Below are 456535 nucleotides of genomic sequence, written 5' to 3' on the forward strand. Positions count from 1 at the left end.
CCGGCCGGTTCGGCGAGCCCTTCCAGGAGTTCGACGGTGGAGGTCTTGCCCGCCCCGTTGGTGCCGAGCAGTGCGAACACCTCCCCTCGGTCCACGGTGAAGGTGACCCCGCGTACCGCCTCGAACCCGCCCCCGTAGACCCGTCGGAGGTCGGCGACCTCGATCACGTGCTCGTGTTCGCTCGCTTCCATGACGCCAGCTTCGCCGACGACGTCGGCCGGCAGGGTGTCCGGCGTCACATTCGGTGGGGGAGATTCCCGGGGAGGGGTTTCGCGTGTGGGAGGTCGCCCGGCGAAGAGAAAGGCCCCGATCCGATGGACCGGGGCCTTCCAAGCGAGCGGACGACGAGGCTCGAACTCGCGACCTCAACCTTGGCAAGGTTGCGCTCTACCAACTGAGCTACGTCCGCGCGAATGCCGGTGCGCGACACCCGCGAAAGCGGGGGAGGACCGGATCGGGCACCACCCTACCCGATCCGGAAGGGTGTCCGGACCGGTGGTGCGGAGCGGGTGACAGGGATCGCACACTGCGCCTTCCCCCTGGAAGGGGGATGTTCTACTACTGAACTACACCCGCACGCCTCCGTGGGCCGGACCTTCGGCCGCCCCTCGGCGTGATCCAGACTCTAGCCGATCACCCGGGGCCACGCGCAAGTCGGTTGCCGCGCGGGGCGGATGGGCGGGCGGGGTGGGACCCGAGGACGGGTGGGGGTGGGGTCGGCCGCCGTGCCCGCCGGAGAGTCGTCTCCGGCGGGGCGGGCGCCTTCACCGCGCGGCGGCGAACGCCTCGTAGACCCGCTTGGGGATGCGACCCCGGGCGGGGATGTCCATGCGGTTCGCCTGGGCCCAGGCGCGGACCGCCGAGGGGTCCGGGGCGATCTCGGTCTCCCGGTACGTCCGCCCGGAGCGGGCCCGCTTGCGACCGGCTTCCACGTACGGCTTGAGGGCCTCGCGGAGTTCGCCGGCGTTGGTCTCGTTGAGGTCGATCTCGTACGACCGTCCGTCGAGTCCGAAGGCGACCGTCTCCGCCGCTTCCGAGCCGTCGATGTCGTCGGAGAGGGTGACCACGACACGCTGCGCCACGAATATCGGTCCCTTCGCGCGGCATCTCGGCGACGAGAACGACGTCACGGAGATGCCGACTGTCCGCCTGCGATTAGGCAAAGTATCGGCTATTGGCATTTCATTTGTACAGGGCCTGGCATTGCCGTGTGAAGTCCGGCGAAATCCTCCCGCGTGTCCTCGGGGCAATAGGTGCGCGTCTCGGCGTCGGGATCTTTCCCGAATTTTCGACGCCCCCTTCCCCGCGACGTCGAATCGTGATGCCGGTCACGTAGGTTCCTCCAAGGCTACACGCGTAGAATTTTTGTGCGGGTAGTCTGACGGGACCTGCTCAGCACCACACACCGGGAGTGCCAGTGGCACGCGTCGTAGTCGACGTCATGCTCAAGCCGGAGATCCTCGACCCCCAGGGCCAGGCGGTGCGGCGCGCACTGCCGCGGCTCGGATTCGACGGGATCTCGGACGTCCGCCAGGGAAAGCGCTTCGAACTGGAAGTCGACGGCCCCGTCGACGAGGCGGCCCTCGCCCACATCCACGACCTCGCGGAATCCTTCCTCGCCAACACCGTGATCGAGGACTTCACCGTCCGGGTCGAGGAGTCGGCGGACGTCGCGGGGGCCGGCAGGTGACCGCCCGTATCGGCGTCGTCACCTTTCCCGGCAGCCTCGACGACCGGGACACGTGTCGGGCCGTCCGGCGAGCGGGCGCCGAGCCGGTGGCGCTCTGGCACAAGGACCGCGACCTGCGACAGGTCGACGCAGTGGTGCTGCCCGGCGGGTTCTCCTACGGCGACTACCTGCGGGCCGGTGCCATCTCCCGCTTCTCGCCGGTGATGGAGACCCTCGTCGAACAGGCCGCCGCCGGGTTGCCGGTCCTCGGCATCTGCAACGGCTTCCAGATCCTCACCGAGGCGCACCTGTTGCCCGGGGCCATGCTCGGCAACGACCACCAGCACTTCGTCTGCCGGGATCAGGCGCTGCGGGTGGAGAACACCGCGACCGCCTGGACCGTCGACTACAGCCCCGGACAGGAGATCCGCGTCCCGCTGAAGAACCGGGACGGCCGCTTCGTCGCCGACCGGTACACGCTGGACCTGTTGGAGGCCGAGGGCCGGGTGGTCTTCCGCTACCTCGCCGACGGCCCGGCCGCGGACGGCTACGGCAACCCCAACGGATCCCTTCGCGACATCGCCGGCATCACCAACGCGGCCGGGAACGTCGTCGGCCTGATGCCGCACCCCGAGCACGCCGTGGAGCCGCTGATCGGCACCGGCGGCGGGGACGGCCTGCCGTTCTTCACCTCGATTCTCAAGAAGCTGGTCACCGCATGAGCCGGACGCCCCTGGACACCGTCGAGCACGCCGCCGCGACCCCCGACGTCGCGCTGCCCTGGGCGGAGCTCGGGCTGAGGAAGGACGAGTACGAACGGGTCGTGGAGATCCTGGGACGCCGTCCGACCGGGGCCGAACTGGCCATGTACTCCGTCATGTGGTCCGAACACTGCTCCTACAAGTCCTCCAAGGTCCACCTCCGTCGCTTCGGCGAGCAGGCGCCCGAGAGCGACGCGTTGCTGGTAGGCATCGGGGAGAACGCCGGCGTGGTGGACATCGGCCAGGGGTACGCGGTCACCTTCAAGGTCGAGTCGCACAACCACCCCTCCTACGTCGAGCCCTACCAGGGCGCGGCCACGGGCGTCGGCGGCATCGTCCGCGACATCATCGCCATGGGTGCCCGCCCGGTCGCCGTCGTCGACCCGCTGCGCTTCGGCGCCGCCGACCACCCGGACACCCGGCGTGTCCTGCCCGGGGTCGTCGCGGGCATCGGCGGCTACGGCAACTGCCTGGGCCTGCCCAACATCGGCGGAGAGATCGTCTTCGACCCCTGCTACCAGGGAAACCCCCTGGTCAACGCCGGATGTATCGGTGTGATGCGACACGAGGACATCCACCTGGCCAAGGCCTCCGGGGCCGGGAACAAGGTCGTCCTCTACGGAGCCCGCACCGGCGGCGACGGCATCGGCGGTGCCTCGATCCTGGCCAGCGAGACCTTCGACGACGCCAAGCCCTCCAAGCGGCCGGCGGTGCAGGTGGGCGACCCCTTCCAGGAGAAGCTCCTCATCGAGTGCACGCTGGAGGCCTTCCGGGAGCGGCTGGTCGTCGGCATCCAGGACCTCGGCGCGGCCGGATTGTCGTGCGCCACCTCCGAGCTGGCCTCCAACGGCTCCGGCGGGATGCGCGTCACGCTCGACGACGTGCCGCTGCGGGACGCCACCCTCTCGCCGGAGGAGATCCTCATGAGCGAGTCCCAGGAGCGGATGTGCGCGGTGGTCGAGCCCGACAAGGTCGACCGCTTCCTGGAGATCTGTGCCAAGTGGGACGTCACCGCCACCGTGATCGGCGAGGTCACCGACGGCGACCGCCTGGAGATCCACTGGCACGGTGGCAAGATCGTCGACGTGGACCCGCGTACCGTCGCGCACCAGGGCCCGACCTACGAGAGGCCCTGTGCCCGACCCTCCTGGCAGGACGCGCTCCAGGCCGACGACGCCGGTCGGCTGCCCCGGCCGGACTCCGCCGAGGGCCTCCGTGAGCAGGTGCTGAGCCTGGTGGGCTCACCCAACCAGGCGTCCAAGGAGTGGATCACCTCCCAGTACGACCGCCTCGTCCAGGGCAACACCGTCCTCGCGCAACCTGAGGACGCGGGGATGATCCGGGTCGACGAGGAGACCGGACTCGGCGTCGCCCTCGCCACGGACGGCAACGGCCGTTACGCCAAGCTCGACCCCTACGCCGGGGCGCAGCTCGCGCTGGCCGAGGCCTACCGGAACGTCGCGGCGACGGGTGCCCGACCGTTGGCCGTCTCCGACTGTCTGAACTTCGGCTCCCCCGAGGACCCCGCCGTGATGTGGCAGTTCGCCGAGGCCGTGCGCGGACTCGCGGACGCCTGCCAGGTGCTCGGCACCCCTGTGACCGGCGGCAACGTCTCCCTGTACAACCAGACCGGCGAGGCGGCCGTGCACCCGACCCCCGTCGTCGCCGTCCTGGGCGTGATCGACGACGTCGCGCGCCGCACGCCGGTCGCCTTCCGGGAGGAGGGGCATCTCCTCTACCTCCTCGGCGACACCCGTGAGGAATTCGGCGGCTCGGCCTGGGCACAGGTGGTCCACGACCACCTCGGTGGTCTGCCGCCCCGGGTCGACCTGGAGCGCGAGCGGCTGCTCGCCGACATCCTGATCTCCGCGTCCCGGGACGGGATGATCGACTCGGCGCACGACCTGTCCGACGGCGGTCTGGTCCAGGCGGTCGTGGAATCGGCGCTGCTGGGCCGGAAGGGCGCCCGCCTGGTCGTCCCCGACGGCCTGGACGCCTTCACCTTCCTGTTCTCGGAGTCGGCCGGGCGCGCGGTCGTCTCCGTGCCGCGCTCGGAGGAGGTCCGCTTCACCGACATGTGCGGGGCCCGCGGGCTCCCCGCCACCCGGATCGGAGTCGTGGACGGGACGGCGGTCGAGGTCCAGGGCGAGTTCTCGCTGTCCCTGGAGGAGCTGCGGGACGTCCACGAGTCCACGATCCCGCGGCTGTTCGGCTGAGACCGGCGCCGACCGGGGCACGGCCGGCCGGGCGCACGCCCGCGCCCGGCCGGCTCCCCGTCCGTGCCGGTCCGCCCGTCGCCCCCGTCCGCACGCGCGCATAGGCTTCCGCGCATGCCGCCGTCTCGGAAGCCTCCTCGCCGCTACGACCCCGAACGGACCCGTGCGGCGGTGCTCGCCCAGTACGGGCATCTGCGGTCCGCCGCGGGCTCCCTGTCGCCTCGGCACCTCACGCTGCCCGCCGGCGCCGGTGGACGCACGGTCGGCGACCTGGTCGCCGACCTGGGTTCGTCGCTGGCCGGCGTCGACGCGCTGCTCGCGGGACCGGAGCCGGCCCGACGCGGGGCGCGGCTGCTCGACTGGCCGGGAGTCGCCGCCCTCGACCCGGTCGCGTCGGACGCCGGGCCCCGGGCCGTCGTCCCGCCCGGTGATCTCGATGCCCGGCTCGCCGAGGCCGAGCGACTCTTCGTCACCCGACTCGACGAGCACCCGGGCGACAGGTTGGTACCCACCCCCGCCGGCGCGCTGCCGTTGGCCGACTGGGTCGTCACCCGCGCCCTCGACCTGGTGACGCGGGCCGACGACCTGAGCGCGGCCGTGCCGGGCCTGGAGGTCCCCCGGGACCGGCGGGCGGTGGCGGCCGCGACCCGCCTGCTGGCGGACACCCTGGCCGATCGCGCCCCCGGCGGCACGACGGAGGTGCGCGTTCCGCCCCACGCCGTCGTGCAGTGCGTCGAGGGCCCCCGGCACACCCGCGGCACACCCCCGCACGTCGTCGAGACCGATCCGCTGACCTGGATCAGGGTGGCGACGGGGCGGATGGCCTGGGCGGACGCCGTCGCGGAGGGGCTGGTCACGGTCCGGGGCGACCGAGCCGACCTGGGCGGGTTGCTGCCGCTGACGGGCTGACGGGGCGGCCCCGGACCGTCCGCCGCGCCGCCACGCGACCTCTCCCTGACGCCCCACCGTCCGAGGACCACGCGCGCCCGCCGTGCGACCCGGGTCCGAACCCTCACCCGCGTCCCGTGTGCGAAGGGTCACGGCGGGGCGATCCGAGGACGCCGACCGGGGCGGACGACAAGGGGACGACGGGCCTCGGCGCGCTCGGGCGGCCCTGCCGACCGGGGTCCCCAATTCGGACCAGTGGTCGACCTCGCCTACACTCGGACGCGTGCCACGTGGTGACGGTCGACTCAATCACGATCTGCTCCCCGGTGAGAAGGGCCCCCAGGACGCCTGCGGCGTCTTCGGAGTCTGGGCTCCCGGCGAAGAGGTCGCAAAGCTCACGTACTTCGGGCTCTACGCCCTCCAGCACCGAGGTCAGGAATCCGCGGGGATCGCGGTGGGCAACGGCTCCCAGATCCTCGTCTTCAAGGACATGGGCCTGGTCTCCCAGGTCTTCGACGAGACTTCGCTCGGCTCGCTCCAGGGCCACATAGCGGTCGGACACGCCCGGTACTCGACGACGGGCGCCTCGGTGTGGGAGAACGCGCAGCCCACCTTCCACGCGACCGCGCACGGTTCCCTGGCGCTCGGCCACAACGGCAACCTGGTCAACACCGCCCGGCTCGCCGAGATGGTCGCCGACCTGCCCCGGCAGGAGGGGCGCCCCACGCGGATCGCGGCCACCAACGACACGGACCTGGTCACGGCGCTGCTGGCGGGCCAGGTCGACGACGACGGCAAGCCGATGACAATCGAGGAGGCCGCCGGCAGGGTGCTCCCGCAGGTCCAGGGCGCCTTCTCGCTGGTCTTCATGGACGAGCACACCCTCTACGCCGCCCGGGATCCGCAGGGCATCCGGCCCCTGGTCCTTGGCCGCCTGGAGCGGGGGTGGGTGGTCGCCTCGGAGACGGCGGCGCTGGACATCACCGGTGCCAGCTTCGTCCGGGAGGTCGAGCCCGGCGAGTTCCTCGCCATCGACGAGAACGGACTCCGGTCGTCCCGATTCGCGGAAGCGAAGCCCAAGGGGTGTGTCTTCGAGTACGTGTACCTCGCGCGGCCGGACACGGACATCGCCGGCCGCAGCGTCTACCTCTCCCGGGTGGAGATGGGGCGTCGGCTCGCGGTGGAGGCCCCGGCCGACGCGGACCTGGTGATAGCGACCCCGGAATCCGGCACCCCGGCGGCCATCGGCTACGCCGAGCAGTCCGGGATCCCCTTCGGCAGCGGTCTGGTCAAGAACGCCTACGTCGGCCGGACCTTCATCCAGCCCTCGCAGACCATCCGCCAACTCGGCATCCGCCTCAAGCTCAACCCGTTGAGGGACGTGATCCGGGGCAAGCGCCTGGTCGTCGTCGACGACTCCATCGTCCGGGGGAACACCCAGCGTGCCCTGGTCCGCATGTTGCGCGAGGCGGGGGCCGCCGAGGTGCACGTCCGGATCTCCTCCCCCCCGGTCAAGTGGCCCTGCTTCTTCGGGATCGACTTCGCCACCCGCGCGGAACTCATCGCCAACGGGATGAGCGTCGAGGAGATCGGCGTCTCCATGGGCGCGGACTCCCTGGCCTACATCTCCATCGACGGCATGGTCGAGGCGACCACCATCGCCAAGACCGATCTGTGCCGCGCCTGTTTCGACGGCGAGTACCCGATGGAACTCCCCGACCCCCGGCTGCTCGGCAAGCGGCTCCTGGAGACCGAGCTGGCCGCCGGCCCCGCGGCCACGGCCGTCGCCGACGCGGTCCGCCGCCCGTAGTTCTCGCACGTCACGTCCTTGCCGTACGACAGGAAAGCTCTCACCGTCATGTCTGAGACCGAGGAGACCACCGGTGCCTCCTACGCGGCCGCCGGGGTCGACATCGAAGCGGGCGACCGCGCAGTCGAGCTGATGAAGGAGTGGGTGGGCAAGGCCCGCCGGCCCGAGGTCATGGGCGGCCTCGGCGGGTTCGCCGGTCTCTTCGACGCTTCCGCGCTGAAGCGGTACGACCGCCCGTTGCTCGCCTCCGCCACCGACGGAGTCGGCACCAAGGTCGACATCGCCCGCCGGATGGGCGTCCACGACACGATCGGTCGGGACCTGGTGGCCATGGTCATGGACGACATCGTGGTGTGCGGTGCCGAGCCGCTGTTCATGACCGACTACATCTGCGTCGGCAAGGTCCGTCCGGAGCGGGTCGCCGCGATCGTGAAGGGCATCGCCGAGGGGTGTGTGCTGGCCGGCTGTGCCCTGGTCGGTGGCGAGACCGCCGAGCACCCCGGACTGCTCGGCCCCGACGACTTCGACGTCGCGGGCGCCGGAACCGGTGTCGTGGAGGCCGACCGGGTGCTGGGCGCGGAACGGGTCCGCGAGGGTGACGCGGTCGTCGCCATGGCGTCGTCCGGGCTGCACGCCAACGGCTACTCGCTGGTCCGCCACGTGCTGTTGGAGCGCGCCGGTCTGGCGCTCGACGCGCGCGTGGCGGAGCTGGGGCGGACGCTCGGCGAGGAACTCCTGGAGCCCACGAGGATCTACTCGCTGGACTGCCTGGCCCTGACCAGGACCGCCGAGGTGCGCGCCTTCGGGCATGTCACCGGGGGCGGTCTCGCCGCCAACCTGGCCCGGGTGATCCCGGACGGCCTCCACGCGACCCTGGACCGTTCGACCTGGACGCCGGGCCCCGTCTTCGACCTGGTCGGCCGGATGGGCGGGGTGGCGCGACCGGAGCTGGAGCGGACCCTCAACATGGGCGTCGGCATGGTCGCCGTCGTCGCGCCGGAGTCGGTCGACGTGGCGCTGGCGACGCTGGCGGACCGCGGCGTGGAGGCCTGGGTGGTCGGAGAGATCACCGACCGCGGGGACCACGCCACGGGCGCCGCCCTCACCGGAGACTACGCGGCCTGATCGGGCGCGGACCGGTCGGGTGACGGCGGTGCGGCCGAGCACACGGAAGCCGGTCGGTGACGGATGTCACCGACCGGTCGGGTCAGCGCAAGGTCAGGCGCCGCGGCGTTGCCCCGGGGACTGGCCGTCCCCGCGGTCGTCGCCCTCGTCATAGAGGTCGGCGTACCGTGCGTACAGGTCTTCGTCGTTCCCATCGTCCTCGAAACCGTCGCCGTTCGGCGGCTGATTCGACGTCGATGCGCCCAGCTCCTCGGCCAGGCGTGAGAGGTCCGTCCCACCGCTGTTGTACTTCAGCTGGCGGGCGACCTTCGTCTGCTTGGCCTTGGCCCGGCCGCGCCCCATGGCTCGACCCCCTCAACGACGGGGCTCGACGGCCCCAGAGTCTTGACACGCGTTCATGAATCGGAGCCGGTTCTCCTCGGAGAGACCGGTCCGTAGGTCCTCCACGGTACCTGAGCCCGCGCCCATCCGGTACGTCGCCCGTGGGACGGGCCCGTCGCCCGCTCTTTCGACGCCCTTCGTCCTCGCTGGTCAGTCGTGATTCTAGCCGGCCCGGACGGCCGACCCGCCGGACGACGTGAGAGTTGTCTCCGCCGGCCTCGGGCCCGCCCGCCCGAGGCCGGCCCGGTCGAGCGCCGAACGGGAGATCCTCAGGCGGCCCCTCCGCCCGCCGCCATGAGTCGCTCGGCGATCCGGTCGGCCGCCGTGGCCGGCGGGATGCCCTCTTCCTTCGCACGTGCGAATACGGCCAACGTCGTGTCGTAGATGCCCGCCGTCTTCGCCTCGCAGCGCGCGAAGTCGAAGCCCCGCAGCTCGTCGGCGACCTGCATCACGCCGCCCGCGTTCACGACGTAGTCCGGCGCGTAGAGGACGCCCCGGTCGGCCAGGTGCTTGTCGACCCCCGGGTGGGCGAGCTGGTTGTTGGCCGCTCCGCAGACCACCTCGGCCGTCAGCACCGGCACCGTCACGTCGTCCAGCGCGCGGCCGAGGGCGCAGGGCGAGTAGACGTCCAGCCCGGGCAGCCGGACGAGCGTGTCGGTGTCGGCGACCGTCCGGACCTCGGGGTGTCGTTCGGTGATCTCACGCACCGCGCTCTCGCGCACGTCGGTGACCGTCACCCGGGCACCCTCCCGGAGCAGGTGTTCGACCAGGTGCCGGCCGACCTTCCCGACGCCGGCGACGCCCACCGCCCGATCGCGAAGCGAGGCGTCGCCCCACCGGTGGCGCGCGCAGGCCCGCATCCCCTGGTAGACGCCGTACGCGGTGAGGACGGATGAGTCGCCCGCGCCGCCGTCCCGCGGGGACCGGCCGGTCGTCCAGCGGCAGGTCCGAGCCACCACGTCCATGTCTGCCACGTAGGTGCCGACGTCGCAGGCGGTGACGTAGCGCCCACCGAGCGAGGCGACGAAGCGCCCGTAGGCCAGCAGCAGTTCCTCGGACTTCGACGTCTCCGGGTCGCCGATGATCACGGCCTTGCCTCCGCCGTGGTGGAGGCCGGCCATCGCGTTCTTGTAGGACATTCCCCGTGCGAGGTCGAGCGCGTCGGTGACGGCCTCCGCCTCGGTCGCGTAGGGGTGGAAGCGGGTGCCGCCCAGTGCGGGGCCCAGAGCGGTGGAGTGGACGGCGATCACGGCGCGGAGGCCGCTGGCCGGATCCTGACAGAGCACGACCTGTTCGTGGCCGCCCCGCTCGGTGCGGAAGAGGGTGTGCAGGACGTCGGCGGGTGCGCCGGTCACATCGGTCACGGTGGTGACTCCCGAGTACGTAGCGGCGGTGGACGGGTGGCGCCGGGTGGGTGGTGGTGCCGCCCACGAGAGTAGAGCCCGTCGGGGTCGGCGGGGCGCAGGTGGCGGGGTTCGACGCCGTTCGGAGCGGCGCGGGTGCCCCGGCGGGTGGTGGCCGGCCCCCGGGTCCGGTCGCGCCGACCCGCCGGGGACGGTCGGCGCCAGGTTTTCCGAGCGTCGGGCGGGGGAGGGAGCATGCGTGCCCAAGGTGTCCTCCGTGATTGTCCCTTACGCCGCCTACCTGCGCGTCTACGAGCCCCTGGAGGCATTCCCGGAGCCCGAGCGCGGTCACTGGGCGCGCTACGCCCGCCGCGCCGACCCGCCGACGTGTCAGGACGAGTTGCGTCGCTCGCTGACGGATCTGCTGCCCACGCCCCCGGTGGCCGTTCCCGTGCACGAGAGCGCGGACGCCTTCGTCACCCGGGTGGAGGGCGTGCTCCTGGTGTGTCCGTGGCGCACCCGGCTGCGGGGGTGGCTGGCGCTGGGCGAGCTTCCCGGCGAGTTCCCCGAGCCGGTCCTGGACGCGGTGCTGCCCCCCGTCGTGCGTCGGCAGGCGGCCCAGGACCACGAGCGTTGGCTGGCGCGGAACCCGGACGCGCGCCCGTGGATCCGGTCGGCGACGTGGCAGGTGCCGATCGAGTGGTTCGTGCTGGTGTCCGACGAGGAGCGGGAGTACGCGGGAGGTGGGGGAGGGGCGCCGACGCTCCGCTACCGCACGCCGATGGCGCGGGCGCGGCGACGGGTCGCGCGGGGGCTGCGGGCACTGAGGGAGGCCTTGGACGAGAGTCCGCTGATCGACGGATTGGTGGACGTCGGCCGCTGGCTCGAGGAGTTCCATCCGCGGTCGCTGGTGGAGTTGGACTACGGGGGACTGGTCCACGCACTCCCGGCGGCCGATCTGGAGGGCGACCGCTCGGCGGCGGACGTCGCGGCGGGCATCGTGGCGCTGCGAGAAGGCGACGGCGAGGCGGCGGGGGCGGCGTACGGTCGACTGGTGGAGCGCTGGCGGGCGGTCCGCGACCGGCGCTCGGCCAACTGACGTGGCCGGCGAACTCGCGTTCGCCTCACCCCTCGTTCCGGCGGTCGGCCCCTTCCCGGCGACCGGCGTCCCGGTGTCGGAGCGTCCGTCACCCTCGGGACCAAGGTCCTGATCCGGGCCTATGGCTCAAGGGTGATGGACCGCACGTACCGCACTCTTGCGCCGGTTGGCCCTCCTCATGCCAAAATAGGACAAGGAGCCCGGGGAGGGCTCTTTCCATCCCGGTATGGTGCACTATGGGTGGAATCTCAGCTTTGTGCGCACTTTGGGGGGTCCCGTGGCTCCTGATTATCCTGTGACTGATCGTCACAGGCGCGTGACTGTCCGCTATGGCATGGTCCATCGGCTTCCGTCGCTGATGGACGCCTGGGAGGGCAATTCCATCGGTTTGGCCGACGCGGCTGGACAGATGGTGTAGTTGTAGTGCCGAGGACAAGCCGTTCGTCCTATAACCGACTCGACCCGCGTGCGCCATTTCGGGCAACGCGGGTCAAGGTGCAGAATTTAGAGGAAAGAACCGAGTACGTCGGTTCTCCCGAGGAGGCCGCTCATGACCGCTCGCACCCCCGATGCCGAGCCGCTGCTGACCCCGGCTGAGGTCGCCACCATGTTCCGCGTCGACCCCAAGACGGTCACACGCTGGGCGAAGGCCGGGAAGCTCACGTCGATTCGCACGCTCGGCGGGCATCGGCGCTACCGCGAAGCCGAGGTTCGTGCCCTGCTCGCGGGTATCCCGCAGCAGCGCAGTGAGGCCTGACGGCCACGTGTTCACGGGTCGCCGGAGGGCTCCCCAAGCCGCCTGACGACCACCTCGGCGCCGCAGGGCGCCGGCTCTGCCCCAACAGAGCCATGGAGCGACAAAGATCGCGCCGGACCCACCGGGTCCGGCGCGATCTCTTTTTCGCGCCGCCCGGGGGTCTCGTGCCGAGCCCACCGGGCGCGCCGGGATCGGCTCTGTCGCCGTCCGGCGCGCTCCGCGAGGCCGCGAACCCCAACTCGGCGCGGTGGGGCCGTCGGTGGGGCCTCAGGGGGCCGTCTCGGGCTCAGGGGGGGCACGTCGAGCCCGGCCCGCGTCGCACGGGCGTCGCTCCGGGAGTCCGTCGCGTGGCACCTCGGCGTCCCGGTGGCCGCCCGTCCGTCGCGACGGGCGCCGCCCGGGCGCTGCCAGGGGCGCGCCCCTCACCCCTCTCACCCGGGCGCGGCCCCCGCCCCCCGCGCGAGGGTGAGGGGCGGGTGACGCCGCCGTCCGGGCGGTCGCGGGAGTCCGCCGTCTCCGCCCGCGAGGTGTCGGGTTCACAGTGCAATGGCACATACAAAATTCACGGGTTCTCGGAGGGGGTCGAGTTCCCCTTCGGAAGGATTTTTTGTCGGTGACACCCATCACACGGCGCGCCGCTTGTACCGCTCGACGTCGGTGCGTTAAAGGGGTCGGGTTCTCCAGAGCCCCCCGGTGGCAAGGGTGTTGGGGTGATCGGGGATCACCGGGGAGTGGAGGTCGCCCGCGGTGCGGGCTCCTGGGGTTCCGGCGTCGGTGTGGCGGAGTCCATCGCCAGCCGGAGCAGTCGGTGGCAGATCGGGCAGCGACGCGTCGCGTGGCGATAGGACGACGCGGCCGACAGATGCGCGCGGAGCAGGGCCCGCGTCTCGTGCCTCGCCGATGCCGCCATACGCCACCTCCACCGGCCCCGAACCTGGAGCGGGGCCCTGTTTAGGGAGTACCGAGTGAATGTGACGGCGTCAAGACCCGGGAGGCGTGCGGGCATGGGCGCGCGCTCGGCAACGAGAAAGGGCCCGCTTCCCCGAAGCGGGCCCTCCTGCGGTCCTGACGGGATTTGAACCCGCGGCCTCCACCTTGACAGGGTGGCGAGCACTCCAAACTGCTCCACAGGACCAGGACTTGCGGCGCTCTCCTTCTCCGCGTCGCGAAACGAAACTCTACAGGAGGCCGGCCCGTCCTGGCGAACCCACCCTCCGTGCCCGAGGCGTCACGGAGCGGCGGCGTCGACGGCTCTGACGATCCGCTTGTCCGACACCGGGTACGCCGTCCCCAGCGCGTGGGCGAAGTAGCTGACCCGGAGTTCCTCGATCATCCAGCGGATTTCCAGGACCTCTCGCGGCACCGGGCGCCCCTTGGGCATCCGCTCCAGCAGCCACGCGTACTCGTCCCGCATCTCGTGGACCTTCGCCATCCGCGTGGTGTCACGCTGGACCTGGGTCGGCATCTGCTGCAACCGACGATCCACCGCGACCAGATAGCGCATCAGGTCGGGCAGCCGGGCCAGCCCCGCCTCCGTGACGAAGCCCGGCTTCACCAGAGCGTCCAGTTGCTCGCGCACATCCCGGAGATTGGGGAGCAGCGTCGGGCTGCGTGTCGCCTTCAGCCGCCGCTCGCAGGCCTGCCAGGCGGCCAACACCTGCCGCACCTGGTCGACGGCGCGCACGGTGGTGTCGACGATCTCCGAGCGGACCCCCTCGTAGAGCCGACGGTACGACGCCTCGTCCCAGGCCGGGCCCCCGAGGTCCGCCATCAGTCGATCGGCCGCCGCCATGGCGCAGTCCTCGAAGAGCGCCCCCGTCGAACCGTGCGGGTTGGCGGACAACGCGAGCTTTTGCTGGTTGCCCAGGTGATCGGCGGCGTACTTGGCCGGACTCACCGGGATCGCCCGCAGGACGAGTCGGCGGGTGCCTCGCCACATGGCCTCGGCCTGCTCGGCCTCGGAGTCGAAGAGCCGCACCGACACCGTGTCGCCGTCGTCGACCAGGGCCGGGTACGCCCGAACAGGTTGACCGCCCCGACGGGTCTCGAAGACACGGGGGAGCGCGCCGATCGTCCAGTCGGTCAGCCCCGAACGTTCGACCGACTCGCCGCCCTCCCGGGAGGCGGTGGCCGCCGCGGCCTGCGAGAGGGCCTGACGGGCCTTCGGGCGGAGGCGGAGCCGCAGCTCCTCCAGGTCCTTGCCCTCGTCCAGTCGGCGACGCCGCTCGTCCACGATCCTGAAAGTGATCCGCAGGTGGTCCGGGACCTTCGCCCAGTCGAAGTCCTCCGGCTCGACGGACACCCCGGTCATCGCCCGCAGCTCCCGGGCCATCGCCACCGGCAGAGGCTCCCGGAGCGGTTGGGCGCGGTCGAGGAACCGCCGCGCGTAGTCCGGCGCCGGGACGCACCGGCGGCGGATCGGCTTGGGCAGGGAACGGATCAGCTCCGTCACCACCTCGGCGCGCGAGCCCGGGATCTGCCAGTCGAACCCCTCGCCGCTCACCTGGTTCAGCACCTGGAGCGGGATGTGGACCGTCACCCCGTCCGCGTCCGCCCCGGGCTCGAACTGATAGGTGACGCGAAGCTTCAGCGCCCCCTGCCGCCAGACGTCCGGGTAGTCGTCCTTGGTGACCGCCCCGGCCTTCTCGTTGACGAGCATCTCGCGCTCGAAATCGAGGAAGTCGGGACGCTCGCGCTGCTCGCTCTTCCACCACGCGTCGAAGTGCGCCCCGGAGACCACGTGGTCCGGCACGCGCTGGTCGTAGAAGTCGAACAGCGTCTCGTCGTCGACGAGGATGTCCCGGCGCCGCGCCCGGTGCTCCAACTCCTCGACCTCGGTCAGCAGCCGGCGGTTGGCCGCGAAGAACCGGTGGTGGGTCCGCCAGTCCCCCTCGACCAGCGCGTGCCGGACGAACAGCTCGCGGCTCGCCTCGGGGTCGATCCGTCCGTAGTTCACCTTGCGGTGGGCCACGATCGGCACCCCGTACAAGGTCACCTTCTCGTAGGCCATCACCGCGGCCTGGTCCTTCTCCCAGTGCGGTTCGCTGTGGGTGCGCTTCACCAGGTGGGCGGCGAGCGGTTCCACCCATTCCGGTTCGATCCGCGCGTTCACCCGCGCCCACAGCCGGGAGGTCTCGACCAACTCGGCGGACATCACGAACCGCGGCGGCTTCCGGAACAGCGCCGAGCCGGGGAAGATCGCGAACTTGGCGCCGCGCGCGCCCAGGTACTCGTTCTTGGCTCCCTCCCGCACGTCCTTCATCCCCACGTGGGAGAGCAGCCCGGCGAGCAGCGAGACGTGGATCCGATCCGGTGGGGCGTCCTGTCCTTCCAGTCCCAGACCCAGTTGTCCGGCCACCGAGCGCAGTTGCGCGTAGATGTCCTGCCACTCGCGGATGCGGAGGAAGTTCAGGTACTCCTCCCGACACATCCGACGGAACGACGACGAACCCCGCTCACGCTGTTGCTCGCGGACGTACCGCCAGAGGTTCAGCAGGGTGAGGAAGTCGCTGTTCTCGTCCTTGAACCGCGCGTGCCGCTGGTCGGCCTGGGCCTGCCGGTCCGCGGGGCGCTCCCGGGGGTCCTGGATGGACAGCGCGGCGGCGATGACCATCACCTCGCGCACACAGCCGTTGCGGTCCGCCTCCAGCACCATCCTGGCCAGTCGAGGGTCCACGGGGAGTTGCGCCAGTCGGCGCCCCAACGGGGTGAGCCGCTTGCGGACGTCCTTCTCGGACGGGTCGAGCGCGCCCAACTCCCGCAACAACTGGACACCGTCGCGGATGTTGCGGTGGTCCGGCGGGTCGATGAAGGGGAACCGCTCGATGTCGCCGAGACCGGCCGCCGTCATCTGCAGGATCACCGAGGCGAGGTTGGTGCGCAGGATCTCGGCGTCGGTGAACTCCGGCCGGGAGGCGAAGTCCTCCTCGCTGTAGAGCCGGATGCAGACGCCGTCCGAGGTGCGACCGCAACGCCCCTTGCGCTGGTTGGCGCTGGCCTGCGAGATGGGTTCGATCGGCAGGCGCTGGACCTTGGTGCGGTGGCTGTAGCGGGAGATCCGGGCGAAACCCGGGTCGACGACGTACTTGATGCCCGGAACGGTGAGCGAGGTCTCCGCGACGTTGGTCGCGAGCACGATCCGCCGGCCCGGGTGCGGCTGGAACACCCGATGCTGCTCGGCATGGGACAGCCGGGCGTAGAGCGGCAGCACCTCGGTGCGCCCCCATCCGGTGCCGCCCCCGCGCGCCGGCTTCATCCGCTCCAGGGCGTCCGCGGTGTCCCGGATCTCCCGCTCTCCGGAGAGGAAGACGAGAATGTCGCCCTCACCCTCGCCCATCAGCTCCTCGACCGCGTCGATGATCGCCGTGATCTGGTCGCGGTCGGTGTCCTCGCCACCCTCCTCCAACAGCGGCCGGTAGCGCACCTCGACCGGGTAGGTCCGACCGCTGACCTCGACGATCGGCGCGTCCGCGAAGTGCCGCGAGAACCGCTGAGGATCGATGGTCGCGGACGTGATCACGACCTTGAGGTCGGGCCGCCTGGGCAGCAGCTGCGCCAGGTAGCCGAGCAGGAAGTCGATGTTGAGGGACCGTTCGTGGGCCTCGTCGATGATGATCGTGTCGTAGGCGCGCAGTTCCCGGTCGGTCTGGATCTCCGCGAGGAGGATCCCGTCCGTCATCAGCTTCACGAAGGTGCCGCCGGGGTCCACCTGGTCGGTGAAGCGGACCTTCCAGCCGACGGCCTCGCCCAGCGGGGTGTCCAGCTCGGCGGCGACGCGCTCGGCGACCGTGCGCGCCGCGATCCGGCGCGGCTGGGTGTGCCCGATCATGCCCCGCACACCGCGTCCGAGATCCAGGCAGATCTTCGGGATCTGCGTGGTCTTCCCGGAGCCGGTCTCGCCGGCGACGATCACCACCTGGTGGTCGCGTATCGCCTCGGCGATCTCGTCCCGCTTCCGGCTGACCGGCAACGACTCGGGATAGGTGACCGCCGGGACCCGGGCGCGGCGCTCGGCCGTCCGCAGAGCACCCCGGTCGATCTCGGCCGCCAACTCGGTGAGCACCGCGGCGCGTGCCTCCGGCTTGCGGATCTTCCGTGCCCCCTCCAGCCTGCGCCCCAGCCGGTGCGCGTCACGCAGCGACAACTCGGTCAACCGGGAGGCGAGGGAGCCGAGGGTGGGGGCGGATTGGGTAGCCATACGGACGCCAGGATCTCATCCCGGCCGGCGAGCGAGCCAACGCTTTCCGGTGCCGAATCCCTCACAGGCGAGCCTCGGTCGGCTCGGGCACGCCACCGCGGGGCGCGTCGCGCTCGGGCGGAGAGTCGGATTTCCGGGAGCCGGATGCCACACGGGGACGCCGGAGCGTGGACGCCGCCCCCCGGTGGAGTGCCTTCACCGGGGCACACGACAGACAGCCCCGGACGGCACGCCGTCCGGGGCTGTCTCACGAGGTGGCTGGGGCCGGGGTCGAACCGGCGACCTTCCGCTTTTCAGGCGGACGCTCGTACCAACTGAGCTACCCAGCCACGCGACCCACGGGGGTCGCGGCGGTCCTGACGGGATTTGAACCCGCGGCCTCCACCTTGACAGGGTGGCGAGCACTCCAAACTGCTCCACAGGACCAAGCGCGTACGAGACGGGTCTCGTACGGGTGGTGCGTGCCCCCAACGGGATTCGAACCCGTGCTACCGCCTTGAAAGGGCGGCGTCCTAGGCCGCTAGACGATGAGGGCTATCGGCCCACCTGGGCGCTTCTCGGCGCCTCGGGGACGTGAGAAGCATATGGGATGGCGGGAGGTATCGCCAAAACGATTCAAGGGGTGGTCGCCGAGGGGAGGGCATCGGGCGGGGTCGGGGGAGGACCGGGGGGCGAGGTGCCCGACGCGGCGGCGTCCCGCTCCGAGGTGCCCGACGCGGCGGCGGCAGTGGCCTCGGCCGAGGTGGGGACCGGTTCCGAGGTGGCGGCCTCCGTCGGCGCGGGCGCGGTGGCGGACGTGGGAGAGCCCGCGACGGACGGCGAGGGGGCGGCGCCCGGCTGGTTCTCCTCGGGCAGGTGGCGGCTGACCTCGGCGGTGGACAGGCCCAGCCCGCCCAGTTCGATCTCGTCCCAGGCCTGAAGACGCCGGGTCTCCCGGTCGAAGTACAGGACCGACGCCTGGATCGGGTCCGGGTGCTCCCCCTGGACCGCGCGCAGTCCGCTGCCCCCGGTCGAGCCCCCGACGCGCAGCCGAGTGCCGTACTCCATGACCTCGGTCTTGTTGCGGTGGAGGTGGCCGGCGAGCACCAGCGGCACGGTGCCGTCCACCTCCCGGGCCGCCTCGGGCTCGTGGACCACGGCGACGTCGACCGGGGTGCCGGCGGCGCGCTGGTCGCGCAGGGCCGATGCCAGGCGGGCGCCGGCGAGCTTCTGGGACGCCTCGGCCCCCTCCTCGCGTGTCCGGTCCGGGGTGAACTGCGGGTCGCCGGTGCCGGCGAAGCGCAGCCCGGCGAGGGTGACGGCCCGTCCGTCGTCGAGGACGTGGGTGTTGCGCAACTCCTCGATGTAGCGCTGGGTGACGAGGGAGTCGTGGTTGCCCCGAACCCAGACGTAGGGGGCGCCCAGATCCTCGATGGGGTCCAGGTAGCCGTTCTCGGCGGCGCTGCCGTGGTCCATGGTGTCGCCGGAGTCGACGATCACGTCGATCTCGTACTGGTCGACCAAAGAGGAGGTGATCTTCCATCCGGCGGGGTTGAGGTGGAGGTCGGAGACGTGCAGCACCCGGATGGTGGTCGGGTCCGGCTGGTAGACGGGGAGTGTCGAGGCCGCGTCGTACAACTTGGTGACGTTGGTGACCAGCCGGGCCAGTTCCTGCTGGTACACGTCGAATTCGGTGACGATGCTGCGTGCGTCGCCGACCAGCGAGGGCGCCGAGGTCAGCAGTCCGGAGAACCTGGGTTCCAGTACGGAGTCCGGGTCCCAGGTGGCGTAGGCGGTGCCCCCGGAGGCGGCCAGGAGGGTGAGTGCCAGGCCGCCGGCGGCCAGGGCGGGGCGGGGGCGTCGGTAGACGGCCAGTCCGAGGGCGGTGGCACCGGTGACGACGGCGACGCCGGAGCGGAGGGCGAGGTCGCGGGTGCCGCCGCCGACGTCCTCGGCCACGTCGGACTGGAGGCCGGAGAGCCGCTCGGGGTGGTCGACGAGGACCTGCGACCGCTCCGGGTCGAGTCGGTCCACGTTGACGTCCAGGCGGAAGGGCCCGGTGTGGCTGTCGAACCGGAGCGCGCCCAGGGGCGACACGTTGATCTCGGTGCCTCCGGTGACCGAGGGCCGCAGCGCCATGGTGGTGTCCATCGGGCCGACGGGAACCTCCACGTTGCCCACGGTGAGCAACCCGAGCCAGGCGCCGACCCCCATCACGGCGAACAGCCCGAGGGCGTCGAGCACCGGGCGCCGGCGGGTGGCGAGCCCGGTCGGCGCGGCACCCCGGTCCGGGCGGCGGCGGGCGGGGAGGCGAGGCGACCTCGGCGGTGGACCGAGGGGGTGCCGGGCTTGTGCGGGGACGCGGGCCATTGGGCCCCTATGCCCAGGGGGCGGAGCGGGTATGCGCGCGCCGCGGGTGGTGGGAGGGCGGCCGGGACACCGGCGGCGGGCGGTGCGGGCGGGGCCGCGCCGCGACCGCGAGGTCGCGCCGACGCGCGACGCGGCCTCCCGGACCCCGTGAACAACCCCGTGCCCCGGGGCCGAGGCGCCTGGTGCCTCGGCCTGGTCCGGAGGGGGGATGGTTCACAGGGGGCTCATCCCCAACCCAGCTCGTGAAGCCGGTCGTCGTCGATGCCGAAGTGGTGGGCGATCTCGTGGACCACGGTCACGGCGACCTCGCGCACCACCTCCTGCGGCGTCGCGCAGTGGCGGAGCGTCGGGCCCCGGTAGACGGAGATGCGATCGGGCAGCACCCCCGCGTACCACTCGCCCCGCTCGGTGAGCGGGGTGCCCTCGTACAACCCCAATAGCTCCGGGTCGTCCGCCGGGGGCTCCTCCTCGACGAACACCGCCACGTTGTCCATGAGCCTGGTCAGTTCCGGCGGGATCGTGTCCAGGGCGTCCGCCACCAGCTCTTCGAAGGCTTCTCGCGTCATCTCCAGCACACGACCATTGTCCGCCACGAGCGCCCCTCGCGACCGGATCGGGCGCGCGCCCGAGACGCGGCTTCGCCGCACGCTCGTCCGGACCGCGAGGTCCCGCGGGCCGGGGCGCGTGTCCTCCCGAGGACGACGGGAGTTGGGCACGACGACCGCGTCGATCCCGGAGGTGGCTGCTCGTGCGCTCCTGGCCCGTACCCGTCCGTCTGGCCGCGGTGGCCGCCGCCCTCGCCCTCCTGCCGGGCTGTGTGAGCGTGGGCGACGACACCGGTGGGGAGGCCGCGACGCCGTCGCGGCCTCCGGAGAGGGCCGGCGAGGAAGTCGTGGGGGGTGGTGGTCCCGGCTCCCCGGCCGGCGGCTCCGGGCACGGCGCCGCCGCGGAGGCGCGCGCGCGGAAGGACGCGAAGGCCGACGGAGCCCCCGCGCGCGAGCGGGGCGTGCGAGCGGACGAGGACGCGGGCGTGGCGGCCGAGCGCGAGCCGGAGGACGCTCCCGGGGAGGCGGTGGAGGACGGGGAGGTCGACGAGGGCGGGTCGTCCCAGGAGCCCCCGCCGCCGAGCGCGCCCGCCGCGCCCGCCCCGTCGGAGGACGACGGCCCCGATCCGGTGCCGACCCGGCCTCCGCCCCCCGCCCCCACCGCCACGGAGCCTCCCGAACCGACACCGCCGAGGGAGCCGTCCTCGCCGGCGCTGCCCGAACCGACGGACGTCGTGCCGTCGTCCGCGGCCCACGAGCCCCCCGACTCGCCGCTCGCGTACCGTGAGCCGGCGCCACGCGCGGGAATCCCGGTGTGATCCGGGGCCGGAAGGGCGGGGTGGTTCGCGGGGGGTCGTGGTCCGTGTGAGAGGGGCCTCGGAGCCGCGATTTGCTTCGCGAGGTGGGGGGCGCGTATGGTGGCAGATCGTTTGATCCCATTTGCCCGGCGCCATCGCAGAGCGCGCCGTGTGGCGCGTACTCTCCCTTGCCGTGGCTGACCGCATAGAGGCGGTCGTATTTGCGAAGCAGCGCATCACGGAGTTGACGGGCGCGTGCCGACGAGACTCCGGAAGGTTGCGTATTCGCATGTCCATCACCAGTACCGAGCACACCGCGGCGGTCGAGGCCGAAGCCGACGTCGAGACGGTGCCGTCGGGTGCCGAGGGCCCCGGTGAGGCCCAGGCCGCCGAGACCGCCCCGGCCGCCGAGGTCGTCGACTCCGCGGAGTCCGCCGACTCCGCCGAGGCTCCCCCGATCACGTTCGCCGATCTCGGCCTGCCCGAGGGCGTCGTGCGCAAGCTCGCCCAGAACGGCGTCACCACCCCCTTCCCGATCCAGGCCGCGACCATCCCGGACGCCCTGGCCGGCAAGGACATCCTCGGCCGCGGACGCACCGGCTCGGGCAAGACGCTGTCCTTCGGCCTGCCGACCCTGGCCACTCTCGCCGGCGGCCGGACGGAGAAGAAGCGGCCCCGTGCCGTCATCCTCACGCCGACCCGCGAGCTGGCCATGCAGGTGGCCGACGCGCTCCAGCCGTACGGCGACGTGCTCGGCCTCCGGATGAAGGTCGTCTGCGGCGGCACCTCGATGGGCAACCAGATCTACGCCCTGGAGCGGGGCGTGGACGTGCTGGTCGCCACGCCCGGACGGCTGCGCGACATCATCAACCGCGGAGCCTGCTCGCTGGACGACGTGCGGGTAGCCGTCCTGGACGAGGCCGACCAGATGTCCGACCTCGGCTTCCTGCCCGAGGTCACCGAGCTGCTGGACCAGGTGCCGGCGGGCGGCCAGCGGATGCTGTTCTCCGCGACCATGGAGAACGAGATCAAGACCCTGGTGGACCGCTACCTGAACGAGCCGGTCAGCCACGAGGTCGACGCCGCCCAGGGCGCGGTGACGACCATGTCGCACCACATCCTGGTGGTGAAGCCCAAGGACAAGGCCCCGGTCACCGCGGCGATCGCGTCGCGCAAGGGCCGCACCATCGTCTTCGTCCGCACCCAGCTCGGCGCGGACCGGGTCGCCGACCAGCTGCGCGAGGCCGGCGCCAAGGCCGACGCGCTGCACGGGGGCATGACACAGGGCGCCCGGACCCGCACCCTGGCGGACTTCAAGGACGGCTACGTCAACGTGCTGGTGGCGACGGACGTCGCCGCCCGGGGCATCCACGTCGACGGGATCGATCTCGTACTCAACGTGGACCCGGCCGGTGACCACAAGGACTACCTGCACCGGGCCGGGCGCACCGCTCGGGCGGGCCGCACGGGCACCGTCGTCTCCCTCTCGCTGCCGCACCAGCGGCGTCAGATCTTCCGCCTCATGGAGGACGCCGGGGTGGAGGCCTCGCGCCACATCGTGCAGGGGGGCGCCGCCTTCGACCCGGAGGTCGCCGAGATCACCGGCGCCCGTTCGATGACCGAGGTCCAGGCCGAGTCCGCCGGCAACGCCGCACAGCACGCCGAGCGCGAGGTGGGACAGCTCACCAAGGAGCTGGAGCGCGCCCAGCGGCGCGCCGCGGAACTGCGGCAGGACGCGGACCGACTGCTGGCCAAGGCGGCCCGCGAGCGGGGTGAGGACCCCGTCGCGGCCGTCGCCCAGGCCGCCGAGACCGCTTCGGCGGCCGAGGCGACGATCTCGGTGCCGGAGCAGCCGGGGCCGCGCCAGGCGGAGCCGGCGGAGCGTCCCTCCGACCGCGACCGCTCCCACGATCGTGAGCGTGGTGGGCGTTCGTTCGAGCGTCGTGATGATCGGCGTGAGGACCGTGGTGGGTTCCGTCGTGATGAGCGTCGGGACGACCGTGGTGGGCGTTCGTTCGAGCGTCGTGACGACCGGCGTGACGATCGTGGTGGGTTCCGTCGGGACGACCGTGGTGGGTTCCGCCGTGATGAGCGACGGGACGACCGTGGTGGGCGTTCGTTCGAGCGCCGCGACGATCGGCGTGAGGACCGTGGTGGGTTCCGTCGGGACGACCGTGGTGGGTTCCGCCGTGATGAGCGACGGGACGACCGTGGTGGGCGTTCGTTCGAGCGTCGTGATGAGCGTCGGGACGACCGTGGTGGGCGTTCGTTCGAGCGCCGTGATGATCGGCGTGAGGACCGTGGTGGGTTCCGTCGTGATGAGCGTCGGGACGACCGGCGTGACGATCGTGGTGGGTTCCGCCGGGACGACCGAGGCGGCCACCGCGGCAGCGACCGCCCGTTCAACCGGGACCGTCAGGGCGATCGCCCCGGTTTCCGTTCCGGTGGCCACGACCGCCCGTACGGACGCCGCGACGACCACCGGGGATCCTCCTTCGGCCGGCGTGAGGACAAGCCGCGCTGGAAGCGCAACGGCTGACGCCCGGTCATGGCCGGGGGCCGTCGCTCCCGGCCGTGCGCGGGTCCGTCGTCCGTCCCGACCGGCGGTGCCCCGGTGGCTCCGGTCGGGACACACCGGCCGTGTCGCGTGGCGTCCGGGATGGGCTGTGGGAGCGGCCCGACCGACGGCTATGCTGGGCCGCGCGGGCCGCTAGCTCAATTGGTCAGAGCAGCAGACTTTTAATCTGTTGGTTGTGGGTTCGAGTCCCACGCGGCCTACCTGGACAGCCCCCGCCTCCGTGAAACACCGGAGGCGGGGGCTGTCGTCGTGTCGTGGGCGTCCGCCCGACCGGCTCGCCGCGTCCGGGGAAGCCCGTCGGCGGCCCGGGACGGCCGGGTCCGGTGGGGACCGCGCGGGTCCCGTCGGGCCCGGACGCGAAAGCGCCCGGACCGTGTACCGGTCCGGGCGCGTCCGCGGCCGTGGGGGGTGGCCGTGGGGGGATCAGAAGGTCAGGCTCCAGGAGTCGATGTAGCCGGTGTCACCGCTGTAGGTGTCGGTGACACGGAGCTTCCAGGTGCCGTTGGCGGTGACGCCGGAGGCGTCGACGGAGTACGTGGTGTTGACGTTGGCCGCGTCGTCGTCGCCGTCCGCCGACTTCAGCACGGCGGAGCCGCCGCTCGGAGCCACGATCGCGATCTCCAGGTCGCCCCGGTAGGTGTGCTTGATGTCGACGTCGATCTCCAGGTCGGACGGGGCGTTGCCGCTGATTCCCGAGACCGTGATGGAGGAGCTCACCGTCGAGTTGTCCGAGATGGTGACGTTGTCGGAGTTGGTGAAGACGGTGCCACCGGTCGACCCGCTCCCGCCGCTGTCGGCGCCGAGGGTGGCGGCGGCGTCGGCGAGACCGTAGCCGCAGCCGCCGGAGCAGGAGCCGGGCAGGGTGCGGGCGTTGCTCTTGATGGTGCTCTCGACCTGGGCCGGCGTGATCGAGGGGGTGGCCTCGTACATCAGGGCGGCCAGGCCGGCGATGTGCGGGGCGGCCATGCTGGTGCCCTGGTAGGCGGCGTAGGTGTCGCTACCGACGCTGCGGCTGCCGGTGTTCAGCGTGGACCAGATGCCGTTGGCGGAGCTGCTCGGGGTCTCGCCACCGGGGGCAGTGATGTCGACGACGCTGCCGTAGTTCGAGTAGTAGGCGCGGTTGCCCTGCCGGTCGGAGGCGGCGACGGTGATGACGTTGCCGCAGCTGGCCGGGTTGAACAGGCGAGCGTTCAGGTTGTCGTTGCCGGCGGCCACGACGATGGTGGTGCCGCGGCTCACCGCGCTGTTGATGGCGCTCTGGGTGCCCGCGTCGCAGGTTCCCTCGCCGCCGAGGCTCATGTTGATCACGTCGGCGGGGGTGGAGTTGGACGGCACGCCCGAGACGGAGCCACCGGAGGCCCAGGTGATGGCGTCGATGATGTCGGCGGTCGTGCCACCGCACTTGCCGAGGACGCGGACGGGCTGGATGGTCGCGTCGTAGGCGATACCCGCGATGCCCTTGTTGTTGCCGGCGGTGGCGGCGATGGTGCCGGCGACGTGGGTGCCGTGCCAGGAGTTGTTCGTGTCGGCGGAGGGGACGGGGTCGCCGTTGGCGTCCGTGCCGCACTCGCCCTCGTCCATCCAGTCGCCCACGTCGGCGGGGTTGCTGTCGCGCCCGCCGCCGTCCTGGGCCATCCACGGGTCGGAGATGAAGTCGTAACCCGAGACGACGTTGGCCGCGAGGTCGGCGTGGGCGACGTAACCGGTGTCGATGACGGCCACGTTGACACCGTCGCCGGTCGCCTCGTCCCAGGCGTCGGGCACGTTCATGCCGGCGGTCGACTCGAAGAGGTCCCACTGGCGTTCGTACTCGGTGTCGTTCGGGGTGGCGGCGGTGGCGTACATCCGCTTGTCCGGGACGACGTAGGCGACGTCGGGGTCGTCGCGGAAGGCGGCGGCCACGTCGTCGGCGTCCTGCTCGTCGAGCTTCCCGCCGAGGTCGACCAGGGCGGCGCCGGTGCCGAGACGACGGTCGAAGTCGAGGGACTCGCCGGTCTCCTCGCCCTTGTCCTTGGCGTCCTCGTCGGCGGCCGAGTCGGACTTCGCCTCGCTGGCGTCGGACTTGTAGCCGACGATGAGGCGCTCGACGGTCTCCTCCGCGGTCGCCGTGGAGGCGCCGCGCTCTTCCTGTGGGGCGGAGGTGGCGGCGGCCGTGAGGGAACTCGCCCCGAGGAGGGCGGTGGTGGCCACGGCGAGGACCGATATGCGGAGTGGTCTCAACCCGTTCAAGAGTGCTTCCTCTCGTGTTCGCGGCGACGTGTCCGCCCGACGTCATTGTTCAGGACATGACATGTCGCCATCCCCGGGGTCGCGTCGAGGAGTGTGGGGAGTGGCGACCCGGCCGCCCGAGGGGAGGAGAGCCTCTCGTCGGGCGGTCACCGGCCGGGTGAAGCATGGGGCGGCCCGCGGAGGAGCCGATCGCTCGGACACTTCCGCGGCCTCGTCCCACCGGCCGGTGGCTGGAAACCTACGGGCTGTCCAGGGGGCTCGCCCATGGGGGGAGCCCCCGTCACGGATACCCAATTAACGCGGTGGCGCGGGGCGCTATGTCGTCTTGCTGCCCGACTCTTCGGTATGAGCGGCCGTCAGCGCAGTCCACTGGGTGGCCAGCCCCTGTCGGGAGGGCACCCCCAACTTGCGCATGGCGCCGGAGACATGGTGTTCCACGGTGCGGGGCGAGAGGTGGAGTGTGCCCGCGATCTCCCGGTTGGTCAGACCCGCCGCGGCGAGTTCCGCGACCTCGCGCTCCCTGGGGGACAGCCCGGACCCGTAGGACGGCCTTCCCCTGGTGCCCGCGTGAGTGGTGGGTTCGTGCGACCGCAGCAGCGCCCGGACTCGGGCCGCGTCCCACACCGCCCCCAACTCGGAGAAGCGCTCCACACAGCCGCGCAGCGCCTCCAGAGCCTGGGCGGAGCGGTACTCCCCCCCAAGGTCGGCGTCGGCGCCGGCCGGGCCCCGAGGCGTGTCGAGGCCGCGTCCGGCCGCGGCGCGGGCCGCCTCCGGAAGATCCGGACCGCACTCGGGCCCGGTGGAGGCGCCGGCCGTCAACGGTCCCTCCGAGTGCAGGGGCGACCCCGGGCCCTCGGCGCCGGCCGCCAGGACGCAGCGCGCCGCTCCCTCCGTGGTCAGCGCCCACGCGTAGGGGTGGGGGAGCGCCGCGTAGCCGGCCGCGGCCCGTCGGTAGTGGGCGACGGCCTCGCCCGGAGCCCCGGACGCCTCGGCCAGCACCCCCCGCGTCCAGGCCAGCGCGGCAACGGCCGCCGGGGCGTCCACGTCCCGTATCCCGGCCTCGAACTCGGCGGTCATCGCCCCGGCCCCGGGAAGGTCGCCACCGCGCGCCACGGCCTCCACCGCCCAGGGCGCCAACTCCGCCGCCCACGCCCAGATGCCCTTCGCCCGCAGCGCGCCCCAGGCCGCGCGCGCCTCGGCCACGGCACCCGGAACGTCCTCGCGCGCCAGGGCGAGTCGGACCAGCGTCGCCGAGGCCATCGCCGACAGCGCCGGCGCGGCGTCGAACGGGAGCGGCATCGCCGCGTCCACCGGCCAGGACGCCGCCCCGCTCCAGTCGCCCTGGGCCAGCGCCAGCATCCCGCGCACCACTCGCGCGTCGGAGCAGATCACCGGCATGCCCGCGTTGGCCGCGAGGAAGTCCTCGCACCGCCGCGCCAGTCCCGCCCAGTCCCCGGTCGCCCACTGCAGCCGCAGCCGCGTGCCGAGCGCGGTGTGTTCGGCGAAGGGCGCGCCGCTGGCCGAGGCGAGGGCGATGCCCTCCGCCATGAGTTCCTCGGCCCGGCCGTAGTGACCGAGCCAGACCGCGAACTCCATGCCGTTGCACAGCGCCCGAGCCACGTGCTGACGACAGCCCGGTTCGGGACCGTCCCGGGGCAGTTCGGCCAGGAGCCGCCAGGCGTCCGGGTCCCCCCTTCCCATGGCCAGCCCGGTGCGGTTGGCGGCCACCGCCGTCCGGACGACGACGTCCCCGCTGTCCTCCGCCGCCCGGACCGCCCGCCGCAGCCACGCCTCGTGGACGCGTACTGGCGTGCGCGCGCCGTGTGGCAGGACCAGCGCCGACATCGCGCGGGCGGCCAGGTCGGGCCGGTCCTCCAGGAGTTCCGCCGCGGCCCTCTCCAGCTCCCGACAGCCACGGCTCGGCAGGCCCGCCTGATTGCACAGCACCAGCCCGAGATCCAGTCGCAGCGCGCCCCGCACCGACATCGGCAGGGCCTCGTCCTCGACGATCTGGGTCAGGACGTCCACGGTCTGGTCGGACCGTAGTCCGAGCACCGCGCTGCGGGCGAGGATCGGCGCGAGCCGCGCCCGCGCCCGCGGGGGCACCGCGGGCGCCGCCAGGGTTCGCTCCAACAGGTCGATGGCCTCGTGGTGGCGACCCGCCGCGGCCGACGCCTCCGCCCCGCGCTCCACGGCCCGCAGCCAGGCCCGCGTCCTTCCCGCCGCCCGGTGGTGCCGGGCCAGCGACATCCAGGGGGTGGGTTGCCGACGGATCAGCACCTGCGCCGCGCGGCGGTGCAGCTCCTGCCGCACCGGTCCGGGGACCACCTCGTGGACCGCCCGGGCGGCGAGCGGCACGGGAAAGGCGTAGCGCCCCTCGGCGTCCTCCACCAGCACGGCCTCGGCGAGCGCGCCCAGCAGGGAGGCCCGACCGCCGAGTCGCCCCAGACCCGAAACCTCGACCAGTTCGTCGGCGCTGACCGGTCGGCCCAGCACCGCCGCGGCCCACACGACCGGCCTGCGGGCCGGAGAAACCCCGGCGAGGCGCCCCAGGACCAGCTGGGCGAGCCGCTCCGGCACGCCGGCGGCCTCCACCTCGGCCGTGGTGATCCGCCCTTCGCCCGCGCCCAGTTCCGCCAGCAGGTCGGTCACCACACCGGCCACCCCGCCGGAGAGTTCCGCCAGCCGTGCCACGGCCTCCGGCGTGGCCCGATCCCCCAGCGCCTCGGCGGCGACCCGCCCTACCGTGTCCGCGTCCCAGGGGCGGAGGGAGTGCCGGATCACGCGCAGCTCGGCGGGACAGTGCGGGGCGGGTGCTCCCAGGGGCAGCCCCGGGTGGTCCAACTCCTCGCCTCGGTAGGCGAGGACGACGGCGAGTCCCGGTCGGGCCGTCTCCACCACCTCGCGCAGCCGCTCCCGCTCATCGCGGGTCGCGCGCTGCACGTCGTCGGCGACGAGCAACAACCGCCCTTCGGGCCCCGGGAGACGCGGTTCCTCCCCTCGACCGCAACGCCACCGGAGCCGGTCCGCGCCCCACTCCTGGGCCAGGCGCCCCCAGTGCTCGGCGAGTCTGCTCTTGCCGGTGCCCGCGGCCCCTTCCAGCAGGAGCAGGGCCGGTGGGCCCGCGTCACCCGCGAGGGCGCGCCGCAGGGGGACCCGCCAGGACCGGTCAGGTTCCGTCCGCATGCCGGTCACCCCCAACGCACGCCGTCCGACGTTCAACTGTTCGAGGCGGGAATATTACTCCGGTGGCTTCCGGCCGTCGGCCGGCGGGATCACCCCCTCGCCGGTCCCGGCGAGGGGGAGCGGCTCACCGGCCCGCGGGTCCCTCGTCCGCGGCCTCGGCGAGTGCGGCGAGCGCGACCTCGGCGTGGCGATCCGGGTCGGGGACCTGGTGGACCGGCGAACGCACCCGGCCCGACCGGTCCAGCACGACGGCGGCGCGGGCGAAGAGGGGGCGCCCGGCGTCCCGTGTCTCGGGCACGCCCAGTGCCCGACCCAGCGAGAGGTCGGAGTCGCCCACCATCGCGAAACCGAGCCCGTGGCTCTCGGTGAACGCGGCGAGACGGTCCGGGGTCTGCGCGCCCACGCCGAGGACCAAGGCGCCGTACCGCGCGAAGGTCCGGGCGGCGTCACGCGCCGAACACAACCCGGCGGTGCACCCGGCCAGGGCCGGCAGGCGTTCGCCGATACCGGGTTCGGTGATGAAGAGGAGTACGGTCCACTCGTGCTCGGGCGAGGGGACCACCATGGGGCCCGCTGTGGTCCGGACGGTGTGGCGCATGCTTTCTCCTCCGATACGAGCGGGGCGGGTCCGCCGCGCCGCACGCCGATGCTCCCAGCGTGTCCGCGCCGTCGAGGGCGGCGGGCCCCGACCGTCGCCCTTCCGTCCCGTACCCTCCCCCGTCCGCCCGTCCACCGTCCACCTTCCCCCGCCTCTGCCCGCCGACCGCGCGGCCTTCTCCCGGACCGCGCGACCGTCGCCGCCCGCGGTCGCGGGTCGACCGTCCCCCGGAGGTCCTGATGCCCCTCCCTTATGTCCTGCTGTCCGCCGCCGTCTCCCTCGACGGCTTCCTGGACGACACGTCCCCCGACCGGCTCGTGCTCTCCGGCCCCGACGACTTCGACCGCGTCGACGAGGTGCGGGCCTGGTCCGACGCCATCCTGGTCGGTGCCGGCACGATCCGGGCGGACAACCCCCGTCTGTTGGTCGGATCCGCGCGGCGGAGGGCGGCGCGGGTCGCCGAGGGGCGTCCGGAGTTCCCGCTCAAGGTCACCGTCAGCGCGACCGGCGAACTGGATCCCGCCGCCGCCTTCTGGCGCACCGGCGGTGAGCGGCTGCTCCTGACCACCGACCGGGGAGCCGCGCGGGCGCGGGCGCTGGGCGTCGCAGCCGATGTCGTCGCGTTGGGGGCGGAGGTGGACTGGCCCGCGGCGCTGCGGCATCTGCGCGAGGCGCGCGGAGTGCGTCGGCTGATGGTCGAGGGGGGCGGCGTCGTCCACACCCGACTGCTGTCGGAGGGCCTCGTCGACGAACTCCACCTGGTGTTCGCCCCGGTCCTGGTCGGTGACCCGGACGCGCCCCGCCTGTTCGGGCCGGCCGCCTACCAGCGGGGGCGCCTGCGGTTGTTGGAGTCCCGGACGATCGGGGACGTCGTCCTGGCCCGCTATGTGCCGACCGCCCCCGGTGCGGGCGGCGAGGTCGCGCCGGCCGATCGGCATTGGCTGGCCCTCGCCTGCGACCTGGCGACCCGATGCCCCCCGTCCCGTACGGCGTTCAGCGTGGGAGCGGTGGTGGTCGCGGCAGACGGCACCGAACTCGCCCGCGGTCACTCGCGGGAGGGCGGCGATCCGGCCGCGCACGCCGAGGAGGCGGCTCTGGCGAAGGTCGATCGGGCCGACGCCCGACTGGCGACGGCCACCGTCTACAGCAGTCTGGAGCCCTGCGCCCGCCGATCCTCCCGCCCGCTGCCCTGTGCCCGGCTGCTGCTGGAGGCCGGCGTGCGTCGTGTGGTGACGGCGTGGCGGGAGCCGGACACCTTCGTGTCAGGGGCGGACGGCGGCGGGGTGTTGGCGTCCGGCGGCGCCGACGTGGTCGTCCTGGAGGAGTACGCGCGACGTGCCGAGGCGCCCAACGCGCATCTGACCCGCCCCTCGTGAGGTCGGCGGCGGTTCGGCGTCCGACGCGGGGCGTGGCGGCGGGCGCCATGGGGGTGTAGGCCGGGGCCGGGGGAGGGGTGGAGGGCGGTCGGCTCGGGAGAGAGAGGGGAGGCGGGGGTGCCCGCTTCGGACGCCCCCGGTGACCCGTGCGCGGGCACCCCCGCGAATGGCGTACACTGGTGGCACACCGACGCGGGGTGGAGCAGCTCGGTAGCTCGCTGGGCTCATAACCCAGAGGTCGCAGGTTCAAATCCTGTCCCCGCTACTGATGGACACCGGCCGGAATCCCCAGGGATTCCGGCCGGTGCTCTTTTCCGTCGGGTCGCCACGGTTTTCCCTTGGTCCGTCTCGCCGGCTGCCGCGAAGCGATCCGGGACTCTCACGCTCGGTGATCTTCCCGTAGCCCGGAGCACGGCTCTTGACGGTATGTCAACTGTGTTGGGGCGGGCCCCGCGGGTTCCGGGGGGGTGCGCGGAGGGTGCCTTGCCCTGTTTCGGACCCTCAAGTCCCCAATGGGCGTGCCGAAATCGGCAACGATCAAGGGGAACGACTTGGAATCCGCACCCCCCGTCTATTAACGTTCGATAACGCAGCGCGGTCGTCCCAGCCGTCACAGATGTCGGCCCCGTGCGCACGCGCCGAATCCCGTGCAGAGATGCCAGGAACCGGGGAACCACCACATGGGGTGAATCGAGCGTGTCCGGCCGTGGAGACACGGCGGGTATACGCGCGTAGGAGACCTTCCCGCTCCGAACCCGTCAGCTAACCCGGTAGGCGATGACGGAAGGAAAGGAGTGCGCCCACGTGGCGTCCAACCGGCCTGCTCCCGAGGCCCCGTTCGTGCACGACCAGCCGGGTGGCCGGCCCTCCGACCGACGCGACGGCGACACATTCGTCCACGGCGCCCCCCAGGGTGACGGCGGCGGGTGGGAGGAGTGGAACCCCACCGCCGAGTCCGTCCGCCCCGTCCGGGGCCGGCACCGGGTGGCCAAGCAGCGCGGCGGTCTCGCCCGCAGTTCCACCGTCCTCGGCGTGGGTGTCATCGCCGCCGTCGGCGCCGGTGGCCTCGCCACCGCGCAGACGGGCAAGGCGCCGGTCGCCATCTCGCTGCCCGACCTGTCGCACGTCGGCTCCGTGATCGCGGACGAGGACACCGTCCCCGAGACCCCGGCCCCGCTCACCACGATCGGGATGACCGCCACGGACAGCGCCGACGGCGCCTCCGACGCCGGCGAGGCCCTGCGCGCCCGGATCGTGGCGCAGGCCGAGAAGCAGCAGGAACAGGTGGACACCCAGGTCGCCGCGGAGGCGCGCGCCGCCGCGGAGAAGGAGGCGGCCGAGGCCGCCGCCAAGGCCGCCGAGGAAGCAGCCGCCGAGGCCGCCGCCGCGAAGGCGAAGGCCGACGAGGAAGCGCGGAAGAAGGCCGAGGAGGAGCGGCTGGCGAAGCTCGCCAAGCAGTACACGCTGCCCACCTCCTCGTACACCATCTCCTCCTCCTTCGGTCAGGCCGGCGCGTACTGGTCGTCGGGCTATCACACGGGTGTCGACTTCGCCGCCCCCACCGGAACGCTCCTCAAGGCCGTGCACAGCGGCACGATCACCTTCGCGGGGTGGGACGGCAGCTACGGCTACAAGACCGTCCTCACCCTCGACGACGGCACCGAGGTCTGGTACGCGCACCAGTCCTCGATCAGTGTCGGCGTCGGCCAGAAGGTCGCCACCGGGGACGTCATAGGTCGGGTCGGTGCCACCGGCAACGTGACCGGTGCGCATCTGCACATGGAGGTCCGCCCCGGGGGTTCCTCCTCCGGTGTGGATCCGCTGGCCTGGCTGCGGGACAAGGGCCTCACGCCCTGACGGTTGCCCCGGAGCGGGCCGGTTCAATCCGCTCCCGTCCGGGGCCGCGTCGATCCGTTTCCGTCGGTCCCGTCCCGGCACCCCGGGATGGGAGCGTCGGTCGACACGCGCCGGGGTCGCGGGCCGACCGGCGGGTCCCGACGGGGAGACTCAGCCTCGCGTGGGGTCCACACGTCGAAAGAGCAGGTCGTTCACCCGGTGCCCCTTGTCGAGCCCCTGCGCCTCGAAGCGGGTCAGGGGTCGGTGGGCGGGGCGCGCGGCGAAGCCGCCGTCGGGGCGGGTGTTCGCGAAGTCGGGGTGGCGGGTGAGGACGTCGAGCATGTGCTCGGCGTAGGGCTCCCAGTCGGTGGCGCAGTGCAGGATCGCGCCCGCGCGGAGCCGGGACGCCGCCAGACCGAGGAACTCGGGCTGGATCAAGCGACGTTTGTGGTGCCGCTTCTTGGGCCAGGGGTCGGGGAAGTAGACGCGCAGGCCGGCGAGGGAGTGGGGCGGCAGCATCTCGCTCAGCAGGATGATCGCGTCGCCGTTGGCCACCCGGACGTTGCGCAGCCCCTCGCGCTCCGCCAGGGAGAGGAGGCTGCCCTGGCCCGGGGTGTGGACGTCCACGGCGAGGATGTTGGTGTCCGGGTCGGCGGCGGCCATCTCGGCCGTGGCCTCCCCCATGCCGAAGCCGATCTCCAGTACGACCGGCCCGCCGTCGCCGAACAGCTCGGCGAGGTCGAGCACCCGCCGGCCGTCGACGTCGACGCCCCAGGTCGGCCACAGGCGCCGCAGGGCGTCCGCCTGGCTCGCGGTGACTCGGCTCCGGCGGGGTTGGAAGCTGCGGATCCGGCGGTCGAAGTGGGCACCGGCGGGGTCGGCGGCGGGCCCCTCCGGGAAGCGGGGCTCGCGCTGGGCCCGAGTTGGGCGCGGAGGTGTGGCGGAGGGGCCGTCGCCGCCCAGAGGGGTGGCGGACGTGCCGGGGCCCGCCGTGGCGGCGGTCGGTGCGGGGGCGTGGGGCGAGTCGGACACAGTGGGTCGATTTTACGACCTCCCGGCTGGGGTGGGGCAGGCGGACCGGGGCAGCCGGGCCGCCCGGCCCCGTCTTCGCACCGCATCCCGCGCCCGTGCCTCGATCACGCGCCGGGCCCCGCCCTCTTGCCGCCCCCGTCCCGCCTCTCCGCCGCCGGTGCCCCACGGCCCCGGGGGCGGAACCCCGCCGCCTTCTACCGGCCGGGCCCCTCGGGGGACGCGTGGTCGCTCTGCTCGCCGAACTGCGTCCCGGCCAGCTCCCGGTACAGCGAGTCGGCCGCCAGCAGCTCCCGGTGCGTGCCCGTCGCCCGCACGCGACCCTCGCTGAGGACCAGGATCTGGTCGGCGGCCACCACGGTGGAGAGCCGGTGGGCGATGGCGACGATCGCGCACTCCCGGGACAGCTCGCCGAGGACGTCCCGCAACGCGCTCTCGGACCGCGCGTCCAGGTGGGAGGTCACCTCGTCCAGCAGCAACACGGACGGGTGCTGCAGGAACGCCCGGGCGATGCTGAGCCGCTGCCGCTCTCCTCCGGACAGGCCCGCTCCCTGGTCGCCGAGCTGGGTTTCCAGGCCTTCGGGCAGCGCCGCCACGACGTCGGCGAGCTGGGCCTTCCGCACCGCCTCGTCGATCTGCGAGGGCGTGGCCTCGGGGTGGGCGTAGACGAGGTTCTCGCGGATCGTGCCGCTCATCGCGGCGGTGTCCTGCTGGACATAGCCGATGTGCGATCGGAGGGCTTCGAGGGACAGCGAGTCGAGTGCCTGGCCGGCCAGCTCGATGCGGCCCGAGGTGGGCTCGTAGAAGCGCTCGATGAGATGGAACAGCGTCGACTTCCCGGCCCCGGAGGGGCCGACGATGGCGCTCAGCCCGCGTGCCGGGATGGCGAAGCTCGCCCGGGAGAGGGCCTGCGGGCCGTCGGGGCCGGCGTAGCCGAAGGACACGTCGTCGAAGCGAACCGCCGGGTCGTGGTGCCGGTCCAGGTCGGCGGGCGCGGGTCGCGTCGCCACCGGGTCCGGCTCCTGCGGGATCTCGGCCAGCTCCGTGACGCGCTGCACGGCCGCGCGACCCTGCTGGAACTGCCCGATCGAGATGAACACCACGACCAACGGCGACACCATGTAGAACAGGTACATGATGAACGCGGTCAGGTCTGCGAGCTCCATGCCGCCGCCGGCCACCCGGGTCATCCCGACCGCGACCGTGATCGCCAGGGACGCCTGCAACCCCACGTTCATCGCCGGCGCCATGAGGGCGTTGAGGGCGCCGACCCGGACACCGGAGTGACGGGCCCGGGCGGCCAGTTCCGCGAGCCGTTCCTGCTCACGCCCCTCGGCCCGGGCGGCCTTCACCGTGGGCAGGGCGCTGAGCACGCGCTGGATGCCGATGCCGAAGTCCCCGGTGTCCTCCCGGTTCCGCAACGCCGCGTGGCGCAGACGCCGCGCGATCAGCAGGGCCACGACACTGGCGACGGCCAGACAGCCCAGGGTGATGAGCATCAGCCAGGGATCGATGATGAACATCAGGACCACACCACCGATGGTCATGAAGCCGTTGATCGTCAGTTGCGCCAGGCTCTGGGACAGCGCGATCCGGACCAGTGAGGTATCGGTGACCATCCGGGTCTGCACGTCCCCCTGCGGATGGGTGGTGAACGCGGCGAGCCTGGCCCGCAGCAGACGCCCCGACAGCATCCCTCGCACGTCCCGGACGATGTTCTCGCCGGCCCGTCCGATCAGATAGGCCTGAAGGGAACTGAACACCGCGTCCGCCAGGAACAGCAGACAGAGCACGGTGACCGGCCAGGCCAGTGACTCGCCGAGACCCGCGGAACGGACCAACAGGCCGATGACGTACGGCTGCGCGAGCCCGGCGGACACGCCGATGACACCGATCAGGGTGCCGACGACGAGAAGGGTGCGATGCGCGCCCGCCATCCTCCACACGGAGGCGCTCCGGGTTCCGGCGCGCGCGTCCGGGGGAGCGGTCGCGGCGATCGGCTCGGGGGCTGGTCTGTTCATTCGTACCCCTGTCGTGTGCCGGACTGGCGATGTCCGCCGCGAGGTTCTCGCCGGGCGCCGTCGCCATCGGGGCCCGGCCACGGCTCACACCCGCCGCGCGGGCGACGGGGGCCGCGCACGGGCCGGCCTCACCCGGTGGACATATCGGTCACAAGACATCGTTGCTCATAATTCGCCCGATGTCTCATTCGTTCCTAGTCTGGTGAGTAGGCACATCGACCGCATCGTCACGATGTCGGGGGATTCTGGCGGTGCCCGACCTTTTGGAGGGGCGGATGCCGAAGGCGCGCAATCTGCCTGCGAAGGCCATGTCGTTTTTCCTGGGCCCGATACCCGTGTCCCGCGAGCGGGCCATGGGCGTCGCGGAGCGCCTCGCGGCGACGACGACACTGGTCTCCAGCCTCGAATACCTGCGGCGCCCGGAGGATCGGCAGCCCGGTGGGCTGAACGACTGGGACATAGCCCGTGACGCCCTGGTGGTCTACTCCCCGCTTCGTCGCAAGGTCCTGGACATCATCGGCGACCGGCGGACGACCAACGCGCTCTTCGCCGGCCAGGCCGTCGCCGCGGCCTCGCTGCTGTTGCCCGGCAACGGCCGGTGGCGTGGAGCGGCCAACCTGTTCCTGGGACTGGTCAACGTCGGTCTCTACGCCCGACGGCGGTACGGCACCGACGGCTCGGACCAGGTGGCGGTCCTGGTACAGATCGCGATGGGGGCGGCCCGGCTGTCCCGGGTGCCCCAGGTGCGGGACGCCCTGCTCTGGTACGTCGCCCTCCAGTCCAACCTCTCCTACGCCGTCTCCGGATGGGTCAAACTCCTCGGTCCCGAGTGGCGGGGCGGCCAGGCGCTGCCCGGCATCATGCGGACCCGGACATACGGCCACGAGGGCATGTGGCGCTGGGCGCACGACCACCCGGTTCCCGGACGCCTGCTGGCGCACAGCGTGCTCGCCCTGGAGTGCCTCTTCCCGCTGGTCTACCTCCCCGGCAGGCACCTGGTCCGGCCGATGGTCGTCAGCGCGGCGGCCTTCCACGCCGCCAACGGCTACTTCATGGGGTTGGGCCGCTTCTTCACGTCGTTCACGGCGATGCACCCCGCGGTCGCCTACACGACCACCCCGCGCTCCCGCCCCGAGGTGGCCGGTCGGGACGACACCGCGGTGAAGGCCGCCGGCATCGCCCTGGCCGCGGCCGTCGCCATCGGCTTCCTGCGCGCCGCCGACCGGCGGCAGTGGGTCCGGGACAGCTGGCCCGGCAGCAAGAGCGTGGCCACCCGACACGGCAATCGGATCAGCTACTTCCGCACGGACGGCACCGCCGAGGGCGACCGGCCCGTGGTCGTCTTCTGCACCGGCCTCGCCGCCTCGCCGGAGATGTTCGGCTGGCTGCTCCAGACGCTCGGTGACGACGGCCGCAGCGACGTGGTCACCTACAGCCGGGCGGGGACCGGGCCCAGTTACTACTCCGGGTCGGAGCCGTACACCCTGAACGAGTCCGTCGACGACCTGATCGACCTGATCGACGAGGTCGCCCCCGAGGGGCGGCGGGTCGTCCTCGCCGGCCACTCGCTGGGCGGGGAGATCGCCCGACGGGCCGCGCTGCGGCTCGGCGACCGGGTGAGCGCCATCGTCTACATCGACAGCTCCCACCCCGAGGAGTTGCAGCGGTCGGAGGCGCAGAGCGAGACCGCCGCACAGCTGGACAGCTCCCTTGGGATCGTCACCACCAGCCTGCGCAGCGGCATGGGCGTGCTCATGCCGCACCCGGAGTGGGTGGGCGACCTGCCGGCCGGGATGCGCCCCCGGGCGTTCGCCCAGTACGCCGACAGTCGGATGTGGTGGGCGGGACGCCGGGAGTGGAAGGCCGCCGAGGAGGACTTCCGCGCCTTCGAGGGGCCGCTGGGGAAGCAGTCGAGCCACGCCCTGGTGATCACCGCGGAGAAGACCGTCACCCACGACCCCGTGCACGCGCAACTGTGCGAGGAGACCGGTCAGGCCCACGAGGGCGACGGCCGTGTCGTGCGCTCGGTGACGATCCCGCTCGCGGGTCACGAGTCGCTGGTGACCAACCCGCGCTTCGCCCAGCAGACGTCCCGGCACATCGTCACCTTCCTGCAGGACATCGGGGCGGTCCGGGAGAAGGACGCCGCCGACGACGACGAAGCCGTCGCGGCGCGGCCCATCCCGTCCGAGGACGGCTCGCCCGCGACCGAAGCCCGGAATGAGTGATCACATGGCTGTGACATCCGTGAGCAGCGTCTTCACCGGGCCGGGCGGGATCACCCGTCTGGTGTGCAGCGGCATGCTCCTGAGCACGCTGGCGGCACAGCATCCCAACCAGATGTTCGCCCGGGTGAACAAGCTGGACAAGACGTCCGTCCTCCTGCCGAACTGGCGCTTCTTCGCGCCGACCCCGGCGCAGCACGACTACCAGTTCCTCTACCGGACGCTGAGCTACGACCGGGAGACCTCGCCCTGGCAGATGGTCGAGGTGATCAACGAGCGGCGGCTGGCGCAGTTCGTGTGGTTCCCCGGCCGGCGCGCGGAGAAGGCCATCTTCGACCTCTGCCAGGAGGTCCTCACCGTGCTGGGCGACGGCTTCGAGGTCGCCGCCCACCACCCGGCCTACCGCATGCTGGTGGAGTTCATCCGCGACCGGGTCAACCGCTCCGGCGCGCCGGGAATCAAGGGATTCCAGTTCGCGCTGGCCCGCGCGGCCGGTCACGACCCGTCGGAGGAGCCGCAGATCGTCTTCGTCTCCCCGTACATCCCGCTCCGCCCGGCCGAGGAGGACTCCGGCCGCCCGGTGGCCCGCAAGGCCGCAGACGGCACCGCGCCCCCCTGAGACCGAGGCGCGCCGGGAGGGCCGCCCGCGACCCAGCGGGCGGCCCTCCCGGCGCGAGTCGGTGGGGCGCCTCAGGTGACGGTGACGGCGTGCGCGAGGCCCACGGTGGCGGCCATGGCGGCTCCGATGGTCGTCACGCCGGCGCCGGCGGCGTGCGCCATGGCGGCCATGACCAGCGTCGGGATCGGCGGGTCGGTGTGCCGACTCGGGGCGTGCTCGTCGAGTTCCCGAGGGTCCTGGTTCGCCATGACTGTCTCGGTGCCGACCATGGTGTGCCTTCCTCCGGTGGTCGTGTCGGGCTTCGCCGCCTCGGGATGGGGCGATGCGCGACTCGCGTACGCGTCTCTTCCCGCCGTCCCGGGACCCAGGACGGCGGGACGCTTCCTTCGCCGGATGCCTCGGGCGCGCCCTTCGGTGCGGAGACCGGCGCGGAGAGGCTTTCGCTTCTCGGGTCCGGTCGAGGCGCGGGGCCGAAGTCCGGACGGCATACGCCATCCTGACTTCGGCCCCGTCGGGCGGTCAGCCGTCGACGGCTTCGGCCACTCCGTAGGCGGCCCCGGTCAAGGCCCCGACGGAGAGGCCGGCGCACACGGCCGCGGCCGGGGTGAAGGTCACGGGGGCCGATGCCTGTGCGTGCCGGCCCGGCTGGTCCTCGCGGAGGTCGCCGGGAGCCGCGCCGTCCAAGGCGGTCCGAAGGGGGGTGGTGGCGTTCACGGGAGGTCTCCGTTCTCCTTGTCGGTTCTCTGTTTCTCCGGCGACCCGGGTGGTCTCCGGACGAGGGGAGCGTTGTCGGTCGCGCCCTCGCGATGGGGGGTTGTGGTCAGCCGAACACGGTCACGGCGTACATGGTCGCCACGGGGGCGCCGGCCGCCAACACGCCGACGACGCTCATGCCCACGGACACGGTCACGGCGATGAGGGTGGTGCTCGCCCGGCCGACGTGCCGACCCGGATCGTTCTCGTCGAGTGCCTCGGCGGTCAGAGCGGCGAGGATCGTTTCGGTGCTCATGGCGGGCCCTTATCCGGTGGTCGTGTCGGGCTGCGCCGCCTCGGGGCGGGGCTGCGGGCGACGCGCGACGCGCGCGTGACGCCTTGCGGTCCAGGACGCCGGCGGGCCTCCTTCGCCGGATGCCCCGGGCGCTCTCCGGCGGGGAGACACGCCAGGGGCGAGGCCTTCGATGCCCGGGTCCGGTCGAGGGGCGGGGCCATGGGTTCCGATGGCATACGCCGTCGGTCCCCCATGGCCCCGTCGGGCGGTCAGCCGGTGTGGGCGGCCGTCGCGTAGGCGACCCCGCAGACGACGTAGACGGCCACACCCGCGCTCATGACCGCGAGCGGACTGGCGGCCACGAGGCTCCGTTGTCGGGTGTGCCGGCCCGGCTGGTCCTCGTGGAGGTCGCCGGGAGCCGCGTTGTCGAGGGTGGTCCGCAGGGGGGTGGTGGCGTTCACGGGGGTCTCCGTTCTCCTTGTCGGTTCTCTGCCGGTGACCCGTGTGGTCTCCGGCACCGAGGGGAGCGTTGTCGGTCGCGCCCTCGCGATGGGGGGTTGTGGTCAGCCGAACACGGTCACGGCGTACATGGTCGCCACGGGGGCGCCGGCCGCCAACACGCCGACGACGCTCATGCCCACGGACACGGTCACGGCGATGAGGGTGGTGCTCACCCGGCCGACGTGCCGACCCGGATCGTTCTCGTCGAGTGCCTCGGCGGTCAGAGCGGCGAGGACCGTTTCGGTGCTCATGGTGGGCCCTCCTTCCGGGTCGTCAGCCGCTGCCTATGGTGGCCGCCACGACCGGGGCCGCCACGCTGGCGATGATGGCCACTCCGACGATCACGCCGGTCACGGCGAGCGTCACGGTCGACGCCTGGTCGCCGATCCATCCGCCGTGTTCCTCGCCCAGGGCGTCTCGGTGGTCGCGGTCGAGCCGTGTCCCGAGGCGGACCGTGAGGTCGTCCGAGACGGTCATGTGGGGTCTCCTCGTGCGTCGATCACGGATACGCGGGTGGGGCCCGACTCCGTTGTACGGGGGGCGGACACCGGGAGGTTCTCGTCCCACCGCGCTACCGGCTTTCCTCGAAGTCTGGTCCCGGCCGGGAGCGGCGGGGGTCCCCCGTGTGGGTCGGTGACGGGGCGAAAGGCCGGGTCCGGTGATCGGGGGAGACCGGGTCACCCGACCGGGGGAGGCCCCGGTTCGGGGGCGGGAGGAGGGTGTGGGACTTCCGGCGGCCGGGTCCCGGCGGCCTCGCGTCGACGCGCTGGGCGGTCAAAAGCCGTTCGGTGTTACAGAATGGAGGAAAAGGGCCTCTGCTGACGAAGGTGAGCCCATGCAGACAGGTGTGCAGCGCGTACGAGTGGTCGTGGCCGACGATCACCCCGTCTATCGGGCGGGTGTGACCCGGGCTTTGGACCAGAGCGGCCAGGTGCAGGTCGTGGCCGAGGCCGCGGACGGCATGGAGGCCCTGGAGTTGATCCGCGAGCACGAGCCGGACGTGGCTCTCGTGGACTATCAGATGCCGAAGCTCGACGGCATAGCGGTGATCCGGGCCGTGGCCCGCGAGGGGCTTCCGGTGCGGTCGGTGCTGCTCTCCGCCTTCACCGACGACGCCCTGGTGTTCGACGCCGTGCGGGAGGGGGCGGCGGGATACCTCGCCAAGGACGCCTCGGTCCGCGAGATCACCGAGACGGTCACCAAGGTCTCCCGGGGCGGCACGGTGCTGCCCAGCGACCTCACCAAAGGCTTGATGGACCAGGTCAGGCGCCGGGCGGAAGCCGACCGGGTGGCGCTCAGCGAGCGTGAGACACAGGTGCTGAGGGCCTTCGCCGAGGGACGGAGCATCCCCGAGATCGCCGAGGAGCTCTACCTGGCACCGAGCACCGTCAAGACGCACACCCAGCGGCTCTACGAGAAGCTGGAGGTGAGCGACCGGGCCGCGGCCGTCGCCGAGGGCATGCGGCGCGGCCTCCTCGAGTGACGCAGGCCGATCGGACCCTCGGGAAGTGACCGTGACCGCTGCAGCAGGCAGGAGCCGGCGACCCGCTCGGGCGGGGGGCTATCTGGAATCCCAGGCCGAGGCCCAGGCCTTGGTCGGCGAGCGGGTCCAGAGCATTCTGCGTCTGGTGATCGTGGTTCTGGTCGCCGTGCAGCTCATCCTGTTCCCGCCCCGACGCAACGAGCACCTGTGCGGAGTGGTCCTCGTCGTCTACGCGCTGTGGGCGGGGATCGTGCTGTGGCGCATCTGGCGGCCCGACCACCGCCCCACGGAGGCCACCTGGCGGCTGCTTCTGATCGACCTGCTGGCCCTCGGAAGCCTTCTGGCCATCTCCGGGGGGTTCCAGACCCCCGACATCACCCATCCGCCGGTCGGCGACGCCTTCTTCCTGATCCCCGTCCTGGCCGCCTTCCAGCTGCGACCCGGGGTCACCGCGGTGATGACGGCCGCGAGCGCGGCGGTGTTCGTGCCGGCGGTGGTCCTGGAATTCGGCAGTCCGGACAGTTGGTGGCCGATCGTCGTGTACGTGGTGCACCTGGTGTTGCTGGGGTTCATCTGCACCCTGCTCTCCAGGGTCCAACGGGACCGCGCCCGCAGCGTCGGCAGGTTGATGGCCAACGGCCGGGAGCTGCTCGGGCAGGCGATGGACGCCGCCGAGCGGGAACGCCGCAGCCTTGCCGAGTACCTCCACAACGAGAGCCTGCAGAACGTCCTCGCCGCCCGCCACGAGATCGAGGAGGCGCGCACGACCGGGACGACCGAGCCCCTGGAACGGGCCGAGGAGACGCTCGCCGAGGCGAGTCGGCAGATGCGCTCGGTGCTGACCGAGCTGCATCCGGTCATCCTGGAGCACCTGGGGCTGGAGGGGGCGGTGCGCCGCCTGGTGCAGAACACGGAGCAACGCGCGGACCTGCGGATCCAGGCCCGGTTCGGCACCATCCCGCGGTTCGAGGCGGAGCGGGTCGCCTTCAACGCGGCGCACGAGCTGCTGAACAACGTCGCACAGCACGCGGACGCCCACAGCTGCCTCGTCGACCTGCGGGTCAGGAACGGCCGACTTCTCCTGCGTGTCGAGGACGACGGGCGCGGCATCCGCCCCGACGCCCTGGAGAGCAGCATCCGGCGTGGCCACATCGGCCTCGCCTCGCTCCGGGTTCGGATCGAGGCCGCGGGAGGCACCATCAAGCTGCTCTCGCGCCGCCCCCAGGGGACGACCGTCCTCGTGGAACTCCCGTTGGACGAGGAGGCGCCGGACTAGGGACGGCGGACGCCCGGAGGCGCTCCGGCCCGGCCCGGCCCGGCCCGGGCCGGGCGGGGAGCGGCACCGCCTCGTCGCCCCGAGCCGGGAAGCGGCCTACCGCTCGTCAAGCGCGTCGAGGACCCGGCGGGCCACCTCCCGCCCGATGGGCAGCGCCGCCGTCGCGGCGGGGGAGGGCGCGTTGAGCACGTGCGTCGTGCGCGGGCCCTCGGTGATCAGGAAGTCGTCCGCCAGGGTCCCGTCGGCCGGCACCGCCTGGGCTCGCACGCCGGAGGCGGTCGGCAGCAGGTCGTCCTCGCGCACCGAGGGCAGGAGGCGGCGGACCGACTCGGTGAAGGCCCTCTTGGAGAGGGAGCGCCGCAGCTCGCCGGCGCCGTACCGCCAGTGACGACGGGCCAGGCGCCAGGAGCCGGGCCAGGCGAGCGTGGTCGCCAGCTCGCGGGGTCGGACGGTGCCCGGGGTGTAGCCCTCCCGGGCCAGGGCGGGGACCGCGTTCGGTCCGACGTGCACGGTCCCGTCGACGCCTCGGGTCAGATGCACGCCGAGGAAGGGGAACGCCGGGTCGGGGACGGGATAGACCAGCCCACGCACCAGCTCGGGGCGGGCCAGCTCGAAGTACTCGCCGCGGAAGGGGATGATCCGCACTCCCGGGTCGTCTCCGGCCGCCCGGGCGATCTCGTCGCTGTGCAGGCCGGCGCAGTTGACCAGGTGACGGCCGCGGACCACCTCGCCGGAGCCCGTCCGGACGGCGACTCCGAGGGAGGGGCGGCGGTCGACGCTCAGCACACGCGCCCCATAGCGGATCTCCGCCCCGGAGGCCGCCGCGAGTCGTCCGGCCACCGCCGCGTAGTCGCAGATTCCGGTGGTCGGCACGTGGATCGCGGCGAGGCCGCCGACCTCCGGTTCGTACTCCGCCATCTGTGCCGTGCCCAACTCGCGGACGGGGATGCCGTTCTCCCGGCCACGCTGGGCCAGAGCGTGCAGGCGGGGCAACTCGGCGCGGTCGGTGGCCACGATCAGCTTGCCCGGCACGGCGTGCGGGACATCGTACTCGGCGCAGAACTTGATCATGTCGGCCGCGCCGCGGACGGCGTAGCGGGCCTTGAGGGAGCCCGGACGGTAGTAGACGCCGCTGTGGACGACGCCGCTGTTGCGACCGGTCTGGTGGCGGGCCGGGCCGCCCTCCTTCTCCAGGACGGTGACCCGGGTGCCGGGTGCCGCGCGGGTGATCGCCCAGGCGGTCGAGAGACCGACGATCCCGCCGCCGACCACCAGCACGTCGCAGTCGTGAGCGACCGTCCGCCGCACCATCCGCTCCACCTCCCGGGTTCGATAGTGCACTGCGCCACTGACAACCGCCTCAAACCCGGGGTCCGGCTCCCGCTCGGCCCGGCCCTCTCGCCGCCCGCGGCCGGCCCGGTGCGGGCGGGTCCGTGCGGCGGACGTGACAAGGGGGGTCCGGACGGCGGCGGGCGGCGCGGGTCGGTGGTGGAGCGGCGCCGAGGGCGTGCGGGCCCACCGCTCCGGCGCGCGGCGGGTCAGGCCGTCGTCATCAGGAGCGGACGGGCGCGTTCGCGCAGTTCCACGACCCTGGGCTCGTCGCCGTAGGGCTCCAGCCGGTGGAGCAGGTCCTTGACGTACTCGGTGGTGCGCACGGAGGAGATCCGGCCCACCACCTCCACCGCTCGCACCCCTTGCTCGCAGGCGGCGTCCAGGTTCCCCGACTCCAGCTCGGCCACCGCGGACACGACCAGGCGCAGGCCGTGGGACCGGACGAAATCGTCGGTGGGGCGGGACAACGCCTGCTCCGTGAAGCGGCGCACCTCTCGCGGGGCCTTCAGGTCCCGGTAGCACTCGGCCGCGTCGGCCGCGAAGCGGTCGTAGCCGTAGAAGCCGAGCCAGACCGGGTCGGTGTCGCCCGGGCGGGCCCGCTCCAGCCAGCTCTCGGCCGCCCGCAGGGCCCCGCCGGCGGCCTGGGCGTCGCCCGCGCGCGCGTGAGCGCGGGCCTCGACGAGCCGGAAGAAGCTGAGGGTGCGGGCGGTCGCCAGACCGCGGTTGCGTTCCAGCGCCGCCTGGGCCAGGTCGACGCCCTCGTCGCCGAAGCCCCGGTAGGTGGCCTGGAGGGACATCGAGGCGAGCACGTAGCCGCCCAGCGGGACGTCGGCCGCCGCCCGTGCCAGCCGGAGCGCCTGGATGTAGTAGCGCTGGGCGGCCTCCTGTTGACCCGTGTCGAAGGCCATCCAGCCCGCGAGACGGGTGAGTTCGGCGGAGGCGGCGAACAGCGCGCGGCCGACCTCGTCCGAGTAGCAGCCGAGGAGCAGGGGGGCGGCCTCGACCCGCAGGCACTCCGGGACCATCGAGGAACGCCAGTCCCCGCCGCCGTACTTGGAATCCCAGCGGCGGGCGTCCTCGGCCGCCTCGCGGAGCTTGCGGACGTCGCTGTGGCCGACCCGGGTCGGCGCGCCCGGCCCTTCGGCGGGGGTCTCCTCGCGGGCCACCGAGGTGTCGGCCGGGGTGATCAGCCAACGCGAGGCGGGCGTGGCGTAGGCGCTCACCGCGAAGGAACCGGCCAGCGACTGCCAGATCCCTCCCCCCTGGCGCCGTCCGGCCAGGTCCAGGCGGTAGAGGTCGGTCGCGCACCGCACGGCCTGGGCCACGTCCCGGGGGAAGGCCAGTCCGACCTCGGGCGCGGGGTCGGCGTCCGCGAGCCCGATCTCGTGCAGAGGGACCGGACGGCCCAGTTTCTGGCCGATGGCCGAGGCGATCAGGTGAGGTGCCGCGCCCTGGGGGACCATGCCCTTCGACACCCACCGCGCCACCGACGTCTTGTCGTAGCGAAGGGTCAACCCCCTTTGGGCACCGAGGTCGTTGACGCGTCGGGCCAACCCCGCGTTGGAGATTCCCGCGAGGGCGAGGACGGCCCCGAGCTTCTCGTTCGGCCCGCGTTGCTCCCTAGCCATGAGCCACCCCTCGACACAGCCGGCTGCCGCGCCGGCATAACCACGCGGCATTCGTAAGGCCAGCGTAGTTCGCCGCATCCCAGGCGTTAAGAGGCAAACTTCCGGTTGGCGGGATTGTGGTTAGCACTCAAGTGCGGGCTATTTACGGACAGTTGTGGTGTGCTCCCGGGCGTGTGGCCGTGCGCCCGCCCGTGCGCTCTTCACCGGTCGACGGGTGCGCGGTTGCATGGTCACGCGTGGGTCGGCCCGCTGTACTGGGTCCAGCGGGCTGGGGGACACCGCCGCCTTCGTCCCCGCGGGCGGCGGACCGGTCCGGGAGGCGTGCGGCGTCTCCCGGACCGTGCGTGATCGTGGGGAGCGCGGGATCATCGCGGAATCGCTCAGGTGTGTGCACAGAGCGTGTCCATCCGCGATGATCTGACCGCGAATTGGCTGAAAATTGGCTCCGTGGGAAGCGTGACGCGACCGCTCCCACCACGGCACTTGTGCGCCGACCCGGCGCGAAGGGGCGCTGTCGGGGGCGCGCCTGCGGCGCGTTTTCCCTCGCCCCTGATACCTCCCCGGCCACTCCGGCGCCGCGACCCCGTGTTCGCAAGGGCGCATCCAGGGGAGCACACGGGGCCCGGTCGGCGCTCGGGGGCGCGCCCTTCGTGGCAGCATGGGGAGCCGGTTCGTACGGTGGACTGGTTGCGCACGGCCCCTGGAGGCGGCGATGCGGTGGTTGGTGGGATGGAGCGGCACCGCCCCGGAGGCGGCCGGAGCGGACACCGGCACCGAGGGAGTCCCCGGATACGAGGGCGAGGCGCCCCATCCCGTGGGGTCCCAACCACTCTGGGGCGGACCGGACCCGTTGTGGGCCGTCGGGGACTGGCGCCCCGACGAGGTACGCGTCCTCAGCGTCGACCCGCACACCCGGATCGCGGTCCTCGGCCTCTGCGGCGCCTCCGACGAGCACCTGCGCGTCGCCCTCCTCGCCGCGCGCGGCGGCGCCATCCGGCACCTGACGGCCTGGCCGGGCAGCTACACCGCCGTCGTGCGAGTGGGGCGGCGGCTGATGGTGTGCGGAGACCTGGCCGGCGCCCGCCCCGTCTTCCACACGCCGTGGGCGGGCGGAACCGCGTACGCCACGGCCGCGTTGCCGCTGGCCGACCTCGTCGAGGCCGACCTCGACTTCGGCTACCTGGCGGCCCTCCTGGCCGCGCCCCACGTCCCCGCCGCCCTCGGCGACGCCACCCCGTACGAGGGCGTGCGACGCCTCCCGCCCGGACACGCGCTGATCCTGCGGGCCGGCGCGCGGGAGATCGCCGACTACGAGCCGACCGCCTCCCTCGCGGTGGCGACCCCCGCCGCCGACCCCAGGACGGCCGTCGACGCCGTCCGGGACGCCCTGGTGACCGCCGTCCGGACCCGGCTGGACGCCCCCCGGCACGTGCCGGGGGCCGGCGTCGACCCCGGCCCGGTGCCCGGCATGGGGCCCGCCGAACGACGTGCCGCCCGGGGGATGCCCGTGCCCGGTATCGGGGCCGACCTCTCCGGCGGTCCGGCGTCGGGGACGCTGGCCCTGCTCGCCGCCGGACTGCCGGGAGCGCCGGGGACCGTGCTCGGCCACGGCGTCGACCCGGGCGAGCGGCTGCTCGCCGTCACCTTCAACGACCTCGTCACGGGCGCCCGACCGACGTCGGAACTGGAGCGGGCCGGCGCGCTCGCCGCCAACCCCCGACTCCGCCACGTCGTCGTCGCGGGCGAGGAGGAGTCCCTCCCCTACGCCGATCTGGACGTGCCGCTGACGGACGAACCGGCCGCCTGCCTGGTCACGGCGGCCCGCCAGCGAGCCAGACTGGCCGCGGGGAGCGCGGACCACTTCGCCGGCTACGGCGCTCGTCAAGCACTCGACGCCCACCCGGCGCGCCTCGCCGACCTTCTGATGGACCGCAAACGGCGCCACCTGGTGCGTCCGGTGGCCGCGCTCAGCCGGGCGGACGGGTCGGTGATGGTGCCCGCCCGCGTCTACGCGGCGGCGCGGCGGCTGTCGCGGACCCCCTACCGCACCGGACTGGAGGAGCTGGCCGAGCAGTTGCTCCGCCGACCGGCCACCCGACCGGCGTGGACCGACCGGGGCGTTCCGCACCAGGGTGGCGCGGGCGACTTCGGCCCGGACGTCGGTGGCGGCGCCGGCGGGGCCTCGATCGCCGCGCTGACCTGGGGGCGGCCCGGCCCGGCGGCGGCGTGGCTGACCGGCGAGGCGCTCGCGGAGGTCTCGGCGCGCCTGAGGGGAGCGGTACAGCGGTCGGGGGCCGGTCCGGGGCGGCGGCCCGGCGACTTCCGCGCCCGCGCCGCCATGGCCCGGGAGGCGGCCGAGGTGAGGGTGTTGGAGCAGGCCGCGGAGGTCCGCTCCCAGCGGTTGCACACGCCCTTCCTCGACAACCAGGTGGTGCGGGCGTGCCGTGCGGTGCCCGAGGCCCTGCGGGTTCGCCCCGGGGCGCGGGGCGCCGTCCTCCGCTCGGTGCTGGAGGGGGCGGGCGTGTCCGGTCTGCCCGACGGCTGGGGCGCGCCGACCCCGCCCGGGGCGACGCCGGCGAGCGAACGGGCGGGGGTACGGGTCTCCGCGGACCGCCTGTTGGCGATGTTCGAGCGTCCGTTGCTGGCGGAGGCGGGGCTCGTGGAGGCGCGGGTCGTGCGCGGGGCGTTGCGCGGCGTGGCCGTGGGGGAGCCGGTGCCGCTGGACGGCTTGGCGGACCTGGTCTCCCTGGAGCTCTGGTTGGGCCGGCTGCTCTCCCGCAGGGGCACGTGTTGGACGGGCACGCCCGGCCGGGCGCGGGCGGTGCCCGCCGGGGTGGCGCCACGGCCCGGGGCGCCGGGCGGTGGCTCTCCGCCCGCGCTCCGGGCCTGAGCGGCCGCGCGGGCGGAGAGCCCGACGCGCCGGGCAGCCGGCGGGCGACGCGGCGCGGCGGGACCGGATCGGGCCGGGCGGCGGACCGTACGGGGTGTCCGCGCCGCCGCGACACCGGCCCCTCGGCCTCGTGCCACCACATGGCTCCGGCACGGGGAGAGCCCGGCCCGGCACCGCACGGTTCCGGAGCGAGACCGTGCGCACCCGGCCCACCCGCGCCGAGGGAACCCCAGGGGCCGAGGCCCACGGGCCGCCCACTGGGCGGGAGCGCGGGGCCCGGTGCGGGAGGGCTCGGGCGGGGTCGGGTCGCGGTCGGTCGGGACACGCGCCGCTCCCGTGTCCCGACGCTCACCCGCCGACGCTCACCCGCCGACGCTCACCCGCCGACGCTCACCCGCCGACGCTCACCCGCCGACGCTCACTCGACGGTGCTCGCACGGGTCGTCGGTGGTCCGGAGCGCGAGCGCAGCCCGTCCAGCAGGATGTCCAGCAACCGCCCCGACGCGGCCGTCTGCCGGGCCGGGTCGGGCAACGTCGGCGCCGGGGTGGCCATGACCAGCAGCACGTCGGACACCGACACGTCCGGGCGAAGCTCGCCCGCGGACCGGGCCCGCTCGACGAGCCGTCCGACGACCTCCAGGAGCGCCGCCGTCCCGGCGGCCGGGGCCCCAGGGTGTACCGGGAGGGAACCGGGGCCACGCGGCACGCCCGGCGCGGCCGCGGTGGCCGGAGTGCGGAGTCCGCCCGTGCTCCGCCGAGGCGGCGGCAGCGGCTCCCCGGCGCGAGGGTCGTCCTTCACGACACCGACCCGCAACACCTCGGGGGGCAGCAGGCGTCCCGCCCCCGATGCCACCGCCAGCCGAAGGAAGCGGGAGAGCGCCACGAACGCCCGGCTCTCCTGTTCCAGCGCCGAGCGGGCCTGTTCGGTCAGTCTGGCCGTCTCCTCGGCGGCGATCCGCCGCACCAGTACGTCCTTGCTCGGGAAGCGCCGGTAGACCGTGCCCACGCCGACTCGAGCACGACGGGCCACGTCCTCCATCGGCGCCCCGTAGCCCAGTTCCCCGAAGACCTCGCGGGCCGCGCGGAGCACGTGTTCCAGGTTGCGCTGGGCGTCGACACGCAGGGGTGCCGTCCGCGCGGCGCTCTCGTGCCCGGTGTGTGCCGCGGCGTCCGTCGCGGCGCCGTGCGCGCCCGAGGACATGAACGATCGATGAGGGTCGTGAACATGCATGGGCCATCCCCCGGTAATGACGTCTCCCCCCGGAGACTCTCCCGCCGTCGAGTGTCGGAGCGGCGGGACGTCGCCCCCGTGCCGGCCGTCGCGGCCCCGGAGGCGCTCCCTCCCCCCACATTCCGTTCACACGAACATAGTTGAGTTGCCGTCAATTCAGAAGGGGGGGTTCCGCACCAAGCGCCCGCCGATCGGAGCAGGGGTCGCTTACGCCCCGATGCGCCCCATCTCGCTCCCGAGCGCGGGCACGTCGGCGCGCGTCGGAGAGCTCTCTCGCCCCGGGACGACGCGTGGCGCTTCGGCGTGGCGGATCTCCCCCGGTCCCGGGTCGGTTCGCTCCCCGCGGCGGGCGAACCGGACCGCGCGGGCGGAGGGTCGCGCGCCGCCCGGACCGCGCTCTTCCGGTCGGCGCCTCACGGCCACGGCGCACTCGAACGTCTCGGCGCGGAGTCCGAACCCGTGACCGAGGGAAGACTTCCTGAAGAGACCCCGCACACCCGAAGGGGTCGTCCCCGCCGATCTCGGGAACTCACCCGTCCCCCTCCCCGTCTGAAGGGTGTCGCCCCCGGTGCCCTGCCAGACTTGGTCCACCACCCGGGGCGGGCCGCCGCTCGTCCCACGCGGCACCCGGAGCCCGGATCCGGAGCCGGCCGCCGATACGAACACGAGGCAAGGATCCGTGAACTTCACGCGCTGGAGCGCCCGCTTCCCCGGTACGCAGCGCCGCGCCGCCGCGCGCGCGGAGAGCACCGCGGTCGCCGCCGACCCCTCGGGACGGACCCCCGCTCCCGATCCCCGAGAGGGGCGGCCCGCCGGCGAGACGCCCCCCATGCCCGGGGTGGACGACCTGCCGGTGCGCGACGTCCTCGACCGCGTCCCGGCCCTGGTCGCCCTGGTGCACGGTCCGGACCACCGCCTCGCCTACGTCAACGACGCCTACACGGCCGCCTTCGGGGAGCGTCCGATCGGCGAGCCCGCTCGGGACACCCTCCCCGAGTTGGTCGAACCGGGACTCCTTCCCCTGCTTGACCAGGTCTCGCGCAGCGGCCGACCCCGCACCCTCAAGTCCCGCAAGACGCCCGACGGCCGCTCCTACACCTTCACCTGCGCGCCCGCCGCCCAAGGCGGGGACGGCGAACGGGGTGTGCTCGTCTTCGCCGTCGACGTCACCGATCATGCCGAGGCCGCCGAGCGGCTGCGCGCGGGGGAGCGCCACCAACGCGAGGCGGCGGTCACCCTCCAGCGTTCACTGCTCCCGCAGCGGCTGGAGGAACCCGACGATCTGCGCGTGGCCGCCACCTACCACCCCGGGGGCACGGAGGCCGCCGTCGGCGGTGACTGGTACGACGTGATCACGCTCGGTGGGGGGCGCACCGCCCTGGTCATCGGGGACGTGATGGGCCGAGGGGTCAGGGCCGCGGCCGTCATGGGACAGCTCCGCACGGCGGTGCGCGCGTACGCCCGCCTCGACCTGCCGCCGCACGAGGTCCTCCAGCTCCTCGACGGCCTCGCGGCGGACATCGACCCCCACCAGATCGCCACCTGCGTCTACGCCGTCCACGACCCGCACGAGGACAAGCTGGTGTACGCGTCCGCGGGCCATCTGCCCATCCTGGTCCGCGACGACGAGGGCCGGGTGTCCCGCGCCGACGAGCCGACCGGGCCACCGCTGGGCACGGGCGGCTGGATTCACTCCTCGGGCTCGGTGCCGCTGCGGCCGGGCTCCACCGCCGTCCTCTACACCGACGGGTTGGTGGAGCGCCGAAACGAGGACCTCGATCAGGGCATCGCCATGCTGGAGGGCGCCTTGGCCGGAGCCACCGGGCCCCCTCAGGTGGTCTGCGACCGGTTGGTGCGTCGTTCCGGTGTCACACCCGAGCACGACGACGACGTGGCGGTGCTGGTCCTCCAGCGCCCCGCGCGCACCGACGCCGAGAGCGATCTCTTCCGCGACGCCGCGCTGGAACTCCTGGGCGGGGTGGAGGCCGCTCCCCGTGCTCGGGCCTTCGCCTCCGGTGTCCTGACCAGCTGGCGCTTCCCGACCGAGCTGCACGATCGGGGTGTGCTCGCCGCCAGTGAACTCGTCGCCAACTCGCTCCAGCACGGGACGCCTCCGATGCGATTGCGCCTGCGTCGCACCGACCGGCGGTTGATCATCGAGGTCACCGACGGCGATGATCACCTGCCCCGCCGGCGCAGGGCCGAGCCGGCCGACGAGTCCGGACGGGGCGTCGCGATCGTCGCGACGGTCGCCTCCACCTGGGGATCTCGTCTCACACCCGGCGGAGGCAAGGCGGTGTGGTGCGAGTTCCTCCTGCCCCCGACCTGAGGGGCGGACGGGCGACGGCCGAACCCGCCCGGAGACCCGGGAGGAGGTGTGGCCGCCGCCCCCGCACGAGGTCAGGCGTCCACCGAGGCGATGGGGCCCACCGGGGCGCCGCCGCCTCCGACCACCCTGCTCCGCGCCCGCCAGGGGTGGTCCTGCGCCTCCGTCAGTCGCCGACCGAGCCGCAGGGCGAGCACCGATATCCCCAGGGAGAACAGTAGGAACGACAGGATGTAGGGCGCGTGCAGGGTGGCTCCCATCGGTCCGCCCACGGCCGGCCCGATGGCCAGGGCGAGCTGCTTGACCAGCGCGAAGGCGGAGTTGTACTGGCCCGCCCGGCCGTCCGGCGCCAGATCGGCGACCAGCGGGGCGACCGTCGGGGCCAGCATCGCCTCGCCCAGTCCGAACAGCGCGTACGTGGAGACGAACGCCGCGCCGGCCATCGCCTGTCCCACATGCCCCAGCCCGGCGTAGCCCGCCATGAGCCAGGCGACGGCCCAGATCAGGCCGACGGCGGCGATCACACGTGTCCGCTTCCGGCGCTCCACGAACTTCAGCACGGCGAACTGGGCGACCACGATGACCAGTGTGTTCGCCGCGAGCGCGGTGCCCAGCGTGGAAGGGGAGACACCGGCGGCCTCCACCCCGTAGGCGCTCAGGCCCGACTCGAACTGGCCGTAGCAGGCGAAGAAGAGGACGAAGCCGAGCACGCACAGGCGCACCATGGCCTTGTCGTCGCGGAGCGCGCCTCGCCCGTCGATTCTCGGGAGACCTCCCGCGCCCTCGGGGGCGAGGCGCGGCCGGGGCGAGCGCACGGTGGCCATGACCGCCACGAGGAGGAGGAACATCGCAGCCTCGACCGCGAAGAGCAGGGTGAAGGAGGTGGGCTCGGAGAGGTCCACCAGGTGGCCTCCGATCAGACCTCCGACACCGAGCCCGAGGTTCTGCAAGAAGAACTGGGTCGCGAACGCCCGGGAGCGGGTCGCGGCGGTGGAGTAGTCCACGATCATGGTAGCGAGGGCGGGTTGCGTCACGGCCTGCCCGGCCCCGAGGAGGGCGGCGGCCGACAGGACGGTCTCGGCCCGCTCGGACACTCCGAGGGCCATGGCACCGACGGAGGCCGCGACGAGTGCGGCCAACAGCACCGGCCGCGGGCCCCGCCGGACCATGGCCCGCCCCGCGAACGGCAGGACGACCAAGGCCGCCACGGCGAACAGCGCGAGCACGAGCCCCGCCGCGACCGAACCGAGCCCGCGTACCTGCGCCACGTAGACGTACAGGTAGGGGACGGTGAAACCGAGCCCGAACGCGCTGAGCGCGTTCCCCACGTGGATTCGGCGCATCGCCGCGCCCGCCGCCCTGGTCACCCTCGCCCCTCCCGAACACCGAGACCCTCAAGGTCCTTGAACAGAGAACTTCGAGGCCAAGACTTCAGACCTAAAGTTCGAAGCTAAAGAGTACAGACCGAAGGACTTCGAGGCAAAGGTGTGCCGTGTCATACTGCCGACATGGGCGACACCTCAGAGGCGGACGAGCCGACACTCGACGAACAGATCGCCGCCTACCAGCGCGAGTTCCGCGACCTCGACCCCCAGGTGGAGAAGATCGTCTCGGCACTCTCCCGGCTGAACCGCCGGATGAACGTCGCGTACCGCCGACAGACCGTCGACCTGGACATCGGTAACGCCGAGTGGGAGGTGCTCAAGGCGCTCGTCCTCGCCGGATCCCCCTACCGGCTGGGACCGGGAGAGTTGGCGAAGCGCCTGGGGCTGACGCCGGCGGCCATGACCCACCGCATCGACCGACTGGTCGCCGAGGACCTGGTGACCCGTGAGCGGGACGAGAACAACCGGGTGCGCGTCATCGTCGAGCTGACCGACGCCGGACGGGAGAAGTGGCTGGAGGTCATGCGCCGTGCCTCCGTGTTCGAGGAGGACCTCCTCCAGGACCTCTCCGCCGACGAGCGGGTGAGGCTGGGCGAGGTCCTCACCGTCCTGCTCCGCAGGGTGGAGCACGCCCAGCCCGACGCCGACGGTCGGCTCAGCGATCTCGAAGAAACCCCTTGACAGGGCGAAGTTGACAACCTCATGGGCGCTCCGTAGAGTTCTTCGGGTTGCCATGGGGGCCAAGCGGTTCCCCGGTGACCCTCCGCCGCGTCAGCGGCACCCACACACCAGCACGATCTCCTGCGGAGCGATTTCGGCGTGTCCGGAATTCGTTCCGCCGGCTCGATTTGGGAACCGCGGGGAAAGTCGCTAGTGTTCGGGACGTCGGAACGGCTCAACGGCCGTGAAGGCGAACCCCGCTGACTGGGGATCAGGTCGGTGAAACGGTCTGGTAGAGTCGGAGAGGCCGGAAAGGGAAGCGCGGAAGTGCTTTTCGGGAAGGCGGCCGAGGAAATCGGGTCGGAAACGGTCTGGTAGAGTCGGTGAAACCGAAGGGGAAACGCCCGGAGGAAAGCCGCGAGAGAGTGTGTTTCTCGGGTGAGTACGAAGAAAGCGTCCGTTCCTTGAGAACTCAACAGCGTGCCAAAAGTCAACGCCAGATATGTTGATACCCCGACGCCGGGATTGTTGTTCCGGTGGACGGGTTCCTTTGAAGTAGAACACAGCGAGGACGCTGTGGATCATCGGGTTATTCCTCCGGTGGTCCCGCTCCCGTGTTGTGTGCCGGGTGACCGGCAGAGCATTCACGGAGAGTTTGATCCTGGCTCAGGACGAACGCTGGCGGCGTGCTTAACACATGCAAGTCGAACGATGAACCATTTCGGTGGGGATTAGTGGCGAACGGGTGAGTAACACGTGGGCAATCTGCCCTGCACTCTGGGACAAGCCCTGGAAACGGGGTCTAATACCGGATATTGACTGTCACGGGCATCCGTGGTGGTGGAAAGCTCCGGCGGTGCAGGATGAGCCCGCGGCCTATCAGCTTGTTGGTGAGGTAGTGGCTCACCAAGGCGACGACGGGTAGCCGGCCTGAGAGGGCGACCGGCCACACTGGGACTGAGACACGGCCCAGACTCCTACGGGAGGCAGCAGTGGGGAATATTGCACAATGGGCGCAAGCCTGATGCAGCGACGCCGCGTGAGGGATGACGGCCTTCGGGTTGTAAACCTCTTTCAGCAGGGAAGAAGCGTGAGTGACGGTACCTGCAGAAGAAGCGCCGGCTAACTACGTGCCAGCAGCCGCGGTAATACGTAGGGCGCGAGCGTTGTCCGGAATTATTGGGCGTAAAGAGCTCGTAGGCGGCTTGTCGCGTCGGTTGTGAAAGCCCGGGGCTTAACCCCGGGTCTGCAGTCGATACGGGCAGGCTAGAGTTCGGTAGGGGAGATCGGAATTCCTGGTGTAGCGGTGAAATGCGCAGATATCAGGAGGAACACCGGTGGCGAAGGCGGATCTCTGGGCCGATACTGACGCTGAGGAGCGAAAGCGTGGGGAGCGAACAGGATTAGATACCCTGGTAGTCCACGCCGTAAACGGTGGGCACTAGGTGTGGGCAGCATTCCACGTTGTCCGTGCCGCAGCTAACGCATTAAGTGCCCCGCCTGGGGAGTACGGCCGCAAGGCTAAAACTCAAAGGAATTGACGGGGGCCCGCACAAGCGGCGGAGCATGTGGCTTAATTCGACGCAACGCGAAGAACCTTACCAAGGCTTGACATACATCGGAAGCGCTCAGAGATGGGTGTGCCCTTGTGGTCGGTGTACAGGTGGTGCATGGCTGTCGTCAGCTCGTGTCGTGAGATGTTGGGTTAAGTCCCGCAACGAGCGCAACCCTTGTCCCGTGTTGCCAGCAACTCTTCGGAGGTTGGGGACTCACGGGAGACCGCCGGGGTCAACTCGGAGGAAGGTGGGGACGACGTCAAGTCATCATGCCCCTTATGTCTTGGGCTGCACACGTGCTACAATGGCCGGTACAATGAGCTGCGATGCCGTGAGGTGGAGCGAATCTCAAAAAGCCGGTCTCAGTTCGGATTGGGGTCTGCAACTCGACCCCATGAAGTCGGAGTCGCTAGTAATCGCAGATCAGCATTGCTGCGGTGAATACGTTCCCGGGCCTTGTACACACCGCCCGTCACGTCACGAAAGTCGGTAACACCCGAAGCCGGTGGCCCAACCCCTTGTGGGAGGGAGCTGTCGAAGGTGGGACTGGCGATTGGGACGAAGTCGTAACAAGGTAGCCGTACCGGAAGGTGCGGCTGGATCACCTCCTTTCTAAGGAGCTTTCTCCTGTGCCTCCCCTTGGTTGTGGGGGGTGTGGGCAGAGGCCGGTTCATCAGCGAGTGTCTGGTGCCGGTGTGCTCGTGGGTGGAACGTTGACTATTCGGTCGGGTTTTCTGTTCCGGGTGTGTTTGTACTGCTTCCTGCTGTGGTGGGGGGTGTGGAAGACATGTTCGGGGGGGGGTTCGGTCGGGCACGTTGTTGGGTGTCTGAGGGTGCGGCCGTGTGGTCGTGGTCTCGGTTGTGCCGGTCCTGGTGAAGCATCGTCGGTGGATGGTGTGTGACGGGTGGCTGGTCGTTGTTTGAGAACTGCACAGTGGACGCGAGCATCTGTGGCCAAGTTTTTAAGGGCGCACGGTGGATGCCTTGGCACCAGGAACCGATGAAGGACGTGGGAGGCCGCGATAGGCCCCGGGGAGTCGTCAACCAGGCTTTGATCCGGGGGTGTCCGAATGGGGAAACCCGGCAGTCGTCATGGGCTGTCACCCTTGCCTGAACTCATAGGGCGAGTGGAGGGAACGCGGGGAAGTGAAACATCTCAGTACCCGCAGGAAGAGAAAACAACCGTGATTCCGGGAGTAGTGGCGAGCGAAACTGGATGAGGCCAAACCGTATGCGTGTGATACCCGGCAGGGGTTGCGTGTGCGGGGTTGTGGGATGTCTTTTTTCATGGTCTGCCGGCTGTGAGGCGAGTGAGAAACCGTTGATGTAGGCGAAGGACATGCGAAAGGTCCGGCGTAGAGGGTAAGACCCCCGTAGTCGAAATGTCAGCGGCTCGTTGAGGATTTTCCCAAGTAGCACGGGGCCCGAGAAATCCCGTGTGAATCTGGCGGGACCACCCGTTAAGCCTAAATATTCCCTGGTGACCGATAGCGGATAGTACCGTGAGGGAATGGTGAAAAGTACCCCGGGAGGGGAGTGAAATAGTACCTGAAACCGTGTGCCTACAAGCCGTGGGAGCGTCGCATGCGAGCCTTTCGGGGTTTGTGTGTCGTGACTGCGTGCCTTTTGAAGAATGAGCCTGCGAGTTTGCGGTGTGTTGCGAGGTTAACCTGTTGTGGGGTAGCCGTAGCGAAAGCGAGTCCGAAGAGGGCGTTGGAGTAGCATGCTCAAGACCCGAAGCGGAGTGATCTAGCCATGGGCAGGTTGAAGCGGAGGTAAGACTTCGTGGAGGACCGAACCCACCAGGGTTGAAAACCTGGGGGATGACCTGTGGTTAGGGGTGAAAGGCCAATCAAACTCCGTGATAGCTGGTTCTCCCCGAAATGCATTTAGGTGCAGCGTCGTGTGTTTCTTGCCGGAGGTAGAGCACTGGATAGGCGATGGGCCTTACCGGGTTACTGACCTTAGCCAAACTCCGAATGCCGGTAAGTGAGAGCGCGGCAGTGAGACTGTGGGGGATAAGCTCCATGGTCGAGAGGGAAACAGCCCAGAGCATCGACTAAGGCCCCTAAGCGTACGCTAAGTGGGAAAGGATGTGGAGTCGCAGAGACAACCAGGAGGTTGGCTTAGAAGCAGCCATCCTTGAAAGAGTGCGTAATAGCTCACTGGTCAAGTGATTCCGCGCCGATAATGTAGCGGGGCTCAAGTGTACCGCCGAAGTCGTGTCATTCACATGGTTGCCTTAACGGGTGTGTGGATGGGTAGGGGAGCGTCGTTTGCCGGGTGAAGCAGCGCCGTAAGGCAGTTGTGGACGGTTGACGAGTGAGAATGCAGGCATGAGTAGCGATTCAAACGTGGGAAACGTTTGCGCCGATTGACCAAGGGTTCCTGGGTCAAGCTGATCTGCCCAGGGTAAGTCGGGACCTAAGGCGAGGCCGACAGGCGTAGTCGATGGATAACCGGTTGATATTCCGGTACCCGCTGTGGAGCGTCAAACGTCGAATCTGGTGATGCTAAGCCCGTGAAGCCGTTCCGGACCCTTCGGGGGATGGATTGTGGTGGAGCCGGTGGTCCGAGCTGGTAGTAGGCGAGTGATGGGGTGACGCAGGAAGGTAGTCCATCCCGGGCGGTGGTTGTCCCGGGGTAAGGGTGTAGGGCGTTGCGTAGGTAAATCCGCGTGACATGTGTCTGAGACCTGATGCCGAGCCGATTGTGGTGAAGTGGATGATCCTATGCTGTCGAGAAAAGCCTCTAGCGAGTTTCATGGCGGCCCGTACCCTAAACCGACTCAGGTGGTCTGGTAGAGAATACCGAGGCGTTCGGGTGAACTATGGTTAAGGAACTCGGCAAAATGCCCCCGTAACTTCGGGAGAAGGGGGGCCATTTCTGGTGATGGGCTGTGCGCCTTGAGCTGGGGGTGGCCGCAGAGACCAGCGAGAAGCGACTGTTTACTAAAAACACAGGTCCGTGCGAAGCCGTAAGGCGATGTATACGGACTGACGCCTGCCCGGTGCTGGAACGTTAAGGGGACCGGTTAGTTCCATTTCGGTGGGGCGAAGCTGAGAACTTAAGCGCCAGTAAACGGCGGTGGTAACTATAACCATCCTAAGGTAGCGAAATTCCTTGTCGGGTAAGTTCCGACCTGCACGAATGGCGTAACGACTTCTCGACTGTCTCAACCATAGGCCCGGTGAAATTGCACTACGAGTAAAGATGCTCGTTTCGCGCAGCAGGACGGAAAGACCCCGGGACCTTTACTATAGTTTGATATTGGTGTTCGGTTCGGCTTGTGTAGGATAGCTGGGAGACTGTGAAGCCTGTACGCCAGTGTGGGTGGAGTCGTCGTTGAAATACCAGTCTGGTCGTGCTGGATGTCTAACCTGGGTCCGTGATCCGGATCAGGGACAGTGTCTGATGGGTAGTTTAACTGGGGCGGTTGCCTCCTAAAGGGTAACGGAGGCGCCCAAAGGTTCCCTCAGCCTGGTTGGTAATCAGGTGTTGAGTGTAAGTGCACAAGGGAGCTTGACTGTGAGACCGACGGGTCGAGCAGGGACGAAAGTCGGGACTAGTGATCCGGCGGTGGCTTGTGGAAGCGCCGTCGCTCAACGGATAAAAGGTACCCCGGGGATAACAGGCTGATCTTCCCCAAGAGTCCATATCGACGGGATGGTTTGGCACCTCGATGTCGGCTCGTCGCATCCTGGGGCTGGAGTCGGTCCCAAGGGTTGGGCTGTTCGCCCATTAAAGCGGTACGCGAGCTGGGTTTAGAACGTCGTGAGACAGTTCGGTCCCTATCCGCTGTGCGCGTAGGAGTCTTGAGAAGGGCTGTCCCTAGTACGAGAGGACCGGGACGGACGAACCTCTGGTGTGCCAGTTGTTCTGCCAAGGGCATGGCTGGTTGGCTACGTTCGGGAGGGATAACCGCTGAAAGCATCTAAGCGGGAAGCCTGCTTCGAGATGAGGGCTCCCACCTACTTGATGGGGTAAGGCTCCCAGTAGACGACTGGGTTGATAGGCCGGGTATGGAAGCACTGTGAGGTGTGGAGTTGACCGGTACTAATAGGCCGAGGGCTTGTCCGTAGGTGCTCGCGTCCACTGTGTTGGTTCTGAAACCACGAACGGTTGTCCCTGTTGTGGGGTGCTGGTTGTTGTTTCGTTGTGTTTCGGTGGTTTTAGCGTAGGGGAAACGCCCGGTTACATTCCGAACCCGGAAGCTAAGCTCTACAGCGCCGATGGTACTGCAGGGGGGACCCTGTGGGAGAGTAGGACGCCGCCGAACGATTTTTGTGGGAGGGTTCCTTCTTCCGGCTTTGTGTCGGGGGAGGGAACCCTCCCTTTTTCATGACCGAGGGCCTTTCCCTTGTGCTTGCGCACCGGGGAAAGGCCCTCGTGTTCTTGCGGGTGTGGTCAGTTGTCGCAGCCCTGGACGGGGTTGGCGCTGCCGTCGCAGTTGGTGGGGACGTTGTCGATGATCTTGTTGTGGGAGTAGGTGGTGACGGTCCCGTTGTTGTCGATTCCGCCCGGTGCCTCGTCCGACGCGTTGTCGATGACCTTGGTGTGAGTGAGGGCGACCTCGTTGTCGTCGTCGACGAAGATGCCTCCGCCGGTGCTGGTGTCGCCGCTGACCTGGTTCCCCTTGACGGAGGTGCGGCGTACGGCCACCCCGTCGTCGTCGCTGAGCCCGGTGTGGATTCCGCCTCCGCTCAGGGTGGCCTTGTTGTCGTGGACCTTGCTGTCCTCCAGGACCGCGTCCTCTTCGAAGACGATGCCCCCGCCGTCGCCGAAGGCCGTGTTCTCGACGATGGAGCTCTTGCGGATGTGGAAGACGCCGCCGTCGCTGAACAGGCCTCCGCCGTTCTCCGCCGAGTTGCAGGAGACGAGGCTCTTCTCGATCTCCGTCAGGCCGGAGTCCGAGTGGACGGCTCCGCCGTCGGTCGCGGAGTTCTCGCGGAATACGCTCTTGCTGATCCTGGTGGTGCCGCCGTCGTTGTGGATGGCTCCGCCGTCGGAGTCCGCGGTGTTTCCGGTGAACTTGGAGGTGGTGACCTCCAAGAGGCCGCTCCTGTTCTGGATGGCGCCACCGTTGTCGGAGTAGTTGCCGCTGAAGGTGCTCTTCGCGATGGTGGTGACGCCCTCGTTGGCGATGGCACCGCCCTCGTCGAAGTCGATGTCGTCGACGGAGTTGTTGTGGAAGGTGGTGTGGTCGAGGTCGAGACGTCCGGCCGGCTGGACGAACACGGCGCCGCCCTCGTCGTTGTCGGCGCTCTTGCCTCGGGTCAGGGTGAGGTGTCGCAGCGACAGGTCGCCGCCGGCGCCGACCTCGAACAGGCGGAAGTGGTCGGCGTTGGCCGCGCGGGCGATGGTGGCGCCGTTGCCGTCGATGGTGATGGGCTGGACGACGACGGGCAGGCCGTTGCCGTCCTGGCCGGAGGTGAGGGTGTAGACGCACTTGGGGGCGAGGGAGAGGTGCCCGCCTCCGCGCTGGTTGGCCTTGGTGATCGCGGAGGCGAGGGCGCTGGGGGAGCACTTCACCTCGTGCGAGTCGCGCTCGTCGTACCCGTGCTCGTCGTGTCCCTCGTGCTCCCCGTCGCCGCCTCGGCCGGCTCCGCCGGAGCGACCCTCCTCCTTGCCGCCTTCCTCCTTGCCGCCCTCCTTGCCGCCGTGGTGCTCTCCGCCCTCCCGCTGCTCGCCGTCGCCGCCGCGGTGCGAGCCCTCGTCGGAGGCGTCGTCACCGTGCTCGGTGTCGGGGTTCCCGGCCTGCTCGGCCCAGTACTCGGCGTCGTCGTGGTGGTCCTCGTCGTGGTGGCCACCCGGCTCTCCGCCCTTCTTGGCCTCGCCGCCCTTGGCGCTGTCGCCGCCCTGGACGGCGGCGGCCTTGCTGGTGGTCGGCACCATGGCGGCGGGCGCGGTGCAGGCGATCGTGCTGAGTCCGGCCGCCGCGATGACCACGAGTTTGCCGTGGGCGCGAATTCCCGTGCCCTTCGAGCGCCGCTGGGGGCCGCGACCGTGTGTGGGGAACATCCCGATTCTCCTCGTGCGTGACAGATGTGGAGTCGCCTGAAGTGGCGATGAGCACATATCACCTCAAAAGGGATAACGGATGTGATGTTTTTTCGTAGTGCGTCCGGGGTTCTTATGAGCGGGTAATCGTATGAATTGGTACTCGTGGAGCCTTGTACGTCTGCCGTCAGATGGTCGCGGGCACGGTGTCGGCGTGCCGTCAGAAGGTCGCGGCACCACCACGGACGTCCGCCGGAGCCCGAAGGACGCCGCATCGGCCCGGCAGGTCCGGGGGACCGTACGCCCGGCACCGTCCGCCCGCGGATCAGGCCGGCAGTTCCTCCCGGGGCCAGCGGGCGCGGCCCTGCTCAGGGGAGCGGAGCAGGGCCAGCGTCGGCAGGCCCCTGTCCCCACCGGAGGCGAGCAGTTCGGGAAGACGGGGGAGCGGGGCGACGGCGGCCACGTCTTCCAACACCAGGGTGAGTGGTGGGTCGAGCCGACCGGAGGATGACCGTGCGGCCACGCGCCGGCCGCGCTCGACCACGCTGGAGGCGAGGGCCGTCAGAAGCGGCATCGCGCCGGGCGCCGACCTGGGGTCTTCGAGGGACTCGCCGACCACGTAGAGACTTCCCCCTTCTTCCACGAAGGAATCCAGGGCGAGGACGTCGGCGCGGTGGGATGTGCACGCCTGACGGATGTTGACGGCGGAGAGGGCGGCCAGCGTCCGGGAGGTCAGCTCGTGTGCCATGTCGCGGCGCTCGGGATACGCGGTGAGCGCGGCCTCCAGTTCCCCCGCCGATCCGGGGGCCGCCCTGGTGTGGGTGCGGAGGGTGCGAACGGCGTCCTGCACCTGGTTGCCGTGGGCCCACCGGTGGAGGTGTCGGACCGTCCGCCCCTCCAGGGCGGCGGCGTGGAGGTAGCAGCGCAGCAGCGTGCGGGCGGTGTCGGAGACGGCCTGGTCGAGTCGCGCGGTCGGCCGGACCGGGGCGAGCAGCGCGGCGGCCCGCTCCGCGGCCGTCGCCGGGTCCTGGCAGCCGGCCGTCGGCGCCCACCGGAGACGGGAGGGGGTGTCGCAGAGATGCGCGGGGTCGTAGAGGTGTACCGGGCCCAGCTTGGCGCGCGCGTCCTTGGTGTCCCGCCAGACACCCGGGTTCGAGGTGACGACGAGCACCGGCCCCGCGGCGTCGCGCACCGCCCGGACGGCGAGGGCGCCGCGGACCTCCGCCGGCCCGTACCGCAGCGGGCCTTCTCGGTGCTCCGGGGGCACGCTCGGGACGACGGACTCCCGCGGGGCGGCTTCGTGGGACGGGGACTTCGCCGGCGCGTCGGTGGTCGACTCCGCCGGCCCTGTCGGCGAGTCGTCCTTACGGATCGCCCGCCCCGGGGAGGTGGCGGGCCGGGGAAGCGCGCCGCCTCCCGGATCCCCTTCCGTTCCCGGGGGCGCGGGAGGGGCCGGGACGGGCGTCCGCGCCCCCGCGGGTCGCCGCGTGGACCGCGGTGCCGACTCCCCCGCCGGTCCGTGCCGGTGATGGGCCGGCTGAGGGCCCGCCTCGGCGCCGGCTCCGCCCCGGGTGGCCGTCCGATGTCTCCGCACGGCCTTCCAGCGGGCCAGTGTGCCCAGTACGAAGACGCTCAGCACCACCAGCACCATGAGCTGTCCGAGGAAGACCCCCCAGAACAGCCCGTGTCCGGGGAGTCCGACCGGGGCCGCCCCGGGCCAGGCGCCGGGGATGTCGCGGGGGTCGGCGACCAGCAGGCGCATGGCCGAGGGCGTGCGAGTGAAGGCGACCCCCGAGGGCCAGGAGCCGTGCGCGAGAAGGCCGGCCAGGCCGGTGGCCGTCCACGTCAGCAGCGTCATGCCGAGCAGGAACCCGATAGCGCCGACCAACAGGCCGTCCGGGACGCCGCCCCGACCCTCGCGGCGGCCCTCGTCCGGTCTCATGCCGTTCCTCCGTCTCGTGCCCGGTGCGGCACCGGGGCGGCGTCCGATCGCGGCGAGGAGGAGGGACGCGAGGACGGCCGGGGTGGCGTGGGCAGCCCGAGCACTACGCCACCGTCGACCGCGACGGGTCCCCCAGACGCTGTTCCACGAACGCCGCGGCTCGTTCCTCCGCCTCCAGTTCTGCCGCGAGCAGGGCGTCGTCGCCTCGGTCTCCCGAGGATTCGGTCATGGCGCGGTCCGTGAAGACCAGGGGGCGCTCGGTCTCGGTCACCAGGTGTTTGACGACCTGGACGTTGCCGTTGACGTCCCACACCGCGATGCCCGGGGTCAGGGTCGGGATGATCTCCACCGCCCAGCGGGGCAGTCCCAGCACCCTCCCGGTGGCTCGCGCCTCGTCGGCCTTCTGCGCGTAGACGGTCCTGGTCGAGGCCATCTTGAGGATCGCCGCCGCCTCCTTCGCCGCGGCCCCGTCCACGACGTCCGACAGGTGGTGGACGACCGCCACGAAGGACAGGCCGAGCCGACGGCCGAACTTGAGCAGTCGTTGGAACAGCTGGGCCACGAAGGGGCTGTTGATGATGTGCCAGGCCTCCTCGACCAGGAAGATGCGCTTCTTTCGGTCGGGACGGATCCAGGTGTGCTCCAGCCACACGCCGACGATGGCCATCAGGATGGGCATCGCGATCGAGTTGCGATCGATGTGGGACAGGTCGAAGACGATCAGCGGTGCGTCCAGGTCGATCCCCACCGTGGTGGGCCCGTCGAACATGCCGCGCAGGTCGCCGTCGACGAGCCGGTCGAGAACCAGGGCGACGTCGAGGCCCCAGGCCCGTACGTCGTCGGGATCGACGTTCATCGCCTCGGCCGCGTCCGGTTCGGGGTGGCGCAGGCGCTCCACGATGTCGGTCAGGACGGGCTGCCGGTCGAGGACGGTCTCGTTGACGTAGGAGTGCGCCACCTTGAGGGCGAAGCCCGACCGTTCGTCGAGCCCGCGCCCCATGGCGACCTCGACGATGGTCCGGAGCAGCGCCAGCTGTCCTGTGGTGGTGATCGTCGGGTCGAGGGGGTTGAGCCGGATGCCGTGGTCCAGGGCGGCCGTCGGGTCCAGCCGGACGGGAGTTATGCCCAACTCCTCCGCGATGAGGTTCCACTCGCCGACGCCGTCCTCGCCCTGCGCGTCGAGCACCACGACCTGGCGGTCCCGGAACCGCAGCTGTCGCAGTACGTAGGTCTTCTCCAACGCCGACTTGCCGTTTCCGGACTCGCCCAGGACCAGCCAGTGAGGGGCCGGCAGTTGCTGGCCGTACAGCTGGAAGGGGTCGTAGATGTAGCCCTTGCCGGAGTACACCTCCCGGCCGATGATCACGCCGGAGTCGCCCAGGCCGGGGGCCGCGGTGGGCAGGTAGACGGCCTGTGCCTGACCGGTCGAGGTGCGCACCGGCAGGCGGGTCGTCTCCACCTTCCCGAAGAGGAAGGAGGTGAAGGCGTCCGTGAGGACGGTCAGCGGATCCCGCATGAGGCTAGCCCCTACCTTCGGATGCCGGTGGCGAACGGGAGGGTGTTCACGAAGGCGCGGTGGTGCTCGCGGTCGCACCACTCCAGCTTCAGGTACGACTTGCCGGCCGAGGCCCGGATGGTCCGCTTGTCGCGACCGAGCGCTTCGGGGGTGCGGGCGGAGACGGTGAGGTAGCCGACCAGATTGACGCCGGCGGCTCCGCTGGCGAGATCCTCGCCGCGCTGGTCGAGCCGGCTGTGCGCGGCGAGGTCGCGTGGGTCGACGGTGCGGTTCATCTTGGCGGCCCGGGACGCCTCCGCGCTGTCGTTGGTCTTCTCCGTGAGCATCCGCTCGATGGCCACCTCGGTCGGCTCCAGATCCATCGTGACGGCGACCGTGCGGATGACGTCCGGAGTGTGGACGAGCAGGGGGGCCAGGAAGTTGACGCCGACCGGGGTCATCGGCCACTCCTTGACCCAGGCGGTGGCGTGGCACCAGGGGGCGCGGGTGGCGGACTCGCGGGTCTTGGCCTGAAGGTAGGTGGGCTCGGTCGCGTCCAGCTCCGCGGGCCAGGTGTTCCGGCGGGTCATCGCCTGGATGTGGTCGATGGGGTGGTCCGGGTCGTACATGGAGTGGATCAGCGAGGCGAGCCGACCCTGGCCGAGTGGCTGCCGGACGCGGATGTCGGCTTCCTGGAGCCGGGAGCAGATGTCCGTCAGCTCGCGGGCCATCACCACCGCGAGGCCGGCGTCCCGGTCCGCCCGCCCGCGCGCCGGACGGGCGGCGCGGGCCATGGCGTGCGCCTCGGCGGCCAGATCGCGGCTGTGGTGCATACAGGCCACCAGGTAGGCGCGGTGCTGCTCGCTGCTGGTGGACACCATCGACTGCAACTGGTCGTAGGAGTCGCGGAGCCAGGGCAGCGCCCGGTCGTCCCCACGCACGGCGACGTCCTTGGCGTGGGCGTCCGGGTCCGCCGGCAGGGTGCGGGCGAGCATCTGGAGCCGGGTCACGAAGCCGTCCCCGTTGGCGACGTGCTTCAGGAGGGTGCCGAAGCGGTCGACCAGCGCTTCCTGGTCCTCGGAGTCGCGCAGGCCCACCCCGGGGCCCTCGATCTCGAGGGCGGCGGTCACCGTCTTCCGGTCCGCGTGGAGCAACACGGCGATCTCGTCAGGACCGAACGGCGCCGAGAGCCAGGTGATCCGACCGATGCCGGGGGGAGGCCCCACCTCGACCTCCCGCCCGTCCAGCCGGGTCCCGGCCTCGGCCGCGCCGGAACGGTAGGTCGCCCCCCGACGCAGGGTCCGGCGGTAGCCGCGGTTGATCTCGAACCACCGGTAGAACGTCCGTTGCCGGTAGGGCATGTAGACGGCGGCGAGCGCGAGCAGCGGGAAGCCGGTCAGCAGCACGATGCGCAGGGTCAGATGGGGCACCAGGAGCCCGCACATCATGCCGAGGAAAGCCCCCACGACGATCAGCGCGATCTCGCCGGTCTCGCGATTGCGCCCGATCACCGCGTTCGGCCGGGCCCGACCGATCAGATACGAACGGCGGGGCGTGACCGGATGGGACAGGTGAGACTCGGTCGTCAACGCCCCTCACCTCCTGAGCTTCGGGTGTCGCTGTTGCGGGAACCGGCGTGCGGCGTGTTCACCGGACTGCCCGACCGGGGCGCGGGCGCGGGCGGCGCCACCACGGTGCCCCCGCCGCTCGACCCTCGATCGCCGTGCGCGGCGACGCCACCGGAGGCCGGGTTGGCGGGGCGCGGCGACCCGCCGCCGGACCCGCTGTCCGCGCCCTGCTGGCCTCGGGAGCTGTGCGCCTTGATCCCCTGGGCCACCAGGGTGGCCGGGGAACTCATCACCGCGGCGGCCTTGCCCTCGGCACCCTGCATGAGCCGGTTGTTCCGGGAATTGGCGATCTCGTCGCCGAACCCGGGGACGAAGCGGTAGATCATCGCCGAGGCGAAGATGGCGAGCAGGATGATGGCCAGGCCCGAGACCACCGCCGAGAAGGCGTCCGGCCCGTCGTCGGCGGACAGCGCGCCGGCCAGTCCGAGGACGATGACGATGACGGGCTTGACCAGGATGACGGCGATCATGATGCCCGCCCAGCGTCGGACGTGCCCCCACAGGTTCTTGTCGACCAGTCCCGCGTAGACCACCGTTCCCAGCAGTGCCCCGACGTAGAGCAGCGCGGCCCGGATCACCAGCTCCAGCCAGAGGACCCCGGCGGCGAGGATCGACACCAGCGAGACGACGATCAGCATGATCGGGCCGCCGCCGATGCTCTCGCCCTTCTCCAGGGCCGACGAGAACGTACCGAAGAAGGCGTCCGTTTGGTCCCCGGTCGCCTGGGCGAGCACGTCGGTGACACCGTCCGTCGCCGACACCACCGTGTACAGGATCAGCGGGGTGAAGGCGGACGCCAGCACGGTGAGCCAGAGGAACCCGACCGCCTCCGACAACGCGGTCGTCAACGGCACCCCCCGAACCGCCCGCTTGGCGACGGCCAGGAGCCACAGAAGCAGCGTCAGGATCGTCGAGGCGGCGAAGACGACGGCGTACTGCTGGAGGAAGGTGGGGTTGGTGTAGTCGACCTCGGCCGTCTCGCTTACGGCGGTGCTCAGCTTGTCGATCGTCCAGGCGGCGGCCTCGGCGCAGCCCTTGGCCAGGGCGGAGAGCGGATCGATCGCGGAGGCCGGCCCGTCCAGCGTCCCGCCCCCGCCTCCACCGGTGCCGCCGCCCCGCTCGCAGAACTCCTTGGCGGGGCCGCGAATCAGATCACAGGGGTTGTCACTTGACGACGGTGTTGGACTGGGGTCGGGCGTGGGTTCCGCGGTGGCCTGTGGGGCCAGGGACACGACCGTTGTCTGTACGGCGGCCAGAGCCACCGCGCCTTTGAGAGCTCGGCTTCGGCTAGCGCGCATAGGTGAAGCCTCCGTACTCCTCGACGGCCTTGGTCATGTCGTCGGCTGTCGAGGCTCGCTGATCGCGCCTGACCGGCACTGGGCCGTCCGTCTGCTCGAAGTCCGTAATCCTCCAGTCCTCGTCGGCCCAGGTGAGCTGGTACGTCGTGGTGTACCAGCTCTCGGTGACCGGGGTGACGGCCTTGTCCCCGGAGAGGCCGAAGAGCGAGGTGTACCAGAGTTCGACGGTTGCTTGATCCCTCGTGAACTCGGTGACCTTGGTTCCCACCGGAATGACACGGGACACGAAGGTCTGACCCGACGGTGCGGTTCCGTCCTCGGAGAGCCCGATCCTGGTGAGGAACTCCTTGCTCGCGTAAGCCTTGTCCAAGGCCTCACGTCGTGCGGTTGACACCTCCGGGGCGTATACGGCGCCGACGATGGCATGTCGCTTCGACTCGTCGAACATGTCGGCCGATCCCAAAGCCACCGCGTAGTTCGCCGCCGCGCTCTGCGCGCCCTGCTCGTCGCGGGCGAAGCCGGTCGCGACCGGGAGGGCTCCGCTGGGCGCGGTGGGTGCCGCCTCGGGCTTGTCCGTGGCCACCGACGGCTCTGTCGGGCCGTCTCCCCCACGGTTGGCGAAGGCGATGGCGGCGATCAACAACACGACGACACCGACCACCGTCACTGTGCCCCGCGACGACCGCCCCGTTCTGCGCACGCCCGGATCGGGTAGCCGGGTCCGGGTCTGGCCGGTCCCGCCGTACCCGTGTGAGGCCCCTTGCTCGTCTCCGAGACTCATGCCGTGTAAGCCCCCTCGCCGTCGTTCGGAAACTGCTCGAAGCCGCTGCCGTGGTAGTACGACGGTAGCCGTGCTGGTTCCCGCGTGGACGCGGTGTGGTGACTCGACATCAGGGGGACACAACCTCAGCGGGGGGCACTGTGTGCGGGTGGGGGAGGAGTGAGCGGGGGAGGGCTGCCCGGACCGCCGGGCGGCGCTAGACCGCCATGCCGTAGACGATGGTGAACAGCGTTCCGAGGGAGCCGATGATGAACACGCCCGTGAGACCGGCGATGATCAGTCCCTTGCCCTGTTCGGCGCTGAAGGTGTCGCGCAGGGCGGTGGCGCCGATCCGCTGCTTCGCGGCGCCCCAGATGGCGATGCCGAGACAGATCAGGATCGCCACGGCCATCACGACCTCGATCATGACCTTGGCCTCGTTGCCCAGTGTGCCGAAGGGGCCCCAATCCGGAGCGATCCCGCCGATAATGGTGTTGATGTCGCCTTCGTCGGCCGCAAAGAACATGTAAGTCACCGCCCCAGTCGGGTAGTTCCACGCCCTCTGCCCGGTGCAGAGGTCACGCTCCATTCTCGCCGACGCCGGCGCGGTCGGATGTCGACTTGACGCCATTGCCGGGCGGGTTTCTCGGAGAAGTTCACCCACCGGCTCCCGTCTGGGCCGTTCGGGGCGGCGGGGGGCGGTGGGTGAAGAGTCGTATGGTCACTCTGTGTACCACAGGTGATTACCACGAGCAATGATGTCGCCGGCTGGTCGTCACACAGCCGGCTCGTCCGTGGGCCGCAGGGCTCCGGCCATCTCGGGCGGGGGTTCTCCTCAGGCGTCCGGGGCGGCGGCCACCTGGCTGTCGAGCTGATGGTCGGCCCAGACGTACCCGACCGGCAGCAGGTCCGCCACGGGCACGCTCCGCAGGCCGCCGTCCGTCTCGACGATGACCTTCAGGGTCGGGAAGTAGTCCACAAGGACTTGGCGGCAGCGACCGCACGGGGGGACCACGCCACGTCGACGGTCCCCGGAGGCGACGATCACGTCGAGTTCGTAGGCGCCTTGGGCCGCCGCGGCGCCGATCAGGACCAGTTCCGCGCAGGGGCCGCCGGTGAAGTGGTAGGCGTTCAGGGCGGTGATGATCCTGCCGTCCCGCGCGCGGGCGGCAGCAGCCATCGTGTGGTTCTCTCCATGACATCGGGTGGCCGCGAGGTGTGACGCTGTGCGGACGAGTTCGTGGTCTACGGGGTCGGTTGACGGAGGCATCGCGGGTCTCGTGAAGGTGTGGGTGTGGGGCTGGACCCGGGGTCGGTGGTCGAGCCGCTCTGTGATGGGCGACGGGCGAGGAGGTGGTCGAATTCGCCGGCGCGCGCTCCCAGGGCGAAGGCGTGCCATTTCCGGGGGGTGGTGGTGATGGTGGTGGGTGTGGGGGCGTGGGGGTGGTGGATGCGCAGGGCGGCGTCGTGGTCGTGCGCGGGGGCGATGGTGACGCTGGTGGGGGTGGTGTGCGACTTCAGGGCGGCTATGAGGTTCTCGAAGGCGGCGGGGGTGAGGGTGAGTATCGCGCCGCTGGGGTCGCTGCTCTCGGTGAGTCGGACGTGGTGATCGGGGGACGCGGCGACGTGGAGGCAGGAATCTCCCTGAGCGCAGTAGGAGGACTTCTGCCAGCGGGTTCGTATCGTGTCCATGTGTCACACTTCCTGTGCGATCTTGTGGATGAGGTCCCGGGACGTGGTGGCTGGAAGTGCGTTCGACTCCAGGCGATCGAGGAGAGCGTCGTACTTGTGGAGTTGTGCCGGGGCGTCGAGAAACACCGGACCGTGGGACTGGTCGAGATGCACGGTGTCGAGTTGAGGCACCGGGCCGCTGGAGTAGTAGAAGGGCTGGCCGGATCCGGGCAGTGAGCCTGCGTCGAATGTGAGTACACGCACGGCGATGTGATCTTGTTCGCTCATCTCGACCAAATGTCTGAGCTGGTCGCGGATGACGCTCGGGCTGCCGAGACGCGTGTGGAGCGCCGCCTCGTGGATGACGACTCTGTGAGGCGTGGGGGAGTCTCCGAAGAGCACTGCCTGACGCTTGACCCGAAACGAGACCCTGTGCTCGATCTCGTGAGGCGGCATTCGGGGCACGTCCTGCCGGAAGACCTCGCGGCCGTACTCGGCCGTCTGCAGGAGGCCCGGAATGTGCAGGGTCACCACGGCTCGCAGCCCGGTCGCGTGGTGCTCGACCTCGGCCAAGTCCAACAAGCAGGTCGGCAGTGTGCCTCGGTACTCCTCCCACCATCCCCGCGTCCGTTCGGTGGCCATGGCGCCCAATGCCTCGACCAGTGTCCGGTCCTCGCAGCCGTAGTGGTCCGCGAGGGCGCGGATGCGTTCGGGGCTCACTCCTGCGCGCCCCGCCTCCAGATTGCTGACCTGGTTCTGTCGCACGCCGAGGAGGCGACTGACCTGTGTGGAGGTCAGTCCTGCTGCCTCGCGCAGCTTGCGCAGCTCGGTACCCAGACGGATGTGGCGACCCGTCGGGCTGCTTCTCACGCGCCCTCTCCTTTCCCTTCACCCACAAGGGAGACATCTAAGTTCTTATCTGGCGCCGGGGAAGAAGTGTCTCTATGTTGCAGGTGGCGCTCCACTGCCCAGAAGCGCACCGGTCGACGGATCGGCAGGCCACTGGGTGTTCCCGCAGGTTTCCAACTGTGCGTAGTCGACGGAGACTTCCATGACCACCGTAGACCCGTCCTGGGAATACGCCCTCCATCTTCCTCGTGATCCGCGCTCGCCGGGGATCGGTCGCGTGATGCTTCGCGCGGCTTTGGCGGCGCGGGGGACTCTGTTGCGCATTTTGGCTGGTGCTACGCGGCGAGTTGGTAGACGAGGCGGGACAGGCGGCTTGTCCAGGATCGTCTGGTGCGGTGGGGCTGGCGGCTGGCCCAGTGGGCGTCGAGCCGGATGATGTTGATCGCGGTGGCGGAGAAGGCGTGTTGGAGGGTGACCTTGGGCAGGCCGCGGTAGCGGGCCCGGCGCATCCCGGTGACGTCGAGGGCCTGGTTGATGGTGCCCTCGACACCTGCACGCAGGGCGTACTTGGCCTGCCAGGTGTCGCTCTTCTGCTCGGCGCGGGCGGCGGTGACGTGCTCGTGGACCTCGCGGGGCCGCAGGGTGAGCATGCGATTGCCGCGGACGGCAGCGGTGCACCGCTCGCGGGAGGGGCAGGGGCGGCAGTCACCGCCGGCGAAGGCGATCACGATGGCGTCGCGGCCGTGCTGTTGCACGGGATACCAGCCGGTGCTGGTGCTGCCCTCGGGGCAGGTCACCTGGCGGGTGTTCCAGTCGATCCGGAACGCGGCCTTGTCGAAGCCCTCGGCCTCCCGTGCCTGGCGGGAGTGGTCGCCGAGGAGCGGGGTGATCATGGTGATGCCGTCGCGGGCCGCGTCGGTGACGAGGTCGGCGGAGGGGTAGCCGGAGTCGAGGTAGTGCTCGCCCGGCTTGACCTGGCGTTCGGCCAGGCGGTGCTGGATGGCGGCGGTGGCAGTCACGTCCGGCGCGGTCGAGGCGGTGGTGGCCACGTCCGTGATCAGGTGCGGGGCGCCGGCCGCGGCGGGAGCGGTGCCGTCAGTGCCGCCCGCACCGTCAGTGCCGTTGTCGTTGTCGCAGGTCTCGGTGAGGTGGACCTTGTAGCCGCACCAGAACAGCTCGTCTCCCTTCGCCGACCAGCGGGCATCCGCGTCGTAGGGCGAGGCGAGCCGCAGTTGTCCGGGCGGGACGCCGTCACTGTCGGCCTCCCGCTTCCTGACCACCTCCCGTCCCCGGGCGTTGCAGGTGACGTGGTAGGTCTGCACGAAGATCCGCCGCAGCAACTCCACCGGCTCCACTTCGCGCAGCCAAGCGGGGGCATCCGGCTCGCGCACGGCGCGCAGCAGCACGAGCGCGTCCTGCCCGTAGACCTCGGCGAGCCGGTCCCGCCTGGTCTTCGACGACGGCAGCCGCCAGGAATCCACGCGGGCCGCATACCGCAGCTCCCACTCGGCGACCCGCTCAGCCCCGAACCGGCCCGCCAGCCAGGACGGCGCCGCACCGGCCAGCGCCTCCAGCACCGCGCGCACGCTCTCCCCGGCCAGCTCCAGACGGTTCAGGTCCCGCACCGCACTGATCACGTGCGTGGAGTCCGTGCGCTGTTTCCCGCCCGCGCCGACCAGGCCCTTGCCGCGGCAGTGCTCCAGCAGCCGGTCGAAGACCAAGCGCTCCATGCCGTGCTCGACCAGCCGAGCCCGGAACCTCGCCAGCACCGTGAAGTCGAAACCGGTGTCGGTCAACTCCAGTCCCAGCGCGTACTTCCACGACAGGCGCTCACGCACCGCCTCCGCGGCCTGCCGGTCGGTCAGGTTCTCCGCGAACTGCAACACCGTGACCAGCGCCAGCATCCCCGGCGACAATCCCGCCGGCCCGCGCGCACCGAACGCCTCCGCGAACGGCTCGTCCGCGAACACCCCCGCCAACTCCTCCCGAACCCGCATCGCCAGCGAGCCGTCCGGGAACACCACCGCGGCCACCGCCGCCGTCAACTCCGGAACCTCTGGTAACCCCTGCGGCCGCATCGACACCGAGCACCGTCCTCCCCGGGCCCCGCAACAACCCGGCAGGACCCAACGGAACGATCATCCCCGACCCGACGAGGACCCCGCAGCAAAATGCGCAACAGAGTCGCGGGGTCGGGATGCCGTGGCGTCGACGGCGGAGGTGGTGGCGGCGGAGTTGTTGGCCAACGCGCAGTGTCACACGTCGGGTCCCTATGCCCTGAGTGTCTCTTCGTGTCTGCCGGGTCGGGTGCGTGTCGGGGTCTGGGACACGGACCCCCGGGTTCCGGTCGGGTTCCGTCGTGGGGGTCGGGTCGAGTGGGTGTCCGGGGAGGCGGAGGGTGGACGGGGTCTGGCGCTGGTTCGTGCCTGTGCGGACGACATCGGGGGCCGGGTGCTGGAGGGGTCGGGGGGCGAGTCCTCGCGGGGCGGCAAGCTGCTGTGGGCGGAGTGCCGTTCCACCCTCCGGGGGCACGGGGAGCCCTCGCCTGGGTGAGGTGGTCCGTGCGGCCGGGTGGCCCGAGGGCGGGGTGGATCCGGGTCGCCGCGTCCGGTGCCCGCGAGCCGCCGGATCGAACGGCGGCGGCCGGAGAGCGAACGGGCGGGTGGCCGAGGCCGATGTGGTCACTCCGCACGCGCCGGCGATGTACCAGGGTGGGTGTGGTGGTGGGGGCTGGGTGCGGTGCCGGTCGGCGCGTTGGGTCGGAGCGGAGCGAGGAGGTGGTCGAATTCGCCGGCGCGCGCTCCCAGGGCGAAGGCGTGCCATTTCCGGGGGGTGGTGGTGATGGTGGTGGGTGTGGGGGCGTGGGGGTGGTGGATGCGCAGGGCGGCGTCGTGGTCGTGCGCGGGGGCGATGGTGACGCTGGTGGGGGTGGTGTGCGACTTCAGGGCGGCTATGAGGTTCTCGAAGGCGGCGGGGGTGAGGGTGAGTATCGCGCCGCTGGGGTCGCTGCTCTCGGTGAGTCGGACGTGGTGATCGGGGGACGCGGCGACGTGGAGGCAGGACTCGCCCTCGCCGCAGTAGGAGGACTTCTGCCAGGACCTCACGTGCATGACTACCTCTCAGATGCGTCGGCCGAGCGAACGGATCAGCTCGTGGGAGTCGTCTTCCTCCAGGCTCAGCGCCCACAGGCGGTCCAGGACCTTGTGGTACTTGTCGAGCTGGGCTCGCGCGTGCAGCAGGGTGATCCCGTGTGACTGGTCGAGCTGGACTGTGTCCAGTGGCGGAGCCGTCCCATGGACGTAGTAGATGGGCTGGCCCGCTCCGGGGTAGCCACCAGCGTCGAAGGGCACCACACGGATCCGGATGTCCGGGCGGCGCCCCATGTCCAGCAAGTGGCCCAGCTGCTCCGACGCGACACCTCGCCCCCCGAACATCATGTGAAGGGCGGCTTCGTGGATGACGGCCCGGTACGGAGGCGGGCTCGCACGGAACAGCAGGGCCTGGCGCCTGATGCGGAAGGAGGCGCGGTGCTCGATCTCCGGTGGGGACAGTTCCGGCACGACCTGCCGGAACACCGCTCGGGCATAGTCGACGGTCTGGAGGAGTCCGGGGATGCCCGATACGTGTGCCGTGCGAAGCTCGGTGCCGTGGTGCTCCAGTTCGGCCAAGTCCAGCAGCCCGGAGGGGAGGAGGCTCCGGTACTCCTCCCACCAGCCTCGCCGTCGTTCGCCGGTCATCCCCGCCAGTGCCTCGACGAGTCCTCCGTCGAGGCACTCGTAGGCATCCGCCATTGCTCGCACCCGGTCGGCGCTGACCGGGAGGCGGCCGGACTCCATGTTGCTGACCTGGGCTTGCTTGATACCCAGGAGCTGGGCCGCCGCCGTGGATGTCAGTCCGGCGGACTCCCTGAGCTTGCGTAGCTCGGCACCGAGGCGGAGTTGTCGCGCCGTGGGTTGGGTTCTCACGGCCATCCTCGTCGTTCCTCCGTACCACTTGTCACTCGAATGAATGGAAGACCTAGTTATAGGTGGGCCTTGACCCCGGATCCTGGACACCCGAGACACTTGGATCTTGAAGGTCCAGGAGAACGGATGTCCCGTGGTCATGAAGCACTACCCGCCTGAGTTCAAGGCGGACGCGGTCGCGCTGTACGAGTCGCGGCCCGGGGCGACGATCAAGTCGGTCGCCGCTGATCTGGGGGTCAACCCGGAGACGCTGAGGAACTGGATCCGGGCGGCCGGTGCCGCCCGTCCCCGTGGCCGCCGCCCGGAGGGTCCGGCGGTGCCGGAGTCTTCGCTTCAGGCAGAGCTCGCCGCCGCGCGGAAGAAGATCCGCGAGCTGGAGGAGGAACGCGAGCTCCTGCGGAAGGCCGCGAAGTATTTCGCCGGGGAGACGCGCTGGTGAACCGCTTCCAGTTCGTCTGCGACCACCAGCGCCGATACGGCGTGAAGCGGTTGTGCCAGGTCCTGGGCATCGCCCGCTCCAGCTTCTACTACTGGCGCCGGACCGCACCGGACCGGGCGGCCCGCCGGGCGGCCGACGCCCAGCTCGCCGCACGGATCCAAACCGTCCACCGGGAGTCGGACGGCACCTACGGTGTCCCCAGGATCACCGCCGAGCTCCGCGAGGACGGTGAGCGCGTCAACCACAAGCGCGTCGCCCGCCTCATGCGCACTGCCGGTATCGCCGGGACGCGCCTGCGCCGCAGACACCGCACCACGGTCCCGGACCCGGCCGCCGCGAAGGCGCCCGACCTGATCGGCCGGGACTTCACCGCCACGGAGCCGAACACCAGGTATGCCGGCGATATTACGTATCTCCCGCTGGACGGTGGGAAGTTCCTCTATCTCGCCACGGTCATCGACCTCGCCTCGCGCCGCCTGGCCGGATGGGCGCTGGCCGATCACATGCGGACCGAGCTCGTCACCGATGCCCTGGACGCGGCGATACGGACCCGCGGCAGCCTCGCGGGGGCCGTCATGCACAGCGACCACGGGGCGCAATACACCAGTCGGGCCTTCGCCCACGCCTGCGCGAAGGCCGGTGTCCGCCAGTCCATGAGCGCGGTCGGCAGCTCGGCGGACAACGCGCTGGCCGAGTCCTTCAACGCGACGTTCAAGCGGGAAACCCTCCAAGGCCGCAAGAGCTGGTCCAGCGAGCGCGAAGCCCGGCTCGACGCCTTCCGATGGCTGAACCGCTACAACACCCGACGCCGCCACTCACGACTCGGACAACGCAGCCCGATCGCCTACGAGACGGCACTCGCCGCAACATCAACTACGCTGGCTCAAGCCGCATAGCCCGTGTCCAGGATTCGGGGTCAAGGCCCGGTCCCAATAGGCTAAATATCTTTGCCCGCGGTTGTTAGCTTGTGCCTTGGCGCTCCACTGCCCAGAAGCGCACCGGTCGACGGATCGGCAGGCCACTGGGTGTTCCCGCAGGTTTCCAACTGTGCGTAGTCGACGGAGACTTCCATGACCACCGTAGACCCGTCCTGGGAATACACCCTTCATCTTCCTCGTGATCCGCGCTCGCCGGGGATCGGTCGCGTGATGCTTCGCGCGGCTTTGGCGGCGCGGGGTCGGGATGCCGTGGCGTCGACGGCGGAGGTGGTGGCGGCGGAGTTGTTGGCCAACGCGCAGTGCCACACGTCGGGTCCCTATGCCCTGAGTGTCTCTTCGTGTCTGCCGGGTCGGGTGCGTGTCGGGGTCTGGGACACGGACCCCCGGGTTCCGGTCGGGTTCCGTCGTGGGGGTCGGGTCGAGTGGGTGTCCGGGGAGGCGGAGGGTGGACGGGGTCTGGCGCTGGTTCGTGCCTGTGCGGACGACATCGGGGGCCGGGTGCTGGAGGGGTCGGGGGGCGAGTCCTCGCGGGGCGGCAAGCTGCTGTGGGCGGAGTGCCGTTCCTCTCCCGGGAGGCCGCGGGGCGCGGGGTGAGGCGGCGGGGGGTGGTCCGGGACGCCCGTGAACGCCTCCGGCGGTCGCCGTGCGCGGGTGACGCCACGATGCACGAGGGCGCGCCCCTCTGGGAGGTGACGGTGTGTAGGACGATGGGGTGCCGGAGCCCGACGAGGTTCCGGCGACATGTTCGGGAGCCGTACCGGAAGGCGTCCGGGTGGGGGAGGGTTGAGCCATGCGGAAGGTGTGGGTTGTCGCAGGGGCGGTCGCCGCGGCGGGCATGGGCATGGTGTTGCTGCTCGTCGTCGGTGTCTACGTGGTCGCCGCGTCGGTCCTGAACGGCGGGGGCACGGGGTCCAAGAACCTCGCGGCCGGTTCCGTGCCGGCGGCCTATCAGGAGTTGGTGCAGACCTGGGGGAACCTCTGCCCGGAGATCAGTCCGGCCCTGCTCGCCGCACAGCTCTACCAGGAGAGCGGGTTCAACCCGCGAGCGCGGAGTCACGCCGACGCGCAGGGAATCGCGCAGTTCATCCCCGGGACGTGGGCGACGCACGGCATCGACGGGGACGGCGACGGCGACCGGGACGTATGGGATCCGAACGACGCGATCCCGTCCGCCGCTTCGTACGACTGCGCCTTGGCGTCCTATGTGAAGGACGTCGGCGGGAATCCGACCGAAAACATGCTGGCCTCGTACAACGCGGGGGCCTATGCGGTGATCCGGTACCAGGGGGTGCCGCCGTACCGTGAGACGCGGGAGTACGTCCGGCGCATCCTCGCCCTGGAGAGCAGCTTCGCCGCGCCGGAGGGGCGTCTCGGTCCGTCCGTACAGGCGGCCGGCGCCATCGGCTACGCGCAGAAGAAGCTCGGCACCCTGTATCTGTGGGGTGGCACCGGCACCGCTGAGCAGCAAGGACGCTTCGACTGCTCGGGGTTGACCCAGGCGGCCTACCGAAGTGTGGGGATCGAACTGCCCCGGGTCGCCAACGACCAGTACAACGCGGGGCCGCACCCCGATCGGGACGAACTGTTGCCGGGAGATCTGGTGTTCTTCTCCGACGATCTCACCGATTCACGGGCCATCCGGCATGTGGGCATTTACGTGGGCGGCGGGTACATGATCGACGCGCCACGTACGGGCGCCGTGATCCGGTTCGACCCGATCGACACGCCTGACTACTTCGGGGCCACCCGGGTGACCGAGGATGGCGCGAAAGCGCTGCCCACCACCTTCCCGGTCACCGTGGCGGCACCCTCCTGAGCTGCTGGGACTCGTCTCCCTTCGGTAACGTCTCGGTGATCATTCCGTGGACCGTGGAACGGAACGGCGCCGGCCGTGCGTTCCTTTCGGCGTGGAGAGCCCGCGCGGCGTCTCCGCGATCCACGGGGTGATGGGAAGAGGCGTGCCCACCGGCGATGCGGCCGGTGTGGACTGTGAAGGACGAAGGGGCCGCAGCGCATGGCTGGACTCGCCGACTCCGGGTCGAACCCCGACGTCGAGTTGTTGTACGACATCAACGGTCTGGCTCGGGCCGCGCCCGACTGGTTCGACCGGGTCATGGAGTTCGTGGGGGAGTACGGGCTCCTTCTCGCCATGGTGGTCCTGGTGCTGTGGTGTTGGGCGTCCACTCGACGGCGGGGGGGCGAGGACGCGGCGGTCACCGTGGCCGCCCTGATCTGGGTGCCGCTCTCGGCGGCGATCGCGGTGTTGGTCAACGTCCCGATCCGGGCGCTGGTCGAGCGGCCGAGGCCGTTCTACGACCACGACGGCTTGGAGGTGTTGATCTCCGGCAAGGAGGACTACTCCTTCGTCAGCGACCACGCCACGTTGACGATGGCGATGGGGGTGGCGTTGTTCGTCGCCAACCGGCGTTTCGGGATCTTCGGCATCGTGCTGGGTCTGCTCGGCGGGTTCAGCCGGGTCTACATGGGGGTGCACTACCCGACGGACGTGTTGGGGGGATTCGCGCTGGGCACGGCCGTGGCGTTGCTGCTCGCCCCGGTCGCGGCTGCGCTGCTGACCCCGCTGACGAGGACGATCGAGCGGTCGCCGCGCGCCGGTTGGCTGGTCCGGGCCGATGTGCGGGGGCCGGGCGGCGACGACGGTGCCGCGACCTTCGACACGGGGTCGCCGCGCGCGGTCGAGGACCGGGATCGAGCGCCGGACCGGGCCGCGTAGGAGGTACCCGGGCGGTACGCGTCGCGAGTACGACGCGCTCGACAAGCGGCCGGTGGCCCCTCACTCCGACGAGTGAGGGGCCACCGACACGAGGGGGGAGGGGCGGGTCGCCCGAACGGAGCCCCTGAGGGGCCCGACCGCCGCAGGCACGTGCTCAGCCGGGCGAGTCGGTGTGGGTGCGGGCGTCGGTGCGGGCGAGGCTTCTGGCCCGGCGCGCCGGGCCGCTCCAGCCGCAGGTGCACTGGGCGAGGCAGAAGGGGCCCCGCTCGATCATCGTCGTCGTGTGCTCCGGGATGTGCCCCGGGGCGTCAAGGCCGTCCCGCTGTGCCACGCCGACAACGTTACCGCTCTCGCCCGGCCGTCGTTAGCCGGGACGAGGGGCACAGGACCCGGAACGGACCCGACGGCTGGGGGTAGGCAGGCGATGAGCTGGGCGAGAGCGCGGGGGACCGCCCTGCTGGCGGGGCTCGTGGTCGGTGTCGGGGCGGCGGTCGGCGGTTGCTCCGGCACCGGGGCCGTGGCCCAGGGCACCGGGGCCGTGGCCCAGGGCGCCGGTGGCGAGGACCCGGCGGATCTGCTGCACCGGGCCGGCGACCGGTTGGTCGCGGCGGGCGCCTCGCGGGCGCGTACGGAGCTGGAGATGGCCAGCGGCGGGACCCGGGTGACCATCCGGGGCGAGGGGGTGTACGACTACGTCTCCCGGCGGGGACGGCTCAGGGTGTTGCTTCCGGAGGACCCATCCGGCCGGGATACGCGGCGGCCGATCACCGAACTGCTGGCACCGGGCGCCCTGTTCATGAAGAACCGGGGTGCCGGGGTGCCGGAGGACAAGTGGGTGCGGGTGGACACCACCACCCTGCCGGACGGCAATCTGGTCACCGGTGGGGCGACCGATCCGCTCGCCGCCGCCGAGGTGCTGCGCGGCGCGTGGGGTGTGACGTATGTCGGTCGGGACCGGGTGGGCGGGGAGCCGGTCCGGCACTTCCGGGGCACGGCCGACCTGGCGCGGGCGGCGAGGGCGGCCCTGGCGGAGCACCGCGAGCCCCTCGCCGCGGCTGCCGAGGGGTTCGCCAGCGAACAGGTGCCCTTCGACGCCTACGTCGACGACGAGGGGTTGGTTCGCAAGATCAGACACCGGTTCAGCTATACCAACGGGGCGGCGGGGGGTACGGTCGCCGTGGCGTCGACCACGCTGCTGTTCGACTTCGGCGCGCCCGTCACCGTCCGGCTCCCGGAGGCGGGCGACATCTACGCCGGGCGGATCGCGGAGGAGTCGACGCGCGAGGACTAGCCCTTCCGTGCCATGCGCGGCGCGCGGACCGCTCCTTACCCTAGGAGTTCGGTGGCGGCAGAGACGAGGTGATGCGTGTGGCTCCGGTCGGCGGTACGGCGGTGCAGGACCACGTGGCCCTCGCCGAGATCGAGCTGTGCGGAGAGCTGATGATCGCGGCGTCCGCGGCCCGGGATCGGCTCAGTCTGCGGAGTATCGACGAGGTGCTCAGGGTGACCGAGGAGCGGGAGCCGGAGGCGGATTCCTGACGCGTCAGGTCCGCAGCAGTCGGCCGATGGCCTTCGTGGCCTCCTCCACCTTGGCGTCGATCTCCGCGCCGCCCTTGAGCGCGGCGTCGGCGACGCAGTGGCGCAGGTGCTCCTCCAGGAGTTGCAGCGCGAAGGACTGGAGCGCCTTGGTCGAGGCGGACACCTGGGTCAGTATGTCGATGCAGTAGACGTCCTCGTCGACCATCCGCTGGAGGCCTCGGATCTGGCCCTCGATCCGGCGCAGCCGCTTGAGGTGTTCGTCCTTCCGCTCGTGGTAGCCGTGGACCCCGGTGTCGTGGCCCGCCTCGGAGGGGGCGGGGGCACCGGTGCCGGCCTCGGTGGTCGTCATCGCGTCCTCCTCGGTGGGACATGGGGCGACATATACCCCTGCCGGGTATATGGTACCGAACTTCTCCGCGTGGTCGCGCGGACGGGAGTGGTGTTCCCGGCCCGCCCCCCTGCTCGACGGGCCCTCCGATGGGCGACACTGGGGGAGGGCCCGATACCCCAGGCCGGGCGATGCGCCTAGCATCGGCCTCACCCGCAACCGAAGCATCCCGAGGACCCCACGTGCGCTTTCGTCTGACCCCCAGGGAGACGAGCTTCTACGACATGTTCGCGGCGTCCGCGGACAACATCGTCACGGGCTCGAAGCTTCTGATGGAACTGCTCGGCGCGGACGCCTCCGCCCGAGGCGAGATCGCGGAGCGGATGCGGGCCGCGGAGCACGCGGGCGACGACGCCACCCACGCGATCTTCCACCAGCTGAACTCCTCCTTCATCACGCCGTTCGACCGGGAGGACATCTACGCGCTGGCCTCCTCGCTCGACGACATCATGGACTTCATGGAGGAGGCCGTCGACCTGGTCGTCCTCTACAACATCGAGCGGCTTCCCAAGGGGGTCGAGCAGCAGATCGAGGTGCTCGCCCGGGCTGCGGTGCTCACGGCGGAGGCCATGCCGCACCTTCGCACGATGGACAACCTCACCGAGTACTGGATCGAGGTCAACCGGCTGGAGAACCAGGCCGACCAGATCCACCGCAAGCTGCTCGCCCACCTCTTCAACGGCAAGTTCGACGCCATCGAGGTACTCAAGCTCAAGCAGATCGTCGACGTCCTCGAAGAGGCCGCCGACGCCTTCGAGCACGTGGCGAACACGGTGGAGACCATCGCGGTCAAGGAGTCCTGAGGCCCGTCCATGGACACCTTCGCGCTGGTCGTGACCATCGGGGTCGCGCTCTTCTTCACCTACACCAACGGCTTCCACGACTCCGCCAACGCCATCGCCACCTCGGTCTCGACGCGGGCGCTCACGCCGCGGGTGGCGTTGCTGATGGCGGCGGTGATGAACCTCGCGGGCGCCTTCCTCGGTTCCGGGGTGGCCCGCACGGTCAGCGAGGGGCTGATCGAGACGCCCCGGGGCTCCACCGGCATGGGCATCCTCTTCGCCGCCCTGGTGGGCGCGATCGTGTGGAATCTGATCACCTGGTACTTCGGGCTGCCCTCGTCGTCCTCGCACGCGCTGTTCGGAGGCATGGTGGGTGCCGCGCTGGCCGGCGGCACGGCGGTGTACTGGAGCGGCGTGATCGACAAGATCATCATCCCGATGGTGGTGTCCCCGCTGGTCGGGCTGGCCGCCGGCTACGGCGTGATGACGGCCATCCTGTGGGCGTTCCGGCGGGCCAACCCTCACAAGGCCAAGCGCGGTTTCCGGATAGCGCAGACGGTCTCCGCCGCCGCCATGGCGCTCGGTCACGGCCTTCAGGACGCGCAGAAGACGATGGGCGTCGTGGTGATGGCGCTGGTCATCGCCGACGTCCAGAACCAGGGGGACCCGATCCCGGTGTGGGTGAAGGTCGCCTGCGCGGTCATGTTGTCCGCCGGTACCTACGCCGGCGGGTGGCGGATCATGCGCACGCTCGGGCGGAAGATCATCGAGTTGGAGCCGCCGCAGGGGTTCGCCGCGGAGAGCACGGGTGCCACGATCATGTTCGGGTCGGCGTTCCTCTTCCACGCGCCGATCTCCACCACCCACGTGATCACGTCCTCGATCATGGGCGCGGGCGCCACCAAGCGGGTGAACGCGGTCCGCTGGGGGGTCGCCCGGAACATCGTCGTCGGGTGGTTCATCACGATGCCGGCCGCCGCGGTGGTCGCCGCCCTGGCCTTCGGGCTGGTGAACCTGCTGGCTCTCTGAGGTGCCGGCGCGGTCGTCGGGGCGGCTCGGACGTCGGCGCCCTCCTCCAACGCGGACGGGCCCGCCCTCGGGAGCCGAGGGCGGGCCGTGCCCTCCTCACGGTGGCACCGCCATGCAGCACCGCGAGGGGATCGAGGGGTGCCTCGGGATCAGCCGAAGCGCCCGGAGATGTAGTCCTCCGTGGCCTGGACCGACGGGTTGGAGAAGATCCGTTCCGTCTCGTCGATCTCGATCAGCTTGCCCGGCTGTCCGACCGCCGCCAGGTTGAAGAAGGCGGTCCGGTCCGACACGCGCGCGGCCTGCTGCATGTTGTGGGTGACGATGACGATCGTGAACCGTTCCTTCAGTTCGCCGATCAGGTCCTCGATGGCGAGGGTGGAGATCGGGTCCAGGGCGGAGCAGGGCTCGTCCATCAACAGCACGTCGGGCTCGACGGCGATGGCGCGGGCGATGCACAGTCGCTGCTGCTGCCCGCCGGACAGACCCGAGCCGGGCTTGTTCAGCCGGTCCTTGACCTCGTTCCACAGGTTGGCGCCGCGCAGCGACCGCTCGACGATCTCGTCCAGCTGGGACTTGCGGTACTTGCCGTTGAGCCTGAGACCCGCCGCCACGTTGTCGTAGACGGACATGGTGGGGAAGGGGTTCGGGCGCTGGAAGACCATGCCGACCTCGCGCCGCACCGCGACCGGGTCGACGCCGGCGCCGTAGAGGTTCTCGTCGTCCAGCATGACCTTGCCCTCGACACGCCCGCCCGGGGTGACCTCGTGCATCCGGTTGAGGGTGCGCAGGAAGGTGGACTTGCCGCAGCCGGAAGGGCCGATGAAGGCGGTCACGGAGCGGGGCTCCACGGTCATCGAGATGTCCTCGATGGCCAGGAAGGAGCCGTAGTAGGCGTTGAGGCCGCTGACATCGATGCGTTTGGCCATGGGAATCACTGCTTCTTTCGGGTCCGAGTCGCTGACTGGTGGTGCTGGCCGCGTCAGCGACCGGTCTTGGGAGCCTTCCAGCGGGCGATGGCACGTGCCGCCAGGTTGAGGATCATGATGAACACGATGAGCGTCAGCGCCGCCGCCCAGGCCCGGTCGTAGGCCGCGCCGGACCCGCCGCTGTTGGCGTACTGCAGATAGATGTACATCGGCAGTGACGCCTGCGGGTCCTGGAACGGGTTGGCGTTGATGAAGTTGGTGACCCAGACCAGCAGCAGCACCGGGGCGGTCTCGCCGGTGATGCGGGCGATGGCCAGCATCACGCCCGTGGTGATGCCCCCGATGGAGGTCGGCAGGACCACCTTCAGGATGGTGCGCCACTTGGGGACGCCCAGCGCCAGGGACGCCTCGCGCAGTTCGTTCGGGACGAGCTTGAGCATCTCCTCGGTGGAGCGGACCACCACCGGGATCATCAGGATCGTCAGGGCGAGGGAGCCGGCGAAGCCGGAGGGGCCCATGCCCATCATCAGGATCCAGACGCTGAGGACGAACAGACCGGCGACGATCGACGGGATGCCGGTCATCACGTCGACGAAGAAGGTGATGGCCTTGGCCAGCCTGCCGCGCCCGTACTCGACGAGGTAGACGGCCGTCAGCACGCCGACCGGCACGGACATCACCGTGGCGAGACCGACCTGCTCCAGGGTGCCGAGGATGGCGTGGTAGATGCCGCCGCCGGGCTCGGTGTCGGCGACGACGCCCATGGAGTGGGTGAGGAAATAGACGTCGAGGACCTTCACGCCGCGCTTGACCGTCTCCCAGATCAGGGAGGCGAGCGGGATGACGGCCATCACGAAGGCCACCCAGACCAGGCTGGTGGCCGTGCGGTCCTTGGCCTGGCGGGCCCCCTCGACGCGCGCCGAGACGGCGTAGGAGCCGACGACGAACAGCACGGCCGCGATCAGCGCCCACTGCACGTCGCTGCGGAGGCCGGCGGCGGCGCTGACGCCCAGGCCGAGGGCGACGGAACCGGCGGCGACGGCCCAGGGGAACCACTTGGGCAGGGTGGCCCCGCGCAGTGATCCGGGGCGCTTGTCGGTGAGGGATGAGTGGCTCATGCGTTGGCCCCCGAGTACTCCTTGCGGCGGGCGATGATCATGCGGGCCGCGCCGTTGACCAGCAGGGTGATGACGAAGAGGACCAGGCCGGAGGCGATCAGGGCGTCCCGGCCCGTGACGGTGGCCTCGTTGAACTTGCTGGCGATGTTCTGGGCGAAGGTGCCCCCGCCCGGGTCGAGCAGACTGGCGTTGATGTCGAAGCTCGGGGAGAGCACCATGGCCACCGCCATCGTCTCGCCCAGCGCGCGGCCCAGACCGAGCATGGAGGCGGAGATGACGCCGGAGCGGCCGAACGGCAGCACCGACATGCGGATGACCTCCCAGCGCGTGGCGCCGAGAGCCAGGGCCGCCTCCTCGTGGGTCTGCGGGACCTGCCGGAACACCTCACGGCTCACGTTGGTGATGATCGGCAGGATCATGATCGCCAGCAGGATGCCGACGGTGAACAGCGAGCGCGGGGCTCCGCCGTTCCACTCCAGGACGCCGGTCCAGCCGAGGTAGTCGTCGAGCCAGCCGTAGAGGCCGTCCAGGTGCGGCACCAGGACGAGGGCGCCCCACAGGCCGTAGACGATGGAGGGCACCGCGGCGAGCAGGTCGACGACGTAGGCGATGGGACCGCCGAGCCTGCGCGGGGCGTAGTGGGTGATGAACAGGGCGATGCCGACGGCGATCGGGACGGCGATGGCCATGGCGATGATCGAGGAGACCACCGTGCCGAACGCCAGCACCGCGATGCCGAACTCGGGGGGTTCGCCACTGGGGTTCCACGCGAAGCTGGTGAAGAAGTTCGCCTCGTTGTCGCCGAGGGCGAGCACGCTGCGATAGGTCAGGAAGGCCGCGATGGCGGCCATGATCACCAGTACCAGGATGCCGGACCCGCGGGAGAGCCCGAGGAACACGCGGTCGCCGGGGCGGGTGGCGCCACGCGTGCCGCGCCCACCTCCGGACGCCGGTGGTCGGCCGGTCTGGCGATCGTGGGAAGTCTGTGTCGATATGTCCATCGAGTTCTCCGGTCTGCTGAGCCGTCGACCACGCGGCGGCTCGGGTGGAGGCGTCCGGGTGTCGGACGACTCCTGGCGGCGGTGCACCGGACGGTGCGGGCCGTCCCCGGTCGGGGGCGGCCCGCACTCGGTTCAGCTCAGGTTCGAGAGGGTGTCCCGGACCTTGGTGATGATCTCCTCGGGCATGGGGGCGTAGCCCGCCTCGGCCAGCAGGGCCTGGCCGTCCTCCGAGGCGGCGTACCCGAGGAAGGACTTCATGGCGGGCAGGCTGTCCGCCTTGTTGCCCTTGTCGCACACGATCTCGTAGGTGACCAGGACGATCGGGTAGGCGCCTTCGGCCGACGGGGTGTAATCCAGCTCCAGGGCGAGATCCTGGCCCTGGCCGACGATCTTGGCGGCGCCGATGGCGGCGGTCGCGTTCTCCACGGTGGCCGCGACCGGCTCGGCGGCCTCGGTCTTGATGGAGACGGTGCTCATGTCGTCCTTGGCGTAGGACAGCTCCATGTAGGAGATGGCGCCCGCCGTCTGCTTCACCTGCTGGGCGACGCCGGAGGAACCCTGGGCGGACTGGCCGCCCTCGGCCTCCCAGGACTTGCTCGGCTCGTAGGACCAGTCGTCGGGGGCGGCGGCCTGGAGGTAGGTGGTGAAGTTGTCCGTCGTGCCGGACTCGTCCGAGCGGTGGAACGCCTGGATCTTCAGGTCCGGCAGCTCGGCGTCCGGGTTCAACTCGGCGATGGCCTCGTCGTTCCAGTTGTCGATGCCGCTGTCGAAGATCTTGGCGAGGGTCGGCGCGTCCAGGACCAGGTTCTCGACGCCCGGGACGTTGTAGCCGACGGCGATCGGACCGCCGACCATCGGCAGGTCGATCCCCTGGCCGTCGGAGCACACCTTCGCGGACTGCCCGATCTCCTCGGAGTCCAGCGCGGAGTCCGAACCGGCGAACGCGGTCTGCCCCTGGAGGAAGGCGGTGATGCCCGCCCCCGAGCCGGTCGGGTTGTAGTTGACCTGGACGTCCTTGCACGCGGCCGAGTACTGCTTGACCCACGCGTCGATGGCGTTCTTCTGCGCGGAGGAGCCCGAAGCCTGCAACTGGCCCTTGGCGTCCCCGCAGTCGATGTTCCCGGACGGCGCGGAGGAGGACGACCCTTCGGCGGCGGCGCCGCCGGTCTCGTCGGAGCCGCACGCTGTGAGGGCCAGGGCGCCGGAGACGGCGAGGGCGCCGAGAGCGAGGGCACGCCGGTTCTTGCGCTGAAGCTTCACTAGAGGGAGTTCCTTCCGGTGGCCGCCGAGCGGAGGCGGCGGCGTGCGAGGACTGGTTGACACGTACGCGCTTTCGGAGTGCGCCCGTATCGGGTAAGGCCGAAATTAGGCAGAACAGGTGAAGCCGCTTGTGGACGAAAATGAACGAAAGGTGAACCCATGGGGACGGTGCGGTGAGGTCACGGAACGCTTACGGCAAGGACACGGGAAGATTCCGGGCGACTATGCCAGACCCAGGGCGGCGAGCAGCGCGTCGACCAGGGCACGATCCTCCGCCCGGGTGAGCCTTGTCCTGGCCTCCTCCGGAGGCAGCCAGAGCACCCGGTCCACCTCGCGCGAGGGCGCGAACTCCCCCCCGACGGCCTCCGCCGCCCAATAGCGGACGTGCTTGGGGCGCCCGCCCACCGCGTACGACGCGGACGGCAGCTCGGCGCCCGGCACCGCGGTCCACCCGGTCTCCTCGCGCACCTCGCGCAGGGCGCCCGAGAGCGGATCCTCGCCCCGTTCGAGCTTGCCCTTCGGGTGGGACCAGTCGTCGTACCGGGGTCGGTGCACCAGGCAGAGCTCCGGCGCGCCGGACGTCGCGGAACGGCGCCACAGGACGCATCCCGCCGCGTGGACGGGGCGCCCGGCGCGCCCCGGCGGTTCGGGGCCGGTGTCGAAGGGGCGGGGGGCCGGGCGGGGCGACGACGGCACGTGTCCTCCTCGGTCCTGGCCGGGCGCGGTGCCCGGCCCTCGGCGTCCGACGCGCCTCGGGGCCGGACCCGTCCGACACGTCGCCTGCTATCCGCTGCCGACGGTCTCATGTCGCCAGCAGTCGTGAAACGCGTACCTCGCCGCCTCCACCTCATGCCGCTGGTCGGCGTGGAGCACACCGAGGGCGTAGGCGGTCGCCGGGGCGATGCGGGGGGTGCGGGCCGCCTGGGCCGCCGCGGCGGCGGCCTCGGCCGCGTCGCGGTGCCGGTCCAGCGCCCGTCCCGCCGCCGCCAACCGGGCGTCGTCGAGGGCCGCCTCGCCGTGGAGGACCTCGAGGGCGTAGCGGTGGAGGCGCAGCAGGAGTCGGACCTGGTGCCAGGGCGCGTCCTGCGAGTGCGGGGCCGGGTTCGGCGACAGGCCGTGGGCCAGGGCGGTCGCGTTGTAGGGCCTGCCCGCGGTGACCAGGGGGAGGGCGGCGACCGCGTCACCCAGTCGGCCCTCCGCCGCCGCGGCTCGCGGACGGAGGTCGGTCGGTCCGGCCGGCGATGTCCGGTGCCCGCCGGACCGGGTGGGCCCTGCGCCCGGGCGGCCGGGCGCGAGTCGCCGCCCGGCCGGCCCGGCCGCCGGCGCTCGGTCCCCGGCCAGTGGCACCTCGCCGGCCAGGACGGCCACTTGGTCGGCGAGGGCGTGGAACCGCGCGGAGCCGAGCGCCCGCAGGGTGGTGGAGTGGGCGCGGTTGCGGGCCGTGGTCAGTCGCCGTTCGAGCAGCGCCCCCGCCTTCGCCGCGCCGACGGCCTGGCTGCCGCGATCCGCTCCGGTTCGCCCCGGGGCGCGGGTGGCGATCACGGTTGAGCCGGCGCCGGCGATCGGTCCGAGGGTCGGGGTGGTGGCTCCCGACGCGGGACGGTCCGCCGCGCGTGGGGCCGGAGGCCGGGGCGAGCCCGGCGTCGGCGGGCCGCCGACGGGGGAGGGCGGCGGCGCGTCGGACAGTCGGTGGAGGGCCTGGAGCAGGCGGTCCGACTGACGCGCGTGGGCGTGCTCGGCGGCGAGGGTTCCCGAGACCCAGGCCAGCTCCGGTCGGAGCCGCTCCGCCCAGTCCTGGTCCAGCAGCGGTTGGAAGGTGTGCAGGCTGCCGCTGATCCGGCGGGCCGCGCGTCGCAGGTCGAGGGCCGGTCCGACGCCGGCGTCGGACCGGCCGCCGCCGGGGGTGCCCGGGCTCGCCTCACGGTGTCGGCGCAGGGCCCGGAGGAACTCTGTGGCCTGGGCTCTCAGGTAGTCGACGAGGGCGTCGACGGGCACGGGCCCGGCGGACGCGTCCGCTTCGTCCTCATGGTGCTGCTTTGCCACGCCGGCGCCTCCGGGCGTCGATGAGCATCTCCTGGATGTTGCGCAGGGGTCGGCCGTCCGGGTCGGTGGCGTGCCGTGTCCAGTCGCCTTCGGGTCCCAGGTGCCAGGAGGCCGTCGTGGCCGACATCCCCGTCTCCAGCAGACGGTTCAGGGCCGCCCGGTGGGCCGGGTCGGTGACCCTGACGAGGGCCTCGATGCGGCGGTCGAGGTTGCGGTGCATCATGTCGGCGCTGCCGAACCACACCTCGGCCTCGCCGCCGTTGCCGAAGGCGAAGACGCGGGAGTGTTCCAGGAAGCGGCCGAGGATGGAGCGCACCCGTATGTTCTCGGAGAGGTCGGGTACGCCGGGGCGTACCGCGCAGATGCCGCGCACCCAGATGTCCACCGGGACGCCGGCCTGCGAGGCTCGGTAGCAGGCGTCGATCACGGCCTCGTCCACCATGGAGTTGACCTTGATCCGGACGTACGCGGGTCGGCCTGCCTCGTGGTGCCGGATCTCTTTGTGTATGCGGGTGACCAGGCCGTCGCGGAGCGACTTGGGCGCGACCAGCAGCCGGCGGTAGGTCTCCCGGCGGGAGTAGCCCGAGAGGCGGTTGAACAGGTCGGAGAGGTCGGCGCCGACCTGCTGGTCGGAGGTGAGCAGACCGAGGTCCTCGTAGAGGCGCGCGGTCTTGGGGTGGTAGTTGCCGGTGCCGACGTGGCTGTAGCGGCGGAGGGTGTCGCCTTCTTGGCGGACCACGAGAGAGAGCTTGCAGTGGGTCTTCAGGCCGACGAGGCCGTACACGACGTGGCAGCCGGCCTCCTCCAGCTTGCGGGCCCACTTGATGTTGGCGTGCTCGTCGAAGCGGGCCTTGATCTCGACGAGGACCAGGACCTGCTTGCCGGCCTCGGCGGCGTCGATCAGGGCGTTGATTATCGGGGAGTCCCCGGAGGTGCGGTACAGCGTCTGCTTGATCGCCAGGACGTCGGGGTCCTCGGCGGCCTGTTCGAGGAACGCCTGCACGGAGGTGGAGAAGGAGTCGTACGGGTGGTGCAGGAGGACGTCACGGCTGCGCAGGGCGGCGAAGATGTCCGGCGGCGTCGCCGACTCGACCTCGGCGAGGTCCCGGTGTGTCCCGGCGACGAACTTGGGGTACTTCAGTTCGAGTCGGTCCAGTCCCGCCACGCGGAAGAGTCCGGTCAGGTCCAGCGGGCCCGGGAGCGGGTACACCTCGGCCTCGCCGATCTTGAGTTCGCGGACCAGGAGGTCCAGGACCTCCTGGTCGATGTTCTCCTCCACCTCCAGACGGACCGGCGGGCCGAACCGCCGCCGCATCAGCTCCTTCTCCAGGGCCTGGAGGAGGTTCTCGGCGTCGTCCTCCTCCACCTCCAGGTCCTCGTTGCGGGTCAGGCGGAAGGCGTGGTGCTGGAGCACTTCCATGCCGGGGAAGAGCTCCTCCAGGTGGGCTGCGATGACGTCCTCGATCGGGACGTAGCGGCCAGGGGATGCCTCCAGGAAGCGGGAGAGCAGCGGCGGGACCTTGACGCGGGCGAAGTGGCGGTGGCCGGTCACCGGGTTGCGCACGACGACGGCGAGGTTGAGGGACAGTCCGGAGATGTAGGGGAACGGGTGTGCGGGGTCGACCGCGAGAGGGGTCAGGACGGGGAAGATCTGGTGGCGGAACAGGGTGAAGAGGCGAGCCTGCTCCTTCTCCGCCAGCTCTGGCCAGCGGACCAGGTGGATGCCCTGGTCGGCGAGGGCGGGGGCGACGTCCTCGTGGAAGCAGGCGGCGTGCCGGGCCATCAGTTCGCGGGAGCGGGCCCAGATCATCTCCAGTACCTCGCGGGGCTGGAGGCCGGAGGCGGAGCGGGTGGCCACCCCGGTGGCGATGCGCCGCTTCAGGCCGGCGACGCGGACCATGAAGAACTCGTCCAGGTTGCCGGCGAAGATCGCGAGGAAGTTCGCCCGCTCCAGCAAGGGGGTGTGCGGGTCCTCGGCCAGTTCGAGCACCCGCTCGTTGAAGGCGAGCCAGCTGCGCTCCCGGTCCAGGAAGCGGCCGGGCGGGAGCGCCGGGCCGCTCGCGTCGGACGACTCCTCGTAGACGTCGAGGTCGGCGTCGATGTCGGGTTCCAGGTCGGACACGGTGGCGGCGACAGCGTGCGTGCGGTGCGCGGCGATGGAGCCCACGGAGGGCTGCGGGTGGTGCTGCGTCTGCGGGGCCCCGGCCTGTGCGTTCGACTGACTCATGCACCCATTGTTCCGCGTCGGGGGCGTTCCGGGCCTGTCGGAGCGTGCCCGGGTGGGCGCGCCGGCATCGCGTGCCCGACCGTCGGTCGGGCTCCGTTCCGGGGCGAGGGGACGCTCGGGCGCGGCGGGCTTCATTCGGCGAGCGTGGCAAGCTCGTCTGAATCGAGGGTTACGAGGACATGACGTACGGGCCGGCGGGCGGAGGCCCGACCGCGCACGGGCCGGGCCGAGCGCGGTCGGAGCGGGCGGGTGGCCGCACGGGTGCTCGGCCACCGGGTCGCTCAGTGTTCGGTGCGGTACATCAGGTCCGTCTCGTGGGTGGTGAAGCCGAGCCGTTCGTAGACGGACACGGCGGCCTTGTTGTCGGCGTCGACGTAGAGCATCGCGGTGGGGAGTCCCCGACGGGCCAGGTGGCGCAGGCCGACGGTGGTGAGGGCCTTGCCGAGCCCCCCGCCCTGCGTGTCGGGACGGATGCCGAGCACGTACACCTCGCCGAGGCCCTCCTCCGGGTGGACCTTGGTCCAGTGGAAGCCGATCAGCTCGCCGCCGCGTTCGGCCAGGAAGAACCCCTCGGGGTCGAACCACGGTTGTGCCTCCCGGTCGTCCAGGTCCCGTCGGTCGAGCGAACCCTGCTCGGGGTGGTGGGCGAAGGCGGCGGAGTTCACCGCCAGCCAGGCCTCCTCGTCCCGGCCGGGGACGAAGGGACGCACGGTCACGCCCTCGGGGAACACCGGTTCGGGCATGTCCGGGCCGGTCAGCGGGCGGCGCATCTGACGCAGCTCGCGGAACAGGACCAGACCCAGGACCTGCGCCAGGTGGCGGGCGGAGGCGTGACCGCCGTGGGCCCAGGCCCGCAGCCGCTTCCCCGAGGCGGCCAGCAGCGCGGAGCCGAGGGCCCGGCCGTGTCCCTGGCCTCGGTGCGAGGGGTGGACGACCAGCTCGGCGGCGGGGGGCTCGACCGGGTCGGTGTCCTCCAACTGCGCGTATCCGACCAGGGTGTCGCCGACCGTCAGGAGCAGGTGGGTGACGCCCTCACGGGTGCCACGCATGTGCAACCTGCCCTGCTCGGACACGGCCTGCTGGCCGTCGGTCCGGGCGGCCTCGTCGAGCAGCGCGAGGACGTCCTCGGTCTGACGCGGGGAGAGGTCGGTGTACGTCTCGATCGAGCGGGTGCGGCCGGGCCGCGCGATGTCGTCGCTGGTCATGGCTACGAGGGTACGGCGCCCCGCGAGCGAAGTGGTGGCAGTCCGAGGAGCCGCCGGCGCCGGGGCGCGGTCCGTGACCGGCGCTCCCGACGACCAGGGGCGGTCCCCGCGGGAATGTGTCGTGGGGCGCGAAAGTGGACGTGTCGTCGCCGAAGATGACATCTCGACACCCACCGGGCGCGTCCCCGCCGTCCGAGTCCGCGAGCCCTGGACGCGACCTCGGTCCCCGGGTCGCCCCGTGGGTGGGTGTGGCGCGGGCACCATGGCGGTCCGGAAGTCGGCCGAGAGTGAGTCGAGAGCGGGTCGAGACCAGGCCGTAACCGGAATCCTCTGTTGCGCTACGCGCGTTGAATCTAGGCTGCGCCCGTCAGGCCGGTGTTTTCGGCCACCTCACCCACGCTGACCCATAGGGGGGCGCATGCCAACAACCGCACAGCCGCCGCAGGAAGGGCGCCGGTCACGCGGCGGCAGCCGTCGACTCCGGGCGGTCGTCGCGGGAGCCGTCACCGTCGGAGCCCTGGCCGCCGCCACGCTGCCGACCGTCGCGAGCGCCGGAGACGAGCGCGGTCGGGACGGCAAGGGCCACCACCGGTACGCGCCCGGCCGCTACCAGGACGTCCAGCTGCTCTCCTTCAACGACCTGCACGGGAACCTGGAGCCGCCGTCCGGCTCCGCCGGCCGGGTCACCGAGGAGCAGCACGACGGCACCACGGAGACCATCGACGCGGGCGGGGTGGAGTACCTCGCCACACACCTGCGCGAGGCCCGCGAGGGCAACCCGTACTCGATCACCGCCGCCGGCGGCGACATGGTCGGGGCCTCGCCGCTGCTGTCCGGGCTCTTCCACGACGAGCCCACCATCGAGGCGCTGAACAAGCTGGAGCTGGACGTCACCAGCGTCGGCAACCACGAGTTCGACGAGGGCCCCGAGGAGCTGCTCCGTCTCCAGCGCGGTGGCTGCCACCCGGACGAGGGCTGCTACACCGACGAGCGCTTCCAAGGCGCCGACTTCCCCTACCTGGCGGCGAACGTCCTCGACGAGAAGACCGGCCGGCCGATTCTCGACCCCTACTGGATCTGGCAGCGGAAGGACATCAAGGTCGGCTTCATCGGCGTGACCCTGGAGTCGACGCCGGACATAGTCTCGGCCGACGGCGTCCAGGGCCTCAGGTTCGAGGACGAGGTCGAGACGATCGACAAGTACGCCCGCGAACTCCAGCGCCGCGGCGTGAAGTCCATCGTCGCCCTCATCCACGAGGGCGGTTTCCCCGCGTCCTCCTCGTACAACTACGACTGCGACTCGCCCGGCGCCGGCGACGGGATCTCCGGCCCGATCGCCGAGATCGCCGAGAACATCACCCCGAAGGTCGACGCGTTGGTCACCGGCCACACCCACGCGGCCTACGTCTGCACCATCCCGGACCCGTCCGGCAAGCCCCGCATGGTCACCTCGGCCGCCTCCTACGGTCGGCTCTACACCGACACCACGCTCACGTACGACCGCCGGACGGGCAACATCGTCCGCACCGCCGTGCACTCGGCCAACCACGTCGTGACCCGGGACGTCCCGGCCGCGCCGGACATGACCGAACTCATCGACGAGTGGAGCGCCCTGGCCGAGCCCATCGGCAACCGTGCCATCGGGCACGTCTCCGCCGACGTCTCCCGTGACGGGACCGAGTCCCCCCTCGGCGACCTGATCGCCGACGCGCAACTGGCCTACGCCCGCACCCAGGACCCGGAGACGGACCTCGCCCTGATGAACCCCGGCGGCATCCGGGCCCCCCTCACCTACGCGGCCCAGAGCGGCGAGGGCGACGGCGTGGTGACCTACGCCGAGGGCTTCACCGTGCAGCCCTTCGCCAACACCGTGAACGTGCGGACCCTCACCGGCGCGCAGCTGGTCGAGGTGCTCCAGGAGCAGGTGAGCGGAGCGAACGAGGCGTCGCCGAAGATCCTTCAGGTCTCCGAGGGGCTGACGTACACCCTCGACCTGACGAAGTCCGGCGCGGAGCGGGTCGTCGCCGACTCCATCCGCCTCGACGGCTCGCCCGTCGACCCGTCCGCCTCCTACCGCGTCGCGGCCAACAGCTTCCTCGCCGGCGGCGGGGACGGCTTCACGACGCTGGGCGAGGGAACCGACGAACTGGTCGGCGGGGAGGACCTCGCCGCACTGGAGCAGTACCTGACGGCGAACTCGTCGGCCGACGCCCCGCTGGCGCCGCCCGCCGCCGACCGGATCACGATCGTGCGGTAGCACGCGGGGGGCCGCCGGTCGGCCCCACGTCACGGGTCGGGCCCGACACCCCGCGAGAGCGGTGGTGTCGGGCCCGACCCGTGTCCGGCACCACCGTCCACCGCGCTCCCGGATCGCCTCGCCTCCGGGCGCGTCGAACCCACCGGGTACCTCCGGGTGCGTCGCCCCGCCGCCCGGCGCGGACCACGCCCTTCTAGCCGTCCGCCTCCCGCACCTCGGCCGTGGTCGGCGGAGGCTGGGGCGCGCCCGGGAGGCGCACCGTCGCGACCGTGCCTCCGTCGGCGTCGTCGGCGGGGGACAGGGCGACCTCGCCTCCGGCCTGCCGCACTGTGCGGGCCACGATGGACAGGCCGAGCCCGGAGCCCGGCAGCGACCGGGCCGAGGGGGAGCGCCAGAAGCGGTCGAAGACGTGGGGCAGTTCCTCGGCGGGCACGCCGGGGCCGCGGTCGCGGACGGTGAGGACCCCGTCGATCAGTCGCACGTCGATCGTGCCGCCCGGCGGGCTGAACTTGACGGCGTTGTCCAGGACGTTGACCACCGCGCGCTCCAGCGCGGCGGGCTCGGCACGGACGTACCAGGGTCGGATGTCCGTGTCGAGGGTCAGCTCGGGGCCGCGCAGTCGGGCGCGGCGCAGTGCCGAATCGACGATGTCCTGCCAGGCCAGGATGCGTACGCGGCGCGCGTCCTGGCCAGGGTCGGGCCGGGAGAGTTCCTGTAGGTCGCCGATGAGTGCGGCCAGCTCCGACATCTGTGCCTTCACGGAGGAGAGCAGCGCCCGCCGGTCGGCCTCCGGGATCGGACGGCCGGTCTCCTCGCTGCGGGTGAGCAGCTCGATGTTGGTTCGCAGGGAGGTGAGCGGGGTGCGCAGTTCGTGGCCGGCGTCGGCGATGAGCTGCCGTTGCAGTTCACGGGAGGCGGCCAGCGAGGCGGTCATGGAGTTGAAGGAGCGGGAGAGCCGGGCGATCTCGTCGTCTCCCTCGTCGTCTCCCTCGTCGTCCACCGGGATGCGGACGGCGAGATCCTCGGTGCGGGCGACGTGTTCCACGGCCTGGGTCAGCTCGTCGACGGGGCGCAGGCCGCTGCGCGCGACCGCGAGTCCGGCGGCGCCGGCGCCCAGCGCGCCGACGCCGGAGACCAGCAGCAGCAGGAGGGCCAGCTCGTCGAGGGTCCGTTCGGTGTCCCCGAGGGGCAGGCCGACCAGGACGGCGACGCCCTCGATCCGCAGCGGGAAGGTCACCGTCCGCACCGACTTGCCGTCCGTGGCCCGGGCGCTGCGGAAGTGCGGCTCGGTGGAGGTGCCGTCGGCGACGGCCACGTCCCCCGCGGTGGCTCGCACCGCGCCCGCGGATCCGTCGAAGACGCAGTGCTCGCCGTCGGCGGTGACGAGTTCGACGTAGGCCTGCGGCTGGGGGCCGAAGGGCCGGTCGTCGTCGACCGACTGGGCGCAGTCGGTCAGCGCGTCCCGGATCTGCCCGACGCTCAGGGAGAGGTTGCTGCCGCGCAGGTCGTCGTCGATTTCCGCGTAGAGCTTGCCGCGCACGACGAACCAGCACGTCACGGACACCACCGCCACCGCGCACGCGACCGCGACGGTCACCAGGAGCGCCAGGCGGGAGCGGATCGGCAGCCTGGAGAGTCGGAGGGTGGGCCTCCTCACTCGGCGCCGCCCTGCCGGAGCACGTAGCCGACGCCCCGGACGGTGTGCACGAGTCGCGGTTCGCCGCCGGCCTCGGTCTTGCGGCGCAGGTACATGACGTACACGTCCAGGGAGTTCGACGTCGGTTCGAAGTCGAAGCCCCACACCGCCTTCAGGATCTGCTCCCGGGTGAGGACCTGCCGGGGGTGCGCCAGGAACATCTCCAGGAGGGTGAACTCGGTGCGGGTCAGCTCCACCGGTCGGCCGCCGCGGCTGACCTCGCGGGTGGCGGGGTCCATGCGCAGGTCGGCGAAGACGAGGGCGTCGTCCTGCTCGGCCTCGCCTGGGGCCGGCGCGGCGTAGGCGCTGCGGCGCAGCAGGGCGCGGATACGGGCGAACAGTTCGTCCAGCTCGAAGGGCTTGACGAGGTAGTCGTCGGCGCCGGCGTCCAGGCCGGTGACCCGGTCGCCCACGGTGTCGCGGGCGGTCAGCATCAGGATGGGGGTGGTGTCGCCTCCGGCCCGGATGCGTCGGGCGGCGGTCAGGCCGTCCATGCGGGGCATCTGGATGTCGAGGACGACCAGGTCCGGCCGGTACGCGGCGGCCTTCTCCAGGGCCTCGGTTCCGTCGGAGGCGACCGCCGTGTCGTAGCCCTCGAAGGCGAGACTGCGGCGGAGCGCCTCGCGGACAGCCGGTTCGTCGTCGACGATCAGGATGCGCCGGGGATCGCGGTCGCCTTCGGTGGGTCCTGCGGGGCTCATGGGGACGGGTCCTCGGGTCTCGGAGTGGTGTGGCGGGCTCTCCTCAGCGTCGCACGACCCGCCGGCGAGACGCCTCAGCTCGTGCCTCCGGCCCGCAGGGTCGCCAGGTCGGCCTTGACGGTGTCGATCGGGATGGCGAAGCCGAGGCCCACGCTGCCGGCGTCGGCGGAGGACTGGGTCGAGGAGAACATGGCGGAGTTGATCCCGATGATGGCCCCGTTCATGTCGATCAGCGCGCCGCCGGAGTTGCCGGGGTTGAGGGAGGCGTCGGTCTGGATCGCCTGGTAGGTCGTGGTGGAGTCGCCGGTGTCTCCGTTGAACTGCCGTCCGCCGAACTCGAAGGGCCAGCCGCCGCCCTGCCGCTGTTGTTGCTGCTGTTGGCCACCGTCGGTGGAGACCGTCACATCGCGGTCCAGGGCGGAGACGATCCCGCTGGTCACGGTGCCGGTGAGGCCCTCGGGGGAGCCGATCGCCACGACCTGGTCGCCGACCTGGACGCCGTCGGAGTCGCCGAGGGTGGCGGGCTGGAGCCCGGAGGCGTCGTCCAGCTTGATCAGGGCGAGGTCCTTGCCGCTGTCGGTGCCGAGGACCTGCGCGGTGTACTGCTTGCCGTCGCTGGTCGTGACCTCGATCGAGGAGGCCCCGGAGACGACGTGGTTGTTGGTGATGATCTCGCCGTCGTCGGTGATGATCACACCGGAGCCGGTGGACGACCCGACGTTCGAGGTCGCGTTGATCTCGACGATGCTGGGGCCGACCGCCTCGGCGACCCCGGCGACGGTGCCCTGCATGCCGGTGGGCACGACCGACGCGGCGGTGCCGGCGGACGCGGTGGTGGTGGTGCCGGTCAGCTCCTGGATGCCGTACGCCGTACCGCCGCCGACCGCCGCGGCGACGATCGCCACCGCCGCGAGCAGGGCGAAGGGACGGCGAGCCCGGCGCCGGCGGGTGGCCGGGGCGTCGGCGGCGTCGGCCGGGACCTCGGGAGCCCGACCGGGCGGGGGCGGCCACTCCGGGTCCACCGGGGCGGCGGACTCCTGGTATCCGCGGCCGGCGTCGGAGGCGTGGCCGCCGGCGTAGGCGGGGGCGTCGGCGTAGACGGAGGCATCGGAGTGGGGGGCGTAGGCGTGGGTCTCGTAGGCCGAGGTCTCGGGCGCGGGGTCGGCGGGGGCCTCCGGTGTCGGGGTCTCGTACGCCGGAGGTCCGAACGCTCCGCCCGGTTCGGCGCCGCGCGGGGTGTCGCGCGCGTCGACGGGGGCTCCGTGCGGGCGGGCTCCCTCGGGGCCGGTCGGGGACAGGCTCTCGGGTCCGGGCCCGCCGCCAATCGAGGCGTCGTGGTTGCCGTCGTGGTCGCTGGTGGGGCGGTTGCTCTCGGTCATGTGACGAGCATCCGGCGCCACGATGAGAGCACCCTGAGCGATGCCTGAGAAGCCCGGCAGAACCTTGTATGTCCCCTGTAAAGGCCGGCGGGGTCGGAGACCGACCGGCGGGGGCGCGGACCGGTCTCCCGGGTGCCGGGGGCTTCGGTGGCGAGGCCGACGGGAGGGGCCGGGGCGCCCGCGCGGGCCGCCGGTCACGCGCAGCCGCAGGACCCGCGTACGACCAGGCGCGAGGGGAACGACCGGACCCGTTCCTGGCGTGACCCGGGCACTCGCAGCCCGTCGTCGAGGACCAGATCGACGGCGGCGCGTGCCATCGCCGGACGGTCCGTGGCGACCGTGGTCAAGGGGGGGTAGGCCAGGGCGGCTTCCTTGATGTCGTCGAAGGCCGCGACGGCCAGTTCCCCCGGCACGTCGATACCCAGCTCGCGGGCGGCGCGCAGCAGCCCGATCGCCTGGTCGTCGGTGGAGCAGAAGATCGCCGGCGGACGCTCCGGGCGGGACAGGACGCGCAGCGCCGCGCGGTAGGCGTCGTACCGGTTGTAGGGGGCGTCGAACAGCCGCCCCTCGGTGGTCAGGCCCGCCTCCGCCATGGCCTGCCGCCAGCCCTCGACGTGGTCGGAGACCGGGTCGCCCACCGCCGGGGTCTCCGCCAGGCCGCCCACGCAGGCCACGTACGGATGCCCGTGGTCCAGCAGGTGGCGCACGGCGAGTCGGGCGCCTCCGACGTCGTCGGTGACGACGGCCACGTCGTCGATGGCCTCGGGGCGCTCGTGCAGCAGCACGACCCGCGCGTCCCAGGCGTCGATCTCGGCGGCGGCACGGTCGTTGAGCGCGTGGCTGACCAGGATCAGGCCGGCCACCCGCATGCCGAGGAAGGCGCGCAGATAGTGGACCTCGCGTTCGCCGACGTAGTCGGTGTTGCCGACGAGCACCATCTTGCCGCGCTCGGAGGCGGCCTGTTCCACCGCGTGGGCCATCTCCCCGAAGAAGGGTTGGCGGGCGTCCGGGAGGATCAGTCCTATGAGATCGGTGCGCCGGGAGGCCATGGCCTGGGCGACCCGGTCGGGCCGGTACCCCAGCTCCTTGATCGCGGCGAGGACGCGCTCGCGCGTGGCCGGGGCGACCGGCCGGGGTCCGTTGTTCACGACGTAGCTCACGACGGCGGTGGAGGTCCCCGCCAGCCGTGCCACGTCGTCCCGAGTCACCTTGGCCACGCGCGGAGTCTACGCGGATGGACCGCCCCTGGGCAGGGCTTATCCGTCTTTGATCGGCTCGTGAGGAGAAGCGATCACGAATGGGCGACGAGAGGGTGTTTCCCGCCTCCGCCGCCTCCGGGGCCACGCGCTCCCCGGAGGCGCGGGCGGCCTCAGCCCTCGGCGGTCGCCTCGGTCGGGGCGTCCGCCGGCCCGACTCCGCGTCGCGTCGCGCTCGCGGTGGCCTTGGCCTTCGCCTCCTCGGTGGCCCGCCCGGCCTTCTCGGGCTTCTCCGGAGTGACGAAGCGGTAGCCGACGTTGCGGACCGTCCCGATCAACGACTCGTGCTCCGGGCCGAGCTTGGCGCGCAGCCGCCGCACGTGCACGTCGACCGTGCGGGTGCCGCCGAAGTAGTCGTAGCCCCAGACCTCCTGGAGCAACTGGGCGCGGGTGAACACCCGCCCGGGGTGTTGGGCGAGGTACTTCAGCAGCTCGAACTCCTTGAAGGTGAGGTCGAGCACCCGACCCTTGAGCTTGGCGGAGTACGTCGCCTCGTCGACCGAGAGGTCGCCGTTGCGGATCTCCAGCGGGGCCTCGTCGCCGACCAGCTGGCGGCGGCCCACGGCAAGCCTCAGCCGGGCCTCCACCTCGGCCGGGCCGGCGGTGTCGAGCAGCACGTCGTCGACGCCCCAGTCGGCGGTGACCGCGGCGAGCCCGCCCTCGGTGACCACCAGCACCAGCGGGCAGCCGGGCCCGGTGGAGCGGAGCAACTGGCACAGGCTCCGCACCTGGGGGAGATCGCGGCGACCGTCGACGAGGATGACGTCGGCGCCGGGGGTGTCGACGAGCGCGGGGCCCTCCGCCGGTGCCACGCGGACCTGGTGGAGCAGCAGGCCGAGCGCCGGGAGCACCTCGGTCGAGGGTTGCAGGGCGTTGGTCAGGAGCAGCAGCGAACTCATCGCGCCCCACCTGCCCCGGTCGTGGTCCTGGAATGGTGCGCGGTTCGCTCTCCCATAGCGTTCTGGTTCCTCCTCGGTCCCTGCGAATGGGTGCGCCCCCCGCCCCGTCGTGGCGGTGGGGGAGCTTGCGGCACTGCTTCGTACGTGGAGCGGGGCCCGCGGCCCGGGACCCGCCGCCTGGCGCCTTCGGCCGCCCCGTACACCCGCGGTCGCCCGCGTGGCGTGCGGCGTGCCCGAAAGCACGAAAGGACCCGGGGGCAACGCTGCCCGAGTCCTCACGGCAGCAGGATAGCCGACCTCACCCGGGACGGGTCGGGTCTCGCCGCACTTTCCACCAGAAGTCGGCACGGTCGGGCAGCCGGCGGGGCGGCCCGGCGGGAAGGGAGGGGAGCCACGCCGGAGCGCCGGCCGGAGGAGTCGTGGCCCGGGTGGGGGAGTGCGGATCCGCCGTCGGGGGGGCCGTGCGGGGGAGGGGCGAAACGGCCCTGAGGGGCCATCGTGGCGTTACGGGCACCGTGCGGTGGGGTCGCGGAAGCGGACCGAGACCGCCGGCGGGCCCGGGGCGCCGGCCGGCGACTCGTCGGCGGCGAACGAGAACGAGACGCCCGGAGCGGCGTCCTGGAGTCGAAGGAATGAGCGGTCTTGTTCGAGAACGGTGACATCAAGGACGTGTCCGCGCGGGCCTCGGGCCCGCTGCACGAGCGGCACCCGGGACGCGTGGTCAGCGAGGCCGTCGCGCCCGTCTCGGCCAGCCCCGGGATCCTCGGCGTCACCGCCCTGCTGGCCGGGGCCGGACTGTGCGTCGCGGGTGTCACGGCGGTGGTGAACGCCGTCGACTGACCCGGCGTCGCCCGGTCGGGGGTCGGTCGCCCCGCGCGGCCGACGCGAGAGGCCAGGCGTCATGGGAGGGCGTCGTCAGGGGAAGGGGCGAGCGAAATGTTCGAGAAGAGCGAGATCAGGGATTTGGCGGAGGCCTTCCGCGACCCCCTGGACGAGGACGCCCCGGGCCAGGTCCGCCACGTCGCCGCACCCGTGTCCGTCACCCCGGTCACCGCGGTGGTCGGCACGGTGGTGGCGGTGTTCGGAACGGCCGGCATGGCCGCCGTGGCCGTCGTGGACGCGGTCGGCTGACGACGCCCCCGCCCGCGCGTGGGGAACGACCCTTCCGGGTCGGCGACGACGAGGCTCCCGCGACAGGCCCCGCCCGTTTCCCGCCCCCGGAGGAATCCGGATCGAGGTCCGTCTCCTTCGGGACCCGGCCGTCCGGAGACGAAGACGCGGGCTACGTCCGACCTCCCCCCGGTCCGGAGGGTCCCGTCGGCGGGGGCGCGAGGGCGTCGAGCTCGACGGCGAGGCCAGGATGGCCGGCTGCCAGATGCGGGCGGGTCTCCGCGAGGGGGGCGACGAGAGCGGTGGGGTCGTCCTCGGCCAGGGCCGCGTGGAGCCGTTCCAGGTGGGGACCGGCCGCGGCCGGAAGGTCGCCCAGGCCGGTGATCCGGCCCGCGAGACGGCGCAGATCCGCGGCGTGGACCCGGGCCCAGCCGGCGAGTGAGCGTTCGGCGGCGCGGGCCTGCCGGGTGGCCGTCACCCGTTGTTCGCCGGTGGACCCGGCGGGCCCGGGGCGACCGCGAAGGTACCGACGCTCGGCGGCCTGACGACTGGCCACTCCGAGTGGGTGGGCCAAGTCAGCCCAACTGGCTCCCGCCTCCCTGGCCGTCTCGATCAGCTCGGTCTCCCATCCGGCCAACTGTTCACGCACCCGCCGCAACAGCAACAGGGAGGCCAGCGCCCGCTCGGGCGGCGGAGTGGGATCACCGGCCGGAGTCGGGGGGTCTCGTCGCGCGGAGCTCAGGGCGTCGCCGATCGCGTCGAGGGCCGCCGCGGCGGCGAGGAACGGCACCGGGCCCTGGGGGGCGTTCCCCGCCCCGCCGCCGGGGTGCGGCTGATCGGTCGAGGTCATCGGAACCTCCTTGTCGCCGGCGCGTGGTCGCCGTCGGGACGGGGTGTCGTCAAGGAGACGACATTGCGCTTGTCATCCATTGGATGACATGGTACAACGGTTCCAGTGAGGCGCATTGGCAGCAACTGCCCGAACCACTGGAGGTGTTCCACGATGTTGATGCGCACCGATCCCTTCCGTGAGCTGGACCGACTGGCACAACAGCTGATGGGCCCCGGTACCTGGTCCCGTCCCTCGGCGATGCCGATGGACGCCTACCGTGAGGGCGACGAGTACGTCGTGGCCTTCGACCTGCCCGGCGTGTCCGCGGACGCCATCGACGTCGACGTCGAGCGGAACATGCTCACCGTCAAGGCCGAGCGCCGACCGGTGGCGAAGGCCGACGACGCGCAGATGGAGCTGTCCGAGCGGCCCCTTGGCGTCTTCTCCCGTCAGATCGTGCTCGCCGACACCCTCGACACCCACCGCATTCGAGCCGACTACGACGCCGGAGTGCTCACCCTGCGCATCCCGATCGCCGAGCGTGCCAAGCCCCGCAAGGTGTCCGTCTCCGTGGGCTCCGACCGCAAGGAGCTCTCCGGCTGAGAGCCGTCGAGGGGTGTCTCCGGCGACCCCCGCCGGCCCCCGCGGAGTCTCCCCGCCGCCCCGCTCCTCCGCCGGCGCCGCTCCTCCGGCGCCCGCCCGTCCCGATCCGGCGGCGCCGACGCCCCGGATCGGGACGGGAACCGTCCCACCCGTTCCCGGTCCACGAAAGGCATGCGCGCAGTGATCTCCGACGCGGACACACCCCTCCGGCACCGACAACCCCCCAGCGGCTCGTACGACGCGGCGTACCGGCAGTTCCTGGAGAAGGTGCGGTACGAGGGCGCGTACCCCACCCGGGAGAAGGCGGAGGACGTCGTGCGGCGGGTCCTCGCGGGACTGGGACGCGGACTCACCGGCCCCGAACGCGACGACCTCGTGGCGTCCCTGCCCGTCGAGGCCGCCCGCCTGCTCACCTCCCAGGCTCCCGACCCCCGCCCCCTGACGGGCGCGGCCTTCGTCGCCGACCTGGCCGCCCGTACCGGGGCGTCCCTGGCCACGACCCGATGGGACATCGGTTCGGTCCTCTCGGTCGTCGCCGCCCACGCGGGACCCGGACCGATCACCCGGATTCTCGCCCGCCTCCCCGCGGGCTGGTCCCTGCTCTTCGGTCGCGCCGAACTCGCCTCGTCCCGGTAGCGGACCGGCGGCGCGCGCCGCCGACGACGCCGCCGCCGGTCCGCCTGTGGCGACCCGCGTCCCCGGCGCGCCCCCGCGGCGAACCGGCCCGCGGTACGGGCGCGACCCGGACTGCCCTAGCCTGAGCGTGTCCACCGTCAGCTGACAGAGGAACGAGATGGCGAAGGTCACGGTGCGCTACTGGGCCGCCGCGAAGGCCGCGGCCCGGACGGCCGAGGAGCCGTACGAGGCGGAGACCCTCGCGGCGGCGCTGGCCGCGGCCCGCGAGCGGCACCCCGGGGAGCTGGCGCGGGTGTTGCCGCGTTGCTCTTTCCTGGTCGACGGGGACCCCGTGGGCGCCCGCGACCACGAGACGGTGCGACTGGCCGACGGCGGCACGGTCGAGGTGCTGCCGCCCTTCGCGGGAGGGTGAGCGGCCGATGACCGACCAGACGCCAGGCGGACACGAGGGACGCGAACCCGCCCCTCGCCACCGGACCCCACCAGCGCACTTCTGGCCGACCGGCCAGGGACGGGACGACCCGCACCCCCTCCCCCCCCAGGACACTCAGCAGTGGCGGGGACAGACCTGGGAGACGAGCACGCAGCCCCCGGTCTCCACGGAGGAGACGGCGTGGCTGCCGCCGGTGGGCGGCTCCCCGGAACGACCGCCCACACCGGGAACCGGACCGGCGCCGTACGGGGAGCGGGTGCCTTACCCGGACCCCCGGTGGTACGAGCGGGAGCGGGGTCATGTGCCCGGGCCCGCCCGGTCGGCGGCGGGCGGCGCCCTCCGGTCGCCCACCGGTCCGACGCCCGGCCCCGGAACCCCTCCCGACGGCGGCGCGCCCGGGTACGCGGACCCGCCGGGACACGGCGCGCCCGGGTACTCCGCGCCCGGGTACTCGGCGCCCGGGTACTCCGCGCCCGGCCACGCCGGGCTCGGGAGGGTCGACGGCGTCGACGCGCGAGGCGAGGGCTTCGGCGACGCCGGGGGGCCCACCGCCTGGCCGGGACCCGGAACCCCCGGCACGGCGGGGGCCCACAGCGCTCCTGCGCCCTTCGCCGCTCCGGCCGCGCCCGGAGGCCCGCCCTCCCACGGGGCCCCCGGCGCGTCCACCGACGCTCCGCCGCACTGGGGCCGTTCCTTCCAGGGACAGCCCGCGGATCCCGATCCCGGCCCGGGGACGGGATTCGTCGAGGCGCCCGCGCACCCGATGGCGCACCGCCCCGCCTCCGGAGCGGACGCTCACGCGGCCCCCGCCCCGCCCGTTCCCGGCGCCCCGGACACCGAAGGGGCGCCCGGCTACGGCCCAGCCACCCTCGCCGGCAACTCCCGGGTCACCGACGCGCGGCGGGCCCGGGCCGAGGGTCGTTCGCCGATCATCGAACCCGGGGCGCGACCGGCGGCGCTGACGGCGCTGCTGGCGTTGCTCCTGGCCGCGGCGGCGGGGGCGGGGCCGTATGCCCTCCTGCTCCCCCTCCTCGTTCTCCAGGGCCTGACGGCGGCGGGCTGGTTCCGCCTGAACGGGATGTGGCCCGCGCGTGAGGGCATCGCCCTCGGCGTTCTCGGCGCGATCGCCGCGGACGTCGCCGTGCTCGCCGCGGATCGATCCCCGGCGGCGGTCCTGGGCGCGATCGGCGTGTGGGTGCCGCTCGTCCTGGTGCTGCGACTGCGCTCGCACGCCGACCCCGAGGAGCGGATGCACGGGTTGATGGCGACGGTCGTCGCGTCCGCGCTCGCCATCCTCGCCGCGGGCCACCTGGTGGCGGAGGGGCGGGCGGTCGTGATCGGGGGGGTCGCCGTGGCCGTGGCCGTGGTGGCGCGCGCCCTGCCGTTGCCCGCGCCGTTCTCCGCGGCCGTGGCGTGGGCGGCCGGGGCCGTCGTCGCCGGAGTGGTCGGCGCCGTCTTCGGCGTCGGGATGTCGGGGGCCCTGCTCGGTGCGGCAGCCGCCGGGTGCGCGCTGGTCGGGCTGCGAGTCGCGAGCTACGACTACCCCTCCCGTTTCGTCCACTTCACCGCCGGAGTGGCCCTGCCGCTCACCCTCGCGGCGCCCGCCGTGTGGGCCCTGGGGCGCGCCGTGGGCTGAGCCGCGAGCGTGCGGGCGGCTGTCACATTTGATCGACAGTTTGCCGGTGGGGTGGTGGGGCGCGCATACCGTTGGCGGGGTCCGTGACGTCTTTCGACTGGGGAATCATGCGTGCGCTGCGAATACTGTTGATCTTCGTCGTGATCGTGGGTGGTCTCTTCGTCGCGGCCGACCGGGTGGCGGTGCATCTCGCGGAGGGCAGGGCGGCCGAGGAACTGCGCTCCGCGGAGAACCTGTCGACCACCCCGGAGGTCTCGATTCGCGGATTTCCGTTCCTGACCCAGGTCGCCGGCAAGGAGCTGGACGACGTGGCGGTGCGCATCGAGGACTACGAGGCGACCACCGGCGACGGCACCGGGCTCCGGATCGCGCGGGTGGCGGCCGACATGAAGGGCGTCCGCTTCACGTCGGACTTCGGCTCCGTCACCGCGGCCACGGCCACCGGCACCGCGACCATCGCCTACGACGAGCTGATGAAGTTCGTGGCCTCCGAACCGACCGAGATCGTGCCGGGGGTCACCGCCCGGGTGGCGGGCATCTCCGACGGTGGCGACGGCAAGATCAAGCTCGAGGTGGCCGCGACGGTGCTGGGCACCGAGCTGGCGGAGCCCGTGCCGGTGCTCAGCTCGGTGCGGGTCGAGGACGGCAAGCTCCAGGTGGAGGCGGGGACGCTGCCGGCGTTCGGGCCGGTGGAGCTCTCCGAGTCCCGGTTCCGGAAGATCACCGACTTCCAGGAGAGCATCGACCGGCTTCCCGGGGGCGTGAGCCTGGAGTCGGTGCGGGCCGTCGCCGACGGCGTCGAGCTGACGGTGGCGGGATCGGACATCGTGTTGGCCGGGTGACTTCTCGCGGGCCGGGGGTCGCGGTGGGGGCGTGACACGGCCCGCGCCGGGTCCGCGCCCCCGCGTGTCCCGTCCGGTGGGCGAGACGCCGGTGTCCGAACGGTGGTTCGGTGGAGATTCCCGTGTTCTCCCGGGAGTCGAGGCGGCGGGAGGGGCTGGTCTCGTCTCGCATTTCGGATGGTCGCGTCTCATTATTCGAGGCGCCGGTGACACGTCCCCGATCGCTCCCTACGATCGAGCGCATGAAGCGACAGGCGGATCTCACGAAGCGGCGGGCAGTCGACCTGTGCCGCGTCGCCGCCATGCTCTGTCGTCCGTTCTGAGCGACGGCCCCGATTCCGGTCGGCCCCGTCCCGCCCTAGGCACGTGTGCGCCCCGCCCCAGGCCCCGTGAAGCACGCGCACCCCTCTCCACCCCCACGCCCCGCCCCGCCGCGAAACGCCCCGGAGGATACACACCATGAGCCGTAGCGACGTCCTGGTCGACGCCGACTGGCTCCAGGAACACCTGGACGACCCCACCCTCGTGATCGTCGAAGTGGACGAGGACACCTCCGTCTACGACAGGAACCACATCCGGAACGCGATCCGGATCGACTGGACCCAGGACCTGCAGGACCCCGTCCGCCGCGACTTCGTCGACCAGGAGGGCTTCGAGCGGCTCCTGTCGAGGAAGGGCATCGCCAACGACCACACGGTCGTGCTCTACGGCGGCAACAACAACTGGTTCGCCTCCTACGCGTACTGGTACTTCAAGCTCTACGGCCACGAGAGCGTCAAGCTGCTCGACGGCGGTCGGAAGAAGTGGGAACTGGACGCCCGTGAACTTGTCGCCGGCGACGAGGTCCCCCGGCGCCCGGAGACCACGTACCGGGCCAAGGCGCAGGACCGGTCGATCCGCGCGTACCGCGACGACGTCGTCGCCGCGATCGGCGTGCGGAACCTCGTCGACGTCCGCTCTCCGGACGAGTTCTCCGGCAAGCTGCTGGCCCCGGCCCACCTGCCGCAGGAGCAGTCCCAGCGTCCCGGACACGTCCCCGGCGCCCGTAACGTCCCCTGGTCGAAGAACGCCAACGACGACGGCACCTTCAAGTCCGACGAGCAGCTCCGTGCCCTCTACAAGGACGAGGGCGTGGACCTCGCCGAGGACACCATCGCCTACTGCCGCATCGGCGAGCGCTCGGCGCTGACCTGGTTCGTGCTGCACGAGCTGCTGGGCGTCGAGAACGTCAAGAACTACGACGGTTCCTGGACCGAGTACGGCTCCCTCGTGGGCGTCCCCATCGAGCTCGGCGCGAACAAGTAGCAGGTCCGGCGGCAGCCCTTCGGCGGCCGATCCCCCCAACCCCTCGGGAGACGACATGTGCGGTGCGAAGGCCGGTGGGCCGGACACCTCGACCATCAAGCCGGGCGAGACCACGATCCAGGGACACGTGACCCGTGACGGCGAGCCGGTGGCCGGCTACGTCCGGCTCTTGGACGCGACCGGCGAGTTCACGGCGGAAGTTCCCACCTCGGCGACGGGACAGTTCCGCTTCTACGCGGCCGAGGGCACCTGGACCGTGCGGGCCCTCGTCCCCGGTGCCACGGCGGACCGCAAGGTCGTCGCGGAGAAGGGCGGACTCGCGGAGGTCGCCATCGCCGTCTGACGGCCCGCCCGGCGCGCGGGGGCCGCTCCCCACAGGGTTGGACACCCGGGGGCGGCCCCTTCGCCGTGCCCGGCCGGGGGATCCGGTTCTACGCTGGAGTCATGTACGCGCAGCGCCGGCGCCGCTACTTCGCCCTGATGGGGGTGTGCGTCGCCCTGTTCGTCCTGGCCTGGGCCGCGGTCCGGCACTGGTCCGTCCCGCTCGCGGTCGGCATGTGCGCGCTCGCGATGGTCCTGCCGCCGCTGGCCGTGATCGTCGCCAACCGACGCGGTCCCGAGGAGCCGTGGTGGGACGACACCTCGGGCGACCCGCAGTCCGACGACTGGTGGGACGAACTGGACGGAAGGAAGCGCCCGCGGTGAGCGACGCGAGCCGTCAGTAGACCAGCGCTTGTGCGTCCTCGGCCATCGCCTCCTGCACGAAGACCTGCGCTCCGGCGATCCGGACGCCCTCGATCACGTCCCGCTGGGTGATCTCCCTGCGGGCGGCGCACTGAGTGCACAGTGTGATCCGGCCCCCCGCGAGCAGCGATTCGAGCAGGTCGGGCAGCGGGGCGGCGTGCGGGAGCGTGAATTCGGCCGCCCGACCCGGCAGCGCGAACCAGGAGGACTCGCCGGTCAGCCACAGGGAGACGTCCACCCCGCCGGCCACGGCCACCGCCGCCACCGTGAACGCCTGCGAGCAGCGCTCGGGGGCGTCGGCCCCCGCGGTCACCTTGATCACGAGCCTCTTCGTCATGGTCGGCATCGTAGTGCTGTCCTCCCGGCGTCCTTCCGGCCCCGTTCGCGCCGGCCGCGAGCCGAGTGACCCGGGGGGAGTACCGGCGGGGGAGCGCCGAGCGCCCGCCGCGTAAGCTGGGTCCGGCCCCGCGCACATCCCCATCCGACCGAGGAGCACCTGTGATCGTCTTCTTCGAGGTTCTGCTGGCCCTGGTCGGCGTCGCCGTCATCGCCTTCGCCGGGCTGGCCGTGATGAAGCTGTACCAGGGCCAGCGCTGACCGCCCACCGCCCCGACGCACGAGACTGCTGAGCCCCACATGATCGAGATCCCGTCCGACCTCCACAAGGACCTGGTCCCGCTCGCCTTCCTCCTCGGCGACTGGGCCGGGGCGGGGGTGCACGACTTCCCCGGCGCCGAGAAGTGCAACTTCGGGCAGGAGGTCACCTTCACCCACGACGGCCGGGACTTCCTGGAGTACCGCTCTCACACCTGGGTGTTGGACCAGAAGGGCGACAAGGTCCGACCGTTGGAGACCGAGTACGGTTTCTGGCGCGTCGACGGTCGGCGTCGGATCGAGGTCACCCTCACTCGGGACAACGGCGTGATCGAGATCTGGTACGGCGGCATGGCCGACCAGAAGCCGCAGATCGACCTGGCCACCGACGCCGTGGCGCGCACCCCCGGGGCGTCCCCGTACAGCGGGGGCAAGCGACTCTACGGCTACGTCAAGGGCGACCTCATGTGGGTCGGCGAGAAGCAGACCCCCGAGGTGGAGCTGCGCCCCTACATGTCCGCCCACCTGAAGAAGGTCGTCACCCCCGAGGACGTGGAGCGCTGGGCCAAGGCGCTGCCGGACGACATGCCGGACGACGGCATCGCCTTCTTCCGCTAGCGAGACGTCCCCGGCCGGGATGACGGCGCCCCGGCCGGCGACGTGTGCCGGAGGACCGAGGAAGCGGCGCGGGCATCCGGACCGCAGCCGCGCCCGTCTCCCCCGTGGGGTGGGCGACCGGCGCGGGACAGGTGGGACGCCCTCCGGCGTGTCGCTCGTGTCGGTCTCCGGCCGGGGCGTTCACGTGCCCGGAGAGGGGTCGCCGAACCATCCGGAGGGGCGGCGGAACTGTTCGCCGCTCTGGTCGAGCGAAACGGTCAGTTCGTGGCACTGGTAGGACCCCAGCTCTCCCTCGACTCTTTCCTCCAGTTCCTTCCGTAGCGTCTGGTCCACCCAGGGACCGGGACCCGTGATCGAGCTTCGCTCTACGAATCCCAGGACGAGTCCACCGCGCGTGGTGTATCGGCCGACGACGTCGGAGTTCGGGGGAATCTCGAGTTCGCCCTCCGGAACGACGACACCCAGCGCGTCGTGGTCCCAGTCGTGGCAGACGACCCGCGCGCTCTCGCCGGCCTCAAGCGAGCCGTAGACGTGGGAGTTCAACTGCCGTCGGGCCCGGAGATTCTCTTGGGTGGCCATCCTCACCTCGACGAAGACGGGTTCCTTCTCCAGTTCGGCGCAGATGTCGACCGTCAACGGGTAGCCGAGGTCGTCGCGCTCCTCGAGTTCCAGCTCACAGTGTTCGCCCCCACCGAGGAGGTCGGAGCGGTCCGGCGTGGAGGCTTGGGACTGGTCGACGGCCTCGCCACAGGCGGTCGAACCGAGGGAAAGAGTCAGGAGCCACGCCAGGCCCACGAGCCTGGCGCGTGTTCGGGGCGACGGGTGCAACGGCCAATGCCACGTAGCGTAAGTTGATCAAGCTGTCCGGGTGGTCTGCTCTGGCAGGTTGACCAGGCGTACGGTGGGTGGCCCAGCGTGGCGGACACCGCGGTCGTCGGGTCGTTTTGCCGCGAATCGGCTGCGTCGTACGCGTTTGACCTTGCGGGGGTAACTGCGGTGGCGGCGCCGGGGGTTGAGGTGGCGTTTGCGGGTGATCTCCCGCTGGATCTCGGTGACGGCGGCAGCCAGGTCCTCAGGGGGAAACGGCCGCCGGATCGGCGATCCGGCGGCGCACGATCCGCAGCGTGCGGGTGGGGCTGAGCCGGTCGGGGTCGAGCCCGGCCTCCGAGGCCGCCCGGCACATCAGAGCGGCGAGGGTGTACTGCGTCAGCAGCAGCCCGAACACCTCCTGTTCGACCAGCTCGGGGCTCTTGGAGCGCAGCATCCGGCCGACCGGGTCGAGCAGCTCCTTCAAGATCTTGTTGGCGGTCTCGTGCTCCCACCGCTCGGCATAGGTGTGTGCCAGCAGAGGTGCGGGATGGGCGGCGGGGTCGGTGAGCGTGGTGAGCAGGCAGAACAGCTCGCGGTCGGTCGTGTCCCCGCGGTCTTCGACCTCGTACTCCACCACCCGTACCAGCCGGGCCCGTTCGGGGTCGGGTTCTGCTCCGGCGCGGGCGGCCTGGAGCAGGCGCGCGCGGGCGGCGGTTGTGACCGACGGCGCGTAGATGAGCGCCAGGTAGGAGCCGTCGCCCAGGTCCTTCACCCTGGGCAGTTCCGGGCCGGCTCCGACCCGCCACAGCAGCTCGGCCCCGGTCTGCGCGGCCCGGCACCACAGATCGAAGCCGAAGAGCCCGGCGTCCGCGGTGGCCAGCATGCCCTCCTCGAGGTAGTCGAGCAGACCGGCGAGCAGGGTGCGCTCGCCGCTGCCCTTGCCGTGGCACGGGGCGATCTCGGCGGCCAGCGGAGCGCGGGGTCCGTCCTCGATCAGAGTGAGCAGACGCAGCTGGGGGAAAGCGGAGCGCTCGCCGGCCGATCCGGGGTAACCGTAGGCGCCCGCGTTGGAGGGGGTGTCGGGCATGTCGAGGGTGGTGCCGTCGAAGGAGACCAGCCGCAGGCTGCCCAGATGGGCGCCGACGGTCAGCAGATCGGCGACCGGCACCGCGGTGCGGCGGAAGACCTCGCGCATCACCTGCGGGCCCAGCCGCTTGCGGGCCTGGGTAATCGCGCTGGCAGTGGGCACGGGATCGCCGCTGCGGCAGGCACCCAGGCGGGCCAGTGGCTCGATCATGCGGGCGGCGACCTCCTCGTAGTCCTCGCCGCGGAACAGCGCCAAGCCCATGAGCAGGTAGACCACCACATGCGGGGGCAGCTTGCCGTCGGAGCGGCGAGCCTGCCTGCCGTACTCGGCCACCACCTCGTCGATCACATCACGCGAGACATCGGCGGCCAGGACCCCCACGGAGACCAGATCCTGCAACTTCCGTTCCCGCAACGCGTCCTGATCCATGCCCGGCACGGTAGCCAACCCGACGGGCGGGGTGACGCGAACCCACCCCAACAACAAGATCAACTTACGCTACGTGGCATTGGGTGCAACGGCCTTCTCCGTTCCGAGGGAGCGATCTTCTATGACGAGGTGATGGCGGAGGCGGGAAGCCGGCAGCGGGCGGGTGACGTCCCGTCGGGCGGGCGTCGAGAACTCGACGCGGGCACGACGACGCCCGCTCCACCGCGTTTCGCGTCCCCTGGTGCGAGGCGGCGGCGAGGCACCGTCGTCGGGGGGTACGCCGATCACGAGGGCTGCCACCGTACGAGGTAGATGTTCATTTCTCCGGTGCGCTTCACGTTGACCACCTCGAAATGTCCGATGGTGTCGCCCGCCTTGACGCAGTACCGGTTCCCGGTGGCGAGTTCGTCGCGGAACACCTGTTGTTTCGCCGCGATCTCGGCACAGGCGCTGGGGCCGGGAATCGGGTCGTCGTCGGGGACGATTCCGAGAGCGACGTCACTGTCGCCCGGTGTGATGTAGGGGTCGACGCCCGAGTTGCTCTGCACTCGCACCTCGTTCCCCAGGGACGACGGATCGCCCGCGCGGTCGAGGGAGAAGGAACCGTAAGGCGCGCTGAAGTCGGCGTTCCAGGTGACGAGGTAACCCTCTTCCTCCGGGACCGCCAGCGCGCTGCCCGAAGTGCCGGACGGTTCCGGCCGGGGGTCAGGGGTCTCCTCGGTTTCGGTCGGCGTCGCTTCGGTCGTCGGTGACGGGTCGTCGACGACTGTGGGTGAGGGGGCGCTCACGATGGTGGGCGTGGAATCCGGGGGGACGTTCTCGCCGGCGGTCGTGCCGGCGGGTTCGGTGACGCGATGGATCAGGTAGGCGCCCAGGGCGAGGGCGACGACCGCGCCCGCGACGACGACCGTGGTGGCGTTGCGCCGTTTGCCGGCGATCTTCGTCGGTGTGTCGCCGGGGGGCAACGCGCCGACCGAGGCGGGTCGCGGACCGGCGACGGGCGGAGGGGTGTCGTCGGCGGGCGGTGTGGGGGTGGGTTCCGCCGCGTCGAGCGCGTCGAGTCGCGCGGTGACGGCGTCCCGCCGCGCGCAGAGGTCCTGGCGACGGAGTTCGAGTTGTCTGATCCGTTCGTCCTGTTGTCGCTCCCGCGCGGGGTCGGGTGCCTCACCGTCGCGCAGCCCTTGCCGGTAGCGCTCACGTTCGCCCATGACGTGGCGCAACTCCTCGTGGGCGGTCTCGATCTCCGTGACGAGTTCGTCGCGTTGCCGGGTCCGGCAGAACTCCTCCCACATGCGTTGATGCACGGCGTTGTGGCTCGATTCCGCCAGTCGTCGCAGCAGGTGTTCGTAGGCGCGGTGGGTGGCGTGCAGAACATCGGGAGTGATGTTGCTGCGATTCCGGGCCTGCTCGAGGAGCCGCGTCAGGTACTTGTAAGGGGGGACACGTGGAGAACGCTCGTGTTCGTAGTTGCAGATCGTCGACTTGTGCACGCCGATCAACTCGCCGCAGGCCTCCTGACTCATGTTCGCCTGCTCGCGAAGGGACTTGATCCGACGAGCGAAATCCTTCCGTTCTTCCTCCGGGTCGCCGCCGGGCCGGGGAAGTTTCTCGCCGCTCTCTTCCTTCACGGTTTTGCCTCCTGTCGGAACTGACGTTGCGGTACGTCGATTTCACCCGCGGTGTCGGTTGTTCTTCCGCGACCGACGAAGTGCCTGACACGGTCTCTCCATCAGCCCGTCAGCGCGGTGAAACCGGATGGTCGACATCTCGCTCGCGGGGTCGTTTCTCCACCTTCCTCCTCGGCATCGGAGAGGGAGGGATCGGTGAATTCCTCTTCTCGGGAGACGCAATGGACAACAGCCCCGACCCGCGGCAGCAGACCCTGACGGTGCTGGTGCTCGTGCTCGTCGGCGTCGTCGCGGGGTACGCCGCCTACGGCAGCCCACAACTCGCGGGCGCGCTCACGGCCGCGGCGGCCGTCGCCGCCCTCGTCTGGATGGTGCTGACGGGTCGATAGCCGACCCACCCGTGCGGGAGGCGTCGTCCCGTCGGCCCGCCTGCGACGACGGGACACGGCTCTCGCCCGACACCGCCGCCCCGACACACCGTCCCCGCGCATGGCCCCCCCGATGAGCGTGGTCCCGCCCGTCACTCCCACCTCCGACAAAGCTAGCCACCCCGAATGGCCAGAGGGGGAGAAATCACGGAATAAGATCCCCGTCGCCCCCCCCACGGGGACGGACCGACCGAAACGCGCCCTCGGCCGGTACGCGCCGCGGGGCGGATGTCGCCGGCCCGCCCGGGACGGTGGCCGGCGCGGCGGCGTGGGTGGTCTCCGCTCCGCCGGGAGCCTCCGGGAAACCCGCGCGTGTCGCGCGCCACGTCCTAGACTTGGCGCGTGGCGAGCACCGACTGGAAGAGCGATCTGCGGCGGCGTGGGTATCGGCTGACGCCCCAGCGTCAGCTCGTGCTGGAGGCGGTGGGGGCGCTGGAGCACGCGACCCCGGACGGCATCCTCGCCGAGGTGCGGAAGACCGCCTCGGGGGTGAACGTCTCCACCGTCTACCGCACGCTGGAGCTGTTGGAGGAGCTGGGCCTCGTCAGCCACGCGCACCTCGGTCACGGCGCGCCCACGTACCACCTGGCCGACCGGCACCACCACATCCACCTGGTCTGCAGGGACTGTGGCGAGGTGATCGAGGCGGAGCTGGCGGTGGCGGAGGAGTTCACCGCCAAGCTGCGCGAGCGCTTCGGCTTCGAGACCGATCTCAAGCACTTCGCGATCTTCGGACGGTGTCGTGACTGCTCCGTCGAGGGCACGGCGGGACGGACGTAGGCTGAGCGTATGAAGAGTCCCCTGTTGTCCCTGCCCGGCGCCGTCCCCGCCGAGGGTGTGGACGAAGGCGTCGCGGCGCACTACGGCGATCTGTTCCGCGAGCAGCGTTCGCTGGCCGAGGGCGTCGGGTTCGTGGATCTCTCGCATCGCGGTGTGGTCGCGGTGACCGGCGAGGACCGGTTGAGCTGGTTGCACCTGCTGCTCACCCAGCACGTCAGCGAGCTGCCGGTGGGCGAGGCCACCGAGGCGCTGATCCTCTCGGCCAACGGCCACATCGAGCACGCCCTCTACCTCGTCGACGACGGCGCGACCGTCTGGGCCCACGTCGAGCCGGGCACCACCCAGGCGCTGATCGACTACCTGGAGTCGATGAGGTTCTTCTACCGGGTCGAGGTCGCCGACCGGACCGCCGGCACGGCCGTGGTCCACCTGCCCGCGGGCTCGATCACCGAGGCGCCCGCGGGCGCCGTCGTCCGCGAGACCCCGTACGGGCGTGACCTGTTCCTGCCCCGAGCCGACCTGGAGTCGTTCGCCGAGACCGCCGGGCCGCCGGCGGGGCTCCTCGCCCACGAGGCGCTGCGGGTCGAGCGGCATCGGCCCCGCCTCGGCTTCGAGACCGATCACCGGACCATCCCGCACGAGCTGGGCTGGATCGGCACGGCGGTGCACCTCCAGAAGGGGTGCTATCGCGGGCAGGAGACGGTCGCCCGGGTCCACAACCTGGGCAAGCCGCCGCGTCGCCTGGTCTTCCTGCACCTGGACGGCAGCGAGGTCCACCTGCCGGCCCCCGGGGCCGAGCTGCGCCTCGCGGACGACGGCCCCGATTCCCGCAAGGTCGGGTTCGTGACGACCTCCGTGCGCCACCACGAGCTGGGCCCGGTGGCGCTCGCCCTGGTCAAGCGGAACGTGCCGGTCGAGGCGCGTCTCCTGGCCGGGGAGACGGCCGCCGCGCAGGAGACCGTGGTCTCGCCCTGACGGCCGGCCGGTCGGGGCGGAGCGGCCCACGGGGAAGTCTCGCGGGAGGTCAGACCTCCAACAGCACGGTGAAGGGTCCGTCGTTCGACATCTCCACCCGCATCCGGGCGCCGAACCGCCCCGTGGCCACGGTGGCGCCCGAGGACCGCAGCCGGGCGACGACCTCCTCGACCAGGGGCTCGGCGAGTTCGCCGGGCGCCGCGGCGCCCCAGGAGGGGCGGCGGCCCTTGCGCGCGTCTCCGTACAGCGTGAACTGGCTGACCACCAGAAGTGGGGCACCCGTGTCGGCGCAGGACCGCTCGTCGTGGAGGACGCGCAGGGTCCACAACTTGCGCGCCATCCGCGCCGCCGTCTCCGCGGTGTCCTCGTGGGTGACGCCGACGAGGACACAGAGTCCCTCACCCTCGATCGCGCCGACCGTCTCGCCCGCCACGACGACACTCGCGCCGTCCACTCTCTGTACCACCGCACGCATGGCGCCATCATGCCGTGCGCCGTTCGGGTGCCGACGCGCGGCCCGGAGCGCCGTGAGTTTTCCCTCCCTACCCACCCATCTGGGGCCGTTCGGGGGCACTCGGTCACATAGCGGCCACAAGGGGTGGCACGATGCTCTCGGACGCCGGTCGAGGAAACGGTAGAGGCGCATGAGTACATCGAGCACCGGGCACCAGCCGCCCGGACTCGTCCCGTCGACATACCCCGGTGCCCGGGAGGGCATCCGGCCACCCGTGCAGCGCACGGACAGCCCGGAGCTGTCGGCCGGGCCACCGGGGCCCGATCCGACCGCGCCGAGCCTGCCCGAGCTGCGGGGGCTCCGCCGGGAGGCGCGGCGTGAGGAGGCCGACCTCAGCTACCTGCGGCGCTTGCTCCAGGGGCGGATCGACATCCTGCGGGCGGAGCTGGACCGGCGTGGCCGCGGGCCGGGCCCGGACCCCGCGCCCCCCGGCGCCCATGCCGTCGAGCCCGACCGGACCGAGACGGCCGTCGTGGACCGTCTCGCCGAGATCCTCACCGACGGGCCCGCCCGATACCGCTCCTCGGCACGTCACGTGACCCTCGGTACGCCGCGCGGCGAGGAGTGTCGGCGGATGGCCGACGAGGTGTTCGACGAGGTCGGCCTGTCCGACCTCACGGCGCTCACCGGATCGGAGTTGACGTCGGCCATGGCACGCCTGGTCCGCTTCGAGCAACAGGTCTCCCAGCGGCGTCGACGCGTGCAGGGCGCGGCCGACGAGTGGAGCGCCGAGATCGCCCGCCGCTACCGGGACGGCGAGGCTCGGGTGGAGGACCTGCTGGGCTGACCGGCGCCGCGGACCGCCGGGAGTCGCCACTCGGGCGCCCGCTCGGGTGTGGCCCCGGCTGCGGCGGTCTCGGGACTCCGACCGTGCCCCGGGGCGGCGTGGCGGCGGGATCAGGGCGCCGGTGGGACGAAAACCCCGTGCGTCGGCCGTGACCGCTGTCTACGGTGAGCCGATGAGCCACCCTTCCGACGTCGACATCCGCCCCGTCGTCGAGTCCGAGATGCCCGATTGGGGCCGCGCTTTCAACACCGCCTTCCTGCTGGAACCGACCTCGCCGGACGAGGTGGTGCGGGCTCGGGGCCACCTCTTCGTTCCGGGACGTCTGCTCGGAGCCTTCGACGGGGATCGCTGTGTCGCCACCTTCCGTTCCTTCGATCAGGAGGTGACCGCCGTCGGCGGCGCCCTTGTTCCCGCCAACGCGGTGTCCGCCGTCGCCGTGGCCCCCACCCATCGTCGGCGGGGGCTGCTCTCCCGCATGATGGCCCGGGACCTGGCGGCGGCCAGGGAGCGCGGTGACGTCCTCGCCACCCTCATCGCGGCGGAGTATCCGATCTACGGCCGCTACGGCTTCGGTCCGGCCACCACGACGACCGAGTGGACCGTGGACGTGCCGCGAGCCGGTCTTGACCCGCGCTGGGCGGGACCGGACGACGGCGGTCGACTCGACTTGGTCGGCGGTGCGGAGGTTCGCGAGCTGGGCCCGGAGCTGTTCGAGCGCTTGCGCCGGTCCCGGCCGGGCGCCGTCGGCAAGCCTCCGCACTGGTGGCGGTCGCAGACCGGTGACCTGCGCTTCGACGCGGACTGGAAGGAGCCCTTCTTCGTCGTGTACCGATCTGCCCGGGGCGTCGTGGAGGGCATGGCCGCCTATACCGCGGACGACCGGTGGGGCGACGCGAAGCAGCCGCAGAACACTCTGTCCGTGCGGTGGCTGATCGGGGTGACCCCCGTCGCCGAGGAGGCCCTCTGGCGTTTCCTGTGCTCGGTCGACTGGGTGACCACGGTCAAGAGCGGCTGGCGCGCGCCGGACGACCTGCTGCCCCAGTTCCTCCCCGACCCCCGGGCCGCGCACGTCACCACCCATGCCGACTGGCTGTGGCTGCGGCTGCTGGACGTCCCTCGTGCCCTGGAGGCGCGGACGTACGAGTCGCCGGGGGCCCTGGTGCTGGACGTGGTCGACCCGGCCGGCCTGGCCGGCGGGCGGTGGCGGTTGGAGGCGGCGGAGAGCGGCGAGGCGTCCTGCGTGGCGACCACCGAGAGCGCGGACCTCGTCCTGGACGTGCGCTCCCTGGCGACGCTCTGGCTGGGCGACGAATCGACGGCACGGCTGGCGGCGCTCGGTCGGGTGGAGGAGGAGCGTCCGGGCGCCCTGCGGACGGCGGACCGGATGCTGCGCACGGCCCGTAGGCCGTGGTGCCCGGACATGTTCTGATCCCGTGTCCGACTCCGGTTCGGGCGCCCCGGCGCCTCCCCCTGCCCGATCCGCGGCGGGAGGCTGCCGGGGGCGCCGATCGGCGCCCCGTCGAGATGGGCGCGTAGGCTCCGGGCATGGAGGAGACGGGGCTCAGGGAACGCAAGATGCGACGGACCCGCGGGACGTTGTCGGACCGGGCCGTGCGGCTCTTCGTCGAGCGGGGCTTCGACGCGGTGTCCGTGGCCGAGGTGGCCGCGGCGGCCGAGGTGTCCAAACCGACGCTCTTCCGGTACTTCCCCACCAAGGAGGACCTGGTCCTGCACCGCATCGCCGACCACGAGGGCGAGGCGGCCCGGGTGGTCGCCGAGAGTGCGGAGCCGCCGTTGCGCGCACTGCTCCGGCACTTCCTCGCCGGTCTCGACCGGGGCGACCCGGTGACCGGCCTCAGCGACGATCCGGAGGTGCTCGCCTTCCACGCGTTGCTCTACGGCACCCCCACCCTGGTCGCTCGACTGCACACGCATCTGGAACGAGCCGAGGCCGCGCTGGCCGAGGAACTCGGTGGGGATCTCGATGCCCGTCTGGCGGCCGGTCAGATCGTCTGCGTGCGCCGGGTCCTGGCTCAGGAGAACTGGCGGAGGCTCTCCGAGGGTGCCTCGGTGGCGGACGTCAGGCCGGACGCGGTGGCGGCTGCCGAGCGAGCCTTCGGCACGCTCGCGGCCGGGCTGCCGAACCTGGCGTAGAGGAGAGACTCGATAAAAAATGTAACTCGGTAACGTTCGCGGGCTAGGGTCGCCGTCATGAACGTCTCCGAACCCTCCCCACCACACGCCCTCGCCCTGGAGCGAGCGCACCACGAACGCTGCCGCACCGCGCTCGCCGCCATGGTCGCCGGCGCGGACGCCCACCTCGCCACCGGAGAGGACGTCTCGGCCTCCGGAGCCGACGCCGAAGTACTCGGCACACGCCTGCGCGGCCACGCCCGAGACCTCCGCGAACTGCCCCCGGGTCCCTGCTTCTTCGGCAGGATCGACCTGCTTCCCGACGCGCCGACCAATGGCCGGCCGTGCGATCCGGAAGCGGTCGCCGACCACCCCGTCGAACCGGAGGACGCGGCGCCGACCGTCCTGCACATCGGGCGCCTGCGCATCGCGGAAGGCCCCGCGGATCAGCCGCTGGTGATGGACTGGCGAGCCCCACTCTCCCGGGCCTACTACCAGGCGACCGTCGAGGACCCCCGGGGAGTCGTCCTAAGGCGCCGCTTCGGCTGGTCGGCGGGCAGTCTCGGAGACTCCGCCGACCTCACCGGCATCGAGGACGAGCGCCTCGTCGCCGACGACACCGGCGGCGACACCCGGTGGCTCCGCGAGATCGCCCGCCCCCGTGTCGGGCCGATGCGCGACATCGTCGCGACCATCCGGCCCGAACAGGACGACCTCGTCCGCGCGGACCCGGCCGCCACCCTGTGCGTCCAGGGCGCCCCGGGCACCGGCAAGACCGCCGTGGGTCTGCACCGCGCCGCCTACCTGCTCCACACCCGTCCACGGCGGATGCGAAGCGGCGGACTGCTGGTCCTCGGCCCCCACCGCGCCTTCGTCGACTTCATCGCCGAAGTGCTGCCTTCCCTCGGCGAGTTCTCCGTCCGACAGACCACTCTTGCCGAGGAACTGGCCCGCCACCCCGTCACCGCCGCCGACGCCCCGAAAGCGGCGGCCCTCAAGCACGACCCCCGAATGGCCGAGGTCCTGCGCCGAGCCCTCCGCGGCCGGATCGACCCATGGGGAGCACCGGAGCTGACCGTGCCGGACGGCTCCCGGCGGCTACGGATCCCCCGAGAGGACCTCGCCCGGATCGTCCGCGGTGTCCGGGCCGAGGACACGCCGTACGAGGTGGGCAGGGAGCGGCTGCGCGCTCGCGTCGTGGACCAGCTGCGGCGATCGGCCGAGCGGCGCTCCTCGGTACCCGATGCCCGTTGGGTCCGGCGCGTCGCCGCGTCCCGCGCCGTCGCGGCCTGCCTGGACGCCGTCTGGCCGGCGGTCCGTGCCGAGCGGGTCCTGGCCGACCTCCTCGCCCCCGGCGAGGCGTTGACCGTCGCCGCCGACGGGATTCTGGACGCCTCCGAGCGACGGGCCCTGACGTGGGCGAAGCCGCCCCGGTCGTGGAAGTCGGCCCGCTGGTCCGCCGCCGACCTCGTCCTCCTCGACGAGATCGCCGGCCGGTCGGCGCGCCTCGGGGGATACGCGCACGTCGTCGTCGACGAAGCGCAGGACCTCTCCCCGATGGAGTGTCGGGCCATCGGGCGCCGCGCGACCGGCGGCTCGCTGACCGTGCTCGGGGACCTGGCCCAGGGCACCACCCCGTGGGCGGCCCGCGCCTGGTCGGACACGCTGGCCCATCTGGGGAGGCCTGAGGCCCCTGTCGTGGCGCTCACCACGGGATTCCGGCTGCCGCGCGCGGTCGCCGAGTTCGCCGGGAGGCTGCTGGACCGGCTGGACGTCGACGTCCCGGCGCCCCGATCCCCGCGTGAGGCGGGGGAGGTGACGCTCGTCCGGACCGGACCGACCCGCCTTCACTCGGGTGTGGTCGACGCCGTCCGCGAGGCGCTGCGGCAGGAGGGTTCCATCGGTGTCATCGCGGCGGACACCGCCGCTCCGGCACTGCGGCAGGCGCTGTCCGCCGCCGCGATCCCGACATCGGCTCCCGGAGAATCGTGCCACCGGGTCGCCGTGCTCCCGGCCGGGCTCGCCAAGGGACTCGAGTACGACCACGTCGTCGCCGTCGAGCCCGCGGCCATCGCGGAGGCCGAGGAACGGGGCCCTCACCGGCTGTACGTCGTCCTGACCCGCGCGGTGTCGCGACTGACCGTGGTGCACGCTCGGCCCCTGCCGTTCTGAGACCTCCGTGAGCGAGGCTCCTCGGCGTGAGGCGGGGTGGGACGGCCGAAGGCGGACCGGATTCGGGGCGGGTCACGGTCCGGTGGCCGGCAGGCGGTGGCCGCGCAGGGGCGCGTTGCGCACGGCCACCACGGTGATCACCAGGGCGGCGGAGACGCTCCCCAGCACCAGCGCCACGGGCGCGGAGGTCGCCGAGGCCAACAGGCCGCCTCGAAAATTGCCCAGCTCGGGACCGGCCACGCCGACGACGTGCTCCACCGCGCCGACCCGCCCCCGGTAGGCGTCCGGCGTCTCCGACTGGATCACCGCGGCCCTGGCGACGACCGAGACGGTGTCGGCTGCGCCCGCCAGGGCCAGAAAGCCGAGGGCGGCCCACAGCGGTTCGGCCAGGGCGAAACCGGCCAGTGCCAGGCACCACGCCCCGGCCGCCGCCAGTTGGGCCGCTCCGGCGCGACGCGATCGGGTCACGGTCCCCGACAGCAGGCCCGCCGTCACACCCCCCGCCGCGAGGGCCGAGAGGAACAACCCGAGCGTGCGTGGATCGCCACCGAAACGGGCCTCGTTGACCAAGGGAAACAGGGAGATCGGCATGGCCATGAGGGTCGCCGCCGCGTCGGTCGCCAGACAGCCCCGAAGCGCCGGACGTCGCAGGATCAGCCGACCTGCCGCCCACCGTCCCCGCCGCGCGCCGGTGGGGAGCGGTTCCGGACGCAGGGAGGGCAGGCGCGTCGTGGAGAACAGGGAGATCGCGGCGGTTCCGGCGTGCAGGGCGTGCGCCCCGGCGAAGCCCGCGTGGGCGATCACCAGTCCGGCCAGGGGCGGGCCCACCAGGATGGCGCTCTGGAAGGAGGCGTGGGTCAACGCCAGACCGGCGGCGACCCGATCGGCCGGCAGCAGGCGAGCCGGGAGAGCGCGTCGGGCGGGAGCGCCCAAGGCCGCGCAGGCCGACCCCGCGGCGCTCAGGACGAACAGCGGGGCCACGCCCCGGACGTCCGACGCGGCCCACGCGTACAGGGTCGCCGCGACGAGGAGTTGACCCGCCGCGCTCGCCCGCGCAAGGGTCCGGCGGTCCAGGGTGTCGGCGAGCGTTCCGCCGAGCATCGCCGTGGCCACGGTCGGCACCGCGGTCGCGAGTCCGATGGCTCCGGTCGCCAGGGGGCTGGACGTCAGGTCCCAGACGTGGGCGAGGGTTGCCAGCGCCGCGATCTGGGAGCCGAGTTGTGAGGCGGACGTGCCGATCCACAGGTCTCGGAAGGGGCGGCTCTCGCGTAACGGACGGATGTCCGGCGGTCGTATCCGGGGCACTCTCACGAGGGGGCGACGAGATGGTCGGTGATCCGGTCCCGCATGGACCGTCGCTCCAGCGCGCGGCGCAACTCGCTCACCACGGCGGTCAGCGCCACGGGGATCTCGTCGTCCAGTTCGGCCACCGCCGCGTGGGTGGCCCGCCACTCCGCCTCCAGGAAGGGCACCAGCGCCCGGGCGCGCTCCGTCAGGCGCACGAGGCGTGTCCTGGCGTCGACCCCTGGTTCCGAGGTGACAAGGCCTTCCTTGCGGAGTGCCGCGACGGTCTGGCTGGTCGCCGAGTGCGTCTGCCCCAGGGCGTCGGCGAGTTCCCCGATGGACAGGGGGCCGGTGTGCGCGAGTCGGATCAGTGGATAGGCGAAGCGTGGGCGTACCCCGTCCACGCCATGGGCCGTGTAGACCTGTTCGATCTCCGCGTCCAGGTCGGCGAGCAGGCGATGGAGGGGGAGCCAGGGGTCGGGTCGGGTGGTGGGATCCGTAGATGTCACAGCGCTAATATAACAGCGCTGTCGAGATGGATCGGGTGTCGCCCGCACCCCCACGCGCCGAGTCGGTCCGGCCGCGACGGGCCCCTGTCGATCGCCCGGCGCGGGGTGGGTGGTGGCCGCCCTCGCCGACCCTCCAGGGGGCCCGGGCGTCGCCGATCTTCGAGGTCGAGTCGTCGTGTCGAACGCGTGGGCTCGTGGTGCCCGCCTCGTCGGGCCGGGGCCCCGCGTCTCGGCGGGGCCGTGAGGGACCGCGCCGACAGGGGCGTCGCCTTCGCCGGTGTCGGCACCCGGGACGGCGACACGCTTCGCTCCGGACCCTCCGGACTCGCGGCTGTCATTCCGGTGATCGTGTCGACGGACGAGCCCCCGGCGACGCCCGGTGGCGGGCCTGCTAGCAAATGCTTGCAAGAGTTAGCGCCGTGCGGCATGGTGGACGCATGGCATCCCTCAACGTCGGCGGTCTCGGCGAGTATCTCCGGGAGCAGCGGCGCAACGCGCGTTTGTCGCTGCGGCAGCTCGCCGATGCCGCCGGGGTGTCCAACCCCTACCTGAGCCAGATCGAGCGGGGGCTTCGCAAGCCCAGCGCGGAGGTGCTGCAACAGGTGGCCAAGGCCCTGCGCATCTCCGCCGAGACGCTCTACGTGCGCGCCGGGATCCTCGACACCGAGCGGGGCCCGGAGGACGTGGAGACCCGGGCCGCCATCCTGGCCGACCCCACCCTGCACGAACGCCAGAAGCAGGTGCTGCTCCAGATCTACGAGTCCTTTCGCAAGGAGAACGGGTTCGGGGCGACCGAGGGGACGATCCCGGCGCGCGCGGCCGAGGCCGTCGGATCCGGTGGCGACGACGGCTCCATACCCGGGGGGCGCCCGGCCGGCCACACCGGCTCGGCGGGCCCCCGGGCCGGCCGGGCCGGCGACGTCGACGGCGGCGCCGACCCGCCGCAGAGCACCGGCTGAGCGGCGAGGACCGGCAAGCCGGACACGAAGGAAGAACAGCGGAACTCCAGTCGAACCTCATCCGGGAGGACCCACACATGACCATCACCGACGACCTCCGCAGGACTCTCAGCTCCCCGACCCCCCTCTACTTCGCGGCCGGCACCGCCGAACTCGCCTGGCAGCAGGCGCGGAAGGTACCGGTGCTGGTGGAGCAGTTGCGGGCCGAGGCGCCGGCCCGGATCGAATCCGTGCGCAACACCGACCCGAAGGTCGTCCAGGAGAGGGCGACCGCCCGGGTGAGGGAGACCCAGGAGTCCTTGCGGACCCGGGTCGACGAGATCCTCGACGGCTTGGACACCGACCTGAGGAAGATCGGCGAGAGTGCCCAGGGGATCGCGCTGCGCGGTGTCGGCGTCGCCGCCGAGTACGCGGTGAAGGCCCGTGAGACGTACGAGAAGGTCGCCGAGCAGGGCGAGCACGCGGTGCGCACCTGGCGTGGGCAGGCCGCCGAGAGTATCGAGGACGTGGCCGAGGACATGGAGGGGCTGGCCGTGGCCGTGGAGCCCAAGCCCAGGCCGCAGCCGGCGGGGAGCAGGTCCGGCGAGAGCCGTCCGTCCGCGGCGCGTCCGTCGGCCGCCCGCCCCGCCGACACCGGGCCCGCGGGGAGCCGTCCGGCCGAGGCGAAGCCCGCGGAGACCAAGCCGGTGGGCGGCAAGCCGGCGGACACCAAGGGCTCGACGGCCAGGAAGGCGCCCGCGAAGAAGACTCCGGCCAAGAAGCCCGCCGCGGGGGACGCCGCCAAGAAGACGCCGCCGGCGGCGGGCTAGGACCCGGCCGTCGGCCGGTGGGCCGAGCGTGGCTCACGGAACGCGGCCGCCGGGCCGGACGAGGTCCGGACCGGCGCGGCGGCGGACGGGCGCTCTCGCCCGTCCGCCGCCGGGGGCCCGATCCGTCCGGCGCGGGTCTCCCGACCGGTGAATCGGGAAGCGCGTGGAAGACGCCGCCCGACGGGCGGATCGGCCCGCGCGGTACGAACGGAAGTGCGCCGGGCACCTCGGGGATGTCCGGTTCGTTCTCCGGGTACGGTGGGCGGGTAGGGACGAATCGAACTGGTGGTGGACGTTGTGCTGATGCAGGGTTTCGCGAGCCTGATGTGGCTGCTGAGCATGGCGCTGATCCTTTTCAGCGGCTTCGCTCTGTTCGACGCCGCCATCCGCCGGGAGGACGCCTACCGGGCGGCGGACAAGAAGACGAAGCCGTTCTGGCTGATCATCCTGGGGCTCGCCTTCGTGGTGAACCTGATCTTCAACGTCCTGTCGTTCCTGCCGATCATCGGTCTCATCGCGACCATCGTCTACATGGTCGACGTCAGGCCCGCGCTGCGGGGCCTGTCGGGCGGCGGTCGCACCCGCCGGGGCTCCAGCAGCGACGGCCCGTACGGCCCGTGGAACGGCGGACGGTAGGAACCAGGCGGACCGGACCCGCGCGGTGGGGGAGGGACCGCGGAAGCCGCCGGGCTCTCCTCGTTCCCCGAGGGGTTTCCCGCCCCGGAGCGGGCGGGGCCGAGTGTCAGGGCCGTCTGTCGAGCAGGACGGCGGCCACGTCGTCGGCCAGTTCGCCCCCGTTGAGTGCGCGGGCCTCGTTCACCGCGGCGGTGAGCAACTCCTCCCCGCGCAGGCCGTCGTCGAGTTGTCGGCGGACCATCTCCAGCATGCCTTCCTGGCCCAGCCGCTCCCGGCCCTCGCCGATGTAGCCCTCGACGAGGCCGTCGGTGTAGAGCATCAGGCTCCACTCCGCGCCGAGTCGCACCTGCGCGCGAGGCCAGCGGGCCTCGGGCAGCAGACCCAGCGCCGGGCCGTTGTCCTGGTGCGGCAACAGGCGGGCGCCGGAGCCGGGAGCGGCCACCAGGGGCGCGGGGTGGCCGGCGAGCCAGAGGCCCGCGCTGTCGCCCTCGGGCGCGATTTCCACCGTGCACAACGTGGCGAAGATCTCCTCGTCGGCGCGCTCGTGCTCCAGCACCTGTTGCAGCGTCCCGAGCAGTCGGTCGCCGCAGAGCCCCGCGAGGGTGAGGGCGCGCCACGCTATGCGCAGTTCCACGCCGAGCGCCGCCTCGTCCGGGCCGTGGCCGCAGACGTCACCGATCATGGCGTGCACGGTTCCGTCCGGCGTTCTGACCACGTCGTAGAAGTCGCCGCCGAGCAGCGCGCGCGAACGGCCGGGGCGGTATCGCGCGGCGAAGCGGAGCGAGGAGCCCTCCAGGAGCGGTGTGGGCAGCAGGCCGCGTTCCAGGCGCGCGTTCTCCTGCGCGCGCAGGCGGCCTTCGGCCAGGCGTCGTTCGGCCGCGTCGGAGCGTCTGCGCTCCACCGCGTAGCGGATCGCGCGGCTCAGCAGCCGGCCGTCCAATTCGTCGCGGAACAGGTAGTCCTGCGCGCCGACCGCCACGGCCTCGGCGCCGCGTTCGGCGTCGGCGGAACCGGTGAGCGCGAGGACGGCGTGCCGGGGGGCCAGCTCCAACACCTTCCGCAGGACCGCCAACTCGTCCTCGTCGGCGTCCCGGTCGGGTTGGCGGTCCGGGGCGGGCAGGGCCAGGTCCAGCAGGATGCAGTGGACGTCGTCGGTCAGGAGGCGCCCCGCCTCGGTGAGGTTGCGCGCGGTGCGGACCCGGATCGGGTTGCCGGCCTGATCGAGCAGATCGGGGATGACCGGGGACCCACCGGGGTCGTCCTGGATCAGCAGCACCGTCAACTGCCCGTCGGCGGTGCCCCTGCCGCGGTCCGCCTCGGGTCTCGTCGGGCTCGCCGTCGACTCGGGGGCGGGGGGCGTGGCGTCGGTGTGCTCGGGAGTGCTCCTCCTCGGCTCGGACCGCTCCGGGCCCGTCGGTCGAGGGACGGACCGCTCCGGGGCCGACCGGCGGGCCGGACCGCCCGCCGGGGGTGTGTTCTCCGGCTCTCCGCGGGGAGGGTCGTCGGGCCGTGGTCCGTCCCCGGTGGTGCCGACGTGGCGCACGAGCGGGTGGCCCCGGTCGGGGCCGGGGCCCGCGGTGTGACCAGGCCCACCGTGCGGCCCCGCCGGGTCGCGCGGCGGATCGTGGCGTCGGGTGGGTCCGGGCGGGTGCTCGCGGGCGGCGGCGTGGTCCGGCGCGGCGACGGGGTGGGGCGTGGTCGGCGCCGCTTCGGGGCCGGCGCCGAGCCCGTATCGGTCCCATGCGGTCGGGCGCCGCCGAGGGGGCTCGAACGGGACGCCGGAGAACGGCGTGCGGGGGGCCGATCCCGGCGGCCCGGGCGGATCGGCGGCGGGCTGACCGCTTTCCGCGGCCGGGATCGCTCTCTGCCGCGGTACGGGTGCGGTCAACGTCCTGGTTCCTTCCGTCCCCCCGGCGTGGTGGGACGAGGGACTTCGACCCACCGACGGGGACCATAGCCGGTGGCGTCGGGGCGACGGAATGGCTCGGGACACGCGGGTCGGCGGTCGGAACCGGTCATATGTCGTGCTCATCGGCGCGGTTGGTCGCCTGCCACCGCGGGTCGGGGGATGACGAAGGTCACGTCGGGTCGGGGCGAGGTGTCTCCCGGGTCACGTGGGCGCCGTCACGTCTGTCCCGCGCGGGGCCCGGCGGGGGAAGGCCCCCGCCAGCGTGGCGGGCTCCACGGCCGCCCAGTCCACCGTCACCTCGCCCTGCCGCCAGCGCGCGGGACCGTCGACCACCGGCCACCGCGCGGCCAGGTCCCGCACCGCCCTGCCCCACCGCTGGCGGGCGCCGTAGGCGGCGTAGGGGGCCGCGGCAGCCCAGGCGTGGTCGAAGTCCCGGAGGAACGCGTGTACGGGCTCGCCCGGCACGTTGCGGTGGATCAGCGCCTTCGGGAGGCGTTCCGCCAGGTCGGACGGGCGGTCCAGGGAGCCGAGACGGGCGGCGAAGGTCACGGTGCGGGGCCCTTCGGGGCCGAGCGCGACCCACACGTGCCGGCGTCCGATCTCGTCGCAGGTGCCCTCGACCAGCAATCCCCCCCTGGTGTGCTCCCCCGGTGGGGACAGCCGGGCGCAGAGCCGCCGCCAGACGTCGACGACCTCGGACTCGTCGTACTGGCGCAGCACGTTCGCCGCGCGGATCAACAGCGGGCGCCGGGGCAACGGGACCTCGAAGCCGCCGTGTCGGAAACGCAACCCCTCCCGCGTGTGCGGTTCGGCCGCCGCGACCCGGTCCGGGTCGATCTCGACCCCCACCACTCGGGTGCCGGGGGCGACCGCGCGCAGTCGGAGGAGCAGTTCGACGGCCGTCCACGGCGCCGCGCCGAACCCGAGGTCCACGGTCACGGGGTCACCGGCGCGCCGGAGTTCCGCGCCGTGCGTGGCGGCGATCCACCGGTCCATGCGGCGCAGCCGGTTCGGGTGGGTCGTCCCGCGCGTGGCCGTGCCCACCGGGCGGGTCGGGGCGCGCTGTGTCATGCCTCCGAGGTTAGGCGCACCCGGCGAGGCGCGGACGTGTGGCCGGGAAGGGAAGCGGCGGGACCTCCGCGCTCCTCGCCCCCGCCCCCTCCTCGCCCCCGAATCCGACCCGGTTCCGACCCGGACCCGCCCGCCCCCGTCCTGCCGAGCCGGTGCGCGGGCCTCGTGGGCGCCTCGGCTCCTCGACCGTGCGTGGCCGCCGGTCGGTGGTGACGTTCGGACGGTAATCGTTCGGTAAAGAAGTCGCGGAGGGGAAGGAGTCGCGCCCGTCCCGTGTTGGAAGGGGGCGGAGGGCAGGCGCCCGCCGGGGCTCGCCGACCCGCAGCGCGGACCGGTCCGGGCGGGTGAGCGGTCGAATCCACGTCCGACGCCACCGATTCGCCCACAGCACCGCCAGGAGGAGCGCCACGTGAGCCAGTACGCCGGCAGGCTCGGGCGTCGATCCCCGACCCTCGCTCCCCGACTGCGTCTTCACCGGCGTCCACGCCGGGTCGCGATGCTCTCCGTGCACACCTCGCCCCTGCACCAGCCGGGGACCGGCGACGCCGGTGGGATGAACGTCTACATCGTGGAACTCGCGCGGCGCCTCGCCGCGATCGACGTGGAGGTGGAGATCTTCACGCGTTCCACGTCCGCCGCGTTGCCGCCGGCGGTGGAGATGGCGCCCGGGGTGTTGGTCCGGCACATCGACGCGGGGCCCTACGAGGGGCTCGCCAAGGAGGAGCTTCCCGCCCAGCTCTGCGCGTTCACACACGGCGTGATGCGGGCCTGGGCCGGACACCGTCCGGGCCACTACGACCTGGTGCACTCCCACTACTGGCTCTCCGGGCACGTCGGCTGGCTCGCCGCCGAGCGCTGGGGCGCCCCGCTCGTGCACGCCATGCACACCATGGCGAAGGTCAAGAACGCCAGCCTGGCCGACGGGGACAGCCCGGAGCCGGCGGCGCGCGTCATCGGCGAGACCCAGGTGGTGGCCGCCTCCGACCGGCTGATAGCCAACACGGCCGAGGAGGGCGACGAGCTGGTCCGGCACTACGACGCCGATCCGGAGCGGGTGGCCGTGGTGCACCCCGGGGTGAATCTGGAGCGGTTCCGCCCGGCCGACGGTCGCGCGGCGGCCCGACAGCGCCTCGGTCTGCCCCAGGACGCCTTGATTCCGCTCTTCGCCGGTCGGATCCAACCTCTCAAGGCGCCCGACGTGCTGTTGCGGGCGGTCGCGGTCCTCCTGGAGCAGCGCCCAGAGTTGCGCAGCCGGCTGGTCGTCCCCGTCGTCGGAGGCCCCAGCGGCAGTGGCCTCGCCCGCCCGGAGGGTTTGCAGAAGCTGGCCGCGCGGCTGGGCGTCGCCGACGTGGTGCGTTTTCGGCCGCCGGTGGGCCAGGAGACGCTGGCCGACTGGTTCCGGGCCGCGTCCGTGCTGGTCGTGCCCTCGTACAGCGAGTCCTTCGGGCTGGTGGCGATCGAGGCGCAGGCGGTCGGCACCCCGGTGCTCGCCGCGGCGGTCGGGGGGCTTCCCGTGGCGGTGCGCGACGGGCGCACCGGGTTCCTCGTCGCGGGCCACGATCCCGCCGACTACGCCCGGGTGCTCCGCCGGTTCGCCGACGAGCCGGAGCTGACGCCGCGGCTGGGCGCCGCCGCGGCCCGTCACGCGCGTTGCTTCGGCTGGGACACCGCCGCCGCCGCGACGGCGGACGTGTACATGGCGGCCATGCAGGCGTACCGCCGTCGCGTACGCTCGCCGCATGTCTGACGTACAGCGGGCGGCGGAGGCCGTCGAGGGCGCCCTCCGGGACACCGAGGCGGAGTGGGAGAGCCCCGAGCCCGGCACCTACGTCGTCCGACTCCCCGGCACGCGCAAGCTCGCCACGACGGTCTCCCTGATCCTCGGGCGGCACACGCTCTCCCTGAACGCCTTCGTCATCCGTCGCCCGGACGAGAACGAGGCCGGTGTCCATCGCTGGCTGCTGGAGCGCAATCCACGCCTGTACGGGGTGAGCTACGCGGTCGACCACCTGGGAGACGTGTATGTGACGGCCCGGGTGTCGCTGGCCTCGGTCACCGCGGACGAGATCGACCGTCTCCTCGGTCAGACCCTGGAGGCGGCCGACGGCGCCTTCGACAGTCTCCTGGAGCGTGGCTTCGCCACCGCGATCCGCAAGGAGTACGCCTGGCGGGTGTCGCGGGGCGAGTCCACCCGGAACCTGGAGGCGTTCGCCCACCTGACCCGGGGCCCCTCCGACGGGCCTCGGGGCCGGCGGCCGTCCGTTTGAGTCCGGTGGGTCCGATCCCCGGTCAGCCCGCGGCGGCCTCGGAGCCCGCCGGGGCCCGATCCCGGGCGGCCCCCGCGACGCCCGGCGGCGCGGTCTCCGGCCGGGCGGCCGGCGCGACCGGTCCCGTCTCCGGGCCGGCCGGGACGTTCCGCATCAGGAGCGCGTATCCGATCCCCGCGACGGTGCCGACGACCGCGCACATCCCCCACAGCCAGGGGGCCCCGAGCCGGTCGATGACGACCCCGGCGACGAGGGGAGCCACCAGGGACGCCACAGACCAGGACAGGTTGTGCATACCCTGATACCGCCCGCGGCCGTGGACCGGGGACAGGCGCACCACGAGCCCGGTGTGGGTGGGGGCGTAGACGATCTCGGCCAGCGTCCACACGCACACCGCCAGCGCGAACGCTCCGACCGCGCCGGCGAACGCCGTGAGCCCGAAGCCGTACCCGGCCACGACGGAGGAGACGACCAGCAGCAGACGAGGGTCGCGGTGCTCGATCAGTCGGGTCACGGGGATCTGCAAGGCGATGATGAGCAGACCGTTGACGGCGATCACCATGCCGTAGTCCGCCGGGGAGAACCCCGCCTTGCCCATGGCCACCGGGAGTCCCACCATGCCCTGCTGGAACACCATCGCGACCAGGAAGGAGAGCGTGACCACGCCCATGAAGCGGCTGTCCCGCACCACGGTGCCCAGCGAGACGGCGTCGGGACCGGGACCCGGGCCGCCGCGGGGCCCGCCGCTCGTCGCGGCGGCCCCACCCGGGCGCGTCTCGGGCAGCTTCGCGAAGATCACGAGCGCGCAGGCCAAGGTCATCCCGGCCTCGACAAGGAATCCGGCGAGGTAGCTGTACTCGGCGAGGAACCCGGCCGCCGTGGAGGACACGGCGAAACCCAGGTTGATGGCCCAGTAGTTGAGGGAGAACGCCCGAATCCGGTCCTCCGGCCGCACGATGTCGGCCATCATCGCCTGCACCGCCGGGCGGGAGGCGCTGGAGGCCGCGCCGACCAGGAACGCCACCCCCGCTATGGCGATCGGGTCCCGCATGAACCCCAGCACCGCGACCGAGACGGCGGTGGACACCTGGGCCACGAGCAGCGTCGGCCGCCGGCCGAGCCTGTCGGTCATCACCCCGGCGCCCAGGGAGGCCAGCACGCCGCCCAGCCCGTGGAGGGCGGCGACCAGCCCCGCGTACGAGGCGGAGTAGCCCCGGTCCAGAGTCAGGTACAGCGCCATGAAGGTGGCGACGAAGGCGCCGAGGCGATTGACCAGGGTGCTGAGCCACAGCCACCAGAAGGCACGGGGCAGACCCGAGACGGACTCGCGGACGGCGCGTCCCGCGCGGACGAACGGCATAGACCCCCCCATGGACCACCTCCGCGCCGAGACCGGCGCGGCCCACCCCGCGCCGTAAGCGGCGCAATGGCTCTGCGTACATTACGACTCGGTGGTCGGGAAGTCACTCGCCTTTCGGCCGTACGGGTGATGGAGCCCCCGTCCCTCGGGACGTCGGGTCGCGGGGGGCGTCGATTAGGCTCTGGGTATGGCCGACGCACCGTACAAGCTGATCCTCCTCCGCCACGGCGAGAGCGAGTGGAACGAGAAGAACCTGTTCACCGGCTGGGTGGACGTCAACCTCACCCCAAAGGGCGAGCGGGAGGCGACGCGCGGCGGCGAGCTGCTCGGGAGCGCCGGTCTGCTGCCCGACGTGGTCCACACCTCGCTCCAGAAACGGGCCGTCCGCACCGCCCAGTTGGCCCTGGAGGCCGCGGACCGCCTCTGGATCCCGGTCCACCGCTCCTGGCGACTGAACGAGCGCCACTACGGCGCGCTCCAGGGGAAGGACAAGGCGCAGACTCTCGCCGAGTTCGGCGAGGAGCAGTTCATGCTGTGGCGCCGCTCCTACGACACCCCGCCGCCGGCCCTGGCCGACGACGCCCCCTTCTCGCAGTTCTCCGACCCCCGCTACGCCCAGCTCCCGCCGGAGCTGCGCCCGCGCACGGAGTGCCTGAAGGACGTGGTCGGGCGCATGCTCCCGTACTGGTTCGACGCGATCGTCCCCGACCTCGGCGCCGGTCGCACGGTGCTGGTGGCCGCGCACGGCAACAGCCTCCGTGCGCTGGTCAAGCACCTCGACGGCGTCTCGGACACCGACATCGCGGGTCTCAACATCCCCACCGGCATTCCCCTGGCCTACGAGCTGAACGCCGACTTCGAGCCGGTCACGCCGGGCGGACGCTACCTGGACCCGGACGCCGCCGCGGCGGCCATCGAGCGGGTCCGGAACCAGGGCAAGAACTGACGCGCCCCGGACGGCCCGGTCCGTCGGCGACCGGGCCGTCCGGCTCCGCGGCGCTCCGCCCCCTCCGGGGGCGGGACGTCAGTCGCCCCCGGCCGATCCGGCGTTCCGTCGGCCCGGTCGTCGCAAGTGGTACACGACGAGCGGAACGCCGGTCATCACGCCCGTCCCGACGACCATGAGCAGCACGTAGCCGGTCGGGCTGCCCACCGGCAGTTGCTCGGGCGGCACGAAGGAGACGACGAAGGCGAAGCCCACGGCCAGGAGACCGACGCCCGCGAAGCCCGCCACGCCGGCGAATCCACCGGGGACGCGGAACCCCCGGGGCAGCTGGGGTCGAGTGCGCCGCAGCCGGATGGCCGCCGCGTACATCAGCGCGTACATGATGATGTAGAAGAACATGGTCAGCTCCTCCACCGCCAGGGCGGGGAGTCCGCGCAGGTCGGTGACGACGCCGGCCGCCGTCATCACGCCCAACGTTCCCGCGGTGAGCGTCCCGGTGCCTCGCCGCGGGGCGGCGCGGGGGGCCATCAGTGGTGGAAGCCGGGTTCCGTCCGGGCCGATCGGGAGCGGCGGCCGAGGTGGGCGACGGCGGCTCGGACGTCGTCCGCGAGCATCGCGACCTTGTCGTGGCTGGTGCCGTGGCGGACGAGGACCCGCTGGGTGACGGTCTCCTGCCGGTCGGGCGGCAGCGGATACGCGGGCACCTGCCAGCCGCGCAGCCGCAGCCGCTCGCTGAGGTCGTACAGGCTGAATCCGGCCGACCCCGGGTCGTCCAGGGTCCAGGCGACCGCCGGGAGCGCGTCGTGTCCGTCGTGGAGCACCCGGAACGGGCCCATCTCCGCGATCCGCGCGGCGAGGAAGCGGGCGCTGTGGGCGGTCGTCTCGTGGATCGCCTGGTAGCCCTGGCGGCCCAGTCGCAGCAGGTTGTAGTACTGGGCGACGACCTCGCCCGCCGGACGGGAGAAGCTGAGGCCGAAGGTCGGGGTCGCTCCGCCGAGGTAGTCGATCTCGAAGACGAGATCCTCCGGGAGCAGCTCCGGCGAGCGCCAGAGCACCCATCCCACGCTGAGCGGCGCCATGCCGTACTTGTGGCCCGAGGTGTTGATCGACGCCACTCGCGGCAGGCGGAAGTCCCAGACGAGTTCGGGTTGGAGGAAGGGCGCGATGAAGCCGCCGCTGGCGGCGTCGACGTGCAGGGGGACGTCGACGCCCGTCTCGGCCTGGATCGCGTCGAGTTCGGCGGACAGCTCCGCCACCGGCTCGTAGTGGCCGGTGAAGGTCACGCCGAGGATGGCGACGACGCCGATGGTGTTCTCGTCCACGTGGCGGCGGAGCTGGTGCGGGCGCAGTCCGGTCGCCTCCGGTTCCAGCGGTACCCGCCGCAACTCGACGTCGAAGTAGCGCGCGAACTTCTCCCAGCAGACGTGCACCGGCCCGCAGACCAGATTGGGGCGGTCGGTGGGGCGGTCCGAGGACCGGCGGCGCGACTTCATGGCGATGCCCGCCAGCATCGCGGCCTCCGACGAACCCGTGGTGGAGCATCCGACCGCCGCCCCGCCCTCCGGGGCGTTCCAGAGGTCGGCGAGGATGCGGAGGCAGCGGGACTCGATCTCCGCCGTCCGCGGGTAGGCGTCCCGGTCCATCAGGTTCTTCCCGATGCAGGCGTCCATCAGCTCGCGCACCTCCGGCTCGACCCAGGTGGTGCAGAAGGTCGCGAAGTTCTGCGCCGCGTTGGCCTCCAGCGCCAGTTCGTCCTGGATCAGGGTGCGCACGGCGCGCGGGGGGTTGCGGTGTTCGGGGATCCGGAACTTCGGCAGGGTCCGGTCGCTGATCGGCAGTGCGTAGATGTCGGTGAAGGGGTCCACCCCTTCACCGACACCGTCCGTCCTGTGCAACGCCACGCCGTGCTCCTCCCTCGACGGCACCCCGCCTGGACGCCGGACTCCGCTCATCCTGGTGCGCGGCGGTCGTCGAGTCGGCCCGACGCCACCGTGGGGCGCGGGTGATCGACCGGTTGGGGGACATCGGGAACCGCTCCGGCGCGTGCCCTCGGACGTGGCCGGTTTGCGCGCCTCCCGTCGGGTGGGGCCGGGTGGCTCATGGTATACCGGTCGCGCTCGACCAGCGCCCACCGAGAGGAACAGCGTGATCATTCCCCGTACCGGTTACGTCCCCACCGCCGAGGACCGGGAGAGTCTCGACGCGTGGTTCGAGGGGTACGACGCGCACACCCTGCGAAACGACGTCGCGCGGATGGCGGACATGGCGGTCTTCCCGCTCAACGTGATCAGCGACGGCCCTGCGGGCGGTGCCGCGGGGCAGTGGGATCGCGAGCGGTTCGTCGCGACCATGGAGCGGGTGGGGGGAGACGGCGATCAGGAGGTGACGTTCCGCAACACCCGGACGCCCGTCTTCCTCTCGGCTTCCGTCGCCGTCGTCTTCACCCACTCCTCGGTGACCGTGGGCGAGACGACCCACGAGATGGACTACGCCGACGTCCTCCTGCGCCGGGAGGGCGGTTGGGCGTTCCAGACGATGATCCAGAGCGGCTGGGCCGAGATGCTCTGACCGCTCCGACCGCTCCGACCGCTCCGACCCGGCGGCCCCCGGCTCCGGCGCCGCGCATGGACCTCCGCCCCCTGCCGCACCCGCCGGGGGCGGAGGCCGGGGCCCTCGGACGACCACGCGTGCCCTGGGTCCCACCCGGACCGGTCAGGCGGTCGACCGCTTGGCCGTGGCCGCGTGGCGGGGTCGGTGACGGCCGGAGATCTGGCCGACCAGCTCCCACAGGCAGACCACGGCGGTGACCGGGGGGATACCGAAGACCACCCAGGCCAGCAGGGCGGGGGAGGTGTTGCCGACGCAGAGGGCCACCGCCATCGCCGACGCCGCCAACACCACGCCCCAGGAGCGCCTCGCCGCCTGTTGCTGGACGGCGGCGCGCACGACGGAGAGGGCGGCGACCAGCCACGGTCCGAACACCGTCAGCGGCCAGTAGCGGGCCATCGAGTCCGGCAACACCGCCGAGGCGATACCCGACAGTTGGTAGTACGAGTAGGCCACCGACCAGACGAGCATGGCCAAGGCGCTCAGCGACACGGAGACGACCAGCAGCGTCACATGCCCGACACGCCGGTCGCGTCCCGGGCTCCGGGCCTCCCGGCGCACCCGCCGGCGGTTGTTCCTGCGGCGGGGCGCGGTGGCGAGGGGCACGGTCGTGGTCGTCTCGGCGGGCTGGGCGGACAGCAACCGGGCCAGCTCCTCCGCCGGGTCCCAGTCGGGCTGTGCGAGGTCGGAGTCCGGGGGGTCCCAGGCGTAGGGGTGGAGGTCGACGTCGTGCTGGATCCTCTCCATCAGTCGCCGTGCGGATCGGCCGAGGCCCGCCCGCCGTCGGGTTTCCCCGCTCCGCTTCCCGGTGCCGGGGCGCCGAGGGGAGTACGGCGTGTTTCGGGCCACTTTTCGTCGAAGGGGGTCACGACGGGACTAACGACGCGGGTCGGAGGCCGGGTTGTGCGGCATTCGAGGGAAAAGCCGTCCGGGCGACGTGTCGATCCCGATGGGCGTCCCCTCCGCCGAAGCCGGCTCCGGTACGGTCTGCCGGCTCCCCGCACCCGCTGCCGGCCCGGGCCCCCGGAAGGGCGGGCCCCGAGCCCGGGGGCTCGGGCGGTCAGGCGCCCTCGCCGGGTGCCGCCACAGGCGGGATGTCCGATTGCAGGTCGTCCGCGTGTTCGCCGGTCACCAGATAGACCACCCGCTTGGCGACCGCCACCGCGTGGTCGGCGTACCGCTCGTAGTACCGGCCGAGGAGGGTCACGTCGACGGCCGTCTCGATGCCGTGCTTCCACCGGTCGTCCATCAGGTGCTGGAAGAGGGCGCGGTGCAGCAGGTCCATCGCGTCGTCGTCCTGCTCCAGCTGCAGCGCCAGGTCCACGTCCTTGGTGATGATCACCTCGGCGGCCTTGGCCATCAGGCGCTGGGCGAGCTGCCCCATCTCCAGGATCGTCGCGTGCAGATCGCTGGGGACGGCCCGCTCCGGGTAGCGCAGCCGGGCCAGTTTGGCCACGTGCTGGGCGAGGTCTCCGGAGCGCTCCAGATCGGCGGACATCCGGAGCGAGGTCACCACGATGCGCAGGTCGGTGGCGACCGGCTGTTGCCGGGCCAGCAGGGCTATGGCCCGCGCCTCCAGCTCGTGATGCAGTTCGTCGACCTTCCGGTCGGCCTCGATCACGCTTTCGGCCAGCTTGAGGTCGGAGTCCAGGATGGCGGTCGTGGCGCGTCCGATCGCCGAGCCGACCAGTCGGGCCATCTCCACCAGTCCGTCGCCGATCGAGTCAAGTTCCTCGTGGTACGCGTCACGCATCGTCGGTTCCCTCTCCTGCGTCCGTGCTCCGGAGCGTTCACTGTGTGGGGGCCTTTCACTCCCACGCTTCCACGTTCCGGGCCGTACGCGTCCGTTTCCGGCATCACAAGTGAATCATCACCGGCTCCGAGGTGAACTCTGGGCGACGAGTGTTCGAGCTCGCACTCCGAACGCCGCTGCCCGGTCGCGCCACATGCCTAGTCTGGACGCATGGACGTGAACGCGGCGGTCGCCGCGGCCGCTGCGATCGCCGGGGTGCTCACCGGCGCCGTCGCCGTGCTGGCGTTCCGCTGGAGCGAACGGGAGCAGCGGCGCCCGACCCGCGCGTCGTCGCGCACCGACCCGGTGCTCCCACCGGGCGTGGACACGGTCCTGTCCGTCCTGCGCTCCTCCGCCGTCGTGCTCGACGAGGTCGACGCCGTGGTCAAGGCCAGTTCGGCGGCCTACGCCCTCGGCCTGGTCCGGGGCGGCGAGCTGGCCGTCGAGCCGATGCTGCAGATGGCCCGGGACACTCGGCGGGACGGCGAGATCCGCCAGGTCGAGCTGGACCTGCCCCGGCGCGGGGGCGGGCGTGGCGAGGCGCTGGCCGTCTCGGCCCGGGTCGCGCCGCTCGGGTCCCGCCTGGTGCTCCTGCTGGTGGAGGACCTGACCGAGGCCCGTCGGATCGAGGCGGTGCGGCGGGACTTCGTCGCCAATGTCAGCCACGAGCTGAAGACCCCCGTCGGCGCGCTGTCGCTGCTCTCCGAGGCCGTCATGGACGCCTCCGACGACCCAGAGGCGGTGCAGCGGTTCGCCGGACGGATGCAGATCGAGGCGACCCGGCTGACCAGCCTCGTCCAGGAGCTGATCGACCTGTCGCGCGTGCAGAACGACGATCCGCTGGAGGACGCCGAGTCGGTGCGGATCGACGAACTGGTGGCCGAGGCGGTCGACCGCTGCCGACACGCGGCCGGCACCAAGCAGATCACGATGGCCTGCGGCGGCACGGCGGACCTCACGGTCAGGGGAAACCGGGGCCAGCTCGCCGCCGCTCTGGGCAACCTGGTGGAGAACGCCGTCAACTACTCGCCCGCCCGGACCCGGGTCGGCATCGCCGCCCGTCGCGTGGAGACCCCGGGGGGCGACCTGATCGAGATCGCCGTGACCGACCAGGGCATCGGCATCTCCGACAAGGACAAGGAACGCGTCTTCGAGCGCTTCTACCGGGTCGATCCGGCCCGGTCCCGTGCCACCGGCGGGACAGGGCTGGGACTCGCGATCGTCAAACACGTGGTCGCCTCGCACGGTGGCGAGGTCACCGTCTGGAGCGCCGAAGGCCAGGGCTCCACCTTCACGCTGCGGCTGCCGGAGGCGGGCGCGGCCCGTGACGGCGCCCGGCAGCGGCTCGTCCGGGCGGCGCTCGACGAGGCGTCCGACCCGACCTCGGCACCGCATCGCTCATCCCCCTACGAATCGCTTCCCGCCCCGGAGGTCCTTCCGTGACCCGTGTGCTCGTCGTCGAGGACGAGGAGTCCTTCTCCGACGCCCTGTCGTACATGCTCCGCAAGGAGGGGTTCGAGGTGGCCATAGCGGCCACGGGCCCCGACGGACTCGACGAGTTCGAGCGCAATGGCGCCGACCTCGTGCTTCTCGACCTGATGCTGCCGGGTCTGCCCGGCACCGAGGTCTGCCGCCAGCTCCGCGGACGCTCCAACGTCCCGGTGATCATGGTCACCGCGAAGGACAGCGAGATCGACAAGGTGGTCGGGCTGGAGATAGGAGCGGACGACTACGTCACCAAGCCCTTCTCCTCCCGCGAGCTGGTCGCCCGGATCCGGGCCGTGCTGCGCCGTCGCGGCGAGCCGGAGGAGGTCACGCCGGCGGCGCTGGAGGCCGGGCCGGTCCGGATGGACGTCGACCGGCACGTGGTGACCGTCGGCGGCGGCAAGGTCGATCTGCCGCTCAAGGAGTTCGACCTGCTGGAGATGTTGCTCCGCAACGCCGGGCGGGTGCTCACCCGCATGCAGCTGATCGACCGGGTGTGGGGCGCCGACTACGTCGGCGACACCAAGACGCTCGACGTGCACGTCAAACGTCTGCGGGCCAAGATCGAGCCGGACCCCGGCGCGCCGAGGTACCTGGTGACCGTGCGGGGCCTGGGCTACAAGTTCGAGCCGTAGGGGTCGCGAGCCGGTGACGTGGGGGAGGGGCGGGACCTCGCGGGTCCCGCCCCTCCCCCACGCGCGGGGCGACGGTTCAGTGGCCGGCCGAGCCGTGGTCCTCGGTATCCGCCGATTCACTCGCGTCCGCCGCGGGCTCGTCCGTCGCCGCGGCGGGCTCGCCCGCGGCCGGTGTCTCGGGGGACGACTCGGCGGTGGGGGTGCCGCTCGGGCCCCAGGAGGCGTAGAAGCCCTCTGCGGGGTGGACGAACGCCTGGAGGCTGACGTCCCCGGTCTCGCTGAGGGTGAAGGTGATCTTCTGGGCGTTGCCGTCCTGGATGGCCTCTCGGCTGCTCGGCAGGACGGCGGAGGCGTTGCCGTCGCCCCCGACGATCAGCGAGCCGCCCGCGGGCACGGTGAGGTCGCCGTCGTCGGCCGGGCTCAGCTCGGCGGACTTGGCGGTGCCGTCGACCGTGATCGACTCCAGGGTCTGGTCGGTGTTCCCCGAGTTGAACAGGGTCGCGGCGATCACGGCGGGACCGGTCGACTCCAGATCGGCCTGGGTGATCACGATGGCGTTCTGGATCTCGATGTCGCCGACGCTGGTCGCCGCGTGGTCCGGCTTGATCTCCTGCGACTGGGCGTTGTTGCCGGCACCGCACGCGGCCAGCGAGAGGACGGAGACTGCGGTGGCGGCGGCGGCGAGAGCACCGCGTCGAAGGCTGCTGCTCACGGCGGCGGCAACTCCTTGACTCGAGCGTGGTGGCGGCAACCGGTAAAGCCGCCCTAAGTGACTGTCAGTGGCCCTTAGGTTAGCGAGCCGCCCGCCGGTCGCCGCACCCGACCCTCCCCCGGCGCGGTCACGGCCCGCCGCTTCGCCCGGCAGGCGGTGGCCGAGACGAAGCGGCGCGGGCGGCCGAGTGGGCGGGTACGCGCGTCGCCCGAGGGGGCCGAGGTGTCGGCGTTCCGTGATCGTGATTTGTGAGGGGAATGCGCGGCCGGGGAATTGATCTTACGAGTGCCGGGTCGGACGCCCGGTCGATCAATTCCGCATTCGTCCGGAAGTCCGCGCGGGTTCACCGAACGGAGTAGCGGAACTCGGCCGCGCGGGACCGGACATAAGGGGACATATCTTGCCTTCGGCGCGCGTCCCGAGGGGCGACTGGTGCCGCTTTCGCCCCCGGCGCAGACGTGCTCCCACCTGCGAATTCCTTCGACGGCTCGCCTTCGGAAGCACGTCCCGGACGCTGTTGTCAAGCCCCGAGATGGGCCCTGACCTGCGAAAACGTCATTCAGGACGCGTCGTATCCGTGTTACCCTGGATAGCCACGGAAGGGGTACCTGTCACATGACGTTCAAGGTTGGCGACACCGTGGTCTATCCCCATCACGGGGCCGCGCTGATCGAGGCCATCGAAACTCGCCAGATCAAAGGCGTGGACAAGACCTACTTGGTGCTGAAGGTCGCCCAAGGCGACCTGACGGTGCGTGTGCCGGCGGACAATGCGGAGTTCGTGGGCGTGCGTGATGTGGTCGGTCAGGACGGGCTGGACCGGGTCTTCGAGGTACTGCGCGCGCCGTACGCCGAGGAGCCCACGAACTGGTCGCGTCGCTACAAGGCGAATCTGGAGAAGCTCGCCTCCGGTGACGTCATCAAGGTGGCGGAGGTCGTGCGCGACCTGTGGCGCCGTGAGCGCGAGCGCGGACTCTCCGCCGGCGAGAAGCGCATGCTCGCCAAGGCCCGCCAGATTCTGGTGAGCGAGCTGGCACTCGCCGAGAACACCAACGAGGACAAGGCCGAAGCCCTGCTTGACGAGGTCCTCGCCTCCTGAGGCGGGACGCGAGCCGGCGCTTCGCGACACGAAACGCCGCGGTGCCCGATGACTTGTGAGCCGTCGCCGGGCCCTGCGGCATGTCCGCGTCTGGCGAAGGCCCCCACCTCACCTCGCGCCTCGCGGCGCCTCCCCGCGCCGGCACCGGGCAGCCGGCTCGATCGGATGTCACGGAAGGGTCCGGTCGAGGCGTCGTGCCCGGCACACCCGAGGCCATACCCATGCCGGGTCGGCACACAAACCTGACAGGAACCGATGTCTGACCGATCGCGCCCCGCACCGCCTCCCGACACCGTCGTGTCCGTCCCCGGCGGGAGCGACACCCCCTCCGGAGCCCGGCCGGCGCGTGCCGCGGCCGTGATCCCCGCCGCGGGTCGAGGCGTGCGCCTCGGGCCGGGCGGCCCCAAGGCCCTCCGGGCGCTCGGCGGGATTCCGATGCTCGTCCACGCCGCCCGTGCCATGGCCGCCTCACGGTCGGTGGCCCTGGTCGTGGTGGTCGCCCCGCCCGACGGCGTCGCCGAGGTCCGGGCCCTGCTGGACTCCCATTCCCTGCCCGAACGCACGGACGTCCGGGTCGTCCCCGGCGGGGCGACCCGCCAGGACTCGGTGCGGCTGGGACTGGAGGCGATGCCCGAGGGGCACGACATCGTCCTCGTCCACGACGCCGCCCGCCCCCTCGTCCCCGTCGACACCGTCGACGCGGTCGTGGAGTCCGTGCGCGACGGCGCGCCCGCCGTGGTCCCGGTGCTCGCCCTCGCCGACACCGTCAAGCAGGTCGAACCCTCCGCCCCGGGCGCGCCGGAACCGGTGGTGGCCACGCCCGACCGGGCACTGCTGCGCGCCGTCCAGACGCCGCAGGGCTTCGACCGGGCCACCTTGGTCCGCGCCCACGCGTCGGTGACGGAGGACGTCACCGACGACGCGGGCATGGTCGAGCGCCTGGGGGTGCCCGTCGTGGCGGTCCCCGGGCACGAGGAGGCGTTCAAGGTCACCCGACCACTCGACCTGGTGCTCGCCGAGGCGGTCCTGACCCGCAGGAGGCTCAACGATGGCTTCTGAGCACGAGGGAGGGGCCGGCCCGCCGCCGCTGCCTCGGGTCGGGATCGGCACCGACACGCACGCCTTCGAGGAGGGGCGCGAGCTGTGGTGCGCCGGGCTGAGATGGGAGGGGGAGGGCCCCGGGCTCGCCGGCCACTCCGACGCGGACGTCGTGGCGCACGCGGCCTGCAACGCGTTGTTCTCGGCCGCCGGGCTCGGCGACCTCGGACGGCATTTCGGCACCGGGCGTCCCCGGTGGTCCGGGGCCTCCGGGGTGACCCTGTTGACCGAGTCGGCCCGGATCGTCCGGGAGTCGGGCTTCCGTATCGGCAACATCGCCGTCCAGGTGGTCGGCGCGCGGCCGAGGATCGGCAGGCGGCGCGAGGAGGCCGAACGGGTCCTCTCCGAGGCCGCGGGTGCGCCGGTCACGGTCTCCGGCGCCACCACCGACGGACTCGGCTTCCCCGGGCGGGACGAGGGACTCACCGCCATCGCCACGGCCCTGGTGGCCCGGGAGGACTGAGCTTCGGCGTCGCCCGCCCGCGCCGGCACCGGCGGGCCCGGCCCTCCCGGGGCCCGCTCCGTCGGTCGGCGAGGCCCGGGAGGGAAACCTCGTACCGGCACTCGCCACCCCGCCGCTCCTACTACCCTGGTCACGTGACGATTCGCCTGTATGACACCAGCGCCCGGCAGATCCGTGACTTCACCCCGCTCGTCCCGGGGCGCGTCTCGATCTACCTCTGTGGCGCGACCGTGCAGGCCGCGCCACACATCGGGCACGTCCGCTCCGGCCTGAACTTCGACATCATGCGTCGCTGGTTCGCCCACCGCGGTCACGAGGTCACCTTCGTCCGCAACGTCACGGACATCGACGACAAGATCATCCAGAAGGAGGCGGAGCGGAACCGCCCCTGGTGGTCCATCGGCTACGAGAACGAGCGGGCCTTCGACGACGCCTACACCGCCCTCGGTTGCCTGCCGCCCACCTACGAGCCGCGCGCCACCGGCCACATCACCGAGATGGTCGAGATGATGCGCGCGCTCATCGAGCGGGGCCACGCCTACGAGGCCGCGGGGAGCGTCTACTTCGACGTCCGCTCCCTGCCCGACTACCTGTCGCTGTCCCACCAGGACCTCGACGGCCTGCGCCAGCCGGCGGGCGAGGGCGAGTCGGGCAAGCGCGACCCCCGCGACTTCGCGATGTGGAAGGCGGCCCGGCCCGGCGAGCCCAGCTGGGAGACGCCCTGGGGCCGGGGGCGACCCGGTTGGCACCTGGAGTGCTCGGCGATGGCCCACAAGTACCTGGGCGCGGAGTTCGACATCCACGGCGGCGGCATCGACCTGATCTTCCCGCACCACGAGAACGAGATCGCTCAGGCCAGGGGCTTCGGCGACGCCTTCGCCAGGTACTGGGTGCACAACGCCTGGGTCACGATGAGCGGCGAGAAGATGTCCAAGTCGCTGGGCAACTCCGTCCTCGTGTCGGAGATGGTCAAGCACTGGCGGCCCGTGGTGCTGCGTTACTACCTCGGCACCCCCCACTACCGATCGACCATCGAGTACGGCGCGGAGTCGCTGGGCGAGGCCGAGGCCGCCTTCGCCCGGATCGAGGGCTTCGCCCGACGCGTCGTGGAACTGGCGGGTCCGGTGGAACCGGCGACCGAGGTGCCCGCCGCCTTCGCCGAGGCCATGGACGACGACCTGAGCGTCCCCCAGGCGGTCGCCGTGGTCCACACCACGGTCCGTGAGGGCAACAGCGCGCTGGCCGCGGACGACAAGGAGACAGCTGTCGCCTGCCTCGCCGACGTCCGCGCCATGCTCGGCGTGCTCGGCATGGACCCCCTGGACGCCCGCTGGACGAGCGAGGACGACCAGAGCCGCCGCCTGCGCTCCGTCGTCGACGACCTGGTCCACCTCATCCTCGACCAGCGGGAGGCGGCGCGCTCGCGGAAGGACTGGTCGACGGCGGACGCCATCCGAGACCGGCTGAACGCCTCCGGGCTGGTCATCGAGGACGGGCCGCAGGGCCCGAGGTGGACCCTCGGGGCCCGGTGACCGCGGCCGAGGCTTGATCGAGTGTGCCCGCCGGCCCGCCGGACGGGCACACTGTCAGGACGACGTGCGTCGGGCGGAAGGCCCCACGCGCGCGAACACACTTTCCGAGAGAGCGAAACGGGTAACTCATGGCCGCGAACAACCGCCGCATGTCCGGCAAGAAGGGCGCGCAGGTCGGCAGCGGCGGCAATCGGCGCCGGGGCCTGGAAGGCAAGGGGCCCACGCCCCCCGCCGAGATGCGCAAGGGTCACGCCAAGCAGCGCGCGGCCCAGGCCAAGGCCCGCCGGACGCAGGGCCGGCAGCAGGCCCGCCGAGGCGGGCGTGCCACGTCCGAACTGGTCGTCGGCCGCAACCCCGTGGTCGAGGCGCTTCGCGAGGGCGTCCCCGCCACCACGCTCTACGTGCAGCAGTTCATCGACAACGACGAGCGGGTCAGGGAAGCCCTCCAGGTCGCCGCCGAGCGCGGTGGCATCAACCTCATGGAGGCCCCCCGCCCCGAACTGGACCGGATCGCCGGAGGGCTGAACCACCAGGGTCTCGTCCTACAGATCCCGCCGTACGCCTACGCCCATCCCGAGGACCTCCTCGCCGCCGCCGACGACGCGGGAGAGACGCCGCTGATCGTCGCCCTGGACGGGGTCACCGACCCGCGCAACCTCGGCGCCGTGGTCCGGTCCGTCTCCGCCTTCGGCGGGCACGGCGTCGTCGTGCCCGAGCGGCGGGCCGCGGGAATGACCGCCGGCGCCTGGAAGACCTCCGCGGGGACGGCGGCGCGCACGCCGGTCGCGCGCGCCACCAACCTCACGCGCACGCTGGAGGCCTACAAGAAGGCCGGTGTCGTGGTGGTCGGCCTCGCCGCCGACGGCGACGCCGAACTCGGCGACCTCCGAGTCCTGGACGGACCGGTGGCGATCGTGATCGGAAGCGAGGGCAAGGGGCTGTCCCGTCTGGTCGGCGAGACCTGTGACCTGAGGGTACGGATCCCCATGCCGGGCGGCGCCGAGTCGCTCAACGCGGGTGTCGCCGCGGGCATCGTGCTCTACGAGGTGGCGCGCCGGCGCGCCTGATCCCCCCGCGCGCCCCGGCGCCCGCGCGGGGTGTTCCCGGTGGTCCGGGCCCGCTTGACGCGGTCCGGACAGATCCGCCAGGTCAAGGCAGTGTCCTAACCACACGTCACTCGGTTAGATGAGTGTGGACACCAGAACACCCCGCACACCCACGGGGGACCGCTCGTCGGGGTTCGACGACGCTCCCCCGCTGAGCATGGTGAAGGTGCCGAGCGATCCGGCCCAGGTCATCGTCAATCACGCGAGCTTCCGCGTGCAGCTGGGCGCCTCGGCGCGACGCTCCCGCTCCCAGCGGGTGGCGCGGCACCTGATCGCCGCCCAGGACACCACCTCCTTCGCCGCGCTCGGCGGCGCGGCCGGTCGCGCGGGGGCCGGCGCCCCCGCGCGGCGCAGGCCCGTCGTCTGGAGCGGGCGCTCCGCCCCGGACGACACCGGCGCGCACCGCCTGCTGCAGGCCGTGCGGGCCGGGGCCGTGCCGGTGCCGGACACCGGGGCGACCCGCGTCGTGCCGCGGGTCGGCCTCGACGACCGGGAGCCGGTGGAGCGCGGCGAGGACCTCACCACCCGGACCCTGCCCACCCCCGTCGTCGGTGCCAGGCCCGGGGCCGACGCACCGTCGGCCGGCAGGCTGCTGCCCCCCATGCGCACGGTCGGCGGCGCCTACGACGAGCCCCCGTACGAGGACTCGGACCACCCCGAGCCCGACCGCCCGGAAGAGGACCCCGACGACCGCGGGGGCCCCGCCGCCCGCCCGCCGGGATCCCGGGGGGACGGCGAAGACTCGGCGCGGCACGCCTACTACCCCGGTCGCCGCATGAACCTGGGCGTCGTACTGCTTCCGCTGCGGGTGGTCATCGGGTTCGTCTCCGTCTACGCCGGGATGGGCAAGCTCTGCGACCCGGTCTACTTCGACGGAGGCGAGCGCGGCTCCCTGGTCGCCTGGCTGAACACGCTGACCCCCTGGGAGGCGGCGGAGCCGCTGCACCGGTTCGCGCTGGCCCACCCGGTGGGCTCAGGCCTCGCCGTGGCGTTCCTCCAAGTGATCGTCGGTGTCCTGACGATGCTGGGCTGCTGGCAGCGGTTGGCCGCCGCCGTGGGCGCCCTGCTCTCCGCGGCTCTGCTCGTGACCGTCGGCTGGACGGCGGCCACCGGCTACGACGCGTCCGACGTCCTCTTCCTGGCGGCCTGGTCCCCGTTGATCATCGCCGGAGCCCCGGTGTACTCCGTGGACGGCCGCCTCGCCGCGACGGCCTGGCGACGCCTCGGTCCGCTCTCGGACATCTGGGACCTCCGCCTCTTCGTCCTACGACGGGGGGCTCTGGTCACCTTCCTCGTGGCGGGGGTCACCCTGCTCGTCGGCTCCGTGCTCGGCGGCGCGGTGCGCGACACCGACCGGGTCGTCGTCCCCGGCCCCGGCGAGGCGCCGCGCAACGTCCAGCCGGGCTCCCCGCTGCCCAGTGAGCCGGAGGAGCCGGGTGACGCCACCCCCGAGGCCTCCGCCTCGCCCAGCGACGAGGCCGGCGTCCCCGAAGCCGCCGAGCCCTCGGAAGCCGCCCCCACCCCGGAAGCCGTCGGCGATCCGGGCGAGGCGACCTCCGGCACCCCCAGCCAGACCCAGGGCACCACCGGGCAGGCCCCGCCGGAGCGGCAGCCCGAGCCCGCCGCGGAGGAGCCCCCGCCGAGCACCACCGCCGGGCCGGCCGGCGGAGGCGGATCCACCGGCGGTCCCGGCGGACCCGGCGCCGGAGACGTCGGCCCCGGCACGGGCACCGAGCCCGGCACCGGCGGCGACGTGGAAAGCGGCCCCGGACCGGAGGAGGACTCCGCCACGGAGGGGCCCGGGCTCGTCGGCGGGTTGCTGGGATAGGCGCCCCATCCGGGCGCGACTCCGGCCCGAGGGGTGTGCGCTGTCGCGTCCGGCGGCGGCGCGACCCCTCGGGCGGTCGGGGTCGGCCGCCTGACCGGGGCCGATGTGGGAGGCGGCTCGCGCTTGGTGGGGTCGGACCCTTGTGAGTCGACGCTCAGCGTCCGAGCGCCGCCAGTTCCCTCGCCGCCTCCGTCAGATCCTTGGCGGTGTCGATGGCTCGCCAGTAGGAGCCCTGAGGGATCGGGAAGCCGGCGAGCCGCCGCTTGCGCGCCAGTCGGGGGAAGGTCGAGCGCTCGTGGTCCCCGCGCTCCGGGAGAGTCCCGGCGAACTCGGCGGAGAACACGTAGACGCCGGCGTTGATCTCGAAGGTCGAGGGCGGTGCCTCGATGAAGTCCGTGATCTGCCCGAAGCCGTCGGTCTGCACGGCACCCCACGGCAGCCGCGGGCGCGCCAGCGCCAGCGTCGCGACGGCGTCCCGCTCGGCGTGGAAGTCGGCCATGTCCCGCAGGGAGAACCTGGTCCAGATGTCCCCGTTCGTGGCGTACCAGGGCTGGTCCGGGTGGGGCAGGTGGGCGGCGGCGTACTTCAGACCCCCGCCTCGGCCCAGCGGCTCACTCTCCACGACGGTGGTCACCGACACCGGCAACTCGGAGTCGGCCAGCCACTTCTGCAGGACCTCGGCGAGATGTCCGCAGGAGACCACCACGTCGGTGACGCCCTCCTCGGCGAGCCAGGAGAGTTGGTGTCCGATGATCGGCGTCCCCGTGCCGGGGATCTCGACCATCGGCTTCGGCCGGTCGTCGGTGTAAGGACGCAGTCGGGACCCTTGTCCTCCGGCCAGGACGACGGCCTGCACGGGACGGCGGGACACGGTGCTCGGATCGGTCATGGGCGCACTGTACGTGGGTGGCGCGATGAAGCCGGTCACCCCCGCCCGCCCGAGCCTCCAGCGAGAGTGGGACGCGCTTCCAGGCGTCCCGGGTCCGGGCGGGCTCCGCGTGACGCGACGTGCCCGTTGCCGATCCTCGGCCGGTCCTCGGCAGATCGGGCTGCCGAGGACCGGCCGAGGGTGGTCAGACCGTGCAGACGGCGTACGCCAGGAGCGTGCCGTTGGCGATCTGTCCGGGGAGTGTGGTGGCTGTGACGGTCCATCGGTTGTCGAGGAGGAGGTCACGCCGGTCCGCGCTGACTTGGACGTTCTCCGAACTGGTCACCAGTTCTCCTTCGAGGATGCCCCGGTCTTCAGGCCGGGGAGGAATCGAAGCCCCCGCGTAGCGGGGCACGGAATAGAGCAATCGCCGTCAGAGCGATTGGTTGTCTCCACCCACCGGGCCGAGGGCGGCCTCAAGTAGGTGGACGATCTCGGAGTTGAGGGACCGTCGGTCGGTCCGGGCCTTCTCGACGAGGCGTTCATGCAGGTCAGCGGGCAGGCGGAGAGAGATCCGCTTCTCAGGTTCCATGCTACGATCATGTCATGACGACGCCAGGGACGCAGCAGAGGGATGCCGGGCATGCCCGGTACACCTTCCGGCTTCGTGTGTCGTCGACCGCCCGCGCGGGCCTGACGGCCGAGTGGGCGCGCTGCCGCTGGGTGTGGAACGAGTGCGTGGCCGTGTCCCGCAAGGTCCACGCCGCGAACCGGGACGCGGCCGAGAAGACGACGGGCGGTCCGGCCCAGCTGGACAAGATGCTGACCGAGGCCCGCACCACGATGTCGTGGCTGCGTGAGGGTGCCTCGGTGCCGCAGCAGCAGACCATCCGCGATTTCGCCAAGTCCCGCGCCAAGGCCATGAAGGACATCAAGGCCGGGCTGCCGATGCGGCAGCGTGCCGGGATGCCCCGCATCAAGCGGAAGCGGGACGCGCTGCCCACGCTGAACTACACCACCCGGGGCTTCCGGCTGAGGGACGGCCGCCCGCACCTCGCGGGCGGCATCGTCTTGACGGTCGTCTGGTCCCGCGATCTCCCGGCCGCACCCACCTCGGTGCGTGTCTACCAGGACTCCTTGGGGCACTGGTACGCGTCGTTCGTCGTCGCGACCCAGGTGCGGCCGCTCCCGGCAACGGGCCGGGTGCTCGGCGTGGACTGGGGCGTCGGGGAGACCGCCACCACCACGTCCGAGGCCCACGACCTCCCCCACGCCGAACACGGCGAGAAAGCCGCGCGGCGCCTCGCCCACTACCAGCGGATGACGGCCCGCCGCCGCCCCGCGCGCGGGCAGGCGGCCTCCAACGGCTACCGGCAGGCGCGGCGGCAGACCGTGAAGGTGCACAAGAAGGTGGCCCGGCAACGCCAGGACACCGCCCGTAAGTGGGCCAAGTCCGTGGTCCGCGACCACGACGCGATCGCCGTCGAGGACTTCCGCCCGAAGTTCCTCGCCGAGACCACCGTGGCCCGCAAAGCCGCCGACGCGGCGATCGGCGTCACCAAGACGGCCCTGATCGAGATGGGCCGCAAACACGCACGGGACATCCATCTCGTGCATCCCGCACACACCACGATGGACTGCGCGGCGTGCGGAGCGAGAACCAAGCACGCACTTCCTCTTTCCGAACGTACCTACACCTGCACCGCGTGCGCAGTCGTCTCGCCTCGGGACAAGAACTCCGCCCGCGTGATGCTCGTCCGGGCTGGTCTCAACCCGGCTGGTGTCGATCGTGTAAGAGCCGGCGGACCGCTGGTCCCCAGCCAACGTGAGCCAGGAATCCCCGTCCTTTAGGGCGGGGAGGATGTCAAGTAGCCGCCGCTCAGTCGTCCCGGCGGGGCAGTCGGCCGTGGCGGTGGCGAAGTCGCCGTTCTCCGGCACCTCGATCTCCGTTCCCGGTACCTGCTGGTCAGGAGTACGGAGCAGGCCAGGGTCATGCCACCGGTCACGCCCCAGAGGCGCCTGCGGCGCACTCGAGCCACCGTGGCCGGCTTGGATCTATCGCTCATGGAGTGTCCTCGCTCAGGGGAAGGCGCCCCGTAGGAGGGGGCGCTCTCCCACCGTCACCAAGTGCGTTCGAGCGCGCACGCCCAGCCGGCCCGATGGAGGCGTGCGGCCATTCGGAGATCTGCCGAGTGTCACTCGTCCGCGATACGGACCGCTCGTCCTGTCCCTCCCGCTTCCCCCGTCACGAGGACGACGGTCCACGCGTGGCCGTGGGCGTGGCACGCGTGGACCGTCGCCGGTGAGCGCCCTCAGTGGTGCGCGGCCAGCACGCCGGCGGCGAAGGCGGTGTCGCAGACCGGGCGGGCGTAGGACTGCGCGCGCTTCGGGCCGTAGACCCGAACCGCCGCGCGACCCAGGGTGCGTGCGATGGAGGCGCAGTGTCGTGCCAACGACGGGCGCTCGTCGACCGCCCGCTGGAGGTGGGTCAGCGCGGTGCCCGGGTCCTCCTCTCGCAGCTCGGTCAGCAACCGGTCGCGCAGCGCCTCGTGGGGGGCGAGGGGCTTGGCCCGCGAGGAGGTCGTCGACGCCGCGGCCTCGGAGGCGGCCAGCACGGAATGGGACTGCGCCCCGGACCAGTCGACCCGGGTGACCGCGAGCGTCCCGGAAAGCACCAGGACCACGGGCAGGACCAGGGCGAGGGATCGGCCGATCCCTCGGGCGGGACCCCGGCCCCGACGCTTTCGAAGGGTGGTGGAGTGGTTCACGGAGTGCATCACGCGAGCGAGCGTAGCGGCAGGTGACGGCGCGGCGACATTTGGTCACCGGTTCGAGGGACGGGAGAGGCCCGTTCCTCGAACCGAAGTTGACGCACAGCACTCGAAACGTCCGGTACGGCAGGGTGATCACGGACGGCGCGGGGGCTCCACCGCGTGCCGTGGAGCCCCCTCGTCGTCAACGCGAGTGAGATTCAGCCGTCCAGGCGCTCTCCGGTTGACGTGGAGAAGACGTGGGTCTCGCCGGGCTGTGGCACGACCCGTACGGTCGCGCCCTTCTCCGGGACCGCGCGGCTGTTGACCCGGACCACCAGGTCCCTCGCCGCGCCCGCCACATCCGCGGTGCCGTAGACGTAGCCGTCGGCGCCGGTCTCCTCGACGACGTTCACCAGTACGGCCAGACCGGGGCCGGAGTCGTCGGCGCCGTCGGGCGGGGAGCCGCCGTCGGCCCGCCCCACCACGTCGAAGTGCTCCGGCCGGACGCCGACGGTCACCGTGCGCTCGCCCCGGTCGGCGGCGGCTCGCAGCGCCTCCCGATCGACCGGTACGACGCTGTCGCCGAATCGCACGCCGCCGTCGGTGAGGGGAGCCTCGATCAGGTTCATCGCCGGGGACCCGATGAACCCGGCGACGAAGAGGTTGGCGGGCCGGTCGTAGAGGTTCCGAGGGGTGTCGATCTGCTGCAGCAGACCGTCCTTCAGCACGGCGACCCGGTCGCCCATCGTCATGGCCTCGACCTGATCGTGCGTCACGTACACGGTGGTGATGCCGAGACGCCGCTGAAGCGAGGCGATCTGGGTGCGGGTGGAGACGCGCAGCTTGGCGTCGAGGTTGGACAGCGGCTCGTCCATCAGGAACACCCTCGGCTCGCGGACGATGGCGCGGCCCATGGCGACCCGCTGTCGCTGACCGCCGGAGAGCGCTTTCGGCTTGCGGTCGAGGTAGTCCGTCAGGTCGAGGATGCGGGCGGCCTCCTCGACCTTCTCCCGGATCACGCGCTTGTTCACTCCCGCGATCTTGAGCGCGAACCCCATGTTGTCGGCGACCGTCATGTGCGGGTAGAGCGCGTAGTTCTGGAACACCATGGCGATGTCCCGGTCCTTGGGCGGGAGGTGGGTGACATCGCGGTCGCCGATGCGGATGGAGCCGGAATTCACGTCCTCCAGTCCCGCGAGCATCCGGAGCGAGGTGGACTTGCCGCACCCGGACGGGCCGACCAGGACGAGGAACTCGCCGTCGGCTATCTCGATGTCGAGCGCGTCGACGGCGGGCTTGTCGGCGCCCGGGTATATCCGGGTCGCCTGGTCGAACGAGACTGTGGCCATGGTGAAGGGCCCCCTTCTACCGGCAGGAACGTGCCGGACGATCCGTTGTAGGAAGGTGGTGGCACGGCGACGGGCTCGGCCGTGTCGTGCGGTTCTGTCGTGGTGTGGTCCATATGGGTGACCTGCCAGGACGTTACCCGGGGTCCCCCCGGGTTGTCAGCAGCCGAGGGAAGGGGAACTTCGGCGGAACCCCTATGCTCGCCCCAGCGCCCCGGGCTCCCTCCCCCGGAGAGCGGGGCACTGTGTAGAGTGGGCCGGGTCTCTGCGCGCGTATGTCGGGTTTCCGCGCGATGCCTCCTTAGCTCAGCTGGTCAGAGCGCCGCTCTTGTAAAGCGAAGGTCGTCGGTTCGAATCCGACAGGGGGCTCCCGGGTCGACGCCCTCGCCATCTCGGTCGCGGGGGCGTCGACGTCTTTCACGCCGCCCCCGGTTCCGGGCGCCGGTGGAGAGCGAGTCTCCCGCCGGGGTGCGCGCGCCGCCACCCTCGCCGCGGCCGTTCCCGTAGGGCGATCGGAGGACCCGCTGTCCACCGGTCGTGTGGGCCGATCGGGGGACCCCGGCAAGCCGCCGGCTTTGACAGTTTCACGGTGACCGAGCGGGCCGCGGAAGGGCGTCGCGCGGTCCTCGCCGAACCGCCCACAGTCAGGAGGACGCGGAGATGCTCAAGAACATCGAGAACCAGTGGATCGACACCGTCGAGGAGGAGCTGGACGAGTCGGACTCCGGGTACGTCCGGCAGGCCGGGATCCCGGTATCCGGCACGTTCACCATAGGGGACAACTTCATCGGGTTCGCCGTGGTCACCACGGGCACCGTCAACCTCGTCGGGGGCGGTCTGCGCTGAGAGGGGCGGGCGCTCGCCCGCGGCTTCGGCCGCGGGTGTGCGTCGTGGAGGAGACCTCGATGTGCCGGGCCGTCCGGGAGGGCGGCTCGGCACACGCGTGAACCGGGGGAAGCGTCCTTCCGCCGGGCGGCGATCCGATCGGGGGAGTCGGCGGGAGGTCGCGGCCGCCTACGTTGGCGATGACAGGGCGGCCGAAGAGTGAGCCGCGCGGTGGTCGCCGAGCCACCGACGACCAGGAGGACTTGGAGATGCCCATGAACACCAAGACCCAGTGGATGGACGACATCGAGGACGAACTCCACGAGTACACCGACGGATACGTCCGCCGGGCGAACGCCCCCGTTTCCGCCACGTTCACCATCGGCGACAACATCGTGGGTGTCGTCGTGATCACGGGCAACGTCGGCATCGGAGGCGGCGGTTCGGGCTGAGCGACTCGGTGCTCGCCCGGCGGCTTCGGCGGCGGGCGTCGTGGAGGACTCCCGGAGTGCCGGGCGCGTCGTCAGGCGGCCCGGCACTTCCGTCTCGTCCGGGCTCGCCCGTCGGGGGAGGAGCGGTCGTCCCGTAGGACCACCGATCCGACGATGACGGGCAGGACACCCCAGGCGACTCTGGAAGCACGACGCACGACGAACGAGTTGAGGTGCCATGGACGCCGAGACCGTGCTGGAGCGCACCGGCGACGCCGGTGGCGCGGAACTGAGCGAGAGTACGCCGGGCTTCCTGGCCCCGCCGTCGACGATTCCCGTGAGCGCGACCTTCGTCATGATGGTCGCCTGCTCTCCCGGCGGCCTGGCCTACATGGCGGTGTCGGTGTGCCTGGAGATCGCCGGCTGACGCCCACCACACCCGCGGACCCCGGCCGTGATGTCAGGGCGCGCGCTCGTGGGCCGCGGGCCCGGCGTGGGTGGTGTGGCGTGGGGGCCCCTTGGTCACCATCAGCCCGCCGACCAGCGCCGCCAGCAGCATGATCCCGGTGCCCAGCCAGATCGCCACGGTGTAGCCGTGCACCACTCCCTCCCGGGTGACGAGGTCGCTTCGCGCGGGGTCCGTGAGGTTCGCGGCGATCCAGGACGCGGACGCCGTGGTGGCGACGGTGTTGAGCAGGGCGGTCCCGATGGAACCGCCGACCTGTTGCACGGTGGTGACGGTGGCCGAGGCGACACCGGAGTCACGCGCGGAGACGTCGGCGGTCGCGGTGGCGAAGACGGTCATGACCGTCGCCCCGACCCCCAGACCGATGAGGACGAGCGCGGGCAGGACCTCGGAGGCGTAGGCGGAGTCCGCCCTGATGCGGGTCAGCAGCGACATGCCGGTCGCGGCGAGCAGCATCCCCGGGACGAGCAGGACCCTCGGGGCGACGCGGTGCAGCAGCCGAGCGGAGATCTGGGTGGAGCCTACGGTGATCGACAGGGTCAGCGGGAGGAAGGCGAGGCCGGTTCGGACAGGCGGGTAGCCGAGGACGGACTGGAGGTAGTAGGTGAGGAAGAGGAACAGACCGAAGAGCGCGGTGACGGCCAGCATCAGGGTCACAAGGCACCCGGCCCGGTCGCGGTCCCGAACGATGCGCAGGGGCAACAGCGGCACGGGCGCGCGTGCCTGCCGGAGCACGAAGGCGGTGAGCAGCAGTGCCGCGCAGCAGAGGCATCCGATGATCAGAGGGTCGACCCAGCCGCGGGTCTCGGCCTCCGCGCAACCGTAGACGAGGGTGACCAACCCCCCGCAGCCCAGGAGCGCCCCGGGGACGTCCAGACGCGCGTGGGTGTGCGCCGGTCGGTCCTGTGGCAGGGCGAGACCGCCGGCGAAGGCGACGATGGCGATCGGCACGTTGACGTACAGGCACCAGCGCCAGTCGAGGTACTCGGTCAGCACACCGCCCAGGAGGAACCCGATGGCGGCTCCGCTGCCGGCCAGGGCGCCGTAGACGCCGAAGGCCCGGCCTCGTTCCCTCGGGTCGGTGAACGTCGTGGTGAGCAGGGACAGGGCGGCGGGGGCCAGGAGCGCCGCGAACACGCCTTGGACGGCCCGCGCGCCGAAGAGGGTGGCCGACCCGGTGGCGGCACCGCCGAGGGCCGAGGCGCCGGCGAAGCCCACGAGTCCGATCAGGAAGGCACGCTTGCGGCCGGCGAGGTCCGCGACTCGTCCGCCGAGCAGGAGCAGCCCCCCGAAGCTCAGGGTGTAGGCGGTGACCACCCACTGCCGGTCTCCGTCGGAGATGCCGAGATCGCGTTGGGCGGAGGGGAGGGCGATGTTCACGATCGTCGCGTCGAGGACGACCATCAGCTGGGCGAGGGCGATGACCACCAAGCCCCACCACCGGCGCGGATCCGCGTCGGCGGGGACGGCCTCTTCACCCGTTCGGGTGAGTCTCACTCGGCCAGAACACCACGGATCGCCGGGTGCCGCATCCTTGCTCGCCGTCCACCCGGCCGGGCCCCGCACGCGCCGCCCGGCGGGGCCCGGCCGGGTGTCGGTGGCCGGGGGCAGCATGGGGTCATGGCGACTGAGGACGTGGAGGGCCCGGCGGTGTCGCGGGAGAGGAGCGCCCCGGGGGTGGTGCGACGGGCGCGGCTGCCCGAGGTGCGGCTGCCGCCCCTTGAGGCGTACGGAGGGGCGGCGCTGAGCCGGGACGGCGACTACGACGGGGTGCGGATCGAGGGGGCCGATCTCGCGGGCCAGGACGGTGCGGGCGCGCGCTTCCTGGACTGCGCGTTGACGGCATGCGCGCTGGACGAGACGGTGTTGCGCCGCGCGCGCCTGCTGGATTCGGTGCTGACCGAGGTGCGCGGTGTGGGCACCGACCTCGCCGAGGCCGTGCTCCGCGACGTCGAATGGGTCGACGCCCGCTTGGGCGGGGTCGCGCTGCACGGGGCGACGCTGGAGCGGGTGCTGGTCCGGGGCGGCAAGTGGGACTGCGCGAACTTCCGCGGCGCCCGGATGAGGGACGTGACGTTCGAGGGGTGTGTGCTGGTGGAGCCCGACTTCGGCGGCGCCCGGCTGGAGCGGGTGCGGTTCGCGGACTGCGCGGTACGCGGCGCCGACCTGACCGCGGCGACCTGCGGCGACGTCGATCTACGGGGTGCCCGGCCGTTGGAGATCGCCCATGGGTTCGACCGGCTCGCGGGCACGGTGATCAGTCCGGCCCAGATGCTGGATCTGGCTCCGGCGTTGGCGGCCCGGCTCGGGGTCCGCGTGCTGGCGGAGGGGGCGACGCCGGAGGGGGGCGGGTGAGCGGGCGTCCGGCCCCGGTCTCGCCGCTTCACCGCCCCGGCGGGCGCGCGTCGGGGGGCGCGTCCCTGTCAGGGCAGGCGGGGGAAGCGTGCCTGGAGGGTCCAGAGTGCCGGGTTGTCGGCGAGGTCCTCGTGCAGATCGATCAGGTCGGCGACCAGATCGTGCAGGAAGTCCCGGGCCTCCCGGCGAAGCTCGGAGTGCGGGAAGGACAGCGGTGGCTCGGTGGTCGGGAGCCACTCGGCGTCGATGTCGACCCAGCCGAAGCGGCGCTCGAACAGCAGCCGGTCGCTGGACTCGGTGAAGTCCAGCTCGGCCCGCTGCGGCCGGGAGGCCCGGGAGCCGGCCGGATCCCGGTCCAGGTGTTCCACGATGTCGCACAACGCCCAGGCGAAGTCGAGCACGGGCACCCATCCCCAGGCCGTGGAGACCTCACGGTCCGAGCGGGTGTCCGCGAGATGGACGTCGCCGCAGAACAGGTCGTGGCGCAGGGTCCGCACGTCGGCGCGCCGGTAGTCGGTCTGCGGCGGGTCGGGGAAGCGGTTGGCGAGGGCGTAGCCGATGTCGAGCACCGGGTGATGGTGTCATGCCGCCGTGTCCGCCCCGCCGCGGGTGCGGCGGGCACGGTCCGGAGGGCCGGAGACCCGGGAGCCCGGGGAGGCGGGGTGTCCGGGTGCGTCGCCGGGGCGTCGCCTCGGGCCGTCGCGGGGGCCGGGGCCTAGGATCGCGGCGTGCGTCTTCGTCGTCGATCCGCCCTGGTCGCCGCCGCCTCGGTCGTTCTCTCGGCATGCGGCGGCGGGAGTGGGTCCGCCGGAGCCCCGGGCGGCTCCGGCGTGGGCGACCCCTACTTCCCGCTGGCGGGAAATGGCGGATACGACGTGGCCCACTACGCCCTCGATCTCGACTACGACCCCGACCGGCGACATGTGGCCGGGCAGGCCACGCTCACCGCGCGCGCCACGGAGAAGCTGCCCGCCTTCAACCTGGACCTGGAGGGGCTGGAGGTGGCGGGGGTCGTCGTGGACGGGGTCGAGGCCCGCTTCGACCGTGCGGGCCAGGAGCTCACGGTCCGCCCGGCCGATCCCGTCGACCGGGGCGAGACGTTCCGCGTCACGATCCGGTACGCGGGCCGTCCGGTGACCGTCACCGACCCGGACGGATCGCGGGAGGGGTGGCTGCCCACCGAGGACGGGGCGCTGGCCCTCGGTCAGCCCGTCGGTTCGGCGGCGTGGTTCCCCGGCAACCACCATCCCTCGGACAAGGCGACCTACGACGTGGCGGTGTCGGTGCCCGAGGGCCTCGCCGTGGTCTCGAACGGCGAGCCCGCCGGGACACGGACCGTCGACGGTCGGACCCGGTACGCCTGGCGCACCGAGGAGCCGATGGCCGGCTACCTGGCCATGTTGGCGATCGGGCGGTGGGAGATCGAGCGTTCCCGGACGGCCGACGGGCTGCCGATCGTCACCGCCGTCGACCCGGACCAGGCGGCGCAGGCCGCTCCGGTGCTGGCGCGGATCCCCGAGGTGCTGTCCTGGGCGGAGGAGATCTTCGGCCCGTACCCGTTCTCCTCGGCCGGGGCGGTGGTCGATCGACCGGCGGACGTGGGGTACGCGTTGGAGACGCAGGGTCGGCCGGTCTTCCCCGGCGCCCCGGACATCGTCCTGCTCGTCCACGAGTTGGCGCATCAGTGGTTCGGCGACTCCGTCTCGCCCAGGACCTGGCGCGACATGTGGCTCAACGAGGGTTTCGCCACCTACGCGGAGTGGTTGTGGCAGGAGGAGCACGGAGGGGACAGCGCCGAGCGGACCTTCCGCGCGCTCTTGGCCGGCGACCACTTCGAGGATCCCGCGGCCGACGCGGCGGTCTGGGCGTTTCCCCCGGCCGAGCCGCCGGGCGCGGCGGACATCTCCGCGGCCCCGGTCTACCAGAGGGGCGCGATGGTGCTGCACCGGATCCGGCAGGAGGTCGGGGACGACGCCTTCCGGGAGTCGGTCCGGGGGTGGGCCGCGGCGCACCGGCACGGCAACGCGGACACGGAGGACTTCGTGGCCCATGTCGAACGGGGCGCGCCGGACGTCGACTTCACGGAGATCTGGGAGCGCTGGCTGTACGGCGAGGGGAGGCCGGCCGCTCCGTGAGGGCCTCCGCCGCCGGGTGGGCGGGGCGCGGGGACGGCGCGGGCCCGCCGTCGGGGACCGAGGGGGTGTCGGGCGCGCGGGGCACCCGTGTCCTTCCTCGGTCTCCGCGCGGCGGGCCCGCGGCGGTGTCAGACGTTGACGCCGAAGTCCTGGGCGATGCCGACCAGGCCGGAGGCGTAACCCTGGCCGACGGCGCGGAACTTCCACTCGGCGCCGTTGCGGTACAGCTCGCCGAAGACCATCGCCGTCTCCGTCGCCGCGTCCTCGGAGAGGTCGTAGCGGGCGATCTCGGTGCCGCCCGCCTGGTTGACGATGCGGATGTAGGCGTTTCGGACCTGGCCGAAGTTCTGGCCGCGGTTCTCGGCGTCGTAGATGGAGACGGGGAAGACGATCTTGTCGACGTCGGCCGGGAGGCCGGAGAGGTTGACGTTGATCGCCTCGTCGTCGCCGGCGCCCTCGCCGGTCCGGTTGTCGCCGGTGTGCACGATGGTGTTGTCGGGCGTCTGCTTGTTGTTGAAGAAGACGAAGTGCGCGTCGGAGTAGACGCGTCCCTGGTCGTTGACGGCGATGGCGGAGGCGTCGAGGTCGAAGTCGGTGCCCGTGGTGGTGCGGACGTCCCAGCCGAGGCCCACGGTGACGGCGGTCAGGCCCGGAGCCTCCTTGGTGAGCGAGACGTTGCCACCCTTGGACAGGCTTACAGCCATTGTTGGGAGTCCCTTCCCTCGTGTGCGTACGGCATGAAGCTACAACTCCCCGTGGGAACGTCGGAGGGCGCGCGCAAGGTTCCGGATGCGGGCACCTTCCTCGCGGTGGATTCCCGGGTGACGTGGACCGCTCGTCGGAGGGAGGATGGGGGCATGTCCGGTCCCCACGTCATCCGCAGCTCCGTCGTCCTGCCCGAGGCGGAGTTGGAGTGGCGGTTCTCGCGTTCCTCGGGGCCCGGGGGGCAGCACGTCAACACCACGGACTCCCGGGTGGAGGTCCGTTTCGACCTCGCGCGCACTCGGGCGCTGCCCGAGGTGTGGAAGCGGCGTGCGTTGGAGCGACTGGCCGGGCGACTGACCGACGGGGTCGTCAGTGTCCGCGCTTCCGAGCATCGTTCGCAGTTTCGCAATCGTGAGGCCGCGGCCGTGCGGTTGGCGGCGTTGCTGGCGGAGGCGAGCGCGCCCCCGCCGCGGGCTCGCAGGCCGACCCGGGTGCCCCGAGGGGTCGACGAGCGTCGGCTGCGGGAGAAGAAGCGGCGTTCCCAGACCAAGCGGGGTCGTTCTCCGAAGGACTGGGGCTGACCCGGCCGGGGGTCCCGGGGGCGGGAGCGCTCGCGTGGGGGTCAGTCCAGGTGCCGGTAGCGGCCCCGGAAGTACGTCAGCGGGCGGCCCTCGGCGTTCGGGAGCGCGGCGGCCAGGACCCGGCCGACGACGAGTGTGTGGTCGCCCGCCCGCACCCGTTGTTCCGTCCGGCACTCCAGCGTCGCGAGGGCTCCGGACACCAGGGGCGCCCCGGAGACGGCCCCGCGGACCCGGGGGATGTCCTGGAACAGCAACCGGTCGCTGACCCGTCCCTTCATCGCGAATCGGCCGGCGATGTGGCGTTGGTTCTCGGCGAGTACCGAGACCGCCCAGTGTGGCCGCTCGGCGAGGAGGTCGTCCATCCGTGAACCCTCGCGCAGGCTGACCAGGACCAGTGGCGGGTCGAGGGAGACGGACAGGAAGGCGGTGGCCGTCATGCCGACGTCCTCGCCGCTCGGCGCGTTCGGGTCGTCCGGGTCGAGCGGGGGCTCCTGCGCGGTCACCAGGACCACACCCGAGGCGAGTCGGGAGAGGGCGGTGCGGAACTCGTCGTCGCTCACCCCCTCAGGATGCCCCTGATCCGGGGTCGGGAGGAGGGTGACGGGGAGGGCGGCGGTGGGAGTGTTCGACACGCCGCCACCGTAGTTCGCCGCGCGGGGGCTCGGCATCGGTCCCGGGGCGGGGTGATGGTCTAGGGCCGTGGTCGGAGGCCGACGACCGGAGGGGCGAGCGGCGACGCGGTCGGAGTGGGGCGTCGGGTGTGCGCGCATTCCCCATCGGCGCTCAGTCGACACATAGCCGATGCGCAAGAACCTCACACAATTGTTCATCTTTCGCTGTGACTTGAGACACAAGGGGTGAGAATTGTTGACCCTGTGTGCCGAGTGCGGAGCGCGCTGTGATTCAGTGGCGGGGAGGCCACAAGGGCACCGCAGGAACAAGGCGCCGCCACCATCCCTTGAATCGCTGCGGTGTCTCGGGGGGAGGGCGAGCGTGGAGACCGACTCGGAGCCGTATGTGCGCCTCGCGTCCCTGCGGCGGCTGCACCAGGCCATGGCCGACATGAACACGGCCCGCAGCCTGGCCGACACCCTGCAGACCGTGGCCGACGGCGTCGTCCAGGCCCTCGGATACGAGCTGGCCTGCGTCAACCTGGTGCGACCCGACGGCGACCTGGTCGTCGCCGCCTTCGCCGGCAACCAGGCCGCGGAGGCCCTGGTCACCGGTCGGGTCGGCTCCCGCGCCTCCTGGGAGCGCAGGCTCACCATGGGGGAGCGGTGGGGCGACCTGGTCTACATCCCTCACACGGAGGGGTGGGTCCTCGACGACGACGACGTCCCGCAGTGGTACACCGACGGTCCCGGCCCGCGCTTCGAGGACGAGTGGCACCCCGCCGACCGGCTCTTCGCCCCGATGTACGAGCCCTGCGCGCACGGCGCGTCCAGCGGCGAGCTGGTCGGCGTGCTGTCCGTGGACAAGCCGCGCAACGGTCGCCGCCCCGGGGCCTGGGGGCGCGAGGCGCTCCAGATGTACGCCTTCCAGGCCGCCATAGCCGTCAACAACGCCCGGCTCCGTTCCAACATGCAACGGGCCCTGATCCGCCTGGAACGCGAGCAGCAGGCTCTGCGGGCCAGCGAGGAAAGCTTCCGGCAGGCCTTCGAGCACGCCCCCTCGGGCATGGCCGTGGCCGAGATCGGCGGGGACCAGCACGGCCGGATACTGCGGACCAACGACGCCCTGTGCCGACTGTTGGGCCGCACCGCCTCCGCCGTGCGGCGCCACTCCTTCTCCGACCTGGTCCACCCCGAGGACGTCGGCACCCTGCTGAGGTCGGCCGCCGAGGGCGGACGCGCCGAGCTGCGCCTCGGGCGCCGGGACGGCACGTACGTCTGGGTCTCGATCCGCAACAGCGTCGTGGCGGACGCCGCCGACGGGCCGCGGTTCCTGCTCACCCACGTCGAGGACATAGAGGACCGCAAACGCCGGGAGATCCAGCTCGCCCACCGGGCCTCGCACGACTCCCTGACCGGCCTGCCCAACTCCTCCGAACTGCGCGCCCGACTCGCGGGCCGCCTCTGCGCACGCCCCCGGACGGCCCCCTCCGCGGTCGACGCGGTGGACGCCGCCTACGGGGACGTCGTCCACGACGCGGACGGCCGGCGCTTCGTCTTCCCGCCCGGCCCCGACCCCCACGCCGGGTACGGCCGGCACACGCACACCGTCGCCCCGGGCGGCGACCGAGGGCACCACGTCGACGACGGGACGAAGGGGCTCGCGGTCCTCTTCTGCGACCTGGACGGCTTCAAGTCGATCAACGACCGGTACGGGCACACCGCCGGTGACACGGTGCTGGTCGAGGTGGCCCGACGGCTCACGGCGGGCGTCCGGGACGGCGACACCGTCGCCCGACTCGGCGGTGACGAGTTCGTCATCCTGGCCGACGGGCTCGGCCTGGCCGACGCCCAGGACCTCGCCGTACGGCTCCGCAACGAGATCATCCAGCCGATCCGCGCCGAGGGCCGGCCCGTCCGGGTGGGGGCCAGCTTCGGCATCGGATGGGCCGAGTGCGGCATGACCGCGGACGAGGTGCTGAGATCCGCCGACGAGCGGATGTACGTCGAGAAACGCTCCCGCCCCCGGCAGCACCGACGGGCCGGCTGACCGCCCGCCGCACGCCGAGAGGGGGCGGGAGTCACCCTTTCGGGGCATGGGTAACGGGTAGGCTCGCCCTCTCAGCACTCGCCAAAGCACCGCACCCGGTTAGGAGACCAAGGGATGACGCCCGGCGACAACGGCGCGAGCACGCCCGAGGACGACGACCCGTTCGGCTATCTCTACGCCGACGGACAGGCGAACGGGGCCCAGCCGCCGTCCGGCGGATACGGCTACCCCCACTCCGTCAACCGGGTGCGCGCCGTGGGCCGGCGCCCGTACGGGCAGGCGGCTTCCGCCCCGGCCGCCGGCGCGCCCGCGCCGGGGACCGCCGCCGCGACCCAGGACGCCCACGGGCCGAACCCGCACTACGCCGCTCCGGAGGCGCTCGCCGGCGGAGGGGGCGTCACCGGACCCGGCCCGTCGCGGCCGCCTCGGGCCGGGGGCGGGGGCCCGTCCCGGGGATCGCACGCCAAGGGGCTGCTGTGGGGTGCCCTCGCCGTGGTCGCGGCGGTCGTCGTCGGTATCGGGGTCGCCGTCTTGGGAGGCGACTCGGACGTCCCGAGCACCGACGACCGGGCGGCCGGAGCCTCACCGGCCCCGTCGCCGAGCGACGACCCCGACTCCGCTACGGACGACGACGAAGAAGAGGAGGAACCCGCGGAGTTGCCGACGGCCGACGCCAAGACGCTGCGCCTCGGTTCGGGTGTCGAGACCGCCTCCGACGTCCAGGGAGCCCAGTCGGACGGCGGCGTCTACGTCACCGGGCTCGACTCGGTGGGGTCCTCCGTCACCTGGAGTGTCGACGGCATCCCCGAGGACGGTGACTACACCCTCTTCGCCCGGTACAGCGCGGCCGGGAGCGACCAGTCGATGACGCTCACCGTCAACGGCAAGACCTTCGGCAGCAAGCTGAACATGAGCAACTTCGCCGGCGCCGGCGACGGCGACTTCGCCAAGGGCTGGACGCAGACCTACGCCTACCCCACGCTCACCGAGGGCACCAACACCCTCACGCTCTCCTGCGAGAAGGGCGACGGGTGCGACGTGCTGCTGGATCAGCTGTGGTTGAAGAAGGGTCAGGTCACCGGCTGACGTCCCGGGGTCTCGCGCGGGCGGCGACCCGATCGCGCTCGTCCCGGCAGACAGGGGGTGGAAGGTGGACCCCCGTTCGGTGGGCCGCGCGTCCCCCGAAGCCCGACCCACGTGGGGGAGGCGCGGGACGGCGATCGCGACCCAAGCTGAACGCGTACGTCTCTTCCCTCACCGAGCGAGGTGTTTCGTCGTGACCGCGCGGACGCACACGTGTACGCAACATGTTCCCGGATCCCGGACCGAGTTGCGCGAAGGCGACGGAGGGGTCTACCGCCCCGACCCGTCCCCGACCACGGCCACCCCCGCGACCGGGTGGATTCTGCTGGCCTCCGTGGGAGTGCTGGCCGGTGGCGCCGCCGCGGCGTGCGTCGTCGAGGCGGTCAAATGACGTTCGCGGCACCGCGCCGGTCCCGCCTCGCGGGCCGGCGCTCGGCCCCACACCCGGCACGGCCCTCGCCTACCGGTTCGGAGGCTCCGGCGTGATCTCGACGCCGGCCAGCGTCTCCTCGTAGGCGACCGGGTCGAAGTCGCGCGCGGCGGCGATTCCGGACACCGCCATGGCGACCGCGCGGGCCAGCCGCCCGGGCCACGGCACCCCCTCCACCAGGCCCGACAGCAGGCCGGCGATCACCGCTTCGCCCGCGTCGACCGGGTCGGCCCCGGCGCGGGCGGGCGGTGTGACGCGCCAGAGTCCCTCCGGTGTTCCGGCGATCAGGCCCCGCGCGCCGAGCCGGACCACCACGGACCGCGCCCCGCGCCGCCGGGCGTCCCCCACGGCCCTGACCGGTTCGTGCGAACCGGTCAGCCCGGCCAGCGTCTCGGGGCTCGTCGTGATCGTGTCGGGTCGGGCGGCCACCGCGCGGCGAAGCGGCTCGCCCGTCATGTCCAGCAGGGTGGGCACTCCGTCGGACCTCGCCTCGCGTACCAGATCGGCGTAGGCGCCGACGGGCAGCCCCGCCGGCAGGTCCCCGCAGAGGGCGACGGCGTCCGCCTCGGCGAGCGCCTCCCGGTAGGTCGAGCGGAAGGCGGCCCACTCGGCGACGGCCGTCGCCGGACCGGGCCCCTCGGGCCCGGTCCCCGCCTTCCGCGCGCCGAGAGCGCGCCCGACGGGTTCCACCACCGCTGCCGGCGAGTCCGGCCGGCCGCCGGCCGCGCCGAGGCGGACGCGTGCCGCTTGTCCGTCGGGGCCGCCGCCGAGGCCGGCGACGGTGACCCGGTGGCCGAGCGCGACCAGCGCCCCGGCCGCTCCCAGGCCCCGCCCGCGCGGCCGAGCGGCGGCGTCGCTCCGCCGGGGGCGGTCCGGTCGGGGTGGCGCCACCCGGCAGGCGGCGTCCCGCGTGACGATGAGGATCACCTCGGCGACTCCCCCCGACGGTCCGCGGCTGTCCGGAGACGTTTCTCCGGACAGGATCATGCCAAACCGGCGGCCGGCCGGCCGGCCCCCCGTCCGCCGGACCCCCCCGGTCCCGGCGAAGACCGGCCATGCCGGGGATCGACCACCCAGACCCCCCGACGCATCACGCCCACCACGTGCATGGCGGCGTCCAACACCACCAGGTCGGCGTCCTTGCCAGGGGTCAGCGAACCGATCCGCTCGCCCATGCCGAGAAGGCGGGCCGGGGTGGCGGACAGGGCGGTGACCACGTCCTCGACCGGCAGGCCGTCCACCGTCACCGCCCGCCGGAACACCCGGTCCTGGGTGAGCGTCGACCCGGCGATGGAGCCGTCCGTCACGAGCCGGGCCACCCCGTCCACCACCTCCACCTCAAGCGGCCCCAGCGGGTAGCGGCCGTCGCCGTCGCCCGCGGCGGCCATCGCGTCGGTCACGAGGGCGACACGATGGGCCCCGACGGCGCGGAAGGCCAGGCGCAGGGTGGCCGGATGCAGGTGGACGCCGTCGTCGATCAGCTCCACGGTGACCCGGTCGTCCTCCAGCAGCGCGGCGATCGGGCCGGGGGCGCGGTGACCGAGCGGCGGCATCGCGTTGAAGAGGTGGGTGGCGACGGTGACGCCCGCGTCGACGGCCCGGACCGTGCGTTCGTAGTCGGCGTCGGTGTGTCCGGCGGCGGCGATCACACCCCGCTCGACCAGGAGCCGCACCGATTCGATCCCCCCGGGCAGTTCCGGCGCGAGGGTGACCATGCGGGCCTGCCCGCGGCAGGCGTCGAGCAGTCGGCGGACCTCCGCGGGGTCCGGGTGCCGCAGCCACTCTTCGGCGTGCGCGCCCTTGCGGGCGGGGGAGAGGAAGGGACCCTCGAAGTGGACTCCGGCGATGTCGCCCTGCTCGGCCAGTTCGGCCAGCAGACCCGCGCGGCGGGCCAGACCGTCCGGGTCGCCCGTGACGGTCGACGCGACGAGCGTGGTGGTGCCGCGGGCCCGATGGACGCCGACGCCGGCGAGGACCTCGTCGGCGGTGCCCGAGGCGAACGACACCCCGCCGCCTCCGTGGTTGTGGAGGTCGACGAAACCGGGGACCACCCAGTGCCCGGTCAGGTCGACGGACTCGGTGTCCGGCGGTGTCGCCGCCGCGGCGCCCGCCGGGCCGAGGGTCTCCCCCCGGTCCGAACCGCCGACCGGGTCGTGGCGCGCGCACACGGGGACGGACGGAGCCGTGGCCGCCACACGTGCCCCCTCGACCAGCACCCGGCCGTTGTCCACCGTCCCGGTGGGGAGCACCACCCGGGCGCCGGTGAGCAGTGTGCGGCGGGCCATCAGACGATCACCGGCGTCGTCGGGCTTGGGGTCGGGGTCGCCGACGCGGGTCGGCCGGGCGTGGGGGCGCCGGTGAGCAGATCCCAGGCGAGCAGCCCCGCCCCGAGGCAGCCCGCGGTGTCCCCCAGGGTCGCCGGGACGATCTCGGGGGTTCTCTGGAAGGTGACCCGACGCCCGAGAGCCGACCGCAGCGGCCCGAGGAGCGTCTCGCCCGACTCGGCGAGGCCACCCCCGACGACCACTCGGCCCGGGTCCAGCAGGGTGATCGCGGCGACCAGCCCGTCGGCGAGCGCGTCCACGGCGTCCGCCCAGACCAGTGCCGCACGGGTGTCGCCCGCCTCGACCGCCGCGGCGCAGTCGGCGGCGTCCGCGCCGGGGCCTCCGCCGGACCCGGCCCAGGCCGCGCCCACGGCCGCCGCCGAGGCGTACCGCTCCAGGCAACCCCGCCCGCCGCACGGGCACGCCGCTCCCCCCGGGCGCACGACGAGGTGACCCATCTCGCCGGCGCGTCCGTGGGCGCCGGCCTCCACGCGGCCGTCGACACCCACCGCCGCGGCGATTCCGGTGCCCAGCGCCACGAACAGGTGGCGGGGGGAGCCCCGCCCCGCCCCGATCCGGCCCTCGGCGAGGCCGCCCGCGCGTACGTCGTGGCCGACGGCGACGGGGATGCCGGCGAGCCGGTCGCCGAGGAGCCGGCCCAGCGGGACGTCGCGCCAGCCGAGGTTGGCGGAGTGCACGGCGTTTCCGGTCCGCTCGTCGACGATCCCCGGCACGGCGACCCCGGCGGCCCGCGCCGGGGACCCGAACCGGTCGGCTCCCAGGGCGGCCAGCTCGCCGGCGAAGTCGAGGATCGCGGCGACGACCGCCGGCGCGCCCCGCCCGCGGGGGGTGTGCCGGCGGGCGCGGTGCGAAACCTCGCCCTCGGCGTCGACCAGCGCGCCCTTCATGCCGGTGCCGCCGACGTCCAACGCGATGACGTGTTCCACGGGAGACAGTGTGTCCCGGCCGCCCCGAGAGGTCTAGTCCACTTCGGGGTGGGTGAGGGGTGGGTGAGTGCCCCGCGTGTCGGAGCGCGCAGAGGCCGGGCGCGCGCCATCCGGTCGGGCGGGGGCGCCCGCCTCCTGTCGGCGGCCGGGGCTACCGTCGGGGTCATGGACGAGACACCGCCCCTGGGCCCCCGCGAGCGGGCCATCCTGGCGCTGGAGGGGCGGGGGTTCCCCGGTCCCGGAGCGAAAGAGCGGGCGATCCACGAGGAGCTGGGACTGGCACCCGTCCGGTACTACCAGCTCCTCAACGCGCTCTTGGACGACGCTCGCGCGCAGGCCGCCGATCCGGTGACCGTGAAACGGTTGCGCCGGGTGCGCGAGGCCAGGCGCGCCGACCGGTGAGCGGTCCGCCCTGTGCCCTCGGCCGACGCGGGTGCTCGCCAACGGCGTCCCGGACGCGGTCGCCGGGCGCCGATCGGCCGCCGCGCGCGGGCATGTTCCCGGGGCCTTCGGGATAGCTTCGCGGCATGGGCAGCCACAAGGACTCCTCCGACCACCCCGATCCCGTCCCCGACCCGCCCCTTCCGGCGGTGCCGGACCTGCCGACCCCGTCCACGCGTGCCGGGCGTGCGGGGCTCGACGCCTTGATCGCCGACCCGGGCCGGGCGCTGATCGCGCTCGACTTCGACGGCACGCTGGCGCCGATCGTCGCCGACCCCGAGCGGGCCCGTGCCCACCCGGGCGCCGTCGCCGCGCTGGTCGCGCTCGCCTCACGGGTGGCGTCCGTCGCGGTGATCACCGGCCGTCCGGCGGTCGTGGCGGTGCGCCGCGGTGGCCTGGCCGGGGTGCCCGGGCTGGAGCGGTTGGTCGTCCTGGGCCACTACGGCGCCGAGCGCTGGGACGCCGCCACCGGCGCGGTCACCGCGCCGGCCCCGCATCCCGGGGTCGACGCCGCCCGAGCCGAGATCCACGGGTTGGTGGGGAGTGCCGAGGCGGCGCGGGGCACCTGGATCGAGGACAAGGGCTTCGCGGTGGCGGCCCACACGCGGCGCGCGCGCGACCCGCAGGCCGCCCTCGACGTCCTGCGCGCCCCGCTGGAGCGGCTCGCCGACCGCAACGGTCTGGTCGTCGAGCCGGGCCGGATGGTCCTGGAGCTGCGCCCGCCCGGCACGGACAAGGGCGTCGCGCTGCGGGATCACGCCCGGGCGGTCGGCGCGGCGGCCGTGCTCTACGCGGGAGACGACCTCGGCGACCTGCCGGCCTTCGCCGCCGTGGAGACCCTGCGCGCGGAGGGCACCCCCGGCCTGTTGGTGTGCGGCGGGAGCGACGAGGTGCCCGAGGTCGCCCGACGGGCCGACATCGTGGTGGCGGGCCCCGGGGGTGTGGTGGCGCTGCTGCGCGACTTGGCCGCGCGGTTCGCCTGAGCCGCTCGGACGGGGCGGGGCGCCGCCGGCGCCGCGCCGTCCGCCGCGGGGAAGGGGTCCGCTTCCGGGGGGAGGTCAGCCCCGCAGCGCCCGGAGTTGCTCCAGGAACCACCGGTCGGGGGGCAGCGCGGTGGCCGCCGCGGCCAGCCGCCCGGTCCGCTCCGCCCGCTCGGCCGCGGGCATGCCCAGCGCCTCGTGCAGCGCCCGCGCGGTGTCCACCACGTCGTAGGGGTTGACGGCGAGCGCGTCCCGGCCCAGCTCCTCGTACGCGCCGGCCTCGCGGGACAGCACCAGCGCGCACCCGTCGTCGGAGACCACGGGCACCTCCTTGGCGACCAGGTTCATGCCGTCGCGGACCGGGTTCACCAGGGCCACGTCGGCGAGGCGGTAGGCGGCCAGGGACCGCGCGAAGTCGTCCTCGACGTGGAGCACGACCGGCGTCCACCCCGCCGTCCCGTACTCGGCGTTGATCTCCTCGGCGACCCGCCGCACCTCGGCGGTGTAGTCCCGGTAGACGGCGAGGTCCTGGCGGGAGGGGTAGGCGAAGGCGAGGTGCACCACGCGGTCCCGCCACTCCGGCCGGTCGGCCAGAAGGCGGCGGTAGGCGAGGAGGCCGCGCACGATGTTCTTGGACAGCTCGGCGCGGTCGACCCGGACGACGGTCCTGCGACTCCGGCCCTCCGGGTCCTCGCCGATCTCGGCCCGCAGCGCCGCCATCCGCTCGGTCACGTCCGGCTCGTGGGAGCGGGCCCGCAGGAAGTCCGCGTCGGCGCCCAGCCCGTGCACCCCGATCCCGGTGTCCCCGAGTCCGCCGAGGAGGGTGTCGCAGCATCGGGTGAACGCCTCGGCCCAGCGGTGGGTGAGGAAGCCGAGCCGGTCGGCGCCGAGCATGCCGCGCAGCAACCGTTCGGCGACGTCGTCGGGCAGGATCCGGAAGTACTCCACCGGGGCCCACGGGGTGTGCGAGAAGTGCCCGATGCGCAGGTCGGGCCGCAGCTCCCGCAGCATCCCCGGGACCAGCGCCAGGTGGTAGTCCTGGACGACGACCGCGGCGCCCTCGGCGGCCTCCTCGGCCAGCGCCTCGGCGAAGGCCCGGTTGTACGCCTCGTACGACGCCCACCGCCCGCGGAAGTCCACGTCGAAGACGGGCTCCAGCGGCGTCCGGTAGAGCATGTGGTGGACGAACCAGAGCACCGAGTTGGCGACGCCGTTGTAGGCGTCGGCGTGCACGTCCGGCGGGATGTCCAGCATCCGCACGCCGTCCTCGGTCACACCGCGCCGCACCGCCTCCCGGTCGCCCTCGCCGAGGGTCGAGCAGACCCACAGGGCGCCCGCGTCCGGACCGATCGCGGACAGCCCGGACACCAGCCCCCCGCCGCCCCGGCGCGCCCGCAGCGAGCCGTCCTCCCGGACCTCGTAGGAGACCGGCCCGCGGTTGGAGGCCACCAGCACGTGGGCGGCACCGAACGTCGAAGCGATAGCCATAGCACCTCCCCTAGCCCGACCCGGGAGGGCTCAAACCCGTGTGGGGGCGGGTGGGACGCCGGTCTCAGGCCACTTGGCGGGCGGCGTACTCGGGGATCTGCGCCATCGGCGGGCGCTCCTCGGTGTCGACCGGGTGGGTGCGTGGCTCGAACCCGTCCTCGCCCCGCTCGAACTGGGTGAGGGAGGGCCGCACCAGGTGCCCTCGGGCCAGCCGGAGCTGGGCGGTCCGGTAGATGGCCGCGGCCATCCGGCCCAGGGCCTGACCGTCCTGGTGGCGATGTTTGCGGACCCCGACGTCCACCTGCGCCAGGGCGTCCAGGCCCACCAGGTGGAGGGCGTCGACCAGCATGCCGAGTTCGACGCCGTATCCGACGGGGAACGGCAGCCGCTCCAGCAGGGAGCGGCGGGCCGCGTACTCGCCGCCGAGCGGCTGGACGAAGCCGGCCAGCCGCGGCCAGTGCATGTTCAGCAGGGGCCGTGCCATGAGTTCCGTCACGCGTCCGCCCTGACCCGGCGTGGAGCCAAGGGGCCGGTCGTACATGGCCTTCACCAGGGCCACGCCCGGGTCGGTGAGGAGCGGGCCGATGGTCCCGGTGACGAAGTCGGGCGAGAAGTCGCGCAGGTCGGCGTCGACGAAGCAGACGATGTCACCGTCGGTGACGTGCAGTGACCGCCAGAGCACCTCGCCCTTGCCGGGCGCGGTGGGGATGTGGGGCAGGATGGCGTCCCGGTGCGCCACCCGGGCGCCCGCCGCCTCGGCCACGCGCGCGGTGCCGTCGGTGGAACCGGAGTCGACGACCACGATCTCGTCGATCAGCGGGAACCGGCGCACCAGCTCCTCGCGGATGATCGTCACGATGTCGCCGACGGTCTCCTCCTCGTTCAGCGCGGGCAGTACGACGCTGACGGTCTGGCCCGTCGCGGACTTGGCGGCCATGAGATGGCGCGGGGGGCGGTCGGCCGCGGACCAGGAGCGATCGACCAACCAGCGCTCGACTTCCTCCAGCACGATCAGCGGCTCCTTCCTGTCGGGCCCGTGGGCGCGGCCACGGCCCGTCTCGCGGTTCGGACGGCACTCTCCACGGTTCCGGCCTTCCGTTACAGTCTTGAACAACGCGGATGACCGTCGCATGTCGGGTTCCCCGTTGTCACAACCGCATACAGCTCATCCAGAGGGGCAGAGGGAAACGGCCCGTTGAAGCCCCGGCAACCCTCCAGCCGGTACTCGTACCCCACCGTCGCCGTCGGCGCGGTCGGTTCGCGCGAGGCTCCCGGCTAGGGAAGGTGCCAAGTCCGTCTCACGGCGAGATGCGTCGTGGGAAAGATGAGGAGAAAGGGCCTCGCCTGCCATGGCTTCCAAGACTCTCGCCCCCGCGTCACCCTCGGCCGCCCCGTCGGACGGCGCCCGCGGCCCGGTGGACCTCGGTCCCGCCGCCGCGCTCGCCTGTCGCGAGTGCGGTCACCGTGTCCCTCTCGGTCCGGTCTTCGCCTGCGCGGAGTGTTTCGGCCCGCTGGAGGTCGCCTACGACTTCGACGACCTGGACGCCGAGGAGCTGCGTCGGCGGATCGAGGCGGGCCCCGCGAGCGTCTGGCGCTACGCGCCGCTGTTGCCGGTCCCGGCGGACGTCGCCTCCCGACCCAACCTGAATCCGGGCTGGACCAGGCTGGTGCGGGCCGACAACCTCGCCCGCGAGCTGGGGGTGACCGGTGGGCTCCACGTCAAGGACGACTCCGGCAATCCGACGCACTCCTTCAAGGACCGGGTCGTGGCCCAGGCCCTGGAGGCGGCCCGCGCCTTCGGTTTCACCACGCTGTCCTGCTCCTCCACCGGCAACCTGGCCGGCGCGGTCGGGGCCGCCGCCGCCCGGGCGGGGCTTCGGAGCTGCGTGTTCATCCCGCACGACCTGGAGCGGGGCAAGGTGGTCATGGCCGCCGTCTACGGCGGCGACCTCGTCGGCATCGAGGGCACCTACGACGACGTCAACCGCTTCTGCTCCGAGTTGATCGGGGATCCGGCAGGCGAGGGCTGGGGATTCGTCAACGTCAATCTGCGGCCGTACTACGCGGAGGGCTCGAAGACCCTGGCGTACGAGATCTGCGAGCAACTGGGCTGGCGGCTGCCCGAGCAGATCGTGGTGCCGGTCGCCTCCGGTTCGCAGCTCACGAAGATCGACAAGGGGTTCCGGGAGCTGGTCCGGCTGGGGCTGGTCGAGGACCGTCCCTACCGGATCTTCGGCGCGCAGGCCGCCGGCTGCTCGCCGGTGTCGGCGGCCTTCAAGGCCGGGCAGGACGTCGTCCGCCCGCAGAAGCCGGACACCATCGCCAAGTCGCTGGCCATCGGCAACCCGGCCGACGGGCCGTACGTGCTGGACATCGCCCGACGGACCGGGGGCGCGGTGGAGGACGTGACGGACGCGGAGGTCGTGGACGCGATCCGGCTGCTGGCGCGGACCGAGGGTATCTTCGCGGAGACCGCGGGCGGGGTGACGGTGGGCGTCACCCGCAAGCTCGTGGAGTCCGGTGTACTCGACCCGGGGAAGACCACCGTCGTCCTCAACACGGGCGACGGACTCAAGACGCTGGACGCCGTGGAGGGGGCGGGGCTCTCGGCGACGATCCGCCCGAGCCTGGCGTCCTTCCGGGAGGCCGGTCTCGGCTGACCGCCGCGGTCCCGCTTCGCCCCGGAGATCGTCCGCGCGCCGACGCGGGACCGCAGCCCGTCCGCGTGCCGCCGGGGCCGGTCGCGCGTGGGACGGTACCGATCGACCATGGCCGGCCCCCGCCTCGAACGGGGCGTCGACGACCGGAGGTCCTCATGAGTGTCACCGTCCGCATCCCCACCATCCTGCGCGCCTACACCGGCGGCCGGGCCGAGGTGACCGCCGAGGGCGCCACTCTCGGTCAGGTCATCGAGGACCTGGAGCGCCGGCACACCGGCATCGCCGCCCGGGTCCTGGACGACCAGGGTCGGTTGCGGCGCTTCGTCAACGTCTACGTCGACGACGACGACGTCCGGTTCGAGAGCGGGCTGGAGACCGCGACCCCCGATGGGGCGGGCGTGTCCATCATCCCGGCGGTCGCGGGCGGCTGACCGGGCGTCGACCCGGCCCGCGGCGACGTGGAGTGGCCCCGGGGACCGCTTCCGCGAGAGATGCGGAGGCGGCGATTCCGCGGGATTGAACGCGGTACAGTTGGGGAACGCGCCCTCGTTCGTGAAGTCGGGGGCCTTCGAATTCTGCCGTGCTCCCGTCGATATGCAGCCAAACTGCGGGCGGCCTTCGCGGCTTTCGCTCCTTTTGTCCGGCCCGGATTGCCCGGTAATCGTACTGATTGTCGTGAGGTTGTGGGTCGGCCGCGTCCTGAATTCTCGTCCGATTGACCTGTTGCCGACGGCAGTCGGACAGATACATTCGGCCGCGGTCGACGCGTTCCGGCGCACGTCCCCGTCCGTTGGGGGGCGAGGTCTGACCCGGATCCGCGAAGTGCGGATCCGCGCAAGGGCCAGTAATAGGGGAGTTGGCATGGCTCAGGGCACCGTCAAGTGGTTCAACGCGGAGAAGGGGTACGGCTTCATCGCGGTCGACGGTGGTGCGGACGTATTCGTCCACTACAGCGCGATCCAGATGGACGGATACCGCACCCTGGAAGAGGGTCAGCGGGTGGAGTTCGAGATCTCGCAGGGCCAGAAGGGGCCGCAGGCCGACATGGTTCGCGTCACCGCCTGAAACGTGGGGTCGACCGTGACCGGTCGTCTCCGAGAGGGTCCGCACCCGCGCGGGTGCGGACCCTCAGGCGTGTCCGGGCCCGCTCGCCCCGGTCGGACGGGTCCGGCGACCGTGCGCGAAGGCGGCGAGTCGGTGGCACGGATCCCGCCGAGCCGGTGTGACGGGACGGCGGCACCCGGGCGGCCCGGACGCGCCCGGCGGGGGTGCGGGCCCGGGGTGTCGCGGGCCGACGGGCCTCGACCCGCCCGCTTCCCGACGGGTCGCTTCGTGGAAGCGCCTTGCACTCGGCCGGTGCGAGTGCTAACTATTGGCGTTAGCACTCTGAAGGTGAGAGTGACAACGAAGGACCGGGTCGGTGAGGCCCGTGAGCCGGGTGGGGCAAGGAACCACACGGTTCGCGAGCCGTCCGTCGCGGGCGCGGGCGCGGTCCGAAGGAATCACCCCCAGTCCTGGAGGGACCACTTCACATGGCCAAGATCATCGCGTTCGACGAGGAGGCGCGGCGCGGCCTCGAGCGCGGCATGAACCAGCTCGCGGACGCCGTCAAGGTGACCCTCGGCCCCAAGGGCCGCAACGTCGTCCTCGAGAAGAAGTGGGGCGCCCCCACGATCACCAACGACGGCGTCTCCATCGCCAAGGAGATCGAGCTCGAGGACCCGTACGAGAAGATCGGCGCCGAGCTGGTCAAGGAGGTCGCCAAGAAGACGGACGACGTCGCGGGCGACGGTACGACCACCGCCACCGTGCTCGCCCAGGCCCTGGTCAAGGAAGGCCTGCGCAACGTCGCCGCCGGCGCCAACCCGATGGCCCTCAAGCGCGGCATCGAGAAGGCCGTCGAGGCCGTCTCCGCCGCCCTGCTGGAGCAGGCGAAGGACGTCGAGACCAAGGAGCAGATCGCCTCCACGGCCTCCATCTCCGCCGCCGACGTCCAGATCGGCGAGCTGATCGCCGAGGCCATGGACAAGGTCGGCAAGGAAGGCGTCATCACCGTCGAGGAGTCCCAGACCTTCGGTCTGGAGCTGGAGCTCACCGAGGGTATGCGCTTCGACAAGGGCTACATCTCGGCGTACTTCGCCACCGACATGGAGCGTATGGAGGCCGTCCTCGACGACCCGTACATCCTGATCGCCAACTCCAAGATCTCCAACGTCAAGGACCTGCTCCCGCTCCTGGAGAAGGTCATGCAGTCGGGCAAGCCGCTGCTGATCATCGCCGAGGACGTCGAGGGCGAGGCCCTGTCGACCCTGGTCGTCAACAAGATCCGCGGCACCTTCAAGTCGGTCGCCGTCAAGGCCCCCGGCTTCGGCGACCGCCGCAAGGCCATGCTCGGCGACATCGCCATCCTCACGGGCGGCGAGGTCATCTCCGAGGAGGTCGGCCTCAAGCTGGAGAACGCGACCCTGGACCTCCTGGGCCGCGCCCGCAAGGTCGTCATCACCAAGGACGAGACGACCATCGTCGACGGCTCCGGCTCGACCGACCAGGTCAACGGTCGCGTCAACCAGATCCGCGCCGAGATCGAGAACAGCGACTCGGACTACGACCGCGAGAAGCTGCAGGAGCGCCTGGCGAAGCTCGCCGGCGGCGTGGCCGTCATCAAGGCCGGTGCCGCCACCGAGGTCGAGCTGAAGGAGCGCAAGCACCGCATCGAGGACGCCGTCCGCAACGCCAAGGCGGCCGTCGAGGAGGGCATCGTCGCCGGTGGTGGCGTGGCCCTGCTCCAGGCCTCCCAGGTCTTCGAGAAGCTGGAGCTCGACGGTGACGAGGCGACCGGCGCCAACGCCGTGAAGCTCGCGCTGGAGGCCCCCCTCAAGCAGATCGCCGTCAACGGTGGTCTGGAGGGCGGCGTCGTCGTGGAGAAGGTGCGCAACCTCCAGGTCGGTCACGGCCTGAACGCCGCGTCGGGCGAGTACGTCGACATGATCGCCGAAGGCATCATCGACCCCGCCAAGGTGACCCGTTCCGCGCTGCAGAACGCCGCGTCGATCGCCGCGCTGTTCCTCACCACCGAGGCCGTCATCGCCGACAAGCCCGAGAAGGCCGCTCCGGCCGGCGCCCCGGGCGGCATGCCGGGCGGTGACATGGACTTCTGATCCTCCAGAGGATCGGTACCGTCCTTTCCGTGCCGAGGGCGGCACCCCTGGACTTCACCAGGGGTGCCGCCCTCGGGCGTGTCACGGATCACTACGCCGCTCTTCCGGGGGCGGGAATGGCCTTGTACGGCAAGGGGGTTGAGGAGACAGCGGTCTGTGCGCGCGCACAGACCGGCCAGTCGTCGTCGACCCCACGAGGAGTCCCCCGTGACCGTCACCGCAGTCGGAGCCGCCGAGGCGGCCTCGCGCGTGGCGCGGATACTCGCCCGCCCCCTCGCCCTCAACGGACTCACCGTCCCCAACCGCGTCGTGATGGCGCCGATGACCCGGATGTTCTCGCCGGGCGGCGTCCCCGGCGAGGACGTCCTGTCCTACTACGCGCGCCGCGCCGCCGCGGGCGTCGGACTCATCGTCACCGAGGGGACCTACATCGGCCACGAATCGGCAGGACAGAGCGACCGGGTGCCCCGGTTCCACGGCGAGGAGCAACTCGCGGGATGGTCCAGGGTCGCCGAGGCCGTCCACGCCGCGGGCGGCACGATCATGCCGCAGTTGTGGCACATCGGCATGGTCCGCCGGCCGGGCGACCCGCCCGTCGCCGAGGCCCCCGCGATCGGCCCCTCCGGGATCGCCCTCGGAGCCGACGAACCCACCGGTCGGGCGATGACCCAGCGGGACATCGACGACGTCATCGGCGCCTACGCCGAGGCCGCCGCCGCCGCGCAGCGCGTCGGCTTCGACGGCGTGGAGATCCACGGAGCCCACGGCTACCTCGTCGACCAGTTCCTCTGGTCGGGCACCAACCGCCGCACGGACGCCTACGGCGGCGACCCGGTGGCCCGGACCCGGTTCGCCGCGGAGATCGTCACCGCGGTCCGCGAGCGCGTCTCGCCGGACTTCCCCGTCGTCTTCCGCTATTCACAGTGGAAGCAGGAGGCCTACGACGCCCGCCTCGCGTCGACCCCACAGGACCTGGAGGCGATCCTCGCCCCCCTCGCCGAGGCCGGCGTCGACGCCTTCCACGCCTCCACCCGCCGCTACTGGCTCCCGGAGTTCGACGGATCGGACCTCAACCTGGCCGGGTGGACGAAGAAGCTGACCGGCAGGCCGACCATCACCGTCGGATCGGTCGGCCTCGACGGCGACTTCATCAAGGCCTTCCAGGGGCAGGGCGCCGAACTGGGCAGCCTCGACAACCTCCTGGACCGCATGGAGCGCGACGAATTCGACCTCGTCGCCGTCGGCCGCGCCCTGCTCCAGGACCCGCTGTGGGCCGAGAAGGTCCTCGCCGGCCGCTTCGACGACCTCGCTCCCTACTCGGCCGAGGCCATCAAGTCCCTCAGCTGAAAGCCCTGTTACCCGCGCGTAGACTCCGAGGGATGACGACGAATCGACTCGCGGGACACGTGGTGGGCACCACCGCCGGCGCGGTGCGCGGGCGGTGGGAGGACGGCCTCGCCGTCTTCCGCGGCATACCGTACGCGGACCCACCCCTCGGCGCGCACCGCTTCGCGGCACCCCGTCCCCCCTCGGCGTGGGACGGGGTCCGCGAAGCCGATGCCTTCGGGCCCCCCGCGCCGCAGGAGCCCGCGCTGCCGGGCGCGGTGCCCCCGGCCCACGCCTCCGGCGACGCGTGGCTCACCGTCAACGTCTGGACCCCGGACCCCGACCCCCTCGCCCGCCGCCCCGTGATGGTCTGGATCCACGGCGGTTCCTACCGGTCGGGCCACTCCGGCAGCCCCGGCCACGACGGCCGCCACCTCGCCCGGGACGGCGACGTCGTGGTCGTCTCCCTCAACTACCGCCTCGGCGTGGAAGGATTCGCCCGGATCGACGGTGCGCCCGCCAACCGCGGTCTGCTCGACCAGGTGGCCGCGCTGGAGTGGGTCAGGGACAACATCGCCGGCTTCGGCGGCGACCCCGACCGGGTCACCGTGTTCGGCGAGTCGTCGGGGGCCGGGTGCGTGGCGTCCCTGACCGCCATGCCGAGCGCGGCCGGACTGTTCCACCGGGCCGTGGCGCAGAGCATGCCCGGGACCTTCCTCTCCGACGAACTGGCCCGCGACGTGGCGCGCGCCCTCGCCGCCGAGGCGGGCCTGAGCCCCACCGCCGCCTCCCTCGCCACCACCGACCCACGCGCCCTGCCCGCGGCCGGCCAGGCCCTGTCCGCCCGGATGCCCCGGCACGCCGCCCGCTGGGGACGCCTCGCCCCCACCCGCGTTCCCTACGCGCCCGTCGTCGACGGCGAGGTCCTGCCGACCACCCCCTGGCGGGCGCTGGCCGCCGGCGCCGGGCGGGGCCCCGATCTCCTCGTCGGGCACAACCGCGACGAGTTCCGGCTGTTCGGCGCGCTGTCCGGGGCCGGCGAGGTCGGCCCCGTGAAGGCCGCCCGCACCCTGCGCCTCTACGCCCCCCGGATCGACGGCCCCGCCGCCTACCGCTCGGCCTACCCCGACGCCACCCCGGCCGACCTGTTCGAGCGCGTCCAGAACGACTGGCTGTTCGTCGTGCCCGCCCTCCGCCTGGCCGAGGCCGCCCTCGCCGGCGGCGGGCGCGCCCACGTCTACGAACTGACCCTCCCCGCCCCGGCGGACCCCGCCCTGGGCTCCCCCCACGCGTTGGACGTGCCCCTGCTCTTCGGCACCTTCCACGCCGACCTGGGCGTGCTCTTCTTCGCCGGCCGGGACCCGAGCCCCGCGATCACGGAACTCTCCACCCTGATGCGACGCGCGTGGGGGTCGTTCGCGGCGACGGGCGACCCCGGCTGGCCGGCGTACGACACCGAGCGGCGTACCGTGCGGGTGCTCGACACCCCGCCGCGGGTCGCCGGCCACCCCGAGGAGACCACCATGCGTCTTTGGCGGGGCACGGAGATCGAACCCCTGCCCCTCCTCGACTGAGCGCGCGCCGCGAGGGCGCACGGACACGGCCGGCGGGCGGAGCGCGCTCCGCGCCGGGCCCCGGCGTCCCTCACACCGGCCGGTCGGGCTCCGCCCGCACCGGGACGCCCCACACCCGCACCACCTCGTAGTCCGTGAACTCGTGCACCAGCCGGTACGCGGGCGCCGCGCGGGGAGCCCGCCGCCGCGCGGCGAGATACGCCTCCGCCTCGCGGCGGTCCCGGCGCGGCGTTCCGCACAGCTGCCAGGCCCGGCCGTTCCACAGCTCCGGCAGCCAGCGCTGCTGGGGCCTCGGGCGCTCGGCGCGCACGCCGTAGCGGGAAGGCGTGGGGTCGGCGGGCCGGCGGGGCGGGGCCGGGCCGTCGAACTCGGCGCGCCGGGCGGCCCGACGCCGCGTCTCGCAGAGCAGGCACAGATCGGGCGCGCTCTCGTCCACCGGTCCCGTCGGGTGCTCCGGGCAGCGGGTGGTGGGGGGCGCCGTCGTGACGCTCGCCTCCAGCAGCTCCAGGGCGCGCCGCAGATCGGCGCCCACCTCGTGGAGTCGGGCCTCCGGGGCGTCCGTCGTCAGTTCCTCGCCGTGCTCACCGAGGAGACGCAGAGCGCGGCCCAGGGCGGTCAGCTGCGCGTGGTTCATGGGGCTCAGAATCGCACACGGCGCCGACACCGCCGAGGCCGAAGAAGTACGTCGCCGCGAAGCCCACCGCGTACCCGGTCAGGAGGCCGCCGACGTAGACGCCGAGCGTCACCCAGGGGCCCGAGGCGCCGGCCAGAAGCGGGAACAGCGCCCACCCGGAGGGGCCGATGGCGGTGGCGCCGACCTCGGTGCCCAGCATCGCGAACCACCCGACGAAGGCGCCGCCCGCCGCCCCGCCCACGCACGCGGTGAGGAAGGGACGCCCCAGAGGCAGCGACACGCCGTAGATCAGCGGTTCGCCCACCCCCAGCAGGCCGGCGGGGAGCGCCGAACGGATCGTGGCGCGCAGCGAGGCGTCGTGACGCAGCCGGACGTACACCGCGGCGGCGGCGCCGACCTGACCCGCGCCCGCCATCGCCAGCACCGGCAGTAGAACGGTGTGCCCCTGCTGGTCGATGAGGGTGGTGTGGAGCGGGATGAGGGCCTGGTGGAGACCGAGCATCACCAGGGGCAGGAAGAGTCCGCCGAGCAGCAGACCGGCCGGCGCGCCCGCCGTCGACAGCAGCCAGCCGGCGGCCGTGCCGATCGCCGAGGCCACCGCGCCCGCCGCCGCCATGAGGACGTAGAGCGTGAGGAGTCCGGAGACCAGCACGGTCAGCGTGGGGGTGAGCAGGACGTCCAGGGTTCCGGGGAGCCGGGACCGGCACGCCTTCTCCACGGACACGCCGAGCAGGGCGGCGGCCAGCGCGCCGAGGACGCCGCCCTGTCCGGGGGAGAGCGGGGTTCCGAGGGCGGTCACCTCCGCCACGCCGGGGTAGACGACGACGGCGGCGACCGCGCCGCCCAGGATCGGCGTGCCGCCGAACTCCTTGGCCGTGTTGTGGCCCACGAACACCGCGATCAGCGCCATGAACGCCGAGGAGAGCGCCGTCAGCGCCGGGGTGAGGCCGGGCAGCCACCCGAGGTTGCGCAGCAGTCCCGCCACCCCGGCGAGGATGCCGCAGCCGATGAGGGCCGGGATGAGGGGGACGAAGATGTCGGCGACGCGGCGAAGGGCGCGCTTGAGAGGTGTGCGGTTGCGACGGCCCCGTGCCGCCCGCATCTCGGCCCCCCGCGCGGCCAGCCGCTCCGCGGTGCCGGGGGGCCCGGGTGCGGCCGACTCTCCGAGCGGGTCGGGGGTGGCCTCCTCCCCGAGCAACCCCTCGAAGGCCCGCGTCACCGGGCCCACCACCCCGGGCCCCAGTACGACCTGGTAGGTGTCGCCGTCCTCGACGACGCCCAGCACGCCCGGCAGGGCGCGCAGGTCGGCGTCGCGGACCCGGGAGCGGTCGAGGAGCGTCAGCCGCAGACGGGTGACGCAGTGGGCGACGGAGACGACGTTGGCGGGGCCGCCCACGAGGGGGAGCAGCGCGGCTGCGGCGGAGCGCGGGTCCTGGTGCACGGACCGAGCCTGCTGCTCAGTCCGCTGCGGCTGCCAGCGCGGCGCGCAGCCGACCCGCGGAGTCCTCCAGAAGGCGGGCGGCCGTCGGGCCGTCCACATCGGCCAGCAGGGTCAGGATGGCGTGCTTGACCCGACCGCCGTTGGCGGCCAACGCCCGCTCGACCTCGTGGTCGGGCGCGCCGGTGGCCAGCGAGACGATGCGGCGCGAGCGGGCGCGCAGCTTCTCGTTGGTGGCGCGCAGGTCGACCATGAGGTTCCCGTACGTCTTGCCGAGTCTGATCATCGTGATCGTCGACAGCGTGTTGAGGACGAGTTTCTGGGCGGTCCCGGCCTTCAGCCGGGTGGAGCCGGCGATCAGCTCCGGTCCGACGACCACCTCGATGCCGTGGTCGCACGCCGCGGCCAGGGCGCTGCCGCGGTTGCACGCCAGCCCCACCGTCAGGGCGCCGCGGGCGCGGGCGTGTTCCACCGCCCCCAGCGCGTAGGGCGTGCGGCCCGAGGCGGAGATCCCGACCACGGTGTCGTCGCGGCCGATGCCGAGCGCCTCCAGGTCGGCGCGGCCGGCCTCGGCGGAGTCCTCGGCGCCCTCGACGGAGGAGACCACCGCCCGGCGCCCGCCCGCGATCACCCCGACGACCTGTCCTGGGGAGGTCCCGAAGGTCGGCGGGCACTCGGCGGCGTCCAGTACCCCCAGCCTGCCCGCGGTGCCCGCCCCCGCGTGGACCAGCCGGCCGCCTCGGGCCATGCGGGCCGCGACGGCGTCGACGGCGGCGGCGATCTCCGGCAACCGTTCGGCGACCGCGGCGGCCACGCTCGCGTCCTCGGCGTTCATCGCCCGGGCGATGGCGAGGGTGTCCAGGCGGTCGATGTCGGCCAGTTCGGGTCGGTACGCCTCGGTGGTCAGGGTGTCCAGCCTCTCGGCCGGCCCGGTTCGGCGGGGGGTCGCGTTCACCTGGTCTCCTCGGGGATGCCCGGGGCCCCGGCGCGCTCGTGCCGGGCGACGGTCCCGGTCCGGCGGCCTCGGCGCGGGCGCGCGGGCCGCCGCGTCACCCGGGACGTCCGTTCCGGGACGGGCCCATCATCGTCCGCCGCCGCCCTCGGCGCCGGCGGAGCGGCCGGCCGCGGCACCCTCGGCGCGGTGCGGAGGACAGGGTGCGGAGTGCGCACAATGGGGGGCATGGAACACCCCCTCAGCCCGCCGGAACGGGCGCTGCACGCCGCCCGGGCCCTCGTCCTGGCCGACCTCGCCGCCGGCGCGGTGGCAGAGCCGGACGTCGTGTCGCTGGTCGAGGAGTCCGTCACGCACCGCCGCTGGTGGGTGGAGCAGTGGCCCGAGGGCGCCGCGTTCCTGCCCGGCCTGGTGGCCCAGGACGTGCAGGACGCGCTCCTGGAGCGATACGGCCGCTGGCCGGTCTGCCCGGTGTGCGAGCCGGGGGACCCGCACGCGCTGGACGTCGATCCCGAGCTCGGCGAGGACCCGCACTGGGTGTGCGCGGAGGCGGGCGTGCGGGTCGCCCCGCTGGGCGCGCTGGGCGGCTCCGCCGGGAGGGACGCCCGATGACCCTCTACATCGACCCGCCGACCTGGCCCGGCCACGGGCGCCTCTGGTCCCACCTGATCAGCGACGTCTCGTTCGCGGAGCTGCACGTGTTCGCGAGCCGGCTCGGGGTGCCGGGGCGCGCCTTCGACGGCGACCACTACGACCTCCCGGAGCACCGCTACGCGGACGCCGTCGGCGCCGGCGCGGTCGAGATCGGCAGCCGGGAGGTGGTGCGGTTGTTGCACGGCGCGGGCCTGCGCCGGCGGCGGGGAGGGCGCGCGTCGATCGGCTCCCGGCGCTAGCGCGGACGGGACGCGGGCGGTGGTCCGGGCATCAGGGACCGCTCCCGGTGCCGGTGTCCGGGTCCGGGGGGTGCGGGGCCGCCTCGCGCAGCTCGGCCGCGAGGTTGCGGCGGGCGGCCGGTTCCCAGGCGCGCCGGCCGTGCGGTGTCCGGAAGAGCCGGGGGAGGGCCAGGAGTCGGCGCAGCAGCTCGGCGCGGCCGGCGCGGAAGACGTCGTCCGGGACGAAGGCGTACTCGGCCCGGACGGCCGCGGCGTAGGCGGCGTATTCCGGCGGTGATCCGGCGAGGACCGCGAGGTCGGCGTCGCAGAGGACCTGCCCGTCGCGATCGTCGGGCTCCGGGTCGTGGGTGGCGGTGAGCCGCACCAGCCGCGCGACCCCGGCGGTCTTGTCCTCCGGTACCCCGGCCTCGCGCAGCGCCCGCTCGGCCAGGCGCGCCGAGCGTTCCTCGTTCTCGGACCGGTCGGGCCGGTACACGGCGTCGTGGAACCAGGCGGCCAGCCGCACGACGTCGGGGTCGGCGGCGTGTTCCCGGAGCAGGTCGATCCGGTCGAGGACGGCGGTCAGGTGGTCGAGGGTGTGGTATCGGCGCTGGGGCTCGCGCCAGCGGGCCATCAGGTCCTCGGCGTACGGGGCGGGGTCGGGGCCGGCGCCGCCGCGTGCCCGGTTCAGGGCCGCCGCGAAACGCTCGGGCGTGGGGTCCGGGTCCGTCATACGCCCATGGTGGCCGGTCGGTCCCCGGAACGGTCGGTCGGGTCCAGCCGGGCGGGCAGAGGGCGGGCGTGGGTCACGATCAGGCCCGAGACGGCGCGGGTCAGGCAGACGTACAGCCGCCGCAGCCCGGTGCGCTCGTCGGGTTCCCCCTCCACGACGGCCGCGGGTTCCGCCAGGACGACGTGGTCGTACTCCAGTCCCTTCGCCAGTGACGCGGGGACGAGGGCGAGCCGCGCGCCCGGGGTGGTCGGTTCGCCCGGGCGCAGGTGCCCGACGCCCGCCGCCGCGAGCGCCTCGGCCAGTTCCGGGACGGCCGCGTCGGCGGCGATGAGACCGACCGAGCCCTCCCGGGCGAGCATCTCGCGGCAGGCTGCCACGGTGTGGGTCAGGCCGGAGGCGGGGTCGGTGGCGCGCACCTCGAAGAAGCCCGGGTTCACCCGCGCGGACGCCACCGGGGTCAGGTCGGGCGCGATGTGCGGGATCAGTCGGGAGGCATAGGCGATCACGTCCCCGGGGACGCGGAAGCCGGCCGTCAGCTCCTCCACGACGCCGTCGGCCTTGCCGAGGTGGACCAGGGCCTGTGACCAGCTCGGGGTGGCCCAGGGCGTGGTGCCCTGCGCGAGGTCGCCGAGGACGGTGGCGCTGCCCGTGGAGCAGCGGCGGCCCACCGCCCGGTACTGCATGGGGGAGAGGTCCTGGGCCTCGTCCAGGACCACGTGCCCCAGGGACGGGGTGCGCTCGACCAGGTCCATGGCCTCGTCGATCAGCACGGCGTCCGCGGGAGACCACGGGGCGGCCCTCGTCGACCGGGGACGCCGCGGCCACACGATCGCCCGCTGCTCGTGCGCGTCGAGGACGCCCCGGGCGTGGGTGGCGAGGAAGTCGGCGTCCGAGAGCAGGCGCAGCACCAGTCGGGCCGGGTCGACCGCGGGCCAGACGGCGCGGACGGCCGCCTTGACCGCGCGGTCGCGGGCCACCGCGTCCTGTACCCGGTCGTCGGGGGCCTCGCCGGCCTCCTCCATCCGGACCAGGACCGCGTGGGCGATCCGCCGGGGCAGCGCGGCCCGACCGGCGTCGTACCGCAGGCCACGCTCCGACAGCTCGGTCACCAGGCCGTCGACCTCCTCCGCCGGTATCCGCAGGCGCCGGGAGCCGCGGACCACGACCACCGGCTCGGTGGCCCGGGCGACGTGTGCGAACAGGGCCCGGCGCACCACCGCGGCCATCCGCGCGTCGCCCTTGATCATCGCTGCGGCGGGGGTGTCCGTTCCCCGGATCGTCACATGCGACACGAGGTCCTCGACGGTGGCCTGGCGCACCGACAGCTCGCCCAGGGCGGGGAGGACCTGCTCGATGTAGTGGAGGAAGGACCGGTTCGGTCCGACCACCAGGGTGCCGGTGCGGGCCAGCCGCTCCCGGTGCGCGTACAGGAGGTAGGCGAGCCGGTGCAGGCCGACGGCGGTCTTCCCGGTGCCCGGCCCACCCTGGACGCAGACCGTGCCGCCGAGGCCGGCGCGCACGATCCGGTCCTGCTCCGGCTGGATGGTGGCCACGATGTCGCGCATCGGGCCGACGCGCGGTCGTTCGATCTCCCGTTGGAGCAGCCGGCCGCCCTCCGGTCCGCGGTCCGGGTCGGTGAGGTGCTCGTCCTCGTAGGCGGTGAGGTCGCCGCCGGTGTGGCCGAAGCGCCTTCGCAGCGCGACGCCGAGCGGGTCCCGTCTGGACGCCCGGTAGAAGGGCAGGGAGACCGGCGCCCGCCAGTCGACGACCATGGGGTCGCCGGAGGTGTCGTGGACGTGCCGGCGGCCCACGTGGAACCGTTCCCCCGCGAAGTCGCCGGTCTCGGACGGGTCGGCGGGGGGCTCGTAGTCGAGGCGCCCGAAGAACAGGGGGGTGTCCTCCCGGTCCGCCAGCTCCTCGACGCGCTTCTCGATCCGGCGCCCCAGGGCGGCGGCGGCCACCCGGTTCGCCGCGACGTCGCCGATGTCGAGGGACTCGGCGTCCTCCCGCATGGCCCGCAGCGCCGCCCGGGAGGCGGCGAGGTGGGCCCGCTCGCGGGCGAGCGTCGGGTCGGGTCCGGCCGAGGCGTCGGGCGCGTCGGCGTGTGCGGGCGTGGGCATGGGACTGCCTCCGGGGGTGGTGCCGGCGTGGACGGTCGCGGGCCGGGCGCGATGGGCGCGCGGCGCGGTGATGCCGGCCGGTTCCGTCCGGGCGGCGGCGCTCCGGGGAGGAGGCGGGCGGGAGGGGCGATTCTAGGGAGCCGTGCGGTCTTCGCGCCGGCGATTTGCGTTCCGGCGCCCGGCTCGGCCCTCCCCGGTGTCCGACGCCCGGATTCGGTCCGCGGACCGAGGCCGGGCGGTGGCCGGGAGTCGCACACTGGAACCATGAGTGCGACGACCCTCTTTCCGGCGGCGGCGCCGGGCCGCCCGTCGGGCGCGACGGCCGTCGTGGGCGGCCATCGCCATCGGCTCGGCGACGCCCTGCGCGCCGTGCGGGTGTTCGTGGGGGCCGCGTTCGACGTGGTCGTCCTCGGCGAGTACGGCGAGGAGGCCGGTGTCCGCGGCCGGTGAGGCCGCACCCGCCCCGCCGCGGCGGCCCCCGGGTCACCGGGTGCCGTCGGACCCCGGTCGCGCCGGGGCCCCGGAAGGCGCGGGCCGCGGGGAACCTCGCCGACGGGCTCAGTCCGACAGCAGGTCGTGGGCGTCGACGATGCGGTACGCGTAGCCCTGCTCGGCGAGGAACCGTTGGCGGTGCGCGGCGTAGTCCTGGTCGACGGTGTCCCGGGCGACGACGGAGTAGAAATGTGCCTGGTGCCCGTCGGCCTTGGGCCGCAACACCCGGCCCAGGCGCTGTGCCTCCTCCTGGCGTGAGCCGAAGGTGCCGGACACCTGGATGGCCACCGTCGCCTCCGGCAGGTCGACGGAGAAATTGGCCACCTTGGACACCACCAACACGCCGATCTCGCCCTCCCGGAAGGCGTCGAAGAGCTTCTCCCGCTGCGCGTTGGGCGTCTCGCCCTTGATCACCGGCGCCCCGAGATGCTCCCCCAATTCGTCGAGCTGGTCGATGTACTGCCCGATGACCAGGGTCTGCCGGCCGGCGAAGCGGCGTACCAAGGCCTCGGTGACCTTGCGTTTGGTCTCCGTCGTCGCGCAGAAGCGGTACTTCTCCTCCGTCTCCGCCGTGGCGTACGCCAGCCGCTCGGACTCGGTGAGGTCCACCCGGACCTCGACGCAGTCGGCGGGCGCGATGTAGCCCTGCGCCTCGATCTCCTTCCACGGCGCGTCGAACCGCTTGGGACCGATCAGGGAGAACACGTCCGACTCCCGGCCGTCCTCCCGGACCAGCGTCGCGGTGAGGCCGAGGCGGCGGCGGGCCTGGAGGTCGGCGGTGAACTTGAACACCGGGGCCGGAAGCAGGTGCACCTCGTCGTAGACGATCAGGCCCCAGTCCCGGGAGTCGAACAGCTCCAGGTGCGGGTAGACGCCCTTCCGCCTCGTCGTGAGCACCTGGTACGTGGCGATGGTGACCGGCCGGATCTCCTTGCGCGCCCCGCTGTACTCGCCGATCTCGTCCTCGGTCAGCGACGTCCGCCGCACCAGTTCGTGCTTCCACTGCCGGGCCGAGACGGTGTTCGTCACCAGGACCAGTGTGGTGGACCGGGCCTGGGCCATCGCCCCCGCGCCGACGAGCGTCTTGCCGGCCCCGCAGGGCAGCACGACCACGCCGGACCCGCCGTGCCAGAAGTTCTCCACCGCCTGCTTCTGGTACGGGCGCAGCGCCCAGCCGTCCTCGGCCAACTCGATCGGGTGCGCCTCGCCGTCCACGTACCCGGCGAGGTCCTCCGCCGGCCAGCCCAGCTTCAGCAACGTCTGTTTGATCTGGCCCCGTTCGGAGGGGTGCACGGCCACCGTGTCGGGGTCGATCCTGGCGCCGACCAGCGGGGCGACCCGCCGGGACCGGAGCACCTCCTCCAGGACCGGACGGTCGGTGGTGGTCAGGACGAGGCCGTGCGCGGGGTGCTTGGCGAGGGTCAGCCGGCCGTAGCGGTCCATCGTCTCGGCGATGTCGACGAGCAGTGCGTGGGGCACCGGGTAGCGGCTGTACGTCACCAGCGCGTCGATCACCTGCTCGGCGTCGTGACCGGCCGCGCGCGCGTTCCACAGCCCCAGCGGGGTCACCCGGTAGGTGTGGATGTGCTCCGGTGCCCTCTCCAGCTCGGCGAAGGGGGCGATGGCCCGTCGGCAGGCGTCGGCCGTCTCGTGGTCGACCTCCAGCAGCAGGGTCTTGTCGGACTGGACGATCAGGCAGGACACGTACACCTCCGGACGTGGGACCGCTCCGTGACGGACGACACACCGCGACGGCTCGTGAGCCGCCCCGTGCCCGACGCCGCCGGGGCGTCACGGCGGGTGTGCCGGGACCGCGCGTCGCCCTCGGAGTGGGACTCCCGCGCGCAAACAGGGAATTCTACCCCGCCGGGCGAACCCGCCGGGCGAAAAGGGCGTCGTGCGGCGGCGCCCTAGTGCTGGACGCCAACGCGGCTCCGCCGGGGACCGGGCGTCGCGAGCGGCGGCATCGAGTTCGTCACCTCGATGCCGGTGTGACGACGGGTTCCGGGCTTGCCCCTTCGATCGGGTGAATCCGTGGTTCCGGTATGTGCCTGTGGAGCGGATGGGGGTGCCGCGTCCGCTCCTCGGCGGGGCCGCAGGGTCAGGGCCCTCCGGCCCTGTCGGCCGACCCTCGGGTCGGTCTCGCGGTGGGGCGGGCGCCGAGACGTGGCGATTACGCCTTGTTGTCGAATGGCTACTCTCTGAGTGCACGTCATCGGGCTCGACATACAGGGAGCAGCATGTTCACGTACACGTGGTCCCGGCGCGCGGCCGTCGCTCTGGCCGCCGTGACGACCGGGGCGGTGACGGCCGGCGTCGCCGTGGCCGTCGCCGACAACGTCAGGGCGCCCTACGCTCAGGCGGGGGCCACCGTCGACTCCAAGGGGGAGATCCGCAGTGCCAAGGGCGTGGAGGAGGTGAGGCGACTCGGGCCTGGCGAGTACTGCGTGGTCTTCACCGACCCTGACTTCCACCCCGCGCGGGTGCTGCCCAGCGTCAGCGCCCTGCAGCGCGCCCGGATCGTCAACTACACGTGGGCCGCCGGGTGTGGCGCCGCCGAGCACGCGGCGAAGGTGTGGACCACCGATCACAGCGGCGCGGTCGCGGACTCCTGGTTCTCCATCGTCGTGCACTGACAGGCGCCCCGCGCGGCGGTGATGTCCGGGGTGGCGGTCGCGATGCTCGCGTCCGTCACCACCGGACCGCCTGGCGCCGCGCGGCCTGCGCCCAACGCGGACTCGCGCCGTCAGTCGGCGCCGTCCCGCGGTGGGGCCTGGGCCTCGGCGACCCCGGTGATCCGATGCAGCGGGTAGGTGCGGACCTCGTCGGCGGTGTGGTCGAACACGGTCGCGAAGCCCCCCTCGACACGGACCGGGGCGACCAGCCGTCGGGTGGCGATCCCCCCGGCGTCGACATGGCCGATCCACAGGGTGCCACCGGTCAACGCGGCCGCCTGGACGGCGGCCAGGGTGTCGGCGGCGTCCGTCCGGGGAGCGACCCCCTCCGCCCCGCCCGCCGCTTCCGCGCGGCGCGGGCCGACGTCGGCCCGCAGCGCCCGGACGGTGGCGGCCAGCAGCGCCTCGTCCGGGACCGGCGGCCCGTCCACCACCGGTCGCGGAGCCGCGCGGGGCGGGGTGCGGCGGCGCTCGGCGCGGGCGACCACCACGTCCCCCTCGGCGGACTCCGCCGCCGGCGCGAACCCCATCGCGCGCAGCCCCTCCAACAAGGACGCCGGGTCCGCCCGCGCGGCCAGCACGGTCGGCGCCAACGACCGCAGCCCCAGGCCGGCGGCGCGCCGGTCGGCGAGGATCTCGCGGACGGTGGCGTCGTCGTCGCACCGCACGTACGCCGAGGCGGCTCCCACTCGCAGCCGCCCGTGGCGTCGGGCCACGTCGTCGATCAGGTACGTCAGCGGCTGTGGCACCGGTGTCCGCGCGTGGGCGGCGAGGAAGGCGTGCAGTTCCTCGGCGGTCCGACCGGAGTCGAGCGCCCGGCGGACCGAGCCGGGCGTGAACCGGTACACGGTGGCCCCGCCGGTCGACTCGACGTCCGCGGCGACCCGCAACAGCTCCGCCAGCCCCGACTCCAGCGGTCCCGGCGCCACCGCCGTCAAGTCCGCCTGGAGCAGGACGTGGTCCAGTGGCTCCGGCAGCAGCGGGGCGAGCAGCCGGGCGGCCTCCTCCGCGGCCTCGCCGACAGCGCCGCCCGGCGGGACCGGGGTCGACCCGCGGGCGGTGCGGCGGGCGGGCGGCCGGCCGTCGGTGCCGCCCGCGGTCCGCGCCGTCCCGCCCGGAGGCGACGCCGGGCACCCGATCAGCGCCCGGCCGTGGGTCGACAGCGCCCCCCGCCCGGTGACCCCGAGGAGTTCCGCCTCCAGGAGCGCCCACCGCGCCAGCCGGGTCCGCAGGTCGTCGTCGTCCTCGCGGCGCGGGCGCTCCCAGCGCAGCCGGGCCGTCACCGCCTCCGTGTCCGCGGCGGCGCCCTCGGGCAGATCGGCGAGGAGCGTCAGCACCCGCCGCCGCACCTCCGGGGCGGCCGAGCGGTCCAGGCCGGGGCCGAGCGCGGTGTGTCCCCGATCCCTCGCGTCCTCGCCGCCGACCAGGCCCGGAGTCCGCGTCGAGGTCAGCCAGGCGTCGGCGAGCAGCGCCCAGCGCCGGGCGGCGGGCAGCTCGCGCCAGGCGTCGTAGGCCGGGGTGGCGGCGTAGTGCTCGTCCTCCGCGCCGTCGGGGGCGAGCAGCCCGGCGCAGTAGGCCGACTCCAGCCAGAACGCGGCGACCGGCTCGGACACCTCCAGGTCGGCGGCGGTGCGCCTCAGCTCCCGCACGCTCAGACCACCGGCCCGCAGCACGGCCGGGCCGCCCTCGTCCCAGCCTCGCAGCAGCTCCTCGACAGTGCCCAGCGCGGCCAGCGCCTGCCCCGCGGCGGCGCCGTCCGCGGACGGCGGGGGGTGGGAGCGGGCGGCGGTCACCGGCGGTGCCGAGGGGCGGGGCTCCCGGTGCGCCCTCCCGCCCCGCAGATGCAACGCGACCTCGCGCGGGAGCACCACGGTCCCCGGCGCGGTCGGCAACAGCAGCCCCCGGTCCAGGAGCAGACGGAGCCTGGGCGCCGGGTCGGCGGTGATCTGTCCGTAGGGCGGTCCCCAGGCGAGGCGGTCCAGCACCTCCCGGGAGTCGGGAGGGAGCGCGGCCAGCAGCCTCGCCATCCGCTTCCGGTCGCGAAAGAGCGCGGTCAACTCCGTGACGGCGGAGACGGAGTCGTGGGTGGCGGGCAGGCCCGCCGTCGCGAGCAGCGTCTGGACGCGGCCGGGGGACATGCCCGCCGCCGCCTCCCGGACATCGGGCCCGAGGCCGGTCGGGGACGGTCGGCGGGCCGCGGGGGCGAGCAGCTCGCGCGCCGTGCGCACCAGGCGAAGCCGATCGTCCCCGCCCCACAGCAACGCCTGCTCGTGCAGGACGGCGCGGGCCCTCGGCAGGGCGGTGGCGACCTCGGGGTCGGGATCGTCCCCGGCCATGAGCCCCAGCAGCTCCCCGAAGGTCGCCGGGTCCGACGCCACCGCCAGCGCCTGGGCGGTCTGCAGGGCGAACAGGTCCAGGCGTTCCAGCGCGCGGACCACCGAGGCGCGGGTCCCGGCCCGCGTGGCCAGGTCGGTGAGGTCGGTGGGGACGGGGGTGACGAGGTCGGGACGGGCGCGCAGCAGGGCGGCCAGCGAGGCGTCGTCCCTGGCGCGCAGGTCCTCGGCCAGGGACCGGGGGGCCGGGGGCTTGTCCTCGGTGCTCATCCGCCCCACGGTAGCCGCTGGGGGGCGGGTGGGGGCCCGCGTCGCGCCGAGCACCCCGCCCGGCCGTGCGGGTAGCGTGCTCCGACGGGTCATCAACACCGCGCCGCTCGGGAGGGTTCGTGGGGATCGAGAGCGACCAGACCGTCTACGAGTATCTGAGCCGGGTCGGGGACGTCGCCCAACGGCGGCAGATGACGGCGTCCGACCGGGCGCGGTTGGTCTCCCGGCTGCGCGACGAGATCGACGGACGGCGGGCGAAGTCGGCCGACTCTCCGGCCGCCGTGCGCCGCATCCTGGGGCGGCTCGGCACCCCGGACGAGGTGGTGTCGGCCGCGTCCGGTGGCCGCGACGACGGACCACGCACCCGGGGGCCGGGGCCCGCCGCGCCCCCGGAGGGCGCCGTCGGCCCGGCGGGGCGGACCTCCGCCGCGGGCGGTGTCGGCCGGCGGGCCCGCGTGTTCGCCGGCCGACCGACGGCGGGGGACCTCCCCGGGCCGCCGGCGCCCGCCGAGGGTCCGCCGGCCGCCGGTGCCTCGGCGACTTCCGTCGGGCCGGGGCCCGTCTCGGGCGCGGCGCGGGCCGGCGGGTCCGGTGAGGCGGATCCGCCTCGGGTGACGGCTGGTGCCGGTCCACCGCCCGGCGGGGTGCCGCCCGCCGGTTCGGCGCCGGGCGACCTCGTCGAGGAGCGGGACTGGTGGCGGGTCCGGCACCGGCCTCCGGAGGTCGGGGAGGGCGTGCCGGGGTTCGTCGGCGGCGTGCGGATTCCCCGGCCGTACCGGTGGGAGGGGGCGGGGGACCCGGTGCCGGGAGGAGGCGAGCCGGGCCCCGTGCCGGAATCGGGGTCGAGGGTCGTCCCGAGCCCCGGTCCGGGAGGTGGGGCGGCGGCCGAGGCCGCGCCCGGTCCGCCGTCGACGGCCCGTCGCGCGCGGGCCCTGTGGTCCGGGATCGGCGGGCGGTCCCCGTTCCTGCTGTGCGCGGCGGCCCTGCTGTTCGTCGGCGCCGCGCTGGGCAGCCTGGTGCCGCTGGCCCTCGGCTGGTCGATCGTCCTGTTGTCGCGGAGGCTGACCCCGGCGCAGATCAAGTGGGCGGTGCTGGGCGTTCCCGGGGCGGTGGCCGCCGCCGCGGGGCTGTGGCTGTGGGGCCGGGCGGACGACCGGTGGGGCGATCCGGTGGCTTCCGGGGAGTTGGGCGTCGTCGTCTCCGAGGCCTGGCCATGGGTGCTGCGCGGCGCGGCGGTGGCCTCCGCGCTCTACCTGGTGTGGCGGGCCCGCCGGACCGGTTGACCGCCACGGGGCGACGCGGCCCGCGCCGTGGCGACCCGGTGGTCCCCGCGCGCGCCGGGATCGCCCGGGTCGACCCGGTGCCGGCGTCGTCTACCGGGTGGTGCCGCGCGGCCCGGCCTCGCGGGCCCGCCTCCGGTCCGCCGCGATCGACCGCAGCAGGCCGGCCGCGGCGATGGCGAAACCCGCCCCCATCAACATGCTCATCCCGAACATGACGGTGGGGAAGGGCTCCGTTCCGAGAAACAGCGGGGTCACCGTGGCGAGAGTGGCCAAGGCGCCGACGATGAAGACGATCGCACCGGCGCGGACCAGTCGGTCACCGGGCCCGGTGGAATTCGTTGGGGTTTTGTCACGCACCCGACCAGGGTAGTTCCCAGCCCGAGGGAACGACCGGGGGACGTCTTGTCACCCGGTGACAGACCACTAGCCTGGACACCGGCGGGTCGCTAGGGCCCGCCAGAGTGCTATCAGAAGCCGTTTCCGTAGCATTTTCCCGACGAGTACGAGGACGAGGACAGAAGTGCCCACTGGCAAGGTCAAGTGGTTCAACAGCGAGAAGGGCTTCGGCTTTCTCTCCCGGGACGACGGCGGTGACGTCTTCGTCCATTCCTCGGTCCTCCCCGCCGGAGTCGAGACACTCAAGCCCGGACAGCGGGTGGAGTTCGGCGTGGTGGCCGGGCAGCGCGGCGATCAGGCGCTCTCCCTGACCCTGCTCGACCCGACGCCCTCGGTCGCCGCCGCGCAGCGCAGAAAGCCGGACGAACTCGCCTCCATCGTCCAGGATCTGACCACCCTCCTGGAGAACATCACCCCGATGCTGGAGAAGGGCCGCTACCCGGACAGGGCGGCCGGGGGGAAGATCGCCGGGCTGCTGCGGGCCGTCGCCGACCAGCTCGACGTCTGAGCGCCCGTCACCGCGCGGCCCGTCACGCGTCGCGCGGTGACGGCTCCAAGGCGCCCCGGGCCGGTCGGGTCGATCCCTCCGGGACCGGGGGGATCGCTCGCCCCGACGGCCCTCAGGGGAAGGCCAGCGCGTCCGGCCCGAGGGGCGGCACGAGGCCCTCGGCGGCGGCCCGGGTCAGCAGGCCTCGCACGGCCGCGTAGCCGTCGTCCCCGAGGCGGGCGGTGAACTCGTTGACGTAGAGGCCGATGTGCTGGTCGACGACGGCGGGGTCCATCTCCCGGGCGTGTTCCAGGACATAGGGCCGGGACACGGTGGGGTCGTCCCAGGCGGCCAGGACGGAGCGGCGGATCGCCGAGGCCAGATCCCGCAGCACCGGCGCCCCCAGCGACCGCCTGGCGATGATCGCCCCCAGTGGGATCGGCAGGCCGGTCGTGCGCTCCCAGTACTCGCCCAGGTCGGCGAGGCGGCGCAGTCCGTGGTCCCGGTAGGTGAAGCGGGCCTCGTGGATCACCAGCCCCGCGTCGACCCGGCCGTCCCGGACCGCCGGCATGATCTCGTGGAAGGGCAGCACCACGACCCGGCCGACGCCGCCGGGCACGGTGTCGGCGGCCCACAGCCGGAACAGCAGGTACGCCGTCGATCTCTCGCCCGGGACCGCGACCGTCCGACCGCGCAGGTCGAGCCCCGGTTCCCGGGCCAGCACGAGCGGGCCGCACCCCCGTCCCAGCGCGCCTCCGCACGGCAGCAGCGCGTACCGGTCGAGCACGTAGGGCAGGACCGCGTACGACACCTTCAGCACGTCGTGGGCGCCCCGCTCGGCGAGGCCGTTGGTCACGTCGATGTCGGCGAACGTCACGTCCAGGGCGGGCGCGTCGGCGATCCGCCCGTGGGCCAGCGCGTCGAAGACGAAGGTGTCGTTGGGACAGGGCGAGTACGCGATCCGCAGCGGCTCAGAGGGCATCGTGGTTCCAGGTCTCCAGGACGGGCGCGAGCTTCTCGAACGCGGCGGCGAGCGTCGCCAGCGCCTCCTCGACCCGCCAGGCCGCCCGGTCGCGCGGGCCGACCGCGTTGGAGATCGCGCGCAGCTCCATGACGGGTACGCCGTGGGCGGCGGCGGCCTCGGCGACCCCGAAGCCCTCCATCGCCTCGGCGAGCGCCCGGGGGTGTCGGGCACGCAGCAGGTCGGCGCGGGAGGCGGTGCCCGTCACCGTCGACGCCGTCAGCACGGTCCCCGCGGCGGCCCCGGTCGCGGCGGCACAGGCCCGCGTCAGCTCGGCCGGAGGGCGGTGGGCGACCGCCCCGAAGCCCAGCTCGGTGACCGGGAGGAAGCCGTCGGCGGTCTCCGCCCCCAGGTCGGCGGCGGTGATCTCGTCGGCGACCACCAGGCCGCCGATCGGCGCCCGCCCCGCGAGACCTCCGGCGATCCCGGCCGAGACGACCAGGTCGTAGGGGCGGTCCCCCACGGCCGCCGCGGTGAGCGCCGCGGCCGTGCCGGCGGCGGCCCGCGCCGGTCCGACGCCGACGGCCGACAGGTCGTACCCGACGCCCCCCGGCGAGGTCTCCGCGATCCTCAGCAGGGTCACGCCCGGCAGCGTCACCGGCTCGCCTGCCCCCGGCAGACCGCGGGCCACCGCGTCCCGCTCGGCGGGGACGGCGGTGGTCACCAGGACGCGCGCGGTGGCCGTGGTCAGTCGTCCTTCTTCAGCTCGAACACCCACACCCCGGTGACCTCCTGGCTGCCCTCCGCGCCGTCGCGGGCCGCCACGGCCACGCTGGTCGTGTCGCCCTGCGCGCCGTACTGGGCGTTGAAGAAGACGCTGCCGGGGATGGTGCGATAGGTCTTGGTGCTGTCCTCGACCAGTTGCTGGCCGTTCATCAGGATCGTCCAGTGGTCGTCCGCGACCTCCTGGTCGACGCCGAAGCGCACGATCTCGTCCGGGTCGACGGTGAGGGACTTGACGTCCTCGTCCTGGAGGCAGTCGTTGATCTCCTCCTCCGAGAGGGCCGCGCCCCGGCCGCCGCAGGTCGCCTCGGAGCTGACCGAGGAGCTGCCCACGGTGACCGTCGCCATGGGCGTCGGCTTGTCGCAAGCCGACAGGAGGAGCAGTCCGGCGGAGGCGGCGCCGGCCGCTGCCAGGGTGCGGCGGCGCCGCACCGCGCCGTGTCGATCGGCGGCTGTGCCGCGGGGCAACGTCGTCATGGGCGAAGGCTATCCGGCCCGCCCGGCGCGCCTCCCACCTGGGTGCGGCGTGCCGTGGTCAGGCCACTCTCGGCCGACCCGCCCCGCCGTGCCGGGCGGAGGCGACCAGTCCGCGCAGCGTCGTCGCCCAGCCGGTCGCCACGATGGCGGCGCCCACGGCCAGGCCCAGAGGCCCGTTCAACGGCAGCGCGATCCCGATCGCCCCGCCGACCACCCAGGACATCTGGAGCAGCGTCTCCGAACGGGCGAACGCCGACGTGCGCACGGACTCCGGCACGTCCCGTTGGATCAGGGCGTCGAGGGACAGCTTGGCCAACGCCTGGGCCAGGCCGGCCACCGCCGCCAGACATGCCACCACGACCGGGCTGAACAGCAGTGCGGCGGTGATCCCCGCGGCCAGTACCGCGCCCACCACGGTCACGATGATGATCTCCGGTGCCCGGGCCCGCAGCCAGGCGCCGACCGCCGTGCCCAGGGCGTTGCCGACCCCGGCGGCGACGCCCACCACGGCCAGCGACACGGCGGCGCTCTGCCCGCTCATCGGGTGCTCCCGCAACAGGAAGGCGAGGAAGAAGATGAGGAAGCCGGTCTGGCAGCGGATGGCGGCGTTCGCCCCGAGCCCGTGGGTCACGGCGATGCCCACGGTGCGCAGCCCCGGGCGGCGCCCGCGCACCGCGTGCGGCCCGTGCAGGTGATGCTCGTCCGCCGCGAGCAGCGCCGCTTCCTCGCCCCGCGCGGAGTCGACCTTCGGGGGCAGGGTGAAGGACAGCACCGCCCCCACCACGAAGATCACGAAAGCGCCGTAGAGCGGCCACCGCGGATCGACCCGCTGGAGCCCCACCGCCACCGGGGCCGCCGCCCCGGTGGCCAGCAGCCCGAACAGCGTCACCCGGGAATTGGCCTTCACCAGCGAGAAGCGCGGCGGCAGCAGCCGGGGGACCACCGCGCTGCGCACCACGCCGTACGCCTTGGACGACACCAGAACCCCGAGCGCGGCCGGATACAGCTCGATGTCCCCGGTGGTCACCGCCCCGGACAGCACCAGGGCGAGCGCCGCGCGGGCCAGCATGGAACCGGCCATCGCCGCGCGGCGGCCGTGGGGCACCCGGTCGAGCAACGGCCCGATCACCGGGGCGAGCAGCGTGAAGGGGGCCATCGTGATCGCCAGGTAGAGCGCCACCCGGCCCCTGGCCTCGTCCGTCGGCACGGAGAAGAACACCGTGGAGGCCAGCGCCACGGTGATCATCACGTCACCGGCGCCGTTCACCCCGTGCAGCTCGATCAGCTTGCCGAGCCCGGACTCCCCGGCACCGTGCGCGTGGGTCGCGCGCCGCACCCCGCGCGCCGTGCCGGTCACCGGAAGGCGCAGGGCGCGCCCGACCGCGCGGAACCACCCGGAGGCCCGGCTCCGGTTCCCGCTCCTCACGTCCGCCCGCGCGGCTGCCACCCCGTCATAGTGCCCCGAGCGGACCGCGTGTGGCGGCGAAGGCGCCCGGAACGGGCTGATCGGGTCGGTCGGCGGGCCGTCCGGGTGCCCGGGAATCCACCGTCGGTGTGGGCCCGGCGCGGCCGAGCAGGTAGCGTGCGTAGCGCGCCGTGGCGAACGTTCTCGGCCGCGCGCCGTGCGAGCATCCCGCAGAATGGGTGCCGTAGGCGCGCCCGAGCGCGTCGGGCGTGGACGTCGACGCGGTCCCCGGGTCCGCTCCGTCCGCCCCCGCCGGCATCGAGGCGCACTCGTGAGACGGCGTATGGAGAGAAGCGATACCTGTGAGCGCAGCGACAACGCGAAGCCGCACCCCCGACCGCCTGTGCGCCGAGGCCGTCGACCTCGCCAGGGCCGCGGCCGAGGAGGCCGCCGCCCCCGGCGTCGTCGGCGAGCACACCGGCGTGGTCTCCGAGGGCGATCGCGTCGTCACGCACCACTTCGCCTGCGAGGAGTTCGGGTACCGGGGCTGGCGCTGGGCCGTGACCGTCGCCCGTGCCTCCCGCGCGAAGGTCGTCACGGTGGACGAGACGGCGCTGCTACCCGGCCCCGATGCCGTCCTCGCCCCCGAGTGGGTGCCGTGGAGCGAGCGGCTCCGCCCCGGCGACCTGGGCCCCGGCGACCTGCTGCCCACCGATGCCGAGGACCCTCGTCTGGAGCCCGGTTGGTCCGGCGAGGACGAGCCGCCGCCGCACTCCGCGGTGTCCCACGAGATGGCCGACCTGGTCGAGGCCGAGGACGCCGAGGTGACCGGGGGCCCTCCGTCCCGGCTCGCCACCGCGCCGACCCGCGGCTCGATCGCGTCGGTCGCCGAGGAACTGGGCATGCGCCGGACCCGGGTCCTCTCCCGCCGGGGCCTGCGCGACGCGGCCGAGCGCTGGGACGAGTCCTTCGGCGCCGCGACTGCCATGGCCCAGGCCGCGCCCGCCTCCTGCCTCTCCTGCGGCTTCCTCACTCCGGTCGGGGGATCGCTCGGGCAGGCCTTCGGCGTCTGCGCCAACGAGTTCTCCCCGGCGGACGGCCGGGTGGTCTCCCTGGCCTACGGCTGCGGCGGACACTCCGAGGCGGCGGTCATGCCCCGGCCGCCCCGGCCGGCCCCGCCGGTCGTCGACGAGACCCGGCTCGACCCCTTCCCGCTCCGCCCCGCCGCCGACTCGGGCTCGGTGCCGGCCGAGGAGGACGCCTTCTCGGCGGAGCTGGGCCACTCCTGACCGCCCGCCGGGGCGGTAGCGTCGGGTCCCCACGCCGACCTGCGGCGAGGCGACGAGGAGAGTGAACGTGAGCAAGTGGGTGCGGCCCGCCGCGGAAGGCGCGGACCCGTTCGGTACGGCACGCCTGCGGCGCGGGGTGCTGGACGCCTGGGCCACCAGCCCCGCGCGGTTCCGCGAGGACGCCAACGCCGAGGAGGATCTCGTCCTCGGCGGCTACCGGGACCGGTTGGTCGTCGAACTCGCCCAGAACGCCGCCGACGCCGCCGCCCGGGCCGGGGTCCCGGGGCGGCTCCGGCTGACCCTGCGCGACGGGACGCTGGTCGCCGCGAACACCGGAGCGGCCTTGGACGCCGCCGGCGTTGAGTCGCTCGCCACCCTGCGCGCCTCCGCCAAGCGGGAGTCGGCCGGCGGCGCGGTGGGCCGCTTCGGCGTCGGCTTCGCCGCCGTCCTCGCCGTCACCGACCGGCCGGCGGTCGTCGGTCGGCACGGTGGGGTGCGCTGGTCGCTGGAGGAGGCCCGCGATCTCGCCGCCGACACCGCCCGACACAGCCCCGGCCTGGGAGACGAGATCCGTCGCCGCGACGGGCACGTCCCGGTGCTGCGGCTCCCGCACGCCGCCGAGGGCACCGCCCCCGACCCCTACGACACCGCCGTCGTGCTGCCCCTGCGCGACCCGGCCGCCGCCGCGCTGGCCGAGCGGCTGCTCGACGCCGTCGACGACGCCCTGCTGCTCGCCCTTCCGGGGCTCGCCGAGGTCGTCGTCGAGACGGCGGGGGAGGCCCGCACCCTGCGCCGTCGCGACGCGGACGGGCTGACCTCGATCGAAGACTCGCGGGACGGCGTCACCCGGTGGCGCACCACCACCGCGCACGGTCCGCTCGCCCCCGACCTGCTCGCCGATCGACCGGTGGAGGAGCGGCTGCGTCCTCACTGGTCCCTCACCTGGGCCGTGCCCGTGGACCGTGACGGCCGGCCCCGGCCGCCGCGCACCCGGCCCGTCGTGCACGCCCCCACGCCCAGCGACGAGGCGCTGGGCGTCCCGGCGCTGCTCGTCGCCTCCTTCCCGCTGGACACCGCCCGCCGACACGCCGCCCCCGGCCCGCTGACGGACTTCCTGGTGGAGCGCGCCGCGGACGCCTACGCCGCCCTGCTGGCCGACTGGGACCCGGTGGTCGCGGAGATCGTCGATCTGGTGCCGGGCCCGCTCGGCGCGGGACCGCTGGACGGCGCGCTGCGCGCGGCGGTCCTCGACAGGCTGCCGCGCACGCCCTTCCTGCCGCCCGCCCTCGCGCCGGACGGCGAGGACGGATCCGCGGACGCGCCCGCGCGGCTGCGGCCCCGCGAGGCCGAGGTGGTGGAGGGCGCCGGCGCCGACACGGTGCGGGTCCTCGCCGAGGTGCTGCCCACCCTGATGCCCGCCGGTCTGGAACGGCGGGCGGAACTACGCGCCCTCGGGGTGGCCCGGGTGCCCCTGGCGGACGCCGTCGAGCGGTTGGCGGGCGTGGAGAGGCCGCCCGGCTGGTGGTGGCGGCTCTACGACAGCCTGGCCGGCGTCGACCCGGACCGCTTGTCCGGGCTGCCGGTCCCGTTGGCGGACGGTCGCACGGCCCTGGGCCCCCGACAGGTGCTTCTGCCGGCCGCGCGGACGCCCGCTCCGCAGGCGGGCGCGCTGTCGAGGATCGGGCTGAAGGTCGCGCACCCGGACGCCGCGCACCCGCTGTTGGAACGGCTGGGCGCGTTGCCCGCCACTCCTCGGGCCGTGCTCACCACCCCGCAGGTCCGGGCCGCGGTGGCGGCCTCCCTCGACGACGACGGGGCGTCGTGGGACGAGGACGCCCCGGACGCCGAGGAACTCGCCGACACCGTCCTCGGCCTGGTCCGCGACGCCGGGCTCGACCCGGGGGAAGAGCCCTGGCTCGGCGCGCTGGCCCTGCCGGACGAGGAGGGGGAGCTGTCGCCGGCCTGCGAGCTGGTCTTCCCGTCCGGCCTCTTCGCGGGGGTGATGCGGGAGGGCGAACTGGCCGAGGTGGACGCGGAACTGGCCCGGCGCTGGGGCGAGGGGCCGCTGGCCGCCTGCGGTGTCCTCGCCGACTTCGCGCTGGTCCGCGCCGGCGACGTCGTCCTCGACCCGGACGAGCTGGAACCGCGCGACGGCGACTACCCGGAGCCCGACGACGCGGGCCTGTTGGACGCCGTCGACGTCTGGTGCGAGGACGTCCTCGACCGGTTCCCCGACGCCACCGTCCCGCCGGTCGCGACCGAGATCGTCGCCGTGCGGGATCTGGACCTGGTGGACGACGCCCGGTGGGATCGGGCGCTCGCCCGGCTGGCGACCCCGCCGCTGCGCGAGGCGTTGGTGCGGCCGGTGCGGCTGCTGCTGCCGGACGGCTCTCACCGGACGGTGCGCCCGTACACCGCGTGGTGGCTGCGCGGCCATCCGGTGCTGGCCGGCCGTACCCCCGCCGGCCTGCGCACCGCCGGTGGGGACCCGTTGCTGCGCGGCCTGTACGAGTCGGTCGACGTGGCCGGGTTCGACGACGATGAGGTCTTGCGGGCACTTGGCGTGCGGACCTCCGTGGCCGCGCTGCTGGACGAGCCGGGCGGCGCGGCGGAGCTGCTGGAGCGTCTCGCCGACCCCGACCGTCCGGTCGCCGTCGCCCAGTTGCACGCGCTGTACGGGGCGTTGGCCGACGTCGATCCGGAGGGGGTGACGCCGCCGGACACCCTGCGGGCGGTCGTCGACGGCCGGGTGGTCGTGGTGGACGCCGCCGACGCCGCGATCGCGGACTCGCCCGACCTGCTGCCCTTCACCGAGGGGGTGCCGCTGCTGCCGGTGGCGCCCTCGCGCGCCGCCGAGCTGGCCGAGCTGCTCCAGGTCCGGCCGTTGGGCGAGTCCGTCCGGGCCGAGGTGCCCTCTCCCGGCGAGGAGTGTGCCGTGCCCGAGCCGGTGCGGGCGTTGCTGGGGGCCCGCGTGCCGGCGTCCTACCGGGAGCACGACACGCTCGTGGTGGACGGAGTGGAGATCGACTGGCGGGTCTCCGCGGGCGGGGTGCTGCACGCGGCGACCCTGGAGGGCGTCGCCGCCGGCCTCGCCTGGACGGCGGGGCAGTGGCCGCGCCGCTTCGAGGTCGCCGCCCTGCTGGAGGACGGATCGCGGTCCGAGGAACTGGCCCGCGACCGCTGGTTCGACTGACGGGACCGGGGCGACCGGGCGGGCGATCGGCACGCGTACGGAGCGACCAGGCCGTCCGCTCTACGAGACCGGCGACGGGCGCCGTACGGCGAAGGGGGCCGACCGCTCCTCGGCGGTTCGCTCCGCCTGGTTGATCTCGGACCAGACGGTGTCGAGGGACAGGCCGAGGGTGTCGGCGATCGCCGCGATGGTCGGAAAGGCGGGGGTGGCCACCCGTCCGGATTCGATCTTCCGGAGGGTCTCCGGCGAGATCCGCGCGGCGAGAGCCACGTCCAGCATCGAGCGACGGCCCCGGGCTCGGCGGAGTAGGGCGCCTAGGCGCTGTCCGCGTGCTACCTCGGCAGGGGTGAGCGGTGACCTGACCATGACCCCCACGTTAATACCGGTACAGTTTGGCCGGGATAATTATTGGACGCACGTTGAGGGGTCCCGCATGATCGAGATTCTCGGTTCCGTTCGGCTCGCTCGGGCGAGGGAGACCGGTGCCCTGGTGGGAGACATCCTGCACACGCTGAAGCGGCGCACCACCGTCGGCACGAACCTGCTGGACATCGACCGGTGGGCCGAAGAGATGATCACCGAGGCGGGGGCGCGCTCCTGCTACGTCGACTACGCGCCCTCCTTCGGGCGCGGCGCGTTCGGGCACTACATCTGCACCGCCGTCAACGACGCGGCGCTCCACGGCAGACCCCACGACTACGCGTTGAAGGACGGGGACCTGCTGACCCTCGACCTCGCCGTGGTCAGGGACGGGGTGGCCGCGGACGCCGCGATCAGCTTCCTGGTGGGCGCGGCGAGGCCGGCGGAGAGCGTCGCGATGATCGACGCGACCGAGCGCGCGCTCGCCGCCGGCATCGCCGCCGCCGAGCCAGGGGCGCGCGTCGGAGACGTCTCCCACGCCATCGGCACCGTCCTTCGCGAGGCGGGCCACCTCGTCAACACCGAGTTCGGCGGCCATGGCATCGGCGCCACCATGCACCAGGACCCCCACGTCGCGAACACCGGACGGCCGGGCCGGGGGTACCGGCTGCGCCCCGGGCTGCTGCTCGCCCTGGAACCCTGGGTCATGGCCGACACGGCCACCCTCCGCACCGACGCCGACGGATGGACGCTGCGAAGCGCCACCGGCTGCCGCGCCGCGCACAGCGAGCACACCATCGCCGTCACCGACGACGGGGCCGAGATCCTCACCCTGCCGTCGCCGAGGCCGTAGTCGGGTCTCGGCCTTACTGCCGTCGCGGCCCAAAAGGCCCGTCACATCGCCGAGGCGTGGGGGCCTCGGTTCGCGGACCTCTCTCGTTTCCCGCCGCCGCCGTCGACGCGACGGGGCGGCGCCGGCCGCCCGCCCCGCCTCCGCCTCCCGGCGGGGACGGACGGCGCGGGTCTCGCGGTCGTGTCACCGAACCCCCTCGACGGGGAAGCGGCGGTCGACCCAGCGCCAGACCAGCTCCAGGAAGCCCGCCGACGCCGCCGCGATGCCCACGCCGATCCAGGGCATGGTCACCCCGACCAGCTTGAGCGCGAAGAAGTGCTGCAACCACGGCACCACCAGGACCAGCAGGAAGCCCATGGCCATCGCCGCGACCAGGGCCAGGCGCCACCAGGTGTAGGGCCGCGCGACGATCGCCAGTACCCACAGGGAGATCAGGAACAGCGTCATCGTGGCGACGCTGGTCTCCGCGTCCAGCGCCTCGGTTCCGCTGTAGTGGGCGCGGGCCAGGAGGTAGGTCACGAAGGTCGCCACCGCCGCGACGATCCCGCCCGGGATGGCGTAGCGCATCACCCTCCGCACGAAGTGGGGTCGGGCCCGCTCCTTGTTGGGCGCGAGGGCGAGGAAGAAGGCGGGAACGCCGATGGTCAGCGTCGACAGCAGCGTCAGATGGCGCGGCAGGAAGGGGTACTCCACCTGGGAGCACACCACCAGGATCGCCAAGAGAACCGAGTAGACCGTCTTGACGAGGAAGAGCGTCGCGACCCGGGTGATGTTCCCGATCACCCGGCGGCCCTCGGCGACGACCGACGGCAGCGTGGCGAAGCTGTTGTTCAGCAAGACGATCTGGGCCACGGCCCGGGTGGCCTCCGATCCGGACCCCATCGCCACGCCGATGTCGGCGTCCTTGAGCGCCAGGACGTCGTTCACCCCGTCGCCGGTCATGGCGACGGTGTGCCCACGGGCCTGGAGCGCGCCCACCATGTCCCGCTTCTGCCGCGGTGTCACCCGACCGAAGACGGTGCCCTCGTCCAACTCCGCCGCCATCCGCTCCGGCTCGGCGGGCAGGCGGCGGGCGTCGACCGCGGTGCCGCTCAGCCCGAGCTTGCCGGCCACCGCGCCCACCGAGACGGCGTTGTCCCCGGAGATGACCTTGGCGCTGACCTCCTGGTCGGCGAAGTAGCGCAAGGTGTCGGCCGCGTCGGGTCGCAGCCGCTGTTCCAGCACCACGAGCGCGGCGGGCTCGGCGCCGTCGGCGACCCCGGGATCGTCCAGCGGACGCGTGACACGCGCGAGCAGCAGGACTCGCAACCCCTGCTCGTTGAGCCTGGTGGTCCGGTCCAACGCCGGGTGGCCGTCGGCGAGCAGCACGTCCGGCGCGCCGAGCAGCCAGGTGCTGGAGCGGCCGTCCTCCTCGCGGAAGGCCGCGCCGCTGTACTTGCGCGCGGAGGAGAAGGGGAGCGCGTCCGCGCACTCCCATCTCGCGGTGTCCGGGAATGCCTCGACGACGGCCCGGAGGGAGGCGTTGGGGCGCGGGTCGGAACCGCCGAGCGCGCCGAGCACGCGGCGCACCCGGGTCTCCTCGGCTCCGTCCAGCAGGTGCAGCCCGGCGACGTCCATGCCGCCCTCGGTCAGGGTGCCGGTCTTGTCCAGACAGACGGTGTCGACACGGGCCAGACCCTCGATGGCCGGCAGCTCCTGGACCAGGCACTGCTTGCGACCCAGGCGGATCACCCCGATCGCGAAGGCGACGGAGGTGAGCAGTACCAGGCCCTCCGGCACCATCGGGACGATCCCGCCGACGGTGCGGGCGACGGAGTCCTTGACGTCGTTGTGCCGGGCCACGAGCTGGCTGATGATCAGGCCGATCGCGGTCGGGACCATCATCCATGTGACGTACTTCAGGATCGTGGAGATGCCGGAGCGCAGCTCGGAGTGGACCAGGGTGAAGCGGGACGCCTCCTCGGCGAGCTGGGCCGCGTAGGCCTCCCGCCCCACCTTCGCGGCCCGGAAGGCGCCGCCGCCCGCCACCACGAAGCTGCCGGACATCACCGGGTCGCCCGGCCGCTTGACGACCGGGTCCGCCTCGCCGGTCAGCAACGACTCGTCGATCTCCAGGCCGTCGGTCTCGACGCACACGCCGTCCACCACGACCTTGTCGCCCGGCCCCACCTCGATGACGTCGTCCAGCACGATCTCGGAGGTGCCGACCTCGGTCGCGGTCCCGTCGCGGCGGACGGTCGGGCGTGCCTCGCCGATCAGGGCGAGCGAGTCGAGGGTCCGCTTGGCCCGCCACTCCTGGATGATGCCGATGCCGGTGTTGGCGAGGATCACGAACCCGAACAGGCTGTCCTGGATCGGCGCCACCACCAGCATGATCGCCCAGAGCACACCGATGATCGCGTTGAATCGGGTGAAGACGTTGGCGCGGACGATGTCGGCCATCGACCGAGAGCTGCGCACCGGGATGTCGTTGACCTCCCCGCGCGCGACCCGCTCGGCGACCTGCGCGGCGGTCAGCCCGTCCGGCGAGGGGGAGAGGGGTCCGGAACCGTCCGGATCGAGGCCGGCGCCCGGGTCGATGTGCGTCATGGCGACGACGGTACGTGCGGCACGGGGCAGGCTTCCATCCGGCACCCGGCTCGCCGCCGTCTCGGGGAGGGAGGCCCGGTCGGTCGCCACGGCGCGGTAGGCGGGAATCTCCCCTTCCGGAGGGAGAGGATGTCTCAGGCCTCGGGCTCGGCGCCCCGGCGCGCGGAGGCCCGCCTGATCGCCTCCTCGCGCCTGCGGGCGTACCAGACGCCGATCAGGCCGAGCCCGCCGCCCGCCAGGCACGTCCACACCCACCAGCCGTGCCCCCGGTCGGCGAACCAGCCGTAGAACGGGAGCTGCGCGAGGAAGAGGACGAACCAGATGATCGTGCCGCCGACGATGGTGGCGACCACGGGCCCCTCCAGGGGTTCCGGCGCCTCGCGCGTTGGGGTCCACTTCGCCATGGGCACAGCTTACGAGGGCGGTGGGGTGGGGTGGCTCCGAGCCCCGGGTCGCGGGCCGGGACCGGAATCTACGCGCGGAGATAGCGTTCCCTCGGCTATATGTTCATACTGAATTCGTTTGTCTCTGACCGATTCTGTTAGTAGGAAGCGCCAAGGGTGACGGGGGGCCTCTGGCGACGAGGACACGCATGCCCACCTCGGCCTCCCCCCAGGGCCCCACCCCCGTTCCGTCGCAGGGCCCCTCCCGGGGCGCTCTGGACCGCTACTTCAAGATCTCGGAGCGGGGCAGCACCATCCCCCGGGAGATCCGCGGCGGCTTCGCCACCTTCTTCGCGATGGCCTACATCATCGTGCTGAACCCGATCATCCTCGGCAGCGCGAAGGACATGTACGGCAACCAACTGGACAACGGTCAGTTGGTCACGGCGACGGTGCTCACGGCGGCGTTCACCACCCTGCTGATGGGTGTCATCGGCAACGTCCCGATCGCGCTCGCCGCCGGGCTCGGCATCAACTCGGTGGTGGCCCTCCAGCTCGCCCCCCGCATGTCCTGGCCCGACGCGATGGGGATGGTGGTGCTGGCGGGCTTCGTGGTGATGCTGTTGGTCGCCACCGGCCTGCGCGAGCGCGTCATGAACGCCGTGCCGCACAGCCTGCGCAAGGCCATCGCCATCGGCATCGGCCTCTTCATCATGCTGATCGGACTTGTCGACTCCGGTTTCGTCTCCCGGGTGCCGGACGCCGCCCAGACCGTCGTCCCGCTCCAACTCGGCGCCGACGGGCACCTGAGCGGCTGGCCGGTGCTGGTCTTCGTGCTCGGGGTGCTGCTCACCCTGGCGCTGCTGGTGCGGCGGGCGCCGGGCGCCATTCTCGTGTCGATCGTCGCCATGACACTCCTCGCCGTGGTCATCGACGCCGTCGCCGACGTGCCCTCCTGGGGGCTGACCACCCCGACCTGGCCGGGCAACCCGGTGGCCGCGCCGGACTTCTCGCTCGTCGGGCAGGTCAGTCTGTTCGGCGGGTTCGAGAAGGTCGGGGTCCTGACCGGCGTCCTGTTCGTCTTCACCGTCCTGCTCTCGGTCTTCTTCGACGCCATGGGCACGATCATGGGCGTCAGCGACGAGGCCAAGCTCACCGACGCACAGGGGCACATGCCCGGTATCAACAAGGTGCTGTTCGTCGACGGGATCGCCGTCGCGGCGGGCGGCGCCTCCTCCGCCTCGGCGACCACGTGCTTCGTGGAGTCGACGGCCGGCGTCGGCGAGGGTGCCCGGACCGGGTTGGCCAACGTCGTCACCGGGTCGCTCTTCGCCGTGGCCCTCTTCCTCACCCCCCTGGCCACCATGGTCCCCTCCCAGGCGGCGACCCCCGCGCTCGTCGCGGTCGGCTTCCTGATCCTGTCCCACGCGATCAAGGAGATCGACTGGGTGGACTACACCCTCGCGATCCCGGCCTTCGTGACGATGCTGATCATGCCGTTCACCTACTCCATCACCAACGGCATCGGCATGGGCTTCATCACCTTCGTGGTGCTGCGCCTGGCGGCGGGGCGCGGCCGGGAGGTGCCGCTTCCGCTCTACGTCGTCTCCGCCGTGTTCGCCTTCTCCTACCTGATGCCGGCGCTGGGCCTGACCTGACGCCGCTGGGCCTGACCTGACGCCGGACCCGCCCCCGGACCGCGCTCTCCGGTCCCGTTCGCCCCGGTGCCGCCTCCGGCGCCGGGGCGCCGTCACTCGATCGGCGGAAAACGGCGGTCCCGGTGCGCTTCTTCGGCCAGGATGGTGTGGCGTGCCTCCCTCCCGGCGGACCGTGCCGGAGGGGGCGAATCCGGGCGACGAGTGGTCCTTCGCCATTCTAATGAGTTACGCTAAAGAGATGTCGGACTTGAACCATGGTGACGACGCCGTCGCCGTGAACGCACTCCGCTCCGCCGTGACACGGCTCTCCCGCCGACTCCGGCACCAGCGAGTCGACGAGTCGCTGAGCCCCACGGAGATGTCGGTGCTCGGCACCCTCGCCGCCTCCGGGAGCGCCACCCCCGGCGAGCTGGCCCGCAAGGAACACGTCCAGCCGCCCTCGATGACCCGCATCGTCGCCCTGCTGGAAGCCAAGGGCCTGGTACGGCTGGAGCCTCACCCGGAGGACCGACGACAGAAGGTCGTCACCCAGACCGATCAGGCCGTCGTGATGCTCGAACAGAGCCGCCGCAAGCGCAACGCCTTCCTGGCCTCGCTGGTGGCCGAGCTGGACGAGGAGGAATGGGCGAAGCTGCGGGCGGCGGCACCCGTGTTGGAGAAGCTCGCGCAGTTGTAGTCGAACCAAGGAGGCGCACCCTTGAGTACGGGAACCGGAGCACCTTCCGCCCCCGCACCACCACCGGGCACCCCGGCAGCCGCCGCGCCCCCGCGACACACCCGGATCCACGCCGCGTTGCGCGTCCGCAACTACCGGCTCTTCTTCCTCGGCCAGGCCGTCTCCAACACCGGCACCTGGGTGCAGCGCATCGCCCAGGACTGGCTGGTGCTCGGCCTGACCGGTTCCGCCACCGCCGTCGGCGTCACCACCGCGCTCCAGTTCCTGCCGATGCTCCTCCTCGGGCTCTACGGGGGCCTGCTCGTGGACCGCCTGCCCAAGCGACCCACGCTGCTGGTCACGCAGTCGGCGATGGCCCTGAGCGCGCTCTTCCTCGCTGTCCTCACCCTCACCGACCTCGTCCAGGTCTGGCACGTCTACCTCGCCGCGCTCGCCATGGGCCTGGCCACGGTCGTCGACGTCCCGGCCCGGCAGTCCTTCGTCCCCGAACTGGTCGGCCGCGACGACCTGCACAACGCGGTCAGCCTCAACTCGGCCAACTTCCAGGCCGCCCGCCTCGCGGGCCCGGCACTCGCCGGCTTGCTGATCACCGGGACGGGCACCGGCTGGGCGTTCCTCCTCAACGGGCTCTCCTTCCTCGCCCCCCTGGCCGGGCTGCTGCTCATGCGAGGACGGGAACTCCACGTCGGCGCCCGTGCCCCGCGGGCCAAGGGGCAGCTACGGGAGGGGTTGCGCTACGTCGCCGAACGCCCGGACCTGCTCGGCACCCTGGCGCTGGTCGGGTGCGTGGGCACCTTCGGCCTGAACTTCCCGGTCTTCCTCTCCGCCTTCGCCGCAGACGTCTTCGCCACCGGCGTCGGGCACTACAGCCTCTTCAACACGCTGATGGCCGGAGGCGCGTTGGCCGGCGCCCTGACCGCCGCCCGCCGCGGGACCGCCCGCACCCGCACGTTGATCGCGGCGGTCGTGGCCTTCGGACTGCTGGAGGCCGCCGCCGCCATCGCCCCCCACCTCTGGCTCTTCGCCGCGCTCATGGTGCCGATCGGCGTGTTCGCCACCACGGTCAACGTCACTGCCAACACGAGCATCCAGATGTCCACGGACCCCGAGGTGCGCGGCCGTGTCATGGCGCTCTACACGATGGTGCTCCTCGGCGGCGCACCGGTGGGCGCCCCGATCGTCGGATGGCTCACCGACACCTACGGCGCCCGAGTGGGCCTGGCCGCCGGCGGCACCGCGGTGGTCGTGTCGGCGCTGTTCATCGCCGCTCTCCTGGCCCGGGCGCGTCGGTCGCTCGCCGGCCCCCGGCGGTCCGACGACCACGGCGAATCCGACCCTCCGCGTCCGCGAGGGCGGGTCGCGCCGCTCCGGCTCCCCGCCGGGGCGGGAGGGGACGCGGGGCCCGACGGGGGCGGCGCCGGGCGGACGTGAGGCTCTTCGCCGCCCTGCCGCCGCACACCCCGTCCGGTCCGCGGCCACCCGCCGACCGCCGGTGTGCCGGGCGCGCCCCCGATACGGGACGGTCGCTCGCCGACCGCTCGGCACGGCCGGTTACGCTCGGAGGCGTGGACCCGAAGACCCGAAACCGGATCATGGCCGGTGCGCTCGTCCTGTTGTTCGTGGCGGTGGCGGTGGCCTCCGCCTTCGGCCGCTAACGCCTCGGCGCCGGCCCGCCGCGGCCCGCCGGTCGCTGCCGGGGCCGCGCGCCCACCTCACGTCCCGACGCCCGGCGCGTCGGGCGCGTCGGCGTGTAGGGGCCGCCCAGGCCCCACCCTTCGTACAGGGCGTCGGCGAAGGCCCGCGCCACTCGGTGCTCCCCGCTCGCGTTGGGATGGGTGCCGTCGTAGGTGTCCCGGTGGACGTCGAAGGAGTCCGGTGCGGACGCCAGCAGGACGGCGGAGCCGGGCTCGTCCAGATCCGCGGTCGCCTTGGCCAACAGGTCGTTGAAGTGCTCGATGTGCTCGGCGAAGTGCGGATCGGCCCCCGCGCGTATGTTGGGTACGACGGGGAGCACCACCAGGCGTATGCGTGGGTTCGCCTCCCGGGCCCTGGCGACGAAGGCGCGCGCGTTCGTCGCCGTCTGCTCCGGGTCGGTGTAGAAGCCCAGGTCGATCAGGCCGAGGGAGACGAGGAGCACGTCCGCCCGGCAGGAGCGGACAGCGTCGCCGACGAGCGGCACCATGTGCACCCATCCCTCGCCCCACCCCGCCAGGTGACCGCGTGGGAAGTGGGGGTCGGCGTAGTCGTGCGAGGTCGGTGCCTCGGCCGCCTTGTCGTAGAGCGTGTCGCGGGGCCCGACGAGGTCGAACGGCCCGTCGTACGTGGCGCACAGGTGTCGCCACAGGCGGTAGCGCCAGGTGTGTTCCCCGGCGCTTCCGATGGTCATGGAGTCGCCGACGGGCATCAACCGGAGCATCCGCTCATCATGGACGATCGCCTCGGCCCGCCGGAACGCGGCCCCGACCACCCTCCCCGGACCTCCCGTCGGGGTGGCAGGCTGGGGCGATGCGCCGACCCCTCGCCTTCCTCGCCGCCGCCCTGCTCGCCTGGGCGGCGTCCGCACCGGCCTCCGCCGCCGACGGGGATTTCACCCTCAGGGACCCGAGGATCACCGAGTCCAGCGGACTGGCCGCCTCCCGCCTGCACCCCGGCGTGTACTGGACGCACAACGACAGCGACGACGGCCCCTACCTCTACGCCGTGGACGGTCGGTCGGGGGAGACGCTCGCCCGCGTGACGCTGAGCGGCATCGGGACGCCCCGGGACGTCGAGGCCATCGCCGTCGGCCCCGGCGACCGTCTCTGGGTCGGCGACATCGGGGACAACCTCGGCGGCCGATGGCCCCACGTGTGGATCTACGAGTTGCCCGAGCCGACGGAGCTGCGCGACATGACGGTGCCCGCCACGCAGTACGTGGTCACGTACGAGGACGGCCCCCGCGACGCCGAATCGCTCGTGGTGGACCCGGAGAACGGCCGGGTCCACATCATCGACAAGCGGGAGGACGGAGGCCATCTGTACGAGGGGCCGGCCGAGCTGTCCGCCACCGGTGAGAACGTCTTCCGACGCACCGAGGCGGTCGACCTGTGGGCCACCGACGCCGCGCTCTCCCCGGACGGCGAGCGGCTGGCGGTGCGCGGCTACTTCGGCGGAATCTGGTACGAGTGGAACGGCGGCCGGATCGAACGCGGCGGCCGGCTGGAGGTGCCGCTCCAGGGGCAGGGCGAGTCGGTGACCTACAGCGCCGACGGGGCGACCCTGCTCTTCGGCAGCGAGGGCGCCGGCAGCACGGTGCGGTCGCTGCCCGCTCCGGGAGGAGAGGGTGGGGCGGGCGACGGCGCGGAGGGCGCCGCCACCGACGCCGGGGGTGCCGCCAAGGCCGACGGCGGTTCGGCGGGCGGCACCGATCTGGCGGTCGCCGCCGCCGCGTTGCTGGTGGTCGGCGCGGCCCTGTTCGGCCTGCGGCGCTCCCGCCGCCGGGGCTGACACGCGGGACCGGGCGCCCCGCCGGGGCGCGTTCCCGCCCAGGCGGGCGCTCACCCGTTCGCCACGCTTTCGTGTGGGCGTTGGGCGTGCGCGGTAAAGCCAAGCGGACGAGCCGCCGGAGTACCGGAGGGACGACTTCCGGTCGCGGACGAGTCGCGGCGCCCCCGATCACGGATCGAGCGGTCGCCGCCGACCCCGCCCGATCGGCACCGCACCCCGCATGGGAGGAACGCGTGAGGAACTGTCAGAAGTCCGCCGAACCGGGGCGGGGAGAGGTCGCTCCGGTTCGGCGCAGACGTTGGCGTTCCGGGCTCCGGGCCGGAACGGCCGGTCTGGTCCTGGCCGCCGCCGTGGCCCTGCCGGGCCTGTCGCCCCAGCCCGCGCACGCCGTGCCGGCCGGCACCTACGCCTACGTCGCCGACACCGACGACGACACCCTGTCGGTGATCGACACCTCGGACAACACCGTCGTCGACACCATCCCCGTCGGTGACGCGCCGCTGGGGGTGACGGCCTCCCCGGACGGAACCCGCGTCTACACCGCCAACGGGAACGCCGACACCGTCTCCGTGCTCGACACCGGGGACGACACGATCATCACCGACGTCCCGGTCGGCAATGTCCCGGTCGACCTGGTGGTCACCCCGGACAACGCCTTCGTCTACGTCACCAACACGTTCGACGCCACGGTGTCGGTGATCGACACTTCCGACTTCTCCGTGGTCGCCACGGTGCCGGTCGGGGACCTGCCGCGGGCGATCACGGTGTCCCCGGACGGCGCGTTCGTCTATGTCGGCAACGCGGTCGGGGACTCGGTGTCGGTGATCGACACCTCTGACAATTCCGTCGCCACCACCATCCCCGTGGGTGGCCTCCCCTGGGGGGTCGCGGTCTCCCCGGACAGTGCTCTGCTCTACGTGGTCGGCCAGTCGGACGACGCACTCGCCGTCTACGACACCAGCGACTACAGCCTGGTCACCACCACGCCGGTCCAGCTCAACCCCACCGACGTCGCGGCCTCCCCGGACGGCACCACCGTGTACGTCACCAACGGCGGCGCCGACTCCGTCTCCGTCATCGACACCTCGGACTTCAGCGTGGCGGACACGGTCACCGTGGGCGACGTGCCCGAGGAGGTGGTGGTGACCCCGGACAGCGCCTTCGCCTACGTCGTGAACTTCGGCAGCAACGCGGTGTCGGTGATCGACGCCTCGGACAACTCCGTGACCACGACCGTGCCCGTGGGCACCGGCCCGCAGGCGCTGACCCTCGCGGTGGTGCCGTGGCAGGGCGATCCCGTCCTGGAGATCGTCAAGCTCTCCGGCGGCAAGTTCGTCCGAGGGCAGGAGGGCTTCTACACCCTCACCGTGGCCAACACCGGCCAGGGCCCGACCGACGGCACCACCGTGACCCTGACCGACACCCTTCCCGAGGGGCTCACCGCCGCGGCTATGGAGGGTACGGGCTGGGACTGCGTCCTGGAGACGCTCGTCTGCACCCGTGAGGACACGATCGACCCGGGGGACAGCTATCCGCCCGTCACGCTCACCGTGGAGATCGCCTCGGACGCCGCCAAGCAGGTGACCAACATCGTCACCGTCACCGGCGGTGGCACGCTGGGTACCGCCACGGCGACCGCCTCCACCACCGTGCGGCCGGCGAAGTCCCCCCACAAGCCGTCCAAGCCGGGCAAGCCCTGCAAGTCCTCCAAGCGCTGCGACTCGGCCAAGCCCCACCCGGCCGAGACCGGCTGACCCGACAGGGGACGCCGGGCCTCGCACCGGCGCCCGACGTCGAAGCCGCCCCGTCCGCCCCCGAGCCTCCGCGACCCGGAGCCTCGGGGGCGGCGCGGTGCCGGGACGGGCTCCGCGTCGAGGTGGGGACGGGGGCGGGCGAGGCTGGGCGTCCCACCCCGGTCCGTCGGGGCCACCACGGCGACGGACCGCCGTCGGTCGAGGGTCGCCACGACCCCGGGTCGGGCGGCTACGAGCCCTCTCCGCCCCCGTGCTCCTCGACGAGCAGCTCCAGTCCGTCCAGCAAGCGCCGCAGGCCGAACTCGAAGTGCGGAAAATCCGGTCCCCACGCGTCCTCGGACAAGGAGGCGAGAACCGGGTAGCGGCCCGAGGTCATGGCCCGTTCCAGCGCCGGCCTTTGCGAGTCGAAGAAGTCCGACGCCGCGACGCCCGAACGGCGTTCGGCCTCCTCTCGGTAGATCTGCCGGCGCGCGGCCCCGACGACGTAGCCGTCCACCAAGAGCAGAGCGGAGACCAGCTCGACGTCGGGAAGACCCATCGGCCGGATGTGCGCCAGGGCCAGTTCCAGCCCGTCCATGGCGCCTGGGCCGAGCACCGGGCGGGACTGGTTGACTTGGAGCAGCCACGGGTGGCGTCGGTAGAGAGCGAGACTCTCCCGGGCCAGGGTCTCCAGCGCCGAGCGCCAGGTGCCGTCGCCGAGGCCGGCTTCCCGATCGATCGGGCGTTGGACTCGGTCGAGCATGAGGTCGAGCAGTTCGGCCTTGCCGGGTACGTAGCGGTACAGGGACATCGTGCCGACCCCCAGCTCCCCGGCGACGCGGCGCATCGAGACGGCCTCCAGACCCTGGGTGTCCGCCATTCGGACGGCGACATCCACGATCTGGTCCACGCTGAGTCCCGGACGCGGTCCGCGTCCGGGACGGGGGGCGGAGTCCCAGAGCAGTTCCAAGGTGCGGCCGACATCCCCGCCTCCAGTGGTCGGCGCGTCCGGGGAGGCGCCGGGCGGGTCGTCGGATTCGCTGGTCATGCGGACCAGTGTAGGTCGTCCTCCTGAAAACCATGTACGCCGTACGCGTTATTGGGTACGCTGTACTCGGTTTATGGTGAAGGAGGTCGCATGAGCGACGGATACGCGGTGCTTGCGGAGAAACTGGAGAAGCGGTACGGGAAGAAGCGTGCCTTGGACGGTCTCTCGCTCGCCGTCCGTGAAGGCACGGTCCACGGCCTGCTCGGGCCGAACGGCGCCGGGAAGACCACCGCCGTGCGCGTTCTGTCCACACTGCTCCGGCCCGACGGCGGGCGCGCACGGGTCGCCGGGCTGGACATCCTCGGGAGTCCACGCGCGGTGCGGGCCCGGATCGGCCTGACAGGGCAATACGCTTCGGTGGACGAGGTCCTGACCGGCCGACAGAACCTGGAGTTGTTCGGCCGTCTCTTCCATCTGGGCGCCAAACGGGCCCGGCTGCGCGCCGCCGAGCTGTTGGCCGGGTTCGACCTGACCGACGCGGCCGACCAAGGCGTCGCGGAATACAGCGGCGGTATGCGGCGCCGGCTGGACCTGGCTGCGTCCATGATTCTCGCTCCGGCCGTCCTCTTCCTCGACGAGCCGACGACGGGACTGGACCCACGCGGCCGGGGCGAGGTCTGGGCCTCCGTGCGCGCGCTGGTGGCGGAGGGAACCACCGTCCTGCTCACCACCCAGTACCTGGAGGAGGCCGACCGGCTTGCCTCCCGGATCACCGTCGTCGACCGGGGCCGGGCCATCGCCGACGACACCCCGGACGGGCTGAAGGACCGGATCGGCGGGGACCGGGTCGAGGTGACTCTCGCCGACCGGGCCGACATCCCGAGGACGGTCCGGGTCCTGGCCCGCGTCTCGCACGGGGAGCCAGAGGTCGACGAGGCGGGCTCGCGGGTCCACGCATCCGTCCCGGAGCGTGTCGCGGCCCTGACCTACGCCGCCCGGACCCTGCAGGACGACGGCGTCCGGGTCGAGGACATCGGGCTGCGCAGGCCCAGCCTCGACGACGTCTTCCTGCGCCTGACGGGAACTCGCGACGGGGCACCGAGGGAGGCCGTGGCATGAGCATCGTGGACCTGACCGGCTCGGCCCGCCGACGGCGACTCTACTGGCTGTTGTCCGACTGCGGAAACGTGGTCCTGAGAGGGCTGCTGCACTACCGGCGGCAGCCCGCCGGCATCGCCTGGCAACTGGGGTTCCCCCTGCTCTCCGTCCTGCTGTACTCCCAGGTGTTCGGCGAGGCGATGAAGGTGCCCGGAGGGGGTGACTACCTCGCCTACCTCATGCCCGGCATGTTCGTGATGACCATGACCCTGGGCTTCGTCAACACCGCCACTCTTGTGGTGCACGACGCCACCAAGGGTGTTGTCGACCGGTTCCGTTCCATGCCTATGGCCTCCTCCGCGGTGGTAGCCGGACGTTGCGGGACCGATCTGTTGGTCGCCGCCGCGGAGCTGGGCGTCATGATGTCGACCGCGGTGGCCATGGGCTGGCGTCCGCAGCTCGGGTGGGGTTTCGTCGCCGGGGTCGTGCTGTTGCTCTGGCTGCGGTTCTCGCTCGTCTGGCTCGGGATCTGGATCGGGCTGGCGCTGCCCAACCCGGAGGCCGCGGGCGGGTTGTTCGCCCTGACGTTCCCGGTGACGATGATCTCCGGCATCTTCGTCTCTCCCCAACTGATGCCGGGGTGGCTGGCGGTGCCCGCGGCCTGGAACCCGGTCTCCTCCACCGCCTTGGCCACCCGGGACCTGTTCGGCTCCCCTGTCGCGGGCGACGTCTGGGTGGAACGGCACGCGCTGCTGATGTCCGGGGTCTGGCCCCTGGTCCTCACCGCGATCTTCCTGCCCTTGGCGGTTCGCCGCTTCCGGGGGCTGAGCCGTTAGGCCTGTCCGCCGGGTCAGAGACTCCCGGCGGCGCGTCGGCGGGCGGTCGTGACGCGGGCGTAGAGGAGGTGGGCGACGGCCTCCGCCGTGAGGAGCAGGACGACGAGCCAGGGCGCGAGGTGCTCGCCGAAGAGGGCGACGAGCAGCGGCAGTGCCACCCCCGGGACGGCCCAGGCGGCCACCCGCCCGATCGTGGCCCCGAAGCGCAACGCGATGCACGCGTGGGCCGCGTGGTAGAGGGCCAGCGACCCGCCGAGGGCGACGAGCGCGCCGGTCGGCAGGTGCGGGTGGCCCGCCTCGTCGACCGCCGTGGCCAGCCCGGCCGAGAGGGAGATGATCGCCGCCGTGACGAAGAAGTGCAGGAAGCCCGCGACGTCGCGACTGAGGGGGTAGGTCAGGCGTTCGTGCGCGGTACCGAGGAGCAGCTCGATGGAGGCGGCGCCGAAGTCGAAGTAGGACCACCAGAGCGCGGCCAACAGGACGAAGCCGAGCAGGGCCACCACGCCGGCCTCGGCCGTCCACACGTGGTCCGTCGAGGTGATCAGTGCGAGCACCGACTCGCCGAGCACGAGGATGACGAAGAGTCCGACCCGCTCCACCAGGTACCCGGTGTGCAGGCGACGCGGGAGGCCGCGCCCCGTACCCGACAGCAACAGGGCGAGTTCGGCCGCGATCAGCACGGCCCACATCACGTGCCGCCACGGGGTGGGGACCAGGGCGGAGAGGGCCCAGAGCAGGCCGGAGCCGAGGCAGTAGGTCACCGGACGCCACACGGCCACGCGCTCCTTGCCGGGCAGCCGCGTCGCCGGCCACCACAGACCGAGGAGCACCAGGCGCGTCCCCGCGTATCCGAGCGCGTACACGGCGCCCCGGTCACCGCTCGCCTCGGGCACGGCGGCGGCCATCATCGCGAGGAAGACCATCGCGCTCAGCACCAGGAGGCGCCGGCGCGCGGTGTCGTCGGCGAAGAGGTTCACCGAGACCGTGATGTTGACCCAGAGCCACCAGGGCGGGAAGTAGAGGCCGAGGAAGACGGCGAACTCCGCCAGGCTCGGATCGCCGTGCAGCCCGTGCGACAACTGGGAGGCCAGGCCCACGAAGACCAGGTCGAAGAAGAGCTCCAACCAGGCCGCGTGGCGCGCCTTGTGGGTGTTCTCCTTCGCGGACGTCACCGACATTCCCGACTCCCGTCGCACTGGGGACAAGCCACCCCATGAGATCACGGGCGTGTCCTTCCGCCGGGGCCGACCGCCGTGAGGGCGGAGGCCGAGCCTTCGCGCGGTCGCTCCTCCCCGCGCCGGGCGGTCCGGCAGGGTGCCGCCCCGCTCCGAGGTCGGCGGGAGCGAGCCGGTACAGGGAACGTTCATCGTTCGTTGAGGACCGCCCCGTTGAATCACCGATGTGGACGGCGGCCGGCCCCGGGCGCCCTGGGCCGGCCGCCGTCCGCGGCATCGAAGGAGTCCGGCGCGCGGACCGCGCACGGACGGAGGAAGAGGAACAGAGCATGCCGACGAAGAGCATCGTCAACTTCACCACCGACCGGCAGGCGGCGGCCGAGACCTACGTTCTCAACAGCATCGGTCACGACAAGCTGCGGGAGCCCAGCGCCAAGCAGGCGCTCAACGACGCCTTCTCCGGGCGGGGCAAGGCGTCCGCCACGATGACCGTCGACGGCAGGGCCGGCGTCCGGGTCAAGCACGCCAGCTCCGGCTCCAAGGACAAGAACAACAGCGTCACGGTGTTCTTCCACACCGACGAGGACGCCAACGGCCTGGTCACCAAGGTCTACCTGCTCGCCGTCGGTGGCCACAAGACGGACTCGACCTACGCCCTCGACAAGAAGTTCGGCCAGGACGACTTCCCGTTCAAGGCGGACTCGACCGTCAACGTGGACGGCAGCCAGGCCTGACCGCCCCACCCGCCGCTCTCCGGGGGCCGACGAGGTCTCGGCCCCCGGGAGGGCGCGGATCTCGCCCCTCGGCGGGGGAGGGGCATCCCGGGGGAGAAGGGGCGTCAGAGCCGTTCGACGACGTGGTCCACGCAGCGCGTCAGCGCCTCGACGTCGGCGGGGTCGATCGCGGGGAACATCGCGACCCGCAGCTGGTTGCGGCCGAGCTTGCGGTACGGCTCGGTGTCCACGACACCGTTGGCACGGAGCACCTTGGCGACCGCCGCCGCGTCGACGTCGTCGGTGAAGTCGATCGTGCCGATCACCTGGGAGCGCTTCGCCGGATCGGTGACGAACGGAGAGGCGAACTTCACGTCCTCGGCCCAGCCGTACAGGGCGCGCGCCGAGGCCGCCGTGCGGCGGACGGCCCAGTCCAGGCCGCCTTGGCCGTTGAGCCATTCCAGCTGCTCGTTCAGGAGGAACAGGGTCGCCAGCGCGGGCGTGTTGTAGGTCTGGTTCTTGCGCGAGTTGTCGATCGCGGTGGGCAGGGAGAAGAACTCCGGCACGTGCCGGCCCGAGGAGTGGACCCGTTCGGCGCGCTCCAGCGCGGCCGGGGAGAAGAGACCGATCCACAACCCGCCGTCCGAGGCGAAGGACTTCTGCGGAGCGAAGTAGTACACGTCGGTCTCGGCCACGTCCACCGGCAGACCGCCCGCGCCGGAGGTGGCGTCGACCAGGACCAGAGCCCCCTCGTCCGCTCCGGCCACACGACGGATCGGCATGGCCACGCCCGTCGAGGTCTCGTTGTGCGTGAGGGCGTAGACGTCCGTGCCCGCCTCCGCACGCGCCTCCGGGTGGGTGCCGGGTTCGGACCGGACGACCGTCGGCTCGGCGAGCCAGGGAGCGTTCCCGGCGGCCTTGGCGAACTTGGCGGAGAACTCGCCGAACGACAGGTGCTGCGACCTGCCCTCGATCAGGCCGTGGGTCGCGATGTCCCAGAAGGCGGTGGTGCCGCCGTTTCCGAGGACCACCTCGTACCCCTCGGGCAGCCGGAAGAGGGAACGGAGGTTGTCGCGCACCGAGCCGACCAGGTTCCGTACCGGGGCCTGTCGGTGGGAGGTGCCCATCAGACTCGTGCCGGTGGCGGCCAGCGCCTCCAGCGCCGTCGTCCGCACCTTGGAGGGGCCCGCGCCGAAGCGACCGTCGGCGGGCTTGATGTCAGCGGGAATCCGGATCTCAGCCACGACAGGAGCCTAGTCCTTCCGGGAAGCCCGGGCGCGACAGCGTCCGTCGGCTGAGACGCGCCGTCGAGGGCGGGTCTCCGGGACTCCGGCGGGCCCGGGAGAGGCGGGGCGGGAGGCGGATCTCCGCGCGGGGGGCGAGCCGCGACGTGCGGTGCGCCCCCCGCGCGCGTCGACGTCCGCGGACGTCCGCGAACCGCCGGTGCGACGGCGTACTCCATACCGGGGCCGGTTCGGGCCGGCCCCGGTTCCCGGGCTCACCGGCCGGCTCGCACCTCCTCGGCGTTGGTCTCGCGCAGCTCCCCGTCCAGCAGGATCCAGCGGGTGATGCCGATCGATTCCAGGAAGGTCAGGTCGTGGCCGGCCACGATCAGGGCCCCTTCGTAGGAGGCCAGGGCGGTGGTGAGCCGGCGGACCCCCGCCAGGTCGAGGTTGTTCGTCGGCTCGTCCAGCATCAGCAGTTGCGGTGCGGGCTCGGCCAGCATCAGCGCGGCCAGGGCGGCGCGGAAGCGTTCGCCACCGGACAGTGTCCCGGCCCGCTGGTCCGCCTTGGCGCCTCGGAAGAGGAAGCGCGCCAGCCGCGAGCGAATCAGGTTGGGTGTGGCGTCCGGCGCGAACCGGGCCACGTTCTCGGCGACGCTCGCCTCCTCGTCGAGCACGTCCAGCCGTTGGGGCAGGAAACGCAGCGGCACATGGGCGGTCGCCTCGCCCGCCACCGGGGCGAGTTCCCCGGTGATCGTGCGCAGCAGCGTGGTCTTGCCGGCGCCGTTGCGTCCGACCAGCGCGACCCGCTCGGGGCCGCGCATCCGGAACTCGCCGTTCACCCGGGCCCCGTAAGCGAGTTCCAGGTCGCGCAGGGTGAGCACGGTGCGGCCCCGAGGGAGCGCGGTGTCGGGCAGGTCGACGCGGATCTCGTCGTCGTCGCGTACGGCCTCCACGGCCTCGTCGAGCCGCTCCCTGGCCTCGGCGAGTCTCTCCTCGTGCGTGACGCGGTGCTTGCCGGCCGAGACCTGGGCCTGCCGTTTGCGCTCGCCCATGACGACCTTGGGCTCGCGCTTGGTGTCCCACATCTTCTGCCCGTACCGCTTGCGGCGGGCCAGCTTCACATGGGCTTCGGCCAGTTCGCGCTTCTCTTTCCTCAGGTCGGACTCGGCCGCGCGCACCATGCGCTCGGCGGCCTCCTGCTCGGCGGCCAGCGCCTCCTGGTAGGCGGAGAAGCCGCCGCCGTAGCCGACGATCTCGCCGCCGCGCAGATCGGCGATCCGATCGACCCGTTCCAGGAGTTCACGGTCGTGGCTGACGAGGACCAGCACCTTGGACCAGCCTTCCACCGCCGCGTGGAGACGGCGACGTGCGTGCAGGTCGAGGTTGTTGGTGGGTTCGTCCAGGAGCAGTACGTCGGGGCGGGCCAGCAGCAGGGCGGCGAGGCGCATCAGGACGGCCTCGCCACCGGAGACCTCGCCGATGGTGCGGTCGAGTCCGATGTGGTCGAGGCCGAGTTCGCCGAGCGTCGCCGTGGCGCGCTCCTCGATGTCCCAGTCGTCGCCGACCGTCGCGAAGTTCTCCTCACGGGGGTCTCCTTCCTCGATGGCGTGCAGCGCGCGGCGGGTTCCGGCGATGCCCAGTGCCTCGTCGACGCGCAGGGAGGTGTCCAGGGTGACGTTCTGCGGCAGGTACCCGACCCGACCGGACACCCCGATCGTGCCGGCGGCCGGGGTCAGCTCCCCGGCGATCAGCTTCAGCAGGGTCGACTTCCCCGAGCCGTTGAGACCGATGAGCCCGGTGCGGCCGGGGCCGAAGGCGACCTGGAGCCCCTCGAACACGGGTGTGCCGTCCGGCAGGTCGTAGCGCAGTCCCGCCACGGCGATCGAGGCGGGTGCGGGGAAACGGGGGTGAGAGGTGGTCATGGGACCTCGCTGTCGTTCGATGTGAACAGGGGCAACGCGTGCGAGGCACCGAGCGGGCGACCATGGGGAACGTCCCGGTCCGACGATCCGACGGTCCTGCGGGACCGCGAGGAGGAGAGTTCGACGGGGGACGGCTCGAACGCCGAGGTCGCACACGATGCGCCGACACGGCCGCGCGCTCGGGAGCGCGGGCGGCACGACACGGCGGTGCCTCATGACCTCAGACGAGCAACGTCCTACTCCGATCGACGACGACAGGACCGCCATCGAGGCTAGGAGGGCGTGGGGACGGTGTCAAAGACTTTTGGGAGGGGGCGGCCCCCAGGCGAGGGCACCTCCCGCCTGGGAAGGCGCGCCCGGTCGGCGAGGGCGGAGGACCGCGTCGGCGGGCGGGGACGACCCGCTTTCGCGCCCCTCCCATGGGCCATTATCGTGGACTGGTCCGTACAGTCGGATGAACGGATCTTCGCGACGCCCGAAAGGCCCCCGTGAGCACCTCCAGCCCCCCACCCGGGCCCGCCGCCCCCACACCCCCCGTGGCCGCCGCCTCCCCCGTGCCGACGGTGGAGCACCCCACACCCGGTGCGCCGGCCGAAGATCCGTCGCCGAGGGCGACCGCCGGTCGGTTCGGTTCGCTCGGGCCGGTCGGACTGGTTCTCGCCGGCGGCGTGTCGGTGCAGTTCGGCGCGGCTCTCGCGGTGGGCCTCATGCCCAGGGCCGGCGCGCTCGGTGTCGTCACGCTGCGGCTGACGGTCGCCGCCGTCGTCCTGATGCTGATCTGTCGTCCTCGGGTGCGGGGTCACTCACGAGCCGACTGGGGGACGGTCGTCGTCTTCGGTGTCACCCTCGCCGGCATGAACGGCCTCTTCTACCAGGCCGTCGAGCGCATCCCCCTCGGTCTGGCGGTCACCCTGGAGGTGCTCGGCCCGCTCGCGCTCTCCGTCCTCGCCTCCCGCCGCCTCGTCAACCTGGTCTGGGCCGGTCTGGCGCTGGCCGGGGTGTTCCTCCTTGGCGGCGGCGACCTGGGTGGCCTGGACCCGGCCGGCGCGGCCTTCGCGCTGGGAGCGGGCGCGATGTGGGCCGGGTACATCGTCTTCAGCGCCCGCACCGGACGCCGGTTCCCCCAGGCGGACGGACTGGCCCTGGCCATGGCCGTGGGGGCCCTGCTGTTCCTGCCGCTGGGGGTGGCCGAGGCCGGCGCCAAGCTCCTCGATCCGGTGACGATCGCCCTCGGCGCCGCCGTCGCCCTGCTGTCCTCGGTGCTGCCGTACACGCTGGAACTGCTGGCGCTGCGTCGGCTGCCCGCCCCCACCTTCGCGGTCATGATGAGCCTGGAGCCGGCCATCGCCGCGGCGGCGGGCTTCCTCGTCCTGGACCAGGTCCTGACCGCCGCGCAGTCCGCCGCCATCGCGCTGGTCGTCGTGGCCAGCATGGGTGCGGTGCGGACGCAGGCGGCGCTCCGCCGCGGCGAGCGAAGGGCGTGAGCGGGGGAGGACCGGCCGCCGCCGGCCCCCGTGCGCGCCGCGCGCCTCGCGCGGCCACCGGGCGGACCCCCGCGCCGCCCGGTGCTCAGTCCTCGAAGGCGGGAAGGGCGAAGCGGGCGAGCAGGGGATAGCCGTCCTCCCGGGCGCTCTTGGCGGTCACCGAGTACACCACCGTCCGGGACAGGTCGCGGGTGGCTCCGACGACCGTGTGGCAACCGGGCCGGGAACCGGTCTTGCCCCAGACGACCCGGTCGCCGATCGTGTGCCGCTCCCAGGCCATGCCGTAGGTGGCGTCGGGGTCCCGGGGAAGGTCGGGCACGGTCAGCATCTGGTCCACCAACTCCTCGGAGACCACCCGACCGCCGAACAGGGCCACGACGAACGTCTCCAGGTCGGCGGTGGTCGAGATCATGTCGCCCGCCGCCCAGCGGTCGGACATGTTCCACTCGGTGACGTCGGTGGTTCGCCCGTCGATGTCGGCGTAGGCGCGGTGGTGGGGGCCGTGGACGCGGGGGTCGGGGCCGGCCGGGAACCCGGTGTGCCGCATCCCGAGAGGGCGGAAGATCCGCGCCTCGGCCTCGTCCGCGTAGCTCTCTCCGGTGACCGCCTCGATGAGCAGGCCGAGCACGGTGTAGTGGATGTTCCTGTACTCCTGCCGCTCCCCCGGGGGGTGCTCCGGGCCCTTCGCGACGGCGGACGCCACCACTCGCTCCGGGGTGAGGGTCACGAACCGCGTCGCGTACGACTCCTCGGGCGTGGAGCCCAGGCCGTCTCCCGCCCGCAGGCCGCTGGTGTACGTGAGCAGGTGCCGCACGGTGGGCGGTTCGCCGAAGGACTCCGGCAGCAGCCGAGGGAGGTACCGGGTGATCGGCGCGTCGAGATCGATACGCCCCTCCTCGACCAGACTCAGCACGAGCGCCGCCGTGACGGTCTTCGTCGTCGATCCGGCCCGGAACCGGGCGTGCGAGAGCGCGGGGGCTCCGGTACGCCGATCCCGGACACCCGCGGTACCCCGCCATTCGACGTCCCCGCCCACCCGGATCAGCGCCGCCGAGACGTCGTCGTCGGGCAACTCGGCCAGGGCCCGCCGCAACGCCTCGACGCCGGGGCCCGGATCGGTCGCTCCCGTCCACCGAGCCGCGCCGGTCGGCGAGGCGGACGGCGCCGAGCCCGCGCGGGCGCTCGCCGCGACGGCCGCCGGGCTCAGGAGTAAGGAGCCCAAGAGGGCGGAGAGGACGACGGTGCGGGTGAGAGTGCGCCTTCGCATGGGTGCTGCCTTCGCTCGGGTGGCGGCGGATGCCGCGGACCCGTCCCATCCTGGTGGGCGAAGGCGAACCGACGATCCCACCCGGGCACGAGATCACCCCTGGCGTCGGCGGTCGGGGTGTCGGGGTTCGTGTCGGGTGGGTGTCGGGGTCGGGGTCGGGGTCGCCGAGGGTCGGCGCCCCCGGCGCGCCGGTGCGTCAGTCTCCTCCGGCCTGGATGGTGGCGGCGAGGACCACACCGCCGGCCACGCCGGTGGAGAACGCGATGGTCGTGGTGATGAAGGCGACGGTCACGGAAACCGGGAACCCGTACCTCCGGATGAATCCGGGTGTCTCCTCGCTCAGTTCGGTCTCGGCCTCGTGGATCACACGGGGGGTGGTCTCGGCACGCATGTTCGGATGCTCCTTGCGCGGATCGGGGATCGGGTGGCGACCCGACTTCTCGGTCTTGCCGGGGTGTTGCCGCTCGGTGCGCGGTCAGAGGGCCATGACGCCGTACCCCGCCCCCACGCCCGCTGCGAACGACACGACGTACGTGGCCGCCACGCCCGCGAACGCCGGGGTGCCGACCACCAGGCCGGCCTCAGAGTCGACCTCTCCGATGTCGCTCTCCCGGAGCGGTTCCGTCGGCAGCTTCTCGATCGGCGGGTTGCGCATCGTCTTCCTCTTCTGGTCTGGTCGAAATCGAACTTGGATACCAGGTTATGTGCCATGAAGTCCGTTGTATGTCGGTTGGTATGCCGAATCTCTTGAGGGGCGTCGGGGCCTCTCCCCCTCCCCCGATCGGGGGAGGGGGCGCCTGTTCCCGCGTCGAGCGCCGGGGAGCGCGACGAGGCGGACGCGTGGCGGGGTGGGTGCGTCGCCGGTGGTCGTCCCGGCGCGCGCGGTCGGCGCGCTCGGCGCGCCACCCGGGGGACCCGCGTGCGTCGGGAGCGCTCACGGACCTCACCCGGTGATCGACGCCTCGTCGGGAATCGGCGAGGAGGCGGACGGTTCCCTCCCCGGCGTCCTCCTCGCGTGCCGGGGATCTGGCGTCGACGACGGGTGCGGGGCATCGGACCTCTCGGCCCGCGCGCCTGGCGTGGGCCACGGGGTGGGGTCACGCTCACATGGCCGCGGCCATGGTGGCGTATCCCACTCCCACGCCCATGGCGGCGGCTCCGACGTACGCGGCCGCGAGGCCCACGGACACCGGGGTGGCGACGACCGGCTCGGCCGAGCCGGCGTAGGCCGCCGCCTCGCTCTCCTCCAGCGGAGCTGTCGGCAGGTTCTCGATCGGCAGGCTGCCCATGGCTTCCTACTCCGGGTAGAGATCAAGTGGAATATCAGGGTATGAGGTGTGAAGGCCGATGTATGTCGGCCATGGCGCCGAACTTCGTTGGGGTGGCGGGACCTTCCCGCGTCCCCCGATCGGGGGAGAGGCGCCGAGAGGGTGCCCTTGCCCGCTTCGAGCGGCGCGCGGGGTGTCGAGGCGGACGCGTGGTGCGGCGGGCTCCTGCCGGAGGTCGCCCCGTGACGTCGACCCGCGCCTTCCACATGCCGGGCGCGGCCGGTGTTCCTGGGGTGGGTGGAGGGGTGGCCGAGGGGCCGTCCCGGACGGAGGGCAGAGCGCATGCGGACGGCACTGGTGACCGGCGCCTCGTCGGGAATCGGCAAGGAGACGGTGCTCAAGCTGTTGGAACGGGGCTGTGTCGTGTACGCCGCCGCCCGTCGGGTCGACCGCATGGCGGACCTGGCCGACCGGGGGCCGTCGTCCTCGGCATGGACATCACCCGCGACGAGGACATCGTGGCCGTCGTCGACCGGATCACCGCCGATCGCGGTGGCGTGGACGTGCTGGTCAACAACGCGGGGTTCGGACTCTACGGGGCGATCGGGGACACGACCGCCGACGACGCCCGGCACCAGTTCGAGGTCAACCTCTTCGGCCCGGCCCGGCCGACCCGGTCGGTGTTGCCGTACATGCGCGAACGGGGCTCCGGGCGGATCGTGAACGTGTCGTCGGTCGGCGGTCGGATGTACACGCCGCTCGGCGGCTGGTACCACGCGACCAAGTACGCGCTGGAGGGTTGGTCGGACTGCCTCCGGCTGGATTTGGCTCCCTTCGGCCTCGACGTCGTCGTCGAGCCGGGTCTGATCGAGACCGAGTTCGGCGACGTGATGGTGGAACTCCTGCTGGCTCGCTCCGGGTCGTCGGCGTACGCGGGCATGGCGCGGTGGGTGGCGGACGCCACTCGCCTCAACTACGAGCCCGGAAAAGGCAGTCCGGCCTCTGTCCCGGCCCAGGTGATCGTACGGGCTCTCGCGGCGCGTCGTCCCCGGACGCGGTACGCGGTGGGCAAGTACGCCCGAACGCTGATCACCCTCCGGGGGTTGCTGAGCGACCGCGCCTTCGACCACGTCGTCACCGGCGCCGCGAGGTCGTAGGGCCTTGGTGGTGGCATCGGGCGCGATCGCCGTGGGGCCGTCCGCCGGGGGCCGCGGGTGGTGGCCCCGTCGATGTGATCTCGGCCGGTCCGGCGGGCGGGGAAAATTTCCAAGCAAGCATGCTTGATTGTTTATTGGCCCGCTGCCATGCTCCTCTCCACGCCGCGTCGCACGCGGCCGTGTTCGAGGGGAGCGCTCCGTGTCCGACCCGAAGCCCGTGATCGACGACCTGCGCGAGGAGAGCGAGGGCCTGGACGCGCTGGTCGCCCCGCTCGCCCCCGGCCGGTGGCGGCTGGACACCCCGGCCCCCGGCTGGACCGTGGCCCACCAGATCGCCCACCTGGCGTGGACGGACCGCTGCGCGCTCTTGGCGGCGACCGATCCCGACGCCTTCCACGGGCTGGTCGCGCGGGCCATGGCCGCGCCCGACACCTTCGTGGACTCCGCCGCGGCGGAGGGAGCCGCGCTGCCCCCGGCCGAGCTGCTCGCGGGTTGGCGCTCCGGTCGCGCGGCCCTCGAGACCGCCCTGCTCGACGCGGGCTCCGAGGCGCGGATTCCCTGGTACGGGCCACCGATGTCGGCCACCTCCATGGCCACCGCGCGCCTCATGGAGACCTGGGCGCACGGCTTGGATGTGGCCGAGGCGTTGGGGGTGACCCGTACGCCCACGGACCGCCTGCGGCATGTCGCCCGGATCGGGGTCCGCGCCCGCGACTACGCCTTCGCCGCCCATGGGCTGAAGGCCCCCGAGGCGGAGATTCGAGTCGAACTGGTCTCTCCCGACGGGGAGTTGTGGGCCTACGGGCCCGAGGGTGCCGCGCAGCGCGTCGCCGGCACCGCGCTCGACTTCTGCCTGCTGGCCACTCGTCGGGCGCATCGGGCCGATCTGCGCCTCACGGCCGAAGGACCCGACGCCGAGCGCTGGTTGGACGTCGCCCAGGCGTTCGCCGGGCCCCCGGGTCCGGGCCGTGCGGCCAAGGGGGAAGCCGGGTGAGCGAGGGAGGCGCGACGGGTGTCGCCGGCGCCGGGCGCCCGCTCCGGGTGGGCAACGCCTCGGGGTTCTACGGCGACCGTTTCGACGCCATGCGCGAGATGCTGACCGGCGGCCCGCTGGACGTCCTCACCGGCGACTACCTGGCCGAGCTGACGATGCTGATCCTCGGACGCGACCGGCTCAAGGACCCCGCCGCCGGGTACGCGCGCACCTTCCTGCGCCAGTTGGAGGAGTGCCTGGGCCTCGCGCGCGACCGGGGCGTGCGGGTGGTCGCCAACGCGGGCGGGCTCAACCCCGCCGGACTCGCCGACGCCGTACGGGCCTTGGCGGAGCGCCTCGGCGTCCCGACCCGCGTCGCCCACGTCGAGGGCGACGATCTGCGGGAGCGGTACCCCGACAGCCTCGCCGCCCACGCCTACCTGGGCGGTTTCGGCATCGCGGCGTGCCTGGAGGCCGGCGCCGACGTTGTGGTCACGGGGAGGGTCACCGACGCGGCCCTGGTGACCGGGCCGGCCGCCGCGCACTTCGGCTGGACGCCGAGCGACCACGACCGACTCGCCGGGGCGGTGGTCGCCGGGCACGTGCTGGAGTGCGGGGCCCAGGCCACCGGGGGCAATTACGCCTTCTTCGGCGAGGGGGACGTGCGGCGCCCCGGTTTCCCCGTCGCCGAGGTGTACGCCGACGGAAGCAGCGTCGTCGGCAAGCACGACGGCACCGGCGGCTTCGTCGACATCGGTACCGTGACCGCCCAACTGCTCTACGAGACCGCCGGAGCGCGCTACGCCGGCCCCGACGTCACCGCTCGTCTCGACACCGTGCGCCTGGAGCGGGTCGGCGTCGACCGGGTCCGGATCAGCGGGGTGCGGGGCGAACCGCCGCCGCCCACGCTGAAGGTGGGGCGCAACCGTCTGGGCGGCTTCCGCAACGAGGTCGTCTTCGTGCTCACCGGCCTCGACATCGAGGCCAAGGCGGACCTGGTGAGACGGCAGATGACGCACGCGCTGGCCGAGTCGACGCCGGCGGACATCCGTTGGGAGCTGGCGCGCACCGACCACCCTGACGCGCCCACCCAGGAGACGGCCGGTGCCCTGCTCCGGTTGGTGGTCCGTGACGCCGAGGAGCGGGTCGTCGGCCGGGCGCCGGGGACGGCCGCGGTGGAGTTGGCGCTGTCGAGCTTTCCCGGCTTCCACGTCCTGGCTCCGCCCGGGAAGGGAACCCCGTACGGGGTCTTCGAGGCCGACCACGTGCCCCAGGAGTCCGTCGAGCAGGTGGCGGTCCTGCCCGACGGCACCCGGATCACGGTGCCCGCGCCCGGCGGGACCGCCGCGCTCCAGGACGTGCCCGAGCCGCCGCTCCCCGAGCCGCCCCCGCCGGGACCGAGGCGGCGGGCGCCCCTCGGCCTGGTCGCGGGGGCCCGCAGCGGGGACAAGGGGCCGGACGCCAACGTGGGGGTCTGGGCCCGCACGGACCCGGCCTGGCGGTGGTTGGCGCACACGCTGACCGTCGACCGCTTCCGGACGCTGCTCCCCGAGACCGAGGGGCTGCGCGTCGTCCGGCACGTCCTGCCCCGTCTGCGCGCGCTGAACTTCGTCGTCGAGGGGCTCCTCGGCGAGGGCGTCGCCTCGCGGGCTCGCTTCGACCCGCAGGCCAAGGCGCTCGGTGAGTGGCTGCGCTCCCGTCACCTGGACATCCCGGAGGACCTGCTGTGACCGTCCTGTCCTCGACTCTGAGAACGACGGAGCCCGAGTACCGGGCCAACCGCGAGGCCATGCTGGCGCGGCTCGACGCGCTGGCCGCCGAGCACGCCAAGGCGCTGGCGGGCGGCGGCGAGAAGTACGTTCGACGGCACCGGGAGCGGGACAAGCTGCCGGTCCGAGAGAGGGTCGAGGCGCTTCTCGACCCGGACACCCCCTTCCTTGAGCTGTCACCCCTGGCCGCGTGGGGAAGCGACTACCCGGTCGGCGCCTCCCTCGTGACCGGCATCGGAGTGGTGTCCGGAGTCGAGTGCCTGATCACCGCGAACGACCCGACCGTGCGCGGCGGTGCCAGCAACCCGTGGTCGCTGCGGAAGGCGCTGCGGGCCCACGAGATCGCGGCGGCCAACCGGCTGCCCCTGGTCAGCCTCGTGGAGTCGGGCGGCGCCGACCTGCCGTCCCAGAAGGAGATCTTCATCCCCGGCGGCGGCGTCTTCCGCGACCTGACCAGGCTCTCGGCGGCGGGCATACCGACCGTGGCCGTGGTCTTCGGCAACTCCACCGCCGGGGGCGCCTACGTCCCCGGGATGTCGGACCACGTGATCATGGTGGAGGGGCGGGCCAAGGTGTTCCTCGGCGGCCCCCCGTTGGTGAAGATGGCCACCGGCGAGGAGAGCGACGACGAGTCGCTCGGCGGCGCGGCCATGCACGCCCGCACCTCGGGCCTGGCCGACCACCTCGCCGTCGACGAGTGGGACGCGCTGCGCCGGGCACGGCGTGTGGTCGCGCGCCTCGGCCATCGCAAGGCCCACCCGGACCCGCCGCCCGCCGAGCCTCCGAAGTACGACCCGGAGGAGCTGTTGGGGATCGTGCCGGAGGACCTGCGGACGCCCTTCGACCCGCGCGAGGTGATCGCCCGGCTCGTCGACGCCTCCGACTTCGACGAGTTCAAGCCGCTGTACGGGTCGAGCCTGACGACCGGTTGGGCGAGCCTGCACGGGTACCCGCTCGGCGTCCTCGCCAACGCGCGAGGGGTGTTGTTCGGCGAGGAGTCGCAGAAGGCCGCGCAGTTCATCCAGCTCGCCAACCAGCGGGACATCCCGCTGCTCTTCCTGCACAACACCACCGGCTACATGGTGGGCAAGGAGTACGAGCAGAGCGGCATCGTCAAGCACGGCGCCATGATGATCAACGCAGTCGCCAACTCGCGCGTCCCACACCTGTCCGTCCTCGTGGGCGCCTCCTACGGCGCGGGGCACTACGGCATGTGCGGGCGGGCCTTCGAACCGCGCTTCCTGTTCGCGTGGCCCAGCGCCAAGTCGGCCGTCATGGGGCCGCAGCAACTGGCCGGTGTGTTGTCGATCGTCGCCCGCCAGTCCGCCGCCGCGAAGGGCCGGCCCTACGACGAGGAGGGCGACGCGGCGCTGCGCGCCATGGTGGAGCAGCAGATCGAGTCCGAGTCGCTGCCGATGTTCCTCTCGGGCCGGCTCTACGACGACGGCGTCATCGACCCCCGCGACACCCGCACCGTGCTCGGTCTCTGCCTGTCCGCGATCCACACCGCGCCCTACGAGGGGGCCCGGGGCGGTTTCGGCGTCTTCCGGATGTGAGGGAACAGTGATTGCTTCCGTTCTGGTCGCCAACCGCGGCGAGATCGCCTGCCGGATCTTCCGCACCTGCCGGGAGTCGGGCATCCGCACCGTCGCCGTCTTCTCCGACGCCGACGAGGACGCCCTGCACACCCGATTGGCCGACGCCGCCGTGCGGCTGCCCGGGGCGACGCCCGCCGAGACGTACCTGCGCGGTGACGCCGTCGTGCGCGCAGCACTGGCCGCCGGGGCGGACGCGGTCCACCCGGGCTACGGCTTCCTCGCCGAGAACGCCGACTTCGCCCGGGCCGTCCTCGACGCCGGGCTGGTCTGGGTCGGGCCGGCGCCCGAGGCGATCGAGGTCATGGCCTCCAAGACCCGGGCCAAGCGGCTGATGGGCGTCGCCTCGCCGACGCGGGTCACCGAGGCCGACCTGCCGGTGCTGGTGAAGGCCGCGGCGGGGGGCGGCGGACGCGGCATGCGCGTCGTGCGCGACCTGGCCGACCTCGACGCGAAACTGGCCGCCGCCCGCGCCGAGGCCGCCCGCGCCTTCGGCGACGGCGAGGTGTTCGTCGAGCCCTACCTGGAGCACGGACGCCACGTCGAGGTGCAGATCCTCGCCGACACGCACGGCACGGTCTGGACGCTGGGCACCCGCGACTGCTCGGCGCAACGCCGCCACCAGAAGGTGATCGAGGAGGCCCCCGCGCCGGGGCTGGCACCGGAGCTGGTCGAGGAGACGCGCGCCGCCGCCGTCCGCGTCGCCCGCGCCGTCGACTATGTGGGCGCCGGGACGGTCGAATTCCTCGTCGCCGACGGCAGGGCGCACTTCCTGGAGATGAACACCCGTCTCCAGGTGGAACACCCCGTCACCGAGGCTGTCTTCGGCGTCGACCTCGTCGCCCTCCAACTCCGGGTCGCCGAGGGCGAGCCCCTGCCCGCCGAGCCGCCCCCCGCCCGGGGGCACGCAGTCGAGGCACGCCTGTACGCCGAGGACCCGGCCGCCGACTGGGCGCCGCAGACCGGCCGACTCCACCGACTCGCCTTCCCCGACGGAGTCCGGCTGGACACCGGCTACGCGGACGGCGACAGCGTCGGAGTCCACTACGACCCGCTCATCGCCAAGGTCGTCGCCCACGCCCCCACCCGGGCCGAGGCGATCCGGCGTCTGGCGGGTGCCCTGGAGCGTGCCGCCGTGCACGGTCCGGTCACCAACCGAGACCTCCTCGTGCGTGCCCTGCGCCACGAGGAGTTCACCGCCGGGCGGATGGACACCGGCTTCCTGACCCGTCACCTGCCCGACCTGGCCCGCCCGGTCGAGGAGCCCCACGCCCCGCTGGTCGCGGCCCTGGCCGACTCCGTCGGCCGTTCCCGATTCGGCGGCTGGCGCAACCTGCCGTCCGCGCCGCGGACCAAGCGCTACGCCGTCGCCGGCCGAGAGGTGGAGGCCCGCTACCGGTACACCCGGGCGGGGTACGAGGCCGACGGTGTGGAGGTGGTGCGCGTCGCTTCCGACCTGGTCGTGCTGGACGTCGACGGGGTGCGGCGCCGGTTCGAGGTGACGGTTCACGGGGACCAGGTCTTCGTCGACCGCACCCGCCTGACCGCCCTTCCCCGCTTCCCCGAGGCCGTCACCCGGCACGCCCCGGGCTCTCTGCTCGCCCCCATGCCGGGCACCGTCGTCCGGGTCGCCGAGGGCCTCGCCGCCGGCACCCCCGTCCGGGAAGGGCAACCGCTGCTCTGGCTGGAGGCGATGAAGATGGAGCACAGGATCACCGCCCCGGTCACGGGCACCCTGACCGCCCTGCACGTGGAGCCCGGGCAACAGGTCGAGCCGGGCACCCCGCTGGTGGTGGTGCGCGAGAGCTGAAGGCAGGTCCGGCCCGGGCGGTACGCCCCGGCCGCGCGGGAAGCGCGAGCGATCACCAGGAACCGCAGCCGAAGGAGAGATCCGATGACCGCCCTCATCGAGACCGACGAGCAACACGCCCTGCGCACCGCCGTCGCGGCCCTCGGGAAGCGCTACGGCCGGGACTACTTCACCAAGACCGTGGAGGAGGACCGCTCGGCGACCGAACTGTGGTCCGAGGCGGCCAAACTCGGCTACCTCGGCGTCAACCTCCCCGAGGAGTACGGGGGAGGCGGCGCCGGCATATACGAACTCTCAGTGGTCCTGGAGGAATTGGGCACCGCCGGATCACCACTGCTGATGCTCGTGGTCTCCCCGGCGATCTGCGGGACCGTCATCGCCCGCTTCGGCACCGAGGAGCAGAAGCGGACCTGGTTGCCGGCGCTGGCCGACGGCTCCCGCACCATGGCCTTCGGCATCACCGAACCGGACGCCGGCTCCAACAGCCACCGCATCACCACCACGGCCCGCAGGGACGGCTCCGACTGGATTCTCACCGGCCGCAAGGTCTTCGTCTCCGGGGTGGACCTCGCCGACGCCACGCTGATCGTCGGCCGCACCGAGGACGCCCGCACCGGCAAGCTCAAGCCCTGCCTCTTCATCGTGGACCGTGACGCCCCCGGCTTCGAGCACCACGCCATCGACATGGAACTCAAGGCCGCAGAGAAGCAGTTCGAGCTGACCCTCGACGACGTGCGACTGCCGGCGAACGCGTTGGTCGGAGACGAGGACGCCGGACTGCTCCAACTCTTCGCCGGGCTCAACCCCGAGCGGATCATGATCGCCGCCTTCGCCATCGGCATGGGACGCCACGCTCTCGCCAAGGCCGTGGAGTACGCCCGTGAGCGCACCGTCTGGAAGACCCCCATCGGCGCCCACCAGGCCGTCGCACACCCTCTCGCCCAGGCCCACATCGACCTGGAACTGGCCCGGCTGATGATGCAGAAGGCGGCACGCGTCTACGACGCCGGAGACGACGCGGGCGCGGGCGAGGCCGCCAACATGGCCAAGTACGCCGCCGGCGAGGCCTGCGTGCGCGCCGTCGACCAGGCCGTGCACACCCTCGGCGGCAACGGCCTGACCCGCGAGTTCGGCCTCGCCTCGATGATCACCGCCTCCCGCGCCTCCCGGATCGCCCCGGTGAGCCGCGAGATGATCCTCAACTACGTGTGCCACCAGACCCTCGGCCTGCCGAAGTCGTACTGACCACCGAGGAACGGGCGTCCAGGAGACGAGGAGGAACCGTGTTCCCCAGCGTGTGCGCGGTGGGCCGCCCGACCGGGCCGCCCGGCAGAGGCGCCGTACCCGAGCGGCCGGGCCGCTCCCGCCGTCGCGGGTTCGCGTCCGTCTCCCGGCACCCTCGGGGGTGGTGGACGTGACCACCGTCCGACGCGCCCGTGAACGGGGGGTCGAGATCCTCACCCTCGACTCCCCGGGCAACCGCAACGCCCTGTCCGCCGCCCTCGTCGGGGACCTCGCGGCGGCGCTCGCCGATGCCGGCCGCGACCCGCACGCGCGCGCCGTGCTGCTCACCCACACCGGAAACACCTTCAGCGCGGGCGCCGACCTGCGCGACCCGCCGGACCCCGAGGCGCTGGTGGGGCTGCTCAGGGCGCTGGTCGAGCTGCCCAAGCCGGTGATCGGCCGGGTCACCGGCCACGTCCGCGCAGGCGGCGTGGGTCTCCTCGCCGCCTGCGACATCGCCGTCGCCTCGCACACCGCCGACTTCGCCTTCACCGAGGTCCGGATCGGCGTCGCCCCCGCCGTCATCTCCCTGCCGGTGCTCCCCCGCGCCGACCCCCGGGCGCTGGCCCGCTACTACCTCACCGGGGAACGCCTCCACGCGACCGAGGCCGTCCGTGTCGGCCTCCTGACGGCCGCGGGCGACGACGTGGACACGGTCCTCGAACCGATCCTCGACGGGTTGCGCCGAGCCTCCCCACAAGGGCTGGCCGAGACCAAACGGCTGCTCACGGCTAGGGTGCTGGAGACCTTCGACCGGGACGCGGCCGACCTGACCGCGCTCTCGGGCCGGCTGTTCGCCACCCCGCAGGCACGCGAGGGGATGACGGCCTTCCTCGAACGACGGGATCCGGAATGGGTGATGTGAAGGGCGCCGTGAGCGCGCGCGACCGGGCGGAGCGGGTCCCCAAACAGGACCGCGGCCGTGCCACCCGACAGCGGCTGCTGGAAGCGGCCGTGGACTGCCTGGCCGGCCGCGGCTGGGCGGGCTCCACCGTCACGGTCGTCGCCGAACGGGCGGGGGTGTCGCGCGGAGCCGCCCAGCACCACTTCCCGACCCGGGAGGACCTCTTCCTCGCGGCCGTGGAGTACGTCGCCGAGCGGCGCTCCACGGCACTGCGCGCCCTCTTCGCCGAGGGCGCCGCGCCCGCCGACCGCCGCGCCGTGGTCGTCGCCCTCGTCGACCTCTACACCGGCCCGTTGTTCCGGGCCGCTCTCCATCTCTGGGTGGCCGCCTCCAACGAGGAACAACTCGGCCCGCGGGTGCGGGAACTGGAGGCCCGGGTGGGGCGCGAGACCCACCGGATCGCCGTGGAGATCCTCGGCGCCGACGAGGGCCGCCCCGGCGTTCGCGAGACCGTTCAGGGGTTGCTCGACATGGCTCGCGGACTCGGCCTCGCCAACCTCCTCACCGACGACACCGCACGCCGCGACCGAGTCGTCGCCCAGTGGGCGACGCTCCTGGACGAGACGCTGGGCCGACCGCCCGGGACCGGACACACGGCGGGCCCCGGCCGACCGTGATCGCGCGAGTCGGCGCCCCGGGCCCGTCGCCGCGGGCGCGGGGGAGCGCGGCTCAGGGCGCCAGCCGCTCCACGCGCCAGGCGCCCTCCTCCGCGGTCACGTACCGCAGGCGGTCGTGCAGGCGGTTCTCCCGGCCCTGCCAGAACTCCACCGCGTCCGGCACCACCCGGAACCCGCCCCAGTGCGGCGGCACCGGCACGCCCTCGCTCTCCGGGTAGCGCCGCGCGAGTTCGTCGTAGGCGGCGTCCAACTCGGCGCGCGAGGAGACCACGCGGGACTGCGCGCTGGCCCAGGCGCCCAGCCGGGAGCCGTGCGGTCGGGACCGGAAGTACGCGGCCGTCTCGTCCCGGCCGGTGCGTTCCGCCCTGCCGGTCACGATCACCTGACGGGCCATCTGGTGCCAGGGGAACAGCAGGCAGACGAAGGGGTTTCCCGCCAGGTCGCGCCCCTTGCGGGAGTCGTAGTTGGTGTAGAAGACGAAGCCGCGCTCGTCGAACCGCTTCAGCAACACCGTCCGCGAGGTGGGTCGACCCCGGTCGTCGACGGTGGAGACCACCATCGCGTTGGGCTCGAACAGGCCGCCCTCCACCGCCGCCTGGCGGAACCAGCGGGCGAACTGCTCTACGGGCGAGGCGGCGAGGTCGTTCTCGGCGAGCCCCTCCGCCCGGTAGTGCCGGCGCATCGAGGCGAGATCGAAGGGTTCGGCGTCTCGGTGGGTCACGAGGCCATAGTGCCGCATCCGTGCCCCGGATCGACGGGCGGCCGGCGCCCCGATGTGGCACTCGGTGCCAGAAACGCTCGCCGGATGTGGCACCGAGGGATATCGTGCTGTGACCGGGTGGTTCGGATGACCCTCGGCAGCACGGGGCATCACAGCGTTGACGGCCGGGTGCGGAGTCGGGACGGCGACCGCGCCCACGGGGCGGGCCCGGCGCGCGGGCGTCGGGGCCGCTCATCGTGATCACCGACCAGAGGGAGCCGCCCGATGTCCGATTTCGTACCCGGCCTCGAAGGCGTCGTCGCGTTCGAGACGGAGATCGCCGAGCCGGACAAGGAGGGCGGCGCCCTCCGCTACCGCGGTGTCGACATCGAGGATCTCGTCGGGCACGTCTCCTTCGGCAACGTCTGGGGACTCCTGGTGGACGGCGCCTTCGACCCCGGCCTGCCACCGGCGGAGCCCTTCCCCATCCCCGTCCACTCCGGGGACGTGCGCGTCGACGTCCAGTCCGCCCTCGCCATGCTCGCACCGGTGTGGGGGCTCAGGCCGCTGCTGGACATCGACGCCGCCCAGGCCCGCGAGGACCTCGCCCGGGCGGCCGTGATGGCGCTGTCCTACGTCGCGCAGTCCGCGCGGGGACCGGGGCTTCCGATGGTCCCGCAGCGCCGGATCGACGAGGCGGCGTCGGTGGCGGAACGCTTTCTGGTCCGTTGGCGGGGCGAGCCGGATCCCCGGCACGTGGCCGCCGTCGACGCCTACTGGACCTCGGCCGCAGAGCACGGCATGAACGCCTCGACCTTCACCGCCCGCGTCATCGCCTCCACCGGCGCCGACGTCGCCGCCGCCCTCTCCGGCGCCGTGGGCGCCATGTCGGGGCCCCTGCACGGTGGCGCGCCGTCCCGGGTTCTGGGCATGATCGAGGAGATCGAGCGCACCGGCGACGCCGGGGCCTACGTCCGGACCGCCCTGGACCGGGGCGAGCGCCTGATGGGCTTCGGTCACCGCGTCTACCGGGCCGAGGACCCCCGCGCCCGCGTGCTGCGCCGCACCGCCAGGGAACTGGGCGCGCCCCGGTTCGAGGTGGCCGAGGCGTTGGAGAAGGCCGCGCTCGCGGAATTGCACGAACGGCGTCCCGATCGTGTGCTGGCCACCAACGTCGAGTTCTGGGCCGCCATCGTGCTGGACTTCGCCGAGGTCCCCGCGCACATGTTCACCTCGATGTTCAGCTGCGCCCGCACGGCGGGCTGGTCCGCGCACATCCTTGAGCAGAAGCGTGCCGGCCGGTTGGTCAGGCCGACCGCCCGTTACGTCGGTCCCGGGCCTCGCGGTCCGCGTGAGATCGAGGGCCGGGCGGACGCCACCGGCTGATCGAGGCCCCCGGTGTCCGCCCGGAGTGGGCGCCGGCCGGGCGGCCTCCCGGGAACGCGAACGACCCGCGAGTCCGGTTCCTCCGAGGAGGAGCCGGCCGGACGTGCCGGCGACTCGCGGGTCGGGTGACTGCTGGGAATGAGGCCGGCCGTACGCTTCGCGCGCACTGGCCCGACACCGCACTCGGGTGTGGTGGCGGACCGCTAGCCCGCAGCCACCTCACGCGTCCGGTTTCCGTACATCTGCCGAACCACCTCCCTTCTCGTGTACCCACAGCCTAGGAACCCCCGGGCCTCGATCTCAAGCGCTTTTCTCCCGCCCTCCCCGATCGGCCGTCCGGGTCCTGCGGCGGGCCCTCACGTGGTCCGCCGGACCGGGAATCCGACGGACGGCGGGCGGTGGGGCGGTGTCCCTCGCCGGCGCCGGGTCGGCCCGGCGCTTGCCGCACGGGGTTGACGCGGGCGTATGCCCGGTCTCCGCCGTGCAACGATTCCCGGGAAGTCGCCGAAACAGGCTGTGTGCTACATCACTTTCGAGTTGAATGAACGGCACTGGGACATCGACGCGCCGCACGGCGGACACGGCCCGCAGGGGGGTCCAGGTGAGTGCTTCCGGGCGTTGGGGGACGACCGACGAGCTGGGGCAGCCGGAGAGGGAGGGTTCCGACCTCCTGGCGGCGCTCCTCGACGGCATGGACGCGGCGCTCTGCGCCTTCGACGCGGGGGGTGTGATCACCCACTGGAACCGCGAGGCCCAGCGCATTCTGGGCTGGACCGCGGCCGAGGCGGTGGGACGGCAGGGCTTCGCCGGATGGGCGGTGCGCGGCGCGGACGCCGAGGAGATCGAGGGGCGGCTGCGGTCCGCCATGCGGGCGCGCGGCCGGCAGGTGCACGAGTTCGCCTTGCTGACCAAGGGCGGCGGGCGGGTGCTGGTCCGCACGCAGTCCGCCGCCGTCCGCGGGTCGGACGGCACTCCGGCGGGGTTGTACTGCGCCTTCAGCGAGGTGCACGCGCAGATCGATCTGGAACGTTCCATCGCGCTCAGCGAGGCCCTCTTCGAGGACGCGAGCTGGGGAGTGGTCCTGATCGACGCCGACCTGCGCCCGGCCGTGGTGAACCCGCACGCGTCCCGCGCGTTCGGCGCGGGGCGCACCTCGGTGCTCGGGCGCCCGCTGGGCGAGCTGCTGTCCCAGGGGGTGGAGGAGCTGGAGAGCGCCCTCACCCACGTCCTGGCCCAAGGGGCTCCCCCGGGGCCCGCCGACATCTGGGTGGGGGTGCGCGCCCCGGACGGGGAGCGGCGGCGCTGTTGGCGCAGCGGGTTCCTGCGGCTGGCGTCGCCGCTGGCGGAGGAGCCCGTGCCGCTCGGCGTCGGTTGGCTGTTCCAGGACGTCACCGAGGCTCGGCAGAGCGAGCAGGAGGCCTCCACCCTGCGGTTTCGCTGCCGGCAGTCGCATCGGGCGTCGCGGGCGGCGGCCGAGTGCGAGGATCCGGCGGAGGCCGCGCTGGCGCACCTGGACTTCGCGTTGGCGGGCTTCGCGGACCACGCGCTGGTCGACCGGCTGGTCGAGACCGTTCCGCCGGTCCCGTCGGGAGGGGATGCCGGGCCCCCGGTGCGCCTGGCGCGGTTGGCGGCCACCCCTTCCGGGGAGCCCGGTCCCGCGCGCGCCTCCGCGGCGGGCGGGTTGCCCCTGCGGTACCCGGCGGGGCATCCCGCGCTCCAGAGCGCCGAGCGGGCGGGGACGGTGCGGGCGAGCGCCGGGGTGATGGCGGCCGAGGGGGCGCGGGCGTGGGCCGTGGCGCGTCAGTGGCCGGCGGACACGGCACACGCCCTGAGTGCCGTACTGCGCAGCCGGGGGCGGACCCTGGGCGTGGTGACGTTCCTGCGGACCTCCGGGCGGAGCGCCTTCACGCGGGCCGACACCGAGTACGCGGAGGACGTGGCGGCGCGGATCGCGGCGGCCCTGGACCTGGCGGACGTCGGGGGGTAGCCGTTGCCCCGGCCTCGGGGGTTCCCGACCGGGCGGGGAGAGGGCCGCGGGTGGCCCGGGGGTCTTGACGGGGGCGCGCTGGTGTCTCCGGCACAGCACGGTTGTCGGCGCCATGCGTCAGAATTGCGGGGAGGGCCAGCGCACGCGCCGGGTGGCCCAGCCTCCGGCAGATCTCATCAAGGGGCACATATGTCCGGACTGATCGACACCACGGAGATGTATCTCCGCACCATCCTCGAACTGGAGGAGGAGGGTGTGACCCCGATGCGGGCCCGGATCGCCGAGCGGCTCGACCAGAGCGGCCCGACGGTCAGCCAGACGGTGGCGCGGATGGAGCGTGACGGCCTGGTCGCCGTCGCCAGCGACCGCCACCTGGAGCTGACCGACGAGGGGCGCAGGCTCGCCACCAGGGTGATGCGCAAGCACCGGCTCGCCGAGTGTCTGCTCGTCGACGTGATCGGCCTGGAGTGGGAGCAGGTGCACGCCGAGGCGTGCCGTTGGGAGCACGTGATGAGCGAGGCCGTGGAGCGTCGCGTGCTGGAGCTGCTGCGCCACCCGACGGAGTCGCCGTACGGCAATCCGATCCCGGGTCTGGAGGAGCTGGGGGAGCGGGACGGGGCCGATCCGTTCCTGGACGAGGGCATGGTGTCCCTCGCCGATCTCGATCCGGGCGCCGAGGGGAAGACGGTGGTGGTGCGTCGGATCGGCGAGCCGATCCAGAAGGACGCCCAGCTGATGTACACCCTGCGCCGTGCCGGTGTGCAGCCGGGTTCGGTGGCGAGTGTGACGGAGTCCCCGGGCGGGGTTCTGGTCGGCAGCGGGGGCGAGGCGGCCGAGCTGGACGCGGACACCGCCTCGCACGTCTTCGTCGCCAAGCGCTGAGCGCGGAGGGTCCGGACGTCGCGGTCGCGCGGGGAGGCCGTGGGAGCGGGGGCGTGCGGGTCTCGTCGGGTCGTCGGACGTCGGGGAGGGGCCGTGAGGGGTGTCCGGAGGCGGGGCGGGAGCGCCCCGACGGGTGGGGGCCCCGGCGCTGAGCGACGCCGGGGCCCTTCCTCCCCTGTGCCGACCCGGAGCCCCGAGCTCCCAGGGTCGTTCCCCTCGGACCGTTTTCCCCGAGCGGTCCGCCCTCTGCTCAACATCTCCCCCCGCCGTCGGCGATCAACCCTGGGGTGATGTCACTCGAACGAGGGGTGTTGACCGCGAGGAACGCAGGCTCGAAAAAGGATTCGATAATCTGCGAGTGGTGCGCGAGTGGATACGGAGGTGCCAGGGTGTTCGCACGCCGCAGCGTCGCGGCGGGCGGACGCGGTGCCCGGAGGCGGTCCGGTCCATGGCCGCCGCGCCGCGCGATCGTGTGGCGCGGTTTCACCGCCTCGGAGGGCACGGCAGGCAGGACACGGTTCAGGACCGATCGGCCCAGGGGAAGGGCGGTTGCCGGTCCGAGCGAGCATGGGGGTGCCAGGACCATGGCGCGGCGTATCGATGTGACCGGGGCGGACGGTGTCCGTCTCGCGGCCTGGGAGTTCGGTGACCCGGCCAAGCCGGTGGCCGGCACGGTCGCCGAGGACTCCACCCCCACCGTCCTCTTACTGCACGGCCTGATGGGGCGGGCCTCGCACTGGGCCGGCACCGCCCGCTGGCTCTCCGAGCGCCACCGGGCCGTCGCCCTGGACCAGCGCGGCCACGGCCGCAGCGACAAGCCCCCGGAGGCGACGGCCTACGACCGACGAGCGTACGTCGAGGACGCGGAGGCGGCTCTGGAGCAGCTCGGTGCCGGCCCCGCCGTGATCGTCGGTCACGCCATGGGCGCGCTCACCGGCTGGCAGCTGGCCGCCAGACGCCCGGACCTCGTCGCCGCCCTCGTCGTCTGCGACATGAGGGCGTCCGCGCTCGGCGCGACATCGCAGCGCGAGTGGGAGGAGTGGTTCCGCGCCTGGCCCGTCCCCTTCGCCACGCTCGCCGACGTCCGCCGCTGGTTCGGCGAGGACGACCCCTGGGTGGAGCGCCCCAGCCCGGCCCGCGGCGCCTACTACGCCGAGGTGATGGCCGAGTCGGAGGACGGCTGGCGTCCGGTCTTCGCCCCCGAGCAGATGCTCGCCTCCCGCGCGGCCTGGGTGTACGACGCCCACTGGGACGAGCTGGCCCAGGTGACCTGTCCCACCCTGGTCGTCCGGGGCATCGACGGCGAGCTGGGGCGCGCCGAGGCACAGGAGATGGTCCGGGTCCTCCCGCGAGGCCGGTACGCCGAGGTCCCCGATGCGGGACACCTCGTCCACTACGACCGGCCGGACGCCTGGCGCGCCGCCGTCGAGCCCTTCCTGGCGGCCGGGGCGGACGCCTGAGGAACGACGCCCGTGGGGTGGCCGAGAAGGCCGGGGCGCGGTTCCGGACGGCTCGCCGGGCCGGCCCTTCCGCTCGGGCCTCGCACCGGGAGTGACGGGGTCGGCCGGTGCCCCGGTGGCGTGCCCGTGTCCCCCGGCACGCGGCGATCGTGACGGACCGGCGGGGCGCGCGACGGCGTCGCACCCCGGGAGCGGGCGCGCGATCGTCGCGGCTCGCTCCGCGTTCTCGGATTCGACGGCGAGCGGTGCCGGCCGGCGTGCGCGGGGGTGGCGTACCGCACTGCCGTGCGGGCGCACGGGAGCACGGTCGGGGGCGCGCGTGCGGAACCGACGCCGAGGTGGGGTAACCACGGGAGGGTCGACACCAGTTCGAACACCAGCAAACCGCGCAATCCTCGCATTACCGGTGCGCCGCCGGGGCATTGATGCCCTGGCCGGTCCGGTCGCCGGGCGATCCTCGCCCGGCGACCGGACGGCAGGCAGGACACGTCAACTCGGTGCGTGGGCAGGCACCCGAGCCACCAAGCAGGGGGTACGCCATGGCCGCAAGGCCTCTCGTCGCGCGGCAGCCGAACGAACGGCTGCAGGCGCTCATCCAGCAAGCGGGCTGCTCCAACGCCGGGCTGGCCCGCCGGGTCAACATGTGCGGTGCGGAGCACGGCCTCGACATGCGCTACGACAAGACGTCGGTGGCTCGGTGGCTGCGGGGCCAGCAACCGCGTGGCCGCGCCTCGGCGATCATCGCCGAGGCGCTGGGGCGCAAGCTGGGCCGGACGGTCACGATCGACGAGATCGGCATGGCCGACGGCAAGCACCTCGCCTCCGGCGTCGGACTCCGGTTCTCGCCGACCGTGCCCGGGGCCGTCGAGCAGGTCTGCGAGTTGTGGCGCAGCGACGTCGGCCGAAGGGACTTCCTGGCCGGTTCCTCGGTCGCCGCGTCCGCGCTGGTCGAACCCAGTCGCGACTGGTTGATCTCGGCACCCGACGCGCAGGTCGGGCGCTCCACCGGGCCGCGGGTCGGCCCTTCCGACGTGACCGCCGTCCGCGCCATGACCCGCGCCCTGGTCGAACTCGACCACCAGTACGGCAGCGGGCACGTGCGGCCGGTCGTCGTCCACTACCTGAACAGCGTCGTCTCGGGGCTGCTCGCCGGCTCCTACCGGGAGACGGTGGGGCGCGATCTCTTCGCAGCGGTGGCCCGTCTGACCGAACTGGCCGGGTACATGGCCGTGGACACCGGTCAACCCGGTCTCGCGCAGCGCTACTACATCCAGGCACTGCGCCTGGCACACGCCGCCGGAGACCGCGGCTACGGGGGATACGTCCTGGCCGCCTCGATGAGCCACTTGGCCGCCCAGCTCGGAAACCCCCGGGAGATCGCCCAGTTGGCACGCGCCGCCCAGGAGGGAACCCGGGGCAGGGTCACGCCCCGAGCCGAGGCCATGTTCCACGCGGCGGAGGCCCGAGGACACGCGTTGTTGGGCGACGCGCAGGCGGCCCGCCGGTCGGCGGGCAGGGCGATCGGGGCGATGGAGTCGGCGGACGCCTCCGCCGGCGACGACCCCGACTGGATCTCCCACTTCGACGAGGCCTATCTCGCCGACGAGTTGGCCCACTGCCACCGTGACCTGGGCGAGTCCGAGGCCGCGGCGCGATGGGCGAGGCAGTCGCTGGACGGGCATCCGTCGAGTCGGGCACGCAGGCGGGCGATCGGCCATCTCCTGCTGGCCGCGGCGCGCGTGCAGCAGCGGGAGATCGAGGAAGCCTGCGAGGCCGCCCTGCCGGCCGTCGATCTGCTGCGAACCCTGCGCTCGGAGCGTGGCGCCGAGTATCTGGAGGACTTCCGGGCGCGGTTGGAGCCCTATCGCGAGGAGCCGGTCGTGCGGGACTTCGCCGCGCGAGCCGATCCGCTCGTCCCGGCCTGACCTCGGCGCTCGGCCCCGAGATCGAGCCGGGCCCCGGCGGCGAGGTAGCGCAGTGCGCGGGAGCCGGCCGGACGCGGGGCCCGGCCCGCTCCCGCGATCGCGATGGCCCGCCGTGGAGTTCGTGCCCTCGCGTGGCCGCGGACGTCGACGACCGGTAGCGTGTGCGGGCGTTGGTCGACGTCCTCCAGGTACGGGAGCAGCGGTGACGCAGACTGGACCGGGCGATCAGCCCTCGGCGGGGCCGTCGGGCGGCGGTTCGACTCCTCCACCCCACGACGAGTCCCTCCCACCGGCTCCCGGAGGAGCGCCCGCGTGGTCGCCCGGCGCGTTCGGGGCCCCGGCGGCTCCTTCCGCCGGCCCGGGCCCGTTGCCACCGGAGCACACCCCCGGGGCGGCCCACGTGCCTGCGCCGGCTCCCGGGCCGTACGTCTGGCAGGGGCAGGGGCAGGGGCAGGGGCAGGGGCAGGAGCACTGGCCCGCGCCCCCGGTCGGCCCGGATGCCACCCTCGGGCCGTACGCGCCGCACCCGCCGCACCCGGTCCCTTCGGAGCCCGCTTACGGCCCCGGCCACCGCGAGTACGGCGCGCCCACGCCAGAGTGCGCCGGTCCCGTCGTCCCTGCCGAGGCCCCGACGCAGTACCTGCCGCCCGTCGTGTCCGGCCCACCGCCCCACGCGAACGCGCGGGGAGCGCCGTCCCGCCCCACCGACACCGGAGGCCTCGGCGCGGGGGCGGGGCACCCCGGTCCGCAGGGGGCAGCGGCCCCTTCCGAGGCCCCCACCGCGTGGCTTCGTCCCGCCCCTGGTGCCGCGCCCTCGACGCCCGAGTCGGCCCATCCGGTGCGGCGGCCGCCCGCTGAGTTCGACGGGCTCTTCCGCTCAGGTCCGGGCGGTGCCGAGCCCACTCCCGTCCCCGCGGCGCCTCCGGTGACCCGGGAACTCCCCCGTGTGACGGAGCCCGCCGCTCCCACCCGCCACCCGACGGGCGCGTCCAGGGCGGACGGGTCCTCCGCCGGGGGGCGCGGCGGTGGTCGGGGACGGACCGGGGCCAAGTGGCCCCTGCTCGCCGCCGTGGGCGTCGGCATCGTCGTCGTGGGCGTCGGAGCCGGTGCGATGCTGTCGGAGGGAGGCGACGACCCCTCCGGCGGTCCGCCGGTCTCCGAGGCGGCCCCCGCGGCCGAGGTCTCCCCGCCCGCGACGCCGTCCGTCGACCCGGCGCGGAGTCAGGCAGAGGCCCTCGACGCGCTCCTCGCGGAGAGTGGCACCGGCAGGGAGACGGTGATCGGCGCCGTGGCCGATGTGAAGTCCTGCTCCGACCTGGCCGCGGCCACCCGCGACCTGCGGGCCGCCGCCGACCAGCGCACCGGCCTGGTCGATAGGTTGGAGGGACTCTCGATCGACCTGCTCCCCGACCACGCCGCCTTGGCGACCGCGCTCACCAAGGCGTGGCAGGCGTCCGCCTCGGCCGACGAGCACTACGCGTCCTGGGCCGAACAGGCGGCGGAGTCGAACGGCTGCCGCAAGGGGAAGGCCCGCACGACCGGGCGGACCGAGGCCGGCAACCGGGCCAGCGGGACGGCCAGCGCGGAGAAGGCCAAGGCGGCCGAGCTGTGGAACTCCATCGCCCGACAACACGGCCTGACCGAGCGACAGCCCACCCAGCTGTGAGCCTCCCGGTCCGGGAGAGCGCGACGGACTGCCGGCCGGCCCGCTTCGAAGGGATCGCGCACGACGAGCGAAGTGGCCCCGGCCCGTCGTGAAGTCTGGCGTCGCCGGGAGCGACCTCTCCACCGGCCGGGAGTGTGCCGCCGCATGACCCGGAGGGCCGGGGTCCCCGTTCGGCCCGGGGCGACACCGCACGACACCGGTTCGAGACGTGGCAACGCGGGCGCGGAGTACGCTCGCCGTCCGGGTTCGGCGCGGGCTCAGACCACGTCCGCGTCGAGCAGGGTCGCCGCGGTGTCGAGAAAGCCCTCGCGGGCCGCGACGAGCCGGCCGTCGCGGACGATCTGGATCGTGACGTCGGTGTTGACCAGACGGGGGAAGCCGACGGGCGACAGCTTGTTGTCGAACTCCCAGCGGAGGAGCGGGGTGAGCCCCCCGGTGTCGACCTCCAGTCCGGAGTCGAGGGCCTTGGCGACCGTGCGGGGGGTGGCCTCGCCGCCTTCGAGGGAGGAGAGGGCCGCGTGCAGCACGCGGTAGGCGATCCAGGTGGTCTGCACGCCGGCGTCCGCCGGGTCGACGCGGTTGTCGCCGAACGCCTCCTCCTGGATCACCTCCCGCATCGGTTCCCATCGGGCGTCGGTGGCCACCGGATACCAACTGGTGATGTAGGAGCCCTCGTAGGGGCTGGAGTCGCCTCCGGCGGCGTTGATCGTCGACTGGTCGGCGCTGCCCAGGACGGTTCCGGTGCGCACCTCCGCGAAGCCGGCGCGGCTTCGCCGGAAGGAGTCCATGAAGGTGTCGGTGCGATCGCCCAGCACCGGCACCACACAGCCCTCCGTCTCTCCGGCGCCGGTGGTGGCGCCGGCCAGGGCCCGGCGTGAGTGGTCGCCGTACTCGGTGGCGTCCTCCGGTGCCGGGTGGTCCGAGGCGGTCTCGTGGCCGCCGGCCCGCAGCCCGGAGTCGAGCAGGGCGGGGAGTTGATCGCCCGCGATGGTGTCCGGGCGGACCATGGTGACGGGACCGCAGTCCTCGGCGAGGGCGGTGCCCAGTCCGGCCAGCAGCGTGGGCTGTCCGCCGTTGACCGGGTAGGAGAGAGGGCTGGTGAACTCGGCGTTGGTGATGCCGTAGCCGCCTATGTAGGGGATGCCGGCGCCCTCGAGTATGGGGAAGAAGGAGTCCGGATGCTGGCTGTAGGAGCCGACGACGGCGACGGCCCCCTCCTCCACCGCCCGCCGGGCGCACTTGGCGGCGGACACGCCATCGTTGTGGTCGTTGCAGGTCGACACCGTGAGTCGGCGGCCGTCGACGCCGCCCCGCTCGTTGACCCAGCGGGCGTAGGCGCCGGCGAGCGCGGGCATGCCCGGCTTGTTGGTGGCCCCGGTCCCCTGGGGGGCCCAGGTCATCACGGTGATCGTGCCGTCCGTGCCGTCCGCGGCCGTACGCTGGGTGGTTCCGCAACCCAGGACGGCGGAGGCGCAGGCCACGAGAGCCGCGGTGGCGAGGGCGCGTCCACGAGCGGGGCGGTGGAGGCGGGGGGACGGGGTGCCGAGGGTCTGCCTACGGGTCATGACTCGGCACGATCCCGGCGACCGGCCAACCCGGGAGTGACCTTCGACCAACTCCGGGTGACGTGGCAGTGAATTGCGGGGGCCGTCGCGGCCCGATCCGGAGGGCTCCGTACGATCGACCATCGTGCAAGGTTCGGAGAACTCTTCCCGTCGTGGCCGCCGCTCCTCCACCATGGGCGGCATGCCCCTGAACGACATGCCCTGGTGGCGCTGGCGCGGCAACGTGCGCTCGGCGCTCCACATGCTCTCCGACCCCGCCTTCCATCAGGACGTGTGGCTGGCGGGGGTGGAGGGATACGGAGACGTCACCGACGCGGTCTATCGGCTCGTGGAGGACACCTGGCTGGACCACTGGTCGGCGGAGAAGTACGTCGGCACGGTCTTCCGGGACTCCCAGGAGGCCGCCCTGGTCGACACCGCCGTGCTCCGGGTGCTGAGGATCATGCATCAGGTCGGTCCGGACGCCGCGGTCTCCGCCTACCTGGACCACGTCTCCTGGCCGGAGGCGGTCCGGGCGGCGCGGGACGCGCACGTGCGGATGGCGAGCGGAGACGGCGAGGATCCGGACGCGGCGCCGCGCCCCCTGCGGCTGCTGGGGACGCTCGTCCACCTCGGCTGAGCGGGGCCGGGGGACTCCGTCGCCCGGGCCCTGGTGGTCTTCGGCGGGCCAGGCGGGGGTGGCGCCGTCCTTCCGGGGCCCGCGCGGGCGGGCGAACCGCGCGGGGCCGGCTCGGGGCCGCCGTCCGGGTGTCGGGACGGCCGTCGGGTCGGACACGGGGTGTGGCAACCTTCCGGTATGAGCGATCAGCCCGGCCGAACCGCGGTCCCCGCCGACCAGTACGTCCTGACCCTCTCCTGCCCGGACAAGCAGGGCATCGTCCACGCCGTGTCCAGCTTCCTCTTCATGACCGGCTGCAACATCGAGGACAGCCAGCAGTTCGGCGACCACGACACCGACCTGTTCTTCATGCGGGTCCACTTCTCCGCGGACGCGCCGGTGACGGTGGACAAGCTGCGGGCCAGCTTCGCGGCGATCGGGGACTCCTTCGCGATGGACTGGCGGATCAGCCGGGCCGACGAGAGGATGCGCGTCGTCCTGATGGTCAGCCGGTTCGGTCACTGCCTGAACGACCTGCTCTTCAGGGCGCGCGTGGGGGCCCTGCCGGTGGAGATCGCCGCGGTCGTCTCCAACCACACCGATTTCGCGGAGCTGGTCGGCTCCTACGACATCCCCTTCCACCACATCCCGGTCACCCGCGACACCAAGGCCGACGCCGAGGCGCGGCTGTTGGAGATCGTCCGCGCGGAGGGCGTGGAACTGGTGGTGCTCGCGCGCTACATGCAGGTCCTCTCCGACGACCTGTGCACCCGCCTGGCCGGGCGAATCATCAACATCCACCACTCCTTCCTGCCGAGTTTCAAGGGAGCCAAGCCCTACCACCAGGCGCACGCGCGGGGCGTGAAGCTGATCGGCGCGACGGCGCACTACGTGACCGCCGACCTCGACGAGGGGCCGATCATCGAGCAGGAGGTCGAGCGGGTCGGACACGGCGACACCCCGGAGCGGCTCGTGGCGGTCGGTCGCGACGTGGAGTGTCAGGCGCTGGCGCGGGCCGTGAAGTGGCACGCGGAGCGTCGGATCCTGCTGAACGGCCGCCGCACGGTGGTGTTCGCCTGACGCCTCGGCCCGACCCGGGTTTCCGTGTCGGGCCGACGCGCGGGCGGCGGGGGACCGTCGGTCGGCTCGGCGGCTCCCTCGCGGCTCGGCGGCCGTCAGTCGCCCCGCAGGTAGGCCGCCGCGACCAGGACGGCCCGGACGGCCTCCGGGTCGCCCCGCCGTCCCGCCGTCGCCTCCGCCGGGTCCAACCGCCCTGCGAGCAGGCGGCAGAACTCCTCGCCGTCCAAGGCCACATGGGCCACCACGTGGTCGGCCGATGCGGTGGTGGCCGGTGAGCCGAGGGCCACGAGCCACTCGCCCCCGCCCTCTCCTTCGATCTCCAGTCGGACGGTGGGCCCCGGTGCTCCGACCGGGACGAGTCGGCGGCCGGTCGGGGAGAACGGCGGACCCGCCGGACGGCGGGCCGCCACGGCGCGGGGCAGCGTCCGCACCGCCAGGTCGAGCATGGGGCGCAGGTGTGCGGGGGCGGGGGGCGCGTAGGGGTAGTCGACCGCCTCGGCGATCGCCTCACCGTGGGCCCAGCACGCGAAGGCCCGCTCCACCAGGGCGTCGCGCAGCGGCAGGGCGAGCGTGCCGTAGCGCACGGACCGATCGCCCGCGGCCTCGCCCGCCAGCCCCGCCGTGCGGACGACGCCGCGGCTCCGCTCCCGCCAGTACGCCCGTACCCTGCCGGTCGGCGGTGGGCCCGTACCCGCCTGTCTCGTCGCTCGACCGCCCGCGGGGGTCTGCCGCGGGACGGGTCGGTGGGGGTCCGAGCCCAACGCCCGGGTGACCGGGCCGTCCGCCGCCCGCAGGCGGGCGATCACCCCGGCCACCGTGGTCCGGCGGCTCGCCGGGCGGTCCCGGGGATAGCGGCGCAGCCGCACCGGTGTGTGCCACTCGGTGTCGCCGAAGTCCTGGAGCAGCGCGTCGAGCCGGGCGCTCTCTGCGTCGTAGGGGGCCGCCCACCCGGGGAGCGGGACCCGCGCCGGGTGCCGCTCCAGGCAGCCGTCGAGGACGCGGACGCGCAACGCCGGGTCCAGGTCGAGGCTGCCCGGTCGGGGCAACAGGGCCACCGCTCCGCGCAGCCGACGGGCCTCCTCGGCGCAGGCGTCGCAGCCGGCGAGGTGCTCCTCGACGGCGATCTCCTCCTGCGGGGAGCACGCGGTCAGCGCCCAGGCGCCCAGGAGGGCGCGGGCCGTCTCGTGCCCGAGGGCGGGCGGCTCCTGCGGCCCGGTGTTCCGTCGCCCGACGGCCCGGTCCGCCAGATCGCCGCGCCCGCTCACGCCCGATCCTCCTCCGGGAACGTCCCGGGAGGCTCCGCCTCCTCGGCGGCGGCCAGCTTGCGCAGGCCCCCGAGCAGGAGCCGCCGCGCCTCCTCCCGCGAGATGCCCAGGTCGGCGGCGGTCTGTCGGTAGTCGCGGCGCCGCAGGTAGGCCTGTTCCAGGGCGGCGCGCTGGGCGTCGGGCAGGGATCGGGCGACGGTGTCGGCGCGGGCGACGACCGCCGCCCGGCGGACCTCCTCCGTCGCCTCGGCCCCGGTGGCGCCGAGGCGACGGAGGACCGCCCGATGGGTCAGCGTCGCCAGCCAGGCGTGCAGCGGGCCCTGCTCCGGGTCGTAGGCCTCCGGGTCGCGCCAGGCGTCGGCGAGGACGTCGAGGGTGACGGTGTCGGCGGCCGGTTCGTCGTCCAGCGCGCGCAGGGCGAGGCCGTGCACCAGTGGCGCGAACCGGTCGTAGAGCTCCCCGAGGGCCGCGGCCTCGCCGTGCGCCAGGCGCTCTCGTAGTTCCCGGTCGCTCCGGGCCGACGTACGCCGTCTCGTCATCGGCCTCGTCACCCCTCTCCGCCCGTCCGGCCTGCGATCACCGTCCTCCTGAATGTAGTGGTCATCTCCGACGGCGCACGCCCCTTTGTGGCAACGCGCGCCCCCCGGGGGCCGGGTGTCCCGTCGCCTTGCAGGGTTGTCGCGGTTCGGCCGGATATGATCGAACAGGATCGAAAGCGGCTGAAACAAGCTCTTTCTGGCCGTGGGTCGTTTCCGGGCGGGTGTTTGCGGGCACTGCCGCTGGGCAGGTGCGCGCCCAGGGAGCGGAGACACACCCTCCGTTTCGGGGGAAATCGGACGTATCGGCAACTGGAGGGCAAGGTGGCGGCGTTCACTGTGACCGGAGCCGAGCGGGGCGGGTGGGCCGTGCTCCAGGTGTCGGGCGAGCTCGACCTGGTGACGTCGCCGGTGCTGCGCCAGCGGGTGCACGACATGGTGGCGGAGGGGCGCCACGCCCTCGTCCTGGATCTGGGGGAGGTGCTCTTCTGCGACTCCAGCGGTGTCGGGGTCCTCATCGCCTCCCGCCGCCTCATACGTTCCTGCCAGGGTCGGCTGCGTCTGATCCTGCCGGCCCGCGGCGCGGCCGACGGTTCCCACGTGAACCGGGTGCTCGGCGCGCTCGGAGTCCGCCGGCTCTTCGACGTCCACCCGGACCTGGCCTCCGCCACGGCCGACGACGAGGAGCCGCGCCCGCTGTCCGCTTAGGCGCGCCGTCCGGGCGCCCCGGCGGTCCGGATCCGGCGTCCGGGCGACCCGGCCCGTGCCACACTGTTGTCCCGGTTTTCCCCCGGTCTTGGCACAGGCGTGGGTTTCCGGCAACGCGCGGGCCCGCACCGCCGTACGCTCCGTGCAGACACCCCTCACCTCCGACACGACGTAAGGCGGGCCTAGACAGACATGGTCAGCAGCGACTACGAACGCCGGATCGCCGCCAGGTTCGCCACCTTCGACCAGGACGGCAACGGCTACATCGACCGACAGGACTTCAGCGGGGCGGCCAAGGCCCTGCTCTCGGAGTTCGGGGTGGCCGCCCGCTCCGACAAGGGGCAGGCCCTCTACGGCGGTGCGGAGGCGTTCTGGCAGGGCATGGCCGGGATCGCGGACCGGGACGGAGACCAGCGCATCACCCGCGAGGAGTTCGTCACGGGGGCGGTCAAGCGGTTGCGGGACAACCCCGAGCGGTTCGCCGAGATCGCGCGTCCCTTCCTGCACGCGGTCCTCGCTGTCGCCGACGCGGACGGCGACGGGTCGGTCACCGTCCCGGACACCTCCCGGGTGCTCGCCGTCTTCGGCGTTCCCGAGGGGGCCGCCGGCGAGGTGGCCGCCGCCCTCGACGCGGACGGCGACGGCGAGGTCGGCGAGGAGGAGGTCGTCCCGGCCTTCGCCCGCTACTTCACGGTCCCCGAGTAGCGTGCGCGCAGGCGGTGCTTGAGCACCTTCCCCAGCGTCCGGCCGCGCGGCAGGGCGTCGACCACCTCCAGTCGCTCGGGGAGCTTGTGCGCCGCCAGCCCCTCCTCGCGTAGTCGGTCGGTCACCTCCGCCAGGGTGGGTGCCGCCGTGCCGGGAGCCAGTGTCACCACGGCGCACACCAGTTCCCCGCGGACCGCGTCCGGCAGGCCGACGACCGAGGCCTCGGCGATGCCCGGGTGCCGGTGCAGGAGGTCCTCGACCTCACGGGCCGAGATGTTCTCCCCCTTGCGGATGATCACGTCCTTGAGTCGGCCGGTGAGGGTCAGGTGCCCGCTGTCCGTGAGGTGCCCGAGGTCGCCGGTGCGCAGGAAGCCGTCCCGGTCGAAGGCCTCCGCGGTCTGGGCGGGGTCGAGATAGCCTCGGCAGACGGCCGGGCCCCGCAGGCGCACCTCCCCGTCGACGATCCGGATCTCCGTTCCCGCCGCCGGCCGGCCCTCGGTCGACGCCAGGATGTCCTCCGGATCGTCCGGCGAGCCCATCGTGATCATCGGGGCCTCCGTCATCCCGTATCCGTGGAGCAGACGCACCCCCATCTCGCGGGTCACCTCGTGATGCAGCCTCGGGGGCTTCGGCGCGCCGCCGCCGGCGAGGAGCCGCAGGGTGGGGACCGGCCGCGTGTCCGGGTCCGCGCGTTGCCGGGCGAGGAACATCGAGTAGAAGGCCGTCGAGCCGCCGGCGATGGTCACTCCGTGGGCGCGGTAGGCGCTCAGCGCCTCGGGGAGGGCGAATCGCTCGACGAGCACGGCCGGGAACCCGCGCAGCAGCAGCGCGATCGCGTATTCCGGGCCGCCGACGTGGGCGTAGGGGAAGGCGATGGACCCGACGTCGTCCGTGGTCGGCCGGAGCGCGTGGGCGAGGCCGGCGCCCGCGGCGAGGAGCGTGTGGTCGGTGTGCAGCACCCCCTTGGGGTCGCCGGTGGTGCCCGAGGTCCAGTGGATCCAGCGGACGGCCGAGCCGTCCGTCGGGGGAGGGGGCAACGTGGACGGGTCGCCGTCGGGGAGGGTGTCGTAGGCCTCGAACACGCCTGCGGCGCCCAGCCGTCGGGCCATCGCCGTGTGGTCGTGGCCGCGCCAGGTGCCGGGGATGGCGAGGAAGGCGGCTCCCGAGGCGCGCAGCGCGTGTCCGACCTCGCGGTCCCTCAGCGAGGGGACGAGGGGCGACTGCACCGCGCCCAGGCGCGAGAGCGCGAACGACAGCAGCACCGTCTCGACGCGGGTGGGCAACTGCCAGGCCACCACGGTGCCGGGTCCAACGCCCATGTCGTGCAGTCCGGCGGCCACGCGCTCGGCGCGGCGGAGCAGCGAGGCGCCGGTGAGGACCCGGTCGTCCTGGAGGAACAGGCGGCCTCGAGGGGTGCGGGAGGCGCGCCGGGAGAGCAGCTCCCACAAGGTGCCGGACGAGTCGAGGCCGTGCGTGTCGGGCATGGCGAACTCCTGCGGGGGACCGGAACTGACGACGTGTCACATTGGGTGTCGAGAGTAGGAGGCTGAGCCTTGCCGGTCCAGGGGGTCCGGGCTAGCCTGAGTTCCCGGTATCTGACGCAACGTCAGGTACGGCTCGGAGGGGATCATGACGACGACACCGGAGCTTCCCCGCATCGTCAGCGTCGACGACCACGTCATCGAGCCCGCCCACCTCTTCTCGACCTGGCTGCCGGAGAGATACCGGGACCGGGGGCCACGCCCGCTCACCGCCGGCATCGGGGAACTCGCCTACGTCGGCGGCAAGTACCACTTCACGATGGACCCGGCGGGCCCCGCCGCCGACTGGTGGGTCTACGAGGACCTCCGTTTCCCCTACAAACGCAACATCGCCGCCGTCGGTTTCACCCGGGACGAGATGACGCTGGAGGGCATCACCCGCGCGCAGATGCGGCCGGGTTGCTGGGACCCGGCCGAGCGGCTGAGGGACATGGACCTCAACCACGTCGAGGCGTCCCTGTGCTTCCCCACCTTCCCGCGCTTTTGCGGGCAGACCTTCGCCGAGGCCCGGGACAAGGAGGTCGCACTGGCCTGTGTGCGCGCGTACAACGACTGGATGGTCGAGGAGTGGTGCGGGGACAGCGGAGGCCGGTTGATCCCGCTCTGCCTGATCCCCCTGTGGGACGTGGGATTGGCGGTCGCCGAGATCCGACGGAACGCCGCGCGGGGAGTCCGGGCCGTCACCTTCTCGGAGATCCCCACCCACCTCGGGCTGCCCTCGATCCACTCCGGCTACTGGGACCCCTTCTTCGCCGTCTGCGAGGACACCGGGACCGTCGTGAGCATGCACATCGGCTCCAGCTCCCAGATGCCCGCCGCTTCCCCGGACGCCCCGCCCGCCGTCCAGGCCGCCCTCTCCTTCAACAACGCCATGGCCTCGATGGCCGACTTCCTCTTCAGCGGCGTCCTGGTCCGGTTCCCGCGGCTCCGGCTCGCCTACGCCGAGGGGCAGATGGGCTGGATCCCCTACGCGTTGGAGCGCGCCGACGCCGTCTGGGCCGAGCACCGGGCCTGGGGCGGGGTGCGCGACACCGTCCCAGAGCCGCCGTCGAGCTACTACTACCGGCAGATCTACTGCTGCTTCTTCCGCGATCTGCACGGAGTCGCCTCCCTGGACGCCGTCGGCCGGGACAACGCCACCTTCGAGACCGACTACCCGCACGTCGACTCCACCTTCCCGCACACCAGGGAGGTCGCCCTGGAACACACGCGGGGTCTCGACGACGAGACGGTGTGGAAGCTCCTGCGCGGCAACGCCATCCGGATGCTCGGCCTCGATCTCGACGCCGACCGGGTCGCGAACGCGGCTCCGGTCCGGTCCCCCGAAACGGCCCGGAGCCGTTCCGGTGAGCCGGGGGCCGGGCCGGGGGCCGGACCGACGGCGACCCAGGCGCTCTGATGGACCTCGCGGACACCGCTCGGGACGCGGAGTTCCGTGCCGGACTGCGCGCCTGGCTGGCGGGGGCGCTCGCCACCGCGCCCCCTGCCCCGCCCGCGCACGACTGGCCCGCGCGCCGCGCCCACGACCTCGGGTGGCAACGACGGTTGTACGACGCCGGCTACGGCGACGTGCACTGGGACGCCACGCCGGCCCGCCGGTTGATCTTCCTTGAGGAGACCGAGCGGGCCGGCGCCCCCTACGTGGGGGCCGGCTTCGTCGGGCTGCTGCACGCCGGACCGACGATCGCCGCGGAGGGAACGCCCGAGCAGCGCGAACGCTGGCTGCCGGCGATCCTGCGCGGTGAGGAGGTGTGGTGCCAGGGCTTCAGCGAACCGGAGGCCGGCTCGGACCTCGCGGCGCTGCGCACCCGGGCCCGACGCGACGGGGACCACTACGTGGTGACCGGCGCCAAGACGTGGACCTCGCACGCGCAGATCGCCGACTGGTGCGAACTGCTGGCGCGCACCGACCCGGACGCCCCCCGGCACCGGGGCATCAGCTGGCTGGCCCTGCCGATGGACGCGCCCGGGGTCACCGTTCGGCCCCTGCGCACCCTGGCCGGCTCGACCGAGTTCGCCCAGCTCTTCCTGGACGAGGTGCGGGTACCCGTGCGCAACCGCGTCGGGGCGGAGCACGACGGGTGGCGGGTCAGCCAGGTCACCCTGGGTTTCGAACGCGGCACGGCCTTCGCCGGGGAAGTGGTGGCGTGCCGAAGGACACTCGGCGAGATCGCCGCCGAGGCCCGGCGTGTCGGCCGTTGGGAGGAGGACCCCGTGACCCGTCGGCGTCTGGGCCGACTGCACGCGGAGTTCCGGGCGCTGTGGCGCCTCGTCCAGTGGAACGTCGGCGCCGCGGAGGCGGGCGGCGGCGTGCCGGGCGTCCGCGGCTCGATCTTCAAGCTCCGCTACGCGCGCGCCCGTCAGGCGCTGTACGACGCCGCGGCCGACGTCCTCGGCGCCGACAGCCTCGACCTCGACTGGCCGTGGACGCCGGAGCGCCTGTCCTCGCTGTCCTACACGATCGCCGCCGGGACCTCGGAGATACAGCTCGGCATCATCGCCGAGCGCGGCCTCGGCCTGCCGAAGGGGCGGTGAGCAGGGGTGCCGTTCCGGCTCACCGACGACCAGCACTCGCTCCGGCGCGCCGTGCGGGACCTCCTCGCGCGGCGCTGGGGGCCCGAGCAGCTTCGGCGCGCGGCGGAGGGGCCGCCGGTCCTCGACCGGGAGCTGTGGGGGGCTCTCGGGGCGATGGGCGTCTTCTCGCTCCGGTCGCCGCGGGCGGCGGGCGGGGCGGGACTGGGGCTGCCGGAGGCGACGCTGGTCTTCGAGGAGATCGGCCGGGCGCTGCTGCCCGGCCCCCTGGTGGCCACCCATCTCGCCGCCGGGGCGGTGCCGGGAGCCGCGAGCGGGCACACCGTGGTGACGACGGTGACCGGCGGCAGCCTGGTGGAGTGGTGGGAGGAGGCGGACGCCCTGTGGCCGGTGCCGGGCGGCGCCGAGAGCGAGGGGGTTCGGCCGAGGGCGGCGCTGCCGGACGCGGTCGCCCTGCGTTCGGTGGACCCGTCGACCCCGTTGCACCGGGTGCGGTCGGGTGGGTCGGGAGGCGGCTTGGGGCCGGAGGCCTGGCCCGACTCGGTCGGCGTCCTGCTGACCGCCGCCGAACAACTCGGCTCGGCCGATCACTGTCGCGGGCTGGCCGTGCAACACGCCCGGACACGAGAACAGTTCGGCCGGCCGATCGGGGCGTTCCAGGCGGTCGCCCACCGGTGCGCCGAGATGCTGGTGCGGACCGAGACGGCCCGCGTCGCCGTGTACGCCGCCGCGGTCACCGGGGACCCGGTGGACGTCGCCGCGGCCCGGCTGCTGGCCGACGAGGCCGCCGTCGGGTGCGCGAGGGACTGCCTACAGGTGTTCGGCGGCATGGGGTTCACCTGGGAGTCCGAGGTTCATCTTCGGCTGAAACGCGCCTGGGTGCGGGCCCGTCGCTGTGGGCCGGTCGAGCGGAGCGAGGAGGTCCTGGCGGAGGGACTCGGGGAGGGCGGCGGCTGATCGGCCCATCCCGTCGGGCCGTGCCGGAAGGGTCGGCCACGCGGTCCCGTTCCGTCACCCGGGGGGTCACGGAGCGTCGACACGGGTCGACGGCGGGCGAGTGCCGGGCGAGGGCCCCGTCACGCCCTGGAGTCGGCCCCGCGCTCCGGTACCTTGTGGTGGATGCGAGTGGTCCCGAGCGCGAAGATCGCCGGGGTCGCCCTCGGGGCGGCTCCGCCGCCGCCCGCGTGTGCCGTTTCCCGCAGGGGCGAACGGCGGTGCGGGGGTGCTGCCGCCGGTCCGCGCGAAGAGCGTCGCACAGTATGCCGCACGGATACTCCTTCGCGCTGGAATATGCCCGAAGCGCTTGTTGGGGTGACTGTACGTCAACGATGCTGTGCGCGAGGGAGTTCACGTTCCGTGACTCCCGCCCAGGGTCGTCGTCCCGCGCAGGCGGGAACCGACCGCGATCGTGACCCTCATGAGGCGCGAGCCTTCGTGTCCGCCGGTTCGGATGGTGAGCGGTGCAGGTGCTTCGAGTGCAGTTGGAGATCCGCCCCGACCCCACGGAGGTCGCCCGGGCCCGCCGCTGGGCGCGGTCCCGGCTCGTCGGCTCCGGGATAGCGGCCGACGAACCGCTCGTCGAGTCGCTCGTGCTGCTGGTCTCCGAGCTGGTCACCAACGCCGTGGTGCACACCCGGCGGCCCGCCACCCTCGGGCTTGCCCTGCCGCGCCGGCCGTCGGCGCACGCCACCGTCCGCCTGGAGGTGGTCGACGCGGGCGAACGCGCCCCCGAGCCGCGTCGGGTGGGCCCCGGGGACACGGGAGGTCGGGGCCTCGCTCTGGTCGAGGAACTCGCCGACCGATGGGGGTGGGCCCGCGAGGGCGGCGGCAAGCGCGTCTGGTGCGAGCTCGACCGGTGCGCCGAGCACGCGGAGTCCCTCCCCGGGTCGGGCCCGGTGTCCTACGGAGGTCTGGCCTACGAGGCGGTGTGAGCCCCGACCGGTCCCGGGCTCGCCCCCGGCGGGGGCCGGTCCGTGCGGCCCGCGCCCGGGCCGGCCCCCGCCTGTGCCGTTCGCCCGTCGCCCGGACCGGGCGACACGGCCTTCCCGCGTCCCGGCGGTGCCCGGACGCGCGCCGGGTGTGCATCCGTGCGCGTCCTTGGCCCTCCTCGCGGACGCCCAATCCGCGCAGGGGTGTTGACGGGCCGAAGTGGGCTGATCACTCTGGTGTTCAGTGATTCGCCGCGAGGGGACGGCAAGGGTTCGGTGACGGGGATCCTCGCCGCGTGCGAGTCGTGACGCCGCGCCGGGCGTCGGGACCGGGGGGTCCGGGGCCGGGTGCGGAGTCGGGGGAAGAGGGGGGTGGGGTCGGTGGCGGCGGGCGGTGCCGCGCTCGGGGCGGACAGCGCCGCGTCGCCGACCCTGGCTCGACGACGGAGGTGGCCGCTCAGAGCACCGCCACCGGGGCGACCGGCGATCCGGTGGCGCCGGCGAACGGCTCCGGCGTGGCGGTGAGCAGGAAGGCGTGGCGGCGCTCCTCGGCGCAGACCGAGGACAACTCCTCCAGATCCCAGTTCTGTCCCTGGAGCATGCCCATCTCCACCAGGTGCAGCGCGTGGACGGGGAGCCAGAGCCCAGGGATCTCGGGCGGGACGATCTCGAAGGTGAGCGTGTCCGCCGCCACGGCCGCGACGTCCCTGGCGTGGAACCACTCCGGGGTCCGCAGCGACAGCCCCGGCGAGGGGTGGGCGTAGCCCTGCCGGTCCCCGTCGAGGAGCAACCGGACATGCCCGGTCCGTACCAGCACCACGTCGCCGGCGCCGACGCGGACGCCCGCCGACTCCTCGGCGGCCTCCAGGTCCTCGGGGGTGACCACCCGGTCCCCGGCCAGCCGAGTCACCCCCAGCGCGCGGGCGACGTCGAGGAGCACCCCGCGCGCGACGAGACTCCGGACGACCCCGATGCCCCCGAACCCGGCTCCGTCGTGCGCGGTGACGGTGTCGGCGGGGCGGCCGTTGTAGAGCAGCCCGGAATGGGAGACGTGCGCCAACGCGTCCCAGTGGGTCGCCGCCTGGAGCCCCATGGTCACCACGTCGTCGCTGTACGCCACCGCGGCGGGCCCGAAGACCTCCTGGTTGATCCGCGTCATCACGTGCAGGGGGTCGATCCGGCCCGGGATCACCCCGGTCTGCACCCCGTCCCGGCGCAGCGGCAGCGCCAATGGGACGCGTCGTCCGACGCGCACGCTGCCGGCCGCCTCGCGAACCGTCGCGTCGGTGACGAGGTTCAGGGTGCCGATCTCGTCGTCGGCCCCCCAACGACCCCAGTTGTTCACTCGATCCGCGATCTCGCGGAACTCCCTCGGCAGCGACACGAATCCCTCCCCGGGTCTTGTCCACCGTCCCCGGCCGCCTAAAATCTAACGGGGCATCAGAAACCTGGGGAAGGGGCCGGCATGGGGAACTTCCTGGAGGGCAAGGTGGTGGCGGTCACGGGCGCCGGCCGGGGCATCGGCCGCGCCGTGGCGCGCGCGGCGGCTGCCGAGGGCGCGAGCGTGGTCGTCAACGACCGGGGCGTCGCCGTGGACGGCACCACCCCCACCGCCGAGGTGGCCGAGGCGGTAGTCGAGGAGATCGAGGCGTCGGGCGCGGACGCGGTCGCGGTCGCCGACGACGTCTCCACCATGGCGGGCGGCCGGCGCGTCGTCGAGACCGCGCTCTCGGCCTTCGGTCGCCTGGACGGGGTGGTCTGCGTGGCGGGGATCCTGCGGGAGCGGATGCTCTTCAACATGACCGAGGACGAGTGGGACCCCGTCGTCGCCACCCACCTCAAGGGCACCTTCACCGTCTTCCGCGCCGCCTCCGCCGTGATGCGCGAGCAACGATCGGGCACCTTGATCGGCTTCACCAGCGGCAGTCACCAGGGCTCCGTCTCGCAGGCCAACTACAGCGCGGCCAAGGGCGGCGTCGTCTCGCTCGTCCGCAGCGCCGCCCTCGGCCTCCACAAGTACGGCGTGACCGCCAACGCGGTCGCCCCCGTGGCCCGGACCCGGATGTCGGCGAACGTCCCGACGCCGCTGACCGAGATCGGCGAACCGGAGGACGTGGCCGCCCTCGTGGTCTACCTGCTGTCCGACCGGGCGCGCCTGGCCGGTGTCACCGGCCAGGTCTACACCAGCGCCGGACCCAAGATCGCTCTCTGGGCGCAACCCCGTGAGCTGCGCGCGGCCTACGCCGACGGCGCATGGACGCCCGAGCGGATCGCCGACGTGCTCCCGGGCACCCTGGGGGTGGACCCGATGCCGCTCCTGGAGCGGGCGAGCGCCGGGGAGCGGGCCGCCCGAAGGGGAGCGCGCGCCGACGGCGCCGACCCGGCGAGGCCTTGACCACACCACACGGCGACCGAGGACGACCGAGGGAGAGGGCGATGCGCGGGGTGGTCTTCGACGGGCGGCGCGCCCGGGTCGTGGACGATCTGGAGGTGCGCGACCCCGCCCCGGGGGAGGTGCGGGTGGCGGTGCGGGCGGCCGGACTCTGCCACAGCGACCTGTCCGTGGTGGACGGCACGATCCCGTTTCCCGCTCCCGTGGTGCTGGGGCACGAGGCGGCCGGCGTCGTGGAGGCGGTCGGCGCGGGGGTCGCCCACGTCGCGCCCGGGGACCACGTGTGCCTGTCCACCCTGGCCGGCTGTGGCGCCTGCCCGCAGTGCGACCGGGGTCGACCCACCATGTGTCGGGCTTCTCTCGGGCGCCCCGGGCGGCCGTTCACTCGCGCCGGTGGTCCCGTCCACCAGTTCGCGGCCGTCTCGGCGTTCGCCGAGCGGACCCTGGTGCGGGCCGTGCAGGCGGTTCCCGTCCCCGCCGACGTGCCCTTCGCCTCCGCCGCGCTGATCGGCTGCGCGGTGCTGACCGGCGTCGGGGCGGTGCTGAACCGCGCGCGGGTGCGACCCGGGGACACGGTCCTGGTGATCGGTGCCGGGGGCGTCGGACTCAACGTCGTCCAGGGCGCCGCGATCACGGGCGCCGAGCGGATCGTCGTGCTGGACACCGACCCCGACAAGGAGACCCTCGCCCGGAGGTTCGGCGCGACCCATTTCCTGACCTCGCCGGATCGGATCGGGGACGCCCTGCCCACGGGAGCCGACCACGCCTTCGAGTGCGTCGGCCGGGTCGAGTTGATCCGTCTGGCGATCGACTCACTCGACCGGCACGGTCAGGCCGTGCTGCTCGGCGTGGCCCCGGCCGGTTCGGAGGCGTCCTTCGCCGTCTCCTCCCTCTACCTGGACAGGTCCGTCCTCGGATGCCGCTATGGCTCCTCCCGCCCCCAGCGCGACGTCGCCCGGTATATCGGGATGTACCGGGCGGGCCGGCTCCTGCTGGACGAACTGGTGACGGCGACCTACCCGCTCGACGCCTTCGAGGAGGCCGCCGCGGACGCCGCCCGCGGCCGGATGGCCCGGGCCGTCCTGCTCCCGCCGGGGGGGTAGCCCGGTCGGTCGGAGGCGGACCGGCCGGGGCTTCCCACGCAGTCGACCGGCGCCCCGGACCCGGACGACGGAGGCCCGTCCGGATCGAACCGATCCGGACGGGCCTCTTCGCACTTCGGGGAACCTCAGCCCGCCACCGTCACCACCAGGGCTCCGGCTCCCGCGAGTGCGCCCAACGCCAACGCGCCGTGCACCACGCCCGGCGTGGCGCTGACGACTCTGCTCGTGTGGGGCAGCTCGCCGGTGGCGTCCTCGCGGAGACCACCCATGGTGGAGATAGTCAGCGGCACGACATTCCGGTTGTTGGTCACTCTTCCACCTCCGAGGTCGTTCACCGGGGGCGCGCCATCCAGGCGGGGCTCTCCTGGCTCGCGACGGGCATCTCCGACGGAGCGGTTCGCTCGGCCTGGGCCGCGTTCCCGGTGTTGCTTGTGACTTCAGGCTAGGCGGCAGGCCTGCGACGATCGTCCGTCGATCGGTGGACGACAGAGGGGGAATGCGTGCCCCCTGGGCGAGTCTCGTTCCTCTGCCCACCTTACGGGCCGGTCCCTCCGCGGTCTGTCGGCCGGTTCGAGGGGATCGGGCGTGGTCCGACGGGAGGGTCGACCGTTCTCCGTTCGGTGGGGGGTGTCCGCCCGCGGGCCGATGTCCCGCGTTCGTCGCCTCTGCCACCGCTCCGGCGCGTCCCTCACTCGGGGCAAAGCGAGGTGAGGCGCCCTCGGTGGAAGACCAGAGGCGGCGGGGCGACGTCGTCGCGGCCGAGCGCCAGGACCCGTCCGACGACGATCAGATGGTCCCCACCGGGGTGGACGGCGTGCACCGCGCAGTCGACCCAGGCGACCGCCCCCGCGAGGCGAGGCGCCCCGGTCGCCGGGGACCGGTCGTGGGCCACCCCGGCGAACTTGTCGCCTCCGGCCGCGCCGCTCACCGCGAAGGACCGGCACAGGTCCCCCTGCCTCTCGGAGAGGATGTTCACGCAGAAGGAGCCGGTGCGGGCGATGCGCGGCCAGGTGGCCGAGGATCGGCCGACGAGGAAGGTGACGAGCGGAGGCTCCAGCGAGAGCGCGGCGAAGGACTGGCAGGCGAACCCGGCGGGCGGCGCGGACCCGTCGGCGGGGGCCGGGGCGGTGACGACGGTGACCCCTGTCGCGAAGTTCCCCAGCACCTCGCGGAAGGCCGAGGGCCCGACGGGCGCGCGCTCGTCGCTCCCGACACAACGCGACTCCGGCCTGGGGAAGCGCTTCCCGGCCGGTGGGGGGCGGCCGGGACGTCGCAGGTATCGCACCGCCGCCGCCGCCATGTTCGCGTGCCCCATCATGCCGTCCATTGAAACTGACCACTCGTCAGGTCGGAAGGGTTCGGGCGGAGGCCCGAGAGGTCGGCGACGGCCGCGGGCCGGTGCGGCGGGAGGGGCGTGCTCATCGGCCTCGGAAGTCCGGTCGCCTGCGTTGGACGAAGCACGCCAGCCCCTCCCGGGCGTCGTCCGTCCCCATGTTGATCTCCTGCGCCGCCGCCTCGGCCGCGAAGGCCGCGGTCCGGTCGGTGTCGAGGGAGGCGTTGAGGAGCTGCTTGGCGAGGGCGAGTGCCCGGGTGGGGCCGCTGGCGAGCCGTTCGGCCCAGGCCAGGGCGGTGTCCCCCAGCACCTCGTCCGACACGACGCGGTTGACCAGGCCGAGGCGCTCCGCCTCGGCGGCGGCCAGCGAATCGCCGAAGAACATCAGCTCCTTGGCCCGCTGCGGTCCGACCAGCCGCGGCAGGAGGTACGCCCCGCCGGCGTCCGGCACCAGTCCGCGACGGACGAACACCTCGACGAAGGTGGCCGAACGGGCCGCGAGGACGAGATCGCAGGCGAACGCGAGATGCGCGCCGAGCCCCGCCGCCGTTCCGTTGACAGCGGCGATCACCGGTTTCTCGCAGTCCAGGACGGCGGCGATCAACCGCTGGGCGCCCAGGCGCACGGTACGCGCCACGTCTCCGGCGACCCGCTCGGACGCGGCCGGGGCCCCGCCCCGCAGGTCCGCCCCGGCGCAGAACGCCCGCCCCGTCCCCGTGACCACCACGGCCCGCACCGCCGGATCGGCGGAGGCCTCGGCGAACCGGCGGATCAGGGTCTCGCGATGGTCGGGGGCGAGGGCGTTGAGCGCCTCCGGGCGATCCAGGGTCAGCAGACGAACCCCGCGAGCGGTGCGTTGCCCGATCGCCGGACCGCCCCGACGGTCGCCGGGGTCACCGGGACGCGGCCGGTCGTCGTCCCGGCCGCGGGCGGCCCGGTCCTCGTCGGGGGAGTGCGGCGTGGGCGAGGTCAACGGGGTCTCCGGACACGTCGGGTGCCCCCGGAGGGGCCGGGAAGGAGAAGAGGGCGTGAGCGCCCCCGGGGGAGGGGCGCTCCGAGGAGCGGGGCGGAGGAGACGGCAGAGGGAAGAACCCGTCCGTCCCTACGTCCCCGAAGGGGGCCCCGGCGTGCCGGTGCCACACACGGCCAAGACGTCGAGGGCGACGGCTCCCTGCCCCCGTTCCAACACCATCAGCGGATTGATGTCGAGCTCGGTCAGGGCGTCCCCCAGCTCCATCGCCATCCGCTGTACCCGCAGGACCACCTCCACGAGCGCCTCCCGATCCGAGGGGGGCCGACCCCGCACGCCGTCGAGGATCGCCCCGCCCCGCAGGTCCGCGAGCATCCCTCCGGCCTGCTCCTCGGTGAAGGGCGGCACCCGTACCGCCGTGTCCCGCAGCACCTCCACGAGCACGCCCCCCAGCCCCACCGTGACCGTCGGGCCGAACACCGGGTCCCGCGAGACCCCGACGACCGTCTCCACGCCGCGTTCGATCATCTGGCACACCAGGACCCCGTCCAGCGGCACGTCCTCGTAGCGGGCGATGTCGATCAGCTCCCGGTAGGCGTCCCGCACCTGGCTCGCGGAGGTCAGACCGATCTTGACCAGGCCCAGCTCCGTCTTGTGCGCCAGGCGCGCTCCCGACGCCTTCATCACCACGGGGTAGCCGACCTGGCTCGCCGCCCGCACGGCGGCGGCGGCACTGGTCACCAACTGCTCCCGGGGGACCCGCACGCCGTACGCGCGCAACAGCTGCTTGGCGGCGTGCTCGCTGAGCCGCTCTCCCGGCCGGATCAGACCCGACGCCTTGCGCAGGGAGGGGGAGGGCGTCCGGGGAGCCTCGTCGAAGGGCGAGCGGTAGCGACGGGTGAAGCGGTGGTGCTCCAGGTAGGCACGGACGGCCGAGACACAGTTGGCCACCGTCCGGAAGGTGGCCACGCGGGAGGAGCCGAGCAACTTCTCCCGGTAGGCCGGCTCGGTGCCGACCGGTGAACCCCACACCACGCAGACCAGCTTGTCGCTCTCCTCGGCCGCCGCGACCAGGTCCTCCACCAACCGGTCGCTGAGCGGCGGGAAGGGGCCCGTCACCGGGCAGATCAGCACGCCCACGTCGGGGTCGGCGAGGAGCGAATCGATGATCTTCCTGCCCCGGGCGTCGCCGACCGGATGGCCGCCGTTGTCGACGGGGTTGGCCACGCCGAGCGACCCCGGTATCCACCGGCGCAACTCCGCTTGTCGGCTGTCCGAGAGGACCGGCAGGCGCAGGCCCGCGCGGGTCGCGAGATCGGCCGCGTGCGCACCCGTGCCGCCGGAGATCGCGCAGACCGCGACCCCGTCCGTCACCGGAGGGCGCGCCCGGGCCAACAGCGTCGCCGTCTCCTGGAGTTCGTCCAGGTCCTCCACCCGGATCACCCCGTACTGCCGCAGGGCGGCGTCCACCACGGCGTCCGCGCCGGTCAGCTTCCCGGTGTGGGTCACGGCGGTGCGGGCCCCCACCTCGGTGCGACCCACCTTCACCGCGACCACCGGCACCCCGCGCCTGGCCGCCCGATCGGCGGCCAGGAGGAAGGAGCGGCCGTCCTTCAGCCCCTCGACGTAGGCGGCGATCGCGCCGACCTCCGGGCGCTCCGCGAAGTAGTTCACGAAGTCCGCCACTTCGAGATCCGCCTCGTTGCCCGTCGGGGCCCAGTGGGAGACCCGGATTCCCAGTTCCTGGAGCGCGAAGAGCGGCCGGCCCTGGTGTCCCGACTGGGTGACCAGCGCGATCGACGGCCCTTCGAGGTCGTCCCGGAAGTCCTCGAAGGCGTTGAGGTTGGTGTTCGGCCCCAACAGGCGCACGCCCGAACGGGCGGCGGCCTCCGCGAGCCGCCGTTGCGCGAGGGCCCCCTCCGGGCCGGTCTCCGCGAATCCCGCCGCGAACACCACCGCGAACCCGGCGCGCCCCCCGCCCAGTTCCTCGATCACCGGGAGGGGGTCGGCGACAAGGACGACCGCGAGATCCACCGGCTCGGGCAGCTTCGCGACGGCGCTGTGGCAGGGGAGGCCGAAGACCGCCGAATACCTCGGGTGCACCGGATACAGGCGGGCCCCCACCCGCGCGGCCCACGTGACGAGCCGCCGGGTGACGCCCGCGTTCGGTCTGCCCTCCCGATCCGAAGCCCCGACGACGGCGAGGGAGGAGGGACGGAACAGGCCGTCGAGGTCGGGGACGTCGGCGTGCAGAGGACGCCCGCCGACGTCCAGGTCGCCCGCCGAGGCGGGCCGACCGCGCACCATGGGGCCGGAGCGCTCGCCGCAGGCGAGGACCCGTGCCCTGCGTGCGTCGGTGGTGAGAGTGCCGTGGGTTGATCCAAGCATCGGTCCGCCCGCTCCTCGGAGACAACGGTCACTGACGCCCAGTCAGGTTACTGAACGGAAGCCCGGTCAGGAACGGTCGGTGCGGCACGGGCCGGCCCCGGCGGCGGAGCGGGGGAGGCGCGGACCCGGCGGCGCCGCCGGCCGCTCCCCAAGCGCCGGGTGGCGTCAGACCGGGTCGGGTATCCGCAGACGGCGTCCCCCGGTGGCCTCCCTGGTGTCGGTCCGCTCGCGGCGCTCCGGCAACCGCGCGGCGTGGTGGGAGTGTTCCCTCGCCACCGATCGGGCTATCCGGTCGGCGTCCAGGGCCACCTCGCGCAGCATGCCACTGACCGGGTTGGTGAACCCGGTGAAGTACAGACCGGGAGCGCTCCTCGCGGCACGGGCGCCGGAGACGACCGGCCGGCCGTCGGGATCGAGCACCCCGAGATGGCCCACCAACCCCTCCAGGCGACGGTCGTAGCCGGTGGCGGCTATCACCGCCTCCGGGGCGAGGCGGGCCCCGTCGGCGAGGACCACGTGGTCGGAGTCGAAGCTCTCCACCGCGGCCACCACCTCGATCGCCCCGCCGCGCACCAGATCGACCAGGCCCGGAACCTGGACGGGCAAGGCCCCCTGTCTGGCCCGACTCAGCAACCCCGTCCGGGGGCGCGGCAATCCACGCGCCGTCAGGTTCGGGGCGGTCAGGCCGGCCAGCGGCCTGACGAGCCGGTCCCCGAGGGCGGTCGGCAGCCGCCGTACCAGGATGCCGGTGCGCTGGGCGGGCCACCCCAGCGTGGACCGGCGCACCAGGTGCGGGGTCGTCCGCACGGCCAGCCGCACCCGGGAGGCGCCGCCCTCCGCCAGGTCGACGGCGATCTCGGCACCGGAGTTGCCGAGGCCGACCACGAGGACGTCGCGCCCCGCGTAGGGGAGGGCGTTGCGATAGGCCGCCGAGTGCAGCACCTCCCCCGCGTAGCCGGCGAGCCCGGGCCAGTCCGGCAGCCGGGGCGTGTGATGGTGGCCGGTGGCGACGACCACCGCCGCTCCGGTCAGTTCGCGGCCCCCGGTGGCGCGCAGCAACCAGCCCGAACCGTCGGGCGATCGGTCCACACGGTGGACCTCGACGCCGGTTACCGTCTCCAGCAGATGGTGTTCGGCGTAGGTCTCCAGGTAGCGCACGACGTCGTCCCGGGAGGGCCAACGCCCCACGCCCCGGGGCATCGGGAGCCCGGGCAGCGCCGACAGACGGCGCGTGGTGTGCAGGCGGAGCCGGTCGTAGTGGTTGCGCCAGGACGCGCCCACCCGGTCGGAGCGTTCCAGGACGACGGCGCGGACGCGCCGCGAGCGCAGCGCGCGGGCCACCGACAGCCCGCCCGGGCCGCCGCCGATGACGTACACGGGGCGCTCGGCCGGTCGCGCCCGCCGGCGCGCGGGGGCGCCGGGCGGCGGCTCGTCCGAAGTGACGGGAGGAGCGGTGGAGTCGGGCATGCAGCGAGGGTAATCGGCCACGTGATCGACGGCTCTCGGACCAGAGGGAAAACGGTCGCGGATTGGTCACGATGCGGTGCGCGAGGGTCCCTTCCGATGCGGGGAGCGGAGGTGGGACGGCGGGCGCGAGGCGGGCCCGGAGTGTGCCCGGCGGACGGCCCGGGACGGTCGCGCGCTCCAGGCCGGCGGGGTCGCCGGTCCCAGCAGCGTCGTACCGGGCCCGACGAGCGCGCACCGGGCCGGTCGCTTCGGGCCCGGGAGAGTCCTTCGACGGCCGGCCGGCCGGTGCCGTTGTCGTGGCGCGCGACCCGACCTACCGTCGGGCGCGAGGTCCGAGCCGACGACGAGAAACGGGGAAGCCGATGGACGCGGCCACGACGCGGGACCCGGTCGCCCGGACGTACTGGGAGGCTGCGGCGGCCGGCCGGCTGTTGATCCGCCGCTGTCGGGACTGCGGGCGGGCGCACCACTACCCACGCGACTTCTGTCCGTATTGCTGGAGCGAGGGCGTCGTCTGGGAGACCGCCAGTGGTGCCGGAACCCTCTACACCTGGTCCGTCGTGCACCGCAACGACCTGCCGGCGTTCCGGGACCGCCTGCCCTGTGTCGCCGCCGTCGTCGAACTGGCCGAGGGGCCTCGGATGGCGACGGAGATCGTCGAGTGCGGGCCGGGAACCGCGCTCCGCGCGGGCCTGGCGACGCGCGTGCTGTTCCGGGCCGGCGTACCGGTGTTCCGTGTGGAGCATCCCTGAGCCGGGCGGGACCGCCCCCGTCGGCCCGGGCCACCCGACCGGCCGGGCCGACGCGCCGTCAGGGCCACAGAAGACCCGTGTCCCAGCCGTCCCCGGCGCGCCGGTACACCAGCCGGACGTGTCTCCTGCGCGGCTCTCCCTGGAAGAACTCCACTTCGCTCGGGCGGAGTCGGAACAGCGTCCAGGAGGGCACCGGTGTCTCCGGTTCCCGTTCGGCGCGCCGCCAGGCCGCCTCCGAGGCCCGCGTCAACTCGTCGAGCGAGCCGAGAGGCCCGCTCTGCCGTCCGGTGAGGGCGGCGGCCAAGGCTCCGGTGGAGCGGGCGTGCAGGTCGGCGTGGGATTCCGGCGGCGTGGCCGCCGTCACCGGGCCGCGCAGCCGCACCTGCCGGCCGAGCGTGGGCCAGTAGAACACGAGCGCCGCCCGAGGGCGGGCCGCCAGCTGGCGACCCTTGCGACTGTCCGCGTGGGTGGCGAAGGACCACCCCCGCGGGTCGGCGCCGTGCAGCAGCACGATCCGGGCGTCCGGTCGCCCCTCCTCGTCCGCCGTGGCCAGCGACACGGCGTGCGGCTCCGCCTCGCCGGCCGCCACGGCGGCGGCGAACCACTCCACGAACAGCGGGAGCGGTTCGTCGGGCGCGCGCTCCGGGTCGAAGGGCGTCAACTCCGTCACCGACGGGTCCCATACCCGGAGCGACCGCAGAAGGCGGCGCGGGTCGGTGTCCGGGTCGATGTCCATCGTGCCTCCCGAGGGTGCCGGGGGACGGCTTCCCGCCCCCTCGGACGGGAAGCCTGTCACGACCGGGCCCCGGGACTCACATCTCGACGGTGCCGCGCACGCAGGTGACGGAGTGGCCGCCCACCCACACGTCGTCCCCGTCGGCCTCGACACTCACCACGCCCCGCCGGCCCAGCCTGCCGCCCTGCCCGGCGTCGTATCGCCGGGGCGCCGCTCCGGTGCCGACCAACCACTGCGCGACACCGGCGTGCAGACTGCCCGTCACCGGGTCCTCGCGGACGCCGGCGGGCAGGGCGAACGCCCGTATCTCGAAGGCGAGCGGGGATCCCTCGGGGTAGGCGCCGACCACACCCAGCATCAGGTCGCCCATGTCTCGGTCGTCCGGTTCTAGGGCCAGTACCTCCTCGGCGTCGGCCAGGCGGACGGCCGCCCATCCGGGCCCGTTGTCCACCCACTGGTGGGAGACGACGCGCTCGCGGTCGATGCCGAGCCCTCGCGCGATCCGGTCCAGGTGCGCGGAGTCCAGTGGACCCGCGCGCACCGGAGCCGGGGCCCGGAAGCGCAGGCCGGCGGCGGACCGGCGCACCTCGATCAGACCCAGCGGGCACTCCTGGACGATCCGCTCCGGCGACCTCGGGGCGCCGCCGGCCTCCAGCCAGGCGTGCGCCGATCCCAGCGTGGGGTGCCCGGCGAAGGGGATCTCGCCGCCCGGGGTGAAGATGCGCAGCCCGTAGTCGGCCTCGTCGGAGGAGGGCGGGACCACGAAGGTCGTCTCGGACAACTGGGTCCAGCGGGCCAGGCGGGCCATCTCCTCGTCCGAGACGCCGACCCCGTCCAGGACGACCGCGACGGCGTTGCCCAGGAACGGCCGGTCGCTGAAGACGTCCACCTGACGGAACCCCCGGGCCCTCGGGACCGCTCCTGGCCGGGTCATTCCCCTTCCACCAGGATGAGGTCCATGTGGGTGCCTTCCCGCAGCGGCACGATCTTCCGGTACTCGGGCGAGTCGTACCAGCGGCGGGCTTGTTCCGCCGTCGGGAAGACCATCACCGACAGGTGGGTGGGTTGCCAGTCCCCCTCCAGCACCTCGAACTCACCGCCGCGGATCATGAATCCGCCGCCGTGGAGTTCGAGTGTCCGGAGCACCTCGGCGCGGTATTCCGCCATCTTCTCCGGGTCGCCGACGACCCCCACGTTGCCGATCAGCAGTGCGGTCACGCGCTCCTCCTCGTCTCCAAGCCGGTGTTCCTCGGTCAGCAGGTGAAGTCGGTCGCCGTGCCGACGCCGAGGCGTCGCGCGGCCCGGACCACGGCGAAGCCGGACGCGACGTCCTGCGCCGCCATGCCCAGCGACTTGTAGAGGGTGCGCTCGGTCTCGCCGGTGCGTCCGGGGTGCTTGCCCAGCAGTACTTCGCCGATCTCGGTGAGCGGCCGGTCGGCCGGGACGAGGCCCTCCTCGACCGGGTCGGCGAGTTCGGAGGACTCGCGCGCGGCGCCCTCCCGGCTGTCGACGAAGACCGTGCAGGAGGCGACCGCCGCCGCGTCGATCTCGCGTTTGCCGGGCACGGAGGACCCGACGGCGTTGACGTGCACCCCTTCGGCGAGGTGTGCGGCGCGCACCACCGGTTCGGTGGTGTCCACCGTGGTGCACACCAGGTCGGCGCCCTCCAGGGCCCGCGCGGGGGTGTCCATCCGCTCGACGGTGATACCCACCTCGGAGCGGGCCCACGCGACGAACTCCTCCGCCCTGGCGGCCCCGCGGTTCCACATCCGCACTCGGCGCAGGGTCCTGATCTCGCGGAGCGCGAGCAGGTGCCCCCGGGCCTGCGTGCCCGCGCCGATCAGGGCCAGGTCGCCGGCGTCCCGCCGGGCCAGGGCGTCGGTCGCGACGGCCGACGCGGCGGCCGTCCGCAGCGCGGTGACGGCGGCCCCCTCCAGCATGGCCAGCGGCTGCGCGGTCTCCGGGTCGAAGACCACCACCACTCCGACGTGCGTCGGCAGTCCGCGCGCGGAGTTGCCGGGGGCGTGCAGGACGGCCTTGAGTCCGTAGCCGGAGTCCGTCTCCCCGGTGACATGGCAGGGCATGGCGGCGAAGAGGGACGTGTCGCGCCCCGAGGACAGCACGGTGCGGACGGGCTGCACGACCTCGCCCGCGCTGTAACGGCGCATCACGTCGGCCACGACCCGGTAGGCCTCCGACGGCGGGAACGCCTCGCGTACCTGGTCTCCGCTCAGCAGCAACATGTTCTCTCCTCTTGGCCCTGGTGTGCGATGGTCCTCACGCCGTGCGCTCCTCGGGGCGAATCCGGGTGAACGCCGACCAGACCATCAGGATCGGTCGGGTGCCGGAGATGAACCGCAGTCCGTGCAACTCCGCCGACGGGGCGGTGGTCAGCGCGAGATCGGCGAGGCCGTCGGTGACGGCCTGGGCGGCGGCGCTGGTCGAGGCGGTGTGGATCACCTTGTGGGTGGTGTGGGCGGACGGCAGCAACTGGCCGATGATCGGCTCGGGCGCCGGGTGGGTGGCGATCGTCGGGGAGTCGGGCACGGTGCCGTTCCGTGCCACCGCGATCCCGTACAGCGGGGTGTCCATGACGAACACGTTGGCCAACGTCAGCGCCGGGTCCATGTAGAACTGGTTGACCGCCTGGTAGGCGTTGGCCACGATCAGATGGCTGACCCGGGCGTCGCGGAGAGCCGCGCCGGCCTCCTCGTAGGTGTCGAAGAGGTGGATGGGCAGCTGCGGGTCGTCGGAGCCCGACAGGCGGACGAAGTGGCGCGCGGCGGCCTCGCTGCTGGTGCCCCGGGGCCCGAGGGTGCCCACCGTCGAGACGCGTTCGGTGTCGCGTAGCAGTGCCGTGAAGCTCAACAGCGTCATTGTTCGCTCCCTGAGGGGTGGCGGGGATCGGCGGGTCCGTCGGGCACGTCCGGCGCGTCTACGGCCAGGCGCCACTCGGGGTGGGCCCCGTCGGCGTTCCGTGCGACGGCGTCGTAGAGCGCGGCGACCTCGCGGGTCACCTCGCCCGCGGAGCCGTCCCCGACGGGGCGGCCCGCGAGACCGACGACGGGGACCACGCCCTTGCCGGTCGAGGAGAGGAAGACCTCGTCCGCTGTGAGGAGGTCCGCGGGGCTCACGGCGCGTTCGTGGACCTCCACACCGGACTCCCGGCAGAGCGTGATCAGGGTGTCCCGCGTGATGCCGGGCAGGATGTCTCCGGTGTCGGGGGGAGTCACGAGCCTGCCCGCGCGCACCGCGAAGACGTTCGCCGTGCCGGCCTCGGCCACCATCCCCGCGCCGTCCAGGAGAATCGCGTCGTCGTACCCGGCGGCCCGGGCCTCGTCCGAGGCGAGGGCGCTCGTCACGTAGCCACCGGTGATCTTGTACTGGGTGGGAACCGAGTCGCGGGGCGGACGCCGCCACGAGCTGATCGCGCACCGCACCGGCTCGGCGATGCCGTGGACGGGGAACCCGAAGGTCGTCACGGACAACGCCCCCGAGACGCCCGCCAGCGAGACGCCCGGCGGCGTGCCCGGCAGCAGGGCGGCCTTGTGTGCCACGGGCCGTACGTAGACGTCTCCGGCGTGCCCGTTGCGGGCGATCAACTCCACCGTCAACGACACCAGCGCGTCGACGTCGGTGGGGACGTCGGTGATCCGCAGGATCCGACAGGCCCGCGCCATCCGCTCGTAGTGCTCGCGCACCCGGAAGAGGTGGAGGCGGCCCTCGGTGGACCGGTAGGCGCGAATCCCCTCGAAGGTCCCGGTGCCGTAGTGCAGACCCTGGGTGGACAGGGGAAGCCGAGGCTCGTCGGCGGGGACGAACTCGCCCCGGTCGTAGGCCCACACGCCGCGGTCCAGCCCGGCCCGTGGGCGCTCGGCGGGTTCGGGGATCGCGGCGCCGTCCGCCTGTCGGACGGTCACCGGGCGTCCCTCGCGGCGGCGATACGCTCGGCCGAGGTGTTCTCGATCGACGCCTCCGCCCGCCGGTCCACCACCCGTGCCGCCTTCCAACTCACCATGGCTCCGGTGCTGGTGATGGAACCGGGCCGGCCCGAGGTGACGGTCAGGGGAGTGTCCAGCTCGCGCAGGCAGTCCGCGACGGCGTCCGGGGTGGCGGCACGGTGGTCGACGTCGGGCCCCGGACGCAGGGTGAGCGACAGGACGTCCCGGCCCCGGTCGTCGCGGTCGACGCCGATCTGGTAGTCCAGGTAGCCCCGGAACCGGCGGAGCAGCAGGTCTTCCAGGTCGTAGCCGTGGACCAGGTGTCCGTTGAGGTGGAGCCGGTCGCGGACGCGGCCGATCGCCTCCAGCGCCGGGGCGGGCACGGCCGCGTCGGGGCCGTGGTCGGTGAGCCGGACCATGTCACCGGTCCGGTACCGGATCAGCGGCTTGGCGCCGGTGTAGAGGTTGGTCACCACGAGTTCGCCGCTGCGCACGCCGTGGGCGTCCGGCGCGACCGGCTCCGAACCCTCGGGGTCGATCACCTCGTAGTGGTTGATCAACGGCGCGGTGCGCAGGGCGCCGTCCGGCGTGGCGGCCGCCAGCACGGAGGCCTCCTGCGAGGCGTAGAGACAGTTGCGTGCCTCGGCCCCCCAGATGTGGCCGATGTTTCGCAGCAGGCTCGGGGACATCAGTTCGCCGGTCAGCATCAGGATGTCGAGGGAGAAGTCCCGTCGCGGATCCAGGCCCGCCTCGACCGCCCGCTGTGCCAGGCTCATGGCCATGCCCGGGGTGGCGAACAGGCCGGTCATCGGGAGCGACCGCATCAGCTCCAACGCCCGGTCGAAACCCACCAGCGGCGAGTGCGGCCACATCTTGGCCACCGCGTGCCCCAGATTGCGGCAGACGTCCCCGAAGGAGTCGCCCGTGGAGTGGAGCTCGGTCGGCCCTGAGACCCCGATCACCTGGCGGTCCCCGTGGGCGCCGAGAACATCGCGGTAATACGCGGTGAGAACCGTGTTGTTGTGAATGGAGTCGTCGTTCGTACGAGGACACGGAGTGGCGGCGCCGGTTGTTCCCGTGGTCTCGTAGAAGATCCACGCGTCGGAGACCGGCAGCGAGAGAATATCGAACTGGGCGTGCCGGAGGTCTTCCTTGGTGGTGAAGGGGATTGTCCCCAGGTCGTCGAGATCGAGCGCGGACAGTCGCTCGTCCGTCAGAGAACCGAGCCGCTTTCGGTAGAAGGGCGACCTGTCGCGGGCATAGGCGACGACCCTCCGCAGCGCGCGCGTCTGGTGGGAACGGACCCACTCCGCGTCCAGCTTTCCGTTCCGGAAGGCGTCGAAGCGGTCCCGAAGCTCAGCAGTGAGAGCGCCGGCCTCGGGGTCGTACTGGGTGAACACCCGTATCTCCAATCGATCGATTCGTCATGGGTGGTTCAGGCGTCGTTCAGATCGACGACCACCCAGTCGGAGATGCGCCGCCACAGTTCCACGGAGGACCGGTGGAAACTGTTGGTCTGGTATTTCTCCAGGGCCGCGGCGTCGGGCAGCACTCCGATGATGGCGAAGTCGTGGGAGATGTCGCGCTCGACGGTGTTCCAACCCGTGCGCCAACTCAGGAGTTCGGGGACGTTGCGACCGACGTCCCGCGCGAACTTCTCGGCCTCGATGACCTCCGGAGAGGATCGCTCGAACCCGTCCTTGAGTTTGAAGAGAGCTATGTGTGTGATCATCGGCACCTTTTGCCTAAGCCCTCCCCGGCGGAAACACGGGGAGTGTGCGACGTGATGGTGGATTCCCCTCGCCGGTCATCATGCCGACACAACCGGTGCCCATCAATCGCACCTTGTCGATGGTGTGGATCGACGATGTGAATGAACCCACGCCACCGGGCGGGGTGCCGGCCTTCGCACGGGTCTGCCGGTTTCCTCACGTGATGACGTAGAGGCCCGAGGTGGCGCCCCGTTCGGTGCGAGCCCGACGGCCCCCCGTGGTGGACCGGCGCGTGTCGCCGGTCCCGACCCGGGATCACTCCTCGTCGAAGACCACATCCGGACGCCGACGGACGCCCCCGACCGGGCGTCGCTCCCCGAGGAATCGCGAGGTCGGGAGCGTGAGGGTGGGGGTAGCCCCCGGGAGGCCCGGCAGAGATCCCCCGGACGGATCCGGTACCCGGCCGGCTGTCCCGCGCGCCGCGTTCCCGCACAGACTCCCGACATGACGTTCTCCATCGACGCTCCCGTCGAGGCCGCACCCTCCTCCGGCCCGGCGCCGTCCTCCGGCGGCAGCGACTTCGCCCGACTCTCCCGACGCGTCCGCGAGGCCGGTCTGATGGACCGGTGCCCGCGCCACTACGCCGTGCGCCTGGGATCGGTGCTCACGGCTCTGATCGCCGGAGGGGCCGCCTTCCTCGCGCTGAGCGACAGTTGGTGGCAGCTGCTCCTCGCCGCCGCGATGGCGCTCGTCTTCGGACAGGTCGCCCTGGCCGCCCACGATCTGGCTCACCGACAGGTGTTCCGGCGGCGCGGTCCGAGCGAGACATGGGGCCGCCTCTTCGGCAACCTCGCCATCGGCATGAGCTACGGCTGGTGGATGAACAAGCACACCCGCCACCACGCCAACCCCAACCACGAGGGGCTCGACCCGGACGTCGCTCCGGACATCCTGGTGTGGTCCACCGCCCAGGCACGCCACAGCAGCGGCCTGGCCCGCGCCATCGGCGGCCACCAGGCCCTCCTGTTCTTCCCGTTGCTCACCCTGGAGGGCTTCAATCTGCACCTGTCGAGCGTGCGAGCGCTGCGCTCACCGGCCATGAAGCACCGGGTGCTGGAAGGCGCGCTCCTCTTCCTGCACGTCGCGGCCTACCTGTCCGCGCTGTTCCTGGTGCTCTCCCCGGGCAAGGCGGTGGCCTTCCTCGCCGTACACCAGTGCCTGTTCGGGGTGTATCTCGGCTGCGCGTTCGCCCCGAACCACAAGGGCATGCCGACCTTCACCGGTGACGACCGGCCCGACTTCCTGCGGCGTCAGGTGCTGACGTCCCGCAACGTACGAGGCGGCCGGCTCACCGACGTCATGCTCGGAGGGCTCAATTACCAGATCGAGCACCACCTGTTCCCGAGCATGCCCACACCGCACCTGCGGCGCGCCCAGGTGATCGTGCGGCAGTACTGCGCGGAGATCGGCGTGCCATACCACGAGACCGGGCTGATCTGGTCCTACGGGGAGGCCCTCGCCCACCTGCACCGGGTGGGCGAACCCATCAGGCGGCGCGAGGCGGCGTGACGGATCGCGGGAGGCTCGCGGCGACCGCCCGAGGCGGGGCCGCCCACACGAGAAGCCCACACGAGAAGCCCACACGAGAAGCCCACACGAGAAGCCCCCATGACGGCCGGTCGACGGTCGACTCGGGCGAGCGCGCGATCACGCACACCGCCCACACGCGGTGCCACCCCACCCCGCGGAGGGGGCCGGCCGCCCGAGGGAGACGGAGGCGCGGGGCATCCGGGTGCGCCGCCACCGACCTCGACGGTCAGCGGACCGCCCGGCCGTCGCCGTCCGTGCTCGCGTTGTACGCGTTCGTGACTCCGAGGACATCGTCCGTCCCGGACTCGTGGTCGGTGCGGCGGCCTGGGGGGCGTTCGTCGGCTTCGTCGTTCGATAGGGCGTCGAGTTCGCCCCTGGCCGTGCGCCGGGGACGATGTGTGCCCTGTCCGACCGAGTCCGAGGGGAGAGCGTGATGTTCGCCCCGCCCGTGGAGTCTTCGCGGGTTGGTTCGGCCAACGCGAGGGTGATGGGCGGGTCTTGGACGACCCCGCACCGCGATAGGTGAGGTTGCGCGCACGGGTCCGTGCGGCGCGGGGCTTGACCGCATCAGGTCCGGGTGTACGGCGGGGCGCGGAGGGCGAGCGCGCCGGGTGGGCCGACGCCGTCGCCTTTCCCGCTCACGATCAGGCGGACCGACAGCAACGGTCGTGACCCGAGGGTTCGGCCTTCCCTCGCGGTGGGCGAGTGGGTTCCCCGCTTGACCTTCGCTCGAAGGTTCGTGGGAGACTCGACCTCGACCAAAGTCGGTCAGATCGTCCTCGATCGGGGAGAATACGCCTTGACCAGGCCCGCCCGCAGTGTCCCGCGCACGGCCCTCGCACTGTCCGCCTCGGCCGTCCTGTTCGCCGGGTGTGACGAACCCGGTGGATACGTCCTCATCCGGCCCCCGTTCGCGGCCACTCCGGCGTGCGACCGGCTCATGGAGTCGGTGCCCGCCGAGTTGGGTGGACACAAGAAGCGGTCCGGCCTGCGGGGGGCCGTTCCCTGGGGCGACGGCGACATCATCCTGTACTGCGGCATGCCCGAGCCGGACGCGACCGCCGACCGGGTCGCGGCGGGCGGTGTCGACTGGGTCGCCCAAGAACCCGCCGATAGGACCTCCGCCAAGATCTTCGCGACCTACGGTCGCGACTCCACGGTCCAAGTGCGCTTCCGGGAGGAGGATGTGGACGTGTCCTCCGTTCTCACGGCGCTGGCCCCCGCGGTGAGGGGCGACGTGGACGCGGGCGGGGCCGCGGTGGACTGATCCCAAGGATGCCCGGGAGGGCGACGGGGCCGCTCCGGCCCGCGCTGGGAGCGTCGGGCTAGACGGCGGCCACGGGGCCGTCCGGCCGGTTCTCCCGCTGTGCGACCATCTCGCGGCTCAACTCCTCGGTCTCGTGCTCGGAGAGGCGTTCGTAGCCGTCCTCGGTGATGACCGAGACGATGGGGAAGATGCGTCGACTCAGATCGGGTCCACCGGTGGCGGAGTCGTCGTCGGCGGCGTCGTAGAGCGCCTGGAGCGCGGCGAGCGCGGCCTCGCGACGTGACATGCCGTCGTGGTAGAGCTTCTTCAACGCGCTCCGCGCGTAGGGGGATCCGGATCCCTCCGCAGTGAAGTCGCCCTTCTCGTAAGGGCCGCCGGTGACGTCGAAGGCGAAGATGCGGCCTCGTCGCCCTTCGGGGGCGCTCGGCTCGTACCCCGCGAGCAGTGGCACCACGACCAAGCCCTGCATGGCCTGGCCGAGGTTCTCGCGGACCATCGCCGCCAGGCGGTTGGCCTTGGCGTCGAGGGTCATGGGAATGCCCTCGATCTTCTCGAAGTGGGTCAACTCGACCTGGTAGAGCTTGATCAGGTCGATCGCCAGGCCCACGGTGCCCGCGAAGGCGACGGCGGTGTGGTCGTCCGTGGGGTGGACCTTCTCCAGGTCGCGTTGGGCGATGAGGTTGCCCATCGTCGCCCGTCGGTCACCCGCGATCATGACGCCGTCGGCGTAGGTGAGGGCCAGGACGGTCGTGCCGTGCGGGAATCTGTCGTGCGAGGGGCCCGCGCCGCCGGGCAGGGCGGAACGCGAGGCGAGCAGCTCGGGGCGGTGCGCGTGCACGAACTCGGCGAAGGAACTTCCCGGGGCGAAGAACTCCGCGCCCAGACGGCCTGCGGACTCGTGCCCCATGATGATCTCCTCCCGAAGTCCCGGTGGACGATCAACTATTACCATGAACCGCTCAGCGGAAAACGCCGGACGGGGAACGGAAATCAGCGGTCCCGGGCGTGCGTGCTCACGCGGCGGCCAGGGGGGTGTATATCTCCTGGGCGGTCCTGCGCAGGGCCGAGACGAAGCTGCGCACCCGTTGTGTCGGCCGGGCGCTGCGCAACGTCTGCACCCCGATCGAGAGTCGGGGGAGGTCGTCGGTGATGGTGACCAGGGCCGTCCGGCTGCCGTCCGGGGCGTCCATCGACGGGGGCAGGTGGTGGGTCAGCATGAAGCCGAGGCCGGCCGCGGCCAACGCCCTCATGGATTCCGTGCCGGTGGTGGAGATGACCTTGGGCATGGGGATCTCCGCCCGACGGAAGGCGCGTTCCACGTAGCCGTGCAGATCCGACGGGGTGTCGGACATCAACACGGGGTACTTGGCCAGGTCGGCGAGCGTGGCGGTCTTCGACTCGGCCAGGGGGTGGTTCGCCTCGGTGAGCGCGTACAGGGTGGGGGTGACCAGCTCGGAGAACCTGGTCTCCTCGGAGGTGGTGATGCTGTAGGTCACCGCGAGTTCGCAGGTGCCGTTCAGCAGGAGGTCTATCGGCGCGTGCACGTCGTGGACGTCCACGGTCAGGCGGGGGTGGGAGTCCGCGATCCGCGAGAGGGCCCGCGGCACCAGGAAGGAGGTGATCGAGTAGTAGGACCCGACGTCGAGTCGGCCGGACGTCTCGCCGTGCAGTCGCCGGCTGTAGTGGTTGAGGGCGTGAGCCTGCCGCAGGATCGTGCGCGCGTCCTCGATGAGCAGACCTCCGGCGGGGGTGAGACTCACCCCCTTGGCATGGTGACGGACGAAGAGTTGGTTCGCCAACTGCCGTTCGAGTCGCTGGATGGCCGCGGACACCGCGGACTGGGAGGCGTGCAGGCGTTCGGCCGCCTCGGAGATGTTCCCTGTTTCGGCGATCGTGACGAAATAGAGAAGCTGTGTGAGGCTGAACTCCGGCCGACGATCCATCCGGGGTGTTTCCTTTCGCGTTTGAGCATGGATCGGGCCGCTGCCTTCTTGGCGGAAAAGGCGGCAGCCTTCACCGAGACTTCCGTGGGCACTCGAGTCAAGGGTGTCTCGGCACCTACCGGCCAAACACGGGTTGTTGCGCCACTGTCCGAAAACCGCCCTTCCCCGTCGGTCGTCACCCGGGGTGCAGTCGTTGTGTGCCGTTTGTGACGCTGGGTGTCGAATATGAGGGTGAGAAGGTGAACGGATTCGGGCCGCGGAGGTGAAAAGCAGCCTATGGCGCGACGGTCGGAATCGTCGACGAGACATCGGATATAGGCCGTCTTAGGTCGCTTTCGGGGCTCTTGGGGCTGTCTCGTGGGTCACGTCGTACCGATCCACCCTTGGCCAAAGGGTTGGCGTGAAACATGCGGTCGAGGTCGAGGTCGAGGTCGAGGTCGTGGTGTCCCGGTGGCCCTCGGAGCGCGAGCGCCGAACGCGGGCACCCGGCGCGCCCGAGGTCGCCTTCGGGTGAAGCCGCCGCCGGGACCCGAGTCCCGCCCCGAGGGTCGCCTTTCGTTTCCCACCGCGACGCTCGGCGAGCTTCCCTGCCTCCGTCCGGCGCCGGCGGGCGGGGCGAGCCGCCGGCGAGTGGCTCGTCGAGGCGCCCGTGATCACCCCTTGGCCCGGGGGCGAGGGGTCGCCGACACCTCGGACGGTCGGCGGCCCAGGGGCGCGGCGGCACGGGCGTGCCGGGACCTCGGGCGCGCGCGGCATCGGCCCGCTCCGCCCCGTGAGGGAGCGCCGCGCCGACCGAGGTCGGCCGCCGCTGCGGTCGTGGCGGACCGAGCGACCGCCCACGGGCGGGTTCGCCGCCACCCTGGGGCCTGGCGCGCGGGGCGTACGGCCCGGCGAAACGAAGGGTCGGTGTGGTGTCGGTGGGCGATGCCGGATCCGGCCACCGCTCGCCGCCGTGTCGCGACGGGTCCGACGCCGCGCCACCACGCGGACGGGGAATCCTGGGACTGTGGGCGGCGCGTGAATCCCGTCCCGGTGATTTTCCCAGCGGGAGACCGCCGTTGTCCAGAGTGGGGACCGCGGGGAGTCCCACGCGGCACAGGGTCGCCCCCCGACCGGCAAGGCGGCCCGACGCAGGGGGCGCCTCTCGTCCGCGGTGACGCGCGCCGACGTCGCCGGGCCCGGCCGGGCCGGCTCCACCCGGTGTCGTCCCGGCGCGCGGCTCAGTCCGCGCCGAGGACCACCGTGCCGGAGGAGCAGAACCAGCCGCCCGTTCCCGAGGCGACGGCCAGCCTGGGGAGGGAGCCGTCGGCGCGCCGGACCTGGCGCGGCCCGCACTCTCCCCGGAGTTGCCGCACCGCCTCCACGAGGAGGAAGAGGCCGCGCATGCCGGGGTGTTGTGCCGACAGGCCGCCGCCGTCGGTGTTCACCGGCAATTCGCCTCCCCGGGCCAGGAGTCGGCCGCCCGCGACGAAGTCGCCGCCCTCCCCCTTGGCGCAGAACCCGAGGTCCTCCAGGGTCACCAGGGTCGTGTAGGTGAAGGCGTCGTAGATCTCGGCCAGGTCCATCTCCGAGGGGCGCAACCCCGCCCGTGCGAAGGCCAGGGCGCCGCTGGTGGCCGCCGGGGAGACCGTGAAGTCGGGCCAGTCGGAGAGCGCGACGTGGGAGACGTGCTCCCCTGTGCCAAGGACCCGGACGGGTGCGGCGCGGCAGTCCCGGGCGTACTCCTCGGAGGCGAGCACGAGTGCCGCGCCGCCGTCGGAGCGCAGGCAGCAGTGCAGCGTGGTGAAGGGCTCCGCGACGGGTGGTGCGGCTTGGACGTCGTCGACGTCGATCGGTTCCCGGCGGAGGGCGTCCGGGTTGAGCGCGGCGTTGGCGCGGGCCTGGACGGCCACCTCGGCCAGTTGTTCCGCCGTGGTGCCGTACTCGACCATGTGGCGGCGCGCGGCCATCGCGTACTTGGCGACGAGGGTGTGGCCGTAGGGGGCCTCGTAGCCGAGCGGGCCCTGGGCGCCGAAGTCGTGCGCCGCGGGGCGCAGTCCGGCCCGAATGTCGGCGCGGGCGGTCGAGCCGTAGGCCAGCAGCACCACTCGCGCGTGTCCCGCCGCGATGGCGTCCGCCGCGTGCGCGGCCATCACCTCCCAGGTGGATCCACCGACCGACGTGGAATCCACCCAGGTGGGACGGAGTCCGAGATGCGCGGCCACCTCCGCGGGGGCGAGGGTTCCCAGGCCGGCGGAGGCGAATCCGTCGACGTCCGACGGGTCCAGCCCGGCGTCCGCCAGTGCGCGGCGGGCCGCCTGGGCGTGCAGGGCGTACGCGGTGGTGCCGTCGAGTCGGCCGCAGTCGGCGAGCGCGGCGCCGACGACGGCCGAGCGGCGGGAGGGGTGGCGCCCGCCGCCGCTCGGGGTGACAGCGCTCATGCGAACTGACGGTATATCAGAGACGGCTCTCGGGGGAGGGGCGGGGGCGGGCGGGACGTGGGCGACTGCCCCGAACGGCGACGGGCGGCGGTGCTCCCAAGGCACGCCTCGGGAGCACCGCCGCCCGGATGACAGGACGCGTGGCGGAGGGGAGGGCCGGTCGCCGCCCGGCGCGCTCTAGCGCGTCGGCTTCCGCCCGGTGACCCCTAGGTGGACCAGGAGCGCCAGGTTCGGCTTCAGCTCGGCCTGCTTCACGCCCCATGAGGTGAAGCCCTTCTGGTGCGAGGCGACGGCGGCGAGCATGGCGACGAGGGAGCCCGCGACGGCCGCCGGGTTCACCGACTTGTCGACGCGGCCCTTGGCCTGGAGCTCGGCGACGGAGTCGGCGAGCGAGTTGTTCACCGAGTTGAGGATCTTCATCCGGAGCTTGTAGAAGCGCTTGTCGCCCTCGGCGGCGCCGAGGTCGACCACGCGGAGAATGGCCTCGTTGCGCTTCCAGAAGTCCATGAACCCGTCGACGAGGTCCTGGGCGGTCTCCCACCCCGCCTTGCCGGACCAGGACCGGCCCTCCAGCAGTTCGGTGAGACCGGCGCCCTCGGCGGCCATGTCCCCGGCGATCTCCAGTACCGCGCCCTCGACGTCCGGGAAGTACTGGTAGAACGTCGCCGGCGACGTGCCCGCCCGACGGGCGACATCGATGACCTTGACGTCCCGGTAGGGGGAGGATCCGAGCATCTCGCTGAGGCAGTCGAGCAGCTTCTGCCGGGTCGCCTGCCCACGTCGACCGGCCACGCGGCCGTCGACGGTACGCACTTGTCCTGTCATGCCGTCAGCTTACCGACGGGCCGGGGGAGCGCTATTCGGCCGACTGCAAATGGGGTGCCCGGCCTTTCCGGGCCCGGGCGCGCTCGGTCTGCGCGGCGGGTGGGAGGGGGCTACGTTGGCGACATGGCCGAGAACTGGGCATCCGCGGATCCGGAGGGCGCGCCCTGCTGGGTCGAGGCGCAGATCCCCGACGTCGAGGCGGGCAAGCGGTTCTACGGAGCCCTCTTCGGCTGGTCGTTCGGCGCCACCGACCACGGGGGCTGGTGGGCCCGGCTGGGCGGCGCGCCGGTGGCCGCGCTGACCGGCAAGACGGACGGCAGGATGCCGACCGCGTGGACGGTGTATCTGCGCACCCCGGACGCCGTGGCGCTGGTCGGGCGGGTCCGGGACCGGGGTGGGCGGGTGGTCGTGCCGCCGCGCTCCGTGCCGGGCCTCGGTGGGGCGGCGCTCGTGGCGGATCCGCAGGGCGCGGTGTTCGGCCTGTGGCAGCCCGCCGGGCATCCGGGGTTCGCGCGCGGTGGGGAGCCGGGTGCCTTCGGTTGGGCCGAGCTGTACACGACGGACACGGAGGCCGCCGACGCCTTCTACGGCGGTCTCTTCCCCGCCGCCCTGTTCGGGTCGGGCGTCGACCCCTGCCTGGGGCGCGTCGCCCTCTCCGAGGTATTCCCCGAGGAGATGCCGGCGCACTTCCTGGTCCACTTCGAGGTCGCGGACGGCGAGGCGGCGCTGGCCGCTGTCACCCGGCTCGGCGGACGGGTGCGGGTGCCGCCCTTCGAGACGTCGTACGGGGGAGTGGCGGTGGTCGCCGACGACCAGGGGGCGTCGTTCGCCCTGCTGCAGCGCTGATCGACCCAGGTCTTTCGAGAGCATATGGCACCGGACACCCTCTTTGTCGCATGGTTCGCCAGCGGGGGCCCGGCCAGGAACAATCGGGGTGCGTGCCGCTCGGGCGGCGCGGCGGTGAGAGGCTGCACGGGGCCGCGTACCCGGGTGGGCGCGTGCTCGTACGGGGAGGTGGCAGGCAAGTGGTGGATCAGCTGACGCAGCAGGACCCGCGGCGGATCGGGCCGTTCGAGGTGCTGGGGCGGCTCGGGGCCGGTGGGATGGGGTTGGTGTATCTCGCGCGGTCGGCGTCCGGCCGACGGGTGGCCATCAAGACGGTTCGGACGGAGCTCGCCGAGGACCAGCTGTTCCGGGTCCGCTTCACCCGGGAGGTGGAGGCGGCTCGCGCTGTCTCCGGCTTCTACACGGCGGCCGTCGTCGACGCCGATCCGCGTGCCGCCGTGCCGTGGCTGGCCACCGCCTACGTCCCGGCGCCCTCCCTGGAGGAGATAGTGCACGAGCACGGGCCGCTCCCGGCGCGGGCGGTGCGCTGGCTCGCGGCGGGCGTCGCCGAGGCGTTGCACTCGATCCACGGGGCCGGGCTGGTCCATCGGGATCTGAAGCCCTCCAACGTGCTCGTCGTCGAGGACGGTCCTCGGGTGATCGACTTCGGTATCGCCTCCGGGGTCTCGAACACTCGGCTGACGATGACGAACGTCGCTGTCGGCACCCCCGCCTACATGTCACCCGAACAGGCGAAGGACTCCCGTAGCGTCACCGGGGCGAGCGACGTGTTCTCGTTGGGCTCGACGCTCGTCTTCGCCGCCACCGGGCATGCCCCGTTCCACGGCGCCAATCCGGTGGAGACCGTCTTCATGCTGCTCAGGGAGGGCCCGGACCTGACCGGCCTGCCCGACGAACTGCGTCCACTGATCGACGCCTGCATGCGGATGGAGGCGCTGGGCCGGCCCACACCCGCCGACCTCCAGTCGCAGCTCGCCCCACACCTCTTCGGATCGGGGGACGACGACAGCGGCACGGCGTCGGCCTGGCTGCCCGAGCGGGCGGTCGGGCTGATCGAGGCCCGCCGCAACGGCCGTCCGCCGACCCGGCCCGTCACCGGGCACGGACGGGCCCGGACGGGCCGTGGAACCGCCCCGCGTCCCACCGTCCCGCCGCCTCCGGCGCACGCCCCGGTCGCGCCTCGGCCGGTGCCGGTCGGCGGGGGCGGCGATCCGGTGCGGCTGGCGGGGGCCGCCGTGCCGATCGGCCCCGGGCCCCTGGTGGCCGAGGTGCGTGCCGCCGCCGTGCGGACGCCCCCGGCGGACATCGCCCTGGCGGGGTCCTGGTCGGGCCCCCGCTCCGGGACGGCCTCCGCGCCGCCCTCGCCCGCCAACCCGCCCGAGGCGCCCGCCCCGGAGGCGGCGGCGGGTGGCTGGCGGCCGTGGCGCTTCCGGATGTCCAACGACGTCTGGGGCACCCCGGCCGTCTCCGACGACCTCGTCTACGTCACCTCCTTCGAGGTGCACGCCCTGGACACGGGGACCGGCCGGCGCCGCTTCAAGACCCGTGACGTCGCGTGGTCGCTGTCGGTGGCCGACGGCCGCGTCCACGCCTCCGACGGGCCGACGCTCTACGCCCTGGACGCGAGGGAGGGCACCGACCTGTGGCGGTGCCGGGCGGACGCCTGGGTGTACTCGCTGCGCTCCGGTCGGGGCACGGTCCTGACCGGCTCACGCGGCGGCGGGGTCCAGGCGTGGGACGCCGCCGCCGGTCGGAAGCTGTGGGAGGTGACGGGGGCGCAGACCGACTTCGAGTCCCCGGAGGCCGGTCCGGCCCTCCACGACGACGTGGCCTACCTGCGCCAGGACTCGCGGTTGCGTGCGCTGGACGCCCGCACCGGAGAGGAGCGCTGGTCCTACCCGGTGGGCGACGCCGCCGCCTGCGGGGGCGTCCCCGTGCGGGTGGCGCACGGCTCCGACGGCCGCGCCTATGTCTGCGCGGGGACGCGGGTCGTGTCGCTGGACGTGGCGACCGGCCGGGTGGAGTGGACGTTCGAGGCGCCCGCCGCCTTCCTCTCGCCGCCGACGCCGGTGCCGGCCGTCGCCGGCGGTGGCGTCTACCTCGCCGACCACCTCGGCACCGTCTACGCCCTCGACGCCGCCGACGGCCGGGACCGTTGGCGCATCGCCACCGAGGCCCGCTCGTCCGTCGAGCCGGTGCTGGTCGCGGCGGGCCACGTCCATGTCGGCAGCGGCCGGGGTCTGTACACGCTGGACGCGGTCACCGGCACCCCGAAGTGGCGTTTCCAGGTGGGTGGCGAGATCGCCGGCGGCCCCGCCGTGGCGGAGGGGCGCATCCACTTCGGCTCCACCGACCACCTGCTGTACACGCTCAAGGCGGACGACGGCCGGCTCAAGTGGAAGCTGGCCACAGGCGGTGAGATCACCGGGTCGCCGGTGGTCCGCGACGGCGTCGTCTACGCGTGCAGCAAGGACCGCTGCGTCTACGCGCTGGACGCGGAGCGTGGCACCGGGACGGCCCGCGCGAGCTGACGCCGGGTCGGGCGCCGTCGCCGCGCGGGCCGACCGGTCACCGTACGCGGTGCCGCCGCCGTCGGCGTTCGGCGAACAGCCGGGCCTGGTCCTCGGCGGGCAGGTTGCCGAGGGCGATCAGGTGGGGCGCCTGAGCGAACGCCGCGTCCCGCACCGCCTCCCTGGTGGCCCACAGCGCCCGCACCGTCCCCTGGACGGCGGCCGGCGGGGACTCGGCCAGGACCCGGGCGCGGTCGACGGCGGCGTCCACCGCCCGGCCGGGTGCGGTCAGCTCCGACACCAGCCCGACGTGGTGCGCCCTCGGGGCCGAGAGGCGCTCCGCGGTGCCCATGAGCATCATCCGGGCGGCCTCGCCGTAGGGCATGCGCAGCGCCGCCAGCATCGCCTCGTACGCCGCGACCATGCCGTATGTGGTGTGCGGGTCGAAGAAGACGGCGGTGGTGTCCGCCACCACGAACTCCACCTCGCCCAGCAGGTAGAAGGCCCCTCCGCAGGCCATGCCGGAGACGGCGGCGACGACCGGCTTCCACAGGTCGTTGGACTTGGGGCCGATCCGCAGGAGGGGGTCGTCCTGCATGTACGGGGACGCGGGCTGGGGCACCCGGGCGTCCCGGTCGAAGCCGGTGCAGAACGCCCGGTCGCCGCTTCCGGTCAGCACCACGGCCCGCACCCGGTCGTCGTGACGGAACGCCCGCCACACCCGCTCCAGTTCCTCCGCCATGGCGAGGTCGACCGCGTTGAGTCGAGCCGGCCGGTCGAGAGTGACGACCGCGACGCCGGTGTCGACGTCCACCTCCGAGCGGATCGCCGTCAGCTCTCCTCCGGCGTCCATCGGGGCATCCCCTCCTCGGTGAAGATCGCCCGGACGCGGGTGCCGACGGCGACGTCCCCGGGGGACGGCGGCGCGAGGTCGCCACCGGACGGGCCGGCCAGGTTCCCCACGAGGCGGATCCGCGGATCGTCCGCCAGTTCCACCACGACCACGTGGTAGGGGGCCAGGGCGGCGTAGGCAGGGGGCAACGGCGGATGGGCGACGACGTACGACCAGATCAGCCCGCGTCCCGACATCGCCCGCCACTCCCGCGCGAACGACCGGCAGTGCGGGCAGCAGGGCCGGGGCGGGAAGCGTGGCCGTCCGCAGTCCGCGCAGCCTTGCACGCGGAGCTCGCCGCGGGCCGCGTACCGCCAGAAGGGGGCGCCGTCGGCGTCGACGACGGGTGCGAGGAGAGTCAAGGTCCCAGCCTCCGGGGGTCGGTGGGTTCGGTGTGCGGCCGCCGGTCGGCGCGCGTCGCACGCCGGTGCCGCTCGTGGGGGCGTCGGGTTCAGTTCCGCAGCAGCAGCGCGGACGTGGGGACGCACTCGCCGCCGGTGACCAGGCAGGTGGCGGCGCCGGGCACCTGGGCGGTGCTCGTGCCGCGCAGTTGGCGGACCCCTTCGACGATCAGGTTGAAGCCGTGCACGTAGGCCTCGCCGAGTCCGCCGCCCGAGGTGTTGAGGGGGAGACGGCCGCCGATCTCCAGCGCGCCGCCCTCGGTGAAGGGCCCTCCCTCGCCGCGCTCGCAGAAGCCGTACCCCTCCAGGGAGAGAGGGACGAGGGGGGTGAAGGCGTCGTAGATCTGGGCGACGTCGACGTCCTCGGGTCCGAAGTCGGCGCGGCTCCACAGGCCTCGCGCCGCGGCTGCCGAGGGCCCGGCCAGGGGGTCGTCGGCCCAGTAGTTGACCATGCCGTGGTGTTGGGAGGGCAGCCCCTGCGCGACGGCGTGCACGTACACCGGTGGGCGCCGGCAGTCGCGGGCGCGTTGTCGCCTGACGACCACGCAGGCCAGCGCGCCGTCCGTCTCCAGGCAGTTGTCGAAGAGGCAGAGCGGCTCGCTGATCCACCTCGATGTCATGTACGCCTCGCGGGTGAGGGGCTTGCCGTGCGTCACCGCGGCCGGGTTCCGGTTGGCGTGGACGCGGCAGGCGAGGGCGACGTTGAAGAGGTGGTCCCGAGTGGCGCCGCGCTCGTGCAGGTAGCGCCGGGTGAGCATGGCGATCTCGTCGACGGGCCGCAGCAGACCGAAGGGACGGGTCCACTGCGCCGGGGTGGGCAGGGCGGCGGCGGGGTCCGACCACGGCCGGGGCCCGGAGCCCCGCTTGCGCGAGCGCCAGGCGACGCCCACGTTCGCCTGTCCGGTGGCCACGGCCGCCGCGAGGAGACCCACGGTGGCGCAGGAGCCTCCGCCGCCGAAGCCGACCCGGCCGAAGAACGCCAGATCGCCCAGGCCGAGAGCGCCTGCCAGCTCGACCTCGTCGGTCCGTTCCATTGTGTAGGAGGCCAGCGCGTCCACCTCGTCCGGGGAGATCCCCGCGTCGTCGAGCGCCGCGAGGACGGCTCGACAGGCGAGGGTCCGTTCGTCCTCCGGGAGCCGTCGCGCGAAGGCGGTCCGGCCGACGCCGACGATGGCCGCCGCGTCCTTCAGGCCGGCGGGAGGGTCGACCGAGGTGTGGGGTGCGGGCACGAGCCCCTCCACGTCGTTCCGAGTGCGACGCCAAGCGTCCTGACGAGTCGTCAGGTTAGCGCTACTCTGATGACTCGTCAGCTTGTGTGTCGGGGAGGGGAGGGCGGGAGGAGATGCGCGCGGCAGGGAAGTGGCGGGAGTGGGGCACCGTGCCCGGACTGGTTCGCTCGGCGGCGGAGCGCCACGCCGAGACCGAAGCGGTGGTCGACGGCCGGACCAGGATCACCTTCGCCGAACTCGGCGCCCGGGTGGACCGCGCCGCAGCAGCTTGTCGGGCCTGGGGGGTCGCGCCCGGCGACCGGGTAGCCGTCTGGGCGCCGAACCGCCTGGAATGGATCGTGGCGGCACTCGGCGCGGTGTCCGCCGGGGGTGTGCTCGTCCCGGTCAGCACCCGCCACAAGGGTGCCGAGGCGGTCGACGTGCTGCGCCGCAGCCGGGCTCGGCTGCTGTTCGTCACCGGCCCCTTCCTGGGGACCTCGTACGTCGCGCTGCTGAGGCGGGCGGCGGGGGGCGTTGCGGGGAGCCGGGTCGAGCGACCCCTGGCGGGGCTGCCCGACCTGCGCCGGGTGGTGGTGTTCGCCGAGGACGCGCCGTCCGGCTTCGACACCTGGCGGGCCTTCCTTACGGCGGGCGGAGGCCGGGAACCGGCGCGCTCGGCGGGCATGGCGGGGGAAGCCCCCTCGGACGTGATCTACACGTCCGGCACCACGGGGCGCCCCAAGGGCGTGGTGGTCACCCACGCCCAGACCCTGCGCGCCTACGAGGTCTGGAGCGCGCTGGCCGGACTGCGCCCCGGTGACCGCTACCTGATCGCGAACCCCTTCTTCCACACCTTCGGCTACAAGGCGGGGGTGCTGGCCTGCCTGATGAGCGGTGCCACGATGATCCCGCAACCGGTCTTCGCCGCCGAGACCACGCTGGCGACGGTGGCCGCCGAGCGGGTCACCGCGCTGCCCGCGCCGCCCGCGCTGCTCCAGGCTCTCCTGGACCACCCCGAGCGGTCCTCCTACGACCTCTCCTCCCTCCGCCTCGTGGTCACCGGCGCCTCGTCGATCCCCCTGACCCTGGTCGAGCGGCTCCGCGGCGAACTCGGCGTGGAGACGGTCCTGACCGCCTACGGCCTGTCCGAGGCGTGCGGCCTGGTCACCATGGGCCGCAGGGGCGACCCGCCCGCCACCGTCGCCGCCACCTCCGGCCGCGCCGTGCCGGGGGTGGCGGTGCGGATCGCCGACGCCACCGGTGCGCCGTCACCACCCGGGACCCCGGGCGAGATCCTCGTCCGGGGGTTCAACGTCATGCGGGGATACCTCGACGACGAGCGGGCGACGGCGCGGGCCTTCGCCCCCGGTGGCTGGCTGCGCACCGGCGACGTCGGCGTCCTGGACTCCTCGGGCAACCTGAGCGTCACCGACCGGCTCACGGACATGTACGTCGTCGGCGGCTTCAACGCCTACCCCGCCGAGATCGAGAGGATCCTGCTCGGACACCCGGGCGTCGCGGACGCCGCGGTGGTCGGGGTCCCCGACGCCCGGCTCGGCGAGGTCGGGCGGGCCTGGGTGGTGCGGGCACCGGACGGTCTCCTGACCGAGGGCGAACTCATCGCCTGGGCACGACGGGAGATGGCCGGCTACAAGGTGCCCCGGTCCGTGCGCTTCGTCGACGCGCTGCCCCGCAACGCGACCGGCAAGGTGGCCAAGGAGACGCTTCGCGCGCGGGCCTGACGGCGAGGCCCGGCGCCGCCGGCTGAGGCCCGTTGCCGCCCCTCATGCGCGGCCCCCGGTACTGGCAGATGGAAACGCGCGGGTCAACAGCGCCGCAACGGCGCCAACCGTCTTGGCAACCCCTGGCACCGGCGATGATCCGCAGCAGGCAGGCGCATGCCCTCATGACGACGGCCCCCGCCCAGGGTGGCGGGGGCCGATTGCTCGGGGCCGGTGGGGGCGCTGGTCACCCGTGGTGCTTGGCGAACTCCACGAGACCGGTGAACCCCTCACGGGTCAGGGTCAGGTGTGGGCCGTTCGGGCCCTTGCTGTCACGGACCAGGAACTCACCCGTGGCGCGTGCGTGGTCGGGCGCCCATTCGATGCACTGTCCCTCGCCGCCGCTGTGGGTGCTCTTGACCCACCGCATGGGCTGAGGGTCGGGAGTGGTGCTCATGTGGCGTGATCCTCCATGATCTTGCGAATCAGGGCTAGCGACTCTTCCTCGGACAGTGCCGCCATGCGAAGCCGATCGAACATGCCGACGGCTTTCGCTACCACGCTGGGCGCGTCGTCGACTTGACCACCATGGGTGGGGGTCTCCGTGTAGACCGCGTGCGCTGCGCCGCTCAACGAGAGCAGCGTAAACGGCAAGTGACTCGGCGAGGCACCCGCTTTGTACGGCAACACTTGAACCGTGACGTGGGGTGATGTCATCCGCACAGACAAGTGGTCAAGTTGCGCGATCATGACGGATCGGCCACCGACACACGCGCGCAAGACGGCCTCGTGGACCACGACCCACAAGAGGGGCGGTTCGTCCCGCTCTATGACGGCCTGCCGCCTCATGCGTAGCTCCACGCGCTCTTTGACTTGGTCCACTGTTTCGCGTGGGAAAGCGGCGCGGATGACGGCGGCGGCGTACTCCGGAGTCTGCAACAGGCCCATGAGGAAGGTGCACGAGTAGTCCGTGATCCCGCTCGCGGACTCCTCAAGGGTGATGTACGGCACGAACCATTCCGGGTGCCCCTGCTTGCTGAGCTTGGCACGTAGACGGGCGTACGTGCCCGGCGTGCCGGCCACCCGGTCCATGGCTTCCGCGAACGCTTCTGAGGCCAGCACAGTGCCGTTCTCAACCTTGCTGACCTGTGCTTGTTGGTAGTGGAGCCTGTCAGCGAACTTCCCTTGAGACAGTCCCAACGCTTCCCGTAGCGCCTTCACCTCCCCACCGAAGTACGCGGCACCGTTCGAGGGCTCTCGTGCCTGGTCAGCTTCCTCGCTCACCTGTTCAACTCCCGCGTATTCCGTTGGCGTTGGAATGGCTCCAGACCTGTTGAGCGTACGCACTTCCCGGCCAAGGTGTGAGTAGGTGGTCACGCAGAGCACGCGGACAAGCGACACGTACGGAGTGGACGACATGGCGACGGAGCGGCGGACGGTAGGCAAGATCGGGGAAGCCGAGGATGCGCGCGACGCCCTCGGCACGGCCCTGCGACAGGCGGGTATCCAGCTTCCCGCGATGGACGTTCGTCCCCCGTTGCATGTCGACGGCGCCGGGTACGCCTTGGTGACCCTCGGCGATTGCTCCGCGCCCGTGGCCCTTGAGCTCGCGGCCGTCATCGAGAGGGGAGCGGCGCGGTGACTCGGCGGGTGTTCCGCTACGTCCCGTTCGCCATCGAGCGGGACGAGACGGCAGAGCCGGAATACGAAGCGCGCCGCGCGTCCGGCGACGATGCCGAGTGCGGCGCGGAGTCCGGAACGCACACCGGACCGGGGCCGGTCGAGGAGTGGCGGCGCAAGGACACGCGGGAGACCGGGCATCGTCGCCATCGCCGGAGCTTGGGCGACTACGCGGTGATGAGGCCCCCGGCGGAACTGGCCGGACTCACGACGGTGGGCGGGGGCACGGAGTGATGTTCGCTCCGTCCGTCGAGCGTCCGTGGCGTGATGCCTGGCCCCTGGTCGCGCAGGCGGGTGACGGTAACGCCTGGGTGACGGGCGCGTGTTGGCTGTACTGCCGTCGTGAGGGCGTGGTCGTGCTGTGGGTCGGCTCGGTGGCCACGCCTGGTGCGACGGGCGACGTGTACGGCTGTGGCCCGTGCCTCGCGGAGCTCGCGCACATGGTGCGCGTGCAGGCGTACGACCGGGCGCACGACCGGGACGGGTACCGGGATCGCGCCGCGCAGTCCGCCACGCTCGCCGTTCCCGCCCATGCGGCCCCGCCGCGCGCCCTGCCCTCGACGGGTTCGGGCGGCCGTCACCGGGCACCGCGCCAGGAGCGTGACACCGTACCCCCCGGCCCCGCCTGTCGGGGCGGCGCGATGACCAAGACCAAGACCAAGACCAAGACCAAGACCAAGACGTGTGAGCACCGGCAGACCGAGACGCGCGACGGCAAGACCTACTGCCGGGACTGCGAACGACAGCTCTACCTGTGAGGACTCCGATACCTGCCGGGGATTACTGTCACGTTCCGTTCCGTTCCGCTAGAGCCCGGGGGTGAGATTCCCCCGGGCGACCCGACTCCCGGGCGCCACGCCATGGGGGAGTGCGACCCCAGATGCCATTCTCCGGAAGTCAGTTCCGTCTCCCTGGCGTGATGAACGCCACCCCTGTCGATGACCTGGCAGATTGTGCTGCAAGATCCTTGTCGGGTACGAATAAGAAACGCACGCCGCGCCAGTGGAGTTTGGCGCGGCGCGTTCAAGGTTTCCTGACTCGGAAACCTTGTCGGTATCTCACGGGAGACAATCGAATGCACAAGGGTATGCGTATGCGCGTGATGTCCGGGACTGCCGCCGCCCTCACGGCCGGGGCACTCGTGCTGACGGCGTCTCCGGCCCGCGCCACCTCGGCTTCCACTTCGGTGGGCATCCCGGGCGGCAACAAGATCTCGGTCAACGCCTGGCACTGCGGGTTCTATGTGAGGGCCTGTAAGTGGAAGGCGTCCACGAAGATGTCGGGAACGAACCCGCGCAAGGCGAAATGGATCCAGAACCGTGCGGAGCTGGCGGCCCACGGCGTCGGCGTCTCCATCAAGATTTCCAAGAACCCCGAGGCCACGCTCACCATGAAGAGCCGGTCCCAGGGTGAAGTGCGCTGGAAGAACACCAACGCCAGCATCGCCGACACCTACGGCGAGATGGGCCCGGGCGGGGCCACCACCTACGTATCGACCAAGAGCTGCGGCTCGGCCAAGGTGACCAACTCGATCTACATAAGCGAGAAGTGCGCTTACGCGGGCGCCGCCTGATCTGCCTCCGCCCGTGCGGACGCGGGGCGTGAACCGACCATAGGTGTCGTACCGTCAGGGCGCCAGGGTGTGGCGGCTTTTCGTAAGCTTGAAGAAAAATGCACGGGGGGGCGATGAATTTTCTTGGGTCGTCGCGTGGCAGAAGGTCGGTGTCCTGGTTCGTCGGGGCAGTCGTTTGCGCTGCCTTCACGGCGTCATGCGCATCCGCGTCCGAAGAGTCCGGGGAGCGTGAATCCGCCGCTGCCCGGCAATTCGACCTTCTGGTCAGCAAACAGAACGGCTACTACTACCACCCCTTCTTGCGTCAGCAGCCGGCAGGTTCCCAGGTGCAGTCCTTCGCGCTGCGGACGCTTTCCGAACTTGGCTGCGACCCCAAGATAAGTATGACTTCGGACCAGGTCAGGTCGTTTCGCAGGGGAGCGCTGGAGACCTCCTCGCTCTGGGGCCGAGACTGGCTGATCCCACTGCGGCGGGCCGGTGTCGACGAAGCGCTCGGCACCGGTGACGCGACGGCCGTGAACAAGGCTCGTACCAATGGCGGCTGGTACGTCGACTCGGCCCTCGGAGACGACGGAGATGCGGCGCGCCTCGGATCCACCTGGGCGGCCCTCGAAGTGCTTGACGCACTCGGGTGCCTGGACGACCTCCCGTCGGATGACCGGGCCGCTACCGTGGCTTGGCTGCGCTCGCTGGCCGACGACAAGCCCCGCGCGCTCGATCAGAGCAGCGCTGTGGCCCGCTCGCTCCAGATGCTGAATGAGCCCGTTCCCGCCGCCCTCACCAGGATCGCCGCACCGCGTACGGACGATTTCTCGGACCTCACGCCCGACGACAGGGCGACCAGGCTCGCCGACACCTACAGCTTTGTGGTGATCCAGGAGGCGGCGGGGAAACGGCCTGCCGTCAACCTTCAGGTCTGGGAGCCGGTACTCCGGGACGGTGCGGCGACGCTCCCGTACGAGCAGCTTTACAGCCTCGTCCACGTGTTGAAGGCGGCAGGCTCGCCGAAGTCCGTGTTCGCGCCGGTGTGGAAGCGACTGGACGGCGAACGGCTCGACGACGGGCTGGTCCGTGACCCCGACGCCTACAGCGGCAACCCGGACGCCTCCCTCTTCGTGCAACGGCTGCGGGCACTGGCGGGATGGTCGCGCATGGACCCCGGGCTGCTGGCGGCGCTGAAGCGCGAGGAGAAGTCCGGCGACGTCAGCCAGGAAGGCGCCGAGCAGCTGAACCGGGTCGCCCTGCGCAAGGTCACCGCGGGCGGAGGCGCGAGTGAACAGGCACGGCAGCTGTGCGTCAACCCGCGGGTCCTACCCACCACCGTGACCGAGCACAACGCCACCCAGTGGCAGCGCACCACCCTCAACTGTGTCGACGCCGGCGCCTCGACCGATACCCCGACGATCGGCACCTGGAGCCTGGATACCCCGGACCGGGTGGCGGCTGCGGCCACGGTCGCTGTGGGGCTCGCCGACAGTGGCCACCGCGACCGAATGCCGTCCTGGATCACTGCCGAGGCTCTGAAGCAGTGGGCCCGGAACCCGGACCGCTTCACCACGGTCTACGACTACACGTTGGTCGTACGGGCCTATGCGCTGCTCGGCGGCGTACTGGACGCCGGTCTGCGTGACGCACTCGGGCGCGGCGTCACGCCGTGCAGGGGGTGCCCCGGGCTGCCCGACCTATACCAGGTCGGCGGCGGCGATGCCGCCTGCGATCTGAAGACCACCTGGGGTGTGTGGACCCTGGACCGGCAGCTGCATGGTGCCATGCGTTGGTTGCCAACCGGGAACCCGGGGAACGGAAAGTGAGCGAGAGTTCGGTGAGCGTATTGCTGCGGGCGGAGGGCGTGGGCAAGTCCTACACCCTGCGCGGAAGGAGGGTCGATGTCCTGGACGGCGTCGACCTCGCCGTGAGAAGAGGTGAGGTCACCGCCCTGGTCGGCCACTCGGGCTCCGGGAAGACCACGCTCCTGCACATCCTCGGGCTGCTGACCGCGCCGGACAGCGGCCGGGTGTTCGTCGAGGGCACCCAGCGCAGGGGTCTCGTCGACACGTCGGATCTGTCGGATGGGGCACTGGCAGATCTGCGCCGTAGCAGGCTCGGGTTCGTCTTCCAGTCGTACAACCTGCTGCCGCAGCACTCGGCGCTGCGCAACATCGCCCTGCCGTTTCTCGGACGTCGCGGCGAGGGCGGGACACGCGCACGCGAGCTGCTGGCACGGGTGGGGCTCTCGGAGCGTGCCGACCATCTGCCCAGTGAACTGTCGGGCGGCGAGCAGCAGCGGGTGGCGTTGGCGCGGGCACTGATCAACGACCCGCCTGTGGTGTTGGCCGACGAGCCGACCGGGAACCTCGACACGGAGAGCGAGGAGATGCTTCTCGGACTCTTCCGCCGGCTGGCGAAGGAGGGGCGGGCGGTGCTGCTCGTGACGCACAACCCGGCGGTGTCGGACGCGGCGGATGTGGTGCATCGCCTGGACCAGGGCAGGTTCACCTCCCCCGCACAGGGGAACAGCGCGGCCGAAGGTGTGGAGACGGAGAGCGCGGAATGAACATCTTCACTCTGGCGCTGGCCAACGTCCGCGCCCTGCGCCGTCGGTTGTTCGGCCTCGTGGCGCTGGTCTCGGTCGCCGCCGCCGCCTGCCTCGGCGCACTGGGCATCGCCGATCGGGCGCAGGGTGCCACCGATGCGGACGTCAAGGAGAGCAGCGCCAACCGCAGCGTCACCGTCGACAAGCCCGACGGACGCCCCGACACCCCCCAGCTGACCGAACGTACCGTTGCTCGGCTCGCGAAGCTGCCGCACATTGAGTCGGTGCAGCACCGTGCACAGGTGTCGTTCGGCGTGCTGACCGAGGCGGGCGACACCGTCGTGCTGTACGCGACGACCTACCGGCCGGTGCTCACCCCGCCGGTCACCGAGTCCGTGCGCAAGGACCTCTTCCCTCTGCGCCCCGGCGAAATCGTGGCGCCGGCCGCCTCCCAGGGCGTGGACCTGAGCAAGCTGGTGGGCCAGGAGATCGACATCGAGACCACCCGCTACGTGCGGCAGGGCGAAGGCACCGGAGTCACGAGCCACGCCCGCCTCGTCGGCGTGTACGACCCGACGTGGCAGCTGGACAACCCCGATGCCGCGTACGCCGCCGACGCCGATGTGATCAAGTGGGCGGCACAGCGGTCCGGGGAACCGGAGGACAGCTACCTCTCCACCATCGGCTACGACGAGTTGACCGTGGTCGCGAAGACGGCAGCGGACGTGCCGGCCGTGACGAAGTCGGTGCAGCGGCTGGGCTATCCGGCGGTCGCCCTCCAGCAGCAGCTCAACGCGCTCCCCGCCGTGCTTGAGATGATCAAGGTGGTCGGTCAGGTGCTGCTTGGTGTACTCGGTGTGCTCGCATTCGTCGGAGCGGTCACCGTGACCGGCGCACTGTCGCGGCGGCGCGCGCAGGAGATCGGCATCCTCAAGGCAGTCGGTTTCCGTACCAGGTCGGTACTGACGATGCTGGTCACGGAGATGGCTCTGGTCGGTGCCGTGGCCGCGCTGATCGGCGCCGTGCTCGGCGTGGCAATGGGCAGTAGCGCGGGCGCCCTGCTGCGGGGCAGCGCGGACCTGGCGCCGTACGTCAAGGGCTGGGTGCTGCTGCCGTCCGCAGTGACCCTGCTTCTGCTCCTCGGCCTGACGGTGCTGGTGGTGGTGATCGGTTCGCTGGCACCGGCTCGCAGAGCGGCGAGGATGTCCCCCACAGACGCGATGAAGGACTGGTGAACCCTCCTATGCCGTACCCCACGACACGCAAGCACAGGGAGCACCGCGCACTGCCGACCGGTCCGGTCCGCACCACCCTCCTCCTGAGCGTGCTCGGCTCCACCCTCGCGCTGACAACGGCCTGTTCCGGTCCGGGCGGAGTGGACCTGGGCAACGACTGGGAGGGCTCCCGCACCTTCGCGGTCGCCCGGGTCGACGGTCTGGTGACGGTCGTCGGGATCAACCCGGACAAGCCCAGGGCGGAAAGCCTGGCCGTCGTGCCCCGACAGGCCGACGACGATGACGCGATCAGCCCGCGTATCGTCGAACTCAGCGACGGACGATGGCTGTTGACGGTGCCACGCAAGGACGGCAAGCCGGATCGGTGGTACGAGATCAACCGCAAGGACCACACCCTGGACGGCATGACAGGCGACGAGCGGCTCCGCCGGATCTTGCCCGGCAAGACCCTGGTCGCCGAGGTCGCCGGACTGGCCGACACCAAGTCGGCGAACGGTGCCGCCTCATCCAGTGTTCTGGTCCGTGACCCCGCGAACTGGACCACCAAGCGCGAACTGAACGTCCCCGGCACCATAGGCTTCGCGGCCTCCGACCCGACCACGAACGTGGTCTGCCTGGGCAGCTCCGCGGACGGCGCCTCCGCCGACGGCACCAGCATCTTCGTCGCGAACCTGGCCGACGGCAGGGTCACCCCAGTGACCGTGCCGGGCGACCTGGACGTCAAGGGCCTCGCGTGCTCATCCGGTCGCCCGGTCATCGTCGGCTCCCCCGCCTCGGCGAAGTCTGGCGATATCAAGGTCTCCCTCAGGCGCACCACGGCCGGGACGGTGGTCACGGTGGACGGCGGCCGGGCCGATGCGGTGGCGGCGACGGCCTCGTCCATCGTGGTCGCGGCTGCTACGGGCAACGACACCGAACTGGTCGAGGTCGATGCCGCCAGCGGCAAGGAACTGCATCGCGCCCGAGTCAAGGACTTCGCCGCATCCCTGAACATCACCCCCACCAGCGCCGGCTGGCTCGTCTACGCCGAGAAGACAGTGACCCGGGTAGACCTCACCACCGGCAAGACCAAGCGGTTCGACCTGCCGGGGACGCTGCTGGACTCCTGACCACGGTCGTGATCACGGACTGATCTGAATCTTCCCGGGTGAAGTGGAGACTCCTCGGTGACGGCGGGTCTTCCCCGGCATCTCCCGAACCCGGAGGGTGTCGACGGCTGCAGCGAGCTGCGGCCGTCGAAGGCGACCGTGCGCCATCGCCGATAGCTCACTCCGGGCGTCGAAGGACGGGCGAGCGGGCCGGCATCAAGGGCCGTGTCGGTGGTGGCGCACTCGGCGGAGGCCCGTTCGAAGCCGGGGCGCCCCGACACCCCGGTGCGGCGTGGCGCCGGGCTCGGTCACCGGGTCGGGGCGGGGGTCCGCCGGTCGACGGCCGGATCCGTCACCCTCAACTGGCGCAGCAGGCCGCCGTAGTCCTCGTCGTCGTCGCCGATGAAGAGCGGCGGGGAGCCGTCGACCAGCGCGACGCCCTCGACCTTGAGCCCCGAGCTGCGCGCGAGCTGACGAGGGGGGGCCACCGGTTCCAGACGTGCGCCGATCGGGCCGCCCGCGCGCACGTCCGCCGCGTGGTACACGGCGCTGTCGAAGGGGCCGAGGTCGCCGGGGTCGTAGGCGGACGAGACGTAGACCTCGCCGGCGGCGCCGATGTCGAGTCCGGAGGCGGGGCGTGCGCCGGGCGGCTCCGGGGCGGTGAAGGGGATCGAGGTCCACTCCGTGCCGAAGACGATGCCGCCCTCGCGGCCGACCGTCAGGCGTGTCATGTGGATCCGGGTGGTGTCGCTGCCCTCCGCGCGCTCGGCGTAGACGAAGTAGTCTCGGCCGCGGACCTTCGCGACCCCGGTCGCCTCGACGTTGACGTGCGGTTCGGGCGTCTTCGGCCAGGGCACCGAGTCGACGACGCGCATCCTCAGCTTCCGGTCCCACGCGACGAGGTAGATGGTGGGGTCGGGGTCGTCGCCGTCGGCGTTGCTCTCCACCAGGAGAGCCTGGTCGCGGCCGGGCAGCCGGGCGATGCTCTCCAAGTCGTTCGGCACGTCGGGGAAGTCGACGTCGAGTTCCCTGACGACGATCCCGTCGGTGTCGACCGGGGTCTTGACCAGGGACAGACGGGGCAGATCCCGCTCGGCGTCGTTGTCCCGGGTGTCGTGGCAGACCAGGAACACCTCCTGGGAGGGCGCCTCTTCGCCCGGCGGGCCGTGGTGTCGCACGGTGGCGAGCCAGGCGATGCCGCTGAACTCGCGGGGGGCTCGAATTCCGTCGTGACGGTCGGGGCCGGTGGCCGAGGCGCCGTGGCCGGCGAGCGCGAGCCCGCCCACCGCTGTGGCGGCGGCGATGAGGCGACGGGTGGCGTGGCGGCGGGGCGGCATGGGTCCTCCGGAGCTGTCGACCTCGCATATCGGACAATGCTGGACGAAGCTAGCGCACCGGCGTGCGTGCCCCGATCAGGCACACCAAGGCGCCCGGGTGACCGGCGGACGCGTCGGGGTCGGGTTCGAACGGAGCCGCGCGGAGGCTCCGTCGACGGATCGCTCCACCTCGGTCCGGTGGTGTGGTGGACGTCGGAGGGTTCCGGACAGGCGTCGGCCGCGGCGGGCGTCCCCTCCTCGCCGCCGCGGCCGATCTCCCCGTGGTGCCGGACGCCTGGTGCTGGTCGGTCCGGCGCGACTCTCTCGCGTCGCGGCCCGACGGGCGGGCCGTGACGCGTCCCGCGCCCCGTCAGGCCAGGTCCGCCCCGCGGTCGCGCGCGGATCTCGCCTGACGGGGCAGTACGACTAGCGGTTGTCGGCGGGAGGGGCGGGCATGGGGTTCTCCAGGGTGGTGGCCCCACCGTCCTTGGGCGGGGCGGGCATCGGGTTCTCCATCAACGCCAGGCTCTGGGCCGTCTGGTCGCCGGATGTCTCGCCGAACAGGTTCTCGCTCATGGGATGGACTCCTTCGCTGGAAAGGTGACGTGTGGAGAACACCCGCCCGGAAGCTCCCCCGATGATCTCCGGGCGGGTGTTCGGAGCCGCACCCCTACCGGCGATGTGCCGGCCCGACGGTCTGCCCCCCGTGGTGAAGTGCGACGGACACAAGCGTGCCGGCCGCCGATAAACGAACGCTGAACGCCCCCTTCGGACGGCGTCGGTCTCGGGCGGTCAGACCGACGCGGCGGAGGCAAGCAGGGCCCGTGCGTCGTCGGCCTCGGCCGCTCCGACCTGCTCGTACAGGTGGAGAGCCTCCTCCCAACAGGCGCGCGCCCGATCGGTCTGGCCCAGGGCGGCCAGGGCCCGACCCAGGACGGTCAGCGCGTTGCCTCGCATCCGGTCCCCGCCGATGCAGCCCAGGGCGAGGGCCTGTTCCGCGTGCTGGGCGGCGCGCGCCGGCGCCCCCGCCGCCAGGTGCGTCTCCGCGATCCGGAAGTGGGTCGTGCCCTCCCAGAGGCGCTGCCGGTGGTCGCGCAGGACGAGGAGCGCCTCGGAGAAGTGGCCGAGCGCCTCGTCGTGGCGCTCGGCGCGGTTGAGGGCGATGCCCAGGGCGTAGTGGCTGTTGGCGAGCCGCACCGTGCGGCCGAACTCGGCGTGCGCCTCCAGTCCGCGCCGGGCGAACTCGACGGCTTCCGCGACGTCCCCGCCGCCCAGGTGGGCGCGGGAGAGATTGCACAGCGCGGTGGCCTCCGGGGGGCGGTTGCCGACGGCGCGGAATCCGGCGATGGCCCGCTCGAAGTACGGCTTGCTGTCCGCGTGCCGCCCCTGGTGCAGGCAGATCAACCCCAGGCTGTTGGCGTCCCAGCTCACGGCCGCGGCGTCGGCGACGGACTCGGCCAGCCCCATGGCGAGCCGCGCCTCCTCCTCGGCCTGGGCGATGCGGCCGGAGACCAGGAGGACGTCGGTGAGGACGGTCCGGGCCCGGCCCTCCGCGCGGGCGTCCCCGGCCTCCCGCGTGGCGTCGCACATCGCCCTGGCGGTCGCCTCGTACTGGCGCGAGTAGGCACCGGACTCGGTCAGGTCCTTCGCCGCCCACAGCAGGTCCACCGCGCGGCTCAGCCGGTCCGTGTCCGTGGCCTGTCGGACGCAGGCCAGCAGCGGTGCCGCCTCGGAGTACAGCCAGTCCAGCGCCGCGGAGCCGTCGGTGAAGTCCCGCCCCGGGTGGTCGGTCGGGGCCAGGCTGTCCACCAGTCGGTCCCCGGGGCGCTCCCCCGCGTAGACGCGCGAGGCGGTGGCGAGGTAGAAGTCCAGCCCCCTGGAGAGGGCCTCCCGCGCGCTCGTCGGCGACTCGTCGCGCTCGGCGCAGGCCCGCGCGTACAGCCGGACCAGGTCGTGCAAGCGGTAGCGGCCCGGGGCGGCAGACTCCAACAGGGAGGTGTCGACGATCGGTTCGAGGAGGTCCTCGGTGTCCTCCGGTGACAGGTCGAGCAGGGCCGCCGCGGCGGCGAGCGAGATGTCGGGCCCGTCGGCGAGGCCGAGGAGTCGGAACGCGCGGGCCTGCGGCGGGTCCAGCTGGCCGTAGCCGAGCTCGAAGGTCGCGGCCACCGCGAGGTCGCCCGCCTGGAGCTCGTCCAGGCGCCGGCGTTCGTCCGCGAGTTTTCCGGCGAGGACGGAGACCGTCCAGGTGCGTCGGGCGGACAGCCGCGAGGCCGCGATGCGGATCGCCAGGGGCAGGAAGCCGCACGCGGCGACCACGTCGAGGGCGGCCTGGCGCTCGGCCGACACCCGCTCCTCGCCCACGATCCTGGTGAACAGCGCCAGCGCCTCCTCGGGCGCCATGACGTCCAGGTCGACCAGGTGCGCGCCGGCGAGGCCGACCATCCTGACCCGGGAGGTGACCACGGTGGCGCAGCCCGCCGTGCCCGGCAGCAGCGGGCGCACCTGGGCGGCGTCCCGCGCGTTGTCCAGCAGCACCAGGACGCGGCGGCCGTCCAGCAGCGACCGGTAGAGCGCGGCACGTTCCTCCACGGTGTCGGGCACGGCCGAGTCCGGTGTGCCCAGTGCGCGGAGGAAGGAGCCGAGGACGGTCTCGGGTTCGGCTGCCCGCGCTCCGGCGCCCTGGAGGTCGACGTAGAGCTGTCCGTCGGGGAAGGCGGCCCGGGCGGTGTGGGCCACGTGCACGGCCAGGGTGGTCTTGCCGACGCCGCCGATGCCCGCCAGGGCGGAGACCGCCATCACCCGTGACTCGGCGCCGGCGGCCGCGGTCAGGGCCTCGCTCAGCTCGTGGACCAGGCCGGAGCGGCCGGTGAAGTCGGGCACGCTCGCCGGAAGCTGGGCCGGGCGGACGGGCGCGGCGGCCGGCTCGGGGCCCGGCGAAGGCGGCTCGGACAGAGCCGGGTCCGCCCGCAGGACGCGCTGTTGCAGCTCCCGCAGGCCCGGCCCGGGCTCGACGCCCAGTTCCTCCGACAGCAGCCGGCGGGTGTCCGCGTAGACGGCGAGGGCCTCTGCCTGGCGTCCGCTGCGGTAGAGGGCGAGCATCAGCGACTCGCGGAGGCGTTCACGGAGCGGGTGGCCGGCGGTCAGCGCGGTCAACTCGGACACCGCTTCGGTGTGGGCGCCCTGCTCCAGGTCCATCTCCAGGCAGTTCTCCAGGAGTTGCAGACGCCACTCCTCCAACCGCACGCGCTGGGTCTCCGCATACGGGCCGGGGACGGCGGCGAGGGTCTCGCCTTCCCACTTGTCCAGGGCCTCGCGCAGGGCGGCGCGGGCGCGGCCCAGCTCGCCCATGGCCCTCGACTTGTCCGCCTCGGCGGCCAGTTCCTGGGCCAGCGTCAGGTCCAGAGCGCCGTCTTCCAGGCCCCGCACGGCGTAGCCGCCGGACTCGCTGGCGAGTACCTCCGGGTCCAGTATCTTGCGCAGCCGGGAGGCGTAGGTGCGCAGCGCGGCCACGGCCTGCGACGGCGGATCCTCTCCCCACAGGGCGTCGACCAACTCCGCCGCCGTGGCCATCCGGCCCTCGCGCAACAACAGGGCCGCGAGCAGGGCGCGCTGCTGCGGGGAACCGGTGGGCAGAGGCTCCTCCCCCCGCCAGGCCCGCACCGGGCCGAGCACCCCGAAACGCAGCTGGGCCGCCGTCGGCTCGGTGGAGGAGTCGTCGTCGCCCCGCTGCCTCGGAACCCGCGGTCCAGCGTCCATGCCGTCTCCCTAGACATCCTGTGCAACCCCGCAAGTCTGCCTTGCGTCGACCGACCCCGTCAGCCCTGCGAGACGCCGATCACAGGTCGCTCCGGCCACGCGCACTACTGACGTGTCGTCAGATGGACGCTACCGTGCCCCCATGGACAGCGACCACGCGTTCCCCCTGATCATCTCGGTGGACGACCACGTCGTCGAGCCCCCCGACGTGTGGCGGGACCGCCTCCCGAAGCGTCACCGGGACGCGGGGCCGCGGATCGTGCGGGCGCCTCTGCGGGAGATGACCTTCCTGGGTGGCCGGTTCAGACCGGTCATGGGCGAGCCCGGCGACCCGGGCCCGGTGGGGGACTGGTGGGTCTACGAGGACCTGTGCCGGCCCCTCACCCGACTGGACAGCGCCGTCGGGCGGGCCAGGGAGGAGGTCAGGCTCGAAGTGGTCACCTACGAGGAGATGCGGCCGGGCTCCTGGGACGTGTCCGCCCGACTGGCCGACATGGACGTCAACCACGTCCAGACCGCCGTCTGCTTCCCGACGTTCCCTCGGTTCTGCGGGCAGACCTTCACCGAGGCCTCGGACCGCGACCTCGGGCTCGCGTGCGTCCGCGCCTACAACGACTGGATGGTGGAGGAGTGGTGCGCCCCGGCGCGGGGCAGGCTCGTCCCGCTGACCCTGGTGCCCCTGTGGGACGCCGACCTGGCCGCCGAGGAAGTGCGGCGCAACGCGGCCCGGGGCGTCCGGGCCGTCGCCTTCTCGGAGATCCCCCCGCACCTGGGGCTGCCGTCCGTGCACACCGACGCCTGGGATCCCTTCCTCGCGGCCTGCGACGAGACCGGCACCGTGATCGCCATGCACATCGGCTCCAGCAGCCGGATGCCCAGCACCTCCGATGACGCGCCCCCGGCCGTGGGCTCCACCATCACCTTCGCCAACTGCTGTTTCTCGATGGTGGACTGGCTGATGAGCGGGAAGTTCGAGCGCTTCCCCGACCTGCGCGTGATGTACGCGGAGGGGCAGATCGGGTGGATTCCCTATGTTCTGGAACGCGCCGACACGGTATGGGAGGAGAACCGGGCCTGGGGAGGTGTCGCGGACACGGTCCGCCGGCCCCCCTCGGAGACGTTCGCCGACCACGTCCACGGGTGCTTCTTCGACGACTCCTTCGGGTTGCGCAATCTCGACGCCATCGGCGTCGGCAACGTCCTGTACGAGACGGACTACCCGCACGCGGACTCCACCTGGCCGGACTCCCGCCGGGTGGGCGAGGCGCAGATGGGCCACCTGGACGCGGACACCGTCAGGCGGATCGTGCGGGGCAACGCCGTCGACCTCCTCGGGCTCACCCCCGAGGGGCTGTGGGGCGGCGCCCGTTGAGGGCGCGCCGGGAAGGTCCGGGGCCCGCCCCGCTCGCCTGCGGCATCCAGCTCCCCGTCCAGTCGCAGTCCCCGCTGTACGCGGAGCCCTGGGAGGCCGGGGCCGGCCCGACGGAGCTGGTCGCGGTGGCCCGCGCCGCCGACCGGGCCGGTTTCGCCTACGTCGCCTGCTGCGATCACGTCGCGATCCCCCGCTCGCGGGCCGCGGCCATGGGCACCGTCTGGTACGACCCCGTCGCCACCCTCGCCCACCTGGCCGCCGTCACCGATCGGGTGCGTCTGCTCAGCCACGTCGCGGTCGTCGCACTGCGTCACCCGCTCGTGACGGCCAAGCAGTACGCCACGCTCGACCGCCTCAGCGGCGGCCGGCTGGTCCTGGGGGTGGGCGCGGGCCACGTGCGGGAGGAGTTCGACGCGCTCGGCGTCGACTTCCGACGACGCGGGGCCCTCCTCGACGAGTCCCTGGACGCCCTGCGCGGGGCGCTGGGAACCGAGGAGTTCCCCGAACACCACGGCGAGCGATGGGACTTCGCGGACCTCGGCCAGCGCCCCCGGCCCGTCCAGACGAGAGTTCCGATCTGGGTCGGCGGGTCCTCGCCCGCCGCGCTGCGCCGTGCCGCCTCGCGTGGCGACGGCTGGTTGCCGCAGGGCGACCCCCGTCGCCGGATGCCGGAACGGCTCGCGACCCTCGCGGAGCTGCGTGCCCGGGCCGGCCGGGACGGCGCCTTCACCGTCGGCGCCGTCACCGAGCCCGTCCATGTCGGCCGTCCCTCCTGGGACGTGGGGCGGCGCACCCTCACCGGGGAGCCGGAGCGGATCGCGGAGTCGCTGCGCGCCTACCGGGCGATGGGCGCGCACCAGATCCAGGTCCGCTTCCGCAGCCGGTGTGCCGACGAACTCGTCGACCAGGTCGCCGCCTTCGGCGCCGAGGTCGCGCCGGCCCTCTGACCGGACCCGGGCCCCGGACCCGCCCGTCCCGGGCCACCCGACGACCCACGGAGGAACCATGGGCAAGATGGACGGCCGCGTCGTCATCGTCACCGGCGCCGCCCGGGGGCAGGGCGAGCAGGAGGCCCGCCTGTTCGCGGCGGAGGGCGCCGACGTCGTTCTCACCGACGTCCTGGACGTGCGCGGCGAGGATCTCGCCGGGGAACTCGGGGCCCGCTACCGACGTCTGGACGTCCGCCGGGAGGACGACTGGCGCCGCGTCGTCGAGGAGACGGCGCGGGACCACGGACGCGTGGACGGGCTGGTCAACAACGCGGGCGTGCTGCGCTTCGGTCGCCTGGTCGACACTTCGGCGGCGGAGTTCGCCGAGGTGATGGAGGTCAACCAGGTCGGCTGCTTCCTCGGGATCAGGACCGTCGCACCCGTGTTGGCGGACGGGGGAACGATCGTCAACACCGCCTCCTGCACCGCGCTGACCGGGATGGCCGCCGTCGGCGCCTACACGGCGTCCAAGCACGCCGTGCTCGGACTCACCCGCGTGGCCGCCCTGGAGCTGGCGCCCCGGGGCATCCGGGTCAACGCGGTCTGCCCGGGCGCCGTGGACACCCCCATGGTCGACCCGGGTGGCGCGCCGAGCGCCGAACGCGACGCCCACTACCGCCGGTTGGTGCCACTGGGTCGGATGGGTCGTGCCGAGGAGGTGGCGCGCCTGGCGCTCTTCCTGTCGTGCGAGGACTCCTCCTACATCACGGGCCAGCCTTTCGTGATCGACGGCGGCTGGCTGGCCGGTGTCCGCACGGGCTGACCCCGTCCACCGCCCTTGACGCCCCGGGGTCGGGGTGCCACAGTCGGCCGACGAGTGGATCTGACGGTCTGTCAGGTAATGAGGACGGTGAACTCCCGTGGAATTCGGACTCTTCGTGCAGGGATACGTCGGTCGACGCGCCCGGACCGACCCGCTCGCCGAGCATCGGGCGCTCATGGACGAGACGGAGTACGTCGTCCAGGCCGACCGATCCGGGTTCAAGTACGCCTGGGCCTCCGAACACCACTTCCTGGAGGAGTACTCGCACCTGTCCGCCAGCGACGTCTTCCTCGGCTACCTCGCCCACGCCACCGACCGCATCCACCTCGGATCCGGCATCTTCAACCCCCTCGCCCCGGTCAACCACCCGGTGAAGGTCGCCGAGAAGGTCGCCATGCTCGACCACCTCACCGAAGGACGCTTCGAGTTCGGCAGCGGACGCGGCGCCGGTTCCCACGAGATCCTCGGCTTCCTCCCCGGGGTCACCGACATGGACCACACCAAGGAGATCTGGGAGGAGACCGTCGCGGAGTTCCCCAAGATGTGGCTCCAGGACGAGTACCAGGGCTTCTCAGGACGCCACTGGTCCCTCCCGCCGAGAAAGGTCCTCCCCAAACCCCACGGCCGAGCGCACCCGGCGATGTGGTACGCCGCCGGCTCGCCCCCGTCCTACGAGATGGCCGCCCGCAAGGGCCTCGGCGTGCTCGGGTTCAGCGTGCGGAAGGTCTCCGACATGGAATGGGTCGTGGAACGGTACAAGAACGCCATCGTCGACGCCGAGCCCGTCGGCGCCTTCGTCAACGACAACGTCATGGTCACCACCACCGCCGTCTGCGCCCCGACCCACGCCGAGGCCGTCCGGATCGCCGCCAGGGGCGGCCTGCACTACCTGCCCTCCCTGGTCTTCCGCTACCACGACACCTTCCCCCGCCCCGAGGGTTTCCCCGTCTGGCCCGAGACCCTCCCGGAGTACACCGAGGACTTCATCGAGCTGATGATCGAGGAGGAGCTGTTGGTCTGCGGCGACCCCGACGAGGTGCTCCGCCAGTGCGAACGGTGGGAACGGGCCGGCGCCGACCAACTGAGCTTCGGGCTGCCCGTCGGCATGTCCAAGGAGGAGACCCTCCAGACCATCCGGCTGATCGGCGAACACGTCGTCCCGAAACTCGACACCGACCCCGTACACCGCACCACCCGGTTCCGTCGGTCCGCCTGAGGAGCCCCGTCATGCTGGACCACGTCATCCGCGGCGCCACCGTCGTCGACGGCACCGGAGCCCCCGCGCGCACCACCGACGTCGGCCTGCGCGCCGGCCGCGTCGCCGTCGTCGGTCCCGTCACCGAGCCCACCCGCACCAGCGAGGACGCGCACGGCCTCGTCCTCGCCCCCGGATTCGTCGACCCGCACACCCACTACGACGCCCAACTGTTCTGGGACCCCTACGCCACCCCCTCCCTCCGACACGGCGTGACCACCGTCGCCGCCGGCAACTGCGGTTTCACCCTCGCCCCACTCCACCCCGACCGTCCCGCCGACGCCGACTACACCCGCCGCATGATGGCCAGGGTCGAGGGGATGTCGCTGCTCGCCCTGACCGAAGGGGCGCCCTGGACCTGGCACGACTTCGGGCAGTACCTGGACGCCCTGGAGGGCCGGATCGCCGTCAACGCCGGCTTCATGGTGGGACACTGCGCGCTGCGGCTGCACGCCATGGGCCCCGACGCCGTCGGCGGACACCCCGACGGCGAAGCGCTCGCCCGCATGGTGGCGCTGCTCCGCGACGCCATGGACGCCGGGGCCTGGGGACTGTCCACCACCCAGTCCTCCACCCACTCCGACGGTGACGGCCGCCCCGTCGCCTCACGACACGCGGGACCGGCCGAACTGAACGCCCTCGCCGAGGCCGTCGGTCGACACGAGGGCACCCAGATCGAGGCGATCGTCAGCGGCTGCCTGGACCGCTTCGCCGACCCGGAGATCGACCTCCTGGCCGGGCTCAGCGCAGCCGCCGGTCGTCCCCTGAACTGGAACGTCCTGACCATCGACGCCGCCGAACCCGACCGGGTGCCCCGCCAACTCCTCGCGAGCGAACGGGCCAGAGCCCTCGGCGGGCGCGTCGTCGCCCTCACCATGCCGATCCTCGCCCCGATGAACATGTCCCTCGGCACCTTCTGCGCGCTCAACCTGATCCCCGGCTGGGGCGAGATCCTCGGCCTGCCCCTGCCCGAGCGGATCGAACGACTCCGCGACCCCGCCGTCCGCGCCGAGTTGCTGCGCCGCGCCGACTCCCCGGAGGCGGGCGTCTTCCGCAGACTCGCCGACTTCGGCCGGTACGTCGTCGGGGACACCTACGACCCCGCCAACGCCGGGCTCACGGGTCGACCCGTCCACTCCGTCGCCGCCGAGCGCGGTCAGGACCCCTTCGCCACCCTGGTGGAGATCTGCGCCGCCGACGACCTGCGCACCGTGCTCTGGCCGATGCCACCCGACGACGACCCGGCCTCCTGGGCCCTGCGAGCGGAGACCTGGCGCCATGAGGACGTCCTGCTGGGCGGCTCGGACGCGGGCGCCCACCTGGACCGCATGTGCGGCGCCCCCTACACCACCCGATTCCTCGGGGACTGCCTGCGCGGTCGTCGGCTGGTCGCCCTGGAGGAGGCCGTGCGGATGCTCACCGACGCCCCCGCCCGCCTCTTCGGCCTCCGCCGACGCGGCCGGATCCGGCAGGGCTTCCACGCCGACCTGGTCCTCTTCGACCCCGACCGGATCGACGCCGCCCCGGCCACCCTCGTCCACGACCTCCCCGGCGACAGCCCGCGCCTGGACTCCGCCGCCCTCGGGGTGCGTTCCGTCTGGGTCAACGGCGTCCGAACCATCCGCGACGACACCCCCACCGGGGAACTGCCCGGCCGAGTGCTGCGCTCCGGCCGGGACACCGAGACGGTCGGCACCCGGTGAACGGCGCGAGCGGCTCGGGGCAACGCCTCTTCATCGGCGGCGACTGGCGGGAACCCGACGCCGGCCACTACGACGTCGTCGACCCCGCGACGGAGGAGACCGCGGGCAGCGCGCCCGAGGCGTCACCGGCACAGGTGCGGGCGGCCTGCGCGGCGGCCCGCGAGGCCCTCCCCCTCTGGTCGGCCACCCCGCCCCGGGAACGCGCCGAGATCCTCGCCCGAGCGGCCCGGCGCATCCTGGAGCGGGTGGACTCCCACACCGAGTCCGCCCGCGCGGAGACAGGAGCGACGACGGCGACCGTCCGCGCCACCCAGGTCGGCGTCGCCGCCGCCCGATTCCGGCGGTACGCGCGCGTGGAGAAGCACGAGTGGCCGATCCCGCCACAGATCGACCAGGCGGGCCCATTGGGCCCCGCGACGGTCCTCGGGGCGCTCGCCGGGCGCCGGCCTGTCGGCGTCGTGGCCTGCTTGACCTCCTACAACAACCCCTGGGCCAACGCCGCGGGGAAGGTCGCCCCGGCGCTCGCCATGGGCAACACCGTCGTGGTCAAACCGGCGCCCCAGGACCCGCTCTCGGTGTACCGCATGGCCGAGGCGCTCCAGGAGGCCGGCGTGCCACCCGGCGTGGTGAACGTCGTCGGCGGGTCCGGCGCGGACCCCGGGCGGGCGCTCGTCGCCGCGCCGGAGATCGACATGGTCAGCTTCACCGGCTCCACCGCCGTCGGCCGCGGCATCGCCCAGGTCTGCGGTCGGGACATGAAGAGGCAGTTGATGGAACTCGGCGGCAAGGGAGCGGCAATCGTCTTCGACGACGCCGACCTCCGGGCCGCCGTCGCCGGCATCGGGACGACCTACTCCTTCCACAGCGGCCAGATCTGCACCGCCCCCACCCGCGTCCTGGCCCAGCGCGGCGTCTACCGGAAGCTGCTCGGCCTGCTGGCCGACCACGCCCGCCGGCTGCCGGTGGGCCACCCGGCGCACCCCGGGACCGTGGTCGGGCCGGTGATCTCCGCCGCGCACCGGGCACGGGTCGAGGCGTACGTGCGAAGCGGCGTCCAAGAGGGCGCCACTCTGCTGGCGGGCGGCGAACGCCCACCGGAGCCACGGGGCTTCTACGTCGCGCCGACGCTGTTGGCGGACTGCGCCCCCGACTCGCGGGTGGCCCGGGAGGAGATCTTCGGGCCCGTCGTCGTCGCCATCCCCTTCGACGACGAGGATGAGGCGGTGGCCCTCGCCAACGACAGCGACTACGGGCTCGTCGACTACGTGTGGTCCACGGACGTGGCCCGCGCCTTCCGAGTCGCGCGGCGCCTGCGCACCGGCGGGGTCGGAGTCAACACCGTCGGGCGCAACATGGAGGCGCCCTTCGGCGGTTTCCGACGCAGCGGCGTCGGCAGGGACGTCGGGTCCTACGCCCTGCACGCCTACAGCGAGACCCAGGCGATCGTCTGGCCGGGCGGCTGAACCTCCCCTGGAGCAGCGCTTCTTCCCCTGGAGCAGCGCTTCTTCCGCGAGGCCGCGGCCGGGCCCGAGACGGCGGAGGTCGAGGCCGACGGACCCGGCCGCGCCGCCGCCGATCCCGCCGCTCGTATGCTCGAAGGATGACGACTTCCGCGACCTCCGGAACCGGTTCCACCGGCCCCACCGGCCGCCCCACCGAGAACTCCCTGCGTCGCGCCCTCAAGCGTGCCCGGGACGGCGTCGCGCTCGACGTCGCCGAGGCGACGGTGCTGCTCCAGGCCCGGGGCGAGCACCTGGACGACCTCTCCGCCTCCGCCGCCCGGGTCCGGGACGCCGGCCTGACCGCGGCCGGAAGGCCCGGAGTCATCACGTACTCCAAGAGCGTCTTCGTCCCTCTCACCCGGCTGTGCCGGGACAAGTGCCACTACTGCACCTTCGCCACAGTCCCCGGGAGGCTGCGCCGCTCCGGACACGGCATGTTCATGTCGCCGGACGAGGTCCTCGACATCGCCCGGCGCGGTGCCGCCCTGGGTTGCAAGGAAGCCCTGATCACCCTCGGCGACAAGCCCGAGGACCGCTGGCCGCAGGCGCGCGAGTGGCTGGACGCGCACGGCTACGACGACACCATCGCCTACGTGCGCGCCATCGCGATCCGCGTCCTGGAGGAGACCGGACTCCTGCCCCACCTCAACCCGGGTGTCCTCGGCTGGACGGACTTCCAGCGCCTGAAGCCCGTGGCCCCCTCGATGGGCATGATGCTGGAGACCACGGCCACCCGCCTGTGGTCCGAACCGGGCGGCCCGCACCACGGCTCCCCGGACAAGGAGCCCGCCGTCCGGCTGCGTGTCCTGGAGGACGCGGGGCGTTCCTCCGTGCCCTTCACGTCGGGCCTGCTGATCGGCATCGGCGAGAGCCACCAGGAGCGCGCCGAGTCCCTGTTCGCGTTGCGCCGTGTGGCCCGCTCCTACCACGGCATCCAGGAACTGATCGTCCAGAACTTCCGAGCCAAGCCGGACACGGCGATGCGCGGGATGCCCGACGCCGACCTCGACGACCTGGTCGCCACCGTCGCCGTAGCCCGCCACATCATGGGTCCCTCGGGCTGCCTCCAGGCCCCGCCGAACCTGGTGGACGCCGAGTACGAGCGCCTCCTCGACGCCGGCATCGACGACTGGGGCGGCGTCTCCCCGCTCACCATCGACCACGTCAACCCGGAGCGCCCCTGGCCGCGGATCGAGGAACTGGCACGCCGCTCGGCGGCCCGCGGCTTCGAACTCCGCGAGCGACTCTGCGTCTACCCCGAGTTCGTGCGTCGCGGCGAACCCTGGCTCGACCCCCGGCTGCGCCCGCACGTCGAAGCGCTGGCCGATCCCCGAACCGGGCTCGCCGTCCCCGACGCCGTCGTCGAGGGCCGTCCGTGGCAGGAGCCGGACGAGGTGTTCACCCCCTCCGGCCGCACCGACCTGCACCACACGATCGACACCGAGGGGCGCACCGGCGACCGCCGGGAGGACTTCGACGAGGTGTACGGAGACTGGACGGCGCTGAGGGAGGCCGCGGCTCCCGGCATGGCACCGGAGCGCGTCGACACCGACGTACGTGCGGCTCTCGCCACCGCCGCCGACGACCCGACACGGCTCACCGACGCGGAGGCGCTCGCCCTCCTCCACGCCGACGGCCCCGCCCTGGACGCCCTGTGCCGGGTCGCGGACGACGTGCGCCGGTCGGCGGTCGGTGACGACGTCACGTACGTCGTCACCCGCAACGTCAACTTCACCAACGTCTGTTACACCGGCTGCCGTTTCTGCGCCTTCGCCCAGCGTCGCACCGACGCCGACGCCTACACGCTCTCCCTCGACCAGATCGCCGACCGCGTCGAGCAGGCCTGGGAGGTGGGAGCGGTGGAGGTCTGTATGCAGGGCGGCATCCACCCCGACCTGCCCGGAACCGCCTACTTCGACATCGCCCGCGCGGTGAAGGCCCGGGTCCCGGGCATACATCTGCACGCCTTCTCGCCGATGGAGGTCGTCAACGGCGCCACCCGCACCGGGATGTCGATCCGCGACTGGCTGACGGCGGCGAAGGAGGCGGGGCTTGACTCCATCCCGGGAACGGCCGCGGAGATCCTCGACGACGAGGTGCGCTGGGTCCTGACCAAGGGCAAACTCCCGGCCGCCACCTGGATCGACGTCGTCACGACCGCCCACGAGCTGGGCATCCGCTCCAGCTCCACGATGATGTACGGCCACGTCGACCAGCCCCGGCACTGGCTGGGACACCTGCGCACCCTCGCCGGGATCCAGCAGCGCACCGGTGGGTTCACCGAGTTCGTGACGCTGCCCTTCGTGCACACCAACGCGCCCGTGTATCTGGCGGGAATCGCCCGCCCCGGGCCGTCGGCGCGCGACAACCGTGCCGTCACCGCCATGGCACGGCTCCTGCTGCACCCGCATATCCCGAACATCCAGACGAGTTGGGTGAAACTGGGCGCGGAGGGCGCCGCCGAGATGCTCCGCTCCGGTGCCAACGACCTCGGCGGCACACTCATGGAGGAGACCATCTCCCGGATGGCGGGCTCCTCGTACGGTTCGCACATGACGATCCGGGAGCTGGTCGCGGTGGCTGAGGCGGCCGGACGCCCGGCCCGGCCGCGCACCACTCTGTACGGAGAGGTCACCGGGGAGCGGCGGCGCGTGGCCCGGGCGTCCGACGGCCGATTGCCGCGGCTGCTCCCGGTGCTCGACTGACGTCGGGCCGCCTCCGGGGGAGCGGTGGGCGGCCGGAACGGGGTCGGCCGTCCCGCGCGACGTCGTTCCGAGGGCGACCCGCGCTCACGGGGAGGCCCTCGCGGTCGGTGCCGACGGTCGGGCTCTCCCTCCCGGCCGGCCCGACGGCCGTCTGTCCGGCGGCCGTTCGAGGGGCTTGCGTGGCGCTCCGTGCCGAGTCGGGGGCGGCCCGGCGCACTTGAGGGGCGGGCGGCGGCCGGCCCGGTGGCGTCGGGGCCGTTCGTGCCCGGGGCCCGGAGACGGGCGGGGAGGCTGGTCCCCGGGCCGGGACGGAGGGGCGCCGGCGCGAGCTGTCGGGAGGTCACCGGGCCCACCGGGGGCCTGGCGCACCGCCGCGGCGCCCTCGGGGAGTCCCGGCGGCGCGGTGGGCCGTTCGCCCGGCGCGACCGCCGTCTCCCGAACGGTCGGGGAGGAGTGGACCGCCCCGCTCAGCCGCATCGGACACCCCCTTGCCGTGTGTTTCCGTGACCCGGCGACCCGGCGACCCGGCGGGTCACGACGGGCGGGCACCGCCCGGGCGTCGCCCGGGACGCCCCCACGCTAGCGCCAACTCTTCACAGAGGTAAACGGGTGCGACGATTGTCGGCCGAGACCGAGGGTGGGGAAAGCGGGAACGGTACCGGTCGAATCCCCCGTTCTCAGCCCTTACTCGGGCCGGGCGGAGTGTATCGTCGCGTCTCCCGCGTCCGAACGGGCCAAGTCCTACCCGTACACGTTCGCGACGAGTCGTGTGTCACCCGGGGGATCCCGGCGCGGCGGACGACCTGGCCACCGCCGGCGCGTGGGGCCTACCATCCCGGCATGACATCTGACGCAATCGATCACGAGTCCTCACCCCTCGGCGTCGAGATCGCCGCCCTGGGGGGCGGCTCGGCCGGGCTCGGGCAGTACGCGGGCCGGGTCGTGCTCGTCGTGAACGTCGCCTCGAAGTGCGGTCTCACACCCCAGTACTCCGGGCTGGAGGAGCTGCAGAAGCGCTACGCGGAGCAGGGGTTCACCGTGCTGGGCGTGCCCTGCAACCAGTTCCTTGGCCAGGAGCCGGGCAGCGCCGAGGAGATCTCCGAATTCTGCTCGGCGACGTACGGGGTGACGTTCCCCATGACCGAGAAGATCGAGGTCAACGGCGCGGGGCGGCACGCCCTCTACGAACGGCTGGTCGGCTTCGCCGACGCCGAGGGACACAGCGGCGACATCCGGTGGAACTTCGAGAAGTTCCTGATCGACCGGGACGGGGAGGTCGTCGCCCGCTTCTCGCCGCAGACCGAACCGGACGCCGCCGACCTCGTGTCGGAGCTGGAGGCCCGACTCGCGGTCGGCCGCTGACTCGGGCGTTCGGCGGTCCTCTCGGCCGGGACGGCGATCCGGTCGAGAGGACCGCGCCACCGGCCGTACGGGGCCGGTCGGGCCGGTACGGCCCCGCGAGGCGCCGGCCCGCGCCGCCGAGGCGCGCGGCGGGCCCCTGCGCGGGGCTCGTGCGTGGTGGATCCGAGCCCGGCGCGCGCCTCGACGTGCCCGCGAGCCGGTGTCAGCCCTTGACCGTCGAGAGGAAGGCGGTCCAGGCGTCGGAGGGGAAGGCCAGCGTCGGACCCTCGGGCATCTTGGAGTCACGGACCAGGAGAGCCGCCACGGCCGGGGACCTCACCTCGACGCAGGCTCCGTTGCCCCCGGAGTGGGAGGACTTGATCCAGTGATCCGCGGCGCCTTGAGAGATGGCCATGGGTGCTCCGTTCGCTTCGTGGGGAGTGGCTGTCGGCGTGCCGCGTGCCCGGTGGGCTCGCGGCACGGCTCGCGCCAACGACGCGTGATCATTGGCGTGATCGACGCTACTCTCTGGCCCGCCCGCGCGGAGCGGTCGTTCACCCGACCGAATGGGATTCCCGGATGAACCCTCCAGAGCGGAGCGCGCCTGATGTAGGGTTCCGCCGCACATCGCAGGTGGTGTGCGCCCCCCGCCGGTCGCCTAGACCACGTACTTCTTGGCCATCGTCTCGATGAGCCGCCGGGACTGCTCCACGTTCAGCGCCTGCGCCCGCAGGTGCTCGTACATCAACGTGTACTTCTGCACGTCCTGCGCCTTCTCCAGGTAGAGGTCGCTGGTCACCCCCTCGATGTACACCACGCTGGAGTCCGCCGCGTCGGCGAACTCCAGGATGGAGTACTGACCGTTCACGCCCGGGTGGGCGCCCACGTCGAACGGCAGTACCTGGACGGTGATGTGAGGTCGCTGCGACATCTCGGCCACCTGCTCCAGCTGTTCCCGCATCACGTGCGGGCCGCCCACGACCCGTCGCAGCGCCGCCTCGTCCAGGACGACCCAGAGGCGGAGCGGGTCGGTCTCGGCCGTGACGCGTTCCTGACGCCGTATCCGCACCTTGACCCGCTTCTCCACGTCGGCCAGCGGGGTCTCCGGGAGCGCTCCCCGCACCAGGGCCTCCGCGTACGCCCCTGTCTGCAGGAGGCCGGTGATGATCTGCGGCTCGTAGGTCCGCAGGGAGTCCGCGTCCGTCTCCAGGCCGATGTAGACGCTGTACGGAATGTCCCCGAACGCGTGCCACCAGCCCTGCTGGCGACTGTCCTTGGCCATCTGCATCAGCGAGTCGACCATCAGCTGGTCGGAGACCTCGTACACGCCGCACAAGTCCCGGACATCACGCTGACTGATGCTGCGCCGCCCGTTCTCCAGGCGGCTGATCTTCGACTGCGACACCAGGAGTCGCTCCGCCACCTCCTCGGCGGTCATGCCCTTGATCTCACGGAGGCGGCGCAGCTCCTGACCCAGTCGACGCCGTCTGACGGTGGGATTGACGTTGGACGCCACAGGGCGTGCACCTCCGGCTGCGTGTGTGCCACTTTGCGTATCTGCTGCTCAGCAGACTGCCACCACGGCACTTCCCGCCGCTGGGAAACGATCCACATGCGCCGCGTACACGCCGGTTCGGAGCATCCCCCGCGCAGAGGAAGCCGGGGCGGCGGCCGGCCGCCGCCCCGACCCGCCCACCGACCCCACACGGACCGTCCCGCCGGCCGGCGTCGACACGACGGGCCGGCCATCCGTCGGGTCCCGTCCCGATCGCGCGGCCCCGCGCGGGCGCGGCCGGTGCCTCGCGGAACGGAACCGTTCCACCGCCCACCACCCCGGTCGCCCGACCTCTGCGGCGCCCCGGCGGGCGTTGCCGGAACGGACGCCGCGCCCCTGCCCGTCCACGCCCCACCGGGCCCGGCGGGACGGGTCGCGCGGGCGGTCAGTGAGCGGCGGCACGCGCCATGGAACCTCGGCGCGACTGCCGCGCGACCCCCGGGGCGGGCTCCCCGGAGGGCCTGCTTCCCGACCCCGGGCGGCCCGCGGCCCGACGCGGCTGGGCCGCCGCGCCGTTCTGCACGTCGATCACCGCGTGGGCGACCAGCCCGCCCATCGGGTCGTGCCGGATCAGGTCCCGCAGCCGAGACCGCGACGAGCGCCCCTCGTTGCCCGGGTAGAGGTGCTTCCCCAGGCCGACGGCGTGGGCCAGCGCCGCGAGCGCGGCGGTCCGGGGATCCGGTGGCACGCCGGTACGGATCGCGGCGTCCAACCGGGCCCTGATCTCCCGACTGATGGCGGTGTCCGTCGCCTGGTAGCGCGTCGTCGGCAGCACCCCGCACATCTGACCCTCGACGGCGTGCACCATGCCGCACCGCTCCAGATGCGAGAGATAGGTCTGGCGAAGCCCGAGTCGGGGCCCGCCGATCCAGTGGACGGCCCGCACCGGGGCGCCACGCCTTCGCAGCAACTCCAAGGCGCAGTCCAGCGTCGGATCTCCGGTCGGCCGTGGCACCACCACGGCGATACGATCCCCGTCTGGGGCTATCCGTCCGGCCAGCGCCAGCTCCACGAGCTGTGCTCCGGCCAGACCGAGGTCGAGCGACTGCGGCTGCGCAGTGGTACCCGTGGCCGGGTCCAGTGCGAGCAACAGAAGCTCCTCCGGAATTGTTCTGCGGCTCCTGCCCATCCATGCCTCCCCGCGTGGATGAATGACAGGGTGACCCCTCTCACATTGGTCTGTCGAGGGTGCGTGGCCGGTTCGTGACGGAACCGGCTGGTATGTCGTTCTCGTCTACCGCCTGGGGTCTCCCCGTACACAGGACACTGGTACATGGTTCGGTATGCGCACGCGGTGCGTGCGGCGCGTGAAGGAGGCATCGGTGGCGGGCGAGTCCCCCGACAGGTCGAAGCAGCGCGAGTCGTCGGTGGAACCGACGCCAGGGAGTGCTCGCCCGGTTCCCGAGGCGAGGACCCCGGCCCGCCCGGCCGAGAGGTCGGGCGCGTCCCCGGCCGCCGGACCGACCGGAGGAACGCCCCGGGCGTCGGGAAAGCCGGATCCGAGAATCGCGGTGTCCGGCCGGAGCGGCGGCGAGTCCGACACGGCGACCCGGGTCCTCCCGGCGGGGAGGCGGGGCAAGGACTCGCCGTCCGGGGCCAAGGAGGCCGGCGACGGCGTTCTCACCGGACCTGACGCGGGGCGGTCCGACAGCCGCGACGCTCGCGACTCCGAACCCTCCCCGGGCGCCGACTCGTCGAGCGAGAAGGCCGACGCGACCGGAGGCCCCGGCCGGCCCCGGGGCTCACGGTCCGACGTGTCGTCCGAGGACGCCGGGCCCGACACGGCGAACTCCGCACCGGAGGCGGAGGCGGAGGCGGAGACGGGGAAGTCAGGCCGTTCCCCGGTCGCGCCGGGGGCCGCCGCCGAGTTCTACAGCACGTCCGCGCTGGACGCCGTGGTCCGCTCCACCTCCGCCAAGCCCCCCGCCGACGACGCGCTCGCCGAGGCCGCCGACGCCGCCGACGCCGAGCCCGACCGTGCCGACGGCACGGGGGGGAACGCGGGACCCGACGCCGAGACACGGCCCGCCGAAGGCGGGGACGCGCGGGACGGGGGGCAAAAGTCGGAGGCCCGAGAGGACCGACTGCGTGCCGCGGTCTCCGCCTGGGTCCGCACCGCCGACGCCACGACGGCCCAGGACCGGCCGGCCGCCGCGAACGCCGACGGCAAGGGGCGGGTCGAGGACGCCGACGAGGGCGACGGCGACGAGGGTGACGGCGCGGCGAAGGGAGACGCGGGCGACGAGGGCCCCGCAGCGGACCAGTCGCCCGGCGCGCCCGACCCGACGACGGGCCGGTCCCGCGCCGACTCGGGAGCGGGCTCGCCGCCGACGGATCGACCGACCGCCGTCTTCGAGGCTCCGGCCCCCGCCGGGAAGGGCACCGATCAACCGACCACCGCGCTCGCGTTCGACGGCTCTGGTGAGGGCGGTGCGCGAGGCGCGGACGAGGTCGCGGACGGCACGCCGGGCGACGAGCGAGCCGACGCCGAGGGCGGTCCGAAGAGCGCGAGCCGATCCGAACGACCGGAGCGGACCGGTTTGGGGAAGCCGGTGGAAGGGGCGAAGCGGCCGAGCCCGCGGGCGGACTCGGGCGGGACGGAGGCGGAAGGCCCGAGGCCGCGGTCGGACGAGGCCGAGGCGACCGACCTCGACGAGGCCGACGGCGCCGACGGGGCTGAGGGCGCCGCCCCGTCGTCCGGCGGGTCCGGGACCGGTGGGGCCGCCGAGAGCCCGGCGGAGCGCACCAGCAAGTTCGTCGCGCTCCGACCGCTCGACGACCCGGCGACACGGAAACCGCCGACCGCCGCCGACGTCACCGCGGTGCTCGCCACGACTCCCCCCGCGACGCCCGCCGATGCCGATGCCGGCGTCGGCTCCGCCGATCCCTCCGATGCCGGGGGGACGGAGGGGCCGGAGCGGACCCGGCAGCAGCCGATGCCGCCGAAGCCGCCGATGGATCTTCTGGCCGAGCTGACGAACACCCCGCCCCCGCCGGAGACCCCGCTGCGCACGGCGGCCAGGCGGGTCAAGATCTGGACGCCGCTCGCTCTTCTCCTGGTGGTCGTCTTCGCGGTCGTCCAGGCCACCCGTTCGCTCCCGCAGCCGCGCCTCGACCTGACGGCACCGGCGAGCTTCACCTTCGAGGGGGGAGATCCGCGCATCCCCTGGCCGGAGAGCGGCCAGGCGGCTCTCGACGTGCAGGGGATCGGGACCTTCGGTTCCTCGGGCGAACAGGAACCCGTCCCGATCGCCAGCGTGGCCAAGATCATGACCGCCTACGTCATCCTGCGTGATCACCCGCTGAAGAGCGGGGCGGAGGGCCCGAAGATCGAGATCGACGAAACCGCGGAGGAGCAGTCCGATGCCGGGGCCGAGTCGACGGTCCAGGTTTCGGCCGGCGACTCGATCACACAACGAGAGGCGGTGGAGAGCATTCTCGTCGCTTCCGCGAACAACGTCGCCCGCCTCCTGGCGCGGTGGGACGCAGGCTCGGAGGAAGCCTTCGTCGAGAAGATGAACGAGGCCGCCGAGGACCTCGGCATGTCCGACTCGACCTACACCGATCCCTCCGGCCTCAACGACAGCACCGTCAGCACCGCCGTCGACCAGGTGAAGCTCGCCAAGGCGGCGATGGAGCAGCCGGTGTTCCGCGAGGTCTCGGCCATGATGTCGTACGACGACTACCAGGGTGTCAACCACTCCAACTGGAACCGCCTGGTCGGCCGGAACGGGGTCGTGGGCATCAAGACCGGCACGACCACCTCGGCTCTCGGCAACCTCGTCTTCGCCGCGAAGCAGGACGTCGGCGGCGAGACCCGCACCATCGTCGGCGCGGTGGTGCGGCAGCCCGCCGGCGGCGAGGACAACACCATCCTCGGTGCCGCGCTGTACGAGTCGGATCGACTGATCCGAGCGGCGCAGGAGGCACTGGAGTCCATGGTGATCATCGAGAAGGGCGAGGTCGTCGGCTACGTGGACGACGGTCTCGGCGGCCGGACACCGGTGGTCACCACGCGGGACGTGGAGGCGGCGGGCTGGCCGGGGCTGACGGTGAAGCTCACCTTCGCCGCCGCCGACGTGCCGCACACCGCGAAGGCCGGTACCGAGGTGGGCACGCTGACCGTGGGAGACGGCGCGACGAGCGGTGCCGTCGAGGTTCCGGTGGCCTTGGCCGAGGATCTGGTGGAACCCGGGTTCACCCCAAGACTGACCCGCCTGGGCTGACCCCGAACCAGGCCCGCCTCCCCGGCCTCGATCCCGCGGACACCCCACCGCACCGGATACTCGGAAGCCCGCGGACCCGGGCGCAGGGGACCCGCACGCCACTGGGGACCACCCCGGAAGGGGGGGGCGGGACGGCAGGAGGAAACGGCCCCGACCGGGCGCCGGCACGTGACGGACAGGACGCGGGAGAGAATGCGAGTGGCCGCTTCGCGGAGGGCGCACGCCCACTACACCGAGCGCACGAGGACGTGCCCGCCCGCCGACGCGTCCGCGGCCGAGCCGGGCCAGACCCCGACCGGCGGCGTCCCGGAGGGCGCCGACCACCCGAGCGGAGCCGACCCCGCCGCCGGGCTCTCGGACCGACCCACCCCGCCGGGGACACCTTCCGAGTACGCGGCCTCACGGGAGGCCCCCGCCGGGGTGCGGAGCCTCCCACGGCGGCTCCGCGACCGGGCCCGGCGCCATCCGGTGCTCCTCGTCACCGCGGTGGCCGGCCTGCTGCACCTCGCCTGGTTCTTCACCTTCGCCAACAGCGGGGGCGACCTCGCCGCCCAGGACGCCTGGGCGGAGTTCGTCGGCCGCAACCCCGGATCGGCGTACAACCTGGCCTGGTACGGCGGCATGCATCCGGTGTCCTACAGCGTGGTGTCGCCCTACCTGATGTCGCTGCTCGGCGTCCGGACGACGATGATGCTGGCCGGCACGGTGTCCGCCGCCCTGCTGACGCTGATCCTGGTGCGGGTCCGGCCGGTACGGAACCCGCTTCCGGCCGCCTGGGCCGGATTGTTCGGGCTGCTGGGCAACGCGCTGTCGGGGCGGGTGACGTTCGGACTGGGCACCATGTTCGCCCTCGCCGCCGTGGCGGCGGTGTTCTGCTGGCCGCACCGCTGGCGCTACCGGCGGTGGGCCAAGGCGGTGTGCGCGGCTCCGCTGGCCGCCCTGGCCACCATGGCCTCACCCGTGGCCGGGTTGTTCACGGGTTTGGTGGCGGTGGCGATGTTCCTCCAGAAGCGGCGACCGGGCGCCTGGGCGCTCGGCTTGCCGCCGACGTTGGTGGTCGCCCTGTCCGCGTACTTCTTCCCGTTCTCCGGCACCCAGCCCATGTCGTTCGGCTCCGCCTTCCTGCCGTTCCTGTTCGCCGCGCTCGTGGCCGTGCTGGTGCCCCGCGACTGGGTGACCGTCCGGATCACGGCCGGTGTGTACGGGCTGGCGGTGCTCCTGGTCTGGCTGATCAACTCGCAGATCGGCTCGAACGTCACCCGGTTGTCCATGCTCTTCGCCGGTGCCGTCCTGGTGGCCGCGCTGCCGTTCGCGGCGCCCCGGTCGCGCAGGTGGTACGCGCTGTCCCTCGCGGCCGTCGGCTTCGCGGTCTGGATCGGCGTGAAGTCGTACAACGACGTCGTCAACACCACACCACGAGCCTCCTGGGCACGGGAGTTGGCCCCCCTGCTGCACCAACTGCGCGAAGTCGGGGCCGAGCGCGGCAGAGTCGAGGTCGTCCCGGCCCGATCGCACCGCGAGGCGTCCGCCCTGGACACGCACGTGAACCTCGCCAGGGGCTGGAACCGGCAGGCGGACATCGAGCGCAACCCGCTCTTCTACGACGGCTCGCTCAACTCTGCCAACTACCACGCGTGGTTGAAACGCTGGGCCGTGCAGTACGTCGTCCTGCCCAAGGACGAACCGGACGGCGACGGCGGCAGGCGCGAACGCCAGTTGGTCGAAGGCGGCCTGCCCTACCTGCACCAGGTCTGGGGCGACGCGAACTGGCGACTCTTCGAGGTGACCGACCCCACGCCGCTGGCCGAGCCCAACGCGGTCGTGGAACGGGCGGGTCAGGACGAGTGGACGGTCCGCGTCGCCGAGGCGGGACGCGTCCTGGTCCGCATCCCCTACTCGCCCTGGCTGAGTCTCGTGGACTCCGACGGGAAACGCCTGGAAGCCCCGAAGGAGGTCCAAGCCCCCTTCGCCGACGGAGACACCGACACCGACACCGACGGTGTGACCGCGGCGGAGAAGGTCTACGACAACACCCACGGCTGCCTGATGGGGGCGGAGGAAGACACGTACGGGGACGTCTGGACGACGCTCGTCGCCCCCGAGGCGGGCACGTACCGTCTGACGGCGCCCTACGTCGTTCCCCGGGGGACGCCGTGCCCGGCGGAGTGGCGGTGAGGCCGGGCTAGCGGCCCGCCCGAACCGCCGCCGCGGAGGCGACTCCCCGCACACCGGCCGGTCCCGCCCCGTCGCGACGAGCGGCACGCCGGGCACGCGCGACCCCGCCCGCCCCGAAGGCGTGGCGCAGCCGCGGCGGGGAGGCGAGCGGCGGGCCGCTCGCGGAGCGCGCCCGGCCCGACCCGCGGGTCAGGACACGACCGAGAGGACGTCGCCCATCTCGCCGGGCGCGTTGCCTCCGGTCAGGCAGACGTTGCCGGAGTTGGCGTTGGCGTACAGCGTCGCGCCTATGAACGCGGCGCCGGCGCCCACGCCGCACGCCAGCGTGATGGTCGGCGTGATGGTGACCGGCGCGACCGGCACCACGGCGAAGCCCGCCGTGTCCTCGCGCAGCAGGTCACCGTGGGCCCGCGCCCAGTCGTCAGCCGCCCGCTCGATCTTCATCGTGTCTCCTGCCTTCCAGGGCACCGCTGCCCCTCGACGTGTCGCGCTACCCCCTCAGGCTGCTCCCCCCATCGAACGGGAGCGATCCGCCCATCGGCCCCCCGCCGGTACGAAGCACCTTCCCCCGACCGGGGGAAGGTGCCGAGGCCGGGGCCGTGCGAGTCCGGAACGTCGTTCCTCGCCGGGGTCGGGGGAAGGTGCCGGGGCCGAGCTCAGTCCACGACCCGAACCGGGGTGCCCGGTGTGGCGAAGACCCAGAGCGCCTCGCCGTCCTCCTTGGGCACACGAATGCCGCCGGTGCGCGCGCCCGGGCTGCCGGCCGGGGGCGAGGAACCGTCCACGGCGTGCGAGAAGGCCACCGACACGCCGTCCCGCAGGGCGAAGTAGACAACGTGCTCGATCGGCACACCATCCGAACCCGTGGTCGCCTCCCGGCGGGCACCGACGGTGTAGGCGCCGATGCCCGGGTCGACCGTGCCGGGCCACACCGCGAAGTCGCGCCTGGCCACGTCGGCCGCGTCGACCAGCCACACGCGTCGCGTGCTGAGCGAGTAGACGATACGCCGTCCCTCTCCGGAACCCTCGGGCACGGCGATCACGGGAGACTCCTCGGCGACGGGCGGCTCCGACGCCGTCACGGTGGGGCGGGGAGTGGCGACGGTGAGCGCCGGCCCGGCGCCGCGGTCCGCCTGGACGGCCAGTACCGTGACCGCCGCCACCGCACCCACGGTCAGACCACACACCCAGGCCCACGAGGGCAGTCGGGCAGGCACGGGCACGCAACTCCTCAGTGACGACGGCCCGGACACCCTGGGACGGGATCCGGGGCCGGATCATCGTACTGCGGGAGCGTCGTGGCCCCACGACGGGTGCGCGCCGCGGGGCTGCGCACCGAATAAGGACGCCGCCATGGCGGGGCCCCCGTGAACACACCGGCCGGCAGGGACCGATCGTTCACCAGGCCCGCTACTGAGGCCGGGCCGCGAGTGGTTCGGCTGCCCGAAACCCCGGAGACGGACGGGCCCGGCCTACAGGTGGCGTCTGTGGCGCAGGTAGGGCGGGACGAGCAAGCGGGGCCGGTTGAAGGCCGCGATCGAGGCGATCACGGCCATGCACCCGAGCATCATGAGGAGGAACAAGGCGCCTGCGAGCTCCGAAGGACCGCGCAGACTCCTCCACGTCTCGCCAAGGAACGCCGCGATCTTCGCCCGCACCCTCGACATCCACACCGACGTCGCCGTCGCCTGGCAACGGCTCTCCGCAGGCGACTGGGCCACCTACGCCGCAGAAGTCAGCCACCGCTACTCACCTGGGAGGCAACACAATGCACCGTGACAACCAGCCAGCGAGCGGGCGACCTGCGATCTCACCGGAACGGGCTGCCGAAACGAAAGAGATCATCCACCGCGTCACGCGGTGGGCCGCGGGCCGCCACGACGTCGTCGGTCTCCTACTTGTCGGATCGTGCGCTCGCAATGCCGCACGGCCCGACTCCGACATCGACCTCGTCCTTCTCACGACAGACGAGTCCCAGTACTCCGACAACGCATGGGCCGACGAGCTCGCCCTCGGCGAACTGATCAGAACCCGCTCATGGGGACCGATCAGCGAACGACGCTTTGCCACAGCGTCAGGCTTGGAAGTCGAGATCAACATCGGGTCTCCCGACTGGGCGCAGACGGACCCGATGGATCCTGGCACACGCCGAGTCGTCACCGACGGCGCCCATCCCCTGCACGACCCAGGCACTGTCCTCGCGTCTCTGATCCGAGCCTGCCGATCGTGACGGCCCCGGCGGCAGCGACCGGCTCAAGAGGCATTCGGACGGTTCCAATACCCGACGTCACCACTAAACGTCGTCCAGGACACGCAGCGCGACAGCGCGAGGCCGTGAGCCGTATGGACCGACTGCTCAGGAAGCGGCGCCATGGTCGTCCTGGTCGTGAGTGATCGCCCGCGTTGATGTCGGACGTGGATGTCAGAAGGGGCGCACCCAGCAAAACTCGCAGGTGCGCCCCTTCTGAACTGGTGCCCCCGGCAGGATTCGAACCTGCGACACCCGCTTTAGGAGAGAGGCTGGGTGATCTGAGGGCTGAGCTGCGGCTTCGCCAGTCGTGGAAGCGAGCGGGTACCCGACCGCGGGGCGCCGGTGCTGACCGTGGCTGACCCCTGTATCTGGCACGCTTGTGGCACGAACCTCAGCCGACGACAGTCAGCCACGACAGCCCTGGGTTCGACGTAATTCGAGGGTCCTGGAGGCTCTTGCGGGCTGAAGGTGCAGGTCATCGGGGCGCGGACGGCGCAAACGGCTGGAATGGCCTAGAGACACGACTTTCTTGATTCACCTGTGTTGGCCTGCTACTTCGGCCTATCGTCTGGATCCATGTACGTGAGGACGACGAAGCGGGAGAACAAGTCCGGCACGGTCCGGTACCTGCATCTGGCCCACAACGAGTGGGATCCGGTGAAGGGGCGGGCGGTGCCGAAGGTGCTGTTCACCTTCGGCCGCGAGGACGACCTGGACCGCGAGGCGGTCAGGCGTCTGGTCATGTCTCTATCGAAGCTGCTGGAGCCGGGCGACGCGCTGGCCGCAACCGCGGCGTCGGACCTGGAGTTCGTCTCCTCGGTGCCGTTCGGCGGCGCCTATGTGCTCGACCAGCTGTGGCGCCGGCTGCGGATCGACCAGATCGTGGGCCGGGTCGGGCAGCCCAAGCGAGGCCGGCGCCGGGACATGACCGCGACCGAGCGGGTGCTGTTCGCCCTGGTCGCCAACCGGGCGCTGGCCCCGTCGTCGAAGCTCGCGGCGGCGGAGTGGATCACGAACGACGTGCACATCGACGGCCTGGCCGAGACCGGCGAACAGCCCTGCTACCGGGCGATGGACTGGCTGCACGAGGTGCAGGACGACTTGGAGAAGCAGGTGTTCGACGAGGTCGCGAACCTGCTGAACCTGGAGGTCGACCTGCTGTTCTTCGATACCACCAGCACCTACTTCGAACTGGAGGAGCCCGACGAGCCCCTCGCCCGCAACGACGCGGGCCGGCGCCTGGACGCCGACGATGTGGACGACAACGAGGCCAGGCAGGCCGGGTTTCGGACCCACGGCAAGTCGAAGGACTCCCGCGACGACCTGCCGCAGATCGTGATCGGCATGGCCGTCACCAGGGACGGCATCCCGGTCCGCTGCTGGTGCTGGCCGGGCAACACCTCCGACCAGACGCTGATCCGGCAGGTCAAGGACGAGATGCGGGACTGGACCCTGTCCAAGATCGTGTGGGTGGCAGACCGCGGTTTCTCCTCCGCCGCCAACCGCCGCTACCTGCGCAAGGGCGACCACGCCTACATCATCGGCGAGAAGCTCCGCTCCGGAAGTCCCGAGGTGCAGGCCGCCCTGTTCCGCCAGGGCCGCTACCAGGACGTCGGCGAGAACATGCGCGTCAAGGAGGTGCGGATATCCGACACCGACCGGTTCGTCATCTGCCACAACCCTGAAGCGGCCGAGCGTGACCGGCACATGCGCGAACAACTCGTCGCCCAGCTGGCCGGCTTGATCGCCGACACCGACAAGCTCAGCGACTTCAAGCGGGGTGAACTACGCGGGAAGATCGCCGACAAGCCCGGCCTGAACCGCTACCTTCGCGCTACCCCGGCCGGCAAGCTCCGCGTCGACCAGGCGAAGATCAAGGCGGAGGAGAACCTCGACGGGAAGTACCTCCTGCGCTGCTCGGACCCCCACCTGAGCGCCGAGGACATCGCGCTGGGCTACAAGCAACTGCTCGAAGTCGAGCGCGGCTGGCGCGACATGAAGCAGATCATCGACCTGCGGCCCGTCTACCACCGCCTCGAAGAACGCATCCGAGCCCACGTCATCCTCTGCTGGCTCGCCCTCCTCCTCATCCGGATCACCGAGACCACCACCGGCAAGACCTGGCCGCACATCCGACGCGAACTCGACCGCCTCCATCTGGGCACCTTCACCGGCCGCACCGGCACGTTCCAGCAGGTCACCACCCTGACCAAGCCTCAGCGCGACCTACTCGCGAAGCTGGACATCCCCGCCCCCAAGCAGGTCGTCTCACTTCAGCCCACACCTCGCTGACCAGCGAGAACACCACCGCCTAGAGACACGCCCTCCAGGCGGACACACGCATGTCCACCCAGGTCAGGCCCCAGATTCGCCTCTCCAGACTGCCGAATTACGTCGAACCCGGGACAGCGGGCGCGCCGACCGACCAGGGGCGCGTGTGCCTCGTTGCACCACCACCGGCCCCAGCCCCGTTGTCGGTTTCTCCGCGGCGAGCGGAACGGCACACGGCTCCGGAGGGTGTGTCAGGCCTGCGCGTTGGTACTGGTCAGAGGGGTGTCGGCCCATCGATACGCTTTCGCCGTCCACGGATCGGCCGCGCGCTCCTCGGGCGGCTACTCCAGCAAGATCTCTTCAGGTCGCCGGTTCGTGACCGCGGTCTCTCGCACGGTCAGTATGTGCTCAATGCAGGCTTCGAGGTCTCCGCCGTGGTCGTCTCGGGCCATGCCGCGGAGTTCGCGAGCCAGGTCCATCCCGTTGACGAGGACCACCGGATACTGATCCTCCACCATCTCGGTCTGCGCGGGTACGGAATAGGCCCCTGTCGTGACGTAGACGCCGATCCAGCCCCGGCGAAGCCTGGCCACGACGCGAGCGATCTGCTCGGCGGTCACGAGGTTGTCGAGCTTGACGCATTTCGCCTGCCCGAGGACGACGAGACTGGTGCTGGCCAAGCCACTGCCGATGTCGAGTCGCCCGACAAAGTCGGCGCCTCCGTCGCCGGATCGTCGGGTGAGCCAGCCCTCGACGTAGCTGTTGCCGGCGCCCCGCAGGACACGCGATGCAACCGCTGAGGCGACGGCCTCGAAATCGTGCTTGCGCCCGTCGAAGTACTTGTAGATCAGTTCCAGATCCTTGGCCTCCGGGGTGCCTGGAGCCGGCCGCTGCTCGGGCACCTTCGTCACCTTGGCGCGAGCGACGCGCCGCCGGAGTCTGGGCAGCGCCGAGTGGCCGTGCTTGACCCACTCGCGCCAAGCCCGTGGTGCGAGTTCGAGTGATGCCGTGTCGCTGACAGACTTGTTCCTGCGAGCGTCGATCCAGTCCCAGGAGACCTTGTCATCCTCGGCGGTGAGGTCGATGAGAGCGATGTCGTACACGTAGTTCGTGAACGTCGTGTGCTCGCTGCCACCCCACTGCACCAGCCGCTCTGCCCGCTCGATGACGCCCAACCCGCAGAACTCGACGTGTCCCTTGACCTTTCCGCTGCGCGAGACCGCGCGGAAGAGCAGCAGCGGGACGGCGCTGGCTCGCTCCTCCGGAGTGTGTCCCTGGTGCCCGGTGAAGGCGTCGAGCAGGGCCGCGTTGCCGTTGGTCTTACCGGGTTCGACGGTGGTGGTGGCCTTGTGGTCTCCGAAGTAGCGGACGTGCCCGTTGTCCATGTCGAACACGTCGTGCCAAGGCGTCTGCTCGGTGCCGGCCTTCCAAGGGCTCGACCGGATGAGAATCACCGGCCGCCTGTCCCCACCCGGAGTGCGTACCTTCGCCATGCCGTTGATCCCTGCCTCCAGCAAGGCTCGCGGGAGCTCGGGCGAGTGAGTCACATGGTGGAAGTTGGGATACCCGCCCAGCATCGCTGGGTCGGGGTCTTTACCAGTGGCGTAGCGATACACCTGCCCTACGCGCAACTGACCACCCATGCATCCCCCTGTAGCCGCACTGTCCGGACGATCAGCTGACGGTAGCGGCTGGTACTGACAACAGGCACCACCGCTAGGTCCCTGGGGCCAACTTCTGGCCTCGTGCCGCCGTCATCAGACACGTCGTCAAGAGCGACGATGGCAGAAGGGAGGTGTGGCGGAGTCTTTGTCTGGCACCCTGATGGTCATGTCCGAGCCAACCGCGCCATCCGGCCCCAGTCCTAGTACTGCAATCACAGTTATGGGGTCAGGTGTGATTGAGTGTCCTCATGTCGGTGGATCTTGGTGTGCGTCAAGTTAAGTCCTGGCGTAAGGTGTTGGCGGGGTTACACTCGCGGTTCGCCTCGCGGTTTTCCCGATCCGAGCCGCGGGGCCGGGCGCTGGAGTACATGGCTGGGCTGATCGCTCCGGTGGAGCGCAAGAACGGTTGGTCACTGGCGGAGCGCGCCGGTGAGGCGCATCCGATCGGGATGCAGCGTCTGCTGGGCGAGGCGGACTGGGACGCGGACGGGGTGCGAGACGATGTGCGGGACTTCGTCGTGGAGACCATCGCCGACTGGTTGGAAAACGGAACCCGATGGGGAAGAGCGGTGCATTGTGAGCTCTGGCGAGAGTTCGCCAGCCGGGCTTCCTCTAAATATTCGCCCTCCCTTTCCGCGACTTGATCAAGACCCGGATCCGCGTTGGCAAAGATAGTCCCAACCTCGGGCTGAAGGATGCGGGGCGGCAAACCGGGCGGAGCTGCCTTGTCCACCGCTCACCCGGGACCTGTCCCCGAGTGGTGGACACCTCTGAGCCCGACCCCGCCAGGGGCCGGGTAGGAGGCATCTTTTATGGTGATGAAGATCTACTCGCCCGAGTTCAAGGCGGACGCTGTCGCGCTGTACCTGTCGGACCCGAGCCACACCTTCGAGGGCATCGGCAAGGACCTGGGGATCAGCCGCGAGACGCTGCGTAACTGGGTGCGGGCCGAACGGGCCCGCCGCGGCGGGGGCAGCACGACGAGCACGGAGAAGAGCACGGTGGATTCCCCGCCGACGGCCGAGAAGCTTCAGGCCGAGAACGAGGCCCTGCGCCGGGAGCTGGCGGCAGCGCGCAAGGAGATGCAGAAACTCGCCACCGAACGGGACATTCTCCGCAAGGCGACGAAGTTTTTCGCACAAGAGACGACCTGGTGACCAGCCGCTTCCAGTTCGTCGAGGACCATCACCGCGCCTGGGGCGTGAAGCGGTTGTGTCAGGTGCTGGAGGTCGCCCGCTCCAGCTTCTACAAGTGGCGGGCCGGCCGCGCGGCCCGCGCCGCGCGTGAACAGGCCGACGTCGCTCTCGCCGAGCGGATCAGGGCCGTGCACGCCGAATGGGACGGCACCTACGGCCGGCCCCGGATCACCGCCGATCTGCGCGAGGACGGCGAGCGCGTGAACCACAAGCGCGTCGGACGAGTCATGCGCAAGTACGGCATCGCCGGGCTGCGGCTGCGCAGGCGCCAGGTCACCACCGTGCCCGAACCGTCCGCCGCGGCGATGCCCGACCTGCTGGGGCGCGACTTCACCGCGAGCGCACCCAACACGAAGTACGTCGGCGACATCACGTACCTGCCGGTGGGCGACGGCGAGTTCCTGTATCTGGCGACCGTGATCGACTGCTTCTCGCGGCGGCTGGTGGGCTGGTCGGTCGCCGACCACATGCGCACCTCGCTGGTCACCGACGCGCTCCGGGCCGCCGCCCGGACGCGGGGCAGCCTGGCCGGCGCCGTCTTCCACAGCGATCACGGAGCCCAGTACAGCTCCCGTGAATTCGCGGCCGTATGTGCCGATTTGGAGGTGAAGCAGTCCATGGGCGCGGTCGGGACCAGCGCGGACAACGCCCTCGCCGAGTCGTTCAACGCGACCCTCAAACGCGAGACGCTCCGTGGCGCCCGCCGCTTCGACGGGGCCCGTGCCTGCCGCCTGGCGGTCTTCCGCTGGACCACCCGCTACAACACCCGCCGACGGCACTCGGCGAACGGACAGCAGGCACCAATCGCCTACGAACAGCAGTCAGCTACCCTGACGCTTGCCGCATAACGACACGAACAGGTGTCCACCCTTCGGGGTCAAGGCCCCCCCTAACTCCCATCCCGTCTGCCGTCGGCCCACACGTATGTGGAGCGGGCGCGGTGCCGGGCGTCAAGGTGGAGCGCGCCACTGTACGAACGACCTTGACGCCCGGTGCCGTGGCTGCTCGGCTTGTCCTGGGCCGGTGGCAGGCGGGATGGGAGTTCCCCCGCCTTCACACTCTCCGGCCGGCACCCGCGTACGGTCCCCCTCCATCCCGGAGCCGGAGCGCCCCCGCCGGAGGCATCGTCTTGACCTGGAGCCGCGTACTTGCCGCGGCCACATGGTGGGTTCGCCGCCCATCAACCCGAGCTGTCAGGCGTGCGGCCGGCGGCCGGGGCGAAGCGGGGCGTAGACAGGAGCGGCGGCCCGGGCGACGGGCCGCGCGCGCCGCGCTGTGCGCGGCGGGTGCCTTGAACCAGTAGAGAAAGTTTGAATCATGCTCGGGCTGCTGCCGTGTCCGGTCCCGGGAGATGCTTGACAGTTCGGTCCCATCTGATGGTCGGCAGGGCTTAGCAGCCCCGGTTGCTGCTGGCGCGTGGTGTAGAACCCTGGGCATGGGGAGTGAACGGCGAGAGCGGACGAAGGTGCTGGGGGCGCGTCTTCGCGGGCTTCGAGCAGAGGCCGGCCTGACGGGTGCCGTGTTGGCCCAGCGGGCTGGAGTGGGACAGCCGACCGTGTCCAAAGTCGAGACCGGGCGCATGGTCCCGAGTGCCGATGTACTCGACAGGCTCTCGCGTGCCCTCGGCCTGGACGAGTCGACTGCGGGTGAAGTCTGGGAGCTCCTGGCCGCGGTGGAGGCTGCGTCCGACTCTGACCAATCGACGGGCGGTGCTACTCCGGTCGGCATGACGGTCGATGAAGAGGTTCGGTCCGCTCAACTGGTGCGTTCGTTCCAATGTGTCGTTCTCCCGGCGATGCTCCAGAGTGCGGAGTATGCCCGGCACGTCTTCGCGAGCGCGCCGACCGCAACGGCTGAGCAAGTCGGCAGGGCTGTCGCTGCTCGTGTGGAGCGGCAGAGCGTGTTGTACGAGCCAGGGCGGGAATCGGTGTTCGTCCTCACGGAAGCCGTGTTGCGCACCTGGCCCGGCACTCCGGCCCTCATGCTGGCCCAGCTCGACCGACTGCTGGCTGTCGAGAGCCTGAGCACGGTACGGCTCGGAGTCATCCCCTGGCGGCGGCCGGTGCCAGTCCTGCCTCGCCACGGGTTCACGTTGTGCGATCACCGGGCCGTCGTGGTTGAGGCCTTCAGCAGTGAGCGCGTGTCCGGCGACGCTGATGAAGTTGCCTCGTACGGGGAGACGTTCGGTCGCTTCGAGCAGGCCGCGGTCTTCGGTGACGAGGTGCGGGAGCTGCTGTTGCTTGTGATGAAGGAGTTCCGCGACTTGGGAGACGCCGTCACTCCTTAGAGGAATAATTCCTCACAATGCCTGGCCTGCTGGTCGTGCATGGGAATACTCTGCCGCTGGGCTGTCTAGCCCCCTAGACGCAGAGGAGAGTCCCATGCGCTCCAAGTGGTGCCGTGCCTTCCCCGGGCTGCCTGAGGAAGTGGCGCACGCCCGTCACTTCATCGCTGCCCTGCTGCAAGAACAGGGGCCCGTCGACGATGCCGTCCTGGTCGTGAGCGAGCTTGCGACCAACGCCGTGCGGCACACGCTGAGCGGCTCGGTCGGCGGCTGGTTCCTCGTCGTGCTCGGCCTCGGCGACGACCTCGTGCGCATCGAGGTGGTGGACCAGGGCGGCGACTGTCTACCGCACCTGTGTGATGCGACTGGTCAGGAAGAAGGCGGCCGCGGGTTGCGGATGATCGCCGCGTGTGCGAAGGACTGGGGCGTGAAGACCTGGCCGGAGGGCCGCTCGGTGTGGGCTGATCTCGCGCGGGAGGGCGTGTGACCGTCCTCCGGTCGGCCGCGCCCTGTGGTCGCTTCGCGGGTGGTGGCGGGTGAGTCCCCGGGGTGTTCCTCGACGGCGGGCCAGGTTCTACGTGATCGGCGTTCGGTCGGGACGGCGTCTCTCGCCCATACCGTCTAGGGCCCTAGACTCCTGGTTACCGCTAGGAGGTGAGGTCATGTCGGACGAGCTGCAACGGATCATGGCGATTGATGATCCGTACCTGCTCCTGCGCGAGGTCACGACCCGGTTGGCCGACGCGCAGCAAGAGGTGACCGAACTGGCCCGGCTCCGCCGGCGGGTGGTCCAGGACCTCCACGCGCAAGGGCTGTCGTACGCGCAGATCGCCGCGAAAGCCGGCCTGAGCCGCGGGCGCATTCACCAGATTCGGCACACCGGTCCGGCGCCGGAAGGCGCCTTCCTCGGACGGGGTGCCGTCACGGTGGCCACTCCGCTGCGGCGTGACGACGAGCGCGGGCGGACGGTCGTCGCCGTGGACGACGTCAGTTCCGGCAAGCGCCTTGAAGACCTGGCGCGGTCGTACGGGCTCGACGTCACCTCGGAACACGTGCCGGTGAGCGGTGAGATCGACCTCAACCGGGACGGCCTGGTCGTCGTCTGCGGGCCGCGCATGTCTCAGGAGATGTGGGAGACGTACGCGCAGGATCCCGTACTGCGCTGGGAGCACGCGGAAGACGGGCCCTGGACGGTGGTGGACCGCCGCACCGGCGCCGTGCACCGGTCGGGGCAGGACAGTGATCCGGTCCGCCCGTATGACGTCGGATACCTCGGCCGGCTTTCCCGCCCGGACGGTTCCGGCTCGCTGCTCGCCATCGCCGGTATCCACACGCAAGGTTCCCTCGGCGTCGTGCAGCTGCTCGCCAATGACCTGAACACGCTGTGGGGGCAGGTGGGGGACCGCCGCTTCTCCACGCTGGTGGGTGTCGAGTACGACCCCGAGACCAGCGAACCGCAGTCCGTCGAACTGCTCTGCCCCCTGTACCGGCACGACGAGGAGACGTCGGGGTGAGGATCGCCCTCGCCTCGCTACCCGCTGAACCGGACCGGGATAACGAGGACTTCGCCGCTGCCGCTCCCGGCGCGGCGGTCCTTCTCGACGGTGCCGGGGTCGGCGGTGCTGAGACCAGGTGTACGCATGGCGTCGCCTGGTTCTCCTCGATGCTGGGCGGACTGCTGCTGCGCAGTATCGCTGTACAGCCGGCCCGGTCGCTCGCTGACTGCCTGGCCGACTCCATCGGCCTTGTCCGGGCCCTGCACGAGGACACGTGTGATCTGACCTATAGGGCCAGTCCTACCAGCACGGTAGTCGCCGTACGGGCCGGTGGGGGAGTCGTGGAGTATCTCGTCCTCGGTGACTCCACGCTCCTCCTTGCCGACAAGGGCGGGGGCACGGATGTGGTCACCGACCGGCGCCTGGACGAGGTGGGCAAGCGGCTGCGCGGGCCGGTCGACGCGCTGTCCACCGGCTCGCCCGAACACTCCGCCGCACTCGCCGAGTACCGGGACGCCCTCACGAGGCTCCGCAACCGGCCGGGCGGCTTCTGGATTGCGGGCCCCGACCCGCGGGCCGCCGAACACGCCCTGACAGGCAGGGCGCCGCTGGAATCACTGGCATCCGTGACGCTGATGAGCGACGGTGCAACGCGACTCGTCGACCGCTTCCAACTCGCCGACTGGCGGCAGACCCTGACCGCCCTCGACTCCTCCGGGCCGGACGAGCTGATCCGCCGCGTGCGTAAAGCCGAGGCCGGCGACCCCGACGGCCGACGCTGGCCGCGTGGCAAGGCGCGGGACGACGCCAGCGTCCTCCACTGGGCGCTGCCGTAGAGCGTCTGCGGACGCCGAGACACGCACGTATACCCCCCTAGACAGTTGACGGGGTGTCGGTTTACGGTAGTCGTCAACCCCCCTAGACAGTTGGGGGCGTCCTCCCTTGCGGTGTCTAGGGGGGTACTCAGTTCGCGTGGTGCCGGGCGGCCGGTGCCCACAACCCTGTGAGGTTCTGACATGCGTGTCATCCCCGTGAACACTTCGGACGCGACGCTCCTCGTCACCAAGCTGCCCGAGGTCAAGGTGAGGGACCGGCAGACCGGAGAGGTCGCCGTGGACCCGGTGACCAATCAGCGACTCATGACGCTGGAGCTGGTGTTCATCGCGGCCGGCGGCTCGGACATGGTCAAGGTCACCATCCCGGAACAGGGCATCGGTGACGGCCTGGTGATGGGCGCACCGGTCTTCCTGTCGGGCCTGGTGGCCCGGCCCTGGGAGAGCGAGTTCGGCGGGCGCGCCCGGCACGGCATCGCCTACCGGGCCGACGCTGTCATGGTCAGCGCCGCCGCACCGGCTCAGGGCTGACGGCCATGACTGACATCGTCCGAGTGCTGTTACCGGTCCTGCTGGTCCTGGCCGCGCTGCTCGTTCTCCGCCGTCGACTGCCGGTCCTGTTCTGGTGGCTCATCGGGTACCCGGCCGTCGCGCTGCGGGTGCTCACCTCCTACCGGGCGACGATGGATGCATGCGGCCTGACGGTTCCCGCCTCGGCCATCCGCCGGGCCACGGCCCGGGTGGTGGGGTGGCAGGCGGCTCCCGTACCGCCCCGTCACTCGCTGCCGTGGCCGACCGGATCCGGTCTCGTGATGCGGCTGCGCCTGGCGGCCGGGCAGGCGCCCGAGGACTTCACCGCCTCGGCCGACCGGCTACGGCACGCCTGGGGCGCACATGCCGTGCACGTCCGCTCCACCAAGCCGGGACGCCTCGAACTGCGCCTGGTGGGCTGGGACGTCCTTGCCGAGGTCCGTCCCGCCCGGCGTCGGCGGACGGACGGCCCGCTTTCCCTGCCTCTCGCACTGCGGGAGGACGGGGCATGGCACGTCCGGGACTTCCGCACCGTGCCGCACGAACTCATCCTCGGCGCCACGCAGTCCGGCAAGTCCGTCTACCTGCGGAACCTGCTGTGTGGCCTGGCCCGGCAACGGGTCGTGCTTGTCGGCATCGACTGTAAGTGGGGCGTCGAACTGGCGCCGTTCGCTCCCCGATTGTCCGCCCTCGCCGACCATCCGGATCGGGCGAATGACCTCCTCGACGTCCTGCTGGAGGAGATGGAGGCACGGTTCCGTCTGGTCGGGCTCTCGGGCATGGTCGGCCCGGACGCCGTGATCACCTCGGACGTGTGGGGGCTGCCGGACGACGTACGGCCGGTGCCGGTCGTGGTCGTCGTCGACGAAGTGGCGGAACTCTTCCTCGCCGCGAGCAGGGACGACGAGAAGCGGCGGGACGCCATGGTCACCAAGCTCATCCGCCTTGCCCAGCTCGGTCGCGCGGCCGGCATCCATCTGGAGGTCTGCGGGCAGCGCTTCGGCTCGGAACTCGGCAAGGGTGCGACGATGCTCCGCGCTCAGCTGACCGGCCGGGTCTGCCACCGAGTCAACGACGAGTCCTCGGCGAACATGGCGCTGGCCGACGTCTCCCCAGAGGCGGCCCTGGCCGCGACCTCGATCCCGGCCGACCGGCCCGGCGTCGCCGTCGTCGGTGACTCCACCGGTGGTTGGTCCCGCGTCCGCTCACCGCACCTCACCCTCGACGACGCGGCGGCCGTTTGCCGTGACACCGCCGCCCTGGCGCCGGAACTGCCCCGGCTCGCCTCATTCCGGCCCGTCGTCGCCACCGAGGCGGCCAAGTCACCCTCGCCCTCGGCCCCCGCCGCTCGCCCGGTGACCGAGTAGCCGCGCTCCCTCTCTCCTACGGCCGGCGTGACCGCTTCGCGCCACGTCCCTACCCCGTCCATGCCCGGAACCGAAGGGAAGCCCATGTCACGCCCCACCATCGCCGAGGTGAGCGCGCTGATCACCGACTCGGCCGCGCTCAGGCAGAGCCGCACTTCCGCTGACCACGCCGCGCTCATGGAGCGTAAGGCGGAATTGCTGGAGCGGATCGCCGCCCACACACCCGGCGACGCCGACGCCGCCGAGGTGGCTCGCCTCGCCCGTGAGCGTGCCGACTGCCTCAAGTCCGACGGCTGATCACGCGGAAGGAGTCGAGCCGATGCGTGCTCACCTGGCCCGTGTGGACGCCGTGATCGTTCAGGCCGTCATCGCCGGGGCTCTGTCCTTCTCCCACCTGCACGACCTCGCTGCGGCAGCCGGACAGGACGGCTGGAAGGCGTGGGCCTACCCCGTGAGCGTCGACCTGCTCCTGGTCGCCGCCTGGCGCCGGATGCGTCAGTCGCAGCGAGCGGGACAGGCAGCCGGTGGTCCGCGGCTGTGGTTCCTGATTGCCCTGGCCGCGTCCCTCGGCGCCAACGTCGCCACGGCTGGACTCCTCGACCTGGACGACGTACCGGCCTGGCTCCGCGTCACGGTCGCGGGCTGGCCCGCCGTCGCCTTCTTCGGCGGAACCCTCCTGGCCCACGCACCACACCTTCAGGACGGGCCGAGGGAGCCGGCCGCTTCGACCACGAACGCGGAACCGGAGCCACACGCCGCCCCACCGGCTGCCGTCGACGTGCCCGACCGGGACGCGCTCCCGGTACCCCGTACCGATCACACCCCCGCCGAACCGGTCACCGCTTCGCCCTCGGCGTCTGTTCCCGCCGTTGCCCTGCCACCCGCCCTCGTCGACCGCGTCCGGGTCCTGGCCGACGAACACCGCTCGACCACCGGTCACCCCGCCGATCCCGACGCCGTGCGCGCCCGGCTCGGCCTGCCTCCGTCCATGACCGCATCCGTCGCCGCTCACCTCTGAGAGAGGAGCACCGCCATGAACCCGCGTTTCCGCAACGTCCGCCGTATCGGCCCGGTCAACGTCGCCTCGTACATCGACCGCGGCCGGAACCGCCACCTGGCCGCCTGCACCGCGCCTCGCTGCGACTTCTCCGCCGAGTACGACAGCCGCGCCGCCGCCGAACTCGCCGCCCGTACCCACCGCTGCCCGGCCTGACAGGAGACCACTGCCATGGACGTTCCGCTCTGGCTCGCCCTGTTCGTCGTCGGGGTCCTCGGCGTCAAGCTCATCCGTCCGCCTTGGTGGCTCATCGCCGTGCTACTTCTCGGCGGCTACCTCCTCGCCGACAGCCTGCTGGCCCCCGTCCTCGACACCGCCGTCAAGTAATCGCGAAGGGAGACTCGTTCATGTTCCAGCCGAGAATTCCGACCATGCCGCAGCCGACCGGCCTGGTCAGCCCGAACGCCGTCGTCGAGTCGACCGCCATCACTCCGGCTGTTGTGACTCCGCAGCCGGCCCCCGTGCCCCCGACGCCGTCCCGCCCGGCTGTCCAGTTGACCCCTGGCGCCGCACTGGCCCTCGTCGGCTGCGGTACCGCTGTGGTCCTGGTCGTCGGTGCCGTCCTGGTCTCCATGCTCCTCGCCGTCGCCATCACCGCCGCGTCCGTGGCCGTGTGCGCCGTCGTCCTCCGCTCCCTTCTCCACCGCCGCTGACCTCATCGCCTTCTGCCCGCTCGGCTTGCCCGCACTGTCTAGCCCCCTCGACAAGCCGGGCGGGGTCTATCGCCCCGAACCCCCGACTTCGCTGCCAGGAGGAATCCGCACATGCACTCCACGGCTCCGGCCGGAGCCATCCGTCATCTGGCGTCCCTCGCCCGGCACGGCGACCTCAGCGCCTACGCCCACCAGATCCAGCGCCTCGGCGGCTGCGAGCAGCCCGTACGGATGGAGGGCCACCGGCTCGACGTCCACGCCGCCACCGGGGAGATCATCCGGGAAGTCGTCGCCCGTGACCTTCCGGCCGGACAACTCCTCATCCGCTGCAACAACCGCCGCGCCACCCGGTGCGCCACCTGCGCCGAGGTGTACCGCAAGGACACCTTCCACCTCGTCACGGCCGGACTGAGCGGCGGCAAGGGCATCGGGCCGTCCGTCGCCCGACACCCGCGCGTCTTCGCCACCTTCACCGCTCCGACCTTCGGCCCTGTCCACAACCGCCCCGGCGGCGGCCGGTGCCGCTGCGGACGCTTCCACGCGGACGACGACCCCACCCTCGGCACACCCCTGGACCCGGACCGCTACGACTACCGCGCGGCCGTCCTGTGGAACGCACACGCCGGGGCACTGTGGGGCCGCTTCACCACCTACCTACGCCAACAGCTCGCCTCGCGCGCGGGCATCAACCGCACGGAACTGCGCCACTGCCTCAAGGTCTCCTACGCCAAGGTCGCCGAGTACCAGCGGCGCGGCGCCGTCCACTTCCACGCCGTCATCCGCCTCGACGGCTCGGACGGCCCCGAGGACGCCCCGCCGGACTGGGCCACGACCGAACTTCTCACCGACGCGATCCGTTCGGCGGCCCGCCTCGCCGAAGCACCCGGCCCCGTCCTCGACGGCCACGCGCACGCCTTCCGCTTCGGCGAACAGCTCGACATCCGTCCCATCCGCTCCGCCGACTTCGCGGGCACCTCGGAACTGTCCAGCCGCGCCGTAGCCACCTACATCGCCAAGTACGCCACCAAGGGCGCCGAAACCGCAGGCACCCTCGACCGCCCCATCCGCAACCCGATCACCGACCTGACCGGCTCCGGCGTCACCGACCACGCCCGGCGCATGATCCTCACCTGCTGGAAGCTCGGCGCGCTGCCCGAACTCGAAGACCTACGCCTGCGCAAGTGGGCCCACATGCTCGGCTTCCGCGGCCACTTCTCCACCAAGTCCCGGGCCTACTCCGTCACCCTCGGCGCCCTCCGTCAGGAACGCGCCGACCACAACGAAGCCCTCACCCGCGAACGTGCGGCCGAAGCCGGTCACCCGCTGCCCGACCCGGACACCGTCCTTGTCCTCTCGCACTGGCGCTTCGCCGGTACCGGACTGACCGCCGCAGAAACCTGGCTCGCCGCCTCTCATAACTCCGCTACTTCACCGGAAGGAGAACCCACCCATGACTGACCGCTACCTGACCGTGGCGCAGGTGGCCGAACTCCTCGGCACCACGGAACGCTTCCCGCGCCGCCTGATCGCCGAGCGACGCATCGTGTTCGTCAAGGTCGGTCGGCACGTCCGCATCACGGAGAGCGCACTGAACGCCTTCATCGAAGCCAACACGGTGCAGCCGATCGGCAACCGTCGTAGCTCCCTGCGGAGGGCTGCCTGATGGCGAACAACAAGGGAAGGCGACGAGACTTCGGTTCGGTCCGGCAGCTTCCGTCCGGCCGTTGGCAGGTCCGCTACCGAGACCCGGAGACGGGGCAGCTGCGCCCGGCGGAGAAGACGTACGCGACCAAGACCGATGCCCAAGTCGCCCTGACTCACATCGAGTCGGACATCGCGCGCGGGCAGTGGTCGGACCCGGACGCCGGGGCGGTGAACTTCGAGGAGTACGCCACCGCGTGGCTGCGGGACCGGAAGCTCGCCGACCGCACGCGTGAGCGGAGCGAGTCGGTGATGCGGCTGCACATCCTGCCCACCTTCGGGGCCGGGAGCGTGGCCGACGTGACGACGGCCCGGGTGCGCAGCTGGCGCGGCAAGCTCCTGGCGGTCGGTGTCGGTGAACCGTCGGTGGTCAAGGCGTACCAACTGCTGCGCGCCCTGATGAACACGGCCGTGGACGACGAACTGATCCGGCGTAACCCGTGCCGCGTCAAGGGCGCGGACCGCTACGACGTGCCCGAGCGGCCGGTCCTCACGGTGGCGGAGGTCTTCGCCGTCGCCGACTCCATCGCGCCGCGTTACCGGCTGCTCGTGCTCCTGGCGTCCTTCACCACCTTGCGGTTCGGGGAGCTGGCGGCCCTGCGGCGCCGGGACATCGACATCGAGGGGCTGACCGTCACCGTGCGCCGCGCTCAGGCCGAGCTGCAGGACGGCAGGCTCTTCGACAAGGCGCCGAAATCCGCGGCCGGGGTGCGCTCCGTCTCCTTCCCGGCCGAACTGCTCGACGCGGTCACGCACCACCTGGAGCACTTCGCCGCTCCCGGCCGCGACGGGCACGTCTTCGTCGGGCCGCAGGGCGGGCAACTGCGGCGGAGCAACTTCCGCGACGACTGGGTCAAGGCCCGGAAGGCCGCGGGCGTCACGGCCGAGCTGCACTTCCACGATCTGCGGCACACGGGCAACACGCTGGCCTCGACGGCCGGGGCCAGCACGCGGGAGCTGATGACCCGCATGGGGCACAGCAGCTCCCGGGCCGCGCTGATCTACCAGCACATGACCAGCGACCGGGACCGGGCCATCGCCGATCGACTCGGGGCCATGATCCGCGACGGCGGGGGAGGGGCCTGCGGCTAGGGGATGTGGCATCCGCGTGGCATTAGTGGCACGCGTGTGGCACGACCTCGAACACGACGAAGGGCCAGCCTGGGAGGAAACCACTCCTGAGCTGGCCCTTCTGGCTGTGCCCCCGGCAGGATTCGAACCTGCGACACCCGCTTTAGGAGAGCGGTGCTCTATCCCCTGAGCTACGAAGGCGAAGGCCGGGATCCACAGGAAGATGTGTGAGGACTGCGACGAAGCCGCGGTCCCGGACGCATCGGCCTGCCGATCCGGTGGTGCGCCGGGGTACTGGCGCGCCTCCGTAAGTGTAGCGGGTGAGGGAGCCTCGGTGATGGGGCCACCTTGGCGGCGGGTGGACGGGCGGGGAGTCGGGGGGGCTCCGAGGGCGGCGGGCCGGGGAACTCGCAGCGTCGGCGGAATGCCCGAGGCAGAGACGCGGCGCTCGCCGAGCAGGCCGCCGGGGACCGGCGGACAGGGGGCGGAGCGGTCCGACGGAGAGGGGCCGGGGGCGGTCCGACGGTGGTGTGTTCCGTGGCCTCGGCCGAGTCCGGGGTGTTGCCACCGCCGCCTGTGCGGGCTCGGCTCCATCTGCGACCAGGGAGGGTCCGGCGGGTGAGGCCGATCGACTCGTCCGAGAAGTGATCCACTGACTGTTCGTCATCGCGCGGTTTCTGATAGTTGTTTCCGCGAGGTACGGGCACATGCCCGGGGCGGTGTCACCTGACATCGCGGGGAGGACGCACATGAGTACCACCACGCGGGACGAGATCCTCGCCGGCGAGCAGCGTGCGGTGGACCACGCGTACGACTGCTATGGCAAGAAGCTGGCCGAACTACGCGGATCGTCCGCCGCCACCGCTTCGGCCAGCGGCAAGGACGGGATCGCCAACCGGGCCGAGGTCGAGGCGCGCGCGGCGGCCTACGGAGGGCTGGGCGACGAGGCGTTGGTCTTCGCCCGCGTCGACGCGCCGGAGGACCCGGAGGAGGAGGCCCGTCCCTGGTACATCGGGCGCCGTGGTGTGCACGACGCCTCGCACGAGCCCGTGGTCCTGCTGTGGACCAGCCCGCTGGCCAAGAAGTGGATCGAGGCCCGGCCCGAGAATCCGGGTGAGGTCGTCCTGCGTCGGCGGCTGCGCTGCGTGCGGCGGATCGTCGAGGGCTACTTCGACGAGATCTCCCCATCGACCTCCGCGCCCGAACCCGTCCCCGAACCCGCGCCCGAACCCGCCCCCGTACCGGAGCCCCGTCAGGCCGCCGACGACAGCGCGACGGAGGGGGCAACGGACGCGTCTCCCGCCCCGGCGCGGCCGTCGGCCCCCACCCCCGGCGACGTCGTGCGACGCCGGCGGCGCAGGGCGTTTCAGCCGGACGACTTCCTGCTGCGCGAACTCCAGCGATCACGCGGCGGCCGGATGCGGGACATCGTCGAGACCATTCGCCGCGACCAGATGGAGCTGGTGACCGGTTCCCCCTCGGACATTCTCGTGATCCAGGGCGGCCCTGGTACCGGTAAGTCGGCGGTCGGTCTCCACCGGGTGACCTGGCTCGTCGACAATGCGCACTTCAAGGCCCAGGACGTCCTGGTCATCGGTCCCCACCAGCGGTTCCTCGACTACGTCGGCCAGGTCCTCCCCACCCTCGGCACCCGCGATGTCAACGCCGTCCAACTGGACCGGCTGTGGGAGGGGGAGATTCTCGGCGTCGACTCGCCCAAGGCGCGTCTCGTGAAGTCGGACGATCGCATGGCGGCCGTGCTGCGACGCCGCGTCGAGAGCGACTATCGGCCCGAGGCGCTCGACGCCCTCACCGTCGCACCCTCTTTCGAGGGCGACGAGCCCGCGATCGTCGTCACCGCCGGCAGCACGACCCTCCGCGTGCCCAAGTCCGAGGTCCTCTCGCTCCTCGACCGCGCCCACGCCGGTGATGGCCCTTTCCGGGAGCGGCGCGACCGTTTCCGCGGCCTGTTCGTCGACCGGCTCCTCCAGGAACTCGCCGACATCGCGCCGCGCCGAGGGCAGGCCGGCACGATCCGCCGTGACCTGGAGCGCAACCGTCGGGTCGAGCGCCTCCTCGAACGCGTCTGGCCTTCGCCCGGCCCCCGGGAGGCCCTGCGTAGCCTCTACGACTCGGCCGACCTCCTGCGGAACTGCGCCGACGGCATCCTCGACGAGGACGAGCGAGCCGTCCTGCCGCGCGCCCGCGCCGTGAGCGCCGACGCCGATCCGTGGACCCTGGCCGACCGTGTATGCCTCGAAGAGCTCCGGGTGCTGATCAGCGGTGAGACACCGCCGCGCTACGGGCACATCGTCGTCGACGAGGCCCAGGACCTCACGCCGATGCAGGCCCGCTCACTGCGGCGGCGCTGCGCCGCAGGCGGCTCCATGACCGTACTGGGCGACCTCGCTCAGGCGACGGGCGCCCACACCCCTACGAACTGGGATCTGCTCGGCGCACTCCTCTCCGACCACGGCGACTGGAGCGTGGCCCAGCTCACCACCAGCTACCGCGTCCCCGCCGAGATCATGGAGTTCGTCGCCCCGCTCGCGCAGGTGATCGCTCCGGCTCTGCCCTTTCCCCAGGCCGTCCGGGAGGCGGGGGCGGACGCCGTCCGGACCGTGGCCACCGTGTCGTGGAAGCTCCTCGACGACACCGTCGAGCAGGTGGCCCGGCTCGTGGACACCGACGACGGCAGTACCCCGCGATCCGTGGCCGTCATCGTCCCCGACGACTCGGACTGGCTGGACGCGATCAGCCGCAGGATCCAGGAGGGTGACGCCATCGGAGCGCGGCACCGCGAGACCGTGTCGGTGCTGGCCGCCACCCAGGCCAAGGGCATGGAGTACGACCACGTCCTGGTCATCGAGCCGGCCACCATCGCCGACCGTGGTCCCGCCGGGCTGCGCCGGCTGTACGTCGCCCTCACCCGCAGCACCCAGAGCCTCACCGTCCTGCACACCTCCCCGCTCCCGGAAGCCCTCACGCACCGCCCGGACGACACCCGGCCCGCGGCAGCGGAAGGCGGGTCGGCGGGCGAGGCGGAGGGTCTTCCCCTGATCGGCACCGACGTCCGGGTCGAGGTGATGGGTCACGTCTCCGGCGGCCGGTACAAGGTCAGGCCGCTGTCTCCGGTGATCGACCGGCCGGTGGTGCTCACCGTCCGTCAGGGTTCGGTTCCCCCGCGCCGCGGCGACGAGCTGGACTGCTGGGTGTTCGCGAACGACACGCGCCAGACGGTGCTCACCGCCGAGCGGCGGGGCCGTTCGCCCATCTCGGCGCGGATGGCGGGGCGCTACCTCGCGGCGCTCGACGTGCTGCGAGAGCTGAGCTGCGGCAACGGTGGCCTTCCGGAGGCACGCGACCGCCTCTCCGAGCTTCAGGGGATGGCCAACCGCGTCCTACGCCGGGACCAGGCGGACTGGGTGGAGGTGTCTCACCTCTTCGGTGATCCGGACAGAGGACGGCTGGGAGCCCTGCGTGACCTCGCCGCGACGACCAACCGCGCGCTCAAGGACGACACGTTCGACGCGGGCCTTCTCGCGGAGAGGCTGGACGCCTCCGGCTGGGCGGGGGCTCTCACCGAAGCACGGCGAGAGCTTCAGGAACGCTTCGGTGAGGCGACGAGACCGTACTCCGACGGCGTGCCCCCCGTCGCCCCCGGACAACCCGACCAGAAGGAAGAAGCGCAGATGACCACCGCGGACACCACCGCAGCCACGACACCGTCCGCGACCGCGCGGGAGGACTTCCGCCGCCTCCTGGAAGCCTCCGTCGCGGCCGACCGCACCTGCAAGAGGCACGAGGCGGTTCGTCACGCGCTGAAGTCGGCCCTTCTCTGGGCGGACCTCCAGCCCTCGGACTCCTCGGTGGTCGACGTCAGCTGCGTCACCCCGCAGGGTCTCTTCCTTTACGAGGCACTGGGCGCGGGCCTCTCCACCTATGCCGATCTGCGATCGGGCGCGACCCGCCTGCTCGAGGTCGACCACACGTTGCCGGCCCCGGCCGACAGCCTCTACCTCGTCCTGTCCGAACCACCCGCGGAAGGGTGGTCCGCAGGGACGATTCGCGACGTCTTTCGCGTGCATGTCATCTGGCGCAGCCCGACCGGCTGGGAGGGTGAGAACTCGCACGCCGCCTTCGGTTCGCCTGGCGGCGGGTGACCACGCACGGCCGCCACCCGGCCCGCTCCGGGCCTGACGTGGTGCTGATGGACCTCGCGTCAGCCCTGCCGTGTGCGGGCAGGACGGTGGTGGGGGGTGTGTTTTCGTCCGCTCATCCGAACACGGCGTCCGCGACGGCCCAACCGGCTGCGGTCCCAGCGGCTGCTCCGAGGATTCCGCCGATGGCCACGGCACCGTAAACGGCTGCCGGCACGATCATGACGACCTGGGGGGAGTCAGGGGTCAGGCCGGGCGTGTCCTCCCGAAGAGAATCCGAGGTTATCCGTTCCACACATGCGGTGTTCATTGTGCAGCTCCTCTGAAGATCGGTTCTCATCTCAGCTTCCCGTCGCCTCGGTCACCGCGGCGGTCGCGATGAATCCGGCGGCACTTCCGATCGCCGCGCCGATGAAGCACGCGACTCCGGCCGCGACAACCGACGGTGTGATGGTGACGACTGTCGCGCCCTTCAGTGACCACCCGTGGTCGCTCTCGGCGAGCGGCGTTGTCGGGAGTTGCGATTCCATGGCCGTATTCCCCTTTCTGTTCGGGTTGGCTCATGCCCAGTCTAGGTAGTCCGTCCCTTTCCTGGCTGTCCCATAGAACGATGTTTCCCGGGCGCCGATGAGTCGAAAGTCCGGTCCCCCGATGGGTGGATGCGCGCCTGGTGCGATCGCTCCGACCGGTCGGGGAGGCGCCGTGCCGCACCAGGTTCCTGCAGCCCTGGTGAATTCACGGCGAGCGCGGAAAGAGAAGGTCTCCCTGTGAACGGAACGTTCTTGGCGGAGCATGCTTCCACCGCCGGGGAACTCGCTGAGGAGGTCACCGGCCAGATCGCGCGGTCGCCCGCTCCGGTGACTCCGGGGATGCTCGCCGTGTCTGGCACGGCCGCCGGAGCCTGGGCGACGGCGGGATTGTTCGTCTCGCTTGTCGCGACCACCAACTGACCCTTGGGAGCCCGACGACGGGTCGGCGCGAGAAGGCGCGGGTGGCGCGATGCGTGGATGGTGACGACGGCGACGCGTTCGCTCGCCGAAGTCGGCGACGTGGGCGTCGAGGATCCTGCGCGTTCGCATCGCGTCGGAGATGCCGAGCGCCCGTCCTTCGTCGGGTGATTGCCCGACGTGCGGGGTGTGTTGGGGAGTCGACTTGTCCGACCGCTGTTCCTGGACGCGGTGGATGGGTGATCGGGTGGTGCCGGGGCTGTTCGGCGAGCGGGCATGGGTGGGTCCGACGAGTGATCCGCTCCGCGAGGGTGCGTGGCCGAGGTCGGGCCGCCGCGGGTGGGCACGTCGGTCCGGGCTGAGTTGGTGCCGCCGGTCCCGCCCGGCAGTGGGGTGAGCGCCGGAATTCCGCCGCATTCCGCCGGGGCGATCGAGTGGGCGTGTACCGCGATGAACTGGGTGTTCGTGGTGACGGCTTGGTCTTGATCTTCCTCGGCTCTCGCATGGACCGCGCCGAGGCCGAGGGTTGCCGCGTGGCCGGTGTCGCGCCGTGATGCGTGTGCCGGTCCGGTTCGAGAGGGGGTGAGGTGCTCGACTCGGTCCTGGCGCGGGGGTTGTTGGGATGGCGGTGCGGGGCGGGCGTTCTCCTCGTGGCGTGTGGGGTGGATGGGGTGTGTGTGGTGGGGTGTTGAGGGGTTTGTGCTGGTGGAGGCTGGTAGGGGGTGGTGTGGGGGCGGGGTGTGCGCTGGTGGGGTGCGCTCGCTGGATCGGGTGAGTTGGCTGGTGGTCTGTTGTGTATCTCTTCCTACTGACGTCATATTTCGGGGGTGTTCTTCGGGCGGCGGGAAGGAATCGGGATGGCGGGGACTGGTTCGGTGGTGAGTTTCGAGGACGTGCTGAATCAGGCAGTGCGAGGGGAGGGCGTGGAAGGGGATTGGAAGGCGGAGTCCGACGATGTGTGGTGCCGTGTCGGACACCGATCGGGGGTATGGCGGAAACAGGGATGGAAACTGCACGTCTCGGCGACGGCAGGGTCGGCCGCGCAGGTGCTGTCCAATTCCCTGAAAGTCCTCCTCCACGAGGAATCCGGTTTCAAGTTCGTGGCCCGCCCCGAGGAAGTCGCGGCCCTCAACACCCGGGCGACCCCACGCGGAAACGCGGCGAAGTTCATCACCGTCTACCCGGTCGACGACACCGCCGCCGTCAGGATCGCCCGCGACCTCCACGACGCCACGAAGGGACTGCCCGGCCCGAGAATCCTCTCGGACCGACCGTACGCACCCGACAGCCTCGTCCACTACCGCTACGGCGCCTTCGCCGCCCGCCGAAACCTGTCCGACAAAGGACTCCTGGTGTGGTGCTACGAAGACCCCGACGGAAACCTCGTCGAGGACAAACGCTCCGGCGAATACCACCAGCCCACCTGGGTCACATGCCCCTTCCCCTCACACGTCCCCGTCACCACACGCTCCAGGAAGGACACCGCAAAACCCGTCCTCCTCGACGACCGCTTCGCCGTACGCGAAGCCATCCGCCACACCAACAAAGGCGGCGTCTACCGCGCGACCGAAGTCGCCACCGGCACCCCCGTCGTCATCAAGGAAGCCCGCCCCCACGTCGAGAGCGACACCCACGGCAAAGACGTACGCGACTGGACACGCGCCGAGGCCACGACCCTGGAACGCCTACGACACACCGGCCTCACCCCACGCCCCCTGGGCCTGTTCGAAACAGCCGGCCACCTCTTCCTCGCACAAGAGGAAATCCCCGGAATCCCCCTGCGCAACTGGGTCGCCGACCGATTCCGCGACATCGGCCGACGCCGCTACCTCACCGAGGCCACCCACCTCATCGGCCCACTCCTCGACCTGGTCGCCACCGCCCACGCACAAGGCTGCGTCCTCAGAGACTTCACCCCGAGCAACGTCATGGTCCCCCCCGAGGGCCCACCACGACTGATCGACCTCGAACTCGCCGCCTGGCAGGACCAGGCACCACCCCCCACCCGCGTGGGCACACCGGGCTTCAGCGCCCCCGAACGCCTCCACGACGCCCCCGTCTCACCCACCGCCGACTACTACAGCCTCGGCGCGACCATCTGCTTCCTCCTGCACGGCAAGGTCCCCAACCTCCTGCCCGAACAACCCACCCGAGACACCCCCCACCAACGTCTCGCACGCTGGCTGGAGGCCTGCACCCGCTCCCAGGGCACCACGGAACTCCCCCGGGGCACCACGGAACTCATCCTGGGCCTCACCGAGGACGATCCCACCCGACGCTGGGACACCACCCGAGCCCGACAAGCCCTCCACCACATGAACCTCACCACGCCCACCACACCCACCGCGTCGGCCATGCCCACCGCGTCGGCCATGTCGGCCACGCCCACCGCGTCGGCCACCACCATCACCGCCCACACCCGCACGGACGCACCCACCACCGACGGTGACACCGACCCGGGCACCCCCACCAACACCCTGGCCAGGACCGCCACCCACACCCCGACTTCCGCCAGGACCGCCACCGCCACCGCCGGGGGTTGGGTGGTGGACGAGGTGATCGCGGGAATCGTGGAGCATCTGCTGGGTTCGATGACGCCGCCGGAGTCGGCGTCGGGCGGTGAGCGCCTGTGGCCGGTGTCGACGGTGGCGGGGGAGACCGATCCTCGCTCCGTGCAGCAGGGCGCCGCGGGGGTCCTGGCGGTCTTGTGCGCCTGTTACGAGGCCACGGGCGATCCGCGTCTGCCCGATGTCCTGGCCCGTGCCGCCGGCTGGATCGTCGATCGCGGCGACACCGGGCGGATCCGCCCCGGTCTGCACTTCGGTGGCAGGGGGGTGGCCTGGGCCCTGTACGAGGCCGGGCGCGTGCTGGACGATCCCGGGTTGCGCGCCCGTGCCCTGGACCTGGCCGCGGCCCCGCTGTCCTCCACTCTCAGCCACGACATCACCCACGGTGATGCCGGCAGTGGCATGGCGGCCGTCCACCTGTGGCACCGCAGCGGCGACACCCGCATGGCCGAGCTCCTCGCCCACGGCGCCGACCGTCTCCTGGCCGCCGCGCGTCGGCACCCGGGTGGGGTGAGCTGGCCCATCCCGGCCGAGGCCATGGCGGAGGAAGCCGGCAAACGCTACCTGGGCTTCGCCCACGGCAGCGCCGGCATCGGCTGCTTCCTGCTGGCCGCCTCGACGGTGACCGGCCGACCCGAACACCTCGAACTCGCCCTGGCCGCCGGGGAGGAACTGGCCACCCACGCGGTCACGGTCGATCAGGCCACGCACTGGCCGGCCCAGGCCGGCGACACCCCCACCGCGCCCTACTGGTGTCACGGCTCGGCCGGGATCGGCACCTTCCTGGTACGCCTGGCGGCGCGGTGCGAGGACGAGCGGTTCGCGGATCTGGCGCGGGGCGCGGCGCGGGCGGTGGTCGAGCGTGCCTCGCGGGCGCCGTTGGGGCAGTGTCACGGCCTGGCCGGCAACGGCGACTTCCTGATGGACATGGCCGAGGCCACCGGTGAGGGCGTCTATCGGGACGCCGCCGGGGACCTGGCCGATCTGATCGTCGGTGAACACGCCCGCCGGGGAGACCACGTGGTCTTTCCCAACGAGTACGGCGAGGTCTCCACCGGCTGGAGCGACGGATCCGCGGGAATCCTCGCTTTCCTCCTGCGTACCCGCCACCCGTACTCCCGGCACTGGATCACCCAGTAGCACGGGCCGAGCGGCAGAAAGCCTGCCGCCATTGGAAAGAGAAGGAGAACGCCATGGAGAACCAGGCCCTCGAAGTTCTGGCCGACCTGCACGCCCTTCCCGAGACCGACCCGGTCGGTGTGGACGGTGAGTCGTTCTCGGGCACCTGTGCCTGCGTCGGCCTGCTGACCCTCGCGAACACGATCTGCATCGGTATCAGCTGCGCCTGATCCCGACCCTGTCCGGTCGGCGGCGGCCCGGGGCAGCCGCCGACCGGAACACACCGCTCACGACCCCCACCGGGCCGTGACCCACAGGACCGATCACCCACCGGGAACCGGACGACCCCGTCCCACCCACCCGATGAGCGATCGGTCCTCGTGGGACCTCGTCACCCCGCCGGCGTGGGACGCGCCTCCGCATGGAGGTCGTCCGAGCCGGTGTGGCGAGAGCGACGCGGTCGGGTCGTCCAGGTGTCGTCGGTTGTGGTCGGTGAGGGTGAGGTGGTCTGTGTGTACGGGTCCGTGGAACCCGGAGCGGATGGGGGCGCGATCGGTGGTGAGGAGTGTTCGCCGGGGTACGCGATCACGACTCGGGGGCTGTTCAAGAGTTTCGCGGGGCCGGAAGGGAAGACCACGCACGCGGTGCGGGGTCTGGATCTGGATGTGATGCGTGGCGAGGCGTACGCCTTCCTGGGTCCCAACGGCGCGGGCAAGTCGACGACGATCGCCTTGCTCTGCGCGTTGGCCCGCCCCACGTCGGGGCGGGCGGTGGTGGCGGGGGCGGATGTGTCGGACAGCCCGCAGGAGGTTCGCCGGCGCGTGGGCATGCTTTTCCAACACAGCTCCTTGGACCCGGACCTGACGGCCCAACAAAATTTGGTCGTGCATGGGCGTTTGTACGGACTGTCCGGCCGGGCGGTGCGTCGGCGGGTCGACGAGATGTTGGAGACCGTCGGGTTGGAGGACCGACGGCGGTCGGCGGTGCGCACGTTGTCCGGGGGTATGCGGCGACGTCTGGAGTTGGCGCGTGCCCTGCTGCACGCCCCCGGGGTGTTGTTCCTGGACGAGCCGACCACCGGTCTCGACCCGCACGCTCGTGCCCAGGTCTGGGAGCACCTGCGCGCGCTGCGCGACCGGTACGGCTGCACGCTGCTGGTGACCACCCACTACCTGGAAGAGGCCGAGAACTGCGACCGGTTGGGAATCATCGATCACGGCCGGTTGGTCACCCAGGGCACATCGGGGGAGCTGAAGGCCGCCGTCGGCGCCGACCGTGTCCGATTGCGCACCGGGGACGATGCCGCGGCCGCGGGCGTGGTGGCGCGGTCGACGCCCGGTGTTCCGCCTCCCACGGTGGACGGCGAGGGGCTGTCGCTGAGGGTGCGGCGGGGAAGCGCCTGGATTCCGCGCCTGTGCGCGGCGTTGGAAGCCGAGGGGATAGCGGTGCGCGCCGCCTCCGCGGTTCCTCCGACCTTGGACGACGTCTTCTTCCACCACACCGGCCGGAGCATCCACGCCCCCGGCGAGGGCCGACCGGGTGGCGATCCCGACCGTGTCTCGTCGGGCGTTGCCGAGGGGCCACGGTGACCGGGGCGGCTGCCCCGGGGTCGGTGGAGGCGGGCGGGAGGGCCTCCCGGCCGCTCCTCCTCGGCTGTGTGCGAGGTGTTCACGGCCTGCTCTACGGGCCCCATCGGGCCGGACGACGACGTGTGGAGGTGCCATGAGCGCCCGTTCCCTGGCCGATTCCCCCGCCGCGGTGACGACTCCGGTCACCGACGCGTCGGGGCGGGAGTCCTCTTTGCGTCGCGAGGCGCGCGCTGTCCGAGCCTTGGTCCACCGTGACCTGTTGAGACTGCGGTCGCAGTCGGTGCACACCGTCTTGATGCTGCTTCAGCCGGTGCTGTACCTGTTCGTTCTCGGCGGCGGTCTGGCCACGCTGATCCCGAACTCCTCGCTGGGGGTCGGCTACCGGGCCTTTCTCTTTCCCGGCGTGCTGATGATGACGGTCCAGACTCCGGCCATCATGGTCGGCATCCGTCTGATCACCGATCGGCAGAGCGGCTACCTGCGCGAACTGTTGATGGCGCCCGTCTCGCGGTCCACGCTGTTGTCGGGGGTCTGTGCCGGCGGCACCCTGGTCGCCACTGTGCAGGGGGCGGTCCTGCTGGCCCTGATCGGTGCTGTCGGCCTGCCCTACGATCCCTTGCTGCTGGTGCTGCTGCTGGTGGGGATGACCCTCGCCTCGTTCACCATCACGGCCCTGGCGCTGGCCCTGGCTGTCGGGCTGGACCGGCCGGAGATCTTCCACATGTTGCTCGGTCTGGTGATGATGCCGCTGCTGTTCCTGTCCGGTGGGTTCTTCCCCCTGCAGAACCTTCCCGGGTGGGCCCACACGCTCGCCGCGTTCAACCCGCTCGCCTATGGCGTGGATCTGCTGCGTCGCCTGATCGCCCACCGGGTGCCGGAGCAGTCGCCCGGCCTGGGCGTCGAATGGGCCGGTCGGCAGCCTTCCCTGCTTCTCGAAGCCGCTCTCCTCCTGGTGGTCGGGGTGGTCGCCCTCTGGTGGGCCGCTCGGCGGTTCGGCCGACCCGAGTGACGCTGTCGCCGGAGGCGGGGCGGGGTCCCGCGTGTTCGGTGTCCGCAAGAGCGGGGATCGAGCACGTGAGAACGCCCCCACCTGCCAGGCGGGGGCCCTGACCCGGGTCCGTGCTCCGGGGTTCTCGTGCCGCTGGTCAGACGGCCTGGGCCGTGACCCAAGCGGCGGCCCCCAGCGTGATGGCGCAGAAGATGGCAGCTTGGACCCACGCGACGGGAGACACCGCGTGGGTGACTGTCGCGGTGGCATCCTCGTTCAACCGTGTCGCTGTCGCTTCTCCGGCCTTTCGTCTCATCTCGACGCTGTCTGTCATGATCCCTTCCTCCTGTGCGATGTCATGGCGCATGCCTCGCTCAGTCCCCGAGGCAGTCGATGGCCGCCGTGAATGTGAGGGCGGCGCCGACGATGGTGATGGTCACCACGTAGACCGTCGCCGTGACCGGGGATTGCTCCACCGGCGCGATGCCTTCGTGATCCTCGCGCAGCTCTCCGAGGCCGGTGGTGGGGTGGGTGAGGCGATGTTCGATCGCCCTGTGCGTGGTTGCGTTCATGGTTCGGTGTCCTCTCCGGTGCTCTGTCGTCGAAGGTAGGCGGGCGGTGGTGGTCGGCCTGTCGGAAGGACGGCCGGTGCGCGGGGGAGCCTTCTGTCCGTCGATCGCGGGAACCCCGCCCGCCCGAAGGGCGCCGGCGCTTCCCTGGCTGTGGCGGTGTCCCGGCGCCCCGCCTCCGAGTGGTCGGTGCGCGGGCCGTGACGGCCCGGACGGGGCCGCGGCCGATCAGCCCACCGCGCTGTACACGAGGCCCGCGACGGCTCCCGCGAAGGCCCAGCCCGTGGCGGTGGCCGCGACACAGATGATTCCGATCGAGACCGGAGTGCAGAACAGCGGCCGGCGCCCTTGGTCACCCTCGCGGAGTTCTGGGAGAGAGGTACCGGAGTTCAGCAGCTCGACGGCGGTCATGTCATTGCCTGCCCTTCTCATTCTCATCGCCTGAACATCTGACCTCGCCGACGCCCTGCCGACTGCCGACGGCTCCGACCGGGGCGGCGGTACGAACCAAGCTATTCCCCGACACAAGCGTTCGGATCACCCGTACGGCCCGGGTCGGGGGCCGGTCCGGTGTCCGCCGACCGGTGGACGGCACGTTGCCGGCCACCGGTGGTGACACCCGCCCTCACGACCGGCGACCGTGCGCCCGCCCGCGGTGACCACCGCGAGGACCCGCGGTCGTGTGACGGGCCGAGTGGCGAGGTGTCGGCGCCGTCCACCACCGCCCGGTGCGTCGCGGGCAGCCGCCGTCCGTCCCCGTCGAGGGGCTCCCCTCCCACGCACACGGGTCGGCCGCGGGGCGGGCGGCGTGGTTCAGGCTCGCGAGCGGCGCCGGCCGGTATCGCGGTCCCGACCTTCCGGCACTGTCGGCCCTCTCGGTCGCCCGGGGGCGGGCGGCGCCTCGCGCCCCCGTGCGGGGCGCCCGGCCGCTTCCGCCGGGGTCCACGGCCCGGCGCCGCGGCCACCGCCCCGGTGCCCACGGTGTCGACTTCCACCGCCCAGGTTCGCGTACCTGCCGACAACCTCTCAGAACATGACAGGGGCATTGCCAACTCGATCGCGAACACCCCTATAGTGACCTCACGTTGCGCTCAGATTGGGTCACTCCGAGGCTGGAAGACGACATACGTGAGCCGGGGTCACGGCGACCCCGGACGCCACCCCCTCCGGGGGCCGCCCGACCGCGCACACGACGGTGCCCACCCGAGGACCCGACCGAGGACCCCGATTGACGACCTCCCCGCCCTTCCCCGGCGACCGCCCCGCCCTGCGCGGTCTGCTGCCCGTCCCACTGGCCACCGCCGCCTCGAGCGTTCTGGCGACAGCCGCCGCGGCACTGCTCGGCCCGGACGCCGCACGCCTCCCTCTGGCCGTCGCCGGCACGCTCGCCACACTGCTCCTGACCGTCGCCGCCGCGGTCGCCGCCCACGCCGAACTCGGCCGTCGCGCCACCCACGCCCGACTGGACTCCACCACGCGCGACCTCACGCGTCTCCTGGAGGAACACACCCGCCGCTCCGACCACTCGCGCCGCGCACACGACGAACTGGCGCACCGGTTCGCCGAGGAACGCGCGGACGCGGCCCTGCGACTGGACGAGGAGCGAGCCCGGCTCGCGGACACGCTCGCCCAGGAGAGTCAGCGCCTTCTGCGACAGCACGCCACCGACATCGCACGACTCACCCAGGAACACGACGAGGAGCGCGGACGCCTCACGCGGGAACACGCCACCGAAGTGGAGCGCCTCACCCGGGAACACGCCGGCGAGGTGGAACGTCTGTCCCGGGAACACCTCGCGCGGGCGGCCCAAGTCGACAGGGAGCGCCAGGACCTGATGGGCCGACGGGACGAGGAGATCCGACGCCTGCGCGACGAGCGGGATCGGCTCACCGCCGATCTCGCCACCCTCGGCGCCCGGCTGCGCGAGGCGGAGACGACCAGGACGGCGGCGCTGTCGACCACGGCCAACGCGGCCGGCCGGCTGCAGGCGCTCACCACCGCCATGCTCGCCGATCTCCGCGCGATGGAGGACCGCCACCACGACGAGGACGTCCTCACCGACCTGCTCCACCTCGACCACCGTACCGCCCAGGCGGGACGACTGGCCGACTCCGTCGCCGTCCTCACCGGGGCCCGCTCCGGGCGTCGCTGGGCGCGCCCCATCGCCATGGAGTCGATCCTCCGCGGCGCGATGGGCCGTATCAGTGGCTACCGCCGGGTCCGGGCGCACTCCACCAGCGACACCACCGTCGCCGGACACGCCGCCGAGGGCGTGATGCACGCGCTCGCCGAACTCCTGGACAACGCGGCGAACTTCTCGCCTCCCAACGCCGAGGTGCACGTCTACGTCGAGGAAGTCCCCGCCGGAGTGATCGTGTCGGTCGAGGACAGCGGACTGGTGATGAGCGAGGCGCAACTACGTCGCGCCCAGGCCGCGGTGTCCGGCGAGTCGGCCGGATTCGTGGGTCTGGCGGGCACGCGCCTCGGGCTGGCCGTCGTCGGCCGGCTCTCCCGACGTTACGGCCTCCGCGTCTCCTACCGCCCCTCGGCGCGCGGCGGCACCGGAGTCCTGCTGCTGATCCCGCAGGAGATCCTCGTGTCGGTCGCGACCGGGCACTCCGGACCGCCCGTCACGACCCCGGCCACCATCCGCCCCGCGACCACGCCGGTCGCCACCACGCCGTCCTCGGCCCTCGCCGTCTCCGCCCCGCCCGCGCTCCCCCCGGTCGACGGTCCCGCACCGGTGTCCCCCTCGCCCGGGGCGGCCGTGTCGCCCGCCACACCGCCCGCCGCGGCCTCGGAGCGGCCTTCCCGTCCCACCGAGCCCACCAGACCCGGCACACCTCGCCCCGCCGCCGAGGCCCGGACCACCCCGTCCGGCGACCCGCTGCCCGCGCGCCGACGCGCCCGCCCGGAGCGCGCCCCGCTCTCCGGCGCCGAACCGCCCGCGCACCACGCGACAGAGCCGACCGGGGACGTCCCCGGTCCTGCCCGGTCCCACTCGGCCGGTCCCGCGGACGGGGAACCGAGCCGCTCCCACCCCACCCCGCAAGGCTCCGACGACCCCCGGTTCACCCTGCCACGTCGTCGACGCGGCCAGACCCTGGCCGAGGCCGAACGGCTGCGCTCCGCACCGCGCGCCACCCCGCATCGGCCCACCCCCACCGCCGAGGAGACCAAGGCCCGCACCGACCGACTCGGCAGCTTCCGACGCGCGGTGCGAACCTCCACCCCGGCCGCGGGCTCGACGAACCCTCGGCCCGGGACCTCCGACGGGGCACTCCCCGCACCGAGAGACCCGACCCTCGCGCCACCCTCCGCGGACGCCCGGCCCGAGCCCACCACCTCGGGTCCCATGCCTCCGGCGTCCCCGTCGCACCAGCCGGCACCCAGGGCCGAGACCGGCGCCCCGGCGTCGGGTCCACCGGACCCGCCCGGCCCCCCGCCCACACCCGTTCCACCCACCACCCCGGAAGGCGACACCACCCCATGACCGGCACGACGACCGCCGACGACGGACTCACCTGGCTCCTGGAGGGCCTCCTGGAGCGCACGCCGGGCACACGGCACGCGCTCGTACTGTCCCGCGACGGCCTGAAACTGTGCCGCACCCCGGAACTCTCCGCCGATCAGGCCGACCAGCTCGCGGCCATCGCCGCCGGCATCCAGTCCCTGTCCCACGGCGCCTCGGTCGAGTTCGGCGACGGCAGTGGCGGAGTCCGCTCGGCCATGGCCGAGTTCTACGGCGGGGTCCTCTTCATCGTGGAGGCCGGGCAGGGCGCCCACCTCGCGGTCGTCACCACCGAGGACGCCGACGCCGGGCTGGTCGGCCACAACGTCAGCGAACTCGTCGAGCAGCTCGGTGAGCACCTGACCGCCCCGCCACGCAGCTCATGACCCGACCCGGCCGAAACGACACCCCCGACCGGCTCTACACCCTCACCCAAGGCCGCAGTCGCTCCGCCGCCGGCAACCCCTTCGACCTCGTCACCCTCGTCGTCGCCGAATGCGACCCGGCCCCCGGCATGCAATCCGAGCACGCCGCGATCCTGCACGCCGCCCACCGCCCCACCGCCGTCGTGGAGATCTCCGCACACCTCCGGCTCCCGGTCGGCATCACCCGCATCCTGCTGGCCGACCTCCTCGCCGCCGGCCGGGTCAGCGCCCGTCATCCCCGGACGCCCGACCTCCCCGACCCCGACCTCCTGGAACAGGTACTCGTTGGACTCCGCAACCTCTGAGACGCGCACACCGCTGAGCGCCTCGGCCGACAACGGCCTCAAGATCGTGGTCGTGGGCGGCTTCGGCGCCGGCAAGACGACACTGGTCCGCTCGGTGAGCGAGATTCGCCCCCTCAACACCGAGGAGACGATGACCCGGGCCGGGGAGAGCGTCGACGACCTCCAGGGTGTGCACCACAAGACGGCCACGACCGTGGCCTTCGACTTCGGTCGCATCACCCTGGACCGACACAACGTCCTCTACCTGTTCGGGGCGCCCGGGCAGGAGCGCTTCTGGTTCCTGTGGGACCGGCTCTTCTCCGGCTCCCTGGGAGCCATCGTCCTCCTGGACACCCGCCGCATCGACGATTCCTGGTACGCCATCGACAGCCTGGAGAAGCGCGGCACGCCCTTCATCGTCGCCTGCAACGACTTCGGAGGCCCCACCTTCCCCCCGGAACGCATTCGGCAGGCTCTCGACCTCGATCCCCACGTCCCGTTGGTCACCTGCGACGCCCGCTCCCGGGAGTCCGCCAAGCTCGTGCTCATCACTCTGGTGGAGCACCTGCGCGACCACTACACGCGTCCCGACCGACCCTCCCGCCAGGAGCTGGTGTGAACACCCCCGCCGAGCCCGACCCGCCCCTCCTCAGCGGCCCCCTGCTCCAGGAGGACCCCACCCGCGCGTACCGGGAGATCCGCCGCCGCTACGGCGACGTCGCCCCCGTGCGCCTGGACGGGGACATCCCCGCCTGGCTCGTCCTCGGCTACCGGGAACTCCACCAGGTCACCAGCGATCCGGTCCTCTTCAGCCGGGACTCCCGCCTGTGGAACCAGTGGGACGACATCCCCGACGACTGGCCGCTCCTGCCGATGATCGGTCGCGACCAACCCTCGATCCTCTACACCGTCGGCGAACGCCACGGCCGCAGGTCACGGATGCTCGTCTCGGCGCTGGAGGCCGTCGACCCCCACGAACTGCGCGCCCACGCGGAGAAGTTCGCGGACCTGCTCGTCGACGCGCTGTGCCACCGGGGCAGCGCGGACATCATCGCCGAATACGCCAAACCACTGCCCGTGCGCGTCTTGGCCCGGCTTTACGGCTTCTCCGACGAGGAGGCGCCCGCGCTGGTCACGGCCATGAACGACATGATCGACGGTCGTGAGCGGGCTTTGGCGGGCCAGGCCCACATGGTCAATGCCATGACCGGACTGGTGGCGCGCCGGCGCCGCGATCCGGCGCAGGACGTGGTCTCCCGGATGCTCGCCGACTCGTCCGGCTTCACCGACGAGGAGGTCGTGCAGGACCTGATGGTCATGACGGCGGCGGGGCACCAGTCCACCGCCGACTGGATCGGCAACACCCTGCGCCTGATGCTCACCGACAGTCGCTTCGCCGCGTCCCTGTTCGGAGGGCGCGACAGCGTCGCCCAGGCCATGAACGAGGTCCTCTGGGAGGACACCCCGAGCCAGATCGTCGCCGGGCGCTGGGCCGGCCGCGACACCCACCTCGGCCAACGCCGCATCCGCGCCGGCGATCTGCTCCTGCTCGGCCTCCAGGCGGCGAACTCCGATCCCCGGATACGGACCCACGGTTCCGCCCTGACCGGGGGCAACAGCGCGCACTTCTCCTTCGGTCACGGCGAGCACCGCTGCCCCTTCCCCGCCCAGGAGATCGCCGAGGCCATCGCCCGGACCGGCGTCGAGATCGTCCTGGACCGACTCCCCGACATCGACCTCGCCGGGCCCGCCACCGACCTCGTCCGCCGTCCCTCGCCCTGGCTGCGCGGACTCACCGAACTCCCCGTGACCTTCACACCGACCCCCGCTCTCGGAGGAAACCTCGCATGACGGCCGGCACACTCCACGACCCCATCCACCTCGACCCCCTCGTGCGGGACCTGGACGCCGAGAGCGCCGCCCTGCGAGCCGCCGGTCCCCTGGCCGCCGTGGTGCTTCCCGGCGGCGTTCCCGTCTGGGCGGTCACCCACCACGCCGAGGCACGACGACTGCTGACCGACCCCCGAGTGGTGAAGGACATCGAGGTCTGGGGCGCCTGGCGGCGGGGCGAGATCTCGTCCGACTGGCCGCTGATCGGACTGGCCAACCCCGGTCGCTCCATGCTGACCGTGGACGGCGCCGACCATCGCAGGCTGCGTTCCCTGGTCGCCCAGGCCCTCACCCCTCGGCGTGTGGAGCACATGCGCGAGCGCGTCACCGAACTGACCACCGCCCTCCTCGACGACCTCGCCCGCCGCCCCGGTCCCCTCGTCGACCTCAAGGCGGAGTTCGCCTATCCGCTCCCCATGTACGTCATCGCCGACCTGATGGGGCTCGCCCCGCAGCGCCTGCCCCGCCTCAAGGAACTGTTCGAGAAGTTCTTCTCCACGCAGACCCCGCCCGAGGAGGTCCCCGCCACGCTCGCGGAACTCGCCGGGATCATGGCCGAGACCGTCGCGGACAAGCGCGCCACACCCGGAGACGACCTCACCTCCGCGCTCATCCAGGCATCGACCGACGGAGACCGCCTCACCGACGAGGAGATCGTCTCCACCCTGCAACTGATGGTCGCCGCCGGTCACGAGACGACCATCTCCCTCATCGTCAACGCGGTCGTCAACCTCTCCACACACCCCGACCAGCGGCACCTGGTCCTCTCCGGCCGGGTGCCGTGGTCCGCGGTGGTCGAGGAGACCCTGCGGTGGTCCACCCCCACCTCACACGTGCTGATCCGCTTCGCCACCGAGGACGTGCCGGTCGGTGACCGTGTCCTGCCCGCCGGTGACGCGCTCATCGTGTCCTACGGAGCCATCGGCCGCGACGAGCGGGCCCACGGGCCGACCGCGGCGGACTTCGACATCACCCGGGACAACCCGCACCGCCACATATCCTTCGGGCACGGTCCCCACGTGTGCCCCGGCGCCGCCCTCTCCCGGCTGGAGGCCGGCGTCGCCCTGCCCGCCCTCTACGCCCGCTTCCCCGAACTGGACCTCGCCGTGTCACCCGACGAGTTGCGCAACAAGCCGGTGGTCACCCAGAACGACCTCTACGAACTGCCCGTACGTCTTGGCGCCTGACCCGGGCCGACCATCCCGTGAGCCCGGCGCCCGCGGATCCGCCTCGCACCAGAAGCGGCCACGCGGTCGCCGGCCCGAGACCGTCGCCCCCCCGGGCCCGATCCCGGATCGCGTGCTTCGGCCCGGGGCTCGGGCTCGGGCCCGGGGCGCGCCCTTCGGGCCGGACGTGCTCACGCACCGCCCGAAGGGCGCGCCCCGAACCGCCCCAGCGCGGGCACGCGTGCCCCCGGTGGAACCGATGCCGTCACCACCGCGTGAGCCCCGATCCGTGCCTCCGCTCCCACCTCGACGCCGCCGAACACCCCGGCACCCGCCCCCAGTACCACTCTGTCGCCGATCACCGGATGCCGACGCCCCTCCGGCGGCCCCGTGCCCCACCGCCAACCCACCGAACCCAGCGTGACCCGCTGGTAGATCACCACATCGTCGCCGATCCGCACATCCTGGCCGATCACGACCCCACCTCCGTGATCGATGAAGACCCGGCGCCCGATCCTGGCCGCCGGATGGATCTCCACGCCCGTCCACCATCGCCCCGCGAAGCCCACCGCCCGCGCGAGCGTCGGGTGCCCCGCCGCGTGCAACCGGTGCGCCGCGCGATGGACCAGCAAGACGTGCAATCCCGGATACAGCAGCGCCTCCGCCGTGGACGAGATCGAGGGGTCCCGTTCCCGCATGATCCGCACGTCTTCGCGGACCCTGTCCAACAGGGAGCCGCCGCACACCACACGCACGCGCACCACCGCCGCCCGAAACGCCCAGTCCGCCTCGATCAGCCCTCCCTGCCAGGGTATCCAGCCACTTCGCCGACCGCCGTTCGAACGACGCTCGGCCTCCGACTCCCGGCCGCGACGGCTACCCCCCCGAACCCACGGCGCCTCACGGGTACCGCCTGGGCGGTGGCCGGTCCGGCGGTCGAATGATCTGAATCGGCGACGGCCGCACTCGATGTCCACCCGATGGAGGAAGGAGACCCCTCTGGTGTGAGGCGCGTCCGGGGGACGGGTATCCCACCCCACGCCCGGCACGCTGGAGTGAGTCGAGGAGAAGCCGAGAAGGAGGCGCGGCACATGCGGACAGCGAGTCGCGAGAACCATGTGGACATCACTCTCGGAGAGCTCACCAGGAACCTTGGCGAACTCCACGAGCGCCACGCGGGTTGGCGCGAGGGCCACGGGATGACCGTCGCGGCCTCACCCGCGTCGCTCCTGGTATGCCCGGTCATCGTCGCGGGGGGGCCTATGGCGACGTTGGCGGCGGTCTACGTGGCGGACGGCTGAGGTTGTCCCGTGCGCGAGCGCCGGGAGCTTCGCTAGGAGGCGCGCAGCGCCTCGGGGCCGCACGGCTTTGTCACCAGGCCACGAACAACGACCTCGCTCGGACACACCTCTAACAGACCCCGGAAACGCCGAGATCCCGCCCGATCAATCGGATCGGACGGGATCTCGTAAACGTTGCGTGGGGTGTTCACGAGTGCGCCCGACCAGGCCCTCCAGAGATGTACGAAGATCGATCCCCGAACCGGCGGAGATCGTTTCCCACCCTGCTGCCTGCCGGGTTTCCTCCAGTGAAGCAGTGAGCCAACCAGCCTTCAGCGAGAGCCAAGACGTCCGGTCGCCGTTAAGGGCTACCAAGCAGACGCCGCGCGGATTCGGTGATCCATGTCCCGATCGCCGTACTAAGGCTCTTGTTGTCCGCGAGGTGCTCCTCAAACTGCGGCCAGTTTGCTCGGGTCTGCTCAATGGTCTGCACGGCCTCCTCGCGCAGCCGCCCGTGGCTCGTACCGAGACGACGGTCCAGGGCACGTTCAAGCCGATCGAAAGCAGCGAGCCGTACCCGTTCGAAGGACTTGCTGCCCCCAAACTTGAGCCCAAGGTCCTCTGGATCGTCGTTGGGCGCGTAGGGGCTGGTAGACACCAGGTCGTACACCGGCGACAGCGACGGGACGCGGCGGTCGCGATAGATCAGGGACCAGTTCTTCAGGTGAGCGTCCCCATTGCCCACAACTACGGAAAATGCGATACGACGGGCAGCCTCGCGCAGCGAGTCTACGTCATGGCCGCGATAGGCGATGGCCGCGACGGTCTCGAACGCTGACTGGTACTTATCCTGCGGGTACTTGTCCCTAACCTGCGCGAAGTCCTCGATGTGGATGGGGGTGCGGTGCTCGTCCCGGCTCCGGTCAAATCGACGGACGGCGTAGGCCCACTGCTCGTCGTTCGGCCACATGCGGTCGGGTAGACCCTCAAACTCATCGCGATGCATGAGGCGAACATCCGGGACCTCCAGCCCTGCAGCCCGCGCAAGGGACATGATCGTGAACTCGTTGCGCGGGACATCCGGGTGACGATAGTCCGGGAACTTGACCAGCCAGTCGCCGTACTCGCCGGCAGTGGGAACAGTCAGCCGATCCCCTCTGGCCAACATGGAGAATTTGAGGGCAACTCCGGCCAGGGAAAAACGCCATGGTGAGTCGGATGAGGGAAAGCCATACGCTCCACTAGGGCCCTTCTCTGTCGCCACAGACGGTTCGCCGTCAGGCCACTCCCAGCCGTCGTCGGGGCCTTCGGCTCGCAGCACTTGGACGGCACCGGGTAGGTCACGGCCGACCTGGGCGAGAAGCTCCATCTCCCGGTCGAGCGAGACACCCCGGTCGTCGGCGATCCACTCCCGCAACGGGCCCTCAGGAAGGAGGTTGGAGAACCAACGAGGCAGCCTCAGGGCTGACGCGTAGGGAGCACGCAGGTTCTCCTCGAAACGGAGCCCGAGGACCGGGCGATGCGGGTCAGTCACATACGACTCGTTGACAATGAAGCGGGTATAGTCGCCCTTTTGACAGAGCGTGCCGACCCGATGCGAGTGCAGGAGTACGGCGTAGTAAGTCTCCGGAACCGTGGCCATATGGGGCGCTGTCCTGTTCAGAGAGGGGGCCAGTCAGAATCGCTCTTCGGGCTCGCTGAGTTCATCGAGAGTGTCAAAGTCCATGGAGTCCAACGAGGGGGTGTCCTCGTAGTCCCATTCGGCCATGCGCGCAAGGAAGTCCTCCAGACGCTGCCGGATCATCTGCTGACGCAGACTCAGGAAGTTCTCGCGATCTCCCTCAGCGAGGGCCCGGCTTGTCCGCTCGTTCATCACGTGCGAGGCCAAGACCAATTCCCAGGTCTGCTCGTCCAAGTGAGCAGGACGACGAGCCAGCAGCGTGGCGCTCTCCGACACGGGATCTTCCTCACTCGGCAGAAACAGGCGGTTCGCCGCGTACAGAACCTGCTGGGAAGTGAGACCGCGAGGGAAGATCACATGGGCCACTGTGCTCGCGGTCTTCTGGTCCGCGAGCAGGGTGGAAAGGCTCGGTAGATCGACGGGCGCCCCGGTAACAAGGGAGCGAGGTCGCAGAGACCACCAGGAGCTGAGGATGATCTTTGCAGCGGCCTCATTAGTCCGGAACCGCTCGATGGTCGGGAGTGCCGGCTGAGCCTCGGCCATGGCATCCATCAGGCCCGTGACCGAACCACGCTCGTCGCCCTTGCGAATACGGGCGCACAGGACACGCGACACCTGAGTGAAGCTTCCCTTAAAGACAGCGGGGCCGGACACGGCCACCCGCCAGTACAACCGCCGCAACAGGCGGCGCGTATTGGGCTCCGGCTCAGGGAAGTGCGCGAAGAAGCGTGTGAGGACGACGAGGAGCGCGCGGTAGACCAGCAGCGCGATGTGCGGCACTTCCGCCTCGGTCTGCAGGAAACCGATGGCACGAACCAGCGCCTCTTCGCCTTCGCCGTATGCTACGTACTGATCTTCGTCTTCAAACTCCGGGGCCGTACGCCGACCGACGGAGCTGAACTCGTTCCGGATATCCCGGGAAGGATCCGGTCCTCGGCGCGCAAGGATGGACGCGAGAACAGTGTCCGTATCGACGGTACCGAACCCGGTTCTCGCGGCGATGCGGTCTGCGATCCTGGAGAGGTTGAGTCGCTCCTCCGCGCCTTCTTCCGGGCCAGCGTAGAGCGCGGAGAAAATCTCCGCGCGATTGAGGCGCTTCCCGTAGTTGTTCATTCGGTCAAAGATATCGGTCAGGATGTCCAGATCGTCCTGACGTACCAGATAAGCGGGCACCTTGTACTGGCGCAGCGCGGTAGCTACACGGTCGGCTTCGTCGAACAGCTCTGTGACCAATTCGCCCTCTGTGCGGAACCATCCAATGAGCTTCTTCAAGTCAAATAGGACAGGTAGCGCAATATGCTGGGGCTCGCGCGTCTTGGGCTGAGCGATAAACCTCTTCTCCCTGAGGTCGTAATAGATGGAGAAGGGTTCGTGAAGGTGCCCCTCGGGGCTCAGTGCATTCGCAAGACTGGTAATGCGCTGCTGCCCGTCCACGACCCATAGAGCGTCTGCGGCAGCTGGCGCATCGATCCTCAACTGGCCTAGAGTGAAGGAGCGCGCTGGCGTCTCGCGGACCCAGAGAAGCAGGTTCCCGATGGGATAACCCTTGACGATGCTGTCGAAGAGCCTGAGGATATCAGTAGTGCCCCAGCGAAAGTCGCGCTGAAAGTGTGGGACGTGGATTCTCCCCTTCCATGCCTGGGCCACGAGATCGCCCAGCTCGTACGTCGTCGCGCTGGGCTGGGTGTCCAGGCCTGAGGTGGTCATCTCCAGAATCCCCCATTGGGTATTTGTGATCAGGTCGCGTGATGAGCATGCAACAACGTGGCTCCAGCTGCCCTCTCCCCCTCCCTGCGAAGATCTTCGCAGATCGATGACCACGCTCGCAGACTATTCTCAACGCCGCACGGCACCCTTGGTGATGGTACTCACGGCCGACATCGACCGCGCACTGGTCATTGTCTCCCGCTACCAGGCCTCACTCACCGAGTGGCCACACGCACGGGAGGGACCGAACAGCCAGAACGGCCGGTTCATCTATGTTGAGCCATGGACTGGTGGCGTTGGGAGGGAAGGTGCGCCTCCGCTGCTTGAAGCTGACCGTAGTCGATGTCGGTGCTGCCGTGGATGATCGGGCGCATGACACATGGTTCCCAAGGTGCCCTTCAGGCTCTCGCGTCGCAACATCTCTCACCGGAGAACGCCGAGAAGTGGCTCGGTCTGCTTCGCCCTGGTGCGCGCCTGGAGGCAACGGCTGCCCCTAACGGCGGTGTCGGTCGGCTCGGCGGCCTTCCTGCCTTGCCAGCCGGCGCGGAGTGGCCGGCATGGGATGGTCACGGTCCGCTCTCCTTCATTGCCTCGGTCGACTGCGCGCGCCTGCCAGCGGCTGAGCTGGACATCGATCTGCCCGCCACAGGGACTCTGCTGTTCTTCTACTTCGATGGGCGGCTGGACGACGGCGATGCTCTCGTTCTTACTGAGGACCGGGAGAGCTGGGCGGGCGCCCGCGTGCTCTATGTGGCGGCCGACGAGAAGGTGGCGGAGCGTGGGATACCTGCCGGGCTCACGCCCTATCCGGTGGCGCCGCTGGCCGCTCGGGTGGAGATGACGGCGACCGAGCCCTGGCATCCGTCCGTCCGGGCCGCCTTCGCTCCGGGTGCCCCGCTGGGGAACCGGTACGACCACCCCGTCTGCTCGCAGGAGTTCCTCGACGCGCTGTGGGAGTTCGACGACGAGGTGGGGCACCAGATCGGCGGCCACGCTCACTCCGTACAGAACCCGGTGGAGATCGAGATCGCGGAGGCGGTCTTGGACGACGAGGTGTCCTGGGACGACCCTCGGCTGTCCGAGGAGGCGGGCAATTGGGTACTGCTGGCCCAGTTCGACAGCGAGGACGCCGCGGACATGATGTGGGGCGATGCCGGAGCCCTGTATTGGCTGATCCGCCCGGAGGATCTGGCCGAGCGGCGCTTCGAGCAGGCGATGTTCACCTGGCAGTGCAGCTGATGAGCGCGGCACTGATCTGCCCCGAGTTTCGTAGAGTTCGCAGCCCGCGCGTGGCTCGGCATCCCCGAGGTTCCGCCGTCCACGGCACGTGCGTGCATAGCTGCCAGTCGTCGCCTCAGGGCCAGACCGGATCACCACCGCGCTCGACGGTCGTGCGGCTGGGAACCGGCTCCAACGGCTGGCGAACGATCTCGTACTGGTCCCGGTCCGGCCGGCACAGCAACGGGGATACCCGCGGAACTGGGCCGGTGACGTGGGCATGGATGCCACCTCCATCCCGGTTCTGGCCAACCCTGATAGCGACTACTCGGGCACGGCCTCCGTCGAGATCACCGCCGGCTGGCACTTCAGCGGCGGCTCCGACAAGGGCATCTTCGGCTACAGCGCGAGCCTGCTCTCGTCGCCGCCCACTCACGCACGGGCGAAGGAGCCACGAAGGGCCGCCGCGCGCCCTCCTACCCGCGACTCTGCCTCGGCCTCAGCTTGGACACTCCGACCGTCCGTACGGGCGAGAACGCGGTCACCGTGTTGAAGCACCTCGCCGAGCTTCGACTGCTGACAGGTATCTGTGCCGCTGACCGGGCCGATGCGCAGGCGCCCGTGCGGGGCCTCCGCGATCAGCGTCCCCGTCGACACCTGAAGATCGCCAAGTTCCGGCAGGACAGCCACTACCTCAGCCTCACCTCGCCTCCGATCTACAAGCCGATCCGTTCCCACAACGAGGACCTCAACGGCCGCCTCAAGGGCGCCTACATGGACGTCGGCACCCCGATGCACCGCCGAGCACCCGGCCAGGTGGCCCAGACGATCTTGATCGCGATCATGTTGGCCATCGGAAACCTGGACATCCTGGAAACCTGGCTCTACGAGCGCACCGGCTTCCGCCTTTCCGACGCCGACTTCGATTCCATTCCGGCTGCCCCAGGTCGCGACTGGTCTTCCGCCCCCACACCACTCGACATGGGGCGGCATCCGCCGGCCAGGCACCTGCCGAGCAACCCGCCAGACCCGATACGCCGCCATCCACCACCCCGAACAGGCATCGAACGACCCCCGAAACGACGAAGATCCCGCCCGATCTTGCGATCGGACGGGATCTCGTCAACGCTCCTGAGCTAACTCAAGAACAGTCGTTGCGTGGACCTGTGGGGATTTGAACCCCAGACCCCCTCGATGCGAACGAGGTGCGCTACCGGACTGCGCCACAGGCCCTTGCGACGAATGGAACTCTAGCACCCTGGTCGGCCGGGTCGGAAATCGGCTTCCGGGCTCGTGAGAGCGCCGGGAGTGGCCTCTACTCGTTCGCGGCCTTGGGGCGGTCGCCGTCCTCGTACTGGTCGAAGAGGGGCGTGTGGCCCCGCTCGCGCGAGCGTCGGGCGGACGCGGCGCGCCGTGCTCCGGTCCCGGGCCGGTCGGTGGGCTCCGCTCCGGTGCGAGGGGCGTCGGCCGCCGGCGCCTCCCCCCGCGGGGTGGCGGGGGCCCCGGGGTCCGCTTCGCGGCCCCGGGGCGCGGTACTCGATCGCGTGGAACTCCAGGCGTCGACGGCGTCGTGGTCCACGTCGCGGGTGGCGCGGGGGGCGACCGGAGCGGTGACGTAGGTGGGTAGGGGCACCGGCACCGGTTCCCAACTGTCGCCGGCCTGCCCGGGGCGGCGCCGCTCCCGTTGCTGGTCGACCCACTCGGCGTGGTCGGTCTGCTCGACCAGGGCGCGCCGGTCGGCCGCGAGGGAGGAGAACTCGGAGTGTGGGCCGGCGGCGGTCTCCGTCCCGGTGTCCGCGAGGTCGACGACGGTCTCCGCCTCGGCCGGGTCGGGGTGCCGAGGGTGACGTTCCCGCTGCCGCAGTCGCCGGGCGGCGGCCTCGGCCCGTCGGCGGTCCATCTGGAAGGTGAAGCGTCGGCGCTCCTGTGCGCGCAAGTAGCCGATGTAGGTGCTGAGCAGGACCGCGGGGGCTGCGGGGGCCCACAGGAAGGCGAGTCCGCCGACGGCGGCGACCATGGCGCCGAGGGTGAAGCAGAGGAAGAGGACCACGGTGGTGCGTCGGCGGCGTGCCAGTACCCGGGATCGACGGGCTCGTGCGGCGGCCTCGGCCGGGGTCGCGGGCCGGGCGGCCTGGGTCGAGCCGGTCGTCGACCACTCGGGTTCGGGCTCGGCGTCGATGATCGCGTCGGCGGTGTCGACGTCCCGACGGGGCGGTTCGAGGGGCGGGGGTTCGGTCGACGCTGTGGCGGGGTTCGGGAACCCGTCGGGGGCGACGCCGATCTCGGGGCCGGTCTCGTCGCGGGAGCGCGCCGTGAGGTCCTTGGTGTATCGACGCTCCATGGCCGCTCGTCCGGAGAGGAGTCGAATGGCCGTGCTGAAGCGTTCCGTCGGGCGGGCCTCGTTCAGTTCGTCCTGCCTACGGAGCCACATCGGCACCAGGTAGGCAGCCCATGCCCCGACGATGACTGCGTAGATGAGGCCGCTGCTGCTCACGGTTGACACCGTAGAGGGGTTTGGCTCGGGCCATCCGCCAATTGGGCCGGTGTGTCGCACGATCTGGCTGATATTTCGAAATTTTCTTGTGATGGATGCGAGGCGTGTGGGGTGGGTCGTCCGTTTCGGGGCCTGGTGAGGCGCCACGATCGACAATTCCGAAAATCAGTTCGAATAATTGGTCGGTGTCGCGAGGCGATCCATTCGATGGCCCGACGACTTCGCCGGCCCCGGCACCTCCCGGCGCCTCAGGCGTGACCGGCGGGGCTGTTCGGCGGTCGGGTGCGGTGCCAGCGGCGCAGCAGCCCCTCCGGTACCTCTTCGGCGGTGAGCGCGTAGACCAGGTGATCACGCCAGCCGCCGTCGATGTGCAGGAACCGCGGGCGGACCCCCTCCTGCCGGAAGCCGAGCTTCTCGACCACCCGACGGCTCGGCCGGTTCTCGGGCCGGACGCACACTTCGAGCCGGTGCAGCCCCACGGAACGGAAGCAGTGGTCGACGACCAGAGCCAGAGCCGTCGGGGTGACCCCGCGGCCGGCGACCTCCTCGTCGACCCAGTAGCCGACGTGTCCGGAGCACATGGAGCCCCACGTGATGCCGGCGACCGTCAATTGACCCGCCAGTCTGCCCCGGTACTCGACGACGAAGGGGAGCATCCGACCGGCGTGGGCCTCCGCCCGTAGATGCCGCACCATCTGACGGTACGTGGGCCGGTGGGCGACCGGCCCGGCGGGCCCAGGGGGCGGAACCGTCGCCTCCCAGGGCCGCAACCACTCCCGGTTGCGGCGGTTCACCTCCCGCCAGGACCGTTGGTCGCGCATCCGCAGCGGGCGGAGCGCGACCTCGCCGTCGGCCAGGGCCACGGGCCAGGCCGCGCGGCTCAGCTCGCACCCCCGGGGAGGGCGCCCGAGTGGTCGCCGCCACCGATCTGCTCCACGGCGTGGACCAGCAGGGGGCCGAGCACCGCCAGCCCGTCCCGTACCCCTCCGGTCGATCCCGGGAGGTTGACGATCAGCGTGCCTCGAACCACCCCGGCGATCCCTCGGGAGAGCGCGGCGGTCGGAACCTTGTCCCGACCGTACGCCCGGACGGCCTCCGCGATGCCCGGTACCTCGAACTCGATCACCGCTCGGGTGGCCTCCGGGGTGCGATCGGTCGGCGAGACGCCCGTCCCCCCGGTGGTGATCACGACGTCGTGGCCCGCGGCGGCGGCCTCCCGCAGGGCGTCTTCCACCGGTCCGCCGTCGGGCACCACCCGGGGGCCGGTCACTGTGAACCCCCACTGCCGCAGGGCCTCCGCGATCAGCGGTCCGCCCCGGTCCTCGTAGACACCGGCCGCCGCACGGCTGGAGGCGGTGACGACCAGCGCGCGCCGCCGCTCGGCCGAGGGCCCGGCGGTCACGCCCGGCTCCAGTCGCCGGACTTCCCGCCCGTCTTTCCGATCACCCGGACATCGCTGACGACCGCTTCCCTGTCGACCGCCTTGACCATGTCGATCACGGTGAGCGCGGCGACCGCGACGGCCGTGAGCGCCTCCATCTCCACCCCCGTGCGGTCCGTCGTACGGACGGTGGCGGTGATTTCCACTGCGTCGTCGGCGACGGCCAGATCCAGGGCCACTCCGGACAGGGACAGCGGGTGGCACAGCGGGATCAGCTCGGGGGTGCGTTTGGCGCCCATGATCCCCGCGATGCGGGCGGTGGCCAGGGCGTCTCCCTTGGGGAGTCCTTCCGCGCGCAGCATTTCGACGACGCGCTGCGAGACGAGGACACGGCCGCTCGCACGGGCCGTGCGGGCGGTGACGTCCTTCGCGGAGACGTCGACCATGCGGGCGGCGCCCGACTCGTCGAGGTGGGTGAGCCGCCCTGGCGGTTCCTGGGCGGGTCGCTGATGCGTACTCATGCTCGTGTGGCGCTCCCGGTCCGGGCCCGGCCCGGCGGACACGGGCCAGTTGTGCGCGCCACGCTACCGCCACGGGCACGGGCTCACCCGAGCAGGATCACCCGCGTCTCGTCACCGGGCGCCAGGCGGTCCCGGTCCTCCGGGACGACGATCAACGCGTCGGCGCGGGCGAGGGCGGCCACCAGATGCGAGCCGGCGCCGCCGACCGGGGTGACCGTGCCGCCGTCGGCGTCGTATCGGCCGCGCAGGAACTGCCGGCGTCCAAGGGGCGAGGTCAGCTCCTTGTCCCCGGCGAGTGTGGCTGTCGTCGAGGGACGATGGAGGTCCGACAGTCCCATCAGGGCGCGGATGGCGGGCCGCGCGAACAACTCGAAGGAGACGTAGCACGACACCGGGTTGCCCGGCAGGGCCAGCAGCGGCGTGTGGTCGGGCCCCACGGTGCCGAACCCCTGGGGCTTGCCCGGTTGCATGGCGAGTCGGCGAAAATCCACGCCCCCGCCGGATTCGTCCTGGCCGACGGAGGGCGCGAGGGCCTCCTTGACGACGTCGTACGCTCCGACGCTCACCCCGCCGGTCGTGACCACGAGGTCGGCGCGGACCAGTTGGTCCTCGATGGTGGCGCGCAGCGTCCGCGCGTCGTCCGTGACGGCCTCGACGCGGTAGGCGAGGGCCCCCGCGTCCCGGGCGGCGGCGGTGAGGGCGAAACCGTTCGAGTCGTGGATCTGACCGCGACCCAGTTTGCTTCCCGGCCGCACGAGTTCGGTGCCGGTCGAAAGGACGACGACGCGCGGGCGGGGCCGGACCCGGACCGTGCCGCGGCCGATCGCGGCCAGCAGGCCGATCTGCGGGGGGCCGAGGACCGTGCCGGCGTCGAGGGCCCGGTCGCCGGCCCTCGCGTCGCAGCCCCGGCCGCGGACATGGGCCCGGGCCTGGACCGGGCGGTGCACCCGCACGATGCCTGCGGCGGCTTCGGGCACGACGGCGTGGGCGGGCATCGCGGTCACCGGACCCGCGCCGAGACCACCGTCGGTCCACTCCACGGGCACGACGGCCTCCGCGCCGGGAGGGATCGGGGCACCCGTCATGATGCGTGCGGCCTGCCCCGGCCCGACGCGCGGGGGCTCCGACGAGCCCGCGGCGACGTCCCCGACGACCTCCAGCGCGACGGGGAACTCCTCGGTCGCGGCCCCGACGTCGGTGACCCGGACCGCGTACCCGTCCATGGAGCTGTTGTCGAAGGGCGGCAGGAAGCCGGGCACCACGACGTCGTCGACGAGGACGCACCCCTGGGCGTCGAGCAGACCCAGCTCGATGGGTTCGAGGGGGCGGACGGTGGCGAGGACGTCGGCCAGGTGGTCGTCCACCGACCACGAAGGCTCGCCGTCGACCGACCGGGGGGACCCGGCGGCGGAGGACGCGGTACTGCTCAAGGTCGTTGCATCTCCTCGGACACGAAGGTGCGGAGCCAGTCCCGGAGATCCGGGCCGAGGTCCTCACGTTCGCACGCGAGCCGGACGATGGCACGCAGGTAGTCCCCCCGGTCGCCGGTGTCGTAGCGGCGGCCCGAGAAGACCACGCCGTGCACCGGGCCGCCGAGCCTCTCGTCCGCGGCGAGCTGCTGGAGCGCGTCGGTGAGCTGGATCTCGCCGCCCCGTCCCGGCTCGGTCTTGCGCAGGACGTCGAAGACGCGCGGGTCGAGGACGTAGCGGCCGATGACGGCGTAGTTCGACGGCGCGTCCTCGGCGGCGGGCTTCTCGATCAGGTCGCTCACCTCCACCACGTCGCCTTCACCGGTGCCCCGGACCGCCGCGCAGCCGTAGAGGTGGATCTGTTCGGGCGCGACCTCCATCAGCGCCACGACGCTGCCCCCGTGGCGCTCCCGCACCTCGATCATGCGCTGGAGCAACGGGTCGCGCGGATCGATCAGGTCGTCGCCGAGGAGGACCGCGAAGGGCTCGTCGCCGACGTGCGGCGCGGCGCAGAGGACCGCGTGGCCGAGGCCCTTGGGGTCGCCCTGCCGGACGTAGTGGATCATGGCCAGGTCGCTGGATTCCTGGACCTTGGACAGGCGCTGGGCGTCCCCCTTCTTCTCCAGCGCCGATTCCAGTTCGTGATTGCGGTCGAAGTGGTCCTCAAGGGGGCGCTTGTTGCGCCCGGTCACCATCAGGACGTCGCCGAGGCCGGCGGCCACGGCCTCCTCGACCACGTACTGGATCGCCGGCTTGTCGACCACCGGGAGCATTTCCTTGGGGGTGGCCTTGGTGGCGGGGAGGAACCGGGTGCCGAGACCCGCCGCGGGGATGACAGCCTTGCTGATCCTGGGTTGTGCCTGTGTCATGCGCGCAACCCTAGCCCGTGTGTTTGGGAGCGAACTGTGACTATGGATGGTTGGTTCTCATATGAGCATATGAAGGAGATGACGGATCGAACATGACCGACGTCGAACCCCCGGCCGAGCCCGACAAGCGGGCCCTGCGCCGCGGCATCCTGGCCGCCCGCTCCCTACTGACCCCGGATGACCTGCGGGAAGCGGACCGGTCTCTGGCCGAGCGGGCACTGTCTTCACCGCGCATCGCACAGGCCCGCACGGTGGCGGCCTACGTGTCGATGGGCGCAGAGCCCGGGACTCGCGCTCTGCTCGACGCGCTGCGCACGCGGGGGAAGCGCGTGCTGCTGCCCGTGCTGCTGCCCGACGGCGACCTGGACTGGGGGTCCTACGACGGACCCGGCTCTCTCGCGACCGTGCGGCACGGCGCCCGGATGGCGCTCCTGGAGCCCGTCGCGCCCCGCCTCGGCGTCGAGGCGGTGGCCGCCGCCGATGTGGTCCTGCTTCCGGGACTGGCGGTCGATCGCCGGGGGGTGCGTCTGGGGCGCGGGGGAGGGTCGTACGACCGGGTGCTGGCCCGGCTCGACCGGGCCGGGGCCCGGCCCGCCGCGATGGTGTGCCTGTACGACGACGAGGTCCTGCCCCGGGTGCCCGACCGGCCGCACGACCGGCCGGTGGACGCCGCCGTCACACCGTCCGGTGTTCGCATGTTCCCTCGGAGCCCGGGAGTTTCGACGCCTTGAGCGCCCGGGACCTCGCGGCGCCGGCGCGACGTCGCCTCGGCGGCCGGTCGTCCGTCGGGCCCGGGGTCGAGCGGTTCTCCGCCCCGGGTCCGGGCGCGACGCTCAGGGACGCAGGGTCAACGTGTCCACGGTGCCGGCCTCGACGGCCTTCTCGCCGAAGTCCCAGTCCAACAGCTCTCCCTCGGCCCACAGATCCGTCTGGTCCGTGTAGTGGGGGCTGTAGGCGTGCCCGGAGGCGCCCCCCAGGTTGATCCACTGTGACTTGTCGAAGTCCTCCAGGTTGACCACCATGCGCATCGAGGGGACCCAGACGACGCCGTAGCCGCCGGCCGCGTTCCACCCGTTGGCGTTGACGGCCGCCTCGCCGCCGCTCAACTCCCACGGCCCCCGGTTCAGCACGTACTTCAGGAAGTCGGGGCCTTCCGCCCCCAGGGTCTGGTTCTCCAGGAACAGCCGGTGCAGCCGCCCCCAGCTCCAGGTGTCGATGTCCTTGCCGAGCTTCGCGGTGAGTTCCCAGCGGGCGTCCACCATGGCCCGCGCGAACAGCCGGTCGCGGTCGCGGTCGGCGCCCGCCCGGGTGGTGGTGGCCGGCGTCGTCCACCAGTCGCTGTCCGGCTTCTCCAGCAGCGCTCGGACCACCTCGTACCAGCGGTCGCCGCCGTCCGGTTGTGCCTGGTCCGGGGCGCGCATGCCGCACTCGCGGACCTTCTGGGTCTCGTCCTCGGGTCGGGTGGTGCCCACCGGGTCGACCCGGAGGCACTGATTCTCCACCCGCAGTTCCCTGGGGAGCTTGTCGCCGAACGCGAGCTGGAGGACGTTGCGCCAGACGGCGTTGAAGTAGGCCGCCGCCGCCGAGTCCGCGGACTGGGTGTAGTCCCAGCCGTCCAGCAGCTTCTGCGCCTCGCGGACGCCTTCGTCCGCGACGTCTATCTTCTGCAGGTACGGGACGAGCAACTTGGCGATCTCGCTGCTGTTGTCCGTCTGCATCTGGCGCATGTCGTCGGTGGAGACCTTGCCGCCGTCCTTGGTCTTCTGCTCGATCAGCGCCGCGATGCGCTGGCTGCGGCTGCCGTAGCCCCAGTCCGTGGTCAGGGTGTACGGGTAGTCCTCGTCGACCACGGCCTGGTTGGCGGCGACGATGTAGCCGCGCTCCGGGTTGTACTCGTAGGGAAGCTCGTCCTGTGGGACGTACTGGCCGGTCCAGTGGTAGGCGGGGTCCCAGCCCGGGGCCGGCACCGAGCCGTCGTGGCCCTCCGCGCGCACCGGGATGCGGCCGGGGAGCGTGTAGCCGATGTTGTCCTCGCGGTCGGCGTAGACCAGGTTCTGCGAGGGGACCTCGAAGAGCGCCGCGGCCTCCCGGAAGTCCGCCCAGTTCTCGGCGCGGTCCACGGCGAAGACCGCGTCCATCGTGTTGCCCGGGTCCAGCGCGGTCCAGCGCAGGGCGATGCCGTAGCCGTCGCCCCGGTCGGGCGCGGAGGCGTCGACCGTCGCCTTGCGGCCCGCGGTCACCAACTCGTCGTCGCGGTCGGAGAGCAGCGGGCCGTTGTTGGTCTCACGGACCACGATCGTCTTCGAGGCGCCACCGGCGACCTCGATCGTCTCCTCGCGGGTCTCGAAGGGGACGACCTTGCCGTCGTACTGGTAGCCGTCGCCGGTGATCTTCTCCAGGTAGAGGTCGGTGACGTCGGCGCCCGAGTTGGTGAGGCCCCAGGCGATGTCCCGGTTGTGTCCGATCACCACGCCGGGCAGTCCGGCGAAGGTGTAGCCGGACACGTCGTACCGGCAGGTCTCGGAGACGGTCCGGCAGTGCAGGCCCATCTGGTACCAGACGGAGGGCAACGACGGCGACAGGTGCGGGTCGTTGGCCAGCAGGGGCTTCCCCGTGATCGTGTGCCGACCGGCGATGACCCAGGAGTTGGAGCCGATGCCGTTGCCGTTGACGCCGACGGCGGTGGGCAGGTCGTCGAGGGTCGCCCCGAGCGCGGACAGACCGCTTCGCAGCGCCGCGGTGGCCTCGTCGTCGCTCGTGGACGCCGCCCACGAGACGGTGCCGGCGTCACCCGCGGCCACCGTGCCCAAGCCCGTGTCGGTGCCCGTGGCGGTCTCCGCGCCGACCGGCGGCTGGACGCCCGTGCCCGCGTCCGGGCCCGTCCCCGCTACGGTGCCGGTGCCGTCTTCGCCGGAGTTCGCGTCGCCCCCGTCGAAGGTTCCGGTCGGTTCGTCGTACTCGCCATCCTGGACGATCGGCGTGTTCCGGTCGTACGGGTAAGTGGGGTACAGGTCCGCGATCTGCTGCGGACCGAGACGGCTGGTCATCAGAGCGCGATCGATCTCGTCCCGCATGTTGCCCCGAAGGTCCCAGGCCATGGCCTTGAGCCAGGCCACCGAGTCGACCGGGCTCCACGGTCGCGGCGCGTAGTCGTTGGTGAGGCCGAGCGCCGCGTACTCCAGGGAGATGTCCCGGCCTTCCTTGCCCTCCAGATAGGCGTTGACGCCCTTGGTGTAGGCCTGGAGGTGCGCCTTGGTCGACTCGGACAGCCGGTCGTCGTACTCCTCCTTGGCGACCCGGTGCCAGCCCAGGGTGCGCAGGAAGGCGTCGTTGTCCACCTGCCCCTCTCCGAACATCTCGGACAGCCGCCCGGCGGTGGCGTGCCGTCGCACGTCCATCTCGTAGAAGCGGTCCTGGGCCTGGACGTAGCCCTGCGCTAGGAACAGATCCGCGTCGGAAGAGGCGTAGATCTGCGGGACTCCGTGCGCGTCGCGCTTGACCTCGACGGGTCCGGAGAGACCCTCGATCGTGATCGAACCCGTCGTCTGCGGAAAGGAGGCGCGCACGGTGTCGACCGACCAGTAGCCGCCGAAGGCGAGTCCGCCGACGACGGCGAGCACCAGGGCGAGCCCGAACAGCCGGCCTCTGCGCCCCTTCTTCCTGCCGGACGTACCGGGCTGCTGACCCACGGAGTCGCTGTTGGTGGAGGGCATCGCTGTCCTTGCTGTCCTGAACACGAGCGGCAGAGGGCTGGCTGTGCTTCGTACGGAACGAACGCTGGAGCAACCATAGGCGCAGGGATCACGGGCGTTTGACGCGGAGTGGGAAACCCGGACGTACGGGCGTTCGACCTCGCGGCGCGGGAACGCGGGGTTCCGGTCAAGAGTTAGGTACGGTAACGAAGTGGTTTGCCGCGGCGCAGCGGCATCCTCGCCGCGAGGGAAAGGGAAGGGCCGCTGACTGTCGACGACCTCAACCAGCTCCTGCTCGTCTGCTCGCTCGTCCTGCTCATCGCCGTCGCGGCGGTCCGGATCTCCTCGCGCAGCGGGCTCCCCAGCCTGCTCCTCTACCTGGCCATCGGGATCGCCATGGGGCAGGACGGGCCCGGGGACATCCACTTCGACAACGCCGAGTTGACCCAGGTCATCGGCTACGCCGCCCTGGTGGTGATCCTCGCCGAAGGCGGCCTCGGCACGAAGTGGCGGCAGATCAGGCCGGTGTTGCCCGCCGCCGGAGCGTTGGCCCTGGTCGGAGTCTCCATCAGCGTGGCGGTCGTCGCGACCGGCGCGCACTACCTGACGGGCCTGGACTGGCGACAGTCGCTCATCATCGGGGCGGTGGTCTCCTCCACCGACGCCGCCGCCGTCTTCTCCGTGCTGCGCCGGATCCCGCTGCCGGCCCGCGTCACGGGGACGCTGGAGGCCGAATCGGGGTTCAACGACGCCCCGGTGGTGATCCTGGTGGTCGCCTTCTCCACGGCCGGTCCGGTGGACGAGTGGTACGTCCTCGTGGGCGGAATAGCGCTGCAACTGGCCATCGGCGCGGCCATAGGGCTCGTCGTGGGCTGGCTGGGCGCCCTGGGCCTGCGGCACGTGGCGTTGCCGGCCTCCGGCCTCTACCCCATCGCCGTGATGGCCATCGCGGTCACGGCCTACGCGGCCGGCGCGCTGGCCGAGGGCAGCGGCTTCCTCGCCGTCTACCTGGCGGCCATGGTGATGGGCAACTCGCGGCTTCCCCACTGGCCCGCCACCCGAGGATTCGCCGACGGCCTCGGCTGGCTCGCCCAGATCGGCATGTTCGTCCTGCTCGGCCTCCTGGCGACGCCGCACGACCTCGTCGACGACATCGTGCCGGCGCTGGTCATCGGCCTGGTGCTGACCATGGTGGCCCGACCGCTGAGCGTGGTGTTGTGCCTGCTGCCCTTCCGGGTGCCCTGGCAGGAGCAGACCCTCATGTCCTGGGCCGGCCTGAGAGGAGCGGTGCCCATCATCCTGGCGACCATCCCCATGGTGGAAGGGGTCGAGGACAGCCGCGAGATCTTCAACATGGTCTTCGTCCTGGTCGTGGTGTACACCCTCGTCCAGGGGCCGACCCTGCCGTGGCTGGCCAGGAAACTCCGCCTCGGGGACCAGGCGGGCGCCGAGGACCTGGGGATCGAGTCGGCGCCGCTGACCCACCTGAACGGGCACCTGCTGTCCCTGTCCGTCCCGGAGCGGTCCAAGATGCACGGGGTCGAGATCACCGAGCTGCGGCTGCCGGCCGGATCCGCCGTCACCCTGATCGTCCGGGGCGGGGCCGCCTTCGTGCCGCTTCCCTCGACCGTGCTCCGCCACGGCGACGAGTTGCTGGTGGTCGCCACCGACCCGGTCCGCGACGCCGCCGAGGAACGACTTCGGGCGGTCGGACGAGGCGGCAAGCTCGCCGGCTGGCTCGGAACCGGCTGAGAGCGCGGCGCCGGAGCGCCCGGGAAGCGGTCCGCCGGGCCGCGGCGGCGCCGGGGGTGCCCGACTTCACAGGCCGCTTCGGCGACCCCCCTGTACCATCGAGGGGTCACCTGATCGAACCAACTCTGCCTGACGCAGAGCTGGCGCGACCGTATGGCGGCCGGCACGCCCTCCTCTACCGCCCCGGGCCCCGGTATCCACCGCAGTCCGCGCAAGAGGACAGCTCTCGGTGCCGCCCGCGCTCGTGGGCGGGGCTACCAGGCGGCGGAAAGGCACGGACCGTGGCATCCACGGTCACCCGCGGGCAGCGCGGGAATCACCCTTCGGGGCAGGGCGCCCAGCCCGCCCCCACCCCCCGTCCCGGGTACCGGCAACTGCTCCGCACCCGAGGGGCCTGGACCTTCCTGCTGCCCGGCTTCGCGGCACGTCAGCCCTTCGCCATGCTGACGCTCTCCATCGTGCTGCTGGTGCAGCACACGACCGGCTCCTACGGCGTGGCCGGCGCCGTCGCCGCGGCCACCGGCGTCTCCATGGCGCTGTTCGCCCCCTACAGCGGGCGCCTGGCCGACCGCTACGGACAGCGCGCGATCCTCGTCCCAGGGGTCCTCGTCCACGCGGTGTCCGGCCTGGCGCTGACGGCCTTGGCCCTCGCCCACGCGCCGCTGTGGCTGCTGTTCCTGGTGGCCGTTCCCACCGGCGCGTCGGTGCCCCAGGTCGGGCCCATGGTGCGAGCGCGCTGGGGCGTCAAGCTCAAGGGTTCCCCCCTGATGGGGACCGCCACCGCCTTCGAGTCGGTCACCGACGAGCTGACCTTCGTCCTCGGCCCGCTCCTGGCCACCGCGCTGTGCACGACCGTGGACCCGGCCGCCGGCCTCGTCGCGGAGGCCTCACTGACCCTGGTGGGCGGACTCCTCTTCGCCGCCCAGCGGGCCACCCAGCCGCCCGTGGGCACCGGCGACGGCGCGCGGTCCCAGCGCCCTCGCCACGCGTCGGCACTGCGACTGCCGGGCGTGCGCGTGCTGATCGTCACGTTCCTCGGGATCGGCTCCGTCTTCGGCGGCATGCAGGTCTCCCTGGCCGCGTTCACCGAGTCGCTGGGCAGGCCAGGCCTGAACGGCGTCCTGTACGGAGTGTTCGCCGCGGGCAACATGCTCTCCGGCCTGGTCTTCGGCGCGGTCGTCTGGAAGCGGGCGCCGCGGCACCGCCTGCTCGCCGGCTACGCCGCCCTCGCCGTGGCGGCATCAGGCCTGTGGGCCGCGGATTCCGTCATCACGTTGGCGGGCCTGGGCCTGCTGGTCGGCGTCTGTGTCGCACCCGCCCTGATCACCGGCTACACGCTGGTCGAGAGCCTCGTACCGGTCGGGGCGCGCACCGAGGCCTTCACCTGGCTCACCGGGGCCGTCGCGCTGGGCCAGGCCGCGGCCGTCACGGTCTCCGGGCAGTTCGAGGACCGATTCTGGGACGGCGCCGGCTTCCTGGTGCCCATGGGCGGGACGGCGCTGGCCCTGCTGACCCTGGTGGCGCTCCGCTCCCGACTGGTGCCGCGTCCGGTCGAGGGAGCGCGGACGCGTGGCGTGGATCACCGCGAGACCGTCACGGTGGACTGATCCCGAGGAATGCGTCACTATGGACCGTCGTTAGCACTCATCGAGTGAGAGTGCCAGGAGGAAGACAGTGCCGACCTACCAGTACCAGTGCACCGAGTGCGGCAAGGGCCACGAGGCGGTGCAGAAGTTCACCGACGACGCCCTGACCGAGTGCCCGAGCTGCCAGGGCCGCCTCAAGAAGGTGTTCTCGGCCGTAGGCATCGTCTTCAAGGGCTCGGGCTTCTATCGCAACGACAGCCGAGGGTCCTCGGCGGGCGGTTCGACGGCCGGTTCGAAGTCGTCGTCCGGCTCGTCCTCCTCGGACTCCTCGGACTCCTCCGGCTCGTCGTCCGGGACGTCCGGCTCCTCCTCGGACTCCTCGGGGTCCTCGTCGTCGGGCTCATCGACGCCCGCTTCGTCGCCCTCGTCCGGTTCCGGTTCCGCGTCGACCGGCAGCAAGGCGAGCAGCCCCGCCGCCTGAGTCCCGAGACGTGTCGCGAAGCCGCGGCGTCCGCCCGAAGGTCGGGCGACCGGGCCTTCGGAACACGCCCTTGCCGCCGCCCGAGACGGTCGACCGCGCCGCGGTGCTCCGCCGGACGCGCACCCCGCACCGCGAGGCGGCGGCGTGCCCGGCGACGCCACGGGGTGGACGCGGCATGCGGGGGCCGTAGGGTTCGTGACATGGCGAACCAGGCGCGCGCCGAGATCGGCGTCATCGGCGGATCAGGTTTCTACTCCTTCCTCGACGAGGTGACCGAGGTCCGGGTCGACACGCCCTACGGGGCCCCCAGCGACTCGCTCTTCGTCGGGGACATCGCCGGGCGGCGGGTCGCCTTCCTGCCACGCCACGGGCGTGACCACCACCTGCCGCCACACCGGATCGACTACCGCGCCAACCTCTGGGCCCTACGGGCCGTCGGCGTCCGCCAGATCCTGGCGCCCTGTGCCGTGGGAGGGCTGCGCCCCGAGTACGGTCCGGGAACCCTCCTCGTACCCGACCAGTTCGTCGACCGGACCAGGTCCCGGACCTCGACCTACTTCGACGGTGTGCCGCTCCCGGACGGCACGACGCCGAAGGTGGTACACGTCTCCCTGGCCGACCCGTACTGCCCGACCGGGCGGGCGGCGTCGCTGGCCGCCGCCCACGCCGGGCGCTGGCAGGCCGTCGACGGCGGCACCCTGGTCGTGATCGAGGGGCCGCGCTTCTCCACCCGCGCCGAATCGGCCTGGCACCGCGCTCAGGGCTGGTCCGTGGTGGGGATGACCGGGCACCCGGAGGCGGCGCTCGCCCGCGAGCTGGAGCTGTGCTACACCTCGCTGACCCTCGTCACCGACCTGGACGCCGGTGTCGAGTCCGGCGAGGGCGTCTCCCACGAAGACGTCCTCCGGGTCTTCGCCGCCAATGTGGACCGGCTGCGTGGCGTCCTCTTCGACGCCGTCGCCGCGCTCCCGCCGACGGAGGCCCGCTCATGCCCCTGCCCCCGCGGGCTGGGAGGGATGGACCCCGGGATCGCGCTGCCCTGACGCCTGCGGGCGTGCGCCGTCGGGGCGCGACACCGACACGGAGCACCGGGGTGCGGGGCCGGTCCTGTCGGGTGACGGAGTTCTCCACAACCGGGAGTGTGCCCACAGGCGGCGGCGGGGTCCCAGCCCAGCCGCCATCGTGGACGTGCCCGCTCGCTCCTCCCCCCAGGTGGTGGTCGTCATGTCGCGTCCGTTCCCGAATCCGCCGGCCACCCCGTCGTGTGCCGCGAACCTTCCGGACCACCCGGAGCCCCTGGGCACGTCCGCCTCTCCCGGCGTTCCTGCGTCCCATGCCATGCGCGCCGCACCCGCTGCGTCGCCGGCCCCGGGCGGGCGCGCCCACCCGGGAGCGTCCCGGCCCGCCGGCGTCGCCGATCCGGCCGGGTTTCCCTCGGCGGCCCCCGACGCCGGGCCGGGCGGCGAGGTCCCGCCCCCGTCCGTCGTGCCGGCGTTCGCGCCGGTGCGGGTGTCCGGTGCCCGCGCTGTCCTGCACCGGCCGGCTCGGCATCGGCGGCCTGCGGTCGTGGGCGGCCTGGTCGTCGCGGCCGTGCTGGTCGTCGCCGCTCCCGGCCCACGGGAGGCCCCTCCCGCCGGGCGTGGGCATCCTCCCGCCGCCACCCGGTCCGCGTCCGACCCGCTCGCGGCCGCCGGGGTGCCGGGGCGCCCGCCCCCGGGCGGTCGGCGGGTCTCGGCGCCGGTGAGGATCGCCGACGCCGACACGGTGGCGCTGCTGCGCCCGGGAGACCGGGTCGACGTCGTCGCTACCGGGGAGGTCCCCGGAGGAGACGACGTCCGCGTCCTCGCGCGTGGAGCCCGGGTGTCCGAGGTGCCGGAGGCGGGGGAGCGGGAAGGCGGGGGGACGGAGGCCGGCGCGCTGGTGGTCCTGTCCGTGGCGCGAGCCACGGCGGTGCGGCTCGCGGCGGCCGGCACGGCTACCCGACTGGCGGTCACGCTGTGGTGAGAGGCGCGGGCGCGCGGTCCGGCGACCGGTGAGTCCCCACGAACGCGGTGATTCCACCACTGCTCGACCTCGGTCGGCGCGTACATCGACAGCGACGAGGCGTCCGCCGGCAACTGGTCCATCACGCAGGCCGATGCTGCCCTCTGGGGCAACGAGACCTACTACAAGACCACCTGCTGACCACTCGGCAGCGGGCGTAACATGCCCCCGAAGTGGCCCGCGCACTGCGGCCCTTCGGGGGCATGCGTGCCTTCCGTCATTCGGCTGGTCGATCCCCCATAGTCTCGTAGGACACGCAATGCCGCATCGTGGCGTCAAGTTCGCCCACGCCGTCATCCTGGCGTTCTCCGCCCTGTTCTCCTTCCTGCTTCTCAGGAGCTTCGAAGATCAGTGGACCCTCGGCTACGACGCGGTCGTCCAGATCACCGAGTCGCGGGACACCAGCACCGGCCGCGCCGTCGCGCGAGCCGTCGAATCGTTCTCCCGCGATCACGGTGTCACCGTGGGCCGCCAGGAACTCGACCTGGAACACCCCGACCGCAGCCGAGACCTATACCTGACCCTGGCCGGCCCACGTGCCGACTGGGTCGAGGACGGCTACCCCGCGTTCAGCCCCGGCCAAGCCACCACGACCCGGCCCTTCTCCGAGGTCTCCGACCGTGACCCGCGCGGCCTGTACTACCTCTTCGGCGATCCCGACGCCGTCCGGCCCTTCATCGAACTGCTGCGGCAGCAAGGCCTCACCGCATCGCACGCCGAGCCTGCCTCCCCCGATCAGCTCTCCTACGCCTACGGCGGCAGCGCCTTGGCCGGCTCGCTGGTCGTCGTCGCCCTCGCCTGCGTCACCATGACCGGCGCCGGTGTCCTGCTCAACGCCAAAGCCTACGGAGTGCTGCGTCTGCAGGGTATGTCCCTGCCCGCGATCCTCGCCCGCGACCTGCGCCGGCTCGCCCGCTCTTGGACGGCTGCTCTCGGGGGTGTGACGGTCGTGGCGACCGCCGTGCTGGCCTGGTACAACCACCTCGCCTGGTACGGCCTGTTCGCTGTCGTCACGGTCGCGACGGCGGTCGCTCTCACGGCACTTGTCCTCGCCGCCCATGCCGCGATGCTCACCTTGACCGCGCGCACCGGGATCTTGTCCGCCCTCAAGGGAGAGATACCCGCTCGCTCCACCGCGGCCACCGCCTACCTCGTGCGTGTGCCCGCTCTCCTTCTCGCCCTCGGGATCGCCGCCTCGGTCCTGCAGTCGGGGCAGGATCTCGCACGGCGCGAAGACAGTCTCAACGTTTACGAAGAGGCTGGCGACGCCTCCACCATTCGCCTCAACGGCTACCTCGGCGCCCCCGACGCGTTGAAGAAGCTGGAGGCGAAGGTCGGCCCCTGGCTGCGTCGGGCCGACGCCGACGGCCAGATCGTTCTCGCCGGCCACAAGGATCCCGCACGCTCCCGTGACGCCCAGGGCATCCCCGTCGACGACCTGATGGTGGCCAACGAGACGTTCCTCGAGGAGCAGAAGATCCTCGCCTCGAACGGTCGCCGCCACCCTGCCACCACCGGTGGCGACGGCCGCATCCTGCTTCTGGTTCCGCACCACCTCGCCGCCCATGCCGACAAGCTGACAAAGCTGGTGCCCGGCTTGGTCAGCCCTTCCAACCCGGACCAGATCTCATCCGAGCAGATCGGCGTGAAGACCAGTGCGGGCGGCCAAGAGATCTTCACCTACAACGCCCGCGGTACTCGCGAGGCCGGGCAGGACCGACTCTCGGACGAGTCCTTTCTCACCGACCCGGTCATCGTCGTCGTCCCCAACGGTACCGACTACATCAGCGACAAGGGCTACACCGCCTACGCCTCTCAGCGCGGCATCGTCTTCCCCGACCCGGCCGACATCACCACCGGTATCGACGCGCACCACCTGCGCGACGAGGTTGTCGGCATCAGTCCCATCGCCGCCGACGCCGCCCAGGCCATCCGCGACATCACGGCGGACTTCCGGCTGCGAATGTTCAACCTGGCCTTCGCGCTCATGGTCCTGCTCGTCACCGGCGTCGGCGTCGTCATTGTCCACACCCGTAGAAACGCCCAGCGAATCTTCGCCCGCCACATCCACGGCTGGACTTTCGCCACCATCCACCGCACCCTCCTGGCCGCCGAGGCGGCGATCGTCGCTCTGCTCGTCTCCTGGCTCCCCTACCAGGTCCACCAATGGAATCAAGGCCTTGAGCGGTACAAGACCATGAGTATCCCTGCCCCCCGCGACCCGATGACGATCACCGGCCAGGACCTGACCGTGATCACCTGCCTCGTCGCGGTCGAGATCGCCACCGTGCTCGCCGTCCTGACCTTCTTCCACCGCCGCATCGTCAAGGAAGGATCGACCGAAGCATGATCGACCTGACCGGGCTGTCCAAGTCCTTCGGCCCCCGCACCCTCTGGCAGGACCTGACCTTCACCATCGAGGCCGGCCGGATGCTCGCACTGACCGGCCGGAGCGGATCCGGCAAGTCCACTCTGCTCAACTGCCTCGGCCTCCTTGACACCCCCACCACCGGCACCATGAGCCACCACGGTCAGGACATCACCGGACTCGGTCCACGCAAGGCCCGCCTCTATCGACGTGACACCCTCGGCTACCTCTTCCAGAACTACGCCCTGATCGACAATGCCACCATCGCCGAAAATGTCGGCGTCGCCGTCAAGCCCGTCCGCTCCGAGCGCGGATCCCGGCCCACGCTCGCCGAGGCGCTGCACCAAGTCGGACTCGCCGGCCGCGAAGACGACATCGTCCACCGCCTCTCCGGCGGCGAACAGCAACGCGTCGCCCTAGCCCGCCTCATCGTCAAACAACCCGCCCTGGTCCTGGCCGACGAGCCCACCGGCGCCCTCGACCTCGACAACACCCACATGGTCGTCGCCACCCTGCGCGCATTGGCCGACGCCGGCTGCGCCGTGGTGATCGCCACCCACGACCCCGCCGTCAGGGACCTGTGCGACAGCGTCCTGCAGGTGGGAACCACCCACCAGCCGAACCCCGTCGAGGAGATCACCGCCGCATGAACCCCCGTCTCACCTGGTCTCTCGCAGGCATCGCCGCCATAGCCACCGTCGTCTTCCTCGTCTACGGCACTCACGCACTGATGATCATCCAGCGTGTCGCGCTCCGGGTGTTCTGACCAGTCCCAGGCAGGGCCCGGGGGGCGGCGTGGTGGCCGACGCTCGATGTGTGCCCGGAGACCGGCCGGGCCGGGTACTCCTGTCGCCGGGCCGAGGAGATCTTCGAGGAGAACACCCGGCTGCCGATCTGTCCCCCTAGCCTTGCCCGACGACATCGAGGACCTGGACGACTGGACGTCTCACCGGCTCCGTCGCAGTGCTCTGACACCCGACGCCGAGGGCGGCCCGCCCCCTGATGCCACCGGTTCGCTCCCGCCACGCCTCTGTCCGCTCCTTGGAGCGCCGCGCTCGCTCGGTTGTCGACTCGGTCGCCCCGCACTTCGCCGAACGTGACCCCGTCGCACCCAGAACCGAGCGAATCAGGGCTACAGATCATCCCGTTTCCGCTTCGACGCGGCGGCCACACGCTCTCCAGGGCGGGAGGATGTCAAAGGTGGTGCGGCGGCTTCTCGTCGAGGAAGCGACGCAGATCGCCGGTTGCTTCGGGACCGGTGCCCTCGCCCCACCCGCGATCGGTGTCGTCCGCCGAGCGGTGCTCCAGCGGATCGTCGAAGCTCAGCGTCGTGCCGCGAGGCTTCGGCTCGGGACGTCCCGCCGACTCGGGCGGCGGGGCCTGCGGCGAGTCGGCGGTGTCGGCGGGTTCGGTGGAGTCGGTGGGGGAGTCCACGGGCAGCCCCTTCGGGCGTGGGCGGCACGAGCGGTCGTCGTGACGTGGCTCCCGCGGGGACGACCGTCGCGCCTCTCGGTCGGGTGGGAAGCACGCCGGAGGCCCAAGGATACGGGGGTGCCGGCGGTCGCTCGGCGCGTCCGGCCCCACGGGTGTCCGCGGCGCGGCGCACTCCGGACCACACTGGCGGGATGACGGTGGACGCGTTGACGGATGTGGCGGGTATCAGGGTCGGGCATGCGACGCTCCGGGGCGACGGATGGCTCACCGGGACGACGGTCGTGCTGGCGCCGGACGGCGGGGCGGTGGCCGGGGTGGACGTACGCGGCGGCGGGCCCGGAACCAAGGAGACCGACGCGCTCGACCCGCGCAACTTGGTACGGCGGGTGGACGCGGTGGTCCTCACCGGTGGCAGTGCCTACGGGCTGGACGCGGCATCGGGGGTGATGAGCTGGCTGGAGGAGCGGGGGCGCGGCGTGCGGGTCGGTCCGGACGCGTCGCACGTCGTGCCCGTGGTCCCCGCCGCCTGTGTCTTCGACCTGGGCCGGGGTGGGGATTTCCGGGCTCGCCCGGACGCCGCCACGGGTCGCGCGGCGGTCGAGGCGGCGGAGGCGTCCGGACCTGGGGCGCCGGTGCCTCAGGGGTGCGTCGGCGCCGGGACGGGCGCGGCGGTCGGTCCTCTGAAGGGAGGTGTGGGCAGTGCCGGGGTGGTGCTGGACTCCGGGGTGAGAGTGGCAGCGCTGGTGGTCGCCAACGCGGTGGGGTCGGTGGTCGACCCGGGGACGGGTGTGCTGTACGCGGATCTGTTCGAGGGGCGCCCGCTGGCCGGGCCGAGCGCAGCACGGGTGGAGGCCGCCCGGCGTCGTCTCTCCGAGGTCGCGGCGCGGAACGCCCCGCCTCCGTTGAACACCACGCTCGCCGTCGTCGCCACGGACGCCGACCTCTCCAAGGCGCAGGCGCAGAAGCTTGCGGGCACCGCGCACGACGGCCTGGCGCGGGCCGTGCGCCCGGTGCATCTGCTGCACGACGGGGACACCGTCTTCGCCATGGCGACGGGGCGGCGTCCCCTGGACGTCGACGAGCCTCTGGCGTTGAACGCCGTGCTCGCCGCAGGGGCGGACATGGTGACCCGGGCCATCGGGAGGGCCGTTCGGTCGGCCGAGTCCGTCGACGGTCCCGGTGGTTCCTGGCCCTCCTACGGGGAGTTGTACGGCTCGCGCGCGGAGTGAAGTCCGCGATGCCGTCGGGTGATTCCTTCCCCCCGGGGCGTCGGCGGCGCCGAGGGTCGCCCCGCCGGGGTGGACACCGGCCCGGGGCCCGGCGCGGACGACGTCGAGACGCTCACGGCGGGAACGGTGAGGCCCGGGCCGCGTGATCATTTCAGTTGGATCACGTCGGGCCGATCGGCCTGTCTTCGGGGAACCCCCCGGTTCGCGGCATGGTCTCCCGACCCGATGGCGCGGAAGAGCGGCGAAGACGTGAGCGGGGAGCGATCGGTGACGGTGAGGGGAAGAACGTGTGGGGGGGCGGGCGTTTCGCGTGGTGACGGCGGTCGGCGTGCTCGCCCTGGCGGCATGCGGGGGCGGGGGACCGGGGGCCGGTCCGGGGAGGGACACCGAGGCCCGGGGAGAGGTGGTGAGCCGGATCGACGGGGCGCCGAGCCCCGCGGTGTCGGTCGCCGAGGTCGTCCTGTCGGCGGAGGACGGCTCGACCGGCGCCTCTGTCAACACCACCGGCGTGCGGGTTGGGCACTGGTTCGGTCCCCAGCGGCTCGACTTCCGCCCGGAGGAGTACTGGGAGAGCGGCGCCGAGGTCACCGTCCGCATCGACTTGGACGGAGTCGAGGGGGCGGACGGCGTTCACGGTGTCCAACGCAAGACGGTCGAGTTCACCGTGGGCCGCTCGCAGGTCTCCACCGTCGACGTGGCGACCCAGACCATGACCGTGGTGAGGGACGGGGCCCCCTTCGAATCGATACCGATATCCTCCGGCGGACCCGGGACCCCGACCTACAACGGTCGGATGGTGATCTCGCAGAAGTTCGTCGAGACCCGCATGGACGGTTCCACGGTCGGTTTCGACTACGACATCCCGGACGCCCCGCACGCCATGCGTCTGACCCGCTCCGGCACCTTCCCGCACGGCAACTACTGGTACGACGGGGCTAACCCGCCGTTCGGTGTCGCCGGTACCAGCCACGGATGCGTCGGCCTGCGGGACGTCAGGGGTGGCGGAGCGGACACCCCCGGCAAGTGGTTCTTCGACCACTCCCTCGTCGGGGACGTCGTGATCGTCGAGAACAGTCCCGACGCGACGGTCGAGCCGGACAACGGCCTCAACGGCTGGAACATGCCGTGGAGTCAGTGGGTGGCGGGCAGCTCGCTCTAGGCGCGGAACACGACGCCGGAGGTGGTCCAGACGCGGCGAGTCCACGGCGCGCACGCGTACTCGACCGGGCGAAGAAGTTTCGTCGTTCCCGGAGACGGTGTCGGAGCGAGAGGCTACGGTATGCACCCACAAGGTGACATGCAGCAATGCCGGGAGAGACCTTGAGCGTTCGGTACCACGCCGCCGGAGACGAGCCGCCCGAGTCGCCGCTCGCCCCGGCCGAGCACCTGCGGGCCCTGCTCCGGCGCGCTCTCAACTCCTTCGAGGCGCCCGCCGGGTTGTCGAGCCGCCTGGACCGCGCGCCCGCCTACGACCGCTCCCTGCGCTCGGCGCACCACAGCGCCGGTCAGCACCGGGAGACGTACCGGCACACCTGGTTGCTCGCGGACTGTTCGACGGTGACGCTCTGGGAGCTGGTCCACACCGAGGCGGGCACGGATCGACGGCACCACGAGGTGTACGCGGACGAGGAGGAGCTTCGGGCGGCCACGATCCGCCTGCCGTTGCCTCCGGAGGCCCCGGGCCCGGCGGACTTCGACCCGCCGTCGCCCGCGGCGCCTCCGCCGCCGCCCCCACGACACTCCTATGTCCGACGCGGCACCGCCGACCACGCCCGCCGCCTGCTGCGCCGCGCGGAGAACCCGGACCAGCCGGGCCCGGACGTGGCCGCGCGGCTGGCGGACGCGTGCGCGCACCGGATCACACAGGCTCTCGGCCGGCCCCGACGGACCGGCCGTTCCGGTCCGTCCTGCGTGCTGTACGAGCACGCGTTCCTCCTCGGGGACGGCGGGGAGACCTCTCTCTGGGAGGTCGAGCACACGGCCACTCCGGACGGGCGCCACATGTGCGAGGTGTACGCCAGCGAGGACGGCGCCCGAAAGGCCATGGCGCGCCGGGCCGCCCAGGTCCCCTGAGCGCCCGTCATCCCCTCGGCGTCGGGCAGCCGCCGCCCGGAGCCGGCGCGCGGGGGTCCGCCTCGGCCCGGCCCAAAGCCAAGCTGCCGCTGCACGTCCGGACCTACGAATGCGACGCCTGCGGCCTGGTTTTGGACCGGGACGACAACGCCGCGCTCAACCTCGCCGCGCTCGCGGCAGCCGCAGTAGCTGGTACCGGAGTGGCCGCAGACCAGGACACCCCCAAGCGGGTGTCGAAGCCTCGTGGAGCCGACCGTAAGACCCGCGCCACCCGCCCCCGCCGCGAGGCGGAGGCGGGGCGGGCAGGTGGCGCAACCCTGCCGCACCAGCGGCAGACGGAAACGAGAGACCGTACTCAAGCCGAAGCCCTCACGCTCTGGTGATGTGACGGACCTTCCGAGCCGAAATGACCGGAATGCCGAGAGCCGCCGATGCTCTGAGCAATCGGTCAGCCGACGAGGTCCGGCTCGGGTTCCCCGGCCGTCCGAGGTTCGGGGACGGCGGCTTCCTCGGTGTCGTGCGAGGGCCGCCTCGGCAGGACGAACATGAGCAGGAAGATGGCCACCATCCCGCCGGCCACCCAGCCCAGGGAGTGCCGGAAGCCCTCGGCGTAGGCGGCGCCGATCCGCTCCGGGGCCACCGGTTCCCCGATCACCCCGAAGAAGACCACCGAGACGAGGCCGAGTCCCAGCGCGTTGCCCGTCTGTTGCATGGTGCTGATGAGCCCCGAGGCCGCGCCCGCGTGCTCGCGTGGCACCCCGGAGAGGATGGCGTCGGTCAGCGGTGCCACGATGAGGCCCATGCCCGCGCCCATCACCACCAGGCCCGGCATCATCTGCCACTCCGTGATGTCCAGGCCGTACCGGTCGGCAGCCCACAGGTAGAGCAGGACGCCGGCGGCCATGGCCAGGGCCCCCGCCTGCAGGACCTTCCGTCCGAAGCGCGGTACGAGGCGCTGCACCGACACCGCGGCCGCCACGGAGACCGCCAGCGAGAACGGAACCCCGGTGAGCCCCGCCCGCAGCGGGGTCCACCCCAGTCCCGTCTGCAGGTACAGCGTCCAGACCAGGAAGAAGATCCCCATCACGATGCCGAAGACCGCCTGGACGGCGATCCCGGCCGCGAAGCTGTTCACCCGGAACAGCGAGAGTTCGATCAGCGGTGAGCCGTCGCGGGCGCTCTTGCGCCGCTCGTAGGCCACCAACACGGCGAGCACGACCAGTGAACCGGCCATCGACAGGTGCCCCCACAGGGGCCAGCCCAGCTCGTGACCGCGGGTCAGGGGGTAGACGAGCATCAGGAGACCGAGCGTCACGAGGGCCACGCCCACCAGGTCCAGTCGCAGCGCCCGTGGGGCTCGGGACTCCGTGATGTAGGCCCGGCCGAGGATCAGTCCGGCCAGTCCGATGGGCAGGTTGATGAGGAAGATGGAGCGCCAGCCCAGCCCGAAGAGGTCGCCTTGGGTCAGCAGCGCGCCGAGCAGCGGACCGGAGACCGCGCCGAGGCCGACCACCGCCCCGAACAGCCCGAACACCCGCCCGCGTTCATGGGCGGGGAAGGTGGCGTGGACGATCGACAGTACCTGGGGCACCATCAGCGAGGCCATGGCGCCCTGGAGTATCCGGGAGGCCACCAGCATCTCCGGGTTGACGGCGAGGCCGCACAGCACGGATGCGATGGTGAAGCCGCCCATGCCCAGCAGGAACACCCGCTTGCGGCCGTGGATGTCGCCCAATCGACCACCGGTGATCAGGCCCGCGGCGAAGGCGAGGGCGTAGCCGGCGGTGATCCATTGGATCTGGCTGAGGGTGGCGCCCTCGTCCGCGCGGAGGGACGGCAGCGCGATGTTGACGATCGTGACGTCCACCAGGTCCATGAAGGCGGCGGTCATCACGATCGCCAGGGCGAACCAGCGACGGCGGTCGCCCTGGGACGGAGGTCGTGAGGTGTCGGTGAAGGACATGTAGGCAAGCTACGCAAGCAGTAGGTCGATTCGCGTCCTAATTATGCGGGACCCTCGTGGCATGACGACGGACGCCCCTGCTCGGCTGCTGGCCCTGCTCTCCCTCCTCCAGACGCCGCGGGAGTGGCCCGGCGGGGAACTCTCCGAGCGGCTCGGGGTGTCCCGTCGCACCGTGCGGCGGGACGTGGACCGGCTTCGCGAACTCGGCTACCCGGTGCGGGCCACGTACGGGGCGCTCGGGGGGTATCGGCTCGTCGCGGGCAAGGCCCTCCCGCCGCTCGTCCTGGACGACGAGGAGGCCGTGGCCATCGCCGTCGGGTTGCGGGTCGGGGCGGGGCACGCGGTGCGCGGGGTGGACGAGGCGTCCGTGCGCGCGCTGGCCAAGCTGGAGCAGGTCCTGCCGTCGCGGCTCCGGCACCGCGTGGCCACCTTGCAGGCGGCGACCACGCGTCTCGCGTACGGCGACGGTGCCGCCATCGCGCCGGCGACCCTGACGGCCATGGCGTCGGCGGTGGCCGGGCGGGAGCGTCTGCGGTTCGGGTACCGCGCGGGCGACGGAGGCGAATCGCGTCGTCTGACCGAACCCTACCGACTGGTGTCGACCGGTTGGCGTTGGTATCTGGTCGCCTACGACATGGACCGGGCCGACTGGCGCACCTTCCGCGTGGACCGGGTGGACGCCCCGGTTCCGACCGGTGTCCGCTTCACTCCCAGGCGGCTGCCCGCAGGCAGCGCGGCCGAGTTCGTCCGACGCTCCGTGCGGCGACACACCGAGTCCTACGAGGCGGTCGTCACCTTCGCCGCCCCGGCCCGGGCCGTGGCCGAGAGGTTGCCGTGCGGGATGCCCGAGCCCGAGCCGTCGGAGGACGGGGCGTCGTGCCTGCTGCGCGCGACGGTGTCGGACCCGGCCGACTGGTTCGCGCTGCGGCTGGCCTCGCTGGGAGTGGAGTTCGCCGTCCACCGGCCGGCCGCCCTGGTCAAGGCCGTGGGCGCTCTCGCGGCCCGCCTGGACCGTGCGGCGGGCGCCCCCGACGAGGGCGGGTGAGTCGGGGAGACGGGCGGCGCGACGGTGGAACGGCGGGTGGGGCGGTCAGCGTGGGCGGGCCGGTGCCGGGTTTGGGGTCCGAGTAGGAACGGAACAGAAAACCGGCGCAGCCGTCAAATCTTTTGACGGACGTTGAGGCGGGCTGCCAGGGTGCGCCCATGAGTGACGACCCAACGCGATCGGTTTCCTGAAGGCGGACGTGGCACGGTTCTGCGCCGGGCTGGACGAACTGCCCCGGCGATCCGGCTGCGGCTGCTCGTGCAGCTGCGGTCCGCGTTGGACGAGGTGACGGACACGGCCCTGGATGAGGGCATGGCCGCGGCGAAGGCGGAGGGCTGGGGGCTGCGGCAGATTGGTGGGCAGGTGGGCCTGTCGCACGAGAAGGTCCGCTACCGGCTCGCCCGGGCCGCGGGCAGGGGCGAGCCGGCCAGGGAGCCGTCCTAGACCGTGGTGGTCTTCTCGGGCTTGGCGGTGGAGCGGAGCTGTCCGCCCTGGGCCTCGACGGGCAGGGCGAAGCTGTAGCGGCCGTGGAAGTTGATGTGGGCGAACTTCAGCGGTGAGAGGCGGGCGATGTCTGAGCCTGGATCCACCGCGTGAATTCTCGTCTCCGGTATCCGGCGGGCTCGGGGTGATCTTTCGGGGTGCGGGCAGCACGATGGGCCGGGTGGCCGTCCGGTGCGGGGTCTCCGAGGTTTTTCAGGTCGTGGGTGGTCAGGTCGGCTGCGTGGTTCGGGTGAGCATGCGCTGGCCGGTGGCGGTCCACAGGTCGGTGAAGTCGTCACACCAGCGCCAGCGTTCGGGCAGGTGGAGGGTGAGGCGGCGGGCTCCGGTGGCGATCCGGGCGGGGATGTTGATGAGGTGGCGGCGGATGGTGCCGGTCCTCGCCTTGGCGTGGAAGGCGGAGGCGAGGTGGCCGCTCGCACGGGTGAGGTTGTAGGCGGTGGCGGCCAGGGTCAACCAGGCGGCGTTCGCGGTGAACTTCCCCGAGGGCAGGTGGGCGAGGGCGGAGTCTTCCAGGTCGGCGAAGACCTGCTCGATGACGGCGTGTTCGCGGTGCATCGGCTCGGCCTGAGCGAGGACGAAGGGGCTGTCGGTGAAGATCACATGGTGGCGCCAGACCCCGAACAGTTCGGCCTGGCCGGCGGGCACGCCGGTGGGGTTCAGCCGCTTCACGCGGCGCACGATGAGCCGTGCGGTGGTGTGGAACGCCTTCTTCTTGCTGGTGAACGCGGTGAAGGGGATCTCGGTGATCTCGGCGTCGGAGATCCAGCGTTCCTCCTCGGCGTCCCAGACGGCGCTGGCGTACTTGATCGGCGTCCAAGCGTCCTCGGGGATGCCCGCGATGGCCTCGCGGATGGTCTTCTTGACCGCGACGGCCAGAGAGAACGCGGCGCCGGCCTTGCGGCACACATCGACGACCTTGTGGGAGAAGTACGCCGAGTCCGCGCGGACGACGACTTGGGCGGTGATGCCCATGGCCCGGACCGTGGCCAGTGCCTCGCGCAGCAGACTCGCCGCGCCCTTGCCGGAGCCTGCCGAACCCTTGCGCAGCCTGGTGGCCACGATCACGGGGGCGCAGGTGGACGTCTTCACGGTGACGATCTGGAAGTGCAGCCCGCGCTGCTTGGTGTAGCCGAAGGAGGCGCCCTGCTTGGCAGGGCCGTAGACCTGCTTGACCTTGGAGTCGATGTCCACGAACACCACCTCGTCCCGCTTCGGGATGAGGCCGGTGTGCGCGGCCAGGCGGCAGGTGAACGCCCGTGCAGCGGACTCCAGTTGGCGCACATGCCCCCAGGTGAAGGCACGCAGGAAACTGCCCAGCGTGGAGGGCGCCCGCACCCCGCCGAACAGGCGCGGCAGCCCGCCGTGACGCAGTATGTCCAGGTCGTCGATGCTGTCCGCCCCGGCGACCATGCCGCCCACGATCGACATCGCTTTCGCGTCGGCGGCCGTACCGGCCCCGTTCTTCGCAGTGGTCAGGTGGACCTTCTCGGCCACCAGAGCGGGCAGACCGCACCGCTCGGCCAGCCGGACCGTCGGGACCAGCCCGGCGTGCGCGATCAGGTCAGGGTCGTCGAACGCGGCGAAGAGCTCCGCGGGCCTGTGGGAGACTTTCACTTACGAGGTGCCTTGCTTCGTGGGACTGGTGTGGGCGTAGGAACTCCCATCGTCCCAGGTCAGCAGGCACCTCTTCTCTTTTCATCGCCCGCAGGCCGAGTATCACGCGGTGGACCCAGGCTCAGAAAGTTGGTGGGCACCGGCCCGCTCCTTGATCCGTCGGCGTAATTCGCGCGCGACGGTTGCAGGCGGGCTGACGGCGTGTGAGGCGATCGCCGATTCCAGCCCAGAGCATCACCCCATGTGATATATGGGGTGGGTGCGGCTACGTGGCCCTTGCTCCAAGACCCAACCCCCAGGCACCCAGCGACCGCCAATCCCACATATGAACTTCCCTGGCTGGAACCGTTATTGGTGTGATGACCGTGGTCTGGATCGCTGCTACGGTGGTCACACCGTGCGGCTTCTTCTGGGGGATGAATCATGACGACCGGGAAAAAGGTAGTTGTAGGGGTTTCTGCCCTGATCACACTGATTGCGATAATTTTTCTCATCCCGGCACTTATTTTTTCCAGTGGCAAGACCTCGGGCGGAACTCCGGAGAGAGCTCCGGAACAGTCCTCGCAGACTGTTCCGGAGCCAGAGGTGAGTCAGTGACGCTACGGTGGCACTAGAGGGATCTAGTAGTTCCTCGAAATGAGGTAGATCCCGCCGTCGGCTCCGAACCGGTACTTGTTTTGTGGCCGGTCCGTCATGAAACAGCCTCCGAAATTGGTCACCCAGATCGGGCAGAGGTCGTACTGGCTCCACACGTCGTAGACGTTCCAGTACTCATCGGGCTTCGGGTGCCCGTAGTCATCGATCGTCTTGCAGCCCTGGTACCTATAGGTCGGCCACTTGTCATCGCCCCAGCAGCCGTTCGCGGAGTAGTTCACCCATTGCTTTCCGCCGTCTCCGCACCAGGTGACGTCAGTCGTCCCGTACAGCGTCATCACGCCGTCCTTGATCCCCGCCCAGTAGGATGCTTCCCAGCACGTCGTCGCTAGCGGCAGCGCGGTGCCCTCGGGGGCTTTCTGCGGTTCGGGGGCAGCCGTGCGGGCGGTTGCCCCGTCGATCACCCGAGGCTCCTTGGCCTCGTACCGGCCCGCGTCGACGTACTTGCCAAGCCCCCGGTTCCGCACCTCTTCAAGCGACAGCGCGCGAGAGTTCTTGCGGATCTCCTCCGCAGTGGATCCAGGGTTGCGCTGGGCGTCGAGAGCTCCGGCTCCGCCTGTGGCTATCTCGTTCGGGTCGGTCGGGACGGGCGTTCCGTCCTCGGCTTCCGTCTGGCCACCTTCGGCGGCTACCTCGTTGAAGCCTTCCAGGTCGGCACCTTGCGCCTTGAGCGCAGCACCGGAGTAGGCCGACTTGACGTTGCTATAGGACTCGAGAGTGCTTCCATCGACTCGCGCGGCGATGAAATGGACATTCGAGCTTTCCGGAAAGTCGAAGTTGCAGTCAGCGACAGTGTTGTTTCCGCCGGTTTGCCGGCACCACCCGAAGGCCACTGCGTACCCGGCGTTTTCGAGGATGAAGTAGACCTCGGGGTGAGCGCCGTCGGCAGCGGTGTCGTAGAGGTAGATATGGTCACCGTACGACTCGAAGCACGCCTTCGCTCCGGAAACGGAGGCACACGTTGTGGCTGCAGACGCCGGAGGCGCTTGCAGGAAGAGGGCCATCAGCAGGGCGGAGATAAGTGCGGATATCCCCCGGATCAGATTGCGTCTGAGCTTTGGCATTTTGCCTTCCTGGCTCGACTTTAAGATGCGGTCTCTCGCGAACTCTCCTATCAGGAACGCCGCTTCAGGGGCCTCGGCCCCGTTGTTCACTCCTGTCGCGCCAGATGAAGCTTGCACCATCCTGTAAACGTTCGATAAACGACCTGCCTATCGGTGGGAACCGTTGATCACTGCCGATCGCGACCGATAGGCCAGATACCCGGCAGAGAGCCGAGGGGTAATCCACAGGAGCACAAGAGCGGTGATGTTCAGCCACAGGGCGAAGAAGAATCGGCCACATTGATCCTCGGTTACACGCCCTCCACGATCGTGAGCGGGCAGCGTGATGATCAATGCGCCAGGCTGCCGCAACGAAGACGGGCCTTGCCGATCCACGCCTGTCAGGAATACGGGCCAGCAGTGCCCAGGTCAAGGCCGCGCAGCGGGCCGCGATGGCCCGGGTCGAAGTGGTCGAGATGGCGCGCGAGATCACCGTCGAGGTCCCCGCGCCGGCCGCTGCCCGTCGGCTCATGCACCAATGCGGGGTCTGCGTCGGGCTCGGGATGCGTGACCGCTACGGGCAGGTGTCGGCCGCTGCCGAGCGCCTGGTTCTCGTCGATGCGGCCGGGATCGAGGTCGCGGTGATCGAGACCTGTAGGACGCGCATGTGCCGACGCGCAGGCCACCGCGCGGCGCCGCGGCTTCACCGTCCAGAGCTCGGCGCAGGGGTAGCGGCCGGTCAAGATGCGGGCGGTGTGGCCCGTTCCAGGACGCGGTAGACCGTGGCCCGGCTGACGGAGAAGAGTTCGGCGAGGTCGGCGATGGTGTGCTCGCCGCTCTTGTGTTCCTTGACGAGGTGGGCCCGTTGCCGGGCGGTGAGCTTGGGCTGCTTGCCGCGGAGCTTGCCTTTGGCGCGGGCGACGACTCTGTTGCGCATTTTGGCTGGTGCTACGCGGCGAGTTGGTAGACGAGGCGGGACAGGCGGCTTGTCCAGGATCGTCTGGTGCGGTGGGGCTGGCGGCTGGCCCAGTGGGCGTCGAGCCGGATGATGTTGATCGCGGTGGCGGAGAAGGCGTGTTGGAGGGTGACCTTGGGCAGGCCGCGGTAGCGGGCCCGGCGCATCCCGGTGACGTCGAGGGCCTGGTTGATGGTGCCCTCGACACCTGCACGCAGGGCGTACTTGGCCTGCCAGGTGTCGCTCTTCTGCTCGGCGCGGGCGGCGGTGACGTGCTCGTGGACCTCGCGGGGCCGCAGGGTGAGCATGCGATTGCCGCGGACGGCAGCGGTGCACCGCTCGCGGGAGGGGCAGGGGCGGCAGTCACCGCCGGCGAAGGCGATCACGATGGCGTCGCGGCCGTGCTGTTGCACGGGATACCAGCCGGTGCTGGTGCTGCCCTCGGGGCAGGTCACCTGGCGGGTGTTCCAGTCGATCCGGAACGCGGCCTTGTCGAAGCCCTCGGCCTCCCGTGCCTGGCGGGAGTGGTCGCCGAGGAGCGGGGTGATCATGGTGATGCCGTCGCGGGCCGCGTCGGTGACGAGGTCGGCGGAGGGGTAGCCGGAGTCGAGGTAGTGCTCGCCCGGCTTGACCTGGCGTTCGGCCAGGCGGTGCTGGATGGCGGCGGTGGCAGTCACGTCCGGCGCGGTCGAGGCGGTGGTGGCCACGTCCGTGATCAGGTGCGGGGCGCCGGCCGCGGCGGGAGCGGTGCCGTCAGTGCCGCCCGCACCGTCAGTGCCGTTGTCGTTGTCGCAGGTCTCGGTGAGGTGGACCTTGTAGCCGCACCAGAACAGCTCGTCTCCCTTCGCCGACCAGCGGGCATCCGCGTCGTAGGGCGAGGCGAGCCGCAGTTGTCCGGGCGGGACGCCGTCACTGTCGGCCTCCCGCTTCCTGACCACCTCCCGTCCCCGGGCGTTGCAGGTGACGTGGTAGGTCTGCACGAAGATCCGCCGCAGCAACTCCACCGGCTCCACTTCGCGCAGCCAAGCGGGGGCATCCGGCTCGCGCACGGCGCGCAGCAGCACGAGCGCGTCCTGCCCGTAGACCTCGGCGAGCCGGTCCCGCCTGGTCTTCGACGACGGCAGCCGCCAGGAATCCACGCGGGCCGCATACCGCAGCTCCCACTCGGCGACCCGCTCAGCCCCGAACCGGCCCGCCAGCCAGGACGGCGCCGCACCGGCCAGCGCCTCCAGCACCGCGCGCACGCTCTCCCCGGCCAGCTCCAGACGGTTCAGGTCCCGCACCGCACTGATCACGTGCGTGGAGTCCGTGCGCTGTTTCCCGCCCGCGCCGACCAGGCCCTTGCCGCGGCAGTGCTCCAGCAGCCGGTCGAAGACCAAGCGCTCCATGCCGTGCTCGACCAGCCGAGCCCGGAACCTCGCCAGCACCGTGAAGTCGAAACCGGTGTCGGTCAACTCCAGTCCCAGCGCGTACTTCCACGACAGGCGCTCACGCACCGCCTCCGCGGCCTGCCGGTCGGTCAGGTTCTCCGCGAACTGCAACACCGTGACCAGCGCCAGCATCCCCGGCGACAATCCCGCCGGCCCGCGCGCACCGAACGCCTCCGCGAACGGCTCGTCCGCGAACACCCCCGCCAACTCCTCCCGAACCCGCATCGCCAGCGAGCCGTCCGGGAACACCACCGCGGCCACCGCCGCCGTCAACTCCGGAACCTCTGGTAACCCCTGCGGCCGCATCGACACCGAGCACCGTCCTCCCCGGGCCCCGCAACAACCCGGCAGGACCCAACGGAACGATCATCCCCGACCCGACGAGCACCCCGCAGCAAAATGCGCAACAGAGTCGGCGACGGCCATGCCCTCGCGGGTGCGCATGCGCAGGAGGTCGACCTCGAACTCGGCGAAGGTGGCGAGGATGTTGAAAAACATCTTGCCCATGGGGTCGTTCGGGTCGTAGAGCTGTCCGCCAAGGGAGAGCGCGACTCCGCGCGTCACGAGGGAGTCGCCGATGTCGCGGGCGTCGGGCACCGAGCGGGCGAGGCGGTCGAGCTTCGGCACCACCAGGGTGTCGCCGGCGCGGACCGCGGCGAGCGCCTGGTCGAGTCCGGGCCGCTCGCGTTTGGTTCCGGTGAATCCCTTGTCGAGGAAGATCCGGTCCTCGGCCACGCCCAGGCCGAGAAGGATGTCCTTCTGGGCGGTGAGGTCCTGCATGTCGGTGGAGCAGCGGGCGTAACCCGCCTTGAGTCCGCTCATGGGCACCAGAGTGTACGGATAGCCCCCGCTCACCGTACAGATCACCGGACACCCTAAATGAGACGGCGATCGTGCAGGTCGGCGTCCGGTCGCGATTCAAGATCGCATTGTTCGTTGAGGGTTCCCCTTGCGAACAGGGATGGTCGGACCGAAAGAAGCCGCTACCCGTCAAAAGATTTGACGGCTGCGCCGGTTTTCTGTTCCGTTCCTACTCGGACCCCGGTTTCCCCAGGGCCCCGGCGAGTGCCTGAATTGCCCCAGCTTGGGGTGTTGATCTCGGTGGTGGGCCCCGGAAGCAGGCGAACACGGCACCTGTGGATCATGGAGTTCTCTACGCTTCAAGATCCACGAAGGTGCCGTGTTCGTTCCTCCATCATCCCCTGTCGCTGCCCCCGCTTGCGCGGTGCCCCGCCTGGAAGCCCTTGGCGAGGGGGCCGCCAAGGACCAAGTCCGCCGCCTGGTCGCCGAGTTCGAGTCGGTCACCGACCCGAGAGGGACTTGCGGGGTGCGCTACCGGCTCTCCTCACTGCTGGCCCTGATGGTCTGCGCGATGACCCCGTCCGGCCACGACTCGATCACCGCGGCGGCGGAGTGGTGCCGACGTGCGACGCCGGAGGAACTGGCCGCCTTCGGCCTGCCCTACCACCCGCTCCTCGGCCGCTACCGGGTGCCGAGCGAGAAGACCCTCCGCAGCGTCCTGGGGCGCCTGGATCACGGTGAGATCTGTGCGGCGGCTTACGACTACCTGCGGCCCTTGCTGTCCGCACAGCCCCGCCGGCCGGAGCCGGTCATGCCCGACGGTGGCACCGAGCGTGAACAGCGCCGGGCCCACCGGGCGGCCGCCCATGCCGGGCCGGTACGGATCCGGCGGCGGGCGATCGCGGTGGACGGCAAGTGCCTGCGGTGCGCCAGGCGCCCGGACGGCAGCCGGGTCTTCGTCCTGTCCGCCGTCCGCCACGGCGACGGTGTCACGCTCGCCTCCCGCGAGATCGGCGCGAAGACCAACGAAATCCCCGAGTTCCAGCCCTTGCTCGACAGAATCGACGACGCGGATCTCGCGGGGGTGGTCGTGACCGCCGATGCCCTCCACGCCCAGCGCGACCACGCCACCTACCTGCACGAACGCGGCGCTCACTACCTGCTGACCATCAAGAACAACCAGCGCGGCCAGGCCCGTCAACTCCACGCCCTGCCCTGGAAGGAGATCCCCGTCATCCACCGCGACGACGCCCGCGGCCACGGCCGTCACGAACAGCGTCTCGTCCAGGTCGTCACCGTCAACGGCCTGCTCTTCCCCCACGCGGCCCAGGTCCTGCGGATCCAGCGCCGTCGCCGTCTCTACGGGGCCAAGAAGTGGTCCAGCGAGACCGTCTACGCCATCACCGACCTGCCCGCCGAGGAAGCGAACGCAGCCGAGATCGCGTCCTGGGCTCGCGGGCACTGGACGGTGGAAAACACCGTCCACTGGTGCCGAGATGTCACCTTCAACGAGGACAAGTCCCAGGTCAGGACCCACAACACGCCCGCCGTACTCGCTGCCCTGCGCGACCTGATCCGCAGCGCGCTCAAGCTCGCCGGCTATGTCAACACCGCCGCCGGACGACGAGCCCACACCGAACGCCCCCGCGTCCTCGCCCTCTACGGCATCACATGATCAAACCGGACGATCCAGGCACTCGCCGGGGCCCTGCCGGTTTCCCCGATACAGGCCCCGCAGGGTCGCCAGGTTGCGCAGGGCCAGGGCCGCCGGGCCGTCCGGACCGTCGGGCGGACCGTCGGAGGCCGCCCACCGCTCGACCGCCACGCGGACGGCCGCCGCCGCCGTCGCGGCGACGAAGCGCGGATCCGCCCCGTCCGCCGAGCCGTCGCCGCACCCGTCGTGCCCGCGCCCAGGCAGCTCGGTGGCTCCGCCCTCGGCGACGAAGTCCTCGCGCCCTGTCGCGTGAGTCCGTTCCGCCAGTACGGCGGCGAGGTCCTTCTCGGAGGTGTGGCAGACCTCTGCCCACACCTTGGCCAGGGCCGTGTCGTCGTCGGCCAGTCTGATCAGCCCGCGTGCCCACTCCCAGGAGGACGCGGGAACTTCCCGCCCGGGCGTCAGGGTGTGCCGTACGGCGTACTCCAAGGCCTCCAGCGCGTCCAACTCCGCCGGAGCCTCGCGCACCGCCGCCGTCCAGAGGCCCGAGCCCGCCGCGTAGAGCGGGACCACCGCCTCCTCCTTGGTGGCGAAGTAGCGGTAGAAGGTCCGAGGCGACACCCCGGCGGACCGCGCGATGTCCTCGGTGCGCGTGGCGCGGGGGCCTCTCCGCACGAAGAGGGCGGCCGCCGCGCGGGCGATGGTCATCCGGGTGTCGGCCCTGCGACGCTCGGTCAGCGAGGGGCCTTCCGGTTCGCCGGTCGAGGCGCCGCGGGGCAGGGCCGGGGTGGTGCTCACTTTGGCAGGCTATGCCGCTGTGGCAGAATCTGCCATCCGGTGGGCCACCCCGGGGTTCAGGTCCGGGGTGACCCACCATCGGATACGCCTGCCCGCGGACACCTGGCCCGCGGACCGCGCGACGCACTCGTCAAGGGGGTTGACGCGCGTCACCGGGCGGGCAGCGCCCGCGTGGGAAGCGACTACGCGGCGGCCTCGAACCCGGTGTCGCGGGCCAGCTTCTTCAGCTCCAGCAGAGCGTGCTTCTCGATCTGCCGAATCCTCTCCCGGGTGAGGCCGTGCTCCTTGCCGACCTCGGTCAGCGTGCGCTCCCTGCCGTCCTCTATGCCATAGCGCATCTTGATGATCGAGGCGGTGCGCGGGTCGAGGCGCCCGATGAGACCGTCGAGTTCCTCGCTGCGCAGCAGCGTCAACACGGACTGCTCGGGAGACACCGCGGAGGTGTCCTCCAACAGGTCGCCGAACTGGGTCTCGCCCTCGTCGTCCACCGACATGTTCAACGACACCGGGTCGCGGGCCCAGTCGAGCACGTCCGTGACCCTCTCCGGGGTGGAGGCCAACTCGGCGGCGATCTCGGCGGGCTCCGGCTCACGACCGTGCTCGCGGTTGTACTCGCGCTGGATCCGGCGAATCCGGCCCAGCTCCTCGACGAGGTGGACGGGCAGCCGGATGGTCCGCGACTGGTCGGCGATCGACCGCGTGATGGCCTGCCTGATCCACCAGGTCGCGTAGGTGGAGAACTTGAAGCCCTTGCGGTAGTCGAACTTCTCCACCGCGCGCACCAGGCCCGCGTTGCCCTCCTGGATCAGGTCGAGCAGCGGCAGGCCGCTGCGGGGATAGCGTCGAGCCACCGCGACGACCAGCCGGAGGTTGGAGCGGATGAACACGTCCTTGGCCCGCTCGCCCGCTTCGACCAGGGCCGCCAGCTCCTCCCGGCTGGCGTCCGCCGCGGTCCGCTCGTCGCCCTCCAGGACCTGCCGCGCGAAGACGCCCGCTTCGATGATCTGGGACAGTTCGACCTCTCTGGCGGCGTCGAGCAACGGGGTCCGCGCGATTTCGTCGAGGTACATGCCGACCAGATCCCGGTCGGCGAGCTCGCCGCCGTTGGCGCGGACGCTGGTTGCCGCGTCGGTCGTCTCGCCGGCGGCGGACTTGCGACGGGCGACGGCACGGGTTGCCATGCGTGCTCCCTTGCGATGGTGGGTCTCCGGGTGGTCCTTCGAACGCTCGGCACCGTCCGCGAGGCCCGGTGCCGGCTCTCGCCGATCTCCCGCGTCTCTCGTCGGGTGCCCTGCATTCGTTGGAAACAACGACTGGAAACCGGACAGAATTCCCAACCCGCCCCGCGACTTTTGTGATCATGCAGTACCCTGTCCCGCCACCCGAGGAGACGACATGCCGCCCGAGCGGACGGAGGTTCTGGTCAGAGCCGGAGTCGAGAGCGACCTCCCGGCCCTCACCGACCTCTACAACCACTACGTGACGCAGACGCCCGTCACCTTCGACACCGAGGCGTTCACGTCCGAGGGGCGTCGCCCTTGGCTGCTCGCCCACCCGGAAGACGGTCCGCACCGCCTGATGGTTGCCACGGGACCCGCCCGGGCGTCGGACCCGCCGGAAATCCTGGGCTATGCCACGTCCAGCCCGTTCCGGGCCAAGGCCGCCTACTCCACCTCCGTGGAGACCACCGTGTACGTGGCCCCGGGCCGGGATGGGCGGGGCGTCGGCACGGCCTTGTACGAGGCGCTCTTCGCTGTCCTCGCGCGGGAGGACCTGCACCGGGCCTTCGCCGGCATCGCCCTGCCCAACGAGGCGTCGGTCAGGCTTCACCGGCGCGTCGGGTTCCGTCACGTCGGAACCCTCGGCGAGGTGGGCCGCAAGTTCGGCCGTTACCGGGACGTGGCCCTGTACGAGCGGCCCATGTAGGGCCGCGGGGCACGCCCCGACGCCGGCCGGGGCTCGGGCCCCGCGCGACACGTCCGGCCGGTGCCGGGGCGGGAGCGGGGCCGGTCGCCCGCCCCCGCTCGTCGGCCTCGGTGGTCCCGGTCAGTGCGCGGCGACCGGTGCCGCCGTCCCCCGGACCCCGTCCGGCTCGCCCGCCGGCTCGGCGCGGTCGCCGTCGCGGCGTGGCCGCCCCGCGTCGACCAGGGCGAGGGCGATCACGGAGGCGGCCACCAGGATGACGAGGGACGCCCAGATCGCGCCGGTGTACCCGTGGACCATGCCGTCCAACTCCAGCGCCCGACGACGCTCCGGCGTGTCGGCCGACGCCATCCGCTCCGCCACGTACGACGTCGTGGCGGACGCGGCGATCGTGTTGAGAAGCGCCGTGCCGATGGCCCCGCCCACCTGCTGCGAGGTGTTGACCATCGCCGACGCGACGCCCGAGTCGCGCGCCTCGACCCCCTGGGTGGCCAGCGACATGGCCGGCATGAACGCCGTTCCCATGCCGAGGCCGAGCAGCAGCATCGCCGGGAGGAGCAGCCCGGCGTAGGAGGAGTCGACCTCCAGACGGGTGAGCAGCAGCATCCCGACGGCGGCCACGAGGAAACCGGGACCCATCAACAGCCTCGGCGCGACCCGGGTCATCAGCCGGGTGCCGATCTGGGTCGACCCCGTGACGACGGCGGCGGTCATCGGCAGGAAGGCGAAGCCCGTGAGCAGCGGGGAGTAGCCCTTGACGACCTGCAGGTAGTACGTCAGGAAGAGGAACAGCCCGAACAACGCGATGACCGCCAGCCCGAGCGACAGGTACACGCCGCCCCGGTTGCGCTCGGTGACCACGCGCAAGGGCAGCAACGGGGCCTTCGCCCGCGCCTCCACCACCACGAAGGCCGACATCAGTACCGCCGAGGCCACGAAGACGCCGATCGTCCCCCCGTCGCCCCAGCCCGCCGACTCGGCCCGGGTGAAGCCGTACACCAGGGCCACCAGACCCAGTGTGGACAGCACGACGCCGGGTACGTCCAGCGGGTCGCGGTCGCGCCCGGCCCGCGGCTCCCGCACGAACGACCAGCCCCCGACCGCCGCGACCACCGCCACCGGGATGTTGATGTAGAAGGTCCAACGCCAGTCCAGGTACTCGGTCAGGAATCCGCCGAGGATCAGGCCCACCGCACCCCCGCCCCCGGCGATGGCGCCGAAGATGCCGAACGCCTTGGCACGCTCCCGAGCGTCGACGAAGGTGACCGCGAGCAGGGAGAGCGCCGCCGGTGCCAGCAGGGCGCCGAAGACACCCTGGAGGGCGCGAGCGCCGAACATCATCGCCCCGTCGACGGCGGCACCGCCCAGGGCGGACGCCAGGGCGAAGCCGACCAGACCGACCAGGAAGGCGCGTTTGCGTCCCCAGAGGTCGGCTATGCGACCGCCGAACAGCAGCAGGCCGCCGAAGGCGAGGGCGTAGGCGGTGACGACCCACTGCCGGTCGCCGTCGGAGATCCCCAGGTCCCGCTGGGCGGAGGGCAGCGCGATGTTCACGATCGTGGCGTCGAGCACCACCATCAACTGGGCCAGGGCGATGAAGACCAGCGCTTTCCAGCGGCCGGGATCAGGAAGGTGAGCCTCGGAGGCTCGGTGGTCCGTGTCGGGCATGAAGGCAACCGTTCGATGTGCGGATGAGGAAAAGGCGAGTGCGGGTGGGCTTCCGGGCCCTGGTGAGTGGGGGTCGACTCGACCGGTGGCTCGGCCAAGCGCCGACGACACGGGGGCGCGTGGGACGGACGGGATCCGGCCCCGGGCCCGCCGGGCCGACCGCGCCTCGGCGACCGCGACCGAGCGCGCCGGAGGGATCACGTCCCGGGCGCCGAGGAGCGGTCGGGCTCCCCGGGGCGGCCGGTCGGCGAGGAGACCGGAGGGTCGGCTCCCGCTCCCCGCCGCGGCCACGAGCCGACCGGGCCGTTCGCTACGGAGGCGGACCGTCGGGCGCCCCGGCGTCCCGGGCGGCGTGCCTAGTGGTGTGGTCGGCGCAGGCCCCCCAGGGTCGCGGGCGTCCCCGGCAGGTGGGACCGGCCCGGAGACCGCAGGCCGTCCAGGAACAACTGGAGATGGCGGTGAACGAAGCGGTCGCCCATGAGGCAGGCCGTGCCCGCCGGGGGGCGGCTCAGCAGGCTCACGGCGAGCAGCAGGTCGCCGACGGCCACGTCCGGGCGGAGCTGTCCGGCCGCCTTCGCACGCTCCATGAGGTCGCTTACGCCGCGTTCCACGCGGTCCCGCCCGGCCACCAGGTCGGGGTGGTCCTCGTCGAACGTGTCGACCAGTACCGGGCAGAGCGCGCCGACACGCTCGTCGGCCGCCACGTGTGCGAAGTGCTCCAGTGCGGCGAACGCGTCACCCCCTTCCGCGCGCGCCCGCTCGGCCGCCCGCGCCGTACGTTCCATGACCGAGTGGACGACCTCCCGGACCAGGCTCCCGCGGTCGGGAAAGTTGCGGTACACCGTGGCGTTTCCGACGCCGGCCCGACGCGCGACCTCGTCCATCGGCACGTCGGGGCCACGTTCGACGAACATCTCCCGGGCGGCCTCGACGATCCGCTCCCGGTTGCGTCGGGCGTCGGCGCGCGACCGGGGCGCTCCGCGTACGGGGGTGGCGGTCTGCACGGCACGCTCCTCGGCTCGTCTTCTCGGCAAGACGCTTCGGGCCCCGCGGACCGGCCGGCCCGGTCCACCTCCAGGGCCGTCGGCGACACCTCGTCAAACGGGGAGCGGTTCCCCGGATATTTCCGCCCCCTCGCGTGACCGCGCGTGATCCCGATCACCCTGCGAGTGGCTCCGGCTACCGGTCGGAAACCCACGATCGGTCTCCCCCAGCGAGCGCCAGAGAGCACCGCGACGCAGGGTGAGCCCCAAGGGGAAGCCAGAGCCCGACCGCCGCGGGGCCCGGGAGGTCTGCATGCAGCCGCAGCGCCGTCGGATACGCCCTCGCCGAACGCTCGCCCTGGCATCGGTCACCGTCCTGACCCTGGCCGTGAGCACCTCGGCCGGCACGCGGTCGCTCACGCCGGACGGCGGTTCCGCCGAGTCCGGGCCGTCCGACCTGTCGCACTCGGCGGCCCACGGACCCTGCATGATCACAGGAGGGCCCGAGGTCCAGATGTCGGAGGGTGTCCCGACCTCCGGCGGCTACGTCGGCTCGACCGGAACCGTCCGAGCCCTCACCCTGATGATCGACTTTCCCGACGCGCCCGGGGAGGGCAGCGCACTCGACCGCTTCGCGGAGTTCTTCCCGGCGACGGAGCAGTGGTTCCACACCAGCTCCTACGGTCGACTCGACTACCGGCCGGCCACCCCCATCCCGGAGTGGCTGCGGCTGCCCAAGACCTTCGCGGAGTACGGCATCGAGCGCGGCGCGCCCTTCGATCCGGGCTACCGGGACCTGGTGAGGGACATCGTCGCCGTCGCCGACGCCCGGGTGGACTTCCGGCGCTACGACCTGCTGAACGTGCTCGTCACCCCGAACGCCGGCCCCTCGGCCCTGGACACCGTCCTGTCCGTCACCTTCGCGGGCAACACGGACGCACCGGTGGCCGACGGCATACCCCTGGCCAACGCTTCGTTCGTCTACTCCCGCCAGGACGACGGCTCCGGCTCCTACGAGGCGACCGGATACCGCGTCCTCCCGCACGAGAACGGACACGTCTTCGGCCTGCCCGACCTCTACACCCAGGAGGGAGGCGGCGCGGTCGGTCACTGGGACATCATGAGCGAGGACTGGGGCGCCAACAACGATCTGCTCGGTTGGCACAAGTGGAAACTGGGCTGGCTCCACGCCGATCAGGTGCACTGTGTCTCGCGGCCCGGCACCGAGGAGCACGAGCTGACACCACTGGCGTCGCGGGACGGAGCCAAACTGATCTTCGTACCCCTGGGGGCCCGCTCCGGATACGCGGCCGAACTCCGCACCCGCGCCGGCAACGACGAGGCCGTGTGCCGGCCGGGTGTGCTGATCTACAAGGTGGACGCCGGTGTCGACACCGGCATGGGCCCGGTCACCGTCTACGACTCCCGCCGGGACAGCGGCGGGTGCACCCGCAGCCCCAACGTGCACGCCGAACTCTCCGACGCGACGTTCACGGCGGGCGAGAGCTTCCGCGACGAGGCCCGGGGCGTGACCATAGCCGTGGCCCACGTGGACTCGGTGGGCCGGCACACCGTCCGAGTGACACGGAACTGACCGCGCTCGGTGGCCGGCGCACGGGCCCGTCGCCGGTGCCTTCCGTCGGCGGCGCCCCCGGGGCACGCGATCCGTCCACCACACCGCCGCCTGGTGGTGATCGGGCGCGGTCGAGGCCGTCGGCCGGGATCCGGCCCGCCGCTCCGGAGCGAGGAAAGCGACCCGCGTGCGCCGCGTACGACGGCCCGACGGCCCATCGTGTCCTCAGCTCGCCGAGCGTGATCCACGGCACGCGCATGGGTTCGGGTGCCCGCACGGTCCCCGTCGGATGGGCGCGCGAGCGCCGTCGGCGGTTGCGGTTGCGAGCGGCCGTCCCTCACACCGTCGCCCGCCCTTTGTCGGGTACGGCCGGAACGTGCTGACATCCGGAAGCGGCTCGGCGCGCGGAACCTTCGATCCCGCTCGACACCCGCGCAGGCGTGGCCGGGCGAGGCGTTGTACTCCGCCGAGTACCGGCGCGGGCCGGACGATCGGGGTGTCACCTGCGGATCCGGGGTCCCGTGGTTGTTGATGCTGGCCACCGCGGGCACTCCTCCTTCTCCGCCCTCGACTGAATGAATCGGTCACTCTACCCGACTCATCCCACTTTGACAGAGAGGGGAACACAGCCGACACCGTGCTTGAGCTGATCAGACCCGCCATGCGCAGCGCCTCGGTCCGGGAGACCTGGTTGAGCCGCGCGAGCGCGTCCCCCCAGCTCAGCAGAGACTCACCGGGATAGGGATCGGGTACGAGCGCGAGGCGGCGTGGACTCATGTCCCAGGCCCCCGCCGGGACGTCGCGGATTCGAGCAGACGGCCTGGAGTGATACCCAGCCCCTGAACCAGGGCGAGGATGGTCAGCAGTGACGAGTTCCGTTTGCCGTGCTCGATGCCGATGACCATGCGGGCGGACAGGTCGGCGGCTTCGGCGAGCGCTTCGATGCTCATCCCGCAGCTCTCCCGCGCGTCACGGACCGCGAAGCCGGAGCCGGGGCGAGCGCGGTCGACGGGCGAGGGGCCGACGTGATCCCCCCGTTGAGGGCCCGGACATGCGAGCCGTCCATGGCCCAGTCGTCCAGGTCCAACGAGTCCGCGCGGCGCAGTTCGGCCAGCAGGGCGGCGTGCAGGCGTGGCAGACGCCGGCCTCCGTCCTGTCCCGCCCGCAGCCGACGCCAGGCCGTAACTCCGGAGCAGCCCACGGTCTCGGCCGGGACGTCGCGCCAGGCAACGCCGGTCCTCAGGACGTACATGATGCCGGCGAGAGCCGCCCTGTCCGGAACGCGAAGCCGCCCGGGATGCCGGCGGCGCCGTTCGGGAGCGGGTGGCAGCAGCGGGGCCACCCGCTCCCACAGGTCGTCCGGAACAAGATCAGCACGCACCCGGACACCCTGCCGACCAAGATCGGTGAGTGCGAGACCTGCAGCTCAACTGATTCTGAAACGATCAGTAAAGCCCCCCGAACGAGCGTCAGATGAGACGCCAGGTCCTGCTCAGCTGCTCTTGGGCACGGCGGTCGGGTAGGCCAGCCAAGACCCACGCCAGTGTCTCATAGACGACAAGCGCATCATCGGCCGGTGTCTCGCCCTTCGCCAGGGTCTTCTGCAGCCGGTACAGGTGGGTGAATGCCTGCTTGGCGTCACGGCGCTGGAGCAGCGTCTTGATCTGACCGGCGGCCTTCATCACGGCCGTGTCGGCCTCACCCTCCGGTACCCGGTCCAGCTCAGTGAGAGCGGTGTGCGCCGCCAGAAAGCGTTCGGCCGTCTCCACGTGCTGGGGCTTCACCGGCAAAGAGTCCTGCGCCGCGGCGGCCGTCAGCAGCGTCAGTTCGAGAACGTCCCCCGGGACGCCCTCGGACTTCCCGGTGACCGTGCCGACCAGCACCACGTCGGGGGCCTCCTCGGACACGGGCCCCAGGTCCGGCTCGGCGCGGAGCAGCCGCAGCGCGAGCAGATCGGACTCGATGGCCGACGAGGGTGCCACGACGCTGAGTTCGGCCTGGCGCACCGCCGGGTCGAGGACGGCGAGGACCGCGGCGGCCCGCACCTGGGCAGGGCTGCCGGCGGTCTCATGACCGGCGGTCGCGACCGTACGGCGGTCCTGGTCCCAGAAGATCTTGTCCGGGCCGTCGGCGGCGAATGCTGCCACGGGGAATGATCCCAACCCGAAATCCGTGTAGGGACAGGCCAGTTCGCGTTCCGCGAGGACGCGGAAGTATTCGGTCTGTGCCGCGGTGAAGTCGAGGCCGTCGGTGGCCCCGGTGCGGACGGCCTGCCCGGTCTTCACGACCGGGGGTGTCAACCAGGTCTCCGGGCTGCCGTCGTGACCGGCCGGGGCCAGCGCGAAACGCACGGGCAGACCGACATCCCGGCCGAAGGCCAGGTCCGCCGGGTCGTGGCCCGGGTTGACGAGGACGGCGCCGGTGCCGAACTCCGGCTTGACCCAGGCGGCGGTCCAGATCGGCAGCAGGTCACCGGTGAGCGGATGACGGCAGTACCGGCCGGCGAAGGCGGCACCGCGCCCGGGCGCCAGCCCGGAACTCAGCGGGTGCCCCGGGTGTACGGCGACGGCGCACGCGGCGGGGCTGGGAGACCAGTCGGTGGTGAAGACCTGGAGGGTGACGTCCGTCTGCGCAGAGTCCTCCAGCGGAAACACGAACAGCGCCCCGGAGGTGCGGCGAACGGCCTTGCGCTGACGCGACGCCGTCGCCTGCGGCCACACGCCGTCCGCCTCCGCCCCGACGCGCTCCCGGGCCGCACGTGTGGGCACGTACCGGATCTCTCCGCTGACCGGCGGTTCGCCTCCGCCGACCAGGCAGGCCGCGGCGGCGAGTCGGGTGAGCACGGCAGGCGCGTCGGCGCTGCCGTCGAGCGTGGCGGAGGCCCGGCCCTCGACGGTGGCGAGGCGGCTGACGAGTCCGGCGTGTCCGCGGCAGCGGAGGGACACCAGAGGAGCCTGAGGGGCCGCGAGGGACAGTACGAAGTGGTTCACCGTGTCTCTCCACTATGACGGTCGGACATGCGCGACCCCGATGCCGGGATCAGGCCTGGTGCTTGAGGATGTAGTCGGTCGCGTCGCGGACCGTCCTCAGCGTCTTGACGTCCTCGTCCGGGATCTTGATGCCGAAGCGCTCCTCGGCGGCGACGACCACCTCGACCATGGACAGGGAGTCGACGTCCAGGTCGTCGGTGAAGGACTTGTCCGCCTGGACGTCCTCGACCGGGATGCCGGCGATCTCGTTCACGATCTCGGCGAGACCCGCGGTGGTCTATTCGAGGGTGAGGGACATGTCAGTGCTCCTTCGGTGTGCTGTTCGGGAAAGGGGGCGTTGCCGGGCGCACGGCTAGAGGCTGCGTACGAGGCCGCCGTCACAGCGCAGCGCGGTTCCGGTGATGTACGACGCCGGCGCACCGCACAGGAACGCGGCGGCCGCGCCGAACTCCTCGGGGCGGCCGTACCGGCCGGCGGGGATCGTGGCGACCGATGCCCGCGTCACCTCGGCGAGGGGGCGACTGGAGCATGCGGCGTTCGCGGCGTCGACGGCGGCGGTGCGGTCCGTCTCGATGCGACCGGGCAGCAGGAGGTTGACGGTGACACCGTCCGAGGCGACCTCGGCCGCGAGTGATTTGAGGTACGCGGCCAGCGCGGCCCTGCCGAGGTTGGACAGCGCCAGATTGGGCAGGGGCGTGACGATCCCGCTGGAGCCCACCGCCAGGATGCGGCCCCAGCCGCGTTCGCGCATGGCGGGCAGCGCCAGCGCGACCAGCTGCATGTGCCGGCGCAGCATCGCATCGAGCGCGGCGTCGACATCGGTGGCGCTGATGTCGGCTGCCGGCGCGGGCTTCGGGCCAGGGCCGTTGAGCACCAGGACGTCGGCCGGGCCGAACGCCTCGACCGTCGCCTCGTATAGCTTCGCCGGGCCGTCCTCGGCGAGGAGGTCCACCTCGATGCCGACGGCGCTGGGCAGTTCCCCGGCGATCTCCTTCGCCCGGTCACCCCGTCGGCCGCAGACGACCGTGTCGGCTCCCTCCGCGGCCAGCGCCCGGGCGATGGCCGCGCCCAGTCCTCCCGTGGAGGAGCAGACGAGCGCCGTACGCCCGGAAAGCCCGAGATCCATAGCAACCCCCTGAACGACTGGTTCGAAGTGACGCGGGCGTCGCCGGTCAACGCCCCTGTGCGGGCGCCGGGTCGGGCGCTTGGCCAAAAGCCGGGTCCGAGGCCGGACGGCGGCGGAACCGCATGGCGCCGAGGGTGGCGAAGAGGGCCCCGCCCAGCATGATCAGCGTGCCGACCAGCTGCACGCCGGTGAACGACTCACCGAGGAACACGGTCGAGAAGAAGGACCCGAAGACCGGCACGGTGAACATCATGACGGTCGCCGTGGACGGGCTCACGCTGCGCAGGCCCCGGTAGTAGAAGAGGTAGGCGATCGCGGTGGGCCCGACCGCGAGGAAGACGACGTTCGCCCACGCGAGTCCAGAGACCGACTGCCAGGACACGTCACTCGCCTCCGGCACGGCGAGTGCGATCAGCCCCAGACCGCCGACCCCGGTGCCCCACGCGGTCGCCCGCAGCGGATCCACGCCAGCCAGCAGCGACTTCGACAGGATGCTGTAGGCCGCCCAACACGCCGCTCCCGCGACGAAGACGAGATCGCCGGCCAGCCGGGTGGATCCGGCCGCGTTCCCGCTGACGCCGAGGAAGAAGAGCAGCGCTCCGGCCACACCGATGGTCAGCCCGATTATACGCGGCCAGGAGGCGGTCTCCCGACCCAGCAGGATCAGGGTGGCCGTGGTGAGGATCGGGCTCAGCACGGGAACGATGATGCTGCCGTCCAGCGAGGGGGCGAGGGACAGCCCCCAGAAGAAGAAGACGTTGTACGCCAGGACGCCGAGCAGGCCGGCGAGGCCCGCGCGTACGGCCGCGACGCCTCCGATGGGAGCCGAACGGCCGCGGAGCAGCACCGCCACGAGGATCAGCAGCAACCCGCCCCCGCCGAACCGGAGAGCCGCCGCCACCTCGTGCGGCATCTCGCCGACCACCACCTTGGAACTGGCGAAGGCGCTGCCGAACATGACCATGGTGACAAGGAGGTTCAGGTACGGCGCGGTGCCGGAACCCGCCGCGGCGCGCGGCATGTCGGTCGTCATCGGGACGTCACCGATCCCTTCATCACCGTGTCGGAGCCGTCGTCGCCGACGGCGACGACCGCGGTCTCGGTCCTGAGGCGCTCGGGAGCCGCGTGCTGCTGGTCTTCCATGGGGCTGGACCCTACCGCCGACCGGCCCGACAACGTGCCTTCCGCTGTCGGACCGGGAATCACACTTCTGGCAGAACGTGGCCGATGTACAACGTAGTTGATTAGCGGCCGCCGACCCTGTCGAGCACCTCTTCGCCGTCGGGGCTGCGCTTGACCCTGATGATCTTCTTGTGTGGGTCGCTGTCCATGACCAGCGGCAGGACCCCGGCCTGCGCTCCCCGGTCCGCGAACGGCGACCACAGCGGCCCGTCGTGGAGGGCCCGCAGATCGGTCAGGCTCAGTCCGCTGATCCGCTCTAGGCGGGAGGCGAGCACCGCGTCGTCCTCTTTGCAGGCCAGCAGCGCGCGGATCTGGTCCTCGCACGCCAGCAGCTCGGGGAGTTCGCAGGAGAGGTAGTGCCGCAGGTTCACCGCGCCGCCTGCGAACGGCGAGTGGACCATGCAGACCAGTTGAGTGGTGTCCACCCCGAACGCGTTCTCGCCGTAGAGGGTCGCCGCCACGCGCATCGACGCGGCGCCCTCCTCGGTGCGGTAGCGGTCCTCCATCTCCTGGACGAGGTGGTCGGGGAAGTGCTTCTTGCGCATCAGCCCTAGCGCGAACTCAAGGTACTGGCCTATGCCCTCCCGGTAGGTGCGCTGGTAGACGTGCTCGGTCCGCAGGCCGCGCAGGTGGGCCATGAGAGCGGGATTCGCGCAGTCGGACTCGGTGAAGTTGAACGCGATCTCGTCGAAGACGAACCCGAGGAAGTTGGTAAGGAGCCTCCAGTGGGCGCCCGAGGCGTAGCTCGTGTAGTCGTAGATCGAGAAGAACTCCAGAGCGGTGGGGATGTCCGAGGCCACCCCGCGTTCCTTGACCCGCTCGACGTTGTCCGTGCCGTGGATCTCCTGGAAGTAGGCCTGGGCCAGCCCATCGAGGGTCTCCAGTGTGCCCTTGAAGCCTTTCTTGCCGTCGGCGGGCTTCAGGCCGGCGCCTCGCGCCAGTTGGCGGATCCACAGCGCGTAGTCGCGCTGCTCCTGTGGGGAGTCGCCTGTGATGATGAGGTCTACGCCCCCGCCGTGGCGGGCCGCGACACCGAAGGAGTCCGCCACGTTCAGGTTGCAGGCGTTGCAGAACGTGGCCCTGCCGTCGCCGTAGGAGCGGTGCCCGGACATCAGCATGTCGGTCCGGTTGAACGCGATCAGCCGGTGCGGCATGCTGCGGTCCCGGTCGAAGGGGACGACCTGACCGCCTTCCACGAGCAGCAGTTCGACGTCCGGGTCGTCGTAGATCCCCAGCGCCTGATAGGTGCGGTCGATGTTCAGCATCACCTGGTACGGCATGCCGCCGTGCCGCATGGTGACCACGCGCAGGTTGAAGGTCTCGCCGTGCCGTTCGGCGAGGGCCAGGTGGACCGCCCGTACGAACGCCACCGCGTAGGCGCTGTCCTTGCCCCCGCCATAGGCGACCATCACGGTGTTCGACCGGATCGCCCGGCCGTGGCAGGGTGTTGTAGAGCTTGGTGGCGCAGACACGCGTCTCGCCGCCGCCTCCCACGTGCCGTGGCAGGACATCGTGGCGGAGCTGATCGACCTGATCAACGCGCACGCGTCCCGCTGGGACGCCCAATCCCGCAGCGCCGTCCTGGGACGGTACAAGCAGCTGATGTCCCGCTACATCTCCGCCATTCTCCTCCGCAACGCGTCACTTCTGGCCGACTACCTGTCCGACGGCCGTCTACGGATCGCCCCGCGATACCCCCAGCACATCGAACCCCAGGCCGACGAGTGGATGGTGCGGTGGCCCGACGGCAGCACACAGCCCTTCGACCACATCGTCTGCGCCGCCGGATACCGCGTCGCGCCGATGCGCAGCACCCCCACCGGGCTGCGCATCGGCCACGGTTCCGACGGGGCCGCGCCGGAGGTCCTCGAAGATCTCCGTGTGCGGTTCACCCCCGAGGGCCCGGCCGAGCGAGTCTGGGCACTCGGTGCCTGCGCGGGGGCTCGCTACCCGATCGTCAACTATCTGCGGACAGCAGCCCAGCCCGCGGCCGTCGTCGCCCGGCAGGTCTCCCGGAACAGCACCGAGGACGCCGAGCCGCGTATGGAAAGGATCTCCCTGTGATCGCCCTTGTCAACCCGGTCTCCAGCGGTACCGAACTCGCCGACGCGTTCACCGAGGAAGGCGCCGACTGCCTGCACGTCTACACCCAGGACCAGGCAGCCGCCTTCCACAGCGCGACCGGGCGCGGGATCAAGTCGCTCCTGCACACCGGGCCCAGCGAGACGGCTGAGAAGCTGCGTGCTGCCGGAGTGCACACCGTGATCGCGGCTAGCGAGTTCGGCGTGACCCTCGCCGACGAACTCTCGGAGCTGCTCGGCCTTCCGCACCATCAGCACGAGCTGCGGGCCGCGCGCCGCGACAAGTACCTGATGGCCGCGGCGCTGGCCGACGCCGGCCTGCCGCACGCCCGCACCGTGCTGATCCGTGGCGAGGGGGAGCTTCGCGAAGCGCTTGACGGATGGGACGCCTTCCCCCTCATGGTCAAGCCGCTCAACAGCGCTGGCAGCGACGGCTGCCACGTCAGCGCCGACGCCGAAGAGGCTGTCGCCGCGTTCCGGGCTGCCGCCGGTCGCCTCAACCTCATGGGGGAGGTCAACGACGAGGTGCTGCTTCAGGAGTTCCTCGACGGCACCCAGTACATCGTGAACACGGTGAGCATGGAGGGCCGCCACCTGCTCACCGAGGTCTACGCGGAACGCATCGACCAAGTGGACGGCGCCCCTGTGCTGCGGCACATCATCTCGCGCCCCGTTCTCGACGACGCGGAGCGGGAACTCGTCGACTACGTGCTTCGCTGCCTGGACGCCCTGGGCATCCAGGAGGGCGCGGCCCATACGGAGGTCATGCTCACCAGCCAGGGACCACGCCTGGTGGAGGTCAACTCCCGGGTCATGGGGCCGTCGCTGGCCCCCGACCCGTACCACGCGGCCTTCGGCTACAGCCACCAACACCTCGTCGTGGAGCGCTTCCTGCGCCCCGAGGAGTTCGCCCGGCGCTTCGAACTGCCCTACACGGCCGCGCGTACGGTCGCCAAGGTGTTCCTGCGGTCGCACCGTCCGGGGGTGCTGCGCGCGGTGGACGGGGCGCGGACCCTGCGCAGGCTGGCGGGCTTCCACAGCGTCGACCGGCTTCCCACCGTCGGCGAGCCGATCCGCGACCGCCACCTCACCACCGGGGCCAGCGGAATCGCCTACCTCGTACACGAGGACGAGGACCTGCTGCTCAACTCGCTCGGCGTGATCCACGACCTTGAGGACACCGGAGGGTTCTACCGCCTCGTCGATGCCGGACAGGACTGAGATCCCCTTGCCCATCGCACTCATCGTCGTCTCCGTCCTGCTACAGGCCGGCACCGAGGGCTTTCTGTCGGGCCGGCTCGATGTGACGGGAAGCCTGCTGTTCTCCCTGCTCGCCTTCGTGGCGACCACGGCCGTCTTCCTGCTGACGTCCAGGCTGCGCGGGCGCCCCCGGCCGGAGGCGCCGCGCCGGCTGGTACGACGGCTGCTGTGGCGGATGAACATCGCGAGCGCGCTGACGTTTCTGGGCTTCTACCTGGCCCTGGCCTGGGTTCCGGCCGCACTGGCCGCCAGCCTCATGGCGGGCGTCGGACCACTGGCCGTCGCGCTGATCGACACCGTGCGCCGCGCGGGAGCGCCGGGGCGGGCGAGTTGGCTGCGGGCCGTCACGCTGCTGGTGGTGTCGCTGACCGCGGCGGTGTCGTGCATGCCGGAGGGCGCGCTGTCGGACGCCGGGCCCGCCACGGTCGCCGGTGGGGCGCTGGCCGTGGTCGCGGGGTTCGGGGCGGCCTATCTGGCGATGGTGTCGCGGCGCCTGGGGGCTCTCGGGCTGGACCCAGCGGTGGTGATGGCCCACCGCTTTCACCTCACCTACGCGCTGGCCGCCGTCCTGCTGCTGGTCCGCGGAGGGCCCGGTGACCAGGAGCTGGGCTTCGGCGCGGCGGCGGCAGCCGGCCTGCTGGGCGTAGTCGTCCCGCTCTATCTGCTACAGATCGGAATCCAACGGTGTCCCCCGATGGTCACCATGGTCCTGCTCACTGCCCTGCCCGGCCTGACCTACCTGGCACAGATCTTCTTCGGCGACCTGTTCCGGCCGCTGAGCGCGGTGCTGATCGGGGCGCTGATCGCGCTGGCCCTGTTGTTCGCCTGGGCCGAAGAGCGTTCTCGCCCGGCCCCCCACCGCGCCCTGGATCCCGACCGTACGGAAGATCCTGCGGGCCCCGAGGTGGCCGCCGGCGCGATCTCGTAACCCGGAAGCGTCACAGCACCACTATGCAACGATCTGAGGAGTTCGCCTGTGACCACCGTTCTCGTCATCGGCGGAGCGGTACCGAGGGAGTCCGGCTTCGTCCGGGACATCTGCGATCGGGCCATGGCCCAGTTCCGGGCTTGCGGGGCCCGGGTCGTGCTCACCGACACAAAGGAGAACCTCGCGGCGGCACCCGAGCTGGCGGCCTTGGCCGCAGAGATCCACGAATTGGACTTTGCGGACGCGTCGGCGTGCCGGGAGTGGACGACCGCCTACGCCCGGAAGGCACCCGTGGACGCGGTGGTCGGCTTCCGTGAGTACGCCGCGGTGAGCGTGGCCGAGGTCGCGGCGGCCCTGGGCCTCCCCGGCAATCCACCCGAGGTCGTGCGCCGGATCCGTACGAAGGACGAGTGCCGTACCCACCTTCGGCTGCACGGCCTGCGACAACCGGAGCTGAGGGTGTGCGGGAGCGAGCAGGAGGCGGCCGAGTTCCTCCGGGGCCACGGCCCCGAGGTGGTGGTCAAGCCGCGGCGGGGCTCCAGCAGCGAAGGCGTGCGCAGGGTTTCCGATCCGACGGCGATCGCAGCCGCGTTCGAGGCGGCGCGGGACGCGGAGGGGCTGGTACTCGTCGAGGAGTTCGTGTCGGGACCCAAGTTCAGCGTGGAGGGCATCTTCGTCGGAGGCGATCCACACGTGCTGGCCGTCACCCGCAAGCAGCTCGCACCGGGAGCCTTCGTGGAGATGGGGCACACCATGCCCGCCCCCGATCTCCGGGGCAGAGGAGGCCGACGTCGTCTCCACCGTGACCCGGGCCCTGCGGGTCCTCGGGCTGGAGCGCGGGCACTTCCACGTCGAATGCTGGATCACGGACTCCGGTGTCGTCCTCGGACAACGCCAAGACGATGGCGCTGGTGCGGCGGCTACTTCAGCAGCACGGTCACGGCCCTCTGGCCGCGACCGTCAAGAGCCGCTACAGCAGGACCATGCGCGAGCGGCAGCTGTCCAACGGCTGCGTTCACTGCGACGCACTGCAGGGCAACTTCCCCGTGCACGACGAGGCACTGGGCCGTGTCGCAGCGAGCGGCATGGATGGGCTGGACACGTTGCTGGTCGCCGCTTGCCCGGTGCTGGAGTGGCAGGCCGTCGTCCACGACAACAGCGGCGGCGTGATGGCCATCTGAGCTCACACGCAACGAGAACCTCCTGGTCAGGCCCACTCATCCGAACTCGTACGGCTCACGGTCGCCGACGACGGCACGGCGAGCGGCCCGGTTCTCGGCGGACAGGTCTCGTTCATGCTGGCCCGTCCCCACCTTCCGCCGCCGCTGGGCATCCTGCCGAACCTTGGCGATGGCGGCGCGGTGCCCGTGGAGTTGGGCGCGGATGTGCTCGACGACTGGACCGCCCGGTTCGTCGCGCAGTTCGCCGCGCCGCGCGCGCAGCGGCTCACGCTGGAACGCGGCGGCCGGACCGAACGCGTCGTGATCGATATGGCCGCCGAGGCGTGGGCGGTCGCCTTCCAAGACGGCGGCCGGTGGATGGTCCGGCAGGGCGGCGCGGCGCGTCTGTGGGACGAGATCACCGAGCGTGTCACGCAGTGGCAGGCGGACGGGCGCCCGCCTGCCGACCGTATGCGGCCGCACGTCGGCCCCGACAGGCAACGCCTCACCTGGGCGTGACCGCGGGCCGACAGCCTCCATGCCGCCCCCGCCCGTCGTTCCCCCGTGGCGGACGGCTTCCTCACGCGCCCGGGGGCTGACTCTTTCGGGGCCCGTGTTCGCGCTGGGCATGGCGGGTTTCCGGTCGCCGCGCCTCACGCGTGCGCGCAGGACTCCGCGAGCTGCTGAAACGGCGCCTCCGGCGCGTCGCGTTCCATCTGGTCGTCCCGGCCCTGCCGCGAGCCTGTCCGACGCGGCGCACGGGCGCCCGCGTGGTCGGTGCGAGACGGACGGCGAGGAGGGCACTCACCGAGACGTACGAGCGGTAACACGCGGCGTGGATACGGGCGGGCAAGCCCCGGGGGAGCGAGCCGGCCCGTGCAAAGGCACGGGACGGCGCGAGCCTCCATGACCTACGGCACTCCTACGCCTCGCTGCTCATCAGGCTCGGCGAGAACGTCAAGACGGGATCAGGGGCGGCTCGGCCACGCCGGCCGTCCCGACCACCGCCGGACGGGCAGGACCAGGTGATCAGCGGTAGTTGACGAACTGCAGGGCGAAGTCGAACTCCTTGCCCTTCAGCAGCGCGATCACCGCCTGGAGATCGTCGCGGCTCTTGGAGGTGACGCGGAGTTCGTCTCCTTGAACCTGCGCCTTGACGCCCTTCGGCCCCTCGTCCCGGATGATCTTGGCGACCTTCTTGGCGTTCTCCTGGGAGATGCCCTCCTGGATCGTCGCGAAGATCTTGTATTCCTTTCCGGAGAGCTGAGGGTCGCCGACCTCCAGCGCCTTCAGCGAGATGCCGCGCTTGACCAGCTTGGACTGGAAGACGTCCAAGACCGCCTTGACCCGGTCCTCGGAGGTCGCCTCCAACAGGATCTTCTCGCCGGACCACGAGATCGAGGCGCCGACACCTTTGAAGTCGTAGCGCTGAGAGATCTCCTTGGCGGCCTGGTTGAGGGCGTTGTCGACCTCCTGCCGCTCGACCTTCGAGACGATGTCGAAACTGGAGTCGGCCATGTGCTGTGGCTCCTTGTGTCTGAGTGTCTGAGTGCCTGATGCGAGCGCGAGGCGATCCGCCTCGTCGAACGTCGGCGGTTGCCGGACCTCCCCGGGACCGGATCGCGTCCGTGCCAGGGTAGTCACTGTCCGCCGTCGAGGCGTAGATCAATCCGGTGGCGGAGCACCCGTGCGGATCGGGTATGGTTTACGTCGTTGCCACGGAGCGGCGCGCGAGAGCGACGCGAGCGGCAGCGAACCAGGCGGTGTGCCCGAGCGGCCAAAGGGAGCAGACTGTAAATCTGCCGGCTCAGCCTTCCCAGGTTCGAATCCTGGCGCCGCCACACGACCGATAGGGTCTGTGACCAGCAGTAATGCTGGTCACAGACCCTATCGTCGTTCGCGAGGGCGGAATGGTCGAAACAGGTGCTATTTCCCGGTCTGTCTCACCCTGATTCGGGTGCTGACCAGTCCGTGTGGGGCGGGTGTGGGGCGCCGCCGGCGCCCTGGTCGCGGTTCCTCAGCGCCTGCTCGATCCGAGCGTTGGCCGTTGCGGCACCGCCGTGCAGGCACTTGGCGTAGACCCGGAACAGCACGGCCACGCTGTGGCCGGCGCGCGCCGCCACTTCCTGCGGTTCCACGCCGGAGCTGAGCCACGTGGAGACGGCAGCGTGACGTAGGTCATATGGACGCTTGGCCAACGACGACGCGTACTGAGTGGGAGTGAGGGCGCGCGTGCGGGCTTCCGCCCACACCTCGCCGTATCCGGTGTCCTGGATGAGCCCACCACGTTGCGTTCGAAACAACCGCCCGTCGGGAGCCATGCCGTACGCGGTGATGTGCCACCGGAGCAGGTTCACCAGGTCGGGCGGAATCGGAACGGTACGGATGGCCTTTCGGGGCCGGTGCTTGAGCCCCCTGCGGTCGTGCGCCTCGCCGCTGTCCGTCCAGGCCGCTCCGGAGCGCGGGCGAGTCTCCCGGAGCCGCAACATGCCCCACCCTCGGCGCGGTAGGTCGCAGTCTTGGATTCGGAGACCGATGACCTCAGCCGGCCGCGCCGCTGCGTAGTACATGCACCCGAAGAACGCGACCAGGCGCCGCCCGCGGGGGCTCTGCGTGCGCACGGCGTCGAGCAGCGCGAGAGCCTGCCGAGGGTCTGGCACTGAGGCGGGGTCCAGCTCTTCGGCTACCTGCTCCGGAGCCTTCCACTGCACTTGGGGCAGGGGGTTGTCTGCTAGGCGCCCGGCGTCGACGGCGTAGCCGAGGGAGTTGTGGAAGATGGCACGCTTCCGCCGGATGGTCGACGCGGACGCCGTGGTGCCGTCCAGCTTCTTGGTCAGGGAGTCCAGAGCGGTGCGTACATGCATCCGGTCGGCCAAGGCGGACGTGGGCAGCGACTTCCGCTCGAACCACGCCAGTACAGCGGCGACGTCGTCCGGGAGTTCCCGATCACGACGGCTCATGTTGAATGCCCAACTGTAGAGAGCCGTCCGCACGGTCTTGGCGTCGGCCATTCCCTTGGTGCTCGTGACGAGCGCTGGTGTCACTGTGGCCATGGCTTCCGCGAGAGTCCGGCGCGTCGAGCCGGGGGAGTGCTGCCACTTCATCTCGATGTACTCGCGTGCGTGCTGATACCAGCTCACGTCGTTGCGCTTCCGGAGTTCTGAGACCGGCACCCCGGTCGACTCGTCGAACGGCTCCCCGGCGTGAGCGGCCCGCAGCAACTCGGCGCGTCGGCCTTCGGCCAGCGTCTTCGTCCGGAAGGTCTGAGAGTGCGGAGTCCCTCCCGTTTTCCAGCGCAGCTCTGCGGAACTCTGACCACGGTCCTTCCGCTGGCGGACGGACCAGATACGGACGTCGTACGTCTTCCCCATCGGGGGCCTTCCTGTGGAAGGGGCCCGGCCAGAACCGGGCCCCTTAGGTGGCGGGGGGTGAATCGGTGGGATCAGTAGGCGGGCGAGTCCAGGTTGCCGAGCCAGTCGTCCAGGTCACTGCGGCGGATCCGCAGGTGACCGTTGGGCAGCTTCACGAGTCGCGGGGCCTGTCCGCGGGCTCGCATGCGGTAGAAGGCGGCGCGGCTCATGCCGATCTCGGTGAGGACTTCGGGGAGCTTGAGCATCTGCGGGCGGGACATGTCACTCCTCATGGGGATTGCAGGTGCTGTGCTGGGGTGCGTGTGTGTCCGAGGTTCGGATTTCTGCGTCATCGCGTCACCTGCGTCATTCGGGCTCTTGACCTGCGGCTATCGGTGACGGAGCGCGGGTGGGGTGTGTCACCGCCGCGTCATCCGCGTCACCGGTGGGTGACGCGGATGACGCACGATGACGCAGCCGTTGGCTTCTGCGTCACCTCCCTTTCCGCTGGTCGGGGGCCGTTTTCCGTCGGCGGTGACGCAGGTGACGCAGAGTCTTCCTACTTAGGAAAAGAAGGGGGGGTGGTTTCTGTTGTGCGCTCAGGACATGAAGAAGGAGCCGCTTCGCGGCGCGTCCTGGGCAGGGTGCTACGCACCGAAGAGCAAGAGGAGCACGGGCGGGATGCGCCGGGTGCTCTTCTTGCTGTTGTGCGGTGGCCTAGGGTCAGAACGCGGCGCCCTGCCGCGGGCCGGGTGTGGGTGTGGGTTCGGTGAGTTCGATGTAGCGGGCCGTCTTGGTGCGTCCCCAGTCGACGTTCAGGCCGCGCGCGGCGAGGGTGGGTTGCAGGCGCTTGAGGCGGTCTGAGAGGACTTTGCCGGTGGTCGGCCAGCCCTTCGGGAGCGGGCGGCAGTCCTCGCCGCTGTAGAGCCGCGTCAGCAGGTGCAGCCACTCGGCGGAGGTCATCCGCTGTTGCTCCCCGGGCCGCATGTCGGCCGCGTAGCGAAGCACGGTCTGCGCCAGGAGGTCGCCCTCGATGACGTCGTCGTTGAGGTCGTCGAGTCCGGCCCGGTAGGCGGGCAGCGCCCCCAGACCCATCGCGGCGTCGAGCTGCGCGCACAGGTGCGCGAAGTCCGCCATCCGCAGATCCGTCGGCGTCTGCGCCGACGCGGCGCGGACCTTGACCGTCAGGTCCAGCAGCGACCCGAGCACGACGGGCAGGACCTGCGCGTACTCCGCCCACAGCTCCGCCTCGGTACGCCGCACGCGGGGGCGTTCGAGCCGGAGCGGTAGGAGGCGTTCGGCGAGGTCGGGGCGGATGACGCCGACGTCGATGCCGGTGAGCAGGAGTGGGCGGCGGTAGCGGGCGCGGTAAACGTCGCCGTCGGTGAACAGGGCCCGTTTGACGGACTCGGCCCCGGTGACGATGCAGCACATGGCGTCGGACAGGTCCGGGGTCATGTGGGAGAGGTTGTCCAGGGCGGTGACCCACCCGGCGGCGACGGCCGCGATCAGGTTCTCCTCGTCCTTGGGGGCGCGGCGCAGGTCGCTGCTCATGCCCTCGACGACGCGGATGAGCATCCGCCCGGCCGTCGACTTGCCCGCGCCCTGCGGCCCGGTCAGGAACGGGGCGGGGACGGGGCTGCCTGGGTCCAGGCAGCCGACCAACCACGCCATGGCCAGGCATTCGGTCTCGGCGTTGACGAAGTTGCACAGCCGGAACAGCAGGTCGATGCCCTTGCCGTCGGTGTCCGCGGCCGGCAGGGGCAGTTCACCGGTGAGCTGGGTGCGCCGCCAGCACACCTCACGCGGGTCGGGGACGGCGATGTCCCATCCGGTGGGGTGGATGCGCACGGACTGGCCGTCGCCGCGGCCGAGGTCCAGCCACGTGGCGCCGTCGACGCCGGGGGCTACGCGGATGTGCACGTTCTGGGTGGTCTCGGTGAGTGCGAGTGCCTCGATCAAGTCCAGCGCCTCCTTGAGTGCGGTTCCGTTGAACACGCCGATGCCGTCCTTGAACAGGCCGACCATGAGGTCTTGGCGATGGCTCCCTGTGGTGCCCTGGGAGCGGATGGGGCGGGCGACGGGATGGCCGTTCTTCTGCGCGTACACGGTGCCGTCGGCGGTGCGGAAGTACCGGAACCGCTCTTGGGCGTATTCGGCGATGACCTCGCGGGCGGGAGTCTTGTCGTCCTCGGGCATGGTCACAGTCCCAGCCTGGTGCGGGCGTTGGTCCACGCGTCCGTGCAGTGCCGGGGGCTCTCGCCCTTGGCCTGCGCGGCGGCGAACAACCGCGTCGTGTGGTTCTCGGTGAGGCAGCCGCACCGGCCGTGCGTGGAGAGCACGGCGAGGAACGTGGCGTACACGGTCGCGTGCACCGCGCTGGACGCCCCGTTGATGCGCTCCACGGCCATGGCGATGCCACGTTCCAGATAGGCGGGCGTGCGGTGAGGACAGGCGCCCACGGCTGGTGTGGGCAGCGCGTCGATGCACGGGGCCTGGTAGACGGTGGGCGACCTCACGATCAGTGCCCGCACCGTGTCCGGCAACGCGGTGAGGGTGCCGGTACCGGGGCCACGCCAGCGGGCGTAGGCCATCGTCGACTTGATGTCGACGCCGTCGCGCACGCCGTTGGCGGAGGTCATGACGCCCTCATAGATCCAGTGCTCGCCGCGCGTCGTCGGCACGGTGCGGGTGGCAGGCAGGGTCGCTTGGGCCCAGGCCATGGCGTCGGCGTGGTCGAGGTCGACGACGGTCAGGCCCGCGCCGCCCGGGTGGTAGGCGACCGCCGCCGCCTCACGCCATGCCCAGGCCCACTGGGGGGACTCGATGACGGCCGGGTCGGTGGTCGCGGCGGCCCAGCCGTGACACGGGTACGGGCAGGTGCAGGGGCCCGGGGTTTTCATGTTCGGCCGGCCGCCACACGCGGTGTACAGGCAGGCCGGGCAGTTGGCGAAGGGCACCTTGCCCCGGCGCAGCGGCAGGACGGGCACGCCGTCGACCGCCAGACGCAGGGCGGTGCTGAGATGGTCTCGCCGGATCAGCGCGGGATGGGTCATGCTGGGGTATCTCCTGCTCTCTTGGAGTGATGGGAGAAGCCGGGGCGGGCGCGGTCTTGTGCTGAGAGGCGCCCGCCCCGGGCACAGCTAGGCGCAGGTGCAGTCGGGGCGTTCACCGCTGCCGTCGGCGCCGCACCCGCAGCAGTGCGGGTAGACCTCGCCGTCGTCGTCCTCTGCCGCGCACTGGGGGCAGTCGGCGAACTCGTCCTCGTCTTCGCTGGTGTCGTAGCCGAGCGGGCCGAGGGCGGAGTGGACCTGGTCGAGGGCTTCGGCGAGTCGCTGAGCGCGGCCGATCGCGACGCGCGCCATCTGGACGGCGGAGGATGCGGCCTGGTCGGGGCCCTTGCCGCCGTCCACGGTGAGCCGCCCGGCCTGGTGCGCGTCGGTCACGGGCTGGAGCGCCTGGGTGATGGCCTGCGGCAGCATGCGCGACAGTTGCGCGAGCCTCCCGATCAGGCTGTAGGCGTCGCTGGGGTACTTCCAGCCCTCTCCGAGCGTGCGGGTGGTGTGGTTGATGGCGCGGACGGCTTCGGCGGCCTGGTCGGCCAGCGCTACCGGGCTCTGGGGGTGGTCCATGGCGTGCTCCTGTCAGATGTGGAAGTGGTTGCGTTTGATGACGGCCCGGCGGATGTTGACCGTGGTCGCGCTCTTGCCGTGGCCGTGTGCGCTGAAGACCTGGACGGCGATCCATCCGCCGAAAATCACGGCGGCGAGCGTGATGAGCTGGGTGATGAACGCGGTGAGTGCGGCGATGAACGTGGTGAGCATCAGCAGTCCGCCGCACACGGCGGCGAATCCGACCCCCCCGAGCGCGATGTTCACCGCGGCCCGCGAGACGGGCGGTTTCGCGGCGACCGGTTCGGGCTGGACGGGGTTGATGGCGTAGCCGGTGACGACGCGGCCGTCCGGCAGGACGATGCTCGCCACCGCCGGGACCGCGCCCGGCTGCACTGGCACGACCGGCGCCGCGACGGGCACGGTGGGCGGGAGCGGGGTCGGCTGGTGGACTCCTACGGCCCGCTGTGCGGGCACGTGCGGAGCCTGTTCGGGGTACATGCGGAATCCCTTCCGGTACTCGGTGGGGGAGGCAGGGGCACCCCCTTCGGAGTGCCGTGCGGAAGGGTGTTCGGGGGGTCTGAGCCGGCAGGCTCCCCGCCTCCCCGAAACGGTGTTTTCGCTGATCAACGCGGGGGAGGCGGCCCGGGGAGGGTGTTGGGGAGTTCTCCCCGCCTCCCCGGGCCGGACCGTCTTGCCTCCCCGCTACTCGGCAGCGGAAGCGGAACCGTCCGCGTCGCGGTTGGCGAGCGCCCGCAGGACGTGATCGCGGTGGACGACCATGACGCCGTGCGACTTCTTCGGCTCCTCGCCGTGCTCCTCCAACAGGCTCTTGAGCCGGTCGTTGGTCCACTGGTCGCCGTAGACCTTCGGGGCCAGCGAGTGCAGCCGCTTGAGCACCTCGTTGGTCCGCAGCCGAGCCGCCTCGCCGATGACGGCCGCCACGTCGGCGAGCGCGTCACGCTCCTCGCTCCGGTCGACCACGCGCAGGGTCGTGGCGCCGTCGCGCAGCATCTTGGCGCGCTCCGCGATCTCGGCGGCCGGCTCGTCGTCGATGAAGTGGGTGCGCACGGTGATGGACGCCTGACCGGCGGGGATCGTGATTCCGTCGGAGGCGACCACGAGGGTGCCCTTGTCCAGGCCCTGGCGGAGTAGGTGCGGGGCGGCGCCGCCGTTGACGGCCTTGTCCCCCAGCGCCATGCGGGACTGGGATTCGGTGCCGACCACGAGGGAGGCGCGGGTGTGGGCGCCCTCACGGACCAGCTTGGGAAGGTTCTGATCGGTGGGGTCCTGCGTGCCCTGCCACATCAGCACGTCCACGGCGCGGCCCTGGTTGTGGAGCTTACGCACGGCCATGAAGTACCGCGAGGTGGCCTTGGCGCCGCCGTAGGGCCGCTTGTCCTCGCCGACGACGGGGCACATGAACGCCAACTGTGCTTCGTCCACCACCACGATCAGCGGCTCGAACACCACGGTCGGGTCTTGCCGGCGCTCCTCGATCCGCCGGTTCATCTCCTCGACCGCGTCCTCTACCATCTCGGTCGCCTGGATCACGTGGTCGTCGGAGGGGCCCTCGATCAGGATCTGCGCGACGCCGTCGAACATGGCCCAGTCCCCGATGCCCTTGAGGTCGGCGATCCAGAACTGCACCGTGCGGTCCAGCGCCAGCCACAGCGCGAGCGCCCGCAGCGCGGCGGTCTTGCCCTGGTTGGACAGCCCCGTGACCAACAGGTGACGCTGATACACGCTCAGCTCCGCCGCGTCCCCGCGCAGGTCTTGACCCCACGGGGCCTTGCCGGTCTCGTAGTTCGCGGTCATCGTCTCGTCGGTGACCAGCGGAGACGGGCCGATCGGCTCGTCCAGCGCACCCGAGTCCGCGATCCACAACCGCACCGTCCGCGCCGCCTCGGGGATCGTGATGAACACCTCGTGTTCGTGCCGGGTCAGGTTCTCGGCGAGCTTCCTGCGCCGCTTCTGCACCTCGTTGGTGGCAACCCCGGAGGGAAGCGTCACGTCGACCTCGACACCGCATCCGGCGATCCGGATCGGGCCGAGCATCGACGCGCCGGCGTCGCCCATCTCCTTGATCGCGGTCTTGAGCGGGGAGATACCGAGGTCCCGGAGCGCCTTGACCACGATGGACGGGGTGATCGGCTCACCCTCGCTGCCCCGGACTCTCGCCGGGAGTGCCCACGCGGGGGCGGCCTGCTGCTTGCGACCGACCGACCACAGCGCGAGCAGGGCGAGGAACGGGCCGATCGTGAGTGCCGGACCCCATACAACCCGCACGATGCGGATCAGCAGGGCGATGAAGTCGACCGTTGCCGACAGCGGCGTGATGACGTCCCCGACCTGACCGGTGTTGATGGCCATGACGACGCCGAGGGCGATCAGGGTCCCGATGCTCATGCCCGCGCCGACGGCGGCGCTCTTGGCCGCGTCGGTCGGGGAGTGCAGGAGGTCCATGCGGCGGTGATGGCGGGCGGCGCGGAAGCGCTGCAACCGCTCCTCCCACTCCTCGGCGGCTTCGAGGTTGCCCGCGGCTTCCGCCGCCCGGATCATCCGCTCGTAGCGGGACCCGGTACGGCCATCCCACGCACGGCGGGCCACGATCCGGGAACCGTTGAGGGTGTAGAGGCTGTGCCGGGCCGCCGCCCGGGCCGCGGCGCGGGTCTTGTCGTGGGTGACGCCGGTCTTGATGACGCGGCCGGAGCGCACCCACAGCGGCACCGCCCGCACGGGCGGCACGGGCGGCACGGGCGGCGTGTCCGGTACGACCGTGAGCATGGTGGGGGCCGTGTCGTGGGTCGGGGGGTCGGTGGGCTTGTGGAGGTGAACGACGTTCTCGGACATGCTGGGACTGCTCCTGACTGCCCCCGGCGGGGGTGGGAGACGAGGGAGAGCCGGGGTGGCCGGGTCCGTGGAAAGAGCGGCCACCCCGGTACGGAAACGGCTGGTCAGAACCAGCCGGACGCCTTGCGCTTGGCCTTGTCGCGGGCGGCCTGGGTGAGCAGACGCTGACGCTCGCCGTGCAGGGCGCTCAGCTCCGCGTTCAGCCGCAACTCGGCGCTGTCACCGGTGGCGTCCATGCGCTGCTCCTCACGGCCCGCGCCACGGCCCCGGACGACCTTGTAGCCGCCCACGGCCAGCGAGCGGGCGATGGCCCGGCGCTCACTGCCGTTCAGCGGCCACCACTCGCCCCGGCGTACCGCTTCCAGCTTCTTCGTGGCCGTCTGGATCTCGCGGTCCAAGCGGCGGATATCGGCGTTGCGCATCGGTTGGCTACTCCTCGAAGGGTTCGGGCTGGTCAGGCAGCCGTACGGGCGGGGAGAACGGCGAGGGCGAGGCGATGGAGCGCGGCCGTGGCCAACCCCGTCAGGCGCCAGCCACCACCGATGGACCGGGACGGTGGCCGTCAACGGCTCGCCATAGCCAGCTCAGCCCCGCCCGCCGCTGGGGCGCGATGCTCGACATAGCGGGAAGACACCCAGCCGACCGACCAGCCGCACAGCTCTGCCGCCTGGCGCACCGACAGCCCCGCCGTGAACGCGGTGGCCACGATCGCGCGCGCCTCACCCTCGGGCAGCTTGCTCTCAGCCGGGCCCCGGCTCAGGAGTTCGGCGCGCTCACGCTCGGCACGCTCTGCTCGTTCACAGCGTTCACGCTCCGCCTTCTGAGCGCGCTCGCGCTGTTCCGCTTCGGCGCGCTCGCGGGCCTGGCGTTCACGCGTCAGCCGCTCGCGTTCGCGCTGTTCATCTTCGCGGTCACGGCGTTCACGAGCCTCCCGCTCGGCAGCCTCCGAGCGCTCACGGGCTTCACGCTCCTCACGCCGCTGCCGCTCTTCCCGCTCGGCCTGTTCGCGGGCCAGGCTCGCTTCGTGGTCGCGCTGTTCACGCGCCAGCCGCTCCGCGTGCTCGCGCTCCTCACGAGCCTCGGTGCGGGCCCGCTCGGCGCGCTCACGGGCCGCCCGCTCCCGCTCCTCGCGCTCGGCTTTCTGCGTGGCCTCCAGGGCGCTGACGGCGCGGGGGATGGCGCGCCGGTAGGCGAGGCTGGTCTCTGCTGTGACGATGAGCAGCAGGGGAGCCACGGAGTGGACGGCCACGCCGACCATGTCCTTCTGCAACGCGGAGTCGGCGGTGTTCAGGGCGAGGGTCATCAGCCCGGTCATCCACCGCAACACGATGGGCCACCGTCCGCCGTGCCCACCCAGGCGGGCCAAGACATCGTCGAGTTTCACCACGATGACCACGGCGGCGTCCACCACCACCGGGAGGATCGGCGCGGTCCAGTCCCACCCGTCGGCGGTGTGCGCGGCCATCAGGGGGGTGACCGTGAGGATGGAGTAGAGCATGGCCCCGCACACGATGAGCCACGTCCCGCCCGACAGGGCGCGTTCGGCCGAACGCGTCTGAACAGCGTTCACACCCCACCTCCTACCGGTGGCACGGCGTCTGGAGCACACCGGTCGGTGACCGGGAGACGACAGGCGCTCGTGAACACCGGGCGGCCTTCGGTGAACACGGCCCTGCCCTGTTCACCACCACGATCACCCCGATGAACGCCCGCCACGGGGCGGGCGGTGTCGGACACGAGGAAGCCGGCACACGCATCGACCGGCGAGGCTGACGGGACCCTCACGACTCACCCCCCTGGCGGCGACCGTGGGCCATCCACCCGGCGAGCTGGAGAGCGAATCCCACCGCCGCGACCGTCATGAACACCTCGCGGCGACCGGTCACCCACGTGGCCACGCTCCCCGCCACCGCCGCCACCACACCCACAGCGATCACGACCGCCACCCACCCGGACGGACCGGCCGCCGGCGGCGGGGGCGGGGTCGACTTCCCGGCGCTCACGCGGCACCCCCCACAACGCGGGGGGCGCCGGCCACGCGGTCGGCCAGCGCACGACGCCGGGCCCGGCGCAGACGACGCTCGTCCACCTCGGCCGGCACCTGGTCCAACAAGACGATGTACGCGTCCAACAGGCCGACGTCCGCCAGGATGACGGGCATCTCCCACTCGATCGCCTCCAGCTCGACGGCTGTCGGCTCCATGAAATCGGCGAACGCCGTAACAGCGTCCTGAACAGTCACGATGTGACTCATCGGGTCTTCCTCTCGCACAGGAACGGCCCTCGTGGCTCCCGGGAGGCACCCCGGGAGCCGCTCGCCGTCGGAGTCGGTACATCCGGCTCCCCTCGACCCCGCCCGTTCGCGACGGGCGAGGGAGGCAACCGGCCGCAGTGCTGAGCTGCGGAGAGATCGGGCGCGGCCTCGCCGCGCGGTCCGTCTTTTCAACTCGGGGAGACGGGGCCCACCTATTCAGTTCTCAAGCAACCTGCGCTTCCTTCGTACTCGCGCCAGTTGAGCTGGAGCTTTCCTCCGGGCGACGGCATGCGGATGGAGCTAAAGAAGAGATCCACCTCTGCTTAGGGGGGGTTGCCCTCTGCTTCGATAGGTACGGTAGGCATGTGAGGCGTTCAATGCAAGTCCCTCTCGCGGTAGAGTTGCTATCCCCCCTAGGCGATGTTGGGAGAGTCGTGCAGAACGACATGAGAGAGGTCTCGGGGATCGTGGACCCCGTTGACCGGGCACGGGCCGCGATCGACTTGATGGCGCGGTATCAGAGCCACGTGAACGAGCTGTCCCGTGTCCGGCGGGAGGCGATCGAGGAGGCCCAGGCGGCGGGCATGACACAAGCCGAGATCGCGAAGCGCCTCGGGGTCAGCCGCGGGCGCGTGGGCCAGCTGGCATCCGCCGGCCCCCCGCCGGAACGTGCCTTCTTCGGCACGGATCTGGTCACGGTTTCACTCGGTGGGAAGTACGAGGCGGGGAAGTCTCCCGATCAGCACCCCAGTGAGGTGGTCACGCGAGAGGACCTCAACAACTTCGAGCGTCTGCGGACCTTCCTCGGCGGCATGAAGCTGGAGGCTCGCTACGAGGTGATCCCGCCCTCCGGCATCGTGAACCTGAACAGGGACAACCACGTCGTCATTTGCGGGCCCCGCCTGTCGCCGCTTGTCGCGCAGGTGCTCGAAGGGGACGACAACCTTCGATTCGCGAAGGATCGAGCCTGGCACCTCGTCGACCAGGTGGCCGGACGGGAGTTCCGTTCGCCGCAGGACGAGGACGGGTCGGCCGGTGACATCGGCTACTTGGGGCGGCTTCCTCGGTTGGACGGAAAGGGCACCTTCCTCTACATCGCGGGCATCCACGCCATCGGTGCGAGCGGAGTCGTCCACTTCCTGGAGAACAACCTGGCAGAGCTGTACCGCGAGGTTCGTACGCGTCGCTTCTCCGCCCTGGTCTCATGCCGCTACGACCCGGAAACGCTCGAAGTGCGGGAGAGTCGACGGATCACCCCTCTGTACCGACACGAAGGCTGAGTATGCGCGTCGCCATCGACACCCAGCCCGGTGGAGCCGCCCCCAACGAAGATTGGGTGGCTTGCACACCGACTCTTGCCATCGTCCTGGATGGCCTCAGCACGGCAGGTCTGGACACCGGCTGTCGCCACGGTGTGCCCTGGTATGTGCGGTGTCTCGGCAGTCAGATCGTCGCGGCTCTCGCCGACCCTCATGTCGCGCTCGCAGAGGGGTTGGGGAGCGCACTGGAGCGAGTAGCCGCGCTCCACCCGGAATGCGACTTGAGGAACCCCGGGACTCCCTCCGCGACCGTTGCGCTCCTCCGTGAGCGTGAGGGTCTTCTCGAACATCTGGTCTTGGCGGACTCTCCGATCGTGTTGGACCACAGCGACAGCGTCACCGTTCTCACCGACCTGCGAGTAGACGAGGTGCTGCCCGACCTGAGGGCAGAGGTGGAGCAGTTCGAGACGGACACCCCGGAGCATCGGGAAGCCTTGCGTCGGTTCGTGAGTGCGCAGCGCGACACACGCAACACGGCGTCCGGCTACTGGGTTGCCGCCGGCGACGCGGAGGCTGCCGAACACGCAGTGGTCGGCAGCGCCGAGATCAAGGACGTGAGAGCGGCGGCGGTTCTCTCCGATGGCGCGTCACGCCTGGTCACCGAGTATGCCGTGGCCACCTGGGAGGAGGTCTTCGCCATACTTCGCGCGGGTGGTCCGGAGCGGTTGATCGCAGAAGTGCGGAAGGCGGAAGCCACGGATCCCACTGGTCGCCGTTGGCCGCGCTACAAGTCCGGGGACGACGCCGCCGTGGCGTTCTGCCAGTGGGAAGAGGGAGGGGCCGCGCGGTGATCCGCGCCGACCGCGTGCCGTACGCGCCGTCGGCTCCGACGGCGCGTACGGCGGTCCTATAGCATCGAGTGCGCCGCGCACAGTTCGAGCGATGATCACAAGACTTTACGAGTCGCTACCAGGAGGGGTTCCATGTCCCGTGGGGCACGTGTGGGGCAGTGGGATGCCGCACGGAGCAACGCCAAAGGTCACGACACCATCATCGCGCGGACTGTAAATCTGCCGGCTCAGCCTTCCCAGGTTCGAATCCTGGCGCCGCCACGCTGAGAGGGAGCCCCTCCGGTCGGACGAAAGTCCTGGTCGGAGGGGCTTCTTTCGTGATGGACGCCTTTGGAGTGGCGGCGCTGCCGGTCTCGGCGTCAAGCGCCGCTTGTCGCCCCTGGGTGGTTCGGATCATCAGTCCCGACGTTCTGGAGATCGTGTGCAGCCAGCCAAGATCGTCGACTTGTTCGCCGGCCCCGGAGGGGTGGACGTGGCCGCCGAGACGCTCGGTGTGCCCTCCGTCGGCCTCGAATGGGACCCCGACGCGTGTCGGACCCGTCGTGCCGCCGGGCTCGCCACGATCGAGGGGGACGTGCGGCGCTATGGGCCCGCCGACTTCCCGGACGCGGACGTGCTGGCCGGGGGGCCGCCCTGCCAGACGTTCACCGTCGCGGGCAACGGAGCGGGCCGAAAGGCGCTGGAGGAGGTTCTGCGGTTCGTCGAGCGGATGACTGCCCGCGACGACCGCGAGGCGATCACCGGTGATCTCGGTCGCTTGGACGACGAGCGCACCGGGCTGGTACTCGAACCGCTCCGCTGGATCCTCGAAGCCCTCGACGCGCGTCGGAAGCCGTACGAGTCGATCGTTCTGGAGCAGGTCCCGGCCGTGCTCCCGGTCTGGGAGGCGTACGCCCGCGTGCTGCGTCGGGAGGGCTACTCGGTCGCCCACGGCGTCGTGACGGCGGAGGCCTACGGCGTCCCGCAGACGCGTCGCAGGGCGGTGCTCGTCGCGCGCAGGGGGCGGCACGCGCTGAGGTTGCCCGAACCCACCCACCGGGCCTACCGCAAGGGAGCGCCGCGTCAGGCCGGGGAGGCCGGGCCGAGGCCCTGGCGCTCCATGGGGGAAGTGGTCGACCGGGGAGGGCCCTTCGAGGTCGTCTCGAACTACGGCACGGGAGGCGACCCGCGGCAACGGGGACGCCGGTCCTCCTCGCACCCGGCCGCGACGGTCACCGGGAAGATCTTCCGTAATCGGGTGGTCTCGCTCGACGGCGAGGAACTGGAGCGTTTCAGTCCCGCCGAGGCGGGGCGGCTCCAGACGTTTCCCTCCGACTATCCGTGGTCCGGTCGCGACGTGGGCCAACAGATCGGGAACGCGGTGCCGCCACGCCTGGCGATGCACGTCCTGAGTGCCTGCTTCGGCTGGTCTCCCCCCGCCGAGGAGGTGTTGGCCCGGCTCGATCGCTGGGTCGGCGCGTCGACCGTGGTCGTCGGGGCCTGAGGGGGTTGTGCCGTGGCCCGCCTTCGCTCCGCGAACGGCGTGACCGGCCCGACCGAGAGCCCGCCACGGCCGGTGACGGTCAGTTGCCCGCGACCGCCCGCACGGCCACCGAGACGGGGACGGACCCGTTGACCAGTTCCAGGGTCAGACCCGCCGTCGCGGGGGTGTCCACCAGCTCGGCGAGGACCGCCGCCACGTCGTCCCGGGTGACGGGCCCCCGCCCGGTGTGTGCCTCCAGGCGGACCAGTCCCGTGCCCGCGTCGTCCGTCAACTGACCTGGCCGCAGGACGGTCCAGTCCAACGCGTCCAACGCGCGCACGTGCGCGTCGGCCTCGCCCTTGGCGCGGAGATACACGTCGAAGACGCCGTCTCCCGGGTGCCGGGGGTCGGCGCCCATGGAGGACACGATCACGAAGCGCCGTACGCCGGCCTGGACGGCCGCGTCGGCGAACAACACCGCCGCCGCCTTGTCCACCGTGTCCTTGCGTGCGGTGCCACTGTCGGGGCCCGCGCCCGCCGCGAAGACCGCAGCGTCCGCACCCCGCAATCGCTCGGCGATGTCCTCGACCGACGACGACTCCAGGTCGAGCACCACCGGTTCGGCGCCCGCCGCCCGCAGGTCCTCCGCCTGTTCGGGTCTGCGGATGATGCCCGCGACCTCGTCCCCGCGCGTGGAGAGCAGCCTCTCCAGCCGCAGAGCGATCTGACCATGACCTCCGGCGATGACAGTGCGCATGTCTTCGACCGTACGCCCCGACCGGGGCGAACGCCGCATGGGGCCGGCGTGTCGATCGCGGCCGACGCTGTCCGGCGGTGCCCGGGGATCCGGTGGCTCCCGCCGGGCCGTCCGGAGCGGGCCCGCCCCGAGCCCTGCTCCGAAGCCTCCCGGCGCGCCGCGCACGCGGTCACCGCCGGCGTGCCCCTCGCGCGTCGAGATCCCTTTCCCCGCCGCCCCGTGGCGACTCCGTCGAGGGTCAGTGCGCCTCGCCCCGGCCCTGGCGGGGCAGTCCCATGTCCGCGCCTCCGGAACCGTCCCCGTACTCCCGCACCGCGCTCGTTCGGGCCACCACACGCCCCCGGTGCACCACGATCCGGCTGTAGGCGAGGGAGAGCGCGCCCGCCAAGCCGTCACCCCGGACCGCGAGCAGTTCGGCGGGGAATCCCGCCTCCACACGCACCTCCGGCAGACCCATCACGGTCCGGGCCCGGGTGCTCACCGTGGCGTAGGCGTCCTCGGGGCCGAGTGCCTGGCGTGAGGCCAGCAGGAACGCCGCCTCCAGCGGGTCTCCTCGCCCCACCGGGTTGGCGGCGTCCCTCAGCGCGCCGCTGCCCGCGGCGACCCGCACCCCGGCCGCCCGCAGCAGTCGCACCGGTGCGGTCGCCCCCCGGTCCCGTGTCGACGCGCACCCGCCCTGTGGGAGACACACCACGGAGACCCCGGACGCCGCCAGCCGGTCCGCCGCCCTGCCGGCGACGTCGGTGGGGAGGGCGCCGAGGCCGCCGCACGGGCCGAGGGTGACCCGGGAGCGGAGCCCGCCGGCCATGCCGGCCAGACGCGCGAGCCGGGTCGGGTCCGCGGCGTCGGTGTGCAGGTCCACGGCGCAGCCGTGCTCGGACGCGACCTCCAGCACGGCCTCCACGTAACCGGTGGGATCCGGGTCGAGGTCGGGGCAGCCGCCCACCACGCCCGCCCCCATCCTGACGGCGTCCCGCAACATCGCCAGGCCCTCGGCGCCGGCCAGGCCGGTCAACACCCTGGGCATGGCGACCGGGGTGAGTTCGGCCAGTCCGCGCAGCGCCCTTCGTGCGCGCAGGACGGCCCCCAGCGCCTCCAGCCCGTGCGTGGGGCCCACGCGGACGTGCGCGCGCAGCGCGGTCGAACCGTGTCCCAGGTGCAACAACGCCGCCTCGGTCGCCCGGCGCTGCACCTCTGGGGGGTCGTCGGAGACGGGGCCCTCGGTGTCGGCCGTGAGGGCGGTGTCGGCGTGGGCGTGCGGCTCCGCCGGTGCGGGGAGGAGGAGGTATCCCGCGAGGTCGACGCGGACGCAGTCCCCCGCCGCGTCCGCTCCCCCCAGGCTGCCCGTCGTGCCGACCGCCTCGATGCGGGGACCGTGCACCCGTACGTCCACGGTCCGACCGTCGGCGAGGCGGGCACCGGCCAGCAAGAGGCAGCAGCGGGTGTCGCCCCGCGCGGAGGCGGGCTCGGGTGGCCGCGGGTGACTGTCGGGCATCGGGCTCCTCCGGGCTCTCGGCCGTGCCGAGGCTTGGGGCTCCGCCGCCGCCGGGACGCGAGATCACGCGGAGTGGGTCGAGCCTAGGGCGGTGTCCGGCCGGCGACGGGGAGGAGGGCAATAGTCGTATCGGCGCGGTCCGCGGTCCGCGAAGGCGGCCGAGAGGTGACGCGGAGGTGTCGGCGAAGCGGCCGACCGGTGCGGCGCGCGGGGCGCGTTCGGCGGGCCGGAGCCCGTCGGCGGGGTCGTCGGACGGGGAGCGTGGGGCCTTCCAACGGATTTGGGCGAACGGCCGCGGAGCGTGTAATGTCTTCATCGCTCGCCCCAATAGCTCAGTCGGCAGAGCGTCTCCATGGTAAGGAGAAGGTCAACGGTTCGATTCCGTTTTGGGGCTCTGGTGTGGCAGGCCCCCGTCGTGAGACGGGGCCTGATCGCATCGCAGCGGTGTAGCTCAGTCGGTAGAGCAAGCGGCTCATAATCGCTGTGTCACCGGTTCAAGTCCGGTCACCGCTACTGTCAGTAGCCGATTGCGGGGTCGGTCCTTCGATCGGCTACTCTTCTTGCGTTAATTAAGCCCATCTGTTCGTCAAGGAGCACTCACGTGGCTGCCACCGACGTCCGCCCGAAGATCACGCTGGCCTGCGTGGAGTGCAAGGAGCGGAACTACATCACCAAGAAGAACCGGCGCAACAACCCGGACCGTCTTGAGATGAAGAAGCACTGCCCGCGTTGCAAGGCGCACACCGCGCACCGCGAGACGCGATAAATCAGGCTCGCACGTGAGGCCGTCCCCGTGACCGGGGGCGGCCTCACGTCGTTGGCGGGCCGTCCCCCCCCCGATGGGCGGGGCGGTGGTCCGACGCCCCGCCGGGGCCGTGGGGCGGCAGGCAGCAGCAGACCAGCAGGAGGTATGCGCAGATGGCGCTCGACCAGTCCTTCGTGGGGCGGGCCTACCCGCCGACCGAACCCTACGAGGTGGGCCGCGAGAAGATCCGCGAGTTCGCGGAGGCCCTGGGGGACGCCGACCCCGTGTACACGGACACGGAAGCGGCCAAGGCGCTCGGCCACCAGGACGTGATCGCTCCGCCGACCTTCGTCTTCGCCATCACCTTCAAGGCGGCGGGGCGGGTCGTCGAGGATCCGGGGCTCGGCCTCGACTACAGCCGGGTCGTACACGGCGACCAGAAGTTCGCCTACTCGCGCCCGGTACGCGCCGGGGACCGCCTCACGGTCACGTCCACCATCGAATCGATCAAGTCGCTGGCCGGCAACGACGTCCTGTCCGTCCGCGGCGAGGTGTTCGACGAGGCAGGCGAGCACGTCGTGACCGCCTGGACCAAGCTGGTGGCCCGCGCCGCCGAGGAGGCGTGAACGTTCCGATGACCGCGAAGATCTCCCTGGCCGACATCGAGGTCGGCACGGAACTGCCCGCTCGGAGCTTCCCCGTGAGCCGCGCGACGCTGGTGCGCTACGCGGGGGCCTCCGGCGACTTCAATCCGATCCACTGGAACGAGAGGTTCGCCCGGGAGGTGGGCCTGCCGGACGTCATCGCGCACGGCATGTTCACCATGGCCCAGGCGATCCGGGTCGTCACGGACTGGACGGGCGACCCCGGTTCGGTCGTCGAGTACGGTGTCCGCTTCACCCGGCCCGTCGTGGTGCCCGACGACGAGCGCGGCGCCCTGATCGAGGTGACCGGCAGGGTGGCGGAAATCCGGGGGGACGGCACCGTCCGGGTCGATCTGACGGCGACCAGCGCCGGGCAGAAGGTGCTCGGCATGTCGCGCGCGGTCGTCCGGCCGGCCTGAGCGTGCGGGTCGACCATGCCGCCCCCCGGCGGCCTGTTCGGCCGGTGGCCCGAGGCGAGGAGGCGGGGACGCGCCGGGGCCGCGGCGCGGTCTCGTAGGCTGGGCCCGTGCAGGAACTCCACCACGCCCCGCTCGCCCCCCTGACCACGCTCCGCCTCGGCGGTCCGGCGACCCGCCTGGTCACGGCCGCCTCCGACGCGGAGGCCGTCGACGCCGTCCGGGAGGCCGACGCCGCAGGAACCCCGTTGCTGATCATCGGCGGTGGGTCCAATCTGGTCGTCGCCGACCGGGGTTTCGAGGGCACCGCCTTGCACATCGCCACCCGGGGCCTCGACATCGACGGCACCCGGCTGGAGTTGGCGGCGGGCGAGGTGTGGGCGGACGCCGTGTCGCGCACCGTCCAGGCGGGGCTGGCCGGCATCGAGTGCCTGGCCGGCATTCCCGGCTCCGCCGGCGCGACCCCGATCCAGAACGTGGGCGCCTACGGTCAGGAGGTCGCCTCCACGATCACCGAGGTGATCGCCTACGACCGGGTCGAGGGCGAGACCGTCGTCCTCGGCAACGCGGACTGTGCCTTCTCCTATCGCCACAGCCGCTTCAAGGACCGGCCCGGACGGTACGTGGTGCTCCGCGTCCGGTTCCGTCTGGAGGAGGCGGGCGGGCTCTCCGGCCCGATCCGCTACGCCGAGACGGCCCGCGCGCTCGGGGTCGAGACGGGAGAGCGCGTCTCCCTCGCCGCCGCCCGCGACGCGGTGCTGAAGCTGCGGGCGGGCAAGGGCATGGTGCTCGATCCGGAGGACCACGACACTTGGTCGGCGGGGTCCTTCTTCACCAACCCGATTCTCACCGACGAGCGGTTCGCCGCCGTGTGTGCTCGCGCGCGTGCCAGGCTCGGCGACGCCGCGGCGCCCCCGGCCTACCCGGCGGGGGAAGGGCGCACCAAGACGTCCGCCGCGTGGTTGATCGACAAGGCCGGGTTCTCCAAGGGCTACGGCCGCGGTCCCGCTCGGATCTCCGGCAAGCACACGCTCGCGCTCACCAACCGGGGTTCCGCGACCACGGAGGACCTGCTGTCGTTGGCCCGCGAGATCGTCGCCGGGGTGCGGGACGCCTTCGGCGTCACGCTGGTCAACGAGCCGGTCACGGTCGGCGTCACTCTCTGAGGGGAAACGGGATCGGGCGCCCGCCGCCGCGCCGTCCGCGGTGGACCGCGCCCCGGCCGACCGGGCGTGGGTGGGCCCGCCGCCCCGGTGTCGCCGCCGCGTAGGTCGCTCGTCAGCCGGTCGGCTCCGTGAGCCAGGCGTCGATGCCCGCCAACAGGGTTGCCTTGCGGTCCTCGGGCGCCGTGGAGCCTCGCACGGACTGCCGCGCCAGCTCGGCCAGTTCGGCGTCGGTGAAGCCGTGGTGATCCCGGGCCAGTTCGTACTGGGCCGCCAGTCGGGACCCGAAGAGCAGTGGGTCGTCGGCGCCGAGCGCCATCGGCACCCCCGCGTCGAACAGCTTCCGCAGCGGCACGTGCTCGGGCTTCTCGTAGACGCCGAGGGCCACGTTGGAGGAGGGACAGACCTCGCAGGTGATCTGGCGGTCCGCGAGTCGCTTCAGGAGCCGGGGGTCCTCGGCCGCGCGGACCCCGTGGCCGATCCGGTCGGCCGACAGGTCGTCGAGGCAGTCGCGCACCGATGCCGGACCCGTCAGCTCGCCTCCGTGCGGTGCGGACAACAGGCCTCCGTGCCGGGCGATGGCGAACGCCCGGTCGAAATCCCGCGCCATGCCCCGCCGCTCGTCGTTCGACAGGCCGAAGCCGACCACCCCGCGGTCCGCGTAGCGGACGGCGAGCCTGGCGAGGGTGCGGGCGTCCAAGGGGTGTTTCACCCTGTTGGCGGCGACCAGTACCCGCATGCCGAGACCGGTGTCCCGGACGGTGGTGTCCACCGCGTCCAGGATGATCTCCAGCGCGGGGATCAGCCCACCGAGCCGGGGCGCGTACGAGGTCGGGTCGACCTGGATCTCCAGCCAGCCGGAGCCGTCTCTCAGGTCCTCCTCGGCCGCTTCCCGCACCAGTCGCTGGATGTCCTCCGGACGTCGCAGGCAGGAGCGGGCCGCGTCGTAGAGCCGCTGGAAGCGGAACCAGCCGCGCTCGTCGGTCGCCCGGAGCCTGGGCGGCTCGCCACCGGAGAGGGCCTCGGTCAGGGCGTCGGGGAGGCGGACCCCGTACCGGTCGGCGAGTTCCAGCACGGTGGCGGCTCGCATGGACCCGGTGAAGTGCAGATGCAGATGGGCCTTCGGCAGAACAGAGACATCACGTACACGCTCCATTCCGCGATCCTGCCGCACCGCCCGCCCGGCGCGGTAGCGCTTTCGCCGTTCGTGGTCCGGCTCGCACGGGTGACGCCTCCGGGGAGACGGGCAGGGTGCCCCGAGGCCCCGGGGAAGCCCTGCCCGCGTCGCGGCCCGGGTTCAGTCCCCGGCCTCCGCCAGCAGCTTCTGGATCCGGCTCACACCCTCGACGAGGTCCTCGTCGCCCAGCGCGTACGACAGGCGCAGGTAGCCGGGGGTGCCGAAGGCCTCGCCGGGAACGACGGCGACCTCGACCTCCTCCAGGATCAGCGCCGCCAGCTCCACCGAGTCCGTCGGGCGCTTGCCGCGGATCTCCTTGCCGAGGAGCCCCTTGACCGACGGGTAGACGTAGAAGGCGCCCTCCGGCTCGGGGCAGACCAGTCCGTCGATCTCGTTGAGCATGCGGACGATGGTCCGGCGGCGTCGGTCGAAGGCCTCCCGCATCCGGTCCACCGCGTCCAGATCGCCGGAGAGGGCGGCCACCGCAGCCGCCTGGGCGACGTTCGACACGTTCGAGGTCGCGTGGGACTGCAGGTTGGTAGCCGCCTTGACGATGTCGGCGGGCCCGATCATCCAGCCCACCCGCCAACCCGTCATCGCGTACGTCTTCGCGACGCCGTTCACCACGACGCACCGGTCGCGCAGTTCGGGCAGGACGGCCGGCATGGACGCCGCGGAGGCGTCGCCGTACACCAGGTGCTCGTAGATCTCGTCGGTGAGCACCCAGAGGCCGTGCTCGGCGGCCCAGCGGCCGATGGCCTCCGTCTCGGCCCGCGAGTACACGGCACCGGTGGGGTTGGACGGCGAGACGAAGAGCACGACCTTGGTCCGCTCGGTGCGGGCCGCCTCCAACTGCTCCACGCCGACCCGGTAGCCGGTCGTCTCGTCGCTGACGACCTCCACGGGGACGCCGCCGGCCAGCCGGATCGACTCCGGGTAGGTCGTCCAGTACGGCGCCGGCACGATGACCTCGTCGCCCGGGTCGAGGATGGCGGCGAAGGCCTCGTAGATGGCCTGCTTGCCACCGTTGGTCACGAGGATCTGGGTGGGATCGACCTGGTAGCCCGAGTCCCGCAGCGTCTTCGCCGCGATGGCCGCCTTCAGCTCGGGCAGGCCGCCGGCCGGGGTGTAGCGGTGGTACTTGGGGTCGCGGCACGCCTCGACGGCCGCCTCGACGATGTAGTCGGGGGTCGGGAAGTCCGGCTCGCCGGCGCCGAAGCCGATCACCGGACGCCCGGCGGCCTTGAGTGCCTTCGCCTTGGCGTCCACGGCGAGGGTGGCGGATTCGGAGATCGCGCCGACTCGGGCGGAGACCCGGCGCTCGGTCGGAGGGGTTGCAGCGCTCATGGGCCCATCGTTCCAGACCGGCATCACGACGGGTAGGCGGGTTTCGCGGACCGGTGGGGGTGGTCGCGTCCCCCGGGTGGGGGGCGCGGCCCGGTGGGGGGCGGTCGGGCCACCGCCCCCGGTCGCGGTCGGCGGGACGGGTCGGAACGGGAGACACCGAAGAACCCGGGGCGAAAGCCGCCTGACAGGCCATTCCTCGCCTCGCGATCGGTGTCCGATCGCCGACGCCCGAGGGGTTCGCGCGCGCGGATCCGTCTCCGGGGCGGAGCGCGGACGGTCGGCGCCGGCGGCTCCGGAAGGTTCGCTGTTCGACGACCGGGCCGGGAACACGTACACTCACACCTCGTTGGCCTCCGGCGGCCCGTCCCGCCTCGGCGCACTCCGTGCGGTCGGGCGGATGCGGTACGTTGGGGGAACGCAAAGGGTCGTAGCTCAATTGGTAGAGCACTGGTCTCCAAAACCAGCGGTTGGGGGTTCAAGTCCCTCCGGCCCTGCTTCACACACCTTGCTCAGGATGTGTGCGCATGTACGTACAGCAATGCACCGCCGTGCGGCTCAGACCGGGCGCGGCACGGCCACGACCCGGAATCAGGTGAGGACGAGTGACGGATGCCGTGGGCTCCATCGACATGCCTGATGCCGAGGACGAGAACCGGGACTCCAAGAAGCAGCGGGGCGGCAAACGCGGCAAGAAGGGCCCGTTCAAGCGCCTCGCGCTGTTCTATCGTCAGATCGTCGCGGAGCTGCGCAAGGTCGTCTGGCCCACCCGCAACCAGCTGACGACCTACACCACCGTAGTGATCATCTTCGTGACGATCATGATCGGTCTGGTCACCCTGATTGACTATGGACTCAGCAACGCCGCCAAGTACGTGTTCGGCTGAGTCGCGAGCGAAGAGCGCCGAGGTACCCGGCGCTCCTTTCGCGTGTTCCACCCCTATGTATCCAGGAAGAAGCAGCCACCGTGTCTGACCCGAACGTGAACGACGCCGTTGAGCCTCGCGGCGAAGGGGCCGAGTCCGTCGAGGACCGGCCCGACGCCGTCGAGGTCGCGGACCGCGAGGACACCGTGGACGCCGCGGAGGCCGAGGCCGGCGACGCCGCCGGCGCGGATGAGTCCGCCGGAGAGCACCGGGAGACGGACGACCGGGCCGAGGCGGAGGAGTCGGCGCCCGACGCGGCCACGCGGGAGGCCGACGTCTCCGAACCCTCCGAGGGCGACGCGGTGGAGTCCGCCGATGGCCCCGAGTCCTCGGAGGAGGAGACCCCCTCGGAGCCCGAGGTGGACCCGGCCGAGAAGTTCCGCCAGGAACTGCGTGCCCTGCCCGGCGAGTGGTACGTGATCCACACCTACGCCGGCTACGAGAACCGGGTGAAGACCAACCTGGAGCAGCGTGCCGTCTCTCTGAACGTCGAGGACTACATCTTCCAGGCCGAGGTGCCGCAGGAGGAAGTCGTCCAGATCAAGAACGGCGACCGCAAGACCATCAAGCAGAACAAGCTCCCGGGCTACGTCCTCGTCCGCATGGACCTGACCAACGAGTCCTGGGGCGTCGTCCGCAACACCCCCGGCGTGACCGGCTTCGTCGGCAACGCCTACGACCCGTACCCGCTCACCCTCGACGAGATCGTCAAGATGCTGGCGCCCGAGGCCGACGAGCGCGCCGCGCGGGAGGCCGCCGAGGCCGAGGGCAAGCCGGTACCGCAGCGCAAGGTCGAGGTCCAGGTCCTCGACTTCGAGGTCGGCGACTCCGTCACCGTCACCGACGGTCCCTTCGCCACACTCCAGGCCACGATCAACGAGATCAACGCCGACTCCAAGAAGGTCAAGGGTCTCGTCGAGATCTTCGGACGCGAGACACCGGTCGAGCTGTCCTTCGACCAGATCCAGAAGAACTAGCCCGACGCCCGTCCGAGAGGGCCTCTGCCCGGTGGGGAGCCACCGGGCAGAGGCCCTCCGGCGTTGTCGGCCGTCGGGTGTATCCCCTCCGGGGGCGACCTCCGTCCGGGCCGGCCGTTCGGGCGCGGGTGTCGCACCTCGCGCGGAGGTGGCGGGACCCCGGGGTCCCGCCGCGTGGGGTCGCCTCGCGGGTGACCGACGCCGCCGCGTCGGCGAGTCGCCACCCCTCCACGCACGCCGGTCTCCGGTGCCCGGGGCGGTCCGGCCGGTCGGGCACAGCGGAGCCCGAAGTGCGGTGAGGCGATGTCGGGGCAGGTCAGACGTGCCTGGTGGCAGCCGTCTGACCTGCTGGGTTTTTGGCGCCGCGCCCTCACCCGCTATCGTTGCGCGGTATGCCTTCTGCCGAGAGAGCGACTCGGCCGGGGGTGGACCCGAACCGAAAGGACCCGGAGAGCAATGCCTCCCAAGAAGAAGAAGGTCACGGGGCTCATCAAGCTCCAGATCCAGGCCGGTGCCGCCAACCCGGCTCCGCCGGTCGGCCCCGCGCTGGGTCAGCACGGCGTCAACATCATGGAGTTCTGCAAGGCCTACAACGCCGCGACCGAGTCGCAGCGTGGCTGGGTGATCCCGGTGGAGATCACGGTCTACGAGGACCGCTCCTTCACCTTCGTCACCAAGACGCCGCCGGCCGCGAAGATGATCCTGAAGGCCGCGGGCATCGAGAAGGGCTCCGGCGAGCCGCACAAGACCAAGGTCGCGAAGATCACTCGCGAGCAGGTCCGTGAGATCGCCACGACCAAGATGCCCGACATCAACGCCAACGACCTGGACGCCGCGGAGAAGATCATCGCCGGCACCGCCCGTTCCATGGGCGTCACGGTCGAGGGCTGACCGCAACCTTCCCACAGCAGCAGTAGTGGCGGGGCCTGCTCGGCCCGGACCACGACTCCTCGGAACCAACAGGAGCAGTAGTGAGCAAGCGCAGCAAGTCTCTCCGCGCTGCGGACGCCAAGATCGACCGGGACCGGCTCTACGCCCCGCTCGAGGCCGTCCGCCTCGCCAAGGAGACCTCCACGACCAAGTTCGACGGCACCGTCGAGGTGGCCCTGCGTCTGGGTGTCGACCCGCGCAAGGCCGACCAGATGGTCCGTGGCACCGTGAACCTCCCGCACGGCACCGGCAAGACCGCCCGGGTCCTGGTCTTCGCGACCGGTGACCGTGCCGAGGCCGCGCGTGCCGCGGGAGCCGACATCGTCGGCTCCGACGAACTTATCGACGAGGTGTCGAAGGGCCGCCTGGACTTCGACGCTGTCGTTGCCACCCCGGACCTGATGGGCAAGGTCGGTCGCCTCGGCCGCGTCCTCGGTCCCCGTGGCCTGATGCCGAACCCGAAGACCGGCACCGTCACCCCGGACGTCGCCAAGGCCGTCACCGAGATCAAGGGCGGCAAGATCGAGTTCCGGGTCGACAAGCACGCGAACCTGCACTTCATCATCGGCAAGACGTCCTTCGACGACAGCCGCTTGGTGGAGAACTACGGCGCCGCTCTGGAGGAGATCCTCCGCCTGAAGCCGTCCGCCGCGAAGGGCCGCTACATCAAGAAGGCCGCCATCACCACCACGATGGGCCCCGGCGTTCCGGTCGACCCCAACCGCGTCCGCAACCTCCTCGTCGAGGAGGACCCGGCCGCGGTCTGAGTCCCGACCGCCGCTCGGTCACGGGCCCCGTACCTTCTCCGGTGCGGGGCCCTTCCGTGTGTTCTCCTCCGTACCCGTACGGGTCGCCGGGGTGGCTCAGCCGCGCCTCCGCGAGTCGACGGGAGCGCCGCACGAGGCGGCGGGGGGCCGGGTTCGCCGCCGTGGCCGGAGGCGAGCGTGTCGGAGGGTTTCCGGAGGCGGGATCGCGACCCTCGGGCTCTCCCGGCCGACCGTGATCGAAATGGAATCGCCGCTTCACATTCCGCTTCGAGCTCCGCCAAAGAGCGCTGTGTACTGGGGAATTGCCAACCTCTTGGTAACGGGGGAGGGCGATTCGCCGTGCCGAGCGCGGCAGTTGGAGCCGCGGTCGACTCCAGGCCGCAGTTCGCACGCTCGTTCCCCGGTAAGCTCCCCTTTTGCTACAGGAAAGACATACCTTCATCTCTACTTGGGGGGACCATGAGGACGTCCGCACGCAGAATGGCCGGGACCGGGCTCGCCGCACTGTTGATCGCCGCCGGCACGGCGGGCTGTGGCGGGGAGGCGGCGACGTCGAGCGCCGACAAGTCGGCGGAGGAGACTCCGAACCTGACGCCGGCGGCGGCCGTCGCCAAGGCGGTGGACAAGTCCGAGGAGATCACCTCGCTCCACTTCCGCATGGAGGGGACCACGCCCACGGAGGGCGCGGTCGAGGGCGAGGCCAAGATGAGCCTGGATCCCACCGTCGCGATAAGCATGAGCATGACCGGCGAGGGCCTGGGCGAGGTGCCCGGCGAGACCGCCACCGTGGAGATGCGGCTGGTGGACGAGGCCATGTACATGTCCACAGGCGAGCCGTCCGAGGAGTTGGAGGGGATGAGCTGGATCAAGTTCGACCTCTCCGGCGCGGGCGAGGAGGACATGAACGAGATGCCCGGCATGGACCTGGCCGACAAGAACCCGGCCGCCGAGTCGGCCTTCCTGACTCAGGCCGAAGACCTGAAGAAGGTCGGCACCGAGAAGATCGAGGGTGTCGAGACCACCCACTACGCCGGCACGGTCACCCTCGACGAGCTGCGCAAGGCGATGGAGGCGAACGAAGGCGGCATCGGGGAGCGCCAGGAGGTGTCCCTGGAGTCCTACGAGGAGATGGGACTCGAAGAGCTGGCCATGGACATCTGGGTCGACGAGGAGGACCAGACCCGGCAGTTCCGTGTCGCTGGTGACGGCAAGGACGGCGAGATGGACATGACCTTCACCTTCGTCGGGATCAACGAGAAGGTCGAGGTCACGGCGCCGCCGGCGGACGAGACGCTGGACCTGATGGAGATGTTCGGCGACGAGGCCGTCTGATCGACCCGCGACCGGCGGGGGCCGGTCGAAGGCCCGGGCCGTCGTCGAGCGATTTGCTCGGCGGCGGCCCGGTCCCGTAGAGTCGCGTCGAAGCCAAAGACCGCTGGTCGTTGCCGTGCGCTCGCCGAGTGCGCGGTGGCCGAAGGATCCGCTGCACAGCGGACGGCCCGCGCAGGTGACTGTGGAAGAGTTCCCGGATTGTGGATTCTCCGGCCGTGCGCCGGTGAGGCCGATTCCGGTGGAGCCGAGCCCCGTGCGCCTGCGCCGGGGCGTTTCGTTTTTCCCAGTCCTCCTTCGGGTCCGCGCGGTCCGAATCACCCGGAAGGAGGCCGAGGCTCATGGCGAGGCCTGACAAGGTCGATGCCGTCGAGGAGATGCGGGACAAGTTCCGCAGCGCCAACGGCGCGGTCGTCACCGCGTACACCGGTCTCACCGTCGCGCAGCTCCAGCAGTTGCGTCGTTCACTCGGTGAGAACGCGCACTACCGTGTGGCGAAGAACACGCTGACCAAGATTGCGGCCAACGAGGCCGGGATCACCACGCTCGACGAGCTCTTCGCGGGTTCGTCGGCCGTCGCCTTCGTGACCGGTGACCCGGTCGAGGCGGCGAAGGGTCTCCGCGACTTCGCCAAGGACAACCCCAACCTCGTCATCAAGGGCGGCGTCCTCGATGGCAAGGCGTTGTCCGCGGACGACATCAAGAAGCTCGCGGACCTCGAGTCCCGCGAGGTTCTGCTCTCCAAGCTGGCCGGCGCGATGAAGGGGAAGCAGTCCCAGGCTGCCTCCGTCTTCCAGGCGCTGCCGTCGAAGCTCGTCCGCACCGTGGACGCGCTGCGCGCCAAGCAGGACGAGCAGGGCGGTGCCGAGTAACTCGGCTCGCGCATTGATCCGGGTCGTCTGAGGCGACCGGGTCGCAGCGGGCCACCGTACGCCCGCCAGTCATGTACATCCGGCACCAGCCGAAAGAATGGAAGGATCGCCCATCATGGCGAAGCTCAGCCAGGAAGACCTGCTCGCGCAGTTCGAGGGCATGACCCTCATCGAGCTCTCCGAGTTCGTGAAGGCCTTCGAGGAGAAGTTCGACGTCACCGCCGCCGCCGCCGCGCCGGTCATGATGGCGGGCGGCCCGGGTGCCCCGGCCGCCGAGGCCGTCGAGGAGAAGGACGAGTTCGACGTCGTCCTCACCGGTGCCGGTGACAAGAAGATCCAGGTCATCAAGGTCGTGCGTGAGCTGACCTCGCTCGGCCTGAAGGAGGCCAAGGACCTGGTGGACGGCACCCCGAAGGCCGTTGTGGAGAAGGTCAACAAGGAGGCCGCGGACAAGGCCAAGGAGGCCCTTGAGGCCGCCGGTGCCTCGGTCGAGGTCAAGTAACACCCTCGGGGGTCCGCCGACCTCCCGACCGCGTGCGGCCGACGAGCCTCTCCGGCTCGACACGATGGCCGAAACAATCCCCCTGGGGTTGTAACGCGAACGCGCCGAAGAGCGATCATCCAACCGGGTGGTCGCTCTTCGGCGCTTCGGCGCCTCGGCCACGCCTGCCGCGTGGTCGTACCGGTGACGGGTATGGTGATCTTCCTCGTGGCTCGGTGCGTGCGGGTCCCTGGACGAGGGCCCTTGACGAACCGCACGCGGCGCGCGATTCTCAGGACGCGTCGTCACGACGATCCGGATCCGAGGCATGGATCGTCGACAAAGAGGGCAGTATCAACGTGCGTTGAGAGCGGGCATGCCGAAGGCGTTGAGAACAACAGAGGTCTCCGAGACCGAGGTGCGGTCCGGCACTGGACAGCAGTGTGGCAAGTGGCTACACTGACCCTTTGCGCTGCCTGTTAGCTGCTCCCTGCCCGTCACCAGGGGCATGCCCTCGCTCCAGCATCGAAGACCGGACCGGTCCTGACCTGGCCTTTCGCCGAGGTCGGTGAGGTCCGTCCCCGATACGGCGAGGGGCCGGTACGCGCGTAGTGAGTCCGAGCCCTCGGAAGGACCCCCTCTTGGCCGCCTCGCGCACTGCCTCGACCGCGAATACGAACAACGGCGCCAGCACCGCCCCGCTGCGCATCTCCTTTGCAAAGATCAAGGAGCCCCTCGAGGTTCCGAACCTTCTCGCGCTGCAAACCGAGAGCTTCGACTGGCTTCTCGGGAACGAGGCGTGGAAGGCTCGCGTCGAGGAGGCCCTGGGCAACGGTCAGGACGTCCCCACCAAGTCCGGACTGGAGGAGATCTTCGAGGAGATCTCCCCGATCGAGGACTTCAGCGGGTCGATGTCGCTGACCTTCCGCGACCACCGCTTCGAGCCGCCGAAGAACTCGATCGACGAGTGCAAGGAACGCGACTTCACCTACGCCGCGCCGCTCTTCGTCACGGCCGAGTTCACCAACAACGAGACGGGCGAGATCAAGTCCCAGACCGTCTTCATGGGGGACTTCCCCCTGATGACGAACAAGGGCACCTTCGTCATCAACGGCACCGAACGCGTCGTCGTCTCCCAGCTCGTCCGTTCGCCGGGCGTGTACTTCGACTCCAGCATCGACAAGACGTCCGACAAGGACATCTTCTCCGCCAAGATCATCCCGTCCCGGGGCGCCTGGCTGGAGATGGAGATCGACAAGCGCGACATGGTCGGTGTCCGCGTCGACCGCAAGCGCAAGCAGTCCGTCACCGTCCTGCTCAAGGCGCTCGGTTGGACCACCGAGCAGATCCTGGAGGAGTTCGGCGAGTACGAGTCGATGCGCGCCACCCTGGAGAAGGACCACACCCAGGGGCAGGACGACGCTCTGCTCGACATCTACCGCAAGCTGCGCCCGGGCGAGCCGCCCACCCGCGAGGCCGCGCAGACGCTGCTGGAGAACCTCTACTTCAACCCCAAGCGCTACGACCTGGCCAAGGTCGGCCGCTACAAGGTCAACAAGAAGCTGGGCACGGAGACCGGCCTGGACGCCGGCGTCCTGACCGTCGACGACATCATCGCGACGATCAAGTACCTGGTGAAGCTGCACGCGGGCGAGACCGAGACCACCGGCGCGGCCGACCGTCCGATCATCGTCGAGACCGACGACATCGACCACTTCGGCAACCGCCGTATCCGCAGCGTGGGCGAGCTGATCCAGAACCAGGTCCGTACCGGCCTGGCCCGGATGGAGCGGGTCGTCCGCGAGCGGATGACCACCCAGGACGTCGAGGCGATCACGCCGCAGACGCTGATCAACATCCGGCCGGTCGTCGCCTCCATCAAGGAGTTCTTCGGCACCAGCCAGCTGTCGCAGTTCATGGACCAGAACAACCCGCTGTCGGGGCTGACGCACAAGCGGCGTCTCAACGCCCTCGGACCGGGTGGTCTCTCCCGTGAGCGGGCCGGCTTCGAGGTCCGTGACGTGCACCCCTCGCACTACGGCCGGATGTGCCCGATCGAGACGCCCGAAGGCCCGAACATCGGTCTGATCGGCTCGCTCGCCACCTACGGTCGGGTCAACGCGTTCGGCTTCGTGGAGACGCCCTACCGCAAGGTCATCGACGGCCAGGTGACCGACCAGGTCAACTACCTCACCGCGGACGAGGAGGACCGCTTCGTCATCGCGCAGGCCAACGCGCCGCTGACGGAGGACTTCCGGTTCGCCGAGCCGCGGGTCCTGGTCCGCCGCCGCGGCGGCGAGGTCGACTACGTCGGCGGTCAGGACGTGGACTACATGGACGTCTCGCCGCGCCAGATGGTGTCGGTCGCGACGGCCATGATCCCCTTCCTGGAGCACGACGACGCCAACCGCGCCCTCATGGGCGCGAACATGATGCGTCAGGCGGTCCCGCTGATCCAGGCGGAGTCCCCGCTCGTCGGCACCGGCATGGAGTACCGCTCCGCCGCCGACGCCGGTGACGTGGTCAAGGCCGAGAAGGCGGGTGTGGTCCAGGAGGTCTCCGCGGACTACATCACCACCTCCAACGACGACGGCACCTACATCACGTACCGGCTGGCCAAGTTCGCCCGATCCAACCAGGGCACCTCGGTCAACCAGAAGGTCATCGTCGCCGAGGGCGACCGGATCGTCGAGGGCCAGGTGCTCGCCGACGGACCGGCCACCCAGCAGGGTGAGATGGCGCTGGGCAAGAACCTGCTCGTCGCCTTCATGCCGTGGGAGGGCCACAACTACGAGGACGCGATCATCCTGTCGCAGCGCCTCGTCCAGGACGACGTCCTCTCCTCGATCCACATCGAGGAGCACGAGGTCGACGCCCGTGACACCAAGCTCGGTCCCGAGGAGATCACCCGGGACATCCCGAACGTCTCCGAGGAGGTCCTCGCCGACCTCGACGAGCGCGGCATCATCCGGATCGGCGCCGAGGTCATCGCAGGGGACATCCTGGTCGGCAAGGTCACGCCCAAGGGCGAGACCGAGCTGACCCCCGAGGAGCGGCTGCTCCGGGCCATCTTCGGCGAGAAGGCCCGCGAGGTCCGCGACACGTCGCTGAAGGTCCCGCACGGCGAGACCGGCAAGGTCATCGGCGTTCGGGTCTTCGATCGCGAGGAGGGCGACGAGCTGCCCCCGGGCGTGAACCAGTTGGTCCGCGTCTACGTCGCCCAGAAGCGCAAGATCACCGACGGTGACAAGCTCGCCGGCCGGCACGGCAACAAGGGCGTCATCTCCAAGATCCTGCCGATCGAGGACATGCCGTTCCTGGAGGACGGCACCCCGGTCGACATCATCCTCAACCCCCTGGGCGTCCCGTCCCGGATGAATCCGGGGCAGGTCCTGGAGATCCACCTGGGCTGGCTCGCCAGCCAGGGATGGGACGTCTCCGGTCTCGCCGACGAGTGGGCCGAGCGCCTCCAGGCGATCAGTGCCGACCAGGTCGAGCCCCGCACCAACGTGGCGACACCGGTCTTCGACGGCGCCCGTGAGGACGAGCTGGCAGGCCTGCTGGAGCACACCATCCCCAACCGCGACGGCGACCGCATGGTGCTGCCGTCCGGCAAGGCCCGGCTGTTCGACGGCCGTTCCGGCGAGCCGTTCCCGGACCCGATCTCGGTCGGGTACATGTACATCCTGAAGCTGCACCACCTGGTCGACGACAAGCTGCACGCGCGCTCGACCGGTCCGTACTCGATGATCACCCAGCAGCCGCTGGGCGGTAAGGCCCAGTTCGGTGGCCAGCGGTTCGGCGAGATGGAGGTGTGGGCGCTGGAGGCCTACGGTGCCGCCTACGCCCTCCAGGAGCTGCTGACCATCAAGTCCGACGACGTCACCGGCCGCGTGAAGGTCTACGAGGCCATCGTCAAGGGCGAGAACATCCCCGAGCCCGGCATCCCCGAGTCCTTCAAGGTGCTCATCAAGGAGATGCAGTCGCTCTGCCTGAACGTGGAGGTGCTGTCCAGCGACGGCATGTCCATCGAGATGCGTGACACCGACGAGGATGTCTTCCGCGCCGCGGAGGAGCTCGGCATCGACCTGTCCCGGCGCGAGCCGAGCAGCGTCGAAGAGGTCTGACGGGAGTCCGGGGAACCGTCACCGCGGTTCCCCGGCCCCAGGACCCCCGTTTCAGACCCCAAGACTCACGACCCTGAGAGGGATTGACGCATAGTGCTCGACGTCAACTTCTTCGACGAGCTCCGGATCGGCCTGGCCACCGCTGACGACATCCGTCAGTGGAGCCACGGCGAGGTCAAGAAGCCCGAGACCATCAACTACCGCACCCTCAAGCCGGAAAAGGACGGGCTCTTCTGCGAGAAGATCTTCGGCCCCACCCGGGACTGGGAGTGCTACTGCGGCAAGTACAAGCGCGTCCGCTTCAAGGGCATCATCTGCGAGCGGTGTGGCGTCGAGGTCACGCGGGCCAAGGTCCGCCGTGAGCGGATGGGCCACATCGAGCTCGCCGCCCCGGTCACACACATCTGGTACTTCAAGGGCGTGCCCTCCCGGCTGGGCTACCTGTTGGACCTCGCCCCGAAGGACCTGGAGAAGGTCATCTACTTCGCGGCGTACATGATCACGTACGTCGACGAGGAGCGCCGCACCCGCGACCTGCCCTCGCTGGAGGCCCACGTCTCCGTCGAGCGCCAGCAGATCGAGCAGCGCCGTGACGCCGACCTGGAGGCCAGGGCCAAGAAGCTCGAGACCGACCTGGCCGAGCTGGAGGCCGAGGGCGCCAAGGCCGACGTGCGCCGCAAGGTGCGCGAGGGCGCGGAGCGCGAGATGAAGCAGCTGCGCGACCGGGCGCAGCGCGAGATCGACCGCCTCGACGAGGTGTGGAACCGCTTCAAGAGCCTCAAGGTCCAGGACCTGGAGGGCGACGAGCTGCTCTACCGCGAGCTGCGTGACCGGTTCGGCACCTACTTCGACGGTTCGATGGGCGCCGCCGCGCTGCAGAAGCGCCTGGAGTCCTTCGACCTGGACGAGGAGGCCGAGCGGCTCCGCGAGATCATCCGCACCGGCAAGGGTCAGAAGAAGACCCGTGCCCTGAAGCGGCTGAAGGTCGTGTCGGCGTTCCTCCAGACCTCCAACAGCCCCAAGGGCATGGTCCTGGACTGCGTCCCGGTGATCCCGCCGGACCTGCGGCCGATGGTGCAGCTGGACGGTGGCCGCTTCGCCACCTCCGACCTGAACGACCTGTACCGCCGCGTCATCAACCGCAACAACCGCCTGAAGCGGCTTCTCGACCTCGGCGCCCCCGAGATCATCGTGAACAACGAGAAGCGCATGCTCCAGGAGGCCGTGGACGCGCTGTTCGACAACGGCCGCCGCGGTCGTCCGGTGACCGGTCCGGGCAACCGCCCGCTGAAGTCGTTGTCCGACATGCTCAAGGGCAAGCAGGGCCGCTTCCGTCAGAACCTGCTCGGCAAGCGCGTGGACTACTCCGCGCGTTCCGTGATCGTCGTCGGTCCGCAGCTCAAGCTGCACCAGTGCGGTCTGCCGAAGGCCATGGCGCTGGAGCTGTTCAAGCCCTTCGTGATGAAGCGCCTGGTCGACCTGAACCACGCGCAGAACATCAAGAGCGCCAAGCGGATGGTCGAGCGTGGCCGGACCGTGGTGTACGACGTCCTCGAAGAGGTCATCGCCGAGCACCCGGTGCTGCTGAACCGCGCGCCCACGCTGCACCGTCTGGGCATCCAGGCCTTCGAACCGCAGCTGGTCGAGGGCAAGGCGATCCAGATCCACCCGCTCGTCTGCACCGCGTTCAACGCGGACTTCGACGGTGACCAGATGGCCGTGCACCTGCCGCTGTCCGCGGAGGCGCAGGCCGAGGCCCGCATCCTGATGCTGTCCTCGAACAACATCCTGAAGCCGGCCGACGGGCGTCCGGTGACGATGCCGACCCAGGACATGGTCCTCGGTCTGTTCTTCCTCACCACCGACGGCGAGATGCGCGAGCTGAAGGGCGAGGGCCGGTCCTTCGCCTCGGCCGCCGAGGCGATCATGGCCTTCGACGCGGGTGAGCTGTCGCTCCAGTCGAAGATCGACGTGCGCTTCCCGGTGGGCACCATCCCGCCGCGCGGTTGGACCCCGCCGCGGGCCGCCGACGGCGAGGAAGCGGTCGTCGGAGAGCGGGAGTGGCAGCAGGGCGACACCTTCACCCTGAGGACCACCCTGGGCCGCGCCCTCTTCAACGAGTTGCTGCCCGAGGACTACCCGTTCGTCGACTTCGAGGTCGGCAAGAAGCAGCTCTCGGAGATCGTCAACGATCTCGCCGAGCGCTACCCGAAGGTCATCGTC

408 protein-coding genes, 17 tRNA genes, 3 rRNA genes, 3 pseudogenes and 2 riboswitches (2 of these 433 only partly in view) are annotated in these 456535 nt (G+C 72.0%); of the genes and pseudogenes, 229 read left to right on the forward strand and 202 right to left on the reverse strand.

What is annotated here, in order from left to right:
* The 4 genes from JEK78_RS11475 to JEK78_RS11490 form a co-directional block, all read right to left on the reverse strand.
* Positions 1-191 carry the start of an ABC transporter ATP-binding protein gene (locus JEK78_RS11475; protein ID WP_200258177.1) on the reverse strand. Its footprint begins 769 nt before the window's first position, so 191 of the gene's 960 nt are visible here — the first part of the coding sequence; its start codon is at positions 189-191; its stop codon lies off the left edge, out of view.
* 145 nt (positions 192-336) lie between these two features.
* Positions 337-409, reverse strand: a tRNA-Gly gene (locus JEK78_RS11480).
* Positions 410-504: 95 nt separating this feature from the next.
* Positions 505-576: transfer RNA gene (locus JEK78_RS11485), tRNA-Gly, on the reverse strand.
* 188 nt (positions 577-764) lie between these two features.
* Entirely contained in the window at positions 765-1082 is a 318-nt protein-coding gene (locus JEK78_RS11490) for an Lsr2 family protein (RefSeq protein ID WP_200258179.1), read from the reverse strand.
* Between the two features lie 335 nt (positions 1083-1417).
* On the opposite strand from JEK78_RS11490, the gene purS reads away from it, so the two are divergent.
* The 6 genes from purS (at position 1418) to purM (ending at position 8469) form a co-directional block, all read left to right on the forward strand.
* Complete coding sequence (purS, locus tag JEK78_RS11495) at positions 1418-1690, forward strand: phosphoribosylformylglycinamidine synthase subunit PurS (protein ID WP_200258183.1); 273 nt, start codon at positions 1418-1420, stop codon at positions 1688-1690.
* Positions 1687-2391, forward strand: coding sequence for a phosphoribosylformylglycinamidine synthase subunit PurQ (gene purQ / locus JEK78_RS11500; RefSeq protein ID WP_200258186.1), 705 nt, complete (start codon positions 1687-1689; stop codon positions 2389-2391). The genes purS and purQ overlap by 4 nt, the downstream gene beginning before the upstream one ends.
* Complete coding sequence (gene purL, locus JEK78_RS11505; RefSeq protein ID WP_200258189.1) at positions 2388-4646, forward strand: phosphoribosylformylglycinamidine synthase subunit PurL; 2259 nt, start codon at positions 2388-2390, stop codon at positions 4644-4646. Before purQ ends, purL begins: the two co-directional genes overlap by 4 nt.
* Positions 4647-4760: 114 nt before the next feature.
* The gene (locus tag JEK78_RS11510; protein WP_200258191.1) at positions 4761-5555 is read left to right on the forward strand and encodes a sterol carrier family protein; all 795 of its coding nucleotides are present in this window, start codon (positions 4761-4763) and stop codon (positions 5553-5555) included.
* Between the two features lie 262 nt (positions 5556-5817).
* Positions 5818-7344: an amidophosphoribosyltransferase gene (gene purF / locus JEK78_RS11515; protein ID WP_200258194.1), complete on the forward strand. Its 1527-nt coding sequence runs from the start codon at positions 5818-5820 to the stop codon at positions 7342-7344.
* A 48-nt stretch (positions 7345-7392) separates the two neighbouring features.
* The gene (gene purM / locus JEK78_RS11520) at positions 7393-8469 is read left to right on the forward strand and encodes a phosphoribosylformylglycinamidine cyclo-ligase (protein ID WP_200258196.1); all 1077 of its coding nucleotides are present in this window, start codon (positions 7393-7395) and stop codon (positions 8467-8469) included.
* Positions 8470-8562: 93 nt separating this feature from the next.
* On the opposite strand, the gene JEK78_RS11525 is transcribed toward purM, so the two are convergent.
* Together JEK78_RS11525 and JEK78_RS11530 are read right to left on the reverse strand one after the other, a co-directional pair.
* A complete protein-coding gene (locus tag JEK78_RS11525; protein ID WP_200258198.1) occupies positions 8563-8811 on the reverse strand; it encodes a DUF3073 domain-containing protein in 249 nt (82 codons plus the stop codon).
* Between the two features lie 308 nt (positions 8812-9119).
* Positions 9120-10214: a Glu/Leu/Phe/Val dehydrogenase dimerization domain-containing protein gene (locus JEK78_RS11530; RefSeq protein WP_200258199.1), complete on the reverse strand. Its 1095-nt coding sequence runs from the start codon at positions 10212-10214 to the stop codon at positions 9120-9122.
* A 238-nt stretch (positions 10215-10452) separates the two neighbouring features.
* On the opposite strand from JEK78_RS11530, the gene JEK78_RS11535 reads away from it, so the two are divergent.
* Positions 10453-11292: a hypothetical protein gene (locus JEK78_RS11535; protein WP_200258200.1), complete on the forward strand. Its 840-nt coding sequence runs from the start codon at positions 10453-10455 to the stop codon at positions 11290-11292.
* Positions 11293-11842: 550 nt separating this feature from the next.
* Positions 11843-12049 (forward strand): developmental transcriptional regulator BldC, encoded by a 207-nt coding sequence (gene bldC / locus JEK78_RS11540; RefSeq protein WP_003949541.1) that lies wholly within the window; start codon positions 11843-11845, stop codon positions 12047-12049.
* A 721-nt stretch (positions 12050-12770) separates the two neighbouring features.
* Here the strand turns inward: bldC and JEK78_RS11545 are convergent.
* The 8 genes from JEK78_RS11545 to JEK78_RS11580 form a co-directional block, all read right to left on the reverse strand.
* Complete coding sequence (locus tag JEK78_RS11545) at positions 12771-12959, reverse strand: DUF6274 family protein (RefSeq protein WP_200258201.1); 189 nt, start codon at positions 12957-12959, stop codon at positions 12771-12773.
* A 150-nt stretch (positions 12960-13109) separates the two neighbouring features.
* Positions 13110-13184, reverse strand: a tRNA-Asp gene (locus JEK78_RS11550).
* A 93-nt stretch (positions 13185-13277) separates the two neighbouring features.
* The gene (gene hrpA / locus JEK78_RS11555; RefSeq protein ID WP_200258202.1) at positions 13278-17246 is read right to left on the reverse strand and encodes an ATP-dependent RNA helicase HrpA; all 3969 of its coding nucleotides are present in this window, start codon (positions 17244-17246) and stop codon (positions 13278-13280) included.
* A gap of 255 nt (positions 17247-17501) precedes the next feature.
* Positions 17502-17575, reverse strand: a tRNA-Phe gene (locus tag JEK78_RS11560).
* A 22-nt stretch (positions 17576-17597) separates the two neighbouring features.
* A tRNA-Asp gene (locus JEK78_RS11565) sits at positions 17598-17672 on the reverse strand.
* Between the two features lie 36 nt (positions 17673-17708).
* Positions 17709-17781 (reverse strand) — tRNA-Glu (locus JEK78_RS11570).
* 80 nt (positions 17782-17861) lie between these two features.
* A complete protein-coding gene (locus JEK78_RS11575; RefSeq protein WP_200258203.1) occupies positions 17862-19595 on the reverse strand; it encodes a metallophosphoesterase in 1734 nt (577 codons plus the stop codon).
* A gap of 224 nt (positions 19596-19819) precedes the next feature.
* Entirely contained in the window at positions 19820-20170 is a 351-nt protein-coding gene (locus JEK78_RS11580; protein ID WP_242483040.1) for a metallopeptidase family protein, read from the reverse strand.
* 173 nt (positions 20171-20343) lie between these two features.
* Between JEK78_RS11580 and JEK78_RS11585 the strand changes: the two genes are divergently transcribed.
* The 3 genes from JEK78_RS11585 (at position 20344) to JEK78_RS11595 (ending at position 23715) form a co-directional block, all read left to right on the forward strand.
* Positions 20344-20958 (forward strand): hypothetical protein, encoded by a 615-nt coding sequence (locus JEK78_RS11585; RefSeq protein WP_200258205.1) that lies wholly within the window; start codon positions 20344-20346, stop codon positions 20956-20958.
* 268 nt (positions 20959-21226) lie between these two features.
* Positions 21227-23476 carry a DEAD/DEAH box helicase gene (locus JEK78_RS11590; protein ID WP_200258207.1) on the forward strand — a complete coding sequence of 750 codons (2250 nt, stop codon included), beginning with the start codon at positions 21227-21229 and terminating at the stop codon, positions 23474-23476.
* A gap of 165 nt (positions 23477-23641) precedes the next feature.
* Positions 23642-23715, forward strand: a tRNA-Lys gene (locus JEK78_RS11595).
* Positions 23716-23938: 223 nt separating this feature from the next.
* Here JEK78_RS11595 and JEK78_RS11600 read toward each other — a convergent pair.
* The 3 genes from JEK78_RS11600 to JEK78_RS11610 all read right to left on the reverse strand — a co-directional run bounded on the left by JEK78_RS11600 (position 23939) and on the right by JEK78_RS11610 (position 29528).
* Complete coding sequence (locus JEK78_RS11600; protein WP_200258210.1) at positions 23939-25744, reverse strand: S8 family serine peptidase; 1806 nt, start codon at positions 25742-25744, stop codon at positions 23939-23941.
* Positions 25745-26059: 315 nt separating this feature from the next.
* Positions 26060-28930, reverse strand: a complete 2871-nt coding sequence (locus tag JEK78_RS11605) for a LuxR C-terminal-related transcriptional regulator (protein ID WP_200258212.1) — start codon at positions 28928-28930, stop codon at positions 26060-26062.
* A 124-nt stretch (positions 28931-29054) separates the two neighbouring features.
* Positions 29055-29528 (reverse strand): redoxin domain-containing protein, encoded by a 474-nt coding sequence (locus tag JEK78_RS11610; protein ID WP_200258214.1) that lies wholly within the window; start codon positions 29526-29528, stop codon positions 29055-29057.
* 239 nt (positions 29529-29767) lie between these two features.
* Between JEK78_RS11610 and JEK78_RS11615 the strand changes: the two genes are divergently transcribed.
* The 3 genes from JEK78_RS11615 (at position 29768) to JEK78_RS11625 (ending at position 32761) form a co-directional block, all read left to right on the forward strand.
* Complete coding sequence (locus JEK78_RS11615) at positions 29768-30904, forward strand: dihydrofolate reductase family protein (RefSeq protein ID WP_200258216.1); 1137 nt, start codon at positions 29768-29770, stop codon at positions 30902-30904.
* 191 nt (positions 30905-31095) lie between these two features.
* A tRNA-Met gene (locus tag JEK78_RS11620) sits at positions 31096-31169 on the forward strand.
* A 361-nt stretch (positions 31170-31530) separates the two neighbouring features.
* Positions 31531-31696, forward strand: a riboswitch (cyclic di-AMP (ydaO/yuaA leader).
* 12 nt (positions 31697-31708) lie between these two features.
* Positions 31709-32761 (forward strand): M23 family metallopeptidase, encoded by a 1053-nt coding sequence (locus JEK78_RS11625; protein ID WP_200264112.1) that lies wholly within the window; start codon positions 31709-31711, stop codon positions 32759-32761.
* A 150-nt stretch (positions 32762-32911) separates the two neighbouring features.
* Here JEK78_RS11625 and trmB read toward each other — a convergent pair whose 3' ends face one another.
* A complete protein-coding gene (gene trmB / locus JEK78_RS11630) occupies positions 32912-33703 on the reverse strand; it encodes a tRNA (guanosine(46)-N7)-methyltransferase TrmB (protein ID WP_200264113.1) in 792 nt (263 codons plus the stop codon).
* Between the two features lie 263 nt (positions 33704-33966).
* Positions 33967-35790, reverse strand: a complete 1824-nt coding sequence (locus tag JEK78_RS11635; RefSeq protein WP_242483041.1) for an ABC transporter ATP-binding protein — start codon at positions 35788-35790, stop codon at positions 33967-33969.
* Between the two features lie 251 nt (positions 35791-36041).
* On the opposite strand from JEK78_RS11635, the gene JEK78_RS11640 reads away from it, so the two are divergent.
* Together JEK78_RS11640 and JEK78_RS11645 are read left to right on the forward strand one after the other, a co-directional pair.
* Complete coding sequence (locus tag JEK78_RS11640) at positions 36042-38018, forward strand: alpha/beta fold hydrolase (protein ID WP_242483042.1); 1977 nt, start codon at positions 36042-36044, stop codon at positions 38016-38018.
* A 4-nt stretch (positions 38019-38022) separates the two neighbouring features.
* Positions 38023-38634, forward strand: a complete 612-nt coding sequence (locus JEK78_RS11645; protein WP_242483043.1) for a hypothetical protein — start codon at positions 38023-38025, stop codon at positions 38632-38634.
* 71 nt (positions 38635-38705) lie between these two features.
* On the opposite strand, the gene JEK78_RS11650 is transcribed toward JEK78_RS11645, so the two are convergent.
* From JEK78_RS11650 to JEK78_RS11675, 6 genes are all read right to left on the reverse strand, one after another.
* The gene (locus tag JEK78_RS11650) at positions 38706-38903 is read right to left on the reverse strand and encodes a hypothetical protein (protein WP_200258221.1); all 198 of its coding nucleotides are present in this window, start codon (positions 38901-38903) and stop codon (positions 38706-38708) included.
* A 250-nt stretch (positions 38904-39153) separates the two neighbouring features.
* Positions 39154-39348 carry a hypothetical protein gene (locus tag JEK78_RS11655; protein WP_200258224.1) on the reverse strand — a complete coding sequence of 65 codons (195 nt, stop codon included), beginning with the start codon at positions 39346-39348 and terminating at the stop codon, positions 39154-39156.
* A 106-nt stretch (positions 39349-39454) separates the two neighbouring features.
* On the reverse strand, positions 39455-39643 hold the full coding sequence (locus JEK78_RS11660; protein ID WP_200258226.1) for a hypothetical protein: 189 nt from the start codon (positions 39641-39643) through the stop codon (positions 39455-39457).
* Positions 39644-39891: 248 nt separating this feature from the next.
* Entirely contained in the window at positions 39892-40083 is a 192-nt protein-coding gene (locus JEK78_RS11665; RefSeq protein ID WP_200258228.1) for a hypothetical protein, read from the reverse strand.
* A gap of 102 nt (positions 40084-40185) precedes the next feature.
* A complete protein-coding gene (locus tag JEK78_RS11670; RefSeq protein ID WP_200258229.1) occupies positions 40186-40374 on the reverse strand; it encodes a hypothetical protein in 189 nt (62 codons plus the stop codon).
* Positions 40375-40396: 22 nt separating this feature from the next.
* Complete coding sequence (locus tag JEK78_RS11675; RefSeq protein ID WP_200258230.1) at positions 40397-40600, reverse strand: hypothetical protein; 204 nt, start codon at positions 40598-40600, stop codon at positions 40397-40399.
* A 358-nt stretch (positions 40601-40958) separates the two neighbouring features.
* Here JEK78_RS11675 and JEK78_RS11680 point away from each other — a divergent pair, with 358 nt between their 5' ends.
* Together JEK78_RS11680 and JEK78_RS11685 are read left to right on the forward strand one after the other, a co-directional pair.
* The gene (locus JEK78_RS11680; protein ID WP_200258231.1) at positions 40959-41606 is read left to right on the forward strand and encodes a response regulator transcription factor; all 648 of its coding nucleotides are present in this window, start codon (positions 40959-40961) and stop codon (positions 41604-41606) included.
* Between the two features lie 31 nt (positions 41607-41637).
* Positions 41638-42882 (forward strand): ATP-binding protein, encoded by a 1245-nt coding sequence (locus JEK78_RS11685; RefSeq protein WP_200258233.1) that lies wholly within the window; start codon positions 41638-41640, stop codon positions 42880-42882.
* Between the two features lie 96 nt (positions 42883-42978).
* On the opposite strand, the gene lhgO is transcribed toward JEK78_RS11685, so the two are convergent.
* Positions 42979-44193 (reverse strand): L-2-hydroxyglutarate oxidase, encoded by a 1215-nt coding sequence (lhgO, locus tag JEK78_RS11690; protein WP_200264116.1) that lies wholly within the window; start codon positions 44191-44193, stop codon positions 42979-42981.
* A gap of 227 nt (positions 44194-44420) precedes the next feature.
* Positions 44421-45842 (reverse strand): MFS transporter, encoded by a 1422-nt coding sequence (locus JEK78_RS11695; protein ID WP_200258235.1) that lies wholly within the window; start codon positions 45840-45842, stop codon positions 44421-44423.
* Between the two features lie 712 nt (positions 45843-46554).
* Between JEK78_RS11695 and JEK78_RS11700 the strand changes: the two genes are divergently transcribed.
* Positions 46555-48732 (forward strand): asparagine synthase-related protein, encoded by a 2178-nt coding sequence (locus JEK78_RS11700; protein WP_200258237.1) that lies wholly within the window; start codon positions 46555-46557, stop codon positions 48730-48732.
* A gap of 418 nt (positions 48733-49150) precedes the next feature.
* Here the strand turns inward: JEK78_RS11700 and JEK78_RS11705 are convergent, their stop codons facing one another.
* Positions 49151-49963 carry a helix-turn-helix domain-containing protein gene (locus JEK78_RS11705; protein WP_200258239.1) on the reverse strand — a complete coding sequence of 271 codons (813 nt, stop codon included), beginning with the start codon at positions 49961-49963 and terminating at the stop codon, positions 49151-49153.
* 679 nt (positions 49964-50642) lie between these two features.
* On the opposite strand from JEK78_RS11705, the gene JEK78_RS11710 reads away from it, so the two are divergent.
* Positions 50643-52292 (forward strand): SpoIIE family protein phosphatase, encoded by a 1650-nt coding sequence (locus JEK78_RS11710; protein WP_200258242.1) that lies wholly within the window; start codon positions 50643-50645, stop codon positions 52290-52292.
* Positions 52293-52363: 71 nt separating this feature from the next.
* On the opposite strand, the gene JEK78_RS11715 is transcribed toward JEK78_RS11710, so the two are convergent.
* Positions 52364-53632, reverse strand: a complete 1269-nt coding sequence (locus JEK78_RS11715) for an MFS transporter (RefSeq protein ID WP_200264117.1) — start codon at positions 53630-53632, stop codon at positions 52364-52366.
* 165 nt (positions 53633-53797) lie between these two features.
* Here JEK78_RS11715 and JEK78_RS11720 point away from each other — a divergent pair, with 165 nt between their 5' ends.
* From JEK78_RS11720 to rrf, 4 genes are all read left to right on the forward strand, one after another.
* Complete coding sequence (locus tag JEK78_RS11720) at positions 53798-54355, forward strand: MarR family transcriptional regulator (protein WP_200258246.1); 558 nt, start codon at positions 53798-53800, stop codon at positions 54353-54355.
* Between the two features lie 622 nt (positions 54356-54977).
* Positions 54978-56502: ribosomal RNA gene (locus tag JEK78_RS11725) — 16S ribosomal RNA — on the forward strand.
* 340 nt (positions 56503-56842) lie between these two features.
* A 23S ribosomal RNA gene (locus JEK78_RS11730) occupies positions 56843-59970 on the forward strand.
* Between the two features lie 82 nt (positions 59971-60052).
* A 5S ribosomal RNA gene (gene rrf / locus JEK78_RS11735) occupies positions 60053-60169 on the forward strand.
* Together the 16S, 23S and 5S rRNA genes form the textbook arrangement of a ribosomal RNA operon.
* 128 nt (positions 60170-60297) lie before the next feature.
* On the opposite strand, the gene JEK78_RS11740 is transcribed toward rrf, so the two are convergent.
* From JEK78_RS11740 to JEK78_RS11790, 11 genes are all read right to left on the reverse strand, one after another.
* Positions 60298-61911, reverse strand: coding sequence for a hypothetical protein (locus tag JEK78_RS11740; RefSeq protein WP_200258249.1), 1614 nt, complete (start codon positions 61909-61911; stop codon positions 60298-60300).
* A 304-nt stretch (positions 61912-62215) separates the two neighbouring features.
* Positions 62216-63832, reverse strand: a complete 1617-nt coding sequence (locus tag JEK78_RS11745; RefSeq protein WP_200258251.1) for a type IV secretory system conjugative DNA transfer family protein — start codon at positions 63830-63832, stop codon at positions 62216-62218.
* A 103-nt stretch (positions 63833-63935) separates the two neighbouring features.
* Positions 63936-65348, reverse strand: a complete 1413-nt coding sequence (locus JEK78_RS11750) for an ATP-binding protein (protein WP_200258254.1) — start codon at positions 65346-65348, stop codon at positions 63936-63938.
* An 11-nt stretch (positions 65349-65359) separates the two neighbouring features.
* Complete coding sequence (locus JEK78_RS11755) at positions 65360-66916, reverse strand: SCO6880 family protein (protein WP_200258257.1); 1557 nt, start codon at positions 66914-66916, stop codon at positions 65360-65362.
* Positions 66913-68253 (reverse strand): hypothetical protein, encoded by a 1341-nt coding sequence (locus tag JEK78_RS11760; RefSeq protein ID WP_200258259.1) that lies wholly within the window; start codon positions 68251-68253, stop codon positions 66913-66915. Before JEK78_RS11760 ends, JEK78_RS11755 begins: the two co-directional genes overlap by 4 nt.
* Positions 68243-69034, reverse strand: coding sequence for a hypothetical protein (locus tag JEK78_RS11765; RefSeq protein WP_200258261.1), 792 nt, complete (start codon positions 69032-69034; stop codon positions 68243-68245). Before JEK78_RS11765 ends, JEK78_RS11760 begins: the two co-directional genes overlap by 11 nt.
* Positions 69035-69230: 196 nt before the next feature.
* On the reverse strand, positions 69231-69539 hold the full coding sequence (locus JEK78_RS11770; RefSeq protein WP_200264118.1) for a hypothetical protein: 309 nt from the start codon (positions 69537-69539) through the stop codon (positions 69231-69233).
* A gap of 309 nt (positions 69540-69848) precedes the next feature.
* Positions 69849-70283, reverse strand: a complete 435-nt coding sequence (locus JEK78_RS11775; protein WP_200258263.1) for a cytidine deaminase — start codon at positions 70281-70283, stop codon at positions 69849-69851.
* On the reverse strand, positions 70259-70705 hold the full coding sequence (locus JEK78_RS11780) for a DUF397 domain-containing protein (RefSeq protein ID WP_200258266.1): 447 nt from the start codon (positions 70703-70705) through the stop codon (positions 70259-70261). Before JEK78_RS11780 ends, JEK78_RS11775 begins: the two co-directional genes overlap by 25 nt.
* 3 nt (positions 70706-70708) lie before the next feature.
* On the reverse strand, positions 70709-71554 hold the full coding sequence (locus JEK78_RS11785) for a helix-turn-helix transcriptional regulator (protein WP_200258268.1): 846 nt from the start codon (positions 71552-71554) through the stop codon (positions 70709-70711).
* Positions 71555-71868: 314 nt separating this feature from the next.
* On the reverse strand, positions 71869-73611 hold the full coding sequence (locus JEK78_RS11790; RefSeq protein ID WP_200264119.1) for an IS1182 family transposase: 1743 nt from the start codon (positions 73609-73611) through the stop codon (positions 71869-71871).
* 124 nt (positions 73612-73735) lie between these two features.
* On the opposite strand from JEK78_RS11790, the gene JEK78_RS11795 reads away from it, so the two are divergent.
* Positions 73736-74086 carry an ATP-binding protein gene (locus tag JEK78_RS11795; protein ID WP_200258270.1) on the forward strand — a complete coding sequence of 117 codons (351 nt, stop codon included), beginning with the start codon at positions 73736-73738 and terminating at the stop codon, positions 74084-74086.
* A gap of 128 nt (positions 74087-74214) precedes the next feature.
* Here JEK78_RS11795 and JEK78_RS11800 read toward each other — a convergent pair whose 3' ends face one another.
* Together JEK78_RS11800 and JEK78_RS11805 are read right to left on the reverse strand one after the other, a co-directional pair.
* Complete coding sequence (locus JEK78_RS11800) at positions 74215-74643, reverse strand: DUF397 domain-containing protein (protein ID WP_200258273.1); 429 nt, start codon at positions 74641-74643, stop codon at positions 74215-74217.
* A gap of 9 nt (positions 74644-74652) precedes the next feature.
* Positions 74653-75504: a helix-turn-helix transcriptional regulator gene (locus JEK78_RS11805; protein ID WP_200258276.1), complete on the reverse strand. Its 852-nt coding sequence runs from the start codon at positions 75502-75504 to the stop codon at positions 74653-74655.
* 127 nt (positions 75505-75631) lie between these two features.
* Between JEK78_RS11805 and JEK78_RS11810 the strand changes: the two genes are divergently transcribed.
* The 4 genes from JEK78_RS11810 to JEK78_RS11825 all read left to right on the forward strand — a co-directional run bounded on the left by JEK78_RS11810 (position 75632) and on the right by JEK78_RS11825 (position 79609).
* Positions 75632-76833, forward strand: a protein-coding gene (locus tag JEK78_RS11810; protein ID WP_200263920.1) for an IS3 family transposase whose coding sequence is annotated in 2 segments (ribosomal slippage) — positions 75632-75923 and positions 75923-76833 — 1203 coding nt in all. Because the reading frame shifts where the segments join, the coding sequence is not laid out codon by codon here.
* A 174-nt stretch (positions 76834-77007) separates the two neighbouring features.
* Positions 77008-77469, forward strand: coding sequence for an ATP-binding protein (locus tag JEK78_RS11815; protein ID WP_200258279.1), 462 nt, complete (start codon positions 77008-77010; stop codon positions 77467-77469).
* Between the two features lie 196 nt (positions 77470-77665).
* Positions 77666-78691: an NlpC/P60 family protein gene (locus JEK78_RS11820; protein WP_200258281.1), complete on the forward strand. Its 1026-nt coding sequence runs from the start codon at positions 77666-77668 to the stop codon at positions 78689-78691.
* 198 nt (positions 78692-78889) lie between these two features.
* Complete coding sequence (locus tag JEK78_RS11825; protein WP_200258282.1) at positions 78890-79609, forward strand: phosphatase PAP2 family protein; 720 nt, start codon at positions 78890-78892, stop codon at positions 79607-79609.
* A 154-nt stretch (positions 79610-79763) separates the two neighbouring features.
* Here JEK78_RS11825 and JEK78_RS11830 read toward each other — a convergent pair whose 3' ends face one another.
* Positions 79764-79940 (reverse strand): hypothetical protein, encoded by a 177-nt coding sequence (locus tag JEK78_RS11830; RefSeq protein WP_200264321.1) that lies wholly within the window; start codon positions 79938-79940, stop codon positions 79764-79766.
* A gap of 93 nt (positions 79941-80033) precedes the next feature.
* Between JEK78_RS11830 and JEK78_RS11835 the strand changes: the two genes are divergently transcribed.
* Together JEK78_RS11835 and JEK78_RS11840 are read left to right on the forward strand one after the other, a co-directional pair.
* Complete coding sequence (locus JEK78_RS11835; protein ID WP_200258283.1) at positions 80034-80900, forward strand: hypothetical protein; 867 nt, start codon at positions 80034-80036, stop codon at positions 80898-80900.
* 71 nt (positions 80901-80971) lie between these two features.
* Positions 80972-81148 carry a hypothetical protein gene (locus tag JEK78_RS11840; protein WP_200258284.1) on the forward strand — a complete coding sequence of 59 codons (177 nt, stop codon included), beginning with the start codon at positions 80972-80974 and terminating at the stop codon, positions 81146-81148.
* A 4-nt stretch (positions 81149-81152) separates the two neighbouring features.
* Here the strand turns inward: JEK78_RS11840 and JEK78_RS11845 are convergent, their stop codons facing one another.
* Complete coding sequence (locus tag JEK78_RS11845; RefSeq protein ID WP_200258285.1) at positions 81153-81497, reverse strand: metal-sensitive transcriptional regulator; 345 nt, start codon at positions 81495-81497, stop codon at positions 81153-81155.
* Positions 81498-81718: 221 nt separating this feature from the next.
* Here JEK78_RS11845 and JEK78_RS11850 point away from each other — a divergent pair, with 221 nt between their 5' ends.
* Both JEK78_RS11850 and JEK78_RS11855 read left to right on the forward strand, forming a co-directional pair.
* Positions 81719-82339 carry a DUF47 family protein gene (locus tag JEK78_RS11850; protein ID WP_200258286.1) on the forward strand — a complete coding sequence of 207 codons (621 nt, stop codon included), beginning with the start codon at positions 81719-81721 and terminating at the stop codon, positions 82337-82339.
* 9 nt (positions 82340-82348) lie between these two features.
* The gene (locus JEK78_RS11855) at positions 82349-83347 is read left to right on the forward strand and encodes an inorganic phosphate transporter (RefSeq protein ID WP_200258290.1); all 999 of its coding nucleotides are present in this window, start codon (positions 82349-82351) and stop codon (positions 83345-83347) included.
* A 149-nt stretch (positions 83348-83496) separates the two neighbouring features.
* Here JEK78_RS11855 and pstB read toward each other — a convergent pair whose 3' ends face one another.
* From pstB to mshD, 8 genes are all read right to left on the reverse strand, one after another.
* A complete protein-coding gene (gene pstB, locus JEK78_RS11860) occupies positions 83497-84273 on the reverse strand; it encodes a phosphate ABC transporter ATP-binding protein PstB (RefSeq protein ID WP_200258293.1) in 777 nt (258 codons plus the stop codon).
* Positions 84274-84326: 53 nt separating this feature from the next.
* The gene (pstA, locus tag JEK78_RS11865; RefSeq protein WP_200258296.1) at positions 84327-85391 is read right to left on the reverse strand and encodes a phosphate ABC transporter permease PstA; all 1065 of its coding nucleotides are present in this window, start codon (positions 85389-85391) and stop codon (positions 84327-84329) included.
* A complete protein-coding gene (gene pstC, locus JEK78_RS11870; RefSeq protein WP_200258298.1) occupies positions 85388-86392 on the reverse strand; it encodes a phosphate ABC transporter permease subunit PstC in 1005 nt (334 codons plus the stop codon). Before pstC ends, pstA begins: the two co-directional genes overlap by 4 nt.
* Positions 86393-86524: 132 nt before the next feature.
* Complete coding sequence (gene pstS / locus JEK78_RS11875; protein ID WP_200258300.1) at positions 86525-87652, reverse strand: phosphate ABC transporter substrate-binding protein PstS; 1128 nt, start codon at positions 87650-87652, stop codon at positions 86525-86527.
* A 222-nt stretch (positions 87653-87874) separates the two neighbouring features.
* Positions 87875-88252 carry an NUDIX hydrolase gene (locus tag JEK78_RS11880; protein WP_242483395.1) on the reverse strand — a complete coding sequence of 126 codons (378 nt, stop codon included), beginning with the start codon at positions 88250-88252 and terminating at the stop codon, positions 87875-87877.
* 183 nt (positions 88253-88435) lie between these two features.
* Complete coding sequence (locus tag JEK78_RS11885; protein ID WP_200258304.1) at positions 88436-89695, reverse strand: CHAD domain-containing protein; 1260 nt, start codon at positions 89693-89695, stop codon at positions 88436-88438.
* Positions 89676-91922 carry an RNA degradosome polyphosphate kinase gene (locus tag JEK78_RS11890; protein ID WP_200258306.1) on the reverse strand — a complete coding sequence of 749 codons (2247 nt, stop codon included), beginning with the start codon at positions 91920-91922 and terminating at the stop codon, positions 89676-89678. The genes JEK78_RS11885 and JEK78_RS11890 overlap by 20 nt, the downstream gene beginning before the upstream one ends.
* A gap of 281 nt (positions 91923-92203) precedes the next feature.
* Positions 92204-93127 carry a mycothiol synthase gene (gene mshD, locus JEK78_RS11895; RefSeq protein ID WP_200258308.1) on the reverse strand — a complete coding sequence of 308 codons (924 nt, stop codon included), beginning with the start codon at positions 93125-93127 and terminating at the stop codon, positions 92204-92206.
* A 418-nt stretch (positions 93128-93545) separates the two neighbouring features.
* Here mshD and JEK78_RS11900 point away from each other — a divergent pair, with 418 nt between their 5' ends.
* On the forward strand, positions 93546-95384 hold the full coding sequence (locus tag JEK78_RS11900; protein ID WP_200258311.1) for a bifunctional metallophosphatase/5'-nucleotidase: 1839 nt from the start codon (positions 93546-93548) through the stop codon (positions 95382-95384).
* 193 nt (positions 95385-95577) lie between these two features.
* On the opposite strand, the gene JEK78_RS11905 is transcribed toward JEK78_RS11900, so the two are convergent.
* The 5 genes from JEK78_RS11905 to JEK78_RS11925 all read right to left on the reverse strand — a co-directional run bounded on the left by JEK78_RS11905 (position 95578) and on the right by JEK78_RS11925 (position 101315).
* Positions 95578-97041 (reverse strand): HAMP domain-containing sensor histidine kinase, encoded by a 1464-nt coding sequence (locus JEK78_RS11905; RefSeq protein WP_200258313.1) that lies wholly within the window; start codon positions 97039-97041, stop codon positions 95578-95580.
* A complete protein-coding gene (locus tag JEK78_RS11910; RefSeq protein ID WP_200258315.1) occupies positions 97038-97781 on the reverse strand; it encodes a response regulator transcription factor in 744 nt (247 codons plus the stop codon). The genes JEK78_RS11905 and JEK78_RS11910 overlap by 4 nt, the downstream gene beginning before the upstream one ends.
* Positions 97782-97855: 74 nt before the next feature.
* Complete coding sequence (locus JEK78_RS11915) at positions 97856-98803, reverse strand: trypsin-like peptidase domain-containing protein (RefSeq protein ID WP_200264120.1); 948 nt, start codon at positions 98801-98803, stop codon at positions 97856-97858.
* Positions 98804-99354: 551 nt separating this feature from the next.
* The gene (locus tag JEK78_RS11920) at positions 99355-100377 is read right to left on the reverse strand and encodes a LacI family DNA-binding transcriptional regulator (RefSeq protein WP_200258317.1); all 1023 of its coding nucleotides are present in this window, start codon (positions 100375-100377) and stop codon (positions 99355-99357) included.
* 152 nt (positions 100378-100529) lie between these two features.
* The gene (locus JEK78_RS11925) at positions 100530-101315 is read right to left on the reverse strand and encodes a response regulator transcription factor (protein ID WP_200258318.1); all 786 of its coding nucleotides are present in this window, start codon (positions 101313-101315) and stop codon (positions 100530-100532) included.
* Between the two features lie 642 nt (positions 101316-101957).
* Here JEK78_RS11925 and JEK78_RS11930 point away from each other — a divergent pair.
* Positions 101958-102155, forward strand: a complete 198-nt coding sequence (locus JEK78_RS11930; protein ID WP_200258319.1) for a hypothetical protein — start codon at positions 101958-101960, stop codon at positions 102153-102155.
* 96 nt (positions 102156-102251) lie between these two features.
* Positions 102252-102446: a hypothetical protein gene (locus JEK78_RS11935; protein ID WP_200258320.1), complete on the forward strand. Its 195-nt coding sequence runs from the start codon at positions 102252-102254 to the stop codon at positions 102444-102446.
* 151 nt (positions 102447-102597) lie between these two features.
* Here the strand turns inward: JEK78_RS11935 and JEK78_RS11940 are convergent, their stop codons facing one another.
* Complete coding sequence (locus JEK78_RS11940) at positions 102598-103275, reverse strand: type III effector protein (protein WP_200258322.1); 678 nt, start codon at positions 103273-103275, stop codon at positions 102598-102600.
* A gap of 153 nt (positions 103276-103428) precedes the next feature.
* On the opposite strand from JEK78_RS11940, the gene JEK78_RS11945 reads away from it, so the two are divergent.
* The 8 genes from JEK78_RS11945 (at position 103429) to JEK78_RS11980 (ending at position 109417) form a co-directional block, all read left to right on the forward strand.
* Positions 103429-103860 carry an Hsp20/alpha crystallin family protein gene (locus JEK78_RS11945; protein ID WP_200258323.1) on the forward strand — a complete coding sequence of 144 codons (432 nt, stop codon included), beginning with the start codon at positions 103429-103431 and terminating at the stop codon, positions 103858-103860.
* A 180-nt stretch (positions 103861-104040) separates the two neighbouring features.
* Positions 104041-104496 carry a DUF2267 domain-containing protein gene (locus JEK78_RS11950; RefSeq protein WP_200264121.1) on the forward strand — a complete coding sequence of 152 codons (456 nt, stop codon included), beginning with the start codon at positions 104041-104043 and terminating at the stop codon, positions 104494-104496.
* A gap of 157 nt (positions 104497-104653) precedes the next feature.
* Positions 104654-104908 carry a MoaD/ThiS family protein gene (locus tag JEK78_RS11955; protein ID WP_200258324.1) on the forward strand — a complete coding sequence of 85 codons (255 nt, stop codon included), beginning with the start codon at positions 104654-104656 and terminating at the stop codon, positions 104906-104908.
* A 7-nt stretch (positions 104909-104915) separates the two neighbouring features.
* The gene (locus tag JEK78_RS11960) at positions 104916-106565 is read left to right on the forward strand and encodes a hypothetical protein (protein WP_200258326.1); all 1650 of its coding nucleotides are present in this window, start codon (positions 104916-104918) and stop codon (positions 106563-106565) included.
* 107 nt (positions 106566-106672) lie between these two features.
* On the forward strand, positions 106673-107407 hold the full coding sequence (locus JEK78_RS11965; protein ID WP_200258328.1) for a DUF2993 domain-containing protein: 735 nt from the start codon (positions 106673-106675) through the stop codon (positions 107405-107407).
* A 459-nt stretch (positions 107408-107866) separates the two neighbouring features.
* Positions 107867-108712: a sulfurtransferase gene (locus JEK78_RS11970; protein WP_200258330.1), complete on the forward strand. Its 846-nt coding sequence runs from the start codon at positions 107867-107869 to the stop codon at positions 108710-108712.
* A 55-nt stretch (positions 108713-108767) separates the two neighbouring features.
* Positions 108768-109055, forward strand: coding sequence for a DUF1416 domain-containing protein (locus JEK78_RS11975; RefSeq protein ID WP_200258332.1), 288 nt, complete (start codon positions 108768-108770; stop codon positions 109053-109055).
* Between the two features lie 101 nt (positions 109056-109156).
* A complete protein-coding gene (locus JEK78_RS11980; RefSeq protein WP_200258334.1) occupies positions 109157-109417 on the forward strand; it encodes a DUF3099 domain-containing protein in 261 nt (86 codons plus the stop codon).
* A gap of 13 nt (positions 109418-109430) precedes the next feature.
* Here JEK78_RS11980 and JEK78_RS11985 read toward each other — a convergent pair whose 3' ends face one another.
* Positions 109431-109793, reverse strand: a complete 363-nt coding sequence (locus tag JEK78_RS11985; protein ID WP_200258335.1) for a DsrE family protein — start codon at positions 109791-109793, stop codon at positions 109431-109433.
* Positions 109794-110092: 299 nt separating this feature from the next.
* Between JEK78_RS11985 and JEK78_RS11990 the strand changes: the two genes are divergently transcribed.
* Complete coding sequence (locus JEK78_RS11990) at positions 110093-110668, forward strand: FABP family protein (protein WP_200258337.1); 576 nt, start codon at positions 110093-110095, stop codon at positions 110666-110668.
* 180 nt (positions 110669-110848) lie between these two features.
* On the opposite strand, the gene JEK78_RS11995 is transcribed toward JEK78_RS11990, so the two are convergent.
* The 3 genes from JEK78_RS11995 to JEK78_RS12005 form a co-directional block, all read right to left on the reverse strand.
* Positions 110849-111496: a hypothetical protein gene (locus JEK78_RS11995; RefSeq protein ID WP_200258338.1), complete on the reverse strand. Its 648-nt coding sequence runs from the start codon at positions 111494-111496 to the stop codon at positions 110849-110851.
* A 244-nt stretch (positions 111497-111740) separates the two neighbouring features.
* Positions 111741-112994 carry an IS4 family transposase gene (locus tag JEK78_RS12000; protein ID WP_200258339.1) on the reverse strand — a complete coding sequence of 418 codons (1254 nt, stop codon included), beginning with the start codon at positions 112992-112994 and terminating at the stop codon, positions 111741-111743.
* Between the two features lie 284 nt (positions 112995-113278).
* The gene (locus tag JEK78_RS12005) at positions 113279-114622 is read right to left on the reverse strand and encodes a helix-turn-helix transcriptional regulator (protein WP_200258340.1); all 1344 of its coding nucleotides are present in this window, start codon (positions 114620-114622) and stop codon (positions 113279-113281) included.
* Between the two features lie 221 nt (positions 114623-114843).
* On the opposite strand from JEK78_RS12005, the gene JEK78_RS12010 reads away from it, so the two are divergent.
* From JEK78_RS12010 to JEK78_RS12020, 3 genes are all read left to right on the forward strand, one after another.
* Positions 114844-115011, forward strand: a complete 168-nt coding sequence (locus JEK78_RS12010; protein WP_200258341.1) for a hypothetical protein — start codon at positions 114844-114846, stop codon at positions 115009-115011.
* A gap of 381 nt (positions 115012-115392) precedes the next feature.
* Positions 115393-115830, forward strand: coding sequence for a transcriptional repressor (locus tag JEK78_RS12015; protein WP_200258342.1), 438 nt, complete (start codon positions 115393-115395; stop codon positions 115828-115830).
* A 9-nt stretch (positions 115831-115839) separates the two neighbouring features.
* The gene (locus tag JEK78_RS12020; RefSeq protein WP_200258344.1) at positions 115840-116805 is read left to right on the forward strand and encodes a folate-binding protein YgfZ; all 966 of its coding nucleotides are present in this window, start codon (positions 115840-115842) and stop codon (positions 116803-116805) included.
* 49 nt (positions 116806-116854) lie between these two features.
* On the opposite strand, the gene dtd is transcribed toward JEK78_RS12020, so the two are convergent.
* Positions 116855-117280, reverse strand: a complete 426-nt coding sequence (gene dtd / locus JEK78_RS12025; RefSeq protein ID WP_200258346.1) for a D-aminoacyl-tRNA deacylase — start codon at positions 117278-117280, stop codon at positions 116855-116857.
* A 169-nt stretch (positions 117281-117449) separates the two neighbouring features.
* Between dtd and JEK78_RS12030 the strand changes: the two genes are divergently transcribed.
* The 4 genes from JEK78_RS12030 to JEK78_RS12045 all read left to right on the forward strand — a co-directional run bounded on the left by JEK78_RS12030 (position 117450) and on the right by JEK78_RS12045 (position 122411).
* Positions 117450-118106: an aerial mycelium formation protein gene (locus JEK78_RS12030; RefSeq protein ID WP_200258349.1), complete on the forward strand. Its 657-nt coding sequence runs from the start codon at positions 117450-117452 to the stop codon at positions 118104-118106.
* Between the two features lie 172 nt (positions 118107-118278).
* On the forward strand, positions 118279-119535 hold the full coding sequence (locus JEK78_RS12035; protein WP_200258352.1) for a GNAT family N-acetyltransferase: 1257 nt from the start codon (positions 118279-118281) through the stop codon (positions 119533-119535).
* 116 nt (positions 119536-119651) lie between these two features.
* Positions 119652-120260, forward strand: coding sequence for a TetR family transcriptional regulator (locus JEK78_RS12040; RefSeq protein ID WP_200258355.1), 609 nt, complete (start codon positions 119652-119654; stop codon positions 120258-120260).
* Between the two features lie 57 nt (positions 120261-120317).
* Positions 120318-122411: an AAA family ATPase gene (locus JEK78_RS12045; protein ID WP_200258357.1), complete on the forward strand. Its 2094-nt coding sequence runs from the start codon at positions 120318-120320 to the stop codon at positions 122409-122411.
* Positions 122412-122483: 72 nt separating this feature from the next.
* Here the strand turns inward: JEK78_RS12045 and JEK78_RS12050 are convergent, their stop codons facing one another.
* Positions 122484-123716 carry an MFS transporter gene (locus tag JEK78_RS12050; RefSeq protein WP_242483044.1) on the reverse strand — a complete coding sequence of 411 codons (1233 nt, stop codon included), beginning with the start codon at positions 123714-123716 and terminating at the stop codon, positions 122484-122486.
* Between the two features lie 2 nt (positions 123717-123718).
* Entirely contained in the window at positions 123719-124204 is a 486-nt protein-coding gene (locus tag JEK78_RS12055; protein WP_200258361.1) for a MarR family transcriptional regulator, read from the reverse strand.
* Between the two features lie 437 nt (positions 124205-124641).
* Here JEK78_RS12055 and JEK78_RS12060 point away from each other — a divergent pair, with 437 nt between their 5' ends.
* From JEK78_RS12060 to JEK78_RS12070, 3 genes are all read left to right on the forward strand, one after another.
* Positions 124642-125163, forward strand: coding sequence for a helix-turn-helix transcriptional regulator (locus JEK78_RS12060; protein ID WP_200258363.1), 522 nt, complete (start codon positions 124642-124644; stop codon positions 125161-125163).
* A gap of 77 nt (positions 125164-125240) precedes the next feature.
* Complete coding sequence (locus tag JEK78_RS12065) at positions 125241-125972, forward strand: hypothetical protein (protein ID WP_200258365.1); 732 nt, start codon at positions 125241-125243, stop codon at positions 125970-125972.
* A gap of 303 nt (positions 125973-126275) precedes the next feature.
* Complete coding sequence (locus JEK78_RS12070; RefSeq protein ID WP_200258367.1) at positions 126276-126608, forward strand: DUF2516 family protein; 333 nt, start codon at positions 126276-126278, stop codon at positions 126606-126608.
* Between the two features lie 106 nt (positions 126609-126714).
* On the opposite strand, the gene JEK78_RS12075 is transcribed toward JEK78_RS12070, so the two are convergent.
* Positions 126715-128151: a response regulator gene (locus JEK78_RS12075; protein ID WP_200264122.1), complete on the reverse strand. Its 1437-nt coding sequence runs from the start codon at positions 128149-128151 to the stop codon at positions 126715-126717.
* A 567-nt stretch (positions 128152-128718) separates the two neighbouring features.
* On the reverse strand, positions 128719-129588 hold the full coding sequence (locus tag JEK78_RS12080; protein WP_200258368.1) for a class I SAM-dependent methyltransferase: 870 nt from the start codon (positions 129586-129588) through the stop codon (positions 128719-128721).
* 409 nt (positions 129589-129997) lie between these two features.
* On the opposite strand from JEK78_RS12080, the gene mshA reads away from it, so the two are divergent.
* Together mshA and JEK78_RS12090 are read left to right on the forward strand one after the other, a co-directional pair.
* Entirely contained in the window at positions 129998-131335 is a 1338-nt protein-coding gene (gene mshA / locus JEK78_RS12085; protein ID WP_200258369.1) for a D-inositol-3-phosphate glycosyltransferase, read from the forward strand.
* The gene (locus JEK78_RS12090) at positions 131328-131855 is read left to right on the forward strand and encodes a YbjN domain-containing protein (RefSeq protein ID WP_200258371.1); all 528 of its coding nucleotides are present in this window, start codon (positions 131328-131330) and stop codon (positions 131853-131855) included. Before mshA ends, JEK78_RS12090 begins: the two co-directional genes overlap by 8 nt.
* A 22-nt stretch (positions 131856-131877) precedes the next feature.
* On the opposite strand, the gene JEK78_RS12095 is transcribed toward JEK78_RS12090, so the two are convergent.
* The gene (locus tag JEK78_RS12095) at positions 131878-133215 is read right to left on the reverse strand and encodes an MFS transporter (RefSeq protein WP_200258374.1); all 1338 of its coding nucleotides are present in this window, start codon (positions 133213-133215) and stop codon (positions 131878-131880) included.
* Positions 133216-133402: 187 nt separating this feature from the next.
* Here JEK78_RS12095 and JEK78_RS12100 point away from each other — a divergent pair, with 187 nt between their 5' ends.
* Complete coding sequence (locus tag JEK78_RS12100) at positions 133403-134161, forward strand: phosphoglyceromutase (RefSeq protein ID WP_200258377.1); 759 nt, start codon at positions 133403-133405, stop codon at positions 134159-134161.
* A gap of 78 nt (positions 134162-134239) precedes the next feature.
* Here the strand turns inward: JEK78_RS12100 and JEK78_RS12105 are convergent, their stop codons facing one another.
* A complete protein-coding gene (locus JEK78_RS12105; RefSeq protein WP_200258379.1) occupies positions 134240-134626 on the reverse strand; it encodes an amino acid permease in 387 nt (128 codons plus the stop codon).
* Between the two features lie 62 nt (positions 134627-134688).
* Positions 134689-136062 (reverse strand): glutamate decarboxylase, encoded by a 1374-nt coding sequence (locus tag JEK78_RS12110; RefSeq protein ID WP_242483045.1) that lies wholly within the window; start codon positions 136060-136062, stop codon positions 134689-134691.
* A gap of 244 nt (positions 136063-136306) precedes the next feature.
* Between JEK78_RS12110 and JEK78_RS12115 the strand changes: the two genes are divergently transcribed.
* A complete protein-coding gene (locus tag JEK78_RS12115; RefSeq protein WP_242483046.1) occupies positions 136307-136729 on the forward strand; it encodes a nuclear transport factor 2 family protein in 423 nt (140 codons plus the stop codon).
* 144 nt (positions 136730-136873) lie between these two features.
* Here the strand turns inward: JEK78_RS12115 and JEK78_RS12120 are convergent, their stop codons facing one another.
* Positions 136874-137515, reverse strand: a complete 642-nt coding sequence (locus JEK78_RS12120; RefSeq protein ID WP_200258381.1) for a DUF2637 domain-containing protein — start codon at positions 137513-137515, stop codon at positions 136874-136876.
* A gap of 313 nt (positions 137516-137828) precedes the next feature.
* Positions 137829-138521 (reverse strand): phosphate signaling complex protein PhoU, encoded by a 693-nt coding sequence (gene phoU, locus JEK78_RS12125; protein WP_200258382.1) that lies wholly within the window; start codon positions 138519-138521, stop codon positions 137829-137831.
* Positions 138522-138731: 210 nt separating this feature from the next.
* Here phoU and JEK78_RS12130 point away from each other — a divergent pair, with 210 nt between their 5' ends.
* Both JEK78_RS12130 and JEK78_RS12135 read left to right on the forward strand, forming a co-directional pair.
* Positions 138732-140003, forward strand: a complete 1272-nt coding sequence (locus tag JEK78_RS12130; protein ID WP_200258383.1) for an ATP-binding protein — start codon at positions 138732-138734, stop codon at positions 140001-140003.
* Complete coding sequence (locus JEK78_RS12135; RefSeq protein ID WP_037795450.1) at positions 140000-140680, forward strand: response regulator transcription factor; 681 nt, start codon at positions 140000-140002, stop codon at positions 140678-140680. Before JEK78_RS12130 ends, JEK78_RS12135 begins: the two co-directional genes overlap by 4 nt.
* Before the next feature lie 76 nt (positions 140681-140756).
* On the opposite strand, the gene JEK78_RS12140 is transcribed toward JEK78_RS12135, so the two are convergent.
* On the reverse strand, positions 140757-141392 hold the full coding sequence (locus JEK78_RS12140; RefSeq protein WP_200258384.1) for a DUF461 domain-containing protein: 636 nt from the start codon (positions 141390-141392) through the stop codon (positions 140757-140759).
* A gap of 615 nt (positions 141393-142007) precedes the next feature.
* On the opposite strand from JEK78_RS12140, the gene JEK78_RS12145 reads away from it, so the two are divergent.
* The 6 genes from JEK78_RS12145 to JEK78_RS12170 all read left to right on the forward strand — a co-directional run bounded on the left by JEK78_RS12145 (position 142008) and on the right by JEK78_RS12170 (position 148517).
* Positions 142008-142490, forward strand: a complete 483-nt coding sequence (locus JEK78_RS12145) for a CarD family transcriptional regulator (protein WP_003953493.1) — start codon at positions 142008-142010, stop codon at positions 142488-142490.
* A gap of 255 nt (positions 142491-142745) precedes the next feature.
* A complete protein-coding gene (gene ispD / locus JEK78_RS12150) occupies positions 142746-143549 on the forward strand; it encodes a 2-C-methyl-D-erythritol 4-phosphate cytidylyltransferase (RefSeq protein ID WP_200258385.1) in 804 nt (267 codons plus the stop codon).
* Entirely contained in the window at positions 143539-144051 is a 513-nt protein-coding gene (gene ispF / locus JEK78_RS12155; protein WP_200258387.1) for a 2-C-methyl-D-erythritol 2,4-cyclodiphosphate synthase, read from the forward strand. The genes ispD and ispF overlap by 11 nt, the downstream gene beginning before the upstream one ends.
* 134 nt (positions 144052-144185) lie before the next feature.
* The gene (gene cysS, locus JEK78_RS12160; RefSeq protein ID WP_200258390.1) at positions 144186-145583 is read left to right on the forward strand and encodes a cysteine--tRNA ligase; all 1398 of its coding nucleotides are present in this window, start codon (positions 144186-144188) and stop codon (positions 145581-145583) included.
* 128 nt (positions 145584-145711) lie between these two features.
* A complete protein-coding gene (gene rlmB, locus JEK78_RS12165; protein ID WP_200258393.1) occupies positions 145712-146650 on the forward strand; it encodes a 23S rRNA (guanosine(2251)-2'-O)-methyltransferase RlmB in 939 nt (312 codons plus the stop codon).
* A gap of 118 nt (positions 146651-146768) precedes the next feature.
* The gene (locus JEK78_RS12170) at positions 146769-148517 is read left to right on the forward strand and encodes a DoxX family protein (protein WP_200258395.1); all 1749 of its coding nucleotides are present in this window, start codon (positions 146769-146771) and stop codon (positions 148515-148517) included.
* 154 nt (positions 148518-148671) lie between these two features.
* Here the strand turns inward: JEK78_RS12170 and JEK78_RS12175 are convergent, their stop codons facing one another.
* From JEK78_RS12175 to JEK78_RS12185, 3 genes are all read right to left on the reverse strand, one after another.
* Entirely contained in the window at positions 148672-149406 is a 735-nt protein-coding gene (locus JEK78_RS12175) for a nucleotidyltransferase family protein (RefSeq protein WP_200258397.1), read from the reverse strand.
* 184 nt (positions 149407-149590) lie between these two features.
* Positions 149591-149731, reverse strand: a complete 141-nt coding sequence (locus JEK78_RS12180) for a hypothetical protein (RefSeq protein ID WP_200258399.1) — start codon at positions 149729-149731, stop codon at positions 149591-149593.
* A gap of 87 nt (positions 149732-149818) precedes the next feature.
* A complete protein-coding gene (locus JEK78_RS12185; RefSeq protein ID WP_200258400.1) occupies positions 149819-149977 on the reverse strand; it encodes an Arc family DNA-binding protein in 159 nt (52 codons plus the stop codon).
* A 14-nt stretch (positions 149978-149991) separates the two neighbouring features.
* Here JEK78_RS12185 and JEK78_RS12190 point away from each other — a divergent pair, with 14 nt between their 5' ends.
* A complete protein-coding gene (locus tag JEK78_RS12190; RefSeq protein WP_200258401.1) occupies positions 149992-151236 on the forward strand; it encodes an RNA-guided endonuclease TnpB family protein in 1245 nt (414 codons plus the stop codon).
* A gap of 461 nt (positions 151237-151697) precedes the next feature.
* On the opposite strand, the gene JEK78_RS12195 is transcribed toward JEK78_RS12190, so the two are convergent.
* On the reverse strand, positions 151698-152162 hold the full coding sequence (locus JEK78_RS12195; RefSeq protein WP_242483396.1) for a hypothetical protein: 465 nt from the start codon (positions 152160-152162) through the stop codon (positions 151698-151700).
* 194 nt (positions 152163-152356) lie between these two features.
* The gene (ugpC, locus tag JEK78_RS12200; RefSeq protein WP_200258402.1) at positions 152357-153487 is read right to left on the reverse strand and encodes a sn-glycerol-3-phosphate ABC transporter ATP-binding protein UgpC; all 1131 of its coding nucleotides are present in this window, start codon (positions 153485-153487) and stop codon (positions 152357-152359) included.
* Between the two features lie 292 nt (positions 153488-153779).
* Between ugpC and JEK78_RS12205 the strand changes: the two genes are divergently transcribed.
* The 4 genes from JEK78_RS12205 to JEK78_RS12220 all read left to right on the forward strand — a co-directional run bounded on the left by JEK78_RS12205 (position 153780) and on the right by JEK78_RS12220 (position 155167).
* A tRNA-Thr gene (locus JEK78_RS12205) sits at positions 153780-153853 on the forward strand.
* Between the two features lie 291 nt (positions 153854-154144).
* On the forward strand, positions 154145-154330 hold the full coding sequence (locus tag JEK78_RS12210) for a hypothetical protein (protein WP_200258404.1): 186 nt from the start codon (positions 154145-154147) through the stop codon (positions 154328-154330).
* Positions 154331-154584: 254 nt separating this feature from the next.
* On the forward strand, positions 154585-154761 hold the full coding sequence (locus JEK78_RS12215; RefSeq protein WP_200258405.1) for a hypothetical protein: 177 nt from the start codon (positions 154585-154587) through the stop codon (positions 154759-154761).
* 217 nt (positions 154762-154978) lie between these two features.
* Complete coding sequence (locus JEK78_RS12220; protein ID WP_200258406.1) at positions 154979-155167, forward strand: hypothetical protein; 189 nt, start codon at positions 154979-154981, stop codon at positions 155165-155167.
* Between the two features lie 33 nt (positions 155168-155200).
* On the opposite strand, the gene JEK78_RS12225 is transcribed toward JEK78_RS12220, so the two are convergent.
* Entirely contained in the window at positions 155201-156610 is a 1410-nt protein-coding gene (locus tag JEK78_RS12225; RefSeq protein WP_347341207.1) for an MFS transporter, read from the reverse strand.
* Between the two features lie 216 nt (positions 156611-156826).
* Here JEK78_RS12225 and JEK78_RS12230 point away from each other — a divergent pair, with 216 nt between their 5' ends.
* Complete coding sequence (locus tag JEK78_RS12230; protein ID WP_200258410.1) at positions 156827-157561, forward strand: pentapeptide repeat-containing protein; 735 nt, start codon at positions 156827-156829, stop codon at positions 157559-157561.
* 68 nt (positions 157562-157629) lie between these two features.
* Here the strand turns inward: JEK78_RS12230 and JEK78_RS12235 are convergent, their stop codons facing one another.
* Positions 157630-158130, reverse strand: a complete 501-nt coding sequence (locus JEK78_RS12235) for a hypothetical protein (protein WP_200258411.1) — start codon at positions 158128-158130, stop codon at positions 157630-157632.
* Positions 158131-158289: 159 nt separating this feature from the next.
* Between JEK78_RS12235 and JEK78_RS12240 the strand changes: the two genes are divergently transcribed.
* On the forward strand, positions 158290-159696 hold the full coding sequence (locus tag JEK78_RS12240) for a M1 family metallopeptidase (protein WP_200258412.1): 1407 nt from the start codon (positions 158290-158292) through the stop codon (positions 159694-159696).
* A 128-nt stretch (positions 159697-159824) separates the two neighbouring features.
* Here the strand turns inward: JEK78_RS12240 and JEK78_RS12245 are convergent, their stop codons facing one another.
* Complete coding sequence (locus JEK78_RS12245; RefSeq protein WP_200258413.1) at positions 159825-160400, reverse strand: TerD family protein; 576 nt, start codon at positions 160398-160400, stop codon at positions 159825-159827.
* Positions 160401-160553: 153 nt separating this feature from the next.
* On the opposite strand from JEK78_RS12245, the gene arfB reads away from it, so the two are divergent.
* Positions 160554-160982 (forward strand): alternative ribosome rescue aminoacyl-tRNA hydrolase ArfB, encoded by a 429-nt coding sequence (gene arfB, locus JEK78_RS12250; RefSeq protein WP_200258414.1) that lies wholly within the window; start codon positions 160554-160556, stop codon positions 160980-160982.
* A gap of 41 nt (positions 160983-161023) precedes the next feature.
* Here arfB and JEK78_RS12255 read toward each other — a convergent pair whose 3' ends face one another.
* Complete coding sequence (locus JEK78_RS12255; RefSeq protein ID WP_242483397.1) at positions 161024-161542, reverse strand: flavin reductase family protein; 519 nt, start codon at positions 161540-161542, stop codon at positions 161024-161026.
* A gap of 433 nt (positions 161543-161975) precedes the next feature.
* On the opposite strand from JEK78_RS12255, the gene cdgB reads away from it, so the two are divergent.
* The 3 genes from cdgB to JEK78_RS12270 all read left to right on the forward strand — a co-directional run bounded on the left by cdgB (position 161976) and on the right by JEK78_RS12270 (position 165117).
* Positions 161976-163643: a diguanylate cyclase CdgB gene (gene cdgB / locus JEK78_RS12260; RefSeq protein WP_200258421.1), complete on the forward strand. Its 1668-nt coding sequence runs from the start codon at positions 161976-161978 to the stop codon at positions 163641-163643.
* 114 nt (positions 163644-163757) lie between these two features.
* The gene (locus JEK78_RS12265; protein ID WP_200258422.1) at positions 163758-164729 is read left to right on the forward strand and encodes a carbohydrate-binding protein; all 972 of its coding nucleotides are present in this window, start codon (positions 163758-163760) and stop codon (positions 164727-164729) included.
* A 244-nt stretch (positions 164730-164973) separates the two neighbouring features.
* Complete coding sequence (locus tag JEK78_RS12270; RefSeq protein WP_200258423.1) at positions 164974-165117, forward strand: hypothetical protein; 144 nt, start codon at positions 164974-164976, stop codon at positions 165115-165117.
* Positions 165118-165186: 69 nt separating this feature from the next.
* Here the strand turns inward: JEK78_RS12270 and JEK78_RS12275 are convergent, their stop codons facing one another.
* Genes JEK78_RS12275 through JEK78_RS12285 form a run of 3 tightly spaced genes read right to left on the reverse strand, consistent with a single transcriptional unit; the run spans position 165187 to position 168427 of the window.
* Positions 165187-166083 (reverse strand): PfkB family carbohydrate kinase, encoded by an 897-nt coding sequence (locus tag JEK78_RS12275; RefSeq protein ID WP_200258424.1) that lies wholly within the window; start codon positions 166081-166083, stop codon positions 165187-165189.
* Between the two features lie 56 nt (positions 166084-166139).
* The gene (gene nagA, locus JEK78_RS12280) at positions 166140-167441 is read right to left on the reverse strand and encodes an N-acetylglucosamine-6-phosphate deacetylase (protein WP_200258426.1); all 1302 of its coding nucleotides are present in this window, start codon (positions 167439-167441) and stop codon (positions 166140-166142) included.
* Complete coding sequence (locus JEK78_RS12285; RefSeq protein WP_200258428.1) at positions 167441-168427, reverse strand: ROK family protein; 987 nt, start codon at positions 168425-168427, stop codon at positions 167441-167443. The genes nagA and JEK78_RS12285 overlap by 1 nt, the downstream gene beginning before the upstream one ends.
* A gap of 165 nt (positions 168428-168592) precedes the next feature.
* Between JEK78_RS12285 and JEK78_RS12290 the strand changes: the two genes are divergently transcribed.
* Both JEK78_RS12290 and otsB read left to right on the forward strand, forming a co-directional pair.
* Entirely contained in the window at positions 168593-168829 is a 237-nt protein-coding gene (locus tag JEK78_RS12290) for a DUF3263 domain-containing protein (protein WP_200258429.1), read from the forward strand.
* Positions 168830-168954: 125 nt separating this feature from the next.
* On the forward strand, positions 168955-169851 hold the full coding sequence (otsB, locus tag JEK78_RS12295) for a trehalose-phosphatase (protein WP_200258430.1): 897 nt from the start codon (positions 168955-168957) through the stop codon (positions 169849-169851).
* 75 nt (positions 169852-169926) lie between these two features.
* Here the strand turns inward: otsB and JEK78_RS12300 are convergent, their stop codons facing one another.
* Both JEK78_RS12300 and JEK78_RS12305 read right to left on the reverse strand, forming a co-directional pair.
* The gene (locus tag JEK78_RS12300; protein ID WP_200264125.1) at positions 169927-171330 is read right to left on the reverse strand and encodes a trehalose-6-phosphate synthase; all 1404 of its coding nucleotides are present in this window, start codon (positions 171328-171330) and stop codon (positions 169927-169929) included.
* Positions 171331-171400: 70 nt separating this feature from the next.
* Positions 171401-172345 (reverse strand): glucosyl-3-phosphoglycerate synthase, encoded by a 945-nt coding sequence (locus tag JEK78_RS12305; protein WP_200258431.1) that lies wholly within the window; start codon positions 172343-172345, stop codon positions 171401-171403.
* 153 nt (positions 172346-172498) lie between these two features.
* Positions 172499-172667, forward strand: a riboswitch (SAM riboswitch).
* 18 nt (positions 172668-172685) lie between these two features.
* Here JEK78_RS12305 and thrC point away from each other — a divergent pair.
* The 6 genes from thrC to JEK78_RS12335 all read left to right on the forward strand — a co-directional run bounded on the left by thrC (position 172686) and on the right by JEK78_RS12335 (position 180054).
* Positions 172686-173996, forward strand: coding sequence for a threonine synthase (gene thrC, locus JEK78_RS12310; protein ID WP_200258433.1), 1311 nt, complete (start codon positions 172686-172688; stop codon positions 173994-173996).
* A 155-nt stretch (positions 173997-174151) separates the two neighbouring features.
* Positions 174152-174427 (forward strand): MoaD/ThiS family protein, encoded by a 276-nt coding sequence (locus JEK78_RS12315; protein WP_200258435.1) that lies wholly within the window; start codon positions 174152-174154, stop codon positions 174425-174427.
* A gap of 430 nt (positions 174428-174857) precedes the next feature.
* Positions 174858-175061, forward strand: a complete 204-nt coding sequence (locus JEK78_RS12320) for a cold-shock protein (protein WP_004986573.1) — start codon at positions 174858-174860, stop codon at positions 175059-175061.
* Positions 175062-175528: 467 nt separating this feature from the next.
* Positions 175529-177154, forward strand: a complete 1626-nt coding sequence (gene groL, locus JEK78_RS12325) for a chaperonin GroEL (protein ID WP_200258437.1) — start codon at positions 175529-175531, stop codon at positions 177152-177154.
* A 207-nt stretch (positions 177155-177361) separates the two neighbouring features.
* Entirely contained in the window at positions 177362-178501 is a 1140-nt protein-coding gene (locus JEK78_RS12330) for an NADH:flavin oxidoreductase (protein ID WP_200258440.1), read from the forward strand.
* Between the two features lie 32 nt (positions 178502-178533).
* The gene (locus JEK78_RS12335) at positions 178534-180054 is read left to right on the forward strand and encodes a carboxylesterase family protein (protein WP_200258443.1); all 1521 of its coding nucleotides are present in this window, start codon (positions 178534-178536) and stop codon (positions 180052-180054) included.
* A gap of 70 nt (positions 180055-180124) precedes the next feature.
* Here JEK78_RS12335 and JEK78_RS12340 read toward each other — a convergent pair whose 3' ends face one another.
* Genes JEK78_RS12340 through murQ form a run of 3 tightly spaced genes read right to left on the reverse strand, consistent with a single transcriptional unit; the run spans position 180125 to position 183081 of the window.
* The gene (locus JEK78_RS12340) at positions 180125-180688 is read right to left on the reverse strand and encodes a hypothetical protein (protein ID WP_200258446.1); all 564 of its coding nucleotides are present in this window, start codon (positions 180686-180688) and stop codon (positions 180125-180127) included.
* On the reverse strand, positions 180636-182129 hold the full coding sequence (locus tag JEK78_RS12345; protein ID WP_242483048.1) for a PTS transporter subunit EIIC: 1494 nt from the start codon (positions 182127-182129) through the stop codon (positions 180636-180638). The genes JEK78_RS12340 and JEK78_RS12345 overlap by 53 nt, the downstream gene beginning before the upstream one ends.
* Before the next feature lie 16 nt (positions 182130-182145).
* Entirely contained in the window at positions 182146-183081 is a 936-nt protein-coding gene (gene murQ, locus JEK78_RS12350; RefSeq protein ID WP_200258451.1) for an N-acetylmuramic acid 6-phosphate etherase, read from the reverse strand.
* A 225-nt stretch (positions 183082-183306) separates the two neighbouring features.
* Here murQ and JEK78_RS12355 point away from each other — a divergent pair, with 225 nt between their 5' ends.
* Both JEK78_RS12355 and JEK78_RS12360 read left to right on the forward strand, forming a co-directional pair.
* Positions 183307-183690, forward strand: a complete 384-nt coding sequence (locus JEK78_RS12355; RefSeq protein ID WP_200258453.1) for a hypothetical protein — start codon at positions 183307-183309, stop codon at positions 183688-183690.
* Positions 183687-183971 (forward strand): DUF4031 domain-containing protein, encoded by a 285-nt coding sequence (locus JEK78_RS12360; protein WP_200258455.1) that lies wholly within the window; start codon positions 183687-183689, stop codon positions 183969-183971. Before JEK78_RS12355 ends, JEK78_RS12360 begins: the two co-directional genes overlap by 4 nt.
* 31 nt (positions 183972-184002) lie before the next feature.
* Here the strand turns inward: JEK78_RS12360 and JEK78_RS12365 are convergent, their stop codons facing one another.
* Together JEK78_RS12365 and JEK78_RS12370 are read right to left on the reverse strand one after the other, a co-directional pair.
* Positions 184003-184683 (reverse strand): hypothetical protein, encoded by a 681-nt coding sequence (locus tag JEK78_RS12365; protein ID WP_200258457.1) that lies wholly within the window; start codon positions 184681-184683, stop codon positions 184003-184005.
* Positions 184680-186803: an AAA family ATPase gene (locus JEK78_RS12370; protein WP_200258459.1), complete on the reverse strand. Its 2124-nt coding sequence runs from the start codon at positions 186801-186803 to the stop codon at positions 184680-184682. Before JEK78_RS12370 ends, JEK78_RS12365 begins: the two co-directional genes overlap by 4 nt.
* A gap of 264 nt (positions 186804-187067) precedes the next feature.
* On the opposite strand from JEK78_RS12370, the gene JEK78_RS12375 reads away from it, so the two are divergent.
* A complete protein-coding gene (locus JEK78_RS12375) occupies positions 187068-187253 on the forward strand; it encodes a hypothetical protein (protein ID WP_200258461.1) in 186 nt (61 codons plus the stop codon).
* Positions 187254-187361: 108 nt separating this feature from the next.
* Here the strand turns inward: JEK78_RS12375 and JEK78_RS12380 are convergent, their stop codons facing one another.
* Positions 187362-188999: a DNA repair helicase XPB gene (locus JEK78_RS12380; RefSeq protein ID WP_200258463.1), complete on the reverse strand. Its 1638-nt coding sequence runs from the start codon at positions 188997-188999 to the stop codon at positions 187362-187364.
* Positions 189000-189535: 536 nt separating this feature from the next.
* Between JEK78_RS12380 and JEK78_RS12385 the strand changes: the two genes are divergently transcribed.
* Entirely contained in the window at positions 189536-189931 is a 396-nt protein-coding gene (locus tag JEK78_RS12385) for a hypothetical protein (protein WP_200258465.1), read from the forward strand.
* Between the two features lie 110 nt (positions 189932-190041).
* Here JEK78_RS12385 and JEK78_RS12390 read toward each other — a convergent pair whose 3' ends face one another.
* Entirely contained in the window at positions 190042-192573 is a 2532-nt protein-coding gene (locus JEK78_RS12390; RefSeq protein WP_200258467.1) for a helicase-associated domain-containing protein, read from the reverse strand.
* A 119-nt stretch (positions 192574-192692) separates the two neighbouring features.
* On the opposite strand from JEK78_RS12390, the gene JEK78_RS12395 reads away from it, so the two are divergent.
* Complete coding sequence (locus JEK78_RS12395; protein ID WP_200258469.1) at positions 192693-193856, forward strand: hypothetical protein; 1164 nt, start codon at positions 192693-192695, stop codon at positions 193854-193856.
* 90 nt (positions 193857-193946) lie between these two features.
* Here the strand turns inward: JEK78_RS12395 and JEK78_RS12400 are convergent, their stop codons facing one another.
* Entirely contained in the window at positions 193947-194213 is a 267-nt protein-coding gene (locus JEK78_RS12400; RefSeq protein WP_200258470.1) for a hypothetical protein, read from the reverse strand.
* A gap of 163 nt (positions 194214-194376) precedes the next feature.
* Here JEK78_RS12400 and JEK78_RS23670 point away from each other — a divergent pair, with 163 nt between their 5' ends.
* Positions 194377-194760 carry a cold-shock protein gene (locus tag JEK78_RS23670; protein WP_200258471.1) on the forward strand — a complete coding sequence of 128 codons (384 nt, stop codon included), beginning with the start codon at positions 194377-194379 and terminating at the stop codon, positions 194758-194760.
* Between the two features lie 112 nt (positions 194761-194872).
* Here JEK78_RS23670 and JEK78_RS12410 read toward each other — a convergent pair whose 3' ends face one another.
* Genes JEK78_RS12410 through JEK78_RS12425 form a run of 4 tightly spaced genes read right to left on the reverse strand, consistent with a single transcriptional unit; the run spans position 194873 to position 198407 of the window.
* Positions 194873-195721: a 1,4-dihydroxy-6-naphthoate synthase gene (locus JEK78_RS12410; RefSeq protein ID WP_200258472.1), complete on the reverse strand. Its 849-nt coding sequence runs from the start codon at positions 195719-195721 to the stop codon at positions 194873-194875.
* Entirely contained in the window at positions 195711-196478 is a 768-nt protein-coding gene (locus JEK78_RS12415) for a futalosine hydrolase (RefSeq protein WP_242483049.1), read from the reverse strand. Before JEK78_RS12415 ends, JEK78_RS12410 begins: the two co-directional genes overlap by 11 nt.
* Complete coding sequence (locus tag JEK78_RS12420) at positions 196448-196960, reverse strand: DUF2771 domain-containing protein (protein ID WP_200258474.1); 513 nt, start codon at positions 196958-196960, stop codon at positions 196448-196450. The genes JEK78_RS12415 and JEK78_RS12420 overlap by 31 nt, the downstream gene beginning before the upstream one ends.
* Before the next feature lie 58 nt (positions 196961-197018).
* On the reverse strand, positions 197019-198407 hold the full coding sequence (locus tag JEK78_RS12425) for an MFS transporter (protein WP_200258475.1): 1389 nt from the start codon (positions 198405-198407) through the stop codon (positions 197019-197021).
* 320 nt (positions 198408-198727) lie between these two features.
* On the opposite strand from JEK78_RS12425, the gene JEK78_RS12430 reads away from it, so the two are divergent.
* Together JEK78_RS12430 and JEK78_RS12435 are read left to right on the forward strand one after the other, a co-directional pair.
* Entirely contained in the window at positions 198728-199654 is a 927-nt protein-coding gene (locus tag JEK78_RS12430) for a DUF3027 domain-containing protein (RefSeq protein ID WP_200258476.1), read from the forward strand.
* Positions 199655-199721: 67 nt separating this feature from the next.
* Complete coding sequence (locus JEK78_RS12435; protein WP_200258477.1) at positions 199722-202847, forward strand: molecular chaperone Hsp90; 3126 nt, start codon at positions 199722-199724, stop codon at positions 202845-202847.
* A gap of 60 nt (positions 202848-202907) precedes the next feature.
* Here JEK78_RS12435 and JEK78_RS12440 read toward each other — a convergent pair whose 3' ends face one another.
* Entirely contained in the window at positions 202908-203213 is a 306-nt protein-coding gene (locus tag JEK78_RS12440; RefSeq protein WP_200258479.1) for a helix-turn-helix transcriptional regulator, read from the reverse strand.
* Between the two features lie 67 nt (positions 203214-203280).
* On the opposite strand from JEK78_RS12440, the gene map reads away from it, so the two are divergent.
* On the forward strand, positions 203281-204060 hold the full coding sequence (gene map / locus JEK78_RS12445; protein ID WP_200258481.1) for a type I methionyl aminopeptidase: 780 nt from the start codon (positions 203281-203283) through the stop codon (positions 204058-204060).
* 183 nt (positions 204061-204243) lie between these two features.
* On the opposite strand, the gene JEK78_RS12450 is transcribed toward map, so the two are convergent.
* Together JEK78_RS12450 and JEK78_RS12455 are read right to left on the reverse strand one after the other, a co-directional pair.
* Positions 204244-206649 (reverse strand): cation-translocating P-type ATPase, encoded by a 2406-nt coding sequence (locus JEK78_RS12450; protein ID WP_200258482.1) that lies wholly within the window; start codon positions 206647-206649, stop codon positions 204244-204246.
* 134 nt (positions 206650-206783) lie between these two features.
* Positions 206784-207053 carry a DUF2530 domain-containing protein gene (locus tag JEK78_RS12455; protein ID WP_200258484.1) on the reverse strand — a complete coding sequence of 90 codons (270 nt, stop codon included), beginning with the start codon at positions 207051-207053 and terminating at the stop codon, positions 206784-206786.
* A 188-nt stretch (positions 207054-207241) separates the two neighbouring features.
* Here JEK78_RS12455 and JEK78_RS12460 point away from each other — a divergent pair, with 188 nt between their 5' ends.
* The 3 genes from JEK78_RS12460 to JEK78_RS12470 all read left to right on the forward strand — a co-directional run bounded on the left by JEK78_RS12460 (position 207242) and on the right by JEK78_RS12470 (position 210797).
* Positions 207242-208690 (forward strand): NCS2 family permease, encoded by a 1449-nt coding sequence (locus JEK78_RS12460; protein WP_200258486.1) that lies wholly within the window; start codon positions 207242-207244, stop codon positions 208688-208690.
* A gap of 238 nt (positions 208691-208928) precedes the next feature.
* Entirely contained in the window at positions 208929-209366 is a 438-nt protein-coding gene (locus tag JEK78_RS12465; protein ID WP_200258487.1) for a MarR family transcriptional regulator, read from the forward strand.
* 105 nt (positions 209367-209471) lie between these two features.
* Positions 209472-210797, forward strand: a complete 1326-nt coding sequence (locus JEK78_RS12470; protein ID WP_200264127.1) for an MFS transporter — start codon at positions 209472-209474, stop codon at positions 210795-210797.
* 220 nt (positions 210798-211017) lie between these two features.
* On the opposite strand, the gene JEK78_RS12475 is transcribed toward JEK78_RS12470, so the two are convergent.
* Positions 211018-211782 carry a GDSL-type esterase/lipase family protein gene (locus tag JEK78_RS12475; protein ID WP_200258488.1) on the reverse strand — a complete coding sequence of 255 codons (765 nt, stop codon included), beginning with the start codon at positions 211780-211782 and terminating at the stop codon, positions 211018-211020.
* Positions 211783-211871: 89 nt separating this feature from the next.
* On the opposite strand from JEK78_RS12475, the gene JEK78_RS12480 reads away from it, so the two are divergent.
* Both JEK78_RS12480 and JEK78_RS12485 read left to right on the forward strand, forming a co-directional pair.
* Positions 211872-212852 carry a WD40 repeat domain-containing protein gene (locus JEK78_RS12480; RefSeq protein ID WP_200258489.1) on the forward strand — a complete coding sequence of 327 codons (981 nt, stop codon included), beginning with the start codon at positions 211872-211874 and terminating at the stop codon, positions 212850-212852.
* A 233-nt stretch (positions 212853-213085) separates the two neighbouring features.
* The gene (locus JEK78_RS12485) at positions 213086-214606 is read left to right on the forward strand and encodes a beta-propeller fold lactonase family protein (RefSeq protein WP_200258490.1); all 1521 of its coding nucleotides are present in this window, start codon (positions 213086-213088) and stop codon (positions 214604-214606) included.
* A 229-nt stretch (positions 214607-214835) separates the two neighbouring features.
* Here the strand turns inward: JEK78_RS12485 and JEK78_RS12490 are convergent, their stop codons facing one another.
* On the reverse strand, positions 214836-215633 hold the full coding sequence (locus JEK78_RS12490) for a TetR/AcrR family transcriptional regulator (RefSeq protein WP_200258492.1): 798 nt from the start codon (positions 215631-215633) through the stop codon (positions 214836-214838).
* Between the two features lie 90 nt (positions 215634-215723).
* On the opposite strand from JEK78_RS12490, the gene JEK78_RS12495 reads away from it, so the two are divergent.
* Both JEK78_RS12495 and JEK78_RS12500 read left to right on the forward strand, forming a co-directional pair.
* The gene (locus JEK78_RS12495) at positions 215724-216692 is read left to right on the forward strand and encodes an ATP-binding cassette domain-containing protein (protein ID WP_200258496.1); all 969 of its coding nucleotides are present in this window, start codon (positions 215724-215726) and stop codon (positions 216690-216692) included.
* Positions 216689-217507, forward strand: a complete 819-nt coding sequence (locus JEK78_RS12500; protein WP_200258498.1) for an ABC transporter permease — start codon at positions 216689-216691, stop codon at positions 217505-217507. Before JEK78_RS12495 ends, JEK78_RS12500 begins: the two co-directional genes overlap by 4 nt.
* Positions 217508-217521: 14 nt before the next feature.
* Here the strand turns inward: JEK78_RS12500 and JEK78_RS12505 are convergent, their stop codons facing one another.
* Positions 217522-218685 carry a low temperature requirement protein A gene (locus JEK78_RS12505; protein ID WP_200258500.1) on the reverse strand — a complete coding sequence of 388 codons (1164 nt, stop codon included), beginning with the start codon at positions 218683-218685 and terminating at the stop codon, positions 217522-217524.
* A gap of 326 nt (positions 218686-219011) precedes the next feature.
* Between JEK78_RS12505 and JEK78_RS12510 the strand changes: the two genes are divergently transcribed.
* Positions 219012-219416, forward strand: coding sequence for a hypothetical protein (locus JEK78_RS12510; RefSeq protein ID WP_200258502.1), 405 nt, complete (start codon positions 219012-219014; stop codon positions 219414-219416).
* Between the two features lie 104 nt (positions 219417-219520).
* Here the strand turns inward: JEK78_RS12510 and serC are convergent, their stop codons facing one another.
* A complete protein-coding gene (gene serC, locus JEK78_RS12515; RefSeq protein ID WP_200258505.1) occupies positions 219521-220639 on the reverse strand; it encodes a phosphoserine transaminase in 1119 nt (372 codons plus the stop codon).
* Between the two features lie 254 nt (positions 220640-220893).
* Positions 220894-222543 carry an ATP-binding cassette domain-containing protein gene (locus JEK78_RS12520; protein WP_200258506.1) on the reverse strand — a complete coding sequence of 550 codons (1650 nt, stop codon included), beginning with the start codon at positions 222541-222543 and terminating at the stop codon, positions 220894-220896.
* A 563-nt stretch (positions 222544-223106) separates the two neighbouring features.
* Between JEK78_RS12520 and JEK78_RS12525 the strand changes: the two genes are divergently transcribed.
* A complete protein-coding gene (locus JEK78_RS12525) occupies positions 223107-224027 on the forward strand; it encodes an EamA family transporter (RefSeq protein WP_242483399.1) in 921 nt (306 codons plus the stop codon).
* 85 nt (positions 224028-224112) lie between these two features.
* On the opposite strand, the gene JEK78_RS12530 is transcribed toward JEK78_RS12525, so the two are convergent.
* The 4 genes from JEK78_RS12530 to JEK78_RS12545 all read right to left on the reverse strand — a co-directional run bounded on the left by JEK78_RS12530 (position 224113) and on the right by JEK78_RS12545 (position 226583).
* Positions 224113-225294 (reverse strand): serine hydrolase domain-containing protein, encoded by a 1182-nt coding sequence (locus JEK78_RS12530; protein ID WP_200258507.1) that lies wholly within the window; start codon positions 225292-225294, stop codon positions 224113-224115.
* A 196-nt stretch (positions 225295-225490) separates the two neighbouring features.
* Positions 225491-225685, reverse strand: coding sequence for a hypothetical protein (locus JEK78_RS12535; protein WP_200258508.1), 195 nt, complete (start codon positions 225683-225685; stop codon positions 225491-225493).
* A gap of 84 nt (positions 225686-225769) precedes the next feature.
* The gene (locus tag JEK78_RS12540; protein WP_200258509.1) at positions 225770-225949 is read right to left on the reverse strand and encodes a hypothetical protein; all 180 of its coding nucleotides are present in this window, start codon (positions 225947-225949) and stop codon (positions 225770-225772) included.
* A gap of 448 nt (positions 225950-226397) precedes the next feature.
* Positions 226398-226583, reverse strand: coding sequence for a hypothetical protein (locus JEK78_RS12545; RefSeq protein WP_200258510.1), 186 nt, complete (start codon positions 226581-226583; stop codon positions 226398-226400).
* A 321-nt stretch (positions 226584-226904) separates the two neighbouring features.
* On the opposite strand from JEK78_RS12545, the pseudogene JEK78_RS23675 reads away from it, so the two are divergent.
* From JEK78_RS23675 to JEK78_RS12585, 9 genes and pseudogenes are all read left to right on the forward strand, one after another.
* A pseudogene (locus JEK78_RS23675) lies at positions 226905-226975 on the forward strand (hypothetical protein); the annotation flags it as partial.
* 78 nt (positions 226976-227053) lie between these two features.
* Positions 227054-227719 carry an SDR family NAD(P)-dependent oxidoreductase gene (locus tag JEK78_RS12550; protein WP_277953039.1) on the forward strand — a complete coding sequence of 222 codons (666 nt, stop codon included), beginning with the start codon at positions 227054-227056 and terminating at the stop codon, positions 227717-227719.
* 199 nt (positions 227720-227918) lie between these two features.
* Positions 227919-228713, forward strand: a complete 795-nt coding sequence (locus JEK78_RS12555) for a TIGR03084 family metal-binding protein (RefSeq protein ID WP_200258512.1) — start codon at positions 227919-227921, stop codon at positions 228711-228713.
* 89 nt (positions 228714-228802) lie between these two features.
* Positions 228803-230422, forward strand: a complete 1620-nt coding sequence (locus JEK78_RS12560) for an acyclic terpene utilization AtuA family protein (RefSeq protein WP_200264129.1) — start codon at positions 228803-228805, stop codon at positions 230420-230422.
* A complete protein-coding gene (locus JEK78_RS12565; protein WP_200258514.1) occupies positions 230419-232017 on the forward strand; it encodes a carboxyl transferase domain-containing protein in 1599 nt (532 codons plus the stop codon). Before JEK78_RS12560 ends, JEK78_RS12565 begins: the two co-directional genes overlap by 4 nt.
* Before the next feature lie 7 nt (positions 232018-232024).
* Positions 232025-233866 carry a biotin carboxylase N-terminal domain-containing protein gene (locus tag JEK78_RS12570; protein WP_200258516.1) on the forward strand — a complete coding sequence of 614 codons (1842 nt, stop codon included), beginning with the start codon at positions 232025-232027 and terminating at the stop codon, positions 233864-233866.
* 84 nt (positions 233867-233950) lie between these two features.
* Positions 233951-235111 carry an acyl-CoA dehydrogenase family protein gene (locus tag JEK78_RS12575; RefSeq protein ID WP_200258517.1) on the forward strand — a complete coding sequence of 387 codons (1161 nt, stop codon included), beginning with the start codon at positions 233951-233953 and terminating at the stop codon, positions 235109-235111.
* Between the two features lie 169 nt (positions 235112-235280).
* The gene (locus tag JEK78_RS12580) at positions 235281-236015 is read left to right on the forward strand and encodes an enoyl-CoA hydratase family protein (RefSeq protein ID WP_200264130.1); all 735 of its coding nucleotides are present in this window, start codon (positions 235281-235283) and stop codon (positions 236013-236015) included.
* Positions 236003-236671 (forward strand): TetR/AcrR family transcriptional regulator, encoded by a 669-nt coding sequence (locus tag JEK78_RS12585; RefSeq protein ID WP_200258518.1) that lies wholly within the window; start codon positions 236003-236005, stop codon positions 236669-236671. The genes JEK78_RS12580 and JEK78_RS12585 overlap by 13 nt, the downstream gene beginning before the upstream one ends.
* A 52-nt stretch (positions 236672-236723) precedes the next feature.
* Here the strand turns inward: JEK78_RS12585 and pdxH are convergent, their stop codons facing one another.
* On the reverse strand, positions 236724-237392 hold the full coding sequence (pdxH, locus tag JEK78_RS12590; protein ID WP_242483051.1) for a pyridoxamine 5'-phosphate oxidase: 669 nt from the start codon (positions 237390-237392) through the stop codon (positions 236724-236726).
* Positions 237393-237656: 264 nt separating this feature from the next.
* Between pdxH and JEK78_RS12595 the strand changes: the two genes are divergently transcribed.
* The 6 genes from JEK78_RS12595 to JEK78_RS12620 all read left to right on the forward strand — a co-directional run bounded on the left by JEK78_RS12595 (position 237657) and on the right by JEK78_RS12620 (position 246677).
* Entirely contained in the window at positions 237657-238757 is a 1101-nt protein-coding gene (locus JEK78_RS12595) for a citrate synthase 2 (RefSeq protein ID WP_200258520.1), read from the forward strand.
* A gap of 601 nt (positions 238758-239358) precedes the next feature.
* The gene (locus JEK78_RS12600; RefSeq protein WP_200258521.1) at positions 239359-240744 is read left to right on the forward strand and encodes a PAS domain-containing protein; all 1386 of its coding nucleotides are present in this window, start codon (positions 239359-239361) and stop codon (positions 240742-240744) included.
* Between the two features lie 189 nt (positions 240745-240933).
* Positions 240934-241626 carry a metal-dependent transcriptional regulator gene (locus JEK78_RS12605; protein ID WP_200258523.1) on the forward strand — a complete coding sequence of 231 codons (693 nt, stop codon included), beginning with the start codon at positions 240934-240936 and terminating at the stop codon, positions 241624-241626.
* Between the two features lie 584 nt (positions 241627-242210).
* Positions 242211-243086 carry an alpha/beta hydrolase gene (locus JEK78_RS12610; RefSeq protein WP_200258525.1) on the forward strand — a complete coding sequence of 292 codons (876 nt, stop codon included), beginning with the start codon at positions 242211-242213 and terminating at the stop codon, positions 243084-243086.
* Between the two features lie 539 nt (positions 243087-243625).
* Positions 243626-245011, forward strand: coding sequence for a transcriptional regulator (locus JEK78_RS12615; RefSeq protein ID WP_200258527.1), 1386 nt, complete (start codon positions 243626-243628; stop codon positions 245009-245011).
* 946 nt (positions 245012-245957) lie between these two features.
* Complete coding sequence (locus JEK78_RS12620) at positions 245958-246677, forward strand: hypothetical protein (RefSeq protein ID WP_200258530.1); 720 nt, start codon at positions 245958-245960, stop codon at positions 246675-246677.
* Positions 246678-246934: 257 nt separating this feature from the next.
* Here the strand turns inward: JEK78_RS12620 and JEK78_RS12625 are convergent, their stop codons facing one another.
* Positions 246935-248242, reverse strand: coding sequence for an ABC transporter substrate-binding protein (locus JEK78_RS12625; RefSeq protein ID WP_200258533.1), 1308 nt, complete (start codon positions 248240-248242; stop codon positions 246935-246937).
* A gap of 172 nt (positions 248243-248414) precedes the next feature.
* Between JEK78_RS12625 and JEK78_RS12630 the strand changes: the two genes are divergently transcribed.
* Positions 248415-248861 (forward strand): hypothetical protein, encoded by a 447-nt coding sequence (locus tag JEK78_RS12630; RefSeq protein ID WP_200264131.1) that lies wholly within the window; start codon positions 248415-248417, stop codon positions 248859-248861.
* Positions 248862-249038: 177 nt separating this feature from the next.
* The gene (purU, locus tag JEK78_RS12635; protein WP_200258535.1) at positions 249039-249920 is read left to right on the forward strand and encodes a formyltetrahydrofolate deformylase; all 882 of its coding nucleotides are present in this window, start codon (positions 249039-249041) and stop codon (positions 249918-249920) included.
* A 95-nt stretch (positions 249921-250015) separates the two neighbouring features.
* Here purU and JEK78_RS12640 read toward each other — a convergent pair whose 3' ends face one another.
* Both JEK78_RS12640 and JEK78_RS12645 read right to left on the reverse strand, forming a co-directional pair.
* Positions 250016-251185, reverse strand: a complete 1170-nt coding sequence (locus tag JEK78_RS12640; protein ID WP_200258537.1) for a zf-HC2 domain-containing protein — start codon at positions 251183-251185, stop codon at positions 250016-250018.
* A complete protein-coding gene (locus tag JEK78_RS12645) occupies positions 251182-251724 on the reverse strand; it encodes a sigma factor (RefSeq protein WP_200258539.1) in 543 nt (180 codons plus the stop codon). Before JEK78_RS12645 ends, JEK78_RS12640 begins: the two co-directional genes overlap by 4 nt.
* Before the next feature lie 321 nt (positions 251725-252045).
* On the opposite strand from JEK78_RS12645, the gene JEK78_RS12650 reads away from it, so the two are divergent.
* Positions 252046-252429, forward strand: a complete 384-nt coding sequence (locus JEK78_RS12650) for an STAS domain-containing protein (protein WP_242483052.1) — start codon at positions 252046-252048, stop codon at positions 252427-252429.
* A 192-nt stretch (positions 252430-252621) separates the two neighbouring features.
* The gene (locus tag JEK78_RS12655; RefSeq protein WP_200258541.1) at positions 252622-253134 is read left to right on the forward strand and encodes an EF-hand domain-containing protein; all 513 of its coding nucleotides are present in this window, start codon (positions 252622-252624) and stop codon (positions 253132-253134) included.
* Here JEK78_RS12655 and JEK78_RS12660 read toward each other — a convergent pair.
* On the reverse strand, positions 253113-254618 hold the full coding sequence (locus JEK78_RS12660; RefSeq protein WP_200258543.1) for an AMP-binding protein: 1506 nt from the start codon (positions 254616-254618) through the stop codon (positions 253113-253115). The two genes, JEK78_RS12655 and JEK78_RS12660, sit on opposite strands and share 22 nt — an antisense overlap.
* A gap of 145 nt (positions 254619-254763) precedes the next feature.
* Between JEK78_RS12660 and JEK78_RS12665 the strand changes: the two genes are divergently transcribed.
* The 4 genes from JEK78_RS12665 to JEK78_RS12680 all read left to right on the forward strand — a co-directional run bounded on the left by JEK78_RS12665 (position 254764) and on the right by JEK78_RS12680 (position 259138).
* The gene (locus tag JEK78_RS12665; protein WP_200258545.1) at positions 254764-256074 is read left to right on the forward strand and encodes an amidohydrolase family protein; all 1311 of its coding nucleotides are present in this window, start codon (positions 254764-254766) and stop codon (positions 256072-256074) included.
* Positions 256074-257210, forward strand: a complete 1137-nt coding sequence (locus tag JEK78_RS12670) for an acyl-CoA dehydrogenase family protein (RefSeq protein ID WP_200258548.1) — start codon at positions 256074-256076, stop codon at positions 257208-257210. The genes JEK78_RS12665 and JEK78_RS12670 overlap by 1 nt, the downstream gene beginning before the upstream one ends.
* Before the next feature lie 6 nt (positions 257211-257216).
* On the forward strand, positions 257217-258164 hold the full coding sequence (locus JEK78_RS12675; protein WP_200258550.1) for an acyl-CoA dehydrogenase family protein: 948 nt from the start codon (positions 257217-257219) through the stop codon (positions 258162-258164).
* Between the two features lie 518 nt (positions 258165-258682).
* The gene (locus JEK78_RS12680; protein WP_200264133.1) at positions 258683-259138 is read left to right on the forward strand and encodes an ATP-binding protein; all 456 of its coding nucleotides are present in this window, start codon (positions 258683-258685) and stop codon (positions 259136-259138) included.
* Positions 259139-259592: 454 nt separating this feature from the next.
* On the opposite strand, the gene JEK78_RS12685 is transcribed toward JEK78_RS12680, so the two are convergent.
* Positions 259593-260519 (reverse strand): cyclase family protein, encoded by a 927-nt coding sequence (locus JEK78_RS12685; RefSeq protein WP_200258551.1) that lies wholly within the window; start codon positions 260517-260519, stop codon positions 259593-259595.
* 81 nt (positions 260520-260600) lie between these two features.
* Between JEK78_RS12685 and JEK78_RS12690 the strand changes: the two genes are divergently transcribed.
* Positions 260601-261530 (forward strand): SDR family oxidoreductase, encoded by a 930-nt coding sequence (locus tag JEK78_RS12690; RefSeq protein WP_200258552.1) that lies wholly within the window; start codon positions 260601-260603, stop codon positions 261528-261530.
* Positions 261531-261571: 41 nt separating this feature from the next.
* Entirely contained in the window at positions 261572-262630 is a 1059-nt protein-coding gene (locus JEK78_RS12695) for an alcohol dehydrogenase catalytic domain-containing protein (RefSeq protein ID WP_200258553.1), read from the forward strand.
* Between the two features lie 125 nt (positions 262631-262755).
* Here the strand turns inward: JEK78_RS12695 and JEK78_RS12700 are convergent, their stop codons facing one another.
* The 5 genes from JEK78_RS12700 to JEK78_RS12720 form a co-directional block, all read right to left on the reverse strand.
* Positions 262756-262941 carry a hypothetical protein gene (locus tag JEK78_RS12700; protein WP_200258554.1) on the reverse strand — a complete coding sequence of 62 codons (186 nt, stop codon included), beginning with the start codon at positions 262939-262941 and terminating at the stop codon, positions 262756-262758.
* Positions 262942-263318: 377 nt separating this feature from the next.
* Positions 263319-263948, reverse strand: a complete 630-nt coding sequence (locus tag JEK78_RS12705) for a flavin reductase family protein (protein ID WP_200258556.1) — start codon at positions 263946-263948, stop codon at positions 263319-263321.
* 100 nt (positions 263949-264048) lie between these two features.
* Positions 264049-264828 (reverse strand): enoyl-CoA hydratase-related protein, encoded by a 780-nt coding sequence (locus tag JEK78_RS12710; protein ID WP_200264134.1) that lies wholly within the window; start codon positions 264826-264828, stop codon positions 264049-264051.
* A 237-nt stretch (positions 264829-265065) separates the two neighbouring features.
* Positions 265066-267321 (reverse strand): acetate--CoA ligase family protein, encoded by a 2256-nt coding sequence (locus tag JEK78_RS12715; protein ID WP_200258558.1) that lies wholly within the window; start codon positions 267319-267321, stop codon positions 265066-265068.
* 165 nt (positions 267322-267486) lie between these two features.
* Positions 267487-268788: an NAD(P)/FAD-dependent oxidoreductase gene (locus JEK78_RS12720; protein WP_200258560.1), complete on the reverse strand. Its 1302-nt coding sequence runs from the start codon at positions 268786-268788 to the stop codon at positions 267487-267489.
* 362 nt (positions 268789-269150) lie between these two features.
* On the opposite strand from JEK78_RS12720, the gene JEK78_RS12725 reads away from it, so the two are divergent.
* Positions 269151-269540, forward strand: coding sequence for an OB-fold domain-containing protein (locus tag JEK78_RS12725; protein WP_200258562.1), 390 nt, complete (start codon positions 269151-269153; stop codon positions 269538-269540).
* Positions 269541-269598: 58 nt separating this feature from the next.
* Here the strand turns inward: JEK78_RS12725 and JEK78_RS12730 are convergent, their stop codons facing one another.
* The 8 genes from JEK78_RS12730 to JEK78_RS12765 form a co-directional block, all read right to left on the reverse strand.
* Positions 269599-270276, reverse strand: a complete 678-nt coding sequence (locus JEK78_RS12730; protein ID WP_200258563.1) for a pyridoxal 5'-phosphate synthase — start codon at positions 270274-270276, stop codon at positions 269599-269601.
* A gap of 76 nt (positions 270277-270352) precedes the next feature.
* The gene (locus tag JEK78_RS12735; RefSeq protein ID WP_200258564.1) at positions 270353-271210 is read right to left on the reverse strand and encodes a PhzF family phenazine biosynthesis protein; all 858 of its coding nucleotides are present in this window, start codon (positions 271208-271210) and stop codon (positions 270353-270355) included.
* Positions 271207-271494: a DUF1330 domain-containing protein gene (locus tag JEK78_RS12740; protein ID WP_200258565.1), complete on the reverse strand. Its 288-nt coding sequence runs from the start codon at positions 271492-271494 to the stop codon at positions 271207-271209. The genes JEK78_RS12735 and JEK78_RS12740 overlap by 4 nt, the downstream gene beginning before the upstream one ends.
* Positions 271495-271529: 35 nt before the next feature.
* Positions 271530-272519 (reverse strand): ornithine cyclodeaminase family protein, encoded by a 990-nt coding sequence (locus JEK78_RS12745; protein WP_200258567.1) that lies wholly within the window; start codon positions 272517-272519, stop codon positions 271530-271532.
* Positions 272520-272553: 34 nt separating this feature from the next.
* Entirely contained in the window at positions 272554-273153 is a 600-nt protein-coding gene (locus JEK78_RS12750) for a hypothetical protein (RefSeq protein WP_200258568.1), read from the reverse strand.
* Positions 273150-274196, reverse strand: coding sequence for an aminotransferase class IV (locus JEK78_RS12755; RefSeq protein ID WP_200258569.1), 1047 nt, complete (start codon positions 274194-274196; stop codon positions 273150-273152). The genes JEK78_RS12750 and JEK78_RS12755 overlap by 4 nt, the downstream gene beginning before the upstream one ends.
* Entirely contained in the window at positions 274193-275617 is a 1425-nt protein-coding gene (locus JEK78_RS12760) for a phenylacetate--CoA ligase family protein (protein ID WP_200258571.1), read from the reverse strand. The genes JEK78_RS12755 and JEK78_RS12760 overlap by 4 nt, the downstream gene beginning before the upstream one ends.
* A 35-nt stretch (positions 275618-275652) precedes the next feature.
* Positions 275653-275949, reverse strand: a complete 297-nt coding sequence (locus tag JEK78_RS12765) for a Dabb family protein (protein ID WP_200258574.1) — start codon at positions 275947-275949, stop codon at positions 275653-275655.
* A 484-nt stretch (positions 275950-276433) separates the two neighbouring features.
* Here JEK78_RS12765 and JEK78_RS12770 point away from each other — a divergent pair, with 484 nt between their 5' ends.
* From JEK78_RS12770 to JEK78_RS12780, 3 genes are all read left to right on the forward strand, one after another.
* Positions 276434-277498 carry an acyl-CoA desaturase gene (locus JEK78_RS12770; protein ID WP_200258577.1) on the forward strand — a complete coding sequence of 355 codons (1065 nt, stop codon included), beginning with the start codon at positions 276434-276436 and terminating at the stop codon, positions 277496-277498.
* Positions 277499-277721: 223 nt separating this feature from the next.
* Entirely contained in the window at positions 277722-277877 is a 156-nt protein-coding gene (locus JEK78_RS12775; protein ID WP_242483400.1) for a DUF397 domain-containing protein, read from the forward strand.
* A 441-nt stretch (positions 277878-278318) separates the two neighbouring features.
* Entirely contained in the window at positions 278319-278786 is a 468-nt protein-coding gene (locus tag JEK78_RS12780) for a DUF3515 family protein (protein WP_200258579.1), read from the forward strand.
* A 58-nt stretch (positions 278787-278844) separates the two neighbouring features.
* On the opposite strand, the gene prcB is transcribed toward JEK78_RS12780, so the two are convergent.
* The 4 genes from prcB to JEK78_RS12800 all read right to left on the reverse strand — a co-directional run bounded on the left by prcB (position 278845) and on the right by JEK78_RS12800 (position 283962).
* Positions 278845-279696 carry a proteasome subunit beta gene (gene prcB, locus JEK78_RS12785; protein WP_200264136.1) on the reverse strand — a complete coding sequence of 284 codons (852 nt, stop codon included), beginning with the start codon at positions 279694-279696 and terminating at the stop codon, positions 278845-278847.
* A gap of 103 nt (positions 279697-279799) precedes the next feature.
* A complete protein-coding gene (locus JEK78_RS12790) occupies positions 279800-280729 on the reverse strand; it encodes a LysR family transcriptional regulator (RefSeq protein WP_200258581.1) in 930 nt (309 codons plus the stop codon).
* Positions 280730-281949: 1220 nt separating this feature from the next.
* The gene (locus JEK78_RS12795) at positions 281950-283149 is read right to left on the reverse strand and encodes an acetyl-CoA acetyltransferase (protein WP_200258582.1); all 1200 of its coding nucleotides are present in this window, start codon (positions 283147-283149) and stop codon (positions 281950-281952) included.
* A gap of 177 nt (positions 283150-283326) precedes the next feature.
* Positions 283327-283962, reverse strand: coding sequence for a TetR family transcriptional regulator (locus tag JEK78_RS12800; protein WP_200264137.1), 636 nt, complete (start codon positions 283960-283962; stop codon positions 283327-283329).
* Positions 283963-284097: 135 nt separating this feature from the next.
* On the opposite strand from JEK78_RS12800, the gene JEK78_RS12805 reads away from it, so the two are divergent.
* Positions 284098-284820 (forward strand): VOC family protein, encoded by a 723-nt coding sequence (locus tag JEK78_RS12805; protein ID WP_200258583.1) that lies wholly within the window; start codon positions 284098-284100, stop codon positions 284818-284820.
* A 179-nt stretch (positions 284821-284999) separates the two neighbouring features.
* The gene (locus tag JEK78_RS12810; RefSeq protein ID WP_200258584.1) at positions 285000-287351 is read left to right on the forward strand and encodes a PQQ-binding-like beta-propeller repeat protein; all 2352 of its coding nucleotides are present in this window, start codon (positions 285000-285002) and stop codon (positions 287349-287351) included.
* A 37-nt stretch (positions 287352-287388) separates the two neighbouring features.
* On the opposite strand, the gene JEK78_RS12815 is transcribed toward JEK78_RS12810, so the two are convergent.
* The 3 genes from JEK78_RS12815 to JEK78_RS12825 form a co-directional block, all read right to left on the reverse strand.
* Complete coding sequence (locus JEK78_RS12815) at positions 287389-288183, reverse strand: enoyl-CoA hydratase/isomerase family protein (RefSeq protein WP_200258586.1); 795 nt, start codon at positions 288181-288183, stop codon at positions 287389-287391.
* A complete protein-coding gene (locus JEK78_RS12820) occupies positions 288162-288584 on the reverse strand; it encodes an OB-fold domain-containing protein (RefSeq protein ID WP_200258589.1) in 423 nt (140 codons plus the stop codon). The genes JEK78_RS12815 and JEK78_RS12820 overlap by 22 nt, the downstream gene beginning before the upstream one ends.
* Positions 288585-288673: 89 nt before the next feature.
* Positions 288674-289852, reverse strand: a complete 1179-nt coding sequence (locus JEK78_RS12825) for a lipid-transfer protein (RefSeq protein ID WP_200258592.1) — start codon at positions 289850-289852, stop codon at positions 288674-288676.
* 113 nt (positions 289853-289965) lie between these two features.
* On the opposite strand from JEK78_RS12825, the gene JEK78_RS12830 reads away from it, so the two are divergent.
* Entirely contained in the window at positions 289966-291573 is a 1608-nt protein-coding gene (locus JEK78_RS12830; RefSeq protein WP_200258595.1) for a FadD3 family acyl-CoA ligase, read from the forward strand.
* A gap of 226 nt (positions 291574-291799) precedes the next feature.
* Here the strand turns inward: JEK78_RS12830 and JEK78_RS12835 are convergent, their stop codons facing one another.
* The gene (locus JEK78_RS12835; RefSeq protein WP_200258597.1) at positions 291800-292009 is read right to left on the reverse strand and encodes a DUF397 domain-containing protein; all 210 of its coding nucleotides are present in this window, start codon (positions 292007-292009) and stop codon (positions 291800-291802) included.
* Entirely contained in the window at positions 292006-292836 is an 831-nt protein-coding gene (locus tag JEK78_RS12840) for a helix-turn-helix transcriptional regulator (RefSeq protein ID WP_200258600.1), read from the reverse strand. The genes JEK78_RS12835 and JEK78_RS12840 overlap by 4 nt, the downstream gene beginning before the upstream one ends.
* Before the next feature lie 133 nt (positions 292837-292969).
* On the opposite strand from JEK78_RS12840, the gene JEK78_RS12845 reads away from it, so the two are divergent.
* From JEK78_RS12845 to JEK78_RS12880, 8 genes are all read left to right on the forward strand, one after another.
* The gene (locus JEK78_RS12845; RefSeq protein WP_200264138.1) at positions 292970-293194 is read left to right on the forward strand and encodes a hypothetical protein; all 225 of its coding nucleotides are present in this window, start codon (positions 292970-292972) and stop codon (positions 293192-293194) included.
* Entirely contained in the window at positions 293191-293466 is a 276-nt protein-coding gene (locus tag JEK78_RS12850) for a hypothetical protein (RefSeq protein ID WP_200258602.1), read from the forward strand. Before JEK78_RS12845 ends, JEK78_RS12850 begins: the two co-directional genes overlap by 4 nt.
* Positions 293466-293990, forward strand: coding sequence for a hypothetical protein (locus JEK78_RS12855; protein ID WP_200258604.1), 525 nt, complete (start codon positions 293466-293468; stop codon positions 293988-293990). The genes JEK78_RS12850 and JEK78_RS12855 overlap by 1 nt, the downstream gene beginning before the upstream one ends.
* Before the next feature lie 335 nt (positions 293991-294325).
* A complete protein-coding gene (locus tag JEK78_RS12860) occupies positions 294326-294805 on the forward strand; it encodes a hypothetical protein (RefSeq protein WP_242483053.1) in 480 nt (159 codons plus the stop codon).
* 299 nt (positions 294806-295104) lie between these two features.
* Positions 295105-296616, forward strand: a complete 1512-nt coding sequence (locus JEK78_RS12865; protein ID WP_200258606.1) for a hypothetical protein — start codon at positions 295105-295107, stop codon at positions 296614-296616.
* A gap of 11 nt (positions 296617-296627) precedes the next feature.
* On the forward strand, positions 296628-297359 hold the full coding sequence (locus JEK78_RS12870) for an ABC transporter ATP-binding protein (RefSeq protein ID WP_200258608.1): 732 nt from the start codon (positions 296628-296630) through the stop codon (positions 297357-297359).
* On the forward strand, positions 297356-298573 hold the full coding sequence (locus JEK78_RS12875) for an ABC transporter permease (RefSeq protein WP_200258610.1): 1218 nt from the start codon (positions 297356-297358) through the stop codon (positions 298571-298573). The genes JEK78_RS12870 and JEK78_RS12875 overlap by 4 nt, the downstream gene beginning before the upstream one ends.
* 8 nt (positions 298574-298581) lie before the next feature.
* Positions 298582-299682 (forward strand): hypothetical protein, encoded by a 1101-nt coding sequence (locus JEK78_RS12880; protein ID WP_200258611.1) that lies wholly within the window; start codon positions 298582-298584, stop codon positions 299680-299682.
* A 287-nt stretch (positions 299683-299969) separates the two neighbouring features.
* On the opposite strand, the gene JEK78_RS12885 is transcribed toward JEK78_RS12880, so the two are convergent.
* The 3 genes from JEK78_RS12885 to JEK78_RS12895 form a co-directional block, all read right to left on the reverse strand.
* Positions 299970-300998, reverse strand: a complete 1029-nt coding sequence (locus JEK78_RS12885; protein WP_200258612.1) for a hypothetical protein — start codon at positions 300996-300998, stop codon at positions 299970-299972.
* A 405-nt stretch (positions 300999-301403) separates the two neighbouring features.
* Positions 301404-301553: a hypothetical protein gene (locus tag JEK78_RS12890; protein WP_200258613.1), complete on the reverse strand. Its 150-nt coding sequence runs from the start codon at positions 301551-301553 to the stop codon at positions 301404-301406.
* A gap of 216 nt (positions 301554-301769) precedes the next feature.
* Positions 301770-304733 carry a BTAD domain-containing putative transcriptional regulator gene (locus JEK78_RS12895; protein WP_200258615.1) on the reverse strand — a complete coding sequence of 988 codons (2964 nt, stop codon included), beginning with the start codon at positions 304731-304733 and terminating at the stop codon, positions 301770-301772.
* Positions 304734-304875: 142 nt separating this feature from the next.
* Between JEK78_RS12895 and JEK78_RS12900 the strand changes: the two genes are divergently transcribed.
* From JEK78_RS12900 to JEK78_RS12935, 8 genes are all read left to right on the forward strand, one after another.
* Positions 304876-306105, forward strand: a complete 1230-nt coding sequence (locus JEK78_RS12900; RefSeq protein ID WP_200258617.1) for an amidohydrolase family protein — start codon at positions 304876-304878, stop codon at positions 306103-306105.
* Positions 306102-307052 carry a TIGR03619 family F420-dependent LLM class oxidoreductase gene (locus tag JEK78_RS12905; RefSeq protein WP_200258618.1) on the forward strand — a complete coding sequence of 317 codons (951 nt, stop codon included), beginning with the start codon at positions 306102-306104 and terminating at the stop codon, positions 307050-307052. The genes JEK78_RS12900 and JEK78_RS12905 overlap by 4 nt, the downstream gene beginning before the upstream one ends.
* Before the next feature lie 58 nt (positions 307053-307110).
* Positions 307111-307857, forward strand: a complete 747-nt coding sequence (locus JEK78_RS12910) for an SDR family oxidoreductase (protein WP_200258620.1) — start codon at positions 307111-307113, stop codon at positions 307855-307857.
* Between the two features lie 97 nt (positions 307858-307954).
* The gene (locus JEK78_RS12915) at positions 307955-309073 is read left to right on the forward strand and encodes an LLM class flavin-dependent oxidoreductase (RefSeq protein ID WP_200258622.1); all 1119 of its coding nucleotides are present in this window, start codon (positions 307955-307957) and stop codon (positions 309071-309073) included.
* Between the two features lie 11 nt (positions 309074-309084).
* A complete protein-coding gene (locus JEK78_RS12920) occupies positions 309085-310815 on the forward strand; it encodes an amidohydrolase family protein (protein WP_200258624.1) in 1731 nt (576 codons plus the stop codon).
* Positions 310812-312278, forward strand: coding sequence for an aldehyde dehydrogenase family protein (locus tag JEK78_RS12925; RefSeq protein WP_200258626.1), 1467 nt, complete (start codon positions 310812-310814; stop codon positions 312276-312278). The genes JEK78_RS12920 and JEK78_RS12925 overlap by 4 nt, the downstream gene beginning before the upstream one ends.
* Before the next feature lie 137 nt (positions 312279-312415).
* A complete protein-coding gene (locus JEK78_RS12930) occupies positions 312416-315022 on the forward strand; it encodes a bifunctional FO biosynthesis protein CofGH (RefSeq protein ID WP_200258627.1) in 2607 nt (868 codons plus the stop codon).
* An 840-nt stretch (positions 315023-315862) separates the two neighbouring features.
* Entirely contained in the window at positions 315863-316384 is a 522-nt protein-coding gene (locus tag JEK78_RS12935; RefSeq protein ID WP_200258629.1) for a glutathione peroxidase, read from the forward strand.
* A gap of 202 nt (positions 316385-316586) precedes the next feature.
* On the opposite strand, the gene JEK78_RS12940 is transcribed toward JEK78_RS12935, so the two are convergent.
* The 3 genes from JEK78_RS12940 to JEK78_RS12950 form a co-directional block, all read right to left on the reverse strand.
* Entirely contained in the window at positions 316587-316778 is a 192-nt protein-coding gene (locus JEK78_RS12940) for a DUF397 domain-containing protein (protein WP_200258631.1), read from the reverse strand.
* A 243-nt stretch (positions 316779-317021) separates the two neighbouring features.
* The gene (locus JEK78_RS12945) at positions 317022-317879 is read right to left on the reverse strand and encodes a helix-turn-helix transcriptional regulator (RefSeq protein ID WP_200258633.1); all 858 of its coding nucleotides are present in this window, start codon (positions 317877-317879) and stop codon (positions 317022-317024) included.
* Positions 317880-318303: 424 nt separating this feature from the next.
* Positions 318304-319047 (reverse strand): GPP34 family phosphoprotein, encoded by a 744-nt coding sequence (locus tag JEK78_RS12950; protein WP_200258635.1) that lies wholly within the window; start codon positions 319045-319047, stop codon positions 318304-318306.
* Between the two features lie 154 nt (positions 319048-319201).
* On the opposite strand from JEK78_RS12950, the gene JEK78_RS12955 reads away from it, so the two are divergent.
* Both JEK78_RS12955 and JEK78_RS12960 read left to right on the forward strand, forming a co-directional pair.
* Positions 319202-322144, forward strand: a complete 2943-nt coding sequence (locus JEK78_RS12955) for a D-alanyl-D-alanine carboxypeptidase (protein ID WP_200258637.1) — start codon at positions 319202-319204, stop codon at positions 322142-322144.
* A 420-nt stretch (positions 322145-322564) separates the two neighbouring features.
* Positions 322565-324319, forward strand: coding sequence for an MFS transporter (locus tag JEK78_RS12960; RefSeq protein WP_200264140.1), 1755 nt, complete (start codon positions 322565-322567; stop codon positions 324317-324319).
* Positions 324320-324508: 189 nt separating this feature from the next.
* Here the strand turns inward: JEK78_RS12960 and JEK78_RS12965 are convergent, their stop codons facing one another.
* The 3 genes from JEK78_RS12965 to JEK78_RS12975 all read right to left on the reverse strand — a co-directional run bounded on the left by JEK78_RS12965 (position 324509) and on the right by JEK78_RS12975 (position 325977).
* Positions 324509-324763 carry a hypothetical protein gene (locus JEK78_RS12965; protein WP_200258640.1) on the reverse strand — a complete coding sequence of 85 codons (255 nt, stop codon included), beginning with the start codon at positions 324761-324763 and terminating at the stop codon, positions 324509-324511.
* Between the two features lie 212 nt (positions 324764-324975).
* On the reverse strand, positions 324976-325536 hold the full coding sequence (locus tag JEK78_RS12970; RefSeq protein ID WP_200258642.1) for a L,D-transpeptidase: 561 nt from the start codon (positions 325534-325536) through the stop codon (positions 324976-324978).
* 255 nt (positions 325537-325791) lie between these two features.
* Entirely contained in the window at positions 325792-325977 is a 186-nt protein-coding gene (locus JEK78_RS12975) for a hypothetical protein (protein ID WP_200258643.1), read from the reverse strand.
* 110 nt (positions 325978-326087) lie between these two features.
* Here JEK78_RS12975 and JEK78_RS12980 point away from each other — a divergent pair, with 110 nt between their 5' ends.
* Positions 326088-326549: a nucleotidyltransferase domain-containing protein gene (locus JEK78_RS12980; RefSeq protein WP_200258644.1), complete on the forward strand. Its 462-nt coding sequence runs from the start codon at positions 326088-326090 to the stop codon at positions 326547-326549.
* 240 nt (positions 326550-326789) lie between these two features.
* Here JEK78_RS12980 and JEK78_RS12985 read toward each other — a convergent pair.
* Positions 326790-326867: transfer RNA gene (locus tag JEK78_RS12985), tRNA-Arg, on the reverse strand.
* Positions 326868-327146: 279 nt separating this feature from the next.
* Here JEK78_RS12985 and JEK78_RS12990 point away from each other — a divergent pair.
* Entirely contained in the window at positions 327147-328862 is a 1716-nt protein-coding gene (locus JEK78_RS12990) for an IS1634 family transposase (protein ID WP_200258645.1), read from the forward strand.
* Between the two features lie 320 nt (positions 328863-329182).
* On the opposite strand, the gene JEK78_RS12995 is transcribed toward JEK78_RS12990, so the two are convergent.
* Positions 329183-330334, reverse strand: a complete 1152-nt coding sequence (locus JEK78_RS12995; RefSeq protein WP_200258646.1) for a restriction endonuclease — start codon at positions 330332-330334, stop codon at positions 329183-329185.
* A 419-nt stretch (positions 330335-330753) separates the two neighbouring features.
* Between JEK78_RS12995 and JEK78_RS13000 the strand changes: the two are divergent.
* The 16 genes and pseudogenes from JEK78_RS13000 to JEK78_RS13075 form a co-directional block, all read left to right on the forward strand.
* Positions 330754-331041: pseudogene (locus JEK78_RS13000) on the forward strand (transposase); the annotation flags it as partial.
* A gap of 276 nt (positions 331042-331317) precedes the next feature.
* Positions 331318-332549, forward strand: a protein-coding gene (locus tag JEK78_RS13005) for an IS3 family transposase (protein ID WP_200258648.1) whose coding sequence is annotated in 2 segments (ribosomal slippage) — positions 331318-331636 and positions 331636-332549 — 1233 coding nt in all. Because the reading frame shifts where the segments join, the coding sequence is not laid out codon by codon here.
* A gap of 587 nt (positions 332550-333136) precedes the next feature.
* Positions 333137-333988, forward strand: coding sequence for a helix-turn-helix transcriptional regulator (locus JEK78_RS13010; RefSeq protein ID WP_200258650.1), 852 nt, complete (start codon positions 333137-333139; stop codon positions 333986-333988).
* Between the two features lie 94 nt (positions 333989-334082).
* A complete protein-coding gene (locus JEK78_RS13015; protein ID WP_200258653.1) occupies positions 334083-334472 on the forward strand; it encodes an ATP-binding protein in 390 nt (129 codons plus the stop codon).
* A 175-nt stretch (positions 334473-334647) separates the two neighbouring features.
* Positions 334648-335499 carry a sigma-70 family RNA polymerase sigma factor gene (locus tag JEK78_RS13020; protein ID WP_200258655.1) on the forward strand — a complete coding sequence of 284 codons (852 nt, stop codon included), beginning with the start codon at positions 334648-334650 and terminating at the stop codon, positions 335497-335499.
* Positions 335496-336317 (forward strand): protein phosphatase 2C domain-containing protein, encoded by an 822-nt coding sequence (locus JEK78_RS13025; protein WP_200258658.1) that lies wholly within the window; start codon positions 335496-335498, stop codon positions 336315-336317. Before JEK78_RS13020 ends, JEK78_RS13025 begins: the two co-directional genes overlap by 4 nt.
* Positions 336318-336497: 180 nt before the next feature.
* The gene (locus JEK78_RS13030; protein WP_200258660.1) at positions 336498-336845 is read left to right on the forward strand and encodes a hypothetical protein; all 348 of its coding nucleotides are present in this window, start codon (positions 336498-336500) and stop codon (positions 336843-336845) included.
* 5 nt (positions 336846-336850) lie between these two features.
* Positions 336851-338212, forward strand: a complete 1362-nt coding sequence (locus JEK78_RS13035; protein WP_200258662.1) for an FtsK/SpoIIIE domain-containing protein — start codon at positions 336851-336853, stop codon at positions 338210-338212.
* An 84-nt stretch (positions 338213-338296) separates the two neighbouring features.
* Positions 338297-338509, forward strand: coding sequence for a hypothetical protein (locus tag JEK78_RS13040; RefSeq protein WP_200258664.1), 213 nt, complete (start codon positions 338297-338299; stop codon positions 338507-338509).
* A gap of 22 nt (positions 338510-338531) precedes the next feature.
* Positions 338532-339230, forward strand: a complete 699-nt coding sequence (locus JEK78_RS13045; RefSeq protein ID WP_200258666.1) for a DUF2637 domain-containing protein — start codon at positions 338532-338534, stop codon at positions 339228-339230.
* Between the two features lie 15 nt (positions 339231-339245).
* Complete coding sequence (locus tag JEK78_RS13050) at positions 339246-339425, forward strand: mobile element transfer protein (RefSeq protein WP_086699574.1); 180 nt, start codon at positions 339246-339248, stop codon at positions 339423-339425.
* Between the two features lie 15 nt (positions 339426-339440).
* On the forward strand, positions 339441-339596 hold the full coding sequence (locus JEK78_RS13055; RefSeq protein WP_200258669.1) for a hypothetical protein: 156 nt from the start codon (positions 339441-339443) through the stop codon (positions 339594-339596).
* 20 nt (positions 339597-339616) lie between these two features.
* Positions 339617-339922: a SpdD-like protein gene (locus JEK78_RS13060; RefSeq protein WP_200258671.1), complete on the forward strand. Its 306-nt coding sequence runs from the start codon at positions 339617-339619 to the stop codon at positions 339920-339922.
* A gap of 111 nt (positions 339923-340033) precedes the next feature.
* A complete protein-coding gene (locus JEK78_RS13065; protein ID WP_200258672.1) occupies positions 340034-341380 on the forward strand; it encodes a replication initiator in 1347 nt (448 codons plus the stop codon).
* Positions 341373-341585, forward strand: coding sequence for an excisionase family DNA-binding protein (locus JEK78_RS13070; RefSeq protein WP_200258673.1), 213 nt, complete (start codon positions 341373-341375; stop codon positions 341583-341585). The genes JEK78_RS13065 and JEK78_RS13070 overlap by 8 nt, the downstream gene beginning before the upstream one ends.
* A complete protein-coding gene (locus JEK78_RS13075; RefSeq protein WP_200258674.1) occupies positions 341585-342715 on the forward strand; it encodes a site-specific integrase in 1131 nt (376 codons plus the stop codon). Before JEK78_RS13070 ends, JEK78_RS13075 begins: the two co-directional genes overlap by 1 nt.
* A gap of 107 nt (positions 342716-342822) precedes the next feature.
* On the opposite strand, the gene JEK78_RS13080 is transcribed toward JEK78_RS13075, so the two are convergent.
* Positions 342823-342895: transfer RNA gene (locus JEK78_RS13080), tRNA-Arg, on the reverse strand.
* A 548-nt stretch (positions 342896-343443) separates the two neighbouring features.
* Between JEK78_RS13080 and JEK78_RS13085 the strand changes: the two genes are divergently transcribed.
* Complete coding sequence (locus JEK78_RS13085; protein WP_200258675.1) at positions 343444-346857, forward strand: ATP-binding domain-containing protein; 3414 nt, start codon at positions 343444-343446, stop codon at positions 346855-346857.
* Positions 346858-347195: 338 nt separating this feature from the next.
* Here the strand turns inward: JEK78_RS13085 and JEK78_RS13090 are convergent, their stop codons facing one another.
* Positions 347196-347384, reverse strand: a complete 189-nt coding sequence (locus tag JEK78_RS13090; protein WP_200258676.1) for a hypothetical protein — start codon at positions 347382-347384, stop codon at positions 347196-347198.
* Positions 347385-347636: 252 nt separating this feature from the next.
* On the opposite strand from JEK78_RS13090, the gene JEK78_RS13095 reads away from it, so the two are divergent.
* The 5 genes from JEK78_RS13095 to JEK78_RS13115 all read left to right on the forward strand — a co-directional run bounded on the left by JEK78_RS13095 (position 347637) and on the right by JEK78_RS13115 (position 354085).
* The gene (locus JEK78_RS13095) at positions 347637-347804 is read left to right on the forward strand and encodes a hypothetical protein (RefSeq protein ID WP_207187878.1); all 168 of its coding nucleotides are present in this window, start codon (positions 347637-347639) and stop codon (positions 347802-347804) included.
* Positions 347805-348658: 854 nt separating this feature from the next.
* Positions 348659-351508, forward strand: a complete 2850-nt coding sequence (lanL, locus tag JEK78_RS13100; protein ID WP_200258679.1) for a class IV lanthionine synthetase LanL — start codon at positions 348659-348661, stop codon at positions 351506-351508.
* Between the two features lie 53 nt (positions 351509-351561).
* Positions 351562-351717: a VenA family class IV lanthipeptide gene (locus tag JEK78_RS13105; RefSeq protein WP_200258681.1), complete on the forward strand. Its 156-nt coding sequence runs from the start codon at positions 351562-351564 to the stop codon at positions 351715-351717.
* A gap of 294 nt (positions 351718-352011) precedes the next feature.
* Positions 352012-353076: an ATP-binding cassette domain-containing protein gene (locus JEK78_RS13110; RefSeq protein ID WP_242483401.1), complete on the forward strand. Its 1065-nt coding sequence runs from the start codon at positions 352012-352014 to the stop codon at positions 353074-353076.
* Positions 353077-353209: 133 nt separating this feature from the next.
* Complete coding sequence (locus tag JEK78_RS13115) at positions 353210-354085, forward strand: ABC transporter permease (protein WP_200258684.1); 876 nt, start codon at positions 353210-353212, stop codon at positions 354083-354085.
* A gap of 136 nt (positions 354086-354221) precedes the next feature.
* On the opposite strand, the gene JEK78_RS13120 is transcribed toward JEK78_RS13115, so the two are convergent.
* From JEK78_RS13120 to JEK78_RS13130, 3 genes are all read right to left on the reverse strand, one after another.
* Positions 354222-354431: a hypothetical protein gene (locus JEK78_RS13120; RefSeq protein ID WP_200258687.1), complete on the reverse strand. Its 210-nt coding sequence runs from the start codon at positions 354429-354431 to the stop codon at positions 354222-354224.
* Between the two features lie 7 nt (positions 354432-354438).
* Positions 354439-354636, reverse strand: a complete 198-nt coding sequence (locus JEK78_RS13125; protein ID WP_200258690.1) for a hypothetical protein — start codon at positions 354634-354636, stop codon at positions 354439-354441.
* 225 nt (positions 354637-354861) lie between these two features.
* On the reverse strand, positions 354862-355044 hold the full coding sequence (locus JEK78_RS13130; RefSeq protein ID WP_200258692.1) for a hypothetical protein: 183 nt from the start codon (positions 355042-355044) through the stop codon (positions 354862-354864).
* Between the two features lie 817 nt (positions 355045-355861).
* On the opposite strand from JEK78_RS13130, the gene JEK78_RS13135 reads away from it, so the two are divergent.
* Genes JEK78_RS13135 through JEK78_RS13160 form a run of 6 tightly spaced genes read left to right on the forward strand, consistent with a single transcriptional unit; the run spans position 355862 to position 361930 of the window.
* The gene (locus tag JEK78_RS13135) at positions 355862-358126 is read left to right on the forward strand and encodes an ATP-binding protein (protein WP_242483055.1); all 2265 of its coding nucleotides are present in this window, start codon (positions 355862-355864) and stop codon (positions 358124-358126) included.
* Positions 358123-358530 (forward strand): roadblock/LC7 domain-containing protein, encoded by a 408-nt coding sequence (locus JEK78_RS13140; RefSeq protein WP_200258695.1) that lies wholly within the window; start codon positions 358123-358125, stop codon positions 358528-358530. Before JEK78_RS13135 ends, JEK78_RS13140 begins: the two co-directional genes overlap by 4 nt.
* Complete coding sequence (locus JEK78_RS13145; protein WP_200258697.1) at positions 358527-358874, forward strand: DUF742 domain-containing protein; 348 nt, start codon at positions 358527-358529, stop codon at positions 358872-358874. Before JEK78_RS13140 ends, JEK78_RS13145 begins: the two co-directional genes overlap by 4 nt.
* Positions 358855-359472, forward strand: a complete 618-nt coding sequence (locus JEK78_RS13150; protein ID WP_200258699.1) for an ATP/GTP-binding protein — start codon at positions 358855-358857, stop codon at positions 359470-359472. The genes JEK78_RS13145 and JEK78_RS13150 overlap by 20 nt, the downstream gene beginning before the upstream one ends.
* On the forward strand, positions 359469-360704 hold the full coding sequence (locus JEK78_RS13155; protein WP_200258701.1) for a cytochrome P450: 1236 nt from the start codon (positions 359469-359471) through the stop codon (positions 360702-360704). Before JEK78_RS13150 ends, JEK78_RS13155 begins: the two co-directional genes overlap by 4 nt.
* Complete coding sequence (locus tag JEK78_RS13160; protein WP_200258703.1) at positions 360701-361930, forward strand: cytochrome P450; 1230 nt, start codon at positions 360701-360703, stop codon at positions 361928-361930. Before JEK78_RS13155 ends, JEK78_RS13160 begins: the two co-directional genes overlap by 4 nt.
* 170 nt (positions 361931-362100) lie before the next feature.
* Here JEK78_RS13160 and epsC read toward each other — a convergent pair whose 3' ends face one another.
* Complete coding sequence (epsC, locus tag JEK78_RS13165; protein ID WP_242483056.1) at positions 362101-362664, reverse strand: serine O-acetyltransferase EpsC; 564 nt, start codon at positions 362662-362664, stop codon at positions 362101-362103.
* Positions 362665-363000: 336 nt separating this feature from the next.
* Between epsC and JEK78_RS13170 the strand changes: the two genes are divergently transcribed.
* Entirely contained in the window at positions 363001-363210 is a 210-nt protein-coding gene (locus JEK78_RS13170) for a hypothetical protein (RefSeq protein WP_200258704.1), read from the forward strand.
* 340 nt (positions 363211-363550) lie between these two features.
* Here JEK78_RS13170 and JEK78_RS13175 read toward each other — a convergent pair whose 3' ends face one another.
* Positions 363551-364831 carry a HipA domain-containing protein gene (locus JEK78_RS13175; RefSeq protein ID WP_200258705.1) on the reverse strand — a complete coding sequence of 427 codons (1281 nt, stop codon included), beginning with the start codon at positions 364829-364831 and terminating at the stop codon, positions 363551-363553.
* Between the two features lie 33 nt (positions 364832-364864).
* Positions 364865-366691, reverse strand: coding sequence for a DUF262 domain-containing protein (locus JEK78_RS13180; protein ID WP_242483057.1), 1827 nt, complete (start codon positions 366689-366691; stop codon positions 364865-364867).
* Positions 366692-367108: 417 nt separating this feature from the next.
* Between JEK78_RS13180 and JEK78_RS13185 the strand changes: the two genes are divergently transcribed.
* Entirely contained in the window at positions 367109-367816 is a 708-nt protein-coding gene (locus JEK78_RS13185; RefSeq protein WP_242483058.1) for a YwqG family protein, read from the forward strand.
* A gap of 483 nt (positions 367817-368299) precedes the next feature.
* Positions 368300-368935: a hypothetical protein gene (locus JEK78_RS13190; protein ID WP_200258707.1), complete on the forward strand. Its 636-nt coding sequence runs from the start codon at positions 368300-368302 to the stop codon at positions 368933-368935.
* Positions 368936-368954: 19 nt separating this feature from the next.
* Here the strand turns inward: JEK78_RS13190 and JEK78_RS13195 are convergent.
* The 7 genes from JEK78_RS13195 to galU all read right to left on the reverse strand — a co-directional run bounded on the left by JEK78_RS13195 (position 368955) and on the right by galU (position 374529).
* A tRNA-Ala gene (locus tag JEK78_RS13195) sits at positions 368955-369028 on the reverse strand.
* Positions 369029-369110: 82 nt separating this feature from the next.
* A complete protein-coding gene (gene glpR / locus JEK78_RS13200; protein ID WP_200258709.1) occupies positions 369111-370289 on the reverse strand; it encodes a gephyrin-like molybdotransferase receptor GlpR in 1179 nt (392 codons plus the stop codon).
* Positions 370290-370537: 248 nt separating this feature from the next.
* Positions 370538-371152 (reverse strand): GNAT family protein, encoded by a 615-nt coding sequence (locus JEK78_RS13205; RefSeq protein ID WP_200258712.1) that lies wholly within the window; start codon positions 371150-371152, stop codon positions 370538-370540.
* Positions 371153-371169: 17 nt separating this feature from the next.
* Complete coding sequence (locus tag JEK78_RS13210) at positions 371170-371691, reverse strand: MogA/MoaB family molybdenum cofactor biosynthesis protein (protein WP_200258715.1); 522 nt, start codon at positions 371689-371691, stop codon at positions 371170-371172.
* The gene (gene moaC, locus JEK78_RS13215; RefSeq protein WP_200258717.1) at positions 371688-372191 is read right to left on the reverse strand and encodes a cyclic pyranopterin monophosphate synthase MoaC; all 504 of its coding nucleotides are present in this window, start codon (positions 372189-372191) and stop codon (positions 371688-371690) included. The genes JEK78_RS13210 and moaC overlap by 4 nt, the downstream gene beginning before the upstream one ends.
* A gap of 83 nt (positions 372192-372274) precedes the next feature.
* A complete protein-coding gene (glp, locus tag JEK78_RS13220; protein WP_242483059.1) occupies positions 372275-373621 on the reverse strand; it encodes a gephyrin-like molybdotransferase Glp in 1347 nt (448 codons plus the stop codon).
* Positions 373618-374529: a UTP--glucose-1-phosphate uridylyltransferase GalU gene (gene galU / locus JEK78_RS13225; protein WP_200258719.1), complete on the reverse strand. Its 912-nt coding sequence runs from the start codon at positions 374527-374529 to the stop codon at positions 373618-373620. The genes glp and galU overlap by 4 nt, the downstream gene beginning before the upstream one ends.
* A 92-nt stretch (positions 374530-374621) precedes the next feature.
* On the opposite strand from galU, the gene JEK78_RS13230 reads away from it, so the two are divergent.
* Complete coding sequence (locus tag JEK78_RS13230; RefSeq protein WP_200258721.1) at positions 374622-375260, forward strand: 5-formyltetrahydrofolate cyclo-ligase; 639 nt, start codon at positions 374622-374624, stop codon at positions 375258-375260.
* A 102-nt stretch (positions 375261-375362) separates the two neighbouring features.
* Here the strand turns inward: JEK78_RS13230 and JEK78_RS13235 are convergent, their stop codons facing one another.
* Positions 375363-378242 (reverse strand): penicillin acylase family protein, encoded by a 2880-nt coding sequence (locus JEK78_RS13235; RefSeq protein WP_200258723.1) that lies wholly within the window; start codon positions 378240-378242, stop codon positions 375363-375365.
* Between the two features lie 213 nt (positions 378243-378455).
* Here JEK78_RS13235 and JEK78_RS13240 point away from each other — a divergent pair, with 213 nt between their 5' ends.
* From JEK78_RS13240 to JEK78_RS13275, 7 genes are all read left to right on the forward strand, one after another.
* On the forward strand, positions 378456-379973 hold the full coding sequence (locus JEK78_RS13240) for a potassium/proton antiporter (protein ID WP_200264145.1): 1518 nt from the start codon (positions 378456-378458) through the stop codon (positions 379971-379973).
* 374 nt (positions 379974-380347) lie between these two features.
* Positions 380348-381580, forward strand: a complete 1233-nt coding sequence (locus JEK78_RS13245) for an MFS transporter (protein WP_242483402.1) — start codon at positions 380348-380350, stop codon at positions 381578-381580.
* 67 nt (positions 381581-381647) lie between these two features.
* Complete coding sequence (locus JEK78_RS13250) at positions 381648-382040, forward strand: FmdB family zinc ribbon protein (RefSeq protein ID WP_200258727.1); 393 nt, start codon at positions 381648-381650, stop codon at positions 382038-382040.
* A gap of 200 nt (positions 382041-382240) precedes the next feature.
* Entirely contained in the window at positions 382241-383083 is an 843-nt protein-coding gene (locus JEK78_RS13255; RefSeq protein WP_200258730.1) for an S-methyl-5'-thioadenosine phosphorylase, read from the forward strand.
* 295 nt (positions 383084-383378) lie between these two features.
* Positions 383379-384044: a hypothetical protein gene (locus tag JEK78_RS13260; RefSeq protein WP_242483060.1), complete on the forward strand. Its 666-nt coding sequence runs from the start codon at positions 383379-383381 to the stop codon at positions 384042-384044.
* A 298-nt stretch (positions 384045-384342) separates the two neighbouring features.
* Entirely contained in the window at positions 384343-386433 is a 2091-nt protein-coding gene (locus JEK78_RS13270) for a hypothetical protein (protein WP_200258732.1), read from the forward strand.
* Positions 386430-387101 (forward strand): ATP-binding cassette domain-containing protein, encoded by a 672-nt coding sequence (locus tag JEK78_RS13275; RefSeq protein ID WP_200258741.1) that lies wholly within the window; start codon positions 386430-386432, stop codon positions 387099-387101. Before JEK78_RS13270 ends, JEK78_RS13275 begins: the two co-directional genes overlap by 4 nt.
* Before the next feature lie 544 nt (positions 387102-387645).
* Here the strand turns inward: JEK78_RS13275 and JEK78_RS13280 are convergent.
* Positions 387646-387885 (reverse strand): hypothetical protein, encoded by a 240-nt coding sequence (locus JEK78_RS13280; RefSeq protein ID WP_200258742.1) that lies wholly within the window; start codon positions 387883-387885, stop codon positions 387646-387648.
* A 191-nt stretch (positions 387886-388076) separates the two neighbouring features.
* On the opposite strand from JEK78_RS13280, the gene JEK78_RS13285 reads away from it, so the two are divergent.
* From JEK78_RS13285 to JEK78_RS13295, 3 genes are all read left to right on the forward strand, one after another.
* On the forward strand, positions 388077-389114 hold the full coding sequence (locus JEK78_RS13285; protein WP_200258744.1) for a P1 family peptidase: 1038 nt from the start codon (positions 388077-388079) through the stop codon (positions 389112-389114).
* A 406-nt stretch (positions 389115-389520) separates the two neighbouring features.
* Entirely contained in the window at positions 389521-390273 is a 753-nt protein-coding gene (locus JEK78_RS13290; RefSeq protein ID WP_242483061.1) for a L,D-transpeptidase family protein, read from the forward strand.
* Between the two features lie 161 nt (positions 390274-390434).
* Positions 390435-391187, forward strand: coding sequence for a DUF6227 family protein (locus JEK78_RS13295; RefSeq protein ID WP_200258748.1), 753 nt, complete (start codon positions 390435-390437; stop codon positions 391185-391187).
* Between the two features lie 448 nt (positions 391188-391635).
* Here JEK78_RS13295 and JEK78_RS13300 read toward each other — a convergent pair whose 3' ends face one another.
* Complete coding sequence (locus JEK78_RS13300; protein WP_200258749.1) at positions 391636-393150, reverse strand: MFS transporter; 1515 nt, start codon at positions 393148-393150, stop codon at positions 391636-391638.
* A gap of 61 nt (positions 393151-393211) precedes the next feature.
* On the opposite strand from JEK78_RS13300, the gene JEK78_RS13305 reads away from it, so the two are divergent.
* Positions 393212-394195, forward strand: coding sequence for a WYL domain-containing protein (locus tag JEK78_RS13305; RefSeq protein WP_200258751.1), 984 nt, complete (start codon positions 393212-393214; stop codon positions 394193-394195).
* A 162-nt stretch (positions 394196-394357) separates the two neighbouring features.
* A complete protein-coding gene (locus JEK78_RS13310; protein WP_200258753.1) occupies positions 394358-394639 on the forward strand; it encodes a hypothetical protein in 282 nt (93 codons plus the stop codon).
* Here the strand turns inward: JEK78_RS13310 and JEK78_RS13315 are convergent.
* The 7 genes from JEK78_RS13315 to JEK78_RS13345 all read right to left on the reverse strand — a co-directional run bounded on the left by JEK78_RS13315 (position 394636) and on the right by JEK78_RS13345 (position 401217).
* Positions 394636-394785, reverse strand: a complete 150-nt coding sequence (locus JEK78_RS13315; RefSeq protein WP_200258755.1) for a hypothetical protein — start codon at positions 394783-394785, stop codon at positions 394636-394638. The two genes, JEK78_RS13310 and JEK78_RS13315, sit on opposite strands and share 4 nt — an antisense overlap.
* A gap of 121 nt (positions 394786-394906) precedes the next feature.
* A complete protein-coding gene (locus JEK78_RS13320) occupies positions 394907-396313 on the reverse strand; it encodes an IS1380 family transposase (protein WP_200258757.1) in 1407 nt (468 codons plus the stop codon).
* A 620-nt stretch (positions 396314-396933) separates the two neighbouring features.
* Entirely contained in the window at positions 396934-398151 is a 1218-nt protein-coding gene (locus JEK78_RS13325; protein ID WP_200258759.1) for a hypothetical protein, read from the reverse strand.
* A 260-nt stretch (positions 398152-398411) separates the two neighbouring features.
* Positions 398412-398753 (reverse strand): hypothetical protein, encoded by a 342-nt coding sequence (locus JEK78_RS13330; protein WP_200258763.1) that lies wholly within the window; start codon positions 398751-398753, stop codon positions 398412-398414.
* On the reverse strand, positions 398750-398947 hold the full coding sequence (locus tag JEK78_RS13335; protein ID WP_200258765.1) for a helix-turn-helix domain-containing protein: 198 nt from the start codon (positions 398945-398947) through the stop codon (positions 398750-398752). The genes JEK78_RS13330 and JEK78_RS13335 overlap by 4 nt, the downstream gene beginning before the upstream one ends.
* A gap of 11 nt (positions 398948-398958) precedes the next feature.
* Positions 398959-400701, reverse strand: coding sequence for an IS1182 family transposase (locus JEK78_RS13340; RefSeq protein ID WP_200264119.1), 1743 nt, complete (start codon positions 400699-400701; stop codon positions 398959-398961).
* Positions 400702-400761: 60 nt separating this feature from the next.
* Positions 400762-401217 carry a recombinase family protein gene (locus JEK78_RS13345; protein ID WP_200258767.1) on the reverse strand — a complete coding sequence of 152 codons (456 nt, stop codon included), beginning with the start codon at positions 401215-401217 and terminating at the stop codon, positions 400762-400764.
* A 358-nt stretch (positions 401218-401575) separates the two neighbouring features.
* Here JEK78_RS13345 and JEK78_RS13350 point away from each other — a divergent pair, with 358 nt between their 5' ends.
* On the forward strand, positions 401576-402871 hold the full coding sequence (locus tag JEK78_RS13350) for an ISAs1 family transposase (RefSeq protein WP_200258769.1): 1296 nt from the start codon (positions 401576-401578) through the stop codon (positions 402869-402871).
* Here the strand turns inward: JEK78_RS13350 and JEK78_RS13355 are convergent, their stop codons facing one another.
* Together JEK78_RS13355 and JEK78_RS13360 are read right to left on the reverse strand one after the other, a co-directional pair.
* Positions 402872-403558: a TetR/AcrR family transcriptional regulator gene (locus tag JEK78_RS13355; RefSeq protein ID WP_200264148.1), complete on the reverse strand. Its 687-nt coding sequence runs from the start codon at positions 403556-403558 to the stop codon at positions 402872-402874.
* A 272-nt stretch (positions 403559-403830) separates the two neighbouring features.
* On the reverse strand, positions 403831-404829 hold the full coding sequence (locus JEK78_RS13360; protein ID WP_200258772.1) for a sigma-70 family RNA polymerase sigma factor: 999 nt from the start codon (positions 404827-404829) through the stop codon (positions 403831-403833).
* A 214-nt stretch (positions 404830-405043) separates the two neighbouring features.
* Between JEK78_RS13360 and JEK78_RS13365 the strand changes: the two genes are divergently transcribed.
* On the forward strand, positions 405044-405574 hold the full coding sequence (locus tag JEK78_RS13365; protein ID WP_200258775.1) for a GNAT family N-acetyltransferase: 531 nt from the start codon (positions 405044-405046) through the stop codon (positions 405572-405574).
* A gap of 120 nt (positions 405575-405694) precedes the next feature.
* On the opposite strand, the gene JEK78_RS13370 is transcribed toward JEK78_RS13365, so the two are convergent.
* Positions 405695-407239 carry an MFS transporter gene (locus JEK78_RS13370; protein WP_200258778.1) on the reverse strand — a complete coding sequence of 515 codons (1545 nt, stop codon included), beginning with the start codon at positions 407237-407239 and terminating at the stop codon, positions 405695-405697.
* 356 nt (positions 407240-407595) lie between these two features.
* Entirely contained in the window at positions 407596-408243 is a 648-nt protein-coding gene (locus tag JEK78_RS13375; protein WP_200258780.1) for a TetR/AcrR family transcriptional regulator, read from the reverse strand.
* 292 nt (positions 408244-408535) lie between these two features.
* Here JEK78_RS13375 and JEK78_RS13380 point away from each other — a divergent pair, with 292 nt between their 5' ends.
* Positions 408536-409816: a M6 family metalloprotease domain-containing protein gene (locus JEK78_RS13380; protein WP_200258782.1), complete on the forward strand. Its 1281-nt coding sequence runs from the start codon at positions 408536-408538 to the stop codon at positions 409814-409816.
* Between the two features lie 752 nt (positions 409817-410568).
* Here JEK78_RS13380 and JEK78_RS13385 read toward each other — a convergent pair.
* The 7 genes and pseudogenes from JEK78_RS13385 to JEK78_RS13415 all read right to left on the reverse strand — a co-directional run bounded on the left by JEK78_RS13385 (position 410569) and on the right by JEK78_RS13415 (position 416505).
* A complete protein-coding gene (locus JEK78_RS13385; RefSeq protein WP_200264149.1) occupies positions 410569-410745 on the reverse strand; it encodes a helix-turn-helix transcriptional regulator in 177 nt (58 codons plus the stop codon).
* A gap of 36 nt (positions 410746-410781) precedes the next feature.
* Positions 410782-411176: pseudogene (locus JEK78_RS13390) on the reverse strand (transposase); the annotation flags it as partial.
* Between the two features lie 88 nt (positions 411177-411264).
* A complete protein-coding gene (locus JEK78_RS13395) occupies positions 411265-412785 on the reverse strand; it encodes a class I tRNA ligase family protein (protein ID WP_200258783.1) in 1521 nt (506 codons plus the stop codon).
* A 49-nt stretch (positions 412786-412834) separates the two neighbouring features.
* Positions 412835-413041, reverse strand: coding sequence for an acyl carrier protein (locus tag JEK78_RS13400; protein ID WP_200264150.1), 207 nt, complete (start codon positions 413039-413041; stop codon positions 412835-412837).
* A gap of 96 nt (positions 413042-413137) precedes the next feature.
* Entirely contained in the window at positions 413138-413911 is a 774-nt protein-coding gene (locus JEK78_RS13405; protein ID WP_200258784.1) for an SDR family oxidoreductase, read from the reverse strand.
* A gap of 46 nt (positions 413912-413957) precedes the next feature.
* Positions 413958-414944: a DMT family transporter gene (locus tag JEK78_RS13410; protein WP_242483063.1), complete on the reverse strand. Its 987-nt coding sequence runs from the start codon at positions 414942-414944 to the stop codon at positions 413958-413960.
* A 211-nt stretch (positions 414945-415155) separates the two neighbouring features.
* On the reverse strand, positions 415156-416505 hold the full coding sequence (locus JEK78_RS13415) for a PqqD family protein (RefSeq protein WP_207187879.1): 1350 nt from the start codon (positions 416503-416505) through the stop codon (positions 415156-415158).
* 1 nt (position 416506) lies between these two features.
* Between JEK78_RS13415 and JEK78_RS13420 the strand changes: the two genes are divergently transcribed.
* The 5 genes from JEK78_RS13420 to JEK78_RS13440 all read left to right on the forward strand — a co-directional run bounded on the left by JEK78_RS13420 (position 416507) and on the right by JEK78_RS13440 (position 421041).
* Entirely contained in the window at positions 416507-417157 is a 651-nt protein-coding gene (locus JEK78_RS13420) for a hypothetical protein (protein WP_200258786.1), read from the forward strand.
* Positions 417154-418395: an ATP-grasp domain-containing protein gene (locus JEK78_RS13425; RefSeq protein WP_200258787.1), complete on the forward strand. Its 1242-nt coding sequence runs from the start codon at positions 417154-417156 to the stop codon at positions 418393-418395. The genes JEK78_RS13420 and JEK78_RS13425 overlap by 4 nt, the downstream gene beginning before the upstream one ends.
* Before the next feature lie 7 nt (positions 418396-418402).
* Positions 418403-419362, forward strand: a complete 960-nt coding sequence (locus tag JEK78_RS13430; protein WP_200258789.1) for a hypothetical protein — start codon at positions 418403-418405, stop codon at positions 419360-419362.
* Positions 419363-420237: 875 nt separating this feature from the next.
* Positions 420238-420543, forward strand: coding sequence for a hypothetical protein (locus JEK78_RS23370; RefSeq protein ID WP_242483064.1), 306 nt, complete (start codon positions 420238-420240; stop codon positions 420541-420543).
* Positions 420544-420657: 114 nt separating this feature from the next.
* Positions 420658-421041 carry a hypothetical protein gene (locus JEK78_RS13440; protein ID WP_242483065.1) on the forward strand — a complete coding sequence of 128 codons (384 nt, stop codon included), beginning with the start codon at positions 420658-420660 and terminating at the stop codon, positions 421039-421041.
* A 510-nt stretch (positions 421042-421551) separates the two neighbouring features.
* Here JEK78_RS13440 and JEK78_RS13445 read toward each other — a convergent pair.
* Positions 421552-422040 (reverse strand): YajQ family cyclic di-GMP-binding protein, encoded by a 489-nt coding sequence (locus JEK78_RS13445; protein WP_200258793.1) that lies wholly within the window; start codon positions 422038-422040, stop codon positions 421552-421554.
* Between the two features lie 241 nt (positions 422041-422281).
* Here JEK78_RS13445 and JEK78_RS13450 point away from each other — a divergent pair.
* Positions 422282-422363 (forward strand) — tRNA-Tyr (locus tag JEK78_RS13450).
* A gap of 102 nt (positions 422364-422465) precedes the next feature.
* Here JEK78_RS13450 and JEK78_RS13455 read toward each other — a convergent pair.
* The 11 genes from JEK78_RS13455 to JEK78_RS13505 all read right to left on the reverse strand — a co-directional run bounded on the left by JEK78_RS13455 (position 422466) and on the right by JEK78_RS13505 (position 432590).
* Entirely contained in the window at positions 422466-423893 is a 1428-nt protein-coding gene (locus JEK78_RS13455) for a tyrosine-type recombinase/integrase (RefSeq protein ID WP_242483066.1), read from the reverse strand.
* 71 nt (positions 423894-423964) lie between these two features.
* Positions 423965-424153: a helix-turn-helix domain-containing protein gene (locus JEK78_RS13460; RefSeq protein ID WP_200258795.1), complete on the reverse strand. Its 189-nt coding sequence runs from the start codon at positions 424151-424153 to the stop codon at positions 423965-423967.
* A 442-nt stretch (positions 424154-424595) separates the two neighbouring features.
* Complete coding sequence (locus tag JEK78_RS13465; RefSeq protein ID WP_200264152.1) at positions 424596-426071, reverse strand: ATP-binding protein; 1476 nt, start codon at positions 426069-426071, stop codon at positions 424596-424598.
* Positions 426072-426073: 2 nt separating this feature from the next.
* Positions 426074-426928, reverse strand: a complete 855-nt coding sequence (locus JEK78_RS13470) for a bifunctional DNA primase/polymerase (RefSeq protein ID WP_200258797.1) — start codon at positions 426926-426928, stop codon at positions 426074-426076.
* 87 nt (positions 426929-427015) lie between these two features.
* The gene (locus JEK78_RS13475; RefSeq protein WP_200258800.1) at positions 427016-427504 is read right to left on the reverse strand and encodes a hypothetical protein; all 489 of its coding nucleotides are present in this window, start codon (positions 427502-427504) and stop codon (positions 427016-427018) included.
* A gap of 12 nt (positions 427505-427516) precedes the next feature.
* The gene (locus tag JEK78_RS13480) at positions 427517-427984 is read right to left on the reverse strand and encodes a hypothetical protein (protein WP_200258803.1); all 468 of its coding nucleotides are present in this window, start codon (positions 427982-427984) and stop codon (positions 427517-427519) included.
* Positions 427985-428188: 204 nt separating this feature from the next.
* Entirely contained in the window at positions 428189-430336 is a 2148-nt protein-coding gene (locus tag JEK78_RS13485; protein ID WP_200258806.1) for an FtsK/SpoIIIE domain-containing protein, read from the reverse strand.
* Between the two features lie 104 nt (positions 430337-430440).
* Entirely contained in the window at positions 430441-430758 is a 318-nt protein-coding gene (locus tag JEK78_RS13490; protein ID WP_200258809.1) for a hypothetical protein, read from the reverse strand.
* A 140-nt stretch (positions 430759-430898) separates the two neighbouring features.
* The gene (locus JEK78_RS13495) at positions 430899-431906 is read right to left on the reverse strand and encodes a DUF2637 domain-containing protein (RefSeq protein WP_200258812.1); all 1008 of its coding nucleotides are present in this window, start codon (positions 431904-431906) and stop codon (positions 430899-430901) included.
* A 211-nt stretch (positions 431907-432117) separates the two neighbouring features.
* Positions 432118-432273, reverse strand: coding sequence for a hypothetical protein (locus JEK78_RS13500; protein ID WP_200258815.1), 156 nt, complete (start codon positions 432271-432273; stop codon positions 432118-432120).
* Between the two features lie 62 nt (positions 432274-432335).
* Positions 432336-432590: a DUF6284 family protein gene (locus tag JEK78_RS13505; protein WP_200258818.1), complete on the reverse strand. Its 255-nt coding sequence runs from the start codon at positions 432588-432590 to the stop codon at positions 432336-432338.
* Between the two features lie 434 nt (positions 432591-433024).
* Here JEK78_RS13505 and JEK78_RS13510 point away from each other — a divergent pair, with 434 nt between their 5' ends.
* The 4 genes from JEK78_RS13510 to JEK78_RS13525 all read left to right on the forward strand — a co-directional run bounded on the left by JEK78_RS13510 (position 433025) and on the right by JEK78_RS13525 (position 436183).
* Positions 433025-433870 carry a sigma-70 region 4 domain-containing protein gene (locus tag JEK78_RS13510; protein ID WP_200258821.1) on the forward strand — a complete coding sequence of 282 codons (846 nt, stop codon included), beginning with the start codon at positions 433025-433027 and terminating at the stop codon, positions 433868-433870.
* 2 nt (positions 433871-433872) lie between these two features.
* Complete coding sequence (locus tag JEK78_RS13515) at positions 433873-434700, forward strand: hypothetical protein (protein ID WP_242483067.1); 828 nt, start codon at positions 433873-433875, stop codon at positions 434698-434700.
* Between the two features lie 154 nt (positions 434701-434854).
* Positions 434855-434961 (forward strand) — tRNA-OTHER (locus JEK78_RS13520).
* 160 nt (positions 434962-435121) lie between these two features.
* On the forward strand, positions 435122-436183 hold the full coding sequence (locus JEK78_RS13525) for a DNA cytosine methyltransferase (protein ID WP_200258824.1): 1062 nt from the start codon (positions 435122-435124) through the stop codon (positions 436181-436183).
* 79 nt (positions 436184-436262) lie between these two features.
* On the opposite strand, the gene JEK78_RS13530 is transcribed toward JEK78_RS13525, so the two are convergent.
* Positions 436263-436919, reverse strand: a complete 657-nt coding sequence (locus JEK78_RS13530; protein WP_200258826.1) for an NAD(P)H-binding protein — start codon at positions 436917-436919, stop codon at positions 436263-436265.
* Between the two features lie 238 nt (positions 436920-437157).
* Positions 437158-438414, reverse strand: coding sequence for a hydrolase (locus JEK78_RS13535; RefSeq protein WP_200258828.1), 1257 nt, complete (start codon positions 438412-438414; stop codon positions 437158-437160).
* Between the two features lie 321 nt (positions 438415-438735).
* On the opposite strand from JEK78_RS13535, the gene JEK78_RS13540 reads away from it, so the two are divergent.
* From JEK78_RS13540 to JEK78_RS13565, 6 genes are all read left to right on the forward strand, one after another.
* Positions 438736-438808 (forward strand) — tRNA-Thr (locus tag JEK78_RS13540).
* Between the two features lie 46 nt (positions 438809-438854).
* Positions 438855-438927: transfer RNA gene (locus tag JEK78_RS13545), tRNA-Met, on the forward strand.
* 88 nt (positions 438928-439015) lie between these two features.
* Positions 439016-439180 carry a 50S ribosomal protein L33 gene (rpmG, locus tag JEK78_RS13550; RefSeq protein WP_006347275.1) on the forward strand — a complete coding sequence of 55 codons (165 nt, stop codon included), beginning with the start codon at positions 439016-439018 and terminating at the stop codon, positions 439178-439180.
* 152 nt (positions 439181-439332) lie between these two features.
* Positions 439333-439785 (forward strand): MaoC family dehydratase N-terminal domain-containing protein, encoded by a 453-nt coding sequence (locus tag JEK78_RS13555; protein WP_200258830.1) that lies wholly within the window; start codon positions 439333-439335, stop codon positions 439783-439785.
* An 8-nt stretch (positions 439786-439793) separates the two neighbouring features.
* A complete protein-coding gene (locus JEK78_RS13560) occupies positions 439794-440222 on the forward strand; it encodes a MaoC family dehydratase (protein WP_200264154.1) in 429 nt (142 codons plus the stop codon).
* A 107-nt stretch (positions 440223-440329) separates the two neighbouring features.
* On the forward strand, positions 440330-441385 hold the full coding sequence (locus tag JEK78_RS13565) for a UDP-N-acetylmuramate dehydrogenase (protein WP_200258832.1): 1056 nt from the start codon (positions 440330-440332) through the stop codon (positions 441383-441385).
* 112 nt (positions 441386-441497) lie between these two features.
* On the opposite strand, the gene JEK78_RS13570 is transcribed toward JEK78_RS13565, so the two are convergent.
* On the reverse strand, positions 441498-442538 hold the full coding sequence (locus JEK78_RS13570; RefSeq protein WP_200258834.1) for an adenosine deaminase: 1041 nt from the start codon (positions 442536-442538) through the stop codon (positions 441498-441500).
* A gap of 141 nt (positions 442539-442679) precedes the next feature.
* On the reverse strand, positions 442680-443906 hold the full coding sequence (locus JEK78_RS13575) for a pyridoxal phosphate-dependent aminotransferase (protein WP_200258836.1): 1227 nt from the start codon (positions 443904-443906) through the stop codon (positions 442680-442682).
* A 421-nt stretch (positions 443907-444327) separates the two neighbouring features.
* Here JEK78_RS13575 and JEK78_RS13580 point away from each other — a divergent pair.
* The 10 genes from JEK78_RS13580 to JEK78_RS13625 form a co-directional block, all read left to right on the forward strand.
* A tRNA-Trp gene (locus JEK78_RS13580) sits at positions 444328-444400 on the forward strand.
* A 108-nt stretch (positions 444401-444508) separates the two neighbouring features.
* Positions 444509-444790, forward strand: a complete 282-nt coding sequence (gene secE, locus JEK78_RS13585) for a preprotein translocase subunit SecE (protein WP_200258838.1) — start codon at positions 444509-444511, stop codon at positions 444788-444790.
* Between the two features lie 80 nt (positions 444791-444870).
* Positions 444871-445806, forward strand: a complete 936-nt coding sequence (nusG, locus tag JEK78_RS13590) for a transcription termination/antitermination protein NusG (protein WP_200258839.1) — start codon at positions 444871-444873, stop codon at positions 445804-445806.
* 456 nt (positions 445807-446262) lie between these two features.
* Positions 446263-446697, forward strand: a complete 435-nt coding sequence (gene rplK, locus JEK78_RS13595; RefSeq protein ID WP_200258840.1) for a 50S ribosomal protein L11 — start codon at positions 446263-446265, stop codon at positions 446695-446697.
* A gap of 80 nt (positions 446698-446777) precedes the next feature.
* Positions 446778-447503, forward strand: a complete 726-nt coding sequence (rplA, locus tag JEK78_RS13600; RefSeq protein WP_200258841.1) for a 50S ribosomal protein L1 — start codon at positions 446778-446780, stop codon at positions 447501-447503.
* 459 nt (positions 447504-447962) lie between these two features.
* Positions 447963-448835 carry an LppX_LprAFG lipoprotein gene (locus JEK78_RS13605; protein WP_200258845.1) on the forward strand — a complete coding sequence of 291 codons (873 nt, stop codon included), beginning with the start codon at positions 447963-447965 and terminating at the stop codon, positions 448833-448835.
* A 338-nt stretch (positions 448836-449173) separates the two neighbouring features.
* On the forward strand, positions 449174-449704 hold the full coding sequence (gene rplJ, locus JEK78_RS13610) for a 50S ribosomal protein L10 (RefSeq protein ID WP_200258847.1): 531 nt from the start codon (positions 449174-449176) through the stop codon (positions 449702-449704).
* A 115-nt stretch (positions 449705-449819) separates the two neighbouring features.
* Positions 449820-450206 carry a 50S ribosomal protein L7/L12 gene (gene rplL, locus JEK78_RS13615; protein WP_200258848.1) on the forward strand — a complete coding sequence of 129 codons (387 nt, stop codon included), beginning with the start codon at positions 449820-449822 and terminating at the stop codon, positions 450204-450206.
* Between the two features lie 620 nt (positions 450207-450826).
* Positions 450827-454312 carry a DNA-directed RNA polymerase subunit beta gene (gene rpoB, locus JEK78_RS13620; protein ID WP_200258849.1) on the forward strand — a complete coding sequence of 1162 codons (3486 nt, stop codon included), beginning with the start codon at positions 450827-450829 and terminating at the stop codon, positions 454310-454312.
* A 93-nt stretch (positions 454313-454405) separates the two neighbouring features.
* Positions 454406-456535: the 5' portion of a DNA-directed RNA polymerase subunit beta' gene (locus tag JEK78_RS13625; RefSeq protein ID WP_200258850.1), read on the forward strand. Its footprint extends 1788 nt past the window's final position; 2130 of the gene's 3918 nt are visible here — the first part of the coding sequence; its start codon is at positions 454406-454408; the stop codon falls past the right edge of the window.

Origin of the sequence: Streptomyces sp. HSG2 (assembly GCF_016598575.1) — a bacterium.
GTDB lineage: Bacteria > Actinomycetota > Actinomycetes > Streptomycetales > Streptomycetaceae > Streptomyces.

Coding starts and splice junctions, on each gene's coding strand:
- JEK78_RS11525 (WP_200258198.1), bottom strand. CDS start 8,811: ATGGGGCGCGGCCGGGCCAAGGCCAAGCAGACGAAGGTCGCCCGCCAG.
- JEK78_RS13120 (WP_200258687.1), bottom strand. CDS start 354,431: ATGCGCCATGACATCGCACAGGAGGAAGGGATCATGACAGACAGCGTC.
- JEK78_RS13010 (WP_200258650.1), top strand. CDS start 333,137: ATGGGGAGTGAACGGCGAGAGCGGACGAAGGTGCTGGGGGCGCGTCTT.
- JEK78_RS11765 (WP_200258261.1), bottom strand. CDS start 69,034: ATGAGTCTCGGAGACGAGCAAGGGGCCTCACACGGGTACGGCGGGACC.
- JEK78_RS12440 (WP_200258479.1), bottom strand. CDS start 203,213: ATGGTCAGGTCACCGCTCACCCCTGCCGAGGTAGCACGCGGACAGCGC.
- JEK78_RS13440 (WP_242483065.1), top strand. CDS start 420,658: ATGCTGGCCCGTCCCCACCTTCCGCCGCCGCTGGGCATCCTGCCGAAC.
- JEK78_RS13465 (WP_200264152.1), bottom strand. CDS start 426,071: ATGCCCGAGGACGACAAGACTCCCGCCCGCGAGGTCATCGCCGAATAC.
- thrC (WP_200258433.1), top strand. CDS start 172,686: ATGGCTTCCAAGACTCTCGCCCCCGCGTCACCCTCGGCCGCCCCGTCG.
- lanL (WP_200258679.1), top strand. CDS start 348,659: ATGGCGGGGACTGGTTCGGTGGTGAGTTTCGAGGACGTGCTGAATCAG.
- JEK78_RS12265 (WP_200258422.1), top strand. CDS start 163,758: ATGACGCCCGGCGACAACGGCGCGAGCACGCCCGAGGACGACGACCCG.
- JEK78_RS11605 (WP_200258212.1), bottom strand. CDS start 28,930: ATGCGGACGGAACCTGACCGGTCCTGGCGGGTCCCCCTGCGGCGCGCC.
- JEK78_RS13505 (WP_200258818.1), bottom strand. CDS start 432,590: ATGAGTCACATCGTGACTGTTCAGGACGCTGTTACGGCGTTCGCCGAT.
- JEK78_RS12450 (WP_200258482.1), bottom strand. CDS start 206,649: ATGACGCACATCGACCCGGGCGCCGGCCTCGATCCGGACGGTTCCGGA.
- JEK78_RS12315 (WP_200258435.1), top strand. CDS start 174,152: ATGAGTGTCACCGTCCGCATCCCCACCATCCTGCGCGCCTACACCGGC.
- JEK78_RS13070 (WP_200258673.1), top strand. CDS start 341,373: ATGACTGACCGCTACCTGACCGTGGCGCAGGTGGCCGAACTCCTCGGC.
- JEK78_RS12595 (WP_200258520.1), top strand. CDS start 237,657: ATGTCCGATTTCGTACCCGGCCTCGAAGGCGTCGTCGCGTTCGAGACG.
- JEK78_RS12660 (WP_200258543.1), bottom strand. CDS start 254,618: ATGCCCGACACGCACGGCCTCGACTCGTCCGGCACCTTGTGGGAGCTG.
- JEK78_RS11770 (WP_200264118.1), bottom strand. CDS start 69,539: ATGTTCTTTGCGGCCGACGAAGGCGACATCAACACCATTATCGGCGGG.
- JEK78_RS13160 (WP_200258703.1), top strand. CDS start 360,701: ATGACGGCCGGCACACTCCACGACCCCATCCACCTCGACCCCCTCGTG.
- JEK78_RS12495 (WP_200258496.1), top strand. CDS start 215,724: ATGAGCGACGGATACGCGGTGCTTGCGGAGAAACTGGAGAAGCGGTAC.
- JEK78_RS13345 (WP_200258767.1), bottom strand. CDS start 401,217: ATGAGCGGACTCAAGGCGGGTTACGCCCGCTGCTCCACCGACATGCAG.
- ugpC (WP_200258402.1), bottom strand. CDS start 153,487: ATGGCCACAGTCTCGTTCGACCAGGCGACCCGGATATACCCGGGCGCC.
- groL (WP_200258437.1), top strand. CDS start 175,529: ATGGCCAAGATCATCGCGTTCGACGAGGAGGCGCGGCGCGGCCTCGAG.
- JEK78_RS12765 (WP_200258574.1), bottom strand. CDS start 275,949: ATGATCACACACATAGCTCTCTTCAAACTCAAGGACGGGTTCGAGCGA.
- JEK78_RS12845 (WP_200264138.1), top strand. CDS start 292,970: ATGGCGACGGAGCGGCGGACGGTAGGCAAGATCGGGGAAGCCGAGGAT.
- JEK78_RS13475 (WP_200258800.1), bottom strand. CDS start 427,504: ATGGACCACCCCCAGAGCCCGGTAGCGCTGGCCGACCAGGCCGCCGAA.
- JEK78_RS12510 (WP_200258502.1), top strand. CDS start 219,012: ATGCCGACGAAGAGCATCGTCAACTTCACCACCGACCGGCAGGCGGCG.
- JEK78_RS12630 (WP_200264131.1), top strand. CDS start 248,415: ATGGGCGGCATGCCCCTGAACGACATGCCCTGGTGGCGCTGGCGCGGC.
- JEK78_RS12000 (WP_200258339.1), bottom strand. CDS start 112,994: ATGGATCAGGACGCGTTGCGGGAACGGAAGTTGCAGGATCTGGTCTCC.
- JEK78_RS12230 (WP_200258410.1), top strand. CDS start 156,827: ATGGCGACTGAGGACGTGGAGGGCCCGGCGGTGTCGCGGGAGAGGAGC.
- JEK78_RS12835 (WP_200258597.1), bottom strand. CDS start 292,009: ATGAGCACCACTCCCGACCCTCAGCCCATGCGGTGGGTCAAGAGCACC.
- JEK78_RS12900 (WP_200258617.1), top strand. CDS start 304,876: ATGGACAGCGACCACGCGTTCCCCCTGATCATCTCGGTGGACGACCAC.
- JEK78_RS11980 (WP_200258334.1), top strand. CDS start 109,157: ATGTACGCGCAGCGCCGGCGCCGCTACTTCGCCCTGATGGGGGTGTGC.
- JEK78_RS11650 (WP_200258221.1), bottom strand. CDS start 38,903: ATGGTCGGCACCGAGACAGTCATGGCGAACCAGGACCCTCGGGAACTC.
- rlmB (WP_200258393.1), top strand. CDS start 145,712: ATGGCCGCGAACAACCGCCGCATGTCCGGCAAGAAGGGCGCGCAGGTC.
- JEK78_RS13020 (WP_200258655.1), top strand. CDS start 334,648: ATGTCGGACGAGCTGCAACGGATCATGGCGATTGATGATCCGTACCTG.
- JEK78_RS12385 (WP_200258465.1), top strand. CDS start 189,536: ATGTTCACGTACACGTGGTCCCGGCGCGCGGCCGTCGCTCTGGCCGCC.
- JEK78_RS12455 (WP_200258484.1), bottom strand. CDS start 207,053: ATGGCGAAGTGGACCCCAACGCGCGAGGCGCCGGAACCCCTGGAGGGG.
- JEK78_RS12145 (WP_003953493.1), top strand. CDS start 142,008: ATGACGTTCAAGGTTGGCGACACCGTGGTCTATCCCCATCACGGGGCC.
- JEK78_RS12220 (WP_200258406.1), top strand. CDS start 154,979: ATGGACGCCGAGACCGTGCTGGAGCGCACCGGCGACGCCGGTGGCGCG.
- JEK78_RS12560 (WP_200264129.1), top strand. CDS start 228,803: ATGCGCGAGATGCTGACCGGCGGCCCGCTGGACGTCCTCACCGGCGAC.
- JEK78_RS11945 (WP_200258323.1), top strand. CDS start 103,429: ATGTTGATGCGCACCGATCCCTTCCGTGAGCTGGACCGACTGGCACAA.
- JEK78_RS13560 (WP_200264154.1), top strand. CDS start 439,794: ATGACCGCGAAGATCTCCCTGGCCGACATCGAGGTCGGCACGGAACTG.
- JEK78_RS13055 (WP_200258669.1), top strand. CDS start 339,441: ATGGACGTTCCGCTCTGGCTCGCCCTGTTCGTCGTCGGGGTCCTCGGC.
- JEK78_RS12690 (WP_200258552.1), top strand. CDS start 260,601: ATGGGGAACTTCCTGGAGGGCAAGGTGGTGGCGGTCACGGGCGCCGGC.
- JEK78_RS12020 (WP_200258344.1), top strand. CDS start 115,840: ATGAAGAGTCCCCTGTTGTCCCTGCCCGGCGCCGTCCCCGCCGAGGGT.
- mshD (WP_200258308.1), bottom strand. CDS start 93,127: ATGACCAGCGACGACATCGCGCGGCCCGGCCGCACCCGCTCGATCGAG.
- hrpA (WP_200258202.1), bottom strand. CDS start 17,246: ATGGCTACCCAATCCGCCCCCACCCTCGGCTCCCTCGCCTCCCGGTTG.
- rplL (WP_200258848.1), top strand. CDS start 449,820: ATGGCGAAGCTCAGCCAGGAAGACCTGCTCGCGCAGTTCGAGGGCATG.
- JEK78_RS13300 (WP_200258749.1), bottom strand. CDS start 393,150: ATGTCCTTCACCGACACCTCACGACCTCCGTCCCAGGGCGACCGCCGT.
- JEK78_RS11745 (WP_200258251.1), bottom strand. CDS start 63,832: ATGAGACCGGACGAGGGCCGCCGCGAGGGTCGGGGCGGCGTCCCGGAC.
- purM (WP_200258196.1), top strand. CDS start 7,393: ATGTCTGAGACCGAGGAGACCACCGGTGCCTCCTACGCGGCCGCCGGG.
- JEK78_RS12080 (WP_200258368.1), bottom strand. CDS start 129,588: ATGACACAGCGCGCCCCGACCCGCCCGGTGGGCACGGCCACGCGCGGG.
- JEK78_RS12770 (WP_200258577.1), top strand. CDS start 276,434: ATGACGTTCTCCATCGACGCTCCCGTCGAGGCCGCACCCTCCTCCGGC.
- JEK78_RS12830 (WP_200258595.1), top strand. CDS start 289,966: ATGCGCGCGGCAGGGAAGTGGCGGGAGTGGGGCACCGTGCCCGGACTG.
- JEK78_RS12100 (WP_200258377.1), top strand. CDS start 133,403: ATGGCCGACGCACCGTACAAGCTGATCCTCCTCCGCCACGGCGAGAGC.
- JEK78_RS12290 (WP_200258429.1), top strand. CDS start 168,593: ATGGACGAGACACCGCCCCTGGGCCCCCGCGAGCGGGCCATCCTGGCG.
- JEK78_RS13605 (WP_200258845.1), top strand. CDS start 447,963: ATGAGGACGTCCGCACGCAGAATGGCCGGGACCGGGCTCGCCGCACTG.
- pstA (WP_200258296.1), bottom strand. CDS start 85,391: ATGAGCCACTCATCCCTCACCGACAAGCGCCCCGGATCACTGCGCGGG.
- JEK78_RS12645 (WP_200258539.1), bottom strand. CDS start 251,724: ATGACGAGACGGCGTACGTCGGCCCGGAGCGACCGGGAACTACGAGAG.
- JEK78_RS13535 (WP_200258828.1), bottom strand. CDS start 438,414: ATGCCCGACAGTCACCCGCGGCCACCCGAGCCCGCCTCCGCGCGGGGC.
- JEK78_RS13090 (WP_200258676.1), bottom strand. CDS start 347,384: ATGGAATCGCAACTCCCGACAACGCCGCTCGCCGAGAGCGACCACGGG.
- purL (WP_200258189.1), top strand. CDS start 2,388: ATGAGCCGGACGCCCCTGGACACCGTCGAGCACGCCGCCGCGACCCCC.
- map (WP_200258481.1), top strand. CDS start 203,281: ATGATCGAGATTCTCGGTTCCGTTCGGCTCGCTCGGGCGAGGGAGACC.
- JEK78_RS12995 (WP_200258646.1), bottom strand. CDS start 330,334: ATGGCGAAGGTACGCACTCCGGGTGGGGACAGGCGGCCGGTGATTCTC.
- JEK78_RS12705 (WP_200258556.1), bottom strand. CDS start 263,948: ATGATGGGGCACGCGAACATGGCGGCGGCGGCGGTGCGATACCTGCGA.
- JEK78_RS12530 (WP_200258507.1), bottom strand. CDS start 225,294: ATGCGAAGGCGCACTCTCACCCGCACCGTCGTCCTCTCCGCCCTCTTG.
- JEK78_RS13570 (WP_200258834.1), bottom strand. CDS start 442,538: ATGGAGCGTGTACGTGATGTCTCTGTTCTGCCGAAGGCCCATCTGCAT.
- JEK78_RS13030 (WP_200258660.1), top strand. CDS start 336,498: ATGCGTGTCATCCCCGTGAACACTTCGGACGCGACGCTCCTCGTCACC.
- JEK78_RS11825 (WP_200258282.1), top strand. CDS start 78,890: ATGGCTGGACTCGCCGACTCCGGGTCGAACCCCGACGTCGAGTTGTTG.
- JEK78_RS11740 (WP_200258249.1), bottom strand. CDS start 61,911: ATGTTCCCCACACACGGTCGCGGCCCCCAGCGGCGCTCGAAGGGCACG.
- JEK78_RS13175 (WP_200258705.1), bottom strand. CDS start 364,831: ATGGCCACGGTTCCGGAGACTTACTACGCCGTACTCCTGCACTCGCAT.
- JEK78_RS13480 (WP_200258803.1), bottom strand. CDS start 427,984: ATGTACCCCGAACAGGCTCCGCACGTGCCCGCACAGCGGGCCGTAGGA.
- JEK78_RS12375 (WP_200258461.1), top strand. CDS start 187,068: ATGAGTGCGACGACCCTCTTTCCGGCGGCGGCGCCGGGCCGCCCGTCG.
- JEK78_RS11645 (WP_242483043.1), top strand. CDS start 38,023: ATGGCTGTGACATCCGTGAGCAGCGTCTTCACCGGGCCGGGCGGGATC.
- JEK78_RS12465 (WP_200258487.1), top strand. CDS start 208,929: ATGTCGGACTTGAACCATGGTGACGACGCCGTCGCCGTGAACGCACTC.
- JEK78_RS12520 (WP_200258506.1), bottom strand. CDS start 222,543: ATGACCACCTCTCACCCCCGTTTCCCCGCACCCGCCTCGATCGCCGTG.
- arfB (WP_200258414.1), top strand. CDS start 160,554: ATGTCCGGTCCCCACGTCATCCGCAGCTCCGTCGTCCTGCCCGAGGCG.
- JEK78_RS12665 (WP_200258545.1), top strand. CDS start 254,764: ATGACGACGACACCGGAGCTTCCCCGCATCGTCAGCGTCGACGACCAC.
- JEK78_RS13050 (WP_086699574.1), top strand. CDS start 339,246: ATGAACCCGCGTTTCCGCAACGTCCGCCGTATCGGCCCGGTCAACGTC.
- JEK78_RS12065 (WP_200258365.1), top strand. CDS start 125,241: ATGACCATCACCGACGACCTCCGCAGGACTCTCAGCTCCCCGACCCCC.
- JEK78_RS12535 (WP_200258508.1), bottom strand. CDS start 225,685: ATGCGTGCCGAGACCACCCCCCGTGTGATCCACGAGGCCGAGACCGAA.
- purU (WP_200258535.1), top strand. CDS start 249,039: ATGAGCGATCAGCCCGGCCGAACCGCGGTCCCCGCCGACCAGTACGTC.
- JEK78_RS11935 (WP_200258320.1), top strand. CDS start 102,252: ATGTTCGAGAAGAGCGAGATCAGGGATTTGGCGGAGGCCTTCCGCGAC.
- JEK78_RS12090 (WP_200258371.1), top strand. CDS start 131,328: ATGTCTGACGTACAGCGGGCGGCGGAGGCCGTCGAGGGCGCCCTCCGG.
- JEK78_RS12190 (WP_200258401.1), top strand. CDS start 149,992: ATGACGACGCCAGGGACGCAGCAGAGGGATGCCGGGCATGCCCGGTAC.
- JEK78_RS12930 (WP_200258627.1), top strand. CDS start 312,416: ATGACGACTTCCGCGACCTCCGGAACCGGTTCCACCGGCCCCACCGGC.
- JEK78_RS13470 (WP_200258797.1), bottom strand. CDS start 426,928: ATGACCCATCCCGCGCTGATCCGGCGAGACCATCTCAGCACCGCCCTG.
- ispD (WP_200258385.1), top strand. CDS start 142,746: ATGTCTGACCGATCGCGCCCCGCACCGCCTCCCGACACCGTCGTGTCC.
- JEK78_RS11510 (WP_200258191.1), top strand. CDS start 4,761: ATGCCGCCGTCTCGGAAGCCTCCTCGCCGCTACGACCCCGAACGGACC.
- JEK78_RS13485 (WP_200258806.1), bottom strand. CDS start 430,336: ATGTCCGAGAACGTCGTTCACCTCCACAAGCCCACCGACCCCCCGACC.
- JEK78_RS12490 (WP_200258492.1), bottom strand. CDS start 215,633: ATGACCAGCGAATCCGACGACCCGCCCGGCGCCTCCCCGGACGCGCCG.
- JEK78_RS11900 (WP_200258311.1), top strand. CDS start 93,546: ATGCCAACAACCGCACAGCCGCCGCAGGAAGGGCGCCGGTCACGCGGC.
- JEK78_RS12815 (WP_200258586.1), bottom strand. CDS start 288,183: ATGGACGCCGGAGGAGAGCTGACGGCGATCCGCTCGGAGGTGGACGTC.
- JEK78_RS11775 (WP_200258263.1), bottom strand. CDS start 70,283: ATGCCTCCGTCAACCGACCCCGTAGACCACGAACTCGTCCGCACAGCG.
- JEK78_RS11960 (WP_200258326.1), top strand. CDS start 104,916: ATGACCGACCAGACGCCAGGCGGACACGAGGGACGCGAACCCGCCCCT.
- JEK78_RS13260 (WP_242483060.1), top strand. CDS start 383,379: ATGCGCGCCGCACCCGCTGCGTCGCCGGCCCCGGGCGGGCGCGCCCAC.
- pstB (WP_200258293.1), bottom strand. CDS start 84,273: ATGGCCAAACGCATCGATGTCAGCGGCCTCAACGCCTACTACGGCTCC.
- JEK78_RS13365 (WP_200258775.1), top strand. CDS start 405,044: ATGCCGCCCGAGCGGACGGAGGTTCTGGTCAGAGCCGGAGTCGAGAGC.
- JEK78_RS11910 (WP_200258315.1), bottom strand. CDS start 97,781: ATGAGCCCCGCAGGACCCACCGAAGGCGACCGCGATCCCCGGCGCATC.
- JEK78_RS13370 (WP_200258778.1), bottom strand. CDS start 407,239: ATGCCCGACACGGACCACCGAGCCTCCGAGGCTCACCTTCCTGATCCC.
- JEK78_RS11695 (WP_200258235.1), bottom strand. CDS start 45,842: ATGGCTAGGGAGCAACGCGGGCCGAACGAGAAGCTCGGGGCCGTCCTC.
- JEK78_RS13275 (WP_200258741.1), top strand. CDS start 386,430: ATGATCGACCTGACCGGGCTGTCCAAGTCCTTCGGCCCCCGCACCCTC.
- JEK78_RS12965 (WP_200258640.1), bottom strand. CDS start 324,763: ATGAAGATCGAGCGGGCGGCTGACGACTGGGCGCGGGCCCACGGTGAC.
- JEK78_RS12035 (WP_200258352.1), top strand. CDS start 118,279: ATGAGCCACCCTTCCGACGTCGACATCCGCCCCGTCGTCGAGTCCGAG.
- JEK78_RS11750 (WP_200258254.1), bottom strand. CDS start 65,348: ATGCGGGATCCGCTGACCGTCCTCACGGACGCCTTCACCTCCTTCCTC.
- JEK78_RS11545 (WP_200258201.1), bottom strand. CDS start 12,959: ATGGCGGCATCGGCGAGGCACGAGACGCGGGCCCTGCTCCGCGCGCAT.
- JEK78_RS13125 (WP_200258690.1), bottom strand. CDS start 354,636: ATGAACGCAACCACGCACAGGGCGATCGAACATCGCCTCACCCACCCC.
- JEK78_RS13270 (WP_200258732.1), top strand. CDS start 384,343: ATGCCGCATCGTGGCGTCAAGTTCGCCCACGCCGTCATCCTGGCGTTC.
- JEK78_RS12790 (WP_200258581.1), bottom strand. CDS start 280,729: ATGGATCGTCGGCCGGAGTTCAGCCTCACACAGCTTCTCTATTTCGTC.
- JEK78_RS12355 (WP_200258453.1), top strand. CDS start 183,307: ATGGAACACCCCCTCAGCCCGCCGGAACGGGCGCTGCACGCCGCCCGG.
- JEK78_RS12625 (WP_200258533.1), bottom strand. CDS start 248,242: ATGACCCGTAGGCAGACCCTCGGCACCCCGTCCCCCCGCCTCCACCGC.
- JEK78_RS11970 (WP_200258330.1), top strand. CDS start 107,867: ATGAGCCGTAGCGACGTCCTGGTCGACGCCGACTGGCTCCAGGAACAC.
- JEK78_RS13455 (WP_242483066.1), bottom strand. CDS start 423,893: ATGGGGAAGACGTACGACGTCCGTATCTGGTCCGTCCGCCAGCGGAAG.
- JEK78_RS12610 (WP_200258525.1), top strand. CDS start 242,211: ATGGCGCGGCGTATCGATGTGACCGGGGCGGACGGTGTCCGTCTCGCG.
- JEK78_RS13490 (WP_200258809.1), bottom strand. CDS start 430,758: ATGCGCAACGCCGATATCCGCCGCTTGGACCGCGAGATCCAGACGGCC.
- bldC (WP_003949541.1), top strand. CDS start 11,843: ATGACCGCTCGCACCCCCGATGCCGAGCCGCTGCTGACCCCGGCTGAG.
- JEK78_RS12040 (WP_200258355.1), top strand. CDS start 119,652: ATGGAGGAGACGGGGCTCAGGGAACGCAAGATGCGACGGACCCGCGGG.
- JEK78_RS13085 (WP_200258675.1), top strand. CDS start 343,444: ATGAGTACCACCACGCGGGACGAGATCCTCGCCGGCGAGCAGCGTGCG.
- JEK78_RS11660 (WP_200258226.1), bottom strand. CDS start 39,643: ATGAGCACCGAAACGATCCTCGCCGCTCTGACCGCCGAGGCACTCGAC.
- JEK78_RS13015 (WP_200258653.1), top strand. CDS start 334,083: ATGCGCTCCAAGTGGTGCCGTGCCTTCCCCGGGCTGCCTGAGGAAGTG.
- JEK78_RS13255 (WP_200258730.1), top strand. CDS start 382,241: ATGGCGAACCAGGCGCGCGCCGAGATCGGCGTCATCGGCGGATCAGGT.
- JEK78_RS12745 (WP_200258567.1), bottom strand. CDS start 272,519: ATGTTGCTGCTGAGCGGAGACCAGGTACGCGAGGCGTTCCCGCCGTCG.
- JEK78_RS12955 (WP_200258637.1), top strand. CDS start 319,202: ATGCGCACGCGGTGCGTGCGGCGCGTGAAGGAGGCATCGGTGGCGGGC.
- JEK78_RS12715 (WP_200258558.1), bottom strand. CDS start 267,321: ATGCTTGGATCAACCCACGGCACTCTCACCACCGACGCACGCAGGGCA.
- JEK78_RS11680 (WP_200258231.1), top strand. CDS start 40,959: ATGCAGACAGGTGTGCAGCGCGTACGAGTGGTCGTGGCCGACGATCAC.
- JEK78_RS12320 (WP_004986573.1), top strand. CDS start 174,858: ATGGCTCAGGGCACCGTCAAGTGGTTCAACGCGGAGAAGGGGTACGGC.
- JEK78_RS12120 (WP_200258381.1), bottom strand. CDS start 137,515: ATGGAGAGGATCCAGCACGACGTCGACCTCCACCCCTACGCCTGGGAC.
- JEK78_RS12935 (WP_200258629.1), top strand. CDS start 315,863: ATGACATCTGACGCAATCGATCACGAGTCCTCACCCCTCGGCGTCGAG.
- JEK78_RS12730 (WP_200258563.1), bottom strand. CDS start 270,276: ATGGACATCGACCCGGACACCGACCCGCGCCGCCTTCTGCGGTCGCTC.
- JEK78_RS13140 (WP_200258695.1), top strand. CDS start 358,123: ATGACCGGCACGACGACCGCCGACGACGGACTCACCTGGCTCCTGGAG.
- JEK78_RS12365 (WP_200258457.1), bottom strand. CDS start 184,683: ATGACGGACCCGGACCCCACGCCCGAGCGTTTCGCGGCGGCCCTGAAC.
- JEK78_RS13515 (WP_242483067.1), top strand. CDS start 433,873: ATGCGCGTCGCCATCGACACCCAGCCCGGTGGAGCCGCCCCCAACGAA.
- JEK78_RS13325 (WP_200258759.1), bottom strand. CDS start 398,151: ATGGTGCAAGCTTCATCTGGCGCGACAGGAGTGAACAACGGGGCCGAG.
- phoU (WP_200258382.1), bottom strand. CDS start 138,521: ATGCGTGACGCGTACCACGAGGAACTTGACTCGATCGGCGACGGACTG.
- JEK78_RS12500 (WP_200258498.1), top strand. CDS start 216,689: ATGAGCATCGTGGACCTGACCGGCTCGGCCCGCCGACGGCGACTCTAC.
- JEK78_RS11855 (WP_200258290.1), top strand. CDS start 82,349: ATGGACACCTTCGCGCTGGTCGTGACCATCGGGGTCGCGCTCTTCTTC.
- JEK78_RS11955 (WP_200258324.1), top strand. CDS start 104,654: ATGGCGAAGGTCACGGTGCGCTACTGGGCCGCCGCGAAGGCCGCGGCC.
- JEK78_RS12980 (WP_200258644.1), top strand. CDS start 326,088: ATGCACCGTGACAACCAGCCAGCGAGCGGGCGACCTGCGATCTCACCG.
- JEK78_RS12130 (WP_200258383.1), top strand. CDS start 138,732: ATGGACGTGAACGCGGCGGTCGCCGCGGCCGCTGCGATCGCCGGGGTG.
- JEK78_RS11790 (WP_200264119.1), bottom strand. CDS start 73,611: ATGCGGCCGCAGGGGTTACCAGAGGTTCCGGAGTTGACGGCGGCGGTG.
- JEK78_RS11575 (WP_200258203.1), bottom strand. CDS start 19,595: ATGGCCCGCGTCCCCGCACAAGCCCGGCACCCCCTCGGTCCACCGCCG.
- ispF (WP_200258387.1), top strand. CDS start 143,539: ATGGCTTCTGAGCACGAGGGAGGGGCCGGCCCGCCGCCGCTGCCTCGG.
- JEK78_RS12475 (WP_200258488.1), bottom strand. CDS start 211,782: ATGCTCCGGTTGATGCCCGTCGGCGACTCCATGACCATCGGAAGCGCC.
- JEK78_RS11925 (WP_200258318.1), bottom strand. CDS start 101,315: ATGAGTTCGCTGCTGCTCCTGACCAACGCCCTGCAACCCTCGACCGAG.
- JEK78_RS12795 (WP_200258582.1), bottom strand. CDS start 283,149: ATGAGCGCTGTCACCCCGAGCGGCGGCGGGCGCCACCCCTCCCGCCGC.
- JEK78_RS12670 (WP_200258548.1), top strand. CDS start 256,074: ATGGACCTCGCGGACACCGCTCGGGACGCGGAGTTCCGTGCCGGACTG.
- JEK78_RS11815 (WP_200258279.1), top strand. CDS start 77,008: ATGACCACCGTAGACCCGTCCTGGGAATACACCCTTCATCTTCCTCGT.
- JEK78_RS13355 (WP_200264148.1), bottom strand. CDS start 403,558: ATGACCATCGCCCGCGCGGCGGCCGCCCTCTTCGTGCGGAGAGGCCCC.
- JEK78_RS12505 (WP_200258500.1), bottom strand. CDS start 218,685: ATGTCGGTGACGTCCGCGAAGGAGAACACCCACAAGGCGCGCCACGCG.
- JEK78_RS13145 (WP_200258697.1), top strand. CDS start 358,527: ATGACCCGACCCGGCCGAAACGACACCCCCGACCGGCTCTACACCCTC.
- dtd (WP_200258346.1), bottom strand. CDS start 117,280: ATGCGTGCGGTGGTACAGAGAGTGGACGGCGCGAGTGTCGTCGTGGCG.
- JEK78_RS12885 (WP_200258612.1), bottom strand. CDS start 300,998: ATGCCGCCCCGCCGCCACGCCACCCGTCGCCTCATCGCCGCCGCCACA.
- JEK78_RS13410 (WP_242483063.1), bottom strand. CDS start 414,944: ATGACGACCGACATGCCGCGCGCCGCGGCGGGTTCCGGCACCGCGCCG.
- JEK78_RS12550 (WP_277953039.1), top strand. CDS start 227,054: ATGGACATCACCCGCGACGAGGACATCGTGGCCGTCGTCGACCGGATC.
- JEK78_RS12950 (WP_200258635.1), bottom strand. CDS start 319,047: ATGGGCAGGAGCCGCAGAACAATTCCGGAGGAGCTTCTGTTGCTCGCA.
- JEK78_RS11615 (WP_200258216.1), top strand. CDS start 29,768: ATGCCCCTCCCTTATGTCCTGCTGTCCGCCGCCGTCTCCCTCGACGGC.
- JEK78_RS12335 (WP_200258443.1), top strand. CDS start 178,534: ATGACGACGAATCGACTCGCGGGACACGTGGTGGGCACCACCGCCGGC.
- nagA (WP_200258426.1), bottom strand. CDS start 167,441: ATGGCCCGCCGCACACTGCTCACCGGCGCCCGGGTGGTGCTCCCCACC.
- JEK78_RS12875 (WP_200258610.1), top strand. CDS start 297,356: ATGAACATCTTCACTCTGGCGCTGGCCAACGTCCGCGCCCTGCGCCGT.
- JEK78_RS13130 (WP_200258692.1), bottom strand. CDS start 355,044: ATGACCGCCGTCGAGCTGCTGAACTCCGGTACCTCTCTCCCAGAACTC.
- JEK78_RS12735 (WP_200258564.1), bottom strand. CDS start 271,210: ATGACCCGGCCAGGAGCGGTCCCGAGGGCCCGGGGGTTCCGTCAGGTG.
- JEK78_RS12480 (WP_200258489.1), top strand. CDS start 211,872: ATGCGCCGACCCCTCGCCTTCCTCGCCGCCGCCCTGCTCGCCTGGGCG.
- JEK78_RS12390 (WP_200258467.1), bottom strand. CDS start 192,573: ATGAGCACCGAGGACAAGCCCCCGGCCCCCCGGTCCCTGGCCGAGGAC.
- JEK78_RS11805 (WP_200258276.1), bottom strand. CDS start 75,504: ATGGCCGTGAGAACCCAACCCACGGCGCGACAACTCCGCCTCGGTGCC.
- JEK78_RS12540 (WP_200258509.1), bottom strand. CDS start 225,949: ATGCGCAACCCGCCGATCGAGAAGCTGCCGACGGAACCGCTCCGGGAG.
- lhgO (WP_200264116.1), bottom strand. CDS start 44,193: ATGGTGCGGCGGACGGTCGCTCACGACTGCGACGTGCTGGTGGTCGGC.
- JEK78_RS11800 (WP_200258273.1), bottom strand. CDS start 74,643: ATGCACGTGAGGTCCTGGCAGAAGTCCTCCTACTGCGGCGAGGGCGAG.
- JEK78_RS12225 (WP_347341207.1), bottom strand. CDS start 156,610: ATGGTCGTCCTCGACGCGACGATCGTGAACATCGCCCTCCCCTCCGCC.
- JEK78_RS12245 (WP_200258413.1), bottom strand. CDS start 160,400: ATGGCTGTAAGCCTGTCCAAGGGTGGCAACGTCTCGCTCACCAAGGAG.
- JEK78_RS13075 (WP_200258674.1), top strand. CDS start 341,585: ATGGCGAACAACAAGGGAAGGCGACGAGACTTCGGTTCGGTCCGGCAG.
- JEK78_RS12460 (WP_200258486.1), top strand. CDS start 207,242: ATGCCCACCTCGGCCTCCCCCCAGGGCCCCACCCCCGTTCCGTCGCAG.
- pstC (WP_200258298.1), bottom strand. CDS start 86,392: ATGGACATATCGACACAGACTTCCCACGATCGCCAGACCGGCCGACCA.
- JEK78_RS11635 (WP_242483041.1), bottom strand. CDS start 35,790: ATGAACAGACCAGCCCCCGAGCCGATCGCCGCGACCGCTCCCCCGGAC.
- JEK78_RS13445 (WP_200258793.1), bottom strand. CDS start 422,040: ATGGCCGACTCCAGTTTCGACATCGTCTCGAAGGTCGAGCGGCAGGAG.
- rplK (WP_200258840.1), top strand. CDS start 446,263: ATGCCTCCCAAGAAGAAGAAGGTCACGGGGCTCATCAAGCTCCAGATC.
- JEK78_RS11670 (WP_200258229.1), bottom strand. CDS start 40,374: ATGAGCACCGAAACGGTCCTCGCCGCTCTGACCGCCGAGGCACTCGAC.
- JEK78_RS12990 (WP_200258645.1), top strand. CDS start 327,147: ATGTACGTGAGGACGACGAAGCGGGAGAACAAGTCCGGCACGGTCCGG.
- JEK78_RS13385 (WP_200264149.1), bottom strand. CDS start 410,745: ATGAGCATCGAAGCGCTCGCCGAAGCCGCCGACCTGTCCGCCCGCATG.
- JEK78_RS12895 (WP_200258615.1), bottom strand. CDS start 304,733: ATGGACGCTGGACCGCGGGTTCCGAGGCAGCGGGGCGACGACGACTCC.
- JEK78_RS11835 (WP_200258283.1), top strand. CDS start 80,034: ATGAGCTGGGCGAGAGCGCGGGGGACCGCCCTGCTGGCGGGGCTCGTG.
- JEK78_RS12045 (WP_200258357.1), top strand. CDS start 120,318: ATGAACGTCTCCGAACCCTCCCCACCACACGCCCTCGCCCTGGAGCGA.
- JEK78_RS11780 (WP_200258266.1), bottom strand. CDS start 70,705: ATGGACACGATACGAACCCGCTGGCAGAAGTCCTCCTACTGCGCTCAG.
- moaC (WP_200258717.1), bottom strand. CDS start 372,191: ATGAGTACGCATCAGCGACCCGCCCAGGAACCGCCAGGGCGGCTCACC.
- JEK78_RS11845 (WP_200258285.1), bottom strand. CDS start 81,497: ATGACGACCACCGAGGCCGGCACCGGTGCCCCCGCCCCCTCCGAGGCG.
- JEK78_RS13460 (WP_200258795.1), bottom strand. CDS start 424,153: ATGTCCCGCCCGCAGATGCTCAAGCTCCCCGAAGTCCTCACCGAGATC.
- JEK78_RS13230 (WP_200258721.1), top strand. CDS start 374,622: ATGACCGACGTCGAACCCCCGGCCGAGCCCGACAAGCGGGCCCTGCGC.
- JEK78_RS12545 (WP_200258510.1), bottom strand. CDS start 226,583: ATGGGCAGCCTGCCGATCGAGAACCTGCCGACAGCTCCGCTGGAGGAG.
- JEK78_RS11610 (WP_200258214.1), bottom strand. CDS start 29,528: ATGCGCCACACCGTCCGGACCACAGCGGGCCCCATGGTGGTCCCCTCG.
- JEK78_RS13115 (WP_200258684.1), top strand. CDS start 353,210: ATGAGCGCCCGTTCCCTGGCCGATTCCCCCGCCGCGGTGACGACTCCG.
- JEK78_RS11975 (WP_200258332.1), top strand. CDS start 108,768: ATGTGCGGTGCGAAGGCCGGTGGGCCGGACACCTCGACCATCAAGCCG.
- JEK78_RS13575 (WP_200258836.1), bottom strand. CDS start 443,906: ATGAGCGCTGCAACCCCTCCGACCGAGCGCCGGGTCTCCGCCCGAGTC.
- JEK78_RS12855 (WP_200258604.1), top strand. CDS start 293,466: ATGTTCGCTCCGTCCGTCGAGCGTCCGTGGCGTGATGCCTGGCCCCTG.
- JEK78_RS13405 (WP_200258784.1), bottom strand. CDS start 413,911: ATGGATCTCGGGCTTTCCGGGCGTACGGCGCTCGTCTGCTCCTCCACG.
- JEK78_RS13045 (WP_200258666.1), top strand. CDS start 338,532: ATGCGTGCTCACCTGGCCCGTGTGGACGCCGTGATCGTTCAGGCCGTC.
- JEK78_RS12890 (WP_200258613.1), bottom strand. CDS start 301,553: ATGAGCGAGAACCTGTTCGGCGAGACATCCGGCGACCAGACGGCCCAG.
- JEK78_RS11840 (WP_200258284.1), top strand. CDS start 80,972: ATGCGTGTGGCTCCGGTCGGCGGTACGGCGGTGCAGGACCACGTGGCC.
- JEK78_RS11590 (WP_200258207.1), top strand. CDS start 21,227: ATGTCCATCACCAGTACCGAGCACACCGCGGCGGTCGAGGCCGAAGCC.
- JEK78_RS13530 (WP_200258826.1), bottom strand. CDS start 436,919: ATGCGCACTGTCATCGCCGGAGGTCATGGTCAGATCGCTCTGCGGCTG.
- JEK78_RS11820 (WP_200258281.1), top strand. CDS start 77,666: ATGCGGAAGGTGTGGGTTGTCGCAGGGGCGGTCGCCGCGGCGGGCATG.
- JEK78_RS13060 (WP_200258671.1), top strand. CDS start 339,617: ATGTTCCAGCCGAGAATTCCGACCATGCCGCAGCCGACCGGCCTGGTC.
- JEK78_RS12420 (WP_200258474.1), bottom strand. CDS start 196,960: ATGACGACGTTGCCCCGCGGCACAGCCGCCGATCGACACGGCGCGGTG.
- JEK78_RS13340 (WP_200264119.1), bottom strand. CDS start 400,701: ATGCGGCCGCAGGGGTTACCAGAGGTTCCGGAGTTGACGGCGGCGGTG.
- JEK78_RS12060 (WP_200258363.1), top strand. CDS start 124,642: ATGGCATCCCTCAACGTCGGCGGTCTCGGCGAGTATCTCCGGGAGCAG.
- JEK78_RS12880 (WP_200258611.1), top strand. CDS start 298,582: ATGCCGTACCCCACGACACGCAAGCACAGGGAGCACCGCGCACTGCCG.
- JEK78_RS12750 (WP_200258568.1), bottom strand. CDS start 273,153: ATGACGCTGTTGAGCTTCACGGCACTGCTACGCGACACCGAACGCGTC.
- JEK78_RS11700 (WP_200258237.1), top strand. CDS start 46,555: ATGCGGTGGTTGGTGGGATGGAGCGGCACCGCCCCGGAGGCGGCCGGA.
- JEK78_RS12185 (WP_200258400.1), bottom strand. CDS start 149,977: ATGGAACCTGAGAAGCGGATCTCTCTCCGCCTGCCCGCTGACCTGCAT.
- galU (WP_200258719.1), bottom strand. CDS start 374,529: ATGACACAGGCACAACCCAGGATCAGCAAGGCTGTCATCCCCGCGGCG.
- rplJ (WP_200258847.1), top strand. CDS start 449,174: ATGGCGAGGCCTGACAAGGTCGATGCCGTCGAGGAGATGCGGGACAAG.
- JEK78_RS12210 (WP_200258404.1), top strand. CDS start 154,145: ATGCTCAAGAACATCGAGAACCAGTGGATCGACACCGTCGAGGAGGAG.
- JEK78_RS12720 (WP_200258560.1), bottom strand. CDS start 268,788: ATGCCCGACTCCACCGCTCCTCCCGTCACTTCGGACGAGCCGCCGCCC.
- JEK78_RS11705 (WP_200258239.1), bottom strand. CDS start 49,963: ATGCATGTTCACGACCCTCATCGATCGTTCATGTCCTCGGGCGCGCAC.
- JEK78_RS12360 (WP_200258455.1), top strand. CDS start 183,687: ATGACCCTCTACATCGACCCGCCGACCTGGCCCGGCCACGGGCGCCTC.
- JEK78_RS12605 (WP_200258523.1), top strand. CDS start 240,934: ATGTCCGGACTGATCGACACCACGGAGATGTATCTCCGCACCATCCTC.
- JEK78_RS12920 (WP_200258624.1), top strand. CDS start 309,085: ATGCTGGACCACGTCATCCGCGGCGCCACCGTCGTCGACGGCACCGGA.
- JEK78_RS11715 (WP_200264117.1), bottom strand. CDS start 53,632: ATGCGCCGAATCCACGTGGGGAACGCGCTCAGCGCGTTCGGGCTCGGT.
- JEK78_RS12105 (WP_200258379.1), bottom strand. CDS start 134,626: ATGACGGCGGCCGGCGTCGTCACCGACCTGCGCGGACTCCCCGCCCTG.
- JEK78_RS13065 (WP_200258672.1), top strand. CDS start 340,034: ATGCACTCCACGGCTCCGGCCGGAGCCATCCGTCATCTGGCGTCCCTC.
- JEK78_RS13360 (WP_200258772.1), bottom strand. CDS start 404,829: ATGGCAACCCGTGCCGTCGCCCGTCGCAAGTCCGCCGCCGGCGAGACG.
- JEK78_RS13235 (WP_200258723.1), bottom strand. CDS start 378,242: ATGCCCTCCACCAACAGCGACTCCGTGGGTCAGCAGCCCGGTACGTCC.
- JEK78_RS12195 (WP_242483396.1), bottom strand. CDS start 152,162: ATGCACTCCGTGAACCACTCCACCACCCTTCGAAAGCGTCGGGGCCGG.
- JEK78_RS12940 (WP_200258631.1), bottom strand. CDS start 316,778: ATGGCCATCTCTCAAGGCGCCGCGGATCACTGGATCAAGTCCTCCCAC.
- JEK78_RS13380 (WP_200258782.1), top strand. CDS start 408,536: ATGCAGCCGCAGCGCCGTCGGATACGCCCTCGCCGAACGCTCGCCCTG.
- JEK78_RS12695 (WP_200258553.1), top strand. CDS start 261,572: ATGCGCGGGGTGGTCTTCGACGGGCGGCGCGCCCGGGTCGTGGACGAT.
- JEK78_RS11985 (WP_200258335.1), bottom strand. CDS start 109,793: ATGACGAAGAGGCTCGTGATCAAGGTGACCGCGGGGGCCGACGCCCCC.
- JEK78_RS12615 (WP_200258527.1), top strand. CDS start 243,626: ATGGCCGCAAGGCCTCTCGTCGCGCGGCAGCCGAACGAACGGCTGCAG.
- JEK78_RS12010 (WP_200258341.1), top strand. CDS start 114,844: ATGGACAACAGCCCCGACCCGCGGCAGCAGACCCTGACGGTGCTGGTG.
- JEK78_RS12410 (WP_200258472.1), bottom strand. CDS start 195,721: ATGCCCTCTGAGCCGCTGCGGATCGCGTACTCGCCCTGTCCCAACGAC.
- JEK78_RS12655 (WP_200258541.1), top strand. CDS start 252,622: ATGGTCAGCAGCGACTACGAACGCCGGATCGCCGCCAGGTTCGCCACC.
- JEK78_RS12170 (WP_200258395.1), top strand. CDS start 146,769: ATGAGTGTGGACACCAGAACACCCCGCACACCCACGGGGGACCGCTCG.
- JEK78_RS13035 (WP_200258662.1), top strand. CDS start 336,851: ATGACTGACATCGTCCGAGTGCTGTTACCGGTCCTGCTGGTCCTGGCC.
- JEK78_RS12095 (WP_200258374.1), bottom strand. CDS start 133,215: ATGCCGTTCGTCCGCGCGGGACGCGCCGTCCGCGAGTCCGTCTCGGGT.
- JEK78_RS12860 (WP_242483053.1), top strand. CDS start 294,326: ATGCGCGTGATGTCCGGGACTGCCGCCGCCCTCACGGCCGGGGCACTC.
- JEK78_RS13305 (WP_200258751.1), top strand. CDS start 393,212: ATGACGACGGACGCCCCTGCTCGGCTGCTGGCCCTGCTCTCCCTCCTC.
- JEK78_RS12910 (WP_200258620.1), top strand. CDS start 307,111: ATGGGCAAGATGGACGGCCGCGTCGTCATCGTCACCGGCGCCGCCCGG.
- JEK78_RS12585 (WP_200258518.1), top strand. CDS start 236,003: ATGGGTGATGTGAAGGGCGCCGTGAGCGCGCGCGACCGGGCGGAGCGG.
- JEK78_RS12030 (WP_200258349.1), top strand. CDS start 117,450: ATGAGTACATCGAGCACCGGGCACCAGCCGCCCGGACTCGTCCCGTCG.
- JEK78_RS11720 (WP_200258246.1), top strand. CDS start 53,798: ATGGGCGACACCTCAGAGGCGGACGAGCCGACACTCGACGAACAGATC.
- JEK78_RS11890 (WP_200258306.1), bottom strand. CDS start 91,922: ATGAGTCAGTCGAACGCACAGGCCGGGGCCCCGCAGACGCAGCACCAC.
- JEK78_RS12370 (WP_200258459.1), bottom strand. CDS start 186,803: ATGCCCACGCCCGCACACGCCGACGCGCCCGACGCCTCGGCCGGACCC.
- JEK78_RS12340 (WP_200258446.1), bottom strand. CDS start 180,688: ATGAACCACGCGCAGCTGACCGCCCTGGGCCGCGCTCTGCGTCTCCTC.
- JEK78_RS13105 (WP_200258681.1), top strand. CDS start 351,562: ATGGAGAACCAGGCCCTCGAAGTTCTGGCCGACCTGCACGCCCTTCCC.
- JEK78_RS12215 (WP_200258405.1), top strand. CDS start 154,585: ATGAACACCAAGACCCAGTGGATGGACGACATCGAGGACGAACTCCAC.
- JEK78_RS13040 (WP_200258664.1), top strand. CDS start 338,297: ATGTCACGCCCCACCATCGCCGAGGTGAGCGCGCTGATCACCGACTCG.
- JEK78_RS11760 (WP_200258259.1), bottom strand. CDS start 68,253: ATGCGCGCTAGCCGAAGCCGAGCTCTCAAAGGCGCGGTGGCTCTGGCC.
- JEK78_RS12575 (WP_200258517.1), top strand. CDS start 233,951: ATGACCGCCCTCATCGAGACCGACGAGCAACACGCCCTGCGCACCGCC.
- JEK78_RS12725 (WP_200258562.1), top strand. CDS start 269,151: ATGGACGCGGCCACGACGCGGGACCCGGTCGCCCGGACGTACTGGGAG.
- JEK78_RS13170 (WP_200258704.1), top strand. CDS start 363,001: ATGCGGACAGCGAGTCGCGAGAACCATGTGGACATCACTCTCGGAGAG.
- otsB (WP_200258430.1), top strand. CDS start 168,955: ATGGGCAGCCACAAGGACTCCTCCGACCACCCCGATCCCGTCCCCGAC.
- JEK78_RS12070 (WP_200258367.1), top strand. CDS start 126,276: ATGCAGGGTTTCGCGAGCCTGATGTGGCTGCTGAGCATGGCGCTGATC.
- JEK78_RS13555 (WP_200258830.1), top strand. CDS start 439,333: ATGGCGCTCGACCAGTCCTTCGTGGGGCGGGCCTACCCGCCGACCGAA.
- JEK78_RS13285 (WP_200258744.1), top strand. CDS start 388,077: ATGACGGTGGACGCGTTGACGGATGTGGCGGGTATCAGGGTCGGGCAT.
- JEK78_RS12805 (WP_200258583.1), top strand. CDS start 284,098: ATGGCCGAGAACTGGGCATCCGCGGATCCGGAGGGCGCGCCCTGCTGG.
- JEK78_RS11675 (WP_200258230.1), bottom strand. CDS start 40,600: ATGACCGTCTCGGACGACCTCACGGTCCGCCTCGGGACACGGCTCGAC.
- JEK78_RS11940 (WP_200258322.1), bottom strand. CDS start 103,275: ATGACCTCGACCGATCAGCCGCACCCCGGCGGCGGGGCGGGGAACGCC.
- JEK78_RS11965 (WP_200258328.1), top strand. CDS start 106,673: ATGCGTGCGCTGCGAATACTGTTGATCTTCGTCGTGATCGTGGGTGGT.
- JEK78_RS11990 (WP_200258337.1), top strand. CDS start 110,093: ATGATCGAGATCCCGTCCGACCTCCACAAGGACCTGGTCCCGCTCGCC.
- JEK78_RS13335 (WP_200258765.1), bottom strand. CDS start 398,947: ATGCGCAACAGAGTCGTCGCCCGCGCCAAAGGCAAGCTCCGCGGCAAG.
- JEK78_RS12175 (WP_200258397.1), bottom strand. CDS start 149,406: ATGACCGATCCGAGCACCGTGTCCCGCCGTCCCGTGCAGGCCGTCGTC.